Annotated in this window: 406 protein-coding genes, 7 tRNA genes, 2 pseudogenes, 1 CRISPR repeat array and 1 riboswitch (1 of these 417 running past the window's edge); of the genes and pseudogenes, 209 read left to right on the top strand and 206 right to left on the bottom strand. The window is 71.9% G+C overall.

Going from position 1 to position 456,060, the window contains the following annotated elements; translation table 11 throughout:
• The 3 genes in view from K4G22_RS23210 to K4G22_RS23200 are tightly spaced (at most 7 nt apart) and all read right to left on the bottom strand, a layout consistent with a single transcriptional unit that may run on beyond the window.
• Positions 1-441, bottom strand: partial view of a bifunctional RNase H/acid phosphatase gene (locus tag K4G22_RS23210; protein ID WP_228082278.1) — the 5' portion only. Its footprint begins 738 nt before the window's first position; 441 of the gene's 1,179 nt are visible here — the first part of the coding sequence; the start codon lies at positions 439-441; its stop codon lies off the left edge, out of view.
• 7 nt (positions 442-448) lie between these two features.
• Positions 449-1,192 carry a zinc ribbon domain-containing protein gene (locus K4G22_RS23205; RefSeq protein WP_228084204.1) on the bottom strand — a complete coding sequence of 248 codons (744 nt, stop codon included), beginning with the start codon at positions 1,190-1,192 and terminating at the stop codon, positions 449-451.
• Positions 1,189-2,034, bottom strand: a complete 846-nt coding sequence (locus K4G22_RS23200) for a Nif3-like dinuclear metal center hexameric protein (protein ID WP_228082277.1) — start codon at positions 2,032-2,034, stop codon at positions 1,189-1,191. The genes K4G22_RS23205 and K4G22_RS23200 overlap by 4 nt, the downstream gene beginning before the upstream one ends.
• A 306-nt stretch (positions 2,035-2,340) precedes the next feature.
• On the opposite strand from K4G22_RS23200, the gene K4G22_RS23195 reads away from it, so the two are divergent.
• From K4G22_RS23195 to K4G22_RS23185, 3 genes are all read left to right on the top strand, one after another.
• Entirely contained in the window at positions 2,341-3,657 is a 1,317-nt protein-coding gene (locus K4G22_RS23195) for a hypothetical protein (RefSeq protein ID WP_228082276.1), read from the top strand.
• A gap of 211 nt (positions 3,658-3,868) precedes the next feature.
• Entirely contained in the window at positions 3,869-4,471 is a 603-nt protein-coding gene (locus K4G22_RS23190; protein ID WP_228084203.1) for a class I SAM-dependent methyltransferase, read from the top strand.
• A gap of 177 nt (positions 4,472-4,648) precedes the next feature.
• Positions 4,649-5,428, top strand: coding sequence for a DUF5336 domain-containing protein (locus tag K4G22_RS23185; RefSeq protein ID WP_228082275.1), 780 nt, complete (start codon positions 4,649-4,651; stop codon positions 5,426-5,428).
• An 87-nt stretch (positions 5,429-5,515) separates the two neighbouring features.
• On the opposite strand, the gene K4G22_RS23180 is transcribed toward K4G22_RS23185, so the two are convergent.
• The 3 genes from K4G22_RS23180 to K4G22_RS23170 form a co-directional block, all read right to left on the bottom strand.
• Positions 5,516-6,583, bottom strand: coding sequence for a prenyltransferase/squalene oxidase repeat-containing protein (locus K4G22_RS23180; protein WP_228082274.1), 1,068 nt, complete (start codon positions 6,581-6,583; stop codon positions 5,516-5,518).
• Positions 6,570-7,346 (bottom strand): class I SAM-dependent methyltransferase, encoded by a 777-nt coding sequence (locus tag K4G22_RS23175; RefSeq protein WP_228082273.1) that lies wholly within the window; start codon positions 7,344-7,346, stop codon positions 6,570-6,572. The genes K4G22_RS23180 and K4G22_RS23175 overlap by 14 nt, the downstream gene beginning before the upstream one ends.
• A gap of 85 nt (positions 7,347-7,431) precedes the next feature.
• Complete coding sequence (locus K4G22_RS23170) at positions 7,432-8,724, bottom strand: glycosyltransferase family 4 protein (RefSeq protein WP_228082272.1); 1,293 nt, start codon at positions 8,722-8,724, stop codon at positions 7,432-7,434.
• Positions 8,725-8,928: 204 nt separating this feature from the next.
• Positions 8,929-9,048: riboswitch (cobalamin riboswitch) on the top strand.
• A gap of 122 nt (positions 9,049-9,170) precedes the next feature.
• On the opposite strand from K4G22_RS23170, the gene K4G22_RS23165 reads away from it, so the two are divergent.
• The 5 genes from K4G22_RS23165 to K4G22_RS23145 are packed head-to-tail and all read left to right on the top strand — an operon-like array spanning position 9,171 to position 15,541.
• Entirely contained in the window at positions 9,171-11,213 is a 2,043-nt protein-coding gene (locus tag K4G22_RS23165) for an SCO2321 family membrane protein (RefSeq protein WP_228082271.1), read from the top strand.
• Positions 11,210-11,836: an SCO2322 family protein gene (locus tag K4G22_RS23160; protein WP_228082270.1), complete on the top strand. Its 627-nt coding sequence runs from the start codon at positions 11,210-11,212 to the stop codon at positions 11,834-11,836. The genes K4G22_RS23165 and K4G22_RS23160 overlap by 4 nt, the downstream gene beginning before the upstream one ends.
• A 2-nt stretch (positions 11,837-11,838) precedes the next feature.
• Positions 11,839-13,005 carry an energy-coupling factor transporter transmembrane component T gene (locus K4G22_RS23155; RefSeq protein ID WP_228082269.1) on the top strand — a complete coding sequence of 389 codons (1,167 nt, stop codon included), beginning with the start codon at positions 11,839-11,841 and terminating at the stop codon, positions 13,003-13,005.
• Entirely contained in the window at positions 13,002-14,651 is a 1,650-nt protein-coding gene (locus K4G22_RS23150) for an ABC transporter ATP-binding protein (RefSeq protein WP_228082268.1), read from the top strand. The genes K4G22_RS23155 and K4G22_RS23150 overlap by 4 nt, the downstream gene beginning before the upstream one ends.
• Positions 14,648-15,541: an ECF transporter S component gene (locus K4G22_RS23145; protein ID WP_228082267.1), complete on the top strand. Its 894-nt coding sequence runs from the start codon at positions 14,648-14,650 to the stop codon at positions 15,539-15,541. Before K4G22_RS23150 ends, K4G22_RS23145 begins: the two co-directional genes overlap by 4 nt.
• Before the next feature lie 27 nt (positions 15,542-15,568).
• Here K4G22_RS23145 and K4G22_RS23140 read toward each other — a convergent pair whose 3' ends face one another.
• On the bottom strand, positions 15,569-16,507 hold the full coding sequence (locus K4G22_RS23140) for a peptidoglycan-binding domain-containing protein (protein ID WP_228082266.1): 939 nt from the start codon (positions 16,505-16,507) through the stop codon (positions 15,569-15,571).
• 164 nt (positions 16,508-16,671) lie between these two features.
• Here K4G22_RS23140 and K4G22_RS23135 point away from each other — a divergent pair, with 164 nt between their 5' ends.
• Both K4G22_RS23135 and K4G22_RS23130 read left to right on the top strand, forming a co-directional pair.
• Positions 16,672-18,702: an MDR family MFS transporter gene (locus K4G22_RS23135; protein ID WP_425336742.1), complete on the top strand. Its 2,031-nt coding sequence runs from the start codon at positions 16,672-16,674 to the stop codon at positions 18,700-18,702.
• 309 nt (positions 18,703-19,011) lie between these two features.
• Complete coding sequence (locus K4G22_RS23130; protein ID WP_228084201.1) at positions 19,012-19,629, top strand: HAD-IA family hydrolase; 618 nt, start codon at positions 19,012-19,014, stop codon at positions 19,627-19,629.
• A 109-nt stretch (positions 19,630-19,738) separates the two neighbouring features.
• On the opposite strand, the gene K4G22_RS23125 is transcribed toward K4G22_RS23130, so the two are convergent.
• Positions 19,739-20,332: a TMEM165/GDT1 family protein gene (locus tag K4G22_RS23125; RefSeq protein ID WP_228082265.1), complete on the bottom strand. Its 594-nt coding sequence runs from the start codon at positions 20,330-20,332 to the stop codon at positions 19,739-19,741.
• Positions 20,333-20,599: 267 nt separating this feature from the next.
• Positions 20,600-21,367: a superoxide dismutase family protein gene (locus tag K4G22_RS23120; protein ID WP_228082264.1), complete on the bottom strand. Its 768-nt coding sequence runs from the start codon at positions 21,365-21,367 to the stop codon at positions 20,600-20,602.
• A 207-nt stretch (positions 21,368-21,574) separates the two neighbouring features.
• Here K4G22_RS23120 and K4G22_RS23115 point away from each other — a divergent pair, with 207 nt between their 5' ends.
• On the top strand, positions 21,575-22,234 hold the full coding sequence (locus K4G22_RS23115; RefSeq protein WP_228082263.1) for a DedA family protein: 660 nt from the start codon (positions 21,575-21,577) through the stop codon (positions 22,232-22,234).
• A 93-nt stretch (positions 22,235-22,327) separates the two neighbouring features.
• Here the strand turns inward: K4G22_RS23115 and K4G22_RS23110 are convergent, their stop codons facing one another.
• The 3 genes from K4G22_RS23110 to K4G22_RS23100 all read right to left on the bottom strand — a co-directional run bounded on the left by K4G22_RS23110 (position 22,328) and on the right by K4G22_RS23100 (position 24,721).
• Positions 22,328-23,155 (bottom strand): SAM-dependent methyltransferase, encoded by an 828-nt coding sequence (locus K4G22_RS23110; protein WP_228082262.1) that lies wholly within the window; start codon positions 23,153-23,155, stop codon positions 22,328-22,330.
• Between the two features lie 129 nt (positions 23,156-23,284).
• Positions 23,285-24,175 (bottom strand): pyridoxamine 5'-phosphate oxidase family protein, encoded by an 891-nt coding sequence (locus tag K4G22_RS23105; protein WP_228082261.1) that lies wholly within the window; start codon positions 24,173-24,175, stop codon positions 23,285-23,287.
• A gap of 102 nt (positions 24,176-24,277) precedes the next feature.
• Positions 24,278-24,721, bottom strand: a complete 444-nt coding sequence (locus K4G22_RS23100; protein WP_228082260.1) for a VOC family protein — start codon at positions 24,719-24,721, stop codon at positions 24,278-24,280.
• A gap of 181 nt (positions 24,722-24,902) precedes the next feature.
• Here K4G22_RS23100 and K4G22_RS23095 point away from each other — a divergent pair, with 181 nt between their 5' ends.
• Positions 24,903-25,448, top strand: a complete 546-nt coding sequence (locus tag K4G22_RS23095; protein WP_228082259.1) for a CGNR zinc finger domain-containing protein — start codon at positions 24,903-24,905, stop codon at positions 25,446-25,448.
• A gap of 10 nt (positions 25,449-25,458) precedes the next feature.
• Here the strand turns inward: K4G22_RS23095 and K4G22_RS23090 are convergent, their stop codons facing one another.
• Entirely contained in the window at positions 25,459-26,157 is a 699-nt protein-coding gene (locus tag K4G22_RS23090; RefSeq protein WP_228082258.1) for a histidine phosphatase family protein, read from the bottom strand.
• 78 nt (positions 26,158-26,235) lie between these two features.
• Positions 26,236-26,307: transfer RNA gene (locus K4G22_RS23085), tRNA-Val, on the bottom strand.
• Between the two features lie 89 nt (positions 26,308-26,396).
• Between K4G22_RS23085 and K4G22_RS23080 the strand changes: the two genes are divergently transcribed.
• The gene (locus tag K4G22_RS23080; protein ID WP_425336741.1) at positions 26,397-27,788 is read left to right on the top strand and encodes a hypothetical protein; all 1,392 of its coding nucleotides are present in this window, start codon (positions 26,397-26,399) and stop codon (positions 27,786-27,788) included.
• 101 nt (positions 27,789-27,889) lie between these two features.
• A complete protein-coding gene (locus K4G22_RS23075; RefSeq protein WP_228082256.1) occupies positions 27,890-28,681 on the top strand; it encodes a DUF4383 domain-containing protein in 792 nt (263 codons plus the stop codon).
• Here K4G22_RS23075 and K4G22_RS23070 read toward each other — a convergent pair.
• From K4G22_RS23070 to K4G22_RS23060, 3 genes are read right to left on the bottom strand one after another with little or no spacing between them, the layout of a single operon-like run.
• A complete protein-coding gene (locus tag K4G22_RS23070; RefSeq protein WP_228082255.1) occupies positions 28,663-29,481 on the bottom strand; it encodes an HAD family hydrolase in 819 nt (272 codons plus the stop codon). The genes K4G22_RS23075 and K4G22_RS23070 overlap by 19 nt on opposite strands.
• A complete protein-coding gene (locus K4G22_RS23065; RefSeq protein WP_228082254.1) occupies positions 29,481-31,874 on the bottom strand; it encodes a phosphoribosyltransferase in 2,394 nt (797 codons plus the stop codon). The genes K4G22_RS23070 and K4G22_RS23065 overlap by 1 nt, the downstream gene beginning before the upstream one ends.
• Entirely contained in the window at positions 31,871-33,034 is a 1,164-nt protein-coding gene (locus K4G22_RS23060) for an HpcH/HpaI aldolase/citrate lyase family protein (protein ID WP_228084200.1), read from the bottom strand. Before K4G22_RS23060 ends, K4G22_RS23065 begins: the two co-directional genes overlap by 4 nt.
• 110 nt (positions 33,035-33,144) lie before the next feature.
• Here K4G22_RS23060 and K4G22_RS23055 point away from each other — a divergent pair, with 110 nt between their 5' ends.
• Positions 33,145-33,783, top strand: coding sequence for a TerD family protein (locus tag K4G22_RS23055; protein WP_228082253.1), 639 nt, complete (start codon positions 33,145-33,147; stop codon positions 33,781-33,783).
• 30 nt (positions 33,784-33,813) lie between these two features.
• On the opposite strand, the gene K4G22_RS23050 is transcribed toward K4G22_RS23055, so the two are convergent.
• From K4G22_RS23050 to K4G22_RS23035, 4 genes are all read right to left on the bottom strand, one after another.
• Positions 33,814-34,560: a Tellurium resistance gene (locus tag K4G22_RS23050; RefSeq protein ID WP_228082252.1), complete on the bottom strand. Its 747-nt coding sequence runs from the start codon at positions 34,558-34,560 to the stop codon at positions 33,814-33,816.
• Positions 34,561-34,701: 141 nt separating this feature from the next.
• The gene (locus tag K4G22_RS23045) at positions 34,702-35,832 is read right to left on the bottom strand and encodes a DUF475 domain-containing protein (RefSeq protein WP_228082251.1); all 1,131 of its coding nucleotides are present in this window, start codon (positions 35,830-35,832) and stop codon (positions 34,702-34,704) included.
• 111 nt (positions 35,833-35,943) lie between these two features.
• Positions 35,944-36,414, bottom strand: coding sequence for a peroxiredoxin (locus tag K4G22_RS23040; protein ID WP_228082250.1), 471 nt, complete (start codon positions 36,412-36,414; stop codon positions 35,944-35,946).
• A 179-nt stretch (positions 36,415-36,593) separates the two neighbouring features.
• On the bottom strand, positions 36,594-37,028 hold the full coding sequence (locus K4G22_RS23035; protein ID WP_062205405.1) for a DUF3052 domain-containing protein: 435 nt from the start codon (positions 37,026-37,028) through the stop codon (positions 36,594-36,596).
• Positions 37,029-37,419: 391 nt separating this feature from the next.
• Here K4G22_RS23035 and aceE point away from each other — a divergent pair, with 391 nt between their 5' ends.
• The 3 genes from aceE (at position 37,420) to K4G22_RS23020 (ending at position 42,528) form a co-directional block, all read left to right on the top strand.
• Positions 37,420-40,152 carry a pyruvate dehydrogenase (acetyl-transferring), homodimeric type gene (gene aceE, locus K4G22_RS23030; RefSeq protein ID WP_228082249.1) on the top strand — a complete coding sequence of 911 codons (2,733 nt, stop codon included), beginning with the start codon at positions 37,420-37,422 and terminating at the stop codon, positions 40,150-40,152.
• 246 nt (positions 40,153-40,398) lie between these two features.
• Complete coding sequence (locus K4G22_RS23025; protein ID WP_228082248.1) at positions 40,399-41,586, top strand: alpha/beta hydrolase; 1,188 nt, start codon at positions 40,399-40,401, stop codon at positions 41,584-41,586.
• A 60-nt stretch (positions 41,587-41,646) separates the two neighbouring features.
• A complete protein-coding gene (locus K4G22_RS23020; protein ID WP_228082247.1) occupies positions 41,647-42,528 on the top strand; it encodes a DUF4429 domain-containing protein in 882 nt (293 codons plus the stop codon).
• A 21-nt stretch (positions 42,529-42,549) separates the two neighbouring features.
• Here K4G22_RS23020 and K4G22_RS23015 read toward each other — a convergent pair whose 3' ends face one another.
• The gene (locus K4G22_RS23015; RefSeq protein ID WP_228082246.1) at positions 42,550-43,020 is read right to left on the bottom strand and encodes a MerR family transcriptional regulator; all 471 of its coding nucleotides are present in this window, start codon (positions 43,018-43,020) and stop codon (positions 42,550-42,552) included.
• A gap of 118 nt (positions 43,021-43,138) precedes the next feature.
• Here K4G22_RS23015 and K4G22_RS23010 point away from each other — a divergent pair, with 118 nt between their 5' ends.
• On the top strand, positions 43,139-43,978 hold the full coding sequence (locus K4G22_RS23010) for a serine hydrolase domain-containing protein (protein ID WP_228082245.1): 840 nt from the start codon (positions 43,139-43,141) through the stop codon (positions 43,976-43,978).
• Between the two features lie 485 nt (positions 43,979-44,463).
• Here the strand turns inward: K4G22_RS23010 and K4G22_RS23005 are convergent, their stop codons facing one another.
• Positions 44,464-45,150, bottom strand: coding sequence for a pirin family protein (locus tag K4G22_RS23005; RefSeq protein WP_228082244.1), 687 nt, complete (start codon positions 45,148-45,150; stop codon positions 44,464-44,466).
• A 94-nt stretch (positions 45,151-45,244) separates the two neighbouring features.
• Between K4G22_RS23005 and K4G22_RS23000 the strand changes: the two genes are divergently transcribed.
• The 5 genes from K4G22_RS23000 (at position 45,245) to K4G22_RS22980 (ending at position 50,189) form a co-directional block, all read left to right on the top strand.
• Complete coding sequence (locus tag K4G22_RS23000; RefSeq protein ID WP_228082243.1) at positions 45,245-46,423, top strand: PucR family transcriptional regulator; 1,179 nt, start codon at positions 45,245-45,247, stop codon at positions 46,421-46,423.
• An 88-nt stretch (positions 46,424-46,511) separates the two neighbouring features.
• Positions 46,512-47,468 (top strand): ACP S-malonyltransferase, encoded by a 957-nt coding sequence (locus K4G22_RS22995; RefSeq protein WP_228082242.1) that lies wholly within the window; start codon positions 46,512-46,514, stop codon positions 47,466-47,468.
• 9 nt (positions 47,469-47,477) lie between these two features.
• Positions 47,478-48,479, top strand: a complete 1,002-nt coding sequence (locus K4G22_RS22990; protein WP_228082241.1) for a ketoacyl-ACP synthase III — start codon at positions 47,478-47,480, stop codon at positions 48,477-48,479.
• Between the two features lie 109 nt (positions 48,480-48,588).
• Positions 48,589-48,837, top strand: a complete 249-nt coding sequence (locus tag K4G22_RS22985) for an acyl carrier protein (protein ID WP_228082240.1) — start codon at positions 48,589-48,591, stop codon at positions 48,835-48,837.
• An 89-nt stretch (positions 48,838-48,926) separates the two neighbouring features.
• Complete coding sequence (locus K4G22_RS22980) at positions 48,927-50,189, top strand: beta-ketoacyl-[acyl-carrier-protein] synthase family protein (protein WP_228082239.1); 1,263 nt, start codon at positions 48,927-48,929, stop codon at positions 50,187-50,189.
• A gap of 136 nt (positions 50,190-50,325) precedes the next feature.
• Here K4G22_RS22980 and K4G22_RS22975 read toward each other — a convergent pair whose 3' ends face one another.
• Together K4G22_RS22975 and K4G22_RS22970 are read right to left on the bottom strand one after the other, a co-directional pair.
• Entirely contained in the window at positions 50,326-50,979 is a 654-nt protein-coding gene (locus tag K4G22_RS22975; RefSeq protein ID WP_228082238.1) for a class I SAM-dependent methyltransferase, read from the bottom strand.
• A gap of 51 nt (positions 50,980-51,030) precedes the next feature.
• On the bottom strand, positions 51,031-51,984 hold the full coding sequence (locus K4G22_RS22970; RefSeq protein ID WP_425336740.1) for a beta-ketoacyl-ACP synthase III: 954 nt from the start codon (positions 51,982-51,984) through the stop codon (positions 51,031-51,033).
• Positions 51,985-52,037: 53 nt separating this feature from the next.
• Between K4G22_RS22970 and K4G22_RS22965 the strand changes: the two genes are divergently transcribed.
• Positions 52,038-52,667, top strand: coding sequence for a TetR/AcrR family transcriptional regulator (locus K4G22_RS22965; RefSeq protein ID WP_228082236.1), 630 nt, complete (start codon positions 52,038-52,040; stop codon positions 52,665-52,667).
• Here K4G22_RS22965 and K4G22_RS22960 read toward each other — a convergent pair.
• Together K4G22_RS22960 and K4G22_RS22955 are read right to left on the bottom strand one after the other, a co-directional pair.
• Positions 52,631-53,539, bottom strand: a complete 909-nt coding sequence (locus tag K4G22_RS22960) for an NAD(P)-dependent oxidoreductase (protein ID WP_228082235.1) — start codon at positions 53,537-53,539, stop codon at positions 52,631-52,633. The two genes, K4G22_RS22965 and K4G22_RS22960, sit on opposite strands and share 37 nt — an antisense overlap.
• 70 nt (positions 53,540-53,609) lie before the next feature.
• A complete protein-coding gene (locus tag K4G22_RS22955; RefSeq protein ID WP_228082234.1) occupies positions 53,610-54,104 on the bottom strand; it encodes a DUF3145 domain-containing protein in 495 nt (164 codons plus the stop codon).
• A 310-nt stretch (positions 54,105-54,414) separates the two neighbouring features.
• Here K4G22_RS22955 and K4G22_RS22950 point away from each other — a divergent pair, with 310 nt between their 5' ends.
• From K4G22_RS22950 to K4G22_RS22915, 8 genes are all read left to right on the top strand, one after another.
• Positions 54,415-55,341, top strand: a complete 927-nt coding sequence (locus K4G22_RS22950) for a GDSL-type esterase/lipase family protein (RefSeq protein WP_228082233.1) — start codon at positions 54,415-54,417, stop codon at positions 55,339-55,341.
• Positions 55,342-55,469: 128 nt separating this feature from the next.
• A complete protein-coding gene (locus K4G22_RS22945) occupies positions 55,470-56,642 on the top strand; it encodes a mandelate racemase/muconate lactonizing enzyme family protein (protein ID WP_228082232.1) in 1,173 nt (390 codons plus the stop codon).
• Positions 56,642-57,658, top strand: coding sequence for a zinc-dependent alcohol dehydrogenase (locus tag K4G22_RS22940; protein WP_228082231.1), 1,017 nt, complete (start codon positions 56,642-56,644; stop codon positions 57,656-57,658). Before K4G22_RS22945 ends, K4G22_RS22940 begins: the two co-directional genes overlap by 1 nt.
• Positions 57,659-57,711: 53 nt before the next feature.
• Positions 57,712-58,812, top strand: a complete 1,101-nt coding sequence (locus K4G22_RS22935) for a hypothetical protein (protein ID WP_425336739.1) — start codon at positions 57,712-57,714, stop codon at positions 58,810-58,812.
• Between the two features lie 6 nt (positions 58,813-58,818).
• A complete protein-coding gene (gene chvE / locus K4G22_RS22930) occupies positions 58,819-59,925 on the top strand; it encodes a multiple monosaccharide ABC transporter substrate-binding protein (RefSeq protein WP_228082230.1) in 1,107 nt (368 codons plus the stop codon).
• A 31-nt stretch (positions 59,926-59,956) separates the two neighbouring features.
• Complete coding sequence (locus tag K4G22_RS22925) at positions 59,957-61,555, top strand: ATP-binding cassette domain-containing protein (RefSeq protein ID WP_228082229.1); 1,599 nt, start codon at positions 59,957-59,959, stop codon at positions 61,553-61,555.
• A 1-nt stretch (position 61,556) separates the two neighbouring features.
• Positions 61,557-62,786 (top strand): multiple monosaccharide ABC transporter permease, encoded by a 1,230-nt coding sequence (gene mmsB / locus K4G22_RS22920; protein ID WP_228082228.1) that lies wholly within the window; start codon positions 61,557-61,559, stop codon positions 62,784-62,786.
• Between the two features lie 112 nt (positions 62,787-62,898).
• On the top strand, positions 62,899-64,056 hold the full coding sequence (locus K4G22_RS22915) for an aldose epimerase family protein (protein ID WP_228082227.1): 1,158 nt from the start codon (positions 62,899-62,901) through the stop codon (positions 64,054-64,056).
• A 345-nt stretch (positions 64,057-64,401) separates the two neighbouring features.
• On the opposite strand, the gene K4G22_RS22910 is transcribed toward K4G22_RS22915, so the two are convergent.
• The 6 genes from K4G22_RS22910 to K4G22_RS22885 form a co-directional block, all read right to left on the bottom strand.
• Positions 64,402-65,787 carry a condensation domain-containing protein gene (locus K4G22_RS22910; RefSeq protein ID WP_228082226.1) on the bottom strand — a complete coding sequence of 462 codons (1,386 nt, stop codon included), beginning with the start codon at positions 65,785-65,787 and terminating at the stop codon, positions 64,402-64,404.
• A gap of 337 nt (positions 65,788-66,124) precedes the next feature.
• Positions 66,125-66,562, bottom strand: coding sequence for a PIN domain-containing protein (locus K4G22_RS22905; protein WP_228082225.1), 438 nt, complete (start codon positions 66,560-66,562; stop codon positions 66,125-66,127).
• Positions 66,559-66,786, bottom strand: coding sequence for a hypothetical protein (locus K4G22_RS22900; protein ID WP_228082224.1), 228 nt, complete (start codon positions 66,784-66,786; stop codon positions 66,559-66,561). The genes K4G22_RS22905 and K4G22_RS22900 overlap by 4 nt, the downstream gene beginning before the upstream one ends.
• A gap of 45 nt (positions 66,787-66,831) precedes the next feature.
• Complete coding sequence (locus tag K4G22_RS22895; protein ID WP_228082223.1) at positions 66,832-67,122, bottom strand: hypothetical protein; 291 nt, start codon at positions 67,120-67,122, stop codon at positions 66,832-66,834.
• Between the two features lie 627 nt (positions 67,123-67,749).
• Positions 67,750-67,935 carry a DUF397 domain-containing protein gene (locus tag K4G22_RS22890; protein WP_228082222.1) on the bottom strand — a complete coding sequence of 62 codons (186 nt, stop codon included), beginning with the start codon at positions 67,933-67,935 and terminating at the stop codon, positions 67,750-67,752.
• Entirely contained in the window at positions 67,922-68,725 is an 804-nt protein-coding gene (locus K4G22_RS22885; protein WP_228082221.1) for a helix-turn-helix domain-containing protein, read from the bottom strand. The genes K4G22_RS22890 and K4G22_RS22885 overlap by 14 nt, the downstream gene beginning before the upstream one ends.
• A 165-nt stretch (positions 68,726-68,890) precedes the next feature.
• Here K4G22_RS22885 and K4G22_RS22880 point away from each other — a divergent pair, with 165 nt between their 5' ends.
• Positions 68,891-69,274 carry a hypothetical protein gene (locus K4G22_RS22880; RefSeq protein WP_228082220.1) on the top strand — a complete coding sequence of 128 codons (384 nt, stop codon included), beginning with the start codon at positions 68,891-68,893 and terminating at the stop codon, positions 69,272-69,274.
• A complete protein-coding gene (locus K4G22_RS22875) occupies positions 69,271-69,555 on the top strand; it encodes a hypothetical protein (RefSeq protein WP_228082219.1) in 285 nt (94 codons plus the stop codon). The genes K4G22_RS22880 and K4G22_RS22875 overlap by 4 nt, the downstream gene beginning before the upstream one ends.
• A gap of 75 nt (positions 69,556-69,630) precedes the next feature.
• On the opposite strand, the gene K4G22_RS22870 is transcribed toward K4G22_RS22875, so the two are convergent.
• The 10 genes from K4G22_RS22870 to K4G22_RS22825 all read right to left on the bottom strand — a co-directional run bounded on the left by K4G22_RS22870 (position 69,631) and on the right by K4G22_RS22825 (position 80,516).
• A complete protein-coding gene (locus tag K4G22_RS22870; protein ID WP_228082218.1) occupies positions 69,631-70,149 on the bottom strand; it encodes a hypothetical protein in 519 nt (172 codons plus the stop codon).
• A gap of 10 nt (positions 70,150-70,159) precedes the next feature.
• On the bottom strand, positions 70,160-71,860 hold the full coding sequence (locus K4G22_RS22865) for a PHP domain-containing protein (RefSeq protein WP_228082217.1): 1,701 nt from the start codon (positions 71,858-71,860) through the stop codon (positions 70,160-70,162).
• 240 nt (positions 71,861-72,100) lie between these two features.
• A complete protein-coding gene (gene arfA, locus K4G22_RS22860) occupies positions 72,101-73,624 on the bottom strand; it encodes an arabinosylfuranosidase ArfA (protein ID WP_228082216.1) in 1,524 nt (507 codons plus the stop codon).
• A gap of 195 nt (positions 73,625-73,819) precedes the next feature.
• A complete protein-coding gene (locus K4G22_RS22855; RefSeq protein WP_425336738.1) occupies positions 73,820-74,671 on the bottom strand; it encodes a carbohydrate ABC transporter permease in 852 nt (283 codons plus the stop codon).
• A complete protein-coding gene (locus K4G22_RS22850) occupies positions 74,668-75,615 on the bottom strand; it encodes a carbohydrate ABC transporter permease (protein ID WP_228082215.1) in 948 nt (315 codons plus the stop codon). Before K4G22_RS22850 ends, K4G22_RS22855 begins: the two co-directional genes overlap by 4 nt.
• The gene (locus K4G22_RS22845; protein WP_228082214.1) at positions 75,612-76,949 is read right to left on the bottom strand and encodes an extracellular solute-binding protein; all 1,338 of its coding nucleotides are present in this window, start codon (positions 76,947-76,949) and stop codon (positions 75,612-75,614) included. The genes K4G22_RS22850 and K4G22_RS22845 overlap by 4 nt, the downstream gene beginning before the upstream one ends.
• A 193-nt stretch (positions 76,950-77,142) precedes the next feature.
• Positions 77,143-78,174 carry an NADP-dependent oxidoreductase gene (locus K4G22_RS22840; protein ID WP_228082213.1) on the bottom strand — a complete coding sequence of 344 codons (1,032 nt, stop codon included), beginning with the start codon at positions 78,172-78,174 and terminating at the stop codon, positions 77,143-77,145.
• 164 nt (positions 78,175-78,338) lie between these two features.
• Positions 78,339-79,220 carry an SMP-30/gluconolactonase/LRE family protein gene (locus tag K4G22_RS22835; RefSeq protein WP_228082212.1) on the bottom strand — a complete coding sequence of 294 codons (882 nt, stop codon included), beginning with the start codon at positions 79,218-79,220 and terminating at the stop codon, positions 78,339-78,341.
• Positions 79,221-79,268: 48 nt separating this feature from the next.
• Positions 79,269-80,039, bottom strand: coding sequence for an IclR family transcriptional regulator (locus K4G22_RS22830; protein WP_228082211.1), 771 nt, complete (start codon positions 80,037-80,039; stop codon positions 79,269-79,271).
• A gap of 174 nt (positions 80,040-80,213) precedes the next feature.
• Positions 80,214-80,516, bottom strand: coding sequence for a YtxH domain-containing protein (locus tag K4G22_RS22825; RefSeq protein WP_228082210.1), 303 nt, complete (start codon positions 80,514-80,516; stop codon positions 80,214-80,216).
• Positions 80,517-80,680: 164 nt separating this feature from the next.
• Between K4G22_RS22825 and K4G22_RS22820 the strand changes: the two genes are divergently transcribed.
• The 8 genes from K4G22_RS22820 to K4G22_RS22785 all read left to right on the top strand — a co-directional run bounded on the left by K4G22_RS22820 (position 80,681) and on the right by K4G22_RS22785 (position 85,312).
• Positions 80,681-80,753, top strand: a tRNA-Asn gene (locus tag K4G22_RS22820).
• A 188-nt stretch (positions 80,754-80,941) separates the two neighbouring features.
• A tRNA-Ile gene (locus K4G22_RS22815) sits at positions 80,942-81,015 on the top strand.
• A 70-nt stretch (positions 81,016-81,085) separates the two neighbouring features.
• Positions 81,086-81,604: a SigE family RNA polymerase sigma factor gene (locus tag K4G22_RS22810; protein ID WP_228082209.1), complete on the top strand. Its 519-nt coding sequence runs from the start codon at positions 81,086-81,088 to the stop codon at positions 81,602-81,604.
• Complete coding sequence (locus tag K4G22_RS22805) at positions 81,597-82,187, top strand: hypothetical protein (RefSeq protein ID WP_228082208.1); 591 nt, start codon at positions 81,597-81,599, stop codon at positions 82,185-82,187. Before K4G22_RS22810 ends, K4G22_RS22805 begins: the two co-directional genes overlap by 8 nt.
• Positions 82,188-82,342: 155 nt before the next feature.
• Positions 82,343-82,933: a hypothetical protein gene (locus tag K4G22_RS22800; protein ID WP_228082207.1), complete on the top strand. Its 591-nt coding sequence runs from the start codon at positions 82,343-82,345 to the stop codon at positions 82,931-82,933.
• A gap of 158 nt (positions 82,934-83,091) precedes the next feature.
• Positions 83,092-83,868, top strand: a complete 777-nt coding sequence (locus K4G22_RS22795; RefSeq protein ID WP_228082206.1) for a hypothetical protein — start codon at positions 83,092-83,094, stop codon at positions 83,866-83,868.
• A gap of 1 nt (position 83,869) precedes the next feature.
• Positions 83,870-84,664, top strand: coding sequence for a hypothetical protein (locus tag K4G22_RS22790; protein ID WP_228082205.1), 795 nt, complete (start codon positions 83,870-83,872; stop codon positions 84,662-84,664).
• Positions 84,665-84,697: 33 nt separating this feature from the next.
• Entirely contained in the window at positions 84,698-85,312 is a 615-nt protein-coding gene (locus K4G22_RS22785) for a hypothetical protein (protein WP_228082204.1), read from the top strand.
• A gap of 15 nt (positions 85,313-85,327) precedes the next feature.
• On the opposite strand, the gene K4G22_RS22780 is transcribed toward K4G22_RS22785, so the two are convergent.
• Positions 85,328-86,647, bottom strand: coding sequence for an aspartate aminotransferase family protein (locus K4G22_RS22780; RefSeq protein WP_228082203.1), 1,320 nt, complete (start codon positions 86,645-86,647; stop codon positions 85,328-85,330).
• A 194-nt stretch (positions 86,648-86,841) separates the two neighbouring features.
• On the opposite strand from K4G22_RS22780, the gene K4G22_RS22775 reads away from it, so the two are divergent.
• Positions 86,842-87,819, top strand: coding sequence for a GntR family transcriptional regulator (locus K4G22_RS22775; protein ID WP_228082202.1), 978 nt, complete (start codon positions 86,842-86,844; stop codon positions 87,817-87,819).
• A gap of 80 nt (positions 87,820-87,899) precedes the next feature.
• Positions 87,900-88,895, top strand: a complete 996-nt coding sequence (locus K4G22_RS22770; protein WP_228082201.1) for an ABC transporter substrate-binding protein — start codon at positions 87,900-87,902, stop codon at positions 88,893-88,895.
• Positions 88,896-88,925: 30 nt separating this feature from the next.
• On the opposite strand, the gene K4G22_RS22765 is transcribed toward K4G22_RS22770, so the two are convergent.
• Together K4G22_RS22765 and K4G22_RS22760 are read right to left on the bottom strand one after the other, a co-directional pair.
• On the bottom strand, positions 88,926-90,074 hold the full coding sequence (locus K4G22_RS22765) for a FecCD family ABC transporter permease (RefSeq protein ID WP_228082200.1): 1,149 nt from the start codon (positions 90,072-90,074) through the stop codon (positions 88,926-88,928).
• On the bottom strand, positions 90,071-91,117 hold the full coding sequence (locus K4G22_RS22760; RefSeq protein WP_228082199.1) for a FecCD family ABC transporter permease: 1,047 nt from the start codon (positions 91,115-91,117) through the stop codon (positions 90,071-90,073). The genes K4G22_RS22765 and K4G22_RS22760 overlap by 4 nt, the downstream gene beginning before the upstream one ends.
• Before the next feature lie 557 nt (positions 91,118-91,674).
• On the opposite strand from K4G22_RS22760, the gene K4G22_RS22755 reads away from it, so the two are divergent.
• On the top strand, positions 91,675-91,908 hold the full coding sequence (locus K4G22_RS22755) for a hypothetical protein (RefSeq protein WP_228082198.1): 234 nt from the start codon (positions 91,675-91,677) through the stop codon (positions 91,906-91,908).
• A gap of 112 nt (positions 91,909-92,020) precedes the next feature.
• On the opposite strand, the gene K4G22_RS22750 is transcribed toward K4G22_RS22755, so the two are convergent.
• Together K4G22_RS22750 and K4G22_RS22745 are read right to left on the bottom strand one after the other, a co-directional pair.
• Positions 92,021-92,521 (bottom strand): hypothetical protein, encoded by a 501-nt coding sequence (locus K4G22_RS22750; RefSeq protein WP_228082197.1) that lies wholly within the window; start codon positions 92,519-92,521, stop codon positions 92,021-92,023.
• A 189-nt stretch (positions 92,522-92,710) separates the two neighbouring features.
• Positions 92,711-94,051: an extracellular catalytic domain type 1 short-chain-length polyhydroxyalkanoate depolymerase gene (locus K4G22_RS22745; protein WP_228082196.1), complete on the bottom strand. Its 1,341-nt coding sequence runs from the start codon at positions 94,049-94,051 to the stop codon at positions 92,711-92,713.
• Between the two features lie 41 nt (positions 94,052-94,092).
• On the opposite strand from K4G22_RS22745, the gene K4G22_RS22740 reads away from it, so the two are divergent.
• The gene (locus K4G22_RS22740) at positions 94,093-95,220 is read left to right on the top strand and encodes a PucR family transcriptional regulator (protein WP_228082195.1); all 1,128 of its coding nucleotides are present in this window, start codon (positions 94,093-94,095) and stop codon (positions 95,218-95,220) included.
• Positions 95,221-95,233: 13 nt separating this feature from the next.
• On the opposite strand, the gene K4G22_RS22735 is transcribed toward K4G22_RS22740, so the two are convergent.
• Entirely contained in the window at positions 95,234-96,190 is a 957-nt protein-coding gene (locus K4G22_RS22735; protein ID WP_228082194.1) for an alpha/beta hydrolase, read from the bottom strand.
• Between the two features lie 279 nt (positions 96,191-96,469).
• Between K4G22_RS22735 and K4G22_RS22730 the strand changes: the two genes are divergently transcribed.
• The gene (locus K4G22_RS22730) at positions 96,470-97,765 is read left to right on the top strand and encodes an SGNH/GDSL hydrolase family protein (protein WP_228082193.1); all 1,296 of its coding nucleotides are present in this window, start codon (positions 96,470-96,472) and stop codon (positions 97,763-97,765) included.
• A 613-nt stretch (positions 97,766-98,378) separates the two neighbouring features.
• On the opposite strand, the gene K4G22_RS22725 is transcribed toward K4G22_RS22730, so the two are convergent.
• Positions 98,379-99,155: an IclR family transcriptional regulator gene (locus tag K4G22_RS22725; RefSeq protein ID WP_228082192.1), complete on the bottom strand. Its 777-nt coding sequence runs from the start codon at positions 99,153-99,155 to the stop codon at positions 98,379-98,381.
• A gap of 102 nt (positions 99,156-99,257) precedes the next feature.
• Here K4G22_RS22725 and K4G22_RS22720 point away from each other — a divergent pair, with 102 nt between their 5' ends.
• From K4G22_RS22720 to K4G22_RS22690, 7 genes are all read left to right on the top strand, one after another.
• Entirely contained in the window at positions 99,258-100,181 is a 924-nt protein-coding gene (locus K4G22_RS22720; RefSeq protein ID WP_228082191.1) for a 5-dehydro-4-deoxyglucarate dehydratase, read from the top strand.
• Positions 100,182-100,289: 108 nt separating this feature from the next.
• Entirely contained in the window at positions 100,290-101,858 is a 1,569-nt protein-coding gene (locus K4G22_RS22715; RefSeq protein ID WP_228082190.1) for an ABC transporter substrate-binding protein, read from the top strand.
• 8 nt (positions 101,859-101,866) lie between these two features.
• Positions 101,867-102,793: an ABC transporter permease gene (locus tag K4G22_RS22710; RefSeq protein ID WP_228082189.1), complete on the top strand. Its 927-nt coding sequence runs from the start codon at positions 101,867-101,869 to the stop codon at positions 102,791-102,793.
• 107 nt (positions 102,794-102,900) lie between these two features.
• On the top strand, positions 102,901-103,791 hold the full coding sequence (locus K4G22_RS22705) for an ABC transporter permease (protein WP_228082188.1): 891 nt from the start codon (positions 102,901-102,903) through the stop codon (positions 103,789-103,791).
• A complete protein-coding gene (locus K4G22_RS22700; protein ID WP_228082187.1) occupies positions 103,788-104,828 on the top strand; it encodes an ABC transporter ATP-binding protein in 1,041 nt (346 codons plus the stop codon). Before K4G22_RS22705 ends, K4G22_RS22700 begins: the two co-directional genes overlap by 4 nt.
• Positions 104,821-105,816, top strand: coding sequence for an ABC transporter ATP-binding protein (locus K4G22_RS22695; protein ID WP_228082186.1), 996 nt, complete (start codon positions 104,821-104,823; stop codon positions 105,814-105,816). The genes K4G22_RS22700 and K4G22_RS22695 overlap by 8 nt, the downstream gene beginning before the upstream one ends.
• A 273-nt stretch (positions 105,817-106,089) precedes the next feature.
• Positions 106,090-106,227, top strand: coding sequence for a hypothetical protein (locus K4G22_RS22690; protein WP_228082185.1), 138 nt, complete (start codon positions 106,090-106,092; stop codon positions 106,225-106,227).
• A gap of 52 nt (positions 106,228-106,279) precedes the next feature.
• Here the strand turns inward: K4G22_RS22690 and K4G22_RS22685 are convergent, their stop codons facing one another.
• Positions 106,280-106,468 (bottom strand): hypothetical protein, encoded by a 189-nt coding sequence (locus tag K4G22_RS22685; protein WP_228082184.1) that lies wholly within the window; start codon positions 106,466-106,468, stop codon positions 106,280-106,282.
• Between the two features lie 171 nt (positions 106,469-106,639).
• Between K4G22_RS22685 and K4G22_RS22680 the strand changes: the two genes are divergently transcribed.
• Positions 106,640-107,350 (top strand): SDR family oxidoreductase, encoded by a 711-nt coding sequence (locus tag K4G22_RS22680; RefSeq protein WP_228082183.1) that lies wholly within the window; start codon positions 106,640-106,642, stop codon positions 107,348-107,350.
• 148 nt (positions 107,351-107,498) lie between these two features.
• Entirely contained in the window at positions 107,499-108,467 is a 969-nt protein-coding gene (locus K4G22_RS31700; protein ID WP_265590247.1) for an RDD family protein, read from the top strand.
• Between the two features lie 22 nt (positions 108,468-108,489).
• Here the strand turns inward: K4G22_RS31700 and K4G22_RS22670 are convergent, their stop codons facing one another.
• Positions 108,490-109,113, bottom strand: a complete 624-nt coding sequence (locus K4G22_RS22670) for a hypothetical protein (RefSeq protein WP_228082182.1) — start codon at positions 109,111-109,113, stop codon at positions 108,490-108,492.
• 209 nt (positions 109,114-109,322) lie between these two features.
• Between K4G22_RS22670 and K4G22_RS22665 the strand changes: the two genes are divergently transcribed.
• Together K4G22_RS22665 and K4G22_RS22660 are read left to right on the top strand one after the other, a co-directional pair.
• Positions 109,323-112,511 carry a DUF6531 domain-containing protein gene (locus K4G22_RS22665; protein ID WP_228082181.1) on the top strand — a complete coding sequence of 1,063 codons (3,189 nt, stop codon included), beginning with the start codon at positions 109,323-109,325 and terminating at the stop codon, positions 112,509-112,511.
• A 107-nt stretch (positions 112,512-112,618) separates the two neighbouring features.
• Positions 112,619-112,966: a DUF1330 domain-containing protein gene (locus K4G22_RS22660; protein ID WP_228082180.1), complete on the top strand. Its 348-nt coding sequence runs from the start codon at positions 112,619-112,621 to the stop codon at positions 112,964-112,966.
• Between the two features lie 79 nt (positions 112,967-113,045).
• Here K4G22_RS22660 and K4G22_RS22655 read toward each other — a convergent pair whose 3' ends face one another.
• A complete protein-coding gene (locus K4G22_RS22655; RefSeq protein ID WP_228082179.1) occupies positions 113,046-113,516 on the bottom strand; it encodes a nitroreductase family deazaflavin-dependent oxidoreductase in 471 nt (156 codons plus the stop codon).
• Positions 113,517-113,651: 135 nt separating this feature from the next.
• On the opposite strand from K4G22_RS22655, the gene K4G22_RS22650 reads away from it, so the two are divergent.
• The 6 genes from K4G22_RS22650 to K4G22_RS22625 all read left to right on the top strand — a co-directional run bounded on the left by K4G22_RS22650 (position 113,652) and on the right by K4G22_RS22625 (position 120,899).
• Positions 113,652-114,350 carry a TetR/AcrR family transcriptional regulator gene (locus K4G22_RS22650; protein WP_228082178.1) on the top strand — a complete coding sequence of 233 codons (699 nt, stop codon included), beginning with the start codon at positions 113,652-113,654 and terminating at the stop codon, positions 114,348-114,350.
• A gap of 489 nt (positions 114,351-114,839) precedes the next feature.
• Positions 114,840-116,507 (top strand): ABC transporter substrate-binding protein, encoded by a 1,668-nt coding sequence (locus K4G22_RS22645; RefSeq protein WP_228082177.1) that lies wholly within the window; start codon positions 114,840-114,842, stop codon positions 116,505-116,507.
• Positions 116,504-117,454 (top strand): ABC transporter permease, encoded by a 951-nt coding sequence (locus K4G22_RS22640; protein ID WP_228082176.1) that lies wholly within the window; start codon positions 116,504-116,506, stop codon positions 117,452-117,454. Before K4G22_RS22645 ends, K4G22_RS22640 begins: the two co-directional genes overlap by 4 nt.
• 33 nt (positions 117,455-117,487) lie before the next feature.
• Positions 117,488-118,396 (top strand): ABC transporter permease, encoded by a 909-nt coding sequence (locus K4G22_RS22635; RefSeq protein WP_228082175.1) that lies wholly within the window; start codon positions 117,488-117,490, stop codon positions 118,394-118,396.
• Positions 118,393-120,060, top strand: a complete 1,668-nt coding sequence (locus K4G22_RS22630; RefSeq protein ID WP_228082174.1) for a dipeptide ABC transporter ATP-binding protein — start codon at positions 118,393-118,395, stop codon at positions 120,058-120,060. Before K4G22_RS22635 ends, K4G22_RS22630 begins: the two co-directional genes overlap by 4 nt.
• Complete coding sequence (locus tag K4G22_RS22625; RefSeq protein ID WP_228082173.1) at positions 120,057-120,899, top strand: DUF1684 domain-containing protein; 843 nt, start codon at positions 120,057-120,059, stop codon at positions 120,897-120,899. Before K4G22_RS22630 ends, K4G22_RS22625 begins: the two co-directional genes overlap by 4 nt.
• A gap of 15 nt (positions 120,900-120,914) precedes the next feature.
• Here K4G22_RS22625 and K4G22_RS22620 read toward each other — a convergent pair whose 3' ends face one another.
• From K4G22_RS22620 to K4G22_RS22610, 3 genes are all read right to left on the bottom strand, one after another.
• Positions 120,915-121,541, bottom strand: a complete 627-nt coding sequence (locus tag K4G22_RS22620; RefSeq protein WP_228082172.1) for an OsmC family protein — start codon at positions 121,539-121,541, stop codon at positions 120,915-120,917.
• Between the two features lie 365 nt (positions 121,542-121,906).
• Positions 121,907-122,773: an esterase/lipase family protein gene (locus tag K4G22_RS22615; protein ID WP_228082171.1), complete on the bottom strand. Its 867-nt coding sequence runs from the start codon at positions 122,771-122,773 to the stop codon at positions 121,907-121,909.
• A gap of 165 nt (positions 122,774-122,938) precedes the next feature.
• Positions 122,939-124,153, bottom strand: a complete 1,215-nt coding sequence (locus tag K4G22_RS22610; protein WP_228082170.1) for an MFS transporter — start codon at positions 124,151-124,153, stop codon at positions 122,939-122,941.
• Positions 124,154-124,273: 120 nt separating this feature from the next.
• On the opposite strand from K4G22_RS22610, the gene K4G22_RS22605 reads away from it, so the two are divergent.
• The 6 genes from K4G22_RS22605 to K4G22_RS22580 all read left to right on the top strand — a co-directional run bounded on the left by K4G22_RS22605 (position 124,274) and on the right by K4G22_RS22580 (position 130,617).
• Entirely contained in the window at positions 124,274-124,831 is a 558-nt protein-coding gene (locus tag K4G22_RS22605; protein ID WP_228082169.1) for a helix-turn-helix domain-containing protein, read from the top strand.
• Positions 124,832-125,138: 307 nt separating this feature from the next.
• The gene (locus K4G22_RS22600; RefSeq protein ID WP_228082168.1) at positions 125,139-127,109 is read left to right on the top strand and encodes a hypothetical protein; all 1,971 of its coding nucleotides are present in this window, start codon (positions 125,139-125,141) and stop codon (positions 127,107-127,109) included.
• A 6-nt stretch (positions 127,110-127,115) separates the two neighbouring features.
• Positions 127,116-128,957, top strand: coding sequence for a hypothetical protein (locus K4G22_RS22595; RefSeq protein ID WP_228082167.1), 1,842 nt, complete (start codon positions 127,116-127,118; stop codon positions 128,955-128,957).
• Positions 128,958-128,984: 27 nt separating this feature from the next.
• Entirely contained in the window at positions 128,985-129,467 is a 483-nt protein-coding gene (locus K4G22_RS22590; protein WP_228082166.1) for a ricin-type beta-trefoil lectin domain protein, read from the top strand.
• 23 nt (positions 129,468-129,490) lie between these two features.
• Positions 129,491-130,222: a hypothetical protein gene (locus tag K4G22_RS22585; protein ID WP_228082165.1), complete on the top strand. Its 732-nt coding sequence runs from the start codon at positions 129,491-129,493 to the stop codon at positions 130,220-130,222.
• A gap of 53 nt (positions 130,223-130,275) precedes the next feature.
• Positions 130,276-130,617, top strand: coding sequence for a hypothetical protein (locus K4G22_RS22580; protein WP_228082164.1), 342 nt, complete (start codon positions 130,276-130,278; stop codon positions 130,615-130,617).
• Between the two features lie 64 nt (positions 130,618-130,681).
• Here K4G22_RS22580 and K4G22_RS22575 read toward each other — a convergent pair whose 3' ends face one another.
• Complete coding sequence (locus tag K4G22_RS22575) at positions 130,682-131,896, bottom strand: hypothetical protein (RefSeq protein ID WP_228082163.1); 1,215 nt, start codon at positions 131,894-131,896, stop codon at positions 130,682-130,684.
• A gap of 346 nt (positions 131,897-132,242) precedes the next feature.
• Between K4G22_RS22575 and K4G22_RS22570 the strand changes: the two genes are divergently transcribed.
• Complete coding sequence (locus tag K4G22_RS22570) at positions 132,243-134,027, top strand: ABC transporter ATP-binding protein (RefSeq protein WP_228082162.1); 1,785 nt, start codon at positions 132,243-132,245, stop codon at positions 134,025-134,027.
• A gap of 40 nt (positions 134,028-134,067) precedes the next feature.
• On the opposite strand, the gene K4G22_RS22565 is transcribed toward K4G22_RS22570, so the two are convergent.
• The 3 genes from K4G22_RS22565 to K4G22_RS22555 are packed head-to-tail and all read right to left on the bottom strand — an operon-like array spanning position 134,068 to position 135,708.
• Positions 134,068-134,928 carry a methionyl-tRNA formyltransferase gene (locus K4G22_RS22565; RefSeq protein ID WP_228082161.1) on the bottom strand — a complete coding sequence of 287 codons (861 nt, stop codon included), beginning with the start codon at positions 134,926-134,928 and terminating at the stop codon, positions 134,068-134,070.
• Positions 134,929-134,978: 50 nt separating this feature from the next.
• Complete coding sequence (locus tag K4G22_RS22560; RefSeq protein WP_228082160.1) at positions 134,979-135,506, bottom strand: DUF6879 family protein; 528 nt, start codon at positions 135,504-135,506, stop codon at positions 134,979-134,981.
• Entirely contained in the window at positions 135,493-135,708 is a 216-nt protein-coding gene (locus K4G22_RS22555) for a hypothetical protein (protein WP_228082159.1), read from the bottom strand. The genes K4G22_RS22560 and K4G22_RS22555 overlap by 14 nt, the downstream gene beginning before the upstream one ends.
• Positions 135,709-135,957: 249 nt before the next feature.
• Between K4G22_RS22555 and K4G22_RS22550 the strand changes: the two genes are divergently transcribed.
• Entirely contained in the window at positions 135,958-138,240 is a 2,283-nt protein-coding gene (locus K4G22_RS22550) for an ATP-binding protein (RefSeq protein ID WP_322785127.1), read from the top strand.
• Positions 138,241-138,297: 57 nt separating this feature from the next.
• Here K4G22_RS22550 and K4G22_RS22545 read toward each other — a convergent pair whose 3' ends face one another.
• Genes K4G22_RS22545 through K4G22_RS22530 form a run of 4 tightly spaced genes read right to left on the bottom strand, consistent with a single transcriptional unit; the run spans position 138,298 to position 141,134 of the window.
• The gene (locus K4G22_RS22545) at positions 138,298-138,591 is read right to left on the bottom strand and encodes a hypothetical protein (protein WP_228082158.1); all 294 of its coding nucleotides are present in this window, start codon (positions 138,589-138,591) and stop codon (positions 138,298-138,300) included.
• Between the two features lie 25 nt (positions 138,592-138,616).
• Positions 138,617-139,249, bottom strand: coding sequence for a hypothetical protein (locus tag K4G22_RS22540; protein ID WP_228082157.1), 633 nt, complete (start codon positions 139,247-139,249; stop codon positions 138,617-138,619).
• Positions 139,249-139,824 (bottom strand): hypothetical protein, encoded by a 576-nt coding sequence (locus K4G22_RS22535; protein ID WP_228082156.1) that lies wholly within the window; start codon positions 139,822-139,824, stop codon positions 139,249-139,251. The genes K4G22_RS22540 and K4G22_RS22535 overlap by 1 nt, the downstream gene beginning before the upstream one ends.
• A complete protein-coding gene (locus K4G22_RS22530) occupies positions 139,821-141,134 on the bottom strand; it encodes a WXG100 family type VII secretion target (RefSeq protein ID WP_342399148.1) in 1,314 nt (437 codons plus the stop codon). Before K4G22_RS22530 ends, K4G22_RS22535 begins: the two co-directional genes overlap by 4 nt.
• Positions 141,135-141,739: 605 nt before the next feature.
• Here K4G22_RS22530 and K4G22_RS22525 point away from each other — a divergent pair.
• Positions 141,740-142,162, top strand: a complete 423-nt coding sequence (locus K4G22_RS22525; protein WP_228082154.1) for a DUF5980 family protein — start codon at positions 141,740-141,742, stop codon at positions 142,160-142,162.
• Positions 142,163-142,360: 198 nt separating this feature from the next.
• On the opposite strand, the gene K4G22_RS22520 is transcribed toward K4G22_RS22525, so the two are convergent.
• Positions 142,361-143,446: an endo-1,4-beta-xylanase gene (locus K4G22_RS22520; RefSeq protein ID WP_228082153.1), complete on the bottom strand. Its 1,086-nt coding sequence runs from the start codon at positions 143,444-143,446 to the stop codon at positions 142,361-142,363.
• Between the two features lie 133 nt (positions 143,447-143,579).
• Here K4G22_RS22520 and K4G22_RS22515 point away from each other — a divergent pair, with 133 nt between their 5' ends.
• The 7 genes from K4G22_RS22515 to K4G22_RS22485 all read left to right on the top strand — a co-directional run bounded on the left by K4G22_RS22515 (position 143,580) and on the right by K4G22_RS22485 (position 152,063).
• The gene (locus K4G22_RS22515) at positions 143,580-144,596 is read left to right on the top strand and encodes a LacI family DNA-binding transcriptional regulator (RefSeq protein ID WP_228082152.1); all 1,017 of its coding nucleotides are present in this window, start codon (positions 143,580-143,582) and stop codon (positions 144,594-144,596) included.
• Positions 144,597-144,767: 171 nt separating this feature from the next.
• Positions 144,768-146,072: an extracellular solute-binding protein gene (locus K4G22_RS22510; protein WP_228082151.1), complete on the top strand. Its 1,305-nt coding sequence runs from the start codon at positions 144,768-144,770 to the stop codon at positions 146,070-146,072.
• 12 nt (positions 146,073-146,084) lie between these two features.
• The gene (locus K4G22_RS22505) at positions 146,085-146,987 is read left to right on the top strand and encodes a carbohydrate ABC transporter permease (protein WP_228082150.1); all 903 of its coding nucleotides are present in this window, start codon (positions 146,085-146,087) and stop codon (positions 146,985-146,987) included.
• Positions 146,984-147,886, top strand: a complete 903-nt coding sequence (locus K4G22_RS22500; RefSeq protein WP_425336737.1) for a carbohydrate ABC transporter permease — start codon at positions 146,984-146,986, stop codon at positions 147,884-147,886. Before K4G22_RS22505 ends, K4G22_RS22500 begins: the two co-directional genes overlap by 4 nt.
• Positions 147,887-147,936: 50 nt before the next feature.
• Positions 147,937-150,252, top strand: a complete 2,316-nt coding sequence (locus K4G22_RS22495) for a beta-xylosidase/alpha-l-arabinosidase (protein WP_228082149.1) — start codon at positions 147,937-147,939, stop codon at positions 150,250-150,252.
• Positions 150,253-150,304: 52 nt separating this feature from the next.
• Positions 150,305-151,216 carry an oxidoreductase gene (locus K4G22_RS22490; protein ID WP_228082148.1) on the top strand — a complete coding sequence of 304 codons (912 nt, stop codon included), beginning with the start codon at positions 150,305-150,307 and terminating at the stop codon, positions 151,214-151,216.
• A gap of 190 nt (positions 151,217-151,406) precedes the next feature.
• Entirely contained in the window at positions 151,407-152,063 is a 657-nt protein-coding gene (locus K4G22_RS22485) for a hypothetical protein (RefSeq protein ID WP_228082147.1), read from the top strand.
• A gap of 55 nt (positions 152,064-152,118) precedes the next feature.
• On the opposite strand, the gene K4G22_RS22480 is transcribed toward K4G22_RS22485, so the two are convergent.
• Both K4G22_RS22480 and K4G22_RS31695 read right to left on the bottom strand, forming a co-directional pair.
• Positions 152,119-152,409 (bottom strand): hypothetical protein, encoded by a 291-nt coding sequence (locus tag K4G22_RS22480; protein ID WP_228082146.1) that lies wholly within the window; start codon positions 152,407-152,409, stop codon positions 152,119-152,121.
• A 147-nt stretch (positions 152,410-152,556) separates the two neighbouring features.
• Positions 152,557-153,525: an ArsR/SmtB family transcription factor gene (locus tag K4G22_RS31695; protein WP_265590246.1), complete on the bottom strand. Its 969-nt coding sequence runs from the start codon at positions 153,523-153,525 to the stop codon at positions 152,557-152,559.
• A gap of 405 nt (positions 153,526-153,930) precedes the next feature.
• Between K4G22_RS31695 and K4G22_RS22470 the strand changes: the two genes are divergently transcribed.
• The 5 genes from K4G22_RS22470 (at position 153,931) to K4G22_RS22450 (ending at position 157,547) form a co-directional block, all read left to right on the top strand.
• Positions 153,931-154,560 (top strand): DUF4178 domain-containing protein, encoded by a 630-nt coding sequence (locus tag K4G22_RS22470; RefSeq protein WP_228082145.1) that lies wholly within the window; start codon positions 153,931-153,933, stop codon positions 154,558-154,560.
• Complete coding sequence (locus K4G22_RS22465; RefSeq protein ID WP_228082144.1) at positions 154,557-155,057, top strand: DUF2617 family protein; 501 nt, start codon at positions 154,557-154,559, stop codon at positions 155,055-155,057. The genes K4G22_RS22470 and K4G22_RS22465 overlap by 4 nt, the downstream gene beginning before the upstream one ends.
• Positions 155,054-155,488: a DUF4247 domain-containing protein gene (locus K4G22_RS22460; RefSeq protein WP_228082143.1), complete on the top strand. Its 435-nt coding sequence runs from the start codon at positions 155,054-155,056 to the stop codon at positions 155,486-155,488. Before K4G22_RS22465 ends, K4G22_RS22460 begins: the two co-directional genes overlap by 4 nt.
• Positions 155,489-155,565: 77 nt before the next feature.
• Positions 155,566-156,003 (top strand): DUF350 domain-containing protein, encoded by a 438-nt coding sequence (locus K4G22_RS22455; protein ID WP_228082142.1) that lies wholly within the window; start codon positions 155,566-155,568, stop codon positions 156,001-156,003.
• On the top strand, positions 156,000-157,547 hold the full coding sequence (locus tag K4G22_RS22450) for a polyamine aminopropyltransferase (RefSeq protein WP_322785126.1): 1,548 nt from the start codon (positions 156,000-156,002) through the stop codon (positions 157,545-157,547). The genes K4G22_RS22455 and K4G22_RS22450 overlap by 4 nt, the downstream gene beginning before the upstream one ends.
• A gap of 402 nt (positions 157,548-157,949) precedes the next feature.
• Here K4G22_RS22450 and K4G22_RS22445 read toward each other — a convergent pair whose 3' ends face one another.
• The 5 genes from K4G22_RS22445 to K4G22_RS22425 are packed head-to-tail and all read right to left on the bottom strand — an operon-like array spanning position 157,950 to position 159,622.
• Positions 157,950-158,408, bottom strand: a complete 459-nt coding sequence (locus K4G22_RS22445; RefSeq protein WP_228082141.1) for an NUDIX hydrolase — start codon at positions 158,406-158,408, stop codon at positions 157,950-157,952.
• Between the two features lie 32 nt (positions 158,409-158,440).
• Positions 158,441-158,788: a DUF7848 domain-containing protein gene (locus K4G22_RS22440; protein ID WP_228082140.1), complete on the bottom strand. Its 348-nt coding sequence runs from the start codon at positions 158,786-158,788 to the stop codon at positions 158,441-158,443.
• Positions 158,785-159,009, bottom strand: coding sequence for a DUF7848 domain-containing protein (locus tag K4G22_RS22435; protein WP_228082139.1), 225 nt, complete (start codon positions 159,007-159,009; stop codon positions 158,785-158,787). Before K4G22_RS22435 ends, K4G22_RS22440 begins: the two co-directional genes overlap by 4 nt.
• Positions 159,003-159,164: a hypothetical protein gene (locus K4G22_RS22430; protein ID WP_228082138.1), complete on the bottom strand. Its 162-nt coding sequence runs from the start codon at positions 159,162-159,164 to the stop codon at positions 159,003-159,005. Before K4G22_RS22430 ends, K4G22_RS22435 begins: the two co-directional genes overlap by 7 nt.
• On the bottom strand, positions 159,164-159,622 hold the full coding sequence (locus K4G22_RS22425; RefSeq protein WP_228082137.1) for an NUDIX hydrolase: 459 nt from the start codon (positions 159,620-159,622) through the stop codon (positions 159,164-159,166). The genes K4G22_RS22430 and K4G22_RS22425 overlap by 1 nt, the downstream gene beginning before the upstream one ends.
• A 457-nt stretch (positions 159,623-160,079) precedes the next feature.
• On the opposite strand from K4G22_RS22425, the gene K4G22_RS22420 reads away from it, so the two are divergent.
• The 3 genes from K4G22_RS22420 to K4G22_RS22410 all read left to right on the top strand — a co-directional run bounded on the left by K4G22_RS22420 (position 160,080) and on the right by K4G22_RS22410 (position 162,417).
• The gene (locus K4G22_RS22420) at positions 160,080-160,970 is read left to right on the top strand and encodes a helix-turn-helix domain-containing protein (protein WP_228084194.1); all 891 of its coding nucleotides are present in this window, start codon (positions 160,080-160,082) and stop codon (positions 160,968-160,970) included.
• The gene (locus tag K4G22_RS22415; protein WP_228082136.1) at positions 160,954-161,154 is read left to right on the top strand and encodes a DUF397 domain-containing protein; all 201 of its coding nucleotides are present in this window, start codon (positions 160,954-160,956) and stop codon (positions 161,152-161,154) included. Before K4G22_RS22420 ends, K4G22_RS22415 begins: the two co-directional genes overlap by 17 nt.
• A gap of 465 nt (positions 161,155-161,619) precedes the next feature.
• Positions 161,620-162,417: a sulfite exporter TauE/SafE family protein gene (locus tag K4G22_RS22410; RefSeq protein WP_322785125.1), complete on the top strand. Its 798-nt coding sequence runs from the start codon at positions 161,620-161,622 to the stop codon at positions 162,415-162,417.
• 62 nt (positions 162,418-162,479) lie between these two features.
• On the opposite strand, the gene K4G22_RS22405 is transcribed toward K4G22_RS22410, so the two are convergent.
• Together K4G22_RS22405 and K4G22_RS22400 are read right to left on the bottom strand one after the other, a co-directional pair.
• The gene (locus K4G22_RS22405; protein WP_228082135.1) at positions 162,480-163,625 is read right to left on the bottom strand and encodes a GNAT family N-acetyltransferase; all 1,146 of its coding nucleotides are present in this window, start codon (positions 163,623-163,625) and stop codon (positions 162,480-162,482) included.
• Positions 163,615-164,802 (bottom strand): ATP-grasp domain-containing protein, encoded by a 1,188-nt coding sequence (locus tag K4G22_RS22400; RefSeq protein WP_228082134.1) that lies wholly within the window; start codon positions 164,800-164,802, stop codon positions 163,615-163,617. The genes K4G22_RS22405 and K4G22_RS22400 overlap by 11 nt, the downstream gene beginning before the upstream one ends.
• Before the next feature lie 384 nt (positions 164,803-165,186).
• On the opposite strand from K4G22_RS22400, the gene K4G22_RS22395 reads away from it, so the two are divergent.
• From K4G22_RS22395 to K4G22_RS22355, 9 genes are all read left to right on the top strand, one after another.
• A complete protein-coding gene (locus tag K4G22_RS22395; RefSeq protein WP_228082133.1) occupies positions 165,187-166,380 on the top strand; it encodes an MFS transporter in 1,194 nt (397 codons plus the stop codon).
• Between the two features lies 1 nt (position 166,381).
• Positions 166,382-167,215 (top strand): alpha/beta fold hydrolase, encoded by an 834-nt coding sequence (locus tag K4G22_RS22390; protein WP_228082132.1) that lies wholly within the window; start codon positions 166,382-166,384, stop codon positions 167,213-167,215.
• A gap of 164 nt (positions 167,216-167,379) precedes the next feature.
• Positions 167,380-168,114, top strand: coding sequence for a class I SAM-dependent methyltransferase (locus K4G22_RS22385; RefSeq protein ID WP_228082131.1), 735 nt, complete (start codon positions 167,380-167,382; stop codon positions 168,112-168,114).
• 4 nt (positions 168,115-168,118) lie between these two features.
• Complete coding sequence (locus tag K4G22_RS22380; protein WP_228082130.1) at positions 168,119-169,405, top strand: preATP grasp domain-containing protein; 1,287 nt, start codon at positions 168,119-168,121, stop codon at positions 169,403-169,405.
• Positions 169,406-169,409: 4 nt separating this feature from the next.
• The gene (locus K4G22_RS22375; RefSeq protein ID WP_228082129.1) at positions 169,410-170,018 is read left to right on the top strand and encodes an SET domain-containing protein; all 609 of its coding nucleotides are present in this window, start codon (positions 169,410-169,412) and stop codon (positions 170,016-170,018) included.
• A gap of 51 nt (positions 170,019-170,069) precedes the next feature.
• A complete protein-coding gene (locus K4G22_RS22370) occupies positions 170,070-171,467 on the top strand; it encodes a KamA family radical SAM protein (protein WP_228082128.1) in 1,398 nt (465 codons plus the stop codon).
• 55 nt (positions 171,468-171,522) lie between these two features.
• Positions 171,523-172,833, top strand: a complete 1,311-nt coding sequence (locus K4G22_RS22365) for a lysine N(6)-hydroxylase/L-ornithine N(5)-oxygenase family protein (protein ID WP_228082127.1) — start codon at positions 171,523-171,525, stop codon at positions 172,831-172,833.
• Between the two features lie 16 nt (positions 172,834-172,849).
• Entirely contained in the window at positions 172,850-173,920 is a 1,071-nt protein-coding gene (locus K4G22_RS22360; protein ID WP_228082126.1) for an NAD(P)/FAD-dependent oxidoreductase, read from the top strand.
• On the top strand, positions 173,917-175,896 hold the full coding sequence (locus tag K4G22_RS22355; protein WP_228082125.1) for a class I tRNA ligase family protein: 1,980 nt from the start codon (positions 173,917-173,919) through the stop codon (positions 175,894-175,896). Before K4G22_RS22360 ends, K4G22_RS22355 begins: the two co-directional genes overlap by 4 nt.
• 46 nt (positions 175,897-175,942) lie before the next feature.
• Here K4G22_RS22355 and K4G22_RS22350 read toward each other — a convergent pair whose 3' ends face one another.
• A complete protein-coding gene (locus K4G22_RS22350; protein ID WP_228082124.1) occupies positions 175,943-176,782 on the bottom strand; it encodes a helix-turn-helix domain-containing protein in 840 nt (279 codons plus the stop codon).
• 195 nt (positions 176,783-176,977) lie between these two features.
• Here K4G22_RS22350 and K4G22_RS22345 point away from each other — a divergent pair, with 195 nt between their 5' ends.
• Positions 176,978-178,432: an MFS transporter gene (locus K4G22_RS22345; RefSeq protein ID WP_228082123.1), complete on the top strand. Its 1,455-nt coding sequence runs from the start codon at positions 176,978-176,980 to the stop codon at positions 178,430-178,432.
• Here K4G22_RS22345 and K4G22_RS22340 read toward each other — a convergent pair.
• Both K4G22_RS22340 and K4G22_RS22335 read right to left on the bottom strand, forming a co-directional pair.
• On the bottom strand, positions 178,386-179,762 hold the full coding sequence (locus tag K4G22_RS22340; protein ID WP_228082122.1) for an MFS transporter: 1,377 nt from the start codon (positions 179,760-179,762) through the stop codon (positions 178,386-178,388). The two genes, K4G22_RS22345 and K4G22_RS22340, sit on opposite strands and share 47 nt — an antisense overlap.
• The gene (locus tag K4G22_RS22335; RefSeq protein ID WP_228082121.1) at positions 179,759-180,613 is read right to left on the bottom strand and encodes an alpha/beta hydrolase; all 855 of its coding nucleotides are present in this window, start codon (positions 180,611-180,613) and stop codon (positions 179,759-179,761) included. The genes K4G22_RS22340 and K4G22_RS22335 overlap by 4 nt, the downstream gene beginning before the upstream one ends.
• A 119-nt stretch (positions 180,614-180,732) precedes the next feature.
• Between K4G22_RS22335 and K4G22_RS22330 the strand changes: the two genes are divergently transcribed.
• Positions 180,733-181,662, top strand: coding sequence for a LysR family transcriptional regulator (locus tag K4G22_RS22330; protein ID WP_228082120.1), 930 nt, complete (start codon positions 180,733-180,735; stop codon positions 181,660-181,662).
• Between the two features lie 27 nt (positions 181,663-181,689).
• Here K4G22_RS22330 and K4G22_RS22325 read toward each other — a convergent pair whose 3' ends face one another.
• Positions 181,690-182,886, bottom strand: coding sequence for a serine hydrolase domain-containing protein (locus K4G22_RS22325; RefSeq protein ID WP_228082119.1), 1,197 nt, complete (start codon positions 182,884-182,886; stop codon positions 181,690-181,692).
• A gap of 380 nt (positions 182,887-183,266) precedes the next feature.
• Here K4G22_RS22325 and K4G22_RS22320 point away from each other — a divergent pair, with 380 nt between their 5' ends.
• Entirely contained in the window at positions 183,267-184,076 is an 810-nt protein-coding gene (locus tag K4G22_RS22320) for a transglycosylase SLT domain-containing protein (protein WP_228082118.1), read from the top strand.
• Positions 184,077-184,279: 203 nt separating this feature from the next.
• On the opposite strand, the gene K4G22_RS22315 is transcribed toward K4G22_RS22320, so the two are convergent.
• Positions 184,280-185,473 (bottom strand): ROK family transcriptional regulator, encoded by a 1,194-nt coding sequence (locus tag K4G22_RS22315; protein WP_228082117.1) that lies wholly within the window; start codon positions 185,471-185,473, stop codon positions 184,280-184,282.
• 167 nt (positions 185,474-185,640) lie between these two features.
• Between K4G22_RS22315 and K4G22_RS22310 the strand changes: the two genes are divergently transcribed.
• Both K4G22_RS22310 and K4G22_RS22305 read left to right on the top strand, forming a co-directional pair.
• Positions 185,641-187,038: an MGH1-like glycoside hydrolase domain-containing protein gene (locus tag K4G22_RS22310; protein ID WP_228082116.1), complete on the top strand. Its 1,398-nt coding sequence runs from the start codon at positions 185,641-185,643 to the stop codon at positions 187,036-187,038.
• A gap of 40 nt (positions 187,039-187,078) precedes the next feature.
• Positions 187,079-189,001, top strand: coding sequence for an amylo-alpha-1,6-glucosidase (locus K4G22_RS22305; RefSeq protein WP_228084192.1), 1,923 nt, complete (start codon positions 187,079-187,081; stop codon positions 188,999-189,001).
• Here the strand turns inward: K4G22_RS22305 and K4G22_RS22300 are convergent.
• The 3 genes from K4G22_RS22300 to K4G22_RS22290 all read right to left on the bottom strand — a co-directional run bounded on the left by K4G22_RS22300 (position 188,998) and on the right by K4G22_RS22290 (position 192,257).
• Positions 188,998-189,615 carry a DUF4291 domain-containing protein gene (locus K4G22_RS22300; protein ID WP_228082115.1) on the bottom strand — a complete coding sequence of 206 codons (618 nt, stop codon included), beginning with the start codon at positions 189,613-189,615 and terminating at the stop codon, positions 188,998-189,000. The two genes, K4G22_RS22305 and K4G22_RS22300, sit on opposite strands and share 4 nt — an antisense overlap.
• A 6-nt stretch (positions 189,616-189,621) precedes the next feature.
• Positions 189,622-190,758 carry a tRNA dihydrouridine synthase DusB gene (gene dusB / locus K4G22_RS22295; protein WP_228082114.1) on the bottom strand — a complete coding sequence of 379 codons (1,137 nt, stop codon included), beginning with the start codon at positions 190,756-190,758 and terminating at the stop codon, positions 189,622-189,624.
• Positions 190,759-190,874: 116 nt separating this feature from the next.
• Positions 190,875-192,257: a glycine--tRNA ligase gene (locus K4G22_RS22290; RefSeq protein ID WP_228082113.1), complete on the bottom strand. Its 1,383-nt coding sequence runs from the start codon at positions 192,255-192,257 to the stop codon at positions 190,875-190,877.
• Between the two features lie 264 nt (positions 192,258-192,521).
• Here K4G22_RS22290 and K4G22_RS22285 point away from each other — a divergent pair, with 264 nt between their 5' ends.
• The 4 genes from K4G22_RS22285 (at position 192,522) to K4G22_RS22270 (ending at position 195,825) form a co-directional block, all read left to right on the top strand.
• Positions 192,522-193,598 (top strand): metal ABC transporter substrate-binding protein, encoded by a 1,077-nt coding sequence (locus K4G22_RS22285; RefSeq protein ID WP_228082112.1) that lies wholly within the window; start codon positions 192,522-192,524, stop codon positions 193,596-193,598.
• A 72-nt stretch (positions 193,599-193,670) separates the two neighbouring features.
• Entirely contained in the window at positions 193,671-194,438 is a 768-nt protein-coding gene (locus K4G22_RS22280; protein ID WP_228082111.1) for a metal ABC transporter ATP-binding protein, read from the top strand.
• A gap of 29 nt (positions 194,439-194,467) precedes the next feature.
• Positions 194,468-195,343, top strand: coding sequence for a metal ABC transporter permease (locus K4G22_RS22275; RefSeq protein ID WP_228084191.1), 876 nt, complete (start codon positions 194,468-194,470; stop codon positions 195,341-195,343).
• Between the two features lie 59 nt (positions 195,344-195,402).
• The gene (locus K4G22_RS22270; RefSeq protein ID WP_228082110.1) at positions 195,403-195,825 is read left to right on the top strand and encodes a Fur family transcriptional regulator; all 423 of its coding nucleotides are present in this window, start codon (positions 195,403-195,405) and stop codon (positions 195,823-195,825) included.
• 40 nt (positions 195,826-195,865) lie between these two features.
• Here the strand turns inward: K4G22_RS22270 and K4G22_RS22265 are convergent, their stop codons facing one another.
• A complete protein-coding gene (locus K4G22_RS22265) occupies positions 195,866-196,690 on the bottom strand; it encodes an isoprenyl transferase (protein ID WP_228082109.1) in 825 nt (274 codons plus the stop codon).
• A 121-nt stretch (positions 196,691-196,811) separates the two neighbouring features.
• A complete protein-coding gene (gene recO, locus K4G22_RS22260; RefSeq protein ID WP_228082108.1) occupies positions 196,812-197,561 on the bottom strand; it encodes a DNA repair protein RecO in 750 nt (249 codons plus the stop codon).
• Positions 197,562-197,712: 151 nt separating this feature from the next.
• On the opposite strand from recO, the gene K4G22_RS22255 reads away from it, so the two are divergent.
• Positions 197,713-198,888 (top strand): PP2C family protein-serine/threonine phosphatase, encoded by a 1,176-nt coding sequence (locus tag K4G22_RS22255; protein WP_228082107.1) that lies wholly within the window; start codon positions 197,713-197,715, stop codon positions 198,886-198,888.
• A 66-nt stretch (positions 198,889-198,954) separates the two neighbouring features.
• Positions 198,955-199,890, top strand: coding sequence for a hypothetical protein (locus tag K4G22_RS22250; protein ID WP_228082106.1), 936 nt, complete (start codon positions 198,955-198,957; stop codon positions 199,888-199,890).
• Positions 199,891-199,894: 4 nt separating this feature from the next.
• On the opposite strand, the gene K4G22_RS22245 is transcribed toward K4G22_RS22250, so the two are convergent.
• From K4G22_RS22245 to K4G22_RS22235, 3 genes are read right to left on the bottom strand one after another with little or no spacing between them, the layout of a single operon-like run.
• Complete coding sequence (locus tag K4G22_RS22245) at positions 199,895-200,587, bottom strand: response regulator (protein WP_228082105.1); 693 nt, start codon at positions 200,585-200,587, stop codon at positions 199,895-199,897.
• The gene (locus tag K4G22_RS31690; protein WP_265590244.1) at positions 200,584-201,780 is read right to left on the bottom strand and encodes a sensor histidine kinase; all 1,197 of its coding nucleotides are present in this window, start codon (positions 201,778-201,780) and stop codon (positions 200,584-200,586) included. Before K4G22_RS31690 ends, K4G22_RS22245 begins: the two co-directional genes overlap by 4 nt.
• A gap of 4 nt (positions 201,781-201,784) precedes the next feature.
• Positions 201,785-203,959 (bottom strand): MMPL family transporter, encoded by a 2,175-nt coding sequence (locus K4G22_RS22235; protein WP_228082104.1) that lies wholly within the window; start codon positions 203,957-203,959, stop codon positions 201,785-201,787.
• Positions 203,960-204,339: 380 nt separating this feature from the next.
• Here K4G22_RS22235 and leuA point away from each other — a divergent pair, with 380 nt between their 5' ends.
• Both leuA and K4G22_RS22225 read left to right on the top strand, forming a co-directional pair.
• Positions 204,340-206,094 (top strand): 2-isopropylmalate synthase, encoded by a 1,755-nt coding sequence (leuA, locus tag K4G22_RS22230; RefSeq protein ID WP_228082103.1) that lies wholly within the window; start codon positions 204,340-204,342, stop codon positions 206,092-206,094.
• Between the two features lie 138 nt (positions 206,095-206,232).
• Positions 206,233-206,883 (top strand): tellurite resistance TerB family protein, encoded by a 651-nt coding sequence (locus K4G22_RS22225; RefSeq protein WP_228082102.1) that lies wholly within the window; start codon positions 206,233-206,235, stop codon positions 206,881-206,883.
• Between the two features lie 1,255 nt (positions 206,884-208,138).
• On the opposite strand, the gene era is transcribed toward K4G22_RS22225, so the two are convergent.
• From era to K4G22_RS22190, 7 genes are all read right to left on the bottom strand, one after another.
• Positions 208,139-209,095, bottom strand: coding sequence for a GTPase Era (era, locus tag K4G22_RS22220; protein WP_228082101.1), 957 nt, complete (start codon positions 209,093-209,095; stop codon positions 208,139-208,141).
• Positions 209,095-209,469, bottom strand: a complete 375-nt coding sequence (locus tag K4G22_RS22215; protein WP_228082100.1) for a cytidine/deoxycytidylate deaminase family protein — start codon at positions 209,467-209,469, stop codon at positions 209,095-209,097. The genes era and K4G22_RS22215 overlap by 1 nt, the downstream gene beginning before the upstream one ends.
• 48 nt (positions 209,470-209,517) lie before the next feature.
• The gene (locus K4G22_RS22210; RefSeq protein ID WP_228082099.1) at positions 209,518-210,231 is read right to left on the bottom strand and encodes a hypothetical protein; all 714 of its coding nucleotides are present in this window, start codon (positions 210,229-210,231) and stop codon (positions 209,518-209,520) included.
• A gap of 78 nt (positions 210,232-210,309) precedes the next feature.
• Positions 210,310-211,644 carry a hemolysin family protein gene (locus tag K4G22_RS22205; protein WP_228082098.1) on the bottom strand — a complete coding sequence of 445 codons (1,335 nt, stop codon included), beginning with the start codon at positions 211,642-211,644 and terminating at the stop codon, positions 210,310-210,312.
• Positions 211,641-212,138: an rRNA maturation RNase YbeY gene (gene ybeY, locus K4G22_RS22200; protein ID WP_228082097.1), complete on the bottom strand. Its 498-nt coding sequence runs from the start codon at positions 212,136-212,138 to the stop codon at positions 211,641-211,643. Before ybeY ends, K4G22_RS22205 begins: the two co-directional genes overlap by 4 nt.
• A 12-nt stretch (positions 212,139-212,150) precedes the next feature.
• Positions 212,151-213,158 carry a PhoH family protein gene (locus K4G22_RS22195; protein WP_228082096.1) on the bottom strand — a complete coding sequence of 336 codons (1,008 nt, stop codon included), beginning with the start codon at positions 213,156-213,158 and terminating at the stop codon, positions 212,151-212,153.
• Between the two features lie 150 nt (positions 213,159-213,308).
• Entirely contained in the window at positions 213,309-214,421 is a 1,113-nt protein-coding gene (locus tag K4G22_RS22190) for a PfkB family carbohydrate kinase (RefSeq protein WP_228082095.1), read from the bottom strand.
• Between the two features lie 49 nt (positions 214,422-214,470).
• Here K4G22_RS22190 and K4G22_RS22185 point away from each other — a divergent pair, with 49 nt between their 5' ends.
• A complete protein-coding gene (locus tag K4G22_RS22185; protein WP_228082094.1) occupies positions 214,471-215,808 on the top strand; it encodes a family 4 glycosyl hydrolase in 1,338 nt (445 codons plus the stop codon).
• Between the two features lie 13 nt (positions 215,809-215,821).
• On the opposite strand, the gene K4G22_RS22180 is transcribed toward K4G22_RS22185, so the two are convergent.
• Positions 215,822-216,733: a ribonuclease Z gene (locus tag K4G22_RS22180; RefSeq protein WP_228082093.1), complete on the bottom strand. Its 912-nt coding sequence runs from the start codon at positions 216,731-216,733 to the stop codon at positions 215,822-215,824.
• Between the two features lie 13 nt (positions 216,734-216,746).
• Positions 216,747-217,106, bottom strand: a complete 360-nt coding sequence (locus K4G22_RS22175; protein ID WP_228082092.1) for a histidine triad nucleotide-binding protein — start codon at positions 217,104-217,106, stop codon at positions 216,747-216,749.
• A 275-nt stretch (positions 217,107-217,381) separates the two neighbouring features.
• Here K4G22_RS22175 and K4G22_RS22170 point away from each other — a divergent pair, with 275 nt between their 5' ends.
• The 4 genes from K4G22_RS22170 to K4G22_RS22155 are packed head-to-tail and all read left to right on the top strand — an operon-like array spanning position 217,382 to position 220,355.
• Complete coding sequence (locus tag K4G22_RS22170) at positions 217,382-218,911, top strand: sodium-dependent transporter (RefSeq protein WP_228082091.1); 1,530 nt, start codon at positions 217,382-217,384, stop codon at positions 218,909-218,911.
• Entirely contained in the window at positions 218,911-219,048 is a 138-nt protein-coding gene (locus K4G22_RS22165) for a methionine/alanine import family NSS transporter small subunit (protein ID WP_228082090.1), read from the top strand. The genes K4G22_RS22170 and K4G22_RS22165 overlap by 1 nt, the downstream gene beginning before the upstream one ends.
• Before the next feature lie 50 nt (positions 219,049-219,098).
• The gene (locus K4G22_RS22160; RefSeq protein WP_228082089.1) at positions 219,099-220,181 is read left to right on the top strand and encodes an ABC transporter substrate-binding protein; all 1,083 of its coding nucleotides are present in this window, start codon (positions 219,099-219,101) and stop codon (positions 220,179-220,181) included.
• A 30-nt stretch (positions 220,182-220,211) separates the two neighbouring features.
• Positions 220,212-220,355: a hypothetical protein gene (locus K4G22_RS22155; RefSeq protein WP_228082088.1), complete on the top strand. Its 144-nt coding sequence runs from the start codon at positions 220,212-220,214 to the stop codon at positions 220,353-220,355.
• A gap of 185 nt (positions 220,356-220,540) precedes the next feature.
• Here K4G22_RS22155 and K4G22_RS22150 read toward each other — a convergent pair whose 3' ends face one another.
• The 3 genes from K4G22_RS22150 to hrcA are packed head-to-tail and all read right to left on the bottom strand — an operon-like array spanning position 220,541 to position 223,431.
• Positions 220,541-221,287 carry a 16S rRNA (uracil(1498)-N(3))-methyltransferase gene (locus K4G22_RS22150; protein ID WP_228082087.1) on the bottom strand — a complete coding sequence of 249 codons (747 nt, stop codon included), beginning with the start codon at positions 221,285-221,287 and terminating at the stop codon, positions 220,541-220,543.
• Positions 221,284-222,414, bottom strand: a complete 1,131-nt coding sequence (gene dnaJ, locus K4G22_RS22145) for a molecular chaperone DnaJ (protein ID WP_228082086.1) — start codon at positions 222,412-222,414, stop codon at positions 221,284-221,286. Before dnaJ ends, K4G22_RS22150 begins: the two co-directional genes overlap by 4 nt.
• A complete protein-coding gene (gene hrcA / locus K4G22_RS22140) occupies positions 222,415-223,431 on the bottom strand; it encodes a heat-inducible transcriptional repressor HrcA (RefSeq protein ID WP_228082085.1) in 1,017 nt (338 codons plus the stop codon).
• 232 nt (positions 223,432-223,663) lie between these two features.
• Between hrcA and K4G22_RS22135 the strand changes: the two genes are divergently transcribed.
• The 3 genes from K4G22_RS22135 to hemW all read left to right on the top strand — a co-directional run bounded on the left by K4G22_RS22135 (position 223,664) and on the right by hemW (position 227,064).
• Complete coding sequence (locus K4G22_RS22135) at positions 223,664-224,446, top strand: MBL fold metallo-hydrolase (protein WP_228082084.1); 783 nt, start codon at positions 223,664-223,666, stop codon at positions 224,444-224,446.
• Between the two features lie 12 nt (positions 224,447-224,458).
• A complete protein-coding gene (locus tag K4G22_RS22130) occupies positions 224,459-225,313 on the top strand; it encodes a DUF3097 domain-containing protein (protein WP_228082083.1) in 855 nt (284 codons plus the stop codon).
• A gap of 518 nt (positions 225,314-225,831) precedes the next feature.
• Entirely contained in the window at positions 225,832-227,064 is a 1,233-nt protein-coding gene (gene hemW / locus K4G22_RS22125; RefSeq protein ID WP_228082082.1) for a radical SAM family heme chaperone HemW, read from the top strand.
• A 12-nt stretch (positions 227,065-227,076) separates the two neighbouring features.
• Here hemW and K4G22_RS22120 read toward each other — a convergent pair whose 3' ends face one another.
• The gene (locus K4G22_RS22120; RefSeq protein WP_228082081.1) at positions 227,077-228,930 is read right to left on the bottom strand and encodes an AMP-dependent synthetase/ligase; all 1,854 of its coding nucleotides are present in this window, start codon (positions 228,928-228,930) and stop codon (positions 227,077-227,079) included.
• A 152-nt stretch (positions 228,931-229,082) separates the two neighbouring features.
• Positions 229,083-230,948, bottom strand: coding sequence for a translation elongation factor 4 (lepA, locus tag K4G22_RS22115; protein WP_228082080.1), 1,866 nt, complete (start codon positions 230,946-230,948; stop codon positions 229,083-229,085).
• Between the two features lie 268 nt (positions 230,949-231,216).
• Here lepA and rpsT point away from each other — a divergent pair, with 268 nt between their 5' ends.
• The 3 genes and pseudogenes from rpsT to K4G22_RS22100 form a co-directional block, all read left to right on the top strand.
• The gene (gene rpsT / locus K4G22_RS22110; RefSeq protein ID WP_228082079.1) at positions 231,217-231,483 is read left to right on the top strand and encodes a 30S ribosomal protein S20; all 267 of its coding nucleotides are present in this window, start codon (positions 231,217-231,219) and stop codon (positions 231,481-231,483) included.
• A 460-nt stretch (positions 231,484-231,943) separates the two neighbouring features.
• Positions 231,944-232,996, top strand: coding sequence for a ComEA family DNA-binding protein (locus K4G22_RS22105; RefSeq protein ID WP_228082078.1), 1,053 nt, complete (start codon positions 231,944-231,946; stop codon positions 232,994-232,996).
• Positions 232,997-233,237: 241 nt separating this feature from the next.
• Positions 233,238-235,184 (top strand): annotated as a pseudogene (locus K4G22_RS22100) (ComEC/Rec2 family competence protein); the annotation flags it as partial.
• A 278-nt stretch (positions 235,185-235,462) separates the two neighbouring features.
• On the opposite strand, the gene K4G22_RS22095 reads toward K4G22_RS22100, so the two are convergent.
• Positions 235,463-235,921, bottom strand: coding sequence for a pyridoxamine 5'-phosphate oxidase family protein (locus K4G22_RS22095; RefSeq protein ID WP_228084189.1), 459 nt, complete (start codon positions 235,919-235,921; stop codon positions 235,463-235,465).
• Positions 235,922-236,030: 109 nt separating this feature from the next.
• The gene (locus tag K4G22_RS22090) at positions 236,031-236,270 is read right to left on the bottom strand and encodes a hypothetical protein (RefSeq protein ID WP_228084188.1); all 240 of its coding nucleotides are present in this window, start codon (positions 236,268-236,270) and stop codon (positions 236,031-236,033) included.
• Between the two features lie 48 nt (positions 236,271-236,318).
• Here K4G22_RS22090 and holA point away from each other — a divergent pair, with 48 nt between their 5' ends.
• Positions 236,319-237,314, top strand: a complete 996-nt coding sequence (holA, locus tag K4G22_RS22085; RefSeq protein WP_322785161.1) for a DNA polymerase III subunit delta — start codon at positions 236,319-236,321, stop codon at positions 237,312-237,314.
• A gap of 40 nt (positions 237,315-237,354) precedes the next feature.
• On the opposite strand, the gene K4G22_RS22080 is transcribed toward holA, so the two are convergent.
• From K4G22_RS22080 to K4G22_RS22045, 8 genes are all read right to left on the bottom strand, one after another.
• On the bottom strand, positions 237,355-238,200 hold the full coding sequence (locus tag K4G22_RS22080; protein ID WP_228082077.1) for a DegV family protein: 846 nt from the start codon (positions 238,198-238,200) through the stop codon (positions 237,355-237,357).
• Between the two features lie 113 nt (positions 238,201-238,313).
• Positions 238,314-238,958 (bottom strand): hypothetical protein, encoded by a 645-nt coding sequence (locus K4G22_RS22075; protein ID WP_228082076.1) that lies wholly within the window; start codon positions 238,956-238,958, stop codon positions 238,314-238,316.
• A gap of 119 nt (positions 238,959-239,077) precedes the next feature.
• Entirely contained in the window at positions 239,078-241,930 is a 2,853-nt protein-coding gene (leuS, locus tag K4G22_RS22070; RefSeq protein WP_228082075.1) for a leucine--tRNA ligase, read from the bottom strand.
• A gap of 222 nt (positions 241,931-242,152) precedes the next feature.
• Positions 242,153-243,055, bottom strand: coding sequence for an SDR family NAD(P)-dependent oxidoreductase (locus K4G22_RS22065; protein WP_228082074.1), 903 nt, complete (start codon positions 243,053-243,055; stop codon positions 242,153-242,155).
• Positions 243,056-243,062: 7 nt separating this feature from the next.
• A complete protein-coding gene (locus tag K4G22_RS22060; RefSeq protein WP_228082073.1) occupies positions 243,063-245,378 on the bottom strand; it encodes an MMPL family transporter in 2,316 nt (771 codons plus the stop codon).
• A gap of 89 nt (positions 245,379-245,467) precedes the next feature.
• Positions 245,468-245,929 (bottom strand): nuclear transport factor 2 family protein, encoded by a 462-nt coding sequence (locus tag K4G22_RS22055; RefSeq protein ID WP_228082072.1) that lies wholly within the window; start codon positions 245,927-245,929, stop codon positions 245,468-245,470.
• Positions 245,930-246,019: 90 nt separating this feature from the next.
• On the bottom strand, positions 246,020-246,514 hold the full coding sequence (locus K4G22_RS22050; protein WP_228082071.1) for a nuclear transport factor 2 family protein: 495 nt from the start codon (positions 246,512-246,514) through the stop codon (positions 246,020-246,022).
• Positions 246,515-246,565: 51 nt separating this feature from the next.
• The gene (locus tag K4G22_RS22045; RefSeq protein WP_228082070.1) at positions 246,566-247,933 is read right to left on the bottom strand and encodes an NAD(P)/FAD-dependent oxidoreductase; all 1,368 of its coding nucleotides are present in this window, start codon (positions 247,931-247,933) and stop codon (positions 246,566-246,568) included.
• Positions 247,934-248,428: 495 nt separating this feature from the next.
• Between K4G22_RS22045 and K4G22_RS22040 the strand changes: the two genes are divergently transcribed.
• From K4G22_RS22040 to K4G22_RS22010, 7 genes are all read left to right on the top strand, one after another.
• Positions 248,429-249,925 (top strand): acyltransferase domain-containing protein, encoded by a 1,497-nt coding sequence (locus K4G22_RS22040; protein WP_228082069.1) that lies wholly within the window; start codon positions 248,429-248,431, stop codon positions 249,923-249,925.
• Positions 249,926-249,969: 44 nt separating this feature from the next.
• Positions 249,970-255,975, top strand: coding sequence for an SDR family oxidoreductase (locus K4G22_RS22035; protein WP_228082068.1), 6,006 nt, complete (start codon positions 249,970-249,972; stop codon positions 255,973-255,975).
• Positions 255,972-257,363 (top strand): cytochrome P450, encoded by a 1,392-nt coding sequence (locus K4G22_RS22030; RefSeq protein ID WP_228082067.1) that lies wholly within the window; start codon positions 255,972-255,974, stop codon positions 257,361-257,363. Before K4G22_RS22035 ends, K4G22_RS22030 begins: the two co-directional genes overlap by 4 nt.
• Complete coding sequence (locus tag K4G22_RS22025; protein ID WP_228082066.1) at positions 257,356-259,752, top strand: SDR family NAD(P)-dependent oxidoreductase; 2,397 nt, start codon at positions 257,356-257,358, stop codon at positions 259,750-259,752. Before K4G22_RS22030 ends, K4G22_RS22025 begins: the two co-directional genes overlap by 8 nt.
• On the top strand, positions 259,749-260,546 hold the full coding sequence (locus K4G22_RS22020; RefSeq protein ID WP_228082065.1) for a 4'-phosphopantetheinyl transferase family protein: 798 nt from the start codon (positions 259,749-259,751) through the stop codon (positions 260,544-260,546). Before K4G22_RS22025 ends, K4G22_RS22020 begins: the two co-directional genes overlap by 4 nt.
• A gap of 249 nt (positions 260,547-260,795) precedes the next feature.
• Positions 260,796-261,608, top strand: a complete 813-nt coding sequence (locus K4G22_RS22015; protein WP_228082064.1) for a DNA-binding response regulator — start codon at positions 260,796-260,798, stop codon at positions 261,606-261,608.
• A gap of 53 nt (positions 261,609-261,661) precedes the next feature.
• Positions 261,662-262,480: a helix-turn-helix transcriptional regulator gene (locus tag K4G22_RS22010; RefSeq protein WP_228082063.1), complete on the top strand. Its 819-nt coding sequence runs from the start codon at positions 261,662-261,664 to the stop codon at positions 262,478-262,480.
• 49 nt (positions 262,481-262,529) lie between these two features.
• On the opposite strand, the gene K4G22_RS22005 is transcribed toward K4G22_RS22010, so the two are convergent.
• The 4 genes from K4G22_RS22005 to K4G22_RS21990 all read right to left on the bottom strand — a co-directional run bounded on the left by K4G22_RS22005 (position 262,530) and on the right by K4G22_RS21990 (position 266,890).
• On the bottom strand, positions 262,530-263,207 hold the full coding sequence (locus tag K4G22_RS22005) for a peptidoglycan recognition protein family protein (protein ID WP_228082062.1): 678 nt from the start codon (positions 263,205-263,207) through the stop codon (positions 262,530-262,532).
• Positions 263,208-263,343: 136 nt separating this feature from the next.
• On the bottom strand, positions 263,344-264,252 hold the full coding sequence (locus tag K4G22_RS22000) for a lysozyme (protein ID WP_228082061.1): 909 nt from the start codon (positions 264,250-264,252) through the stop codon (positions 263,344-263,346).
• A 259-nt stretch (positions 264,253-264,511) separates the two neighbouring features.
• Complete coding sequence (locus K4G22_RS21995; RefSeq protein ID WP_228082060.1) at positions 264,512-265,816, bottom strand: GNAT family N-acetyltransferase; 1,305 nt, start codon at positions 265,814-265,816, stop codon at positions 264,512-264,514.
• A gap of 111 nt (positions 265,817-265,927) precedes the next feature.
• Positions 265,928-266,890 carry an LLM class flavin-dependent oxidoreductase gene (locus K4G22_RS21990; protein WP_228082059.1) on the bottom strand — a complete coding sequence of 321 codons (963 nt, stop codon included), beginning with the start codon at positions 266,888-266,890 and terminating at the stop codon, positions 265,928-265,930.
• Between the two features lie 193 nt (positions 266,891-267,083).
• Between K4G22_RS21990 and K4G22_RS21985 the strand changes: the two genes are divergently transcribed.
• A complete protein-coding gene (locus K4G22_RS21985; RefSeq protein WP_228082058.1) occupies positions 267,084-267,665 on the top strand; it encodes a TetR/AcrR family transcriptional regulator in 582 nt (193 codons plus the stop codon).
• Between the two features lie 76 nt (positions 267,666-267,741).
• Here the strand turns inward: K4G22_RS21985 and K4G22_RS21980 are convergent.
• The 7 genes from K4G22_RS21980 to K4G22_RS21950 all read right to left on the bottom strand — a co-directional run bounded on the left by K4G22_RS21980 (position 267,742) and on the right by K4G22_RS21950 (position 272,577).
• Positions 267,742-267,814: transfer RNA gene (locus K4G22_RS21980), tRNA-Ala, on the bottom strand.
• Between the two features lie 98 nt (positions 267,815-267,912).
• Positions 267,913-268,146 (bottom strand): hypothetical protein, encoded by a 234-nt coding sequence (locus K4G22_RS21975; RefSeq protein ID WP_049575784.1) that lies wholly within the window; start codon positions 268,144-268,146, stop codon positions 267,913-267,915.
• Between the two features lie 496 nt (positions 268,147-268,642).
• Positions 268,643-269,263, bottom strand: a complete 621-nt coding sequence (locus K4G22_RS21970; RefSeq protein ID WP_265590272.1) for a histidine phosphatase family protein — start codon at positions 269,261-269,263, stop codon at positions 268,643-268,645.
• Positions 269,264-269,283: 20 nt separating this feature from the next.
• A complete protein-coding gene (gene rsfS, locus K4G22_RS21965; RefSeq protein WP_228082057.1) occupies positions 269,284-269,787 on the bottom strand; it encodes a ribosome silencing factor in 504 nt (167 codons plus the stop codon).
• 128 nt (positions 269,788-269,915) lie between these two features.
• A complete protein-coding gene (locus K4G22_RS21960; RefSeq protein ID WP_228082056.1) occupies positions 269,916-271,736 on the bottom strand; it encodes an LCP family protein in 1,821 nt (606 codons plus the stop codon).
• Positions 271,737-271,771: 35 nt separating this feature from the next.
• Positions 271,772-272,383, bottom strand: coding sequence for a nicotinate-nucleotide adenylyltransferase (gene nadD / locus K4G22_RS21955; RefSeq protein WP_228082055.1), 612 nt, complete (start codon positions 272,381-272,383; stop codon positions 271,772-271,774).
• Positions 272,384-272,394: 11 nt separating this feature from the next.
• A complete protein-coding gene (locus K4G22_RS21950) occupies positions 272,395-272,577 on the bottom strand; it encodes a hypothetical protein (RefSeq protein ID WP_228082054.1) in 183 nt (60 codons plus the stop codon).
• A 138-nt stretch (positions 272,578-272,715) separates the two neighbouring features.
• On the opposite strand from K4G22_RS21950, the gene K4G22_RS21945 reads away from it, so the two are divergent.
• Positions 272,716-273,855 carry a M48 family metallopeptidase gene (locus K4G22_RS21945; RefSeq protein ID WP_228082053.1) on the top strand — a complete coding sequence of 380 codons (1,140 nt, stop codon included), beginning with the start codon at positions 272,716-272,718 and terminating at the stop codon, positions 273,853-273,855.
• A 40-nt stretch (positions 273,856-273,895) separates the two neighbouring features.
• Here the strand turns inward: K4G22_RS21945 and K4G22_RS21940 are convergent, their stop codons facing one another.
• The 5 genes from K4G22_RS21940 to proB form a co-directional block, all read right to left on the bottom strand.
• Positions 273,896-274,984, bottom strand: a complete 1,089-nt coding sequence (locus tag K4G22_RS21940) for an SCO2583 family membrane protein (RefSeq protein ID WP_228082052.1) — start codon at positions 274,982-274,984, stop codon at positions 273,896-273,898.
• 81 nt (positions 274,985-275,065) lie between these two features.
• A complete protein-coding gene (locus tag K4G22_RS21935; RefSeq protein WP_322785124.1) occupies positions 275,066-275,974 on the bottom strand; it encodes an SCO2584 family spore wall biosynthesis protein in 909 nt (302 codons plus the stop codon).
• Between the two features lie 50 nt (positions 275,975-276,024).
• Positions 276,025-277,311: a glutamate-5-semialdehyde dehydrogenase gene (locus K4G22_RS21930; protein ID WP_228082051.1), complete on the bottom strand. Its 1,287-nt coding sequence runs from the start codon at positions 277,309-277,311 to the stop codon at positions 276,025-276,027.
• 85 nt (positions 277,312-277,396) lie between these two features.
• Complete coding sequence (locus K4G22_RS21925; protein WP_228082050.1) at positions 277,397-277,837, bottom strand: hypothetical protein; 441 nt, start codon at positions 277,835-277,837, stop codon at positions 277,397-277,399.
• A gap of 191 nt (positions 277,838-278,028) precedes the next feature.
• Positions 278,029-279,147, bottom strand: coding sequence for a glutamate 5-kinase (gene proB, locus K4G22_RS21920; RefSeq protein ID WP_228082049.1), 1,119 nt, complete (start codon positions 279,145-279,147; stop codon positions 278,029-278,031).
• A gap of 411 nt (positions 279,148-279,558) precedes the next feature.
• Here proB and K4G22_RS21915 point away from each other — a divergent pair, with 411 nt between their 5' ends.
• The gene (locus tag K4G22_RS21915; RefSeq protein ID WP_228082048.1) at positions 279,559-281,628 is read left to right on the top strand and encodes a hypothetical protein; all 2,070 of its coding nucleotides are present in this window, start codon (positions 279,559-279,561) and stop codon (positions 281,626-281,628) included.
• 459 nt (positions 281,629-282,087) lie between these two features.
• Here K4G22_RS21915 and K4G22_RS21910 read toward each other — a convergent pair whose 3' ends face one another.
• From K4G22_RS21910 to K4G22_RS21895, 4 genes are read right to left on the bottom strand one after another with little or no spacing between them, the layout of a single operon-like run.
• Positions 282,088-282,546, bottom strand: coding sequence for an NUDIX hydrolase (locus K4G22_RS21910; RefSeq protein ID WP_228082047.1), 459 nt, complete (start codon positions 282,544-282,546; stop codon positions 282,088-282,090).
• Positions 282,547-282,579: 33 nt separating this feature from the next.
• Entirely contained in the window at positions 282,580-282,933 is a 354-nt protein-coding gene (locus tag K4G22_RS21905; RefSeq protein WP_228082046.1) for a DUF7848 domain-containing protein, read from the bottom strand.
• The gene (locus K4G22_RS21900; protein WP_228082045.1) at positions 282,930-283,337 is read right to left on the bottom strand and encodes a hypothetical protein; all 408 of its coding nucleotides are present in this window, start codon (positions 283,335-283,337) and stop codon (positions 282,930-282,932) included. Before K4G22_RS21900 ends, K4G22_RS21905 begins: the two co-directional genes overlap by 4 nt.
• Entirely contained in the window at positions 283,334-283,759 is a 426-nt protein-coding gene (locus tag K4G22_RS21895) for an ATP-binding protein (RefSeq protein ID WP_228082044.1), read from the bottom strand. The genes K4G22_RS21900 and K4G22_RS21895 overlap by 4 nt, the downstream gene beginning before the upstream one ends.
• Before the next feature lie 188 nt (positions 283,760-283,947).
• Between K4G22_RS21895 and K4G22_RS21890 the strand changes: the two genes are divergently transcribed.
• From K4G22_RS21890 to K4G22_RS21860, 7 genes are all read left to right on the top strand, one after another.
• Complete coding sequence (locus K4G22_RS21890; protein WP_228082043.1) at positions 283,948-284,778, top strand: helix-turn-helix domain-containing protein; 831 nt, start codon at positions 283,948-283,950, stop codon at positions 284,776-284,778.
• Positions 284,775-284,978 carry a DUF397 domain-containing protein gene (locus tag K4G22_RS21885; protein WP_228082042.1) on the top strand — a complete coding sequence of 68 codons (204 nt, stop codon included), beginning with the start codon at positions 284,775-284,777 and terminating at the stop codon, positions 284,976-284,978. The genes K4G22_RS21890 and K4G22_RS21885 overlap by 4 nt, the downstream gene beginning before the upstream one ends.
• Positions 284,979-285,043: 65 nt before the next feature.
• Positions 285,044-285,247 (top strand): DUF397 domain-containing protein, encoded by a 204-nt coding sequence (locus K4G22_RS21880; RefSeq protein ID WP_228082041.1) that lies wholly within the window; start codon positions 285,044-285,046, stop codon positions 285,245-285,247.
• Between the two features lie 546 nt (positions 285,248-285,793).
• Complete coding sequence (locus tag K4G22_RS21875) at positions 285,794-286,003, top strand: hypothetical protein (protein WP_228082040.1); 210 nt, start codon at positions 285,794-285,796, stop codon at positions 286,001-286,003.
• Entirely contained in the window at positions 285,987-286,499 is a 513-nt protein-coding gene (locus tag K4G22_RS21870) for a DUF6879 family protein (protein WP_228082039.1), read from the top strand. The genes K4G22_RS21875 and K4G22_RS21870 overlap by 17 nt, the downstream gene beginning before the upstream one ends.
• Positions 286,496-287,329, top strand: coding sequence for a helix-turn-helix domain-containing protein (locus tag K4G22_RS21865; protein WP_228082038.1), 834 nt, complete (start codon positions 286,496-286,498; stop codon positions 287,327-287,329). Before K4G22_RS21870 ends, K4G22_RS21865 begins: the two co-directional genes overlap by 4 nt.
• Before the next feature lie 458 nt (positions 287,330-287,787).
• Positions 287,788-288,726: a TauD/TfdA family dioxygenase gene (locus tag K4G22_RS21860; RefSeq protein ID WP_228082037.1), complete on the top strand. Its 939-nt coding sequence runs from the start codon at positions 287,788-287,790 to the stop codon at positions 288,724-288,726.
• A 39-nt stretch (positions 288,727-288,765) separates the two neighbouring features.
• On the opposite strand, the gene K4G22_RS21855 is transcribed toward K4G22_RS21860, so the two are convergent.
• On the bottom strand, positions 288,766-289,539 hold the full coding sequence (locus K4G22_RS21855) for a glycosyltransferase family 2 protein (protein ID WP_228082036.1): 774 nt from the start codon (positions 289,537-289,539) through the stop codon (positions 288,766-288,768).
• Positions 289,540-289,606: 67 nt separating this feature from the next.
• On the opposite strand from K4G22_RS21855, the gene K4G22_RS21850 reads away from it, so the two are divergent.
• Together K4G22_RS21850 and K4G22_RS21845 are read left to right on the top strand one after the other, a co-directional pair.
• Positions 289,607-290,863, top strand: a complete 1,257-nt coding sequence (locus K4G22_RS21850) for a nucleotide sugar dehydrogenase (RefSeq protein WP_228082035.1) — start codon at positions 289,607-289,609, stop codon at positions 290,861-290,863.
• A gap of 213 nt (positions 290,864-291,076) precedes the next feature.
• On the top strand, positions 291,077-291,730 hold the full coding sequence (locus K4G22_RS21845) for a GNAT family N-acetyltransferase (protein WP_228082034.1): 654 nt from the start codon (positions 291,077-291,079) through the stop codon (positions 291,728-291,730).
• A gap of 1,126 nt (positions 291,731-292,856) precedes the next feature.
• On the opposite strand, the gene K4G22_RS21840 is transcribed toward K4G22_RS21845, so the two are convergent.
• Complete coding sequence (locus K4G22_RS21840) at positions 292,857-293,513, bottom strand: alpha/beta hydrolase family protein (RefSeq protein WP_228082033.1); 657 nt, start codon at positions 293,511-293,513, stop codon at positions 292,857-292,859.
• A gap of 110 nt (positions 293,514-293,623) precedes the next feature.
• On the opposite strand from K4G22_RS21840, the gene K4G22_RS21835 reads away from it, so the two are divergent.
• Positions 293,624-294,775 carry an acyltransferase family protein gene (locus tag K4G22_RS21835; RefSeq protein WP_228082032.1) on the top strand — a complete coding sequence of 384 codons (1,152 nt, stop codon included), beginning with the start codon at positions 293,624-293,626 and terminating at the stop codon, positions 294,773-294,775.
• Positions 294,776-294,811: 36 nt separating this feature from the next.
• On the opposite strand, the gene K4G22_RS21830 is transcribed toward K4G22_RS21835, so the two are convergent.
• The 13 genes and pseudogenes from K4G22_RS21830 to K4G22_RS21770 all read right to left on the bottom strand — a co-directional run bounded on the left by K4G22_RS21830 (position 294,812) and on the right by K4G22_RS21770 (position 314,604).
• A complete protein-coding gene (locus K4G22_RS21830) occupies positions 294,812-297,544 on the bottom strand; it encodes a CDP-glycerol glycerophosphotransferase family protein (protein WP_228082031.1) in 2,733 nt (910 codons plus the stop codon).
• Between the two features lie 178 nt (positions 297,545-297,722).
• Positions 297,723-299,777, bottom strand: a complete 2,055-nt coding sequence (locus K4G22_RS21825; protein WP_228082030.1) for a hypothetical protein — start codon at positions 299,775-299,777, stop codon at positions 297,723-297,725.
• Entirely contained in the window at positions 299,774-301,279 is a 1,506-nt protein-coding gene (locus K4G22_RS21820) for a bifunctional cytidylyltransferase/SDR family oxidoreductase (protein ID WP_228084184.1), read from the bottom strand. The genes K4G22_RS21825 and K4G22_RS21820 overlap by 4 nt, the downstream gene beginning before the upstream one ends.
• 255 nt (positions 301,280-301,534) lie before the next feature.
• On the bottom strand, positions 301,535-302,977 hold the full coding sequence (obgE, locus tag K4G22_RS21815) for a GTPase ObgE (protein WP_228082029.1): 1,443 nt from the start codon (positions 302,975-302,977) through the stop codon (positions 301,535-301,537).
• Positions 302,978-303,166: 189 nt separating this feature from the next.
• Entirely contained in the window at positions 303,167-303,427 is a 261-nt protein-coding gene (gene rpmA, locus K4G22_RS21810) for a 50S ribosomal protein L27 (protein WP_062204838.1), read from the bottom strand.
• A 14-nt stretch (positions 303,428-303,441) separates the two neighbouring features.
• A complete protein-coding gene (gene rplU / locus K4G22_RS21805) occupies positions 303,442-303,765 on the bottom strand; it encodes a 50S ribosomal protein L21 (RefSeq protein WP_062204837.1) in 324 nt (107 codons plus the stop codon).
• A gap of 231 nt (positions 303,766-303,996) precedes the next feature.
• A complete protein-coding gene (locus tag K4G22_RS21800; RefSeq protein ID WP_228082028.1) occupies positions 303,997-307,704 on the bottom strand; it encodes a ribonuclease E/G in 3,708 nt (1,235 codons plus the stop codon).
• A gap of 201 nt (positions 307,705-307,905) precedes the next feature.
• The gene (locus K4G22_RS21795) at positions 307,906-308,685 is read right to left on the bottom strand and encodes a TIGR03936 family radical SAM-associated protein (RefSeq protein ID WP_228084183.1); all 780 of its coding nucleotides are present in this window, start codon (positions 308,683-308,685) and stop codon (positions 307,906-307,908) included.
• Positions 308,686-308,831: 146 nt separating this feature from the next.
• Positions 308,832-309,371: a GNAT family N-acetyltransferase gene (locus tag K4G22_RS21790; protein WP_228082027.1), complete on the bottom strand. Its 540-nt coding sequence runs from the start codon at positions 309,369-309,371 to the stop codon at positions 308,832-308,834.
• A 126-nt stretch (positions 309,372-309,497) separates the two neighbouring features.
• Complete coding sequence (locus K4G22_RS21785; RefSeq protein WP_228082026.1) at positions 309,498-310,019, bottom strand: pyridoxamine 5'-phosphate oxidase family protein; 522 nt, start codon at positions 310,017-310,019, stop codon at positions 309,498-309,500.
• Between the two features lie 159 nt (positions 310,020-310,178).
• The gene (locus K4G22_RS21780) at positions 310,179-312,440 is read right to left on the bottom strand and encodes a glycosyl hydrolase (protein WP_425336736.1); all 2,262 of its coding nucleotides are present in this window, start codon (positions 312,438-312,440) and stop codon (positions 310,179-310,181) included.
• 634 nt (positions 312,441-313,074) lie between these two features.
• Positions 313,075-313,948, bottom strand: a pseudogene (locus K4G22_RS21775) (IS5 family transposase); the annotation flags it as partial.
• A gap of 212 nt (positions 313,949-314,160) precedes the next feature.
• Positions 314,161-314,604, bottom strand: coding sequence for a hypothetical protein (locus K4G22_RS21770; RefSeq protein WP_228082025.1), 444 nt, complete (start codon positions 314,602-314,604; stop codon positions 314,161-314,163).
• A 190-nt stretch (positions 314,605-314,794) separates the two neighbouring features.
• Here K4G22_RS21770 and K4G22_RS21765 point away from each other — a divergent pair, with 190 nt between their 5' ends.
• Entirely contained in the window at positions 314,795-315,877 is a 1,083-nt protein-coding gene (locus K4G22_RS21765) for a protein kinase family protein (protein WP_228082024.1), read from the top strand.
• Positions 315,878-315,961: 84 nt separating this feature from the next.
• Here K4G22_RS21765 and K4G22_RS21760 read toward each other — a convergent pair whose 3' ends face one another.
• Positions 315,962-316,615, bottom strand: a complete 654-nt coding sequence (locus tag K4G22_RS21760; RefSeq protein WP_228082023.1) for a hypothetical protein — start codon at positions 316,613-316,615, stop codon at positions 315,962-315,964.
• 428 nt (positions 316,616-317,043) lie between these two features.
• Between K4G22_RS21760 and K4G22_RS21755 the strand changes: the two genes are divergently transcribed.
• Both K4G22_RS21755 and K4G22_RS21750 read left to right on the top strand, forming a co-directional pair.
• Entirely contained in the window at positions 317,044-317,577 is a 534-nt protein-coding gene (locus K4G22_RS21755; RefSeq protein ID WP_322785123.1) for an XRE family transcriptional regulator, read from the top strand.
• 120 nt (positions 317,578-317,697) lie between these two features.
• Entirely contained in the window at positions 317,698-319,692 is a 1,995-nt protein-coding gene (locus tag K4G22_RS21750; RefSeq protein WP_228082021.1) for a LamG domain-containing protein, read from the top strand.
• A gap of 74 nt (positions 319,693-319,766) precedes the next feature.
• Here K4G22_RS21750 and K4G22_RS21745 read toward each other — a convergent pair whose 3' ends face one another.
• Both K4G22_RS21745 and K4G22_RS21740 read right to left on the bottom strand, forming a co-directional pair.
• On the bottom strand, positions 319,767-320,540 hold the full coding sequence (locus K4G22_RS21745) for a transglycosylase SLT domain-containing protein (protein WP_228081988.1): 774 nt from the start codon (positions 320,538-320,540) through the stop codon (positions 319,767-319,769).
• A gap of 279 nt (positions 320,541-320,819) precedes the next feature.
• On the bottom strand, positions 320,820-321,251 hold the full coding sequence (locus K4G22_RS21740; RefSeq protein ID WP_228082020.1) for a DUF2000 domain-containing protein: 432 nt from the start codon (positions 321,249-321,251) through the stop codon (positions 320,820-320,822).
• 50 nt (positions 321,252-321,301) lie between these two features.
• On the opposite strand from K4G22_RS21740, the gene K4G22_RS21735 reads away from it, so the two are divergent.
• Complete coding sequence (locus K4G22_RS21735) at positions 321,302-322,114, top strand: AraC family transcriptional regulator (RefSeq protein WP_228082019.1); 813 nt, start codon at positions 321,302-321,304, stop codon at positions 322,112-322,114.
• A gap of 13 nt (positions 322,115-322,127) precedes the next feature.
• Here the strand turns inward: K4G22_RS21735 and K4G22_RS21730 are convergent, their stop codons facing one another.
• Entirely contained in the window at positions 322,128-323,309 is a 1,182-nt protein-coding gene (locus K4G22_RS21730; protein ID WP_228082013.1) for an ROK family transcriptional regulator, read from the bottom strand.
• Between the two features lie 270 nt (positions 323,310-323,579).
• Between K4G22_RS21730 and K4G22_RS21725 the strand changes: the two genes are divergently transcribed.
• The 5 genes from K4G22_RS21725 to K4G22_RS21705 are packed head-to-tail and all read left to right on the top strand — an operon-like array spanning position 323,580 to position 330,034.
• On the top strand, positions 323,580-324,860 hold the full coding sequence (locus K4G22_RS21725) for an extracellular solute-binding protein (protein ID WP_228082009.1): 1,281 nt from the start codon (positions 323,580-323,582) through the stop codon (positions 324,858-324,860).
• Between the two features lie 56 nt (positions 324,861-324,916).
• Positions 324,917-325,870: a carbohydrate ABC transporter permease gene (locus K4G22_RS21720; RefSeq protein ID WP_228082005.1), complete on the top strand. Its 954-nt coding sequence runs from the start codon at positions 324,917-324,919 to the stop codon at positions 325,868-325,870.
• Positions 325,867-326,757: a carbohydrate ABC transporter permease gene (locus K4G22_RS21715; protein ID WP_228082003.1), complete on the top strand. Its 891-nt coding sequence runs from the start codon at positions 325,867-325,869 to the stop codon at positions 326,755-326,757. Before K4G22_RS21720 ends, K4G22_RS21715 begins: the two co-directional genes overlap by 4 nt.
• A 51-nt stretch (positions 326,758-326,808) precedes the next feature.
• Positions 326,809-328,818 (top strand): beta-galactosidase, encoded by a 2,010-nt coding sequence (locus tag K4G22_RS21710; protein ID WP_228082001.1) that lies wholly within the window; start codon positions 326,809-326,811, stop codon positions 328,816-328,818.
• A gap of 28 nt (positions 328,819-328,846) precedes the next feature.
• Positions 328,847-330,034, top strand: a complete 1,188-nt coding sequence (locus K4G22_RS21705) for an ROK family transcriptional regulator (protein WP_228081999.1) — start codon at positions 328,847-328,849, stop codon at positions 330,032-330,034.
• A 9-nt stretch (positions 330,035-330,043) separates the two neighbouring features.
• Here K4G22_RS21705 and K4G22_RS21700 read toward each other — a convergent pair whose 3' ends face one another.
• Positions 330,044-332,203, bottom strand: coding sequence for a glycoside hydrolase family 36 protein (locus K4G22_RS21700; protein ID WP_228081997.1), 2,160 nt, complete (start codon positions 332,201-332,203; stop codon positions 330,044-330,046).
• A gap of 401 nt (positions 332,204-332,604) precedes the next feature.
• Here K4G22_RS21700 and K4G22_RS21695 point away from each other — a divergent pair, with 401 nt between their 5' ends.
• From K4G22_RS21695 to K4G22_RS21660, 8 genes are all read left to right on the top strand, one after another.
• Positions 332,605-333,564: a LysR family transcriptional regulator gene (locus tag K4G22_RS21695; RefSeq protein WP_228081995.1), complete on the top strand. Its 960-nt coding sequence runs from the start codon at positions 332,605-332,607 to the stop codon at positions 333,562-333,564.
• Positions 333,565-333,690: 126 nt separating this feature from the next.
• Positions 333,691-335,049 (top strand): carbohydrate-binding protein, encoded by a 1,359-nt coding sequence (locus K4G22_RS21690; protein ID WP_228081994.1) that lies wholly within the window; start codon positions 333,691-333,693, stop codon positions 335,047-335,049.
• Between the two features lie 124 nt (positions 335,050-335,173).
• Positions 335,174-335,995 carry a carbohydrate-binding protein gene (locus K4G22_RS21685; protein ID WP_228081993.1) on the top strand — a complete coding sequence of 274 codons (822 nt, stop codon included), beginning with the start codon at positions 335,174-335,176 and terminating at the stop codon, positions 335,993-335,995.
• A 92-nt stretch (positions 335,996-336,087) separates the two neighbouring features.
• The gene (locus tag K4G22_RS21680; protein WP_228081992.1) at positions 336,088-336,549 is read left to right on the top strand and encodes a GNAT family N-acetyltransferase; all 462 of its coding nucleotides are present in this window, start codon (positions 336,088-336,090) and stop codon (positions 336,547-336,549) included.
• 449 nt (positions 336,550-336,998) lie between these two features.
• On the top strand, positions 336,999-337,496 hold the full coding sequence (locus tag K4G22_RS21675) for a GNAT family N-acetyltransferase (RefSeq protein WP_228081991.1): 498 nt from the start codon (positions 336,999-337,001) through the stop codon (positions 337,494-337,496).
• Positions 337,497-337,536: 40 nt separating this feature from the next.
• Entirely contained in the window at positions 337,537-338,568 is a 1,032-nt protein-coding gene (locus K4G22_RS21670; protein ID WP_228081990.1) for an amino acid ABC transporter permease, read from the top strand.
• Positions 338,565-339,335 carry an amino acid ABC transporter ATP-binding protein gene (locus K4G22_RS21665; RefSeq protein WP_322785122.1) on the top strand — a complete coding sequence of 257 codons (771 nt, stop codon included), beginning with the start codon at positions 338,565-338,567 and terminating at the stop codon, positions 339,333-339,335. Before K4G22_RS21670 ends, K4G22_RS21665 begins: the two co-directional genes overlap by 4 nt.
• Positions 339,336-339,427: 92 nt before the next feature.
• Entirely contained in the window at positions 339,428-340,414 is a 987-nt protein-coding gene (locus K4G22_RS21660; protein ID WP_228081989.1) for an ABC transporter substrate-binding protein, read from the top strand.
• 64 nt (positions 340,415-340,478) lie between these two features.
• Here K4G22_RS21660 and K4G22_RS21655 read toward each other — a convergent pair whose 3' ends face one another.
• Positions 340,479-341,252 (bottom strand): transglycosylase SLT domain-containing protein, encoded by a 774-nt coding sequence (locus K4G22_RS21655; RefSeq protein WP_228081988.1) that lies wholly within the window; start codon positions 341,250-341,252, stop codon positions 340,479-340,481.
• A gap of 326 nt (positions 341,253-341,578) precedes the next feature.
• On the opposite strand from K4G22_RS21655, the gene K4G22_RS21650 reads away from it, so the two are divergent.
• A complete protein-coding gene (locus K4G22_RS21650; protein WP_228081987.1) occupies positions 341,579-342,892 on the top strand; it encodes a M14 family metallopeptidase in 1,314 nt (437 codons plus the stop codon).
• An 81-nt stretch (positions 342,893-342,973) separates the two neighbouring features.
• Here the strand turns inward: K4G22_RS21650 and K4G22_RS21645 are convergent, their stop codons facing one another.
• The 8 genes from K4G22_RS21645 to K4G22_RS21610 all read right to left on the bottom strand — a co-directional run bounded on the left by K4G22_RS21645 (position 342,974) and on the right by K4G22_RS21610 (position 347,701).
• The gene (locus tag K4G22_RS21645) at positions 342,974-343,669 is read right to left on the bottom strand and encodes an ABC transporter ATP-binding protein (RefSeq protein ID WP_322785121.1); all 696 of its coding nucleotides are present in this window, start codon (positions 343,667-343,669) and stop codon (positions 342,974-342,976) included.
• Between the two features lie 128 nt (positions 343,670-343,797).
• Positions 343,798-345,033, bottom strand: coding sequence for an MFS transporter (locus tag K4G22_RS21640; protein WP_228081986.1), 1,236 nt, complete (start codon positions 345,031-345,033; stop codon positions 343,798-343,800).
• Positions 345,030-345,929 (bottom strand): DMT family transporter, encoded by a 900-nt coding sequence (locus tag K4G22_RS21635; RefSeq protein WP_228081985.1) that lies wholly within the window; start codon positions 345,927-345,929, stop codon positions 345,030-345,032. The genes K4G22_RS21640 and K4G22_RS21635 overlap by 4 nt, the downstream gene beginning before the upstream one ends.
• Before the next feature lie 134 nt (positions 345,930-346,063).
• Positions 346,064-346,435, bottom strand: a complete 372-nt coding sequence (locus K4G22_RS31685) for a hypothetical protein (RefSeq protein ID WP_265590243.1) — start codon at positions 346,433-346,435, stop codon at positions 346,064-346,066.
• Between the two features lie 22 nt (positions 346,436-346,457).
• Positions 346,458-346,874, bottom strand: coding sequence for an NUDIX hydrolase (locus K4G22_RS21625; RefSeq protein ID WP_228081984.1), 417 nt, complete (start codon positions 346,872-346,874; stop codon positions 346,458-346,460).
• A gap of 22 nt (positions 346,875-346,896) precedes the next feature.
• Positions 346,897-347,268, bottom strand: coding sequence for a DUF7848 domain-containing protein (locus tag K4G22_RS21620; RefSeq protein ID WP_228081983.1), 372 nt, complete (start codon positions 347,266-347,268; stop codon positions 346,897-346,899).
• Positions 347,265-347,450, bottom strand: coding sequence for a DUF7848 domain-containing protein (locus tag K4G22_RS21615; RefSeq protein ID WP_228081982.1), 186 nt, complete (start codon positions 347,448-347,450; stop codon positions 347,265-347,267). Before K4G22_RS21615 ends, K4G22_RS21620 begins: the two co-directional genes overlap by 4 nt.
• A 35-nt stretch (positions 347,451-347,485) precedes the next feature.
• A complete protein-coding gene (locus tag K4G22_RS21610; RefSeq protein ID WP_228081981.1) occupies positions 347,486-347,701 on the bottom strand; it encodes a hypothetical protein in 216 nt (71 codons plus the stop codon).
• A 130-nt stretch (positions 347,702-347,831) separates the two neighbouring features.
• Between K4G22_RS21610 and K4G22_RS21605 the strand changes: the two genes are divergently transcribed.
• The 5 genes from K4G22_RS21605 to K4G22_RS21585 all read left to right on the top strand — a co-directional run bounded on the left by K4G22_RS21605 (position 347,832) and on the right by K4G22_RS21585 (position 351,758).
• A complete protein-coding gene (locus tag K4G22_RS21605) occupies positions 347,832-349,127 on the top strand; it encodes a helix-turn-helix domain-containing protein (protein ID WP_322785159.1) in 1,296 nt (431 codons plus the stop codon).
• 9 nt (positions 349,128-349,136) lie between these two features.
• Positions 349,137-349,613, top strand: a complete 477-nt coding sequence (locus K4G22_RS21600) for a hypothetical protein (protein ID WP_228081979.1) — start codon at positions 349,137-349,139, stop codon at positions 349,611-349,613.
• A 335-nt stretch (positions 349,614-349,948) separates the two neighbouring features.
• Positions 349,949-350,473, top strand: coding sequence for a flavoprotein (locus tag K4G22_RS21595; protein WP_228081978.1), 525 nt, complete (start codon positions 349,949-349,951; stop codon positions 350,471-350,473).
• 81 nt (positions 350,474-350,554) lie between these two features.
• Positions 350,555-350,869: a 4a-hydroxytetrahydrobiopterin dehydratase gene (locus K4G22_RS21590; RefSeq protein ID WP_228081977.1), complete on the top strand. Its 315-nt coding sequence runs from the start codon at positions 350,555-350,557 to the stop codon at positions 350,867-350,869.
• A gap of 97 nt (positions 350,870-350,966) precedes the next feature.
• Positions 350,967-351,758 (top strand): hypothetical protein, encoded by a 792-nt coding sequence (locus K4G22_RS21585; protein WP_228081976.1) that lies wholly within the window; start codon positions 350,967-350,969, stop codon positions 351,756-351,758.
• 22 nt (positions 351,759-351,780) lie between these two features.
• Here the strand turns inward: K4G22_RS21585 and K4G22_RS21580 are convergent, their stop codons facing one another.
• Positions 351,781-354,078 carry a protein kinase domain-containing protein gene (locus tag K4G22_RS21580; protein WP_228081975.1) on the bottom strand — a complete coding sequence of 766 codons (2,298 nt, stop codon included), beginning with the start codon at positions 354,076-354,078 and terminating at the stop codon, positions 351,781-351,783.
• Between the two features lie 43 nt (positions 354,079-354,121).
• Positions 354,122-356,416 carry a protein kinase domain-containing protein gene (locus K4G22_RS21575; protein WP_228081974.1) on the bottom strand — a complete coding sequence of 765 codons (2,295 nt, stop codon included), beginning with the start codon at positions 356,414-356,416 and terminating at the stop codon, positions 354,122-354,124.
• A gap of 261 nt (positions 356,417-356,677) precedes the next feature.
• Here K4G22_RS21575 and K4G22_RS21570 point away from each other — a divergent pair, with 261 nt between their 5' ends.
• The 3 genes from K4G22_RS21570 to K4G22_RS21560 all read left to right on the top strand — a co-directional run bounded on the left by K4G22_RS21570 (position 356,678) and on the right by K4G22_RS21560 (position 360,128).
• A complete protein-coding gene (locus tag K4G22_RS21570; protein ID WP_228081973.1) occupies positions 356,678-357,637 on the top strand; it encodes a DUF368 domain-containing protein in 960 nt (319 codons plus the stop codon).
• Positions 357,638-357,688: 51 nt separating this feature from the next.
• A complete protein-coding gene (locus tag K4G22_RS21565; protein WP_228081972.1) occupies positions 357,689-358,075 on the top strand; it encodes an ArsR/SmtB family transcription factor in 387 nt (128 codons plus the stop codon).
• 88 nt (positions 358,076-358,163) lie between these two features.
• On the top strand, positions 358,164-360,128 hold the full coding sequence (locus K4G22_RS21560; protein ID WP_425336734.1) for a heavy metal translocating P-type ATPase: 1,965 nt from the start codon (positions 358,164-358,166) through the stop codon (positions 360,126-360,128).
• On the opposite strand, the gene K4G22_RS21555 is transcribed toward K4G22_RS21560, so the two are convergent.
• Positions 360,112-360,762: a choice-of-anchor M domain-containing protein gene (locus tag K4G22_RS21555; RefSeq protein ID WP_228081971.1), complete on the bottom strand. Its 651-nt coding sequence runs from the start codon at positions 360,760-360,762 to the stop codon at positions 360,112-360,114. The two genes, K4G22_RS21560 and K4G22_RS21555, sit on opposite strands and share 17 nt — an antisense overlap.
• Before the next feature lie 197 nt (positions 360,763-360,959).
• Here K4G22_RS21555 and K4G22_RS21550 point away from each other — a divergent pair, with 197 nt between their 5' ends.
• The 16 genes from K4G22_RS21550 (at position 360,960) to K4G22_RS21475 (ending at position 376,916) form a co-directional block, all read left to right on the top strand.
• The gene (locus tag K4G22_RS21550) at positions 360,960-362,186 is read left to right on the top strand and encodes a choice-of-anchor M domain-containing protein (protein WP_228081970.1); all 1,227 of its coding nucleotides are present in this window, start codon (positions 360,960-360,962) and stop codon (positions 362,184-362,186) included.
• Between the two features lie 350 nt (positions 362,187-362,536).
• A complete protein-coding gene (locus K4G22_RS21545; protein ID WP_228081969.1) occupies positions 362,537-364,540 on the top strand; it encodes a choice-of-anchor M domain-containing protein in 2,004 nt (667 codons plus the stop codon).
• Between the two features lie 117 nt (positions 364,541-364,657).
• Positions 364,658-366,211 (top strand): anchored repeat ABC transporter, substrate-binding protein, encoded by a 1,554-nt coding sequence (locus tag K4G22_RS21540; protein ID WP_228081968.1) that lies wholly within the window; start codon positions 364,658-364,660, stop codon positions 366,209-366,211.
• 38 nt (positions 366,212-366,249) lie between these two features.
• The gene (locus K4G22_RS21535) at positions 366,250-367,215 is read left to right on the top strand and encodes a choice-of-anchor M domain-containing protein (protein WP_228081967.1); all 966 of its coding nucleotides are present in this window, start codon (positions 366,250-366,252) and stop codon (positions 367,213-367,215) included.
• Positions 367,212-367,955 carry an anchored repeat-type ABC transporter ATP-binding subunit gene (locus tag K4G22_RS21530; protein ID WP_228081966.1) on the top strand — a complete coding sequence of 248 codons (744 nt, stop codon included), beginning with the start codon at positions 367,212-367,214 and terminating at the stop codon, positions 367,953-367,955. The genes K4G22_RS21535 and K4G22_RS21530 overlap by 4 nt, the downstream gene beginning before the upstream one ends.
• Positions 367,955-368,842 carry an anchored repeat-type ABC transporter permease subunit gene (locus K4G22_RS21525; protein ID WP_228081965.1) on the top strand — a complete coding sequence of 296 codons (888 nt, stop codon included), beginning with the start codon at positions 367,955-367,957 and terminating at the stop codon, positions 368,840-368,842. Before K4G22_RS21530 ends, K4G22_RS21525 begins: the two co-directional genes overlap by 1 nt.
• A gap of 76 nt (positions 368,843-368,918) precedes the next feature.
• Positions 368,919-369,581: a hypothetical protein gene (locus K4G22_RS21520; protein WP_228081964.1), complete on the top strand. Its 663-nt coding sequence runs from the start codon at positions 368,919-368,921 to the stop codon at positions 369,579-369,581.
• 83 nt (positions 369,582-369,664) lie between these two features.
• Entirely contained in the window at positions 369,665-370,069 is a 405-nt protein-coding gene (locus tag K4G22_RS21515) for a hypothetical protein (RefSeq protein ID WP_228081963.1), read from the top strand.
• A 300-nt stretch (positions 370,070-370,369) separates the two neighbouring features.
• Positions 370,370-370,540, top strand: coding sequence for a hypothetical protein (locus tag K4G22_RS21510; protein ID WP_228081962.1), 171 nt, complete (start codon positions 370,370-370,372; stop codon positions 370,538-370,540).
• Between the two features lie 272 nt (positions 370,541-370,812).
• Positions 370,813-371,919 (top strand): LLM class flavin-dependent oxidoreductase, encoded by a 1,107-nt coding sequence (locus K4G22_RS21505; RefSeq protein ID WP_228081961.1) that lies wholly within the window; start codon positions 370,813-370,815, stop codon positions 371,917-371,919.
• Positions 371,916-372,587 (top strand): NADPH-dependent F420 reductase, encoded by a 672-nt coding sequence (locus tag K4G22_RS21500; RefSeq protein ID WP_228081960.1) that lies wholly within the window; start codon positions 371,916-371,918, stop codon positions 372,585-372,587. Before K4G22_RS21505 ends, K4G22_RS21500 begins: the two co-directional genes overlap by 4 nt.
• A gap of 58 nt (positions 372,588-372,645) precedes the next feature.
• Positions 372,646-373,032 carry a GNAT family N-acetyltransferase gene (locus K4G22_RS21495; RefSeq protein WP_228081959.1) on the top strand — a complete coding sequence of 129 codons (387 nt, stop codon included), beginning with the start codon at positions 372,646-372,648 and terminating at the stop codon, positions 373,030-373,032.
• 100 nt (positions 373,033-373,132) lie between these two features.
• The gene (locus K4G22_RS21490) at positions 373,133-374,461 is read left to right on the top strand and encodes a glutaminase (protein WP_228081958.1); all 1,329 of its coding nucleotides are present in this window, start codon (positions 373,133-373,135) and stop codon (positions 374,459-374,461) included.
• 65 nt (positions 374,462-374,526) lie between these two features.
• A complete protein-coding gene (locus tag K4G22_RS21485; protein ID WP_228081957.1) occupies positions 374,527-375,369 on the top strand; it encodes an alpha/beta fold hydrolase in 843 nt (280 codons plus the stop codon).
• A gap of 81 nt (positions 375,370-375,450) precedes the next feature.
• On the top strand, positions 375,451-375,924 hold the full coding sequence (locus K4G22_RS21480; protein ID WP_228081956.1) for a carboxymuconolactone decarboxylase family protein: 474 nt from the start codon (positions 375,451-375,453) through the stop codon (positions 375,922-375,924).
• Positions 375,921-376,916, top strand: a complete 996-nt coding sequence (locus K4G22_RS21475) for a pirin family protein (protein ID WP_228081955.1) — start codon at positions 375,921-375,923, stop codon at positions 376,914-376,916. Before K4G22_RS21480 ends, K4G22_RS21475 begins: the two co-directional genes overlap by 4 nt.
• Before the next feature lie 262 nt (positions 376,917-377,178).
• On the opposite strand, the gene K4G22_RS21470 is transcribed toward K4G22_RS21475, so the two are convergent.
• Positions 377,179-377,319 carry a hypothetical protein gene (locus tag K4G22_RS21470; protein ID WP_228081954.1) on the bottom strand — a complete coding sequence of 47 codons (141 nt, stop codon included), beginning with the start codon at positions 377,317-377,319 and terminating at the stop codon, positions 377,179-377,181.
• 517 nt (positions 377,320-377,836) lie between these two features.
• Between K4G22_RS21470 and K4G22_RS21465 the strand changes: the two genes are divergently transcribed.
• Positions 377,837-378,682: a DUF899 family protein gene (locus tag K4G22_RS21465; protein WP_228081953.1), complete on the top strand. Its 846-nt coding sequence runs from the start codon at positions 377,837-377,839 to the stop codon at positions 378,680-378,682.
• Between the two features lie 294 nt (positions 378,683-378,976).
• Here K4G22_RS21465 and K4G22_RS21460 read toward each other — a convergent pair whose 3' ends face one another.
• The 4 genes from K4G22_RS21460 to K4G22_RS21445 all read right to left on the bottom strand — a co-directional run bounded on the left by K4G22_RS21460 (position 378,977) and on the right by K4G22_RS21445 (position 382,180).
• Entirely contained in the window at positions 378,977-379,270 is a 294-nt protein-coding gene (locus K4G22_RS21460) for a hypothetical protein (protein WP_228081952.1), read from the bottom strand.
• A 58-nt stretch (positions 379,271-379,328) separates the two neighbouring features.
• Positions 379,329-379,964 carry a hypothetical protein gene (locus K4G22_RS21455; protein WP_228081951.1) on the bottom strand — a complete coding sequence of 212 codons (636 nt, stop codon included), beginning with the start codon at positions 379,962-379,964 and terminating at the stop codon, positions 379,329-379,331.
• Positions 379,964-380,545, bottom strand: coding sequence for a hypothetical protein (locus tag K4G22_RS21450; protein WP_228081950.1), 582 nt, complete (start codon positions 380,543-380,545; stop codon positions 379,964-379,966). The genes K4G22_RS21455 and K4G22_RS21450 overlap by 1 nt, the downstream gene beginning before the upstream one ends.
• 435 nt (positions 380,546-380,980) lie before the next feature.
• Positions 380,981-382,180 (bottom strand): putative T7SS-secreted protein, encoded by a 1,200-nt coding sequence (locus K4G22_RS21445; protein ID WP_228081949.1) that lies wholly within the window; start codon positions 382,178-382,180, stop codon positions 380,981-380,983.
• A 339-nt stretch (positions 382,181-382,519) separates the two neighbouring features.
• Here K4G22_RS21445 and K4G22_RS21440 point away from each other — a divergent pair, with 339 nt between their 5' ends.
• The 3 genes from K4G22_RS21440 (at position 382,520) to K4G22_RS21430 (ending at position 384,410) form a co-directional block, all read left to right on the top strand.
• Positions 382,520-382,822, top strand: a complete 303-nt coding sequence (locus K4G22_RS21440) for a helix-turn-helix domain-containing protein (RefSeq protein ID WP_228081948.1) — start codon at positions 382,520-382,522, stop codon at positions 382,820-382,822.
• A 455-nt stretch (positions 382,823-383,277) separates the two neighbouring features.
• Positions 383,278-383,724 (top strand): hypothetical protein, encoded by a 447-nt coding sequence (locus tag K4G22_RS21435; RefSeq protein WP_228081947.1) that lies wholly within the window; start codon positions 383,278-383,280, stop codon positions 383,722-383,724.
• On the top strand, positions 383,721-384,410 hold the full coding sequence (locus K4G22_RS21430; protein ID WP_228081946.1) for a hypothetical protein: 690 nt from the start codon (positions 383,721-383,723) through the stop codon (positions 384,408-384,410). Before K4G22_RS21435 ends, K4G22_RS21430 begins: the two co-directional genes overlap by 4 nt.
• Before the next feature lie 546 nt (positions 384,411-384,956).
• Here K4G22_RS21430 and K4G22_RS21425 read toward each other — a convergent pair.
• From K4G22_RS21425 to K4G22_RS21380, 10 genes are all read right to left on the bottom strand, one after another.
• Positions 384,957-386,879, bottom strand: a complete 1,923-nt coding sequence (locus K4G22_RS21425) for a TIGR03960 family B12-binding radical SAM protein (protein WP_228081945.1) — start codon at positions 386,877-386,879, stop codon at positions 384,957-384,959.
• Positions 386,880-386,997: 118 nt separating this feature from the next.
• Complete coding sequence (locus K4G22_RS21420; protein WP_425336805.1) at positions 386,998-388,182, bottom strand: FtsW/RodA/SpoVE family cell cycle protein; 1,185 nt, start codon at positions 388,180-388,182, stop codon at positions 386,998-387,000.
• Between the two features lie 16 nt (positions 388,183-388,198).
• Positions 388,199-390,577, bottom strand: coding sequence for a penicillin-binding protein 2 (gene mrdA, locus K4G22_RS21415; RefSeq protein ID WP_228081943.1), 2,379 nt, complete (start codon positions 390,575-390,577; stop codon positions 388,199-388,201).
• Complete coding sequence (gene mreD / locus K4G22_RS21410; protein WP_228081942.1) at positions 390,574-391,275, bottom strand: rod shape-determining protein MreD; 702 nt, start codon at positions 391,273-391,275, stop codon at positions 390,574-390,576. Before mreD ends, mrdA begins: the two co-directional genes overlap by 4 nt.
• A 3-nt stretch (positions 391,276-391,278) precedes the next feature.
• On the bottom strand, positions 391,279-392,346 hold the full coding sequence (gene mreC, locus K4G22_RS21405; protein ID WP_228081941.1) for a rod shape-determining protein MreC: 1,068 nt from the start codon (positions 392,344-392,346) through the stop codon (positions 391,279-391,281).
• 106 nt (positions 392,347-392,452) lie between these two features.
• The gene (locus K4G22_RS21400) at positions 392,453-393,472 is read right to left on the bottom strand and encodes a rod shape-determining protein (RefSeq protein WP_228081940.1); all 1,020 of its coding nucleotides are present in this window, start codon (positions 393,470-393,472) and stop codon (positions 392,453-392,455) included.
• A gap of 351 nt (positions 393,473-393,823) precedes the next feature.
• Positions 393,824-394,243 carry a nucleoside-diphosphate kinase gene (ndk, locus tag K4G22_RS21395; RefSeq protein WP_228081939.1) on the bottom strand — a complete coding sequence of 140 codons (420 nt, stop codon included), beginning with the start codon at positions 394,241-394,243 and terminating at the stop codon, positions 393,824-393,826.
• Positions 394,244-394,365: 122 nt separating this feature from the next.
• Positions 394,366-394,707, bottom strand: a complete 342-nt coding sequence (locus K4G22_RS21390; protein ID WP_228081937.1) for a DUF4233 domain-containing protein — start codon at positions 394,705-394,707, stop codon at positions 394,366-394,368.
• The gene (gene folC / locus K4G22_RS21385) at positions 394,707-396,239 is read right to left on the bottom strand and encodes a bifunctional tetrahydrofolate synthase/dihydrofolate synthase (protein ID WP_425336804.1); all 1,533 of its coding nucleotides are present in this window, start codon (positions 396,237-396,239) and stop codon (positions 394,707-394,709) included. The genes K4G22_RS21390 and folC overlap by 1 nt, the downstream gene beginning before the upstream one ends.
• Before the next feature lie 129 nt (positions 396,240-396,368).
• On the bottom strand, positions 396,369-398,993 hold the full coding sequence (locus K4G22_RS21380; RefSeq protein WP_228084180.1) for a valine--tRNA ligase: 2,625 nt from the start codon (positions 398,991-398,993) through the stop codon (positions 396,369-396,371).
• A 211-nt stretch (positions 398,994-399,204) separates the two neighbouring features.
• Between K4G22_RS21380 and K4G22_RS21375 the strand changes: the two genes are divergently transcribed.
• Complete coding sequence (locus tag K4G22_RS21375) at positions 399,205-400,386, top strand: hypothetical protein (protein WP_228081936.1); 1,182 nt, start codon at positions 399,205-399,207, stop codon at positions 400,384-400,386.
• Positions 400,387-400,495: 109 nt separating this feature from the next.
• Here K4G22_RS21375 and clpX read toward each other — a convergent pair whose 3' ends face one another.
• The 5 genes from clpX to K4G22_RS21350 all read right to left on the bottom strand — a co-directional run bounded on the left by clpX (position 400,496) and on the right by K4G22_RS21350 (position 405,201).
• Complete coding sequence (clpX, locus tag K4G22_RS21370) at positions 400,496-401,791, bottom strand: ATP-dependent Clp protease ATP-binding subunit ClpX (RefSeq protein ID WP_228081934.1); 1,296 nt, start codon at positions 401,789-401,791, stop codon at positions 400,496-400,498.
• A gap of 193 nt (positions 401,792-401,984) precedes the next feature.
• A complete protein-coding gene (locus K4G22_RS21365) occupies positions 401,985-402,635 on the bottom strand; it encodes an ATP-dependent Clp protease proteolytic subunit (RefSeq protein WP_228081933.1) in 651 nt (216 codons plus the stop codon).
• A 103-nt stretch (positions 402,636-402,738) separates the two neighbouring features.
• Complete coding sequence (locus K4G22_RS21360) at positions 402,739-403,353, bottom strand: ATP-dependent Clp protease proteolytic subunit (RefSeq protein ID WP_322785120.1); 615 nt, start codon at positions 403,351-403,353, stop codon at positions 402,739-402,741.
• A 216-nt stretch (positions 403,354-403,569) separates the two neighbouring features.
• Positions 403,570-405,024, bottom strand: coding sequence for a trigger factor (gene tig / locus K4G22_RS21355; RefSeq protein WP_228081932.1), 1,455 nt, complete (start codon positions 405,022-405,024; stop codon positions 403,570-403,572).
• A 100-nt stretch (positions 405,025-405,124) separates the two neighbouring features.
• Positions 405,125-405,201, bottom strand: a tRNA-Pro gene (locus K4G22_RS21350).
• A 170-nt stretch (positions 405,202-405,371) separates the two neighbouring features.
• On the opposite strand from K4G22_RS21350, the gene K4G22_RS21345 reads away from it, so the two are divergent.
• A tRNA-Gly gene (locus K4G22_RS21345) sits at positions 405,372-405,442 on the top strand.
• Between the two features lie 121 nt (positions 405,443-405,563).
• Here K4G22_RS21345 and K4G22_RS21340 read toward each other — a convergent pair.
• Entirely contained in the window at positions 405,564-405,776 is a 213-nt protein-coding gene (locus tag K4G22_RS21340) for a hypothetical protein (protein ID WP_097233682.1), read from the bottom strand.
• 483 nt (positions 405,777-406,259) lie between these two features.
• On the opposite strand from K4G22_RS21340, the gene K4G22_RS21335 reads away from it, so the two are divergent.
• Positions 406,260-407,456 (top strand): acyltransferase family protein, encoded by a 1,197-nt coding sequence (locus K4G22_RS21335; RefSeq protein ID WP_228081931.1) that lies wholly within the window; start codon positions 406,260-406,262, stop codon positions 407,454-407,456.
• Between the two features lie 45 nt (positions 407,457-407,501).
• On the opposite strand, the gene K4G22_RS21330 is transcribed toward K4G22_RS21335, so the two are convergent.
• Positions 407,502-408,317: a M23 family metallopeptidase gene (locus K4G22_RS21330; RefSeq protein ID WP_228081929.1), complete on the bottom strand. Its 816-nt coding sequence runs from the start codon at positions 408,315-408,317 to the stop codon at positions 407,502-407,504.
• Between the two features lie 233 nt (positions 408,318-408,550).
• Entirely contained in the window at positions 408,551-409,708 is a 1,158-nt protein-coding gene (locus tag K4G22_RS21325; RefSeq protein WP_228081928.1) for a PP2C family protein-serine/threonine phosphatase, read from the bottom strand.
• Positions 409,709-409,866: 158 nt separating this feature from the next.
• Here K4G22_RS21325 and K4G22_RS21320 point away from each other — a divergent pair, with 158 nt between their 5' ends.
• Positions 409,867-411,099, top strand: coding sequence for a GNAT family N-acetyltransferase (locus tag K4G22_RS21320; protein WP_228081927.1), 1,233 nt, complete (start codon positions 409,867-409,869; stop codon positions 411,097-411,099).
• A gap of 69 nt (positions 411,100-411,168) precedes the next feature.
• Here the strand turns inward: K4G22_RS21320 and K4G22_RS21315 are convergent, their stop codons facing one another.
• The 3 genes from K4G22_RS21315 to K4G22_RS21305 are packed head-to-tail and all read right to left on the bottom strand — an operon-like array spanning position 411,169 to position 413,138.
• Positions 411,169-411,999, bottom strand: coding sequence for an Fpg/Nei family DNA glycosylase (locus K4G22_RS21315; RefSeq protein ID WP_228081926.1), 831 nt, complete (start codon positions 411,997-411,999; stop codon positions 411,169-411,171).
• A complete protein-coding gene (locus K4G22_RS21310) occupies positions 411,999-412,475 on the bottom strand; it encodes a ribose-5-phosphate isomerase (protein WP_228081924.1) in 477 nt (158 codons plus the stop codon). The genes K4G22_RS21315 and K4G22_RS21310 overlap by 1 nt, the downstream gene beginning before the upstream one ends.
• A 57-nt stretch (positions 412,476-412,532) precedes the next feature.
• Positions 412,533-413,138: a biotin transporter BioY gene (locus K4G22_RS21305; protein ID WP_228081922.1), complete on the bottom strand. Its 606-nt coding sequence runs from the start codon at positions 413,136-413,138 to the stop codon at positions 412,533-412,535.
• A 91-nt stretch (positions 413,139-413,229) separates the two neighbouring features.
• Here K4G22_RS21305 and K4G22_RS21300 point away from each other — a divergent pair, with 91 nt between their 5' ends.
• Together K4G22_RS21300 and K4G22_RS21295 are read left to right on the top strand one after the other, a co-directional pair.
• Positions 413,230-413,691 carry a GNAT family N-acetyltransferase gene (locus tag K4G22_RS21300; protein WP_228081919.1) on the top strand — a complete coding sequence of 154 codons (462 nt, stop codon included), beginning with the start codon at positions 413,230-413,232 and terminating at the stop codon, positions 413,689-413,691.
• A 51-nt stretch (positions 413,692-413,742) separates the two neighbouring features.
• A complete protein-coding gene (locus K4G22_RS21295; RefSeq protein ID WP_228081914.1) occupies positions 413,743-414,384 on the top strand; it encodes a superoxide dismutase in 642 nt (213 codons plus the stop codon).
• Positions 414,385-414,540: 156 nt separating this feature from the next.
• Here the strand turns inward: K4G22_RS21295 and K4G22_RS21290 are convergent, their stop codons facing one another.
• Positions 414,541-415,188: a DsbA family protein gene (locus K4G22_RS21290; protein WP_228081913.1), complete on the bottom strand. Its 648-nt coding sequence runs from the start codon at positions 415,186-415,188 to the stop codon at positions 414,541-414,543.
• A 221-nt stretch (positions 415,189-415,409) separates the two neighbouring features.
• Between K4G22_RS21290 and pepN (K4G22_RS21285) the strand changes: the two genes are divergently transcribed.
• The 3 genes from pepN (K4G22_RS21285) (at position 415,410) to pepN (K4G22_RS21275) (ending at position 423,657) form a co-directional block, all read left to right on the top strand.
• Positions 415,410-418,001 carry an aminopeptidase N gene (pepN, locus tag K4G22_RS21285; RefSeq protein WP_228081912.1) on the top strand — a complete coding sequence of 864 codons (2,592 nt, stop codon included), beginning with the start codon at positions 415,410-415,412 and terminating at the stop codon, positions 417,999-418,001.
• Positions 418,002-418,154: 153 nt separating this feature from the next.
• Complete coding sequence (locus K4G22_RS21280) at positions 418,155-419,165, top strand: hypothetical protein (protein WP_228081911.1); 1,011 nt, start codon at positions 418,155-418,157, stop codon at positions 419,163-419,165.
• A 1,930-nt stretch (positions 419,166-421,095) separates the two neighbouring features.
• Positions 421,096-423,657 carry an aminopeptidase N gene (gene pepN, locus K4G22_RS21275; protein ID WP_228081910.1) on the top strand — a complete coding sequence of 854 codons (2,562 nt, stop codon included), beginning with the start codon at positions 421,096-421,098 and terminating at the stop codon, positions 423,655-423,657.
• Positions 423,658-423,933: 276 nt separating this feature from the next.
• On the opposite strand, the gene K4G22_RS21270 is transcribed toward pepN (K4G22_RS21275), so the two are convergent.
• The 4 genes from K4G22_RS21270 to K4G22_RS21255 form a co-directional block, all read right to left on the bottom strand.
• Positions 423,934-424,149 carry a hypothetical protein gene (locus K4G22_RS21270; protein WP_228084178.1) on the bottom strand — a complete coding sequence of 72 codons (216 nt, stop codon included), beginning with the start codon at positions 424,147-424,149 and terminating at the stop codon, positions 423,934-423,936.
• A 47-nt stretch (positions 424,150-424,196) separates the two neighbouring features.
• Positions 424,197-426,302, bottom strand: coding sequence for a 4-alpha-glucanotransferase (malQ, locus tag K4G22_RS21265; RefSeq protein ID WP_228081909.1), 2,106 nt, complete (start codon positions 426,300-426,302; stop codon positions 424,197-424,199).
• On the bottom strand, positions 426,302-426,490 hold the full coding sequence (locus K4G22_RS21260; RefSeq protein WP_228084299.1) for a hypothetical protein: 189 nt from the start codon (positions 426,488-426,490) through the stop codon (positions 426,302-426,304). Before K4G22_RS21260 ends, malQ begins: the two co-directional genes overlap by 1 nt.
• A gap of 293 nt (positions 426,491-426,783) precedes the next feature.
• Complete coding sequence (locus tag K4G22_RS21255; protein WP_228081907.1) at positions 426,784-427,383, bottom strand: HNH endonuclease; 600 nt, start codon at positions 427,381-427,383, stop codon at positions 426,784-426,786.
• A gap of 278 nt (positions 427,384-427,661) precedes the next feature.
• Between K4G22_RS21255 and K4G22_RS21250 the strand changes: the two genes are divergently transcribed.
• Positions 427,662-428,531, top strand: a complete 870-nt coding sequence (locus tag K4G22_RS21250; RefSeq protein ID WP_228081900.1) for a mechanosensitive ion channel family protein — start codon at positions 427,662-427,664, stop codon at positions 428,529-428,531.
• Positions 428,532-428,611: 80 nt separating this feature from the next.
• Here the strand turns inward: K4G22_RS21250 and K4G22_RS21245 are convergent, their stop codons facing one another.
• Complete coding sequence (locus K4G22_RS21245) at positions 428,612-429,811, bottom strand: RNA-guided endonuclease InsQ/TnpB family protein (protein ID WP_228081899.1); 1,200 nt, start codon at positions 429,809-429,811, stop codon at positions 428,612-428,614.
• Between the two features lie 156 nt (positions 429,812-429,967).
• On the opposite strand from K4G22_RS21245, the gene K4G22_RS21240 reads away from it, so the two are divergent.
• The 9 genes from K4G22_RS21240 (at position 429,968) to K4G22_RS21200 (ending at position 442,226) form a co-directional block, all read left to right on the top strand.
• The gene (locus tag K4G22_RS21240) at positions 429,968-430,600 is read left to right on the top strand and encodes a GNAT family N-acetyltransferase (RefSeq protein ID WP_228081897.1); all 633 of its coding nucleotides are present in this window, start codon (positions 429,968-429,970) and stop codon (positions 430,598-430,600) included.
• A 139-nt stretch (positions 430,601-430,739) separates the two neighbouring features.
• Positions 430,740-432,218 (top strand): hypothetical protein, encoded by a 1,479-nt coding sequence (locus K4G22_RS21235; RefSeq protein WP_228081894.1) that lies wholly within the window; start codon positions 430,740-430,742, stop codon positions 432,216-432,218.
• A 121-nt stretch (positions 432,219-432,339) separates the two neighbouring features.
• Positions 432,340-433,386, top strand: coding sequence for a glutamate ABC transporter substrate-binding protein (locus K4G22_RS21230; RefSeq protein ID WP_228081893.1), 1,047 nt, complete (start codon positions 432,340-432,342; stop codon positions 433,384-433,386).
• A 152-nt stretch (positions 433,387-433,538) separates the two neighbouring features.
• A complete protein-coding gene (locus K4G22_RS21225) occupies positions 433,539-434,822 on the top strand; it encodes a hypothetical protein (protein ID WP_228081891.1) in 1,284 nt (427 codons plus the stop codon).
• Complete coding sequence (locus K4G22_RS21220; RefSeq protein WP_228081889.1) at positions 434,819-437,299, top strand: serine/threonine-protein kinase; 2,481 nt, start codon at positions 434,819-434,821, stop codon at positions 437,297-437,299. Before K4G22_RS21225 ends, K4G22_RS21220 begins: the two co-directional genes overlap by 4 nt.
• A 1,043-nt stretch (positions 437,300-438,342) precedes the next feature.
• Positions 438,343-439,155, top strand: coding sequence for a PP2C family protein-serine/threonine phosphatase (locus tag K4G22_RS21215; RefSeq protein WP_425336733.1), 813 nt, complete (start codon positions 438,343-438,345; stop codon positions 439,153-439,155).
• A gap of 183 nt (positions 439,156-439,338) precedes the next feature.
• Entirely contained in the window at positions 439,339-440,343 is a 1,005-nt protein-coding gene (locus tag K4G22_RS21210) for an FHA domain-containing protein (RefSeq protein WP_228081887.1), read from the top strand.
• A gap of 84 nt (positions 440,344-440,427) precedes the next feature.
• Positions 440,428-441,162, top strand: a complete 735-nt coding sequence (locus K4G22_RS21205) for an ABC transporter ATP-binding protein (protein ID WP_228081886.1) — start codon at positions 440,428-440,430, stop codon at positions 441,160-441,162.
• Positions 441,159-442,226: an ABC transporter permease gene (locus K4G22_RS21200; RefSeq protein WP_228081885.1), complete on the top strand. Its 1,068-nt coding sequence runs from the start codon at positions 441,159-441,161 to the stop codon at positions 442,224-442,226. Before K4G22_RS21205 ends, K4G22_RS21200 begins: the two co-directional genes overlap by 4 nt.
• A gap of 18 nt (positions 442,227-442,244) precedes the next feature.
• Here the strand turns inward: K4G22_RS21200 and K4G22_RS21195 are convergent, their stop codons facing one another.
• The 7 genes from K4G22_RS21195 to K4G22_RS21165 all read right to left on the bottom strand — a co-directional run bounded on the left by K4G22_RS21195 (position 442,245) and on the right by K4G22_RS21165 (position 450,857).
• Entirely contained in the window at positions 442,245-442,628 is a 384-nt protein-coding gene (locus K4G22_RS21195) for a globin (RefSeq protein ID WP_228081883.1), read from the bottom strand.
• Between the two features lie 176 nt (positions 442,629-442,804).
• Positions 442,805-443,461: a DUF8185 domain-containing protein gene (locus K4G22_RS21190; RefSeq protein WP_228081882.1), complete on the bottom strand. Its 657-nt coding sequence runs from the start codon at positions 443,459-443,461 to the stop codon at positions 442,805-442,807.
• Complete coding sequence (locus tag K4G22_RS21185; protein WP_228081880.1) at positions 443,458-443,886, bottom strand: acyl-CoA thioesterase; 429 nt, start codon at positions 443,884-443,886, stop codon at positions 443,458-443,460. The genes K4G22_RS21190 and K4G22_RS21185 overlap by 4 nt, the downstream gene beginning before the upstream one ends.
• A gap of 4 nt (positions 443,887-443,890) precedes the next feature.
• On the bottom strand, positions 443,891-445,555 hold the full coding sequence (ettA, locus tag K4G22_RS21180; RefSeq protein WP_228081879.1) for an energy-dependent translational throttle protein EttA: 1,665 nt from the start codon (positions 445,553-445,555) through the stop codon (positions 443,891-443,893).
• 221 nt (positions 445,556-445,776) lie between these two features.
• Positions 445,777-447,189: a thioester domain-containing protein gene (locus tag K4G22_RS21175; RefSeq protein ID WP_228081878.1), complete on the bottom strand. Its 1,413-nt coding sequence runs from the start codon at positions 447,187-447,189 to the stop codon at positions 445,777-445,779.
• A gap of 226 nt (positions 447,190-447,415) precedes the next feature.
• Positions 447,416-449,155, bottom strand: coding sequence for a GTPase (locus K4G22_RS21170; protein WP_228081877.1), 1,740 nt, complete (start codon positions 449,153-449,155; stop codon positions 447,416-447,418).
• 28 nt (positions 449,156-449,183) lie between these two features.
• On the bottom strand, positions 449,184-450,857 hold the full coding sequence (locus K4G22_RS21165) for a dynamin family protein (protein WP_425336732.1): 1,674 nt from the start codon (positions 450,855-450,857) through the stop codon (positions 449,184-449,186).
• Between the two features lie 248 nt (positions 450,858-451,105).
• Between K4G22_RS21165 and K4G22_RS21160 the strand changes: the two genes are divergently transcribed.
• Positions 451,106-451,178 (top strand) — tRNA-Arg (locus tag K4G22_RS21160).
• A 732-nt stretch (positions 451,179-451,910) separates the two neighbouring features.
• A CRISPR array of direct repeats spans positions 451,911-452,477; the repeat unit is 30 nt; unit sequence GGTCCTCATCAACCCCGGAGGGTTCGCAAC.
• A 332-nt stretch (positions 452,478-452,809) separates the two neighbouring features.
• On the opposite strand, the gene K4G22_RS21155 is transcribed toward K4G22_RS21160, so the two are convergent.
• The 4 genes from K4G22_RS21155 to K4G22_RS21140 form a co-directional block, all read right to left on the bottom strand.
• Positions 452,810-454,372: a tyrosine-type recombinase/integrase gene (locus K4G22_RS21155; protein WP_228081870.1), complete on the bottom strand. Its 1,563-nt coding sequence runs from the start codon at positions 454,370-454,372 to the stop codon at positions 452,810-452,812.
• A complete protein-coding gene (locus K4G22_RS21150; RefSeq protein WP_322785119.1) occupies positions 454,369-454,596 on the bottom strand; it encodes a helix-turn-helix transcriptional regulator in 228 nt (75 codons plus the stop codon). Before K4G22_RS21150 ends, K4G22_RS21155 begins: the two co-directional genes overlap by 4 nt.
• A gap of 105 nt (positions 454,597-454,701) precedes the next feature.
• The gene (locus tag K4G22_RS21145) at positions 454,702-455,604 is read right to left on the bottom strand and encodes a TRM11 family SAM-dependent methyltransferase (RefSeq protein WP_228081868.1); all 903 of its coding nucleotides are present in this window, start codon (positions 455,602-455,604) and stop codon (positions 454,702-454,704) included.
• A gap of 23 nt (positions 455,605-455,627) precedes the next feature.
• A complete protein-coding gene (locus K4G22_RS21140) occupies positions 455,628-456,038 on the bottom strand; it encodes a hypothetical protein (protein ID WP_228081867.1) in 411 nt (136 codons plus the stop codon).
• Positions 456,039-456,060 lie beyond the last annotated feature (22 nt).

Here is a 456,060-nt window from a genome sequence, read left to right as displayed (position 1 = left end):
GGGCGGCCCGCTCGGCTGCCACTCCTCGCCGCGCCGGCCGGCGTCCATCGCCTCGTTGGCCAGCCGGTCGGCGTGCTTGTTGCGCTCCCTGGGCATCCACTCGAACCGCACGGCGCCGGCGGGGTAGATCTGCTGGGCCTCCATGGCCAGCGGGCGCATGTCCGGGTGTTTGATCTTCCAGCGGCCCGACATCTGCTCGACGACCAGCTTGGAGTCCATCCGCACCCGCACCCTGGCCTCGGGCGAGAGGGCGTAGGCGGCGCGCAGGCCGGCGATCAGCCCCCGGTACTCGGCGACGTTGTTGGTGGCCGTGCCGATGTAGGCGGCGGTCTCGGCCAGCACCTGGCCGGTGTCGGCGTCCTTGACCACCGCGCCGTAGCCGGCGGGGCCCGGGTTGCCCCGGGAGCCGCCGTCGGCTTCGACGAGCAACGCGCGGGTCATCGGCGGCTCACAGCCCCGACTCGGGGGTGCGCACCAGGATGCGACGGCAGTTCTCGCAGCGCACCACGGCGTTGGCCGGCGCGGCGCGGACGTCGTTCACCTCGGTGATGTTCAGCTCCAACCGGCAGCCCTCGCAGCGGCGTTGGTAGAGCCGGGCGGCGCCGATGCCGCCCTGCTGCTCGCGCAGCTTCTCGTAGAGCTTGAGGAGGTCGGCCGGGACCCCGGCGACGGCGGTGGAACGGTCGGCGCGGACGGTGGCGACCTCGGCGTCGATCTCCTGGGTGAGGCCGTCCCTGCGGGCCACGATCTCGCTGGCCTGGCTCTGCAACTCGTCGAGGCGGACGGCGAGTTCCTTAGCGCGGCCCTGGGCGGTCTCGTGCCGCTCCATGATCTCCAGGACGATGGTCTCCAGATCGTCCTGGCGCTTGGCCAGCGAGGTGATCTCGCTCTGTAGGCTCGCCAGGTCCTTGGGGTTGGTGACCAGGCCCGAGTCCAGCCGCTGTTGGTCCCTGACGGCGCGCTGGCGGACCTGGTCGACGTCCTGTTCGGCCTTGGTCTGCTCCCTGGCGGTGTCGCTCTCCTCGGTCTGGGCGGCCACCAGCAGATCGCGCTGCTGGACGAGCTGGCTCTCGACGGCGCGGATCTCCGCGTGTTCGGGGAGGTTGTCGCGCCGGTGGGAGAGCTGGGTCAGCCGGACGTCCAGGGCCTGGACGTCGAGGAGGCGGAGCTGGTCGGCGGGCTCGGCGTTCAGTTCGGGGCTCCTGAGGGGGACGAAGGGAGTTGGACGGTCCAGGGGTCCGTCACCAGGCGCGAGACCTCGGTGCGCAGGCCCCAGCCTTGCCGCTCCGAGGCGGCGTCGAGTTGGGCCGCGGCCTGCTGGCACCAGGGCCACTCGGTGGCCCAGTGCGCGGCGTCGAGCAGCGCGAGCGGGGAGTGTTCGCGTGCCTCGGACGCGGGGTGGTGCCGCAGGTCGGCGGTGAGGTAGGCGTCGACACCGGCGGCGCGCACCTCGGCGAACAGGCTGTCGCCCGAGCCGCCGCAGACGGCGACCGTGCGCACCTGGCGGCCCTGGTCACCGGCGACGCGGACGCCCTGCGCGGTGCTCGGCAGCCTGGCGGCGGCCAGCTCGGCGAGCGCGCCCAGCGTCAACGGGGCGTCCAGCTCGGTGAGTCGGCCCAGGCCGCGCCGGCCCGTGGGATCGTCGGGCGCGGGCACCAGCGGCCCGGTGACGCGCAGCCCGACGGCGTCGGCGAGCGCGTCGGAGACGCCGGGGTCGGCGCGGTCGGCGTTGGTGTGGGCGACATGGAGGGCGATGCCGTGCTTGATCAGGGTGTGCACCACGCGGCCCTTGAAGCTGTCGGCCGCGACCGTGGTGGTGCCGCGCAGATAGAGGGGGTGGTGGGTGACCAGCAGTTGGGCGCCCATGGCGACGGCCTCGTCGACGACCTCCTGGACCGGGTCGACCGCGAACAGCACCCGGGTGACCTCGGCGTCCGGATCGCCGCAGACCAGGCCCACGGCATCCCACTGCTCGGCCCAGGCGCGGGGCCATAGGCTGTCGAGCGTGGTGATCACATCGGAGAGTACGGGCACGGGCCCAGGCTACCTGCCCCCGGCCCTGGGGAAACCGTCCCCGGGACGTCGGGCCGCCGGGCGCTCCCGCGCCCCCGGGGTCAGCGGGCGTGGACGGCGTCCCCTCTTAAGCGTGAAGTCGAGCGTGCGGTGCGGATGGCTCGATCGCGCGGTCGGTGGGGCGAATCCGGCGGTGGTACGGCGGGAAGTCCGCGCGCTGGCCGGCCTTCTCCCCCTACCGTCGATGGTTCGCACGGTTTCGCCGTCGCCGTTCCCCGGTGCGGCGGGGCCGTGGATCGGACCACCCCTGACGGAGGTGAAAGGCACGTGACGGCTGGAGTCTTGGAGCCGGCGCCGTTGACGATCGCGGCCGACGGCTCCTACGCGGCCAGGCTGGTGTCGCGCGGCGGCGCGGGCTGGTGCCCGGAGCGGTGGACCCTGGACAGCCCGGAGCCGTACGCGGTGCTGCTGCCCGCCGACCAGCCCGAGGAGCCGGACAGCCCGCTGGTGCCGCTGGCCGACGGCCGGGTGCTGATCGGCCGCCGCACGGACGGGCGTTACCACTTCTCCCTGCTCTACCCGTCGGGGCCCGACACGGGGGAGCTGGCGCTCGGCGCGCTGGAGTGCGAGCGGTTGACGCTGCTGCCGCCGGCGCCCGACGGGGCGCGCGTGTACGCGTTGGCGCCGCAGTCGGGCGAGGCGGGTGGCACCGCGCTGTGGCTGGTGTGCGGGGGCGCGTTCGGGCCCGAGCTGGTCACGGTGCTGGCCGGGCGCTGCTCGGGCGGCGCGTGGCTGGACGGCGAGGGGCGGCTGCTGGCGCTGAACCGCGTGGACGCCTCGGGGCGCATCCGCGCGGTCACCGTGGACGTGGAACACGGCGGCGAGCCGACGGAGTTGCTCCGCATCGGTGAGGACAGCGACGACCGGCTGCTGTTGGCGGACTACGACAGCGGTCTGCTGCTGGTGCGTTCGGACGCGCCGGGTGGGGACCGGGTCGGCTGGGGGGTGTTGGGCAGCCACCGCCCGGTGCGGTTCCCCGAGCTGCTGCATCCGCGCGGGGTGCGGGTGACGCCGTTCGCGGTGCAGCCGGGGCAGGTGCTGATGCCGGAGCACTGCGCGGTGGCGCTGCGGCTGACGACGGCGGACGCCGACTGGGTGGCGGTGTGGCGGCCCCAGCAGCGCGAGTTGATCCATCTGCCGGCGCCGGAGGGTTGGTTGGCCGGCGTCGGCCGGTGGACGGTGGACGGGGATCTGCTGTTGCCCTACGCCACGGCGGCCACGCCGTGCGGGGTGGCGCGGACGCCGGTGCCGGCGCCCGGGACGCGCCCCGCGGTGCCGGAGCCGGCGCCCCGGCCGGTCGAGGCGGCGGCCGAGCTGCACGAACCGGCGAGGGGGAACGAGTCGCTGGCCCCCGCCTCGCCGGCCGACGGGGTGGAGCCCGCGCCCTGGGCCGGCGACACGGCGGACGTTCCCCGGGCGGACGGCCCCCCGGCGGACGTTCCCCGGGCGGAGCCCGAGGAGGCGGTGGGGCCGGCCAGGCTCTCCGCCTCCGGGCCGGCCGAGCCGCCGTCCCCGGGCGCGGCTCCGGCCGGGGTGACCAAGCCGGTTCCGCTGCAACAGGCCCCCCTGGCCCGCTCGTTGTGAGCCGGGGGCCGGGCCGTCGGTGAGCCGTCGGTGAGCCGTTGGTGAGCCGGGCCTGCCCGCCCGGCGACCCGGTTGGGGTCCGGGCGGGTGGATAGGGCAGCATGTGGGAGGCAGGCACAGGCATCCAGGGGGACAAGTGCGTGAGGACGAGGGCGGCTCGACCGCCCCCGAGCCGGAGGTACGCGCCGCCTTCGAGGCGGCGAAGGGCTTCATGCCCGTCGACGAGGGTCTCGCCCTGTACGCGAGCGCGGTCGAGGCGGCGGGGCTCGGGCTGCCGCTGCTGGAGATCGGCAGCTACTGCGGCCGTTCCACCCTGCTGCTGGCCGCCGCCGCGCGGACGGCCGGCACGGTCGCCGTCACGGTGGACCACCACCGGGGCAGCGAGGAGCAGCAGCCAGGTGAGGAGTACGCGGACCCGGAGTTGGCGGATCCCGACCGTCCAGGTCGGATGGACACGCTGCCGCTCTTCCGCCGTACGGTGGCCGCCGCGGGTCTTGAGGAGCATGTGGTGGCCCTGGTGGGCGCCTCCCCCACGGTCGCCGCCGCGCTCGGCGGGAACGGCGGCGGGAGGTTCGGTCTGGTCTTCGTCGATGGCGGCCACACCGACGCACACGCCCTGGCGGACTACGAGAGTTGGGTTCCCAGGCTCGCCGAGGGCGGGTTGCTCGTCATCCATGACGTGTTTCCCGACCCGGCGGACGGCGGGCAGGCCCCCTACCGCGTCTGGTTGCGGGCGTTGGAGAGCGGGGCCTTCGTCGAGGTGACCGCCAGGAACACCCTGCGCGTGCTCAGACGGGTGGGCCCCGGGCACTGAGCTGAGGAGGCCGTCGTCCACACAGTTGTGGACGATGTCACGACGACATCACAAGCGTGTCGCCTGGGAAACAGTGAACCCCTCCGCGACACCCGGGTCGGTGTTCATCCGTACGATGGGGCTCGCTCCGCCCGACCCGACCCGACCCAAGACGACGAGAACGACAAAGGATCTGATGTGAACAACCGCTCGCTCTCCCGAGGCGACGCAGGAGTTATCGGAGCAGCGGTCCTGCTCTTCATCTTCTCGTTCCTCGACGCTCGCAAGGCGGGCCCCTACAGTGACAACGGCTGGTCCAGCGATTTGTTCCCGCTGCTGCCCTCGCTGACGCTCGCCGGGCTGTTCGGCGCCGGCGCGATCGTGGGTTCCCGTTTCCTGCCCCCGGGCAAGGAGTTCCTGGGGCTGCGCCTGGACCAGTGGGGCATCGCGCTCGCGGTGACCTCGCCGTGGGCCGGGTTCTGGACGCTGGTCGGTGGCCCCGACGGCTATGACGCGGCGGTGGGCCTCATCATGGGCTTCATCTCCTCGCTGGTGCTGGCTGGCTTCGCCGCCGCCACCCCGGTGGTGCCGGCGCTCCAGGCGCCGTTGACCAGCTCCACCCCGTCCCAGCCCGGCCAGGTCGGCCAGCCGGGGCAGCCCTATGGCGCGGGCGTGCAGCAGCCCCAGCAGCCGCAGCAGGGCTACGGCTACCCCGGCGCCCAGCCGCAGGGTGGCTACCAGCAGCCGGGCGCCCCGGCCCAGGCGGCGGCCCCGGACCCGAACTTCCAGCCGTTCTGGTTCGCCGTGCCGGCGGCCAGGCCGCTGTACGGGGAGGACGGTTCGCCCGGCACGGTCGCCGAGTTGACCCCGGGCAACTGGTATCTGGCGGTCGAGCAGCGGGGCCAGACCCTGGTGGCGCAGACCCAGGACGGGCGGCGCGGCGTGCTCCAGGACACCTCGGGCATCCAGCGCGGCTGACGGCCGACGCCGACACCTGACGAACAGCGGCGGGCCCCGCCGGAGTCGAACCTCCGGCGGGGCCCGCCGTCCTGTGCCGAGGGTGCCCTAGCAGCAGTGCGGGTCGAGTCCTTCGGGGAGGGTGTCGCCGCCGAAGACGGTTCTGGTGGGCTGGTCGCCGGTGAGCGCGGCGACGGCCAACAGCACCGAGCCCGCCGTCCAGGTGGTGTGCTCGATCGGCCAGAACGCGTCGTCGGCATAGACGAAACCCGTCCAGTAACGACCGTCCTCGGTCCGTAGCCGACCGATCGAGCGCAGCACCTCGATCGCGCGCGGCTCGTCGCCGCAGGCCCACAGCGCCAGGGCGAGTTCGGCGCTCTCGCCACCCGTCACCCAGGGGTTCTCGCGCACACAGCGCACGCCGAACCCGGGCACCACGAACGTGTCCCACCGCTCGGCCAGCCGGGCGGCGGCGGCCTCGCCGCGCAGCGCCCCGGCCAGCACCGGGTAGTACCAGTCCATGGAGTAGCGGGACTTGTCGAGGAACAGCTCGGGATGGCGGCGCACCGCGTGCCCGAGCCGTCCGGTGGCCATCTCCCAGTCGGGCTGGGCCGCTCCCGCGAGGTCGGCCAGCGCCAGCGCGCAGCGCAGCGCCTGGTAGCCGGAGGCGGAGCCGGTGAGCAGCGCGTCCGGCACGGCCCGCCCGTCCGCCTCGCGCCGCCAGCCGAGTTGCCCGCCGTCCCGTTGGAGCCCCAGCACGAAGGCGACGGCCGCCCGCACCATCGGCCACATGCGGCGGCGGAACGTGTCGTCCCCCGTGCTCAGGTAGTGGTGCAGCACGCCGACCGCCGGGTAGGCGCAGAAGTTGCTCTCCTTGCCCAGGTCGGTGGGGCGCAGCGGATCGCCGTCGGCGTAGGCGGCGTACCAGGAGCCGTCCGGGTTCTGGTGCCGGGCGAGCCAGGCGTAGGCGGCGGCGGCCCGGTCGTGCTCGCCAGCGGTGTCCAGGGCCATGGCGGCCTCGACATGGTCCCAGGGGTCGAGATGGTGGCCCCTGAACCAGGGTATGGCGCCGTCCGGGCGCTGCACCCTGCCGATCCAGCGCGCGGTCTCCTCGGCCTGCGCCTCGGTCAGCACCCCGGGCAGCCCCAACCTGCCGGTGGACTCAGGACGTTCCACGGGCCCGCCCCTCGACGGCCGGCGCCGCCTGCGGCTTGGCGTGCGGCTTGGTGGGCGGCTTGGTGGCGTAGGCGACGAAACTCTTGCCCAGGACGGGGTTGAGCGCGGCCTCGGCGGCGCGGGTGGCCAGGGGCCGCTTCATCAGATCCCAGACCAACAGCTTGTGGTAGGCGCGCACCGGGAGCGCCCGGTCGTTGTCCACGCCCAGCGCGCACTTGAGCCACCAGTACGGCGCGTGCAGCGCGTGCGCGTGGTGGGTGCCGTAGGGACGCAGGCCCGCCTCGCGGAGCCGGCCGAGGAGTTCATCCGCCCGGTAGATCCGGATATGCCCGCCCTCCACCTGGTGGTAGGCGTCGCTCAGCGCCCAGCAGACGCGTTCCGGGCCGTATCTGGGTACCGTCACCGCGATCCGCCCGCCGGGCCGCAGCACCCGGACCGCCTCGGCCAGCAGGCCCTTGTCGTCGGGGATGTGCTCCATCACCTCGGAGACGATCAGCGCGTCGAAGCTGTCGTCGGGGAACGGCAGCGCCAGCGCGTCGCCCTCGACGGCGACGGCGCTGGCGCCGGCCGGTGCCTCGCCCGCGTCCCGCATCGCGGCCAACCAGCCGGCGACCTGCCGCACTTCGGCGCCGTCCTGGTCGAGGGCGACGACCCGCGCGCCGCGTCGGTAGCACTCGAAGGCGTGCCGACCTGCGCCACAGCCCAGGTCGAGGACGCGGTCGCCTGGGGCGAGTGGGAAGCGTGAGAAGTCCACGGTCAGCACGCGGTCAACCCTTTCTCTCGTCGGCCGGCCTGGGCCGGCGTCGGCCGGTGTTCGTCGAACGGGATGGTTGGCTGGACAGGTGCCCCTACGGTCGCCCGGAACGGCCGGGGCGGCCCCCGGCCGCGATCGCGGCCCGGTAGTGGGTGACGGTGGCGCGCGCCGTGTGTTCCCAGGTGAAGCGGGCGAGCACCCGTTCCGACGCCGCGGCGGCCAACCGTTCGCGCAGCGGTGCGTCCCCCAACAGCCGGCCGAGGGCCTCGGCCAGCGCGCCGGCGTCGCCCGGCGGCACGGCCAGACACGTCTCCCCGTCGGGCCCGGTGACCTCGGGGATCGCCCCGCCCGTGGTGGCGACCAACGGGGTGCCGGACGCCATCGCCTCGGCGGCCGGCAGGCAGAAGCCCTCGTAGAGGGAGGGGACGCAGGCGACTTGGGCGCTCCGCACCAGCGAGGCCAGCTCGGTGTCGCTGACACCCTTGACGAACTCGACGGCGCCGCCGAGCCCGAACCGCTCCAACGCGTCCCGCACCGGGCCCGACTCCGGACGGTTGCCCACCACCAGCAGATGCGTCTCGGGGCGTTCGGTGCGCAGCTTGGCCAGCGCCTCGACCAGGAACACCAGGCCCTTGAGCGGGGCGTCGGCGCTCGATGTGGTGATGATCCGGCCCGGCACCCGGGGCGTGGCGGGATCAGGGCGGAAGACCCGGGTGTCGGCGCCTATCGGCACCACCGAGACGCGGTCGGCCGGCACCGCGAAGTCCTCCACGATCTCCCGGCGCGAGGAGCCGGAGACGGTGAGCACGGCGGGCAGCCGCCGGGCGACCCGCCCCTGCATGCGGGTGAAGCCGTACCAGCGACGCAGCGCGTACCGGCGCCGGCGCCCCTCGGCCGCCGCCAGCTCAAGCCGGCGATCGACGGTGATGGGGTGGTGGATGGTGGTGACCAGCGGCAGGCCGAGGCGCCGGCTGCCCAACAGGCCGTAGCCCAGCGTCTGGTTGTCGTGCACCACATCGAACTCGCCGCGCCGCGCGGCGAGTTCGCGGCGGGCGCGGAGCGAGAAGGTGAGCGGCTCGGGGAAGCCGCCGGTCCACATGGTGGCGACCTCAAGGGCGTCGATCCAGTCCCGGTACTCCTTGCGCCCAGGGGTGCGGAACGGGTCCGGCTGCCGGTAGAGGTCCAGGCTGGGCAGCTTGCGCAGCTCGACGCCCGGATCCAGCTCGGGGTAGGGCTGGGCGCCGATCACCTCGACCCGGTGGCCGAGCGCGGCCAGCTCCCGGGAGAGATGCCGGACATAGACGCCCTGGCCGCCGCAGAAGGGGTTCCCCTTGTAACTGAGCAGCGCGATCCTGATCGGGCGATCCGCCCCGGCCTCCGCCGCCACACACGCTCCCTCGGTCTGCCGCCACCTACTCGCGGGTACGGACGAACACTACTCGCCGGGGGTCGGGTGGAATTGCGGCGGGTGGGGCGATTATCGCCCTCCGTCGACGCCCCGCACCAGGCGGCCTCGGGCCGCTCCGGGCTCCGCGCGGCCCCCGGGCCCCGAGCGGCCGGCGGAGGCGGGGAGCGGGGCCGTTAGAGTGAGCCCATCAGTTCACTCACGTGTGGGGAAATTCGGTGCGAATCCGACGCTGACCCGCAGCCGTGAGCGCGACGCCTCCGGCGCCGCGCGAGCCGGAACGCCCACCCGTGAAAGGCACTGGCTTCGGTCGTCGACTCGGCGACCGACACCGTCGAGGAGTACGGCGTCGCGCCCGGTGCCGCGTGACGCGTCGCGGCGTCATGGCGGTTGGCGTGCCGGCGACCGGCACAGCGAAAGGCTTCCGCGTGTTCATCCCCCGCACCTCGTTCAGGGGCGCGCCGCGCGGCGCCGCCGCCCCCGCGCGCGCCACCGGCCCGCGCGGTCGTGCGCGCCGGGCGCGCCTTTGCGCGCTCGCGCTCCCCGGCGCGGGCGCCCTGTTGCTCACCGCGCTGGCGCCGACCGCGCTCGCCGAGGACCCGGTGGCGCCGGCCCCGGCGGAAGCGCCCGAGGCCCTCTTCGGCGACGCCGACCCCAGCTACGACGGGGTGTGGCGGCAGTCCTACGCGCTGCTCGCCCAGCACACCTCGGGCTACACCCCGGCCGAGGAAGCGGTCGACTGGCTGGTCGGCCAGCAGTGCGCGGACGGCTCGTTCCTCGCCTTCCGGGCCGACCCGGGCGAGCCCTGCGCGGACGTCACCGCGTCCGAGTCCAACGCCACGGCGCTGGCCGTGCAGGCCCTGGCGGCCGTGGGCGGCCACGAGGACGCGGTGGACGCCGGCGTCGACTGGCTGACCGGCGTGCAGAACGAGGACGGCGGCTGGGGCTTCTCCCCCGGCGGCGCCAGCGACGCGAACTCAACCGCCGTGGTGGTCGGCGCGCTCGCCGCCGCCGGCGTCGACCCCAACGGGGTGGTGCGCGAGGGCAGTTCGGGCTACTCCGCGCTGGAAGGTCTCCAACTGGGCTGCGAGGCGCCCGAGGAGCAGCGCGGCGCGTTCGCCTGGCAGCCGGACGAGGAGTCCGGCCAGCTGTTCGCCAGCGACATGGCGACGGTGGACGCGGTGTTGGCGTCCTACGGCAGCGGGCTGCTCGTCGCCCCCGGGACCGCGAACACGCCCGTCACCCCGCTGGACTGCGCCGACGACGAGGCGGAGGCGGCGGCCGGGCCGGCCGGCGCCGCCCAACTGGTCGGCGCGCTGGAGCGGGGCGAGGGCCGGCTTGAGTCCACGCCCCCTGGCGGCGAGACCCAGCCGGACTTCGGCACCACGGCTCGCGCGGTGCTGGCCCTGTCGGCCGGCGGCCACCACGAGGAGGCCCAGGCCCCGCTGGAGTGGCTGCGCACCCACCACGCCGAGTGGGCCGACCACGCCACCAACCCGACGGCGCTCGGCCTGCTGGTGCTCGTCGCGCGGGCGACCGACACCTCGCCCACGGACTTCGGCGGCACCAACCTGCTGACCCTGCTGGCGGAACTCGGCCCCGACCCGGCCGAGACCCCCGCCGGCCACAAGGACGCGGCGGACAACGCCTCGGACGACGACGGCATGGGCCCCCTCCCCTGGATCATCGGCGCCGGCCTCCTCGCCGGCATCCTCATCGGCACCCTCCTCAGCTTCCGCCGCAAAGCGGCAGCCGCCGACGACGCGACAGCCTGCGAGGGCGACGGCCCCCGTCCGGCGAACGCCGAGGACGACGACGCGGCCGACGTGACCGACGGCGACAAGCCGACCGAGGCCGCCACGACGGGCAACGGCCCGGCTGACGACGCCAAGGCCACCGCGGCCAACACCGAAGACGGCGACGGCGACAACACCCGACCGGCGAACGCCGCCGTGGACGGCGACGAGCTCGCCACCGCGACCGACGGCGGCAACGGCAGCACCCGCCCGGCTGGCGCCGACGACCTGACGGACACCGAAGACGGCGAGGAGTCCGCCACTGCCGCCGGCAACGGCGGTCCGGCGAACGCCGAGGACGACGACGCCCGTTCGGTAACCACCGAGAACGGCGACGAACCGACAGCCACTGCCGCAACCGCCAGCGGCGCGGCCGAAGCGACCGACGGCGACAAGCCGACCGAGGCCGCCACGGCTGCCGCCGAAGGCGCCCGTCTGGCGAACGCCGAGGACAACGACGAGCCCACCACCACTACCGGCGACGGCCCCGCCGACGCCGGCGAGGCGGACGCCGCCGAAGGCGCCGTGGACGGCGACGACGAGCCGCCCGCCACCGCCGGCAAGGCGAACGGCGAGGCGGACGCCGGCGACAGCCCGGGCGGCAGTGGCGGGCGGAGTCAGCCGGACCCCGGAAACGGCGGCGAGAGTCAGCCGGACCCCGGAAACGGGCGGTGAGCAGGGGCCTGGCGCGTCTGCTGGTGGGCCTGTCGTTCGCCCTCGGGGCGCTGGGGGCAGCGCCCAGCGCCACCGCCGAGGAGCAGGCGTACCGCTACTGGTCGTTCTGGACCTGGGAGCCGGACGCGTCGGAGTGGGTGTACGCCGACCAGGGGCCGGGGACGCTGCGGCCGGCGGACGGGGCCGTGGTCGGGTTCAGGTTCGGGGTCAGCGGCGAGGCCGGGGACAGGAAGGCGCCGCGTGGGGAGACCGATGCGGCGCTGGTCTGCGACCCGGCGGCCGAGGAGCCGGCCGTCGTGCTCGTGCTCGACTTCGGCAGCGAGACGGACGCGCCCGGGGAGGCGACGCCGCCGGCGGCCCGCGCCGAGTGCGTGGAGCTGCCGTCGGGGGCGACGGTCGCCGAGTTGCTGGCCGAGGCGGCGCCGCCGCTCCGGTACGACCAGGCGGGGCTGCTCTGCGGCATCGCCGGCTATCCGGAGCGTGGCTGCGGCGAGGCGGTGGCCGAAGCCGACGAGGGTTCGGGGGACGGGAGTTCGGCCACCGCCCCGCTGCTGGTCGGGGTGGGGCTGGTGGCGCTGCTGGGGACCGCTGCCCTGGTACGGGCCCGACGCCGCCGGGGTTGACCATGAGCACCTCAGGGGCGGCGCGCGATCAGCGCCGCACGCGGGGCGCGTTGGCCGCGCTGCGGGCGCCCGTCGCCCATCGAAGCAACGCGCTGCACGCCGGCGCGTGGTGGCTGTGGGCGCTGGGGTTGGCGACGGCCGCCTCGCGGACCACCAATCCGCTGCTGTTGGGTCTGTTGGTCGCGGTGGCCGGCTATGTGGTGGCGGCCCGGCGCACGGACGCGCCCTGGGCGCGGGCGTTCGGCTTCTTTCTGGCGCTCGGCGCCGTCGTGGTCGTGGTGCGGGTGTTCTTCGCGATGGTGCTGGGCTCGCCGATCGGCGGCGTCCAGGTGCTGTTCACGCTGCCCGAGGTCCCGTTGCCCGACTGGCTGGCCGGGGTGCGGCTGGGCGGGCGGGTGACGGCTGAGGCGCTGGTGTTCGCGTTCTACGACGGGTTGCGGCTCGCGACCCTGCTGATCTGTCTTGGCGCGGCCAACGCGCTGGCCGATCCGGCACGGCTGTTGAAGTCCCTGCCAGGTGCGCTCTACGAGATGGGAGTCGCCGTGGTGGTGGCCATGACCTTCGCTCCTCGACTGGTGTCCGATCTGCTGCGGATGCGCGCGGCCCAGCGCCTGCGTGGGCGCACGGACCGGGGCGCGCGCTCCGTTCTGCGGGTGGCGCGTCCGGTGTTGGAGGGCGCGTTGGAGCGTTCGGTGGCGCTCGCCGCCGCGATGGACGCCCGGGGGTATGGGCGGACGGCCGCCGTGCCGAAGGGCGTGCGGCGCGCGACCAACGCGCTGTCGCTCGGTGGTCTGCTGGGCGTGTGCGCCGGCTCGTACGGGCTGCTCGCGGCCGAGGGGGCGGCCCTCGGGCTGCCGCTGCTGCTGGCCGGGCTGGTGTGCGCGCTGGCGGGGCTGTGGTTGGGCGGGCGGCGCAGCCCGCGCACGCGGTACCGCCCGGACCGTTGGGGCGTGCGGGCCTGGCTGGTGTCGGGGTCGGGCGCCGGGGTGGCGCTGCTGGTGAGCCTGGCCGCCGATCCCGCCGCGCTCCACCCGCCGGCGGTGCCGCTGACGGCACCGGCGCTGCCGCTGGCGGCGGCGTGCGCGCTGCTGGTCGGGCTGCTGCCGGCGCTGGTCGCGCCGGTGCCCGACGATCAGGTGCCCGACGAGGGGCCGGAGGTGCGGCGGTGATCAGGTTCGCCTCGGTCTCGGTGCGCTACGCGCAGGACGCGCCGCCGGTGCTCGCCGGGCTCGATCTGACCATTCCCGAGGGGGAGTTGTGTCTGCTGGTCGGGCCGTCGGGGGCCGGGAAGTCGACGCTGTTGAACGCCGTCTCCGGGCTGGTTCCGCACTTCACCGGCGGGGTGCTCGGCGGGCGGGTCACCGTCGCGGGGCGGGACACGGCGACGCATCCGCCGCGTGAGTTGGCCGATGTGGTGGGCACGGTGGGGCAGGACCCGCTGGCGCATTTCGTCACCGACACGGTGGAGGACGAACTCGCCTACGGCATGGAGTCGTTGGGGGTGCCCGCCGATGTGATGCGGCGCCGGGTGGAGGAGACGCTCGACCTGCTGGGGCTGGCGGAGCTGCGGGATCGGGCGTTGGCGACGCTCTCCGGCGGGCAGCGGCAACGGGTGGCGATCGGCTCGGTGTTGACCACGCATCCGAGGGTGCTGGTGTTGGACGAGCCGACGTCGGCGCTCGATCCGGGCGCGGCCGAGGAGGTGTTGGCCGTGTTGCAGCGGTTGGTGCACGATCTGGGCACCACGGTGCTGATGGCGGAGCACCGGCTGGAGCGGGTGGTGCAGTACGCGGACCGGGTGCTGCTGCTGCCGGGCGCGGGCGCGGCGCCGGTGTGGGGAGAGCCGGCGGAGGTGTTGGCGCGGGCGCCCGTCCGTCCGCCGGTGGTGCGGTTGGCCGAGGTGGCGGGATGGTCGCCGGTCCCGCTGTCGGTGCGCGATGCGCGCCGGCGTGCGTCCGGGCTCCGCGAGCGGCTTGCGGGCCGGCGCGCGCTGCCCACACACGCCCCCCGGCCGGCCGGCACGCCCCTGGCCGAACTGCGCGCACTACGGGTCAGCCGGGGCCGGGCCGAGGTGCTGCGGGGGGTCGACCTGACGGTGGCCCCCGGGGAGGCGGTCGCGTTGATGGGCCGCAACGGCGCCGGCAAGTCGACACTGCTCGGCGCCCTGCTGGGCCTGCACAGCCCCACCGCGGGGAGCGTCCGGCTGGCGCCGGCGGCGGGCGGGAAGCCGGTGGTGCCGCACCGGACCGCGCCCGGGGCGCTGTTGCGCCATGTCGGCCTGGTGCCCCAGGACGCGCGGGACCTCCTCTTCGCCGAAACCGTCGCGCAGGAGTGCGCGGCGGCGGACGCCGACGCGGGCGCGCCCCCGGGGCGCTGCCGCGCGCTGGTCGACCGGCTGCTCCCCGAGGTGGCCGACGAGACGCATCCGCGCGATCTCTCCGAGGGCCAGCGGCTGGCGCTGGCGCTGGCCGTGATCCTGGCCGCCGCGCCCTCGCTGCTGCTGCTCGACGAGCCGACCCGTGGCCTCGACTACGCGGCCAAGGAGCGGCTGGTGGCGATCCTGCGCGAGCTGATGTCGGCGGGCCACGGGGTGCTGCTGGCCACCCACGACGTGGAGTTGGCCGCGGAACTCGTCGACCGGGTCGTGGTGTTGGCGGACGGCGAGGTGGTGGCCGAGGGGCCGACCTCCCGGGTGGTGACCGACTCCCCGGCGTTCGCCCCGCAGGTGGCCAAGGTGTTGGCGCCCGAGCCCTGGCTCACCGTGGCGCAGGTGCGGTCCGCGCTGGCCGACGGCGGCGGGCGGGTGCCGGCATGAGCGGGACCGGTCGGCGGGCGGCGGTCGTGCGTCTCGGGCCGCGCTCGGTGGCCGCGCTGCTGCTGGTGTCGGCGGTGGGCGTGGTCGGCTTCGGCTGGCCGCTGCTGGCCTCGCCGGACTCGGGTCTCGCGCACTCGGCCGACGCGCCCTGGCTCTTCGCGCTGCTGCTGCCGCTGCTGCTCGCCGTGCTGCTGGCCACCGTCGCCGACGGCGGTCTCGACGCCAAGGTGATCGCGATGCTCGGCGTGCTGGCCGCCGCGGCGGCGGCGCTGCGCCCGCTGGGCGCCGGCACGGCGGGACTCCAGCCGATGTTCTTCCTGCTGGTGCTGTCGGGGCGGGTGCTGGGTCCCGGGTTCGGCTTCGTCCTGGGCGGGGTCTCGCTGTTCGCCTCGGCGCTGATCACCGGGGGCGTCGGGCCCTGGCTGCCGTTCCAGATGCTGGCGATGGGCTGGGTCACCCTGGGCGCCGGGCTGCTGCCGGGGGCGCACGCCCTGCGCGGGCGCGCGGAGTTGGCGCTGCTGGCGGGGTACGGGGTGGTCGCCTCGCTGGGCTACGGGCTGGTGATCAACCTCCAGGGCTGGCCCTATCTGGCGGGCATGAGCACCGGCGTCTCCTTTGTGCCGGGCGATCCGCTGCCGGAGAACCTGGGCCGCTATCTGGCCTATGTGGCGACCACCTCGCTGGGCTGGGACGTGCCGCGCGCGCTGCTCACCGCGCTGCTGATCCTGCTCTGCGGCGGAACGGTGCTGCGCGCCCTGCGGCGGGCGACCCGGCGGGCGGCCTTCGATGCCGAGGCGACGTTCGACGCCGAGGCGACGTTCGATCCGGCGCGCGTACCGTCTCGCGCGCCGGCGCGCACGCCGGAGGCGGGTGACGCCGCCGCGCCCTGACCTGACCCGCTGTCCAGCGCCGGCGCCTCAGGGCTGCTCGGTGTGCCTCTCCAGCAGGGCACGGGTGGCCGGGCCATAGACCCCCTCGGGGTCGCCCACCACCCCGTAGGCCACCTGGAAACGCGCCACCGCCGCCCGCGTCTGGGCGTCGTAGAGGCCGTGCGGCTGCCCGTTGTACACCCAGTGCAGCTGGAGGAGCCGCAGCTGCAACTCCACGACCTCCGGGCCCTCGTCCCCCTCGGCCAGGCTCTCCTCCGGCTCCGGGTCGGTGGGCGTCGGGTCGGGCGTCGGCTCGTCGGTCGGGTCGGGGTCCGGGGTGGGCTCCTCCGTGGGCGGCGGCGTCGTGGGCGGCGACGTGGGCGCCGGCGGATCCGGTTCCTCGACGGGGGTGGTGGGCGCCGGCGTGGAATCCGGCGCCCGGCTCTCCTCGGAATCCGGCGTGGGCCGCTCGGGCTCCTCGGGTGGGGGCGTACGCCGGGCGCGCTCCTCGTCCTGCCTGTCCCTCTCGTTCCCGTCGTCCTCGACGTCGGGCTGTCCGTCGCCGTCGGGCAACACCAGGCTGGGGGACGGCAGTTGGGTCTCCAGCGCCTCGTCATGGCGTCCGGTGCCGTGGAAGAGCGAGGCGGCGAGCGCCGTGCACCCCATCACGGCGGCGACGGCGCCGCCGGCGGCCAGGGCGATCTTGTTGCGGTCGCGCGGCTTGCGGTGCGCGCCCTGCGAGCGGCCGACCGGCGGCAGTTCGACGCCCAGGCCCTCGATCCCCGGGCCCCGGTGTCGCCACGGGGTCGGCGGCCTGGGGCGGGGCACCTCGTCCTCGATGGGGAAGAGCGCCACGTCAGCCGGGTCCGGGTCGTGTTGCGGCGGGCCCACGGGCAGGGAGAGGGAGTGGGTCAGGCAGTCGCAGTTCGGCTCGCCCGTGGGCCGCAACAGGCGGCCACAGATCAGACAGTCGAACTGGTCGGTCACCGCGCCTGCCCTCCTGGTCGGTTGGCAGCGATTATGCACCACCCGTATGGGTGAACGTGGGCCAACTTGCTCAACGAGCCGGCCCCGACAAATGCCGCCAAACTGGGCCTGGACTCACCCGTGTCCCGAGCCCGCTCCGAACCCGGTATCCCCAGGAGGCGCCCATGGCCACGCGGCCCTCCCGAGCCGACTCCGCCATGCCGCCGCCACCCGACAGCGGGGCGCGTGGGCGGCTCTGGCTGTCCATGGGGGCGCTGTTGCTCGGGTTGCTGCTGGCCGCCCTCGACCAGACGATCGTGGCCACCGCGCTGCCCACCATCGTCGGCGACCTGGGCGGTCTCGACCATCTCTCCTGGGTGGTGACGGCCTATCTGCTGGCCGCGACGGCGGCCACGCCGCTGTGGGGGAAACTGGGCGACCTCTTCGGTCGTAAGCCGCTCTTCCAAGTCGCGATCGTGATCTTCCTGGTCGGCTCCGTGCTCTGCGGCATCGCTCGGAATATGCCAGAGCTTATTGCCTTCCGCTTTCTCCAAGGTCTGGGCGGCGGTGGCCTGATCGTGCTGTCGATGGCGATCGTCGGCGATTTGGTCTCACCTCGCGAACGTGGCCGGTACCAGGGCTTGTTCGGTGCCGTGTTCGGCACCACCAGCGTGTTGGGCCCTTTGTTGGGCGGCCTGTTTGTCGACCATCTCGGCTGGCGTTGGGTTTTCTATATCAATCTCCCGTTTGGTGCGGTGGCGTTGGTCGTGATCGCCACCGTCCTGCATATCAGAACCGGTGACCGGCACCATGTGATCGATTATCGGGGCACGGTGGCGATCGCCGCGTTCGCCGCCGGACTCGTGCTGATCGCCTCGCTCGGCGGCGTCACCTGGGGCTGGCTGTCCTGGCAGATCGCGGCGCTGGCCGTGGTGTCCGTGGTGAGCCTGCTGGCCTTCGTGCGGGCCGAACGCCGCGCGGTCGAACCGGTCTTCCCGCTGAGCCTGTTCCGGGTGCGCACCTTCGCGCTCTGCTCGGCGATCTCGTTCGTGGTCGGCTTCGCGATGTTCGGCGCGATGACCTATCTGCCGACCTTCATCCAGGTGGTGCACGGCGTCTCGCCCACCCTCTCCGGGGTGCGGATGCTGCCGATGGTGCTCGGGGTGCTGCTGTCCTCCACGCTCTCCGGGCAGCTGATCTCCCGCACCGGCCGCTGGAAGGTGTTCCCCGTGCTGGGCACGGCCGTCACCGCCGTGGGCCTGGCGCTGCTCCAGGCGCTGGACGAGCGCAGCGGGCTGTGGGCGATGAGCCTGTCCTTCGCGGTCTTCGGCCTCGGACTCGGCCTGGTGCTCCAGGTGATGGTGCTGGCGGTGCAGAACGCGGTCGGCTACGAGAGCCTGGGCGTGGCGACCTCGGGCGTCACGTTCGCCCGTTCCATCGGCGCCGCCTTCGGGGTCGCGGCCTTCGGCGCCGTCTTCAGCCACCGCCTCGCCGACGAACTGACCGACGCGCTGCGGGGGGTGGCGCTGCCGCCCGGGGTGAGCGAGGAGCGGCTGCTGCACGACCCGGAACGGGTGGCCGGGCTGCCGGCGGCCACCAGGGACGGCGTCCTCGGGTCCTACTCAGACGCCATCACCAGCGTGTTCCTCTACGCGCTGCCGCTGCTGCTGGTCGCCCACGCGTTGGCCTGGGCGCTGCGCGAGGACCCGTTGCGCGGCGGGGCGTTGGCGCCCGACCTCGGGGAGAGCGTGCCGCCCAACCCGGTGGAACGTTCCTCCGAGGACGAGTGCGCCCGGGCCCTCTCGCTGCTGGGCACCAGGGCGGGGCGGCGCGACCTGTACGCCAGGATCGCCGAGGACGCCGGCACGGATCTGCTGCCGGCCGCCGCCTGGCTGCTGTTGCGGATCAAACGGCACGGCATGGCCGAGCCCGGGCTGCTCGCCGAACGCACCGGGGTCCCCGTCGAGGTGCTGCTCCAGGCGGCCCAGCAGTTGGAGGAGCGTGGCCTGGCCGCGCGCGAGGGCCTGCCGCTGGTGGCCACCGAGGCGGGCCGGGAGGTGACCGCGCGGCTGGCGCGGGCCAGGGAGGCCGCCCTGGCCGAACTGCTCGGCGACTGGTGGGGGCCCGAACGCCCCCACGACCTCGTCGAGTTGGTCCATGTACTCGGCGCCGAACTGGGCGGCTCCCGCGCCGAGCTGCCCCGTGGCGGGACGTAGGGCCTCTCTTCCACCGGCCCGTCACCCGGACGCCTCGGATCGACTCCGGCGGTGAACGTTCCCGGAACGCCGCCGTAATTCGGGCGTGATGGGGTGGCGCGACACGGCCTCCGCTTTGTATCGTGTGAGAACAAAGTGGCCCCGCCCGCTTCCCCGACCGTTCGGGCGGGACCACTGGCTTTCTTCCGCGTCCCAGGCCACTCTCCGCACCTTTCGAAGTCGACCCACCGTCGGACCGCTACCGAAGGACGGCCCCCCTTGCGCAGCACAACAGAGACCGTCGGGGTTTTCAGCGCCCTGCTCCTGGACATGGACGGCACCCTCGTCAACTCCGACGCCGTGGTGGAGCGGGTCTGGCGGGGGTGGGCGGAGCAACACGGGCTGGACGCCGCCAAGGTGCTGGCGGTGGTCCACGGACGCCAGGGGTACGCCACCATGGCCGAGCTGCTTCCCGAGCGCCCGATGGAGGAGAACCACCGCGAGAACGCGCTGCTGTTGGCGGAGGAGACCCTCGATGTCACCGGCATCGTGCCGATCCCGGGCGCGCGGCGGCTCCTGGACGCCATCGAGGACGTGCCGCACGCGCTGGTGACCTCGGCGGACGGAGCCCTGGCCAAGGCCAGGATGCACGCGGCGGGCCTGCGGATGCCCGACATCCAGATCACCGCCGAGTCCGTCGGCTCCAGCAAGCCCGACCCGGAGGGCTTCCTCAAGGCCGCCGCCGAGCTCGGCGTACACCCCTGGGACTGCGTGGTGTTGGAGGACTCGGGCGCCGGCATCGAAGCCGCCCTCGCGGCCGGCATGCGGGTGGTCGGGGTCGGCCCCCGGGCCAGGGAACACGAGGCGAGCGCCCTGGTGGACACGCTGGAGCAGCTCACCGTCAGGCCCGCGCCCGAGGACGCCGTCCGGCTGACGATCACCCGCTGACCCGGCGGACCGCTGGACCTCTGGAGCGCTGAGGCACTGAGGCACTGAGGCACTGAGGCGAACGCCCCGCCGTGGGTGCACGGCGGGGCGTTCGGGCGTCGTTCTCGGGTCAGCCGGCGATCGCCTCGTAGAAGCTGAAGCAGGCGAGCGCCACCATCACGCAGGCGGCCACCCGGCTGATCAGCTTCAGCGGCACCCGCTTCATCAGCGCCCGGCCGCCCAGCACGCCGATGCCGGCCACCGCCCAGAGCGCGAGCACCGCGCCCACGGCGACGGAGAGCGGATCGTCGTAACGGGCGGCCAGGTTGGCGGTCATGATCTGGGTGAGGTCGCCGAACTCGGCGACCAGGATCAGCACGAAGCCGCTGCCGGCGACGCGCCAGAAGGTGGCGCCCTCGGGCGCCCGCACGTTCCCGTCGTCCTCGTCGGCCTCCTTGTTGGCCTCGCGCAGGAGCAGCAGCGCGCCGGCGAGGAAGAGCACGCCGACCACCGCCTGGAGCGGGCGCTGCGGCAGCAGCGTCAACACACTGCCGGCCGCCACCGCGAGCGCCACATGGATGGCGAACGCGGCGGCCATACCGGCGAAGACATGGGAGGCGCGGAAGCGGGTGCCCAACACCAGACCGGCCAACGCGGTCTTGTCGGGCAGCTCGGCCAGGAACACCACGCCGAAGACGACGGCCGCGGTGGAGAGACTGAACACGTTGTGACCTCGGGGATCGGGCCGCCGCACCGAGGGGCCCTGGGGAGCGGCGACCTCGGCACGGCAGCGTCCATGACACTGTCGGCCGAAGGTCTCGCTGGCGGCACGGCCGGTCGACCGTGATCCGCTCCGGGCGCCGGGCCCACCGCTGGGGGCGGTGAGCCAGTATGTCGAACGCTCCGGCGTAGAGCTACTCCCCTTCAGTGCCCCCAGAATACGCGCGAGACCGCCCGATGCCCAGCCCGTGCCCCGGGCTTCCCCGAGAGGTCAGCCGGCCGGCGCGAACAGGGCGCCGACGAGGGGCAGCCGGTCGAGGGGGACGGCCGGCCGGTGGGACTGGCCGGGCGCCGGGACGGCGTCCGACGGCCTGGTGGTGTCGACGGCGCCGGGCGGCGGCGGGGCCGGCAGGGGCGGGGCCGGCAGGGTGTCGGCCTCGGCGGTGCCCGTCTGGAGGACGCCGTGGAAGGGCACCGTGAAGCAGGCGACCCTGGCCCCCGCGTCCCCCGGGGTGCCGCCGTGGTGACCGCTGTCGGTGGCGTGCTCGTGGATCACGACGGAACGCGCCTCGTCCGCCCGGAAGACCCAGTTCTGGGCGGCGCGCGCCTCGCCGGCGCCGTTGGCGTCGGCGGTGAAGTCCAGCCACACCTCGTTGGAGGGGTTGGCCGCCTCGGGGGCCTCGCCGGGCCGGTTCTGGTAATGCGGTCCCGAGTCCTCGGGCGCCGCCCCGCAGGGGCTCGTGTGTACGTGGGCGCCGTAGGTGTGCGCCGCGTTGACGCCTTCGACCCTGAGTGCGATCCGCATCCGCCCCTCGCCCACCCGCTGCACGACCTCCACCGTCGAGCCCGCTGGCACCAGTTCCGGCCGGTAGGTGACCGCCCGGGGGACGGGCCCCTCGGTGACCGGCGCGAACTCCCCGGCGAAGACCAGGCCCCGCTCGGCCGCCGCCGTCCCCCCGTCGGCGGCCAGCGCCGTTCCCCCCGAGCCCGTCACCAGGGCGGTGAGCACCGCGAACGCGCTTGTGACCAGTGTTTTCATGACATGCTCCCGGTGAGTTGCCTATGTCCAGACCCTCACCCTGCCGGGGCCCGCCATGAGATGCTGGACACACGCACCCGCGTGCTCCTGCCGAAGGACGCGGGCGTACGCTGTACGGCGGAACCGTCACACCCTGCGAGACGTCTCACCCATCACACCTCGCGTGCCGGACCTGCGTACCAAGCCACGGGGGATCGGGGAGAGAAGTTGCAAGAGACCTTGGGGATACTGTTGTACGCCCCCTGGATCTACGTTGCCGTCGTGCTGTCGATCATGCTCGACGTCTTCTTCCCACTGCTGCCCAGCGGCGCCCTGGTCGTGACGGCCGCGGCCATCGCCGCCGACACGGCGGCGGGGATCACCTCGCTGCCAGGGCCCCCCATGCCGAACGGTCGGCTGCCGCAGCTGGCGCTGCTGGTGGTCTGCGCGACCACCGCTTCCGTGGTCGGCGACATGATGGCCTACCGGCTCGCGCGCCGGGGCGGGCGCCGGTACGGTCCCGCGATCGCGCGCTCCCGCCGGCTGAGCCGGGCCCAGGAGCGGTTGGAGTCGGTGGTGGTGCGCGGTGGCGGTGCCCTGGTGGTGCTCGCCAGGTTCGCGCCCGCCGGCCGCGCCGTGGTCAGCCTGGGCGCCGGGATCGCCCACCGCCGCACGCGGGACTTCCTGCCGTGGTCCGCGCTGGCCGCCGTGGTGTGGACGGCCTACAGCGTGGGTGTCGGCTATCTCGGCGGCCAACTGCTGGGCGCCAGCTGGCTGGGGGCCGGCCTCTCGGTGCTCGCCCTGATCGGGGCCGGCGTCGTCGCCGCCCGATTCCTGCGGCCCGCCAGCACCCCCGAGGCACCGGCCCCGACCGCGCCCGCCGTCTGAATCGTTTCCTTCCGAGTTCGCCGCCGCCCCTCCCGGCGGTGTGCGCCGGCGCGCACCCCTCCGGGAGGGGCACGCGCCGGCGCGGAGGCGGCTTCAGCCGGCGAGGCGGCCGATGCCGCCGTACCAGGAGACGTCAGCGGGATCGGGGCGCTCGGCCTCGGGCACCTCGTCGTTGCGCCAGTCGGAGACCACCAGGACGCCCGGGTCGATCAGCTCAAGACCTTCGAAGAAGCCGGTGAACCGCTCCTTGTCGCGCAGCGTCAGCGGCACGCCCTGGGCGCGGTAGGCCCGCTGGACGCCCATGGCGGCCTCCGGGGCGATGTCAGCGGTGGCGTGCGAGAGGATGAAGTGGCTCTCGGGCACCACGCTGTCCCGCAGGGTCCGCACGATGCCCTCGGGGTTCTCGTGGTCCGCCACGAAGTGCAGCACCGCGACGGCCAGGATGCCGAGCGGCTGGTCGAAGTCGAGCAGGGTCCGCACCACGGGGTCGGCGAGCACCGCCTCCGTCTCCCGGATGTCCCCCTGGATCACGGCGGTGTTCGCGTCCCTGGCCAGCAGCGCGCTGCCGTGCACCAGCACGATCGGGTCGTTGTCCACATAGACCACCCGCGCGGTGGGGTCGGCCCGCTGGGCGACCTGGTGGACGTTCTCGGCGCTCGGCAGTCCTGAGCCCAGGTCGAGGAACTGGCGGATCCCGGCCTCCCGCACCAGATAGCGGACGGCGCGGCCGAGGAAGGCGCGGTTCTCCCTGGCCGCGGTGCGGAGGAGGGGGAAGGAGGAGAGCGCCTGCTCGGCGGCCTGCCCGTCCACCGTGTAGTGGTCCTTACCGCCTAAGAGGTAGTCGTACATCCGCGCCGAGTGCGGTTGGTCCGTCCGCAGATCCAGCGCCTCCGACGGGGCTCCTTCGTCGACTCCACTCACCACACGGTCCTCCGACTCCAGGGAATATGTTCGAAGATCAATTCCCGCAGGGTAGCCGGTGCCCGACTGGCCGTCAGCCGGGACGGGCATATTCCAGGCCGGCAAAGGGAGTTGACGCTCAACTCGGCGCTATCCCGTGGTCGGGGCCCAGCGGAGGTCGCTGGCCGCCGGGCGCTCCAGCACCTCCTCGACGTGGAAGTCGACGACGCGTTCGGCACCGGCGAAGGCGGCGGCGCGCTCGGGGGACCAGTCGACCTCGGCGCGGCCCACCAGATGGAGCAGGGTGCCGCGGGACCAGTCGGGGACGAGCAGTCCTGCGGCCGGCCGGCGTTCGAGGTTGCCCAGCGTCATATACATCGAGTTGCCCCGGTAGTCGGGCCAGCAGAGCCGGTCGGGGGCGAGGGCCCGGAGGAATCCGGGCGCGCCGCCCCGGTGCGAGGCGTCGACGGCCCCCTCGGCGTCGGAGCTGGCCACGAAGAAGGTGTCGGCCGCCTCGATCAGCCGCTCCTGCGCGGGCGTGAGCGCCGGCGTGCGCGCCGGTGCGGGGCGCGGGCGCCCGCCGGGCAGCTCCCGGGTCACCTCGCGGCGCGCGATATGGCGCGGACAGTTGGCGTACACCTGCTCCACCCGGAGCAGCAGCCCCGCGTCGGTCCGCCGGGCCGAACCGTTGAGCCGCATCCGGCGGCGGGTGGCCGGTTCGATGGCCAGGGTGCCGAGCGGCACGGGGCCCGGGCCCGCGAGGGCCTCGGCCAGCGGATCGTCCGGCGCCGGCCTGGCCCGCACGGCCACGGTCGTCTCGTCGAGAGTGGCCACAAAGCCGGGAGGGCCGGTCAGTTGGGAGGCCCAGACCCGCCCTTCGGCGTCCCTGGCGCCGAGCACCAGCATCCGGCGCTCGGCGAGGAAGTCGGCCGCCACCCGGGGCACGCGGTCGCGGATGGCGCGCCAGGCGTGGTCGGCGCGGTCGAGGGCGTTCGCCCGCCGCTGCACGGCGCGCTCGCCCGGGTGGTAGCCGACGGTCATGGTGCGGGCCTCTCGTCAACGTCTCCTGGCACGATCCCGTGAACGGTCCCGGCGGGGGCGGGAGCCCCCGCCCCCGCCGCCGCTTCGGTGGACTCCCCGGGCCTAGAAGAACCCGCAGGTGGGCGCCGCCGCGACGGGGGCGGTCGCCGATTCGGCGCCGGCGGGGGCGAAGATCTCCAGCCTGATGCCGTCGGGGTCGTGGAAGAAGATCCCGCCCGAGGCGGCGCCCTCCCCGTGCGGCACCACGCCGTCGTAGGCGAACTCCACGCCCAGCTCCCGCAGCACGGCCTCCTGGGCCCTGACCTCCTCGATCGAGTCGGCCTGGAACGACAGGTGGTGCAGCCCCGATCGGTCGGCGGCGAAGCCCTCCACGCTCTGCTGCCAGAGCGTGACCAGCAACGCGCCATCCCGGGTCAGAAACGCCCAACGTCGGTCGCCGTCCTGGCCCTCCTGGGCCACTTCCAGACCGAAGACCCTGGAGTAGAAGGGCAGTGAACGATCGAGATCGGTGACATTCAGTCCGACATGCCCTGTGCGCAGCGACACCGCGGCCTCCCTCAACACCCCGGTCGACACCGGGGCTTCGCGGATTTCCCTAACCTTCACAGAGGACAGTAGAGGTTAGACAAGCCTCCGGTCAACCACTGTGAGAAGCCATAGAGGTTAGATATGCCCGTGAAGGCCGTTGCGGCCGGTGATGTCCGGTGGAGCGCTAAGGTGGGGCGCCATGGCAGCAGACGACCCTCGTCCCCTGATCGGCGAGCCGCTCTCGCTCGACCTGCTGAACACCCGCTGGCGGCTCACCGCCGTGACGGAGGACCTGCTCACCGACGTCGCCGGCCTCGCCGTCTGGCTCCGTTCCAACGGCCTCGACGAGCGCTGCCCCGCCGACGAGGCCACGCTGGGCGCGGTGCGCCAGGCCCGCGACGCGCTCGCCGACGCCGTCCGCGCCCCGGCCGACCCCACCCCGGCCACGCTCTCCCGCGTCAACGCGGTGCTGGCGCGGGGCCAGTTGCACCGCAGCCTCACGCCCGAGGGCCCGGCCGAGCGGGCCGGCACCGACTCCCCCGCGTGGCTGCCCGCCTGGCTGGCGACGGACGACTACCTGCGCCTGCTGCGCGTCGACCCCACCCGCATCAGGGCCTGCGCCAACGAGGGATGCCTGCTGCACTTCTTCGACACCTCGCAGAACCGCCGCAGGCGCTGGTGCTCCATGGCCGTCTGCGGCAACCGCGCCAAGGCGGCCCGGCACTACGCCCGCGGCCGGCGCTGACCCCGGGCGCCTACGCCAGATGCGCGGCGTCGCCGAACTCGGCCAGCCGCAGCCGCGTCCCGTCGCCCGTCCAGCGGGTGAGCGAGGCGTTGGGCACCGGCCTGGCCTCCGGCCGGGGCTCGACGCCCAGCCCGGCGACCGCCCTGGCCAGCGCCACCACCACCGCGTCATGGGCGACGACCAGCACCCGGCTCCCCGGCACCGCCTCGCTCACCTCCCGCAGCAGATCCCGCACCCGCAGGGTGACATCGGCGAAGGACTCACCGCCCGGCGGACGGTAGAACCACTCCCCGACCTTGGCCCGCCTGGCCGCCTCCTCGGGGGCGCGGCGCTCGATCGCCAGCGGCGTGAGCAGCTCGAACACCCCCATCTCACGGTCCCGCAGCCGCTCGTCCACCACCACGGGCGGGGGCGCGTCCAGGCCACGCGCGACGACGTCCCACGTCTGCCGGGCGCGCGTGTACGGCGAACACAGCACCCACTCGGGCCGCCGCTGGGCCGGCCAGCCGGCGAGCCGCGCCCCCAGCGCCTCCGCCTGCGCCACCCCGCGCGGCGTCAACTCGACGGCCGCGTCCCGATAGGCGAGGCGCTCGTCGGCCCTCCCCTCCCGGGCGGCCTCGGCGAAGACGACATTGGACACGCTCTCGCCATGCCGCACCGCGACCAACTCGGCCAACCGGAACCGTCCGGGGAGGACACCGTCACCCATCCCCCCAGTCTGCGCGACCAGCGCCCCCAACACGAAGACGACCCGCGGCTCTTGGCCGCGAGCCGCAGGTCACGTTCGTGGGTGCAGACGGGTTCGAACCGCCGACATCCGCCTTGTAAGGGCGGCGCTCTACCGCTGAGCTATGCACCCCGGGGCAGACCGGTGGCACAGCCTACACGGCCTGGGTACGAAGGTGATCGAGATGGGCGGCTACCAGCCGCTTTCGGATCGGGGCGCTGATGGGAGAATGGACGGCAGACTCACATGGCCCATCCACCCAAGGAGAAGGACACGTGGCAGCCGGCCGTTTCGCGAGGGATCTCGGTGTTTCCCTGCTGGTGCCGCTGTCGCTGGCCGTGGCCGCGGTGGCGGCGGCGCCCGGGGCGTTCACCGGTGGGGGGACGCGCCGCTGGGGGCGTGGCCGGTCGGAGGAGGCGCGGTCGCAGGCGCAGCAGGCCAAGGACGCGGCGGCCACCGCGTTCTACGAGTTGGACACCGCGCAGCGGGATCTGCGGATCACGCTGGAGACCATCACGGCCGCCGACGCATCGCCGGACGCCCGGCGGGCGACCGGCCGGTTCGCGAGTCTGGGCGAGCGGGTGGACCGGGTCAGCCACGACTACATCGCCGTGCTGGACGCGCACGATCTGGAGGCCGAGCAGCTGGACTCGGGGCAAGCGCACCGTGCCCGGCGGGAGTTGAGCCAGGTCACGGAAGAGCTGGTGCGGGTCAAGGCGGATCTGGCGCGGTTCGAGGACACGTTGGGCCCGCTGGTGGAGCGGGCCCAGGCGCAGTTGGCGCGGGTGGCGCCGGCCGTCGACCAGGCGAAGCAGGCGCTGCTGGCCGCGACGGGTTCGCTGGACACGGCGCGCGGCGCCGGCCTGGGGGCGGACGACCTGGCCGCGCGGCTGGCCGAGCTGGGCCCCGAGCTGCGCAAGCTGAACGAGGGCGCCGGGCAGCACGGCGTGCAGCCGACCGTGCGGCGCGCGGAGCGGGTGCGGCGGGCGGCGGAGGCGATCTCGGCCGAGGCGGCGCGGCTGCCGGAGCGCGCGGCGGAGATCGACCGTCGGCTGACGTCGCTGCGCACCAGGGCGGAGGCGATCAGCAACCGCGCGCGGACGGTGGCGCCGGTGCTCAGCGAGCTGCGGCGCCGGTTCGCCGTGAACTGCTGGCAGGACCTCCAGCGGGTGCCGGAGGAGACGGCGGAGGCGGTGGCCGGGGCGGGTCGGGCGCTGGACGAGGCGCGGCGGGAGCGCGCCGGGCAGCGCCTGGACGCGGCGGCGGCGGGGCTGGCCAGGGCGCAGGAGCTGTTGGGCGGGGCGGACGAGGCGGTGTCCCGGGCGGGTGAGCGGCTGCGGCGGCTGAACGAGGTGGTCGAGGATTCGGGGGCCGAGGTGGAGCGCACCCGTTTCGTGGTGCGGGACGCGCAGCGGCTGGCGATGCAGGGGCGGACGGTGCCCGACCCCCGGCACGCGAGGCCGTTGGACGCGGCGGTCGAGCGGTTGGAGCGGGCGGTCGCCGAGCTGGCGGCCGGCGGCCGGCATCCGGACTACTGGCACTTCCTCGGCGAGCTGGAGGCGGTGCGGGAGTCCGTCGGGGCGGTGGTGGACGCGATCCGCAGCGGTCGCTGAGCCGGGTCTGGGGCCGGGGCCCAGGGGTGGTTGGCGCGGCGCGCGCCGGGTACGCGGGGTGGACGTTCCCGCAGTACCCCAGGCGTGCTGAGGAGGTCGCCATGGCGTCATCGGTTTCATCGCTGATCGGAACGGATCCCCGGGGTGAGCCACGGCTGCCGAACGGTGGGCCGCTCGGCCTGCTGAGCGCCGCCCACTGGGATCGGCGGCGGCCGGCGGACCGGCGGCTGAACAACTTCTACCGCGTGGGCGCCGGCCTGATGGGTCTTGGCCTGGCGGTGTTCGGCGTGCTGGGCATCACCCGGCGCATCGGTGCGTTCTCCACCGGTGACAACGAGGTCTGGGAGATGAACACCAACGGCGCGCTGAGCTGGCTCTCCGTGGTGGTGGGCCTGGCGCTGTGCGTGGCGATGCTGCGGGGCGGAAACCTCGCCTCCACGTTCTGTCTGGGGCTGGGCGCGGTCTTTGTGCTGAGCGGCTTTGTGCATCTGGCGGTGCTGAACACGGATGCCAATGTGCTGAACTTCCGGCTGCCCAATGTGTTCTTCAGCTTTGCCGTGGGCCTGGTGCTGCTGACCATCGGGATGTACGGCCGGGTGAGCGGCAGGCTGCCGCATGACAACCCGTACTGGCGGGCCAGGAACCCGGCGATGGCCAGGAACCAGGAGCGCAGGGACGCCGTGGTCGCGCGGCGCCGTGGCGAGCTGAGCGAGGCGTGGCGGCGGGACGACCGGGAGCGCCGGCGGCTGCGCGAGGCCGACGAGCGGGCTCGGCGGCGCGGTGTCAGGCAGGACGTCGGGGAGCGCGTCTCGGCCGGGCGTCAGGACAGCGCCGGGCGTCAGGACGGCGCCGCGCGTCAGGACAGCGCCGCGCGTCAGGGCAGCGAGGACTGAAACGCGCGAAGGATCGTCTCGCCGCAGCCGACGCCCCGGTCGGGCAGTTCCACCACATGGTCGGCCGACCAGCCGCCGGTGGCCAGTTCGCCGTGGCCCGGCCGCCAGGCCAGGTCGGCGGCGAGCAGCAGGTCGGCGTCGAGGAGGGAGTCGCCGGCGGCGAGCGTCCGTGCCGTTCCGGCGCGGCGGGCCACCTCGGCGACCGCGGCGCTCTTGGTGAGTGGCGCGGGCACGACGTAGAGCTTGCGGCCCTGGAGGGAGACGGTCCAGCCGCGCGGTTCGGCCCAGGCGGCGAGCGTCTTGGGCCAGGCGTCGGGGAGGCGTTCCCGGTCCACCACCAGGTAGGCGAAGAGGTCCTCGGCGGTGCGCTCGCGGAGCAGCCAGGACGGGTCGGCGGTGCGGCGCACCCGCGCGGTGATCTCGTCCAGGGTGGCGCAGTCCGCGGCCAGCCGGTCGCGGACGGAGCGGTGCCAGCCCTCGTCGGTCTCGCCGTCCACCAGGAGGTGTCCGCCGTTGGCGCAGATCGCGTAGGGCGGCGGCGGGCCTGGCAGCCGCACCCTGAGGTACTGCCTGCGGGTGCGGGTGGTGGTGGGCACGAAGACGGCGCGCGGGTCGGCGGCGAGGGCGGCGAGCAGGGTGGCCGCCGTCTCGGTGACGAAGGACTGCGGCCGGCCCTGGTAGGTCTCCACGCTGAGCAGCCGGGGCGCGGTGTGGTCGGGCTCGGTGAGGGCGAGGGCGCCGGCCGAGTAGATCAGGGTGCGGTCGAGGTCGCTGGCGATCAGGGTGCGGGGCGCGGGCATCAGGCGGCCGTCCTTCCGTCGGCGCCGGTGGCGCCCCTGGTGTAGCGGGGGTGGATCAGTCCGACGCAGCTGTAGGGGAGGTCGTCGACCTCCTCGACGGGCACCCCGCGCTGCTCGGCGAGCAGCCTGATGTGGTCCAGGTCGGCGCCGGCGGCGCGCCGGGCGAGGACGCGCCAGGGGACGCGGCGCAGCAGGACCCTGGTGGTCTCGCCGACGCCGGGTTTGACGAGGTTGACGTCGTGGATCCCGTACGCCTCGCTGATGCGTTCCACCGCGCGCCAGCCCTCCCAGGTGGGGGCGCGGTCGGCGGCGAGGAGGGCGGCGGCCTCGGCCTTCGCCTCGCTGCCCACCTCGGCGAAGCGGGCGGTGACCGTGTCCAGGAACTGGCCCGAGACGTCCGCCTCGGTGAGCTCGCGGTAGTGCTTGGCGCCGTGGAAGTCGTCGGGGCCGACGAGGTCGGCGCGGAGCACGGTGCGGGAGACCAGCCCTGAGACGGTGGAGTTGAGGCAGGCGGAGGGGATCAGGAAGTCGTCCCTGGTGCCGTAGGTGGTGACGCAGCCGCCGGGGTCGGCGAGCACGGCGAGGGCGGGGTCGAAGCCGGGGAACGGGGCCAGGGCCGCGGCCAGTTCGTGGGTGATGGCGCCCTTGCCGGTCCAGCCGTCGACGAAGACCACGTCGGCGGGGTCGTGGTGGGCGGCCAGCCAGCGGAGCGCGGTGGTGTCGATGCCGCGTCCGCGCACGATGGAGAGGGTGTAGTGCGGTGTTTCGATACCGTGCGCGCGCTGGGCCCAGCGGCGCATCAGGATGCCCACCGGGGTGCCTGCCCTGGCCAGGGAGACCAGCACGGGCGGCCGTCCTGGCCGGCCGCGTTCGGCGAGCACCGTCTCGGTGACGGTGCCGACGGCGCGCGCGACCCGGCGTGCGGAGGCGTCCAGCGCGCTGTGGAAGAGGCGCTGGTAGGCGTCGGTCGGCTGGTACTCGACGGGCAGCGATTCGGCGTAGTGGGCGCCGCCCGACTGGATGGCCTCCTCGCGTTCCTCGGGCGGGGCCTCAAGGCGCACGTCGGAGAGGTCCTGGAGCAGCCAGCCCACCTCGTCGGCGCGGTAGGAGGAGAACGCGGGGCCGCGCAGCGGCTGTGGCAGCGGCCGGCGGCCGGGCAGCACGGTCAGCAACAACGCGTCGGTGTGCGGGGCGAGTTGGGCGAGCAGGCCGTCGGGGCCCGTGAGCGCCTCGGTGTCGCCAGCGGCGTCGGTGACCACCAGCACGGCGTCCCAGCCGCCGCCGGCCACGTTGTAGGCGTAGCGGGGTCCCGGGTCGGCGGGCGCGTCGTGGGCGGGGAAGGTGAGGCGGCTGCGGATGGCGTAGCCCGGTTCGTCGACCGGCAGCACGGGTGAGCGGGTGGTGGTCGAGAAGTACACCTCGGCGTCCGCGCCGAGCGCCCGTTCCGTCGCCTCGGCGAGCCGCAGCGGGGTGTACATCAGCTCCTCGGTGCCCAGCACCAGGACGCGGCGGGCGCCGGCGGGCAGCGCGGCGGCCAACTCGGCGCCCAGCGTGGGCAGCGCGGCCTCAAGACGGGACCGATGCGCCGGCGTGAAGCCGTGCCGTGCGCCGTCGGGCAGCCCCTCCGGCCAGCTCAGCGCGGTGCGACGGGGCGCGAGGCGCTGCCGGGGGACGGTGGCGGGGGGCGCCTGTTCGTGTTCGGCGACCAGCGCGGCGCCGCGCGCCAGCACATCGTCGGGGAGCGCGATCCGGCCCTCGGCCAGCGCGATCACCTGCACGGTCGCGCCCAGTTCTGCCGCGAACTTGGCCAGTTCGGCCCGGTCCTGATCGGCCCGGGTGTCCACCAGCGCGGCCACCACATAGCGGGCCCTCGGCCACCGCCGATGCAGCGCGGCGATGGTGTTGCGGACGGTGCGGCCCGTCGACAGCTCGTCGTCCACCAGCACCAGGGGACCGGGCCCGGCCAGCAGCCCCGGATCGCTGGGCGCCAGCAGATGCGAGGTGTGGTGGCTGTGCTCCTCCTCGAAGCCGCCGACCGAGGGGAAGCCCGGCACCGCGCGCCGGGTGGAGTGCAGGTAGCCGCCGCCACCCCCCACGCCGTCGGCCACGCTGTGCCCGAGGCCGGTCGCGGTCTCCGCGTACCCCAGCACCACGGCGGAGGCCGCGGCCTCGCCCAGCGCCTCGCGGACCAGCCGGCCCAGGGCGAGCCCGGTGCCGTGCACCACGCCCGGGCGCTGCGGCAGATGCTTGCCCAGCACCCGGGAGACCAGTAGATGGGCCCGCCTGGGGTTACGTCGCAGCGCGAGCCCCAGCAGCTCCTCCGTCCCGGAGCCCGTGAGGCGTATCCCGAGCCGCCGGGTCACCCACTCCCCCGGCCATATCGGGCCGGTCACGCGTTGCCCGCCGCAAGCAGATCCACGAAGTCCACTCCATCCCTGGCGACGCCGAACACCTCGGCGCGCAACATGGTCCTCTCGGCCCAGGCGCGGTGCGGCTTCACCTCGTTCATCTTGTTGGTGTACGAGGACCGCAACACCCCACCGCCGCCCGGGCCCGCGTCCAGGATGTCGGCGGCGTCGCTGAACTCCTCGTGGCTGACCACGGAGAGCGCGTGCACGGGGGGCACATGGGAGGGGTGGATGCAGGTCTTGCCCATCAGGCCGTTGGCCCGGTCGAGTTCGATCTCGCGCAGGAGGCCGTCGATATCGTGCTCGATCAGCCGGGCGCGCAGCTGTTCGGCCCGCCCGCTGAACGGGGTGTAGCGCAGCTGCGGCTTGAACATCCGCTCCTGCCGGCGGAAGTACTCCCAGACCGGGCCCGTCACGGTGAACCCCGAACCGTCGGCGCGGCCCAGCACGTTCACCACGTCGGCGATCACCGAGGCGACCAGGCCGACGTCGTACGCCGTGGCGTCGGGGGTGCGGCGCAGCCCGTAGGCCGCGCAGAAGTCCGTCACCCCCAGGCGCAGGGCCGGTATCCGTTCGCGGTGCTTCTCCACGAGCTCGGCCACCGCCCGCAGCCCCTCCTGGCGGCTCTCCAGATGCAGCAGCTCGGGCGACTCAAGCACCGGCATCACCAGCAGCCGCCGCCCGCACAGCACCTCGGCGGCCTGCGCGGCCTCCAGGAACGCGGTGCCGGTGGCGGCGGTGAACTTGGGCAGCACAAAGCCGGTGAGCAGCGCGATGTCCTCGCCCAACCGGCTGGTCAGATCGAGGATCTGGGACGGCTCGCGGACCCGCACGAAGAGCAGCGGCACCCCGTCGGGGCCGTCGTCGGCCGCCAGCCGCCGGAACTGCCGCAGCAGGTTCTCCTCGGCGGCCGGCACATCGGCGTCGCTGATGGAGTCCTCCAGGCACAGCACCATGGAGACCACGCCCGTCTGAACCTGCTTGCGGATGTCGTCCGCGAGCCGGGGCCTGGTCGCCGGCGCGTAGAGCGTGGCGCCCAGGGCGAACCCGACGGTTCTGACCGGGGAATCGGGGCCGAAGTCGACCGGCTCCCGATGGAAGAGCTCACGACGACGCGCAGCCGAAAGGTGCCCGTAGTGCCGCATGATGACCCCGATCTCGCCCACCCTCCGGCCGTCTGGCTGACGTCACCGGTTTCGGGCCATCGTAAGCTCGGCATTGTTTCGGCAGTATGGCGCCAGGCAGGATTCGAGGTATGGAGCGTGTGGTGGACCCGGACGAGCCGCTGCGGCTGACCACCGGCCGGGTGCGGGTGGAGCTGCGTTGGGGGTGGCACCACGGCGGCGAGGGCGCTCCGGACCTCGATCTGTCGGCGTTCCTCCTCGGCCAGGACGGCCGGGTTGGCCACGAGGGCGACTTCGTCTTCTACAACCAGCCGAGCCACCCCAGCGGCCTGGTGCGCCGGCTGCCCAAGTACCGCACGGCGGACGGGGTCACGGAGGCGATCGAGGCGGAGCTGGCGGGGCTGGACGGCTCCATCGCGCGACTGGCGCTGGCCGCCTCGGCGGACGGCGGGTTCCGGGCCGAGCTGGGGCAGCCCGGTCTCGCGCTCTACGAGATGGCCCAGGAGACGCCGCTCGCCGAGCTGCCGCTGCGCCCAGGACCGGCGGAGACGGCGCTGCTCTGCGGCGAGTTGCGCCGCACGGCCGACGGCGGCTGGGCGTTCCAGGGCATCGAGCGGGGCTTCACCGGCGGGCTGGTGGCGCTGGCGGCCGAGTTCGGCATCAGCGCGGCGCGGCGGCCCCCGCCCACGCCGTTCGGCAGCCAGCAGACGGACTCACTCTTCCAACTGCCCCCACAGGGGCCGCAGTTCCTGCCGGACGGCGCGGCCTGAGCAGCGCCGTCAGCACCTCCCGCACCGGGGCTACTTCTGCTTCTGGGCGCGCCCCCAGGACATGCCCCAGCCGTAGAGCCGGTCGATCTCGGACTGGAAGCCGTAGACGTACTTGACCTCGCGCCGCGCGACCAGCTGGCCCTTCTGCGGCTCGATCATCACCACGGCGCAGGAACGGGCCTGCGGCGGCGGATCGGTGCAGCCGATCTCGACGTTGTTCCCGTCGGGCATGGCCAGCGTGACCACCACGTCGGCGCGGTCGAACGTGGGCGCGCCGTCGTAGATGTAGACGAAGATCAACAGCCGCTTGAACTCGTCCTTGTTGTCGAGGTTGATGTAGAGGTGTTCGCCGGAGCCGGTGCCGAAGCGGTCGTCACCGCTCAGCTTGCAGTACGGCGGATCGTTGAAGTCCCCCAGCAGGCCGCCGAGGGACTGGACCACGCCCGTGGTACCGTCCGTCAGCTCGTACATGCAGGCCAGGTCGAAGTCCATGTTGGCGACGCCGTGCGAGTGGCCCACGAGCTCGGCCGGCTTGAAGACGGCCAGCGGATGGCGCCAGTTGTTCATCAGCCGGCGCTGGGACTTGCCGAAGTCGTTGTTGCTGCGTATCCGCCAGGTGAGGTCGACGCGGAGCGTGCCGCCCTCGGAGCCGTCGCTGGTGAGGGTGGCGGTGGGGTTGCGCCGCGTCAGCTCGGAGGCGTAGCTCATGGCGCCGCCCGTCGAGTCGAACTTCTGGCTGTCCGCACCGCCGCGCCAGTATGTCCACAGGGACACCATGCGGGCCCACCCCTTGCCTCTCTTCGAGCACCCCGGGCACGCCGACCGGCGCCCCGGGAACGACCTCACGCACCTCGCGCGCCGTCGGTAACGGGACGGTCTCGGACCGTCCCGTTACAGGCTTCCGCGTTTGACGGCCCCTCACACTCCCGCCGACACCTGTTTCTTTCCCTCACCCGACAGCTTGTCCCTGCGGTTGGCCCGTAGCGAGGAGTAGAAGGCGGCGAAGATCAGACCGACGCCGACGAGCCCGGTGACCACCTCGGGCAGGTGCCAACGGATGCTGATCAGCAGCATCACGGCCAGCGCGCCGATGGCGTAGTGCGCGCCGTGCTCCAGGTAGCGGTAGTCGTCCAGGGTGCCCTGACGGACCAGGTAGATGGTGAGCGAACGGACGTACATCGCGCCGATGCCCAGGCCGAGCGCCATCTCGAAGATCTGGTTGGTGATGGCGAAGGCGCCGATCACGCCGTCGAAGGAGAACGAGGCGTCCAGCACCTCAAGGTAGAGGAAGAGGAAGAACGCGGCCTTGCCGGCCACGCCCTCGGCCGAGGGCTTCTTGCCGGCGCGGCGGGCCGCCTCCTGCTCCTCGTCCAGCCGCTCCTGGTCGTCCTCAAGGCGGTTCTCGAAGTAGCCGGAGAGGCCGCCGACGAAGAGGTAGGTCAACAGGCCGAGGGAGCCGGAGAGCAGCACCGTCTCCGCCTTGTCGACGTGCATTCCGCCGTGCTGGTACGCCTGGCTGGCGATGGTGGTCGCGGTGATCAGCAGCGCCGCGAGCGCGACGCCGACGGAGAAGCCGTCGATCCTGCTCAGCTTGGAGAGGGGACGCTCAAGCGGGCCGATCCACTTGACGTCACGCTCCTGGAAGATGAAGTTGAGGAAGATCATCAGCAGGAACATCCCGCCGAACGCCGCGATGGACGGATGCGCGTCGGTGACCATCTCCGAGTAGCGGTCGGGGTCGTCGACCGCCAGCTCGACGGCCTCGATCGGCCCCACCCCGGCCGTGATGGCGACGATGGCCACCGGGAAGACGAGCCGCATGCCGAAGACCGCGATCAGGATGCCGATCGTCAGGAAGATCTTCTGCCAGAACTCGTTCATCCGTTTGAGGACACCCGCGTTGACCACGGCGTTGTCGAAGGAGAGCGAGATCTCCAGGACGGAGAGGATCGCCACCACGGCGAAGCCCTCCCACCCCCAGAGGTAGAGCGCCAGCAGCAGTCCCGCGATCGTCACGCCGAAGGACCAGCCAAAAGTTCTGAGAATCACGAGTAGTCCAGTCTTCCGCGCGGGATCGCGATGGTTGCACAAACGGACATGTCAGACGTCGCCCCCGCGCTCAGGGGAGAGCTCGGGCGGTCCATGGGAGGCGCGGGCCGCTCACAGCTGCCGCAGGGCGGCCACGTAGTCGTCGAGGTCCCTGGCGTCCGGCAGATCGTTGACCACCGTCCACCGGACCACGCCCGAGCGGTCGATGATGAACGTGCCACGCACGGCACAGCCCTTGTCCTCGGCGAAGACGCCATAGGCGCGGGACACCTCGCCATGCGGCCAGAAGTCGGAGAGCAGCGGGTAGTCGAGGCCCTCCTGCTCGGAGAAGACGCGCAACGACGGCGGCGCGTCGTTCGAGACCGCCAGCAGTTGGACATCGTCGTTGACGAAGCTCGGCAGCCGGTCCCGCAGCTCGCACAGCTCGCCGGTGCACACGCCGGTGAACGCGAAGGGATAGAACAGCAGCACCACGTTCTTCTCCCCACGGAAGTCGGCGAGGCTCACCGACTGACCGTGCTGATCTCTCAACGAGAAGTCGGGTGCCTTGGCACCAGGCCCTATCGCCCGCTCAATCGCCATGCGCGCTTCATCCGTTTCCCATGGACCGGCAAGGGGGCCGGCTAAGTGACCGGCAAAGTGACCGGCCCAGCCTACGCGTCCGCCATAAACTGACCGTAAACCGACTGAGCGCCCCCGGGTGAGTCAGGGCTTCCGACACTGTCGGGCCCTACTCACCGGGGGCGCTTGAACGCGCGGCGCTACTTCTTGCCGGCCGTCTTGGGGGTCACCAGGCGGCTGCCCGACCAGTCCTTGCCGGCACTGACGCTGCTCGTCTGGGCGAGCCCGGCGGTCTGCGCCGCCTCACCGATCTCGCTGGGCTCCACATAGCCCTCGCGCCCCGTCTTGGGCGTCAGCAGCCAGACCGGCGCCCCGGGGTCGATCAGCGTGGTGGCGTCCACCAGCGCATCGGTCAGGTCGCCGTCATCGTCGCGGAACCACAGCACCACCGCGTCGGCCACGTCGTCATAGCTCTCGTCCACGAGGTCCTGGCCGGTGATGGCCTCGATCCCCTCACGGAGTTCCTGCTCGGCGTCCTCGTCGTAGCCGAGTTCCTGGACCACCTGCCCGGGCTGAAAACCCAGCCTGGCGGCTGGGTTGGTCCGCTCCTCCGCGTGGTCCGCGGTCGCGCTCACGGATAGCTCCTGTCTTGTGTCGGGTACGTAGTCGAGTACGTAACGGTACGTGCCGCGCGCGTGCGCGGCTTGGGGCGTAGTCCACACGGGCGGGGCGGATCGCGCAAGTACCCCACCCCCGAGCCCGCCCAAACGTTGACGTCTTGGCCCATGGGCGGGGTGATCTGCGCCATAGCGCGGCGAACGGGTGTTCGCGGTTCGCGCTGGCCGGGAGCGTAGGCTGGCAAGTCGGCCCTTGGCCGAGGAGCACCGCGAAGACGCCCCCGGGAAGGACCACCGACGCCCGTGAGGTGAGGATTACCACCCAGTAGAGATGACGTTTCGCCGTCGGCGGTCCACGATGGAGGCGGCGCGACACAGCAGAGCAGACAACTCACAGTGAAGGAACAGCGTGGCTTCCGGATCAGATCGCAACCCGATCATCATTGGCGGCCTTCCCAGCCAGGTCCCGGACTTCGACCCTGAGGAGACTCAGGAGTGGCTTGACTCGCTCGACGCCGCGGTCGATGAGCGAGGCCGGGAACGAGCCCGCTATCTCATGCTCCGGCTGATCGAGCGCGCCCGTGAGAAGCGGGTGGCCGTGCCAGAGATGCGCAGCACGGACTACGTCAACACCATCGCGACCAAGGACGAGCCGTACTTCCCCGGCGACGAGGAGGTCGAGCGGAAGGTCCTCAACGCGACCCGCTGGAACGCGGCCGTGATGGTCTCCCGCGCCCAGCGGCCCGGTATCGGCGTGGGTGGGCACATCGCCACCTTCGGCTCCTCGGCGTCCCTGTACGACGTGGGCTTCAACCACTTCTTCCGCGGCAAGGACGGCGGTGACGGCGGTGACCAGGTGTACTTCCAGGGTCACGCCTCGCCCGGCATCTACGCCCGGGCCTTTCTCCTCGACCGGCTGACCGAACAGCACCTGGACGCCTTCCGGCAGGAACGCTCCAAGGCGCCCTACGGTCTCTCCAGCTATCCGCACCCGCGGATGATGCCCGACTTCTGGGAGTTCCCCACGGTCTCCATGGGCCTGGGGCCGATCAGCGCCATCTACCAGGCCAGGATGAACCGCTATATGGAGGCGCGCGGCATCGCCGACACCTCCAAGTCCCGGGTCTACGCCTTCCTCGGGGACGGCGAGATGGACGAGCCCGAGTCGCTGGGGCAGCTCGCCCTGGCCGCTCGGGAGGGCCTGGACAACCTGACGTTCGTGGTCAACTGCAACCTCCAGCGCCTCGACGGCCCGGTGCGCGGCAACGGCAAGATCATGCAGGAGCTGGAGTCCCAGTTCAGGGGTGCCGGCTGGAACGTGATCAAGCTGGTCTGGGACCGCAGCTGGGACCCGCTGCTGGCGCAGGACCGGGACGGCGTGCTGGTCAACAAGCTGAACACCACGCCCGACGGCCAGTTCCAGACGTACGCGACGGAGACCGGCGCCTATATCCGCGACCACTTCTTCGGCGGCGACCAGCGGCTGCGGGCCATGGTCGAGGGCATGACCGACGACCAGATCCTGCATCTGGGGCGCGGCGGCCACGACCACCGCAAGGTCTTCGCCGCCTACCAGGCGGCCAAGGAGCACAAGGGCCAGCCCACGGTGATCCTGGCGCAGACGATCAAGGGCTGGATGCTCGGCCCGAGCTTCGAGGGGCGCAACGCGACGCACCAGATGAAGAAGCTCACCGTCGACGACCTGAAGCGCTTCCGGGACCGGCTCCACCTGCCGATCCCCGACAAGGAGCTGGAGTCGGGCCTGCCGCCCTACTACCACCCGGGTCGGGACTCGGAGGAGATCCAGTACATGCACGACCGGCGGCGCGAGCTGGGCGGCTATGTGCCGACCCGGGTGGTGCGCGCCAAGCCGCTCCCGCAGCCGGGCGACAAGGCGTACGCCGCGGTCCGCAAGGGCTCGGGGCAGCAGCAGATCGCCACGACGATGGCCTTTGTGCGGCTGCTCAAGGACCTGATGCGGGACAAGGAGATCGGCAAGCGGTTCGTGCCGATCGCGCCGGACGAGTACCGCACCTTCGGCATGGACTCGCTGTTCCCCTCGGCCAAGATCTACAACCCGCTGGGGCAGACCTACGAGTCGGTCGACCGCGATCTGCTGCTCTCCTACAAGGAGTCGCCGACCGGGCAGATGCTGCACGACGGGATCACCGAGGCCGGCTGTACGGCGTCGCTGATCGCCGCGGGATCGGCCTACGCCACGCACGGTGAGCATCTGATCCCGGTCTATGTCTTCTACTCGATGTTCGGGTTCCAGCGCACGGGTGACCAGTTCTGGCAGATGGGCGACCAGCTGTCGCGCGGTTTCGTACTGGGCGCGACCGCCGGGCGCACCACGCTGACCGGTGAGGGCACCCAGCACGCGGACGGTCACAGCCATCTGCTGGCCTCGACCAACCCGGCCTGTGTCGCCTACGACCCGGCCTACGGCTACGAGATCGCGCATATCGTGCGGGACGGTCTGCGGCGGATGTACGGCGAGAACGCCGAGGACGTCTTCTACTACATGACGGTCTACAACGAGCCGATCAACCAGCCGGCCGAGCCGGACGGCGTGGACGTCGAGGGCATCCTCAAGGGCCTGCACCGGGTCAGCGTCGGCGAGTCCGGCGGTATCCCGGCGCAGATCCTGGCCTCCGGCGTCTCGGTGCCGTGGGCGATCGAGGCCCAGTCCATCCTGGCCGACGAGTGGGGTGTGAAGGCCGACGTCTGGTCGGCCACGTCCTGGAACGAGCTGCGCCGCGAGGCGGTCTCGGTCGAGGAGCACAACCTGCTGCACCCGGAGGAGGAGCAGCAGGTGCCGTTCGTCACCCGCAAGCTCCAGGGCGCCGAGGGCCCGTTCCTGGCGGTCTCCGACTGGATGCGTTCGGTTCCGGACCAGATCTCCCGCTGGGTGCCCGGCACCTACCAGTCGCTGGGCGGCGACGGCTTCGGCTTCGCCGACACCAGGGGCGCCGCGCGGCGGTTCTTCCACATCGACGCCCAGTCGATCGTGCTCGGCGTGCTCACCGAGCTCGCCAGGGAGGGCAAGATCGACCGCTCGGTGCTGAAGCAGGCCATCGACCGCTACCAGCTGCTCGACGTGGCCGCGGCCGACCCGGGCCCGGCCGGCGGCGACGCCTGACGCGACGGCCGCGCCCCCTCCGGGCGCGGCCACCCGGTGCCCGGTGGTGGGCCGACCACCGGGCACCGTGGTTTTCCCTCGGTGCTCCGCCGGTGGATCTTCGGGGCAGCGACGATGTTTCCCTGGCAACCCTCCCGAATGCCCCATCCGGGCACGTATCATCGGCCGGCAGTGCTGTCATCTTTGTCATTTCATCAGCCCGCCCGGGGGTCTTGGCTTCCCGGCACGGCCCACCCCGTCCGTCGAGTGCTGCTCGCGCTGGCCGTGGTGCTGGTCGTGCTGGCCACCGCCGGCTGGCTGGCCAGCACCCGCCAGGAGACGCCGAACCCGCTCGAACTCCAGCTGCGCGACTGGGCACACGCCACCGTCGCCGGCCATCAGCCGCCCTCGGCCGACGCCTCGTCCGGGGAGGTGGCGGCGTTCTTCGCCGGCCTGGGGGCCGAGCGGAGCGAGCAGCTGGCGGAACGTTTCCCGCTCGTGGTCGGCAACCTGTCCGGCGCGCCCGTCGCGCTGCGCTACCAGGCCAACCGGTCGGCGATCGAGGACGCCAGAGCGGTCGAACTGCGCCGCGCGGAAGACGAGCGGCTCTCCCCCGACGGCCAGCGGGAGGCCGCGCGCCGCGCCCACCGGCTGGCCTCCCTGCTCCGCGCCGACCGGCAGATCCTCGCGTTCGACCCCACCGGGTCAGGCCGGGTCGCCGAGGTGTTCGGCGACCTGACGACGGCGGACCGGATCTCCCTGGTGGTGCCGGGCGTCGACACCGACCTGGTCACCTTCGAGCGCACCGAGGGCCGGTACGCCGCCCCCGCCGGCATGGCCCAGGCCCTCTACGCCGAACAGCGCGCCCAGGCGCCCGAGGTCGCCGGCGCCACCATCGCCTGGGCCGACTACGACGCGCCACGCGGCCTCGCCATGTCGGCCGCGACGGCCGGGCGCGCGGAACGCGGCGCCGAGCGGCTGCTCGACACCCTGGCCGGGCTGCCGTCCGAAGCCGACGTGGCGCTCTTCTGCCACTCCTACGGCTCCGTGGTCTGCGGCGTCGCCGCCGACGAGCTCCCGTCCCGCGTCACCGATATCGCGGTCACCGGCAGCCCGGGCATGCGCGCCGACGACGTCACCGAGCTGGGCACCTCGGCCCGGGTCTGGGCGATGCGGGCGGCGGACGACTGGGTCGCCGACCTGCCGCATCTCTCGATCGGCCCGGTCGGGCACGGCACTGACCCCGTCTCCCCCTCGTTCGGCGCGCGCCGCCTCAGCGACGAGGGGGCGCACGGCCACGACGGCTACTACCAGCCGGGGGCGCGCAGCCTACGCACGCTCGCGCTGGTGGGAGCCGGCGCGAACACCGCGACGGAATGCGCCCCCGGCGCCGACGGTTGCGCGTCGTTCGCCGCGTGCCCCGAGCCAGTTCACGCCGGCAGTCCGACAAGCTGACGCGAACACACCCATCCGGGGGAAGTCTTTTCGTCGGTGCCGCCCCTTACGATGACCCGCATGGGTGATGTGCTGGCCGGAATCCACTCCACATGGGAGTTCGACACCGACTCCGTGCTCATCCGCTTCGAACGGGGGATCCGCACGCCGAAGCTCTTCCAGGCGCTGGGCGAACGACGCATCCCGTACGAGGCGTTGAGTTCGGTCGAGCTGGCCCCGGGGGCCCGCAAAGGAACGGTGGTGCTGCACGCGGTGCCGCGCCCGGGCGCCGATCCGCTGGTGGAGGCGGCGGCCGGGCAGCTGCGGCAGGCGGCGGACCCGTATCGGCTGGTGCTGCCAGCCGAGCGGGAGACCCTCGCCGACTACTACGCCAGCGAGGTGCGTTCGGCGCTCGGCCCCGAGGCCGGCGAGGAGGCGGACCGCCATCTGGTCTCGGCCCCGGCCACGCCGCTCCAGTTCAAGGCGTACGACGGGAAGGTCTCCTTCGACGGGAAGCTGGTCACCTTCCGCTGGTTCCGGACGGGCGCCTCCTCGGCCAAGTGGAAGGCGGGGGACCAGTTCTTCCCGGTCGGCGAGCTGGCCGACATCGAGTGGCGCTCGCCCGAGGTCTCCGGCGGCCATCTGCGGCTCCTGCGGCGCGGGCAGGACGGGCAGCCGGAGACGGACCAGCCCCCGGTGGACCAGGATCCGGCCACGGTGGTCTTCGACATCGGCTACGGCCTGGTACACGAGTCGCTGCCGCTCGCGGCGGCCGTGCTGGAGTCGATACGCGCGGCCCAGCCCAGCGGCAACGGCCGCAGGGACGGCGTGGGGCGCGAGTACCGGGCCGACCCTGCGGACATAGCCGACCGCATCCGCCACCTCGGCGACCTGCACCAGGCCGGTCTGCTGACGGACGAGGAGTTCACCACCAAGAAGCGGTCGCTGCTCGCGGAGCTGTGAGCGGGGCCCCGGGAGCCGTGCTCAGTCCTGGATGTCCGTGTAGATGCTGATCTTGAAGTCCAACACGTTCAGCGTGCTCTGGAGCTCGGCGATCCGCCGGCGCACGTCCTCCCGGGTGGCGCGCAGCAGTTCGCGGCGCTCGGCGAAGGTGTCGTCGCCCTGCCGCACCAGATCCGCGTACCGCACCATGTCGGCCACCGCCATACCGGTCAGCCGCAGCTTGCCGACCAGGGCGAGCCACTCCAGGTCCCGGTTGCGGTACCGGCGCTGACCGGTGTGCGAACGGTCGATATGCGGCATGAGCCCGATGCGTTCGTACCAGCGCAGCGTGTGCGCGCTCAGGCCGGTGTGGTCGGCCACCTCGCTGATGGTGTAGTGGTCCGCCCCCTCGGGACGCGGGTTCGGCCGGTCCAACGCGGCGCAGTGATCCACCTGCTCGGTCTGGTCATCCGCGTGCGGCGAGAGCGACGACTGGGTCTGCGTCAGGGTCATACCCCCCACGCTAGAAGGTTAGAGCGCACTCCAGGCAAGCCGTCTCGCTTCCCGGTCCCCCTGGTCCCTCCCGGTCCCACGGGCCCCGCTGTCAGGGGCCCGCGCTACGCTCGGCGACATGCGAAGCCTGGAGTTGATCGACAGCTGGCCGGTGGACACGGTGGCCACGGGGGTGGTCACGGCGGACGGCGCGGTGGCCGGCACCCGGGGGCCGATCGAGCAGGCCCTCCCGTTGGCGTCCGTCACCAAGCCGCTGACCGCCTACGCCGCGCTGATAGCCGTCGAGGAGGGCGCGATCGAGCTGGCCGAGCCGGCGGGGCCCGAGGGCTCCACGGTCCGCCATCTGCTGGCCCACGCCTCCGGGCTCGCCTTCGACGAGCACCGCGTCGCGGCCCCGCCCGGGGAGCGCCGCCTCTACTCCAACGCGGGCTTCGAGGTCCTGGGCGACGTCATCGCCAAGGCGACGGGGATGCCCTTCGCGGAGTACCTGCGGCAGGCGGTCTCCGAGCCGCTCGGCCTGACCGCGACCCAACTGCTCGGCTCCCCCGCCAAGGACGGCGTCTCCTCAGTCGCGGACCTCATGCGCTTCGGCGCCGAGCTGCTCTCCCCCCGGCTGCTGGCCCGCGAGACGCTGGACGAGGCGACGTCCGTGGTCTTCCCCGGGCTCAGCGGCGTCCTGCCCGGCTACGGCCACCAGAAGCCCAACGACTGGGGCCTCGGCTTCTCGCTCCGCGACCGCAAGTCCCCCCACTGGACCGGGGCGCACTCCTCCCCCCGCACCTTCGGCCACTTCGGCCAGGCCGGCACGTTCCTCTGGATCGACCCGGACGCGGGGGCCGCCTGCGCCACCCTCACCAACCGCCCCTTCGGCCCCTGGGCCGTCCAGGTCTGGCCGACCTTCACCGACGCCGTCCTCGCCGAGCTGAGCCCGAGCCCGGGCAGGCCCTGGCAGGGCTGACGGGCCGGGGCCGCCGGGCCATGGCCCGGCCGCGCCCAAGGCCGCGCAGACCCGGGCGGAGCCGAGCCGGAGGGCCCGGCGGGCCTGGGCGCAGCCAAGCCGGAGGCCGGGCGGGCTCTGGCGTAGCCAGACCCGAAGCGGGCCGGGCCCAAGGTCGGGCAAACCCTGGCGAAGCCAAGCCGGAGGCCCGGCGGGCCTGGACGGGGCCAGACCCGAAGCGGGGCAGACCCTGTCGGAGCCAGACCCGAGGCCGGGCAGGCCCCGGCGGGGCCAAACCCAAGACCAGGCAAGCCCGGCGGGGCCAGACCCGAAGCGGGCCGGGCCCAAGGCCGGGCAAACCCTGGCAGGGCTGACGGGCCGGCTCCGCCGGGCCATGGCCCGGTCGGGCCAGGACCGAGGCCGCGTTGGCCCTGGACGGGCCGGGCCCTGGGCCTGGAGGGCGGGCCCTCGGGGGCGGGGCGGGTGGGAGGGTCAGACCAGCCGGGTCACCGGCCCAGGTGCCAGAGGAGGGCCTCGGTCGGGGCGCGGGCGGCCAGCGCCACCGGGTGTGGGGTGGTGAGTCGCGCGCTGTCGGCCGCCGCCAGGCGGGGGTGGTCCACCGCACCGGAGGTGACCAGGTCGGCCTCACCCGACATGAGTTGCACATGACGCAGCGAACCGGGCGGGAGCTCGGTGCGTTCGCCCGCCGCCAGGCGCAGCAGCCGCAGGGTGGCCGAGGTGCGCGGGAGGCGGTACGGGGCGCCCGGCGCGAGGCCGCGCACCACGTCGTACTCGGGCGGGCCGCCCGCCGCCTCGGGGATGAGCCACATCTGCGCGAACCGCAGCGGCAGCGTCCCGTCGTTGCGTTCGCTGTGCCGCACCCCGGCCCCCGCGGTCAGCCGGGCGAGGTCGCCGGCCCGGAGGACCGTCCTGGCGCCGGTGTCGTCCTCGTGGGTCAGCTCGCCCTCGATGACCCAGCTGACGATCTCCACGTCCCGGTGCGGGTGCGGCGCGAAGCCGGCGCCGGGGGCGAGCCGTTCCTCGTTGCACGCGGTCAGCTGGCCGAAGCGCAGGTTGTCCGGGTCGTAGAAGCCGCCGAAGGAGAACGCGTGCCGGGTGTCGATGCCGGCGGCCGGGTCGCCGCCTCGGTAGCGGTCCTCAGCCCGCACGATCAGGACCCCGGTTCGCTCCATGCGGCCCAGGTTATCCCGCACTTCGGCCGGCGCCCCGGCGCCGGGTGAGACCCCCCGAGGCATGGGGCTGAGGGAAATGAGGCAGGCTGGACCCGTGTCCGATGCCGATGAGAAGCAGGCTCATGCCGCCACCGTTCGCCGCCTTGAGCAGTCCTCGGGCAAGCTGGCCGCCGCCGCGATCGCGCGGATGGATCAGCAGCTGTCCTGGTACCGCGCCATGCCGCCGGAGAACCGCTCGTGGATCGGGCTGGTCGCCCAGGCGGGGATCGCCGCGTTCACCGAGTGGTTCCGGCATCCGGACACGCCGCAGGCGATCAGCACCGATGTCTTCGGCACCGCGCCCCGCGAGCTGACCCGGGCGGTCACGCTGCGACAGACGGTCGAGATGGTGCGCACCACCATCGAGGTCATGGAGTCGGCGGTGGACGAACTCGCGCCGTCGGGGAGCGAGACGGCGCTGCGCAACGCGCTGCTGGTCTACGCCAGGGAGATCGCGTTCGCGACCGCGCAGGTCTACGCCCAGGCGGCGGAGGCGCGCGGCGCCTGGGACGCGCGGCTTGAGTCGCTCGTGGTCAACGCGGTGGTGTCGGGCGAGGCGGACGAGAGTGACGTGTCCAGGGCGGCGGCGCTGGGCTGGCGCACCCCCGAGCATGTGGTGGTGGTGCTGGGCAGCGCGCCCAGCGGCGACAGCGAGTTGACGGTGGAGGCGATCCGCCGGGCGGCGCGGTACGCGAAGCTCCAGGTGCTGACCGGCGTGCTCGGCAAGCGGCTGGTGGTGGTCGCGGGGGGCAGCGACGATCCCGTGCAGGCGGCGAAGGCGTTGATCGGTCCGTTCGCCGAGGGGCCCGTGGTGGCTGGTCCCGTGGTGCGGGATCTGCTGTCCGCGACCCGCTCGGCGCGGGCCGCCGCGGCCGGCCTGCGGGCCTGCGCGGCGTGGCCGGACGCCCCGCGTCCGGTGCTGGCCGACGATCTGCTGCCGGAGCGCGCGATGGCGGGCGACCCCGCCGCGCGCACGCTGCTGCTGGAGGAGATCTACAGACCGTTGCAGGAGGCGGGCTCGGCGCTGCTGGAGACGTTGAGCGTCTATCTGGAGCAGGCCAGCAGTCTGGAGGGTGCCGCCAGAATGTTGTTTGTCCATCCCAACACCGTTCGCTACCGCCTCAGGCGTGTGACTGATGTCACCGGGTGGCCCCCTTCCGATGTGCGGTCGGCCTTTACACTGCGCATCGCCCTGATGCTCGGTCGGCTCGCTGATGGGGATCCCGTCGCCTGACTTTTATGGGATGGCTACAAATCCAACGACTGTTCTTCGTTCTCGCCACCACCGGTGGCGGACCCCCGAACCGGGAGAGAGTGAGAAGGTGCTCGTACTCGTCGCCCCCGGCCAGGGCTCCCAGGCCCCTGGCTTTCTCGAACCGTGGCTCGAACTTCCTGGAGTGGCCGATCGCCTTGGCGACTGGTCCGAAGTGGTCGGCCTCGATCTGATCCGTTACGGAACGGAGGCGGACGCCGACGAGATTAGAAACACCGCGGTCGCCCAGCCCCTGCTGGTGGCCGGCGCGCTGCTGTCCGCGGGTGAGCTGTTCGGCGCGGAGTCCGCGCCGACGCCGGCCCGGGTGCTGGGCGCGGTCGCCGGGCACAGCGTCGGCGAGCTGCCGGCCGCGGTCATCGCCGGTGCCCTGACGGAGCGCGAGGCGATGGCGCTGGTGGCCCGCAGGGCCAGCGCGATGGCCGAGGCCGCCTCGGTCACCGAGACGGGGATGTCGGCCGTGCTGGGCGGCGACCCGGACGAGGTGGCGGCGGCGCTGGAGAAGTTGGGCCTCACGGTCGCCAACAACAACGGCGGTGGCCAACTGGTCGCGGCCGGCACGCTGGAGCAGCTCGCCGCGCTCTTCGCCGACAAGCCCGACAAGGCGCGGGTCCTGCCGCTCAAGGTGGCGGGCGCCTTCCACACCACCTACATGGAGCCCGCCGTCGCGGAGATGGAACGCGCGGTGGCCGGGCTCACGCCGAAGGACCCGGGGGTCCCGTTCGTCTCGAACGCGGACGGCGCGGCGCTGACGGACGGCGCCGAGGTGCTGCGCCGGCTGGTGGCGCAGGTGTCGAGCCCGGTCCGCTGGGACCTGTGCGTGGAGACGTTCCAGCGGTTGGGCGCCACCGCGATGATCGAGCTTCTGCCGGCGGGCACGCTGTCCAGCCTGGCCCGGCGGAACCTGCCCGGCGTGACCCGGGTCGCGATCAAGCGCCCGGACCAGTTGGAGGCGGCCCGCGCGCTCATAGCCGAGTACGCGGACCGAGCCCACGAGACAGCCGAATAGGAGCAGGACATGCCCCCCGCCACACTCAAGGCCAGCCGCGGCGCACCCTATGCGCGGCTGGTCGGCGTCGGTGGCTACCGGCCGACCCGGGTCGTGCCCAACGAGGAGATCCTCCGGCACATCGAGTCCTCGGACGAGTGGATTCGTTCGCGTTCGGGGATCGTCACCCGGCACTGGGCCGGCCCGGAGGAGACCGTCGCCCAGATGGCTCTTGAGGCGGCGGGCAAGGCGATCGCCGACGCCGGGATCACCGCGCGCCAGGTGGACGCCGTGGTCATCTCCACGGTGTCCCACTTCTCGCAGACCCCGGGCATCGCCACCGAGATCGCGCACCGGCTCGGCACGGAGAACGCGGCGGCGTTCGACATCTCCGCCGCGTGCGCCGGCTTCGGCTACGGCCTGGCCATCGGCAAGGGCCTGATCGTGGACGGCAGCGCCAGCCATGTGCTGGTGGTGGGGGTCGAGCGGCTGTCGGATCTGACCGACCTGACCGACCGTTCCACCGCGTTCCTGTTCGGCGACGGAGCCGGCGCCGTGGTGCTCGGCCCCTCGCTTGAGCCGGCTCTCGGCCCCACGGTGTGGGGCTCCGAGGGCGACAAGGCGGACGTCATCGGGCAGACGGTTCCCTGGAACGAGTACCAGCCAGGGGATCGCTTCCCGGCCCTGCGTCAGGAGGGCCAGGCGGTGTTCCGCTGGGCCGTCTACGAGATGGCCAAGGTCGCTCAGCAGGCCCTGGACGCCGCCGGTATCACCGTGGATGATCTGGACGTCTTCATCCCGCACCAGGCCAATATGCGGATCATCGACTCGATGGTGAAGACTCTCAAGCTGCCGGAGCATGTCTCGGTGGCCAGAGATGTCGAGACCACGGGCAACACCTCGGCCGCCTCGATCCCGCTCGCGATGGAGCGGATGTTGGCGACCGGACAGGCGAGAAGCGGCGACACCGCGCTCGTCATCGGCTTCGGGGCGGGTCTGGTGTACGCGGCCATGGTCGTTACCCTCCCCTAAGCAAGGACCTCACCGGCGGGAACCCGAGCGTCTCATCCGGGTTCCGGCCCAGGGTCCATGGATCACCATCCACGCGGTACCCCACCGCAGCATACGAAGGAGCGCCGTCATGGCTGCCAGCCGGGAAGAGATCATCGCCGGTCTCGCCGAGATCGTGAACGAGATCGCCGGTATCCCCAACGACGAGGTGACCGAGGAGAAGTCGTTCACCGACGACCTCGACGTTGACTCGCTGTCCATGGTCGAGGTGGTCGTCGCCGCCGAGGAGCGCTTCGGCGTCAAGATCCCGGACGACGACGTCAAGGGCCTCAAGACCGTGGGCGACGCCGTCGGTTACATCGCCGACCACCAGGACTGACGGGGGCGACCCCCGAGGCTCCACGCGCTGTTCGCCACCCCTCGGGGTGGCCAGCGGCACCATCCCCGATCTAGCGGAGTAAGAGAACTGTGAACGCGACCAATCGAGCGGTGGTTGTCACCGGTGTCGGCGCAACCACACCGCTGGGTGGCGACAGCGCGACCACCTGGGAGGCGATGCTCGCCGGTGAGTCCGGTGCGCGTCCCCTCACCCAGGAGTGGGCGGCCGATCTCCCGGTCACCTTCGCCGCGTCCGCCGCGGTCGATCCGAGCGAGATCCTGCCCCGACCGCAGGCCCGCAAGCTGGACAGGTCAGCGCAGTTCGCGCTGATCTCCGCGAGGGAGGCCTGGGCGGACGCCGGTTTCCAGGGCAGAGCCGGCGAGGACGCCTCCGTCGATCCCGATCGGCTGGGCGTCGTGGTGGCCTCCGGCATCGGCGGGGTGACCACCCTGCTGAGCCAGTACGACCAGCTCAGGGAGCACGGCCCCCGCAAGGTGTCGCCGCACACGGTCCCCATGCTGATGCCCAACAGCCCCTCGGCCAATGTGAGTCTGGACGTGGGCGCGCGCGCCGGCGTGCACACCCCGGTGAGCGCCTGCGCCTCGGGCGCCGAGGCCGTTGGCTACGCCTGGGACATGATCCGCTCCGGCCGCGCCGACGTGGTCGTGGCCGGCGGCACGGAGGCCAGCGTCCATCCGCTGCCGATCGCGGCGTTCGCCAACATGATGGCGATGTCCAAGGACAACGAGAACCCGAAGTCGGCCTCCCGGCCGTTCGACGTGGACCGCACCGGCTTCGTGCTGGGTGAGGGCTCCGGCATAGTGGTGCTGGAGTCCGCCGACCACGCGGCGCGACGAGGCGCCCGGGTGTACTGCGAACTCCTCGGTCAGGGGCTCTCCTCCGACGCGCACCACATCGCGCAGCCCGAGCCGACGGGCCGTGGTATCGCCATGGCCCTGCGGAACCTGCTGGCCAACACCGACCTGAAGCCGGAGCAGCTGGCCCACGCGAACGCGCACGCCACGTCGACCCCCCAGGGCGACCTGGCCGAGGTGCGGGCGCTGCGGGAGGTCTTCGGCGAACACCTGGACCAGGTGGCCATCTCGGCGACCAAGTCGATGACGGGCCACCTGCTGGGCGGCGCCGGCGGCGTCGCCACGGTGGCCACGGCGCTCGCCCTCCACCACCGGGTGGCGCCCCCGACGATCAACGTGGACAACCTCGACCCCGAGGTGAACGCGGACATCGTGATCGACAAGCCCCGCCCGCTGCCCAGCGGCACCATCGCCGCCCTCAGCGACTCCTTCGGCTTCGGCGGCCACAACGTGGTCCTGGCCCTCCGCACGGTCTAGCCGCGCCGCACAACCGCCCTTGTGGGACCCCGGGCTTCGCCCGGGGTCCCACAGATCTCTGAGGCTGCGGCGGTCTGCGCGGGGCCCGCCGCCCGCCGCCCCGTGTGGCCAGCGCGGCCGGTGGCCGACCGCCAGGTCAGACGCGGGCGATCAGCGCGTAGCGTTCGTCGGCCACCGGCCCACCCCACAGCGCGGGGTCGCCGCCGAGCGGCTCGACACGCGCCCGAGCCACCAGGGGCCGGACGGCGGCGGCCAGTTCCGCCGCGGCTACGCCGCCGTTCCAGGGCAGCTCCGCCGCCCCGGCGACATAGCCCTGGCCGGCCTGGCCCGGCTGCCGCCACCGCCCCTCGACCAGCAGGAGCGTGCCCCCAGGACGAAGCAGCGAGACCCAGGCGCGCAGCGCGGCACGGGGGTCGGGCAGGGTCCACACCAGGTGCCGGCACAGAACCGCGTCGAAGGTGTCTTCGCCGGTGGGCGGGGCCTCGGCGTCGCCCACCAGGAACCTGCCCCGAAGGCCGGCGGCGGCCAGCTTGGCGCGCGCCTGATCGACCATCCTCGGCGCGAGGTCCACCCCCGTGACCCGGTGCCCCGCCTCGGCCAGCAGCCGGGAGAGCGAGCCGGTGCCGCAGCCGACGTCGAGAACGTCCCGCGCGGGCCCCGGTATCCAGGAGGCCAGGCGTGCGGCCCACGCGGCACGGGTCGGCTCCTGGCGCAGCCCGTGGTCCGGCTCGTCGTCGAACCCGTGCGCGGCGGCGTCCCAGTACGCCCTGATGGCGGCGGAGTCAGTCATGGGCGAATCGTGCCAGCCGGCACTGACAGTCCCCGCCGCCCGGGCGGTTCGTCAGGGGCAGCGGATGACCTGTCCCGACCAGGAGAGGCCGCCGCCGAAGGCGAAGAGGAGGACGGGGGCGCCGATCGGGATCTCGCGGCGTTCGACCAGCTTGGCCAGCGCCAGCGGGACGGAGGCCGCGGAGGTGTTGCCGGAGCGCACGACGTCCGTGGCGACCACGGCGTCGGGCGCCTTCAGCTGCCGGGCCAGCGATTCGATGATGCGCAGGTTGGCCTGGTGGGTGACGATGCCGGCCAGCTCGGCGGGGGCGACGCCGGCCCGCTCAAGGGCGAGGCGGGCGATGGGCGCCAACTCGGTGGTGGCCCAGCGGAAGACCGTCTGGCCCTCCTGCCCGAACCTGGGCTGCCACGCTCCCTCAAGGCGGACCGCGTCGGCGCGCGTCGGGTCGGAGCCCCAGACGACCGGGCCGATGCCGTCGTGCTGGGCGTCCGGCTCCTCCGGGCCGATCACCACGGCGCCGGCGCCGTCGCCGAGCAGGACGCAGCTGGAGCGGTCCGTCCAGTCCGTGACCTCGGACATCCGCTCGGCGCCGATCACCAGCGCGTGGGACGCCGCGCCGGCGCGCACCGTGTGGTCGGCGATGGCGAGCGCCGTGGTGAAGCCGGCGCAGCCGTTGTTCAGGTCGAAGGTGACGGCGTCGGGGATGCCGAGCCGGCCGGCGACCCTGGCCGCGTTGCTGGGGACCCGGTCCCTGGCGCTACAGGTGGCGACGACCACCTGGCCGATCTGCTCGGGGGCCAGCCCCGAGGCGGCCAGCGCCTTGCCCGCCGCCGCGGTGGCGAGGTCGGCGACGGACTCGTCCCTGGCGATGTGCCGGGTGGCGATCCCGGTGCGCTGCCTGATCCAGGCGTCGTTGGTGTCCACCATCGTGGCGAGTTCGTCGTTGGTGAGGACCTGCTCGGGCTGGTAGTGCCCGAGGGCGTGGATGCGCGTCATGGGAGGCATGATAGCGACCGACCGGTCGGACGCTATAGGCCGAAGGTCTCTATAGTGGAGTCATGAGCCCCCGTCACTCCCTGGCCGAGGCCGGGCGAACCCGAGAGCGCATCATCCAGCGGAGCGTTGACGTCGCGTCCGTGGAGGGGTTGAGCGGGCTGACCCTGGGCCGGTTGGCGGCCGATCTCGGCATCAGCAAGTCGGGGTTGCTCGGGCACTTCGGCACCAAGGAGGCCCTCCAGCTGGCCGCGCTGGAGCGCGGCGCGGTGATCTTCGACCGGGAGGTGTGGCGCCCCGCGTCGGGCGCCACCCCCGGGTTGCCCCGGCTGCGCGCGGTCTGCGCCGCGTGGATCTCGTATCTGGAGCGGGGGGTGTTCCCCGGCGGCTGCCTCTTCGTCAGCTCGACGTTCGAGTTCGACGGCAGGGACGGCCGCGTGCTGGCGTTGCTGCGGCGCCAGTTCCGCGCGTGGGCGCGGCGGCTGACGGGCGAGCTGCGGACGGCCGTGGCGCGGGGGGAGCTGCCGCCCGAGACGGACTCCGAGCAGCTGGTCTTCGAGCTGTACGGCGTGATGATGAGCCTGAACCACTCGATCCAGCTCGGTGCCGACGCCGCCGCGGCCGTCCGGGCCGGGCACGCGGTTGCGGGGCTGCTGGGTCAGCCGGCCGCCGGCTCGGGGTCGAAGCTGGCGTAGTAGGAGGCGGCCATGTCCCGGTCGCCGTGGCCCTGGGCCGAGGCGCGGGCCAGCCGTTCGAGCCCAGCGGCGGCCACGTCGAGACGGACGCCGGCGTCGTCGGCCGCGTCGACGATCAGGCGGGCGTCCTTGAGCGCGGTGTCGACAGCGAAGCTGGGGGCCAGTTCGCCGGCCTCGATGGCCGCCGCCTTGGTGTGCAGATAGCCGAGGTCGAGCGGGCCGCCGGCGATGGCGTCCAGGAAGTCGGCGACGTCGACGCCAAGGCCCCGGGCCAGCGCCAGCGCCTCGGCGGTGCCGTGGGTGATCGCCAACACCCAGCTGTTGCAGACGAGTTTGAGCCGGGTGGCGGCGCCGGGTGTGTCGCCGACCCAGACGACGCGACTGCCGATCGCGGCCAGCACGGGGCCGAGGCGGCCCCTGGTGGACTCGGGTCCGGCGGCCAGGATGGTGAGCATGCCCTCCTCGGCCGGCTGTCGGGTGCCGAGCACGGGGGCGTCGATCAGGGTGAGCCCGTGCTGGTCGGCGAGGGCGATCAGCCGGTCGAGGCCGGCGACACCCGCGGTGGAGCTCTGCGCCCAGACGACGTCGGGGGCGAGCCCCGGGAGGGCGGCGGTGACGGCGTCGGCCGCGGCGTCGCCGTCGTGGAGGACGGTGAGGACGACGCCGGCGCCGGTCACGGCCTCGGCCGGGGTCTCGGCGACCAGGATGCCGTCCTCGGCGAGCGGTTCGGCCTTCGCCCTGGTGCGGTTCCAGACCCGCACATCGAGGCCGGCGCGGCAGAGGTTGCGGGCCATCGCCGCGCCCATGATGCCGGTGCCGAGCACGGCGATGGAGGTGGGATCCGTGGTGCGTTCCGCGCTGTTGTCGATCATGGCCGCACGCTAACTCGCTTTCGCGAACGGGAGGTTATGCCGCGCCCGCCGGCCGCCCCGGTGGCCGGCGTCAGACGACCTGGTGCAGCCAGCGCACCGGGGCGCCCTCGCCCGCGTGCCGGAAGGGTTCGAGCTCGTCGTCCCAGGGCTTGCCCAGCAGGCGGCTGATCTCGGACTGGAGATCGGTCTCGCCCGCGGCGGCGCGGGCGGCAGCGGCGCGCAGCCGGTCCTCGGGGATCATGATGTCGCCGTGTCGCCCGGTGATCGCGTGGTAGATGCCCAGCTCGGGTGTGCAGCTGTAACGTTCGCCCTCGGCGGCGGAGCCGGGGTCGGCGGTGACCTCGTAGCGCAGCAGCTGCCAGCCGCGCAGCGCGGAGGCGAGATGGGAGGCGGTGGTCGGCTCGCCCTGCCAGGAGAACTCGGCGCGCCAGGTGCCCGGGGAGACGGGCTGTCTGATCCACTCCAGGCTCACCCGGGAGTTGAGCACCGAGGCGAGCGCCCATTCGATATGGGGACACAGCGCGCGGGGGGCGGAGTGCACATACAGAACACCACGTGTCGTCATCGGGACCTCCACTTCCCAACCTGCGCCCGCCGCGAGCTTCGAGGCGCCCCACCGTGACCCGAACCGCGCACGAACAGTAAACACCACTGACGTCTTTTCTCGGCAAAGCGGACACCCCATGACGTCCGGTCATCTCTTAGCCTTGTCCCAGGGAGTTCCAGCGACTTCCCAGAGATCCGCCAAGCCAGGACGTGGACCAGGCGCCCACCCGTGCCAGGTCCAAGCTACCGCTCGACGCGAGGCCCGCCGGGACAACGTCGGTGCCCACACCGAGAGCACGCCCGAACAGCGGGAGAACCGAGGAGACCCCATGACCGTCAACATGGTCGCAGCCGCTCGCCCCCTGGTCGCGCCGCTGGCGCTCGCCGCCCTGCTGCTGGGGTGCACTTCGGCCGGTCAGGGGGCCGAAGGGGCCGCCGAGGAGGAGGGCGGCGCGGTCGGCGAGGTGGAGGCCGAGGACCGGGGCGCGCCGGCCGGGCCGGTCTGGAACACCGAGCCCACGTCGATAGCGGCCATGGGTGACTCCATCACGCGCGGCTTTGACGCCTGCGCCCTGTTGTCCGACTGTCCCGAGGTGTCGTGGGCCACCGGCACCGACAGCGAGGTGGACAGCCTGGCGCTGCGGCTGCTCGGGGACGAGGAGGCGTTGGCCGACCGCACGTGGAATCTGGCGGTCTCGGGGGCGGTGGTGGCGGACCTGCCGGCGCAGGCGGCCGAGGCGGTGGCGTTGGAGCCTGAGTTGGTGACGGTGTTGATCGGCGGCAACGACGCCTGTGCCACCGAGGTCTCGGCGATGACGGACGCGGCGGAGTTCCGGGCGGACTTCGCGGCGGCGCTCGACGTGCTGCGCGCCGGTTCGCCCGACACCCAGGTCTATGTGTCCAGCGTCCCGGATCTGGAGCGGCTCTGGGCCGAGGGCCAGGGTTCGACACTGGCCCGGCTGGTGTGGCGGCTGGCCGACGTCTGTCCCTCGATGCTGGCGGACGCGACGGAGCAGGGCGCGGAGGCCACCGAGCGCAGGGCGGAGGTGAGCCAGCGGGTGCGGGAGTACAACGAGGCGCTGGCCGAGGTCTGCGCGGCGGACGCGCTCTGCCGTTACGACGGGGGCGCCACGTTCGACTTCGCCTTCACGACGGACCACATCAGCGACTGGGACTGGTTCCATCCGAGCAGGGAGGGGCAGTCCTCACTCGCCGCCCTGGCCTATGAAGAGGTCACGCGGGCGACGGTCGACTGACCGCGCCACGGGCTCCGTTCCGGCCCCGCGCCCGTCCGCGCCATTGACAGCGGAACGGCTGGGTCATTACGTTCTGCTCAGCATTTCGAACGCATGACGAAATATCGAACAGCTGGAGGTCCGAGCCCGTGCGCATCACCGGAATCAGCACACATGTCGTGGGCACACCCTGGCGGAACCTGACCTATGTCCAGGTGCACACCGACGAGGGACTGACCGGGGTCGGCGAGACGCGGATGCTCGGGCACACCGACGCCCTGCTCGGCTACCTCCGGGAGGCGGAGGCCAACCACATCGCCGGCTCCGACCCGTTCGCCGTCGAGGATCTGGTGCGCCGGATGAAGACGGGCGACTACGGCCGGGCCGGCGAGATCGTGATGTCCGGCATCGCGGTCGTGGAGATGGCCTGTTGGGACATCAAGGGCCAGGCCCTCGGGGTGCCCGTCTGGCAGCTGCTCGGCGGCCGGGCCGATGTGTCGGACAACCGGGTCAAGGCGTACGCCAACGGCTGGTACACCGTGGAACGCACCCCCGAGGCGTTCCACAAGGCGGCCGAGGCGGTCGTCGAGCGCGGCTACCTGGCGCTCAAGCTCGACCCGTTCGGCACCGGCAGCTTCGAGCTCGACCACGCCGAGACGGTGCGCTCGCTGTCACTGGTGGAGGCCGTGCGGGACGCCATCGGCCCCGAGCGGGAGCTGCTGCTGGAGATGCACGGCCGGTTCAGCCCGGCCACGGCGATCCGGCTGGCCAGGGAGCTGGAGCCGTTCGCCCCCTCCTGGCTGGAGGAGCCGGTGCCGCCGGAGAACCTCAAGGCGCTGAAGAAGGTGGCGGAGAAGACCACGCTGCCGATCGCCACCGGGGAGCGCATCCACGACCGGATCGAGTTCCGGGAGCTGTTCGAGTCGCAGGCGGCCGACATCATCCAGCCCGATCTCGGCCATCTCGGCGGCATCGGCGAGATGCGCAAGCTCGCGGCCACCGCCGAGACGCACTATGTGCTGATCGCACCGCACAACGTGGGTGGCTCGGTGCTCACCGCCGCCAGCCTGCAACTGGCCGGCTGCACACCGAACTTCAAGATCCTTGAGCACTTCAACGACTTCGCCGACGCGGAGATCAAGAAGGTGGTGAAGGGCGCGCCGGAGGTGGTGGACGGCTACTTCACGCTCTCGGACGCGCCGGGCCTCGGCGTCACGCTGGACACGGATGCGGCAGCCGAGTTCCCCCAGCAGCAGGCCAGGTTCGACCTGTGGGCCGAGGGCTGGGAGAAGCGCGAGGGCGCCCAGGGCGGGGGCCGCTGATGGTCGGCGCGCGCAGCGTCGTCGTCGACGAGCCGGGCGTCTTCCGGCTGGTGGAGGGCGAACGCCCGGACCCAGGACCCGGCGAGGTCAGGGTGGCGGTGCACGCGGCCGGGGTCTGCGCCAGCGACCGGGAGCTGTTCGACGGCACCCGGCCGGCCGGCTATGTCCGCTATCCGGTGGTGCCGGGGCACGAGTGGTCGGGCACGGTGGACGCGGTGGGCCCCGGCGTCGATCCGGCGCTGCTCGGGCGCGGCACGGTGGCCGAGGGCTTCCGCGCCTGCCAGCGCTGCGCGCGCTGCCGGGCCGGTGAACAGACGCTCTGCACCAGCGGCTACGCGGAGACCGGCTTCACCGAGCCGGGCGCCTTCGCCGACTTCCTGAGGCTCCCGGCGCGGCTGCTGCACCCGCTGGCCCCGGACGCCGATCTGACGGCCGCCGCGCTGCTTGAGCCGGCGGCCGTGGTGGCCGCCGCCGTGCTGCGCGCCGCGCCGCGCGCCGGGGAACGGATCGCCGTGCTGGGCTGCGGCACGCTCGGCCTGTTGGCCACCCAGCTGCTCGCGGCCTCGTCGCCCGTGGCGCTGCTGGCCGTCGATCCCCGGCCGAGGCCCCTGGAGCTGGCCCGTGAGATGGGCGCGAGGGACACCCTGGCGCCCGACGGACTGGACGCCGCCGAAGGGGAGTTCGACCTGGTGGTGGAGACGGCGGGCGCCCCGGGCACCGCCGCCGACGCCTGCCGGCTCGCGCGCCGGGGCGGCCGGGTGGTGCTCACCGGGGTTCCCGAGCCGGGCGCCAAGGGCCTCGACCCCGTGCTGTTGTTGGTCAACCAACTGACCGTGACCAATGTGTTCGGCGCCCCGCCGGCGGCCTGGTCCTACGCTGTGCACGCCTTCGACCACGGGTTGCTCCGTCCCAGGAAACTGATCTCGCATCAGCTTCCCCTGGCGTCTTTCGGGGAAGCGATGAAACTGGTCGGCAGCGGTGACCCGGCCGTGGGCAAGGTGCTGCTGACGCCCTGACCGGCGGGCCAAGCGGTGGCCACCCACCTCCCGAAAACCGAACCATGATCGAAATGCCGAACGAAACGCACCTCTGGAGCATCGTGTCTGACCCCGCCGCATCCTCCGTCCGCCGCCCCGGCGACGCCGCACTCGCCGCGCTCGGCTACGCCCCGTCCGCCGACCTCCCGTCCGAGACCTCCCCGCACGCCTTCCCCGACGGCGGCACGTGGCGCACCGAGATCCCGTCCGTCGAGGGCCCCGAGGCGCTGCACACGGTGCTGGCCGAGGCCGAGCGGCTGTCCGTGCCGATCCACCGGATCAGTCAGGGCAGCGGCATCTGGATGCTGACCGACGCCGAGATCACCGAGATGGTGGACGCCTGCGCCACGGCCGGCGTCGAGCTGTGCCTGTTCACCGGGCCGCGCGGCACCTGGGACATCGGCGCCGGCACCCGCACCTCGTCCGGCGGCGCCGGGCTGCGCGCCCGGGGTCAGCGCGCGGTCGCCGGCTGCGTGGAGGACGCGATCCGCGCCTCCCGGCTCGGCGTGCGCTGCCTGCTGGTGGCCGACGAGGGGGTGCTCTGGGTGCTGCACCAGCTGCGCGCCGACGGGGTGTTGCCGGCCGACACCACGTTCAAGGTGTCGGCGTTGATCGGCCCGGTGAACCCGGTCTCCGTCTCCGTGCACGAGCGTCTCGGCGCCGACTCGGTGAACGTCCCCTCGGATCTCACCCTTGAGCATCTGGCCGAGATCCGCCGGGTCAGCCGGGTGCCGCTGGACTTCTATCTGGAGGCCCCCGACGACCTCGGCGGCTATGTGCGGATGCACGAGATCGCCGAGCTGATCGGGCGCGGGGCGCCGATCTACCTCAAGTTCGGGCTCAGCAAGGCCCCTTCGATCTACCCGTACGGGGCGCATCTGCGGGATGTCACGCTCGCCACCGCACGGGAGCGGGTCCGCCGCGGGCGGCTCGCCCTCGATCTGCTGGCCAGGCTCGGCGCCGACGGCGGCATGTCGCCGCTCGGCTCCCGGCTGCCCGGCCAGTTGCGTCGCTTTCCCCACGACGGCGACGCGGGAACCACCGGAACCACCTCCAGCACGGCCGTTCCCGGCCAGGCCGCGAACGGCAGCACCAGCACAGCAGAAGAGGCGCCATCCGTCGAAAGGACGTGACCTTCCATGTCTCGTGCCCGAGCCGCGACCCGCACTCTCGCGTCGGCCGCCGCCCTCGCCCTTGCCCTGACCGCCTGCGGTCAGGACTCGGACGACGGCGGTGGCCGCGATGCCGACGCCGAGGGCGGCACCGTCGGCATCGCGATGCCCACCAAGTCGTCGGAACGTTGGATAGCCGACGGCGACAACATGGTCTCGCTCTTCGAGGAGGCCGGCTACGAGACGGACCTCCAGTACGGCGAGAACCGGGTGGAGAACCAGATATCCCAGATCGAGAACATGATCGCCCGAGGTCATGACCTGCTGGTGGTGGCCGCCATCGACGGGTCGTCCCTCAGCAACGTGCTCCAGCAGGCCGCCGACGCCGACATCCCGGTGGTCGCCTACGACCGGCTGCTGATGAACACGGAGAACGTGGACGCCTACGCCACCTTCGACAACGCCAGGGTGGGCGAGCTCCAGGGCCAGTACATCGTGGACGCGCTCGCCCTGGACGAGAACCCCGACGACGCGTTCAACATCGAGCTGTTCGCCGGCTCCCCCGACGACAACAACACCCGCTACTTCTTCGAGGGCGCCACCGGCGTCCTCGGCCCGTATCTGGAGAGCGGTCAACTCACCGTCCGCAGCGGCCAGACGGGGCTGAGCGATGTCACCACCGACCGCTGGGACGGCGGCACCGCGCAGAACCGGATGGACGACCTGCTGACCGCGCACTACCGGGGCGAGCCGGTGGACGCGGTGCTGTCGCCCTACGACGGGATCTCCATCGGGGTGCTCTCCGCGCTCAAGAGCGTCGGCTACGGCTCGGGCGACACGCCGTTCCCCGTGGTCACCGGCCAGGACGCCGAGTTGGCCTCGGTGAAGTCGATCGTGGCCGGCGAGCAGACGCAGACGGTCTACAAGGACACCAGGGAGCTGGCCCGGCAGGCGGTGGCGATGGGCGAGGCGCTGCTGGCCGGCGAGGAGCCCGAGTTCAACGACACCGAGACCTACGACAACGGCGTGAAGGTGGTCCCCGCCTATCTGCTGGAGCCGGTGAGCGTCGACGCGGACAACTACCAGTTGCTGATCGACGAGGGCTACTACTCCGAGGCGCAGGTGACCGGCTGATCCGGGGAGTTGGGCAGAGGAGGTACACGCCATGCCACCACATGTGCTGGAAATGCGCGGCATCACCAAGAGCTTCCCCGGCGTCAAGGCCCTGGACGGCGTCGACATCTCCGTGCGCACCGGCGAGGTGCACGCGATCTGCGGCGAGAACGGCGCCGGCAAGTCGACCCTGATGAAGGTGCTCAGCGGGGTGCACCCGCACGGCTCCTACGGCGGCGAGATCCGCTTCGACGGGGAGCCGTGCGCCTTCCGTGACATCCGGGCCAGCGAGGCGCGCGGCATCGTGATCATCCATCAGGAGTTGGCGCTGATACCGCAGTTGTCCATCGCGGAGAACATCTTCCTGGGCAACGAGCGCGCGAGGCGCGGCGTGATCAGCTGGTCGAACACCCTGGTGGAGACGGAACGGCTGCTGCGCCGGGTCAACCTCGGCGACGAGCGGCCCGGCACCAGGATCTCCGAACTGGGCGTGGGCAAGCAGCAGTTGGTGGAGATCGCCAAGGCCCTGGCCAAACGCGTCAAACTGTTGATCCTGGACGAGCCGACGGCCGCGCTCAACGACGAGGACAGCCGCAAACTGCTGGAGCTGATCGGGGAGTTCAGGGCGCAGGGCATCTCCTGCATCCTGATCTCGCACAAGCTGAACGAGGTGCGGCAGGTCGCCGACTCGGTGACCGTGATCAGGGACGGCAGGTCCATCGACACGCTGACCGTGCGGGAGCAGCCGGGCGAGCCCTCGCGGGTCTCGGAGGACCAGCTGATCGAACGGATGGTCGGCCGCGAGCTGGACCAGTACTTCCCCGACCGCACGCCCTACACCGGCGAGCTGGCCGGGCGGGTCGCGTTGACCGTGCGGGACTGGACGGTGCGGCATCCGGTGGACACCGGCCGGAAGGTCGTCGACTCGGTCTCCCTCGAAGTGCGGCACGGGGAGATCCTGGGCATCGCCGGGCTGATGGGCGCGGGGCGCACGGAGTTGGCGATGAGCGTCTTCGGACGCTCCTGGGGCCGTTACGAACGGGGCTCCGTCGAGCTGCACGGCCGGGAGATCTCCACCCGCACGGTGGCGGAGGCGGTCGGGCACGGCATCGCGTATGTCACGGAGGACCGCAAGACCTTTGGCCTCAACCTGATCGACAACATCTCCCGCAACATCTCGCTGGCCGCGCTGCCCCGGATGGCGCGGCGCGGCCTGGTGGACGCGCACGGCGAGCGGCAGGTCGCCGAGCGGTTCCGAACGTCGATGAACATCAAGGCCCCGACCGTCTTCGAACAGGTCGGCCGGCTCAGTGGCGGCAACCAGCAGAAGGTGGTGCTCAGCCAGTGGATCAACGCCGAACCGCAGGTGCTGATCCTCGACGAGCCCACCCGGGGCATCGACGTCGGCGCCAAGTCCGAGATCTACGCAGTGATCGACCAACTCGCCGCGCGGGGCAAGGCGGTGGTGGTCATCTCGTCGGAGCTCTCCGAGCTGCTCGGCCTCTGCGACCGGATCGCCACCATGGCGTTCGGCCGGCTGACCGGGGTGCTGGACCGGGCGGAGGCCACCCAGGAGGGCCTGATGCGGCTGATGACACGGACCGAACTCCCGGAGGTATCCGGGATAGCGGACGAATCCGGGGAGGGCTGAGATGAGCCGGACCACGCTCGAAAAGGACACGCCCGACAGGGACACCGGCGGGCCCAGGGCGGTGGCCGCCCAGTTGCTCGCCGCGCTGCGCAGCAATATGCGGCAGTACGGCATGTTGATCGCACTGGTGCTGCTGCTCGGGCTCTTCCAGGTGTGGAGCGAGGGCGACATGCTGTTGCCCCGCAATGTCACTAATATCCTGCTTCAGAATAGTTACATTCTGATTCTGGCCATCGGCATGATGATCGTGATCATCAATGGCCATATCGATCTGTCCGTGGGGTCGTTGGCCGCGTTCACCGGGGCCGCAGCAGCGGTGATGATGGTCGACCACGACATTCCCTGGCAGCTGGCGCTCCTCGCCTCGCTGCTGATCGGGGCGGTGGTCGGCGCCTGGCAGGGGTTCTGGATCGCCTATGTCGGCATCCCGTCCTTCATCGTCACGCTCGCCGGGATGCTGCTCTTCCGGGGCGCCACCCAGATCCTGCTGGACGGCCAGTCGGTGGCCCCGTTCCCCGAGGGGTTCCAGGACCTCAGCCAGGGGTTCCTCCCCGAGGTCGGCCCGAACACCAACTACCACAATCTGACCATCCTGTTGGGCGTGTTGGTCTGCGCGGTCGCGCTCTTCCAGGAGTGGCGCGCCCGGCAGCAGGCGCGCGCCTACGAACTGCATGTGCTGCCGTTCCAGATGTTCGTCCTCAAGTGCGCCGCGATCGTGGCTGCGGTGCTGGCGTTCACCCTCACCCTGGCCAGCTACCGGGGTGTGCCGGTGGTGCTGCTGATCCTGGGCGGGCTGCTGGTGGCGCTGGGCTTCGTGATGCGGAACGCGGTGGTCGGCCGGCACATCTACGCGCTGGGCGGCAACCGGGCCGCCGCGCAGCTGTCCGGGGTCAAGGACAAGCGCGTCACCCTGCTGGTCTTCGTCAACATGGGCGTGCTCGCCGCGCTGGCCGGCTGCGTCTACGCGTCCCGGCTCAACGCGGGCACGCCGGGCGCCGGCAACCTCTTCGAACTGGAGGCCATCGCGGCGGCGTTCATCGGCGGTGCGTCGATGAGCGGTGGGGTAGGCACCGTGCTGGGCGCCGTGATCGGCGGACTGGTGTTGGGCGTGCTCAACAACGGGATGTCGCTGGTCGGTATCAGTCAGGACTGGCAACAGGTGATCAAGGGCCTGGTGCTGCTGGCCGCCGTCGGCTTCGACGTGTGGAACAAACGCAGAGCCAGCTCCTGAGCGGCGCCCCGGCCGGGGAGCCCGGGAAACCTTGGAAGAATCGTTCAACCGCACCAAACGGGACAGACAGTCAGTCATACCTTCGGCAGACGATCAGAAGGAGACACCTTCGATGACCACCTCTCGACGAGCCGTGATCGCCTCGGCCGCGGCGGCCGGGTTGACCGCCGCCACGGTGGGCCGCGCCTCCGCCAGTGAGCCCGGCGGTGCGCACGGCGGTGAGCCGCCCCGTGCGGAAACGTTCGGCCGGCTGGCCGACGGCACCGAGATCCAGCGGTGGACCCTCTCGGCCGGCGGTGTCCGACTCGGCGTGCTGAACTTCGGCGGGATCGTGCAGAGCCTCGAAGTCCCGGACCGGGACGGCGAGTTGGCCAATGTCTCGCTGGGCTTCGGCGAGCTGGGGCCCTATCTGGGCGACTCCCCCTACATGGGCGCGCTGATCGGCCGCTACGGCAACCGGATAGCCGCCGGCCGGTTCACCCTGGACGGCACCGAGCACCAGGTGCCGGTCAACGACGGGCCCAACAGCCTGCACGGCGGCACGACCGGCTACGACAAGCGGGTCTGGGACGTCACCCCGCACGGCAGGTCGGGGCTGACCCTCCACTACACCAGCCCCGACGGCGAGATGGGCTACCCGGGCGAGCTGGATGTCACCGTCGCGTACACGCTCACCGACGAGGGCGCGTTCCGCATCGAGTACACGGCGACCACCGACGCGCCGACCGTGCTCAACCTCACCAACCACACCTACTTCAACCTGGCGGGCGAGGGCAGCGGCGGCATCTACGACCACAAGCTGAGCCTCAACGCCGGCCGCTTCACCCCCGTGGACGAAACCCTCATCCCCACCGGGGAGTTGGCCTCCGTCGGCGGCACCCCGTTCGACTTCCGCCGGGGCAAGACCATCGGCGAGGACATCAGGGAGAGCCACCAGCAGATCCTCTACGGCCAGGGGTTCGACCACAACTTCGTGCTGGACAAGGGCGGCACCGCGCGGCCCGAGCGGATCGCCCAGGTCTACGAACGCGGCTCGGGCCGGCTGATGACCGTCTCCACCACCGAGCCCGGCGTCCAGTTCTACAGCGGCAACTTCCTGGACGGCACGCTGGTCGGCACCTCGGGCCGCGCCTACCGCCAGGGCGACGGCCTCTGCCTGGAGACCCAGCACTTCCCCGACTCCCCCAACCAGCCCGACTTCCCCAGCACCACGCTGCGCCCGGGCGAGACCTACCGTTCCACCACGGTCTACGCCTTCGGCACCCGCTGAGGCGGCACCGCCGCCGCTGAGCGGCGCCGCCGAGCCGCCCGCGCCCCCGGCCCGCGACGGGCCGGGGGCGCGGGCGGCTCAGGCGCGGGGCGTCCCCTCACCGGGGGGAGGCGCCCAAGTGTCGGGGGACGTCCGTCTCTCGCCGAGCGCGCAGGCGCGCAGGCGCGCAGGCGCCGGGAGCGTCCGAATCCCACCAGACGCCGCCGGAGGCCCACCCATCTCCCGACAGACGGGCGGGCCCGGGATGCCCATCCCGCACCAGGCACGCCACCACACAGACACCCGAGACATCCGAACCCCACCGAACGCGCAAGCGCCGGGGGCGTCGCGTCTGCCGCCGGAGGCTCACGTCTCCCGCCCGGCGACCGAGGCGATCAGCTCCCGTAGTGCCTCCGCGTAGCGGCGCAGGTTCTTGTGGGCCACATCGGTGTCGGGGAACCGCGAGGCGAACCGCAGGCCCTCGTGCAGCCTGGACACCCACACGCACACCTGGGAACCGTAGGAGACCCGGACCAGCCCATAGGCCCGCAGCTCCGCCCAGTGCGCGGAGAGCGGCATGTCCCGGGTGTCGGCGAACGAGACGAAGGAGCACGGATCGGGCGAAGCCCGCTGGAAGTCGGGCCCCAGCAGCGCGATCGCCCGGGCGATCGGCACCCGCGCCAACGGCCGGTTCGTCCGCAGCTGCGCGCGCACCGTCTCCAACGCCCCGCGCAGATCCGTGGCCGCCGCCACCGGCACCTCGATCGGCACCCCGCCCACGAACCAGCCGACCGAGTCCGCCCAGTGCGACCTCGTCCGGGTGTGGAACGGCACGATGGTGCGATACACCTCCGCCTCGCCGAGATCGCGCAGGATCAGCGCGGTGGCGGCCAGCACCCCGACCAGACTGCCGCCGTAGGGCCGGCAGTACGCCTCGAACGCCACCGCCTCCGCGTCGCCGACCAGCGGCTCGGAGAGAAACCGCTGCGGCGGCATCGGCCCGTCCTGGTCGATGCCCAGATCGACGGGGAACGGCGGCATCGCGCCCCCGCACCGCCGGATGAACTCCCGCCACCGCGCCACCGTCGGATGGCCGCCGTCGATCGCGTCGGCCCGACCGCGCTCGTCGGCGCAGAAGTCGACATAGCTGGCGGCGGACGGCAGTCGGGCGGCCCGCCCGGCGAGCTCCGCCGCGTACAGCTCGTGGATCTCCGCCGGGATGCGGTAGATCGAGCCCGCGTCCACGTTGCTGTGGTCGAACGCCAGGAGGACGCTGCTGCCCTCCTCCCGGACCACCGCACTGAAGAGGAAGTTCGGCCAGACGAGCGCGTCCGCCGTGCGGTCGAAGCGCCGTTCCAGATGGCGCGCGAGCGCCGCGCCGTCCGTGAACTCCCCGACGTCCGCCCTCTCCAGCGCCACCGCGCCGGCGTCCAGGGTGAAGCGACGCACCTCGTCGCCGACCCAGCGGAACCCGCTGCGCAGCGTCTCGTGGCGCAGCGTCCAGGCGTGGAGCGCCGCTTCCAGGACTCCGATGTCCACCCGGCCCGGCAGGTCGAACGCGGTGCCGAGCCAGTTCGGCACGGACAGCCCTTGGTCGCGGACCGAGCGGGCCGACCGCAGATGGAACTCCTGAACATAGGACGGTGGTCGCGGATCCTCCGGCAGACCGCACGCGGCCTCGACGGTCGTCGCCGCCAACGTCCACTCCACGAGGCGCCCGGGCCGGATCTCGCAACGCTGGATGTCGGTCATTCGCACGGGGCTCTCCGTTCGCCGGCCCGGGGACGCGGGCGACGCAGGGTGGGGGTCGGATGAACTGGGCGCGCGGCGGCGGTCGACGGCGATGCCGTGGGGAACGGCTCAGCCGTGGGGAGTCGACGCCACCGGGCCCGCCGCCGGCCGATGCTCGTCCGACATCGCCCGGCGGCCTGCCCTGACCAACGCGCCGACCCCCTCCCGGTCACGCGACGGCCCCCGATCCCCGGGCGGCCCACTCGTCACGGACCGCCGGGGAGGAGCGGGCCGCGGACGCGGGAGCACGCCTGTCACCCGCCCGCGGTGGCTCGCGGGCGGGACTGAACGCCCGGACTCAGGGCAGCAGTTCGACCTCGATGGCGGGATAGAGGGTGCGCAGCGGCTCCGGGCTGGCCGTGATCACCGGCCACTGCCTGGCGGCGGCCAGATAGGCCACATGCCCGGGCGTGGTCGCGGCCGGGCGGTGCGCGGAACGCAGAATGCCGGAGCCGACGGCGTGCGCCTCGTCCAGCGGCGCGAAGGCGACCAGCGGGAAGCGCATGATCGCGGTCAGCGCGTCACGGCCGTGCGGATGCAGATCGGCCGAGGCGTCGGCGACGCAGGTGGCCGGCGCCAGCAGCGGGATCACCTGGCGGTGGGCCGTGCTGAGCAGCGCCCGCATATAGCGGCTGCCCTGGGCCGCGGCGACCAGCGCCGTGGTGTCCAGGATCCGTCCCCCTATGGTGGCGCCGCCCGCTCCGTCTCCGCCGGTTCCTTCACTCTCCCCCGTCACGCGACGCCGAGGGCGCGGTCGGCCCACTTCTGATGCTCGTCGCCGGGGGGCAGATCACCGAAGAGACGCCGCAGCGTCTCGTCCACCTCGGCGGTCTCCTCCTCGCGGCGGAGCAGCTCCTGGATATGCCCGGAGACGCTGGGAATCCGGCCGGCGGCCTCGGCCGCCTTGAGCCGCATCAGCTGATCCTCGGGCAGCGAGATCGCCGTTTTCCGCATGGTCATACTTCAGTAGTACCACGGCGTGGCCTCGCCGGCCAGAGGCTGACGTCAGGTACCCGGCGGGGGCATGCCCTCCCCCTCCGCCGACGCCTCGGCCGAGGCGTCCGCCTCGCGGCGCAGCTGGCAGCTGAGCTCGCCCTCCCAGGTGTCGACGAGCACCGTGTCCCCCGGCCGCGGCCCATGCTCCTCAAGCAGCGCGTCCACCTCGGCCCCCAGCCTGGCCGGCTGCGCCGCGTCACTCCCCAACAGCGCCCGCGCCGCCTCCGTGCTCTCCAACCGCAACCCCCGCTCCCGCAACCGCTCGGCCTGCCGCCGCAACGCCGTCTCCACCACCGTCACCCGCTCTCCGCCTCGGATGTCCCTCAGATGCCCACCCTTTCCACTAGACCCCCGCCCGGCCCGCCCCGCAACGCGGCCTGCTTGTCCGAGTAGGTCGCGAGACGCTCCGCCGAGTATTCGGCGAGGGCGAGGCGTGAGCTACGAGGTCATTTGGGAGCCCGCGGCCCTCGTCCAAGCCGAGTGCCGCCGGGAAGGGCGTGCACGGCCAGGCCGGTGGCCGGGGTACGGCTACGACGTGCGGTCTACGTGGCGCGCCGTCGCCCGGCCGCGGGTGGTGGCGAATACCGCCAGGGCGGCTCCTACGGGAGGGAGGCTCCCGGGCGGCTCGGTTCGCTGTCGATCGGCGCCCGGGTCCGGCTGCCGTGCCCCACGGGCGCGGGGACCGCGCCTCCTCTTGGGACGACCACCCGGCGGGGGTGCCCGTGGCGCGCACCCGGCTGCGCCGGGCCTGCCAGCGGCGCCCACGCCCGTCCCGCCCGCTCGCCCTCGCTGGCCGCCCCGCCGTGTGCACCGCGGGCGGCGGGTGGCGGGTGGCGAGGGCCTTCCGCCATTTCCCCCGGTACACGCGAGCATTTCTGCAACCCCCCGTGGAATCATTCTCCACAGGGGGCTACTTGTTGTTCGGGGTCAGCTCTTGGCCATGTCCAGGAACCTGGCCCAGGCCGAGGCCGAGACGCTGAGGATGGGACCTTCAACGACCTTGGAATCACGAACAGGCACCACCCCCGGAACGTCATCTCGAACTTCCAGGCACTCTCCACCCTGGTTTCCGGAATACGAGGACTTCCGCCAAATCGACTCAGTCGTCTTCATTCGGCATTTCCTTTGCGAGTTTCTTGACGAGTTGGATGGACTTACTTGGGCTCAACGCTTCCGCCCGTAGTCGATCAAAGGCCACCCGCAAGAACTCTACCTGGTCTTCGCTGGTAGCCATCTGGCCACCAAGCGCCGTATCCGTGTAGGCCACGGTGCGTTGCTTGGGCAGCTCCAACAGGATGAACGGTTCCGTCGCCGGGGGAGCCCCGGCCGTGCGGCTGAGAACTTGCAGGGTGACTTTTGGCATCCGTGCCGCTTTTACCAGATGCTCCAGTTGCGCCTTCATTACTCGCACCCCGCCAATATGGGGCACTAGGGCAGATTCGTGGATGATTGCCCAGATTTTAGGGGGATTCCCCCGAGCGAGTAAGTCCCGTCGCGCCATGCGATTTTCGACCTTCTTTTCGGTCCACTCCTCTGGCGCGTCAGGATGCCCAGCTCGGAACAGTGCACGGGCGTACTCGGGGGTCTGGAACAGACCCGGGATCGACCACATCGCGTGGGCCAGGATGACCCGCGCTTCCGCCTCCATTTTTGCGAACGGCGCGAACCAGCTCGGGTGACCTCGCTTCACCAGGCGCTCACGCTGCCGCTCGAACCGGCCGTCAGTGCCCAACACCAGGTCGCACTTCTGCGCGAAGTCCTCAGAGGGGATGAGCGCCCCGTGCTCAATCTTTGAGATGTAGCTCTGACTGAACCCTGTACCAGTGGCGAACTGGCGTTGGGATAGGCCAGCGCGCTCCCGTGCCTCCTTGATCTCCGCCCCGAAGTATTCCAGCTCACTCATCACCCCGGGCCCCCCTTCATCATTCAACGCTGCTACCAGCCCTTTTGTCTCTGTGGGGATCGACTTCAGCCAGGTTGCTGAGTCATATGTGGGTATCATCCCCAACTTTCGGTCGCGGTATGTGCTGTTCTGGCTCCCCCGCACTCCGACCCCCAGGGAGCTGCCTTGACCGATCTGACGCCCCGTCTCAGCGCCGCCGGCGACCAGCGCGACGTTGAGCCCGACGACACCGACCCGGCGCGAATCGTGGCCGAGTTGGCCCGCGCCCTTGCCGCTCCGAGAGAGCGACGAACGCAGCGAAAGAGGTCGTGGATGAGTCACGGCTGTGACGGCTGCGGAACGATGCGTGGCGAGATGGTCCATGTGGGCTACACGCTGAACACAACGGGTGCTGGGCTCCCGAAGTACGCCTGTAAGCGCTGTTACGCGGCGTTCCAGGCTCGATGCGCCGAGGAGAACAAGGAGCTGGCCAACTTCCAGTTGCCCCCGCCGCGCGAGGGCGCCAAGCCGCTCAGGACCACCCCAGACCACAGGGAGGCAACCGCATGATGATCTACCTGCCGACGGATGAAATCGATCTGGAATTTGACCAGGAAGACCCCTTGGGCCTGGTCGCTGCGACCGAAAAGGCCGTGCGTCGCCACGGGGTCACGTTGACCGACGTCGGTGTTGATTCGCGGTACCTGGACATGTATCTGTCCTCAACCGACAAGGTGGTGATCGAGCTTGGCGGATGCCGGGGAGACGGGCTCCGGAAGCTCATCAGGGCCCTGAACGCCGCCCCGGTGGAAGACGAGCCGGCCAGCGAGGAGACGGCGCGGGCCAGTTGAGCCCGACCCCCTGACAGCCGCACCCACACCGGTCCGCCCGGTCCTGGTGTGGGGGTGGCTGCCGGACCGGGGAGCTCAAGGCGTGCAGCAAGGCTGGGGGTCGGGGAGGTAGCCGTGGCGGGCGGGGGCCAGTTGGAGGGTGAGGAGGTCGTCGTGCCAGGTGGGGCGGAGGTGGCCTCGGGTTTCGAGGCGGGCGGCGGGGTCGACGGGCGTGCCGCCCAGCGCGGTGACCCGTTCGATCGCCGTGGTCGCGAGGAGTTCGGCGACCGTCAGGGTCGGCGGCAGGTCGGACCAGCCGGGGAAGAGGACCACGCGGCCCCCTCCCCGCCGCGCCGCCGCCGCGTCCGAGCGGTGCGCCTCCGCGCCGAGCCGCTGGTCGCGCCAGGCGACCGAGAGGTCGCCGCCGCCGAGGCGGCGCAGCGCCGCGTCGACGGAAGGCTCGTCGGGGAGGCCGAGGCAGAGGCCGAGACGGCCGGGGGCCACCCGCACCGTCTGGCCGAACGCCCCTGCGGGAAGGGGGAGTTCGGCCGCGAGATGGTGCAGCCGGTGGTCGGCTTCGGCGTTCGCCCGTGCCCGGCGGCCAGGCCGATCCACTCGGACGGTCTCATTCGGGCAGGACCCAGATCGGGTTGGCGTAGAACCAGAGGTCCTCCCACGGGTCGGCGTCCCCGAGGACGTCCAACGCGGGCCCGGCCGGGTCGATGTTCGCGCCGCCCAGGCCGACCTGGCTCCGCTTGCCGTCGGTGCCCCGCACCCGCACATAGGCCGGCTCGGAGACGCGGCCCAGATCGTAGGTGAAGGTGACGGTGCCCTCGGTCTCGTCGACGTCGAAGGACTTGACGACCCGGGTGTCTGGGGCGTGGAAGGTGTCGCGGTCGGAGGGTTCGCCGGTGACCGCGCCCCTGATCACGTCGACGCGGGCCAGCCGGGGCAGGAACGTCGCCCAGTTGGGGGTGTGGGCCAGTTCGATCTCAAGGCGCAGTTCGACCTTGGTGCCGCGCCGCACCAGCAGCGTGTCGCCCAGGGTCACCGACCGTCCGCCGCCGCGCAGTTGGGCGTCGAAGCCGGCGATCAACCCGCCGTGGTCGACCCAGACCCGGCCACGTCGGATGCCCTCCATCACCGCCGCGTAGGAGAAGTCCGTCGAGCCGACATGGGTGCGGCTGTACTGGCCGGGCCAGAAGTCGCCGGCGGACAGGTTGAGTCCGGTGCCGGCGTAGACGGGGTCGTCGTGGTAGCCGTTGGTGTCGAAATCGGAGCCCTCGGGGCGGGCGGAGGCGTCCGCGTAGTTGGCGTGGGAGTCCGAGTTGGCGGAGATCCACCAGGGCTTGCCCTCGGAGAGGAGGCTGTCCCACAGCCCGCCCACGGTGGCCGTCATCCAGTCGAACCCTCCCCAGGTGCGGTAGCTCTCGGCCGGGTAGCCGGGGAACGAGTTGGGTCCTGGGCTGCCGGCGTAGTAGCCGCGTCCGCCGCCGGGGCCGTGGGGTTCGGCGATGCCGGCGGCCTGGTGGCCAGGCGCGCCCTCGAAGCCGACGGCGATGCGGGGTTGCGCGTCGCGCCAGCCACGGATCTCGTGCGGGGAGTCGACGCCCTGCCGCGCTGGGTGGTTGGCCAGCATCAGCGCGTCCTGGACCTTGCGCCGGCGGACCTGTTCGGCGAGGAAGTCGAGGCCGGCGATGGCGAGCGCCTCGTTGGCCGGGCTGTTGCCCGACGCGTTGTTGACGCTGCCGTCGTAGTCAGTCTCGAACTGCTTGAGCACCCGCACCTCGTCGCGGCCCGGGTGGACGAACACCGTGCCGTGCTCGGCGGACGGGATGTTCCACTCCAGGCCCTGGAAGACGAGGGTGTCGTCGTGGGTCTCGCGGGCCGCCCGGATCTCGGGGTTGACCTTCTCGACGCCGATCCGGCTGTGGTTGACGCTGCCGTGGTCGGTGATGACCATCCAGTCGAGACCGAAGCGGGCGCCGTTGCGGACCTGGTCGCCGACCCGGTACATCCCGTCGGAGCTGAACTGGGTGTGGATGTGGTGGTCCCCGGCCAGCCAGCGCAGCCGGCGGCCCCCGCCTCCGCCGCGCCCGGCGGGGCCGACGGCGGCGGCCGGCGTCGCGGCGCCCGCGACGAGTCCTGCCCCGGCGATGCCGGCGCCCAGCAGTCCGGCGCTGCGCAGCATGCCGCGTCTGGACAGCTGGGCGGGGCTCAACTCGGCGTCGGGGACGGCCAGATCGAGCGCCTCGGGCAGTGGCCCCGACTCCGGGTCCGCCGCGCCGTGGTCGTGTCCGTGGTGGTGATGGTGTCCGTGTGCCATGCCTGATCCGCTCCCGGCTGTCCGTTGACGTGGCCCGCCCGCCGTGCGGGCGGACACCCCGATCGAGGGCACTCTTGGCGGGTCATATGAACGCCGGATGAGAAGCAGGGGTCACCAACACGCCCATCGAACGGCTGTTTTCAGACATCTGTTACGAACGGTCACACAGAGGGGAGCCCGCCACCGGCCGTGCGTCGAGGTCACGGGCGGTGGCGGGCGGTCTTGGGGCCGGCGGGCGGGTCAGGCGAGCCGGAACACGTTCCAGGAGAGCGGTTCCAGGGTGGCCTTGAGGACGCCGTCCGCGAGGGTGGCGCCGGTGCCGGCGTGCGGGGCGACCCGGTCGGGGTCGTCGGCGGTGTTGCGGGCGTCGGGGTCGGCGTCGGCGAGCACGCTGTGCTCGACCAGCTCGGTGAGGCCCAGGTTGTTCAGCGCGACCTCAAGGGGCAGCTCGCTCTCCCGCCCCCGGTTGACGGCGAAGACGGTGACCGCCCCTGTCTCCTCGTCGCGCACCGCCGTGGCGTGCAGCAGATCGACCTCGCCGTACTTCGCGGTGGTGTGGGTGGGGCTCTGCGGGCGCACATCGAGCACGGTGCCCCGGCCGTGGCGGGACGCCTGGGCGAACGGGTGGAAGATCGTCTGCCGCCAGGCCGGGCCGCCCGGCACGGTGGCGATCGGGGCGATCACGTTGACCAGTTGGGCCTGGCAGGCGACCTTGACCCGGTCGGCGTGGCGCAGCAGCGCGATCAGCAGCGAGCCGACCACCACGGCGTCCGTCACCGTGTAGTTGTCCTCCAGCAGCCGGGGCGCCTCGGCCCAGTCCTCGCTCGGGGGCTCGTCGCTGAGCTTGGGGCCGCTGCCGTCCTGGTACCAGACGTTCCACTCGTCGAAGGAGAGGTTGATCCGCTTGTCCGACTTCAGCTTCGCGCCGACATGGTCGGCGGTGGCCACCACGTTCTCGATGAACGACTCGGTGTCCACGGCGGAGGCGATGAACGAGTCGACGTCGCCGTCCCGGGGGTAGTAGTAGGCGTGCAGCGAGATGTGGTCCACCAGGTCGTAGGTGTGCTCCAGAACGGTGGACTCCCAGGCCGCGAACGTGGGCATCGCCTGGTTCGAGCTGCCACAGGCGACGAGTTCGACGTCCGGGTCGATCTGCCGCATGGCGCGCGCCGTCTCGGCGGCGAGCCGGCCGTACTCGTCGGCGGTCTTGTGCCCGGTCTGCCAGGGGCCGTCCAGCTCGTTGCCCAGGCACCAGAGCCGGATGTCGAACGGGTCCTTGTCCCCGTGGGCGGCCCGCAGGTCGGAGAGCGCGGTGCCGCCCTGGTGGTTGGCGTACTCCTGAAGCTCGATCGCCTCGCCGACGCCCCGGGTGCCGAGGTTGACCGCCATCATCGGGGTGCCGCCGACCTTGCGCACGAAGTCGACGAACTCGCTGAGGCCGAACCGGTTGCTCTCGGTGGACTTCCAGGCCAGATCCAGGCGGCGCGGACGCTCGTCCCTGGGGCCGACCGAGTCCTCCCACTTGTAGCCGGAGACGAAGTTGCCGCCCGGGTAGCGAATGGCGGTGACGCCCAACTCCCTGACCAGCTCCAGGACATCGGTGCGCAGCCCGGCCTCGTCTGCGCTCTCGTGGCCGGGCTCGTAGACGCCCTCGTAGACGCAGCGCCCCAGATGCTCGACGAAGGAACCGAAGATCCGCTCGTCCACCGGGGAGACGGAGAACGCGGGGTCGAGGGTGAATCGGGCGGTGTGCTCAGAACTCATGCGGGTCCCTGCTCGCTCACGGGGTCGGACGGTCAGACGGGTGCGCGATCGATCGGGCACGTTCGACATTTCGTACCGCGATCGCAACTTCGAACAAAAATCTATGGTCGGAACGATCCCCCGTCAACGGGGTACCGGGGGATCGTTCCCACCTTTTCCGCGCGGCCGGGCGGAACGGTCGCCTCGGGAGGGGCCTCACTGACCGGCGATGCCGGTATGTGCCACACCTCGAACGATCTGCCGCTGGAAGAAGACGAACACGATCAACAACGGAAGCGCCGCCAGCAGGGCCCCGGCCATCAGCTGTGCCCAGCGGATGCCGAACGACGACTGGACGGTGGCCAGACCGACCGGCAACGTGGCCAGATCGGGATCGGTGGTGACCAGATAGGGCCACATGAAGTTGTTCCAGGAGGCGATAAAGGTGAAGATCGCCACCGCCGCCAACACCGGCCGGGAGAGCGGCAACACGATCTGGCCGAAGATCCGCCACCGGCCCGCGCCGTCGATCCTGGCGGCCTCCTCCAACTCCCTGGGCACGCCCTGGAAGAACTTGTACAGGATGAACACCATCGCCGGCGCCGACACCTGCGGCAGGATCACCCCCCAGTAGGTGTCCACCAGGCCCATCGTCCGCACATTGGCGAAGAGCGGCGCGGTGATCACCGTGCCCGGCACCATGATCCCGGCCAGGGTGATCCCGAAGAGCACCCGGCGGCAGCGGAAGTCGGTGCGCGCGAACCCGTAGGCCGCCAGCGCCGACACCACGACCGTCAGCAGGGTCACCCCGGTGGAGACGATCACCGAGTTCACCAGCCACTTGGGGATGTTCCCGTCGCCCAGCACGCTGCGGTAGGCGTCCAGGTTCATGTTCGACTGGATCCACCTCAGCGGCAGCTTCTGGGTGTCGCCCTCCGGCTTGAGCGAGGTGGACAGCGCCCAGCCGAAGGGCACCAGCCAGAGCGCGGCCAGCAGCGCGCCCAGCGAGGTCAACACGATCTGCCCGGCGTTGCGGCGAATCCGCTGGGCCAGGGGGAGTGCGCTCAACGGATGTTCTCCTCACGGTTCCTGACCAGCCACAGCCGCGCCAGCGTCACGACGACGATCAGCAGGAAGACGATGTACGAGATGGCCGAGGCGTAGCCGATCCGGTAGCCGGTGAAGCCCTGCTGGATGATGTACTGCACGACCGGCCGGGTCTCGTTGTTCGGCCCGCCCTCGTTGATCAGGAAGATCTGGTCGAAGACCTGGAGCGAGGCCAGGATCTGGAGCACCAGGATCAGCCCGGTGATGGTGCGGACCATCGGCACGGTGATGTGCCACATCCGCTTCAGCGGCCCGGCGCCGTCCAGCGCCGCCGCCTCGTAGAGGTGGTTGGGGATGGACTGGAGCGCCGCCAGATAGAGCAGGAAGCTGAAGCCGACCGTCCACCACAGGGTGGCCAGGACCATCGAGAACATCGCCCAGTCGCCTTCGAGCAGCCAGGGCACCCGGTGGTTCAGCGTGTTGTTGAGCAGGCCGAAGTCCGGCTCGTAGAGCCAGCGCCACAGCTCGGCGAGCACCGCCGACGGCAGCAGGAACGGCGCGAAGAAGGCCAGCCGCCAGAACCACTTGCCGCGCTTGATGTTGTGGGCGAGCAGCGCGAGACCGAACGCCGTCACCACGATCAGCGGGGTGATCATCGCGGTGAAGCGGAGCGTGTTGCCCAGCGCGTCCCACATCTCGCCGTCGCCAAACGCCTCGCGGTAGTTGCCCAGGCCGATGAACTCCGTGTTGATACCGGCCAGGTTGGTCTCGTTGAGGCTGTACCAGAGCCCGGAGACCAGCGGCCAGACCAGGAAGAGGGCGTAGACCAGCAGGAACGGCGCGACAAACCAGCCGCCGTGCTGGAAGACGCGCCCCAGCCTGGCCCTCGGGCCGCCGCCGTCCGCCGCCCCAGGGCGCCGGGAACGGGTGGGCGCGGGCGCCGCGGCCGTCACCGGGGGTGTCATGCGGGGCTCCCTTCCCCGAAGGGGTTACGGGTGTTGATCAGCTTGCGCAGCGCGGACCTGACGCCCCGCACCCCCTCGGCCGGGCTGACCGAGCCGAGGGCGGCGGCGGAGAGGTGGACGCCCACCTCGTTCTGGCCGCGCGACGAGGTGCCGAAGAACCAGGCGGGCGGGTCGAAGGCGGCCATGTCCATGGCCGAGCGGTACTCCGCCTGCGGCTCCATGGCGAGGTACTCCGGATCCTCCAACACCGGGAGGTAGGCGGGCACATGGCTGGCCTCGGCCCAGGAGACGCTGTTCCGCACCAGCCAGGCGATCAGCCGGTGCGCGGCCTCGTTGGCGCCGCCGCCCCGGCCCCGCTGGTGGGGCAGCACCAGGCAGTGGGACTCGGCCTGGGTCGCCGGGGTGCCGAAGAGCGTGGGGTAGGGCGTGGCCCCGTAGTCGACGCCGGCGTTGTCGAAGTCGACCACCAGCCAGTTGCCGAAGAGCACGAACCCGCCGCCGTTGACGAAGTACCCGACGAGGTCCTGTCCCGGGATGGCGTACTCGTCGGCGACCAGCCGCGCCATCAGGGCCAGGACCTCCTCGGCCCGGTCGTCGTCGAGGGTGATCCCGGTGCCGTCCTCGCTCAGCATGGTGCCGCCGGTCTGCTGGTACAGGCCGAGGAAGGTCCACCAACACTCGCCCGACATCAGGGCGTTCCACCCCAGCGGCGACTGGCCGATGACCCCGCGCACCTCGTCCAGGGCGGCCAGGAACGTGTCCACGCCGGTCAGTTCGACCAGCCGCCCCTGGCCGTCCAGCAGCCCGGCGGCCGCACAGGCCGGGCGGTTGTAGAAGCAGAGCGAGGCGTGCACGTCCAGCGGCAGCCCGTACAGCTCGCCGTCGACCATCGCGCGGTCCCAGAGGCGCGGGTTGAAGTCCTCCCGGTGCACCCCCTCGGCCGCCAGGAGCACCGGGTCGATCGGGTCCAGCAGCCGGCCGGGGGCGAAGCCGGCGAGCCGGCCCAGATGCAGCACCCCGACCTCGGGCGCCCGTCCGCCTGCCCCCGCCATCGCCAGCTTGGTGTAGTAGCGGTCGCCCCAGGCGAGGGTGGTGTCCTCGACGGTGAGCTCGGGGTACTCGGACCTGAAACGATCCAACATAGCGCGCATATTGGCCCCGTCCCCGCCGCTGAAGAGGTTCCAGAAGCGGATCCGGCCGTCGCCGCCGGCGAGCGAGGCGGGGGCGGCGCAGGCCCCCAGTGGACCGAGGGTCGCGAGGGCTCCCAACCCGGTCGCGCCCTGGAGCAGCCGGCGCCGTCCCAGGCGCGGCGGCGCGGAGAAGTCGTGGACCATGAACACCTCTCGTTCGACATACCGGATACCGATCGGCTATTCGAACGGGAAGGTAGAAGGCGAGAGGGAGGGCGGTCAACAGTTGGGACAGAACTGACGCGATCTCAGCAACGAGGGGAGCGCCGGGACACGCGTCCCGACGCTCCCCCAGGCCCTGGGAGGTACCCCCACCCCGAGCCGCGCGCGGCGTGGGTCAACCGTCGAGGCGCACCAGCGACTTGCCGGTGTTGGCGCCCCGCATCATGCCGAGGAAGGCGTCGACGGCCTGCTCGATGCCGTCGGTCACGGTCTCCCGGTGCACCAGCTTCCCCTCCGCGAGCCAGCGGCCCGCCTCGTCCAGGAACGTGGGCCGCAGATCGGCGTGGTCCGGCACCAGAAAGCCCTCGACGCGCAGCCGCTTGCCCAGGATCAGAGGCAGATTGCGCGGCGCCACCTGCGGAGCGGTGGCGTTGTAGGCGGAGATCAACCCGCAGATCGCCACCCGGCCATGGAGGTTGAGCACATCGAAGGCGGCCTCCAGATGGTCGCCGCCGACGTTGTCGAAGTAGACGTCGATGCCCTCGGGGGCGGCCTTGGCCAGCTGCTCGCCGATGGGCGCCGCCCGGTAGTCGAGGCCGGCGTCGAAGCCGAACTCCTCCGTCAGCACCCTGACCTTCTCCTCGCCGCCGGCGCTGCCGATCACCCGGCTCGCACCCATCAGCCGCGCCAGCTGCCCGGCCACCCCGCCCACGGCGCCGCCAGCGCCGGAGACGAAGACCACGTCGCCCTCGCGCACCTTGGCGATCTCCCGCAGGCCGACATAGGCGGTCAACCCGGTCATGCCCAGCACGCCCAGATAGGCGGTGACCGGCACCTCCCCCGCCGCCGGCAGCGGGGTCGCGTAGCGCGCCGGCAGCGTGGCGAACTCCCGCCAACCGAGCTGGTGGAGCACCAGATCACCGGGCTCGAAGCCCTCCGCCTCGGAGGCCAGCACCTCGCCCACCGCGTCCCCCGTCATCGGCTCGTCCAGCCGGAAGGGCGGCGTGTAGGACTTGGCGTCGTTCATCCGCCCCCGCATATAGGGGTCGAGCGACAGATAGCGGTTGCGCACCAGGACCTCCCCCGCGCGCGGCGCCCGGACGGGCTCCTCGCGGAGCGCGAAGTCGGCGTCCGTCGGCCAGCCGGCGGGCCGCGCGATCAGATGCCATGCACGCCCAGTCGTGGGAACCGTGGTTGCCTCGGCCATACGAACGCCTCCTGAAGGGGGGTCAACGCGGGGCGGGCCGCCGGTGCGGCGCCGCACGAACGCCCATGGCAACAACGGTCCCGGGCCCGGGCATTCCTCAGCCGGGGCCCCGTCCTGCCACGCGGCCCCCCGGCCGTGCGAACCGCCCCCGAGGCCGAGGCGCCTCAGCCGGCGAACGGCGGCTGGGGCAGCCCGTGGCCGAGCCCCGGCAGCACCAGCAGCGAGCCGGCGAGCGGCTCAGCCCTGGGGTCGACGCCGACCCGCGCCGTGCTCACATAGAGGTCGGTCAGCCCGCCCCCGCCGAACGCGCAGGCCGTGGCCCGGCTCACCGGCAGCTCGACCGTCCGGTCCAGCACCCCTTCGGGGGTGAACCTGCGGAGCGCCCCGCCGTCCCAGAACGCCGCCCAGAGACAGCCGTCGGCGTCCACCGTCATCCCGTCCGGGAAGCCCGACAGCCCGGCCGTGTCGACCAGCACCCGGCGGCCGGTGACGCCGCCGTCCTCGGCCACGGTGAACACGTCGATCCGTCGGGTCGGGGTGTCGATGAAGTAGAGCGCGCGCCCGTCCGGGCTCCAGCCCAGGCCGTTGCTGACGGTCACCTCGGGCAGCACCGTGAGAGCGGCGCCGTCCGGGGCCACCCGGCTCAGGGTGCCGCCGCCGGTGCGCTCGTCGTAGCGCATCGTGCCCGCCCAGAGCGCGCCGTCGGGCGCCACGGCGGCGTCGTTGCCGCGCCGCCCCCGCACCACCTCGCGGCGCAGCCAGCGGAAGGTGCCGTCCGGGTCGTAGAGGCCGACGCCGTCCCTGAGGTTGACCACCAGGCCGCCGTCCCTGCGGGGCTTGGCCGCGCCCACATGCTGCTCGGTCGGCAGCACGGTGCGCCGCCCGGTGGCCGGATCGAACAGGTGCACCCGGGAGGAGAGGATGTCGACCCAGACGAGCCGTTCCGCCACCGGATCCCAGGTGGGTCCCTCCCCCAGCTCGGCACGCTCCCGTACCGCTATCTCCAGACCGTCCGCCACCCCGTCCTCCTTGTCCCCGCCCGTCACGGACAGTCCCTCGTCGGTTTCGTCCGGACCGCTCCAGGGCCCGCCTGGTCAGGCCCGCGCGTGGTGGCCCAGGCGCTCGGAGAGCTGGCCGGCGCCGCGCAGGGCCAGTTCGGTGAGCTCGCGCTGGCGCTCCTCGCTCCATCTGATCATCGGCACCGAGACGCTCAGCGCGGCCACCACCTGGCCGGCCCGGTCCCGCACCGGGGCCGCCACACAGCAGACGTCCGCGTTGGACTCCTGCCGTTCGGTGGCCACCCCCGCCTCCCTGATGTCGTCCAACGCGCCACGCAACTCGGCGGGCGACGTGAGGGAGTTGGGCGTCATCGCCGGCAACTCGCCTTCGGGGAGGCGTTCGTCCAGCTCCTCGGGTGTCAGCGAGGCCAGCAGCATCTTGCCGACCGCCGTGCAGTGCGCCGGCAGCCGTCGACCCGCCGCCGAGACCATGCGGACCGCGTGGGTGCTGTCCACCTTGGCGATATAGATCACGTCGGCGTCCTCAAGCACCGCGACATGGACCGTCTCCCCGCAGGTCTCGGCGACGGCCCTGGCGACCTGCTGCCCCTCGGCCGCGAGATCCAGCTGCTCCGCGTAGCGGCTGCCCAGCTGGTAGGTGCGCACGCCCAGCCGGTACCGGCCTGGCTGCTCGGCGACCGGCACCAGATAGGAGCGCGCCGCCAGAGTGGTCACCAGCTCGTGCACCGTGGTGCGCGGCAGCTGGAGCCGCCGCGTGATCTCGGGCGCCGACAGCGTTCCGTCGCCTTCGAGAAACAGTTCCAGTATGTCCAGTGCACGGCTGACCGCCGGTACCCGTCGCCCCATGCTCGATGCCTCCCCGAGACCGGCCTTCCGGCCGGTTCACGTTGCTCAGTGCCCGGTGTTGTTCGGCATCTCGATCGAGAGACGACATGCCGAACGCCACGCTAACCATCGTCGCGACGGTCGGCAATGCCCCCGGGGCCGGCCTCCCGCCCGCCAGCGGGCGTCGAGGACCGCTCAGGGCGTCCCCCAGTCGTCGGCCAACGAGGCGTCCGTGGCCGCGCCCTTGCCACCGACGGCGCGCAGCCGCCCGGCGACCCCTTCGGGCAGCCGGTCACCGGCCCGGTCCGCCACCGCCTCGGCCGCCCGCGCGGCGGCCTGGCGGCCGGCGAGGGCGGCGGAGTCCACCCCGTTCCTGACGGCGGGGTTGGCCCGCAACCGGTCGGCGGCGGTGCGCAGTTGCTCGTAGCGCTCCCGCCCCGCACGGGCTCCCAGCACATAGCCGACGGCGACTCCCGCGACAAACACCAGCCTACGCATGGTTGCTCCTCTCCTCGGTTCCTCGATCTTCTCCTGACCCGCCACGCCGCCGATAACCGGGCAAGCCGGATACCGATTTCGAAGCACCCCCGCATATGCGCTAATGTATGGCCCGCAGCGAGGAGCCGCCCCCGCCCCAGCGGAGCGGACTCCGAGCGGAGCAGTCCCCTGTAGCTCAATTGGCAGAGCAGCCGGCTGTTAACCGGCAGGTTACTGGTTCGAGTCCAGTCGGGGGAGCACCACTCAAAGGGCCCCGTCCGGGGCCCTTTGTCGTCTTTCACGCATTACTGCCCGAACCTCGGGAACCGATCACCACGTGCCCAGTGTCCCTGTCTTCGTGCGACCGCCCCGACCCGGGCGACAGATCGTATGAGCGGCTATGCTGCGGCAGACGGCGCGCACAGATGTGCGCGGCACGCCGAGAAGGGGCAGTAGCTCAGCCGGTTAGAGCAACGGACTCATAATCCGTCGGCCGTGGGTTCGAGTCCCACCTGCCCCACCTTCTCCCCCCATGGCACTGTTCGGCGCGGCAGGACAGGCGTACGGCCATCAGGGATCACAGGTTGGGTATGGACGAGCAAAGCTTCGACGCCTTCTATGCCGCGAGCGTGGGCCGGCTCATCGGCCAGCTGTACGCCATGACGGGCGACTTCGCCGAGGCCCAGGACGTGGTCCAGGAAGCCTTCGTCCGGGCCTGGGAGCGCCGGGCCGCGCTGGATCCGGAGAGTGCCCCCGAGGCATGGGTGCGCACGGTGGCCTGGCGGCTGGCCGTCAGCCGGTGGCGACGGGTGCGGACCTCGCTCTCCTTCGCACGACGTCAGGGCCCATCCGCCCCGGTACCGCCGCCGGACACCCACCATGTTCTGCTGGTGCGGGCGTTGCGGCAGATCCCGCCGGCGCAGCGGCGGGCCGTGGTGCTCCACCACCTGTGCGACCTGACGGTGAAGGAGGTGGCCGCCGAGACCGACTGTCCCGTCGGCACGGTCAAGGCGCAGCTGAGCCGTGGGCGGGCGGCGCTGGCCCGGCTGTTGGCCGATACTGAGGTGGATCCGAGGGCGGGCCGACTTCCGGAGGTGGAGCATGGCTGACGACACCGGCTTGGCGGACCGACTCGCCGAACTCGCCGCCTCGGGTGAGCGGTTCGCGGTGCCGCCGGCGGCGGAGCGGATCCGGGCGCGCGGTGACCGGCGTCTGCGCCGCAGGCGGGCGGCCGTGGTGTCGGGCGGCACGCTGCTGGTCGCCGCGCTGGCCGTGGGTGGCCTGTCGCTGGCCGGGCTCGGCCAGGCGTCGGCGCCGCCCACCGAGACGCCGGCGCCGAGCGCCTCGCGGTTCGTGCCCCCGACGCCGGCCCCGGGGGCGGAGTACGCCAGCGAGCTAGGCTATGTGTACGACGCGGTGGCGTTGGAGGGGGACACGGTGCGGGTCACCGTGGAGCAGGTTTCCACCGAGCGGGGAGCGGCGGTGCCCACGGGTGTGGTGCACACGCTGACCCTGCCGGGTCAGACCCCGGTCGAGGTGCGGCACCTCGCCGACGGGGAGCCGGCGGACCTGCGGCTGGGCGAGCTGGTGAGCCGGCTGGACGCCGCGCCACGGTGGGTGTTCGCCATCGACTACGACGGCGAGGGCCGCGTCCAGTCGCTGCGCGAAGCCTTCTGGCTGGCCACCGAGTGAGCCGCTCCCCCGTCCCTGGGGGACGTCGCCTCCCGTGCGGCGAGGCGGGAGGCCAGGCGTCGAAAGAAACCCGGATCGGGATGCAACCCCCGGGGCGGTGTGCGGCGTAGAGAGCGTGTAACCCGCCCAAGCCTGATCCCGGGAGCACGTTGCCCATGTATGTCTCACGCCGCCGGTCCGCCCGGCGCTGGCTCACCGTCGTCACCTTCGGCGCCCTGGTACTGACGACCGGGTGCGGCCAGGAGGAGCCCGCCGATCCCGCCACGGCCTCGGACACGGCCACGTCCGCCGCGCCGTCGGACGAGACGGCCGCCTCGTCGGACGGCGAGGCCGACGCGACGGACGCGGCGGACACGTCGCCATCGACCGATGAGGACCCCTGGGCCGGCACCAAGCAGTTCGTGCAGATCGACGACGCCTGGACCAGTGAGGGGACGACCTATCTGTCGGTGCGGCCCGCCCAGAAGGAGGTCAACACCCAGTTCGACACCTGGGTCGTCGTCCCTGGCGAGGGGCCCTACACGACGGTGCCCATGGCCGAGGACGCCCAGGTGCTGCTGACGACGCAGCTGCGCGGCGACGACGGCTCCGGGGCCAGCCGTGGCGAGCCCCTGCCGTACTCCCAGGGCGAGTTCGTCGACCAGCTGACGGAGCTGGACGCCGAGCTTCGCTCGGGCATCGGGTACGACCTGAGCTTCGACGGAGCGGCCGAGGTGACCAGGCTCCAGTCGCTGTACACGCCCTGACCGAATCGCGCGGCGCAGCCGGCCGCGCCTGGTCGCGCGCCTCGTTCCTGTGATCGGTAGGGCCGGCGGCTCCGTGACCCTGAGGTCCGGTGGGCGGTGGTTCGCCGCTCCACGGGGATGAGGGGGTGCGATATGGGTCCGATCGCTCGGGGGCGGTCATGAACGTCGGCAGCGTCGTCGCGGCCGTCCTTCTCTCCCTGTCGGTCGTGCTGTGCGTGCTGCTGGTGTGGGGCGAGGCCGTGTCGGAGTGGCGTGCCCTCAGGGTCCCGCCGAGGCCGCATGACCCGGCTCGCTACTTCACCCGGCGTCGGCACTCCTGGGCGAAGGCCCCCGAGACGCTGCGAGATTGGCAGGTCGGCGGCCCCTCGCCCGACGGGAAGGCGCGCGGACCGGTGCGGGTCGCGCGGATCGTCGCGGTCCTCGGCGGTGAGTCCAGCGAGGAGGGCGGGGAGGTGCCGGCGCGGCTGCGGCTGGCGCTGGCCGACGGCGGGACGACGTTGATCCACACCGAGTTGTCGAACGCTCTCAACGTCACTCCCGGTGCCTTCCTGCCGATCCGCCGGCTGCCCCAGGGCGGCTCTTCGCTCTCGGGCGACACCTGGGAGCCGGCCTGGGAGCTGCCGGCGCACGAGGTCGGTCGCGTGCTGCTCGACCACCGTCACGCCCTCGGTCTCGTCGACGACGACGGCTATCGGGTGCTGTGTCAACGGCTGTCCGGCGAACCGGAGTCCGCGCCCGTCACGGCGGTCCGCCCGACGGGTGCGGTGCGTGCCGGCCAGGTGGAGGTCGATCTGGTCGTCACCGCCGGCGGCCGGCCCGCCCTGGTCCGCGGGTTCCTGCGGCCCGAGGAGATCGCGACCGCGCGCCACACGGGCCGGGTTCCGGTGACGCGCTCGACACGAGGGGGGTGGGTGCTGTGGCCCACGTGGCACTGAAATGAACGACGACCGCGAGTGCGAGACGGAGCGGGACGCCGGGCCGCCCGACGCGTTCATGCTCGCCCTCCACGAACGGCGGCGGCGCCGCCTGCGGACGCGGTTGCGGATCAGCGTCCCGTTGGCCGCGCTGACCGTGCTGGCCGGGATCGTCGCGCTGTCCGTCACCGACTGGCCGTGGCTGTGGATCGTGGCGAGCGTGCTCACGGTGGTGACCCTCGTCGGCTGCGTCAACTTCGTCGACGAGCTGGATCCGGAGCGGCCCCGACCCCACACGCCGCGCGAGGCGGCGGTGGTGGTCGGGGTCGAGATCACGACCTGGTCGAACGCCGGGAACACGACACACACGGCCCGGGTCATCGGCCGCCCCATGGGCTCGACGACGGACCAACTTGTCTACGGAACAAGGGAGTTCGACGCCGAGGACGGCTGCCACATCCGTCCCGGCATGCTGTTCGCCTTCCGTCGTCACCCGACGATGCGGCACCTGGTCTGGATCGAACCGCACCAGGACCCACGTGTGGTGCTCCGGCTCCGTGACCAACGCGCCCGGGGGCGGGCCGGCATCGTCGACGCCGTGGTCGAGTCCGTCACGGTCGACGGCGACCCCGACGGTGACTGGTGGCCGACCACGGTGCTGGTCAGCTGCGCCGACCGGCGGTTGAGCGACACCAGGAGCCGGCTGCCCGAAGAGCTCGCCCTTCTCGAACCCGGCACCCCCGTACGCGTCGCGCACGCGCCGATGCCAGGCCCCGGTCCCGGTCCCGGTCCCGCGATCCTGCCCCTGGCCATCTGAGCCGCCACGCCACCCGATCGGAGCGGAGTCCCCGTGGAACCACCCCACCCCGACGCGGCGCTCCGGCACCGGGCCCAGCGCTTCGAACAGCGCGTGCTGTGGGCGAGCGTGCTGGCGCTCGTCGCCTGGCTCACCGCCGGATTCTTCCGCAGGCCCGAGGCCGGTGGGATCGAACGTCTCTTCGTCGTCGTCCTCGCGCTCGGACTGTCCGCCGTCATCGCTGCCAACCGGATGTTTCTCCGCGTGCTTCCGGCCCTCGACCGGACTCCCCGCGAGGCGACCGTCACCGGCCGGCGCACCCTCAACGCCGAGCCCGACGCCGACGGCGATGTCGACCCCTATGACCTGCTCTCGGTCCGCCTCGACATCGACGGCACCCTCGTCGACTCCCATATCGCCGAGATCATCGCGCGCGAGTCCCTCGACCGCTTCACCGTCGGCTCGACCTGGACGGTCTACGCCTTCGACGGACCCCTGACCCACGCGGAGCGGCCCGCCGACAGCCGGGTCATCCTCGCCGAGGCCCACGACGACGTGGTCCGCCAGGGCTACAACCTCGTCCGCTGCACGCTCCGCGGAATGACCGGCCCCGGCTCCGACCTCCTCCAACGCCGCTTCGCCAACGACCCCGACCCCACCGATCGCTGACACCATCGCGGCATCTCAGGCCCGGCCGGTGAGGACCGACTTGATCGAGGTGGCGAGGATGTCGATGCCGGTGTGCAGCTCGTCGTCAGTCGTGGTGAGGGGTGGGGCGATGCGGAAGACGCCGCCCATGCCGGGGAGTTGGACGATGTTGAGGTGGAGGCCCCGGTCGAGGCAGGCCGCCGTGACCGCCTGGCCGAGGGCGTCGGCGGGGGCCTTGGTCGCGCGGTCGCTGACCAGTTCGATGCCCTGGAGGAGGCCGCGTCCCCGGATGTCGCCGACGACCTCGTGTTCGGCGCGCAGCGCCAGCAGCCGTTCGGTGAGCTGTCGGCCCAGCGCGGCGGCGCGGGCCACCAGGCCGTCCCGTTCGACCACGTCGAGGACGGTCAGCGCGACGGACGCGGCGAGCGGGTCGGAGACATGGGTGGTGAAGAAGAGGAAGCCGCGTTCGTGGCAGACCTGTTCGACGGCGTCGCTGGTCACCACGGCGGCGACCGGCAGCCCGGCGCCCAGGGTCTTGGAGAGGGTGAGGATGTCGGGTGTGACCCCGTCCCGTTCGAAGGCGTAGAGGTGGCCGGTGCGCCCGAGCCCGGTCTGCGCCTCGTCGAGGATCAGCAGCATGCCGCGCTCCTCGCACAGCTCCTTGAGCCGCGCGAGATAGCCGACGGGCAGTTCGACGATGCCGCCGGAGGACAGGATCGGCTCGACGACGCAGGCGGCCAGCGCGCCCGTCGACTGCCGGTCGACCAGGGCGAACCCGTACGCCAACTCGCCCTCCCAGTCGTGGGATCCGTCCGGGTGGCGGAACGGCGAGCGGTACGCGTCGGGGGTGGGCAGCGCGAGGCTGCCCGGCACGGCGGGGCCGTAGCCTCGGCGCCCGGCGGAGAAGGTGACCGCCGAGGCGCCCGTCGTCATCCCGTGCCAGGACCGGTCGAAGGCGACGATCTCATGGCCGCCGGTGGCGAGCTTGGCCATCTTGACGGCCGCCTCGTTGGACTCGGCGCCCGTGGTCAGCAGCAGCGTCCTGGTGAGGGGGTGGGGCAGCGTCGCGGCGAGCCTGGTGGCCAGCTCGACGACGGGCGGGCTCAGCATGCCGCTGAACAGGTGGTCGAGGGAGGCGACGGACCGGGAGACGGTCCGGACGATGTCCGGGTGCGCGTGGCCCAGGACCGCGCTCATCTGGCCCGAGGTGAAGTCGAGGATGGCCGCGCCGTCGCGGTCGTAGACATAGGCGCCGGCCGCGCGTTCGATGACGCGGGGGGTGAACCGCGCGCCATAGCGGACCAGATGGCGTTCCGCGTCGTCCCAGAAGGCGTCCCTGAAGGCGTCCGTGCTCATGGGGGTCTCCTGACTCCTCGGGCCCCGGCGGGTGTCGGGACGCCGCCGCTTCTGGCATAGCAGGCTAGGCCATTTTCACGGCGACGCAAGGCTTGTCCCCGCCCTGAGCGCGGGAGTCGCTGGTTCTGGACCGGTGCTCTAGGGTTTTGGCTGGGTCAAAGGTTGGCTGGGTCACAGGAGGGAGGCGGGGGGCCGTGTCCGCCATCGTCCGGGTCAGCCAGCACTCCGATGTGCCGATCTACCGCCAGATCGTCACGCAGTTGACGTTCATGATCGAGCTGGGGCAGCTGCGGGACGGGGAGCGGCTGCCGGGGTCCCGGCTGCTCGCCGACAATCTGGGGATCAACCGCAACACGGTGGCGCACGCCTACCGCGAGCTGCGGGAGCGCGGGCTCGTCGAGGCCAGGGGGCGGCGGGGCATGGTGGTGGTCGGCGGGGAGCGCGCCCGCGCGGACTCGGCCGCCAGGGAGCGCGCCCGCGCGATCCTGGCGTCCGCCACCCGCGCCTGCGCCCGACTCGGCCTGGACCCAGGGGACATCAGGGAGATCGTGGCGCGTCTCACCGCCCCGGGGGCGGACGACGAGACGCCCCTGGTGTCCTTTGTCGAGTGCAACGCCGAGCGCGCGCGGCACTTCGCCGGGGCGCTGGAGCGGGAGTTGGGCCTGCCGGTCCGCCCTCTGGTGCTCGGCGGCTTCGACCCGGCGGCCGAACGCGCCGATCTGGTGCTGACGACGTTCTTCCATCTGGCCGAGGTGCGGGGCCTGTTGCGGCGGCCGACGACGGATGTGATCGCGATCGTGGCCGCGCCGCATGTGCGGACGCTGGTCCAGATCGCCCAGGTGCCGAAGGACCGCACGGTGGGCCTGTGGTACTCGACGGAGGACCAGGCGGCGAGCATCCGCGATTCGCTGACGCAGGCCGGGATCACCAATATCGCGGTGCTGGCGGGGACTTCGGACGAGCAGCTGCGGGATGTCGATCTCGTGGTGGTGCCCAGCGAGATGCCCGGCCTCAGCCGCCAACTCGCCGGCCGGGTGCGGGTGATCGAGTACGGGAACGTCCTGGACGCCGCCTCGGTCCGTATGGTCGCCGAGGTGGTGCGGGACCTCCGGCTGGCGGCCAGGCGGAGGCGGGACGCGGAATCCGACCGGTCGGACCCCGACACCCCCTGATAACTTAGGCAAGGCTTACCTCACTTCGAGGGGGCCTTCGTTGTCCTGCCCGCTGCCCGACCTGATGCCTGGGGGCTCAAGTGACCAGCGCCAACTCCCTGTTGACCCTTGACCGCAGACGCCTGATCGGCGGCGCCGCCGGCCTCGGCGGCGTGCTGAGCCTCGCCGCCTGCGGTGTGCGCGGCGGTAACAACGCCGACAACACCGACAACGCCGACGCCACTCCCGACGCCGCCGCCGACACCGAGCGGACGGTGGACGCGGACAACGGCCGCGTCACCGTGCCCGCGCGGCCCGAGCGGGTGGTGGTCACCGACAACTACAGCGTCTGGATGCTCTCCGACGTGGGCATGGTCCCGGTCGGCATCCCGGAGGGCACCGCGGCGCCCGCCACCCTGCCGGCGGACATCCACGAGGCGATCAGCGACGTCACCACCATCGGCGTCCCCGGCGAGCCCAACGCCCAGGCGGTGGCGTCCGTCGCCCCCGACCTGATCCTGGACCAGTTCTACGCGGCCAAGGCCGAGGAGCTGACCCCCATCGCGCCCGTGGTCCACTTCAACTGGCATGACAGCGACAGCCTCTGGCACCAGCAGGCGGAGCGGGTCGCCGACGCGGTCAACCGCTCGGACCGGCTGACCGAGATCCGCGACGTCTACCAGAGCCGCCTCGCCGAGGTCCGCGACACCTACGCCGACCAGATAGCCGCCTCCGTCTGGGCGCCGCTCAGCGGCGGACCCAACGGGACGTTCTTCCTCGGCTCGCCGTTGCTCTCCGTGCTGCGGGACCTGGGCCTGACCATCGGCGCCGGCATCTCCGACGACGAGGCGGGCTTCGTCGAGATGTCCTACGAGGACCTGGAGGTCCTTGAGGACTGCACCGTGCTGATCTACTCGCAGCTGTTCGACGGTGAACTGGCCGCGCCCACGGCGGAGTTGGTGGCCAACCCGGTCTGGCGGGGCCTCGCCCCGGTCAGCGCGGGCCGCGCCTTCCCCGTCCGGCACTACGGCGTCTGCTCCTACCGCTACGCCAACGGCGCGGTGGACGAGATCGAAGCCATCCTCGCCCAGCTCTGAACGACGGGGGCCGGCCCCGGCCGGCCCCCGTCACCACCCCCGGCCCATCAAAGTCGCCATCGGCGTCACCTTCGACGCAGCAGCCAGGCCAGATAGAGGCCCGCCGAGCAGCGCCGTCAACACCCCGACGGGCAGTTGCACATGGCGCTGCCCCGGATCGACGAAGGACAGCCACGCCGCCCGTTCGCCGCACCAGGCCAGGACGGCGAAGAGCTGGTTGGCGACGAGATGGGCGCCGGTGAGCAGGGTCGCGCCCACCAGCCCGGCGGCGGCCAGGCTCACCCCGGTGCCCCTGGCCAGCCGGGCGGCGATCTGCGGCGCGGCCAGCGCGATGAACGGGATCGGCCCGGCGCTCGCCACCGCGACCGCGCAGAGCGCCACGCCGAGCGCCGTCAGCGCCAACCGGGTGCCGGCCACCGGGAGTCCGAGCCCGCCGGCGAGATCGTCGCCGAGTTCGAGCGAGCGCAGCCGCCGGCCCAGCGTGGCGACCACCGGGAGCAGGACGAGCAGCGCGAGCGCCAGCGTGCCGAACTCCGCCCAGGAGCGGCCGTGCAGGCTGCCGATCAGCCAGATATGCGCGTTCTGCGCGGTGTTGAGCTCCGAGCGGGTCAGCAGATAGGAGTTGACCGAGCCGAGGACGGCGGTGACGCCGATGCCGATCAGGACCAGCCGGGAGCCCTGGAAGCCTCCCCTGCGCGCCAGCGCCAACACCACGGCAGCCGCGCCGAGTCCGCCGCCGACCGCGCCGACGGCGACCTGTCCGGCGCCGCCCCCGACGACCACGATGACCACGATCGCGCCTGTGGCGGCGCCGCTGTTGAAGCCGATCACGTCGGGGCTGGCCAGCGGGTTGCGCGTCATGCTCTGGAAGATCGCGCCGCTGATCCCCAGCGCGGCCCCGGCCAGCGCGGCGACCAGCGCCTGCGGCAGCCGCTCCTGGGTGACGAAGTGCACCGCGAGCCGGTCCCCCGTGCCGTGGAAGAGCGCCTCGGCGACCTCGGGCACGGAGACCGGGTAGGCGCCGACGCACAGGCTGACGCCGATCAGGACACCGCAGCCGAGCAGCGCCAAGACGGCGACCAGCAGCAGACGGGGGCGCAGCAGGAACGTCACCCGCGCCGACCAGAGCCGGACGGGAACGGTGCCCGGCACCACGCGGGCGGTCGGGTGCCGGCTCACAGCGCCATCTCCTTCCGCCCGCGCACCATGGCGACGAAGATCGGCGCGCCGATGATCGCGGTCATCGCGCCCACCTCCAACTCGCCCTGCGGCAGCACCAGCCGGCCGGCGATGTCGGCGGCCAGCAGCAGGCAGGGGGCCAGCACCATGGCGTACGGCAGCGACCAGCGCAGGTCGGGCCCGGTCAACTGCCGGGCCACCAGCGGCACGACCAGGCCGACAAAGCCGATCGGGCCCGCAGCCGCGGTGGCCGCGCCGCAGAGCAGGGTCACCGTCAGCAGCCCGAGGACGCGGGTTCTGCCCAGGTGGACGCCGAGCGAGCGGGCGGTGTCGTCGCCGAGCGCGACGCCGTTCAGCGAACGGGTCAGCGCCAGCGCCAGCACCAGGCCGACGAGGACGAACGGCGCGAGCTCGGCGACCAGTTCGGGCCGCCGCCCGGCGAGCGAACCGACCATCCAGAACCGCAGATAGTCGAAGGTCGCGGCGTCGAGCACCGTGATGGCGGCGATCACCCCGGAGAGCGCCGCACCGATCGCCGCGCCGGCCAGCACCAGCCGAACGGGGGTGAGGCCGCCGCGCCCCGACGCCCCGAGGGCGTAGACGACGACCGCGGTGAGGGCGGCGCCGGCGAACGCGAACCACACATAGCCGCCGTAGCCGCTGACGCCGACCACCCCGATGGCGATGACAACGGCGGCCGAGGCGCCCGCGTTGACCCCGAGCAGCCCCGGGTCGGCCAGCGGGTTGCGGGTGAGCGCCTGGGTGAGGGTGCCGGCGGCGCCCAGCGCGGCGCCGACCAGCAGACCGGTGAGCGTGCGGGGCAGCCGCAGGTCACGGATGACGGAGGTGGCGTACGAGCCGTCGTCCGACCACAGGGCGCGCAGCACCTCGACGGGTGTGGTCTCCCGGGCGCCGATCCAGGTGCTGGCGACGACCAGGCACCCGAGGACGGCCAGCGCCACCCCGAGCCCGGCCGCCCGGCTCAGCGCGGAGCCACGCCGCGCCGGCCGGGCCCGGCCGGCGGCCGGTCGCGCAACACGCATCGGGCGTCCCCTCCCCGTCTTCATGGCTTCCCGGCTTCCCGGCTTCACGTCGTCGGCACCCGGGAGCACCGCCCGTGCGGCTCGACCACCACGCAAGATAATAGGTAAGGCTAACCTTAGTCATCGGTGGCTGTGGAACGCGGGCCCCCGGTCCGGGATGGGCCCACCGGGCGGGGTTCGCAGTCGGGACGAGCGGCACGGAAGCGGGGGCCGGTACGCGGCGCGGCGACGGGGTGTCGACCGGCCCACTCCCGCGAGGACGAAGGGCCGCCCGATGTGCGGGGGTTGTCCGCACCCCGCGCGTAAAACACCTGCCTGGGAAGCTTGTTGGGCATCGTGTGCGGGCTCCCGGCCGCCGGCACCCATCCGGTGAAGGGTTCGGGGCGCCGGTGTCAAGACGGCCCTTGACCCCCTCAGTTGGCGCCGCCTAGGCTCACCGCGTTGTCAACCTCACGCGGCCGGCAACCGTTCGCACACGGGATCCGCTCCCCGCGGAGGGTCGCCCCGCCGTGCCCGTGGCCCCCTCCCGTCATCCTGTCTCCGAAGGAGCCTTCCCCATGAAGAGCACCGAGAGCGGTACCGGAACTCACGCCTCGTTCAGGCGGCTGGCCCTGGTCGGCACCTTCTCCCTGGCCCTGTTCGCAGGGCCGGCGCTGGGGCAGGCCCTCACCGCCGGCTGGAACGCCGACTCCACGTCCGCCGCCGCCTCGTCGTCCACGGGCACCCTGGGCGAGGAGGGCGACGGCTGGAGCTGGATCCCCAACGGCGGTTGGAGCTGGATCCCCAACTGACGTTCCCCGCCGAGGCGAGAGCCATCGGCGCCGAACCACGCCTGGCGTCGTCCCGACCACGGTCGGGACGACGCCAGGCGCTTTACGGGCGAGCGGGCGGGGCGTGCCTCGGTCAGCAGGCGTCCCAGCGCCAGCCGCCGTCCTCACGGGTCCACGGCTGGGCCTCGGTCTCGAACTGCGGGATACCGATGCCGTAGGAGACGAGGGCCGAATCGCCGTCGATCTCGTCCACGCTGATGTTCTCGATCTCCTGGGCGCCGTACTCCTGGTGGCTCTGGTCGGCCAGCGCGGCGAACGTCGCCGCCGGCATCTCGGCGGCACAGCGGGCCGAGAGCAGCCCGTGGGCCGTGTCGGCGTCCGGGGCGAACAGGGCCACGGTGTAGTCCCGGACGGCCTGTTCGAGGGCGGCCTCGTCGCCGGCCTCGTCGTCGGCGGCCGGTTCGTCGTCGGCGGGCTCGTCGGCCGGCTCGTCGGCGTCGCTCGCCGCCGGGCTCTCGGCGCTTCCGTCTGTGGTCGACTCGGACTCGTCGTCGTCACCGCCGCACCCGGCGAGGGTGAGCGACGCGGCGGTGGCCAGGGCGGCAACGACAAGTTTCGTGCGGGTGAACGTCATGTGGACCATGATGACATGATTCGCAACTGCGACTTACCCAGGCCCCAGCATCCCATCCGCTCTTTCTGCAAAAGAGGCTTGGCCGATGCGGCAACATTTGCGAACTGCTAATATCTCCGAGCCGCGCAGGGCCCGCCATGGGTGCCCCCGAGGACCCACGGCGGGCGGCTTGAGGGGGCGTGGGCCGGGTCAGGAGCAGGCGACGCCGTCCAGGGAGAACGCGGTGGGTTGGCCGTCGTCGCCCGTGTGGCTGGCCTGGTAGCCGAAGCTGACGCCGGCGCCGGGTGCGATGACGCTGGTGTGACCGACGCCGGCAGCGGTGATCGCGCCCTGGCTGCCCGTGAACTCGGCGTTCCAGCCGGCGGTGAGGGTCTGCCCCGCGGGCAGGGTGAAGGCGAGTCGCCAGCCGTCCAACGTCTCCTCGCCGGTGTTGACGAGGGTGATGTCGCCGGTAAGTCCGTTGTTCCAGGCGTTGGTTGTGACCGTCACCGCGCAGGCCGTGCCACCCGGATCGCCGGGGCCGCCCGGGTCGCCTGGATCGCCGCCGCCCGGCGTCTCGTCGGCGAGGCCGAAGAACCGGATCGCCTCGGCCGCCATGCCGCCGCCGGGCAGCGAGTGGCCGACGCCCGGCAGGCTGATCGCCTCGACCGGGGCCGTCTCCCCCGCGTCACCGTAGCGGGTGCGGTCCCAGCCGGGCCTCGGGCTGTCCGAGAGCGCGGGCGTCTGGCTCACCCCGAGGACATCGGTCCACTGCTTGATGGCCTCGCCGAAGTTGGCGTAGGAGAGGATGTCGTCCTCGGTGCCGTGCCACAGCTGCATCCGGGGCCGCTCGCCGGCGTATCCCGGGTGGGCGGCCCGCACCAGCTCGCCCCACTCCTGCGGGGTGCGGCTGATCTGCCCGTTGGCGCAGGCGCTGTTCCACTCGGAGCCGTCGGTGGTCGCGAAGCAGCCGAACGGGACGCCCATGAACGCGGCGCCGGCCCGGAACACGTCCGGGTAGTTGCCGAGCAGCACGTTGGTCATCATCCCGCCGGACGAGGCGCCGGTGACGAAGATCCGGTCCGGATCGGCGCCGTGCCGCTCCTCGACATAGCGGACCATCGAACGGATGGAGACCGGATCGCTGCCGCCGTCCCGCCGCAGCGCCTGGGGGGAGGAGACGTCGAAGCACTGGCCGGCGCGGGTCGCCGACGGGTAGATCACGACAAAGCCGTGCTGGTCGGCGAGTTGGGCGAACTCCGTGCCGGCGTGGAACGCCGGTCCCGAGCCGGTGCAGTAGTGGACGGCGACCAGCACGGCCGGCTCGTCCTGGACGGTGTCGGGGACATAGAGGTGCATGTCGAGACCGCTGGGGTTCTCGCCGAAGTCGGTGATCTCGGTGAGCGTCGCCGCCGTGGCCGGCGGCGCGCCGACCAACAGCAGGGCCAGCACGGGGAGTACCCCGCCGACCAGGGCGAGGAGCGCCGAGCGGAGGCGGCCCCGGCGCGGTGGAGGTGGGGTGGCCGGGAGTGACGCGGCTCTGGTGGTCATGTACCTGCCCTTTCTAGACTGCGCTTCGTGAAGGGTCTTTCGTGAAGGGTCTGTTGCGGCGCCTGTCCTCGCTCGACGCCGATGCCGCCGCCGCCGTGCGGGTCATCGCCCACTACCAGGCGCTGCTCGGCGGCGGTGCCGTCGATCCGGTGACCCTGACGCGGTCGACGGCCGGTCTTGCCCAGTGCCCCGCCGGTCTTGAGCTGGCCGACGGCAGCACGGTCCGGTTCGCCCCCGACGGGGTCGCCCTCCCCGGGGTGCCGGGCCATGTGTCGGGAAGCGTGGAGCTGCGCCCCCGAGGGCGGGTCTGGCTCGAACGGGACGGCGCGGACGCCCCGTTCGACGCGCTGGTGCTGGAGTGGATGGCCATCGCCGCCCGGGTGGGCCCCCGCGTCCCCGGCCCCTCACCGAGGGCGGCCGACCCGGCGCTGGTCGAACGGGTGCTCTCCGAACGGGAGAGCATCGAGGACCGCACCCGCGCGGTGCGGCTGCTCGGCCTGCGTCCGGCGCTGCCGCTGCGGGTGGTGGCGGTCGCCGTCGACGCGGAGAGCGACGCCGGGGTGGTCGCCGTGACGCTGCTGGCCCGCAGCGGGCTGGCCGCCACCGTCCCGGTCGCCACCGTCGGCCCGTTGGCAGCCGCGATGGTGCAGCCCGGGCAGGGCGACGACTCACCCGCCGCCGAGCTGCGCGCGGTGCTCGCCGACCGGGCACGGGAGGGGCTGCCGGGCGGCGCGCGGTCCCGGGTCAGGTTCGGCGTCGGCGGCGGGGTGCCGCCCAGCCACGCGGCGACCTCCTGGGCCCAGGCACGCGCCGCGCTGCGCTTCGCCGGCGACGGGCCGGACGAACAGGTCATGGACCACGAGGAGTTGGGGCCGCTGACGCTGCTGGCCGAGGTGCCGGCCGCGCGGCTGCGGGCCGATCCCGGCGTGCGGGCACTCGCCGAACTGGCGCGACGGGACGCCGGCCCCTCGGGCATCGCGGCGCTGGCCGCGTTCTGCCGCACCGGCTCGCTGCGCCAGGCGGCCGGCGAACTGCACCTCCACCACAGCTCGGTCGCGGCCAGGCTGGCGGGCGTGGAGGCCGCCACCGGCTGGCGACTGAACCGTCCCGACGGCCGGTTCCGCGCGCAACTCGCCCTGTACGCCTGGCGGTTGAGCCGGACCGACTGAGCGTCCCCGGCGTTCACCCCCGGAGCCCCTGGCGCAGGGCCGCGAGCGCGTCGGCCGTGATCCGCTGGGCGACGCCGGAGTGTGTCACCGCCGCGCAGCCGTGGAACGTGCCGGGGTAGAACCGGAGCCGGGTGGCGACCCCGGCCGCGGTCAGCGCCTCGGCGAAGGCCAGGCCCTCGTCCCGCAGCGGATCGAACTCCATGACCGCGACACATGTCGGCGGCAGCCCCGTCAGGTCGTCGGCGCGGGCCGGCGCCGCGTACGGCGAGACGGCCTCCTGGCCCGAGCCCAGGTACCGTTCCCAACTCAGTCGCGCGTTGCGCCGGTTCCAGACCGGGGTGTCGGTGAAGCGGCGGGCGCTCCCGGTGGTCAGCCGGTCGTCGAGGGCCGGGCTGTGCAGATGCAGACAGCGCGGCGCGGGCCCGCCGGTGTCGCGGACGAGCAGCGCGAGCCCCGCCGCCAGGCCGGCGCCCGCGCTGTCGCCCCACACCCCGATCCGGCCGGGGTCGACGCCCAACTCCTCGGCCTGGTCGGCGATCCAGCACAGCGCGGCATGGCAGTCGTCCAACGCGGCGGGAAAGGGGTGCTCGGGCGCGAGCCGGTAGTCGACCGCGACCACCACGGCCGGCAGCTCGCGGCTGAACCGCAGGTTGCCCTCGTGGTCCACGTCCCAGGTGCCGAGCACGAAGCCGCCGCCGTGCAGGCTGAGCACGGCGGGCAGCGGACCCGGCACCCCCACCGGACGGTAGATCCGCAGCGGCACCTTCAACCCACCGGACCGCCCCGGCGCCCACACCTCCCGCACCCGCACGCCGCGACCGTCCGCCAGCGCCATCGCCTCCCGCAACTCGGCGGCCTGGGCCCGCCTGGCGGCGGCCAGATCGGAGATGTCGACCTCGGCCATCATGGCGAGGGCCGCGGCCAGCTCCGGATCGAAGGGGTAGCCATGGCGGTCACCCGAGTCGCCCATCCCGTTGTCTCCGTTCCACGCACGGCTCGCTGCTGTTGCGAAGGTGTCATGGGCCGCTCCCGATCGGCAGCAGACAGGCGTCGGGGAAACGGCGGCCTCCGTCCGACGTTCGCGCGGGGCCGCCTCCGCCCCGCCTGCCGAACGGACGTTCCGTCACCGTCCGTACGGCCGCGCCCCCTTGACGTGGCCGGGGCCCGTTCCTACTGTCACGGCGCCGTCGAGCCCCGGCCCGGTGTGTGTCCCGGTCCTGCCGCCTCTCCCCCGAAGGAGCCCTCCCCCATGAGCGCGACCCGCCACCTCAGACGGCTCCTTGCCGCCGTCGCCCTCCCCGTCGCCCTGCTCGCCGGGCCAGGCGTCGGCCAGGCCGCCGCCGGGCCGACGGCCGAACCGGACATGAGCTGGGTCGGCACCTGGACGGCGATGCCCCAGCTGACCGAGGAATCCAATATGCCCCCGCCGCCGTTCACCGGCGACGACGTGGTCCTCGACGACAGCACCCTGCGGCAGACCGTGCGGGTCACCGTCGGCGGTGACCGCGTCCGGCTGGCGTTCTCCAACGAGTTCGGCGGCGCGCCACTGCCACTCACCGACCTGTCCGTCGCGCTGCCGCTGGGCGGCGAGGCCGGCGTCAGCGCGGTCGAACCCGGCACCGTCAGGCCCGTCACCTTCAGCGGCGGCCGGGAGTCGGTGACCATCCCGATCGGCGCCCGCTATGTCTCCGACCCGATCGACCTCGCCTTGGCGCCGGGCGCCAACCTCACCATCACCGCGTATCTGGCCGACGGCCAGGCGTCCCGGTCCATCACCTCCCACCCGGGGTCGCGCACCACCTCCCACCTGCTGGCCGGCAACCACGTGGACGCGGCCGACCTGCCGGGCGCCACCCCCACCGACCACTGGTACTTCCTCAGCGCGGTCGAGGCGTGGTCCCCGCCGGGCACCCGCGCCACCGCCATCCTGGGCGACTCCCTCACCGACGGCCGGGGCTCCACCACCAACGCCAACAACCGTTGGCCCGACCAGCTCTTCGACCGGCTGACCGAGGAACAGGACACGCCACGGACGGCCCTCCTCAACCAGGCCGCCGGCGGCAACCGGGTGCTCAACGAGGGACTCGGCCCCAGCGCGCTGTCCCGGCTCGACCGCGACGTGATCGCGCAGAGCGGCGTGGACCAGCTGATCCTCTTCGAGGGCGTCAACGACATCGGCACCGCGGACGCCACGGAGGCGGCCCAACAGGCCGTCACCGACGAGCTGATCGTCGCCTACGACCAGATCATCAGCCGCGCCCACGCGCACGGCATCACCGTCTACGGCGCGACGTTGACGCCGTTCGGCGACAACGAGATGTACGACGACCCGGCGGGACTGCGGGAGACCTCACGGCAGGCCGTCAACGAGTGGATCCGCACCAGCGAACGCTTCGACGGCATCCTCGACTTCGACGCGGCCACCCGCGACCCGGCGCACCCCCACCGTCTCCTCCCCACCCTCCACGACGGCGACTGGCTCCACCTCACCCCCGAGGGCTACGCCCTCCTCGCCGACACCGTCCCCTCCCACATCTTCCCCTGACGGCCACACCGGCCCCCCAGCGGGAAGCCGCACCCGGCGGCCAGCCTCTCGCCAAGGCCCGGCGGCCGGCTGGTGGCCAGCACCGGAGAACCAGCAACGGGCAAAGTCGGGCTGGCGGCGGGTCCCCCGTCCCGTGAGGTCGGGGCGACAACGGCGGGGCGCCGGGCACGAGTTGCCGGAGGCGCCCCGCGGTTGTCCCTTCGGCCGCCTGGCCGACCACCGCGGCGCCATCCCATCAACGCCGGGAACCAGCCCGAGGCCCGGCCGCCAGGTCTCCGCGCCAGAAGCCCCACCAGCACAACCGACCAAACCGGGCCCCTGGGCCCGGAGGTCCGGCCAGACGGCGGCTTCACACCAGCCCCCAACCGACCCACCGCCCAAGCCCGGCGCTCAGGCGCGCCCCGGCGCCAGCCCGTGAACCATCGACGCCAGACCGGCACGCGCCCCAACCCCGACACCCGGGCCGGCCGAACCGGGCCCCTGGGCCCGGAGGTCCGGCCAGACGGCGGCTTCACACCAGCCCCCAACCGGCCCACCGCCCAAGCCCGGCGCTCAGCCGAAGCGCGTTCGACCGAACCGGGCCCCTGGGCCCGGAGGTGCGGCTTGGGGCCGGCTAGGCCTCCGCGTCGAGGCGGTCGCGGGCGGCGTGCAGGGCCGTGAGGATGGCCGCTTCGCGGGCCGGGTCGAGGCGGACGATGGGGACGGAGCAGCTCAGGGCCTCGTGGACCGCGCCGCCGAACCGCAGCGGCAGCGCGAAGCAGCGCAGCCCCAACGTGGACTCCTGCTCGTCGACGGCGTGGCCGCGCCGCGCGACCGTGGTCAACTCGTCGCGGAGCGCCTCCCGGCTGGTGAGGGAGTTCTCGGTGCGCGGGGTGAGCGTCGCCGGGAGCAGCGCGTCCACCTCGGGCCAGGGGCGGTGGGCGAGGATCGCCTTGCCCAACCCCGTGGCCCAGCAGGGGAGTCGGCGGCCCGGCTTGGAGACGACGGCCAGCGAGTGGCGCGAGGGGCACGTCGCCAGGTAGACGATCTCGTGGCCGTCGAGGCGGGCCAGGTGGATGGTCTCGCCCAGCTTGTCCGAGAGGTCGTTCATCACCGGCTGCACCCGGCGCACCACGTCGTCGTGTTCGACATACGCCGCGCCGGCGCGCAGCGCCCTGATGCCGAGGCGGTAGTTCGAGCCGTTCTCCGTCAACTCGACCCAGCCGGTGCGCACCAGCGTGACCAGCAGCGCGTAGGCGCTGGCCCGGGGAATGGCCAGGCTCTCCGTGACCTCGCGGAGCGACCGCGGCGCCTCGGCCGCGCTCAGATACTCCAGCAGCGCGATGGTGCGGTCGGCGGACTTGACGCTGCGCACCCGTCCCCCGTCCCGCGAGCCGTCCGGTTCGGCCATGGCTTTCTCCTTCACACCTCTTGACGCGCGCTGCTCGCCAGCACTTTACTCCCGTCTACCAAGTTAGACGATGTCTCCATACATAGACAAGGGGCCGGGTCGGTGCAGGCACAGCAGGCGCATTCGCAGTCGAGCAACTCCCTCAGTGGGCTACTCGCGTTTCCCGTCACGCCGTTCGGGGAGGACGGCGGGCTGGATCTGGCGCGGTTCGAGGAGCATCTGAGCGAGACGGTCAAGGCCGGGCCCACGGCTCTCTTCGTGGCCTGCGGCACCGGCGAGTTCGCCTCGCTGACGCTGGCCGAGCACCGCGAGGTGGTCCGCGTCGCCGTCGCACACGTCGGCGGCGCGCTGCCGGTCTACGCCGGCGCCGGCGGCGGCACCCGGGTCGCCGTCGAGTTCGTCCGCGCGGCCGAGGCCGCCGGGGCGAGCGGCGCCCTGGTGCTGCCGCCGTATCTCCAGGTCGGGCCGCCGGCCGGTCTTGTCGCCCACTACCGGGCCATCGCCGAGGCCACCGACCTGCCGTTGATCCCCTACCAGCGGGCCAACGCGATCTTCACCCCGGAGGCCGTCGCCGAACTGGCCGGGCTGGCGCAGATCGTGGCGTTCAAGGACGGTCACGGCGACATCGAGCTGTTGCAGCGCGTCCAGACCGCGACCGGGGGCGAACTGCCGCTGCTGAACGGGATGCCGACCGCCGAGACGTTCGCCCGCGCCTACGCCGCCGTCGGCGCCCGCGCCTACTCGTCGGCGACCCTGGCCTTCGCCCCGACGATCGCGCGCGGCTTCTACGACGCGTTCGTCCGGGGCGACGACGCGACGCAGCGGACGTTGCTGCGGGAGTTCTATGTGCCGCTGACCCAACTCAGGCTGACCACCGAGGGATACGCCGTCTCGCTGGTCAAGGCGGGTCTGGCCGTGCAGGGCCGGAGCGCGGGGCCCGTCCGGCCGCCGCTGGTGGAGGTCACCCCCGAGCACCGGGAGCGGCTGGCCCAGCTCATCGATCGAGGGCACGCGGCCCTCGCCTGACCCGACAGACCGCCGTGTGCGCCGCCGCAGCCGCCGAGAGGCCCTGGGACGCGGCCCCGCACACGACGTCGACGGGCCGCGCTGTCCCGGCGCGACCAAGGAGGAACAATGAAGTCCCCTCTCCGCCCACCCCTGACCGCCGGGCCACCGGGCCGGCGCCGCACCGCGCTGCTCGGCGTGGGAGTGCTGCTGCTGACAGGCTGTCAGGTCGCCAACTCCGGCTCGTCGGCCGCCGGCGCCGACACCGTCCGGATCGCGCTGCCCGAGGAGCCGCCCACGCTGGAGCCGTGCGACGCGTCGCTCACCGCGACCGGCCGGGTCACCCGTTCCAACATCACCGAGCCGCTGACCGAGCGGAATCCGGGGACCGGTGAGCTGGAGCCCAAGCTCGCCACCGAGTGGACCCAACTCGACGCCACCACCTGGCACTTCACCCTCCGCGAGGGGGTGGACTTCCATGACGGCACCCCGTTCACCGCCGAGGCCGCCGCGTTCTCGATCGACCGCACCGTCAACTCGGACATCGACTGCAATGTCGCCGGCTATGTCTTCGGGGACCCGGTCGGCGCGACGGTCGTCGACGACACCACCGTCGAGGTCACCACGGAGGAGGAGGACCCGATCCTCCCGCTGCGGCTCTCCTTCGTGGAGATCGTGCCCACCAGCACCGACTCGACCAGGAAGGTGCGCGAGCCGATCGGCACAGGGCCCTACCGGATCGACAAGTGGAACCAGGGAATCAATCTGCGGCTCGCCCGCAACGAGGAGTACTGGGGCGAGGCGCCCGCCTATGCCGCCGCCCTCTACTCCTGGCGCGCCGAGGGCAGCATCAGGGCCGCGATGGTCTCCAGCGGCGAGGCCGATATCGCGGTCGGTCTGGCCCCCGCCGACGGCGCCGGCGAGTTCGCCGTCGAGTTCCCCAACAACGAGACGTCGTATCTGCGGATCGACGCCACCCAGCCGCCGCTCGACGACATCAGGGTCAGACAGGCCATCAACTACGCGATCGACAAGGAGGGCTTGATCGCGTCTGTCTTCGCCGGGCTCGGCCAGCCCGCCGCCCAGCTGGTCCCCGAGGGCGTCACCGGGCACAACCCCGACATCCCCGCCTGGCCTTATGACCCGGAACGCGCACGGGAGTTGGTCGACGAGGCCCGCGCCGACGGCGTCCCGGTGGATCGCACCATCACCATCATCGGCCGCAACGGCATCTACCCCAAGGCCGCCGAGACCGTCGAGGTGGCGCAGAACGGGCTGCTGGAGGCCGGGCTCAGCGTGGAGATCCAGATGCTCGACGTCAACGCCTGGATGGAGTACCTGCTGCGGCCCTTCCCCGCCGATATCGGCCCCACCCTGCTCCAGGCGCAGCACGGCAACCAGGCGGGCGACGCCGCGTTCACCATGGACCAGATCTACGGCAGCGAGGGCGCGCAGAGCAGCTACGGCACGCCCGCGCTCGACGAGCTGATCCACCGGGCCGAGCTCTCCTCGGACGCCGAGCGCGAGACCACGTTCGCCGAGGCCCTCGCCCACCAGAACGACGAGGTGGTCAGGGACGCCGTGTTGGCGCATATGACCGGGATCATCGCGCTCTCGCCCGAGGTGCGCTACACGCCGGACGCCGCGACCAACGACGAGATGCGGCTGGCCGAGATGCGTCCCGCGAACGGGAGTTGAGGTCCACGATGCTGATCTTCCTCCGCCATCGCGTCATCTCCAGCGCCCTGCCGCTGCTCTTCGTGATCCTGGGCGTCTTCTTCCTGGCCCGGCTCACCGGTGATCCGGCCAACCTCTATCTGCCGTTGAGCGCCACCCCCGAGATGCGGGAGGCGTTCTCCGAACAGCACGGCTTCAACGATCCGTTGCTCGTCCAGTTCGGCGACTATCTGGCGCAGTTGGTCCAGTTGGACTTCGGTGAGTCCCTGCGCACCGCGCAGCCCGCCGCCGAAGCGGTGCTGCGGGCCTTCCCCGCCACGCTCCAACTCGCGGGCTTCACCATGCTGTTCGCGATCATCGGCGCCGTGGTGGTGGGCAGTCTGGCGGCCTACCGGCCCAACTCGCCGATGGACCGGATCGCCAGCTTCCTCTCGGCGACGGCCGCCAGCATCCCCGACTTCTGGTTCGCGATCATGGGCGTGCTGATCTTCGCCGTCCATCTGGAGTGGCTGCCCACCTCGGGCACGGTCGGCGCCGGCGTGTGGGTGCTGCCCATCGCGACGCTGCTGATCCGCCCGTTCGGCGTGCTCACCCAGGTGGTGCGCGGCGCCATGGTGTCGGCGCTGTCAGCGCCCTACATCAAGGTGGCGCGGAGCAAGGGCGCCAGCGAGCAGCGGGTGATCTTCAAGCACGCGCTGCGCAACGCGGGCGCCCCGGCGCTGACCGTCGCCGGCGATCTGACCGTCGGACTGATCAACGGGGCGGTGGTGGTGGAGACCATCTTTGGCTGGCCCGGCATCGGCAAGCTGATGATCGACTCCATCCTCCAGCGGGACTTCGCGGTGCTCCAGGCGGCCGTGCTGATCACCGCGCTGACGATCTTCGCGCTCAACATCCTCATCGACATCTGCTACGCGCTGCTGGACGCCCGAGTCAGGCAGGGGGAGTTGGCATGACGAGCACACCTGTACCTGAGCCCGCTTCGGAACCCAGTTCGGAACCCGCTTCGGAGGCCGTTCCGGGAGCGGTTCCGAAGGCGCGGCGGTCTCTCGCGCGGCGCGGGTTGGCGCTGCTGTTGCGCGACCGGCTGGCGACGGTGGCGGCGCTGGTGCTGCTGCTGGTCGGGCTCTGCGCGGCGCTCGGCCCCTGGCTGTTGGGCGACCTGGCCAGGGAGCAGCATCTGCACGCGGTCAACCTCCGTCCGCTCTCCACCTCCCAGGGCTGGGAGTTCCTGCTGGGCAGCGACGCGCTGGGCCGCAGCGTGCTGGCGCGTCTGGTCGTCGCGGCGGGCACCACCATGACGGTCGCGGTGCCGGCGGTGCTGCTCTCGCTGGTGGTCGGCTCGGTCTGGGGCATGTGGGCCGGCTTCCACCGGGGATGGCGGGAGAACGTCTCACTGCGCATCGCCGATGTGATTCTCAGCTTCCCCTCGCTGCTGCTGGCCGTGGTGGTGCTGTATGTCTTCACGCCAAGCGTCGCCAACATCATCGTGGTGCTGGCCGTGGCCCGCATCCCGATCTATCTGCGGACCGCCCGCGCCGAGTCCGCCGAGCTGCGCGGCCGGCTCTTCGTGGACGCGGCCCGCACCTTCGGCACCGGGAACTGGTCCACCATCCGCCGCCATGTGCTGCCGATCGTGCTGCCCACGCTGCTGACGGTGGCGGCGGTGGACTTCTGCTTCGTGATGCTCACCGAGTCCTCGCTGAGCTTCCTCGGCATCGGCATCCAACCGCCGGACGTGTCCTGGGGGTTGATGGTGGCGCAGGGGCGGCAGGAGTTGCAGACGGCCTGGTGGATCGCGGTCTTCCCCGGGCTGGCGATCATCCTGACCACCGTCTCGGCGACGGTCCTCGCCTCCTGGGCGCGGATCGCCGGCGACCCGGCCCAGCGCTGGCGGCTCACCGTGCCCCGACGCGAACGGCGCGCACGGCGCGTCCAGGAGGTAGTCCGATGAACGCCGAGAACGCTGAGAACGCCGAGAACGCTGGGAGAACACAGCAGGCCGCCGCCGCTGGGGCCGTGGCGCTGGCCGTGTCCGGGCTCTCCGTCCAGGTCCGCACGCCGGAGGGGCCGCTGCCCGTGGTGCGCGAGGTGGGCTTCACCGCCCACTCGGGCGAGACGCTGGCGCTGCTCGGCGAGTCGGGGTGCGGCAAGTCCATGACCGCGATGGCCGTCGCCGGGCTGCTCGACCCGGTGGCCGAGGTGACCGGCGGCCGGGTCGAACTCGCCGGCCGCGACGTGCTGTCGCTGGGCGCGCGGGAGCGCCGGGCCCTGGCCGGCCCGGGGCTGGCCGTGGTCTTCCAGGACGCGCTCACCGCGCTCAACCCCGTCTACACCGTGGGCGATCAGCTCGCCGAGCCGTTCCGCATCCACCAGCGGATGTCCAGGCGCGCCGCGCGGGAGAAGGCGATCGAGCTGATGGAGCGGGTGGGCGTCCCCGAGCCGCGCGCGCGGGCCCGTGCCTATCCGCACCAGTTCTCCGGCGGCCTGCGCCAGCGGCTGCTGATCGCCATGGCGGTGGCGCTGCGCCCCACCGTGCTGCTCGCCGACGAGCCGACCACCGCGCTGGATGTCACCGTGCAGGCGCAGATCATGGAACTGCTCGCCGAACTACGGCGGGAGACCGATATGGCGCTGGTTCTGATCACCCATGACCTGGCGGTGGTCAAGGAACAGGCGGAGCGGGTCGCGGTGATGTACGCGGGCGCCGTGGTCGAGTCCGGGCCGACGGCCGAGGTGTTCGCCGCGCCCCGACACCCCTACACCCGTGGCCTGCTGGACTCCGTGCCGGCCGGTCATCCGCGCGGCAGCCGACTGCGGTCGATCGAGGGCGCGCCGCCGAGGCCGACCTCGGTGCCGACCGGGTGCGCGTTCCGCGACCGCTGCCCGCTGGCCAGGGAGCGGTGCGCCACCGAGACACCGACGTTGACGATCACCGGGCCGGGACGGACGTCGGCCTGTCACTTCGCGGAGGAGCTGGCCGATGCCTGAGACCGCCGATACACCGCTGTTGGAGGCCAGGGGCCTGCGGAAGAGCTTCCGGGTGCCGCGCGCCGCCTCGGGCGGCAACCGGTTGCACGCGCTGGGCGGCGTCGACCTCGCCGTGCGGCGCGGCCAGACGCTGGGCCTGGTCGGCGAGTCGGGCTGCGGCAAGTCGACGCTGGCCCGGGTGCTGCTGATGCTGGAACGCCCCGACGCCGGCACCGTCCGGTTCGACGGCGTGGACCCGTTCGCGCTGCGTGGCCGGGAGCTGCTGGCCTGGCGGCGCCGGGTGCAGATGGTGTTCCAGGATCCCTTCGCCTCCCTCAATCCCCGGTTGAACGCCGGTGATCTGATCAGCGAGCCCTGGCTCAGCCACCGGGATCTGGTGCCCCGCGCCCGGCGGCCGGCACGGGTCGCCGAGCTGCTGGAGATGGTGGGGCTGCGCGCGAGCGACGCCGCGCGGTACCCGCAGGAGTTCTCCGGCGGCCAGCGTCAACGCGTCGGCATCGCCCGCGCGTTGGCGCTCAACCCGGATCTGGTGGTCTGCGACGAGCCGGTCTCGGCGCTGGACCTCTCGGTGCAGGCCCAGGTGTTGAACCTGCTGACCGACCTCCAGGCCGAGTTGGGCATCGCCTATGTCTTCATCTCGCACGATCTGTCGGTGGTGCGGCATGTCGCCGACGAGGTCGCGGTGATGTATCTGGGGCGGGTGGTGGAGTCCGGCTCGGCCGAGGAGGTCTTCGAGCGGCCCCGGCACCCGTACACCGCCTCGCTGCTGTCGGCGGCGCCGAGCCTCACCGAGACCGGCGGCGAACGGATCGTGCTGCGCGGCGAGGTGCCGTCGCCGGTCGACCCGCCGTCCGGCTGCCATTTCCGGACGCGCTGTTGGAAGGCCGAGGCCGACTGCGCCGCCGTGACGCCCGTCCCCGAACCGGCGGACTCGGCGCACCGGGCGGCCTGTCTGCACCCCGTGGAGCTGACCGCCGCGCCGGGGTGAGGTCGACGACCGGGCGGCCGGCGCGGGTTGCTTTGCGGCGGTGAGGTGCTGTCGAGCGGTGCGTCGATATCGAGCGTCACGCGGAAGCCGGAGGTGGAGGTGAACGTCACCCGGCCGTCGTCGACGCCGATCCCCAGGAACGGGTTCTGATACTGGAGGTAGAGCACCCAGGCCAGCTCGCCCTCGCGCCCGGTCGCGGCGGCGAAACCCTCGGAGCCGAAGGAGCCGAAGCCGCAGCAGAGCACCAGGCCAAGGTCCGGCACCGGGAGCCGGGTGGTGATATCGACCGTCGTCACCCACTCCGGGTCGGCGCGCAGCTCGGCGGCCAGGTCGAACGGCGTCCCCCACACCACGCCCGCCTCGGTCTCCGGATCCGCCGTGACCGCGACCGACTCCCCCGACGCCAGATAGAGACCGTCCTTGATCGGCAGCTGTTCGTTCGCCCAGAGCGAGGCGATCGGGCTCAACGCGGCCACGACCACACCTGATCGGGCGGCGCGCCGATGGCGTCGCCCCGTTCGCCGGCGGCCGGCCCGTGCCTCTCCCCGTCCACCGGCGTGGCGTCGGCGTCGCGCACCAGAAGGCCCAACGCCACCAGGAGGGCGGCGGCCCCAGCCCCGCACGCGACCCGCCATCCACCGTTACTGGTCATCCGCCCGTACCCCCGTACGCCGCGCTGATCCGTTGCCCACAGGACGCGCGGCACGGGCCGGCCGGTTCCCGCCGGACCCGGACGGTTGACATCGAGCGCGCTCCAACTGCTGGACTCCAGCGGTACGGGCGATCGCCCGACGAGCGACTGAGACGGTTCGGAGGCGAACGGATGAGCACGGAGAACGACACGTCGGTGACGCTGATCACCGGGGGCGGCAGCGGCATCGGCGCTGCGGTGGCCGGCCGGCTGCTGGCGGCCGGGCAGCGCGTCGCCGTGCTGGGGCGCGGGGCCGAGCGGCTGGCCGCCCTGGAGCGGGAACTCGAGGCGCCCGACGGGCTGTTGACCATCGTCGGCGACAGCTCCGACTGGCCGTCGGTGCGCGAGGCGGTCGCCTCGACGATCGACCGCTTCGGGCGGCTCGACGCGGTGGTCGCCAACGCGGGGGTCACCAGCCATGACACGGTCGTCGACGGCGACCCGGAAAAGTGGCGGGAAATGGTGCTGACCAATGTGCTGGGGCCTGCGCTGCTGATCCGGGCCGCCCTGTCGGCGCTCCGCACCTCGGCGGGGCGGATCGTGCTGGTCGGCAGCGTCGCCGGCCTGGTCAACACCCCGGGCAACCTCTACGGGGCCACCAAGTGGGCCATGACCGGGCTGGCCGAGAACGCCCGAAGGGCGGTGACGGCGGACGGTGTCGGCGTCACGCTGATCGCGCCCGGCCGCGTCGAGACCCCGTTCTGGGACGGGCTCGGCGAGCTGCCCGCGGGCCGGCTGCTCAGCGCGGACGAGGTCGCCGCCTCCGTGGTCTGGGCCCTTGACCAGCCGGCGGGAGTGGATGTGAACACCGTGACGATCCGGCCGGTGGGACAGCCCGTCTGAGCCCTGGAACGGGGGCCGTTGTCGGTGGGGGTCGCTACGATAAGGGCCTCCGGAGCGGTAAGGGTTCCGGGGGTTTCGGGGTGGAGCTGAGCGCGGTGGCCGGATCGGCGCGGCGTTCGGCGGAGTGAGCACTGGTCGGGGGATCGGGATGCGAACAGCGGGGGCGGCGGGGGCCGCCGATGCGATGGGGCACGGCGCCGATGCGCCGGGACACGGCGCCGTAGGGCCGGGGTTCGGCGCCGTAGGGCCGGGGTTCGGCGGCCAGCCGCCGGCGCTGGCGCGGGCGTCGGGCTGGCGGCGCGGATTGGCCTGGGTGGTGGACTTCTCCCTGGTGATCACGCTCGCGGTGCTGCTCGGCTTCCTCACGTTCAACCGCGTCAGCGCGATGCTGACGGACGCGCCGGGGCTGGCCGAGACGGGGGTGTGGAAGGTCGTCACCTCGGGCGGCGATCTGGCCGGCGCCGGCCAGGCGTTGGGCGAGTCGCTCTGGAACCGCTCGCTGCGCGCGGTCCAACAGGGCTTCGCGCTGCTGGTGCTCGGCACGTTCCTCTACCAGTTCCTGGCGCTGGCGTTCACCGGCACCACGCTGGGCAAGGCGCTCCTCGGGCTGCGGGTGGTGCCGGCCACGGCTGACGGGGCGGCGGCTGACGGGGCCGCGGCGCCCAGCCGGCCGGCGCGGCGCTCGGCCGCCGTGCGGGCGGGGGTGACGTCGATCGCCGATGTGGGCCTGCTGGCCCTGGCCTGCTGCCTGTTGGTGGGGGGCGCGTTCCTCCTGGCGGGGTTCGTGGTGGTGCTGGCGGTGGTGGCCTTCCTGGCCAACGGGATACCGGCGGCGCTGGGCGCGCGGCGCTCCCTGGCGGACCGGCTGGCCGGCACGGCGGTGAGCGGCGGGCTGATGCGGGCCACCGCGCAGCGCACGGCACATCTCACCGCGCACTACACGGCGCAGGGCGGGCGGGCCGCCCGGCAGGCGGCCCAGCGGGTCGCGGAGTCCGAGCGCGCCCAGGCCGCCATGGCGCACGGCCGGCGCCTGATACCGAGGGGCCGTCGCGAGCGGGCCCCGCTGGACGGCGCGAACGCCGGCGCGGCCCCCGACGGCCCCGGCCCACCCGAGTAGCCGCCCGGAGAGCCCGGGGGCGTCAACCAGGCGGGGAGGAACGCGAGTCGACCAGATCCAGGGCATGGATGAGCACCTCGCACGCCTGGACGTGGCTGCCCGACCCCTGGAGCGGTTCGGCCAGCCGACGGCAGACCTGGACGGCCTCGGGCCCGGTGGTCTCCCTGGTCTGGTGGAACGCCCGCTCCAGAACCTCGACGGCCTCCCTGGCCCGCCCCGAGTCGGCCAGCGGCTCGGAGAGTTCGAGTCGCGGCGCGAAGGTGGATGATCCGGGCGAGCCCGAAGCCCCCCGGCACCACGCGGCCGACCATCGCGATCCGCACGTTGGACTGTTTGACGTCCCGGTGCGGCACGCCGGCGCGGCGCACGGCGCCGAGCCCCTCGGCCATGCCGATGACCACCGCGCGCGCGGCCTGCCACGGGAGGGTCTCGAACTCCCTGCGGAGCGACGAGAGATCGACGCGCGCGTCTCGTACCGGAACCGCCCCTCGTCGACGCTGCCCTCGGCGACCGATCGGTGCAGCCTGTTGGCGGCGGCTCGGCGGTCCAGCAGCTCGTCCCACGCCTCGTGGCCGACGCCCATGCCCCCGGAGCCGACCGCGCGAATCAGGCGGTGGCGCTCGCCCAGCGACTCCCCCTGCGCCATGGATCCATCCAGTCCCGCCCCGGTGACCATGAGCAACGGGGCGGTCGAGCGATCGGGACGCTGGGGCGGGTGACAACCGGCACACCCTAACAGTCAAGTCCGTTGTGCCGAACGCCTGTTGAACGCTCGCACGCCCAGGCTTACCGTCGGTGCGCACGACAAGCGGTGTGTACGACAAACCGACAGCGAGCCGGGCGGAAGGACTGCGCATGACCGGGCCCACCGACGAGGGGGCGCCGTGCGTGCCACCGCCGCCGTCCATCGAGCCGAACGTGCTGCCGCCCCATCTCAGGTTCGCCCCCGTCGACCCGTTCGGCCCCTTCGACCCCGCCACCGCCACCACCGCCACCACCGCCGGCGCTCTCCTGCCCGCGCAGGACCCGCCGCCGTGGCCCCGCTACGCCCTGCGCACCGCGCCCAGCGGCCTCGATCCCGTGCGGGGGCGGCCGAGGCTGGAGGCGGAGGACGTCCGGCTGCCGGGGGTGCTGCCGCTGGTGCTGGCGCGTCGGCACCACGGCCGGACGCGGGCCGGCCGGGCGTTCGGCGCGGTCTGGGCGTCCACGCTCGACCAACGGCTGTTGCTGCGCGAGTCGTCGGTGCTGCTCGTCGCCGAGGACGGCCGGCTGCTGACCTATCCCTCGCCCCGGCCGGGCTCCGGCCGGCCCGTGCTGCCGTTCCATGGCCCGCACTGGCCCCTGACCTGGGACGGGGCTCCCGGCGGCCCGATCACGGTCCGGCGTGCCGACACCGGCCACACGTTGCGCTTCCGGCCGCTGCCCTGCGGCCCCGGCGCCGAGCTGCCGCTGACCTCGCTCGCCGACGGCCGGGGGAACCATCTGGCGCTGCGGCACGACGCCTTCGGCCGTCCCGTGGAGATCGTGCACAGCGCGGGGTACCGCCTGGGGATCGACAACGGCGAAGGGGGGCGGGTGGCAGCGGTGCGGCTGCTCAACGCCCCGGACGCCCCCGCGCTGTTGCGGTGTCGCTATGACGAGGAGGGCAACCTGACGGAGGCCGAGAACGCGGCGGGAGCCGTCGAAAGCTACGCCTACGACCAGTCGCGACGCATGGTGCGGTACACCGACCGCGCGGGGGACACGTTCCGGTACGGCTATGACGGCAACGGGCGGGTGCGCGCGGTTGAAGGGCCCGGGGGTCTGCTGTCCCGCACGGTCTCCTACGCGGGGCGGCGCACCACGGTCACCGACGCGCTGGGGCACGTCTGGACGTTCGAGCGGAACACCCGTGGCCATCTCGTGGCGGAAACCGACCCGTTGGGGAACACCACCCGGTATGTCCGGGACCGCGAGGGCCGGCCGCGCACCGTGACCGACCCGTTGGAGCGGGCCACCGCCTACCGGCACGACCGGTTGGGGAACAGGGTGGAGAGCCACTTCCCCGACGACACCCGCGCCACCACCCGGTACGACCCGCGCGGCCGGCCGCTCGCCCATATCGCCGAGGACGGGGGTACCACCCTGTTGACCTGGGACGGTCAGGGCCGGCTCGAAAGCGTCACCTCGCCGGTCGGGCGGGTCACCCGTCTCGGCCACCACGCCGGCGGCGGCCTGGCCACGCTGACCGATCCGCTGGGCGCGGTGTGGCGCTACGCCTGCGACCGGGCCGGACTGCCCACGGCGGTGACCGATCCGGCCGGCGAGACGACCCGGCTGGAGCGTGACCATCTCGGGGCCGTGGTTCGGATCATCAGCCCCCAGGGCGAGCGACTGTGCCTGGAACGCGATGCGTTGGGGCAGATCACCGCCCTGCGGCACCCCTCGGGCGCCGTCGAGCGCTGGACCCGCGACGCCGGGGGCCGCCCCCTGACCCACACCGACGCGGCGGGGCGCACCACCCGTTGGGAACGTGGCCCGCTCGGGCTCTGCCTGGCCGTGTGCCACCCGGACGGGCGCGTCGTGCGCTACCGCCACGACCGGGAGGGGCGCCCGACGCGGATCACCGACCCGACCGGCCGCGACTGGGAGTACGTCCACGACGCGGCCGGCCGGCTGGTCGAGGCGGCCGACCTGGGCGACCGGCCGATCCGGTTGCGGCACGACGCGGCCGGCCAGTGCGTCGGCTGGACCAATGGCGCGGCGCAGCGGCTCTCCCTGCGCTTCGACGCGCGCGGTCGACTCGTGGAGCGCCGCACCGAGTTGGACCGGGAGCTGTTCCACTACGATCCCGTCGGCCGGCTGATCGGGGCGGAGAGCACCGAGACCACCCTCGCCCGCACCCTCGACGGCTCGGGTTCGGTGCTCGCCGAGACGGTCAACGGCCGTACCGTCAGCATGCGTTATGACGCGGCCGGGCGCCGCACCGCGCGGCGCACCCCCTCCGGCACCGAGACGACCTGGGCCTATGACGCGGTGGGCCGCGTGGTGGCGCTGCGGGTGGACCAACACGCCGTCGCGCTGGAACTCGACGCCTCCGGGCGCGAGTCGGGCCGCGCCATCGGCGGCTCCGGCGCGCTGCGGCAGAGTTGGGGCCCGGCCGGCCGGCTGGCCGGCCAGACCCTGCTCTCCGGCTCCTCGCGCCGCCACCGCACCTGGGAGTACGGGGTGGACGGCCGGCTGTGGCGGACGACGGACGAGGTGGCGGGGACGGTGGAGTTCGCACGCGATCCGGCCGGCCGCCCGGTGCTGGTGCGCGACCGGACGGGCCCGCACCCCTACTCCTATGACGCGCTGGGGCAACTGACGGGTGACGGGCGGAAGTTCGAGGGGCCGCTGCTGGTCGTCGACACCGAGGGGGTGTCCTATCGGCATGACGCGAGGGGCCGGGTGGTCGCCGCGCCCCGCAAGCTGCCGTCGGGATCGGTGGGCAGCTGCCTCTACACCTGGGACGCCCTGGACCGGCTGACCGATGTGGTGATGCCGGACGGCCGGCACTGGCACTATGTGCACGACCCGCTGGGCCGGCGGGTGGCCAAGCAGCTCCTCGACGGATTCGGCGAGGTCGAGGAGCGCGTCCTGCTGGACTGGGAGGACGCGCTGCCGGCCGAACAGACCTATCCGGACGGGACGGTGACCAGCTGGCACTGGGTGCCGGGCGACCATCGGCGTCCGCTGGCCCAGACCGGGCGCTTCGGCTCGTCCTCCCCCGTCTTCCACGGCATCGTGACCGATCCGGACGGCTCCCCCACCGAACTCGTCGACGCCAGGGGCGACATCGCCTGGCGCCGCCGCGCGACCCCGTTCGGCGCCCCCACCGGGCTCGGCTCGGACACCGCGCACTGTCCGCTGGGCTTCGCCGGCCAGCTCTATGACGAGGAGACCGGCCTCTTCTACGACTTCCACCGGGGCCACCGCCCCTACGACCCCACCAACGCCCGCTATCTCGCCCCGCTCCCGCACCCCACCCATCCGTTCACCGGGGAGGCCGCGCCGAGTCCATGACGCGCGGGGCGCGTACCCGAGCCCGTCGACGTCCCCTTTGTCGCCCGTTGTCTAGTGTGGGATCACCGGCGGGAACAACCCGCCGGTCGAACAGCGGAGGAGACACCGTGCCCGCGTATGTCATCGCCCACCTGCGGGAGGCCGCCCCCCACGCGGAGATCGCCGCCTACATGGAGCGCATCACCGCGACCTTCGAGCCGCACGGCGGCCGGTTCCTCGTGCACGCCACCCAGCACGAGGTGCTGGAGGGCGGTTGGCCCGGCCATGTCGTCATGATCGGCTTCCCCGGCCTCGCCGAGGCGCGCGCCTGGTGGGACTCGCCGGCGTACCGGGAGATCGCCCCGCTGCGCTCGCGGCATATCGAGGGCGACATCATCCTCGTCGACGGTGTCCCCGAGGGATACGACCCGGCCGGCACCGCGCGGGCGATACGCGCCGAACTCCCGGAGGACTGACGCGCATCGCCCGGGCGGCCGGGCGGACCGGCGGCACACGGGCCGGCTCGTTCGAGGAACGACGGCGCCGGCCCGTCGGTCACCTGCCGTCCCGTCGGGTGAGGGTGAGCTCGAAGACCGGGTGGTCGCCGGCGACGGCGCGCAGTTCGGCGTCGGTCGAGTCGGCGGTGACGCCCTTGAAGAAGCGGCCCACCTGCTTGCTCCAGCGGCGCAGATAGGCGCGGAGCAGATCGGGCCTGGCCTCCTCGGGGACCTCGACGGCGGTGAAGGGGGTGACCTTCCGGCCCAGGCTGAGCTCCCCCTCGCCGGCGGCGCGCAGGTTGTGGGTCCACTGCACATGGCCGCGCGGGGCGACCAGGTAGTGGCGGCCATCGACCGTGAGCAGGTTGACCGGGGCGTGCCGCGGCTCGCCCGACTTCCGTCCCCGGACGGCGAGTCGACGGGAGCCGGCGACGCCGAAGCCGAGCCGGTGCAGGGCGGAGACCAGGGGGTTGGCCACCCGGCGGGTGAACCAGTCGGGCTTGAGGACGTGGGTCTGTCGCGCGGTCATGGGAACCTCCCCGGTAGCGCGGTGAACTGTGAGCACCGCTCTGCGTTGAGATCAACAGTGACACCGGCGACCGGGAAAAGCAAGAGCAGTGCTCTCGATATTGGCCAGCGCTCCGAAAGCTGGCACACTGCTCCCATGACAGCCATCCGCACCGCGAGAGCACGCGCGCGACAGGAAGTGACCCTGGCGATCAAGGACGAGGCGCGCCGGCAGCTGGCCGCCGAGGGCGCCGCCAAGCTCTCCCTGCGGGCCGTCGCCCGGGAGCTGGGCATGGTCTCCTCGGCGCTCTACCGCTACTTCCCCGGCCGCGACGAGCTGTTGACGGCCCTGATCGTCGACGCCTACACCGCGCTCGGCGACGCGGTGGAGGCCGCCGTCCAGCGCACCGTCGACGAGGCGCCGCTGGTCCGCTGGCTCGCCGCCTGCCACGCGGCCCGCGACTGGGCCATCGCCCACCCCCACGAGTACGGCCTGATCCACGGCACCCCCGTGCCCGGCTATGCCGCGCCCAACGACACCTCGGCCCCCGCCTCGCGGCTCCCCCTCGCGCTGGTCACCATCGCCACCGACGCGCTCCACGCCGGCCGGCTGGCGCAGGCGCCGGGCGACGCACCCCCGCCCGAGGTGCTGGCGGATGTCCAGACCCTCGTGGGCGAGCACGCCCCGGAGTTGGACGCGGCCACCCTCGCGCGGCTCCTCGCGGCCTGGGGTCAGCTCCTCGGCCTGCTCAGCATGGAGGTCTTCGGCCAGTTCAACGGCGTGGTCACCGAACGCCGGCCGTTCTTCACGCACGCCACCACCCGGCTCGCCGCCAACGTCGGCGTCGTCCGTTAGTTCCGTCAGTCAGGCCCCGACTCCCGTGTGTGCGGGGCGCGTTGGGCGTCCGGCCCCGATCGGAGGCCCCCGTTCCCCGCACGTCGTGTGATGCGCGCCATTGACGTCCGGCCAAGTGTGGCGCAATCTCTCCCCATGCAACCGCTTCTGACGTTGCGCCGCCACGTCGACCTCGGACGTGTCACCTCGGCCTCCTGTCGCCCCTGACGTCGGCCCCCGCCCGGGCCGGGCAGCGCATCACGTCCGCCGTTCGGCGGGCGGCGCCCCTGCCCCCGGCAACCGCCCGCCGCCCCGCGCGGCGCGGCCCACGAGCCCAGCTCGTCACCTCACCACAGGCTCCCGCCAGCTCCCGCCCGCGCGCCCCGGCCACCCAGCCGTGACACGCGGCGCGACGGCGCGCGGGGGCATGTCGTGCCCCGTCGCCCCGCCTGCCCGCGCGCCGCCGTCGCGCCGCGTCCGGGTGCGTTCCCTCGGAAGGAAGCCCCTCGCATGCCCTCCTCACGTCTGCCAGCACCGAGACGCCTGTCCGGCCCCAAGGGCTGGACCACCGCCACGGCGACCGCCGTGGCCCTCTCCCTCGTCCTCACCGGCTGCGGCTCCGACGGGGACCAGGACGCGTCGGGCAACGCCGCCGCCGGCGATCCGGTGGACGGCGGCACCGTCACCTACGGCTTCACCGAGGCCCCCGACTGCGTGGACTCCCGGCAGCGCCCGCAGCTCAACTCCCGCACGATCGGCCGGCAGTTGGCCGACACCCTCACCGAGCAGGACCCGGCGACCGGCGAGGTGCTGCCCTGGCTGGCGACGTCCTGGTCGGTGAGCGACGACGTCACCGCGTTCACCTTCGAACTGCGTGACGATGTGACGTTCAGCGACGGCGAGACGTTCGACGCCGAGGCCGTCAAGGCCAACTTCGACGCCGTCGTCGAGCTCGGCGCGCTCGCCCCGCAGGGCAGCAGCTTCCTGGCCGGCTACCAGGAGAGCGTCGTCGAGGACGAGTTCGTCGTCACCGTCCGGTTCGAGGAGCCCAACGCGCAGTTCCTCCAGGCGACCGCGACCCAGTCCCTGATCCAGCTCTCCCCCGCCTCCCTCGGCAACGAGCCGGCGGACCTCTGCCAGGGCGACTTCGCCGGCTCCGGGCCCTTCACGCTGGAGAGCTTCACGCCGGACTCCACGGTGGAGCTGGTCCGCCGCGACGACTACGCCTGGGCGTCGCCGATCGCCGAGAACCAGGGCGCGGCGCATGTCGAGCGCGTGGTGCTGGAGGGCATCCCCGAGGGCAGCGTCCGGCAGGGCAGCCTCACCAGCGGCCAGGTCGACGTCATCGAGTCCGTACCGGCCTCGGGCCTGGCCCAGTTGGAGAGCGACGACCGGTTCACCGTGGACAGCGTCGTGCTCCCCGCCATCGCCATCCCCTATGTGCCGCTGGTGCACAGCCCCAAGCTGGGCGACGCCGACACCCGCCGCGCGCTCAGCCTGGCGCTGGATCGGGAGGCCATCGTCTCGGCCGTCTACAACGGCGTGAGCCAGCCCGCCACCGGCGTGCTGACCAGCACCAACCCCGGGCACCTCGACCAGTCGGACGAGGTCAGGTACGACCCGGAGGCCGCCGAGGAGCTGCTGGACCGCGCCGGTTGGGACACCGTGGGCGACGACGGGATACGCGAGAACGCGGACGGCGAGCGGCTGAGCCTCACCATCACCTACGCCAGCGGCAGCCCCGAGTCCGAGCAGCAGCACCAACTCGCCCAGCAGCAGTGGGCGGAGGTCGGCATCGAGCTGACGCTCGACCCGGTCGCCGAACTCCCGCTGGTCCAGATGGACGAGTACCCGGGCGACATCGCCACCTGGAGCCAGACCCGCGCCGACGTGGATGTGATCCGGCTGGTCTACTCCTCGTTCCACCCCGAGATGAGCATGCTCTACAACCACCCCGACGAGGAGTTGGACGCGCTGCTCAGCTCGCTCCAGACCACGGTGGACTCCGAGGAGCGGCTGGAGATCGCCGAGCAGGCGCAGCGCCGCATCATCGAGCAGGGCTACTCGGTGCCCGTCTACGACCGGGTGTGGGCCTACGGCTATCCGAACGAACTGGGCGGCTTCGCCACCGACATCGAGGGCAAGGCGCTGCTCAACGAGGTCTGGCTGACCTCGTGACCCGTTATGTCCTCGTCCGGCTCGTCAACGGCCTGTTCGTGCTGTGGGCGGCGCTGACGGTCTCCTTCCTGGTGCTGCACCTGGTGCCGGGCGACCCCGTGTCGGTGATGCTGCGCGGGGCCGGCGGCGAGGGCTCGGCGGTCGACCCGGCCGCCGCGGACGAGCTCCGCGCCGAGCTGGGCCTGGACCAGCCCGTCCACCAGCAGTATCTGGAGTTCGTCTGGAACGCGCTCAGGCTCGACTTCGGCACGTCCTTCCAGTCGGGCGAAGAGGTGACCGGGGTGCTCTCCAGGGCGCTCCCCGCCACCCTCGAACTGGCCGTCACCTCACTGCTGCTGGTGCTGCTGGTCGGCGTCACCACGGCGGTGGGCGCGTCGCTGCTGCCGACCGCGCGGCTGCGGTCGGCGGTGCTGTCGGCGACCGTGGTGGGCAACGCCCTGCCCAGCTTCTGGACGGGGATCATCCTGCTCCAGGTGTTCTCCTTCGGGCTCGGCTGGTTCCCCGCCTACGGCAACGGCGAGTTCGCCCAACTGGTGTTGCCCGCCATCGCGTTGGCCCTGCCGAGCATCGGGTTGCTGACCCAGGTGCTCGGCCGGAGCCTGCGCACCGCGCTCGCCGAGCCCTATGTGCGCACCGCGCGCGCCAAGGGCGCGTCCCGGCTGCGCGCGGTGACGGCGCACGCGCTGCGCAACGCGGCGATCCCGGCGATGACGCTCTTCGGCCTGATGATCGGCGGCATCGTCGCCGGCGCCATCATCACGGAGAGCGTCTTCTCCCGGCAGGGCCTCGGCCGGCTGACGGCCGAGGCCATCAGCGCCCACGACTTCCCCGTGATCCGCGCGCTGGTCTTCCTCGCCGGGGCGCTCTATGTGGCGGTCAACCTGGCCGTCGACCTGATCTATCCCAAGGTCGATCCCAGGATCGTCCTGCGGTCGACCGGCGCTTGACCGGAGCCGGCCCGAGAAGAGACGAGAAGGACCGTGGTACAGGACTCCCCCAGCGTCACCCTCGCCAAGTCCCCCGATCCGACCGGGACCCCGGCCCTCAGGCGTCGGCCGCCCACCCGCCTCGGGCTGCGGCCCGGGGAGCTGGTGCGCCGCCCCATGCTGCTGCTGGCCGTGCTCTATGTCGTGCTGGTGGCCGGCTGGACGATGGCGCCCGGTCTTTTCGCCGGCCAGGACCCGCTGCTCACCGACGCGTCCAAGAGCCTGACCGAACCGGGCTCGGCGCACTGGTTCGGCACCGACAACCTGGGCCGGGACGTCTACGCCCGGGTGGTGCACGGCACCCGGGTCTCGATCGTCGCCGGGCTGCTGGCCGTCGCGCTGTCGCTGGTCGTCGGCTCGCTGCTGGGCGTGCTCGCCGGCTACGCGGGCGGCTGGCTCGACCAGGCGCTGATGCGGCTGGTCGAAGTCCTCGTCGTCATCCCCGGGTTGCTGCTCTCCCTGGCGGTGGTCTCCATCCTCGGCTTCGGCACCACCAACGTGGCGATCGCCGTCGGCATCGCCGGCATCCCCAGCTTCGCCCGGGTGGTGCGGGCCGAGGTGCTGCGCATCAGGGGCAGCACCTATGTGGCCGCCGCCGTCACCAGCGGCCACCGCACCCCGACGATCCTGCTGCGCCATGTGGTGCCCAACGCCTCACCCCCCGTCCTGGTGTTGGCCGCGCTGGACATCGGCGGCGCCGTCCTGTCCATCGCCGCGCTGAGCTTCCTCGGCTTCGGGGCCGCGCCGCCGGCGCCCGAGCTGGGCGCGATGGTCTCGCAGGGCCGGGACTACATCGCGACCGCCTGGTGGCTGACCACCTTCCCCGGCGTGGCCATCGCCCTGCTCGTCCTGTCCACCAGCCGCATCGCCCGCGCCCTGGAGCGCACCGGAGTGTCCTCGTGAGCGACGAACCCCACCCCCTGCTGTCCGTCGAGGACCTGCACGTCACCTACCGCACCCGGCGTGCCACCGTGGACGCGGTGCGCGGCGCCTCGTTGACCGTGCCGCCGGGCGAGACCGTCGCCCTGGTCGGCGAGTCGGGCTCGGGCAAGTCCACCGTCGGACTCGCCGTGCTCGGACTGCTGCCCGAGGGCACCGAGTCCGTCCGGGGCACGGTGCGGCTGGCCGGCCGGGAGGTGCTCGGCCTGCCGGACCGGCGGCTGCGCCGCCTGCGCGGGCGGGAGATCGCCTTCATCCCGCAGGACCCCAAGGCGTCCCTCAACCCGGTCCAGCGGGTCGGCGCCCAGATCGCCGAGGCGCTGCGCATCCACGGCCTGGTGACGGGCGCCGCCGAGACCAGGGAGCATGTCGCACGGCTGCTGGACGAAGCGGGGCTGCCCGAACCCGCCCGCGTCGCGGGGCAGTTCCCGCACGAGCTGTCCGGCGGCATGTGCCAGCGGGTGCTGATCGCCATCGCGTTGGCCGGCCGGCCCAGACTGCTGATCGCCGACGAGCCGACCAGCGCCCTCGACGTCACCGTGCAGCGCCGCATCCTGGACCATCTGGCGAAGGTCACCGGCGAGACGGGCGCCGGGATGCTGCTGATCACCCACGATCTGGCGCTGGCCGCCGAACGCGCGGGGCAGGTCGCGGTGATGTCCCAGGGCCGCATCGTCGAGAGCGGGCCGAGCGGGCGGGTGATCGGCGCGCCCGCCCACCCCTACACCAGGGAACTGGTCGCCGCCGCGCCCTCCATGACGGCGCCGCCCGCCGTCGAGACGTCCCAGGACGCCGAACCGCTGCTGACCGTCGAGGGGTTGCGACGCGTCTACCGGGTGCGCCAACCCGCCGGCGGACATCGGGAGATCGCAGCCGTGGACGGCATCAGCTTCTCGCTGGCGCGCGGCGGATCGCTGGGCATCGTCGGCGAGTCGGGCTCCGGCAAGTCGACCACGGCGCAGCTGCTGCTCCGCCTCGACCGGCCCGACGCCGGGCGCATCGTGCTGGACGGCGCCGATCTGGGCGGTGTCTCAGCGGCCGAACTGCGGGCGTTGCGCCGGCATGTGCAACCCGTCTTCCAGGACTCCTACGGCTCGCTCGACCCCACGTTCACCGTGGCCAGGTCCATCGCGGAGCCGCTGCGCGCCTTCCGGGTGCGGGGTCGCGCGGCGCGGGTGACCGAACTCCTCGACCTGGTGCGGCTGCCCGCCTCGGTGCGCGACCGGCGGCCGGCCGAGCTCTCCGGCGGCCAGCGCCAACGGGTCAGCATCGCCCGCGCGTTGGCCCTCACCCCCCGGCTGCTGGTGCTGGACGAGCCGGTCTCGGCCCTCGATGTGTCCGTCCAGGCCCGGGTGCTCGACCTGCTGGCCGAGCTGCGCCAGGAGTTGGGCCTTTCCTATGTCTTCATCTCGCACGACCTCGCCGTGATCCGGCAGGTCTGCGACCGGGTGCTGGTGATGCGGCACGGCCGGATCGTGGAACACGGCCGGGTCGCCGACGTGTTCACCAACCCCCGACACCCGTACACCGAGGAGCTGTTGGCCGCCATCCCCGGCGGCCGACACGGCGCGCCGGTGGAGGCCACCGGCCAGCCGTCCGCCACCCCCACCATCGGAGGAACACGATGACGATCCCCGAAACCGCCCCGGACGCGGCCGACCGCGCGGCGTTCGAGGCCGCCTGGCGGCAGTGGCGCGCACAGCGCGACCGCACCCTGACCGCGCCCCACGGATTCCTCGCCGTCACCAGCCTCCGCTGGCTCGGCCCGGCACCGGAGCGCTTCGAGGACGCGCCCGGCGCCTGGTCCAGCACCGAACACGAGGGTGTCGTGGTCGAGTTGGCCGCCGACGAGCAGCTGACCCTCGACGGCGAGTCCCTCGTCGGCCGGCATGTCTTCGGCCACCTCCCGGAGCGCGGCGGGGTGACCGCCGAGGCCGGCGACACCCTGCTGGAGATCGCCAGGCGCGGCGGCCAGGACATCCTGCGCCCCCGCCACCCCGAACATCCGCTGCGCACCGGCTACACCGGCACCCCGAGCTACGCCCCCGACCCCGCCTGGGTGCTTCCCGGGCGGTTCGTGCCGTTCGACGAGCCCCGCTCGGTGACGGTGGGCGCGGCCGTCCCCGGGCTTGAGCACGTCTACCAGGCGCCGGGCGCCGTCGAGTTCGACGTGGACGGAGAGCGGCACCGGTTGACCGCGTTCAACGGGGGCGCGCCCGGCGCGCTGCTGCTGCTCTTCACGGACGCCACCTCGGGCGTCACCACCTATCCGGCCAGCCGCTCGCTGGCCCTGGACCCGCCGGACGCCGCAGGGCGGGTGACCGTCGATCTCAACCGCGCGGCCAACCTGCCCTGCGCCTACACCGACCACGCCACCTGCCCGCTGCCACCCGCCGGGAACCGGCTGCCGGTCGCCGTCGAGGCGGGGGAACGCCTCCCGCTGGAACGCGGCGGAGCCCCGGACTGAGACGGGCCCGGTGCGTCAGACCTCGCGGGGGCTGCCGGTCAACACCACGCGGCCCGTGACGTGTTGGGGGTTGATCAGCAGGTTGTAGATCGGGCACTCCCGCTCCACCGTCTCGTGCAGCTCCCTGACCCGCTCCGCCGAGGCGGGGGAGGTCAGATGCACGGTGTAGCTGATGTTGTGCGGGTAGATCGGCGTCTCCTCGAAGCCCGGCTTTCCACCGCGCGGGTCCTGATCGGCCTCGACCTGCACCTCCAACGCGTCCAGCGGCACCCGCAGCCGCGCCGCCTGGATCAGGAACACATGGGTGAGGCAGCTGGAGAGCACCCCGAGCTGGATCTCGGGGGAGGCCGGGCCCAGGTCGTAGCCGGCGAAGTCCAACGGCGAGTCGCTGACGATCTGGTGGTGCCGGATGCGGATGCGGCGCACCCCGCTGCGGGCCTCGGCCGAGGCCCTGGCCCGCAGCCGGTGCGGCTGGGTCGGCGGGTTGGCGCGCGCCGCCTCCTCCCGCGCCAACAGCGCGGCGCGCTTCACCGTCAGATACTCGCGCAACCCCGGCTGGGGATCGGGCGCGGTCTCCAACAGGATTTCCTCCGGGGCGTCTTCTTTTTTAGCCGGCTTCTGGGTGCGCTGAGCGGTGCTCATCAGGGTTTCCTTCCAGGGCCATGAACAGGCGGCGGATAATGGGGTTCAACCGGCCCGGGGCGCAGGTGGGGAGGGGGTTTCCGACCTGCTGACGATGCCGGGAAAGGAGACTTTCCGCATTCTGTGCGGCCCGATCCCCCTATTTCGACCCACCGCCGACGATAACCATCCGAATTCGCCGACGTCAAGGCTGAATTGACCACAGGAAACTCGCAACAATATGGCCGAACTGTTTACCGGTATTGCGTGGCATGACGCACGCCCTGACACCGCGATGGGATGCCGGCAGCGGCGGGGCAGGACTCAGGGGAGGCCGGGACCATGACGCGGCAGAGCGCGACCGACCGCGCGGGGCGCCCGGGCGGTCAGAGGATGTGCCGGCAGTCGGTGGGTTCGGCGGCGGCCGGGTTCAGGGCGTTGACGACCTCGTGGAAGGCCATCCGGTCGGTGAGGCCGATGGTGACATGTTCGGAGATGTTCAGCGGGCACAGGTCCTGGAGCAGCACGTTCCGCACGCCGGGTTCGTCGATGAACTGCGTCCGGTAGGGGGTGACGACCTCGTCGTAGCGGGTGGCTATCACGGTGTACTCCACGCCGGGCACGGTGTAGCCGTCCGCGTTCAGCTCGGTGAGGAAGTCCGAGCCGACCACCTGCTGGAGCATCCCGGGGGAGAAGCCGTCGATGGCGTCGGCGAGCCCGGGGAAGACGTCGAGCAGCGCGGTCAGCCCCAGCAGCGTGGTGCCGTTGGTGCTGGGCGCGATGGCGACCAGCGCGTTGACCTTGTCCGCCGCGCCCGGGTGGTTCTTCAGGTAGTGACGGGGCATCATCCCGCCCTGGGAGTGGCCGACGAGGTCCACCTCGTCGGCCCCCGTTTCGGCGAGCACCTCGTCGACGAAGGCGGCCAGTTGCCCCGAGGACTCCTCGATGGGTCCGAGGCCGTGGAAGACCGGCAGCCACGGCAGCTGCCCGTAGTCCAACGAGTAGGCGCAGTAGCCGCGTTCGACCAGATAGGGGGCCAGGCCCAGCCAGTTCAGGGTGGCGTTGGCGCCGGTGCCGTGGACCAGGACGACGGGGCGCGGATGCTCGGAGACGCAGTCGGTCTTGTTCCAACCGCCGGTCGCGGCGGCGGCGTTCGCCGTGCCGCCGGGGAGGGCGAGCAACGGCAGGGCCAACAGGGCGGCGAGCAGGGCGAATCGGGCTCTTCTTGACGGTCCGGACTTCCCGAAGGGCATGGCGGCTCTCCTCACCCGAGGATCTCGGTGTGGCTCATGTCACAGCGACGGACCCTGTCAAGTTACGGGCGGGTAACCCGACTCGCCCACACCGCCGACGGTGAAGAAACGTCCACACCCCGCGCACAGGACCAGCACCGCCCCCACCGCGCACGCCGGTTTCCGCTACTCGTGACGGCCCGTCCGCCGGGGGGCGCGGGCAGCACCGCGTGGGAACACCGAGTGCAGCACCACGAGGCAGAGCGCCCCGAGCAGGGCGGCGAAGCTGCCGACGAGTGCGGCGCGCAACCCCAGGAGCGCGAGGAGTCCGCTGACCGCGATGACGCCGAGCGCGCTCGCCGTGCGCAGCAGCGCGAACATCTCCGCCCGGCGCGAGGGCGGAGCGAGCCGATCCAGGATCAGCGAGTAGAAGGTGCCGAGGCTCGGCAGGAAGAACCCGATGACGGCGGCGCCGGCGAGGGTCAGCACGCTGTTCCCGCCCGTGAGGACCAACGCCGACCCCGCCGTGGTGGCCGCGAGATAGCCGACGACCTCCCCGTTCCGGGCGATGCGATTGCGCACACTGACCCAGACGCCGCCGGCGATCGAACCAAGGCAGAGCACCGAGGCGAACAGGAACGCCCAACTCGGGGCGAGGTCGAAGGAGAGCGCGAACGAAACGGCCCCCACCTCCACGGCGGCGACCGTGCCGCTGCCGGCGGCGGCACAGACCAGCCAGAGCGACGCCTCGCGGGGAAACCGCTGCCGCGCGGGGACGGGATCGCCGCTCCGCCGTCCGCGCGCCCGCGGAACGGCGGGCATCAGGACCATGGGCCCCACGCCGAGCACCGTCATCGCCACCATCGCCCAGACCGGGGAGATCGCGCCGAGCAGCGACGCGAGCACGGGCGCCAGCGCGAACGTGATCTCGTTCAGCGTCGCCGCCACACCCAACGCGCGGGGCAACCCGCGTGCGTCCACCAGGTAGTTGAGCAGCAGGCGCTGATAGCCGTGGGCCGCGCCGTTGACGGCTCCGGCCGCGACGACCATGACGATGAGCGAGAGAAAGGGAGCGCCGAGGGACGCGAGCACGGTGACGGCGGCGAGGGCGATGGTGCGGACGGCTATCAGCGCCCGCAGGTAGCGCACGCTGTTGAACCGCGCGCCCAGGCGCGCTATCGGAACGGAGCCGAGCACCTGCGCCGTCGTCATGGCGAAGACCATCGCGGCGCCGGAGGCGGCCGTCCCCGTGATCGGGAGCGCCACCAGACCGAAGGCGATCGGGGCAGCCGCCTGCGGAACTCCGAAGGTCCCGGCCCCTGCCTGCCACCGTACGATGTCCAGCCGGGAGCCGGAACCGGCCGCCACCCGTGGCGACGAGGTCATTCGCGTCCAGGTCACCCAGGCCCCCATCTCCCCACAGACGCACGGCGCTGTGGTTCGGCTCGCCGCCCGCCCGACGGACGGTGAGCAGTATAGTGCGCAGTCGAGGGCCATGGCCGGTAGGTGGGTGAGGAGCGCATGGGCGAGCGGATCCGCCCCGAGGTGGTCGTACTGCTGGGCGACCGCATCCGTTCGGTGCGGCAGGGCGCGGGGTTGAGCCTCGTGCGGCTCGCGGAGCTCAGCGGGGTCAGCCGGCGGATGCTCACGCAAATCGAGCTGGGCCAGGCGAATCCGAGCCTGGGGACGGTCGACCGGATCGCCTTCGCGCTCGGGACCACGTTCCCCGCACTGGTCGGCGTGCTCGGGGAGCCCTCGCCCGACGGCGTCAAGGTGTGGTCGACGCCGAACGGGAGTTGGGCCTACCTCCTCAAGGCGATCGAGACGAGCCAGGTGTCCGTGGAGCTGTGGAAGTGGCATCTGGTCGGTGCCGACCGCTACCGGGTCACGCCGTCGACGGGTGTGGCGGACTCCATGACCCATGTCCAACAGGGCCACCTTCGCGTCCGGTCGGACGCGTCCGAACTGCGGATCGACGAGGGCGAGTCGGCCCGGCTGGCGAGCACGCACCCCTACACCTTCGAGGCCGGCTCCGATGTGACGCGCTTCCTCTGGGTGGTAACGCTGGCCCGGGGCTGAGCACCCCCGGGCCGGAAAACGGCGGCGCTCATCAAAAGAATCGTGCGGATGAGGGATATAAATACCCCCCGCTGATCTCTTCCCTGCCCATGACTCGAAAACTCCCCCGATTCCTGAGGCGTTGATGTCCTCCGGCATCCCGTTATCCGAAACGGATGGCGGCATTACGTCCAGTCGGTGTGATTCCGTGTCCCTCGTTCGGAGGGAGGAAACGCTTCTTCGGATGCACCTCTCCTGGCCGACAGGCAAGCTGTCGCCGGCAGTCGACACCGTCGGCGCCATCTCGCCAACCAATTGGAGTTTCGGCATGGTCGATCCCATTGGCCCGACGATGGCCGGTGGCACCACCACGGTCAGCAAGCAGGGCTACGTCATCACCTTCTTCCCGGACGCCAACAACTACGATCTGATCCAGGCCGGCAAGAACCCCGTCTACTACTATCTTCCAGAGTCCCTGAGGGTGGCCCGAAAGAACGGCGACGAGGGGGACTTCAAGTTCTCCCTTCTCCGTTTCGCCGGGCAGGGCGAAGGCAAGGACGATGTCGCGGGCGGGCTGCTTTCCCTCACCGTCACGGGAAAGCCCGACGGCACCGTCCTCAAGCAGGCGATGATGGAGGTCGAGGCGCACTGCGCCAACAACTCCAACGGCCTGTGGAACAGCGGCGGCGGCAAGCCCCAGTTCCAGACGGTGACCTGTATGGCGAACACGGTGTCCCTCTCCGGAATCAAGGTGACCAGGGACGGCTTCAAGCTCGCCCAGCTGGACGAGTCCGGCAAGGTGTCCGTCGTGGAGAGGTCGAATTTCGACGACCAGGCCCATGAGTCACTGATCAGAGGCGGCCATCCCAAGGGTCTCGACCCCAACGAATGGCTCTGGGTCTTTCAGGGGGAGGCAGGCGGCTCCATCGACCCCAACACCGAGCAGGCGTTCGCCGCGATCGTCAGCAGATATCCGGCTGAGGTCCTCTACAAGGGCTTCAAGGACGCCGCGACAAGTCCCGTCTACGCCAACTCCGTCATGGAGGTGGAGATGTGGACGCCCAAGGTCTCCCTGAGGATCGAGGGAGACTGGGAGTCCGTCTACGAACACTTCTCGATGGATGCCCAAGCCCACAGCATCTGGTGGTCGGCCGATGTCAAGCGCGTGTTCGACGAGGTCATCAAGAACGAGAAGATCAAGGTCACCATCACCCCCGCGGGCAACTTCCCCGGCGCCGACGAGCTGGCCAAGTACCTCAGGGAGAAGTCCGACCTGCTGGTGGACAAGATGACCGAACTCGGCAGGAACTTCATCTTCCAGCCGGTGGAGGAGGAGACCCCGGCGGAGTCCTCCTCATCGGATTCGCCGTTCAGCTGGTGGGGCGGCGGCGGGCTCTCCCTGAGGTCCCGGGAGGAAGTCATCAAGGTCAAGATCTCCTACGAGGAGGAGATGCAGTTCAGCCACCGCCAGACCACCTCCGTCTCCAGCTCCCTCGAAGGCATGTTCAACGAGATGAAGCCGGGCGACGAACAGAAGTACTTCCCGGTGGTGCACCTGGACGACTGGCCCGCCAAGATCAACCGGGTCAGTGCCGCCTACGCCGAATGGCCGCTCGGCATCTACGACTCGCTCTCCATCCAGATCGGCTACCCGAACGACAAGGGGACGTTGATCTGGAAGTCCAAGGTCTTCACCCGCCCGGCATCCGGCGAGGAACTGGAGCGCTGGGAGTACTCCACCATCATGTGGGACGAGGGGGACGTCAAGAACCCGCCGGCCGGCTGGGAGCCAGACCGCACCTTCATCAAGCGCGCCATTCACTTCAACGAGCCGGACTCCACCAACGAGAAGATCGTCATGCATGTGGCCGAGCCCCATGTGCAGATCGATCCGGAGCCCAATGGCACACCGGTCAAGGACGACATCATCGAGGTGCGTGCCTCCTCGGAGAACCTCATGCATGTGAGGGCGATGTTCTCCGGGAGAGTGAAGGAGGATCAGTACGCGGAGTTGATGATGGAACTCGTCGACAAGGACGGGAAGGTCATCGAGGGAGCTGAGCCCGCGTACTTCTATCTGGACTACGGGGACAAGGATCTCTACCGGCACTGGATCATCAGCCCGGCCCCCGAGCTGAAGCGCTTCCAGTACACCGTGACCGTGGTGGACTACGAGGAGGGCGTCGAGTGGTCCAAGGCCTACGACGCCAACAACAACCTCGGCCCCCGGGTGCCGATCCCCAAGCAGGGGGACAAGGGCGTGACCATCAAGGCCACGAAGAAGACACGGCGCAAGTAGATGCCCGTGATGCTCGGCCCCACCGAGGTGGCGGGATCTCGTTCCTGGCACCTCGGTGGGTACCACCTCGTCTTCTATCCGGATCTCGCCAACGCCTTCCGCAGCGCCTCCCAGCCCTCGCTCTTTCACTGGCTGCCGGACCGCCTGCATCTCGCCCGGGAAACCGACCGGTATTCCTTTGAGTTCACCCGCTACCACCGGGAACCCACGCCCGAGGACAGCGTCTGCGGAGCGGTTCGCTTCACCCTGGGCACGGTGATCCCGGAGGACATCCTCAACGAGACGACGCGGAACTTCCTCGCCTCCTGCCCCAAGAACGACCCGTACTGGGGATGGATCTCCCACACCCCGGCCAACTTCCTTCCGCTGACCTATCAGTACACCCACACCACGCTCTCCAATATCGCGGCGAGGAGCGAGCGGGTGGCTCGCCTGGTCGGCGTCGACCCCTGGTACTGCGAGAAACAGGGCGACGAGGCCGGGCCGATGAGCGCGACGGATTCCCGCGCCTACACCACGCTGCTGGGCACCTACTACACCCAGCTCTTCCAGCGCGCCGTGGTGGAGGGCGACGACTCCCTGATGGTGAACCGCACCGTGGGCCTGGAGTTCGGCGCCCCCATCACCCGGCTCGTCTTCGGGGGCGCCCGCGGCGCCGTCGGCGAGGCGTTGCTCGCCGAGGCGGCGTCGCTCGGCCGGGGCGACGGACGCGACATCACCTGGGACGGTGTGCGGAACGCGGGCCGCAAGCTGCTCGCCGAGGGCGCGCTGAGCGTGGAGTGCGAGCTGGACGAGCGGGTCCCCGACGGCGAGACATACCGGCAACGGCTGCTGGAGGAGACCGGCTTCCTCGACGGCGTCTTCCTCGATCTGGCCCGCGAGTCCGTCCTGATGGCGCCGGCCTCCCGCCCGACCGCCCTGTCCGAGGACGAGGACGGGCCGCCCAACCCCTGGGGCGCGAGCTGGCGGGTGGCCGAGGAGACGGGGGACGGCGCGCGAGCGAGCCTGAAGGTGGTCCTGGTCGGGGTGAACCGCTATCTCCGACCGGTCAGTGTGCCGACCAGCTTCGCCAACGAGTTCACGGAGATCCGCCGGGAGCCCGCCCGCTATTTCCTCGACCGGTATCCGGAGAGCGAGAACCAGGACCTGTCGCGGGTGTTCCGCCCCGTCCTGGCGCACGACAACCCCGTGGTCTCCGCGCTCACGGTCAGCTGCGGCTATCCCGACGCCTCGGGTGAACTCGTCTACCAGGCGCATGTCTTCCCCAAGGCCGAACAGCCGGGGGAAGAGCCCCAGCTCTGGAACTACCGCACCACGATGCGTTCCGCCCAGGAGGTTCCGCATCCCCCTCCAGGGTGGACACCGGACAGGACCTTTGTCCGTCGCGCCGTGCTGCTCAGCACCGACAACGTGAACACGGAGCTGGTCATCGCCCAGGTCGACAGCGCTCAGCTGGATATCGACCCGGACCCGGGCGGATCCCTCCTCAACGACATCGCGATCGATGTCTCCCCCAGAATGCTGCCCTATCTCGACGTCTATCCCCTGGTCCTCCAACCCGGACTGCGCACCGGCGAGAAACTGACGGCGGATTTCGAGGCGTTGAGCGCTGACGGAATCCCGCTGGAGAACTACCGGGCCTCGTTCTCCTGGAGCGACAAGGAGGACAACAGACCACGCCGGTGGCTGATCTACTCCAGCGCCAGGGATTTCGCGGCCCGCTACCGATACCGGGTCACGCTCCAAGGGTTGGAGAACGACGGGACGCCCGGCCCCTGGATCAACGCCTGTGGGAGTTGGTCCCTGCACATTCGAATTCCGCGCGGCACGGCTGAGGCCGTCGCCTGAACACGAGAAACACGAGGTCTTTCAGATATGCGGTTCACGCACTATGGCGCGGCCCTGGGCGCCGCGCTGGCTCTTCTTCTGGGCACCACCACCACCGCCGCCGCGCTGGGGGCGGCCGACACCGCGCCAGCCCCACGCGCGAGCTACTTCGGCCAGTTGGAGAACCCGTACTCCGGCGAATGCCTCGCCGCGGACGAGGACACCGGCGAGGTGTTCACCGAGGCGTGCGACCCGGACGACGAGGAGCAGGTCTGGCACTACGACACCCACGACCGCCAGCTCGTCAACTTCGCCTCGGTGGAGTGCCTGACCGCCGGCGAGCCGGGCTGGTGGGTCACCACCCAGTGGTGCGGCTTCACCGCCGACCAGCGGTGGAACTACGAGGCGACCTCCGGACGCTTTGTGAGCCAGTCCAACAACCACTGCCTGTCCCGGCAGTGGTTCGGCCCCCGCGTGCTGACCTACGAGTGTGGCGACAGCGCCCAGAGCTGGCACTTCATCCCCCGCTGACCGAAGGAGAGAAACAGAGCGACATGGCCAAGGAATACAACCTCAAGCTGGCACGGGTCAGCGCGCCCTATGCCTCGCTGCCCAACGGAACCATCGAGGGGGTGAGCGTGCCGCTGGTGCGGCACCACGTCATTCCCTGCCAACGACTGGTGAACTTCTGGAACCAACTGATCCTCAACGGCACCCACTTCGCGCTGGTCAAGGACTTCGCCGCGAAGATCAAGGCCAACTTCAAGAACTACGGCACAAACATCGACAGTCGCGACCACGAGAACCTGGAGAACCTGCTCACCGATCTGCACAACTGCCGCCACAAGGAAAGCGCGACGACCCGGCCGGGGGAAGACGGCGCCTGGGACACCTTTGTCCAGCTCTACTGCTGGCTCCCAGGCAATCTCTTCGGCGGGCCGAAGGAGGAGCACCGCTCCGACGACCCGAAGGAGAACTTCGAACTCACCAGCGCGCCCATCATCGGACAGCCGGCGTTCGACAACCTGAGGAACCTCGACGCCGCCATGAGCGGGTACATCAACACGCCGGCCAACTCACCGAAGGACGTGCTCACTTCCTTCAAGGACAACATCGCCGCCAAGACGGCGATCGTCGCGTTCCAGGCGGACCGGTGGGAGAAGAAGGTCATCGACGGCAAGAACAAGTTCGCCATCAGACCGCCCACCCGGCTGATCGAGCCCCAGCCGCCATGCGAGCGAAAGATTCGTATCCGAGGGTACGTCGATCTGGAGATCGACTTCTGACTTCCCAGGCGAAATATCGCCCGGGTCCATCAAGAGAGGACACCGAAGAGAGCATGACCAAACGAAAGAGAGTGCTCGCCGGCCTGGCGACCGCCGCACTGGCCACCGCCGCCATCGTCTCGGCGGCCCCCGCGGCCATGGCCGCCGGCTATTCGTCGGTGTGCACCACCGGGCTGTGGAACGCGGACGGCGAGCCCGGCTACTTCTATGTCGCCTGCGACTCGGCGACCGGCACGGACCGCGCCCGGACCACCGTGTGGTGTCAGACGGCCGACGGCTATGTATATGACGTCAGTTCGCCCTGGACGCGGCTCCAGGCCGATCAGACGACCTATCTCGACGTCGGCTGCTACGACCAGGACGTCGCCATCGGCGGAAGCCTGGAAATCGGCTGACGCCCTCGCACCACCTGGGCAGCGGACGCCCGCCGACACGCGTGCCGTGTCGGCGGGCGGTCCGTTATCCGCGAGCCTTTCGGAAGCGGTTGCGGAGGATACGCGACAGCAGGTCGACCAACGCCCGCAGCAACGCGGCCCACTTCGACTCGGTCTTCTTCAGCTCCTTCTTCCCCCCGGTCTCGAAGTACGCCTTGAGGAGTTCCTGGGGGAAGGTGTCGTCATAGGTCGCCACCCCCTGCGCGATACCCCGGTACTTCCCCTGGGCCAACACCAACGAGCAGACCTGCGGCGCGTAGCGCAGCCCGCCCTTCTGGTACAGGGTGTTCTCCACGGTGGCGGACCAGAGGTTGTAGTGCGCCCCGGTGACCACCTTGTCCTGAGAGGACTCGACGGTGACGTTCAGTTTGTTGTCGACCGCGTGAATGATGTCGGTGACGGCTCGACCGCACAGCTCCGTCACGGCCTCGTCCGCCCCGTCCCCGTAACTCGCGCTGCCCTGAAGCCCTTTTCCGGCGAAGGAGTGGCAGTGCGTGAGTTCGTGCGCGAGGAGGTGGCGGTAGGCGGCCGCCTTGTTCTTCGCGTCGATGACCAGCTCGCCATCCGTACCGTCGGCGATGCCCTTGCGGACGATGACTCGACCCGCGCGGCTGAACGCGGGATTGGAACTGTAGACGTCCTGGACGTCCTGGTCCGTCGCCTCCAGATAGGTGGTGACATCTGATTTCAGTTCGGCCAGGGTGGCCGTGTCACCGTCCTGGCACTTCTTCAGAAAGCTGGCAGCCGTCACCTTCTCGTAGATCGCGGGGGCCTTGCTCTTGTCCTTGAAGTTCTCCGAGTCCGTGAGGGCCTGGATCCGCGCGATCTCCGGCTTCTCAAGCCGGAACGCCCGATCCTCCCACTGGGGCAGCACCGAGACGGAGACTCCGCGTTTGCGCAGCGCGGCGAAGAGGGCGGTGAACGAGCTCCGCAGGCGATCCAGATCGGTGCTGCCGCCGCTCTGGTAGGCGCTGACCGCCTCCGCGACGATCTCCCAGTACCAGCTCGGTCGCGCCCTGCGGCGCCAGAGTTCGGCCCCACTCGGCTTGAGGATGAGATTCTGATCGTCGAACTTGCGGCGAGCCGGCGCGCCATCCGTCACATAGACGGGAACCTTGTTCGAAGCGGAGTCGTCCTCCTGACTCTTGATCTTCGCCGTTTTTCTGGACTTGAGATCCAGCAGAGTCTCGCCCACCTCCCGGCCGCGTCCGGGGATGGGCATGTCGCCAATACTGATCACCAAAGGGCACCTCCGAATCCAGTCGCACCGCATTCATTCAGCAGGGAAAGAGGGCGCATATCAGAGGCCCTCGAATTCCCCTGAAGCAGAGAACGCGACCATGATGCATAGGCTTTATCCCGGGCGCAATTGAAGAAGCGTTTCCTCCATCCGTACGAGGCGGAACCGACTTTCCCCGAGGCGCCCTGGACACACACCGCGAACGCACGTCGGAACACCCCACGGCCGCCGGCGCGTTCGGGTCGCCGAACGGTGACCGACGGATGGTGGTGGGCGCGGGTGGGAGGGGAGGCGCGGGGGTAGGGTCGGGGGTGGCCGAAAGCGCTTTCTATCTGGAGAATCCACCGTGGCCTCGCCGGTAGCCCCGCTCGAACACCGTTACCGGGGCGAACACCCGGTCCGTACCCTGCTCTGGCTCCTTCGCCCCGACCGCTGGAGGATCGCCCTCGCCTCGGCGGTCTTCACCATCAAGCACAGCCCGCTCTGGCTGCTGCCGCTCACCACCGCCGCCATCGTCGACACCGTCGTCGACCACCGCCCGATCAGCAACCTCTGGTCCAGCGCGGGTCTGGTGCTGGCGATCCTGCTCGTCAACTTCCCCCTGCATCTGCTGTGGGTGCGCCTGATGTTCGGCAGCGTGCGGCGGATGGGCACCACCCTGCGCTCCGCGCTCTGCACCCGGATGCAGCAACTGTCCATCGGCTACCACAACCGGGTCAGCGCCGGCGTCCTCCAGGCGAAGGTCGTGCGCGATGTCGAGACCATCGAGCAGATGGTGCAGCAGACCTCCGAATCCGGCCTGGGCGCGACCACCGTGCTGATCGGCGGCCTGGTCATCATCGGCCTACGGGCCCCCGAGTTCCTGCCGATCTTCCTGATCGTGGTGCCGTGCGCCGCCCTGCTGGTGATGCGGATGCGGCTGCGCCTGCGCACCCGAAACGAACACTTCCGGCGCGATGTCGAGCAACTCTCCTCCCGCGTCTCCGAGATGACCCGGCTGATCCCCGTCACCCGGGCGCACGGCCTGGAGGACAACGCGCTGCGGCGGATGAACGGCACCCTCCGCCGGGTGCTGGATTCCGCGATGCGCCTCGACCTGCTCAACGGCCGGGTCGCATCCGCCTCCTGGGTGCTCCTCAACACCCTCGGCCTGACCTTCCTCACCGGCGCCGCGCTGGTCGCCTACTACGAGGTGTGGGATGTCAGCGCCGGTGACGTCGTGATGCTCAGCGCGTTCCTCACCACGCTCACCAACTCGACCACCACGCTGCTCGCCCTGATCCCGGTGATCACCAAGGGACTTGAGTCGGTGCGCTCCGTGGGCGAGGTGCTCCAGGAGCCCGAGCTGGAGGCGAACGAGGGCAAGGCCGAGGTCTCCGACGTGCGGGGCGCGTTCACCTTCGACGCGGTCTCCTTCGGCTACGAGGGGGTCGGCCACGACGAGGAGGACGAGCGGCCGGCCGTGCGCCGGATGAGCCTGACCGTCTCCCCCGGCGAGACGATCGCCCTGGTCGGCGCGTCGGGCGCGGGCAAGTCGACCGTCCTCAACCTGCTGATCGGCTTCGTCCGGCCGACCCGGGGACGACTGCTGCTCGACGGCGTCGACATGGGCGGCCTCGACCTGCGGACCTACCGTCGGTTCGTCTCCGTCGTCCCCCAGGAGTCGATCCTCTTCGAGGGCACCGTCCGGGAGAACGTCGCCTACGGCATGGACGACCCGGACGAGACGACCGTGCGGGACGCGCTCGCGGCGGCCAACGCCCTGGAGTTCGTCGACCGGTTGCCCGGTGGCCTCGACGCGGTGGTCGGCGAACACGGCGCGCGGCTCTCCGGCGGCCAGCGCCAACGCCTTGCCATCGCACGGGCGTTGATCCGCGACCCCAGGGTGCTGATCCTCGACGAGGCGACCTCGGCCCTGGACACCCGCTCCGAGGCACTCGTCCAGCAGGCCCTCGCCCGCCTGGTACGCGGCCGGACCACGTTCGTGGTGGCCCACCGGCTGTCGACGATCAGAGGAGCCGACCGGATCGTGGTGATGGACCACGGCCAGATCGTGGAGACCGGCACCCACGACGAACTCCTCGCCCACGACGGCGCCTACGCGGCCCTCCAATCCAGCCAACTCAACTGACCAGGCCCGCCCGTCCCCACACGGGGGACGGGCGGGGCCGTCATTCGGGCGCGGGGGCCGGTTCGGACTCCACGATCCACAGGGGACTCCCATCGCCGCAGCGAACCAGCACCCCTTCCGACGGGGACAGACTGGTGCGCACGACCCGTCGCCAGCCGCCGTCAAGCATGGCGACAGGATGGTGGGACGACCGCATGTAACGGTGTGTCCTCACCTGGTGGTGAATGGCGCGCGCGCTGTGTGACCAGTCGACGACTGCGAACTCCGGCTCCATGAACCCCGCGTAGCTGCCCTCGGCGTCATCCTGGGGCCGGCCTGGGTCACCGGCGACGGCCAGATCGAGGGACTCGCCCAGCAATCGGCGAACCACCGGCAGGGCGGACACACAGTAGTTCTGCCAGGTGATGTCGTCCGCGAGCAGGATACCGCCCTGCTGCGCCAGGATATTCCCCGTGTCGAATTCCTCGTCCATCCAGTGCACCGTCACCCCGCCGGTGGCGTCGCCATTGCGAATGGCCCACAGCAGAGGGGCCGGGCCCCGATATCGAGGAAGCATCGCGACATGAATGTTCAGCACGCCGAGGCGGGGAATCTCCAGAACGGAAGGCGGCAACTTCCAGGCGAAGCCAAAGACGACGAGAAGATCGACCCGATGGCTGCGCAGCGACCGCGCCAGACCGTCCATGGTGCCCGGAAGCAGAAGATCCATCCCCTGCGGCAAGGCATCGAGAATCGCCGTGGTCGTCGCTCCGGCGTCGTCGAGATTCGGGCCGCCGGAGCGCAGGGAACGCCCATAGAGATAGACGACCGGAAGGTGCCCCTTGTCCACACATGCGGCGTGAATGGTGGCGAACTCATCCGGCCCCGAAGAGATCACGCCGATCCGCAACTGCTCAGACATATTCTCCTTCTCCACCAACACAGAGGAGACCATCCGCCTCGGGCGTCATGTCAGACGAGCCGGAATTCCTGGTGCGGAACTCCCAACCGCCAGACGGATTCGAACGCTTCGGCACAGTGCTTGGCCACCACGGGGTCCGTGGTCAGCTCGTTGCCGACCCATCCTCCATCTCCGGTGAAGTGGTTGAACAGCACTGTCGTGCCGTCGAAGATCCAACAGTCGTTGCCAGGCAGCACCAGACCCGACGCACGGGTCCGTGGCAGCCACCGAACATCCTCGCCCGCGTCGATGTTCTGCGGCGTCCCCTCATGCTCGAACCTGATGTATTCGGAAACCGGTTCGGACACCACGCGCGCCCTCCGCAGCCGCACACCACGCGCCGCGGTGGACCGCATCAAGGCAAGCCAGCCCGCCTTGCTTTCCGCGTCCTCCTCCGGACCCCACTGGCCGGCCCGCCACTTCGCGATATCGGCCAGCTCCTCTTGAACGGCGTAGTTGTCCCGCATCTCCAAATGGCTGGCCGACTCACGGCAGGACTCGAACAGCCGGGCCCAACCCACCGCGTCAAGGTTGAACATTCGCTCCATCCTTCGGTAAATAGTCGAATAACGACCGGGGCACACGTACTACGGTCTCGCCGGCCGGAATGTTCATCTGCTCAAGATCCGACGAATCCTCCACCACATACCCCTGCACAATGAAGTCCCCGCTCACCTCGTCCCGGTACAACCTTGGCGAGCCCCCCTGCCCAGTGGCACCACCAACGAATTCGATCTTCATGACTACCCCCTCGGCTTCGACAGCGGCTACCGTACCCCTCATGCAAATGGCACGTCCACCAGCGCCAGACAGCCTTGCACCACGTGCTCCATTCGCCACCCTGAACAAGGCAGAAAGGGACATTGCCTAAGACTATGAAACGATGCTAGCTCCCGTCCGCACCGGCCTTTCGGACCGGCCAATTCCGCTTCCGATCGCGACGGGGCACCGCACTTGGTTGTCAACTCCTGCCACCACTCGGGGGAACACATGTCCGAGAACACATCGCCCGCGGGCGACCGTCCCGCGCTCCCACGCTCTCAGGGGAGCCACTCCGAGATTTCGAACGCCTCGGGCAATATGGTCCAGGCCGGGCAGGTCAGCGGCGGTGTGCACTTTCATGCCACCTCGCCCGCCGAGGTTCCTCGTCCCGCCCAACTCCCGAGGGACGCCCGTGGCTTCGTCAATCGCGAGCGAGAGTTGGCCGTCCTGGACGCCGCGTTGACCGGTGATCCGGCCGCCGACAGCATCGAAGCGGCGACTCCGTTGCGGGTGCTGGCGATCGTGGGCACGGCGGGGGTGGGGAAGACATCCCTGGCCGTGCGCTGGGCCCACCATGCCCAAGAGAGGTTTCCGGACGGACAGTTATACGTCAATCTTCGGGGCTATGACCCGGGCCCGCCGATCACGGCCAACGATGTCCTCGGGCGCTTTCTGCGAGCCCTCGGCATTCCCCTGGAACGGGTCCCCACTACGGAGGAGTCGCGTTCGGACCTTTTTCGAACCCTGATCGCCGGCCGGCGGATGCTGCTCCTGCTGGACAACGCGGCTACCGTAGGCCAAATTCGCCCGCTGCTCCCCGGCGCACCTCAGTGCCTGGTAATGATTACTAGCCGCACCCGAATGTCGAGTCTGGTGGCACGTGAAGGAGCACATCGCGTGAGTGTCGAGACGCTGTCGTCAGCCGAGGCCGTCCAGCTACTGCGTGCGGTCCTCGCCGGATACCGCAGTGGCGACGATGAGGCGGAGTTGGCCGAGTTGGCGCGGTTGTGTGCGCGGTTGCCGCTCGCCCTGCGCATCGTGGCCGAGCGAGCGGCTGCCCGTCCCCGGATGCCGTTGCGGGATCTGATCAGGGATCTTCGTGACGAGAGCGGCCTCTGGGACGCACTGACGGTGGACGATGGGCAGAGCGCGGAGGAGGCCGACGCGGTCCGCACCGTGTTCGGCTGGTCGTATCGGGCACTCAACCCCGCGTCCGCACACCTCTTCCGGCTGTTGGGGCTGCATCCCGGCCCCGACTTCGGCGTCGGTGCGGCAGCGGCCCTCGCCGGGCTCCCCCCGTCCCGGGCCCGGCTGCAACTCGACACCCTGGCGGGCGCACATCTGCTGGACGAGTGCGGCCACGACCGCTACCAGTTCCACGATCTGTTGCGCGCCTACGCCCTGGACCAGGCGCGAACGGAGCTCGTCCCGGCGGAGTTGGCCGCGGCTCGGCGCCGTGTTCTCGGCTGGTACGCCCACACCGCCGAGGCGGCGGCCCGCGCGGGGGCCGGCGCCTACACCCTCCCCGTGGCCCTGGAGCCCCTGCCCGAAGGAGTCGTCATCCAGGAGTTCGACGGCCCGAGGGCCGCCATCGCCTGGTACGAGACCGAACGGGAGAACCTGATCGCGGCGATCCGGATCGCGCACGGCAGCGGGCAGTTCGCCATCGCCTGGCAGCTCCCCGCCGTCCTCACCATGGTCATCGCCGACCGAGAACCCGCCGGCACCTGGCTCGCCGCCCAGGAGACGGCCCTCGACGCCGCCCGCCAGGCCGGCGACCGCTATGGGGAGGCGATCACCCTCGACAACCTCGGGATCGCCCACCGGCATCTCTTCCAGCTCGCGGACGCGGCGGACCGTTTCCAGGCCGCCCTGGACGCGTTCCGTGCGTTGAACCACCCCGTGGGAGAGACCCGCGCGGCCAACGGCCTCGGCGTGACCCACATGTTGGGACACCGCGTCGATCAGGCCAGGGCCTGCTTCGAACGAGCGTTGACACTGGCCCGCGACACCGGCCACCAGACCTATATCGGCGCCTTCACCCGCAATGTCGGCTGGGCCCTGCTGGAAGGCGGCGATCTCGAACGCGCCGAGACGACGCTGGCCGAGGCCGCCGATCTTCTGAGTCAGGCCGGGGAGCCACTGGAGTTGGCGGAGGCGCTGACCCTGCTGGCCGCCGTCCACCGCGGATCGGCTCGGCTCGCCAGGGCGAACGAGGCGGCCGAGCGGGCGCTGGCTCTCGCCAGTGAGTCCGACGGCACGCTGTTCGAGGCGTTGGCGCTCCTGGAGTTGGGCCGGATCGCGTTGGCCGGCGGCGAAGCGACCGACGCGCTCAGTCACCTCCACCAAGCGGCGACGCTCTTCCAACGTGTCGGCCGAGCCGATCTCCAGGCCGCCGCCTGGGACGCGACCGGGGAGGCGCTGCTCCGCATCGACCGCGCGGCGGAGGCGGCGGGCTTCCACCAAGCGGCCACCGCCGCGCGGCGCCGGCTGCCAGCCGCGGAGAACTAGCTGTTGCGGGGGTCCGTGGTCGCCGGCGATCGGCCGATGCTCGTCGGCGACCACGGCTCAGTTCTCCTGAAAGGCTCGGGACAGCTCCTCGTCGATGTCACGGAAGCCGTTCAGCACCTCGTCGAGGCAGGTCGCCGCCGCGTCGGAGAACTCGGCCAGTTTCCCGATGCCGTACTCCCACTCGTCGCCGAAGTCGTCCATCCGCTGTTCCAGCCGCTCCACGCCCATATCGGAGCCGTTGACATGGGCCATCGACCGGCAGGGGCCCTCCAAGAGGTTGGCGATATTGCGAATGTTGTCGCGATTGGCGCCGAGCAGTTCGTAGTCGAGATAGAGATCGCTGTCACTCATGCGGACTCCTGGAAGTCGGCCGTGCTCACGGGGACGCCGACACGGGCGCGGCGGAAGGACTGGGCTGGGTGGTGAAGGTGAGGCCGCGCAACAACCGCACCAGGACGGGCATGTACCGCTCCCAGTGCTTGACGGCCGGCGTGGCGAAGCTGACCGTCAGCATGTGCCGCTCCCGCGGGGATGGCCCGTCGGGCACCGGCACATACGCCTGCAACTCGGCGAACCGCACATCGGAAGGCTCCAGTTGGGCCACCCGATACACCCGAAGCCCGGTCACCACCGTGGCCGGCTGACCACACGGCAACGGATAGACGTTGCCGCTCCACAGCGGCCCCCGGGAAGCCACCAACGACTGAAGGGTGCCCTCGGCGGCGATCCGCGCGCTGTCCCCATACGGGAACTCCGTGGCCGTGACCGTCAGCGTCGCCAACGACGGCTCGCCCCCCAACGTCCCCACCACCGCGCCCGAGTACAGGGCTCCGACGCGCGCCAGCGCCTGCGAACCTCCGTACACCTCCCGCAGCACGCGCCGCTCCGCCTCCGGGTCCCCGGCCGCCACCTCCCGGGCATGGGCGGACGCATGCGCGTAGCTCTCCTCCGGACTCATCCCGATCGGCAACTGCCGAAAACGCTCCGGCACATCGAACGCGACATACATCAGCCGCCTCCCCCTCCGTCGTCATAACTCCAGAACACCCGCTGCCGATCGAATGCCTCCAGTGTTTGCCGGTACTCCACTTCCTTCCGCGCCCGATGGCCCGGTCCCCAGATCATCGTCGCGCCGGCCCCCAGAGCCGCCAGTAGGCAGAGCACGGCGTACTCCACAGCGTCTGTGGAGAGAAACCAGATGCCGGCCAGCGCGGCCACGGCGGTGAATGCGGCGAGCCTCCGCAAATACCTCTGCACGGGCCATTTCTTATACGTGAAAAGCCCGAGCCGCGCTTCTCCCGCCGCAATCGGCGAGACCTGATCCGTCGGGCGCGGAGCGGCTGTCGCCCACCAAGCACCGTTGATGTCGTAGTGATAACGCGCCCAAGCAGCCCGCCGCCGCGCCAACTCCCCATCGTCACGGACAAAGGTGAAACTGGCGACCCCGGTCGTTCTGAACCGGCAGGAGGTCATCACGTACCCGAACTCATGGGCAATCGCCAGCACCGGACGTACCCGGGTCTGCGTCACCACCTTCACCTCGGAAGACCCATCGAAGTGCGCGATGATCTGTTGGTCCTTCACATCGGGCTCCCATTCGGTTCGGCCGTTTCGGCAGAGCCAGTCACGTCCTCCCTACCCGCGATTCCCGCCCGCTCCCCCGCGCCGACCGCCCCGCCGGGACGCCAGGCGTTCTCGAAGCCGATCAGCAGCGCCCCGCCCGTCACCTCCGAGTTCGGCCACAGACTGGGATCCTGGAGCAGGAGATCGCTGATGCTCGTAGAACTTCCGAACATTCCGTTGAGACTGTCCACGAGGGCGATGTTCCCCAGGCCCTTGGTGATGGGGCTCTCCTTGATGGCGCTGGCCGTGCGGCCGATCGTGCCACCCACCCGCGAGAAGACACCGACCACCGGAATGGCACCCAGCGCGTCCTGCCCAATGGTCCGCCATGACACATCAGCGCCGGCGAGCCTGGCCACCCCGTGACAGATCAACGCGCCCGCCGCGAACCCGACGGACAGTTCGCCCAGACCGGATCCGATCAACCCTGTCGACCCTCCCGTAAACGGCGCGATGCCGTAGGCGACCAGCGCCGCCGCTCCCGCGACCGTGCTCACCACCGCCAGGACATCACCAATGACCGCGATGTGTCGCGCGTTCTCGACGATCCAGTCGCGTAGCCCGCTGGCGATCTCGCCGATCGACTCGACGATGTCATTGGCGGCGTCCACCAGCATGCCGCCCAGCCGGGAGAAGAAGCCAGGCTCGTTCGGAGCCATCGCCATCGCACGAGCGATGCGGTCGGCGATGTCGTCCCCGTACTCGATAAAGCTCTCACGCAGCCGCTCGGCACGCTCGCGTAACGCGGCCAGCTGGTCCTGTAACCGCTGGCGCTCCTGGAGCAGTCGCATCCGCTCCTGCGCTGCGCGCTCCGCCTCCGCCTCGTCGGCCTCGTCGCCCTGGTCGTCCTCGCGGCCGAGAAGTTCGTTCCAACTGGGCGCGGGCGGCAGCGTGTCCAAGGACGTCTGGATCGCCTGCGCCTGCTCCTCCAGGGCGAGCGCCGCACGCTGCTCCCCCGGCACAAACCCGGCCCACTCCTCCAGGGCCTGGGCAGCCGTCAGGAACGACTCGTGCACCTGCTCGACCTTGGGTTTGAAGTCGTCGTCGAACCGCTCCCGAAACGCCTCGGCCGACCGACCACGCCACTGTCCCTGCCCGGTCCCGCGCAGCAGCGCGACGATATCGCCCAGCGCGGTGGTGGTGCTTCTGACCTCGTCGGCCACCTGGTCGATGGCCCCCGGTCTCCCCGGGCAAGGCACAAACCCCAACCCCGGGTACTGCCCGGCCTGTTCCGCGTCCGGCTCCACCGGCACCGACGGAAAGAGGTTCATCCGGCACCCCCCTGGCCCCGGTTCTCGAACAGCACGACATCCGTCATCCGGCCCCCCTCGTGACTTCATCGGCGGCAGCCCGAAACCCGACTCCCGCGCCCCAACGGTGCGCGCGGGCGGCCCGGAAGAGCCATCACGCATGGTGACGCGTACGCACCAGAGAGACAGCGACCAGTATTACCAACACATCGATCGACTCTGCCACTGGGTATGCACTCGATGACAGTCCGCTGACCTCTTCGAAGGAAGCTCCGTGTTCTCGCCGGCGGGGACGAGGAGCTCAGCGGCACTGTCCACGCTCGTCATGAGACATACGTCCCGCTGGCCCGGCGGGTCTGGCCATCGGTACCGCCGCTCGGACCCGTGCCCAGGGGGCGCACCCCCCGAGGCGGCCATGCCCTCCCCCCAGCCTTCGAGCCCGTTCGTGGCGTTTCCCGACCCTGTCGAAACGGCACACCGGGCATCGGACAATGGGGCGATTAATTGTTCAACCACCTCTTGTCTGGTGGGTCTTGTCGGGGCCACACTCGCTTATAGGTCTTCTGGTCGGCGGAGTTGACCGGGGGATTCGTGATGGAATCTCGTGCACCCCTCAGGAGGTATGTATGAAGCTCATCCGTCGCGTGACCGGATTATCTCTCGGGCTGGTTGCCGCATTGTCGCTGACGCTGGTCGGCGCGACGCCGGCGGCTGCGGCGACGTGGACGCTGGAGCACACTCCCGGCCATCCGCAGCGCGTCTGCGTCGCTCCGGAACGGGGCTGGCCCAACACCTATTTCCTCGCCCCGGTGAGCGGGACCTGGGACACCGTCATCACGACCGGGCTCTCGGACCTGCCGCCCGGCTCGTACAGCAACGGCGGCGCGATCAACCCCGGGGAGGGGAGGGACGGGAGCTATATCGGTCTGGTCCATGTGTCGATAGCGCCGGCCCCGGCCGGCGACTATACCGCCACGCTCTGGGCCGACGACGGCACGGAAACCCAGACGGTCCCGGTGATGATCTCCTTCCAGGAGGAATGCTACTGATCCCGGAATAGCCCGCAGCACGGGGGGAATTCTGGAAATCTCGCACGGGAGAAACGGTGCGGAAGAAAAAGTGCGCACCAAGCCGTGAATGCCGAGCGCGATCTTCCGAATCGGCGCCCGGGACCCCGGTGGCACCTGGGGAGTGCCACCGGGGCCCCGTTGGGGGTGCTGCCGTCGGCTGTGGCAGGACGTGGGGGATCAGAGGGCGCCGAAGCCTCTGAGGATGCCGTCGTAGGCGGGCTTGGGCTGGTAGTTGTCGTCCCAGGGCAGGGCCGCGCCCTCGCCGGGGAACGTGCCGGGGACCCAGGAGTCGGCGTCGCTGAAGCCCCAGATGGTCACGCCGGTGCAGCCGGAGACCGCGACGCAGGCGCCGACGACGGCCTCGTACTGGTCGGCCTGCCGCGCCAGCTTGTCCGAGTCGGACGGGGTGTTCATCCGGATGTCCAGCTCGGTGATGACCAGTTCGAGGCCGAGGTCCGAGAACCGCTGGAGGTTCGACTGGATGTTGTCGGGATAGTTGTTGTCGAGGATCAGATGGGACTGGAAGCCCACGCAGTCGATGGGCACGCCCTGCTGGAGCAGGTCGGAGACGAGTGCGTACATGGCGTCGCTCTTGGCGTTGCCGTGCTCGGTGTTGTAGTCGTTGATGCAGAGCTTGGCCGAGGGGTCGGCCGCGTCCGCGTAGCGGAACGCGTCGGCGATGAAGTCCACGCCGAGGGTGTTGTAGAAGACGGACGGCCGGAACGAACCGTCCTCGTTGAACACCTCGTTGACGACGTCCCAGTAGGCGATGTCGCCGGCGTAGCGGCCGGCCACGCCGTTGATGTGTTCCTGGACCACCTGGTCCAGTTCCGCCGCGCTGAAGTTGCCGTTCTGTACCCAGCTGGGCAGTTGGCTGTGCCACACCAGGGTGTGGCCCCACACCTGCTGGTCGTTGGCGGCGGCGAAGTCGACCAGTCGGTCCGGGCCGTCGAAGTTGAACTGGCCCCGGTTGGGCTGGATCGACTCCCACTTCATGACGTTCTCAGCGGTGACGCTGGAGAACTCGGTCGAGGCGATGGCGTTGTAGGTGCCGTCGTTCAACCGGTGGTCGGCGATGGCGGTGCCGACGAACATGTCCTGGGCCGACGCCGCCTCGCGCAGCGTCTCCGCCGCTGGTGAGGGTTGCTGTGCGTGGGATTCCTGGGCCGGTGTCTCCTGGGCCTGGGCGCTGACGAGCGCCACGCCGGAGAGCAAGGCTCCCGCCGTGACGGCGACCGCGGCTCCGCGTACCAGGGGGAACATAGCGGTACCCCTTTCGTTGTCATGCCCCCGCAGGCTGACGGATCCGTTCTATGGGGCACTTGGGAGACCGTCAACCCTTCCGGAATAATGTTGAAAAACTTCCGGAGACTGAGAACCAACGAAGAGGTACCCCATGGCAGCCGAGCGCAAGGTCACGATCACAGCCATCGCAAGGGAGGCCGGGGTGTCCGTACCCACGGTATCCCGAGTGGTCAACGGGCGCTCCGACGTGGCGCCGGAAACCCGCGCCAAGGTCGAGGAGTTGCTGCGGCAGTACGGCTACCGGCGGCGCACCCACGCGCCGGGCGACCGGGCGGCGCTGGTCGACCTCGTCTTCAACGACCTGGACAGCCCGTGGGCCGTGGAGATCATCCGCGGCGTGGAGGAGGTCGCCCACGCGGCCGGGGTCGGCACGGTGGTTTCGGCCATTCATGACCGGGCCGGCGCGGCGCGGCAGTGGATGACCAACCTGCGGGCCCGGGCCTCGGACGGCGTGATCATGGTGACCTCGGTGCTGGAGCCGCTGCTGCACAAGGAGCTGCACCGGCTCGGGGTGCCCATCGTGGTGGTCGACCCGGCGGGCGCGCCGCCGTTGGACGCGCCGACGGTGGGCGCGACCAACTGGGCCGGCGGCCTGGCGGCGACCGAGCATCTGCTGTCGCTCGGGCACCGGCGGATCGGTTTCATCGCCGGGCCGCCGAGGCTGCTGTGCAGCCGGGCGCGGCTGGACGGCTACCGGGCGGCGCTTGAGGGCGCCGGGGTGCCGGTGGACGAGGCGTTGACGGTGCCGGGCGACTTCTACCACGAGGCCGGGTTCACGGGGTGCGAGCGGCTGATGGAGCTGGCGGACCCGCCGACGGCGCTGTTCGCCGCGAGCGACCAGATGGCGATGGGCGCGATGGAGGCGCTGCGTCGCCGTGGGCTGCGGGTGCCGCAGGAGGTGAGCGTGGTGGGTTTCGACGATCTTCCGGAAATGCGGTGGTCCGCTCCGCCGTTGACGACGGTCCGCCAGCCGCTGGCCGAGATGGGCAAGGTGGCGGCGCGGACGGTGCTGCGGCAGGCCAGGGGCGAGGAGATCGACACGCCAAGGCTGGAACTGGCGACGGAGTTGGTGGTCAGGGCCTCGACGGCGCCGCCGCCCGCCCGTTGACCGGCCCCTGCTCGCCGCTGACCGCCGCCGGTCGGCGAGCGGCTGAAACCTGATCACCGTTTGGCCACGGGGGCCGGACTTTTGTCCACACCGTTGACGGAGGGCTGACATCGCCGTAACTTGCATCGGCACTCACCCGATAATTATCGGCGATTTTCCGGAAGGTGTGCGATGCGAAGCCCCAACCTGAGACCACGACTTCGTGTCCTGTCGGTGGCCGCCGCCACCGCGGTGACCGCGACGACGCTCGCGGCCTGCGGCAGCGACGGCCCCAGCGGGGGTTCGGAGAGCCTGCAGGTCTGGACCTACCAGGACGGTTCGAGCACGATCCAGGAGGACTTCGTCGAACAGTTCAACGAGACCTCGGACGTCCAGATCTCGTTGACGCAGATACCCGGCGAGAACTACCAGGACCGCATGCGGACCGCGATGGGCAGCTCCAACGCGCCCGACATCTTCTTCAACTGGGGCGGGGGCAGCATCGCCGACTTCGTCGACCAGGACATGCTGATCGACCTCACCGACCACCTCGCGGACGACCCCGAGTTCGGCGACGCGTTCATCCCGTCGATCCTCGACGCGGGGGCGCTGGACGGCCGGTACTACGGCGTGCCGATGCGCGGCGTGCAGCCGGTGATCCTGTTCTACAACCAGACGCTCTTCGACGAGGCCGGCGTCCAGCCGCCCGGCACGCTCGACGACCTGTTCGACCTGGTCGAGACCTTCCAGGAGCGGGACGTCACCCCCGCGGTGCTCGCCGGCGCCGACCCATGGACCGAACTGATGTGGCTGGAGTACCTGCTGGACCGCCGGGGCGGCGCCGACATCTTCGACCGCATCCGCAACGGCGAGTCCGAGGCGTGGGGCGAGCCGGCCGTGCTCCAGGCCGCCCAGGACGCCATCGACCTGGTGGACGCAGGGGCGTTCGGCAACAACTTCCGCTCGGTCAGCTACACCACCGACGGCGCCTCGACGTTCTTCGCCCAGGGCGAGGCCGCGATGCACCTGATGGGCAGTTGGGAGTTCGCCAACCAGCTCTCCAACCAGGAGGAGTTCGCCGAGAACGACCTGGCCTGGGCGACCTTCCCCGAGATCGACGGCGGCACGGGCGACCCGGCCGCGCTGGTCGGCAACCCCACCAACTACTGGTCCGTCAACGCGCAGGTCGAGGACGAGAAGCTGGACGCCGCCCTGGAGTTCCTCAAGCTGCACGCCACCCAGGAGTACGCCAGCGCGCTGACGGCCAACGGGGACATCCCCACCACGGCCGACGCCGCCGACCTGCTGGACCAGGCGCCGACGCCCGACTACGCGCGGTTCCAGTACGAGATGGTGCAGAACGCCCCCAGCTTCACGCTCTCCTGGGACCAGGCGCTGCCCGCCAGCCAGGCCACGCCCATGATCAACCACATCGAGGAGCTGTTCAGCGGCCAGCTGAGTGCCCAGCAGTTCGTCGACGCGATGTTGGACCTGTAGGGGTAACGCCACGTGAAGCGCGAGACGATCCACACTCCGCGCGCCGGGCGCCCAGGCATCGCCTGGGCGCTCCCGGCCGTGCTCTTCTTCGTGTTCTTCGCCGCGGCCCCGATGGGGATCGTCGGCTACCTATCCTTCACCGACTGGGACGGGCTCAGCGACCCCAGCTGGACCGGCATGGACAACTGGTCCAAGCTGTGGAACGACGACCGGATGCGCAACGCCATCTGGCTGAGCCTGCTGCTCACGGCGCTCACCTGGCTGACGCAGACCCCCATCGTGCTGCTGCTCGGCGTCTGGGCGGCCGGCCGGCAACGGAACCGCGCCGTGCTGTCGGCGATCTTCTTCCTGCCGCTGCTGGCCTCCTCGGTGGCGCTCGCGCTGCTCTGGCGCACCATCTTCGACCCCAACCTGGGCCTGGCCCCCGACGTCGCCAACTGGTTCAACCTGGACAGCTCCGACCTGTTGGGCTCGCCCACCGGCGCGTTCGTGGCCATCCTCTTCGTCACCGGCTGGCAGTTCGTACCGTTCCACACCCTGATCTACCAGGGCGGGGCGCGGAACATCCCGCAGTCCCTGTATGACGCGGCGGCCATCGACGGCGCCGGCACCGTCCGCCAGTTCTTCCATGTGACGCTGCCGCAGCTGCGGAACACCATCGTCACCTCCACCGTGCTGATGGTGGTGGGCGCGCTCACCTACTTCGACACGGTGCTCATCCTGACCAGGGGCGGTCCCGGCGACTCCACGTCGATCGTGCCCTATCTGATGTACGAGACCGGCTTCCGCGCCTTCGACCTGGGCTATGCCAGCGCGGTCGCCGCCGCCCTGGTGATCACGGCCACCGGAATCTCGCTCCTGCTGGTGCGGCTGACCGGGTTCAACAGGATGCGCAGCACCCGGGAGGGAATGTGACCCACCTCGACCTCCGCGAGACCCCCCGCGCGCAGCGCCAGGAAGGGCCAAGGACACCCCCGCCCCGCCGCCGCAACCCCAGGTGGCGCAAGGCCAACTACCCGGCGGGCCTGGGCGCGTTCGTCTGGCTGCTCATCGTGGTGGTGCCGCTGTACATCCTGGTGGCGTCCACCCTCCAGACCCGTCAGGAGTATCTCGACAACGGGCCGCTCTCGCTGCCCACCAGCATCTCCTTCGACAGCTACCGGCAGGTGTTGGAGGGCGACTTCCCGCGCTATCTGCTCAACACCGTGATCGTCACCGCCTCCTGCGCGCTGATCGTCATCGCGCTCGCGGTGACCGTCAGCTACAGCATCGTGCGGACCAGGTCCCGGATGTCGCAGCGGGTGTTCCAGCTGTTCCTGCTCGGGCTCGCCATCCCGTCCCAGGCGGTGATCATCCCGATCTATCTGATCATCACCGAACTCCAGCTCTATGACACGCTGTTGGCGGTCATCCTGCCCACCGCCGCGTTCTCCCTGCCGGTGAGCGTGCTGATCCTGGTGGGCACGATGCGCGACATCTCCGAGGAACTCTACGAGTCGATGGCGCTCGACGGGGCGACCCCGGTGCGGATGCTGTTCCAGCTGGTCATCCCCATGTCACGGGCGGGCATCTCGACGGCCGGGGTGTTCTCCGCGCTCGGTGCCTGGAACGGCTTCCTCTTCCCGCTGATCCTCACCCAGTCGCGGGAGAACCGCGTGCTCACCCTGGGCCTTTACGACTTCGTCGGCGAGTTCCGGGTGGACATCCCGGCGCTGCTCGCCGCCGTGGTCCTGTCCATCGTGCCGATCTTCACCGCCTACCTCTTCGCCCGGCGCCAGCTGATCAACGGGCTGATGGGGGTGGGCGGCAAATGAGGCCCGATTCCGGGGCGCGCCCTCCCGTGGCCGCCGAGACAAGGAGTGCCATGCACCACCCCTGGCAGGACACCGCCCTCCCCGCCCGCGCGCGGGCCGAGGCGCTGCTGTCCCAGTTGACCCTGGAAGAGAAACTCGCCCAACTGGGCAGCATCTGGCCAGGGTCGGACGTGGGCGCCGACGACGACGCGGATGTGGCCCCGTTGCAGAGCCAGATCAACACCGGGACGCCCGACCTCGCCACCCTGCTGCCGGCCGGCCTCGGGCAGCTGACCCGCCCGTTCGGCACGCTGCCCGTCGACCCCACGGAGAAGGCGAAGCTGCTCGCCGAGGACCAGCGCCGGATCGTGGCCGCCGGACGGTTCGGCGTGCCGGCGCTGGCGCACGAGGAGTGCCTGACCGGCTTCACCGCCTGGCAGGCCACCATCTTCCCCACCCCGCTCGCCTGGGGCGCCACCTTCCACCCCGAACTCGTCGAGCGGGCCGCCAGGTTGATCGGCGAGTCGATGCGGTCGGTCGGCATCCACCAGGGCCTCTCCCCCGTGCTCGACGTCACCAGGGACCCGCGCTGGGGACGCACCGAGGAGACCATCGGCGAGGACCCCTACCTCGTCGCCACCATCGCCACCGGCTATGTGCGCGGTCTTGAGACCTCGGGCCTGGTCGCCACGCTCAAGCACTTCGTCGGCTACTCCGCCTCCCAGGCGGCGCGCAACCACGCGCCCGTCTCGCTCGGCCCGCGCGAGCTGGCCGATGTGCTGCTGCCGCCGTTCGAGATGGCGCTGCGGGACGGCGGCGCCCGCTCCGTGATGGCCGCCTACAACGACGTGGACGGCGTCCCCGCCACCTCGGACGGCGCGCTGCTGACGGAACTGCTGCGCGACGACTGGGGATTCGACGGCACGGTCGTCTCCGACTACTTCGGCGTGTCCTTCCTTGAGGTGAACCACGGCGTGGCCGGCTCCCCCGCCGAGGCCGCGGGGGCCGCGCTGGCCGCCGGCGTCGACGTGGAGTTGCCGGCACAGCGCTGCTACGGCCCGCCGCTGCTCGCCGCCGTCCGGAGCGGCGAGGTCGCCGAGGAGCTGGTGGACCGCTCGGTGCTGCGCGTCCTCACCCAGAAGGCCGAACTCGGCCTGCTCGACGCCGACTACAGCCCCGAGCCGACGGCGCTCGCGGCCGGCGAACGGGTCGACCTCGACCCGCCGGCGATGCGGGCCGTGGCCCGGCAGCTCGCCGAGGAGTCCGTGGTGCTGCTGGCCAACCGGGACGGCGCGCTGCCGCTCGCGGCGACCGCCAGGATCGCGGTGGCCGGGCCGCTCGCCGACGATGTGGCGCCACTGCTGGGCTGCTACACGTTCCCCCGCCATGTCGGGGTGCACCACCCGGAGTTGCCGCTCGGCGTGACCGTGCCCACCCTCTTCGAGGCGCTGGGCGCCGAGCTGCCGGGCGCCACCGTGACCCGCGCCTGGAACGCCGCCGAGGCGGCGGGCGCCGACATCTGCGTCGCCGTGGTCGGCGACCGCTCCGGGCTCTTCGGCCGGGGCACGTCGGGCGAGGGCTGCGACGCCGCCGACCTCGAACTCCCCGACGGGCAGGGCGCCTTGCTGGACGAGCTGCTGGACACCGGCGTGCCCGTCGTGCTGGTGGCGCTGACCGGCCGGCCCTACGCGCTGGGCCGCTGGGCCGACCGGCTCGCCGGCTCGCTCCAGGCGTTCTTCCCCGGCCAGGAGGGCGCCCACGCCGTCGCCGGCGTGCTCTCCGGGCGGACCAACCCGGCCGGTCGGCTGCCCGTCGGCATCCCCCGGGGCACCGGCGGCCAGCCCTGGACGTATCTGGCGCCGCCGCTCGGCCACGCCGGCGAGGCCAGCAACATCGACCCGACCCCGCTCCACCCGTTCGGCCACGGCCTCGGCTACACCGAGTTCGCCTGGACCGAACCGGCCATCGCCACCGACCGCCTCGACACCGCCGGCACCACCACCGTCTCGCTGACCGTCACCAACACGGGCGAACGTGCCGGCACCGAGGTGGTCCAGCTCTATCTGCACGATCCGGTGGCCCGGGTCACCCGGCCCGTCAACCAACTGGTCGGCTACGCCAGGGTGCCGCTGGCCGCCGGGGCGTCCGCCCGGGTCGGCTTCGCCTTCCACGCCGACCTCGCCGGCTACACCGTGGCACCCGGGCGGCGCATCGTGGAACCGGGCGCGCTGGAGCTGCGCCTCGGCGCGTCCAGCGGCGATCTGCGGCACGCCCTGCCGCTGACCCTCACCGGCCCCGAACGCCGACTCGGCCACGACCGGCGGATGACCTGCCAGGCGACCCTCACCCCCGACCCGGCGGCAACCGACGCCACGCCGGTCACCTGACCGAGGGTTGACGCGGCTCGCACGCCACCGAGGCGCGGCCTACGCTGGGGCCATGGGCTGGACCGCACGCGACATCCCCGACCTCAAGGGCCGCACCTCGGTGGTCACCGGCGCCAACAGCGGCATCGGCTATGTCACCGCGCGCGAACTGGCCCGGCGCGGCTCCCGGGTGGTGCTCGCCTGCCGCAGCCGGCAGCGCGGCGAGGCCGCGCTCAACCGGCTCTTCGACGAGGTGCCGGAGGCCCGCGCCGAGCTGCGTCTCCTCGACCTGGCCGATCTCGCCTCGGTGCGCGCCTTCGCCGGCGAGTGGGGCGAGGCGCCCCTCCACCTGCTGGTGAACAACGCCGGGCTGATGGCCGTCCCCCTGGCCACCACGGTGGACGGCTTCGAAGCCCAGTTCGGCGTCAACCACCTGGGCCACTTCGCCCTCACGGGCCTGCTCCTGGACGGCCTCCTCAACGCGCCGGGCGCCCGGGTGGTGACCGTCTCCAGCATGCTGCACCTGCTCGGCAACATCGATATCCACAACCTCAACGCCGAACAGGGGTACCGACGTTGGCTCGCCTACGGGCGCTCCAAGACCGCCAACCTGCTGTTCACCCACGAGCTGGCCCGCCGCAGCCGCGACCACGACCTGCTGGCCAGCGCCGTCCACCCCGGCTACGCCGACACCGAACTCCACGCGCGGGCCGGCCGGTTGGAGCGCAACCCGGTCAAGGAGCGCGTCGCCAGGCTCGGCAACAAGCTGCTCGCCTCCCGCCCCGAGGCCGGCGCCATGCCCACGCTCTACGCCGCCACCGCGCCCGAGGTCGCCGCCGACTCCTTCACCGGGCCCGCCCAGCTGCGCGGCCGGGCCGGCCGGGCCCTCCGCGCGCCCTGGACCCTCGACGACGCCGTCGCCATCCGACTGTGGCGCGCCTCCGAGGACCTCACCGGCATCCGCTACGACGCCATCTCCGGCTAGGACCTGCCCCGACGGCCGTGGGAGACACGGGCGTTGGCCGTGCCGGCGCGTTGCGAACGAAAACTCCACCGATCGTTCCAGGACCAGCGAGCGGTCTCCCCGATTGCCTCACCTTCCACACCTCGTACGGCCCGTCACAGCCCGTATCCTTCCTCGGACGACGTAAGGGGGACGGTCGATGGAGACCGTGATGTCCGCACGGCGGGCGCCGACGAGACGCCGGCCGCACGCGGGGCTGGCGCTGTTTCTCGCGCTGGTGGTGGGCGGCGCCTTCGCCGCGCTGTGGGCAGCCGCCGGCGAGTGGGGTTGGTTAGCTGGCGCGCCCCTGCTCGTCGCGGCGCTCGCCGTCCTGGTGTGGCCGCTGGCCAAGGCGCTGCGCGCCGCGCTGCCGCTGGTGGCGGCCGTGCTGGTGCTCGGCTGCTGGCCGATCGGCGCCACCGGCGCCGCCTCCTGGGCGGATCTGACGACGGAACGCAACGGCGAGCTGGTCGAGGCCGTGGTGATGGAGCGACACGAGGCGGACGGCTCGGACAGCTCCGACCGCTACACGCTCGAACGGGCCAACGGGATGGGGCCGGTCAGGGGCGGCGAACTGCGGCCCGAGGCCGCGTCGTTCCAGGTGCTGGACCGCATCACCATCGTGGAGGACCCGGCGGGCGCCGCCGCCCCGACCCTGCCCGAGGATCTGCACACCGCGCGCTGGGCCGGCTTCTGGGGCGCGGGGGTCGCGGTGCTGTGGGCCGTGTTCGTCTCGTCCCCATGGCTCTCCTCGCTCTCCTTGTTCTCGTCCGGGCCGCTCGGGCCGCGCCGGACGGGTCGGGGGCGTCGGGCCGTACGAAGGCACTGATCCGGACGGGACCGACCGGATGGGGCGCGCTGACCTCGATCGACGTGTCCGGGGGTCAGATCCGGCCCCCGGTGAGCCGGGTCAGCGGGCCGCCCCGCCCCCGGGCGCTCTGCCGGCCCAGGGCGAACGCCCCACCCGCGAGACCGGCGACGCCGACGGCGGTGCCCACGGAGATCGCCTTGCGGTGCCTGACGGCGCTCCAGGCGACCGAGGCCGTGGACGCCGCCCGGCTCGCCGTCGAGACGACGGCCTGCTGGCCGCTCTCCCATCCGGCGGCGGCGGCGCGGCCCGCGCGCTTCGTGGCGATGTCGTCCGGGTGCTTGCTGGCTTTGCTCTTCGCAGTCATATCGCTCGGGTTACCGCTCAACGCCGCCTGAAACCAGCCCGGAAGCCGCCGCCCCGGGCCGGCCGACGCCCGTCGGCTGACCGTTGGGGCCGCTTCGCCGGCGCCGACTCAGGGGGTTCAGGGGGTCCGGGTTCAGGGGGTCCGGGTTCAGGAGGCGTCCTCGCCCGGCAGTAGAGTCCGGCCGGCCGGTGTGAGGCTGTGCACCACCTCACTGCCCCGGCGCACCGAGTGCACCAGGCCCGACTCCCGCAGCACCCGGGCGTGTTGGCTCGCCGAGGCCAGCGATATGTCCAGTGTCCTGGCCAGGTCCCCCGTGGTCGCCCCACTCGCCGCGCGACGCAGCACCCGCGCCCTGGTCGCCCCCAGCAGCCGCCCGAGCGCCCCCGAGTCCACCTGTTCCTGCGGCACATGACGCACCGGATACACCAACACGGGCGACAGCCTCTGGTCCACCAGCATCACGGGGCTCCGCCAACAGAAGTAGGAGGGGATCAACAGCAGCCCGCGCCCGTCCAGGCGCACCTCCCGGTGCACCGGGTAGTCCGCCTCCAACACCGGCGGATCCCACCGCAGCACCGGGCGCAGCCCGTCGAGCAGCGCGTGCACCCCGCCGCGCAGCAACTGCCGGGTGCGCGACGCCAGATCGGCGTCCACCGCGGTCTCTATCCGCGCCCAGATCTCCGCCGCCCCCACCGCCTGCCGGTGGTAGCGGTCCAGATCGCCCGTCAGCCGCACGAGGGCCGCCGGATCCCCGTCGGCCAGGGCGCTCGGCCAACCCGACGCCCAGCTCTCCCGCCCCACCAGCGACAGCTCCGCCCTCAGCCGGGCCCGAGGCGTGGCCCGCACCGCGTCCAGGCCGGCCTGCCAACCTGCCGATGACTCAAGGGGATTGAGAAAGTCCGGAAAGTAGCCACGCCGTGGGATCAGCGCCCGCAGGCTGCCCGGCACCGCCTGTCCCGTGAGCAACTGCTGCCGCCGCCAGGGCCCGTACACGTGCTCGGCCTGCCGATCCCGCAGCCGGTGCACGCTGAGCACCGTCTCCCACAGCGGATCGGCGCGGCTCGCCAGCCGCAGCCTGGCCAGGTCCTCGCCGGTGAACAGCACCCTCAGTGCCATGGTCAACCCTCCCGTCGCGACCGGGCCGGGCGACGGCGACCTCCCCAACGCGGCGCGAGAGTACGGCGATCGGCGACTACCCGGCAGTTTCAGCCTACGTCGAAACGAGTGGTTACCCGGGCGGCCGTGAGCCACTCTTGCCGTCCGGCGCCGCTCGGGTCGGGGGGAACACAGTGACCAAGCGCCAGTGACCAGCGCATCGCCACGACGGAGACGAGGGCCCAGGCCCAGACCGTCACGGTACGGTCCCCCGAGCGGCAGCCGGCCCCTTCCTCCCCGCTGACGGCCTACCACCGAACGCCGCGTACCAATCCTTCCCCCAGGGACAGAAGCCGGCCAATCCCGTGCCATACTCAGCCGAAAACGCCGCACACGACGGGCGGTTGTTGTCACGGGGGGCTTGTCATGGGCTTGGTTCTGGCCTTCGTCGGACTGGTGGCGCTGGGGGCGGCCATCGCGGTGGTGCTCCGCAACCGCCGCGCACCAGGGACCGCCACACACAAGGTGCCACGCGACCCGTTCGCGCCCGACGGCGAGACGGGCGGCGACCCACGGACGTTGAAGGCCGGCGACATGGTCGAGTACCTGGGCGAGCGGCTCTTCGTCCGGGGCTCGCTCCGGCTGACCGAGGGCGGCTTCACCTGGTCGGAACACTTCGTCGACCCGATGGACGACGGCCCCGACGCCGCGCCGGGCCACCGGTGGATCTCCGTCGAGGAGGATCCGGACCTTGAGGTGACGCTCTGGACGGAGTACCGGGGCGAGCAGGAACTCCTGCCCAGCCAGAAGACGTTGACCGTCGACGGAGTCACCTACCACCGGTCCGAACACGGCACCGCCACCTACCGCGCCGAGGGCACCACCGGGCTCGGTGACACCGGCCGCGTCGAGTACGCCGACTTCGAGGCCCCCGGCGGACGCGGCCTCGCGTTCGAACGCTTCCTCGGCGCGGCGGGACGGGGGAACTGGGAGGTCTCCCTCGGCGAGCGCGTGCCGCGCGGCACCCTCGTCATCTATCCCGGGGGCGACGCATGACCAGCGGCATACAGCTGGCCGCCCCCTACCGAGACACCAGCGCCGACCAGCTCCGCTTCGCACTCGACCAGCCCAGGCAGCCGGCCCTCGCCGTCAACGACGCCCAACTCGGCGACGTCCACGTTCAGTTGCGCCTGCTGGGCGCCTCCCACCAGGTGCTGGCAGGGCCGGTGCGCGAGACCCTGGCCTGCCTCCCCGCCCAGCCGGGCGACGGCCCGCCGACGGAGGTGCGCCAGCGCCTCGACGGCTGGGACTACGCGTTCCGCTCCACCGTCCGGCACTGCTCGCCCACCGAGCTGACGCGGCGCACCACCGCTCTGCGCGACCGGCTCGACGACCAACCCACCGCGCTCTACGGGCTCTTCCCCGGCTCGCCCGACGCGCTCACCGCGCTGACCGCCCGCAGGGACGGCCGGGTCATCAGCTGGCGCACCTGGCACGTGTACCCGCAGGCCGGCCAGATCGTGGAGACGCGGACCCGACTGGAGGTGCCGTGACCACCCGCACCCAGCGCCTCGGGCGCGCCCGTGCCCTGGCGGCCACGCTGGCCGCCGGCGCCCTGTTGCTGACCGGCTGCTCCGGCGGGGGCGGCTCACCCGACGCGCCCAAGGGCTGGATCGCCGACACCTACGAGCGAAACGGCTCCTCGTCCAACATCTACCGCGACCCGGCCGACGCGCCGAGGCACGTCGCCGACGAGATCGAGGGCCAGACCAAGGCCGAGGATCGCGTCACCTCCGGCATGAGCGTGTATCTGCGCTACGACGACGACATCGTGGCCATCACCGAGCACTCTTCCGGCGGCAGCACCATCGAGGTGGAGGACTACCAGCGCGGCGTCCAACGCTGGCACAGCCATGTGGGTCACCGCTGGTCGTCCTCACAGAGCGACAACTTCCGGGGCGGCGGCCCCGGCTCGGGCAAGTAACCGCCCGCCGGGCGGCTCCGACCAACAGCTTCAGGTCCGACCAACAGCTTCAAGAAAGACAAGGAAGAAGGAAGACCATGGGGGACATTTTCCAGTCCGCCGGTGAGGCGCTCCTCTATGGCCTCGTCGGATTCGCCGTGATGGGCATCGCGTTCCTCGCCCTCGACCTCGTCACGCCCGGCCGGCTGGACAGAGTCGTCTGGAAGGAACGCAACCGGGGCGGCGCGATCGTGCTCGGCAGCCAGATGCTCGGCGTCGGCTGGGTCGTGATGCGCGCCGTCGGCGCCAGCGAGTCCGAGGACGGCCTCGGCTACGGCCTGCTCAGCACCGGCGTCTACGGCCTGGCCGGGGTGGTGCTGATGATCCTGGTCTTCGTCCTGATCGGCGTGCTGGCCCCTGGCCCCATGGGCGCGGTCGCCTTCGAGGACCGCGACGGCCAGCCGCACCCGGCCGCCTGGGTGCACGGCGCCACCTACCTCGGCACGGCGTTGATGGTCGGCGCGGCCCTGTCGTGATCCCGCGCCCCCGGCTGGCGCGGTTCCTCCTGCTGACGACGGTCTTCCTCTGCGCGGCCTGCGGGCTGGTCTACGAGTTGGCCCTGGTCGCCCTGGGCGGCTACCTGATCGGCAACACGGTCTTCCAGACCTCGCTGGTGCTCTCCGTCATGGTGTTCGCCATGGGCGTCGGCTCGCTGCTGGCCAAACCCCTGCGGACCCGAGCCGTCGGCGCGTTCGCCCTGGTCGAGGGCCTGTTGGCACTCGTCGGCGGCTTCTCGGTGCTGCTGCTCTACGTCCTGTTCGCCTGGGTCGGCATCTACACCGAGGCGATGGTCGTGATCGCCTTCGTCGTCGGCCTGCTGATCGGCGCCGAGATCCCGTTGCTGATGACGATGTTGCAGCGGATCAGACGCCAGGAGGCGGGAGGCGCCGTAGCGGACATGTTCGCCGTCGACTACCTCGGCGCCCTCGTCGGCGGGCTCTGCTTCCCGCTCCTGCTGCTCCCCACCTTCGGCCAGCTGCGCGGCGCGCTGGTGGTCGGCGCGATCAACGCCATCGCCGGCATGGCCGTGGTGCTGTGGATCTTCCGCCACCAGACCCGCCGCGTGGTGCGCGGCGCGCTGCTCGGCACCATGGCCCTGATCCTCGCCCTGCTCGGCGGCGCCTACGCGTACGCCGAGGACATCGAGATCACCGCGCGCCAACGCCTCTACCGCGACCCGATCCTGCACGCCGAACGCACGCCCTACCAGGAGATCGTGATCACCCGCTCGCTCGCCTTCACCGGCGGCCGGGACCTGCGACTCTTCCTCAACGGGGACCTCCAGTTCTCCTCCGTCGACGAGTACCGCTACCACGAGGCCCTCACCCACCCTGCCCTGGCCGGACCACGCTCCCGCGTGCTGATCCTCGGCGGCGGCGACGGCCTGGCGCTCCGCGAGGTGCTGCGCTACCCGGACGTGGACGAGGTCACCCTGGTCGAACTCGACCCGGCCATGACCGAACTCGGCGCCGGCTACGACCCGTTGCGCGAGCTCAACGACGACGCCTTCACCGACGAACGCCTCACCCTCGTCCACGACGACGCGTTCAACTGGCTCCGCACGGCCGCCGGCCCCTATGACGCGGTCCTCATCGACTTCCCCGACCCCGAGGACATCGCCATCGCCAAGCTGTACTCGGTGGAGTTCTACACGATGCTCGGCCAGATCCTGTCCGACGACGCCCGCGTCGTCGTCCAGTCGGGGTCCCCGTTCTTCGCCCCGCGCAGCTACTGGTCCATCGCCACCTCCATCCACGAGGCCGGCCTCGCCACCACCCCCTACCAGGTCGACGTCCCCAGCTTCGGCAACTGGGGCTTCGTCCTCGCCACCCGGGACCCCAACCCACCCACCCTCACCCTCTCCCCCACGCCCCCACCCCTCCGCTTCCTCAACGAGGAGGTCCTCCAAGCCGCCCAGGTCTTCCCCCCCGACCGCCAACCACCGTCCGACATCCAGCCCAACACCCTGATGAACCCGGTGGTCGTGGAGTACGGCCGCCACGAGTGGCAGTACAACTAGGCCCTACCCGGGCGGGGTCGCGCGGCGGCCTCTCCCCCGCTACTCCCCGCACGCGCGGGGTGGTCCCGGCGGAGGCCATGTCGCCGTCGGATGAGCGGCGCGCGCACGGCCAGGCCGGTGGTCGGGGTGCGGCTACGACGTGCGGTCCACGTGGCGCGTGGTTGGCCGGCCGCGGGTGGTGGCGAATGCCGCTATCGCGGCTCCTGCGGGAGGGAGGCAGGCTCCCGGGCGGCTCGGTTCGCTGTCGTGGGGGCGATCGGGTCTGGCTGCCGTGCCCCATGGGCGCGGGGACCGGGGCCCTCTGGGGACGACCACCCGGCTCCGCCGGGCCTGCCGGCCGGCGGCGCCGCCCCTCCCGCCTCCTCACCTTCGTCGGACGTCTCGCGGGGCGGGCGGACGCCGTCAGGTGTAGGCCGCTTCGGGGCGGTCCGCGTTGATGAGGAGGGGCAGCTTGCGCTGCTGAGCGGCGGCGATCAGCGCGCGGTGGACGAGGGCGGGTGGGTGGGTCAGTTCGCGTGTGGGGAGCCAGGCCGCGTCCGGCGGGAGATGGTGCGGGTGGCGGGGAACGTCGGCGGTTTCGCCGCCGTCGAGGACGTACGACACGGCGTTGAGCGTGCCGCCGGCATCCGTGTCCAGGCTGACGGCGAGCGCCTCCGAGACCGCCCGGTCATAGCCGGTCGCCTCCCACAACGTCTGCCGGGCGGTGAGGATCAGGCAGCGCCCCGGCGCGGCCACGCCCGCCGGCAGCATCCACCCCCCGTGCTCCTCGTCCCGCACCATCAGAACGTGGCGGCTGCGCGTGGTCGCCAGGACGTGGAAGACGATCGGGACGGGGGAACGCAGGATCGTGGTGATGGTCATGCCAGGAACGCTGTCCTCTCTGTCCGTGACGGTCAGGTGTAACCGATGAGGTAGCCGGCGAACGCGGTCAACAGGCACATCAGCCCGACGAACGCCGGCCCGAAGGCCCGGTCGAAGAACTCCGCCACCGGATGACGCCCGCCCGCCGCGTCAGCGGCGGCGTTGGCGGCGGCGCACCGCTCCACGCGCCAGTGCTTCTCCGCACGGAACAGGAACAACCCGTGCGACGGCTCCCGTTGCGTATGCCGTATCGCCCATATCGCCACCGGTTGCGGATCGTCGTCCACCAGGGGCGACTGTTCACCGCAGGTGACGCACTCGCCCCCGAAGATCCCCTTCGGCGCACCCTCAGCACGCACCGGGGCAAGCAGCCAGTTCACGACGACACCTCCCCCGGAAGGAACCGGTAGGGACGGGTGACATGCTCGCGGTAGGCGAGGTGGTCCGGGTGCCGCTCCAGATGAGAGGCCGCCCACTCCGCACCATCAAGCGCGTCCTCCCCCATCACCCCGCACACCCCACACGACCGGCACTCCATATAGCACCGCACCGCCGCGGCCCCGGGCGACTCGTCGGGCAGCAGGCTGTAGTCCGTCACCATGAACGCTCCCCGTTCAGCCGCTGGTTGAGCCGACTGAGCGCGTTCACCTCACGCAACCGCCGACGCAGCCCGGCGTGCGGATCGCCGTCGTCCTCCGGCGGCTCCTCCTCCTCGGGCGGCGCGGGCTCCTCCGGCACCTCGTCACCGGTCGCCATCAACGACCCCCCGCCAGCGGCCAACCGGCGTGCGTCGTCTCACCGTTGGTCAACACCGGCACCCGCTCCCCCTGCGCCAACGCCAGCAGCGCGTGCTGCACCAACGGCCCGGACTCCAACAGCCCACGCAACGGCCGCCACTCCGCGCCCTCGCGCAGACCGCCGGGCTCGGTCGGGACGGTCTCCGTGCGCCCGCCGTCCAGCACATACGCCACCCCCGTCACCCGCCCGTCGACGCCCGTCTCCAGACTGACGGCCAACGCGTACTCGAACGACCCGAAGTACCCCAACCGCCGCACGCCCAACTCCCGCGCCGCCGCCACCAGGCACGCCCCCGGCGCGACCACCCCGCCCGGCAGCTCCCAGACGTCCTCGGCGTTCCGCACCAGCAACACCTGGTTGTCAGCCGTCGTCGTCAACAGCTCGAATCGGATGGTCAGTTCAACGTTCTCGGACATAGTTCAACTCCACGAGGTGAGGGGTGAAGGAGATGAGGCCCCAAGGGCCGCGTCCCCGCCCGCAACGCGGACGGAGATCAAGAACGGGCCAGACGGCCCATTTCAGCCACGTGACGAGCGGCACGATGCTCGATTTCGCGCCAAATCGCCGCTTCAGCTACGTAGGGAAAGGAGGTTCACGAGGAGGGAGCACCCGCCGTTCGTCACTCTGTGGCATTGCGTCGCTTGCCCGTCGACGCCCAGCAACGGCGACCCAACTCACACCACGCGTGGTCGAGTTCGTACGCTTAGCTACCGACGCGACAAGCCTGCCCACCACCCAGCACCGGCCGCAAGACTACGAAGGGCGAGTTCGCTAAAAAAGTATTCGAACGCTTGCTCTGCGTTGCGAATCGCTTCAATGAACGTCTACGTTCAGCGCGTTGAGGTCATTACGAACCATCAGGGAGGGCGTTCGATGGCGGAGGGTACGACGGGCTCGACCGTGCCGAGACGGCAGTTGGGGAGACATCTGCGGGAGCTGCGCGAGAAGGCGCGCCTGTCGGTGCGAGCCACGGCTGAGCTGTTGGAATGGTCGACGCCCCGGATCTGGCGCATCGAAACCGGCCAGGTTTCCATGCGCAGCCTGGACGTGCGCAACATGTGCGAGATCTACGGAGCGACACCCGAACTGACCCAGGCGCTGATGGGCCTGGCGAAGGAGACCAAGGCGCGCGGCTGGTGGCACGCGTTCGGCGACGTGATCCCGGACGGGTTCGATCTCTACGTCGGCCTGGAGGAAGCCGCGAGCAGCGCTGAGTCGTACGAGGGCGACGTGGTGCCGGGGCTGCTTCAGACGGAGGGATACGCCGACGACATCATCCGCGTCCACACGCCGGGCATCAGCCAGGAGGAGCGCGAGGGACGCGTACGGCTGCGTATCGAACGCCAGGCCCTGCTGACGCGGAAGACGACGCCGCTCACGCTGCGCGTGGCCCTGAGCGAGTCCGTCCTCCGGCACCCCGTCGGTGGCGCCGAGATCATGCGACACCAACTCGCCCATCTCGTCTTCATGGCGGAGAGGCCCAACATCGAGCTGCGCGTGGTGCCCTTCTCGGCAGGCAGTCATGTGGGCATGGTGACGGGCCCGTTCAGTATCCTGCGCTTCCCGATCGGTCCGGACGGAGAGGAAACCGAGCCACCGACTATCTTTGCGGACGGCTACACAGGCAACCTGTACCTGGACAAGCCGACGGAAGTGGACCGGTACGACGCGGCCCTCCAAGAAATCTGGCAGGCATCGCTGGACGGGCGGGCGTCGCGACAGCTGATGGCGGAGATTGCAGGAAGCTATGAACAACAGAACTGACCACCTCACCAACCTGACGTGGCGCACGTCCAGTTACAGCAACGGGACCGGGAACTGCGTCGAAATAGCCCCCACGGCCGGCGCGGTCGCGGTGCGCGACACCAAACACCACGACGCGGGCACCGCACTCTTCAGCGAGACCGCCTGGCACGCCTTCCTCCAGAACACCGCCAACCGCCCCTGACCCGCGCGGGCCCCCTACCGACATCCTCCAAACTCCCCGGCTACTCCCCGCACGCGCGGGGATGGCCCCCGGGTCGTCGCGTGGCGGAGCGCGGTGTCGCTCCCCGTGGGACGTCCGACGAAGGTGAGGGGGTGCGATCGGCGGGGGCGCCGCCGGCAGGCCCGGCGGAGCCGGGTGCGCGCCGCGCGCACCCCCGCCGGGTGGTCGTCCGCAACGGTCGCGCGGGCCCCGCGCCCGTGGGGGACGGCAGCCAGACCCGATCGCCCCCGCGACAGCGAACCGAGCCGCCCGGGAGCCCACCCTCCCCCTCGCAGGAGCCGCCTTGGCGGCATTCGCCACCACCCGCACCCGGGCGACAACGCGCCACGTAGACCGCACGTCGTAGCCGCACCACAACCCGCACCACGACCAGGGACCCCCGCACGCCATGGGGATCGGGACCCCGGTGAGGGGTGGGGGTGGGGGGTGGCTGACGATGGGGGCATGTGGCTGGAGTGGTTGGCGATCGCAGGCGCCGGGTTCTGGGCTGGGATGATCAACGTCGTGGTGGGGTCGGGCACCCTGGTGACCTTCCCGACGCTGCTGCTGTTCGGGTACCCGCCGCTGGTGGCGAATGTGTCCAACAACATCGGTCTGGTCGGCGGCGGCCTGTCCGGGACGTTCGGCTATCGGGCGGAGTTGACGCAGCAACGCGCGCTGGTGCGTGCGCTGTTGCCGGCGTCGCTGCTCGGCGGGTTGGCCGGGGCCCTGCTGTTGCTGCTGCTTCCGCCGGAGGCGTTCCGGGCGATCGTCCCGGTGCTGGTGGTGGCCGGGTTGATCATGGTGATGGCCGGTCCCGCCGTGCAGCGGCGGGCGGCTCGGCGCCGGGGCACGGGCGTGGCCGCCGCCCCGCTCGCCGGGGGCCGGCTGATCGCCGTGGTGGGCGGGGTGTTCGTGCTGGGCATGTACGGCGGGTACTTCGGCGCGGCACAGGGCATCCTCATCGTCGGGCTGATGAGCGTGCTCACGGCCGAGACGCTCCAGTCGATCACCGGGCTTAAGAACCTGCTCACGACCAGCGTGAACGCGGTCGCGGCGATCACCTTCGTGCTGGTCGCCCGGGATTCGATCAACTGGGTGGTGGTCGCGTTGATCGCCGTCGGCGCGACGTTGGGCGGCCTGGCCGGGGCGCGGTTCGGGCGACGGCTGTCGCCGCAGGTGTTGCGGGCGCTGATCCTGGTCGTCGGCAGTGTGGCCGTCATCAACCTGGTCTTCTTCGACTGAGACGCCCGGGACTGCCCCGACCGGCACCCGCCGGCCGGGGCACACGTCGCGGGCGCAGCTCCCTAGGGCACGAGGACCGCCGGCCGGGCGGCGTCGGCCAGCCGTTCCACGCACTCCCGGGCAGCCGGCGTCAGCGGCTTGAGACAGAGGAGCTGCGGGAGCGCGGCGGTTCCCCGAAGCCGTTTCGCCTCGTCCGCGCTGATGCCGTACTCCAGCACGCGGATCCCGGGAGTGGCGAGGCCGTAGGCGACCGGCAGGTGGTAGCCGACCAGGGAGTAGAGCGGCAGCCCGCGGCCGACCCGGTAGTCGAAGCCGGCGTGGAAGCCGTACAGCCGGTCCGCGTGGTGCAGCCACAGGGTCATGGCGACGACCTCACCGTTCAGCGAGGCGGTGAACACGGAGGCCGTGAGGTGGGTGGCGATGGCCGCGAACCACTCGGTGAGCTGCCTCGCCGAGGACGACTGCCCGTACTTGCGCTCCAGGTTGTGGGCGAGGACGCCGACCCGCTCCACGGTGGAGTCGTCCAGCGGGAGACGCTCCGTGGTGACGCCGGCCTCCCGGCAGATCCTCAGCTCCTTGCGCCGCCGCACCCGGCGCCGGGACGGCAGGCTGGCGAGGTAGGACTCCAGGTTCGGGTGGTCGCAGGAGAGCACATGCCGGTCGGGAGCCGGTAGTTCGAGGTAGCCGTCCTCGCGCAGCAGTTGCCGCAGCGCGCTGTCGGACGCGTCCACATAGGGCAGACAGATCGACGCGCACGCCCAGGCGCGGCCGACGTCGACGGCCCGGGTGAGGAGCGCCCGGCGCGCCGCCGCCGCCTCTCCGTCGGAGGCTCCCGGCGCGATCATGACGGTGGAGTTGAACCAGCCGCCGCAGGTGAGCGAGGGCAGCAGGCCGTCGGCCAGCGCCGCGTCGGACAGGCCACGGGACTGGGGCAGCGCCCGCACCATCAGGTCGACCCGGCAGGTGTCGTCGTCCACCCCCTGGTCGAAGCTCTGGAGGGTGGCGCCGGCGATCGGACGGCCGTTCCGCCCGGTGACCAGGCAGCCGTTGGCGGCCGGCACCCAGGGCCCCGTGCCGGTCTGCTCCACCGCCAGCCAGCGGGGGGTGCAGAAGAGGTCGGACGGGCCGCACAGCTCCGTCCAGGAAGCGAGCCCGCGCACCTCCGCCAGGGACAGCAGATCGCTGTCATACGCACCGTCAGGCATCATCGCCCCCCACCGGGCTGACCGTCACACGCCCGGCGAACCACTCCCCCACCTCGCGGAGCCCCGCCCGGACCTCGGCCTCGCTCGGCGCGCGAACCAGCGCCTTGGCCACCAGCAGATGCGAGGCTCGCCGCGGATCGCTCAGGATGTCGCCCGCCGCCGCCCAGGTCTGGCCGAGCACCACCCGGGGCCGCGCCTCGATCTCGTCCCGGGTGGGGAGGTTGAGTAACCGGCCGGTCGGGGCGGGCAGGTTGACCCAGCCGAAGGAGTCCGCCCGTCGCCCGTCGACCGGCACCGGTGCGGGTGAGGGGCAGCCGAGGACCGCCGCGGCCCACGCGTGGTAGAGGTCGACGCCGTGTTTGGCGCGGACCGCGTCGAGGATCAGCCCGCCGCCGATCCGGCCGGCGCACTCGCCGAACACCAGGCGTTCGCCGTCGACGAACGCCTCCAGGTGGAACACACCGTCCGTGTGCCCGAGGGCGGCGAGCGAGCGTTCGGTCAGCCGGTGCGCCCGGGCGACGAGGGGGTCGGTGTCATCCAGGGTGGCGGACGCGACGAGGTGTCCGTCGTGCACCGTGATCACCTGGTGCAGATAGCGGCTGACGGACAGCACCTGGATCTCGCCGCCGCGTATCGCCCCGTCGACGTGCAACTCCTCGCCGGGCACATACTCCTCGACCAGCCAGGGCCCGACCTGCGCGCCGCCGCTCGCGATCTCCTTCAGCGCGGTGTCCGCGTCGGACGACTCCACGACGTGGGTGTGCTGGGCGGCGGCGCCCGCCAGGGGTTTGATCACGAACGGGGGAACGAGCTCGGCTGAGCGAACCCCCTCCCGCACCGCGGCGAGGTCGGTGAACCGCCGGCACCTGGCGGTCGGGACGCCCGCCGCCCGGATCAGGTGCTTCTGGACGGCCTTGTCCCGCAGTGCGAGCGCGACGGGGACGGCGAGGGGCAGGGCGTCGGCCGAGGGGGAGCCGGCGAGGGCGTTGAGGACGGCCGCGGTCACGAGGGCGAACTCGTCCTCGGTGCAGACTGTCCTGAACCGGTCCGGCGTCAGCCCCTTTTCGGTCAGTGCCCCGAGGACGTCCTCGACGTTCGTGTGGTCGCGGGCCACCGCGAGCGGGCCGTCGAATCCGGCCTCGACGGCCTTGCCGTGCTCAGCGGCCGAGACCACGCACATGACCCGGGTGCCACTGGCCTCAAGTGCGTCGACCGCCTCGCGCTGCCATCCGAGATAAAGGGTGGAAGGGGAGCCGCCGTGTTGCCCGCCCCGTATAGTCGCTCGTTCAACCATTGCGCTCCTTTACAATACGGCTGGTTCTTCGTCAATGCCGCGTAAACATTGACCAACGAACCGGGATCGCCCTGTTGACGCGGATACCGCCATGGGAGATCCTTGCACGGGAATCTGACGAGGGCAATGTAGTGTCCGGTCAGCGAAGCGGTATGGGAGTGCCGCTTTCGATTCAGCAGGGGGATGCTTTCATATGAACGTCGGTGAATGATGGAATCTGAGCAGAAATTATCCAAGGAACCTCGCTCTCCTGTCACTTATCGAAGCGTATTGAGCAGTCGCAACGTTCCGCAGTTGTTGCTCTCCGCATCACTGTCCCGGCTCGCCCACGGGATGCTTATCTTTGTCGTCGTCCTGTACGCGATCGATGAATTCGACTCCGCGGTTGTCGCGGGGCTGAGTGGCTTCTTCCTCACGTTCCCGGGGTTCCTCGTGAGCCCCGTGGCAGGGGCGGTCCTCGACCGGTTCGGAGCCCTCCGCGCGGTCGCCTTCGACATGGTGGCCAGCGCGTTCTTCATGAGCGCCATCGTCACGCTCGCCGTGAGCGGGGCCATGACCCCGACGCTGCTCTACATCATGCTCGGCCTGTTGTCGGTGACCCGCCCGATGACGGACGGCGGCATTCGAACGCTTTTCCCGAAGTTCGTTCCCGATGAAGCGCTCGACCGCGCCAACGCGCTCGATCTGAGTAGCTACTCCGTCATCGACGTGGGTGCGCCGCTGGTGGCCGGGGTGCTTTTCGTCTGGGGTGGCGCGAATCCGACCTTCGCCGTGGTGGCGGGCATGTACGTCCTGGCCGCGGTGAGCTTGTTCCTGTTGCGTGGAGCCACCGGACCGCAGGTCCGCGAGGGTAAGCCGGGTAATCTTCTGAGATCCGCCTGGGAAGGCGTTGCCTATCTGGTGCGGCACGCCACTCTTCGAGGACTCGCCGTTTCCTATTCGCTCTTCCAGGTGACCGGCGGAATGCTGATCATCATCGTTCCGGTGGCCGTCACGGAATGGGTCACCGACGGCGGTGAGCCCGGGGCGTATGTCGGGGTCATCTGGGCCGTGGTCGGCCTCTGCGGCGGGCTGGGGGCGCTGGCCGCCGGCCGGATCGTCACCGCCGGTTCCGAGCGTCGGGTGATGGGGCTGACGCTGGTGTTGGGCGCCTTCGCGGTGTTCCCCTTCAGCGCGCTGGGCTCGTTGGTGGCGCTCCTCTCCGGCCTGGCCGTTTTCGGACTGCTGGAGGGGATGGTGAACGTCAGCCTGCTCTCCCTGCGTCAGCGGCGCACCCCTCCGGAGTGGCTGGGCCGCATCATGACCGTCTCCATCAGCGTGAACCTCGTCGGTTACCCCATCGGCACGGCGCTCGGCGGCGCGCTGGTCGCCACGGCCGGCCCCGGCGCGGCCCTGGCGGTCGCGGCGGCGATCACCCTGGCGTCCGCGCTCTTCGTCCGTCTGCTGATCCCTCAGGAGGTGTGAAGTGCCGATACCTCTCGCCGCCTCCCGACGAGGGCGTGGCCCCCTTCTCGTGTGCCATCCCGGAGGTCCGGGGCTGCACCCGGACTACCTGGCGTCGTTAGGGGCCCTCGCGGAACAGCGCACCGTGGCCGTCCTGCATCCGCGGGGCGTGGGCCGCACGCCGGCCGCCGCCGCGCCTGACGACTACGGCCTGGACGCGTACACCGCCGACCTCGGGGCCTGGATCGATCGGGAGGCGGGCGGAGGGCCGGTCGACCTGCTGGGACACTCGCACGGCGGGATCGTGGCCGGCCTGCTGGCGGCCCGACGGCCGGCGGCCGTACGCCGGTTGGTGTTGCTGGCCACGCCCGCCTACGGCGGCGCCGAGGCGGACGCGCGGGCCCACGAGGGATACCGGGCACGGCGGGACGAGCCGCGGGTGGCCGCCGCCCTGGACGCTTTGGAACGGCACGCCGAGCTGCCGGCCGACGGGGGCGCCCTGGGCCGGCTCGTCGCCGACCTGCTGCCCCTGTGGATGGGGCCGTACCCGCACGCCGTCACGCGCTGGCAGCGGCACCTGGCCGAGCTTCCCGCGAACGCCGAGGCGCTGCGCCACTTCAACACCCTGGTCCACCCCGAGCTGACCACCGCGCTCCTTGGCCTGCGGGAGATCCGCGGCCCGACCCTGGCCCTGGCCGGGGAGCTGGACGCGCTGGCCGGCCCCGACCACCTCCGCCGCCTCGCCACGCTCGTGCCCGGCGCGCGGACCGTCACGGTGCCCGGCTCCGGGCACATGTGTCAGCTGGACGCCGCCGACGCCGTGGCGAAGGCCGTCGCGGAGTTCCTGCTCGACTGATCGCCGCCCCGGCGGGCCGCGAGCCGGACGATGCCCGCACCGGTGGCACGAAGGACCACCACGGGCCTTCCCGGGCGGACCCGTGCGGCTGGGGTCGACCAAGGACGGCCGAGAACGGCCGAGGACAGCCGAGAACAAACCGAGGAGAACCGAGGAGAACCCGCGTGAGCACATCGCAGGACTGGATCGAAGAGGACTCCACCGACTTCGTGGAGTTCGGCGACTATTTCGTACCGAACCGTCAGACACAGATCGATACCGTTCTGTCCCTCATCCCGCCGCCGGACGCACCGGTCGAGATGTTGGACCTGTGCTGCGGACCCGGTCTGCTGAGCAAGGGCCTGCTGGAAGCCTTTCCCCAGGCCACCGTCGTCGGTCTTGACCTCAGCCCCGTCATGCTGGAGACCGCGCGCCGGGAGCTGTCCGGGTTCGGGGAGCGCTTCGCGGCCGAGCGGTTCGACCTCGGCGGTCGGTCCTGGCGGAGCCGTCCCGTGGCGCCGGCGGCCGTCGTCTCCTCGCTGGCCGTTCACCACCTCGACGGCGAGCAGAAGCAAGCGCTCTTCCGTGACGTACACCGCCTTCTGCGGCCCGGCGGTGTGCTCGTCCTCGCCGACCTCGTGCAGCCGGTCGGCGCGCGAGGTCTTGCGCTCGCACGCGAGGGCTGGAACACGGCGGTCAGGGAGCGGAGCCTCGCGCGCCACCAGAGCCTCACCCCGTACGAGAAGTTCCACGAGCTGGAGTGGAGTTGCTACGAGTACCCGGACGAGCTCGACAAGCCCTCGCCCCTCCCCGACCAGCTGCGCTGGCTGACCGAGGCGGGTTTCGACGAGGTGGACGTGTACTGGATGCGGGCCGGACACGCCGTCTACGGCGGCGTGAAGGCCGAAGGGCGACGGTGATCCCATGCGACGCGACCACCCGCTGCTGATCCTGGGAAACTTCGTCAACGAACTGATGGTGGCCCGCCCGACGCACCGGCACGCGGACGCCCTCATCGCCGTGTCCCCCCGCAAGATCTGGTTGACCCGGCCCGGCGACGTGCTGGTGACCCCCAGGCCCGTGCCGGGCGCCCTCCTCGACTACGCCTGCGGCCTTCTCGGGTTCTCCCCCGAGGACGTGACGCGGCTCGACGCGCCGACCCCGAACCTGGAGACGCTGACCGCCGCCGTGCGCCGGGACGGCCTCGTCGATCGGCTGCGCGCCGAGCTCGCCGAGCGCCCCGGCGCCCGCCTCCAGGCGTTCGCGCAGGATCGTCCCGCGCTGTCCCTGGCGGCCGAACTGGGCGTGCCCGTCGAGGGGTACGGCCCGGACGGTGTGCCGGACGGCGCCACCGACGCGGTCTACCGGATGAACACCAAGCCGGGCTTCCGGGACGTCGCCCAGGAGTGCGGTATCCGGGTGGCCCACGGGTTCACCTGCGCCACCGAGGAGGATCTGGCGGCCGGCCTCCGCAAGGTGCTCGCCGAGCGCGGCGGCGCGGTGGTGAAGCCGGCACGCGGCTCCAACGGCTACGGTGTCGCCTTCTGGGACGCCGACGACCTTCCCGAGCTCGACAGCCGGCTCGCGGCGTACGTCGCCGACCTGGCCGAACAACCCGTGGGCTGGGTCGTCGAGGAGCGGCTCGACCTCACGCGCGTCGTCACCGTCGAGATGGAGGTCGACGACGACGGGCCACGTGTCCTGCACGTCGGTGAGATGCGGACGCCCAACGGCAGTTTCAGCGGTCAGGTCACCCCGCTGGTGGCCGGCACCGCCGCCGTCGGCGAGCTGACCGAGGGCGGGCTCGCGCTCGGCCGCTACCTCCACCGGGTCGGCTACCGGGGGCCGTTCGACATCGACGGCGGCATCACCGCCGACGACACGCTGTACGCGACCGAGAGCAACGTGCGGAAGACCGGCTGCACCTACCTCGACCTGCTGGTGCGACGACTGCTCGGCGAGGAGGGTGCCGGCGGCGCCGTCTGGCTGGCCGACTCCCGACCGGGCACGGCCGATCTCGACTTCGCCTCCGGCCTGGAGCGGATCCGGCGGGCCGGGTTGGCCTTCGCCCCCGGCGCGCGGCGCGGTGTGGTGCTGACCGCCGACACGCTGGCCGTGGACGGCAAGTGGCGCTACCTGATCCTGGCCACGAGCCACGACGAGGTGGACGCCACGGAGGCCGCCCTCGCCGGACTGCTCGGACTGGGGTGACGGCGTGCTCACCAAGGGAGTCGACATCCGCCCGAGTCCCACGCACAACGTGGGGCTGTTCGCCACCGAGGCCATCCCGGCGGGCACCGCGGTGTGGCTGCCGTGTCCGAAGTGCTCGCGCTGGTCCGCCGATGAGGTGGGGCGCCTGCCCGCGGACCGGTTCGCCGCCCTGGACGCGTACGGGCATCTGCTGGACGACGGAAGCCTGTTGCTGCCGTGCCTCGGCGCCTATCTGATGAACCACTCGTGCCGGGCGAACGTGCTGGACTTCGGCCTCGACTTCGGGGTGACCGTCCGGGACGTCGAGGTCGGCGAGGAAGTCACCTGCGACTACGCCACGTTCACCGAGGACAAGGGCTGGCGTATGGCCTGCCGGTGCGACGCCGTCGGGTGCCGGGGGGTCGTCACCACTGCCGAGGGGGGCGACCCGGCGCTCCGTGCCGGGTGGCGGGCCCGGGTCGAGGCCGTTCTGCCGCGGATCGCGGAGGTGGCGCAGCCGCTGCACGACGTGCTGGTCGACGTGAGCGAGCCCTACCGGCGTGCCAGGGCGGGGGCGAGGGCGTTGGCGCACGTCTCCACCAGCGCGAGCGTGTGCGCCCCCACGCTGCCGTAGCCTCCCTGCCCCTTCCCGCGAGAGTCGGACGACGTCCATTCGAGAGGACTCATGTCTAGCATCCCGCACCAGCCGTACACCTACCGCCGGCACGAGGCCAAGGAGCCCGATCCGCGCCGCTTACCGGGCTGGCGCACGGTCACGGACCAGGAGTGGCACTCCGCGCAGTGGCAGCGCGCCCACTGCGTCAAGAACGCGCGCGAGCTCCGGGAGGTTACGGGGAACCTCCTCGGGGACGCCTTCTTCGCCGACCTTGAGCGCGACCAGCGGGAGCGCGCCACGATGTCCATGCTTCTCACCCCGCAGGTGATCAACACGATCGCCCCCGAGGTCACCGCCCACCGCGCAAACCAACTCACCGACGCCTACTACGCGGATCCGGTCCGCCGCTACATGCTGCCGGTGTTCTCCGATCGCCGTCGCGACTTCCCGTCCCATCCCCACGCCCAACGCGATTCGCTGCACGAGCGCGAGATGTGGTCGGCGGAGGGGCTCACCCACCGCTATCCGACGAAGGCGCTGGTCGAGCTGGTGGCCACCTGCCCGCAGTACTGCGGACACTGCACCCGCATGGACCTGGTGGGGAACTCCACCGCCCAGGTGGAGAAGGTGCGCTTCTCGTCGCGTCCGCAGGCGCGCGTCGCCGCTGTCCTCGACTACCTGCGCGCCACGCCGACCGTACGCGATGTCGTGGTCTCGGGCGGAGACATCGCCAACCTGCCGTGGCCCCGGCTGGAGGGGTTCGTCACGGAGCTGCTGGAGATCGAGTCCGTGCGCGACATCCGGCTGGCCAGCAAGGCGCTGATCGGACTGCCCCAGCACTGGACCGATCCCACGGTGCTCGCCGGACTGCGCCGGCTGACGGCTCTCGCTCGACCGCGGGGCGTGCAGATCGCGTTCCACACCCACGCGAACGCCGCCCAACAGATCACCCCAGGCGTCGCGGCGGCCTCCCGGGCGCTGCTTGAGACGGGGCTGCGGGACGTGCGGAACCAGGCCGTGCTGCTGAGGACCGTGAACGACTCCACGGAGGCGCTTCTCGACCTGTCCTTCGCGCTCCTCGACTCCGCGACGATCATGCCCTACTACGTCTACATGTGCGACATGATCCCCGGCAGCGAGCACTGGCGGACCTCGGTCGCGAAGGCCCAGGAGCTCCAGCACTCGATCATGGGCTATCTGCCCGGGTTCGCCACCCCCCGCGTGGTCTGCGACGTGCCCTACGTGGGGAAGCGGTGGGTGCATCAAGTCTCCGACTACGACCGCACCCTGGGCATCTCCTACTGGACGAAGAACTACCGCACCCGGCTCGACTCACACGACGAGGGGGAGCTCGACCGGCTCTACGAGTACCACGACCCCATCGACACGCTTCCGCCGGAGGGACAGCGGTGGTGGCTCGCGCGCCTCATGGACCGCGTCGACGGTCACGGGGTGGTGCGCGCCTGATCCAAGCGCCCTGTCTCCCGTGTTCGAGGTCACCACGGACAAGAGAGGTCGGCACATGCGTCATGAGAAATCCGAGGCTCAGCAGGACCATTACCACTGCGTGGGCATCGGCGCCGGACCAGCCAACTTGAGCCTCGCCTCACTGCTCCACCCGGTTCCCTCGCTGTCGAACCTCTTCCTCGATCGCAAGGAGAGCTTCAGCTGGCACGACGGGCAGCAGATTCCCGGCAGTTCGCTCCAGGTCTCGCTCTTCAAGGACCTGGTCACGTTGGCCGATCCGACCAACCCGTTCTCGTTCCTCGCCTACCTGCACGACCAGGGGCGGATCCACCACTTCATCAACGCCAGCTTCGCCTCCGTCGCGCGGGAGGAGTTCCGCGACTACCTCGACTGGGCCTGCCGGCACAACGAGAACGTCGTCTTCGGCGAGAACGTCCGTGAGATCGACTTCGACGGGGTGTTCCGGATACGGACCGACCGCAGAACGGTGACGGGCGACAACCTCGTCGTGGGGGTGGGCAACCGCCCCTGGGTGCCCGAGTACGCCGTGCCCCATCTGGGCGCCACGAACTTCCACGTCAGCGAGTTCCTCCAGCACACCCCCGGCACCGGGGGCAAGCGGGTGGTCGTGGTCGGCGGCGGCCAGTCCGGCGCCGAGGCGTTCGAGTACCTCGTGGCACGTCAGGGCGCGGACCAGCCCCGGCGGGTGTCGTGGATCTCGCGGCGGCGCAACTTCTTCCCCATCGACGACTCGCCGTTCACCAACGACTTCTTCATGCCGTGCCACTCGGAGTACTTCTACGCTCTGCCACCCAGGGCGCGGGAGGCGTTCAACAGGAGATACGTCCTCAGCAGCGACGGGATCTCGGAGAGCACCCTGCGCTCGGTCTACCAGAGCCTCTACACCCGCAGGTTCGTCGACGGCCTGGACGACCTCGTCGGGCTGTATCCCAACCGGGAGACGACGGGGCTGTCCCCGGGGGTGGACGGCAGCTGGGTCGTCACCACCCGGCACTGCGACCGCCCCGCGGCCCAGGAGCGCTTCGAGGCCGACGTGGTGGTGTGGGCGACCGGGTTCGCGCCCGCCCCCCTGGACTTCCTCGGCCCGCTGGCGGACCGGCTGGAGTGGGAGGGGAACGAGCCGCGGGTGGATGCCGACTTCGCGGCGCGCTGGGACGGCCCCCCTGGGCACGACATCTTCTTCCAGAACGCGGTCCGCGGGCAGCGCGGGCTGGCCGATGTCAACCTCAGCCTCAACGCCTGGCGGAGCCGGCGCATCGTCGACCGCCTCCGCGGGCGGCGCGGCGACGAGCAGTTGCCCTCCTTCATCGAATGGTCGGCGAAGGCGTCGGCCCCCAACCCGTGAGCGGAGGAGCACGACGATGCGGACGACAGTGGATGTGGCGGTGGTCGGCGGCGGCGTCATCGGCTGCACGACCGCCCACGCGGTCCTGCGCGACGCCCCCGACGCCTCGGTGGTGGTGCTGGAGCGGGACGGCCTGGCCTCCGGCGCGACCCGGCGGTCCGCCGCGCTGCACCTGCCGCGCGGCGCCACGGAGCGGGTGCGCCGGATGGCGTCCCACAGCCAGGACCACTACGCGCGCCTGCTGGCGCGGGAACCCGCCGTGCCGATCCGTGGGTTGCCCATGACCGTGCTGGCGAGTGAGTCCTCGGCGGCGGAGGTCGACCGGACCTATCTCGACAGTGCCCGGCTGCGGCGGGTGGACGGCGTTCCGGACCCGAGGATCACGGTCCCGGCGGGGCAGGTGGTCTGGCAGGGCGATGCCTGCCAGTACGCCGACGCCCACCAACTCACCCTGCACCTGGCGCGAACGTTCCATCCGGGTGTCTCGGTCCGGGAGGGAGTGCGGGTGACGGGCCTGGCCCTGGAGGACGACGCGGTGGTCCTGTCGCTGGGCAACGGCGAGCGCGTGCGGGCCCGACGTGCCGTACTCGCCCCCGGCCCCTGGGCGGCGTCAGGGCCGTGGCGGGAACACGTCGAGCCGCTGGGCATCCGGGTGAAGAAGGTCGTGGCCCTGCATCTCGACATCCGGCCCGGCGACGGCGACCACGTGACGGTCTTCCACGACGAGGACGCCTTCCTGCTGCCCCTGCACCACCGGGGCCACTGGCTGTTCAGCTACACCTGCCGGGAGTGGGATGTCGAGCCCGACGCCCTCGCCTCGGACGTGTCCGCCGACAACCTCCGTGAGGCCCGCGAGGTGTTGGGCCGGTACGCCCCCGAGCTGGTCGGCACGGCCGTCTCGGGGCGCGCCTTCTGTGACGCCTACAGCCCCTCGCGGGAGCCCGTGGTGACCCCGCTCGACCCCGGTGGCGGCCTGGTGTTCGCCGGGGCGTGCAACGGCGCCGGCTACCGACTCGCGCCCGCCATCGCCGCCGAGGCGGCGGAGTTGGTGCGGCTTCCCCACAGCGCGGAAAGGTCACCAGCATGATGATCGACCGGTACGACCCCGCCGAACTCCAGGAGGCGTTCGGCATCGAGATGCGAGCGGTGGACGGGCTGGGTGGCGGGGCGAGCTGGGGGCGGGTGCCCCCGGGCAGCCGCACCGAGAGCCACCACCACGACGAGACGGAGACGTTCGTCATCGTCGCGGGCCACGGCGCCATCGTGGCCGGCGCCGGCGTCCGCCACCCCGTCGGCCCCGGCACCGTCGCCCGCTTCGAACCGTTCGAGTCACATGTCCTGGAGAACACGGGAACGGACGATCTGGTCTTTCTGACCCAGTACGGCAGGGATCCGGAGCGGGCCCTGGCCGCGGCCTCCGCCCGGGTCGGCGTCGGGGAACGTCCGGTCTTCGTCTTCTCCACCCCACCGACGCCCAACGGCGACCTCCATCTGGGACACCTGTCCGGCCCCTACCTCGGCGCCGACGCCTATGTGCGCTTCCAGCGGATGAACGGGGTCCGCGCCTGGCATCTGAGCGGCAGCGACGACTTCCAGAGCTACGTCCCCTCCGCCGCCCGGCGCGAGGGGACCACACCGGACCGGATCGCCGCCCGGTTCAGCGCCGAGATCGCGGAGACGCTGCGGCTGATGGACATCGCGCCCGACCGGTACACCGCGACCAGTACCAGCCCCGGGTACGCGGACGACCTGCGGCGGTACTTCTCCCGACTCGTCGACTCCGGGGCGGTGACCTGGCAGGACACAGCGGCCCTGCTCGACGGCGCGGGCGGGGGCTACCTGTACGAGGCCGACGTCAGCGGCGGCTGCCCGCACTGCGGGGCCGCGACCGGAGGCAACATCTGCGAGGAGTGCGGCGAGCCCAACGAGGTCGTCGACCTCGTCAACCCGCGCTCCGCACTCTCGGATGAGCCTCCGCGCCGCGCCACCGTGCCGCGTTTCACGCTCTCCCTCGGGAAGCTGCTCGACGACGTGCGAGAGCACCATCGCGAGGGCCGAGTGCCGGCGCGGCTACGCGAGTTGGCGCACCGTCTGGGCATGCGGAAGGACCTCGACATCGCGGTGAGCCACCCCTCGGAATGGGGGATTCCGCCCACGGACCACGAGGCGGCGGACCAGGTGATCTGGGTCTGGCCGGAGATGTCGTTCGGCTTCCTCCACGGCGTGGAGCGCCTCGGGCGGGAGCTCGGCGAGGACTGGTCCGCCCTCGAACCACGCGAGGAGTGGAAGATCGTCCACTTCTTCGGCTACGACAACAGCTTCTACCACGCGGTGCTCTACCCGGCGCTGTACCGACTGGCGTTCCCCGAGTGGCGTCCCGACATCGACTACCACGTCAACGAGTTCTACCTGCTGGAGGGCGCCAAGTTCTCGACCAGCAGGAGGCACGCCATCTGGGGCAAGGAGATCCTGCGTCCCGGCAGCGTGGACGCCGTGCGCTTCTTCCTCTCCAGCACCCGCGCGGAGGGCGAGCGCACGGACTTCCGGCGCGAGGCGTTCGACGCGGTCGTGAGCGAGCAGCTCGTCGGTACCTGGCAGGCGTGGTTGAACGACCTCGGCTCCCGCGTCGACCGGCGGCACGGCGGGCACGCACCGGACGCCGGCAACTGGACGCCGGAACACACCGCCTTCCTCGCCCTGTTGGGATCTCGCCTGGCCGACCTGACCGTCGCCCTGGGGCCGGACGGCTTCTCGCTGCGGCGGGCCGCCGAGGGACTCCAGCGGCTCGTCACCGACACCGTCCACTTCGGCGGGGCGCAGCGGCCGATCTCGGACGACGCGGAGTGGAGGGACGACGACCGGACCACGATCGCGCTCGAACTCGCCGCCGCCCGCCTCCTGGCCACCGTGGCGTTCCCCGTGATGCCACGGTTCGCGGCGTCGCTCCGCGCCGCGCTCGAACTGCCGCCCCCCGAGCGGTGGCCCGACACCGTCGAGCTGCTGCGGCCGGGCTCCGCCGTCCGGTTGGCGGCCGCGGAGTTCTTCCGCCTCGACGCCGACTGACGCCGACGCCGCGCCGTCCGCCTGCCGACGCCGCGCTGTCCGCCCGTCACAGCCCCCGCAGGAGGCGTAGTGCCTGCTGCGACGGGGAGCCGGGCCTGGCGTGGAAGATGGCGAGCCGTTGGCCGTCGTCGTCGGGGAGGACGGTCATCTCCGTGGCGAGCGTCAGCACGCCCACCACCGGATGGTGGTAGGTGCGGGTGTGGTGGGAGCAGACCCGCACCGCGTGGGCGTTCCACAGCACGCTGAACTCCCGGCTTCTCAGGGTCAGTTCACCGATCAGCTCCATGACGCGTGGGTCGTCGGGGTGCCGGCCGGCGGTGAGCCTGAGGTCGGCGACGGCGTCCCGCGCCTTGGCGTGCCAGTCGGCGTAGAGGTCGCGGGTGTGGGGGTCGAGGAAGAGCAGCCGGTTGAGGTTGGGGCGCCGTTCCGGGTGGTGGGGCGCGTCGAGGTCGAGGTGGCCGGCCAGCAGCGCGTGCGCGACGCGGTTCCAGGCCAGCACGTCCGTGCCTCGGCCGAAGACGAGCATCGGCAGGTCGCCCACCGACTCCACCATCGTCCGCACCCCGGGGCGCACCCGTTCCGGGCGGGGCCGGCGTCGGGCCCTGGGCGGGTGGCGGGCGAGGCGGTGGAGGTGGGCCGACTCGTCGTCGTCCAGCCGCAGCACCCGGGCCAGCGCGTCGAGCACCGTGTCGGACGCGTTATGGCTCTGGCCCTGCTCAAGCCGGGTGTAGTAGGCGACGCTCACCCCCGCAAGCTGGGCCAACTCCTCGCGTCGCAGCCCGGGGACGCGCCGCCGTCCGCCGTAGTCGCGCAGGCCGATGTCCGCCGGGGTGAGCCGCGCCCGGCGGGAGCGGAGGAAGTCCCCCAACCGCTGACCTTGCTCCATGGCGCCCATTGTGGCGCGCCCGGCCAGGCCCAGCCTGCCCCCGCCAGGGGTAGGCACGGCCGGCGTAGGAACCCGGCGCGTACGAGGGACGGGGGGCTCGTTCCGGCGCGCGCCGTTCGGCAGCGTGGCGGCGCACCGATCCCCGTGGTGCGCCGTCACGCGGTGCGCCGTTCCCCCGTCCCGGAAGGCGGAGTCGTGACAGCGGTCCCATCCCTGGCGCCGAGCGACGCCGAGGCACGCCTCGGCGCACGCGGTTGGCTGGTCCTCGTCACGCTGTGCGGCGCGACGTTCGTCGTCGGTCTCGACTTCTCCATCGTGGCGGTCGCGCTGCCGGAGATCGGCGCCGCGCTCGGCTTCGCGAACACCGGTGATCTTCAGTGGGTCGCCACCGCGTGCCTGTTGCCCACGGCCAGCCTGCTGCTGCTCTTCGGGCGGCTGTCCGACCTGGTCGGCCGGCGGAACCTGTTCCTGCTGGGGCTGTCGCTGCTCGCGGTGTTCTCGCTGACGGCCGGGCTCGCCCCGGTGCCGGGCGCGTTGGTCGCGTCCCGGGTGGGCCAGGGGGTGGCCGGGGCGATGATCAGCCCGGCGGCGCTTTCGCTGTTGACGGCGTCGTTCCCGGAGGGCCCGCGCCGGACCCGGGCGCTGGGGGTCAACGGCGCGCTGCTGTCGCTCGGCTTCGTGGTCGGCACCATCGGCGGGGGCGTCATCACCAGCGCCCTCGACTGGCGTTGGACGATGGTGATCATGCTGCTGATCGCGCTGGCCGTGCTGGTCGGCGGGGTGCTGGTGCTGCCCAGGGACGTCGGGCGGGGGCCGGCGACCCGCCTTGACGTGCCGGGCGCCGCGCTGGTGAGCGGCGGGCTCTTCGCCCTGGTCTACGGGGTCACCGCCGGCGCCGACGCCGGCTGGGGGCGGCCGGTGACGCTGGCGGCGCTGGGCGGCGCCGGCGTCCTGTTGGCGGGCTTTGTCGCGGTCGAGGCCCGCCAGGTGGCGCCCCTGGTGCCCCTGGCACTGCTGCGGCGCCGCACCCTCGCCTGGGGCGGCCTGTTGGGGCTGGTCACGTTCGGGATGTGCGGCGGCGTCACGGTGTTGCTGAGCCTCTATATGCAGGATGTGCTCGGTTACTCGCCGTTGGAGACCGGTTTTGGCTTTCTCGCGGAGGGCGGCGCCGCGCTGGTCGCCGGGCTGATCGCGGCCCGCGTCGCCCTCCGGATGGGAACCCGACGCACCCTGACGGCCGGCCTGTCGGTGCAGGGGGCGGGCACCGGCGCCATGGTGCTGCTGCCGGCCGACGGCGGTCTCCCGCTGCTGCTCGTGACGTCGGGTGCCATGGGTTTCGGCCATGTGCTGGCCGTTGTCGCCTTTGTCAGCGTGATGACCGAGGGGGTGGCCGACGACGAGCGGGGCGTGGTCGGCGGGTTGGCGCAACTGCCGCAGTTTCTCGGGGCGATCGGCACGGCGGGGCTCGCGGCCGTGGTGACGGCGCGCACCGCCGCGCTCGCGCCGGGGGCGGACGAGGTCTCGGCCACGCTGGGCGGCCTGCACGCCGCGCTGGCCGTCGCCGGCCTGGTCTGCCTGGCCGGCGCGGCGCTCTCCCTCGCGCTCAGCCGGGGCGCCGGCGCGCGCGGGCAGGGGCCAGCCGCAGGCTGATCGCGGCGGCGAGCAGGAACACGGCCGCCTGGTAGAGCATCGCGTGCCGCCACGCGCCCGCCGGTGTCGAGGCGGGCGCGGCGTAGGCGAGGGTGGCCAGCGTGATGCCGAGGGTTCCGCCGAGTTGCTGGGCGGTGGGCAGGACCCCGGAGACCGAGCCGACGGCCTCCGGGGCCGCGCGGGCCAGCACCAGGGCGAAGACGGACGCGGTGAACGCGCCGAACGCGGCCCCGCCCACCGCCAGCGCCGGCACGGTGGCCCACCTCTCGGGCGTGGTCCCGACGGCCACGGCGAGCACCCCCATCGTCAGGGCGAGCAGCGAAGCGCCGAGCGTCAACAGCCGTCCGCCGAGGAAGGGCGTCAGGTGCACGGCCGACGCGCTGCCGACGATCGCCGCGCCGGCGAACGGCAGGGACAGGACGGCGGCCTCGGTCGCCGAGTACCCGGAGACCGACTGCACATGGAGAAACAGCAGATAGGTGAACGACGGCACGCCGGCGTTGAAGACGAGGACCAGCACGACCCCCGTCCGCGCGCCCCGGTCGCGCAGCACGTCGGGGTGGATCAACGGTGCCGGGCCGCGCCGCTGCGCCCGGACGCAGCAGGCGAGCACGGGCGCGGCGCCGAGCAGGCAGGCGAGGGTCCAGGGCGGCCAGCCGGTGCCGGGCCCCACGGACAGCGGCAGCACCAGCAGGCCGAGCCCCGCCATGACGAGGGCGGCGCCGAGCCAGTCGACGCGCGGCCAGCCGGCGGCCCCGCCGGGCGGGAGCACCACCGCGCCGGCCAGCGCGGCGAGGGCGACCGGCACCGGCAGCAGGAACACCGGGCGCCAGCCGAGCCCGAACAGGTCGGCGCCGATGAGGAGTCCGCCGAGGAGGGGCCCGGTCAGCGAGGCGACCGCCATGGTCGCGCCGAGCAGGCCGAGCGCGCGCGGCCGGCGCACTGGAGGGAGCGCGGTCTGGACGAGCGAGAACACCTGCGGGGTGACCAGCCCGGCCGCCAGCCCCTGCGCCAGCCGGGCGGCGATCAGCGTCTCGATCGTCGGGGCGAACGCGCAGGCCGTGGCGGCGAGGGCGAAGCCGGCGGTGCCGACGACGAACAGCCGCCGGTAGCCCCAGCGGTCGCCCAGCCGCGCGGCCGTGATCAACACGCAGGCGTAGGCGAGGGTGTAGCCGGCTAGGACGAGGTGCCCGGCGCCCACTCCCGCCGCCAGGTCGGCGCGGATCTCCGGCGTGGCCACCTGCGCGACGGTGACGCTGAGCAGTTGGACGAAGGTCGCGCTCAGCACCACGGGGAGCAACAGCCGACGCCTCGTGGCGGTGCGCGTCACACGGGACCCCGCGTCAACAGCGTCGCGAGCTCCGTGGGATGGGTGGCGAACGGGCTGTGCCCACTGGGTAGTTGACGTATCTCGAACGGGTGGTCGGGGGTCAGGGCATCGGCCTCGGCGACCATCAGGTCCTGGGTGGCCGGCACCAGGGCGCGATCTTCCGAGCAGCGCAGATAGGTGCGCGGCACGCGCCCCCAGCGCTCGGCGGTGAGCGTGATCGGCGTCGCGGGGACGGCGAGCGGCAGATCGGGGCTGAGCGCCAGGCGCCAGCGCGCGAACCGCTCGGCCGGCAGGTCGTGGTAGTAGGAGCCGCGCAGCTCCTCCACATAGGCAGGGTCGGGCGAGTGCGGGTTGATGCGGACCGCGCCGATCCGTTCCGGGTCGCCGACGGTCAGCCCCTGCCCGAGGGAGGTGGCGTTCTCCGGTGCGGTGATGTAGTCGAGGAACCTCGGCCGTCCGGCCGGGACGAACCCGGAGACATAGACCAGCCGGTCGACGAGCTCGGGCGCGCGTTCCACGGCCAGCGAGGCGGCGCCGCCACCGGCGCTGTGCGCGACGAGGACGGTGGTGGGGTAGCGGCCGTGGACGGCGCTGAGCGTGTCGAGCACGGCGTCGACGAACGCGTCGAGCGTGACATCAGCCAACGGGGAGCGTTCGGTCGTGAGCCCGGTCTGGGGGGTGGCGAGGTAGCCGGCGGGCAGCGGAGCCGCGAAGCCGTGTCCCGGCAGGTCGACGGCGACGCTGGCGGCGCCCCGCGCGGCGAGCGCGCGTTGGGTCTCGGCCCACTGCCAGGAGCTGTGCCAGGCGCCGTGGACGAGGACGAACACCGTATCGGTGCGGTGGGAGGCCATGCCCCCATCCCATGGCCGGGGGCCAGCGTGATCCACTGGTATGTCTGACAAGGCGCCGTCCGATACCCATGGGCTATCGGACGCGCCGACCGATGAACGTCCGGAACGGAGCCCGTCCCATGGAGGCACGACACCTGCGGTACGCGGTCGCGCTGGCCGACCACCAGCACTTCGGCCGGGCCGCCGCCTCGGTCGGGATCGCCCAGCCGCCCCTGTCCAAACAGATCGCCGCCCTGGAACAGGAGGTGGGCGCGCGGCTCTTCGACCGGACCCCGCACGGCGTCTTCCCCACGGCGGCCGGCCGGGCGTTCCTCGCCCGGGCGCGGCGGGCGCTGGCGGAGATCTCGGCCGCGACTCTCGACGCGGGGCGCGCGGCACGCGGCGAGACGGGGCGGCTGCGCCTCGGCTTTGTCGCGTCGGCGCTGCTGGAACCGCTCCCGACGGTGCTCGGCCGCTTCGGCAGGGACCGGCCCCAGGTGCGGCTGGGCCTCCAGGAGATGGGCACCAGCCACAGCACGGCCGCGCTGCTCGCCGGCGAGCTTGATGTCGCGGTGGGGCTGGGCGCGCCCAGGGGCGCCGGGGTCGAGTCGCTGGTCTCCGTGCCGATCGGCCGCGACCATCTGGTGGCGGTCGTCGGCCGCGCGCACCCCTTCGCCGGACAGCGGACCATCACGCTGGAGCAGTTGCGCGACCAACAGCTGATCGTCGCCCCCGACGACGAGGAACCGGGCATCGCCGCCTGGCTGCGCGCTCTCCCGAGCGGCCTCGCCCACGAGCTGGACGCCGCGACCGTGGCTCGCGACGTCCACACCATCATCGGCCTCGCGGCCTGCGGGGTGGGGATCGGCCTGGGCCCGTCCCGGATGAGACTGACGGCCCGGGCCGACGTCTGGCTCTGCGAGGTGACCCCCCGCACCCCCCTGCCGGAGCTGGCCCTCTCCTTCCGAGCGGACGACCGCTCCCCCGTCCTGGCCGCCTTCCTCGACACCATCCGCGCCCAGTGCGCCACGGTGGGCACCAGGCTCGACGCCCGCCTCGGCACGCGCTGAGCGGGACGGTGCCGGCGCGCGCGGTGCTCAGCCCCCCGTTCCGCAGAGGGCGTTGTCGATCAGCGCGGTGGCCGCCGCCTCCTGGCCGAGGGCGCTGTCGGCGGAGTCCTGGAGCTGGGTGGACATCGAGACCACGACGCTGCGCCGCCCGTCTTCCGTGACGCCGATCCGCGTCCGGTAGCCGATCTGGTCCCCGCTGGGGATCCACACGGTGCCGCCGCAGGGCAGTGGCCGCGCGAAGATCCCCAGGCCGTAGCCGGCGCCCGGCCAGGGGGTGTCGTCCTCGCCGACCGGCACGGTGTCCGTCAGCTCGGCCAGCTCGGCCGGGCCGAGCAGCGTCCCGTCGAAGAGCGCCCGCGCGAAGCGGTCCAGGTCCGCGGTGGTCGAGAGGTAGCCGCCCGAGGCGTCGGCGTCGATCAGCTCGGTGGTGTCCACGAGGTCCTCGCCTGGCGCGAAGCGGGTGTAGCCCTTGGCATGGGGTTCCGGCAGGCTCGGGGAGACGCCGGGCCAGACGGTGTCGCGCAGGTCGAGGGGGGTCAGCACCCGGGCGTCGACCTCCTCGTGCCAGGCGCGTCCGGTGACCCGCTCGATGACCATGCCGAGCACGGCGTAGCCGGTGTTGGAGTAGCTCCAGCGGTCGTCCTCCGGCTGGAACTCGGGCGGATGGCTCATGGCGGCGGCCACGATCTCCTCCGGCGTGTGGATCCGGTACCGGTTCTCGTAGTAGCCCTCGGCCGATCCGCCCCGGCTGGGGTAGTCGCCGTCGTAGACGCCCGAGGTGTGCTGGAGCAGATGCCGGACGGTGATCCGGCGGCCGTCGTGGCCGTTGCCCTGGACGACGCCGGGCAGCCACTCCTCCACCGGGTCCTCCAGGGACAGCGCTCCCTCGGCGGCGAGTTGGAGGACCACGGTCGCCACGAGGGTCTTGTTGGTGCTGCCGATCCGGAAGTATCCGTCCGCGGCGACGGGGCTGCCCGTCGCCAGGTCGGCGACGCCGGCGGTGGCGACCCGCGAGCCGCCGTCGGCCCCCGTCACGCGGGCCTGCACCCCGGTGACGCCGGCCTCCGCGATCGCCTCCACATCCCGTCGCAGCCCGTCTCCGCCGCCCTCGCCCCGCTCCGTCGCCGCGCTCCCCGTCGCCGCCGCCCCCGCGAGGACGGCTGCCGCGACACCGTAGACCGCCGCGCGCCTCGGCCACCCCGTCGTCGTTCTCCTGGTTCCCATGCCCCTCACCCTGTCGGCCCGGGCTGCCGGGTCACCAGGGGGCGACCCACCGTGTCCGGGGTGGGGCTCACCCCCGGGTGCGGAAGCGGGGGGCGCGGGGGGCGACGCCCCGCCGTGGCCCGCTCACCCGGGGTGAGATCGGGGCGCTCGCGCTGTGAGGGCGGGCACAGGACTTCGGTCATCTGCGAGGCCGCCTAGGAGGCGGCCAGGGGCCCTCGGGCCAGGAAACGTCTGGGCGGTGGGGGCGGGACCATCGGCCCGGTCTACGACGCGTCTTCGCAGGTCACACCTTTGCCTCCGGGATGAAGCCTGGGTCATGTTTGCGATCGCCACCCCCACGGTGGCTCGGCAGACATCCCCGCCCCGAAAGAGGTACGCGCATGACCGTCAGCACCAACGGCACCCGTCGCGCCATGACGCGCAGCGCCGTGATGGCCGGCATCGTGACCGTCGGCGCCACGGCCCTGACGCTCCCCTTCGCCACCACGGCGATGGCCGCCGAGGCCACCGGCCAGAGCATCCCCCAGGCCGCCACCCAGACCACGGCCCCGACCGCGTTCGCCCCGCACGGCCCCGGCGGCCCGCTGGGGAAGGCGACCACCGGCACCGAGGACGAGGAACCGGACGAGACCGGCGTCACGGACGAAACAGACGCCGCCGACACCGGCGAAGCCGCCGAAGAGGTCGAAGAGGTCGACGAGACCGCCGACGAGAACGAGGAGACCGAGGAGCCCGCCGCCGAGGAGGCCGCCGAAGCGGCCACCGAGGAAGAGGTCGTCGAGGAGCAGGGCCGGGGCGCGGAGTACAACGCGGACGGTTCCGTGGTCGTGATTCCGCAGCACGAGCAGCCGAAGCCCGTTCCGGCGTCAGCCGAACAGCTCGACGGGTGGATCAAGGAAGCCCTTGAGGTGATGGACGAGAAGGGCATCCCCGGCAGCTACGACGGCATCTACCGGAACCTGATCCGCGAGTCCAGCGGCGACCCGCTGACCATCAACCTGTGGGACACCAACGCGGAGAAGAATATTCCGTCGAAGGGCCTGCTCCAGGTGATCGACCCGACGTTCGAGCAGTACCACGTCGAGGGGACCAGCGAGAACATCTACGACCCGGTCTCCAACATCGTCGCCGCGTGCAACTACGCCGCCGCGCGCTACGGGTCGATGGACAACGTCAACGGCGCCTACTGAGCCCGGCGCCCCGGCCCGCCGCCGCTGAGGGTTGAGGTGTGGCGGCGGGCCACGACGTTGTCACACACTCCCGAGGAGGCGGGGGTGTCTGCCCTGACGACGGGAGACTACCCCGCCAATCGCTCATCTGAGCATGGACGGGATCAGACGTGGCGGGCATCACGCGCGTGAAAGCCGCTCGGCATCCCATAACGGGAGTTTTCCTATGTCCCGTTGAGCCGTTCGTCCGCCCGGTCAGGCGCGTAGAGGGATTCGACGACCATGGCCGCCGCACCCGTCAGGCCGGCCCGTTCGCCGAGGCGGGAGGTGACCACCTGGAGGTAGGTGGTGATCCGGGGCATCGCCTGCTGGTAGAGCAGCTCGCGGACGCCGGTGAGGAACGGGGGGCCGGCGAGGTCCCCCGCGATCATCAGCACGCCCGGGTTGAGCAGGGTGACCACGGTGGCCAGGACGCCGCCGACCAGGCGGCCCGCCTCGCGGGCCAGCCGCACCGCGTCCGGCTGACCGATGGTGAGCTGGTCACGGACCCCGGATCCGGAGGCCGTCGGCACGCCGGCGGCCGTCAGCTGTTCGGCGAGCGCCCGGCCGCTGGCCACCGCGGCCAGACAGCCGTAGGAGCCGCAGCGGCAGAGCGCGCGCGGATGGTCACTGAGTCGGATATGGCCGATATCGCCGGCCGCGCCGTCGAAGCCGCGGTACATCTCGCCGTCCACAACCACCCCGGCGCCGATGCCCGTTGACACCTTGACCAGCAGAAACGCCGAGCAGTCGGGGAATCCCTCGCGCTGCTCGGCGTAGGCCATCAGGTTGGCGTCGTTCTCCACCAACACCGGTATCGCCGCGCCGGCTTCGCCGACCTGCGCGGCGAAGGACGCGCGCATCCGGTCGACGAGGGGGTAGCGGTCCCAGCCGGGCATGATCGGCGGCTGGACGACCTGGCCGAGGGAGGTGTCGACCGGCCCTGGGACGGCGAGACCAATGCCACACACGGAGGCCGGCGCGAGCCCGGCCTTCTCCAGCAGCATCACGAACCACTGGGCCAGCCGGTCCAGCACCTCGTCGGGCCCCTGGTTGATCAACAGCGCGCCCGAGTGCTCCGCGAGAACGGTGCCGCCGAGGTCGAGCACGGCGGCGCGCGCGTGCCGGGTCTCCAGGTCGGCGCAGAGGACCACGCCGTGCGAGACGTCGAACCTGAGCCGGACGGCGGGCCGTCCGCCCGTCGGGGCCTCGACGGGGTCGCCCGCGCTCTCCTTGACCCAGCCGGCGCGGAAGAGCTGGTCGAGGCGCTGGCCGACCGTCGACCTGGAGAGTCCGGTGATCCGCTGAAGCTCTCCCCGGGTGCTCGCCCGCCCGCTGCGGATCAGCCATAGCAAGTGGCCCGCGCTCGACTGATTCATGCCCGCTGCCTTCCCCTGGGCGGGATTTCTCACCCCCCGGAGCTTGTGAAGTAGATATTACAGCGGTACTTTTGCGTGTTAAGTAGACGTAACTCTACGGTACCTTCGACAAAACATCGCGCGCCGTCGCGCCCCGACGACAGCGCCAGAAGTCCATCGGAGTTCACGTGGATCGCGCTGATCAGTCCACCAGCCCGCACTCAACCGCATACAACGAAGCGCGCCGCGTGCTCACGGGGAACTGGGCCGGGGCCTCCACCGTCCCCTCCCGCTCCCTCTACCCGCACCAGTGGAGCTGGGACTCGGCGTTCATCGCCATCGGCCTGCGCCACCTCTGGCCGCTGCGCGCGCAGCGCGAGCTGGAGACGCTGCTGGACGCGCAGTGGGACGACGGCCGGGTGCCGCACATCGTGTTCAACCCGTCCGTTCCCCTGACGGCGTACTTCCCCAGCCCGGACTTCTGGCGCTCGTCGACGGCCGGCGGCGCGGCCGGGGCGCCGCGCGAGGTGGAGACCTCAGGACTGGTGCAGCCGCCGGTGCACGCGCTGGCGGCCTGGCTGACGCACCGCGCCGATCCGGCCACCTCCGCCAGGCGGGGGTTCCTACGGCGGGTCTACCCGCGGCTGGTGGCCTGGCAGCGGTATCTCACCGAGGCGAGGGATCTGGGCGGGCAGGGGCTGGCGTCGATCGTCCACCCCTGGGAGTCGGGGATGGACAACAGCCCGTGCTGGGACGCGCCGCTGTCGCGGATCGAGCCGGTCGGCAGCGAAACGTTCCACCGCGCCGATCTGGACCACAGCTGTCCGGCCGACCGCCCCACCGATCTCGACTACGGGCGGTATGTCCGGCTGGCGGAGAACTACCGCGACCACGGCTACCACGACGGGAGCCGCTGCCACCGGTTCGCCGTGGAGGATCCGGGCGTCAACGCGCTGCTGGCGATGTCGGAGCACGCGCTGGCCGCGATCGCCGGCGCGCTCGGCCGGGACCCGAGCGATCATCTGGTCCGGGCCGAGGAGCTGACCACCGCGCTGGTGAAGCGGCTCTGGGACGACGAGGCCGGCCTCTTCCTCAGCCAGGACGTGATCGCCGGCGAGGCCATCCACGAGTACAGCGCGGCCGGTCTGCTGCCGCTGATCCTGCCGGGGCTGCCTGACGAGACGGTGCGGGCGCTGGTGGCCACCGCGCGCGGGCCGCGCTTCGGGCTCGGCCACACCACCAGGATGGTGCCCAGCTACGACCTGACGGGCGCCTCGTTCGACCCGGCCCGCTACTGGCGCGGGCCGGCCTGGTTCAACGTGAACTGGCTGATCGAGCGCGGTCTTCGACGCCATGGCGAGCTGCTGCTGGCCAACGCGCTGCGCGCCAACCTCGTCTCATCGGCGGCGAGTTCGGGCTATGCGGAGTATGTGGACCCGGCCTCGGGCGAGGCCCGCGGCACCCGGGACTTCAGCTGGACCGCCGCCGTCACCATCGATCTGCTGGCCGACCCGCCCGCGCCGGCGAGCGGGTCGGGCATCGAGCGTCGGCACCGGGAGCGGCTCGTCCCCGTCCCGTCCGACTGACGCCACCACCCATCCCAAGTTCATAGAAGGAGTCGCGGTGATCCCGACGCACCACTGTCTACTCGTCCAGGACGGCACGTTCGCGGCCGTGGGCGAGGGCGGTGACATCACCGGCGAGCGGGGCAGCAGCCCCGACGGACTGTTCGCCCGCGACGCCAGGCACCTCAGCCGCTGGCAGCTCACCGTGGACGGCGGCACGCCGACCGTGCTGGTCCCCACGGCCGGTGGGCCGCGCGGCCCGAACCCGGCCAGCGCCAGCGCGGTGCTCACCCCGCCGGGCGGCAGGACGGACTCCCCCGCGCTCACCCTCTTCCGCGAACAGACTCTGAGCGAGGGCCAGTTGACGGAGCGGATCCGGATCAACGGGAACGCGGCCCAGCCGGTCACCGCGCTGGTGGCGATCACCGTGGACGCCGACTTCGCCGACCAGTTCGAACTGCGTGACGACCACCGCTGGTATCAGAAGCCGCACGCCGTGCGGACCCGCCAGGCGCTGCCCGACGGCGTGGAGTTCGGCTACCGCCGGCGGGAGTGGCACTCCCGGACGGTGATCACCGCCGAGCCGGCGCCCGACGCCGTCGAGGAGACCGGCAGCGGCGCCCGACGGCTGTGCTGGCGCGTGGAGTTGCCGCCGCACGGCGAACGGACGCTGGAGCTGCGGGTGGTGGCCCATCCCCATGGCGCGCGCGACCAGGCGGCCGAGCGGCAGCCGGGCGAGCGGCGGCCGGCGCCCCGGTTCGCCACGGACCTGCCGGAGTTGACGCGGGCCTGCGCACAGGGGCACGCCGACCTCGCCTCGCTGCTGCTGCCGGTCGCGGGCGCCGAGGGCGAGACGCTGCGGGTGCCGGCCGCCGGAGTCCCGTGGTTCCTCACGCTGTTGGGCCGGCACGCGCTGATCACCTCGCTCTTCGCGCTCTCCACCCACCCGGAACTGGCCCGTGACACGCTGCTGGCGCTGGCCGCCACCCAGGCGACCGAGGAGGAGCCGGAACGTATCGCCCAGCCGGGGAAGATCGTCCACGAGGTGCGCCACGGGGAGCTGGCGCACTTCGGACAGGTCCCCTACGGGCGGTACTTCGGCGCGGTGGACAGCACCCCGCTCTTCCTGGTGCTGCTGGGCGAACACGCCGAACGCACCAGGGACGACAAGCTGGCCCACCGCCTGGAGCGCGAGGCGCGGGCCGCGGTCTCCTGGATGTTCGACCACGGCGGCCTGGGCGAACACGGCTATCTCCGCTACCGCGCCGACGAGGGCGGCCTGGCCAACCAGAGCTGGAAGGACTCCCCGGGCGCCATCTGCTTCCCCGACGGCTCGCCGGCCAGGGGCACCATCGTGGCCGGCGTCGCCCAGGGCTACGCCTACGCGGCGCTCACCCGCGCGGCCGAGCTGGCCCGTGGCGTCTGGGCGGACCCGGAGTACGCGGACCGGCTCACCGCCTCGGCCGACGCGCTGCGCGCCCGCTTCCTCGCCGACTTCTGGCTGCCAGAACAGCGGTTCCCCGCCCTGGCGTTGGACGGCGAGGGCCGTCGCGTCGAGACGCTCGGCTCGGACGCCGGGCAGCTGCTGTGGACGGGCATCCTGGACGCCGAACGCGCGGACGCCGTCGCGGCCCGGCTGCTGGAGCCGGCGTTCTTCTCCGGCTGGGGCATCCGCACGGTGGCCGCCGGGCAGGACGCCTACCATCCGCTCTCCTACCACCGGGGCGGCGTCTGGCCGCATGACAGCGCCATCGCCGCGCTCGGCCTGGCCCGCTGCGGCCAGCACGAGCGGGCCGGGAAGCTGGCCGGCGGGCTGCTGGCGCTGGCGGCGGCCAACGACTACCGGATGCCGGAGGTCATCACCGGCTACGGCCGCGACGAACACCCGGCGCCCGTCCCCTACCCGCACGCCTGCTCGCCCCAGGCCTGGGCGGCGGCTGCCCCGTTCGCCCTGCTGGAGGCCCTCGAAGGCGGCGTGTCCTAGGACTCGCCCCGGCTCGGCAGCAGGTGCGCCAGGTCCGACTCGTCGACGGGACAGGGGGGTTCGGCGGGCAGCAGGCCCCGCGCGGCGTCGAGGTCGCCGTCCCGCACGAGGCCGTGGACGCGGTGGGCCAGCGGGGTGATGTCCTCGATGGCGACGATCCACTCGTCGGCATAGCGGGCCACCGCCTCGCCGGAGAGCCCGAGTTGCAGGGAACGGTAGGGCAACGGGCGGAGCAGCAGGTCGCGTTCGGGGTCCCACTGGACGCGGGTCGGGGCCGCGCGCAGCGCGCGCCGCCAGGCGTCGTGGTCGGCGTGGACGGCCCGGTCGTGGTGGGAGAGGCAGGCGTGGCGCAACGCCCAGGCGAAGCCGGCGCGGCTGATCTCGACGGCGAGGACGGTCTCCTGGCCCTGCTTCGCGCCCCAGCCGCAGCGGTACATCATCCACAGGAAGGACGGCTTGATCCAGGTCATCCGCTCGCGCTTCCAGCTCGCGGGGAAGCGTCCGTCGCGCGCCGCCGGCCGGCCGATCGACGGCGGGTACGCCTGGTAGACGGTGAGGGTGTCGGGGGTGTGCGCCGCGCGGATCTGCCGCGCGGGGGGCGTCTGCGGCGTCATCGTGAACTAACCACCGGAGGTGGCGAGTTCGGCGTCGGCGCCGATGTGGGCCGCCGTGTCGGGGTCGTCGAGCCAGCCGTCGGGGAGGACGACGCGGTTGCGGCCCGAGGTGCGGCCACGGGGCCCGTCCGCGCCGGTGGGCCAGGGCTGGTCGAGGTCCAACCCGTCCAGCAGCGCGGCCAGTTCGTCCAGCGAGCCGGCCGTGGCCAGGGCCCGGCGGGCGTCCGAGCCGACCGTGAAGCCCTTGGTGTACCAGGCGACGTGCTTACGGAAGTCGATCACGCCCCTGGCCTCGTCCTCCTGCCACTCGCCCAGCAGCCGGGCGTGCCGCAGCATCACCTCGGCGACCTCGCGGAACGAGGGCCGGGTGTAGGCGTCCCGGCCCTTGCCGTCGAAGGCTGCGACCAGGTCGGCGAAGAGCCAGGGCCGGCCCAGGCAGCCGCGTCCGACGACCACCCCGTCGCAGCCGGTCTCGCGGACCATCCGCAGCGCGTCATCGGCCGACCAGATGTCGCCGTTGCCGAGCACCGGGATCTCGGGGACGGCCTCCTTGAGGCGGGCGATCGCCGACCAGTCGGCCTCGCCGCCGTAGTGCTGGGCGGCGGTGCGGCCGTGCAGTGCGATGGCGGTGACGCCCTCGTCCACGGCGATCCGGCCGGCGTCCAGATAGGTCAGATGGTCGTCGTCGATGCCCTTGCGCATCTTCATGGTGACCGGCAGGCCGCCCGCGTTGCGCACGGCGTCGCGCAGGATGGCGCGCAGCAGGGGCCGCTTGTAGGGCAGCGCCGAACCGCCGCCCCTGCGCGTCACCTTGGGGACGGGGCAGCCGAAGTTGAGGTCGATATGGTCGGCGAGGTCCTCGTCGGCGATCATGCGGACGGCGCGGCCGACCGTCTCCGGGTCCACCCCGTAGAGCTGGATGGAGCGCGGCTTCTCCCGCTCGTCGAAGTGCACCAGGCGCATGGTCTTGGCGTTGCGCTCCACCAGCGCCCTGGTGGTGATCATCTCGCTGACGAAGAGGCCGCGCCCGCCGGAGAACTCGCGGCAGAGCGTGCGGAACGGGGCGTTGGTGATCCCGGCCATGGGCGCCAACACCACCGGCGGGTCCACCGGGTGGGGGCCGATCTGCAAGGTCTTGCCCATCGCGCGTTCCTTCGTCATGGGGTGGCGGCCGGTCTCCCATTGTGCGCCCCGGCGCGACGCGGCCCGGCCCCCCGTGGGGTCACGGGGGGCCGGGCCCGGTGTCCGACGGAGATCGGTCAGCAGCCGATCAGGCGGGAGGCGAGGTAGCCCTCCACCTGGTCGAGCGAGACCCGCTCCTGCTTCATGCTGTCGCGCTCACGCACGGTGACCGCGTTGTCCTCAAGGGTGTCGAAGTCGACCGTGACACAGAACGGCGTGCCGATCTCGTCCTGACGACGGTAGCGGCGGCCGATGGCGCCGGCGTCGTCGAACTCGATGTTCCAGTGCCGACGGAGGGCCGTCGCGAGGTCCTTCGCCTTGGGCGACAGCTGCGGGTTGCGGGAGAGCGGCAGCACGGCGACCTTGACGGGGGCGAGACGGGGGTCAAAGCGCATGACGACCCGCTTCTCCAGCTTGCCCTTGGCGTTGGGCGCCTCGTCCTCCCAGTAGGAGTCGAGCATGAAGGCCAGCATGGTGCGGCCCACGCCGGCGGCCGGCTCGATCACGAAGGGGGTCCAGCGCTCGCCGGCCTCCTGGTCGAAGTAGCTGAGGTCCTGCCCCGACGCCTTGGCGTGGGCGCCCAGGTCGTAGTCGGTGCGGTTGGCGACGCCCTCCAGCTCACCCCACTCGGAGCCGCCGAAGCGGAAGCGGTACTCGATGTCGGCGGTCCGCTTGGAGTAGTGGGACAGCTTCTCCTTGGGGTGCTCGAACCAGCGCATGTTCTCCTCGGAGAGACCGAGGTCGCGGTACCAGTTCCAGCGCTGTTCCATCCAGTAGATCTGCCACTCCTCGTCCTCACCCGGCTTGACGAAGAACTCCATCTCCATCTGCTCGAACTCGCGGGTACGGAAGATGAAGTTGCCCGGCGTGATCTCGTTGCGGAAGGACTTGCCCATCTGCGCGATGCCGAAGGGCGGCTTGCGGCGCGAGGTCTGCTGCACGGCGGCGAAGTTGGTGAAGATGCCCTGGGCGGTCTCGGGCCGGAGATAGGCGATCGAGGCCGAGTCCTGCGCGGGGCCGAGGTGTGTGCTCAGCAGCCCCGAGAACTGCTTGGGCTCGGTGAAGGCGCCCTTGTTGCCGCAGTTCGGGCAGTTCAGGTCGGCGAGGCCCTGCGCCGGCGGGTGCCCGTGCTTCGCCTCGTACGCCTCCTCCAGGTGATCGGCCCGGAACCGCTTGTGACACGAGGTGCACTCGGTGAGCGGATCGGTGAAGGTGGCCACATGGCCCGATGCCTCCCAGACCTCGGTGGCCAGGATGACCGAGGAGTCGATCCCCACCACGTCGTCCCGCGAGGTCACCATGGCCCGCCACCACTGGCGCTTGATGTTCTCCTTCAACTCCACGCCCAGGGGGCCGTAGTCCCAGGCGGCGCGCTGTCCGCCGTAGATCTCACTGCTGGGATAGACGAAGCCACGGCGCTTGCTGAGGCTGACGATAGTGTCGATCTTGTCGGCGGCCACGGTGCTCTCTTCAGGACGAGGGGAGACAGGGAATTGCCTCAGGTTACCGGCGCCTGCGGGGGCCGCAGCAAATCGGTTGTCCAAGATCGGCCGCGGGCGCGCGCCCCGGCCGGAACCACGGCCGGAACCGTGGTCGAAAAGGCGGACAGATCGCCGTACGGAAACCGTCGCCCCACCGGGAGATCCCGGTCACGGGCGGTTTCTCGTCATTCACCCTATTGATCCGTTTGACAATCGTTTCCATCTAACTTGAAAATGGCTGTCATGACCGGACGACGACGCTCTCGCGCTCGAATAGCCCCCGCCGCCCTCACCGTCGCGGCGCTGCTGACCCTGACCAGTTGCGGCCTGTTCGACGACGGGGGCGGCGGTGACGACGACGGTGGCGGCGGCGCGTCCGAGGGCCCGCTGAACGTGGTCTCGTCCTTCTACCCGATGACCTTCCTGGTCGAGCGGATCGGCGGGGAACACGTCTCGGTCACCACCCTCACGGGCCCCGGCGTCGAGCCGCACGACCTCGACATCAGCCCGCAGCAGACGGCCGAGGTCGCCGATGCCGCGCTGGTCGTCTACCTCAAGGGCCTCCAGCCCGCCGTGGACGAGGCCATCGAGCAGTCCGCCACCGGCCAGATCGCCGAGGCCAGCGCCTTCACCCCACTGGAGATCCACGAGCCCCAGGACGAGGGCGCCCACGAAGAGGACGGGCACGCCCACGAGGACGAAGGCGCCCACGAGGACGAGGACGCCCACGGGGACGAGGAAGCCCACGAGCACGAGGACGACCACGACCACAGCCACGAGCACGACCACGACATCGACGGCCGTGACCCCCATGTTTGGCTTGATCCGGTGAAGTACGCGCAGGTCGCCCAGGGCGTCGGCGCGGCGCTGGCCAACTCGGATCCGGACAACATGGCCGACTACGACCGCGCCACCCAGGAGCTGGTCACCGAACTGCACGCGCTGGACGAGGAGTTCAGCGAGGGCCTGGCCGATGTCGAGACCGACACCTTCATCACCACCCATGAGGCCTTCGGCTACCTCGCCGCCCGCTACGGCCTGCACGAGGAGTCGATCACCGGGCTCGACCCGGAGTCCGAGCCCAGCGCGGCGCGGATGCGCGAGCTGCGGGAGATCGCCGAGCACGACGGGGTGACCACCGTCTTCTTCGAGACCCTGGTCAGCGACACGACGGCGCAGACCCTCGCCGACGACCTCGGCCTGCGCACCGACGTCCTCGACCCCGTCGAGGGAATCACCGACGACTCCCCCGGCGCTGACTACCTGGAGGTCATGCGGCACAACCTGGCGGCCCTGCGGGAGGCGCTCGGCGCCGCCTGACGGGGGCGGACCACTCCCCACAGCCGGCGTCGAAGACCGGCGCACCACCGAACCAAGGAAGCGGAGACGGCCATGAAGCGTGAGGCAGAGCCCGTCATAGCTCTCGACGAGGTCACCGCCGAGCTGGGTGGGCGGCCCGTGCTGCGCGGCGTGGACCTGACCCTGCGGCGTGGCGAGGTGGTGGCGCTGCTCGGGGCCAACGGCTCGGGGAAGTCCACGGCCGTGCGCGCCGCCGTCGGCCAGGTGCCGGTGACCGGCGGCCGGCTCACCGTGTTCGGCACGCCCGTGCGGCGGTTCGGCGACTGGGCCAGGATCGGCTATGTGCCGCAGCGGTCCACGGCCGCCGGCGGGGTGCCGGCCACCGTGCGGGAGGTGGTCACGGCCGGGCGTCTCGCCCGGCGGCGGCTGCGCCCGCTGCGCCGGGCCGACCGCGCGGCCGTGGACCGCGCGATCGGCCTGGTGGGCCTGGCGGACCGGGCCACCGACCCGGTGGACGCGCTCTCCGGCGGGCAGCACCAGCGGGTGCTGATCGCGCGGGCGCTGACGGCGGACCCTGAGCTGCTGATCATGGACGAGCCACTGGCCGGCGTCGACCTGGCCAGTCAGCGGGTGCTCGCCGACACCCTGCGCGCACAGGTCGAGGGAGGCGCCTCCGTGCTGCTGGTGCTGCACGAGCTCGGCCCGCTGGCGCCGCTGATCGACCGCGCGGTGATCCTGGCCCAGGGCCTGGTGGAGCGCACCGTCGAGCATCCGGCGCAGCTGCCGGAGAGCCACGCCTGCCACCCGTCGGACGAGCTGGAGCCGTCCGCCGAGCCGACGCTTCAGACGGGCATCCTGTGATGACCGCCACCACGCTCGCGGGCGCCGGAGTGTTCGAGCTGCTGGACTACCCGTTCATGCAACGCGCGCTGCTCTCCGCGCTGCTGATCGGCCTGGCCGCGCCCGCGGTCGGGATCTATCTGGTGCAGCGCCGGCAGGCGCTGATGGGCGACGGCATCGGGCATGTGGCGCTGACCGGCGTCGCGCTGGGCTTTCTGCTCAGCACCAACCCGGTGTGGATGGCGGTGGTCGTCTCGGCGATCGGCGCGGTGGCGATGGAGCTGCTGCGCTCCTCGGGCCGGGCGCGCGGCGATGTGGCGTTGGCCATGCTCTTCTACGGCGGCATGGCCGGCGGTGTGATGATCATCAATCTGGCGCCCAATGGTTCGACGGCCAATCTGACCTCGTACCTCTGGGGCTCGGTGACCACGGTCTCGCCCGACGACATCGTGGCGATCATGATCCTCTCGGCGCTGGTGCTGCTGGTCTGCCTGGGGCTGCGCCGGCAGCTCTTCGCGGTCTGCCAGGACGAGGAGTTCGCACGGGTCACCGGGCTGCCGGTGCGCACCCTCAACCTGCTGCTCGCGGTCACGGCCGCCGCCACGGTGACGGTCGCGATGCGGGTGGTGGGGCTGCTGCTGGTGAGCGCGCTGATGGTGATCCCGGTGGTGGCGGCCCAGCAGGTCAGCCGGGGTTTCGCGGCGACGCTGGCGCTGGCCGTCGGCTTCGGCGTGCTGGTCTCGGTGGCGGGCACCACCACGTCGTACTACGCGGACGTGCCGCCGGGGGCGACCATCGTGCTGCTGGCGATCGGGCTGTTCGCCCTGGTCTCGCTGCTGTCGCTGCCGCTGGCCAGACGCCGCTCCCGACACGCGGCCGAGACCGCGCGCCAGGAGGCGGCCCCCGTCACGGCGGGGCGGTCCTGACCGTCGGCACGGGCTACCCTGGGCCGGCAGGGGATGCGAACGACGTGCAGGAGGTACCCGTGGGGACGGCAGAACCGCCGGTGCGCGGTCGATCGACACGCCAGCGGGCCGCGGTGGCGGCGGCGCTGGCGGATGTGGACGAGTTCCGCAGCGCTCAGGAGCTGCACGACATGCTCAAGCACCGGGGGGACTCGGTCGGTCTGACCACCGTCTACCGCACCCTTCAGTCGCTCGCCGACGCCGGCGAGGTGGATGTGCTGCGCACCAACGAGGGCGAGGCGGTCTACCGCCGGTGCAGCACCGGCGAGCACCACCACCACCTGGTCTGCCGGTCCTGTGGGCGGGCGGTCGAGGTGGCGGGTCCCGCGGTGGAGAGCTGGGCGGACGCCATCGCCAAGGAGCACGGCTTCGTCGACGTGGACCACACCATCGAGGTCTTCGGCACCTGCGGCGAGTGCGCCGCGGCCGAGCGCTCGTCCTGATCGGGTCGGGCGCCGCCGTCCGGCGGCGCCCGACCCGGGATCAGCGGGCGGCGCCGCGCTCCTCCTCGTTGGGGATGGCGCCGCCGAAGCGGCGGTCCCTGGAGGCGTACTCCAGGCAGGCGTCCCAGAGGTTGCGGCGGTCGAAATCCGGCCAGAGGGTGTTCTGGAAGACCATCTCCGCGTACGCGCTCTGCCAGATCAGGTAGTTGGAGGTCCGCTGCTCGCCGGACGGCCGCAGAAAGAGATCCACGTCCGGCATGTCCGGGTAGTACATATAGCGCGCCAGGGTCTTCTCGTTGACCTTGTCCGGCGAGAGCCGGCCATCCGCCACGTCCTGGGCCAGGCGGGAGGTGGCGTCCACCAACTCCGCCCGACCGCCGTAGTTGACGCACATGTAGAGCGTCATGGCGTCGTTGTCCTGGGTCACTTCCTCGGCGTACTTGAGCTGGTTGACCACGGACTTCCACAGCTTCGGCTGCCGACCGGCCCACCGGACCCGCACGCCCAACTCGTTGAGCTGGCCCGTTCGTCGAGCGATCACATCCCGGTTGTAAGCCATCAGAAAGCGCACCTCGTCGGGCGAACGCTTCCAGTTCTCGGTGGAGAACGCATAGAGCGAGAGGTTCTTGACGCCCAGCTCCAGACAGCCGGCCACCACGTCGAGCACCACGCTCTCGCCGATCTTGTGACCCTCGGTGCGCGGCAGCCCGCGCTCCTTGGCCCAACGGCCGTTGCCGTCCATGACGATCGCCACATGCCCGGGCACCAGGTCACGGGGCAACCTCGGCGGCCTGGCTCCACTCGGATGCGGGGCGGGTGCGCGATAGTCGCGACGCTGCCGGGACAGTATTCCGCGGCGGCTCATGGGGCACTCCAGGGGTGAGACGGTCCTGCGGGGAGCGTATCCCCTCCCGGGCCCGAGCCACGAACGCCGAGGGGGCCAGCCCGCCCGGGAGCGATGGACACCGGCGACCCCGGCCGCCGGCTCACGCCTCGCGGACGAACCGCAGCGAACGCAGGCCCCGTTCGAGGTGCCAGTGCAGATAGGCGGAGACCAGCCCGTTGCCCTCCCGCACATGCCTGGCCTCGGCCGCGTCCGCCGTCTCCCAGTCGCCGGTGAGCAGCGCGCCCAACAGCAGCAGCGCCTCCGAGGACGGCACCACGCTGCCCGGCACCCGGCAGTCGACACATATCGCGCCGCCGGCCGCGACCGAGAAGAACCGGTTGGGGCCCGGCAGCCCGCATCTGGCGCAGTCGGCGAAGCTGGGCGCGTACCCGCCCACCGCCAACGACCGCAGCAGGAACGCGTCCAGCACAAGACCGGGCGTGTGGGTCCCGGCGGCCAGCGTGCGCAGCCCGCCGACCAGCAGCAGATACTGCTGGACGTTGGGCTCACCCTCGTGGTCGGTGAACCGCTCCGCCGTCTCCAACATCGCGGTGCCCGCCGTGTAGCGGCCGTAGTCGGTCACGATGTTCTGCCCGTAGGGGGCGATGCCCTCGGTCTGGGTGCACAACGGGAGGCCGCGCCCCACCAGCGTGCTGCCCCGGGAGAAGAACTGCACGTCGACATGGCTGAAGGGCTCCAGCCTGGCGCCGAACTTCGACTTGGTCCTGCGCACCCCGCGCGCCACCGCCCGCACCCGGCCATGCCCCCGGGTGAGCAGGGTGATGATGCGGTCCGCCTCCCCGAGCTTCTGGGTGCGCAGCACGATGCCGTCGTCGCGGAACAGGGTCATGCCCACCATTGTCGCCCCCGCCCACCCAACCCGGCATCGCCCCCGCCCACCCAACCCGGCATCGCCCCCACCCGCCCGTCCCCGGTCGGCGGATCGTGGCCGAGCGCCTCGTCCGGTCATCGGCGAAGGTGAAGGGGTGAGAGGTGAAGGGGTGTACCGCCGCGCAGTGCCGCCCCCTCCCGGCAGGTGGCCGGACGGTCGATCCGGCATCCCCGAACTGGAGCCGCCCATCCGGATCGGGCGCTGGAACGTGTCCTGGATCTTTCCCGCGCTGCTGCTGGTCGGCGTCGTGGTGGCCGACTGGAACGCCGCCGAGCATCTGCGGATCGTCACCTGGATCGCGGTGGTCCCCGTGTTCGCGGCGGTGATGTGCGGGGTGGCGACCACCGTCGGCTTCGCCGTGGCGACCATCGCGACGGCTGCCGTGCTGGAGCAGGCGCTACAGCACCGCTACCCCATCACGCTCAGCGACTTCCTGCTGGTGGCCACCGCGTCCGCCCTGTCGGTCGGCGCCTCGGCGCTGCGCGTGCGGGCCTACCGGCAGGTGCGGCGCCTGGAGAACGCGGCGCAGGCCACCCGCCTCGCCGTGCTGCGTCCGATCCCGCCCAGGATCGGCGGGGTGGAGACCGCCGACGCCTATCTGGCGGCCGACCGGGCGGCCAAGGTCGGCGGCGACTTCTTCGACGTCCAGCCGACACCGCACGGCGCCCGCGTGCTGCTGGGGGACGTGCAGGGGAAGGGGACCAACGCGGTGGACGCGGCGGCGGCGCTGCTCAGCGCGTTCCGCGAGTCCGCCTACTACGAGGCGGACCTGAACGTGGTGGCCCAGCGCCTGGAGAGCCGGATGCGCCGCCACAACCACTATGTGTCGCTGCTGGGCGAACGGGGCGAACGGTTCGCCACCGCCGTGCTCGTCGGCCTGCCGCCGACGGACACCGGGTGGTTGGAACTGGTCAACTTCGGCCATGCCGGGCCGCTGGGCGTGACGGACGAACGGGTGTGGTCGCTGCCCGAGGCCGAAGGCGCGCCGCTGGGGATGACCGAGCTGACGGGCGAGCTGCCGCCGGTGCGGCGGGTCGACTTCCCCGCCTCGGCGACGCTGCTGCTCTTCACCGACGGGGTCACCGAGGCACGCGACCGCCGCGGCGCGTTCCTGCCGCTCGTCGACGAGCTGCGCACGGCCGTCGACACCTCGCCGTCGGCGCTGGTCACCCTCGTGAAGGACGCGGTGCTGCGGCACACCGGGCGCCGCCTCACCGACGACACCGCGATCCTCGCCGTGCGCCGTGACCCCGATCCGCCGCCGGACGACGGTTCCTACGGCTGACCCCCGAGTGGCGAAAGAACTACCCGGGGTGAGGAGTCGCGGCGCGGGCGGATTATGCTCCCGGTCATGTCGGGACTGAGACTCAGCCGAGCCAACGGACCACGACCAGCCCACCGGACCATCGCGTCGGCGATCGCGCTCGCCGTGGGCGCGGGCGCGCTGAGCGGCTGCGCCAGGACGGAGGCCACCGGCCCTGGCGCCGAGGTGCTGGCCGCCCTGGCGGAGGCCAGATACGAGGAGACGCCCCCGACCGGCGTCACCTATGTGGACGCGGAGCGGGCCCGTGAGCTGCTCGCCGAGGACGCCGAACGCTTCGACTTCGTCGCGAGGTTGGGCACCCCGCTGCTCGGCCTGGCGACCCTCCCCGAGCACCGTTACGGCCTTGACCCGGAGCGGGCCAGCCGCACGGTGACCGTGGGCTTCGGCGCGCCCTACGGCGTCTGGGACGGCGAGTTCGACGCGGCGGCGATCGTCGAGGACCTGGCCGCCGACGGGTTCACCGAGCGGGAGACGGAGGCGGGGACGGTCTGGGTGAACCACGACCGGGGCCTCGGCCTGCTGGTCACCGACGAGCGGATCCACTGGGGCGACGAGCAGTTGGACCCGGCCAGGACCGCCGAGTCGGGGGAGCCGGTCGCCGAACGGGACGCCTACCGGGATCTGGGCGCCTGCCTGGGCGACGTCTACCGCGCCGACTTCGTCGAGACCCGCGAGGGCTCCGAGGTCGCCGCCTACGCCTTCGGGCACCGGGCCGAGTCCGCCACCGAGACATCGACCGTGCTCTGCGCGGTGACGGGGAGCGACGCCACCGCCGACGAGGCCGCCGAGCGGCTGCGGGAGACGGTCGCCGACCGTCCTGACCGCTACGCGGACGCCGAGGTCGAGCGGCTGGACCAGGACTCCCCCGGCGTCGTGGTGACCATCCCCGACCAGCCGGAGCAGCGCCCCGGCTGGCTGCTCGTCGACGACTTCCAGCTGGTCCTCGCCCTGACCGGCTCCTGACCCGTCAGCCCTCACCCGCCCCCGGGGTGACAAGGCCCGACTCGTAGGCGACGATGACCAGTTGGGCGCGGTCCCTGGCGGCCAGCTTGCCCATCACCCGGCTGACATGGGTCTTGGCGGTGAGCGGCGACAGGCCCAGGGCCTCGGCGATCTCCGCGTTGTTGAGGCCCCGGCCCACCAGGGTCAGCACCTGCCGCTCCCGTTCGGTGAGCCCGCCCGGGCCCACCGCGGTCCCCGGCCTCGGCGCGCCTGGGGCCCGCAGCGCGCGGGCGATCAGCCGCGCGGTGGGCCCCGGCGACAGCAGCGCCTCGCCGCCCGCCACGGTGTGGACGGCGGCCAGCAGCTCCGCCGGCCTGGTGTCCTTGACCAGGAACCCCGACGCCCCGGCGCGCAGCGCGGCCACCACATACTCGTCCGTGTCATAGGTGGTCAGCACCAACACCCGGGAACGGGCGGACCGTTCGTCGGCGACGATCAGCCGCGTCGCCTCGATGCCGTCCAGATCGGGCATCCTGATGTCCATCAACACCACATCGGGCGCCCGCTCCCTGGCCAGCGCCACGGCCTGCCGGCCGGTGCCCGCCTCGCCGACCACCCGCATCCCCGGCGTGGCCGCGATCAGCACGGCGAACGCCGAACGCACCAGATGCTGGTCGTCGGCGAGCAGCACATCGACCGTCCGCGTGCCGTCCGTCATGTCCTGGCCTCCGATGGCAGCGGCAGTTCGGCGGTCACGGCGAAGCCGCCCGGCCCAGGGCCTGCGGTCAGGGTGCCGCCGACGCCCCGCACCCGTTCGCGCATCCCGGCCAGGCCGAGGCCGGCGCCGCCGGGCGACGCCGGCCGCGCCGCGCCGGGCGGCGGCCCCTCGTCGGCGACGGTCAGCCGCAGCGCCCCCGCCTCGCGCGCCAGCCGCACCCGGATCCGGACGCCAGGACCCGCGTGCCGGACGGCGTTGGTCAGCGCCTCCTGGGTGACGCGGTAGGCGGCGCTGCTCACCAGCCCGGGCAGCGGGCCGGCGTCAGGCGGCAGCGTCAGCTCCACCAGCGCCCCCGACTCCTCGGCGGCGCGCACCAGGTCGGGGATGCCGTCCACGCCGGGCAGCGGCCCCGGCGGCTCGTCCTCGTCGCCGCGCAACACCCGCAGCGTGTCACGCAGTTCGGCCCTGGCGTCCTGGCAGACCTCGTGGATGCCGTCCAGGGTCGCGACCAGCGTCGGCCGATCCTGCCGCTCGGGGGCCGTGGTCAGCAGATGGGAGGCGACGGAGGCCCGGACGCCGATCACGGTGATGCTGTGCGCCAGCAGATCGTGCAGATCGCGGGCCACCCGCAGCCGCTCCTCGGCGACCCGGCGGGCCGCCTCCTCCTCGCGGTCCCGTTCGGCGCGTTCGGCGCGTTCCCTGGCGGCGGCCAGCAGCCGACGGTGCAGCCGCGTCACCTCGCCCACCGCGATCACGCAGAGCATCCAGCCGGAGATCCGCAGCAGCTTCAACGCGGGCCCGCCGCCGTTGCCCCGCCACACCACCAGCACCACCAGCAGCACCACGGCGCCCAGCAGCAGGGTGCGCCAGCGCGGGCCGACGGCGGCCACCGTGTAGGCGGCGACCGCCGTCGCCACGAAGGGCGCCGCGTGCTGGTAGTCGAGCCGGTGGTAGACGGCGACCGGCGCCAGCACCACCAGCAGCACCGTCAACGGGGCGCGGCGGCGCAGCACGAGCGGCAGCACCGAGCCGGCCAGCAGCGCCCAGCCGAGCCCGTCCATCGACCGGCCGTCGTGCTCCACCAGCAGCGCGACCGAGGCGCTCACCGCGGCGATCACCGCCGTCAGCAGGGCGTCCTCCCCGAGGGCACGTCCAGGGCCCTCGGGGAGGAGCCGTCTCCACACCGAAACCATCCGCCTATCCTGTGGCATCGCGCGCGCCGGCACGAGCGGCACGGGCGTCACGGGGATCACGGGGATCACAGGCGGCACGGGGATCACGGGAAAGCGGCCCCGGCCACCAGACGCGCCGGTCCAGCAGCCAGCTCGCGGAGGTGACCAGGTAGGTGCGGACGAGGAAGGTGTCCAGCAGCACGCCGACGGCGACCACGAAGCCCATCTCGGCCATCACCACCAGCGGCATCGCGGCCAGCACGCAGAACGTCGCCGCCAACACCACGCCCGCCGAGGCGATCACCCCGCCCGTGGAGCGCAGCGCGGCGAGCGCCGCCTGCCGGGTGGTGGCCCCGCCGAGCGCCTCCTCCCGCATCCGGTGCATCAGGAAGATGCCGTAGTCCACGCCGAGCGCCACACAGAACACGAACGACAGCAGCGGCACCCCGGCGTCCAGACCGCCGAAGCCGAACACCGGACCGAAGACAAGACCGCCGAGGCCCATCGCCGCGCCCCAGGAGGCGACCACGGCGGCCAGCAGCAGCACCGGCGCCACCAACGACCGCAGCACGGCGGCCAGCACCAGCAGCACCGCGCCCAACACCAGCGGGATCACCAGCAGTTGGTCCCGCGCGCTGGCCTTGTCCCCGTCCATCGCCTGGGCCGTCGGGCCGCCCACCAGCGCCTCCCCCTCGGGCAGCGCCGCCAGCCGCTCCCGCAGCGCGTCGACGGTGTCCCGCTCGCCGGCCGACTCCGGCGGGTCGGTGGCGAACACCAGGAACTCCCGCCAGCCGCCGCCGGCCCGCCCCGGCGCCACCTCGGCGACGCCTTCGGCGCCCTCGACCGCCGCCCGCACCGCGTCCGCCCGCTCGGCGCGGCCGAGCACCACGATCGGCTGGCCCGCGCGGTCCGGATACGCCTCGGCGACCAGTTCCATCGCCCGCACCGAGTCCGGGGTCTCGGTGAAGTTGTCCTGCGCGGCCAGCGGCCCAGGCAGCCGGAAGGCGCCCAGCGCCAGCGCGGCCAGCAGCAGCGTGCCGGCGGCCAGGATGGTCGCCGGGCGGCGGCTGATCGACGAACCGAGCCGGGCGAACACCGAGCCCCGCCCGCGCTCCTCCGGCGAGAGGTCGCCATGCCGGGGGATCAGCGGCCAGAACACCCGCCGGCCGACCAGCACCAGCAGCGCGGGCAGCAGCGTCAACATCACCGCCAGCGCGCACAGCACGCCGACCGCGCCCACCGGGCCGAGGCCGCTGCTGCTGTTGAGATCGGCGACGACCAGGCAGAGCAGCCCCAGCGAGACCGTCCCCGAGGACGCCAGCACGGCCGGTCCGCAGCCGCGCAGCGCCGCCAACATCGCGTCGGAGGCGTCCGGCAGCCGCCGCAGCTCCTCCCGGTAGCGGGCCACCAGCAGCAGCGCGTAGTCGGTGCCGGCGCCGAAGATCAGCACCGTCATGATCGACGCCGACATCGTGGTGACGGTCAGGTCGAACGCCCGCACAAGGCCGTAGACCAGGGCCATCGCCGTCAACGCGGCCACCCCCACGGCCAGCAGCGGCAGCAGGCAGAGCAACGGGCTGCGGTAGGTGACGATCAGCAGCAGCGCCACCACGCCCGCGGTGGCCAGCATCAGGGTGAGGTCGATCGACTCGAAGACGGCCTCGGCGTCCACCCCGAGCGCGCCCGAGCCGCCGAGCGCCACCGTCAGCCCCGCGGGCGCCTCGTCGATCAGCGCGCGGACGAACTCCACGGCCGCCGTCTCCGCCTCCTCGTCCATGGCGCCGAGGGCGAACGGGTAGAGCGCGGTGCGGCCGTCGCCCGAGACGACCCCGTCCCGGTCGACGGGACCGGCGAGGGGATGGGCCTCGTCTATCGCGGCCAGCTGCCGCTCGGCGAGCGCCGCGTCCTCGGCGGTGAGGCCGGCGTCCCGCTGGTGGACGAGCAGCAGATCCGTGGTGTCCCCGCCGGGCAGCCGCTCGACCAGCCGCGCGACCTCGGTGGACTCGGCGCTGTCCGGCAGGTAGTCGACGCCGTCGTCCCGCTGCACCTCGCCCAGCCGGCCGCCGAACGGCAGCGCCAGCGCCAGCACCGCGAGCCACAGCCCCAGCACCGCCCACGGCAGGAGACGACGGCGGCGCGGCGGTGTGCTGGCCGCCGTCGGCGGGGTGGTCCGTGGCGGGCTCGTGCCCAGTGCGCTCATCGTGAGGCTCCTCGCTCGGCTGGTCGAAGCGCCGCCCCCGTCCGGGCGGCCGTTCCCAGACTTCCGCCCCCGACCAGGGGTTTCGTCGGCCCGGCGGGCGAGTTCGCGGCTACCCCCAGGGGAGGCTCCTGGCCCGGCGTACTCCCCCGGGAGTAGGCCGTCACCAGCTGTGAGAGACGTCTCGGATGCTGGGACGGGGGAGGCAACGTGCCGGAAGACGACTACTGTGGTCGGCGCGATGCGAATCCGGACACTTCTCCTCCTTAGCCGCCGCGGCGAGGGTCTGTAGCCCACAGACCGACCCCCTCCCCGCGGAGTTTGGCGTTGCCCGTCGGTCCCCTCGTCCGATCGCCCCTCCGGCACAAGGAGTTCCGTCGCTCATGAGCAGGCCGACGCCGCAGACCAACGCCACCGTCTCCCAACAGCCCTCCGGTATGCCGGTGCACCGCTACCGCCCCTACGAGGCGGTGGACATCCCCGACCGCACCTGGCCGAACAACCGGATCACCAGCGCGCCGCGCTGGCTCTCCACGGACCTGCGGGACGGCAACCAGGCCCTGATCGACCCGATGTCCCCCGCGCGTAAACGCGCCATGTTCGACCTGCTGGTACGCATGGGCTACAAGGAGATCGAGGTCGGCTTCCCCGCCTCGGGGCAGACGGACTTCGACTTCGTGCGCTCCATCATCGAGGAGGGGGCGATCCCGGACGACGTCACCATCTCGGTGCTCACCCAGGCCAGGGAGGAGCTGATCCAGCGGACCGTGGAGTCCCTGGTCGGCGCCCACCGGGCCACCGTCCACCTCTACAACGCGACCGCCCCGACGTTCCGCCGGGTCGTCTTCCGCGGCGACCGGGAGGCGGTCCGCGCGATCGCCGTCGACGGCACCAGGCTGGTCATGGAGTACGCCGAGAAGCTGCTGGACGACCGCACCACCTTCGGCTACCAGTACAGCCCGGAGATCTTCACCGACACCGAGCTGGACTTCGCGCTGGAGATCTGCGAGAGCGTGATGGACGTCTGGCAGCCCGCCGAGGGCCGCGAGATCATCCTCAACCTGCCGGCCACCGTGGAGCGTTCGGCCCCGTCCACGCACGCCGACCGCTTCGAGTGGATGGGCCGCCAGCTGTCCCGCCGCGAGTTCGTCTGCCTCTCGATCCACCCCCACAACGACCGGGGCACCGCCGTGGCCGCCGCCGAGCTGGCGCTGATGGCCGGCGCCGACCGCGTCGAGGGCTGCCTCTTCGGCCAGGGCGAGCGCACCGGCAACGTGGACCTGGTGACGCTGGGGATGAACCTCTTCTCCCAGGGCGTCGACCCGAAGATCGACTTCTCCCGGATCGACGAGATCCGCCGCACCTGGGAGTACTGCAACCAGATGGAGGTCCACCCGCGCCACCCGTACGTGGGAGACCTGGTCTACACGTCCTTCTCCGGCTCCCACCAGGACGCCATCAAGAAGGGCTTCGACGCCATGGCCGCCCAGGCCGAGGCCGGGAACACCCCGCTGGACGAGCTGGTGTGGGACGTCCCCTACCTGCCGATCGACCCCAAGGACGTGGGCCGCTCCTACGAGGCCGTGATCCGGGTCAACTCCCAGTCGGGCAAGGGCGGCGTGTCCTATGTGCTGAAGACGGAGCACGCGCTCGACCTGCCGCGCCGCATGCAGGTGGAGTTCTCCCGGATCATCCAGGAGAAGACCGACGCCGAGGGCGGCGAGGTCACGCCGGCGGCCATCTGGGAGATCTTCTCCGACGAGTACCTGCCCGCCGGCAGCGGCGGCTGGGGCCGGATCGCGCTGCGCGACGCGCAGACCTCCAGCACCAACGACGGCGAGGACGCGCTCACCGTCGGCGCGGTCGTGGACGGCCGCGACACCACGCTCACCGGCACGGGCAACGGGCCGATCGCCGCGTTCTTCGACGCCCTGGCCGGCACCGGCGTGATCGGCGACGACATCCGGCTGCTGGACTATGTCGAGCACACCATGAGCGAGGGCGCCGGCTCCCAGGCCGCCGCCTATATCGAGTGCGCCGTGGGCGACCGGGTGCTGTGGGGCGTCGGCATCGACGCCAACATCGTGCGCGCCTCGCTCAAGGCCGTGGTCTCCGCGGTCAACCGCGCGGCCCGCTGACGGCAGCCGCCGGGCAGCCACCGCGCTGCCCGGCCCCCGTCGCACCGGCCACTTCGTCACGCGGTGCTGACGTACCCCGTCCCCTGTGGTTAACATCACGGACGCGGCAGTGTTGCCGGCGGGTTACGGAGGTACGACGTGGTGCACTCCCGGTTGGCCGGGGTCAGGACCGTCTGGCGGGTGACCGACGACGGGGACTTCTTCTGCGGCGCCTGCGGCGGCGACCGCTGCTATCAACGTCTGGACGGACGGCGCCGGTTGACGGTGCTCGGCATTCCCGTGCTGGCCCGCGGCCCGGCCGGCCCCGTGGTCGAGTGCGTCTCCTGCCGCACCCGTTTCCCCGAACGGGCGCTCGCCCGCCCCACCACCACCCGCCTCGGCACCCTGCTGCGCGAGGCCGTGCACTCGGTGGCCCTGGCCATGCTCGCCGCCGGCGGAACGGAGTCGGAGGCCGCCCGCCGGATCGCGCTCGAAACGGTCAGGGACGCCGGCTTCCCCGACTGCTCGGAGGAGCGGCTGCTCACCCTCCACACGGCGCTGGCCGCGCGGGGCCTGCCCCTGGTGGCCCGGGAGATCTCCGACAGCGTCGCCGCGCTCACCCCGCATCTGGCCACTCCCGGCCGGGAGAGCCTGCTGCTGCGCGGCGCGCGGATCGCCCTGGCCGACGGGCCGTATCTGGAGGCCGAGAGCGGGATGCTCCGCAGGATCGGCGAGGCGCTGTGGCTGCCGCCGGCCGACACCACCCGCCTCCTCACCGCCGCCGCCACCCGCCCCCTCCCCGGCCCCTGACCGACCGGCCGACCCCGCCTCGGGGCGGGGCAGCAGCCCGGCACACCGCGACAGGCCCCGGCACAACGGGCGGATATGCCCCACGCGGTGCCCTTGCCGGGCGGGGCAGCCCCACACCAGCCGGACACGGACGCCCCCGCCCCGGCCAGACGGACGGACGAGCCCTCGCGGGCCCTCGCCGGCCAGGGCACAGCCCCACCCGGCCGCAGAACGGCCGGCCCCGACCCGACCAGACGCACGCCACCCGGCGCGGCGGGCTCCGCGCGGAGCGGATACGCCCTGGCGGGGCTGACAGACGCGACCCTCGCGGACCCCGACCGAATCGGGCCTCGCCGGGCGGGCTCCCCGCTGGCGAACCAGCCGGCACCAACCACAAACCCTCACACCGTCCAGCGCCCAGCCCCACCGGACAACCAGCCCCCGTCGGGGCATCCCACGCCGGCCAGGGCACGCACGCCGCCCGGCGCGGCGGGCTCCACGCGGAGCGGATACGCTCCGGCCGGGCCCGCCGGGTCGCAGGCCCTGCCAGGCAGACACAGCCGGCCGAACGCCCAGCCGCCCTCGCCGGGCGGATCAACTCAGGCGGTGAGCGACGTCTGCCCCGGCCAACCGGCCGGCGCCAGCCACGAGCCTTCAGGCCCCCAAGCGGCCAGCCCCACCGGGAACCGGCCGTTGCCCGCACGGTGGCTGGCGTCTGCCCTGGCCCAACGGACCCCGTCAGCCGTGCTCCGCCCGGAGCGGATACGCCCTGCCCGGGCGCCCAGGCCCATCGGGCGAATCCGAACACGAAACGTCACGCCCCCGGCCGGGCCCGCCAGGTCGGAGGCCCTGCCAGGCAGACACAGCCGGCCGAACGCGGCCCAGCCGCCCTCGCCGGGCGGATCAACTCAGGCGGTGAGCGACGTCTGCCCCGGCCAACCGGCCGGCGCCAGCCACGAGCCTTCAGGCCCCCAAGCGGCCAGCCCCACCGGGAACCGGCCATTGCCCGCACGGTGGCTGGCATCTGCCCTGGCCCAACGGACCCCGTCAGCCGTGCTCCGCCCGGAGCGGATACGCCCCGGCCGGGCGCCCAGGCCCATCGGGCGAATCCGAACACGAAACGTCACGCCCCCGGCCGGGCCCGCCAGTTCGCAACCCCTGCCAGACAGGCACAACCGGCCGAACGGCCAGCCGCCCCCACGGCGCGCATCAATACAGGCGGTGGCGGCTTCTGCCCCGGCCGGGCAGGCCACCGTGGCCTGCCTGACCGGCTAGGTCAGAAGCCGAGGCGGCGGAGTTGCTTGGGGTCGCGTTGCCAGTCCTTGGCGACCTTGACATGGAGGTCGAGGAAGATCGGGGTGCCGAGCAGGGCCTCGATCTGGCGGCGGGCCTTGGTGCCGACGTCCTTGAGGCGTTGGCCCTTGGGGCCGATCACGATGCCCTTCTGGCTGGACCGTTCGATGAAGAGGTTGGCGTGCACGTCCAGCAGCGGACGGTCCGCTGGGCGGTCCTCGCGGGGGAGCATCTCCTCGACCACCACCGCGATGGAGTGCGGGAGTTCGTCCCTGACGCCCTCCAGCGCGGCCTCCCGGATCAGCTCGGCGATCATCACCAGCTCGGGCTCGTCGGTGAGGTCGCCCTCCGGGTAGAGCGGGGGGCCCTCGGGCAGCAGCGGCGCCAACAGGTCGGCCAGCAGGCCGACCTGCTCGCCGGCGACGGCGGAGACCGGGATGATCTCCGCCCACTCGATGCCCGCCTCCTTGCCCATCTGGTCGACGGCGATCAGCTGCTGGGTGAGCGTCTCGCGGTCGGCCAGGTCGGTCTTGGTGACGATCGCGACCTTGGGCGTCCGCTTGACCTGCGCCAACTCCTTGGCGATAAAGCGGTCCCCGGGCCCGACCTTCTGGTCGGCCGGGAGGCAGAAACCGATCACGTCCACCTCGGCCCAGGTGGTGCGGACCACGTCGTTGAGCCGCTGTCCCAGCAGGGTGCGCGGCTTGTGCAGCCCCGGGGTGTCCACCAGGACGAGTTGGGCGTCCTCACGGTGCACGATGCCGCGCACGGTGTGCCGGGTGGTCTGGGGCCTGCTGGAGGTGATGGCGACCTTCGTGCCGACCAGGGCGTTGGTCAGGGTCGACTTGCCGGCGTTGGGGCGGCCGACGAAGCAGGCGAAGCCCGACCGGTGCTCGGCGGCCGAGGGAGCGGCGGAACTGGGGGAGGTTGGGGAGTTCATCAGGCGGCGATCGTCGCACGAACGGCGCCGTCGGGGCCAGCCAGCAGCACGGGGGTGCCGGCGCCGCCGAGGTCGCGGACGGCCGCGAGGTCGTCGTCGGCCGGCGCCTCGGCCGAGGTGACCACGGCCGCGGCCTCCAGGGAGCCGGCGCCGCTGGCGACCGCCATCGCCACGGCGGTGCGCAGCGCGCTCAGCCGCAGCGACTCCAGGGCGACCGTGCTCGCGACATAGGTGCGGCCGGTCTCGTCCCGCACCGCCGCGCCCTCGGCCGCGCCGTTGCGGGCCCTGGCGCTCCGGGCCAGCGTGATGATCTTGCGGTCTTCCGGGCCGGGCGCACCGGCGCCCGGCTCCTGGGGGGCAACGCCGTCAGTCATGCCCCGAGCTTAAGCGGTGTGCGACCGGCGGCGTCCCGGCCGTCCGGCTCAGAGCCGGGTGACGCCCGGCTGGTCGGTCCTGGGCTTGGGGGTGTTGCCCTCGATCACCTCGGTCAGCTTGTCCACCGCCCGCTCCGCGATCCCGTTGACATCGCCGGTGTCGCGGCCCTCACGCCCGGCCTGAGCGACGCGGATGGTGTGGGCACCGACCCTGGCGGTCACCACCTCGGCGACCACGGGGGTGCCGGCCGTCTCGCCGTCCAGCCTGCGGTTGTAGCGCAGGGCGCCGCACTCGTCGCCCAGTCGCTCGGGGTCGCCGCGCGGCTCCTCGTCGTAGGCGACGGTGATGGCGCCGTCGGCGGGCCCCTCCTCGGCGTGGAAGGTGCCGCACTCGTCGGCCATGGCGCGGAACCCGGCGAGCGCGGCGCGCGCCGCTTCCTCGCCGTCGTGGGCGGTGACGACGGTGGTGACGAACGGGCCGGTCGCCGACTTGGCGAAGCCGGCGCGCTGGCTGCCGTCAGCGCCGCTGTCGAACAGCTCGCGGCAGCCGTTCTCGCTCGGCCTCGGCACGCCGAAGCCGCGTTCGGCGGCGGCCTCCTCGCTGTCGCTCGCCCAGCCCTCGGGGAAGTCCACCGGATCCAGCAGGGCCTCCCGAAGCTGGCTCTCGCCCAGGCCGTCGGAGGCGGCCGGCTGCCCGGGGGCGAGCCCGAGGCTGAGCGCGGCGAGCCCGGCGACCGTGACCGTCCTCAGATGCGGGTTCATGGCTCCCATGGCGCCACCCGAACGGGCTCACGGCCAGCCGCGCTCGCCCGTTCGAGTGAAGAGCTGCTGGGAGCGCGGCTACTCGCCCCCCGCCGGCCCCTCGTCCGCCGGCTCCGCCAACACCGGCTCGACCAGCACCCGCTCGATGCGGTTGCGCCGGCCGGCCGGCGACTCCGCCGTCAGCCGCAGGGCGGCCAGCGACGGCCCCGCGTGGTCCAGCGGCTGCTCGCCCGAGACGTCGACCACGGCTCTGGCGCCGGCGATCGGCACCCGGCCCAGCGCCTTGGCCAGCAGGCCGCCGACCGTCTCCACGTCCTCGTCGTCGAGGCGCAGCCGGTACAGCTCGCCCAACGCGCCGAGGTCGAGCCGGGCCGTCACCCGGTAGGAGCCGGAGCCGAGCTCCTCGACGGGCGGGAGCTCGATGTCGTACTCGTCGGTGATCTCGCCGACGATCTCCTCCAGGATGTCCTCGATGGTGACCAGGCCCGCCGTGCCGCCGTACTCGTCGATCACCACCGCCACATGGATGTGGTCCCGCTGCATCTCGCGCAGCAGATCGCCGGCGTTCTTGGTGTCGGGCACGAAGGTGGCCGGGCGCATCACGCCCTGGACCGGCTCCGACTCGGCCTCCCGGCTGACGTGCACCCGCCGGGTGAGGTCCTTGAGATAGACGATGCCGACGATGTCGTCGTCGCTCTCCCCCGTCACCGGCATCCGCGAGAACCCGGACCGCAGCGCCAGGCTGAGGGCCTGCCGCAGGGACTTGTGGCGGTCTATGGAGACCAGGTCCGTGCGCGGCACCATCACCTCGCGGACCAGGGTGTCGCCCAGCTCGAAGACGGAGTGCACCATCCGGCGCTCCTCGTCCTCGATCAGCGACTCGCGCTCCGCCAGGTCCACCATGGCGCGCAGCTCGGCCTCCGAGGCGAACGGGCCCTTGCGGAAGCCCTTGCCCGGGGTGACCGCGTTGCCGAGGATGATCAGCGCCTGGGTCAGCGGGTTGAGCACCCGCACCAGCGGGACGAGGACATAGGCGGCGGCGATGGTGGTCCCCAGCGGGTGCTGCCGGCCGATCGTGCGGGGCGAGACGCCGACCGCGACGAAGGACAGCAGCACCATGATCCCGAAGGCCAGCGCCAGCGCGGGCAGCACCTCGTCGAAGATCTCCAGGCAGGCGTAGGCCACCAGCACGGCCGCCGCCATCTCGCTGGCGACCCGCAGCAGCAGCGCGAGGTTGAGGTAGCGGGTGGGGTCGGCGGCCAGCACCGCCAGCCGGGCGGCGCCGCGCCGTCCGGCGCGGACGGCCTCCTCGGCGCGGTAGCTGGTGATCACCGCCAGACCCGCCTCGGCGCAGGAGGAGAGCCAGCCGACGGCGAGCAGCGCCAGCACCGCGACCAGCAGCGTGCCGGTCATGTCAGCGTGGGGGCCGGCGAGGGACCCGACAGACCGCGCTCGGCCCGCCAGCCGTCGACGATGGCCTGCTGGAGTCCGAACATCTCGGCGCGTTCGGTGGGCTCCTCGTGGTCGTAGCCCAGCAGGTGGAGCACCCCGTGCACGGTGAGCAGTTGCAGCTCGGCGTCCATCGAGTGCCGCGTCGGCGCGGCCTCGCCCTGCTCGCGCGCCACCTCGGGGCAGAGCACCACATCGCCGAGCAGACCCTGCACGGGCTCCTCGTCTTCCTTCATGGGTGGCCGCAGCTCGTCCATCGGGAACGACATCACGTCCGTGGGGCCGGGGAGGTCCATCCACTGGAGGTGGAGTCGCTCCATGGCCGCCGCGTCCACCGCGATCACGGACAGCTCGGACAGCGGGTGGATCCGCATCCGTGCCAGCGTGTAGCGGGCGATGTCGAGAATGGCCCGTTCGTCGAGTGGGTCACCGGATTCGTTGTTGACCTCGATCGCCATGATGCGGGGCGGCTACTTTCCGGTCCGGTCGTCGTAACGTTCGTACGCGTCCACGATGCGGCCGACGAGCCTGTGCCGCACCACGTCCTGGCTGGTGAGCCGGGAGAAGTGCACATCGTCGACGCCGTCCAGGATCGCCTGCACCTCGCGCAGCCCGCTCGGCGTGCTGCCCGGGAGGTCGACCTGGGTGACATCCCCGGTGATCACGATCTTGGACTCGAAGCCCAGCCGGGTGAGGAACATCTTCATCTGCTCCGGGCTGGTGTTCTGCGCCTCGTCCAGGATGATGAACGCGTCGTTGAGCGTCCGGCCGCGCATGTAGGCCAGCGGGGCCACCTCGATCGTGCCCGCGCTCAGCAGCCGGGGGATGGAGTCCGGATCGAGCATGTCGTGCAGCGCGTCGTAGAGCGGACGCAGATACGGGTCGATCTTCTCGTAGAGCGTGCCCGGCAGGAACCCGAGCCGCTCGCCGGCCTCCACGGCCGGGCGGGTGAGGATGATGCGGTTGACCATCTTGGACTGGAGCGCCTGGACGGCCTTGGCCATCGCCAGATACGTCTTGCCCGTGCCGGCCGGGCCGATGCCGAAGACGATGGTGTGCTGGTCGATGGCGTCGACATAGCGCTTCTGGTTGAGCGTCTTGGGGCGGATGGTCTTGCCCCGGTTGGACAGGATGTTCTGGGTGAGCACCTGCGCCGGGCTGGTGCCCTCGTCGTTCCCGCCGCGCAGCATCGCGATGGAGCGCTCCACAGCGTCCTCGGAGAGCGGCTGACCGGTGCGGAGCACCAACATCATCTCGTCGAAGAGGCGCTGCACGAGCCGCACCTCGGCCGGATCGCCGGTGGCGCGGATCTCGTTGCCCCGGACGTGGATGTCGGTGGCGGGGAAGGCCCGCTCGATGACGCGCAACAGCGCGTCGCCCGAGCCCAGCACAGTGACCATCGGGTGCTTGGCCGGGACGGTGAACCGCGCGGTGGCCGCGTCGGTGGGGCTCGGCTGGTGTGTGGGTGTCTGCGTCATGGGCGGCCCGGACGGACCTGCTCATCCCTCTCTGCGCTGGAGGACCGGACTCCCCAGGGTACGCCGGGAAGCGGGCATTGCCCCAGAACATTACGGAGCGCGATCCCCTTGCCGCGCTGCGACGTTGGGCCGGGTGCGGGGGCCGTCACATCAGCCCCGGAAGCCGAGCGTGGGGACGGCGCGGCGGCGCGGCAGGGGCCTGTCCTCGCCGGGCAGCAGCTCGGAGAGGAAGGCGTAGCGCTCAAGCGAGGCGTGTTCGACGCCGTCGTCCGGGGTGAGCGCCTGCGTCCTGCGCCACCAGGCGGCGATCTCGGCCCAGCCGGGCGCCGAGAGCGAGCCGCCGAACTCCTGCACGGAGAGGGAGGCCGTCAGCCCGGCGAGCGCCAGCCGGTCGGCCAGCGGCCAGCCGGCCAGCGTCGCGGTGACGAAGCCGGCCATGAACACGTCCCCCGCGCCCGTGGTGTCCAGCGCCTCCACCACGATGGCCGGCACCTGGGCCGCCTCCCCGGTGCGCGCGTCCACCCCGTAGGCGCCGTCGGCGCCCATGGTGACCACGGCGATGGGCACCCGCTCGGCCAGCGCGTGGGCTGCGGCCCTCGGGTCGTCCGCACGGGTGTAGCGCAGGGCCTCGGCGGCGTTGGGCAGGAACGCCTCGCAGTGCGCCAGATCGGGCAGCGCCGACAGATCCCAGACGCCCGTCTCGTCCCAGCCGGTGTCGGCGAAGATCAGCGTGCCGGAGGCGGCGGCCCGGCCGATCCACTCCTGCGGACGCCCCGGCGTCAGCGAGGCCACGGCCGAGCGGGCGCCCGGCGGGCTGGCCCCGGCCGGCTCAGGGCGGGAGGGGGGTGCCTCGTGGCCGTGCGAGACCATGGTGCGCTCGCCCTCGTAGGCCATGGAGACCGTGACGGGCGAGTGCCATCCGGCGACCGTGCGGGAGAGGGAGAGATCGATCCCCTCGCCGCGCTCCAGCGTCTCCCAGCAGTACTCGCCGTACTTGTCGTCGCCGAACGCGGCGGCCAGGCTGGTGCGCAGGCCGAGACGGGCCAGCGCGGTCGCCATGTTGGCGACGCCGCCCGGGCTTGAGCCCATCCCCCTGGCCCAGGACTCCGTGCCGCGCACGGGCGCCGAGTCGAGCCCCGTGAAGATGATGTCCAGGAAGACGGTGCCGGTGAGATAGACGTCGGGGGCGGCGTCGCCGGGCGCGCGCAGTCCGGCGAGCGGGTCGATCAGACAGCTCCGCGGGGGGTCGTTGAGAGGGGTCACCTGCTGCTCCGGGCGTGGTCGTGGTCGTTTCTACGGTACGTTCCGGCCCATGAGGCTCACGATCATCGGCGGCGGTGGGTTCCGTGTCCCCCTGGTATACCGGGCGCTACTGACAGCGGCGGGTGACGGCTCACCCGATCGCGGGAGCGAGGTGACGCTCTTCGACAGCGACTCGACCCGAGTGGCGGTCATCGCACGGGTGTTGACGGCGCTGGCGGACGGGGTGCCGGGAGCGCCGCGGGTGCGGGTCGCCGAATCCCTGGACGCGGCGGTGCGCGACGCGGACTTCGTCTTCCAGGCGATCAGGGTCGGCGGCACCGCCGGCCGGGTGCGCGACGAGCGGGCGGCGCTCGCCGAGGGGGTGCTGGGGCAGGAGACGGTGGGCGCCGGCGGGGTGCTCTACGGGCTGCGCACGATCCCGGTGGCGCTGCGGATCGCCGAGCGGGTGCGGGCGTTGGCGCCGCACGCCTGGCTGATCAACTTCACCAACCCGGCCGGCATGGTGACCGAGGCCATGGCCTCGGTGCTGGGGCACCGGGTGATCGGCATCTGCGACTCGCCGGTGGGTCTGGTGCGGCGCGCGGCGTGGGCGGCCGGCGTCGACCCGGCCGAGGTGCGGTTCGGCTATGTGGGGCTCAACCACCTGGGGTGGCTCAACTCCCTCACCCACGAGGGACGCGATCTGCTCTCCGGGCTGCTGGCCGATGACGAGGCGCTCGCCGGCTTCGAGGAGGGGCGGCTCTTCGGCGGTGAACTGCTGCGCTCGCTCGGCACATTGCCCAACGAGTACCTGCACTACTACTACCTGGGGCGGGAGACCCGGCGCGCGGCGGACGCGGCGGGCGGCACCCGGGGGGAGTTCCTGGAGCGCCAACAGGGCGCGTTCTTCACCGAGGCCGCGCGCGATCTCGAACACGCGCCGGCGCTCTGGGAGAAGACCCGGCTGGAGCGCGAGCGGACCTATGGCGCCGAGCAGCGCGCGGCCAGCGGCGGCGGGGAACGGGACAGCCGCGATCTGGTCGGCGGCGGCTACGAACATGTCGCGCTCGATCTGATGCGGGCCATCTCGGGCGATCGTCGCACTCGGCTGATCCTCAACGTCCGCAACGCGGGCACGGTGCCGGCGCTGCCGGACGACGCGATCGTGGAGACGGTCTGCGAGGTGGACGCCCAGGGCGCCCACCCGGTGCCCTGCCTCTCCCCCGGGCTCGCCGAGCTCGGCCTGATGCTCCAGCTCAAGGCCGTCGAACGAGCCACCATCGCGGCGGCTTCGACCCGTTCGTCGGCCCTCGCCCGGCACGCCCTGACACTGCACCCCCTGGTCGACTCGGCGACCACGGCCGAACGCCTCCTCCGCAACCGCCTCGCCATGGAACCGTCGGCCTAGCCGGGCCGCGCGGTCAGTGGGTGGCGCGGGACGGGACGGGGACGCGGGTGAGGTCGTCGGCGACGGTGAGGGTGCCGGTGAAGCCGGCGGCGCGGGCCTCTTCGGCGAAGGCGCCCGGGTCCTGGTAGCGCTGCGAGAAGTGGGTCAGGACCAGATGCCGCACCCGCGCCCGGGCAGCCACCCGGGCGGCCTGCGCCGCCGTCAGATGCCCGTACTCGTCGGCCAGCGCGGCGTCCCGTTCCAGGAAGGTGGACTCGATCACCAACAGATCGCAGTCTGCGGCCAGTTGGTGGACCGCGTCGCAGAGCCTGGTGTCCATCACGAACGCGAAGCGCTGGCCCGGGCGCTCCACGCTCACCTGCTCCAGGGTCACCTCCCCCAGACGCCCCGTGCGGCGCAGCCGACCGATGTCGGGCCCGGTGACACCGTGCGCCGCCAGCAGCTCGGGCACCATCCGCCGACCGGCCGGCTCGACCAGCCGGTAGCCGAACGCCTCCACCGGATGGGAGAGCCGCAGCGCGCTCAGCGTGAAGGCCGGCGTCTCGTCGAGCACGCCGTCGTCCTCGACCGGCAGCGGCTGGAGCTCCGCGGCCTCGCGGTAGGCCGTGGCGTAGCGCAGCCGCTCGAAGTACCGCTGGCCGCTCGCCGGATAGTGCACCCGCACCGGATGCGGAACCCGGTCCAGATGCACCCGTTGGATCACCCCGGCCAGGCCGAGCGCGTGGTCGCCATGGAAGTGGGTGACGCAGATCCGGGTCAGCGCGTGCGCGCTGACCCCGGCCAGCAACAGCTGCCGCTGGGTGCCCTCGCCCGGGTCGAAGAGCACGCCCTCGCCGTCCCACCGCAGCACATAGCCGTTGTGGTTGCGCCGCCGAGTGGGCACCTGGCTGGCCGTGCCGAGCACCACCAGCTCACGGACCGACACCGCGCCGACCGCGTCAGCCGGGCGGCCAGTTGAGGCCGCGTCCGCCCAGTACGTGGGCGTGGGCGTGGAAGACCGTCTGCCCGGCGCCCGCACCGGTGTTGAAGACCATGCGGTAGCCGTTGCCCGCCACCTTCTCCTGGGCGGCCACGGCACCGGCCTCGCGCAGCACGTCGGCGGCCGTCTCCGGCTCGGCCTCGGCCAGCGAGGCGGCGTCCGGGTAGTGCGCGCGGGGGATCACCAGCACATGGCTGGGCGCCTGGGGGTTTATGTCCTGGAACGCGACGGTGGTCGCCGTCTCCCTGACCACGGTCGCCGGCACATCGCCGGACACGATCTTGCAGAACAGGCAGTCGGCCTGCGGTTCTCCGGCCATCCCCCGGCGTCCTCCTCGGACTTCTCGGAAACGTCCCCAGGATGTTACCGCCTCCCCCGTCGGCCGACGGCTGGCCGGGCGTGCACCGTCCGGCACGTTTTGCCCCCGTCCGCCCCCGGGTAGCCGGGAACCCATGGCCTTCGCGAACCGAACCAAGTGACTGGCTGGTAACGTGCTCAGTCGCCGCGTTTCGTCGCAGACCCGCATGAACCCCCACACCCACCACGCCCACCCCCACTTCGTTCCCCCCACTTCGTTACCGAGGATTCCGGACCATGGCCGAACAGCCGCAACGCGAACAGTGGGGCAGCCGTCTCGGCTTCCTCATGGCCGCCATTGGATCAGCCATCGGGCTGGGCAACATCTGGCGGTTCCCCGCGGTCACCTACGAGCACGGCGGCGGGGCGTTCCTCGTCCCCTACCTGCTGGCGCTGCTCACCGCGGGCATCCCGCTGCTGATCCTGGAGTACACGATCGGGCGGAAGTACCGTTCGTCGCCGCCCGGCGCCCTGCGTCAACTCGCCCGACCCGCCGAGGCGATCGGCTGGTGGCAGGTCGCGATCTGCTTCGTGGTGGCCACCTACTACGCGGCGATCCTCGCCTGGGCGATCCGCTACACCGGCTTCTCCTTCACCCAGGCGTGGGGCGACGATCCCGAGGGATTCCTCAACAACGAGTTCCTGAACCTGAACGAGACGCCCGGCGAGGTCTCCACCTTCGTGCCCGGCGTCGCCTGGCCGCTGATCGCCGTGTGGGTCCTGACGTTGGTCATCCTCGGCCTCGGCATCCGGCGCGGCATCGAGCGGGCCAACATCGTCTTCATCCCCCTGCTGGTCGCCTTCTTCCTGGTGCTGGTGGTGCGGGCGCTGACCCTGGACGGCGCGAGCCTCGGCCTGGACGCGCTGTTCTCCCCTGACTGGGGCAAGCTGACCGATGGCGGCGTGTGGGTGGCGGCCTACGGCCAGATCTTCTTCTCGCTCTCGGTCGGCTTCGGCATCATGATCACCTACGCCTCCTACCTGCACCGGAAGTCGGATCTCACCGGTTCGGCGATGGTCGCCGCGTTCGCCAACAGCTCGTTCGAGATCCTGGCCGGCGTGGCCGTCTTCGCCACGCTGGGCTTCATGGCGATGGACGCGGGCGTCGGGGTCTCCCAGGTCTCGTCCAGCGGCGTGGGGCTGGCGTTTGTGGCGTTCCCGGCGATCATCTCCGAGATGCCGATGGGCGCCTTCTTCGGTGTGCTGTTCTTCGTGTCGCTGGTGATCGCCGGGTTGACGTCGTTGATCAGCATCGTGCAGGTGATCGTCGCGGCCGTGCAGGACCGGACGGGCCTGCGGCGGGTGCCGGCGGTGCTGAGCGTGGGCGGCGCGGTGTCCGTGGTCTCCGTGTTGCTCTTCGCCAACGACAGCGGCCTCTACTTCCTGGACGTCTCCGACCGATTCATCAACCAGTACGGCATCGCGCTGGCCGGTCTGGTGCTGCTGATCACCGTCAGCTGGGGCCTGCGTCTACTCCCGGCGCTGCAACGGAACGCCGACGCGACCTCGTCCATCGGCCTGGGTGTGTGGTGGCGGATCTGCCTCGGGGTGATCACGCCCGTGGTGCTCACCTGGATGATGGTGGACAGCCTGATCGGCGAACTCGACGAGAACTACGAGGGCTACTCGACGTCCTTCCTGCTCTGGGGCGGCTGGTCGGTCGCGGTCGGCGCGCTGCTGGTGGGCGTGTTGTTGACCCTGCTCTCGCGGCGCGGCTCCCGCCCCCGCTCGTCCGAGCGGGGTTCCGAGACGGAGAGGACCCACTGATGTCGGCATCAGCGATCGTGATGATGAGCATCTCCATGCTGATCGTCTGGGGCGGCCTGCTCCTGGCCGTCCTCAACCTGCGCGGCCACCCCGACGCCCCGGAGCCAACCGCCGACGACGTCCCGCACCCGCTCTGACCAACCGCCGGGCGGTAATCGGTTGCCCGTCGGCGGCGGTGGTGGATGCAATGTCCGGCATGGTCAACCAAACGCAACCCGGTTCACCCGTCCTCATCGGCGCTCTCGCTCCGTTGACCAGACCCGGCTGGGTGGAGGCCGGCCACCAGCTGCTCGCCGGGATGGAGTTGGCCGCTCAGGAAGTCAACGCCGCCGGCGGGATCGGCGGCGCGCCGGTCGAGTTGCTGGTCCGGGACACCGCGGCCGATCCGCGGCGGGCGTCGGCGGCCGTGGACGAGCTGGCCGGCCTGGGCGTGGCCGCCCTGGCGGGTGAGTACCACAGCGTCGTCGCCCGCGCCGTCGCCGCCCGGGCGGACGCGCTGGGCCTACCGTTCCTCTGCTCCTCAGCGGTGCTCGACGCGCTCACCGATGGGCCGACGGACCATGTCGCGCGGATCGCGCCCGCGCAGTCCCACGGCTGGCGGATCTACGCCGACTTCCTCATCGGCGCCGGCCACCTTCGCATCGCCGTGGCGACCCAGCCGAGCGTCTACTGGGCATCGGGGACCCGCCTGCTGCGGGACCGACTCGCCGCGTCCGGCGGCGATGTCGTCGAACTGGACCTGTCCGCGCTCGCCCCCGACGCCCTGGGCGACCGGCTCGTCGACAGCGGCGCGACGGCCCTTCTGCTGCTGGTCGGCCATCCGGAGCCGGCGGTGTCGATCGTCAGATCCGTCCGCCGCGACCCGCGCCTCGCCGGGATCATGATCGGCGCCCCGGCCGGGCAGCCGGAGTTCGCGGAATGGGCGAGGGAGCTGGGCGACGAGGGCGCCGCGATCCCCTTTCTGCGCTATCTGCCCGAGCGCCTCGGCCCGCTCGGCGCGCGGGTCGGGACGGCGCTCCGCGAGCGACTGGGCGAAGCGCCGTCCTTTGTCGCCTTCGAGGGCCATGACACGATCACCGTCCTCGCCGAGGTGCTGCGGGCGCGTGCCGACCAGCCCTGGCCGCTCGTCGATGTCGAAGGCACCAGGGGTCGGATCACGTTCTCCCCCCCGCCGGGCGGCGGCGTCTGGCAGTGGGCCCGGCCGCCGGTCCAGGTCGTCGACCGGGATCCGGGTGACCCGACCCGCCTCCGGATCCGCCACCCCGGCTGAGCGGTTCGGCGGCCCGGGGCGGGAACGGACGTGACGCGGCACGCGGACCAGGTACGCGTCGCGGTCGAGCGGGTCGTCGTCCGTGCCCGCCCGGCGTGGCGGTGGTCCTTCGACCGACCGGTAGTGCGCGAACTCGGCCTCCAACGCGCCCTCGCCGCCCGTCAGTTCCGGTAGTCGCCGGGCCAGGGCGTGCACCCGGCCGGCCGGGACGGTGCCCGTCAGCGGCAGCGCCCGACCGTCCGGGACCGGCGCCCTGGCCGGGCGCCGAGGCCGCCCAGCACGGGCAGCACCGTGCCATGGGCATCGGCCGGGATCCAGGGCCTGGGCCGGCCCGTGGCTCGACCCCCGCCGGGCGGGCGTCAGCTCCAGCGGCCTGTGCGGGTGAGCAGCACCGCGGCGGCGGCCGGGCCGGCCGTCGAGGTGCGGAGGACGGTGGGGCCGAGCCGGTACGCGGTGGCGCCCGCCGCCGTGAAGGCGGCCAACTCGGCCTCGGTGACGCCCCCTTCGGGGCCCACCACGAGCACGAGATCGCCCTCGGGCGGCAGCGCGGCCGTGGCCAGCGGCAGGTCCGTGGACTCGTGCAGCACGCCGGCGAACGCGGCGTCGGCCAACAGGCGGGCCACGCCCGCCGTGTTGAGGGGCTCAGGCACCGCCGGCACCCGCAGCCGGCGGGCCTGCTTGGCCGCCTCCCTGGCGGCGGCGCGCCAGCGCTCCAGCGCCTTGGCGCCGCGCTCGCCCTTCCACTGGGTGACACAACGGGACGCGGACCAGGGCACGATGGCGTCCACGCCGGTCTCCGTCATGGTGCTCACGGCCAACTCGCCCCTGTCGCCCTTGGGCAGGGCCTGCACCACCGTGATCCGGGCGGCGGGCGCGGGCTCCACTCGGCGCTCGACGACCTCGACCGTCAGCCGGTCACGCCCGGCGACCTCGGCCACCCGGCCCAGCGCGCCGGCGCCAGCGCCGTCGCTGAGCACGATCTCCTCGCCGACCCGCAGCCGGCGCACCGCCACCGCGTGACGCCCCTCGGGGCCGTCCAGCGTCAGCGGCGCACCCGCGTCGGCGTGCGCCAGGGACTCGACCAGAAAGACGGGCGCGCTGCTCATCGCCCGTTGAACGCATCCTTCAGGCGGGAGAAAAGGCCCTGCTGTCCCGGCTGGAACTGGCCCAACGGCCGTTCCTCGCCACGGAGTTTGGCGAGCCGCCGGAGCAGCTCCTCCTGCTCGGGGTCGAGCTTGCCCGGGGTCTGTACCTCGACATGCACCACCAGATCGCCCCGGCCGTTGCCGCGCAGATGCGTGACGCCCCGGCCGTGCAGCGGGATGGACTGGCCGGACTGCGTGCCCGGGCGGATGTCCAACTCCTCCTGGCCGTCCAACGTCTCCAGCGGTACCTGGGTGCCGAGGGAGGCGGCCGTCATCGGGATGGTGACCGTGCAGTGCAGATCGTCGCCCCTGCGCTGGAAGACCGCGTGCGGCTTCTCCTGGATCTCCACATAGAGATCGCCGGGCGGGCCGCCGCCGGGGCCGACCTCGCCCTCGCCGGCCAGCTGGATCCGGGTGCCGTTGTCCACGCCGGCGGGGATCTTGACGTTGAGCGTGTGCCGGGTGCGGACCCGGCCGTCGCCGGCGCAGTCCGGGCAGGGCGTGGGCACGACCGTGCCGAAGCCCTGGCACTGCGGGCAGGGCCGGGAGGTCATCACCTGGCCGAGGAACGAGCGGGTGACCTGGGAGACCTCGCCGCGACCGCGACACATGTCGCAGGTCTGCGCCGAGGTGCCGGGCGCCGCGCCCTCGCCGTTGCACGAGTTGCACACCGTGGCGGTGTCCACCTGGATTTCCTTGGTGGTGCCGAAGGCGGCCTCGTTGAGGTCGATGGCCAGCCGGATCATGGCGTCCTGGCCGCGCCGGGTACGCGACTTGGGGCCGCGCTGGGACGCCGTGCCGAAGAAGGCGTCCATGATGTCGGAGAAGTTGCCGAAGCCGGCGCCGAATCCGGCGCCCGCGCCCGAAGCGCCCCCGAGCGGATCGCCGCCGAGGTCGTACATCTGCTTCTTCTGCGGATCGGAGAGCACCTCGTACGCGGTGTTGATCTCCTTGAACCGCTCCTGCGTCTTCGGGTCCGGGTTCACATCCGGGTGCAGCTCCCGGGCCAGCCGGCGAAATGCCTTCTTGATCTCGTCCTGGGAGGCGTCTCGCTGCACGCCCAAGACCGCGTAGTAGTCCGTCGCCACCTAGTTCTCCGCGAGGATTTGTCCGACGTACCGTGCCACTGCGCGCACCGCTCCCATCGTTCCTGGGTAGTCCATCCGGGTCGGTCCGACCACGCCGAGCTTCGCGACCGCTTCGTCTCCTGAACCGTAGCCGACCGAGACAACCGATGTGGAGGTGAGGCCCTCGTGAGCGTTCTCATGCCCGATACGCACGGTCATCTCCGAGCCGTTCGCCTCACCCAGCAGCCTCAGCAACACCACCTGCTCCTCCAGCGCCTCCAGCACCGGCCGGATCGTGAGCGGGAAGTCCTGCCCGAAACGCGTGAGGTTGGCGGTGCCGCCGATCATCAGCCGTTCCTCGGTCTCCTCCACCAGAGTCTCCAACAGGGAGGCCAGCACCGTCGAGACCGCACCCCGCTCGTCCAGGCCGAACGCCTCGGGGAGATCGGCCACCAGACGCGGCACATCGGGGAAGCGCTGGCCGACGATCCGGCTGTTCAGCCGGGCGCGCAGATCGGCGAGCGAGGTCTCGCCGAGCGGCACCGGGCAGTCGATCATGCGTTGTTCGACGCGGCCCGTGTCCGTGATCAGCACCAGCATCACCCGCGCGGGGGCCAGCGCCAGCAACTCCACATGGCGGACCGTCGAGCGGCTGAGGGACGGGTACTGGACGACGGCGACCTGCCGCGTGAGCTGCGCCAACAGCCGCACCGTGCGGGCGATCACATCGTCCAGGTCGACCGCGCTGTCGAGGAAGTTCTGGATCGCCCTGCGCTCGGGCGACGACAGCGGCTTGACGCCGGCGAGGCGGTCGACGAAGAGCCGGTAGCCCTTGTCCGTGGGCACCCGGCCGGCGCTGGTGTGGGGTTGGGCGATATAGCCCTCCTCCTCCAGCGCGGCCATGTCGTTACGCACGGTGGCCGGCGAGACCTGGAGGTTGTGCCGCTCGGTCAACGCCTTGGAGCCCACCGGCTCCTCGGTGCCCACGTAGTCCTGGACGATGGCCCGCAGCACCTCAAGCCTGCGCTCGCTGAGCACGCCGCACACCTCCCGTCCGGCCCATCCGTTCCCCGATGTCCCACTGAGCTGCCCCACTGGGTTCTCCCACTGGAGTCCCACTGGCACTCAGCCGCTCGGAGTGCCAGGACCTGACCCAGTGTACGGCGGGGTAGCCCGCCCAGGGAACGAGCGGCGACGACCGAACCGAGAACGGGTCGGGCCCGCGCCGAGCCGGCACGGAGCCGGCGCCAAGCCCGATAGCGTCGCCGCCATGGCGAGCGAGGACGGCGTGCGGGACGGGACGAGCGGCGCGTGGCAGCGGATCGCGCCGGGAATCTGGCGCCGGCGGCTGCCGGGTTGGGACGAGACGGTGGGCGCGGTGGTCGGCGAGGACGGGGTGCTGCTGGTGGACGCCGGCCCCTCGTTGACCGTGGGTGACCAGCTGCGTCGGGAGCTGGCGGAGCTGGTCGGGCGGCCGGCCGTGCCGGTGCGCTGGCTCGCGGTCACCCACCCGCACTTCGATCATCTGCTGGGCGCCGGCGCCTTCCCCGGCGCCCAGCGCCTGGCCGCCGACGGGCGCACCCCGCCCTGGCTGGCCAGCGATCGGACGGTGACCGCCGACGCGGTCAGGCACGGCCTCGATCCGGCCGACGCGGAACGCGCCCGGCGTGCGCTCCCGGCGCCTGACCGGCTGGTGGACGAACGCCTGGTGCTGCCGCTGGGCAACGGTCGGCGGGCCACCCTGCTGAACCTGGGCGCCGCGCACTCAGGCCACGATCTGGCCGTGCTGGTCACGGACGGCGAGGATGCCCCCGGGGTCGTCTTCTGCGGCGATCTGGTGGAGGAGTCGGGCGAGCCCCAGGCGGGTTCCGACGCCGAACCCGCGCGCTGGCCGGCCGCGCTCGACCGGCTGTTGGCCGCCGGCGGCCCTGCCGCCCGCTATGTGCCCGGCCATGGCGCGGTGGTGGACGCGGCGTTCGTCCGCGCCCAACGGGCCGCGCTGGCGGCGCGCTTCGGCGGCGCCGGGGTCGCCCCGGGCGGGACGCCGGCGTGATCGAATGAGGGCATGCGCGCGCGTTCCTATAACCCGGATCTGACCCCGCCGTGGAAGCGCCCCCGGGCCGTGCCCGAGGTGCCGGCCGACCCAGGGTTGGTGGTCGAGGAGGTGACCACCGGCTTCTGCGGGGCAGTGATCCGCTGGGAGAAGACGGCCGAGGGGCCGACCGTCACCCTGGAGGACCGGTTCGGCGGCCACCGGGTCTTCCCGATGGCGCCGCGCGGCTTTCTCCTTGAGGGGCGCGAGGTGACGCTGGTGCGCCCCGCGCAGGCGGCGCCCAAGCGCCCCGCGCGCACCGCCTCCGGGTCGGTGGCGCCGCCCAGGGCGCGGGCCAGGGTGGCGCGCGCCGGTCGGATCTTTGTGGAGGGCCGGCACGACGCGGAGCTGGTGGAAAGGGTCTGGGGCGACGATCTGCGGGCCGAGGGCGTGGTGGTGGAGTTCCTGGCGGGGGTGGACGATCTGCCGTCGGTGGTCCGGGAGTTCGGGCCGTCGCCCGAGGCCAGGCTGGGCGTGCTCGTCGACCATCTGGTCCCGGGCTCCAAGGAGTCGCGGATCGCCGACGCGGTGCGCGCGGAGTACGGCGAGGACCTGGTGCTGGTGGTCGGGCATCCGTTCGTCGACATCTGGGCGGCGGTCAAGCCGTCGGCGGTCGGCATTCCCGCCTGGCCGGAGGTGCCGCGCGGCCAGGACTGGAAGACGGGCGTCTGCCAGGCGCTGGGCTGGCCCCCCAACACCGGCGCCGCCTGGCAGCGGGTGCTGCGCGGCGTACGGAACTTCCGAGACCTCGACCCGGCCCTGCTCGGCCCGGTCGAGCACCTGATCGACCACGTCACGGTCGGCGGCCCGGCTGGGCCCGTCAACTAGGCCCTGCCCGACGAACACGACCAGGGACAAAGCGGACGGCACGCGCCGGGCGACAGCGGAACGGACGGCAGGCGGCAGGCGGCAGGCGGCAGGCGGCGGCGGAACGGACGACACGCGCCGGGCGGAAGCGAAGCGAGCGGACCACGGACGTCGGACGGCAGCGGAACGGACGACACGCGCCGGACGGAAGCGAAGCGAGCGGACCACGGACGTCGGACGGAAGCCCGACGACGACAGCCCCGCGACGCCTGTCCGCGCGCAAGGGCGAACAGCACACGCCGGGCGGCAGCGGAGCGGACGGTGGACGAAGGCCCGTCAGCAGAAGCCCGACGAGCACAGCCCCGAGCCACCGCTCCTTAAGACGGCGTCGGACAGCACGCGCCAGGCGGAACCCCACAGGCCCACGCCTCCGAGCGCCCACCCCCGCCGCCCGACGCCGCCGCCGGGCGGCGGGGCGGTGGGGTGGGGCGGCCCAACCCCCGGAGGGCACCGCTCGGCGGATCACGGACAATGGCGGTATGCCCTCCGCCCTGCCCGATGGTGAGCCCATGCCCGACGACGGCGCGCTGCCGCCGTCCGCGCTGGCCGGCGCCGCCGATCGGCCGCTCGCCTTCTATCTGCATGTGCCCTACTGCGCGACCCGCTGCGGCTACTGCGACTTCAACACCTACACCGCCCAGGAGCTGCGCGGCTCCGGTGGGGCGCTGGCCTCCCGGGAGAACTACGCGGCGGTGCTGACGGAGGAGGTCCGGCTGGCCAGGAAGGTGCTCGGGGACGACGCGCGCCGGGTCGCCACCGTCTTCGTCGGCGGCGGCACCCCCACCCTGCTGCCCCCGGCCGATCTGGGGCGGATGCTGGACGCGGTGCGCCAGGAGTTCGGCCTCGCCCCTGACGCGGAGGTCACCACCGAGGCCAACCCGGATTCGGTGGACGCCGCCGGGCTGGTCGCGCTGCGCGCCGCCGGGTTCAACCGGATCTCGTTCGGGATGCAGAGCGCCCGCCCGCATGTGCTGCGGCTGTTGGAGCGCACCCACACGCCAGGCCGCCCCGAGCTGGCCGTCGCCGAGGCGCGGGCCGCCGGCTTCGACCATGTCAACCTGGATCTGATCTACGGCGCCCCAGGCGAGAGCGAGGCGGACTGGGGAGCGTCCCTCGACGCCGCCATCGGCGCCGGCCCTGACCATGTCTCCGCCTACTCGCTGATCGTGGAGGAGGGCACCAGGCTCGGGCAGCGGGTGCGTCGCGGCGAGGTGCCGATGACGGACGACGACGTGCACGCCGACCGTTACCTCCAGGCGGACGCGGTGCTGTCGGCGGCCGGCTTCTCCTGGTACGAGGTGTCCAACTGGGCCACCACCCCGGCCGGCCGCTGTCGGCACAACGAGCTGTACTGGACGGGCGCCGACTGGTGGGGCGCGGGCCCCGGCGCGCACAGTCACGTCGGCGGGCTGCGCTGGTGGAACGTCAAGCATCCGGGAGCGTACGCGCAGGCCCTGGCCGAGGGGCGCTCGCCCGGCGCCGGGCGGGAGGTGCTCACGCCGGAGGACCAGCGGGTGGAGCGGGTGCTGCTGGAGCTGCGGCTGGTCGAGGGCTGCCCGCTGACGCTGCTGCGCGCCGAGGGGCGCGCGGCAGCGGAACGCGCGCTGGCCGACGGGCTGTTGCGCCCCGACGCGTACGCCGACGGCCGCGCGGCGCTCACGCTGCGCGGCCGTCTGCTGGCCGATGCCCTGGTGCGGGATCTGGTGGACTGACCGGTCGGTGCCCTACGGCGTCGGGTACATGTCGTCGATCAGGTGCTGGTACTCGCCCTCGACGACGGGCCGCTTGAGCTTGAGGCTCGGGGTCAACTCGCCGTGCTCGACGTCCAGCTCGCGGGGCAGCAGCCGGAAGGACTTGATCGTCTGCCAGCGCTGGAGGGTGCCGTTGAGCTGCTCGACGTAGCCGTCGATCAGGGCCACCGTGCGCTGGTCGACGATGACCTGGTGGTAGTCGCCGGTGACGCCGTTCTCCTTGGCCCAGGCCATCAGGGCGACCTCGTCCAGCGCGATCAGCGCGGAACAGAACTTCCGGCCGGCGCCGATCACCAGCATCGAGGAGGCGTAGGGGCAGGTCACCTTGAACCGACCCTCGATCTCGGTCGGCGCCACGTACTTGCCGAGCGAGGTCTTGAAGAGGTCCTTCTTGCGGTCGGTGATCTTGAGGAAGCCGTCGTCGGACACCTCTCCGATGTCCCCGGTGTGGAACCAGCCGTCCTCGGTGAGCACCTCGGCGGTGAGTTCGGGCAGGCCGTGGTAGCCGTCCATGATGCCGGGGCCCCGCAGCAGCACCTCGCCGTCGTCCGCCACCCGCACCTCAAGGCTGGGCAGCGCCTTGCCGACGGTGCCGACCCGGTTGCCCTCCCGGCGGTTGACGAAGCTGGCCGCCGCCGACTCGGTGAGCCCGTAGCCCTCCAGGATCGGGATGCCGGCGCCGGTGAAGAAGAGGCCCAGCTCGGGGGTGAGCGCCGCCGACCCGGAGACGCAGGACTTCATCCGACCGCCGAAGGCGGCGCGGATCTTGGCGTAGACGAGCTTGTCCGCGATCCGGTGCTTGATCGCCAGGCCGGTCGGGACGGAGGCCCGCCCGGTGCGCCGGAAGGTGTCCTGGGAGATCCGCGTGTGGTCCTTGGCCACCTGGGCGGCCCAGGTGAAGATCTTGTACTTCGCTCCGCCGCCCGCCTTCGCCTTGGCGGCCACGCCGTTGTAGACCCGCTCGAAGATGCGGGGCACCGCGCACATCACGGTGGGCTGGACCACCGGCAGGTTCTCGATGATCTTGTCGACCCGGCCGTCGACGGCCATCACATGCCCGACCTTCACTTGGCCGGCCAGCAGCACCTTGCCGAAGACATGGGCCAGCGGCAGCCACAGGTACTGCACGTCGTCGGGCCGCATCATCTCGATCTGCTCGATGCCGTACCCCATGTAGGACCAGGTGTCCTGGCGCAGCCGCACGCCCTTGGGCCGGCCCGTGGTGCCCGAGGTGTAGATCAGGGTGGCGAGCTGGTCGCCCTTCAACGCGGAGACGGTGTCCTTGACCGCGTCCGGTTTGCCCTCCAGATAGCGGGCGCCGCGCTCGGCGAGGTCGGCGAGCGAGAGCACCCAGCCGTCCGGGTCGCCGTCGGCGGCGACCGCGTCGGCGCTCTCCAGCACCACGACATGGACCAGCTCGGGCAGCTCGGCGCGGCGCTCCCTGACCTTGGCGAGCTGCTCGGCGTTCTCCGCGAAGACGACCCGGCTGCCCGAGTCGGCCAGGATGTAAGCCGTCTCCCCGGCGTCCGTCTGCGGGTAGACCGTGGTGGTGGCCGCGCCGGCGCACATGATCCCCAGGTCGGCCAGCACCCAGTCCACCCGGGTGCTGGAGGCTATGGCCACCCGCTCCTCGGGAAGGACGCCGAGGTCCATCAGCCCGGCGGCGATGGCGAGGACGCGGGTGCCGGCCTCGCCCCAGGTGTAGCCGCGCCACTCGTCGGGGCCGCCGTCGGCGGTGGGCACCGGGTAGCGGAACGCCTCGCGTTCCGGGGTGGCGGCCACCCGATCGAGGAAGACGTGCGCCACGGACGGGGGCCGACTCTTCATGGCCTGCTCATTCACGCTCACGACTTCCTCCGGGTGGCGCATGACAACGGGGGTGACCTGCGGGTAACTTCCCGCTGGGGCGAACAGACTAAGCCGCAAAACCCTCATATGTAAGAGTTGAGGACAACAGTCAGGGGCCCCTGGCCTTTGTACTACTTCTTCCCCTTCGCCTCGCCGCCCCCGTCGGAGTCGGAGGAGAGCGCGGCGATGAACGCCTCCTGCGGGACCTCCACCCGGCCGACCATCTTCATCCGCTTCTTGCCCTCCTTCTGCTTCTCCAGGAGCTTTCGCTTACGCGAGATGTCGCCGCCGTAGCACTTCGAGAGCACGTCCTTACGGATGGCGCGCACCGTCTCCCGCGCGATCACCCGCGCCCCGATGGCCGCCTGGATCGGCACCTCGAACTGCTGCCTGGGGATGAGCTCCCGCAGCTTGCCGGCCATCCTGACGCCGTAGGCGTACGCCTTGTCCTTGTGCACGATCGAGGAGAACGCGTCGACCTTGTCGCCGTGCAGCAGGATGTCCACCTTGACCAGCGCGGCGGTCTGCTCGCCCGTGGGCTCGTAGTCCAGCGAGGCATAGCCCCTGGTCTTGGACTTGAGCGCGTCGAAGAAGTCGAAGACGATCTCCGCGAGCGGCAGCGTGTAGCGCAGTTCGACGCGCTCCTCGGAGAGGTAGTCCATCCCCTGGAGGGACCCCCTGCGGTTCTGGCACAGCTCCATGATCGCGCCGATGAACTCGCTGGGCGCGATCAGCGTCGCCCGCACCACCGGCTCGCGCACCTCGGCGATCTTGCCGCCCGGGTACTCGCTCGGGTTGGTGACGGTGAACTCGGTGCCGTCCTCCATCGTCACCTGGTACACCACGTTCGGCGCGGTGGCGATCAGGTCGAGGCCGAACTCGCGCTCCAGCCGCTCCCTGATGACCTCCAGGTGCAGCAGCCCCAGGAAGCCCACCCGGAAGCCGAAGCCGAGCGCCGCCGAGGTCTCCGGCTCGAAGACCAGCGCGGCATCGTTGAGCTGGAGCTTCTCCAACGCGTCGCGCAGCGCCGGATAGTCGGACCCGTCGAGCGGATACAGCCCGGAGAACACCATGGGCTTGGGGTCCTTGTAGCCGCCCAGCGCCACGGTCGCGCCATGGCGCTGGAGGGTGACGGTGTCGCCGACCTTGGACTGCCTGACGTCCTTCACGCCGGTGATCAGATAGCCCACCTCGCCGACGGCCAGGCCGTCGGCGGCGGTCATCTCCGGGGAGTTCACCCCGATCTCCAGCAGCTCGTGGGTGGCGCCGGTGGACATCATCTGGATGCGCTCGCGCTTGCCGAGCCGTCCGTCCACCATCTTCACGTAGGTGACCACGCCCCGGTAGGAGTCGTAGACCGAGTCGAAGATCATCGCGCGGGCCGGGGCGTCAGCCTCACCGACGGGCTCGGGCACCTGCCGGACCACCTCGTCGAGGAGCGCCTCGACGCCCTCGCCCGTCTTGGCCGAGACGCGCAGCACATCCCCCGGGTCGCAGCCGATCAGATGCGCCAACTCGGCGGCGAACTTCTCCGGTTGGGCCGCCGGCAGGTCGATCTTGTTGAGCACGGGGATGATCGTGAGGTCGTTCTCCATGGCCAGATAGAGGTTGGCCAGGGTCTGCGCCTCGATGCCCTGGGCGGCGTCGACCAACAGGATGCAGCCCTCACAGGCGGCCAGCGAACGGGACACCTCGTAGGTGAAGTCCACGTGACCCGGGGTGTCGATCATGTTCAGCACATGGGCGGTGCCGTCCTCGGCGCCCCAGGGCATCCGGACCGCCTGGGACTTGATCGTGATGCCACGCTCGCGCTCGATGTCCATCCGGTCGAGGTACTGGGCACGCATCTGCCGCTGGTCGACCACCCCGGTCAGCTGGAGCATCCGGTCGGCGAGGGTGGACTTGCCGTGGTCGATGTGCGCGATGATGCAGAAGTTGCGAATCAGGGCCGGGGCGGTGCGGCTGGGCTCCGGCGCGTTCGAGGGGATCGCGGGCACGCGGGGTCCTGTCGGTGATGGCGTTGGGATCGCTAGGTCGCCCCCATGGTCCCATGCGCGGCGGGCGGAGCCCGATGGGGAAGCCCTCCCGGGCCGCTGGTAGGCTGGTCCACTGCCCCTGGTGCGGGATGGCCGCCGGGGGTGCTTCACCTGGTAACCCACCTGGTAGCAACGAGTTCATCCGCTGCTGAACCGATACATCCGAAACATTCGAGCGCCGAACGCTCTCGGCTCCCTCGAATCTTCTCGAACCTGCAAAGGCTCATTCGTGGCGAACATCAAGTCCCAGATCAAGCGGATCAAGACCAACGAGAAGGCCCGGCTGCGCAACCAGGCGGTCAAGTCCGAGGTCAAGACCGCGATCCGGCGGGCCCGCGAGGCCGCCGCCAACGGCGACTACGAGCAGGCCGAGGCCGCTCGCCGGGTCGCCTCCCAGAAGCTGGACAAGGCCGTCAGCAAGGGTGTGCTGCACCCCAACAACGCGGCCAACAAGAAGTCCGCCCTGGCCGCTCGGGTCAACGCGCTCCAGGGCTGATCGGGCGCGACAGCGGCATCGGCCCGGCTTTCGCGGCCCCTCTCTCCGCGCCGGCCGACGCCCATCGGGCACCACGCTGATCCCAAGTTCGCCACGCGGGTGCGGTGCCCACCGCCCACCGAGATCACTCAACGAAGGGCCCCGACCGCCGAACAGACGGCCGGGGCCCTTCGTCATGCCCGGGCGCACCTCAGCGGCGCGGTGCGGCGGCGACCAACGCCCGTGTCTCGGTCGGGGTCGAGCCGTCGTCTGCCCGGGCCCGACGCCTGCTCATCCGCCCCGGGGCCCGGGGCCGCTCTGCGCCGGGCCAGGCCAGGACCCCGGCTGAGCGGGGGGGTCCGATGCGTTCGGGAGGCCCGATCCACTCGGGAGGGTGACGGGGTTTTCCACAGCGGCCGGGTTGTCCACAGATCTGGAGCCAGTCCGTCACGGAGGGTGAGAACGGGCTAACTTCCCGGCCATGAGTACACAGCTGTGGAAAAGCCAGGATGGCCGAAGCGGCCGGGACGATCGGGTCGGCGCCGGCGGCGCCGGCGGGTTCGGGAGAGGGCGGGGGGCCGGGCCCGCCGGGGCGGCGGGGCGTGCCCCGGGCCGGGGGCCCGGGCGGCACGCCGCCCGGCGGCGGTCCCGGTTCGCCCGCGCTGGCGCGGCGGCCCCGCCGGCGCTGGCGGGCCGGGCCGCCGCGCTGTTCCCCGACACCTCGACAGACGCGGCGCCCGCCGGGGGATCGCCGGCGGACGGCGGCGCCCTGTCGCAGAAGCCCGTAGCGGACTCCCAGGCCGATCGCTCGCCGCCACCGGCTCGGCCTCGCCTGTCCTGGTGGCTTCGGCTGCGGTTGGGGTTCGCCGAGCGGATGCCCTCGTGGCTGCGGCTTCGCTGTGGTCTGGAGCCGAGGGCGCTGCTGGCGCTGCTCGTGGTGCTGGTCGTCGCCGGTGGGCTGGCCGCTCATCACTTCTGGGCGGGGCGGGCCCGCGCGGTCTCCGTCGCCGAGCCGGTCGACGGGGCCCGCGTCGACCCCGCCGTGTCCGCCCACGCGGGCGAGCCGGCCCCGTCGGACCCCGCCGGGGGCGAGCGGCTGCCGGATGTGGTGGTGGATGTGGCGGGAGAGGTGCGGGCGCCGGGGCTCTACCCACTGCCCGCCGGCTCCCGGGTGGCCGACGCGTTGGCCGCCGCCGGCGGGCCGCTGACGGCCGAGGACGCCGAAGGGCTCAACCAGGCCCGGCTGTTGGTGGACGGGGAGCAGTTGCTGGTGGGCGGCGAAGCGCCGATGGCCGGCCCCGGGGTCGCGGCGCCACCGCCGGGCCAGGGCGGGCCGCCGGCGGGGCCGGTCAGCCTCAACTCGGCCACGCCCGAGCAGTTGGAGGCGCTCCCCGGCATCGGCCCTGTGCTGGCTCAGGAGATCGTCGGCCATCGGCAGGAACGCGGCGGCTTCACCGCCATCGATCAGCTGAGCGAGGTCACGGGGATCGGCGAACGTCGCCTTGCCGAGCTGAGGGATCGTGTCACCCTCTGAGCGTCGGCCGTCGCCGACGCCCCGCCCGCCCGGCCCGCCAGCCTCCGGGCGGCCGTCCAGGGCCGGCCGCCCGGAGGGGAGTGCGCTGGATCTGCGGCTGGTCCCGCCCGCCGCGTCCGCCTGGGCTTCAGCCGCCCTCGCCTGGGAGCTGCCGGGGCGCGCCACGGCCTGTTGGTCGATCGGCTGTTGCCTGGCCGGCCTGGTGCTGCTGGGCGTGGCGCTGCGCCGCCGCCCACGCCCCATGGTGACGGCCGTCAGCCTGGCGCTGCTCTGCGCCGCGGCCGGCGGCGCGGTGGCCGGGTCCCATCGCGCCGCGGTCGGCTCGGGGCCACTGCCCGAGCTGGTGGGCCAGGAGATCACGGTCGAGGTCACCCTCAGCGAGGACCCACGACGGGCCAGGGAGCGCGCGGGGCGGCCACGTCCGGTGCTGCTGACCGCCGAGGCGCGCCGGATCGACACCGCCGACGGCGCCGCCTGGTCGACGGCGAGCCCCGTGTTGGTGGTGGTCCAGGCCGCGGAGTCCGCCGAGCCCTGGCTCGCGCTGCTGCCGTCCACAGGACTCCGGTTGACCGCCCGGGTCGAAGAGCCCGTCCCCGGTCGGGCCGACGAGTTCGCCGCCGTGCTGCGCGTCTCCGACGCGTCGGATCCCGAGATCGTCGCCGACCCCTCCACCACGCAGCGGCTCGCCGGCGCCCTCCGCGCCCAACTGCGCGACACCGTCTCGGCGCTGCCGGCGGACGCCCGTGCGCTGCTGCCCGCGCTGATCGTCGGAGACGCCTCCGGCATCCCGGACGAGCTGGCCGAAGCGGTGCGGGCCACCGGGCTCAGCCATCTCATCGTGGTCAGCGGAGGGCATCTCGCGATCCTCTTCGCCGTGCTGGTCGGCTCGCCCGCCAGCGCCTCCCGGGCCGAACGCGGCGGCCTGGCCGTGCGGTTGGGCCTGCCGCTGCGCGGCACGGCGCTGCTCGGCGGGGCGCTGTTGGTGGCGTTCCTGCTGGTCTGCCGGCCGGGCCCCAGCGTGCTGCGGGCCGCGGTCTGCGGCGGCATCGCGCTGCTGGCGATCGCCACCGGCCGGCATCGAGCGCTGCTCCCGGCCCTGGCCGCCGCCACCCTGTTGCTCGTGCTGCACGACCCACGGCTGGCGCGGTCCTTCGGCTTCCTGCTCTCCGTCCTGGCCACGGCCGCCCTGCTGCTGCTCGCGCCGCGCTGGAGTCTCGCCCTGCGCCGCCGAGGGGTGCCGGGCCGGCTCGCCGAGGCGCTGGCGGTGGCCGGCGCGGCCCAGCTGGTCTGCGCGCCGGTGATCACCGTCTTCGCCGGTCAGGTGAGCCTGGTGGCCATCCCCTGCGATCTGCTGGTGGCGCCGGTGGTGGCGCCACTCCTGGTGCTGGGGTGGGCGGTGCTGCTCAGCGCTCCGCTGCTGCCGCCGTTGGCCGCCGCCCTGGCCTGGCTGGCCTCCTGGCCGGCGCGCTGGATCGCGACGGTGGCCAGGGGCGGAGCCGCCCTCCCCGGCGCCGAGTTGGCCTGGCCAGGCGGCTGGTGGGGCGCCGCGCTGCTGACCGCCGTCAGCGCGGGGTCGCTGGTGCTGGGCGCCAGCGCCTCAAGGCGCCGCGCCGGGGCGGTGGTCGGCGTGGTGCTGCTGCTGGTCGCCGTGTTCCGGCCGGCGCCGCTGCCTCGGCTGCTGACCGGCTGGCCGCCACCGGGCTGGCGGCTGGTGGCCTGCGATGTGGGCCAGGGCGACGCGCTGGTGCTGGCCGCCGGCGACCACACGGCGCTGGTGGTCGACGCCGGTCCCGATCCGGCGGCCGTGGATCGCTGCCTGCGGCGCCTGGAGGTCCACCACGTTCCGCTGCTCGTGCTCAGCCATTTCCACGCCGACCATGTGGCCGGTCTGTCCGGGGTGCTGCGCGGCAGGGAGGTCGCCGCCATCCGGACGAGCCCACTGCCGGAGCCCGCCGACCAGGCGGAGCGGGTGGCGCGGCTGGCGGCGGAGGCGGGCGTCCCGGTGCTGCCCGCCGCGTTGGGGGAGCAGCGCCTGGGCAGCGAGCTGAGCTGGCGGGTGCTCTGGCCGCCTGACGACGCCCGAGCCCGAGGTCTTGGCGCCAACGACGCCAGCGTCACGCTGTTGCTGCGCAGCGGCGGGTTGACCATCCTGTTGCCGGGCGACCTCGAACCGCTGGGCCAGGAGGCGCTGTTGGCGGCCAACCCGGAGCTGCCGCAGATCGATGTGCTCAAGGTCCCGCACCACGGCTCGGGCCACCAGCACCCGCCGCTGCTCCAGCGGCTACGCCCCCGGCTGGCCCTGATCTCGGCGGGCGCGGACAACGGCTATGGCCATCCGGCGCCGCGCACCGTCGAGGCGCTGACCGCCTCGGGCGCCGTGGTGCTGCGCACCGACACCGACGGGTCCCTCGCGGTCGCCGAGAGCCCGTCCGGCGCCCCGCGCGGTGTGGTGCGCGGCGGGCGTGCTCAGACCAGCCACTGTCCGTCGCGCATCAGCTGGCGTCCGCGCAGCTCGTTCGCCTCGCGCCAGGCCCGCACGGTCAGGGGGCGGAAACGCAGCACGGCCCAGTCGGGCCGGTTCGTCGCCTCCCAGCCCATCTTGCTCTTGAAGGCGGCGGCCTCGGCCGCGTCCACGGCTTCGGGCGCCACCGACTCGGCGGTGGCCTCGATCAGCACCACGTCCCTGGTGTGCCCCAGGCTGAGGGTGGCCCGCCCGTTGACGTCGATGTTCCGCGCCGTGGGGTTGCCCGCCCTGGTGGACATCAGCAACGTCTCTCCCCACCAGAGGAAGCACAGCGGCACCAGGCAGGGCTCGCCCGCCGGATCGGCGGTCGCCACCCAGACATCCTGGTCCTCGGTGAGCCTGGTCAACACATCCTGCTTGCGCCGCTCCGGAGTTCGCGGCTGCGCCGCACGATCAGCCATGATCCCGAGGCTACTTCGGGAACCCCCGCCACCGGATCGGTCCATGGTCCTAGTCCGTGTCCGGGCCGTCACGGCGTGTGCCGGGCGGTGCTCTCCCGAGCCGGGGGCCTCAGTCCCTCTCCAGCCAGCCCTCGTGGGCCTCGGCGATGGCGGCCAGCTCGGCCGGTTCGGCCACCTCGCCCTCCACCACCACCAGCCACTGGGCGTCCTCCGCGTCGTCCTCGCCCGCGAGGGCGTCCCGCACCGGCTCGGGCTCCTCCGCCAGCCGCAGCAGCTCGGCCACCTTCTCCGCCACCTCCTCCGCCGTCTCGCGGTCGGGCAGCACCAGGATGTGTCGCGCGTCAGTCACCCGGCCATTCTCCCGCTGTCCGTCCCGCCCCTGTCAGTGGCACATGGGATGCTGAGGGGCATGGTTGGCAGGGGCAGTAGGAACGACGGCGGCGGTCCGGCCGCGGTCACGCTCGCGGTGGGCCAGGAGGAGCTGCTGCTCGATCGGGCCGTGCGGGATGTGATCAGCGCGGCCAGGGCCGGCGATCCCGACACCGATGTGCGGGAGTTGACGGCGCCCGATCTCCGTCCCGGCACGCTGGCCGAGCTGACCAGCCCCTCGCTCTTCGCCGAGCGGAAGGTGGTGGTGGTCCGTCAGGCGCAGGATCTCGCCGCCGACGCCGTCAAGGACGTCAAGGGCTATCTGACGGCGCCCGCCGAGGAGATCAGCCTGGTGCTGGTGCACGCCGGCGGCGTCAAGGGCAAGGGCCTGCTGGATGCCGCGCGCAAGGCCGGAGCCGTCGAGGTGGCCTGCCCCAAGATGACCAAGCCGGCCGATCGGCTGGGGTTCGTCCGTGGGGAGTTCCGGGCGCTGGGGCGCAGCGCCACGCCGGCCGCCTGCCAGGCCCTGGTGGACGCCATCGGCGGGGATCTGCGCGAGCTGGCCTCGGCCTGCGCACAGCTGTCCTCCGATATCGAGGGCACCATCGACGACGAGGTGGTCGCCCGCTACTACACCGGCCGGGCCGAGGCGTCGAGCTTCGCCGTGGCGGACCGCGCCGTCGAGGGGCGTGCGGCGGACGCGCTGGAGGCGCTGCGGTGGGCGTTGTCCACGGGGGTGGCCCCCGTCCTGGTCACCAGCGCGTTGGCGCAGGGCGTTCGGGCCGTCGGCAAGCTGGCCGGTGCCCCCGGCGGGATGCGGCCGGCCGATCTGGCCAGGGAGTTGGGGATGCCGCCCTGGAAGATCGACCGGGCCAGGCAGCAGGCCCGCGGATGGTCGGCGGACGGGGTGGCGACGGCGCTGCGGGCCGTCGCCGATGCGGACGCGGCGGTCAAGGGCGGCGGCTACGACCCGGGCTATGCCCTGGAGCGCGCCGTCATCACCATCGCGCACGCCCGCCGCTGACGCGCGGTTCCGCCCCGGCGGAGCCGCTGGCGCGCCCGCTCTACCTGGGCGAGAGCACCGCGCCCAGGAGCCCGGGGCCCGTGTGGGCGCCCAGCACCGCTCCCACCTCGCTGACATGCAGCTCCACCAGGCCCGGCAGCCGTCCGCGCAGCCGTTCGGCGAGCTGGGTGGCCCGTTCCTCGGCCGCGAGGTGGTGCACCGCGACATCGACGGGGCCCGCGCCGGCGTGCTCCACCGCCAGCTCCTCAAGGCGGGCGATGGCGCGGGACGCCGTTCGGACCTTCTCCAGAGGCTCGATCCGGCCCCCCGACAGTTCGAGCAGCGGCTTCACGGACAGCGCCGAGCCGAAGAGGGCCCGCGCCGTGCCGATGCGCCCGCCGCGCCGCAGGTGTTCCAGGGTGTCCACGTAGAAGATGGCCCGCGTCGCCTCGGTGCGCTTGACGGCGGCGGCGACCGCGTCGTCCAGGGAGCCGCCGGCCGCCACGGCGTCGCTGGCCGCCAGCACGCCGAAGCCGAGCGCCATCGCGATCATCCCGCTGTCCACCACCCGCACCGGCACCGGCGCCTCGCGGGCCGCCAGCAGCGCCGCGTCATAGGTGCCGGAGATCTCGGAGGACAGATGGAGCGAGAGGATGCCGCGGGCGCCCGCCTCCGCCGCCTCGCGATACGCCTCGGCGAACTCGGCCGGGCTCGGCCGGGAGGTGGTCACCGGCTGCTTCTGGCCGAGGGCCAGGGCCAGCCGCCGGGCCGCCGTCTCGGTGCCGTCCTCCAGCGCCTCGCCGCCCAGGACCACAGTCAGTGGCACGACCACCACCCCGTGTCGCTCGACCATCGGTTTCGGCAGGTAGGCCGTGGAATCGGTAATGATGGCGACAGAGCGGGACATGGACCGGAGACTAGCGGAGCCCGGCGCCCCGCCTCGGATCGGTCCAGAACCGACGGCGCGATCGGCCCGGAGCCGACGGTGCGATCGGTCCGGAACCGCCGTTGGGGAACGCCTCAGCCGCGCGCCTCGTCCGGCCCGGAACCGCCGGAACCGGGCGCCGGCCCGTCGACCGCCCGGCCGGCGGGCGGGCTCGGCCGCGCCGCCCCCGGGATGGTGGGCGACCAGTGCCGCAGCGCCTTGGCCTCCAACGCGATCCGCTCCTGGAGGGTGTCGAGATCCTCGCCCTCGTCGTGTCGGGCGCGCTCGTTGGCCGCCTCGCGCAGCGCGAAGGCGGAGGCACGGATGCGCTCGGCGCGCTCCCGCAGCGCGGGCAGCCGCGCCGCGATCACCGCGCGGTCCCGCTCGCCGGCGGCGACCAGCGACGCCAGCTCCGCGTCCAGCCGTGCGGCATGGCCGGCGAGCTGCTCGCTGAGCGCGAGCGCCTCGCCGAGCGAGGGATCGTGCGCGACGCCGGCCAGCAGGATCGCGCGGGTGCCCTCGACACCGGCCCGCAACTCCTTGCGGAGGCGGGCGACCTCGCCCACCGCGCCCGGCTGGGCCGCCCGGGCGGAGAGCGCCGCATCCCCCGCACGCCGACGGAGCTCCTGCCGCGCGACCGTCGCCCGGCGCTGGAGCGCCCGCACGCCGCGCCGCACAGCGATGGCCGACGCGACAAAGGTCAGCGCCAGAAAGAAGAACAGGACGAGAGCCACCTCCATGCCTCCAGAGTAGGCCCTCGTCCTGACATCCACCCAGGCCGAGCCACACATCGACGCATCGCCCTGCCAAGGCCAAGGCCAAGGCCGAGGCGTCAAAGAAACGTCCGAACGGAAGTGGCTCAGGCCGGAACGATGTTGACCAGCTTCGGCGCGCGCACGATCACCTTGCGGATCCCGGCGCCGCCCAGCGCCTGGACGACGGCCGGCTCGGCCAGCGCCAGCCGCTCCAGCTCGCTCTCGGCGATGCCGGGCACCACCTCAAGACGGGCCCGCACCTTGCCGCGCACCTGGACGACACAGGTGACCGTCTCGTCCGCGACATGGACCGGGTTGGCCAGCGGGAAGTCCTCGTGGGCGACGCTGCTCTCGTGGCCCAACCGCCGCCACAGCTCCTCGGCGAGGTGCGGCGCCAGCGGGGAGACCAGCAGCACCAGCGTCTCGGCCGTGCTCCTGGGCACCTCGGCCAGCTTGGTGACATGGTTGTTCAGCTCGGTGATCTTGGCGATCGCCGTGTTGAACCGCAGCTGGTCCAGGTCCTGGCTGACGCCGTGGATCGCCTTGTGGGTGATCCGCAGGGTGGCCTCGTCGGGCTCGGTGTCCACCACGGTCACCTCGCCGGTCGCCTCGTCCAGCACATTGCGCCAGATCCGCTGGAGCAGGCGGTACTGGCCGACCACGGCGCGCGTCTCCCAGGGGCGGGAGACGTCCAGCGGGCCCATCGCCATCTCGTACAGCCGCAGGGTGTCGGCGCCGTAGGCCACGAAGATCTCGTCCGGGGAGACGACGTTCTTCAGGGACTTGCCCATCTTGCCCAGTTCCCTGGTGACCGCCTCGCCGGCGTAGTGGTAGCCGCCGTCGCGCTCCTCCACCTCGGCGGCGGGGACCGGGAAGCCGCGGGCGTCCCGGTAGACATACGCCTGGATCATGCCCTGGTTGAACAGCTTGTGGTACGGCTCGGCCGCCGAGACATGGCCCAGGTCGAAGAGCACCTTCTGCCAGAAACGGGCGTACAGCAGGTGTAGCACCGCGTGCTCAGCGCCGCCGACATAGAGGTCGACGCCGCCGGACGCCATGCCCTCGCGGGGGGACATCCAGTACCGCTCGATCTCGGGGTCGACCAGCTCCCCGTCGTTGTGCGGGTCCAGATAGCGCAGGTGGTACCAGCAGGAACCGGCCCAGTTGGGCATGGTGTTGGTCTCCCTGCGGTACCGCTTGGGCCCGTCGCCCAGGTCCAGGGTGACGTGGGTCCACTCCTCGTTCCGGGACAGCGGGGTCTCCGGCTCGGTGTCCGCGTCCTCGGGCTCGAAGGTGCGCGGGGCGTAGTTCTCCACCTCGGGCAGTTCCAGCGGCAGCATCGACTCGGGCAGCGCGTGGGCCACGCCGTCCTCGTCGTAGACGATGGGGAAGGGCTCCCCCCAGTACCGCTGGCGGCTGAACAGCCAGTCGCGCAGCCGGAAGTTGACGGTGCCCTCGCCCAGACCGGTCGACTGGAGCCAGGCGGTGGTGCGGGCCTTGGCCTCGGGCACGCTCAGCCCGTCCAGGGAGACCTGGTCGTTCCCCGAGTTGACCAGGGTGGCCTCGTGGGAGGTGAAGGAGTCGTCCCAGGTGTCGGTGTCGGTGCCCCGGCCGTCGGTGGGCTGGACCACGCAGCGCACGGGCAGCTCGAAGGCGCGGGCGAACGCGAAGTCGCGGCTGTCGTGCGCCGGCACCGCCATGATGGCGCCGGTGCCGTAGCCGACCAGCACGTAGTCGGCGACGAAGACCGGGATGCGCGCTCCGTCGGCCGGGTTGGTGGCGAAGGCGCCGGTGAAGACGCCCGTCTTCTCCCGGGCGTCGGCCTGCCGCTCCACGTCGGACTTGGCGCCGGCCTGGCGGCGGTAGGCAGCGACGGCCTCGGCGGGGGTGGCGTGGCCGCCCGTCCAGGCGTCCCTGGTGCCCTCCGGCCAGGCGGCCGGCAACACGTCGTCGACCAGCGGGTGTTCGGGGGCCAGCACCAGATAGGTGGCGCCGAACAGGGTGTCCTGCCGGGTGGTGAACACGGTGACGGTGCCGGTGCCGCCCGAGCCCTCCTCGCCGACCCGGAACGCGATCCTGGCGCCCTCGGAGCGGCCGATCCAGTTGCGCTGCTGGATCTTGATGGCCTCCGGCCAGTCGACGGTGTCCAGGTCGGCCAGCAGCCGGTCGGCGTAGGCCGTGATCCGCATGTTCCACTGCCGCAGCTTGGACTTGAAGACCGGGAAGTTGCCGCGCTCGGAGCGCCCGTCCGCGGTGACCTCCTCGTTGGCCAGCACGGTGCCAAGCCCTGGGCACCAGTTCACCGGGGACTCGGAGGCGTAGGCCAGCCGATACTGGCCCAGCAGCTCGGCGCGCTCGACGGACGTCAGCTCGGACCAGGGACGGCCGTCCGGGGTCTTCCGCTCGCCCTCGGCGAACTCGGCGACCAGCTCGTCGATCGGCCGGGCCCTGCCCTGCTCGGTGTCGTACCAGGCGTTGAAGATCCGCAGGAAGATCCACTGGGTCCAGCGGTAGTACTCCGGGTCGATGGTGGCGAACGAGCGCCGCTCGTCGTAGCCCAGGCCCAGCCGGCGGACCTGCCGGCGGTAGGTCTCGATGTTGGCCTCGGTGGAGACCCTGGGGTGGGTGCCGGTCTGCACCGCGTACTGCTCGGCCGGCAGGCCGAACGCGTCGTAGCCCAGGGTGTGCAGCACGTTGTGGCCGGTCATCCGCTGGAAGCGGGCGTACACATCGGTGGCGATATAGCCGAGCGGATGGCCCACGTGCAGGCCGGCCCCCGAGGGGTAGGGGAACATGTCCATCACGAACTTCTTCGGCTTGGCGGCCTGCGCCGCGTCGCCGTCCAGTTCGCCGACGGGGTTGGGCGCCTGGAAGGTGCCGTGCCGCTCCCAGTACTCCTGCCAGTGGGCCTCGATCCTGGCGGCCAGCGCGGCGTCGTACTTGTATGTCTCGCTCATCGTCCTCGAAGTCCCCTAAGCCTCGTTGGTCCTCACTGGCCCCGGCTGTACATGCCCATGAAAAAGCCCCTCGCACAGGAGGGGCTGGCCGCGCCGGCGTCGAAGGTCTCGCTCAGCGCGGCCGTGGAAGAAGGAGGCCAACGGCACGCATGGGAAACAGGGTAGCGCACTCGCCCGGCCCGCCGGCCCGGTGTCAAGCCCCCGGGGGCCCCTCCGGTCGGCTCACGGCACCGGGAACTGACGGCGCACGAACACGTCGAACGCGCGGTCGGGCAGGACCCGGCGCATTCCCACGGTGGTGCGCGCCAGCAGCCCGACCCGGTAACGGGCGCGCGGGCGCCGGGCGCGCGCCGCCCGGAGGACCACCCGTGCCACGTCCTCGGGGCTCACGACCAGGGAGCCGGCCAGCGAACGTCGGCCGCCGTGGAAGACCGCCTCGTAGTACGCGGCGCTCCGGCGCCGGAAGTCCCCGTAGGGGCCGTTCTCCCCCGGCGGATGCGAGCCAGGGTCAGGCGAGCCCCCGGCCGCCGGGTGGAGACCGGCCACATAGCGCGCGCCGAACCGGGTGCGCACCGGGCCCGGCTCCACCAGGACCACCCGGATCCCGAAGGGCGCGACCTCCAACCGCAGGGCGTCGCTCAGCGCCTCAAGGGCGTGCTTGGAGGCGTGGTAGAAGCCGCCGCCCGGCACGGCGTAGCGGCCGAAGATGGACGACATGTTGATCACGGTGCCGTGGCCCTGGGCGCGCATGCCGGGGAGTACCAGCTGGGTGAGGCGGGCGAGGCCGAACACATTGGTCTCGAACTGGTCCCGCACCGCGTCCAGTCGCTCCTCCTCCACGGTGCCGGAGAGCCCGTAGCCGGCGCAGTTGACCAGCGTGGTGACGGCTCCGTGCCGCCGCACCACCTCGTCCACCGCGGCGACCATGGTGGGCTCGTCGGTGACGTCGAGGGCCAGTGGGCGGGGCCCGAGCGCGGTGAGCTCGGCCAGGTCCTCGGGGCGGCGGGCCGTGGCGTAGACCCGATGTCCGGCGCGGTGCAGGGCCAGCGCCGTGGCCCTGCCGATGCCGGAGGAGCAGCCGGTGACAAGCGCGGCGCGCGCGGGCGCGCCCTGGTCGGTGGGCATCGGCCGCTCAGGAGGACGCGGAAGAGGAAGCGGACGAAGCCGAGGACGCCGTCGTGGTGTCGGCGCGCTCGCGCTCGGGCGCGTCATCGGAGCCGCTGGGCTCCCGGGGCTCCCCGGCCAGGGGCGGCGCGGACTCGCTCAGCCCGATCCTGGCGTGCGCCCTGCGCAGCGGCCCGGGGGCCCACCAGTTGGCGCGGCCAGCCACCCGCATGAAGGCCGGCACCAGCACGCCCCTGATCAGCGTCGCGTCCATCAGCACGGCCAGGGCGAGGCCCAGGCCCAGCAGCTTGACGTAGGTGATCCCGGAGGAGATGAAGGCGATGAAGACCACGGCGACCAGCAGCGCGGCGGCCGAGACCAGCCGCCCGGTGCGCTCCAGGCCCACCGCGACCGCCGTGGTGTTGTCGCCGTGCCGGTCGTACTCCTCCTTGATCCGGGACAGCAGGAACACCTCGTAGTCCATGGACAGGCCGAAGGCGATGCAGAGCACCAGCACCGGGACCGGTGCGATGATCCCGCCGGTGAGGATGAAGTCGCCGACCAGCCAGCGCAGATGGCCCTCCTGGAAGACCCAGACCATGGCGCCGAACGTGGCGCTCAGGCTGAGCGCGTTGATCACCAGCGCCTTGAGCGGCAGCAGCAGGCCGCCGGTGAACAGGAAGAGCAGCACGAAGGTCGCCAGGGCGACGATGCCGAGGGCCAGCGGCAGCGAGTCGCCCAGCGCGTCCATGGTGTCCCGGAACTCCGCGGCCGGCCCGGTGATGTCCACGTCGAACGCCGCTCCGGTGGCGCGCAGCGCGGTCACCAGTTCCTCGGCCTCCGGGCTGAACGGGTCGACCTCGGGGACGACGGTCAGCACGCTGGCCGAGCCGTCGGTCGCGGCGTGCCGCTGGGCGAACGGGCCTGGCCCCGCGAGCTGTTCACCGTCCGCGTAGCTGCCGGTGAGCGCGTCGACCCGGCTGACGTGCGGGACCTCGGAGAGCCGCGTCGCATAGTCGGCGAGCGCCTCGGAGCCGTCGGACGCGGCCTCGTCCACCGGCTGGTAGGCGACCACGTCGAGGCTCTCGGCCTCCCGGGTGGGGAAGTCCTGGCGGATGGTCTCCGAGATCTGGTGCGCCTCGGCGGATTCGGGCAGCACCCGGTCGTCCGCCTGGGAGAACTCGATCCGCAGGAACGGCGAACCCAGCACCAGCAAAAGCGCGATCACGCCGGTGGCCATGGGGATCGGGCGGCGCATGATGAAGGTGGCGAGCCGGTGCCAGAAGCCGGGCCGGGTGGACACGACGGGGCGTCGGCGGCGCAGCACCGGGAGCGCGTCGATGCGGGGGCCGACGAGCGCCAGCAGCGCGGGCAGCACCACGAGCGCGGCGGCGGCGGCGAACAGGGTGACGGCCATGCCGGCGTACGCGAAGGAGCGCAGGAAGTACAGCGGAAAGACCAACAGGCCGGCCAGGGAGAGCATCACGGTGAGCGCGGAGAAGGCGACCGTGCGGCCGGCGGTGGCCAGCGCGGCGGCGATGGCGTCCGGCACGGCGAGGCCGCGCTCCAACTCCTCGCGGTAGCGGCTGACCACGAAGAGGCTGTAGTCGATGGAGAGTCCGAGTCCCAGACCGATGGTGACGTTCATGGCCAGGAAGGAGACGTCGGTGAAGAGCGTCAGGGTATAGAGGATGAGCATGGTGCCCGGCACGGCCACGGCGGCGATGGCCAGCGGCAACGCGGCGGCGACCAGGCTGCGGAAGACCAGCAGCAGGATGACCATCACCACCGGGGCGATGATCAACTCGGCGCGCAGCAGGTCGCGTTGCGTCTGCTCGTTGATCTCGACGGCCACCTGTGCCTCGCCGCCGACGCGGATGTCGAGGCCGTCGCGTTCGCCCTCGTACCGCTCGGCGAGCGCGCCGACGCTGTTCTGCGCCTCGGTCTCGTCGCCCACGATGCGGGCCAGCACCAGCGCGGACTCGCCGTCGGCTGAGCGCAGCGCGGGGGCCTGGCCCAGGGTCCAGTAGGACTCGGCGTAGGCGATCTCCTCCTCGGCGGCGAGCGCTTTCGTCAGCTCGCGGCCCGCCGTGGCCGCGGCCGGGGCGTCCACCCCTTCGGGGGTGTCCACCAGCAGCACCAGGTTGGCCTCGCCGGTGGCGAAGCGCTCGCCGAGGGTGGCCGAGGCGCGGGCGGACGAGGAGTCCTCGTCCGTGTAGCCGCCGGCGGCCAGCGCGTCGGCGACGCCGCCGCCGAGCGCGCCGGCGAGGGCCGTGAACAGGAGCGCGGCCAGCAGGACCAGCTTCTTGCGGCGGGCCACCAACTGGCCCCAGCTGCTCAACATCTCTTCCCCCGGGTGTGCTGCGAGTAGGTAGGTCACGGGTGGTCAGGCGTGGGAACTCGGGGCGCGGCGGGCCCGCCCCGGCCGAGGGGTCAGGAGGTCAGGGGCGGTTCGGTGGCCTCCTGGTAGCCGAGCGCCGCGGCGTGTTCGCACGCCTTGCGGACCACGCTCTCGTCCCACGCCTGGTGCACGGTGGCGATCCGCCCCCAGCGCAGCGTGAGGGTGTGCACGCCCTCGTTGGGAAACACCACGCCGTCGTGCGCGGTGACCGGGTCCGTCCAGCGCACCACCACGGTGGACCGGATCGGCGACCCCTCGACCCGCACCTCGGTGGCGCGCGGCCGGATGGAGCGGGTGAGGCGGAACATCCGCCCGAACCAGGCGCCGTAGGAGCGACGTCCGGTACGCGCGCCGCCCAGGCAGCTGTCCCCATCGGCGCTGTTGCGCACGTCCCCTGTGCACAGCGCGAGCACCATCCAGCTGCGCCCCCGGGACACGTGCCAGTACAGCAGGGGCACGGTCACCCTCCGCACGAAGGCGTGAAAAAGAAACATCCGGTTTCTCCTTGGTCCAGTGCCCGGCGCTCCGGCGTTCGTTCACGGCACCACCCGGGCGGGCCGCCCGGGTGGTGCCGTGAACGCCGGTCAGCGCGCGGCCGGTCGGTCGGTGGTGGGCCGCTCGTCTTCCCGGTCCGTGATCGGGTCGGCGTGGGCCTCGTCGTTCCCGTGCGCGGCGACCACGTCCAGCGCGTGTCGCAGCCGCCCGAGGTCCTCCATGGTGCGGACCTCGGTGATCCGCCCCCAGCGCATCCGGAGGAACTGGTGCATGTCGTTCTGGTAGGTGTCGCCGTCCGGCAGCGGGGCGGTGATCACCGCGTGCAGCGCGACCGTGGTGCGCCAGGGCCAGCCCTTGACCAGCACCTCACGGACCTCGAACCGGCCGTCGGGAATCAGCCGGAAGACCCGCTCCCACCACCGGCGCATCGCGGGGAGCGTGGTCCGCGTGCCACCGAGCGCGTGCTCCCCGTAGAAGTGGTAGCGGAAGGTGGGGGCGAACGAGTCGAGCACCGGCTGGTAGTCGCCCTCGTTGATCCGGCGGAAGGTGGCACGGACCTTGGCGGCGACGATGGTGTGGTACACGGGGTTTCCTTCGAGTTCGGATCGCACGCGGCGCCGGTGGCCGGAGCCGGGCTACGACGGGTGGGGGGACGGCTCGCCGGAGAGGTAGCCGCCGAGCGGCCCGAGCCGGCCATGCACCAGACGCTGGCCCAGACCGCGCGCCCAGCGGGTCCTCCCGGTGCGGCCGGCGACCAGGGTGCGCAGCGCGCGCAGCCGCCAGTGTGACAGTTCGCGGCCCTGCGGGCCCGTCAGCAGCCGGGTCATGCTGTCGATGGAGAAGAACTCCTGGGGCGTCATGGTCTGGGCGAAGAGACCGGAGAGCCCGGCCGCGTGCCAGTCGCTGCGGGTGGCGGCGTCCAACAGCTGGAGCACGTCCGGCGCGTAGTCGTCCAGGGTGGCGAAGTCGCAGGTGTACTCGTAGAACGGGCGGCTGTGGGCGTCCCGGCGGCGCTGGTAGTCGGCCAGCGCCTCGGCCATCGGCCGGGCGCCGCTGAGGCCCGCGTGCAGCGCCTCGGCCAGGAAGTCGGCGGCGCGGGTGGCCTCGGTGATCCCGGAGGCGGTGCACGGGTCGCGGCTGTAGCCGGCGTCGCCCACCAGTGCCCAGCCGGGGCCGTGCGAGGTGCGGAAGAAGTTGGGCACCGAGCCGCTCATCCAGCGCTCGGCGCGCTCGGCGTCGCGCAGCCGCTCGGCGAAGTCGGGCGCGATCTCGTCGAAGGCGGGGAGGAAGACGTCGTCGGCACCGCCGGACAGCCGCTTGAAGTCCTGGCTGCGCCAGGCCATCCCGACCAGCACCAGGTTGTCGTTGGTGGGCCAGGCGAAGCCGTACTTCTGGTTGGCGCGGAAGGTGGGCACGTCCTTGACGGCGAGCCCGGCGAAGTAGCTCCAGTAGCTGGTCAGCAGCGGCGGCCTGGTGTGGTACTCCTGGGCGCCGACGAGTTGCGCCACCCGGGAGCGGGTGCCGTCCGCGCCCACCACGACCCTGGCGCGCTCCTCGACGGTTGTGCCGTCCTTGGTCTTCCCCCTGACCCCCACCACCGCGCCCGAGACGTCGGTGAGCAGCTCCTGCACGGAGACGCCCTCGCGCAGTTCGGCGCCGGCGGCGACGGCGGCGCGGACGAGGATGTCGTCCAGCAGCCGGCGACGCGGCGCGTAGGCCACGTCGATGTCACCGGCCGGCGGCAGCGGCGCCATCAGGTCCACCGGGCCACAGGCCAGGCCGTACTCGTGGATCGGCGGGCAGCCGGTGGCCCGCAGCTCGTCCAGCAGCCCCCAGCGCGCCAGCCGCATGATGGTCGGCGGGTGCACCAGGTGGGTGGAGAGCGGATGGTCGCTGGGAAAGGTCGCCCGGTCCAACAGCAGCACCCGATGCCCCTGGCGGGCCAACAGCATTGCCGTGGGTGAGCCGGCGCAGCGAGCGCCCACCACAATCACGTCGTACATCCACGCCCTCTTCCCCGAAGGATTTCACCGGAGGCTAGTCACCGGAGATAGCCGGGTCCAACTGACTGGCCACTTGCTGTCAGCGTCCTTTTTGTCGCCGACGATCGGGGTTTTCGTCGTCGATAAACCGGAGACGGTTTATTACACAACCGAGATAAACGAAACCCGCCGATAACATTCACCCCGCGCCTTCCAGCTCGTATCACGGCCAGCAAGCCGCCCATAGCGCTCGGTACAACGGCTCCGCCGCCGGGCATCCACGCCCTGACAGGGTGCTGCCAGTTCGATTGACAGCGTTCGGTGGCACCGAACAGGATTCAGTCGATTCTCCGGTTTGAGTGGCCTGTGGGCACGTCGATTCCGGCACGCCCATTCGCGCGGGCGCCGGTGCGTTGCTACCGGGGGAATTCCCGCTGAATCAGCGCCGTACAGGCGTGGGATTCCACTCGTCGTCCCCGGTCGCCAACAGCGGCGCCGGAACACATTGGGGGTTTTATGTCTCTCGCACCGACCACTCTGTTGTTTCCAGGCCAAGGTGGCTACGCACCGGGCATTCTGGCCCGGCTGGCCGATCGTTCCCCGGTTGTCGAAGAGGTCGTCGACGCCGTGCACCAGGTGGCGAAGGAGGAGTTGGGCGTCGACCTGAAGTCCCTGGTGGACGACCGCGCCACGGACCTCTCGGCGCTGCTGAGGAACGCGCCCGACCTGCTTCAGGTGGCGATCTTCGCCGCCTCGGTCGCCTCCGCCCAGGCGCTGCGCAAGGACGGCGTGGTGGCGTCGCTGCACGTGGGGCACAGCTTCGGTGAGATCGCCGCGCTGACCGCCGCCGGCGCGTGTTCCGTCGAGGACGGCACGCGCATCGTGGCCCGGCGCGTCCGCGCGCTCGCCGCGCTGGAGCGGTCCGACGGGCTGATGCTGGCGGTGCGGACCAGCGCGCAGCGCGCCGAGGGCCTGCTGACCTTCCTCAACGACGACGCGGTCGCGGTGGCCGGGGTGAACACGGACGAGCAGGTGGTGCTCTCCGGTTCGACCGAGCCGATGCGGATGGCCCAGGAGCTGCTGCGCCAGGCCGGGGTGACGGCCGTCCGGCTCGACTCGCCCTACCCGTTCCACAGCCCGGTGCTGGCCGACGCGGCGGCCGGTTTCGCCGAGGCGCTGGCCGACATCCGCTGGACCACGCCCGACGTCGCGGTCTACTCCCCCATCCTGCGGCGCCGTTACGAGGAGGGCGACGACTTCGCCGAGCTGCTGGCGCGGCACCTGGTGACCCCGTTCGACTTCCCCGAGGCGGTGCGGCACGCGCGGGCGGACGGGGCGGAGCTGTTCGTCGAGTGCGGCGGCCGGCAGACGCTGACCGACCTGGTGCGGAAGGTCCTGGCCGACGAGTCGGGCTGGACCGCGGTGACCGTGGACGAGAGCGGACGGCGGGGCACCTCGCTGGACGACATCGTCCGGCTGGCCAACGGCGGCAACGACCAGTTGCGTTCCGCCGTGCGGCGCCTGCTGGGCGAGGACGCGACCGAGTTCGACAGGTTCTGGCAGTCCGAGGGCATAGCCACCCTGCGCGCCATCCGTCAGTCCTACGACCGCTTCACCGGCCGGGAGGTGGTCGCCGAGCTGGTGGAACCGGTCGCCGAACCGGAGCCGGTGAGCGTCCCGTTGGCCGTCGTTCCCGAGCCGGCCGGCTCGGCCGGGCCGGCGGCGCCCGAGCGGGCGCGGCAGGCCCTGGACCGGCCCACCGTGCTCGCGGAGCTGGCCGAGCTGTACGGCACCGCGCTGGAGTACCCGGCCGAGGTGTTCACCGAGGACGTGATGCTGGAGGCGGATCTGGGGGTGGACTCGGTGAAGCAGACCGACCTCCTGGGCCGGGTCGCCAAGCAGTACGAACTCCCGCCGCAGCCCGAGGAGTTCAACATCTCCGAGTACGCCACGTTCGGCCGGATCGCCGACATGGTCCTGGAGGCTCCGACCGCGGTGCGCGTCGCCTCCTGACCCTCCCCCGCGCCCATCGAGACCCAACGATCGAGACAGGCATCATGCAGCGATTCAGTGGCAGGACCGCCCTGGTCACCGGGGGTGCCCGAGGCATCGGCCGGATCATCACGACCCGGCTCGCGGAACTCGGCGCCCATGTCATCGTCAACTGCTTCCACTCCTTCGCGGAGGCCAAGCGGTTCCGCTCCGAGCTGGCCGAGCGCGGACTCACGATCGAGATCGTCCGGGCCTCGGTGGGCAAGCGGGAGCAGGTCGACCGGATGTTCGACGACATCCTGCAACGCCACGACCGGCTCGACTTCCTCGTCAACAACGCCGCCAGCGGCTCCTTCGCCCGGGTGGCGGAGACCGACGACGGGGCGTTCGACCGTTCTCTCGACGTCAACCTCAAGGGCGCGCTGTGGTGTGCCCAGCGGGCCGAGCCGCTGCTGCGGGCGGCCGGTGGCGGGGCCATCGTCAACCTGTCATCGGTGGGCGCCGGCCTGACCGTGGGCAACTACGTGACGGTCGGCACCGCCAAGGCGGCCGTGGAGTCCCTCAGCCGCTATCTGGCCGTCGAGTTCGCCGCCTCCAACATCCGGGTGAACACCGCGTCCGGTGGCCTGATCGAGGGGGATGTCGCCAACCTCTTCCCCAGCCCGGAGGAGATGCACCGGCAGGTGGCGCGCAACACCCCGCTGGGCCGGCTGGGGCGTCCCGAGGAGCTGGCCGAGGTGGTGCTGTTCCTCCTCTCGGACGCGTCGAGTTGGATCACCGGACAGACCATCGTCGCCGACGGGGGCCTCTCCCTGGGCGGCGCCATGCTCACCCCGCCGAGCCACTGGCACACCCGCGCCGAGGGCGACGAACGCCCGGCCGTCGAGTCTGCCGCGCCCGCGCCCGCCCCGAAGGCCGCGCCGGCGCCCGCGCCCCCGTCGCGCGCCGCCCTGCGCGTCAACGAGCCGGCTCCGGTGCTGGAGCCCTCCGCCGATGTGCTGGACGCCGAGCGGGCCACCATCGCCGTGGTGGGCATGGGCCTGGTGGTGCCGGGCGCCAACAACCCCGAGGAGTTCTGGCGGTTGCTGGCCGAGGGCCCCGACCTGTTGGACGGCGACCGCCCCGACCGCTTCCGCAGCGAGGCGTTCTACTCGGCCGATGTCGCCGCCGAGGACAAGACGTACCAGGTGCGCTCCGGCTATGTGGACGACTACGTCCCGCACCCCGGGCTCGCCGCCGAACTCGGCGAGGACCGCCGCCGCACCGACTACACCACCCAGTGGTTCCGGCACGCCGTCTACGAGGCGCTGGAAGGGGTGCGGCTGCCCGCGGCCGACCGGCTCTCCTGCGTCATCGGCTACACCGCAGACGGCAACCAACACCTTGAGGAAGCCCTGGTGTTGGACAGCCTCCTGGAGGACCTGGACCGCGCGGGCGTGGCCGCCGGCTGGGACCAGGCTCGGCGCGCCCGCCTCGCCAGCTCGGCCAGGACCGCGCTGGAGGACCACTACCCGCTGCACCGCGCCGAGTTGACCACCCTGCTGCCCTACCAGGTGGGCAACCGCTCGGTCGCGGGGCTGCTGCCGGACGGCACCGAGACGCTGATGGTGGACACCGCCTGCTCCTCCGCGCTCTACGCCGTGGACATCGCCATCAAGGGCATCCTGGAGGGCCGGCACGACGCCGCCGTCTGCGGCGGCAGCTTCGCCGTGGGGCCGCGCAACGCCGTGCTCTTCGCCAAGCTGCACGGCCTGTCGGTCAGCGGCCGGCTACGTCCGCTGGACCAGGACGCCGACGGCGTGCTCTTCTCCGACGGCGCCGCCGCCGTCACCCTCAAGCGGCTCGACCTGGCCCGCCGCGACGGGGACGAGATCCTCGGCTATGTCTCCGCCATCGGCACCTCGTCCGACGGCAAGGGCAAGGCCATCTACGCACCGAACACCGTCGGCCAGAAACTGGCCATCGAGCGGGCCCTGGCCAAGGCACCCGACCCCGAGCGGCGTCCCGACTGGGTGGTCGCCCACGCCACCGGAACGCCCGCGGGCGACCTCTGCGAGATCACCAGCATCAGGCAGACCATGGCCGGCACCGAGCCGACCTATGTGACCTCCAACAAGTCCCTGATCGGGCACACCGGTTGGGCCGCGGGCGTGGTCTCGCTGATCCAGGTGCTCCAGAGCTTCCGGAAGAACACCATCCTGCCGCAGCACCACTTCGCCCGGAGCCCCGGCGCCTACGGCCTCGACGACGCGGGGCTGCGGGTGCCGACCGAGGCCGTGGCCTGGCCGGCCGACCCCGCGCGGGCCCGGGTGGCCTCCGTCTCCGGGTTCGGCTTCGGCGGCACCAACGCCCATCTGATGGTGCAGGACCGGCCCGCCGCCCAGCCCCGGCCGCCGGCCGCCGACGACGCGTCAGCGGACGAGGAGATCGTGGTCACCGCCTGGTCGGCGCACCTGCCCGGGCTCGCCGACGCGAACGCGGTGCGCGGCTGGCTCGCCGGCACCGGACCGGCACCAGGGACCAGCTTCGGCGCCGCCTACGACTACGCGGGAATGGGGCTGCGAATGCCCCCCAAGGTGCTGCGCACCCTGGACCGCTGCCAGCTGATGGTGCTGCGCTGCGCCCAGGAGCTGCGGGACTCATTCGGCGAGGGGCTGTGGAACGAACACCGCGCCAGGACCGGGGTGTTCCTCGGACACATGGGCCCGACCCGGCACGCCGTGCTCTACGGCAAGCGCTGCCACCTCGACAACGCCCTCACCGCGCTCGGCGGGCTGCCCGGCGACGTGGCGCTGGACGAGCGGATCACCGCGGCCCTCCGCGAGGCGGTGCGCGAGGGCGTGCAGCCGTCCAACGAGGACTCGTTCCCCGGGATCATGCCCAACGTCATCTCGGCCAGGGTCTCCAACTACTTCGACCTCAAGGGGCCCAACCTCACCGTCGACCTGGGCTTCGGTTCGGCGCTCGGCTCCTTCGAGGTGGGCGCCCGCTATCTGCGCGCCCACGATGTGGACGTGGCGCTGGTGGGCGGCGTCAACGGCAACTCGACCCGGGTGATGACCCGGCTGGCGAGCGAGCTGCTGGGCGTCCCCGATGTCGAACTGGCCGAAGGCGCCTTCATGTTCGCGCTGACCCGCCGGGGCACCGCCAGGGCCGCCGGCCTCCCGGTGCTCGCCCGCCTCGGGCGGCTGAGCGGCGAGGAGCACACCGGCGACGCCGTGGCCTTCCCCGCCGGCGCCGCGCACCCCGCCCACGAGGCGCCGCGCTATCTGGGCGCGGACTCGGCGGTGGCGCTGCTGCGCGCGCTGCACCACGGCGAGTCCGAAGGCGCGCGGCGCGCCGTGGTGGTGGCCGGCGACGGCCCGGGCGACCGGCCGCTCTCGCTCGACCTCGCCTTCGACAACGCCCTCGACGAGGGTTTCGACAACGCTCCCGACTACCCTCTCGACAACGACGCCGCCGAGACGCCGGGGGACCTGGTGCGCCGGCATGTCGCGCACTGGCGGCCCACCGCCAACGACGGGGTGCGCCCGGCGGCCGATCCGCTGCCGGCCGACGCCGTGGTGATCACCGGGACCCCGGAGCTGCTCGGCGAGTTGGGCACCCGCCCCGACGACCCGCTGGTGCTCTCCACGGTGCCGACCGAGGGAGTGCGCCGGCGCACCCTGGAGGAGATCTCCCGGGACTCGGTGCGCGCGGCGCTCGGCGCCGAGCTGGCGTCGGTCCGGCACGTCAGGCTCGTCACCGACCTCTCAGGGCCCGCCGTCGCCGAAAGCGCCCTGGACGAGGACCCCGAGCCCTATTTCCGGCTCCAGGACGCCCTCTTCCTGACCCTCCAGGCGTGCGAGCCCGCGCTGCGTGCCCACCGGGGCACCGTGCTCGCGGCGTTCGCCGGCGCGTTCGACGCGCGGCGCCGGGTGGCGCACCCGTTCGCCGGCCTGTTCACCGGCCTGTTGAAGAGCGCGTCGCTCGAACTCTCCGGCCTGGTGGTCGCCGGCGTGCTCAGCACCAGCGGCCACCTCCCCACCGTGCTCGACGAGTTGGTGGCGGAGTCGCGGGCCACCCAGCTGCTGCCGGTGGCCGTCTACACGGACGGGCTGCGGCACACCCTGGTGACCGAGGAGGCGCCGGCGCCCGGGCCGGGGCCCGTCCCGCCGCTGGACGCCCGCAGCGTGGTGGTGGCCACCGGCGGCGGCCGGGGCATCACCTCCGAGTTGCTCAAGGCGGTGGCCCGGCGCTACCGGCCGGTGATCTACGCCCTGGGCACCAAGCCGGTCGCCGAGCTGACCGACCGGATCACCGGCTACGGCGGGCCCGACGCGCTGCCCAGCCGGGTGGAGTTCCTGCGGGAGGCGATGGCTCGGGAACCGGGCCGCCCGGTGCGGGAGATCACCCACGAGTACGAGCAGCTGGCCGGCGCGGCCGAGATCCTGCGGAACCTGGCCGAGATGGAACGGCACTGCGGCCCAGGCCGGGTCCACTACCTGCGGGCCGACGTGCTGGACGCCGAGCAGCTGACCGCCGCCTTCGACCGGGTCGGCGCGGCACACGGCACGATCGACCTGCTGATCCACGCCGCCGGCGTCAACCGCGCGGGGGCGCTGGCCACCAAGCCGCTCGCGCACTTCCGCGAGGTGCGCTCCGTCAAGGCCGGCGGCTACCTCAACCTGCGGCGCGCGCTCCGCGGCCGGCTGCCGCGCACCTGGTGCTCCTTCGCCTCGCTGATCGGACTCACCGGCCAGCTCGGCGAGACCGACTACGCGGCCAGCAACGACTTCCTGGGCACCGCCGCGCTGCACAACACCACGGCCGGGCAGGGCGAGTTCGCCATCGGCTGGACGCTGTGGAAGGAGGTGGGCATGGCGTCGAGCGAGGTGCACCAGTCCTTCTTCAGCGCCGGCGAGATGGCCAACGTGCTCACCCTGATGCCCACCGCCGAGGGGGTGCGCCACTTCCTCGCCGAGCTGGAGGCCGCCGAGCGGGCCCCCGTCACCCACCACCTGGGCGACGTGGAACGGGCCGCCATGGAACAGATGATCCCCGGCTACTTCGCCCCACGCCGCGCCCCGGAGCCGGTCGCCACCGGCAAGGGCCGCTTCTATATCGACCGGGTGGTGCGCGAGAACGAGCGTTCCCTGGTCGTGGAGCGACAGTTCGACGAACGGGACGCATACCTGCGTGAACACACCGTGCGCGGGATACCCACCCTGCCCGGCTGTTTCGTCACGGAGCTCGCCGCCGAGGCCGCGCTGGAGCTGGTGCCGGAGCTGAAGGTGGTCGGCTTCCGCAACGTGACGTTCGACCACTTCCTCCGGCTGGGCGGCACCACCGACCGCAGCCCGCGCCGGATCGCCGCCACCCTGCTGCGCCGGGACGCCACCCAGGCGGTCGTCACCGTCAAGGTCACCGGCGACGTGGTCTCGCCCCAGGGCGTCGTGCTGACCCGCGACAAGCAGCACTTCAGCGCCACCGTGGTGCTGGCCGACCGGCACCCGGCGGCCCCCCGCTGGGAGCCCTGGCCGGCGGCCGACGAGACGCCCATCATGGACCCGTACCACGCCGACGGCGCCTCCGTGTACCTGTCCGGGGCGTTCGTCACCACGGCTGACACCCGGCTGCACCCGCTGGGCAAGCGGGCGCGCTACACCGCGCCGGTGGCCCCTGGCAGCGTCTACGAGCGGTTCCTCGTCCCCAGCCTGATGCTCGACGGCATGGCCAGGCTGGCGGTCCTCGAACTGGTCGCCGAGCACTACGTTCCGGTCGCCGCGCCCAGCGGCATCCGCCGGATCGACCTCTATGTCCCGGACAACGACGTGGAGTTGGGCCAGCGGGGCGTCGAGATCGAGCTGTCGGCCACTCCCCGCGGGCTGCTGCTCGAAGGGAGCGGCCTGGCCAGCAGGTTCACCGCCACCCTGCCCGACGGCACGATGCTGCTCCAGATGCAGGACGTGTCCGGCTTCGCGCTCGGCTATATCGACTCCCTCACCGGTCTGCCCGTGGACCGGGCCACCGTGGAGAACCTGGCGGACCCGTCACGGGAAGCCCATCGGATCGGAGCCCTGCCGCTATGACCAGCACCGCCGCCAACACCGACACCGCCACCCGCACCGCCCCGGGCCCGCGCGGCACGCCGGGCTTCGGCAGCCTCGTCCCCTACCGCCGGGACCCGGCGCAGTTCCTGCTGCGGCTCCAGCGCGACCACGGCGAGTTGAGCCGCATGCGGATGGGCCCCTACACCGTGCACCTGGCCACCTCGCCGGACGCGGTGCGCCGGGTGCTGATGGAGAACCAGGGCAACTACGTGCGCGGCAAGCTCTACGACCAGTTCAAGCTGGTGATGGGCACCGGGCTGCTCACCTCCGACGGCCGCTACTGGCGCGGCCACCGCAGGGCGGTGCAGCCGGCGTTCGCCAAGAAGGCGATCGAGGCGATCATCCCCAACGTGATCGAGGCGACCAGCGAGATGCTGGAGCGCTGGGAGGCCGCCGAGCGCGCGGGCGAACCGGTCGACCTGGTCGCCGAGATGATGCGGCTGACGCTGGTGACGCTCAGCCAGTCGCTCTTCGGCTACGACATCAGGTCCCGCACCCCGCTGCTCAAGCAGGTCGTCGACGAGAGCATCGAGGTGATGTTCCCGCACGGCTATCTGAGCGAGATGCTCCCGCAGTGGATGCCGACCGCGCGCAACCGCCTGATCAAGAAGAACCGCCGGATCTACGACCAGGTCGTCTCCGACATCAGGGAGCGCCACTCGGCCACCGGCGAGGGGGTGTTGGTGCGCCTCGCCGAGGAGGCCCGCGACCCGGAGACCGGCGAGCCGTGGACGGACCAGGAGATCCGCGACGAGTTGCTCACCATCTATCTGGCCGGCCACGAGACCACCGCCACCGCCGCCTGCTGGATGCTGCACTCCGTCGCCGCCCACCGCTGGGTGCGGGAGGAGTTGGAGGGCGAGCTGAGCGGGGTGCTGGACGGCAGGGCGCCCGCCGAGGAGGACCTGCCCACGCTGGACTACACCCGGATGGTGATCGAGGAGAGCCTGCGGCTCTACCCGCCGATCTGGCTCTACCCGAGGGACGCCGTCGAGGACGACACCCTCGACGGCTACCACATCCCGGGCGGCAGCTCGCTCCTGCTCTCCCCGCTGGTCTCCCACCGCAACCCGGCGGTCTGGGAGAACCCGGAGGCGTTCGACCCCCTGCGGTTCACCCCGAGCGCGGTCAAGGAGCGCCCCAAGACGGCCTACTTCCCCTTCGGCGGCGGGCCACGGATGTGCGTGGGCAACATGATGGCGCTGCTGGAACTGAAGATCATCCTGGCCATGGTGACCCAGCGGTTCCGCCTGGAGCCGGTGCCGGGCGATCTGACGCGCTTCGGCGACTCGTTGATCTCGCTGCGTCCGATGAGCGAGATGTGGGTGCGGCTACGACCGCGCGAGGGCGGATCCGCGCATGGCTGAGCCGACCGCCGCACCGCGCGCCGGGGGAGTCGACAAGGCGCCCATCCTGCGGCACCTGATGAGCCTGGCGCCGCTCCCCGCCCAACCGGCGCCGGCCGAGGACGCGTTGGCCGGCCGCACCGTGCTGGTGCTGGGCGGCGACGACCGGTTCCTGACGTCGGTGCGGGCCGCCGTGCGGGCCCACGGCGGCCGGCCGGCGGGCTGGGACGAGGCGGCCGGCGGGCCGGATGTGGACGGCCCCGTCGACGCCATCGTGGACGGCGGCCTGCCCGCCGGCACGCCGGTGGCCGCGGGCGCCTGGCACGCCGCGATGGACCGCACCGTGACCGCGCTCCACCACGTCTACGAGGACTGGGCGCGGGAGTCGGACGCCCGCCGGCTGCACTATCTGGCGGTGACCTCGCTGGGCGGCGCGATGGGCCTGACCGACGTCCCCGACGCCCAGCCGCTCGGCGGGCTCTGGGCGGGCCTGGCCAAGACCCTGCCCCGCGAGTTCCCCGCCTGCGATGTGCGGGTGTTGGACCTGGCCCCTTCCGTCGACCCGGGCCCGGCCGCCGTCGCCGAGCTGCTGGGCGGCCGGCTGCTTGAGGTCGGGCACACCGCCGAGGGGCGGCACGCGCTGCTGGCGCACGCCACCGAGATCGACGGCAAGCCGATCGATCTGACCCCGGACGACGTGCTGTTGATGACCGGCGGCGCCCGGGGCATCGGCTTCGAGTTCGCGCTGGCGGTGGCGCTGCGCACCGGCTGCCGGGTGCTGGTCAGCGGCCGGACCCCGCTGCCCGCGGACCGGCCCGACTGGCTCGTCGCCTCCGCCGAGGCGTTCGCCGCCCTGGAGCGGCGGGCCTACGCCGAGCGCGACCCGGACGAGCCGCTGCACGCGGTGCGCCGCCGCCTGGGCCGGATGGCGCAGCTGCGCGAGGTGCACCACAACCTGGAGCGGGCCCGGCTGGCGGGCGCCGAACTCGCCTACCACGCCTGCGAGGTGACCGATCCGGAGCAGGTCGCGGCGCTGGTGCGGGCGGCCGGACCTGGCCTTTCCGTGGTGGTGCACAACGCCGGCATCGACCTGCCGAAACGGTTGCGGGGCAAGTCCGTCGACCAGTTCCGGCAGGTCATCGGCGTCAAGGTCGACGGCTTCCTGCATCTGCTGGCGGCCCTGGCCGACGCCCCGTTGAAGATGCTCTGCGCCGTGGGCTCGCTCACCGGCCGCTACGGCGGCATGGTGGGCCAGACCGACTACGCCGCGGCCAACGAGGGCCTGGCCCGGCTGGCGCTCCGCGCCGGTCAGCGGCGGTCCCATCCGGTCAAGGTCCTGGCCTGGCCGACCTGGGACGGGGTGGGGCTGATCACCAACCTCGACGCGGCGTCCCGCTATATGACGCCGATCGGCGTGGCGGACGGCGTGGACGCCTGGCTCGCCGAGATCACCAGGGAGGGCAGCGGCGAGGTCTGCTTCATGGGCGAGATCGGGCTGGTCGCCCCACAGCATCTGCGGGGCATCGCGGTCCCCTCCGACTGGCGCGGGCGCACCGGGATGTTGAGCCGACGCTTCTTCCTGGGCGAGGTCATCACCTACGCGCCCACCGCCACCGTGGTCACCGAGCATCGGCTGGACCCGACCTGGGCCAGCTGCCTGGACGAGGTGCGGGTGGCGGGGGCGCCGGGGCTGCCGCTGTCCCTGGCCCTGGAGTACCTGCTGGACGGCGCCGGCTGGCTGGTTCCCGGCGGCGAGCCCGCCACCGCCGTGGCGCTGTGCGACATCGCCGTCCGGCCGGGCGCGCTCCGCCTCGACGGCGGGACGCTCGACCTCACGCGCGAGGTACGTCTTGAGCCCGGCACCGTGCACCGCCCGGAGTTGGCGACCACACCGCTGCGCGGCGCCCGGGTGACGCTCCGCCGGCGGGGCGCGGTGGCCGCCGAGGCCACCGTGCTGTTGACGGTGCCGGCCAGCTCCCCCACGTCAGCCGGCTCCCCCACGTCGGGGGGCGAGGGGGCGCCGGCGCCTGCCGAGCGGACCGACCAGCCAGCGGCCGATGGACAGGGCTACGACTGGCTGCCGTACCTCGTGTCCGTCAGCCCCTGGCGGGACCTTGACGGCTGGCGGGCCGAGGTGGAGCCGATCCGCCCCTCGGAGTGGTTCGCCCTGGTCGACCCGCCGCACCCCCGGCTGCCGAGCGCCGCCCTTGAGGCCGCCGTCGCCGTCTCGCCGGTGGCGCCCGGCGCCAGGCGCGGCGAGCTGTGGCGGGCCGAGCGGCTGCGGCTGACCGGCCTGGACCGCCGGGCCACGGCGCTGTCCCTGGCCGGTTCCACCCACCGGGTGTTGGCGGCGGACGGCGGCGAGGTGGCCGAACTCCTGGGCGCCCGCTGGGTGTCGGAGACGCCGTGAGCACGGGGCCGGGGTTCGAGCTGTGGTGGGCCGCGCCCGGGGACGCGGACCCGGCGCTGCGCGAGCTGCTGGCCCCCGACGAGTTGGCCCGGCTCGACCGCTACCGGGTGCCGGCGGCGGCCGACCGCTATCTGACCGGGCGGGCGCTGCTGCGGCTGGTGCTGGGACGGTGGCTGGACCTGCCGGCCCGGCTGGTGCCGCTGACCTCCGGGTGCCCGGACTGCGGTGGCCCACACGGCCGGCCACGGCTGCCGGAACGGTACGCCTGGCTCGGGCTGTCCGTCTCGCACTCCGGCGGGCGCGTCGGGGTGGCGGTGGGGCCGGCGCCGCTCGGCCTGGACATCGCGGAGATCGACCAGGACATCGATCTGTCGCCGGACGGGGGCGTGTTGACGTCCGCGCTGGCGCCGGCCGAGGCGGCGGCGCTGCTCGCGCTGGCGCCGGAGGCGCGGGCGGCGGCGTTCGCCGTGGTGTGGGCACGCAAAGAGGCCGCGCTCAAGGCGTTGGGCGTGGGCCTCGCGCAGCCGCCGGCCCGGCTGGTGGTCTCGCTCGCCCACGAGCCGCCCGCGATCCGGGAGATGGATCCGGCGCTCCGCCCCCCTGACGGTCGGTTGACCCTGCACGACCTCGCCGAGCGGCACACCGGGGAACGCTACCGAGGCTGTCTTGCAACCATATCGCAGCATAGCGAAAGCAAACAAAACGAGAAAGGCAGGGAATCCCAATCACGACTTATGGCGCGGGACGGCACGACACTGCTCCTTAAGCACTTCGCGACTGTTTCGCCCCACTGAACCTCAGAACCACCAACTGTCTCCCTCCCTTCATCCAACTCCGATTGACTGCCCACACACCACACCCATACTCTTCAGAACTGAGTCGCCAGGTGCATTTACCGGGGGAAGGCGACCACCAGAGCGGGCGTCGCTTCGCCGACCAGCCGACGCCCGTAAACCGCCTCCCCCCGCACAGCGGGGCGTCCCCGTGCGTGCGCGTCAAGAGGCCGGGCGACCCCTTGAACTGACCGGGGGAACGTATTTGCTATGGGGAATATCACCGAACAATCACCATCACGCCCCCTCGTCGCCGGGGATCCGCCGGGGGACGAGGTGGCCGAGGCGCGACGCGTGGAACGCACCCTGCTGGAGGCGACCGCGCTGATCGACTCCGTGGTGTCGGTCCGCGTCCGCCCGCCCGCCCAACGCTCCGCCGTGCGTCACCTCGACGCCCGCCACATCCCTTGGATGGTGGGCCGGTTGATCGACCGCGCCGAACACTTCGTGGTGGTCACCACGGCCGGCCGGCCAGGCGCGACCCGGGGGCTGGCCGTGGGCCTGCGCGCCCTGGAGGCGGCGCGCGCCCGCGGGGTGCCGGCCCGGGTGCTGCTGGCGCCCAGCGTGCTGCGCTTCCCGCGCGCCCGGCTCATCCGCCTGGCGAACGAGGGCTGCGAGATCCGCGTCGACAGCGGGGAGCCACGCGAAACCCTGCTGATCGACGGCGTGTTGGCGCTGGTGGTCCCGCCCGCAGGGGCGGTCGGCCAACGCCCCCTGCTGGTCAACGACCCGGCGGTGGTCGCCGTCACCTGTCAGCTGCTGAAGGGGACTTGGAACAGCGCCATGCCGTTGCGCGAGTTCCACGGGGCGGTCTCCCATCTGCGCGCCGAACCCATGCAGACGGTGCTGCGCTACCTCAGGGACGGACTCACGGACGAGGTGGCGGCCGGGGAGATGCGGGTGTCGCTGCGCACCTACCGCAGGAAGGTCGCCCACATCATGGAGGAGTTGGGCATCGTCTCGCGCTTCCAGGCGGGCGCACGGGCCGCCGAGTTGGGCGTACTGCCGATCGGTGACGCCTGAGCGGCAACGCCGAGCGTGAGCGTCGCCGCGGGGCGGCGAAGAGGGGGAATGCCATGCGTACGAACCACCCGAGAACCACGGACCCCACCGGCCCGACGCCCCTGGACGGGCCGGAAACCGGCGTCGAGGGGGAGGACCTGGGCGAGGCGCTGCTTGAGGTCAGGGCGCTGCTCGACAACATCCTGGCCCGACACCGGGACCAGCTCTCCGGCCATGGGGCCATCACCACGATCGCCGCCTCGCCCGCCGTGTTCGAGGAGCGGGTGCGCGGCTGGTGCGCCGACGCGCGCCAGTGTCTGGAGGCGGTGATCGCGCCCGACCAGGAGACCGGCCGGATCATCGACGCCGCCCTGCGCGCCACCTGCTCGCGCGACGAGTGCCCCCTGCCGACCAGGGTGCTCACCACCCAGACCCAGCACCACAGGGGCCGCCCGACCGAGCTGCACGGGCCGGCCCAGCCGATCTCCTGGCGCGTCGCCCCGGTGCCCCCCATGCAACTGCTGCTGGTGGACCGGACGGCCGCGCTCATCCATGTCGAGTCCGCCCTCGGGCAACGGAGCGCCGTCGTGCGCGACCCCACCCTGGTGGGGATGCTGCTGGCGCTCTTCGAGGGCCTCTGGCACCGCGCCTCGCCACCCGACGCCGTGGAGTTCGACGGCAGGGGCGGGCCCCGGCTGGCCCGCCAGGTGCTGCGGGCGCTGAGCGAGGGCGTCACCGACGAGGTCGCGGCGGCCGGCCTGGGCATGTCGCTGCGCACCTTCCGGCGTCACGTCGCCGACCTGATGACCGTGCTGGGCGCGAAGACACGTTTCCAGGCCGGGGTGTTGGCCGCCGAGGTGGGCCTGCTCCGGCCGCCGGCCGATCCCGGCTGAGCCGGGCGGTCGGCCAGCTCGACACGGGAGCGTCCGGACGGCCGCGACGCTAACCGATCGCGTCGCCCACCTCGTCACGCAACCGCGGCAGCATCTCGTGGAAGATCCCGGGGCAGAGCGTCGAGCCGAAGTCCATATGGCCGTAGATCTCGGTGGCCGGGATGGCGTACTGCGAGGCCACATACGCGCACAGCTGCACCAGCACCTCCCACTGCGCGGCGGGCGGCGTCGCGCCGTCGTGGTAGGCGCCCTCGTTGGCGATGCCGATGCCGACGTCGTTCTGCCCCGAGGTGTGCGCGCCGAACACGAAGCTGGTGCCGCCGGACAGCGTCTCCAGGCTGCGGTGCCGTCCCTCGGTTATCCAACCGCCCCGGCTGACCAGGAAGTTGTAGCCGGTGTCGACCCAGCCGTTGCCGTCCATGTGGAGGTCCTGGACCCACTGGCTGTGGGCGTGCGCCTGCGCGCGGGAGAAGTCGCCGGTGTTCTCGCTCACCGTGTGGTGCACGATGATCATGCTGGGTCGGTAGTTCAGCACCGAGATGGTGCCGCCCGGCGCCCTGGCGCCCCAGGCGCCGGTGCCGTCGATGTCCGGTTCGACCGCCGAGGCGGACGAGGCGGACGAGGCGGAGTGGGCGGCGCGTGCCGTGCCCGAGAGGGCCGCGGCGGCGCCGACGCCGGCCGCGGCGGTGAACAGCATCCTGCGCCGAAGAGAGAACTCGCGTTCCATCAGGACTCCTTGCGCTCCTTGGTGCTCCCTGAGCACCGCGTGGGGGGAAAACGCGACGAGAAGACGAGAGGGGGTGGAGCCGGCGGAAGCCGGCTCCACCGTGCGCATGTGCTTCCGAGCGGGGTGCGAGCCCGCGTCAGGGAGTGTTGTTGGCCAGGGCCAGCAGACGGTCCCTGGTGCCGTTGAACTTGTTGCGGTCCACGTTGCCCGAGATGCCGCTGATCGAGCCGGAGTCCGTGTACTGCCAGACCGTCCAGGTCGGGAACCCGGCGGGGATGGTCGGGCTGCCCGTGGTCCAGTGCGCCACCCACAGCGGTGCCTTGGCGGACATGCCCGTCCAGTTGCCGGTGCAGGTGTTCCACCAGCTGGCGGTCGTGTAGATCACGATGTCCCGGGTGGTGCGCGACTTGTACGTGTTGTAGAAGTCGTTGATCCAGGTGCGCATCTGCGTGGTGGACAGGCCGTAGCACTGCGCCCCGTAGGGGTTGTGCTCGATGTCCAGGACGCCGGGCAGCGTCAGGTTGTCCCGCGACCAGGCCCCGCCGTTGGAGGCGAAGTAGTTGGCCTGGGTAGCGCCGTTGGAGACGTCGGGGCGGGCGAAGTGGTAGGCGCCCCTGATCACGCCGGCGCCGTGCGCGGCCGGGTAGTTGGTGTTGAACCGGGAGTCCTTGAAGCTGGTGCCCTCGGTCGCCTTCATCCAGGCGAACTGGATGCCGGCGCCGCGCACCGAGGTCCAGTTGATGGCGCCCTGCCAGTGCGAGATGTCGATGCCCTGGACACCGGTGGTGTCCAGGGGGTCAAGCGACAGCTCGCCGGTGTCCAGCGCGCGGCCCTCGTGGATGGCGGTGCCGGCGCCCATGAACGCCTCGCCGGGCTCCAGGGTGCCGACATCCTCCGGCACCTCGGCCGGACCGGCGGCCTCACTCGACGCACCGGCCGCCGCCGATGGGGTGGTGAGCAGAATCCCGAACACGGCCACGAACACGCCGCCGAGGGTGGCCATTCGCCACCTGAGCCGCCGGGAGAGTGATCTGGTGAAGAGCATGACCGACTCCTGAGTTTCGAGGGGGATGGAACGGATCAGTGCACTTGACGCGGTCACGTCATGCCCCAGTTTACGCACGTAGACCCACCTCTGAGGAAGAGCACCGGCGCACCCCACCGGTCTAACCCTGTGAAGAACACCCCCGCCTGCACCAACGCGCCCCCCGAGCCAGGAACTTTCACCACCCCACCGGCCGGCGCCCCCGAATCGCCACCGTTTCCCCGCTTTCGGTCGAGGGTGTGCGCAGTGGGCGGTTGCCTCAGAAGGCGAAGGAGTTGTGCGGTTCGGGGTCGACGCGGAACAGGCGGGACAGCCGCGCGACCACGCCGTCGGCGTGCGGGACGACGCGACCCGCGTACGCCAGGTCATGCGCGGACAGGCCACCGAGGTAGAGCGAACCGAGCGCCTGGACGGTGATGGTCAGCTCCGCCCGCCGATCGGTGGCAACACAGGTCACCGAGGTGCCGTCCGCGCGGAGCAGCCATGTCCCGTTGTTCGCCGGGCACATCTGATCGTCATCGATCGTGAACGTCACCTCGCCCGCCGTGTCGTACGAGCGTCGCGTCAGGGCGCGGGGGACGTCGAGCAGGCGTGCCCACAGGTTGTCGGACTGGCGGGTGACGCGCATCGCTCGCGGGTTCGTGAGCATCCATCGCAGGGGTTCGTCACGCGGACGGCCCGGCGCCACGATGGTCTTGGTGAGGTCGAAGTCGACCAACAAGCTCCAGAGGGCGCGATACGCCGTCGGGTTGGTCGCCTCCAGCGCCTCGACGACGAGGGTTCCCGCGTTGACGGCGGTCGAGGACCACGGCAGCCGGAAGTTGGCCATGCCGTCCACGTCGCCGTGCTGGTCGCGGTGGGCGAGATACAGCAGCGGTCCGTTCGTGCCGTCCGCGTCGTCGGACAGCCCGTCCCAGCGCCCGGGCAGGGGGGTGAGCTCGCCGACGCGGTTTGCCCGCACCCGCGCGTGCACCACAGGCCAGAACCGCTTGGCCCGCGCGGCATCGACCAACTCCAGCGAACCCGGATCGGGCGCCGCCGGAAGGAGGACCGCTTCGTGACGGCTCAGCTCCCACCGCGTGCGGTAGGTCGCCGGCGAGAACCCGAACCGGCCGTAGATGCCGCCCTCGCTCGCGCTGAGCATCGCCAACGGCTCGCCTCGGGCCAAGGCGGCCTCGAACATGGCCCGCACCATCCGCCGCAGGTAACCGCGTCGGCGGTGGGTGGCGATCACCCCGGTAGCGGTGACACCGGCCATTCTGACGGTGTCCCCGCCGGGGACCGTCACGTCGAGGGAGATGGTGGCCGACGCGCCGACGCACGTGCCGTCGGCGAACGCGGCCATCGGATGGAAGGACGGGTCCTTCGCATGGGCTTCCGCCCGCCTCTCCAGCTGCTCCGCGGTCGCCGGGGCACGCTGCGGGGACCACGGCTCAGGACCACCGTGCCACGCGGCATCGGCCGGCTCCCACTGCGGCAACCCGGTCGCGTAGGGCAGGGCCCGGTAGTACGCGTTCATCTCGTCTCGCCGCGGCGGGCGCACCTGAACAGTCACGAGGACCATTGCATCCGCGACCGGCGCCCGCGGACAACCGGTTACTCGCACCGGAGGCCGCCGCGGCGGCGGTCCCCGTACCGCGACCGCCCCACCCGCCTTCGGGCGGGAACGCCCAGCTCACTCGGCGAGGAAGGGGGCCAGCCGCGCCAAGTCGTCCACGGCCGAGGGGAGATCATCCGTCAGCGGGTGCAGCAGCACATGGTCGGCGCCGGCTTCGAGCTGGGCGCGCAGCCGGCCGGCCACGGCGGCGGCCCCGCCGTGTGCGAGCACCGCGTCCACCAGGGCATCCGCGCCGCCACCGGCCAGGTCCCGGTCCCCGTAGCCCAGTCGACGGTAGTTGCGGGTATAGGCGTTCTCCACCAGCGGCCGGCCCCCGGCCGCGCCGAGCACGGCCCGCAGCCGCCCCCTGGCCAGCTCGGGATCCTCCTCCAGCGTCAACGCCTGATGCGGGATCAGCAACGGCCCCTCGCCGATGGCCCGTCGGGCGCGCGCGGTGTGGGCCACCGGCTGGAGGAACGGGTGCACCCCGTCCGCTCGCTCCACCGCCAACGCCTGCGCCCGGGGCCCGATGGCCGCCAGCACCAGGGGAAACGGCGCCGGCAGCGCTCCGCCCTCCTCATCCGTCGGGCGCTGCGCGTCCATCGCGTCCAGATAGCCGCGCAACCGCCGCAGCGGGCGTGGGCCGTCGGCACCCCCGAGGCCCAGCACCAGCCGCCCGGGATAGCCCTCGTCCAGCCCCGAGGCGGCCGACCACACGGCTTGCGGGCGCCGCATGGTCACATTGGCGACACCGGCGCCCAGCACCAACCGGTCGGTGGCGGCCAGCAGAACGGCGAGCAGGCTGAAGATCTCCCGACCGGCGACCGGAGCGCCGACCGGCGGCTCCCCCGTCCACAGCGAGCCGTACCCCAACTCCTCGATCCGCCGCGCCTGCGCCCGCAGCACGGCCACCGGGGTGGCCCGCACCGCGTGCGGCGCGAGCCAGACCCCGAACGGGCCGAGCCGCCCCCTGGCCCGCGCCCGCACGTCCGCCTCGTCGACCGGACCAATCCCCTCCGACAGCACGGTGATCCGCACCACTCCCCCATCCCGGCGCGCGGCGCATCGGCCCCACGCGATCGTTCGACGCCGTGATCCCACCAAGCCGAGGCAGCCTCCGCCTGGCTCGGACCACGATACGGAGGTAGGCTCCGTTTGGCCATCGACGCCCCCGACAACGGGAGTTGAGCGTGCGTGGCGGGATCGGCGAACCGGGGGAGAGTTGGACGAGGCGATGACAACGGGGCGTCTTCCGCGCGCGGACGCCAGGCGGAATCGCGAGCGGCTGCTCGCCGAGGCGCGAGCGGCCTTCGCCGAACACGGCACGGGCGCCTCCCTCGAAGAGATCGCCGCCAGGGCCGGCGTCGGCATCGGCACGCTCTACCGGCACTTCCCCAGCCGGCAGCATCTGCTGGAGGCACTGCTGCGCGAGCACTTCGACGCGCTGGGCGCGTCGGGGCGGGAGTTGCTCGCCAGCCACGCCCCCTGGCCCGCACTCACCGAGTGGACCCGCGCCTTCGTCGCGGCGACCACCACCTTCCGGGGGCTGACCGGCGAGGTGACCCACACCCTCGACCACGCCGGCTCCAGCCTGCACGCCGCATGCCGCGCGATGCGCGAGGCGGGCGAGGCACTGCTCGACCGAGCCCGAAAGGCCGGCGAGGTGCGCCCGGACGTCACCACCGCGGACTTCTTCGTGCTGGTCTCCGGGGTCGCCTGGGCCCACGAGCAGGGACCGGCCGACTCCCACGAGCGGATCGACCGCCTGCTCACGGTGATCTTCGCCGGCATCCGCCCGACCACCCCCGCGAACTGACCCCGGCCGCGCCCCAGTCGGCCCCCACCAACGCCGAAGGGCCACCTCCCTGCCGGGAAGCGGCCCTTCGATGCTGTGGAGCTAAGGAGAATTGAACTCCTGACCTCTTGCATGCCATGCAAGCGCTCTACCAACTGAGCTATAGCCCCTTGCTCGCCCGCCGGGGTTTCCCCCTCGCGGTGATCCCTACTTTACACAGGAACCGGGGTCGAATGCCAAATCGGGGCGGTGGCCCAGGGGTCGCAGGTCAGACGCTCGCGAAGGAGTAGAACCGCTTGAGCGCGCAGTGCTCGTCGAGGAGGCGGCCATAGATCGGCTCGCCCTCCAGCTCGCGGTAGACCTCGATGGGGTCGCCCTTGATGATCAACGCCCTGGCACACTCCACACACCAGTACTGATACGCGACATTGACCGGCTGGAGATCGCGCACGATGGGGGTGCCGGCACCGCACCAATCGCACTTCCTGCTGTGTGCACCCATGTGATCAGCTCCACCCTCGGTTGTGGGCCGTGCACACGAGGCATACCCCTCCGTCGCCACCGGGTGACACGCCGGAGCGTCCGCTGCCCGGCGTGTCCACGATTCTGCCATGTCATGGGCTTTCCGATAAGCCGCTTGATCCCGCCTCGGCCAAGAGGAGACGGGATCGAGACCCACGGCCGCACGATGTCGCCGTCCGTCCGACTACCCTTCCGCGCGGATTCCACGCCCGGTCGCCGGCACTTCACCCGTGCCGGCCGGCTCGTCCCGAGGCCGGGCGCGCGCGCCGGGCGGCGGGGACGGGGAGCCGGCGGTGGTCAACCGCGGCCGGCTGTCGGTGGTGGGGAGGTCGGCGCGGGACGTCGCGCGGTGAACTGGCCGCTCCCGCCGCGGGAGAGGCAGCCGCGGCTGCTGGCGGCGAAGGGGCCGAGGAGGGCCTCGGCCGAGAACCGTCCCGAGCCGGCGCCGAGTTGGCCGCGATGCGGGTGAGTGGGCCCTAGACGTCGTCGCCGATGACGGGCTCGGGCAGGGAGCCCGCGTTGTGCTCCAGCAGCCGCCAGCCGCGCACGCCCTGGCCGACGACGGACCAGGAGCAGTTGGAGACGCTGCCAAGCGCCTCCCAACTGCTCGGCACCAGGCCGAGCAGCCGCCCGATGGTGGTCCTGATCGTGCCGCCGTGGCTGACCACGACCAGCAGGCCGCCGGGCGGAACCTTCTCCACCGCGCGCTCCACCACGGGCGCCGCCCGGTCGGCGACCTCCGTCTCCAGCTCGCCACCGCCGCGCCGCACCGGCTCGCCGCGCTTCCACGCCGCGTACTGCTCGCCGAAGCGGGCCTCGATCTCCGGATGCGTCAGGCCCTGCCAGTCCCCGGCGAAGGACTCCCGAAGACCCGCGTCATAGGAGACCGAAAGACCGGTGACCGCGGCCAGCTCGGCGGCCGTGGCCGCCGTGCGGCGCAGGTCGGAGGAGATGATGGCGTCCGGGTTGAGGCGCGCCAACAGCTGGGCCGCGCGGCGCGCCTGGGCGACGCCCGCCTCCGTCAGCTCGATGTCCAGGGTGCCCTGGAAGCGGTTCTCGACGTTCCACGGCGTCTGACCGTGCCGCCAGAGCACGATCCGCCGGCGGTCAGCGCGGTTCAGTGGGACTCACCGCCCAGCGAGCCGTTCGCCGCGCCGTTCGCCAAGCCGTTCACCGAGCCGTCCAGGGGGCCGTCCAGGGGGCCGTCCACCGGGCCGTCCGCCTCGGCGGCGTCGGCCGCGCCCCGGCCGCGCGTGGCCAGCGCGTCCTCCGGGAGCGGCAGCTCGGGGCAGTCCTTCCAGAGCCGCTCCAGGGCGTAGAAGACGCGCTCCTCGGAGTGCTGGACGTGCACCACGATGTCCACGTAGTCGAGCAGGACCCAGCGGCCGTCCCGCTCGCCCTCGCGGCGGACCGGCTTGGCGTCCAGCTCGCGCAGCCGCTCCTCGATCCCGTCCACGATGGCCTTGACCTGGCGGTCGTTGGGGGCGGACGCCAACAGGAAGGCGTCGGTGATGGCCAGGACGTCGCTGACGTCGTAGGCGATGATGTCGTGCGCCAGCTTGTCGGCGGCGGCCTGGGCGGCGGCGCTGATCAGCTCCGTGGCGCGGTCCGTGGCGGTCACAGGTACGGCAGTCTCCTCGGTCTCAAGGGGTCGCCTCCGCCGGCGGCTCCCACCGCCCGCGCTGCCGCGGGCGATGTCCTGCTCCCGGCCCGACCCTGGGATCCCAGGGTCTCATGCCCCACTGACAGTCACCTCCCATAGTCCTCGCCCAGGACGATGGTCACATCGGCGGTTCCCGGCCCGTCACCCTCGGTGACCACTTCCTCGGGCAGGCCCAGGGTTCTGGCCGCGTCGATCGCGGTCTCCCGGTGTTCGGGCACCGAGTAGAGCACCTGGGACTCGGCGGCCGACTCGTCCGTCGCGCGGCTGTCCACCACCGTCAGGCCACCGTTGATCAACGTGATCCTGGCCGCCTCGCCCGCGCCCTCGACGCCGCTCCCGTCCCTGATGCCGATCCGCGCCGTGGCGCCGGGGTCGGCGTTGCTGACGGATCCGCCCAGCACCTCGTGCACCACGCCGTCGGCGGTCGCGTCGCTGATGGTGCCGTCGTCCTCCACGGGCAGCTCGCTGGTCAGGTAGTCGCCGGCCGAGGCGAAGGCCGCCAGCCGGGCCAGGCTGAGGCCGAGCTCCTGCTCCGACAGCGACGGGTCCTGGATCTGCCGCAGCGTCTCCATCGTGGTGACGGCGGCCGACTCGCTGTCCGGCAGCCGTTCGAGCACCGCCTGCATCACCTGCCCGAAGCGGTTGAGCTGCGCCGACTCGGCTTCGTCAGGCGCCCGGTAGGTGGCGTAGGCGACGGCCGCCGGGCCGTTGAGCGAGACGTCCTCGCCGGCCTCGACCAGCGGGCCCTCGTCCTCGTCGGGACTCGGCACCTCGACGTCGGTGCTGACGGTGATCCCGCTGACCAGATCCACCAGGTTGGAGAGATAGGGCGTGCCCAGCCGCCAGGTGCCCTTGATGTCGGCGCCCAGCAGACCGCTGAGCGCGTCCCGCACCGATCCCGCGCTCTCGTCGACGACGGCCTGTCCCAGGGTGGTGCTGCCGCTGTCGGCGGTGACGGAGAGGTTGTTGGGCAGCAGCAGCGTGGCGCCGGTGCCGGCCGACTCGTCGGCGACCAGCAGCGCGGTCGCGGTCTCGGGCGAGTCCACCTGCCGCAGGTGGACCACGATCACATCGCGGCTCCGCGCCTCGGGGGCGGCGACCTCCTCCTCCCCCGCGAGCCCAGGGATCCGGTCGGTGGCCCACAGGAAGCCGAGCCCGCCGACCAGCGCCAGCACCAGCGTGACGACCAGCAGCCGGCGCCGCCCGCGCCCCCGCCGCTTCGCCTCCTCGCGGCGCTCGGTGCGGCTCTCGCTGAACTTCATCCAGTCGATGACGTCCTCGGAATCCTCGTCGGGCTCTTCGACGAAGGAGAACTGTTCCGTCTGGTAGTCGTCGCGATCGTCGCCCTTGGTGGCTGGCCGCCGCTGCTCGGGTACAACGGCCTCCTCGACGAGGGGCGGCACCGGCTCGGGGATCGCGGGCTCGAACGTGGCCGGCTCGGGCGGGGCGACGACCGGCGGCACGGGCGCCTGCTGCCCCGTGTCGTACTCCGCGACGGGCTGGTAGCCGCCGTAGTCCGCCTGATATCCCCGCTGGTCGTAGCCGTGGGGCTGCGGCGGCACCGGCGCCTGCTGGCCGGTGTCGTGGTCGGCGACGGGCTGGTAGCCGGCCTGGGAGTCATAGCCCTGGTACCCCTGGTGGCCCTGATAGCCCTCGTATCCGTCGTACCCCTCGTATCCGGGGTGCCCCGGGTAGCCGGCCGCCCCGCCCTCCTGGTACCCCGTCGCCCCCTGCCCCGGATAGCCGGCGTAGCCGTCGGCTGGCTGGGCCCGATAGCCCTCGTGGCCTCCCGGGACCCCCTGAACTCCCTCGTGACCGTGCGGCTGTTCGGGCAGGGGCTGGTAGAGCGGGCGCCCGTACTCGTCATAGCCGTAGATCTGCCCGTACGGCTGCTGTCGGTCGTTCACCAGTGCCGCCCTTCGGTCCGTTGTCAGCGGGTGGGTTACGGCGGGTCCCGGTACAGGGCGCGCTTGTTGATGTAGCGCACCACGCCGTCGGGCACCAGATACCAGACGGGGTCGCCACGGGCCACCCGTGCCCGGCAGTCGGTGGACGAGATGGCCAGGGCCGGCACCTCGATCAGCGAGACGCCGCCCTGCGGCAGCCCGGGGTCGGCCAGCACATGCCCCGGCCTGGTCACGCCGATGAAGTGCGCCAGCGAGAACAGCTCGGGGGCGTCACGCCAGCCCAGGATCTGCCCCAGCGCGTCGGCCCCGGTGATGAAGAACAGGTCGGCGTCGGCGTACTGGGCACGCAGCTCGCGCAGCGTGTCGATGGTGTACGTCTTGCCGCCCCGGTCGATGTCGATCCGGCTGACCGAGAACTGCGGGTTGGACGCCGTGGCGATGACCGTCATCAGATAGCGGTCCTCGGCCGGCGAGACCAACCGGTGGCCCTTCTGCCAGGGCTGCCCTGTCGGTACGAAGACGACCTCGTCGAGGTCGAAGCGGGCGGCCACCTCGCTGGCGGCGACCAGGTGGCCGTGGTGGATCGGGTCGAACGTCCCGCCCATGACCCCGAGGCGCCGCCTGCCTTCGGCTATCCGGTCTCGCATGACGGATGACCCTAACGGTCGCGGTTGAGCCGGGTGGTGATCCAGAGGAGCAACAGCAGGGCGGCCAGGGCGCCCCCGCCGATGGCGTAGGCGTTCAGGCTGTCGTGCGCGCCTGACTCGGAGGCCAACGGCAGCACGGCATCGACGGCCGGCGACGAGGGGGCGAGGGAGGTGAAGGCGGTGAACTGGGTCATACGACGGCCTATCCGGGAACGGGACGCTGGGACGTAGGGTCATGGTAAGCGGACGAGGTGGCCGGAGCCTCTTGCCCCCACCCGTCCGTGCGGCCAGGGTGGGACAGTAGCCGCATCACGGACGGAGGGGGTCCCGAAATGACGGACAACACGGATGGCGCCGAGAGCCCGGGGGAGGCCGTACCCGGCGAGCCGGCGGGGGTCGAGCTGGCGAAGACCAGGCCGGCGGACGGACGCCGACGTTTTCCCGGCATATCCTCGCGCGCCTATGAACACCCCGCCGATCGTTCGGCGTTGGTCGCGCTTCGCAAACTGACCGGTTTTGACACGGTGTTCAAGGCGCTCAGCGGAATGCTGCCGGAGCGGAGCCTACGGCTGCTCTTCCTCTCCGACTCGGTGCGGGTGGACGAGCGGCAGTTCGCGTATCTGCACGAGATGCTGCTGGACACCTGCGCGATCCTGGACATGGAGCGGGTGCCGCCGCTGTACGTCACCCAGGATCCCAAGCCCAACGCGATGTGCATCGGCCTCGACCAGCCGATCATCGTGCTCACCACCGGCCTGGTCGAACTCCTCGACGACGAGCGGGAGATGCGGGCCGTCATCGGCCACGAGGTGGGGCACGCCCTCTCCGGCCACGCGGTCTACCGCACGCTGCTGCTCTTCCTCACCAACCTGGCCGTCCGGGTGGCCTGGATACCGCTGGGGAACGTGGCGATCGCGGCCATCGTGACGGCGCTGCGCGAGTGGTTCCGCAAGTCCGAACTCTCCGCCGACCGGGCCGGGTTGCTGGTCGGCCAGGACCCCGAGGCGTCCATGCGCGGCCTGATGAAGCTGGCCGGCGGGGACCATCTCCACGAGATGAACGTGGAGGCGTTCCTCGACCAGGCCAGGGAGTACGAGGCCGGCGGCGATCTGCGTGACTCCGTGCTGAAGATCCTCAACGTGCTGCCCCGCACGCACCCGTTCGCCGCCGTGCGCGCCGCCGAGCTGCACGACTGGTCGAAGACCCGCGACTACCAGCGGGTCATGGACGGCCACTACCCGCGCCGCGACGAGGACGGGGACGCCTCCGTCAGCTCGTCGATGCGGGAGTCGGCGAGCCACTACGCGCGCACCGTGCGCACCAGCAAGGACCCACTCTTCAAGCTGGTCAACGATGTCGCCGGCGGCGCGAGCGACCTCGGCGGCCGGCTCCGCGACTTCGCGACGGGCCGCGGCAACGGCGGCAACGGCGGCAACGGCGGGGCGAACGGCGCGGGCCAGGAGTCGGGATAGGAGTCGGGACAGGGCGGGGCCCGGGCCCGACGGGCTGACGTCAGCGGTCGACGGTCAGCTCGCCCGGGGTGAGGGCCCCGCACAGCACCGGGCGGTCGGCGTCCAGCGCCAGCAGGTCGATCCCGGCGCTGACCTGCTGGGGCGCCGACTCGCCCGCCAACAGGGGGTGGAACTCCAGCGAGAGATCCACCTCGCAGGCCATGGGCCCGGCCAGCGTGTCCGCCTGTCTGAGGACCACGGTGCGATCCCGCAGCTCCTCCTTGCCGAACAGGAAGCGCACCTCGCGCTGCACCCCGAACAGCGAGGCGGGACCCAGCTCGCCCGGCGCGCGCAGGGCGTAGACGAAGACATGCCGGCCGGCTATCTCCAGCACGTCCTCGGTGGCCTCACCGAAGGTGAAGACGCCGCTGACCCGCACATGCGGATCGGCCATCTCCACCCGCTCGTCGTCGAAGCGCACCAGCCAGTCGGTGGCCCAGGACGGGCCGGCATCGCCCCCCAGCGCCTGGTCGAACTGCCGCTGCTGCTCCTCCCCCAGCAGCTGGCGCACATCGCCGTAGACGCCGCCGACCAGAACGTCCGGGTTGAGGGCGCTGGCGGTCAGGTACTCCTTGGCCAGGGTGAGGGCGGTCAGCACCTGTTCGCGCGAGAAGTGCTCCGTCGAGTGCGGGTCAGGCAGGTCGAGACCGCCGGCGCCGACGCCGAACTCGCGGACCGGGCCGGTGCCGAAGAGCTCCTCCACATCGATCTCGCCCGGCACCTCGCCGTCCGGCACCAGGGCCACCGCATGGCCGGCCGGACGTCCCGAGGCCAGCGAACGGGGCGACTGGTAGGGGTTGTTGGCGCCGAGGTAGATCGCCGCCGCGAAGGCGAGCAGGATGATCATCGCCAGCGCGAGCCCCTGCTTGGGCACCGCGCGGACCAGGGCGAGGCCGGGCTCGGGCTCGCGGTCCCGGACGGCGACCGTGTGATCCGTGAGCCGCTCGTCGGCGGAGAACTCCTGGAGGCGGGCAGCGTTGACGAACGACTCGTCGAAGACGATCGATCGGTACTCCTCGTCCCCCGCTCCCGAAGCACCTCCGGGAACTCCTTCGGGAACTCCTTCGGGAGGATCTGCTTGCCCGGCCACCCATCCAGCCTAGGTTGCCGGGGAAGGCGCCAAAAGCCCCCGCCGGTGGCGATTTGGCCACGTCCCCGCAACGACCGGCACTCAGGGGCCCTCGCCGAGCACGTCCGTGTCGGCGAACTCCGCGTCGGCGACCGTCTGACCGGGCACATCCCCGCTGTCCCCGGGATCGCCCGCCAGACCGTCGGGGGTGCTGGCCGGGACCGTCGGCGCCGGCGAGGGATCGCGGGAGCCTCCGGCACGTTGGATCGCTATCAGGGTCAGGGCGATGACGCTCAGGCTCATCATCATGGCCAGCAGGCAGGCCACCGACCGCTGCCAGGTCAGGGGCCGCCGCCCGGGCCCGCGTGGCGGGCGCGGACGGCGGGCGTCCTGGCCGCGGGCCGCGCCGCGCTCGGAGGGCGGCTCGCCCGGCGGCGGGGGCAGCGCGAGGAGCCCCGGCGAGGACTCGGCCTCCCCCGGCAGGTAACGGGTGTAGTCGGAGCGGTCGAAGCGGCCCTCGTCATCCGGATCGTCCGGATCGTCCAGCTCGTCCAGCGGATCCGAGGGGGTGAGCCGCTCCAGGCCGTTCGCCTCGTCCAGCGCGTCCAGCACATCCAGCGCGTGGAGTTCGTGGAGGTCGTCCAGCGCGTCGAGGTCGTCGAGCCCGTCGAGGTCGTCGAGTTCGTCCAACAGATCCGGGTCGTCCAGCGGGCCGAAGCCCTCGACATCCGTCGACCCGCGCACGGGCAGGCCGTCCAGGCCGCCCGGATCCAGATCCGGGTCGCGGTAGAACGAGATGCCCTCGTCCATGGCCTCGGATGGCTCGGCGTCGGATGGCTCGACGCCGGCGAGGCGCATCCGCTCGGCGGCACTGGGCTCGTGGATCGCCGCCGAGGCGACGAAGTCCTCGTCGAGCACCACGGCGGCGAACGCCTCTTCGGCGGCCCCCGAGTTCTGGCTGTCGGGCCCGTCACCGTCCGGGAACGGCGGGCCTCCCACGTCGTCCGGCACGTCTCCCAGCGTAGGCGGAAGACGGCGACTCGGGGAGGCCCGCGAGGAATTCACCCTCTGGTGTGACCGTCCCCCGTCACCACATAGGTGGTTGAGGTGAGTTCCGGGAGCCCCATCGGGCCCCGCGCGTGCAGCTTCTGGGTGGAGATGCCGATCTCCGCGCCGAAGCCGAACTGGGCGCCGTCCGTGAACCGGGTGGAGGCGTTCACCATCACGGCGGCCGAGTCCATCCGGGAGACGAAGCGGCGGGCCGCCGCGGTGTCCCGGGTGACGATGGCCTCCGTGTGGCCCGAGGTCCAACGGCGGACATGCGCCACGGCCGCGTCCAGATCGGGCACCACGGCGGCGGCGATGTCATAGCTCAGATACTCCAAGGACCAGTCCTCGTCGGTGGCCGCCGCCACCTCGATGCCCGCCTCGGCGCCGGCCTTGCGCCACGCCTCGTCCCCGTGCACCGTCACCCCCGCGCTGGTCAGCGCGGCCAGCGCCCTGGGCAGGAACGCGCCGGCGACGTCCGCGTGCACCAGCACCGTCTCGGCCGCGTTGCAGACGCTGGGGCGCTGCGCCTTGGAGTTGACCAGGATCTCCACGGCCATGTCGAGATCGGCCGACGCGTCCACATAGACGTGGCAGTTGCCGGTGCCCGTCTCGATCACCGGCACCGTCGACTCGCTGACCACGGTCTGGATCAACGAGGCGCCGCCGCGCGGGATCAGCACATCCACCAGGCCGCGCGCCGTCATCAGCTCGCGCACCGAATCCCGGCTCTCCCCCGGCACCAGCTGCACCGCGTCGGCCGGCAGGCCGGCGCCCACCAGCGCGTCCCGCACCACCGCGACGAGCGCCGTGTTGGAGGCGTAGGCGGAGGACGAACCGCGCAGCAGCACCGCGTTGCCCGACTTCAGGCAGAGCGCCGCCGCGTCCACCGTGACATTGGGGCGGGCCTCGTAGATGATCCCCACCACGCCGAGCGGCACCCGGACCTGGCGCAGCTCCAGGCCGTTCGGGAGGGTCGAACCGCGCACCACCTCGCCCACCGGATCGGGCAGCCTCACCACATCCCGCACATCGGCGGCGATGGCGGCGATCCGCTGCTCGGTCAGGGTCAGCCGGTCCACGATGCCGTCCGGGGTGCCGGCGGAGCGGGCGCGCGCCACATCCCGCTCGTTGGCCTCGATCACCTCGGCCGACCTGGCCGTCAGCGCGTCGGCCACCGCGTCGAGCGCGGCGTCCCGCGCGGTGCGCGGCAGTGGCGCCAGCAGCGCCGCGGCCTCCCTGGCGCGGCGCGCGGTGGCGATGACCTGAGACTCCTGGGCGGTGGGTCCTGAGCTGCTCATGTCGGCATCGTAGCCACCGCCCCGCGGCCCTGACACCGGCCGGCCACGATGCGAACACCGGGCGGCCGGCGCCCGGGGCCGGCGCTCAGAAAGGATGCACGCCCATGGGGTGCGCGGGCGGCGGCCCATAGCCCTCCGAGATCCGCTGGTGGTACGTCTCCCGGCCGATCACCTCAAGCCCGACGATCTCCCAGGGCGGCAGCTTGGCGGTGCGCCGGTGCTCTCCCCACAGCCGCAGCGCGACGGCGGCGGCGTCATGCAGATCCCTGGCCTCCTCCCAGTATCTGATCTCCGCGTGGTCCTCCGCGTAGCGGCTGGTCAACAGGAACGGATGGTCGTCCGCCAGCCGTTCCAGCGCGCGCCGCACATCGGACAGCGGAACCGCGCGGCCGGCCACGCTCAGGGTGATGTGCCACAGCCGGGCCGGCTGGTCCTCGACATCTCCCCGTGGGTGCTCCGTGCGCGCGGGGGCGCTGCCCCGTTCGCGGGCCGGCCGGCCTCCTTCGACGCTGGCCAGTCGTCTCACCGACAGCCTCCTGACATGGTGCGAAGTCGTGCTGGTTGTGCGGTCGGGTGCCGGCTGGGCACCAGGCACGAGTGGACCAGCTACCCCCGGGTGAGCGGGCGCTTTTCCCCGAACCTTCGGTGGAAAGGCTGGTCTTTCACAGATCCGGCACCGGCCGGACAAGCCTCACGTATACGGCCCCCTCAACGTGCTTATGCCCGCAACAGCACCAGGTCATCGCGATGGACGACCTCTCTTTCATAGGCCGGCCCCAAGTCGCGCGCCAGTTCCTTGGTGGAACGTCCGAGCAGCCTGGGCAGCTCCCTGGAGTCGAAGTTGACCAGCCCACGGGCCACCGCGCGGCCCGACTCGTCCCGCAGCTCGATCGGCTCGCCGGCCACGAACTCGCCGCGCACGGCGACGATTCCGGCCGGCAGCAGCGAGCTGCCGCGCTCGGTGATCGCGGTGACCGCGCCCGCGTCCAGCACCACGGCCCCCGACGGCTCCGAGGCGTGCGCCAACCACAGCAGCCGGTTGGTGGAACGCCGCCCCGTCGGCCGGAAGTAGGTGCCGGTGGAGGCGCCGGCCAGCGCGGCCCCGACCTCGCCGGCCGAGGTCAGCACCACGGGGATGCCGGCCTGGGTGGCGATGGCGGCGGCCTCCACCTTGGTCACCATGCCGCCGGTGCCGACCCCGGCCTTCCCCGCCTTGCCCACCCGCACGCCCGCCAGATCGGCGGGCCCACCCACCACATCGAGCCGGCGGCTCCCCGCCAGCGCGGGATCGCCGTCGTAGAGGCCGTCGACATCGGAGAGCAGCACCAGCAGATCCGCCCGCACCAGATGCGCGACCAGCGCGGCCAACCGGTCGTTGTCGCCGAACCGGATCTCGTCCGTCGCCACCGTGTCGTTCTCGTTGACCACCGGCACGGCGCCCATCGCGAACAGTTGCTCAAGGGTGCGGTAGGCGTTCCGGTAGTGCGCGCGCCTGCTGGTGTCCGCCGTGGTGAGCAACACCTGCCCGACGCGGCGGCCGTAACGGGCGAACGAGGAGGTGTAGCGCGCCAGCAGCAGCCCCTGGCCCACGCTGGCCGCGGCCTGCTGACGCGCCAGGTCCCGTGGCCTGCCGACCAGCCCGAGCGGCGCGAGACCGGCGGCGATGGCGCCCGAGGAAACCAGTACGATCTGCCTCCCGTCCTGTTTCACCAGCACATCGACCAGTGCGTCCACCCGGTCGGCATCAAGCCCACCAGCCGCTGTGGTCAGCGAGGATGAGCCGATCTTGACGACGATCCTGCGGGCGTCGGAGACGTCCTGCCGTGCCGCTGTCATGGCACCTTCCCGTTTGCGTTGGTCCGCGCGTTTCCCGGTGCGTCCGCCGTCCCGGCCGACACCCCGCCGGCGGATATCCCCGGCCCGGCGCGAGGGCGCCTGAGCGCGCTCCCGGACACCTCGGTCGCCGTCGACCCCCTGCCCGCCCCCGCCCGGACCCTTCCGAGCTGGGGTTTCCATCGTGGGGCAGAACCACGGAGTGGGCCGGCCCGCCGACCGTAATCTATGCCACCGCGCCGAGGCGGTGCCCGGCTGTTTCGCGCCAGGCGCCCTCGCCCCACCACCCGGAAGGGTGAAATCCGCCTGCTTTCGGGCAACCCCCTGTGCTCCGTGCGGTAGACGCATCGTTCCGTAGGCCAGGGCATCCGCCCTCCCCTCCTCACCCACGCCCCGAACCGGAGCTGACTTCCTGTGGCTGCTGGACCGACGCTGCGCCGTGGCGTCCAAGGACTCGCCCTTGGCGCGCTGCTGCTGCTTTTCTGCGCTCAGCTGGTGGGCGCCCAACTCCCCAACGGGCCCCTGCTGTGCCTGGCCGGCGGCGCCGGCCTCGCCCTCGACCTGGCGCTCCGCCAGTGGTGGCCCAGCACCCTGGTGCCGCTGGCCCGGGTGCGCTGCGACGAGACCGTGCGGCAACTCCTCCGCGACCTGCTGATCGTGCTGGGCCTCGCGCACCTCGCCGAGGTGTCGACGGCCGTCCGGCTGCTGCTGGTCGCCGGGCTGTTGGCGTCCTACGCCGCGCACTTCCTCACCCGGGCCGTGGCGGTGCTGGTGCGCCGCTCCCGCACCCTGCCCGTCCTCACCCGCAACATCGACACCTCGGGGCTGCGGCTCACCCCCGCGCCACCCCGGCTGCTGACCGGCGCCCACCGCCGGATGCCGCTCTTCGCGGTGCCGGGCACGGCGGGCATGCTGGCCACGGTCGCCACCGAGCAGGCCGCCTGGGGGCTGCTCGGCGTCGGCACCTCGCTGCTGCTCTTCCTCGGCGGCGCGCTGCGCCTGGCCAGCTGGCTGCTGCCCGCCAGGCGCCCACCGGGCGAGGAGGAGGTACTCACCTGGTTCCAGGGCTGGTTGGACAGCTACCGGCCCGAGGTCGGGCTCTACTTCTCCGGCGGCTCCGGCACCGCCTACCAGGCCAACATGTGGCTCTCCACCATGGCCGCGCTCTCGAACAACGCCGTGGTGGTGCTGCGGGAGCGGCCCATGGTCCAGCAGCTGGCACCCACCGAACTGCCCATCGTCTGCCTGCCCAAGGTGGTCCACCTGATGCGCCTGGAACACTCCACGCTCAGGGTGCTGATCCACCCGGCCAACGCCCCCAAGACGTCCCAGGTGCTGCGCATCCCCACCATCAAGCACGCCTTCGTCAACCACGGCGAGAGCGACAAGCTCTCCAGCTGCAACCCCTACGCCAAGGTCTACGACCAGGTGTGGGTCGCCGGGCCAGCCGCCCGGGAGCGCTACGCGCTGGCCGACGTCGGCGTCGACGACCGGGACGTCGTCGAGGTCGGCCGCCCCCAGCTCGCCCCGATCCACGCCTACACCGGGCCGCCGCCCGCCGAGGGCCCCATCTCCGTGCTCTACGCCCCCACCTGGGAGGGCTGGACGGACGACCCCGGCAACACCTCAGTCCTGCTCGCCGGGGAAGCGCTGGTCCGCGCCCTGCTGGCCGACCGGCGCGTCCGGCTCCTCTACAAACCGCACCCGATGACGGGCTCCGTCGACCCGAGAGCGGGCGTCGCCGACGCCAGGATCAGGGCGCTGGTCCGGGCCGCGGAGACGCACCGCGCCGCGAGCGCCGCCGCGCCCGACCCCGACCGGCGCGGGGTGGCGCTGCTGCGCCGCGCCGGCGGGCCCGTCGCGGAACGCGGCGCGCTGGCCGCGACGCGCGCGCCGCACCAGGACCAGACCACCCGCGAACTGGCCAAGCGCACCGCGCGGTTGGACGAGCTGACGGCCGCCGGCGGCGGCCGTCTGGCCTGCGACGACCTGGAACGGATGATGTGGCAGTCAGCTCCGGAACCCGGGCGCACGGAGGCCGTGGCGGCGGCGGCCCGCGCCTGGCGAGCCGCGTTCTGGGCGGCCCAGCCGCCGGAGGGCCACCTCGTGCTGACCGGGCCACGCCCGGACCTCTACAGTTGCTTCAACCAGGTCGACCTGTTGATCTCCGACGTCTCCAGCGTGGTCGCCGACTACCTGGCGGGGGTCAAGCCCTACGCGGTGGTCAACACCAGCGGCCTCGACGAGGCGGAGTTCCGCGCCGCCAACCCCACGGTCCGCGCGGCGACCGTGCTCAGCCCCGACGCGCGGGAACTGCCCGAACTGCTCGCCTCCGTCGTCGCCCCACGCCGCGACCGCCTCGCCAAGGCCCGGCACGACCTGCGCGCCTTCCTCCTCGGCCCCACCGACCCCCCGCCCCAGACCCGCTTCCAACAAGCGGTCGACGCCCTGCACGCCAAGGCCACCGCGCGACGCGTGCGCTGAGCGGGACGCATGCGCTGCGCCGGCAACCCCCTCGCGGTGCCACGCCGTCGCTGGCCCTGACCACCGCCGGGGTGGGGCGTCGTCGCGGCGGCGTCCGGTCGGGGCGGGTGTGGTTGTCGTGTGACGTGTCGGGGGTGTGGGGTGCGGCAGCGGTGAGCGGCCTACGTGGCGGGTGATCGGCCGGGTTTCCGTTGGGGGCGGATGACTGTGAAGGGCTGGCTGGGAAGGGGAGGTCGCGGGGTGGGCGGGGTTCGCCGTCGACGGGTGGTCGAGTGGCTGGGATGGCGCCGGGTGGGCGCGGGGACTTTTTCTGGTCTTGGGACGGCCCGCCGGTGGGGGTTCGCGAGGCGCGCACCCTGCTCCGCAGGGCCTCTCGCGGCGCCACGCCGTCGCTTGCCCCGACCGCCGCCAGGGTGGGGCGACTTGGGAACGGCGGGGCGCCGGCCCCTGTGCGGCGGCTCAACAGAAGGTGGCCTCCGGGCGGTCGCCGTTGACGAGGAGGGGAAGCATGCGTCGCTGCCCGGCGGCGACGATGGCGTACTGGTAGAGGGCCGGCGGCTCGTGCAGCTCCCGCATGGGCACCCAACTCGCCCCGTCCTTGGGCGCGTGGGACGGCACATCGGGGAGGACCCCACCGTTCAGGACATAGGCGAGCCCGTTGAGGTGACCGTTGTCGTCGGTGGTGGGCGCGAAGGCGAGGACCTCGGACAGGGCGCGATCACAGCCGGTGGCGTCCATGAGGAGTTCGCGGGCGGTGAGGATCATGCAGCGTCCGTCGGGGAGCTGTCCGTGAGGCAGCACCCAGCCGTCGTCGACTCCCTCGTGCGTGCCGCGCACCATCAGCACATGGTTGGTCTGGGTGGTGGCCAGGATATGGAAGGAGATGGGCAGGCTGGAGCGGACAATCGTCGTACGCATGACTTCCCTTGATCGATTGGCTGGTTTGACAGGTCAGTTGGCCAGCTGGAGTCCGGGCAGCAGCCCGGCCAGGGCGGTGAGCAGGCACATCAACCCGACGAACACCGGCCCTGCGACTCCGCCCCCACCGTTCGCGGGCGGCGGGGCCGGCGGATCGGGGCGGGCCACGACCCGCCAGTGCCGCTCCGTGCGGGCGAGAAAGAGCGTGTGTCCCGGTTCATCCTGTGTGTGGTGAATGCTCCAGACCGCTATCGGAAGTGGATCGTCGTCGAAGAGCGGGGACCTGGCCTCGCACGTCATGCACTCCGCGCCGTAGATACCCTCCGGCACCCCGGGCCCACGCTCCTCCGTCAGCACCCAGTCCGCGCCCTTGACGATCTCGGTCACCCCGGATCCTCCCTCTCCGTCTCACAGGTTGGTGTCGCTTGCGCCAGCCGGGCCCCGAACGCGGTGCGCGCCACCCGACGACGTCGCCCGGTGGCGGGCGGGTTGTCCGTCGCCGTCACCGGCCGGTAGAGCGGCGACGCCCGCCCGTTCCCGTCCGTCGGCGCCGCCAGGGCGGCCTCCGCGAAGTCCCAGGCCATGGCGTGGAGTTGCTCCAGGCATGGACCGCACGCGTAGAGCGGGGCGTTGGCCCCCACGCTGGTGACGCACCCGATCCAGAGCACGCCCGTGATCTGGTGCCCGCAGAAGAACCAACAGGGCCCGAACACCCATGTGTTGTCCTCCCTCCGCCCCGGCGCCGGGAGCAGGAACTCCCAGTCGACGGGCGCCCCGGCCGGCCCGCTCACCGTGCGCCCCGGCTCGCGATCGGGAAGCGGAGCCAGACGGACTTCCCCTCTCCCCGACGGGAGAAGCCCCACTCCTGGACCAGCTCGCCCAGCAGCCAGAGGCCCCGCCCGGACTCCGAACTCCAGTCGACAGCAACGGCGATGGGCTCCTGGGGCGAGTGGTCGTCCACGGAGACGCAGACAATTTCACTCGCACGAGTGATTTCCAGCCTGCAACGGGGGTCGTGTGCCACATGCTTGGCGACATTGCAGAGCAACTCGCTCACGCCAAGCCGCGCCAGCTCCACTGCCTCAGCGTCACCGCCGAGCCGCTGCACAACGACCGCCGCGACCGCCCGCCAGCGCTCGACATCCCGCACCCGAGCCGTTAACTCCCAGGTGTAGACGCCCTGTTCGGCGGTGAGATGAGGGATGATGATCACTGGACACCTCCCGGGGCCCGCGCGAGACGCGCATATGGGTGGGCAGACGAGGCGAACGCCCCGTAACCGTGCGAGCGCTCCGCGTCGTGAGACAGAATGGCCCGGGGGCACCTGAAACGCAATACCACCTCAGAGTGAAATTGCAGTGGGAGTCGACAGGGTGTCAGCTCATGGCGCACACTGCCGACATGACGACTGCGAGCCCGGTGGTCCGACGCCGCCGACTGGGACAAGAGCTGAGGCGACTCCGCGAGAACGCCAACCTCAAGTCAGCCGAGGTGGCCCGGAAGTTGAAGTGGACCGCCTCGAAGATGTCCCGCACGGAGACGGGGCGCTGGGCGCCCACCCTGGCGGATGTGACCGCGTTCCTCGACCTCTTCGAGGTGCACGGGGAAGAACGGGAGAAGCTGATCAAGCTGGCCAAGGAGGCACGGAAGAAGGGCTGGTGGCAGCTCTACACCGATATCCCGTACTCGACCTATATCGGCCTCGAAGCGGAGGCCAAGACCATCCTGACCTACCAGCCCGTCATCCCCGGCCTCTTCCAGACCAGCCGCTATGCCGAGGCGGTCAACCGCTCCACCGTGCCCGGGATGAGCGATGACACGGCCGAACAGCGCCACGATGTGCGGTTGCAGCGCCAGGAGTTGCTCAAACTGGCCAGTCCTGTGCAGATTCGGGCCGTGATCGACGAGTCGGCGATCGCCCGGGTGGTGGGCGGGCCCCAGGTGATGAAGGAGCAGCTCGGCCGGCTGCTGGAGCTGTGCGAGCGACCCAACATCCTGCTCCAGGTGATCCCCTTCTCCAACGGTGCCCATCCGGGGACACTGGTAGGGCCGTTCGTCATCCTCCAGTTCGAACATCAGGAGGATCCGGACGTGGTGTATGTCGAGTCCAACAGCGATCCGTATGTCCGCGACAGCGAGCGCTACGAGTTGCTGTTCGACAACCTGCGAGCCAACGCGGCCAGCATCCCCCAGACGCTGGCACTGATCAAGAACAGGATGTCCGAGCTATGAACAGCGGAACGGGCCAGGCCATCGACCTGGCCCACGCCACCTGGCGCAAGCCTCTCCGGAGTCAGGGCAACGGGGAGTGCGTCGAGGTCGCCGACGGCTTCCCCGGCGCGGTCCCCGTCCGCGACAGCAAGAACCCGGGCCCCGCACTCGTCCTCCCGACGCACGCCTGGACGACCTTCGTCGACCACCTCAAGCACTGACCCACTGAGCGAGGATGCCGGCGTCTCCGAGACGCCGGCATCGTCAAGAACAGGATGTCGGAGCTATGAACAGCGAACCGAGCCAGGCCAGGGACCTCGCCCACGCCACCTGGCGCAAACCCCTCAGGAGCGCGGGCAACGGGGAGTGCGTCGAGGTCGCCGACGGCTACCCCGGCGCGATCCCCATCCGCGACAGCAAGAACCCCGGCCCCGCACTCGTCCTCCCCACCCCCACCTGGACGACCTTCATCAACCACCTCAAGCACTGACCCCACCCCCGACGACCCCCAACCCGGCCCACGCCCCTGCGGCGTGGGCCGTTCCCATCCCCGCCGACGGCAGCCCGACGAAACGGTGCGGATTCAAACAGGCGCGGCACCGCGAGAGGCCCTGCGCAGCAGGGTGCGCGCAACCCGAACCCCCACCGGCATACCGTCCCGAGAAGACAACACCTCCCCGCGCCCGTCCGGCGCCCACCCCAACCACCCGACCACCCCGTCGACGGCAATACCCCACCCCGCCCCACGACCTCCCCCTCCCAGCCAGCCCTCACACAGCCATCCGCACGCCACGGAAACCCGGGCGACAACCCGCCACGTAAACCGCCCACCGCTGCCGCGCCACCACCCCACACCCGCCAACCCCCGACCCGTCACACGACAACCGCACCCGCCCAGTCGCGGCTCGCACTACATGGCCGGGAACGTGTTTATGCAAGGACACGCATAGTTGCTTTCATGCATAGACGTGAAGCACGTCCCCCTCTACTTTCGTTGGGTAGGCGGCCCGACCGGGCCAGAGCGAGGGGGTTTGGCATGTCCGAACGTTCGGCACTCACGCGGCTCACGGGTAACGGAAACGGCGAGTGCGGAGAGAAGGACTGCCCGAACGTGTATCGCACTGCAACCGGATCATTCGTGGTGCAGGGAGACGTGTCCGGCGCCTTCACCCCGCCCGCCGGCGAGGGGCTCGTGGAGATCCCGGAGGCGGTTCTCAGGGAGGCATTCCATGCACTTGGATGGTGACGCATGGAACGACTGCTTCGATTCCATGGAGCGTGAGGCGTGGCGGCTGGAAACGCTGCCCATCTACGCCATGCCCCAGGAAGCCGAGAAACTGAATAAGTTTCTCGCCGGGGAAAAGTCTCCCGACGATTACACCTCGGCCTGGATGGCCGAGGTTAGGCAATGGACTTCGGAAGGAAAGAGCGTCGGCAGGGTGCATGTAGTGACCCGTCCGCTCTCGGACTATCTCCGGTTCGAATTCGAGTACTACTATCGCCATCACGTGAAGGCGGGCGAAAATATCCGCATCCTCGATCTCACTGACCGGGAGAATCCGGGACTTCCGCATCAGGATTTCTGGATGTTCGATGACTCCAAGGTGGTCCTCATGAACTACCGAGCGGATGGCACACAGATAAGCCGTGAACTGTATGACGGCGACCCAGAGCAGTATCGACAGTGGAAGCGGATCGCCGTAACCGAGTCGGTTTCATTCCTGGAGTACGCAAACTGGTGACGTTCGACCCTGAGCAGTTGGGCCAGCAGAAACAGGAACTGGCGGCCCTGCTGAAAGAACTACGCAAGCGAGCCGGTCTCACTGGGGACCGGCTCGCTCGACGTTGCAATATGTCCCAATCGAAGATCAGCCGAATCGAGAACGGGAAAGCCCAACCGAGCCTGCTGGATCTGGAGAGAATCCTCCGAGCCGTCGTGGCTCCGCCCGAAGTCATCGAGGAGGCCGTAGCCCTCGCGAGACTGGCCAACACCGAATGGCAAGACCTGCGTTCGCTGCGGCGTAGGGGCCTGGAGAAGAAGCAAACCGAACTTGCCGCCCTTGAATCCTCGTGTACGGAGTTCCGCTTCTTCCTGCTTTCGATGATTACCGGACTGCTTTCCACACACGAGTACATCCGGGCCAGCCTCGCCCATTCCCCGGCCGATGTCACCAAGACGGTCGCGAGGAAACTGGAGCGGCAAGAGGTTCTTTACGACACGAAGAAGCGGTTTACCTTCATCTTGACTGAGCAGGCCGTGAGATGGCCGCTCCTACCCCCGGCTGCGATGGCTATGCAGATTGACCGGTTGGCCTCATTGACTCACCTTGAGAATGTGAGGCTCGGCGTGATCCCAATCTCCGGACACAAGCTCATAGCTCCGATGGACACCTTCACCGTCTACGACAACACGCTGGCCACTGTCGAGAACACGACCGGTATCGTGATCCTGAAAGACCCGAGAGACATCGAAATGCACCTGGAGCTGTTCTCCACACTGGAGAGTTATGCGTTGTTCGGGGACGACGCGCGGGCCCTGTTGGCGGAGTGGTCCGCAGCTTGCCGTTCATGATCTTTAGTCCATGACGGGAAAGAAACACACAGACGCCACTTCCTGGGGCAATGATTTCCTCATGGCGGCGACCAAGCGGGACGAAACGAGAAACCGGGACAGCGAGTGCATGACTCCGTGTGCGACTACACCGATACGCAGCATGAACTGTCGGCGGATGAGTAAACCGAAACGTTCGGATCTGCCGATCGCCTGAGACCGGTTCCGCTTTGGCGCAATTTCGAGGCGGCCGGCATCGATGGCCCCCGCGCGCCTGGTCGGCGAACGCTTCCTGAACACGATGAGGGCACCGGAAGATGCCCTCGCCTCGGCCCCGTTCTCTACCTGGGAACTCTGCGGTTCAGCTCCCCCACGAGCCGAAGTCCGCTAGCCAGCCAGAGCGCATCCTGACTGACTGCGTCGTTGGGCGATCAGCACTTCGCCCAAGCGGGCGCGGTGAACTTGCAGAAAGGAACAGCATGATGCCCGAGATCGCGAGTGACTGGGCCTGCTTCATCGACCCGCCAAGGGAGTTGGAGGAAGATCTGATCAAAATCAGCAGGGCGCTTCCTGCTTGGAGCGTGGAGGGCACCTTCCTGGCAGATTCCACGATGGAGTGGTACCGGTCCCTACTGGAAGCGACTCCGTTATTCGACGAGTTCAGGAGTAGCCTGCTGCGCAAGCTGGGCGGGACGGCTGGCGGATACTCCGTGGTGCGTCTCCGCAACATTGCTCAGGCGCTGGGGGTCGGAGAACAGTTCCTACGCTTGGCAACGGCGATTCTGGCCGAAGTGGCGATTCCCTTTCAGCCTTTCCAGCGATGGCCGCTATGGAAGGAGATCGGGACCAGTCTCACCGCCAACCCCGGCATGTCCACCGGAACGGGGTACAACGCATTTCACATGGACTTGGTCAATGCGACCCAGCCTCCGGATTACACGACATTACTGTGTGTCCGGCCCGACCCGCTCGGTGCCGGCGCGAGCATTCTTTCCGATGCTCGCGCGGCCGTATCACGCCTGACGCCATCAAGTCGCACCCTCCTGGCCGACCTGGCATACAGCTACGGGTCGTTCTTTGATCTTTCTGACGTCGGCGAGGAGTACAGGCCGTTCCCTGTCCTGGACGGCGAGCCCGCGGGCCTCGGATTCGTTCGGTTCACCGCCAAGATGCTCGCTGAGTCCGGGCTGGATGAGGCACACGCCCAGGCAGCCATGGACCTCGCGGACCAGATGGTCGCTGGGCAGGTGTCCTTCACCCTCCAGCGCGGTGACTTCTTGATCGTGAACCAGCACCGCTGGGTTCACGGCCGCGAACCACTGGGCGACTGCCAGCACGACATTCCACCGGAGGAGCGCCGCTTGCTGCTCCAACTGTTCCTGCGTAGTTCGGGCACCACAAGACCGATCACCCCGTAAACGGCGAACATGAACGGCTGCCGAGTCTCGCTGACAGTCCTAGATCCGTGTCTTACGCAGCGAGTGCCAGACTGCTCCGGCCAGCGCACGTGTTGACCGGGGCACCGACAGTCGTTCGTGTTCGCGGTACAACGACCAGTTGTATGGGATGAGCGACAGCTTGTTGGACGACAGCGATCCCGCGCGGTGGGCTCTGTAGACCGCCAGCGGCTCGGGAAGACCCCGGGCGTCAATGCCGTCACGCATGATGGACAGCCATAGAGCGTAATCCTGTCGCTTATGCATCTCCGGCATCAGCCTCGTGCCGAGGACTGTGCGGTCGTACATAGCGGTAAGAGCACCGATGTGATCTTGAATCAGCATCGCACGGTAGTCGACGTGTTCCCGCGCCCGGACCACGCGGCCGTTCGGGACGAAATCGGTGCTCTCTCCAACGTAGTCGGCGTCCATCTTGTAGTAGGAGGTGAACGTCAGCGGCGTACTGGCGGTCGCAGCAAAGTCGATTTGCCGCTCAAGCTTGTTCGGGAGCCACATGTCGTCACTGTCAAGAAAGGCGATGTAGTCCCCCCGGGCCCGTGCGATAGCGAGGTTCCGTGCTCGTCCCGCACCGCCCCGTTCGGGTGCCGAGTCCGGTAGGACACGTTCATCCTGCCGAGCCAAATCCGTGAGTAGGCCCATGGAGTCATCGGAGGACTTGTCGTCGGTGACCAGAAGCTCCAGATCGCTGTGGGTCTGCGTGAGCACCGACCGGATCGAAGCGCCGAGAGTGACTGCCGAGTTGTACACGGGCATGACGACAGACACCAGGGGCACAGCGCTTCTCCTCGCTAGACCAGAGACAACGGTCCATTCAACCACTGGAATTGCAGGAGGGGCTGTCATGCAGGTTGTTATCGCTGGTCAGGGCTACGTAGGGCTGCCACTGGCCATGCGCGCCGCAGAGGTGGGCCACCATGTCATCGGCTACGACGTGGACCGGCGGCGCGTTCAGCAGATCACCACCGGCCAGTCGCACGTGGAGGACGTGGCGTCCGCACGGCTCCGCGCGGCGCTGGACTCCGGGGCCTACTCCGTGACCGCCGACGCCACGGCGCTGGCCGGGTTCGACATCGCGGTGATCACCGTACCGACCCCGCTGCGAGACGGCGTGCCCGACCTGACCCATATCGAGTCCTGTGCCCATACGGTGGGCCCGCACCTACGCCCCGGCGTGACCGTGGTCCTGGAGTCCACGACCTATCCCGGTACAACCGAGGAGCTGCTGTTACCGATCTTGGAGAAGGCGTCCGGCCTTATCGCTGGTACGGACTTCCACCTTGGCTACAGCCCTGAGCGGATCGACCCGGGCAACGCGCGCTGGCGCCTTGAGAACACCCCGAAAGTCGTCTCCGGCCTCGACGCTGCTTCTCTGGAGGCCGTCAACACGTTCTACGACCGGATCGTCGAGCGCACCATCCCCGTCTCGTCCCCACGCACCGCCGAGTTGACCAAGCTTCTGGAGAACACCTTCCGGCACGTCAACATCGCGCTGATCAACGAGATGGCGATGCTCGCCAAGTCGCTCGGAGTGAACGTCTGGGAGGCGATCGACGCCGCCGCGTCCAAGCCCTTCGGGTTCATGAGATTCAATCCCGGTCCTGGAGTCGGCGGGCATTGCCTGCCGATCGACCCATCATTTCTGTCGTGGAAGGTGGAACGCACGGTCGGGGTCCCGTTCCGGTTTGTGGACCTGGCCAACGATGTGAACAGCCACATGCCCGACTACGTCGTCCGACGGCTCATGGAAGCGTTCAACACGCGTCGCATGGTCGTCAGTGGATCTCGTGTCCTGCTCCTCGGTCTGGCCTACAAGGCCGACACCGCCGACGCCCGTGAGTCGCCGTCGGTGCGTGTCGCTGAGCTTCTGCTCAACCTCGGTGCCGACGTGCGTGGCGCGGACCCGCACGTCGCAGACGACATCCACCCCGATGCACGCCTGGTCCGCGTAGAAGCGACCGCTGAGGAAATCGCGGCATCCGACGCCGTACTCCTGCTGACGGATCATACGGAATTCGACTATGAGTCGATCCTTGAGCACGCGTCGTATGTGCTCGACTGCCGGAACCGGCTTTCCGGCGGGAACGTCGAAGTTCTGTGAGCGCCCTGTTGAACCCCGGGCGCCTGTTCCGGTTCACCCCTCAGTTTTCTGAGGGCCCTCGTCCCAAGGTCATTGCACGCTTGGCATCGACCCGGTTTGCCGGCCTCATGAGTGACGTGGCCTCATGTCCGTTATACGAACCTGGGAGAGCTGAGCAGTCCAGCGACGGACCGTGGCGCTCAAGCGCATGGATGGTGTCGGTGCGTCCCTCTCATGCCTGGATCGAGACCGCAGACGGCACGCCTGTCGCCGAACCACTCTCGACACTCGACTACACGCCCGCACTCACCATCGGAGGCGACCATCACCACCCCTGAGCCGATCCTGTGGATCAAGGACGACATCTGTGCCCTGGGCCCCTACCAGGCCGAGTTGGTCGAGACATACTGGACCTGGGAGCAAGACCCGGCCGTCCTCGTCGGCTACGGCCGCCAGGAGCCGGAATCACTCGAAGCCCGCACCGAGGGTATGGGCCATCAACTGCGCGGAGACAACATCCGCTTCACCATCTGGGACCTGACCGGGGAGGCCCCGGAGCCTGCTGGTGTGGCGACGCTGCTGCCCGATCACTCGGTGCGGACCGCCGAATACGTCATCCTGATCGCCCCCCAAGCCCGCAACAAGGGGCTGGGCACCGCTGCAACCCGACTCACCCTCGACTACGCCTTCCACATCACCAACCTACGTATGGTCTGGCTCAAGGTCCTCGCGCCCAACGCGGCCGGCATCCGCGCCTACGAGAAGGCCGGCTTCCGTACGGTGGGATCCCTCCGCGAGGCCGGATACTGGCTCGGCAAGGTCTGCGACGAGGTCATCATGGACGCGCTCGCCAGCGACCACGCTGGCCCGTCCGTCGTACGAGCGTGACCGGACCGCGCCACCGCCAGACCACCGAATACTGCGGGTAGGTATGGCGTGCCGCAATCCGTAGCCATCTTGATCACAATCGGTGCCCACGGCTGAGCGGATCGGGACCGACGCGGGACCTTGTCACCCCGTCCAAGGCCGAGTGCCCCATTCGCACGGGGGCGCCCCGCACTCGCCCTACGTCGACCACCTCAAGCACTGAACCCCGCCACCGAACCCGGCCCACGCCTCCTCCAGCGTGGGCCGTTCCGCCGTCACCAACGCCACCTCGGCCGAGGGCGGTTGTCGTCTGACACGTCTGGTCATGGGGAACGTACGCCGTCGTCGCGGCAACGACGCCCGGCCTACGTGACAGCCGCCCGCCCGGGTTTCCGTATCGTCCGAATGACCGCAGAAGGGCTGGCTGCGAAGGGGAGGCCCCGGGGCGGGCGGGGTTTCGCTGTCGACAGAGGCGTCGGATGGCCGGGACGGGCGCCAACCGGGCGCGGGAACCTCCCCTGCTCCTCGGGACGATCGGCCGCCGGGGGCTCGCGTGGCGCGCACCCTGCTCCGCAGGGCCCCCTACGGCGCCACGCCCGTTCAAAGCCGCGCCGTTTCGTCGAACTGCCGTCGACCACCACCCCGGGCCTCGCGCAACATGCAGAGGCGCACCGGCGCGGCACCGCGAGAGGCCCTGCGCAGCAGGGTGCGCGCTACCCGAACCCCCACCGGCAAGGCGTCCCAAGAACACAAAGAGCCCCCGCGCCCAGCCGGCGCCCACCCCAACCACCCAACCACCCCGCCGACGGCGATACCCACCCAGCCCCGCGACCTCCCCTTCCCAGCCAGCCCCCGGACAGCCATCCGCACACCACGGAAACCCGGCCACGCACCCGCCACGTAAGCCGCCCACCGCTGCCGCGCCACCGACGCCGCAGGGCCATGGCGTGTGTATGACACTGCCGATCCGGCCACGCGCCGGGACGTGACCGCCGACGCGCTGGCATCCGTGGCCGCCAAGTTCACCGAGGGGAACACAGACTCGGGGCCGACGCGAGGCTTCGTCATCCCGGCGAAGGACGGCTGACCGCAGACGGCATCCCACCGGCGGACGCCCCCGCCATCGCCGGCAGGGGCGTTCGTGGCCTCAGCCGTGGGCGGGCGAGACCGCCCCCGGGATCCACTCCGCGACGGCGTCCGTCAGGAGGCGCAGCGCCGTCTCCTGGGGCAGTTCGGCGCGTTTGGGGACCGTGAAGGAGTGGTCCGCTTCGGGGATCTCGACCACCGTGGCGTCGGTGGGGAACTCCGCGGGCCGGCCGAAGGGGTCGTTCCCGCCTTGGACGACGAGCAACGGCAGTTTGCCCAGGGGGAGTTCGTCTGCCCGGGACTTCTCGGGGCGGCCCGGCGGGTGGAGGGGGAAGGCCAGGGCGAGCACCGCGACCGCGTCCGTCTCGGCCGCCGTGCGGCAGGCGACGCGGGCGCCGGCGCTGCGTCCACCGACGACCAGGGGGAGGCCGGGCGCGGCCAGCGCCGGGCTCACCGCGCGCCAGCCCGCGTCCAGGGTGCGCGGCGCCGGCGCCACCTTCTTGCCGGCGACCCGCCAGGGGGACTCCACCAGCGCCACCGTCCAGCCGTGCGCCGGCAACGTCGCGGCCAGCGCCGCCAGGTCCCGCGCCTCGACGCCGCCGCCCGCGCCATGGCCCAGGGCCAGCACGGCGCGCGGCGCGTCCGCCTCGTACCAGTGGACGCGGGCGTCGCCGCCCGGCGTGGCGACCGTCTGCCGTCGTGGGGTCTTCTCACTCATGGGGTCAGTGTGGCGCGTCACCGCTCGGACGCCCGCGGGTCACCTGGCGGCTGCCTGCCATTAGGGTGCAGGGTGATGAGCTGTTCCTCTTCCCCCACGCAGGAGCCGTCATGACGGGCTCGCCGCCGTCCACGGAACGCCCCAGGTCACCGCAGCTGCCCCAGCAGGGCGCCCGGCCCAAGCAGCGTGACGCGTTCTTCGACAACGCCAAGTACCTGGCCATCGTCCTGGTCGCGGTCGGCCACGCCTGGGAGCCGCTGCGCGCGGACTCCCGGGTGGTCACCTCGCTCTACATGTTTGTCTACGCCTTCCACATGCCGGCCTTCATTCTGATAGCCGGCTACTTCTCACGGAACTTCGACGGCCGGCCCGACCGGGTCAGGCGGCTGGTCACCGGGGTCCTGGTGCCGTATGTGGTCTTCCAGGTCGCCTACACCTACTTCCTGCGCCGCCTGGACGAGAACGACAACAACTACCTGCCGCTCTTCGAGCCGCGCTGGCTGCTGTGGTTCCTGGTGGCGCTGTTCATCTGGCGGCTGACCGTGCCGCTGTGGAAGGCCGTCCGCTGGCCGGTACCGCTGGCGCTGCTGCTGGCCGCCGTGGCCACCGCGTCCCCCACCATGGGCAGCGACCTACAGCTTCAGCGGGTGGTGCAGTTCCTCCCGTACTTCGTGCTGGGCATGACGCTGCGCCCCGAGCACTTCCAGCTGGTGCGGCGCCGCTCGGCGCGCCTGCTGGCGTTGCCGATCCTCGCCGTCGCGGCGGTGATCGCCTACTGGGCGGAGCCGCGCATGGAGTACGCGTGGTTCTACCACCGGGGCAGCGCCCAGGAGTTGGGCGAGCCGTGGTGGGCGGGCGTGCTGATGACCCTGGCGCTCTTCGGCTGCGCCGTCCTGCTGACGGCCTGCTTCCTGGCGCTGGTGCCCGGCCGCCACGCGTGGTTCACCGCGTTGGGCGCCGGCACCCTCTACGGCTATCTGCTGCACGGGTTCCTGATCCGTGGCTCCGTCGAATGGGGCTGGTACGACCCCGAGCCGATGCAGAACATCTGGACCGGGCTGCTGATCACCACGGTGGTCGCGGCCGTGGGCATCTCGCTGCTCTGCGCCCCGCCGGTGCAGCGGCTGCTCAGGCCGCTGGTCGAGCCGCAGATGAAGTGGTTCTTCAAGCGGGAGGCGCTCACCGGGCCGAAGAAGCCCACGGCGCCGAGCCCGCAGGAGACGGCGGCGCGGGACGCCGACACGGCGGCGCCCCGCTCCTAGCCTCCGGAAAGTCGCCGGTGGTCCGGCGGCGGTCGCCTAACGGCCGTCGCCGGCCGCGTGTTGTTCGGCGATCTCCAGCATCCGGTCGACCACCCGGCTGGTGGCGAGGCCGTCGGACGGTTCGCAGAACTCCTTGACGAACCGCTCGTACTTCGCCGCGTACTCGCGCCGCACCGACGCGCTGTCGCGGATGGCCGCGACCAGTTCGGGCGAGGTCTTGATCAGCGGCCCGGGCGCCTTCTCGGTGAAGTCGAAGTAGAAGCCGCGCAGGGTGTCCCGGTAGTGCTCCAGGTCGTAGGTGAAGAACAGCATCGGCCGGCCCGAGTGCGCGAAGTCGAAGAGCACCGAGGAGTAGTCGGTGATCAGGACGTCCGTGATCAGATACAGCTCGGCGATGTCCGGGTACGCGGAGACGTCGTAGACGAAGCCCTGCCCGGCGCCCGGGATGGCGTCCAGGATCTTGGGGTGCTTGCGGAACAGGAAGACGTGGTCGTCGCTGAGCGCCTCCCTGGCCGCCGTCAGGTCGACCTGGAGGTCCAGTTTGAACTTGGAGGCGGTGTGCCGCTGGTCGTCCCGCCAGGTCGGGGCGTAGAGGACGACCTTCTTGCCCTCCGGGATGCCCAGCGTGGCGCGCACCCGCTGGGCGATCTTCTCCCGGTCGGGCCGGTGGAAGATGTCGTTGCGCGGATAGCCGGCCTCCAGGACCTCGCCCTCGCAGCGGAACGCGTTCCGCATGATCGGGGTGGTGAAGGAGTTGGGCGAGACCACGATGTCGAACTGCCGGAAGCGGTGCGGCAGGCTGGCGATATAGGCGAGGTTGGCCTTGGGGGTGCCCAGCAGGTCGGCGCCGATCTTCTTCAGCGGCGTGCCGTGCCAGGTCTGCACGACGCACTGCCCCTCGCGCCGCTCGTACCAGTCGCCGAGGCCGACGTTGGTCACCACGTAGCGGCTGCGGGCCAGCGCCTCGTACCACTCGGTGCTGTGCCATTCGATGGGGCGCACGCCGGGGGGCAGCGCGACCTGTTCGTCGGCGACCGACCAGAGGTGTTCGACCTCGACGCCCCGGCGGACCAGCTCCTCGTGGATCGCCCGGGGCGAGTCGGAGAACTGCTTGCCGCCGAAGCTGTTGTAGAAGACCGCCTCGCGCAGCGGCTCCCGCTTGAACCGCGGGGTGAGCACCTGCCGCAGCTGCCGCTGCCGGTAGGCGCCGCGCTCCTCGGCGGCGAGCACCGGCCCTGAGCCGAGGAACAGCCGGTCGAAGTAACGGCGGTTGACGGTGTAGGTGCGGCCCGCGACCCGCTTGCGCAGCGGCAGGGTGCCGTCGATCAGGTCGGCGCGCAGCTTGACCGGGATGTCGGCGTCGTTGCCCCAGGCCGACCTGTCGCGCAGCCAGAGGTACCAGCGGCCGGCGCGCAGCGGCAGCACCGCGTCGTAGGTGGTCACCTTGTCGGGCGTGATCCGCGCCTCGAAGCGGCCGTCCGACCACTCCAGCGGGAGGATGTGCTCCTCGAAGCGCTCGCCGTGCCGCAGCACCAGGCGCTTGCTGTGTCCCGGGCCCTCGTACTCGCCCTCGACTATCAGCGCGCCGCCGCTCCAGCGCATCGAGTCGACCACCGCCTGCCGGGCGCGGTCGTGCAGCTTGAGCAGCCCGGGGCCGTCCGTGGTCACGGCGACCTCGCGGCCCCCGGGGCGGGTGTAGCGGCCGGGCGCGAACCCCTCGCACACGGTGGCGCGGCGGTCGGTGCCGTCGGCGAAGTCGATGTGGGTGACGAAGTCGATGGTCTTCTCGCCCGGTTCGTCGGCCACCGAGAGGTCGGCCAGCGGGATGTCCGCCGTGAACCTGCTCCAGCGGTCGTCGCCCTCGGCCCGCACCAGCGGGTAGCTCGCGGGCGTCTTGCCGTCCTTGCGCACCACGCGCAGCTTGGTCGGCAGCTTGCCGGTGGCCGGCGAGCGCAGGCCGAAGCGCAGGGCGTAGCCGTCCACGATCCGCTGGTCGGTGATCTCCGCCTCGGGCAGCTCGATCCGCACCTGGAAGCGGCCCTCGACGAAGCTGGCCACGAGGCGCGCGCCGTCGCCCAGGTCGCGGGACTGGGAGTGGCCGGCCGAGCCGACGTCGACGCGGTCCACATGGCCGGGCACATAGCCGCCCGGGCGGGGCAGCGCCAGCGTGAGGCCCCAGGTGCCGGCGCGCCAACGGCCCCTGGACTTCAGCTTGTTGGGGTCGATGACCAGCTCGAAGCCGGCGTCGTCGTAGTTGTGCAGGGCCTGTTTGGAGTCCCGCGTGGCCCGAGTCGCCTCCTCGGCGCGGAACTTCACCGTGATCCGACGCCCACCCTTAGCCCGCAGCCAGGCCAGCCGGGGCAGCGGGGTGTGCGATCCGTCCGGCAGGTTGACCACATAGCCGAAGCCGCGCAGCACCAGCCGGCCGTCCCGCCACAGCACGTCGGTGGCCTTGGCGCGCACCGGCATCTCGCGCAGCCGCAGCCGGGGCACCGAGGAGGGCAGCGCCGCCGTGTCCACGCCGGGGATCGCCACGGCGGGCCGCAGCCGGCCGCGCACCGGGAACGCGGCCGGGTTCTCCCGCTCGAAGCTCAGCACCGCCAGCAGCTCGTCGGCGCGGCGCGCCTTGGCCAGATGCCACTTGATCCGGGCCACCGGCGGGAACTTGTCGAGCTTGTCGGCTCTTCCCGCCTCCGCCGCCAGGAACTCGCCGACCGCGTCGAAGAACTCCACGCGCTCGGCCTCGGTGGCCTCCGGCAGGAACCGCATCCGCCGCCGGAGTTCCTCCGGAATCATCTCTTCGGGCTTCGCGACCACGGACTCTCGTGCCTCTTCCTCGTCTTGCTACGAACCTTGGTGCTACGAACCTTGGTGCTAGGAACCTTGGTGCTAGGAACCTTGGTGCTCAAAGGGCGGGCCAGCCGGCGGCGGCCCAGGGATCAGGCGGTCAGGGGGCTGTCACCACGGCTGTGGCCCCCGTCTCGCCCAGGCTCTGGTTCCGCGCCTCGGCCCGTGCGGCGAGCGCGTTGACGGCCTCGTTGAACCGCTGGAGCGAGCTGGGCTCGTCGGGCCCCAGCAGGTAGCGCTTCAGCTCGCGCCGGTCCTGGGCCAGCGGGTCGGCGCCCTGGCTGGTCACGGCGGCGAGCAGCTGGTCGAGCCGCGCGGCGTCGTTGGACAGGATGACGGCGGCCCGCACGGCGGTGTTCTGCCGGCGGAACTCCTCGGCGCCGAGCCCGGCCGAGTCGGTGACGGCGTAGGGCTTGCCGCTGGCGATGTAGTCGGAGACCACGCTGGAGATGTCCGAGACCAGCGCGTCCGACTCGTTGAAGCAGTCGAAGAGACGCGGCTCGGAGCCGGTGATCACGCGGTGCTCCCACCAGCCGAGGGAGCGCCAGAACGCGTCGTTCCACTCGGCGAAGCCGCGCTCCTCGATCGTCGCCTGGTCGGCCGGCGTCTGCGCGTCCCTGGAGACCGAGGCGTCGTCCCAGACGGCGGTGAGCAGCGGCTGGCCCAGCCGGCCCGTCTCCTCGATGGCGCGCAGCGCGGCGCGGGCCGCGGCCCGGTCGGCAGCGGTGCGCTCGGCCTCCGCGGCCCAGCGCGGGTCCCTCGCGCGCACCGCGGCGGCCTCCTCGATCATGGCGGCGATCCGCTGGTGCACGGCGCCGGCGGCCGGGTCCCTGGTGCCGGTGAACGGGTGCGGCTTGTAGATCACCCGCACCGGGCTCTCGGACTCCAGCAGCCGGCGGACGATGTTCTCGCCGGCCAGCAGCAGCGAGGTGTTCCCCGGATCGTCCGTCCAGCCCTCCCAGGTGGGGGCGTAGAGGACGGTCGGGATGCGGTCGGCCGGGCGGGTGCTCGCCGGCAGGATGGACGCCAGCTGGGGGCGGCCCACCTCCACGATGTCCTCGTCCCGCACGCCGACGTCCGCCAGCGCGTAACGGTCCCGGCCGGCCCGGCCCGCGCTCCACACCTCGTCGTACGCCTTGGCGTAGGGGTTGATGCTGGCGATCTTGTCGCTGTCGCCGTGCCCGATGAAGACGTGCTTCATGGTCGGCACCCGCAGCAGGTGGAGGTTCTTCCCGACGTTCGCCGGGTAGAGCCCGACGCGCAGCGTCGAGAGGTCCATGTTCATCAGGTGCACCGCGCTCGGCACGCACACCACGGGAACGGTGGTGGTGGCCAGCCGGCTGAGGATGGACCGCTCGCGGAGGATCACCAGGGGCTTGGTGTCCAGCTGCTCCATGGTCTCCAGCCACATGTCCGCCTGGTAGACGGACTCCTTGGAGCCGGAGAAGTAGAGCGCGGTGCGCGGCTGGTGCTCGCGCAGCCAGCCGTCGAACCACGCCAGGGCCGCGTCCGGGTCCGGCGGCAGCTTGGCCGCGCGGAGATAGGGCAGCAGCGCCAGCAGATAGAGCAGGACCAGCACGGGGGTGGCCACGGCGCCGGCGTAGCCGAAGGCGGTGTCGTCGGTGAGCGCCGTCACCAACAGGCCGGCGAACAGCGGCACCTCGACGTGCAGCACCTTCTCCACGGCGCGGTGGGTGAGCCAGCGGGGCGCCCCGTCGGGCACCGGCATCGAGCCGAGGTCGATGTTGCGGGTGGCGAACGGCAGCCTGCGCTTGCGGCGCAGCACCGTGACCAGCGCGGTGTGCGGGATCTGGAGGGCGTAGAACGCCAGCAGCCCGACGACGGCGACATGCGTCACCGTCTCGCCGGTCCAGTCGGTGCGGGCCAGCAGCAGGACCAGCAGCAGCTGGCGGAGCAGGAAGCGGACCGTCAGGCCGACCCTGGCCTTGCCCATCCGCACCAGCAGATAGCTGCCCCTGCGGTGCAGGTAGTGGTCGCCCAGATAGCTCAGGGCCGCGACGACGGCGAACCCGCCGGTGGTCGGCAGCAGGGCGGTGAGCAGCATCGCCGGATAGCTGACCACCACGACCACCGCGACGAACAGCTCGGCGGTGGTCGTCACGCCGGCGAGCCGGCGCAACAGTCCGAGGGTCATGCCACCCCCCCGGCGGCCTCGGCGCTGAGGGCGGCGGCCAGGGCGCGCTCGAAGGATCCCGCCTGGCTGGCGTCCGCCGTCGGGTCCTGCTGGCGGACGTCTATGACATGGCCCGTCATGGTGGACAGCAGCACGTCGAGCGAGGTGCGGGCGACCGCCTCCGAGGAGAGCAGGGAGCCGGCCGGCTCCTGGCCGAACGCCTTGGTCCGCATCGGGGTCGCCGTCCGCTCCGGGTTGACGCAGTTGACGCGGACGCCGTCGCCCGCCCACTCGTCGGCCAGCGCCTGGGTGAGGTTGACCATGGCCGCCTTGGTCGAGGAGTACAGGCTGTACTCGGCGCGGCCCCGGGTGTAGCTGCTGGAGGTGTAGAGCAGCAACTGGCCCTGGGACTCGGCGAGATAGCGGTGCGCGGCGCGGGCGATCCGCACCGGGGCCAGGTAGTTGACCTTGAGGGCTTCCTCGATGACGGCGTCGTCCGTCTCGGCGAGCTTCCCGATGCGCAGCACGCCGGCGGTGTTCACCACGTAGTCGATGCGCCCGGTGTCCGCGTGGGCCTTGGCCAGGGCCTCGGCGACGTCCTCCGGGTTCTCCACGTGGGTGCCGGTGGTGGAGCGGCCCAGCGGGTAGACCGTGGCGCCGTAGCCGGCGGCGAGGTCGGCGATGTCCTTGCCGATCCCGTACGAACCGCCGAAGACCACCACGGTCTTCCCCGACAGCCGCTCCCGGTAGGCGGCCTCGTCGGACTGCGCGGGCGCGGCCGTGGAGGCGAGCTGGAAGAGCTTGTCGGTGAGGAAGACGTCGACCGGCTGGGTGACCTTCATGTTGAACTCGTCGCCCGGCACCACATGGATCGGCACGTCGGGCAGGTACTTCAGGACCACCGAACAGTCGTCCGTGGCCTGGAAGTTCGGGTCGTCGGCGGCGACCTCGTAGGCGCGGCGGATGGTGGACAGCCGGAACGCCTGCGGCGTCTGGCCGCGCCGCAGCCGCGAGCGGTCCGGCACGTCGGTGATGAACTCGCCGTCCTCGCCGTGGGTGCGGGTGACGATGATGGTGTCAGCGGACGGTATGGCCACGTCCACGGCCTGGTAGCGCTCAAGGGCGCGCACGCAGTCGCTGATCACCCGCTGCGAGAGCAGCGGACGCACCGCGTCGTGGAACAGCACATGCCGCTCCTCGCCCTCCGCGAGGCCCTCGCTCAGCGCGGCGATGGCGCGCTGGGTGGTCTCGTTCCGGGTGGCGCCCCCCTCGATGACCCGACTGACCTTGGCCAACCCGCTCTTGGCGACAATGCGCTCGACGTCCTGCGCGTACCCGGGGGCCATCAGCACGATGACATCGTCGATGTCGTCGGCCTCCTCGAAGATGGCCAGGGTGTGCTCGATAACGGCCTTACCCGCGACCTTGATCAGCTGCTTCGGTATGGAGAGCCCGACGCGCTGGCCCGTACCACCGGCCAGAACGACCGCTGTGGTGTGCGGGGACGGCCCTTTGGGTTGCATGGTCAAGGATGCTCCTGCCGGTATCAAGAAGTGTCGCCTACGCGAGGAGAAGGTTAACCCCCGTAGAAGCTTGACCCCTAAGTCGGACTGACCGTTGCCGACCGTTATCGGTTCGAGACAGCGTACCTTTGCCGAGCCAAGCCCCCAAGCGCTCGCGTGACCAGGCATTTTCGCCGCTGAACCGACAGCGGAACGGTCGGCCCGGCGATCAGAAACCGACCGAGATAACCGGAAGGGCGACCAATACCACCCAAGTCACTCAAAGGGGTCGAATTCCTCGAATTCCCGCTGCGCGGAGTCCTTTCGCTCGGCGTCGCGATCACGCCGCCGCCTGGCTGCGGGGCGCAGCGGGTTCATGCGGTGATCCTCGCCACGCCGGCCCAGCATCTCGGCGCCAGCCGACACCGTGGGCTCCCAGTCGAAGACCACCGCGTTGTCCTCGGGGCCGATGGCCACGCCGTCGCCCTCCCTGGCACCCGCGCGCACCAGCTCCTCCTCGACGCCCAGGCGGTTCAGCCGGTCGGCGAGATATCCCACCGCCTCCTCGTTGGCGAAGTCGGTCTGCACCACCCAACGTTCCGGCTTCTCCCCCCGAACCCTGAAGAGATCCTCACCTTCGGCGGTTACCGTGAAGCCCGCGTCATTCACGGCCTTGGGCCGGATCACCACGCGTGTGGCCTCCTCCTGCGGCTTCGCCGCGCGCGCCTCGGCGACCAGCGCGCCCAGCGCGAAGGAGAGTTCCCGCAGGCCCTTCCGCGACACGGCCGACACCTCGAAGACGCGCAGCCCCCGGGCCTCCAGATCGGGCCGGACGATATCCGCGAGATCCTGCCCCTCGGGGATGTCCGTCTTGTTGAGCACCACAAGACGCGGCCGGTCGCCCAAGCCGCCGTACTGGGCCAGCTCCTCCTCGATCACCGCGAAGTCGGAGAGCGGATCGCGCTCCGACTCCAACGTCGCGCAGTCCAGCACGTGCACCAGCACCTCACAGCGCTCCACGTGCCGCAGGAACTCCAGGCCCAGGCCCCGGCCCTCGCTGGCGCCGGGGATCAGCCCCGGCACGTCGGCCACCGTGTAGACGGCGTCCCCCGCCGTCACCACGCCGAGGTTGGGCACCAGCGTGGTGAACGGGTAGTCCGCGATCTTCGGCTTGGCCGCCGAGAGCACGGAGATCAACGAGGACTTGCCGGCGCTCGGATAGCCGACCAGCGCCACATCGGCGATGGTCTTCAGCTCCAGCACCAGGTCCCGGCTCTCCCCCGGCTCCCCCAGCAGCGCGAAGCCCGGCGCCTTGCGGCGCGGCGAGGCCAGCGCCGCGTTCCCCAGGCCGCCCCTGCCGCCCTGACCCGCGACGAACGCGGTGCCCGGGCCCACCAGGTCGGCCAGCACCTCGCCGTCGGCGTCCAGCACCACCGTGCCGTCCGGCACCGGCAGCACCAGATCCTTGCCCAGCGCGCCGGTGCGGTTGCCGCCCGCGCCCGGCTTGCCGTTGGTGGCCTTGCGGTGCGGCCGGTGGTGGTACTCCAGCAGCGTGGTGACCTCCGGGTCCACCACCAGGATCACATCACCGCCCCGGCCGCCGTCGCCCCCGTCGGGACCACCGAGCGGCTTGAACTTCTCCCGATGCACGGAGGCACAGCCGTGGCCCCCGTTACCCGCGCCGACGTGCAACTCGACGCGGTCCACGAAGGTTGTCATGACAGGTGCCTCCCGGCAGTTCGTGCGTGTTCCGTGTGGTCAGTGGTGCGTGTGGTCAGCGGTGCGTGCGGTCAGTGGTGCGCGCGCCTACCGACGTTCGTACCAACAAAGCCAAGGGCGGACCGCTTCCCGCCATGGGGAAGAACGGTCCGCCCTGGAGACTTCTGGAGAATTCCGTCAGTCGCGCGCTCAGCCGGCGGCGACCGGCACCACGTTCACGACCCTGCGGTCGCGGTGGGTACCGAACTGCACCGCGCCGGCCTCCAGCGCGAACAGCGTGTCGTCCTTGCCACGGCCCACGCCCTTGCCGGGGTGGAAGTGGGTGCCGCGCTGGCGGACCAGGATCTCGCCCGCGTTCACCACCTGGCCGCCGAACCGCTTCACGCCGAGGTACTGGGCGTTGGAGTCACGGCCGTTCCTCGTGGAGGACGCGCCCTTCTTGTGTGCCATCTCGCTTCAGTCCCTTACTTCGCGGCCGGGGCGGGGATGCTGGTGACCTTCAGCTGGGTGTGCAGCTGACGGTGACCCATCCGCCGGCGGTAACCGGTCTTGTTCTTGAACTTCTGGATCCGGATCTTCTGGCCCTTGTGATGGTCGACGACCTCGGCCTGGACCTTCACACCGGCGAGCACCCACGGGTCGCTGGTGACGGTCTCGCCGTCCACAACGAGGAGGGTGGAGAGCTCGACGGTGTCGCCGACCTCGCTCTTCGCCAGTCGGTCAACCTCGATGACGTCACCCACAGCGACCTTCTGCTGACGGCCGCCGGTGCGCACGATCGCGTACACGCGGAACTCTCTCTCACTCGGTGCGGAGCCTCTGATGCCAGCGACGGGCGAGCCCGGCCTCTCCCGACCACACGGCCCTGCCGGGCCGGGCGTGGCGTTCTGGGAGGAAGGTTGCTCAGAAGCATGGCGTGTCCAGTGACACGCCGATCGCCAAGAATACGGACGGGCCAACAAGCGGGTCAAATCCTGGCGCGCTGCCAGGATTCGACCCACCCGTCGGCCGTGCCCGTGTCACTCCTCGGTGGAGGCCGAACCGGCCGCCCCGGTCGTGGACTTCTTGGCCGTGGTGGCCTTCTTGGCCTCCGTCTTCTTGGTGGTGGCGCGCTTGGCGGTCGCCTTCTTCGCCGTGGCCTTCTTCGCCGCCGTCTTCTTGGCGGGGGCGCTCTTGGCGGCCTTCTTGGCTGGGGCGCTCGTGGTGGTCTTCTTGGCCGTGCCGGCCGCCTTCTTGGCCACCGTCTTCTTGGTGGTGGCGCGCTTGGCGGTCTTCCTGGCCGGGGCCTCGGGCTCCGCTGCCTCGGCCGGCTCCTCGGCCGGCTCGGCGGCGACCACCGTGATCACGGCCTCCTCGGCACCCTCGGGCGATCCCGCGGGCGCCGAGGCCCGACGCGCCGCCCGGCGCGGAGCGGCCGGCTCCGGGGCCGCGGCGGGCGCCGGCTCCGGCTCGGCCGCCGGCTCCGGCTGCTCGTGGGAGACCACCAGCACGGTCGGCTCGGACGTGGTCCTGGGGGCGCCCGCCGGCACGCTGACCTTGCGGCTGCCGCGCCGCCTGGCCGGCTTGGCCGCCGGCTCCTCGGCGACGACCGGCTCCGGCTCCACGACCGGCTCCGCGACGGGCTCGGGCTCGGTGACCGTGGTCACCACGCCCTCGTCCGCCACCTTCGGCGGCCCGGCCGGCGCGCTCGCCTTGCGGGTGGCGCGGCGGCGCTGCCGCCGGCCGGCGGTCGGCTCCGCCGGCTCGGCCGGCTCGACGGGGTCGAGCGGCTCGTCCCGCTCCACCGCCTGGGCGGTCTCGGCGGGCACGATCGGCTCCACCGGGTCGACCGAGGCCACGGGCTCGGGCTCCTCCGAGGCGCCCACCGGCTCGGGGACCTGCTCCGTCGCGTGCTCGACCGCCGCCGCCTCCACGGCGGCGGCGCCCTTGCCGCGCTTGCGCCCCTTCTTGCCGCCGCCACCGCCGCCGCCGGCCGGCGCGTGGGCGTGCTCCATATGCACGATCACGCCTCGCCCGTTGCAGTGGACACACGGCTCGGAGAACGATTCCAGCAGGCCCTGGCCGACCCGCTTGCGGGTCATCTGCACCAGGCCGAGCGAGGTGACCTCGGCCACCTGGTGCTTGGTCCGGTCCCGGCCCAGGCACTCCAGCAGGCGCCGCAGCACCAGATCCCGGTTGGATTCGAGCACCATGTCGATGAAGTCCATGACGATGATGCCGCCCAGGTCGCGCAGCCGCAGCTGACGCACGATTTCCTCGGCCGCCTCCAGGTTGTTCCTGGTGACCGTCTCCTCCAGGTTGCCGCCCTGGCCGGTGAAGCGACCGGTGTTGACGTCGATGACCACCATGGCCTCGGTGCGGTCGATCACCAGCGAGCCACCGCTGGGCAGCCAGACCTTGCGGTCCAGCGCCTTCATCAGCTGCTCGTCGATCCGGTAGGTGGCGAAGACGTCCACCTCCGACGTCCAGCGCTGCAAGCGCTCCGCCAGATCGGGCGCGACATGCGAGACATAGCCGTGGATCGTCTCCCAGGCGGTGTCGCCGCTGACGATCACCTTGGAGAAGTCCTCGTTGAAGATGTCCCTGACCACCCGGACCGTCATGTCCGGCTCGCCGTAGAGCAGCGTCGGGGCGTTGCCCTTCTTGCTCTTCTTCTGGATCTCGGCCCATTGCGCCTGGAGCCGCTCGACGTCCCTGGTCAGCTCCTCCTCGGTGGCGCCCTCGGCGGCCGTGCGCACGATCACGCCGGCGTCGTCGGGCACGATCTTCTTGAGGATCTGCTTCAGCCGGGAGCGCTCGGTGTCGGGCAGCTTGCGGCTGATCCCCGTCATCGAGCCCTCGGGGACATAGACCAGATAGCGGCCGGGCAGCGAGATCTGGCTGGTCAGCCGCGCGCCCTTGTGCCCGATCGGGTCCTTGGTGACCTGCACGAGCACCGGCTGCCCCGACTTGAGCGCCGTCTCGATCCGTCGGGGGCCGTGGCCGAGGCCGAGCGCCTCGAAGTTGACCTCACCGGCGTAGAGCACCGCGTTGCGGCCCTTGCCGATGTCGACGAACGCGGCCTCCATCGAGGGGAGCACGTTCTGCACCTTGCCCAGGTACACGTTGCCCACGTAGCTGGAGGACTGCTCCTTGTTGACGAAGTGCTCGACGAGGACGTTGTCCTCCAGCACCCCGATCTGGGTGCGCTCGCCGTGCTGGCGGACGACCATCACCCGCTCGACCGACTCGCGGCGGGCCAGGAACTCGGCCTCGGTGATGATCGGCACCCGCCGCCGGCCCTGCTCGCGGCCCTCGCGGCGGCGCTGCTTCTTGGCCTCCAGACGGGTCGAGCCCTTGATGGACCGCACCCCGTCGGAGGACTCGACGCCCTCCTCGCGCTTGCGGCGCGGCTCGCGCACCTTGACGACGGTGCGCTCCGGGTCGTCCTCGCCGTTCGGCTGCTCGCCCGCGTCGCCGGTGCGGCGCCGACGACGGCGGCGACGGCGGGACGAGCCGCCGCCGTTCTCCTCGGCCTGCTCCTGGTCGTCGCCGTCGCTCGAAGGCTCGGCCTCGGGCTCCTCGTCCTGCCGCTCGTCGGCTGCTCCGGCCGCCTCGTCGGGGCCGGCCTCGCCGGCCGCCGCCTCGGCGGCGCGCTCGGCCAGCTCGCCCCTGCGGCGGCGCCGGCCGCCCCTGCGGCGGCGCCTGGCGGGGCGGTCGCGGCCGTTGTCGTCGTCCGCGGCCTCGTCCTCGTCGGGGACGGCGACCGGCGCGGTGTCCTCGGGCGCCTCGGCCGTCAGCGCGTCGTTCTCGTCCGCCTCGTCGAGCTCGTCGTCCACCTCGGACTCGGGGGCCTCGGCGTAACGGGTCGCCGCCTCCTCGGCGGCGCGCTGCGGGGTCTGGAACATGGGGGCCTGGAACACCGGCGCCTGGAACACCACGGCCGGCGCGGCCGGGGCGGCCGGCGGCTGCGGCAGCTCCTCCTCCGGCTGCGGGGCGCCCGCCTTCGGCCGCTGCTCGGCCTCGGCGCGGCCTGGCCGCTTGCGCCTGCGGCCGGTCTCGCGCTCCTCGGCCGGCTCGGGCGCCGCGGCGGGCTCGGGCGGGGCGGCGAGCTCGGCCGCCGCCCTGGACGCCCGGCGCCGGCGGCGCGGCGTGGTCTCGACGGGCTCGTCCGTGGTCTCGACGGCCGGCTCCTCCGGGGTCTCGGCGACCGGCTCGGGCTCGGCCTCAACGGCCTTGAGCTCGCTCTTGGCGGCCCGCCTGCGGCGGACGGGGGCCTCGGGGTCGGGCTCGGCGGCGGCGCGGACGGCCCGGCGGCGCCGGCGCGGCGCCACCTCGGTGACCTCCGGCACATCCGCCAGCTCGGCGACCTCGGGCGTGGCTTCCTCAGCCGCGGGTGCCTGGGCCGCCTCGGGGGATTCGGTCGGTTCGGTGGGTTCGTCGGCCGTTTCGGCGCTCTCGGCCGGCCTGGGTTCGCTGGTCGCCCTCGTGGCGCGGCGGCGCCGGCGCGGCGGCGCCGGCTCCTCGGCCGGCTCGGGGGCCGGCGGCGCCTCCCTGGCCGCTTCGGGCGCCGGCGGCGTGGCCTCGGTGACCTCGGCGGTCACCGGCTCGGCCACGCTGGTCGGCGGCCCCGCGGGGCGGCTCGCGACGCGGCGGCGCCGCCGGGGCGGGAGGGTGTCACTCGGTGTGTTGCTGTCGTCGGTGCGTTCCGCACCTTCCGCGTTCGCGGGCTCGTGTCGATCGTGCATTGCGGGCGGTTCTCCCGTCATGCTCCCGGGCACCCCAACCCTGTCACGGCGGGCGCCGCTCGGGAGCTGTCGTGTCGCTCGCCGGTTCCGGACCGCCATGGCCCGGCTACGGCGAAAGTCTGCTGGTCGATGCGCCGGCTGAAACGGTCGGGCCCGAGTGGCTCCCTGGCCCCAAGCGGTTCGACGGCGCGGGCGACGGCATCACTGTCCGGCGGCTCCCGGCGCCGCCGCGGGTGACTGTCCTGGGGCCGTGGCAAATGCGGCCTGGGCAGCGTCGCGGTCGGGCGCGAACGGGTCGAGCACCGTGCCGGTCTCCTCATCGAGCGGCCCCTGCGCCAGCCTGGTCACCGCTGCGGGGACCGGCGGCGCCAGGTCGGCCGTAGCGCGGAGACCGGACAGGACGTCGTCGGGTCGTACGGCGGGGGTGAGATGCCGTACTACCAGGCGCAGTATCGCACAGGGAGCGGAGCCGGGCCTATCGGACCCGCCTTCCTCGGCCGTGAGGGAGACCACGGCGCCCCGGGCGTCGAAGTCCCTGATGCCCTTCTTCGTCTGCCGGCGCACCATGACCTCGCCGGCGGCGAGAAAGGCGTCGACGGCGCGCCCGGCGGTCTCGGCCGGCACGCCGTCGAGACGCAGCTCCCACACGGAGGCCGCGAGCCGGTCGGCGAAGTCCCCCGTGCGTGCGGGAACGGCTTCGACGATGTCGAGCCCGGTGGGCAGCGACTCGTCGAGGCGCGCCCGCAGCTCGGCCGGCTCCCTCGTCTCGGCCAGCGCGATCTCCAGGTACTCGGCCTCGCTGGCCGTGCCGGTGGGCGCGGCGTTGGCGTAGGACACCCGGGGATGCGGTGTGAAGCCGGCCGAGTAGGCCATCGGCACCTCGGAGCGCCGCAGGGCGCGTTCGAAGGCCCGCTGGAAGTCGCGGTGGCTGGTGAACCGCAGACGGCCGCGCTTGGTGTACCGCAGCCGCACGCGCTGCACCACGGGTGCAGGGGGCGGTCCTACGGGCTGTCGCTTGCCCAGTTGTCCTCAGTCCCTCGGTCGCTCCCGCCGCGCGCCGACCCCGCCGGGGGTGGGGCGTGACTGTGTTGCCGTGTCGCGGGGTCCGTCAGAACCCCGCGACCAGGTTACGACGGCGCGGTGGCGATCCAGTACCTGAGCTTGTCGCCCCGCTTGTCCTCGAAGACGCCGCCGGCGGCCTCGATCACCTTGCGGGAGGCGATGTTGTCCGTGTCACAGGTGACGAGCACCGGATCGAGGCCGAGGCCCCAGGCGTGCGGCAGGGTGGCGCGCAGCATGGTCCGGCCGTTTCCCCGGCCCCTGGCCGAGGGGCGCACGTCGTAGCCGATGCTGCCGCCCCACTCCATGAGGCGGGGCGTCAGCTGGTGTCGGATGGAGATCCGGCCGAGAAAGACGTCCCCCTCGGCGAACCAGAGCGTGGTGGAGGGCACCATGCCGGCGGGCCGCGCGGTGTCGGCCTTCGCGTCGGCGATCAGGCGGCGCACGTACTCGTCGAAGATGGCTGGCTCCTGCCATCGGTCGCCGTGCAGCGCGATGTCCCGGCCGAGCATGGTGTCGTCCGAGGCGGTACCGCGTCCCTCCGAGCGGAACTCCCGAACGGCGTCAAGAAACGTGTTCCGCAGAGCGCTGCGGGGCGTGATCAGCATGGGCACCGAACCATCCTGCGTGCGCCCCGGGCCCACGGCAACCAGGCATCCGTGCGCCCCCCGGACCATGGGGGAATAACGCCTGGTCAGAGGGGGATCACCGACTGCGACTTTTCTTGGGGCCACTCAGGGGCGATCGCCGGGGAAGTCCCAACGGGTCTGTGAGTAGGGGTTCTTGGCGAATCCGAAGACGCGCGACGGGGTGAGCTCGAAGAGCAGCGCGCTGCCGCCCTCCGCGTGGTGGAGCGCCCCTTCGCGGGCCTCGAAGGCCCAGTCCTGTCCGTACTTGGCGGCATAGGCGTCGGCCAGTCGGCGCAACGCCTCCGCGTCCGTGCTCCGCCGGGCCCGGCCCTCGATGCTGAGGTCGAGGCCCTGGTGCAGCGTGTCGCGCCCCGTCGTCAGAACGACCTCCGGGTTGGCCGCGAGGTTCTTCGCCTTGCGCTCCCCAGGGCCGGTGGTGAACCAGGCGCGGCCGTCCTGCCAGATCGCCAGCAGCGGCGTGACATGGGGACGGCCGTCGGGGCGGACCGTGGACAGCCAGAAGATCTCCGCTTCGGCCAGCGCGCGCAGCGCCGTGGCCCAGGGGGTCGGCGGCACGTCGGGCTCGCTGAACTCGGGGTTGAGGGTGGTGGTGGGTTCGGCCGCCATCGGGCGTCCTCCTCGTTCCTTCGGCCGGCGGGCTCTTCGGTCCCGTGGTCCGTGAGGGGGGACTCGCGCGCGGCCCGGAACTCATCGCTGGGCACGGCGCCGCGCCCCCCGGCGGTGGGCCGGGGGGCGCGACTGGGTAGCCGATGGTGCGGGAAGGGCTCAGCCGGTGGTGCTCGCCGAGGAGCCGGGGGGAACCGTCAGGGACGTGCCGTCCGAGAAGGTCACCGTCTGCTCGGTGTCGCCGTAGTTGTGCGCGGCGTAGGTGGTGGTCGTGCCGTCGGAGAAGGCCGCCGCCGTCGGGCTGTCGGCGGTCACCGAGGTGTCGGGGGCGCCGATCGCGTCCAGGGTGTAGATCCAGTGGTAGACGTGGGCCCAGGACTCGCCGGCCTCCGGCTCGTAGGTTCCGCCGCCGTCGCCGTCATAGGCCGCGCGGGCCGCCGCGGGATCGGCCAGCGCCTGGAACTCCCAGAGGATCTCCTTCCACTCCACGGGCGGGCCGCCGTTCTCCTCGACCAGCTCCTCCAGGTTGCGGATGATCGCGTCCTTGTCCCTGGCGAGGTGGAGCGAGGCGCCGGTCACCGGGAGGACGTTGATGCCGTGGATCTCCTCCGGGTTGCCGGTCCACCAGGTGGAGTGCGAGGCGCCGTTGCTCCAGACCATGCCGACGGTGTTGTGCTGGTAGTCGGCCGGGAAGTTCTCCTCGTCCCCGTCGAACCAGTACTGCCGGATCGACTCGGACTCGGTGGTCAGCAGGTAGACGCCCAGATCGCGCAGCTCGGTGTCGCCCGTTGCCTCGCCCCACATGATGAGGCCGGCGCTGAGGTTGACCGACTCGGACGAGGACTCCTGGTTGTTGCCCGCCTCGAAGCCCTGGTGCCCGGCCGCCCAGCTGTGTCCGGCGTAGACGTCGAATCCGCGCAGGAACGGGTAACGGTCGTCGTCCCTGGCCGGGTTGGCCGCGTCGGCGATCAGTTCCTCGACCATTCCGCCCCAGGCCGACTCCTCGGCCCACGCCGGGTCGTAGGAGGCGATCGTGGCGGCGGCGAACACGAAGTAGGAGTAGTGGAAGTGGTGGTCGTTCAGCTCCTGGTCGCTGCCGTAGGAGGCCGGGTAGCCGGTGAGGGTCTTCCAGTCGGAGTCGTAGGAGAACTCCGCGGGACCGCCGACCGTGAACCACTCCTCGAAGCCGGCCTTCATGGCGGCCAGCAGCGTGTCCCTGGCCTCCGTCTCACCGATCTGGTCGGCGATCGGCACCACCTGCGCGAGGCGGCCGAACTGCTTGCCGCTCCAGTAGGTGTCGCCGAACCCGATCTCGGCGTCGGCCGCCACCTCGTTGACGAACGTGGCGAGTTGGGCCTGGTCGACCCCGTCCGACTGCGGCAGCGCCGGCAGCACGCCGGTGACGTCCTGCCTGGTGGTGAACGAGTTGCCGTCCCGCACCCGCATCACGCCGCGCGGCGAGACGTACTCGTAGTCGGTCAGCTCGTCGGTCGCGTACTCCCACTGGTGGGGGTACAGCGCCTGGATGGTGCCGGTCTCGTCGCCCTCCCTGGCCTCGGTCTCCAAGGTGTAGGTCGCGCTGACCTGGCCGGCGGACTCGTCGTAGTCCCAGTCCACGACCGATCCGGTGACGAAGCTGTAGGCGTACTGGGCGTACAGGTCGAGGGCGCCCTGGTCGGGCAGGACCGCCACCGAGTAGTACTCCTCGCCGCCGAGGTCCGAGCTGATGGTGGTGCCCGAGACGTTCCAACCGCTGCCGCTGGGCGCGAAGAGCGCGTAGTCGCGGCCGTTGACGGTGATGCCCAGGGTGCTGCCCTCGTCGGCGAAGACCTCCACCGAACCGGCCGTGGTGATCTCGGCGTTGCCGCCGGTGCCCTCGGCGTAGACGTACGGGCTGCCGTGGCCGATGGTCGCCCGGAAGGTGTGCCCCGCGTCCTCCCAGTACGGCGTGACGGTCCAGTCGGACCACCCGTCCGCCTTGGTGTCCGGCGAGTCGAGGCCGGCGACGCCGAGCGTCAGGTCGGCCTGGTGGGGGAAGTTGTAGTACGCGCCGTCGACGTTCGGCTGTGTCTGGTAGCCGACCTCAAGGCCGCTGGCCACGGCGCGATAGCTGAGCGGATGCCCGTACATCGGCTGGGAGTGCGGGATGTCCGCGTAGCGCTTGAACACCAACGACGTCCACCAGTCGTTGGTGGGGACGGGCTGGTCGGCGACGGCGTCGGTCAGCTGGGGGGTGACGGGGTTGCCCGCGGAGTCGAGCGGGCCGACGGTGCCCGCCGGACGCTCGTCCGAGTAACCGCCGTTCCCGACGGGTACCTCGGCGGCGGTGGCCGAGCCGGGAATGAGAGTCAACCCGGCCAACGCGGTGGCGCCGGCCGTCAGCATCAGTGCGATGCGTCTGGTGTGGGTGAGTGGCCGCATGTGCGTCGTACCTCGCAACCGGTGGGGGGAAGGAACGGGACGGGAACGGGACGTGAAATGACGGCTGAGAGCGCTCTCTTGATGCGTTCTGAACCTAGAGACGGGCCTTTTTCGTGTCAATGGATCGAACGGGAACCGGTCCCTGCGCGGGGGGCGTTGAGCGAACGCCGGGCCTTGGCGGCCCGGCGCGCCTGCCCTGCGGGCGGCGTTGCCCTGCGCGGGCGGCGTTGGGCAAACGCCGGGCCCTGGCGGCCCGGCGGGCCGGGCCCTGCCCTGCGGGCGGCGGTGCGCTGCGGGGGGCGGGAGGGCCGAGACTCCGGGGCCCTGCGCCGGCATACGTGCCCGTGCCCGTGGAGCAGCCGTGACGGGAGAACGTCCGGGCCTGGTCGACGACTTCGGCCGACGTGACGGCGCCGGACGGCGGGCCGCGCCCTGCGCCGGCGGACGGCGGGGCCCTGGCACGGGCAGTCGTGGCGGGGGAACGTCCGGGCCTGGCAGGCGGCTTCAGCTCACCTCGCGGTGCTGGGCGGCGGGCCGCGCCCCGCGTGGGCGGACGGCGGGGCCCTGCGGGCGGCGGTGACGGGGGAACGTCCGGGCCTGGTCGGCGACTTAAGTCCTGTCCGGCGGATCGTGAGCGGAGCCAGAGTCGGATCGAGGCAGCGGTGACGGTGCCATGGAAGACGTAGGCGCGTTTGTCGAACCTCGTGGCCACCGCGCGGAAGTTCTTGAGGGCATTGATCGTTCGTTCCACTTCGTTCCTCCGCTTGTAGATCGACTTGTCGAAGCCGGTGGGCCGGCCGCCACGGCTGCCGCGTCTTTTGCGGTGGGCGCGCTGGTCTCTTGGTTCGGGGATGGTGTGCTTGATGTGGCGTCGCCGCAGGTAGCGGCGGTTTCGGCGGGAGGAATACGCCTTGTCCCCGCCGAGGTGGTCAGGGCGTGTCCGAGGCCGACCCCCGTCCGGGCGGCCGACCCGGATGCCGTCCATGACCGGGATGAGTTGTGGAGCGTCGCCCCACTGGCCCGGTGTGATCAGCAGGGACAGCGGGCGGCGCCCACCCTCACCGGCGAGATGGATCTTGCACGTCAGGCCGCCCCGGGAGCGTCCGAGTCCCTCGTCGGGGCGGTGTTGCCGGGGCGTGCGTCTTTTCCCGGTACCCGCGGTGGTCTCCTGCGTGCTCCGGCGGCGTGCTGGTGGGCACGGCAGGACGTGAGTCCACGCTCACCATCGACCAGTCGATCCGGTTCTCGGCGTCGGCGTCCGCCAGGACGGCCGCGAAGATCTTGTCCCAGGTGCCATCCGCCGACCAGCGCCGGTGTCGTTCATACACGGTCTTCCACGGGCCGAAACGCGCGGGCAGGTCTCGCCATGGCACCCCCGTGCGCAGCCGGAACAGGATCCCGTTGACGATCCTGCGATGGCTGGCCCAACGTCCGCCTCGCTGCCCAGACTTAGGCAGGTGCGGCTTCAACCGGGCCCACTCTTCATTAGTGAGATCTCCCCGTCCCATGACCATGCCAACGACACAGGCCCGAGACAGTCACAAGATCCGCCGGACAGGCCTTAGGCGGCGCCGGACGGCGGGCCGCGCCCCGCGTGGGCGGGCGGGTGCTCTGGCACGGGCAGCCTTGGGGCGGTGGCCCTTCCGGTGTGTCCCGGGTGGGGCACACCGGGGGCGACGCGCGGCGCGTTTGCTTTCGTGGTGATCCGCAGCTTTGCGGGTCAGCGGGGGTAGGAGCGGGGCTCGCCGCAGTAGCCGAGGCCGGGGTCGGGGGCGCGTGCCGGGAAACGGCAGATCCGCACGACCACCTCGTCCAGGGGGCCAGGGCCGATCACCGGCTCGTCGCCGAGCAGGAAGCGGAACTCCTCGGTGCCGTTGTCGACGGTGTGCTCGGACCGGTCGATCTCCTGGCCACGCGAGAGTCCGGTGAAGGTGACCCGCGTCAACAGTCCGTCGTCGGCGCAGATGCTGTCGGGGCCGCCGTCCCGCACCGAACCGGTCACCCACACCCCGGCGGGAAGGACTCCGTCCCAGGTCAACACGCCTTCGGACGATCCGTGGTCGCAGCGGTCACCCGAGGTGACATGGAAGGGCGTGTCGGTCGCCCGCACCTCGGCGGCAGCGGCCGTAAAGGCGGCAGACGTGGCGGTGGCGGCGAGTAGCATTGCTCCAGCAAAGGTCAGCGGAATGGTTCGGCGCGATAACGACGGTCTCATGGGGTCGCCTCTCTGGTCGTGACGCAAGGGCTTGCGGTCACCAAGGAAACGGAGGGCCGAAGAACCGTCAAGAGTTGGCGTCGGCCGTCCGTCAACGACCTTCACGTAGGGTGCGGCCAGTGCTGCGAGGGAGGCGACGGTGGGAGTCCCGGGTAGGTCACACGGTGGGCGGCTCGCCGCGCACGGCGCGGTGGGCAAGGCCCTCGCCCGGTGCGGTGACGAGGAGTTGCGCGCGCTCGTGGACTCGGCGGTGCCCATGGGGTCCGGCATCGGCGGGAAGGCGGCGCTGTTGGAGGTCGCCGGAGTTCCGGTCTTCGTGAAGCGGATGCCCCTCAGCGATCTGGAGCGGCGGCCCGAGCACGTCCGGTCCACGGCGAACCTGTTCGCGCTGCCCGACTTCTGCCACTACGGCGTGGGCCTCATCGGCACACCCGGCTTCGGAGCCTGGCGAGAGCTCGACGTGCACACCATGACGACGGACTGGGTGCTCAACGGGGAGTACGAGGGCTTCCCCCTGATGTACCACTGGCGGGTGCTGCCGGACTCGACGCCGCTGCCCGACGAACTGGGCGACGTGGAAAGGGCGGTGGCGTACTGGGGCGGTGGCGCGGAGATCCGCCGCCGGATCGAGGTGCTCGAACGGTCATCGGCGAGCGTCGCGCTGTTCCTGGAGTACATCCCGCAGAACCTGCACCAGTGGTTGGGCGGGGAGATCGAGAAGGGAGACGAAGCCGCCGACCGGGCGTGCGCCATGGTGGAACGGGAACTCGCGGCCGGCGTCTCGTTCATGAACGGCCGTGGGCTGCTGCACTTCGACACGCACTTCGAGAACATCCTGACGGACGGCCGGCGCCTCTACTTCGCGGACTACGGCCTCGCGATCTCCTCCCACTTCGAACTGTCCCGGGACGAGCGGGACTTCTTCGACCGGCACCAGGTGTACGACCGCGCCTACCGCGCCAACTACCTGGTCAACTGGCTGGTGGTGGCGCTGCACGGGCATCTGCGAGGGGACCCGGAGGGCCGCTACGCGCGGGTGCGCGCCTACGCGGCGGGGGAACACCCCACGGAAGTCCCGGCCGTCGCCGCGACACTGCTCGCCCGACACGCGCCCATCGCCGCCGTGGTCTCGGACTTCGAGCGCACCTTCCAACGGGAGAGTCGGCGGACCCCGTATCCGGTGGACGAACTCCGCCGCCTGGAAAGCCTCCGCATCAGCTGAACCCGACGGCCTTCGTCCGGAACGCCCGCCCGCGGCTGGGGCCGGTGACCTCCGAGGCTTCAGGCAGCCACCAGGGGCGAGCCTCTACGGCCACCCGCGTGCCAAGTCCCCTTCGTTCCGGCGGACTTCCGCTTCCAGGTCCACCACGGTGTACGTGTCGAGTCGCATGATCAGTTGGCTTGCGCGGAGCCAGCGCACCCGGGGGTCGTCGAAGGTGATGCCGGCGGCTTCGGACTTGACGGGAAGCGGGAAGCCGGGGCGGTAGAGGGCGCCCCAGACTCCGGCCAGGTGGAAGTCCCGGACGCGCAGCGCGACATAGTTCTTTCCGAGGTGGGGGCAGAGTCGTACGGAGGTGGCGGCGCAGGGCAGGCAGAGCGGGGGATGGGAGGTTTCCAGCTTCTCGGGCCAGGAGTCGGGGTCGTCCGGGTCCTCGCCGAGGAGCCACAGCACCCCTTCGTCGTTCTCGTCGGCCGGGTCGCCGCAGACCTGGCACAGGAGCCGTCGCATGGTGCGGCGTTGCCGCAGGCCGTGCACCTTGCCGAACTCCGGCCGCCCCCGGCCAGGACGCATACCGACGCGGGACCACAACACCCCACCGGCGTCCCGGTCCTGAACCACCTCATCCGCATACGCGATGCCACCGGCCCGGCCGATGACAACCGGCTGTTCCACATGTTCCTCGCTCCACTGAGCGATATACGGCACCACATCGGGCCGGGGCAACGCGCCCAGAGCCAAGCGACGTTGCTGTTCCGTCAACACGCTGCCGCCCCCTAGCCCAACAGTCCGACCAGAGGGGGAGGGCGGTACTTGGGAAGCGCTTGGAGTGTGGGGAGTCCTCATGCATATGAGATTCGCCGACAGGTAGGGATGAATCTCCCCATAACCAAGGCCGATTGGGGCGCCTCGACGGTAGTCTTCAGAACGCCCAAACGTCCCATGGAGATACCTTGAACAGTTCCTTGCGTACTGCTATGGCTGACGCCGGGCTCTCTCCGCGTCAGTTGGCCATGCGGGTAGGAGTCTCGGGGAAGACCGTCGAGCGGTGGATGGCCGACGACGGGCTGATTCCACACGCGCGGAACCGAGTGGACGCCGCAAAGGCGTTGGGAGTTGAGGCAGAGATGTTGTGGCCCAGGACTGGGAAGAACAGCGTCAGGACCGGGATGGACGGGGAGATCGTCCGCAGCTATCCGTATCGTTCGGCGTGCCCCTCGTCGGTGTGGGGTGAGCTGACCGAGGGGGCCGGTCAGGACATCGCCCTCGCCGGGTACACCAACTACTTCCTGTGGCTGGACCAGCCCGCCTATGTGGACACCCTGCGCCGTAAGGCCGAGGCCGGCTGTCGGATTCGGTTCCTGATCGGGGACCCCGAGGGGGAGGTGACGCGTCAGCGGGAGGCGGTCGAGGACGTGACGCTGTCGGTGTCCACCCGCATCAGGGTCACGCTGGAGCACCTCGCGAAGCTGAGCGAGGTGCCGGGCGTCGAGGCCCGTTTCTCTGGTGCGGCGGATGCCGTGAATCACGTCTCGCTGTCGGTGTTCCGCTTTGACCACGACGCGTTGGTCACTCCCCACCTGGCCCGTGGCGTCGGGCATGACTCGCCGATGTTGCACCTGCGGCGTCAGGAGGAGGGCGGCCTCTTCGACCGGTTTGCCGACCATATCGAGGAGCTTTGGGAACGGGGTCGCACGATCTGACAGCGACCGCGCCCGTTTATTTCCGTGGTTGTTCGCCTACCGTCCGTCTAGGGTGAGCGGCGGTCGGTTCGTGAGTAACTCATGGAGGGGGTAGGGGACTTGAGGAGACGTGCGGGGACGGTGGCACTGGTCGGTGCGCTCTTTGTGGGGGTGAGCGTTTCGGGGGCGGCGGCGAGCGGGGGCGGGCCGGATCAGATTCGGCCCGGGCAGTTGCGGCTTGAGTACGGTGGGGCGTGCGCGCCGGCCGACCAGCCGGGGTGGGCCCGATCTCGGGGCCAGGTCTACGCGGACGCGGTGACCGATCCGGACGGGGATCAGGTGGCCGTGGAGTTCGCCGCCTCGTGGGACGCGGGCGACGGCGCCGGGGACATCGTGCGGTGGACGTCCGGGCTGTCGACGTCGAAGCGGTCCGGCTCAACGTTCTCCGTACGGCTGCCCAACGACCTGCCGGCGGACACGCCGGTGCGGCTGGCCGCGCGGTCGCACGACGGGGGGTCGTACAGCCCCTGGTCGGACAGCGGGGACGGGGCCCACGCCTGCCACTTCACGCTGGATACCGGGGTGCCGGCGGCACCGACCGTCTTCTCGGCCGACTATCCGGAGCTGATTCCCGGCGACCCGTTCGGCCGGTGGCACGAGGGGGCCGGGCACTACGGCGAGTTCACGCTGTCCTCCCCGGACGATGACGTCACCCGGTACACCTGGCGGTTGACCGGCGGTCCGGGTGGCGAGGTCGTCAGCGACGGCGGGGCGCCGCAGACGGTGCGGGTGTTGCCCTCCACCGTGGGGCCGCACTCGTTGACCGCGCAGGCGATCGACCGCGCGGGGAACGTGTCGCCTCCTACCACCTACCACTTCCTGGTGGCCGCCGGCGCCCCGCCGAGGGCCGGCTGGGCGCTGGAGGACGAGGCCGGGGAGGCGTCCGAGCGGTGGGCGGCGCTGGACGGCGGCGCGACCGCCGGGGCCGAGGGCGTCTCGGGCGCGGCGCTGGCACTGGACGGGGTGGATGGCCACGCGGTCACCGAGCGTCCACTGGTCAACACCGACCGGTCGTTCTCCGTGTCCGCATGGGTCAAGCTCGACCAAGTGCCGACAGAGCCCGCCGTGGTGGCCAGCCAGTCGGGTACCCACCGCTCAGGGTTCGAGCTGTACTACTCGGCAGCGGACGACAGCTGGGCCTTCGGGCAGCACCTGGCGGACCGGCCGGACGACGACCGTGCCGCCGTCGCGCTGGCCTCGGATACCCCCGTGGTCAGCGGGGAGTGGACGCGGCTTGTCGGCGCCTACGACGCGGAGCGCTCGGAGCTGCGCCTCTTCGTCGACGGCGAGCTGGCCGCCAGCACGCCGCACCAGGCGGCGTGGAACGCGCGCGGCCCGGTGTGGATCGGCGCGGTGGAGGAGGACGGGGAGCCGGGCTCCGCGTTCCCGGGACTGGTCGACGAGGTGCGGTTCTTCGACCACGTGGCGTATCCGTCCGATGGCGGAAGGCCGGCGGTCGCGTTCCTCGGCATGGACGAGCCGGCGGGCGCCGAACGGGTCTCGGCGGCGGCCGAGGTGCCGACGGCCCAGGTGCACGGCGGCGCCGAGTTCGGCGCCCCGGCGGTATACGGGGACGGCCTGCGCCTGGACGGGACGAGCGGCTACGCCGGCACCGGGACTCCGGTGCTGGACACCACTCACCACTTCGCCGTCGCCGCCTGGGTCCTTCTGGACGAGTTGCCGGCCGAGGACGCGGTGGTCGCCGCCCAGGCCGGCCAGGACGGCTCGGGCCTCCAGCTGTTCTACGCGGCGGAGCGGGGCGCCTGGGCGTTCGGCCAGCCGGGGGACGAGGAAGCCACGGCGATCGGGGGGACGGCCGAGCCGGACGAGTGGACGTCGCTGGTCGGCGTCCAGGACGCCTACGCCGGAACGCTCACCCTCTATGTGAACGGCGACCCGGCCGGCACGGCCCCGATCGCCGAGGCGGGGAACGCCGGCGGTCCGCTGCTGCTGGGGACGGACGGTGTGGGGGCGTTCTTCCCCGGCGTGCTGGACGACGTGCGGCTCTATGACCGGGTCGTCACCGAGTTCCAGGCACGGCAGCTGTACCACCAGGCCCCCGTGCCGGGGTCATAGCGGCTGGGTGCACACCTGCGCCGGCCGCCGCCGTGGATCACGGCGGCGGCCGGCGAGTGCGGTGCCTGGGGCGGTCAGTACGCGCTGTCGACGTTGTCCATCGAGCCGTACCGGTCGGCCGCGTAGTTGCAGGCGGCGGCGATGTTGGCGACCGGGTCGTAGATGTTCTCGCTGGTCCCCTCGACGTGGTACTGCTCAAACGTCGGATCGATCACCTGAAGCAGACCCTTCGACGGAATGTCCTGCTCCGCGTTCGTGTCCCACAGGTTGATCGTCAGCGGATCACCACTCGACTCCCGCATCAGATTCTTGTGAATACCCTCGTAGCTGGCCGGAATACCCTCCTCCTCCAGCACCTCAAGCGCCTCACGAATCCAACCATCGATCTCCTCATCCGAAGCCGGCTCAGGCGTCGGCTGCTCATGCTTCGGAATCACCACCAGCGAACCATCATCGTGGTAGTCCTCACCACGACCCTCATCCTCATCAAACCCATCAGCCCGACCATCCACACCATCGGACTCCGGCTTCGGCTCAGGCTTCGGCTCATCCTTCTCAGCAGCCTTCTCAGCCCTGTCCTCAGCGGGCTCCTCGACCGGCTTCTCGACGTCCCGCTCCTCGTCCCCACCGGCAGTGGTGGCCTGACCGAGCGGACCATCCGCACCCTCGGGAGCGAACGCCGCCGGAGCCGACGTACCCTCGGCCGCCCGCGTCACACCATCCGCCTCAGCGGCCATGGCAGACGTCGCGAACGGCAACGAAAGCGCCGTAGCACCCACCGTCACGATCCCGGCCATCACCACCGGACGAACAACGCGAGCACCCGCACCCTGCGAAGAAACAGTCATGGTCACAACCTCCCGGAACCCCGTAGCAGATATCGGCGAGCAGCCAACATGCACCGGCGACCACCCCCAACGCAAGGCCCTGACCTGCGAAGACACCTCGTAGACCAGGACAGAGGTCCCACCCCACAACCCCACCCCCACACCCCCACCAAGCCACCAGCACACCCCCACCCCACCTCGCACAGGACCAAAGCCCCGTAACCGCCATCACACCCAACGACAGACAAGAACACCCCGGAGTGACCGTTCACCTACGCGCTGTGGAGCGTCTTCGGGGGTTCACGGGTGCATGCGGGCCCCCTTGAGCACCTTGTCGACCGCGTTGCGCGGTCCGTGGACGGCGAGGCCGACCAGGTCCAGCTGGTCCCCCGGTACCGCCCGCACCGCCGCGCGGTTGTCCTGGTCGTTTCCGGTGGTGAAGAGGTCGGCGGTGAAGACCGCCCGAGGGAGGTCGCGGGCCAGGGCGCGGCCGTGTGCGAGGGACAGGGTGTCCTCCGTGCCCTCGAAGACCAGCACCGGCTGTCGGAACATCGGCAGATAGGGCGTGCCGTCGGCGTCCGCGTAGGGCTCGCCGATCACCTCGGGGAGCTGGTGGCCGAGGCCGCTGACCAGGAAGGCGGTCACGTTCAGCCGTTGCCAGGTGGCCAGGTCCCGGCGCAGCAGGACGGCGATCTTGGTCTCGAACCGGGTGCGGGGGTGCTCGTTCTCCATGGCCATGAGCCTGCCGGCCGGACCGCCGCGCCTTCTTGTACGTTCTTGGCATGGTGAGCGCGGCGGAGGAGGTCTTGGCGTGGCGCCCGAGCGTCCCCGGGGTCGTGGAGGTGTTCCACGCCCGTTTCACCGAGCACGCGTATCCGATGCATGTCCACGACGTGTGGACGCTGCTGATCGTCGACGACGGCGCCGTCCGCTACGACCTCAACCGGCGCGAGCGTGGGACTCCCCATGACACGGTGTCGCTGCTTCCGCCGCAGGTGCCGCACAACGGCTCGGCCGCCACCGCGCGGGGCTTCCGCAAGCGGGTGGTCTATCTGGATCTCGACCAGCTCGACGAGGGCTTCATCGGCCCGGCGGCCGACGCCCCCGATCTGGTGGACCCGCCGCTGCGCCGCCGCGTCGACCAGCTGCACGCGGCCCTGGGCCGTCGGGGCGACGAGCTGGAGGCGGAGAGCCGGCTCGCGCTCATCGGCGAGCGGCTGCGCGGCCATCTGCGGCCCAGGGTCGAGCCGGAGCGCGACCAGCGGAGCCGTGGGGTGGCCCACGAGCTGCGGGAGCTGTTGGACGCGCGGACGCTGACGGGGGTGCGGCTGGCGGAGGCCGCCACGTTGACGCACGCCCATCCGACGCATCTGGTGCGGGCGTTCACCGCCGCCTTCGGCATCGCGCCGCACCAGTATCTGGTGGCGCGCCGCATCGATCACGCGCGTCGGCTGCTCCTGGCCGGTCAGCCGCCGGCGGAGGTGGCCGTCGCGTCGGGGTTCTACGATCAGTCGCATCTGACCAGGCACTTCACCCGGCATCTTGGCGTTCCCCCCGGGCGCTACGCCCGTGGTGGGGGTCCCGACCGGGGCTGACCCGCCCCGGCCGTCAGTCGGTGCCCTCGATATAGGAGCGGATGGCCGCGACGGCGGCGCCTCGGGCCCAGTCGGCGAAGTGGTGCGGCTGGCTGAGGATGGTGACGGACGCGTGGTCGCGGCGCCGGGTGGCGACGCCGCGTTCCAGGTCCGCGCGGGCGACCCGGGCCGCGTCGCCGCCCTCGCCCGCGACGATCACGGTCTTGACCATGGTGCTGTTGGCGACGTTGCCGATCATCATGCCCAGCGCCCAGGCGGCCTCCCTGACGACCGCTGCGCAGACCGGGTCGCCGGCCTCCGCGAGCCGCAGCACCTCGGGGTAGCTGGGCGAGCGGCGCAGCCCCTGCCCGGCCGCGCGCAGCACGGCGCGGGTGGTGGCGTAGGAGGAGGCGCATCCTCGGTGGCCGGCCGGGCAGACCGGGCCGCCGGGGTCGAGGATCTGGTGGCCGAACTCGCCGAGGTCGGCCTCGGTGGCGCGCACCTCGCGGTCGTGGAGGAAGAGGGCGTAGCCGATGCCGGCGCCGATGCCGACGATGGCGAAGTCGCTGACGCCCCGGGCGGCGCCGAACCACTGGTGGGAGTAGGCGAGCGCGGTGACGTCGTTCTTGACCACGCAGGGGATGCCGAGCCGTTCGCCGATGAGTCGGCGCACCGGGACGCGTTCCCAGCCGAGCTGTCCCGAGTCGACGAGTTCGGTCTCGTCGAGCCGGGCGGGCGAGTGCGCGTCGCCGCCGAGGGTGATGCCGGCGGCGACGGCGGGCCCGGTCCTGGCGAGGAGGGCGTCGGCGATCTCGCCGAGCTGGGCGACCACGGTGGCGGGGGCGAGGCCGGTGAGGGCGGCCTCGTCCTCGGCGATCACGTCGGCGCGGAGGTTGGTGACCACGGCGTAGGCGCGGTCGGCGGTCAGCTTGACGCCCAGGAAGCGCAGGCTGTCGGCGACGACCTCAAGGGGGCGGGTTGGGCGGCCGTTGACCGGGTCGTAGGCGATGTCGCGCTCGGCGATCAGCCCTGACTCCACCAGCGGTTTCGTCAGCCGGGTGAGGCTGGCGCCGGAGAGGCCGACCTTTCTGGCCAGCGCGGTGCGCGACTGCGGGCCGTGGATCACCAGCTCCCGCAGGATCGGCCAGGCGGGGCGCGGCACCGACCGCCATGCCTGGACCTCGGGTCGGCCGCCCAGATCATCCGTGATGCTCACGGGCACACCCTACGTGCGCCCGGATCGCGGAGACCCAGTCGATCCCTCAGTCGAATCCGTAGTCGAACGCGTAGTCGAATGCTTTTGACGCAAAGCTCCCCCCTCCACGCGAGGCCCCTTTTGCCCCAACTTTTCGAAGAAATTCGCACAGTCTTAAACGTAGACACTAGGGAATGGCCCGGAGTAGGTTGTGCGCCACAAGCCACTGGGGCGGGAGCAGCCGAGGTCATCAGCCCGTCCCCCGGCATGAACACGGGACGGAGAACACCCTTGAGGAGACGTTTCCTCGCACGCCTGGGCGCGCTCACCGGCGTGACGGCGCTCCTGGCCTCCTGCGGTGTGGGGGGTGGCGACGACGGCGTTGTCACGCTCGACTACTGGTGCTGGGGCGAGACCACCAAGGTGGAGGAGTTCAACGCCACCCACACCGATATCCAGATCAACCACACGGATGCGGGCGGCGGGAACGACTCGTCCATCAAGCTGCTCACCGCCAGCCGCGCGGGGAACGCGCCGGACGTCTCCTGTGTGGAGTACCAGACGATCCCCGCGCTGGTCGTCTCGGAGGCCCTGGTCGAGATCACCGACCACGCCGGGGACCTGCCGGAGCGGTTCGACCCCGGCACCTGGCAGTTGACCAGCTTCGACGGGCATGTCTACGGCGTCCCCATCGATATCGGCCCCATGGTCTTCCTCTACAACCGGGCCCGCTTCGACGAGTTGGGGCTGCGCGTCCCCACCACCTGGGACGAGTTCGCCGACGTGGCCGCCGAGGCGCGGGAGCGTGACCCCGACACCTATGTGATGACGCTGCCCCCCGACGGCTTCGGCGGGTTCGCCGGCCTGGCCCAGCAGGCCGGGGGCCAGTGGTGGGAGGTCGAGGACGGCCGGTGGACGGTCGGCATCGCGGACGAGACCTCGCTTGAGGTGGCCGCCTTCTGGCAGGACCTGTTGGAACGGGACCTGGTTCAGGGCGGGCCGATCCTCACCCCCGAGTGGAACAACAAGCTCAACAAGGGCGAGATCCTGGCGTGGCCGACGGGCGTCTGGGGGCCGGGCGTGATCTATGGCATCGCCGAGTCCCAGGCCGGCGACTGGGCGATAGCGCCGCTGCCCGGCTGGGGCGAGGGGGAGAGCGGCGCGGCGGTGCCGTTCCAGGGCGGTTCGGCGCTGACCGTGACCGACGACGACAAGATCGAGGCCGCGGTGGAGTTCATCAGCTGGATGAACACCTCGGAGGAGGCGTGCGCCCTTCAGATCGCCGCGGGCGAGTACCCGGCGTCACTCAGCGGGCAGGCGATGACCGCCGAGCAGCCCCCGCCGCCGCTCGCCGGTGAGCAGGAGGACTACTGGGAGATCGCGAACTACGCGGCGACCAACACCCTGCCGAACCTCCAGTGGGGCCCGAACGTCAACACGGCCCAGTCCGTGTTCTCCGACGCCGTCTCGCCGGCGCTGCGCGGCCAGAAGTCCCTGGTGGACGCCCTGCGCGAGACCCAGCGGGCCGTGGTCGACGACATGGCGCGCGACGGATTCGACATCACCGACTGACCGGCCGAGCGCCGAGCCCCTCCCCCAGCAGAACCCAACCCAGCACGAAGGTAGCCATGGCAGGAGATGTCACCCAGCGGGTCAGTGGGCCCCTGGGGAGCCGCACGGCCCGACGACGGCCGCGGACAGCGGCCCCCTATGTCCTTCTCGGTCCCGCGCTCGCCCTCTTTCTCGCGTTTCTCGCGATCCCGGTCGTCTATGCGCTGTATCTGAGCCTCCAGGGCATGCGGATCGTGGAGGGAGGTGTCTTCGGCACCCGCGAGGAGGTGTTCGTCGGCCTGGCGAACTACCGCGAGACGCTGACCGACGGGGCGTTCTGGTCCGGCTTCGGCCGGCTGGCCGTCTACGGGCTGATCGCGGTGCCGCTGACGCTCGGTCTCGCGCTCTGCTTCGCGCTGCTGCTCGACCACGCCGGCGCCCGGGCGCGGCGGCTCTCGCGGGCGGCGATCTTCCTGCCCTACGCGGTGCCAGGCGTGATCGCCTCGCTGCTGTGGGGCTTCATGTACCTGCCGTCGACCAGCCCGTTCAGCTATCTCACCGAGAAGATGGGGCTGGACGCCATCCCCTTCCTTGAGGGGACCAACATCTTCCCCTCGCTGGCCAACATCGCCCTGTGGGGCGGGGTCGGCTTCAACATGCTGATCATCTACACCTCGTTGCGCTCCATCCCGCCGGAGATCTATGACGCGGCGCGGATGGACGGCTGTAGCGAGTGGCAGCTGGCCTGGCGGATCAAGGTGCCGCTCGTGGTCCCCGCGCTGCTGCTCACCGGGCTGTTCTCGCTGGTCGGCACGCTCCAGGTCTATGGCGAGCCGACCACGCTGGCGCCGATGACCACCGAGATCTCCCAGACCTGGGTCCCGCTGATGCACATCTACCGCAGCGGCTTCATCCAGGACGACCTGCCCATGGCCGCCGCCGGCTCCGTCATTCTGGCGATCGGAACGTTCGCCGTCTCGCTCCTGCTGCTGCGGGTGGCCCAGCGCCGGGCCTTTGGAGGACACCAGTGAGCGCGCCGACGACGACCCGCGCCCCATCGGCCGCGCCCAAGGGCACGCGGGGAACCCACCAGCGGGCCAAGATCCTGCCGACCGCCGTGCTGCTGATCGGCGCCTTCTACTGCCTGGTGCCGATCATCTGGATCTTCGTCGCCGCCAGCAAGTCGCGCGCCGACCTGTTCTCCACGTTCACGTTCCAGCCCGGCACCAGCCTGCTGGACAACGTGCGGGACCTGTTCTCCTACAACGACGGCGTCTACGGGCAGTGGGCGCTCAACAGCCTGCTGTACGCGGGCGTCGGCGCCCTGCTCTGCACCCTGATATCGGCCGCCGCCGGCTACGCGTTCTCGCGGTACTCGTTCCCCGGGCGGAACGCGATCTTCTATCTGATCCTGGCGGGCGTGCTGCTGCCGGCGATGACGCTGGCGATCCCGCAGTACATCATCATGGCCAAGATCGGCATGGTCGGCAGCTACTGGTCGGTGCTGTTGCCGGGGCTGATCTCGCCGTTCGCGATCTATCTGGCGCGGATCTACGCGGACGCCTCCGTGCCCGCCTCGATCATCGAGTCGGCCCGGATCGACGGGGCCAGCGAGTACCGGATCTTCGTCACCATCGGGCTGCCCATGATGCTGCCGGGGATGGTCACCATCTTCATGCTCCAGTTCGTCGGCGCCTGGAACAACTTCCTGCTGCCGTACATCATGCTCGCCGACGAGGAGAAGTACCCGATCAACCTCGGCCTCTACACCGTGTTGACCCGGGGTTCGGGCGAGCCGGCGCTCTATGGCATCGCCATCGTGGGCACGGCCATCTCGATCATCCCGCTGATCGCGCTGCTGCTCTTCCTCCAGCGCTTCTGGCGCCTCGACATGATCAGCGGCGGGCTCCGAGGATAGAGGCCGCCACTCGACCTTCCGGACCAGCGAGCACAGGGAGAAGACCGAACGATGCCCACGTTGACCGACGCCACCCGAGGCGCGCTGCTCTTCGGCGGCGACTACAACCCCGAGCAGTGGCCCCAGGAGGTGTGGGCCCAGGACATCCGGCTGATGCGGGAGGCGGGGGTCAACCTCGCGACCGTCGGCGTCTTCTCCTGGGCCACCATCGAACCCCGGCCGGGGGCGCGGGAGTTCGGCTGGCTGGACCGGGTGCTCGACCTGCTGCACGAGGGCGGCGTCGGGGTCTGCCTGGCCACGCCCACCGCCTCCCCGCCGCCGTGGATGGGCGCCAGGCACCCCGAGACGCTGCCGCGTGACCAGCACGGGGGCGTCGTCTGGTACGGCGCGCGCAACCAGTTCTGCGCCTCGTCCCCGGTGTACCGGGAGCACGCCGCGCGGATCACCCAGGACCTGGCCGACCGCTACGGGTCCCATCCGGCGCTCCGGATGTGGCATGTCAACAACGAGTACGGCACGGCCTGTTGGTGCGACACCACGGCGGAACACTTCCGGCGCTGGCTGCGCGAGCGGCACGGCACCCTGGCGGCGCTCAACTCGGCCTGGGGCACGGCGTTCTGGAGCCAGCGCTATGACGCGTGGGAGGAGATCATCCCGCCGCGCCGCGCCCAGTACCTGAACAACCCGGCCCAGCTGCTGGACTTCCGTCGGTTCACCAGCGACGCCTTGCTGGAGTGTTTCCGGGCCGAACGTGACATTGTCGCGGCCCGCACCCCCGGCATCCCCGTGACCACCAACTTCATGCCGCTCTTCGCCGGCCTCGACGGCTGGCGCTGGGCGGGCGAGGAGGACGTGGTCTCCGTCGACATCTACCCGGATCCGGCCGTGGGCCCCGACGACCCGGCGGGCCCGGCGCACGGGGCGCTGGTCCAGGACCTCACCCGTTCCCAGGCGGGCGGCTCCTGGCTGCTGATGGAACAGGCCGCGTCCGCCGTCAACTTCCGTGCCGTGAACCGGCCCAAGCCGGCGGGGGTCACCCGGCAGTGGTCGCTCCAGGCGGTGGCGCGCGGCGCCGACGGCGTCTGCTTCTTCCAGTGGCGGGCGTCCCGGCAGGGCAGCGAGAAGTTCCACTCCGCGATGCTGCCGCACGCGGGGGAGCGCACCCGCGCGTTCGCCGGCATCCGCGACCTTGGCGCCGAACTCGCGGGGCTCGACGCCGTGTTGGGCGGCGAGGTCAACGCCGAGATCGCGGTGCTGCACGACTGGAACGCCTGGTGGGCGTCCGAACAGCCCGGCCGGCCCTCCGGCGAGCCCAGCTATCCGGGGCTGCTCGCCGCCTGGCACCACGCACTGTGGCAGCGCAACCTGACCTGCGACTTCGCCCCTCCGGAGGCGGATCTCAGCGGATACAAGATGGTCGTCATCCCGCAGCTGTACCTGCTGAGCGATGCGGCGCTGGACAATCTGCTGGCCTATGTCGCCGGCGGCGGGACGCTGGTCTGCGGCTTCTTCACCGGCGTCGCGGACGAGGACGACCGGGTCCGCGAGGGCCTGGTGGACGAGCGACTGCGCCGGGTGCTGGGCCTGGCCGTGCACGAGTGGGCCCCCCTGTCCGCCGGGGAGAGCGTCCGTCTTGACGACGGCACCCGCGGCACGCTGTGGAGCGAGGAGCTGGAGCTGGCCGGCGCGGAGACCGTCGCCGCCTACGCGGACGGCGAGTTGGCGGCCCGGCCCGCCGTCACCCGGCACCGCCACGGGCGGGGCACCGCCTGGTATCTCTCCACGCTGCCCGAGCCGCCGGCACTGGTCGAGCTGCTGGCCACGGCCGCGGGAGAGGCCGGGGTCACCCCGCCGCTGCCCGCGCTGCCGGCCGATGTCGAGGCCGTCCGCAGGGGCGGGCATCTGTTCCTGATCAACCACGGAGCGGACGCCGTCACCGTCCCGCTGCCCACGCCGCACCTGGAGGTGCTCACCGGGCGCGAGCACGGCGCGCGGCTGCTTCTGGAGCGGCGTGGCGTGGCGGTGCTGACGCCCCAGGTCGCGACGGGCTCGGCGGGGTGAACGGGCGCCGGCCACGTATTCTTCCGCCATGAGCGCGGTGAACGGGCCGGCCGGTGGGCGGTCGGGGGGTGACGCCTGGGCGTCGGTGCCCCGGGCCGCCCGGCCGATCCTGCGGGAGCTGGTGATCCACGGCCCGCAGTCCCGGACGGCGCTCGCCAAGCGGCTGGTGCTCTCCACCGGGAGCCTCACCCGGCTGACGAAGCCCCTCGTCGAGTCGGGGCTGGTCGTGGAGCGGGAGGTCGAGCACGACCCCACGCACGGCCGGCCGACCCGCCCGCTGGAGATCGTCGCCGACACCCACCACTTCCTGGGCGTGAAGCTGACCTCCGGCGCGCTGTACGGGGTCCGCACCGATCTGCGGGGCGAGGTCGTCGGACGGGAGAGCGTGCCGCTGCCCGACCTCTCCCCCGACACGGTCGTGGAGGGCGCCGGTTGGCTCGCCGACAGGCTGACGGGCGACGGGCGGCGGCCCGTCGCCGCCGGCGTCACCCTGGGCGGCGAGGTACACGGCGCGATGGGGGACGAGATCATCGACTCGGGCGCGCTGGGCTGGCGGAGCGTGCCGCTGCGGCGGCTGCTGGCGGAGCGGCTCGGGATGCCCTGTGTGGTCAAGCACGACGTGACCGCGCTGGCCGCCGCGCACCAGTGGTTCGGCGACGCCCGCGAGGAGCCGAACTTCGCCGTGATCGCCCTCGGCAACGGCATCGGGGACGGCATCGGCTACGCCCTCTTCGTGCACGGCTCCGCGGTGCGGAGCACCGAGGCCGATCTGGCGGAGTTCGCGCACCAGACCCTGGACGCCGGCGGCCCCATGTGCCCCGAGGGGCACCGGGGTTGCGTCGCCGCCTATGTCGCGGCCGACTCGGTGCGGATCGCTGCGGCGCAGGGCCTTGGCCGCCTCCCCGGCTTCGCCGAGGTGCTGCGGCTGGCGCGGGCCGGCGACCCGGTCTGCGCCGAGGCCGTCAGCGAGGCGGCCAGAGCGCTGGGGGTGGTGATCGCCAACGTCGCCAACAGCGGCCTGGTGAAGACCGTCATCGTGGCCGGTGCCTCCGTCGACATCGCCAGGGCCGCGCGCGACGATCTCGAACGCGGCATCCTGGCGCGGCGTCGCAGCCTGGGCGGCCTCCGGCTCAGCGTGCGGCCCCATGACTTCGGCGACTGGGCGCGCGGCGCCGCGGTCGAGGCCATCAAGGCCCAGCTCGCGGGCGCCGCCTGACCCTCGGGCTCAGCGGCGGCGCAGCCGGATGACGCGGGCGGTCGCCGCGGTGTCCCCGCCGTCGGGGCTGGTCAGCCGCAGCACGCCGGCGTCGGCCCGCCAGTCCAGATCCCAGGCGGCGGCGCCGGCGCCGGGCCCTGGGAAGAGCACCTCGGGCACCAGCTCCGTGCCGCGCGAAGCCGGGACGGGGACGGCCAGCTCGCGGGTGGCGCCCGGGCGGCGCCAGACGGTGAGCAGCAGCTCGGACTCCGGCGTCCGCAGCCCCGTCACCACCCAGGGCTCGTCGGACGCGGTCAGGCCGAGCGGCCAGCACGGCACCGAGCGGGCGATCGTCGCGCGCAGCTCCTTGTGCACGGCCACCGCCTCGCGCACCAGGGCGAGTTGGTCGGCCGTCATGCGGTTGAGGTAGCCGGAGAGGTAGAGCCGGCCCAGGATGCCGGTGGCCAGTGTGAACGCCGATTCCTCGACCGTCATCTCGGGCTGCGTGTAGGCCCAGTTGCCGGCCTGTTCCGGCAGCACGGACGCGGGGGCCGCCGCCGCGATGGGCGGATAGCGCAGCGGGTCCTGCTGGTCGGAGGTGGACTGGAGATGGAGCCGGGAGAGGAGCGCGTAGTCCATCCGCATCGCGCCCGAGGCGCAGTTCTCGATGAGCAGCTCGGGGTGGCGCGTCAACAGGGCGTCCAGCCAGTCGAGATGGGCCCGGTTGTGGTCGAGGAGCCCCTCGCCCGGGTCGGCGCCGCCGAGGTCGGTGCCGGGGCCCGGCATGATGTTGTAGTCGAACTTGAAGAAGCCGACGCCGAACTCGGCGACCAGCCCGTCGACGATCGCGTCGACATGCGCCCTGGCGGCCGGATGCCGCAGGTCGAGGTGGTAGCGGCCGTGCTCGACGACGCGTTCGCCGCGCCGCTGGAAGAACGCCTCGGCCGGGAGCCGTTGGGCCATCGGGGAGCGGACGCCCACCACTTCGGGCTCAAGCCACAGCCCCGGCACCATGCCGCGCGCCCTGATCCGGTCGGTGACCTCGCCCAGGCCGCCGGGGAAGCGGGTCGTCGAGGGGCGCCACTCGCCGACGCTGTCCCACCAGTTGCCGCCCTCGTCGTACCAGCCGGCGTCCACGCAGAAGTACTCGGCGCCGGCGTCGGCCGCCGCGTCGATCAGCGGCAGCAGCTTCTCCGTGGTCGGGCTGCCCATCAGGGTGTTCATGTAGTCGTTGAAGATGACGGGCAGCCGCCGCGAGCGGCCCGCGCGCAGCGCCCGGCGCTGCGCGGTGAGCGCGGCGAACGCCGCGTCCACGCCGCCGGCGGCGACGGCGAGGGACACCGGCACCGTGCGGAAGGGGCGGTCGGCGGAGACGGCGGTGCTCCACTGGTGCTCGGCGTCGGTCGGGCCGAGCAGCGCCAGATAGGCGCCGACCCGCCGCTCGCCCAACTCCCAGTGCCAGGCGCCGTTGTGCTCGATCTGCCAGGCGAGCGCCCAGGAGTCGTCGGAGGCGACGACGGCGCCCGTGGGCAGCCGCTCGCCGGTGGACCAGGAGCTGCGCGAGGTGACGGGGAAGCGGCTGCGGGAGGCGTGGTGATGCACCTCGGCGTCGATGTCGACCAGGCCGGTGGCGCGCAGCGGCACCCGCCGCCAGCGGGACTCGGCGACCCAGTCGGAGTCGGCGTGCAGCACGTCGAGTTGGTCGACGCCGCGCCCCGAGTCGGCCAGGAAGGCGCCCGTGACCGCCGAGGAGACCGCCGTCAGCCGCAGCTCGCCGGCACCGGCGAGGGCGACCTCCGTCCAGACCCGGACGGCCGGCGTGCCGGGGCTGGCCCGGAAGACGGAGGTGACGCGCAGGCCGGTCGCCGAGTCGCCCTGCTCCACGCGGAGTTCGACGTCGGAGCCGACGATGGACTCGGCGTGTCCCAGATAGCGCAGCCGGGTGCCGAGCGTGGTGTCGGCGTAGCGGTGGCTGCCGGGGAACCTGCCGTGGCCGAGGGCCTGTAGCTCCACCAGCGGCGGGGCCGCGGCCTCGTCGATCTCCGGCGCCGGGGCCGCGTCGAGGGGGCGCAGCGACAGCCAGCTGACCGGCAGATCGCCGCCCACGCCGAGGACGAGCCGCACCGCGCCACCGCCCCAGGTCAGCCGCGTGCGCGGGGCGACGGATGGGGCGGTGGTCTGCTCAGGCATGGGGACGTGCTCCGTGGTGGCTGGGGGCCCGGTGCGGCCGGACAGCGCGGCCAGTGGGCTTTGGGTCAAAACCTATGCCGCCTGGGCAAGCCCTGTCCATGCCCCTTCCTTGTGCGAAATCCCGGACAAATCCCGGCAGTAGTGGGAGCCGCCCAAGAGCAGGCTTACGGCGCAAAACCACCTAAGGGGACGGGGCCGACCCCGCGCACCTCACCGAAAGTCGCGCCGCCGGCCGGGAACACCGCACCCCTCACCTCATGTTGAACGCCGTGAAAGTTCCCGTCGCCGGGGTGGCCGGCGGCGGGGCGCCGAGGGCGCGGCGTCGGGGGGCGCCGCGCCCAGGTCTCCCGGGCGCGACGCGGGGTGTTGCGCCCCCCAGCGGTGGCCCGTACGTTCCGCCCATGGAACTGGAGTTGCGCCATCTGAGGGTGATCAGGACCATCGCGGAGGCGGGCAGCCTCAACAAGGCCGCCGGTCGGCTCGGCGTCGCCCAGCCCGCCCTGAGCACCCAGCTCAAGCGGATCGAACGGGCCCTCGGCGGGCCGCTGTTCCACCGGGACCGCACCGGCGCCCGGCCCACCCCGCTCGGCGAGCTGGTGCTCGCGCGCGCCTCCATGCTGCTGCCCGCCGTCAGCGACCTCCAGGACAGCGCCCGCCGCTTCGCGTTCGCGAGGGACCAGATACGCACCATCCGGGTCGGCGGCACCCATGGGCCGCTCCTCGGCGGACTGGTGGGGCGGCTCGCCACGGCCTACCCCGATGTGCCGGTCGGCCTCCACACCGCCTGGTCCGAGGCGGAGATCAGCGCCCTCGCCACCGCCGGCAGGATCGACATCGCGCTGATCGGCGTCTGCGGCGAAAGCCCGCCACCCGGCGGCGACGCGTTGCTGTGGCGAACGGTCGGAGTGGACCCGGTCTTCGTCATGCTCGCCGACGAGCATCCGCTCGCCTCCCAACCCGAGCTGGAGCTCGGCCAGTTGGCGGGCGAGCGCTGGGTGAGCGCGCCGGGGGACGGCTGCTTCGGCGACTGTTTCGCGACCGCCTGTTCCCGCGCCGGCTTCTCCCCCGCGACGTTCTACGAGACGGATGTCGCCGCCTGCGTCCACCTGGTGCAGCTCGGTTCGGCCATCGGGCTGTGCCGCGCCACCCTGCCGCCGACGCCTGGCGTCGCCGTCCGGCCGCTGGCCGGGGTGCCGCTGCGCTGGCGCCATCTGCTCGGCCGCCTCCCCGACGCCCCGCCCGAGCCGGTCGCCGACGACATCCTGGGCCATGCCCGCGCCGTCTACCAGGAGGCCGTCCTGCGCAGCGCGGCGCTCCGCGGCTGGCTGCCAGGGCACCCCGGGTTCGGCATGGCCTCCTGACGCCGACTCCCGGGCCCGGCGGGGGCCATAACACCGCGACAGAACCCTTTTGACAGGTGCACGCACTCCGGACGGCGCGGCTACGGTTCCCGCAGTCGAGACCGTCCCCACCGCGAGGAGTGCCCCATGCAGCGCAGACGTGGCACGGCGATCGCGGCCGTGTTCGCCGCGGCAGCCCTGATCGCCACCGCCGCACCGGCCACCGCCGGCCCCACCCCGCCCACCACACCCCCGCAGGTCAGCGCCCAGGAGTTCCCCGAGACCGCCGAAGCTCCCGACCTCCCGGCCGCCCTGCTGGCAGCGCTTGAGCGCGACCTCGGCCTCAGCCCCGACGAGGCCAGGGCCCGGATCGCGGGCGAGCACCGCGCCGGACTCGTCGAGCCCCTGCTCCGCGCCGAACTCGGCACCGCCTTCGCCGGCGCCCGGGTCGAGGGCCCCGACGCCCGACTGATCGTCGCCACCACCGACGCCGGCGAGGTCGCCACCATCGAGGCGGCCGGCGCCAGCGCCGAGGTCGTCGACCACGCACTGGTCGAACTGGAGGCGGTCAAGGCCGCGTTGGACGAGACCGCAGCCAGCCACCCCACCGCCGAGACGCCCGTCTGGTACGTCGACGTCACCAGCAACAGCGTGGTGCTGCACGCCGGGCGGGACGCCGCGGCCCAGGACTTCCTGGCCGCCGCCGACGTCCCGGCCGAGCTGGTCGACGTGGTGCCGTCCGCCGAACAGCCGCGCCCGCTCTACGACCTGCGGGGCGGCGAGGCGTACTACATCAACAACTCGGGCCGCTGTTCCGTCGGCTTCTCGGTGACCAGGGGCACCACCCCCGGGTTCGCCACCGCGGGGCACTGCGGCCGGGTCGGCGCCAGCACCCAGGGCCACAACCGGGTCGCCCAGGGCACGTTCCAGGGCTCCGTCTTCCCGGGCCGCGACATGGCCTGGGTCGCCGTCAACAGCAACTGGACGCCGACGCCGCAGGTCACCAGCTCCCCGGTGGCCGTCGCCGGCTCGACACAGGGCGTCGTCGGCGCCTCCATCTGCCGCTCCGGCTCCACCACGGGCTGGCACTGCGGCCAGATCCAGCAGCACAACACCAGCGTCACCTACCCCGAGGGCACCATCAGCGGAGTCACCCGCACCTCGGTCTGCGCCGAGCCGGGCGACTCCGGCGGCTCCTACATATCGGGCAGCCAGGCGCAGGGCGTCACCTCAGGCGGCTCGGGCAACTGCCGCACCGGCGGCACCACCTACCACCAGCCGATCAACCCGCTGCTCAGCCAGTTCGGCCTCACCCTGGTGACCACCGGCAGCGGTCCGGGGGAGCCGGGCGAGCCGGGTGAACCAGGCACCTGGACCGTCGGCACCACCTATCAGGCCGGCGACACGGTGACCCACGGCGGCGCCGAGTACCGCTGCGTGATCACCCATGTCGCCCAGGCCGGCTGGGACCCGGTCTCGGCGCCCGCGCTCTGGCAGCGGATCTGAGCCGGCCCGCCCAGCCGGGGGGACGGGGCGCGCCTCCAGCCGCCCCGTCCGCCCCTGTCGCCGGCCCGGCTCAGGCCGCCGGGCCGGCGACACCCACCCCGACCCCTCCGACGAGGAGAGGACCATGGCAGAACCCGAGCGCCCCGACCCCACCCGCCCCGGCGTCAGCCGCAAGAACCTGTTACGGGCCGCCGTGGCCGCCGCCCCGGCGACCGTCCTCCTCGGCGCCGGCGCGCCCACACCGGCGCTGGCCCGTGAACAGGCCCACCAGAACCGGCCGTTGACACCCACGCCCACCTGCGACGACGGGGACGATCCCACGCCACCGCAGATGGAGGGCCCCTACTTCAAGCCGAACTCGCCGCGCCGCACCAGCCTCCTGGAGCCGGGGGACGCCGCCCTCCTCACCGTCAGCGGCTATGTCTTCGGCCTCGACTGCGCCCCCCTCGCCGGCGTCCTCCTCGACTTCTGGCAGGCGGACACCAGCGGCGGCTACGACATGGCGGGCTACCGCTACCGCGGGCACCAGTACACCGACGAACGCGGCGCCTTCACCCTGGAGACCGTCTTCCCCGGCCTCTACCCCGGCCGCACCCGGCATCTGCACGTCAAGGCGCAGGCGCCCGGCCGGCCGGTCCTCACCACCCAGCTCTACTTCCCCGACGAGCCACGCAACGCGACCGACGCCCTGTTCGACCCGGCCCTGCTGATGACGGTGCGCTCCTCGGGGCCCGCGCGCGAGGGCTCCTTCGACTTCGTCCTCGACGTCCCGGGCGGCGGCCCGGGGCCCGATCCCGACGACACCTGGCGGATCGGGGTGAGCTACCGCGTCGGCGACACCGTCGTCCACGGCGGCACGGCCTACCGCTGCCTGATCGCCCACCAGGCCATCGCCGGCTGGGAGCCGCCGAACGCCCCCGCCCTCTGGCAGCCGGCGCGGGGCTGAGGCCCCCGCCGGCGTGGACGGCCCCGGGGCGGCGCTGGTCGCCGCGCCCGGGGCCACCGGCGTTGTCAGTGCCGGGTGGCAGACTCCGACCCATGAAAGAAACGGTGTCGCTACGCGACGTCACAGCGGCCGACCTTGAGGTGTTCCACCGCCAGGAGGCCGACCCCGAGGCCGCGCGCCGGGCGAACTTCCCGCCCCGGGAGCGCGAGGTCTTCATGAACCACTGGCGGACCAAGGTCCTCGGCGATCCCACGGTCCTGGTCCTGGCCATCACGGTCGACGGCGTGCTCGCGGGCAACGCGGTCGCCTGGTGGGACGAGGGCCGGCGCTTCCTCGGCTACTGGCTCGGCCGGGAGTTCTGGGGCCGGGGCATCGGCACCCGCGCGCTGGCGCTCTTCCTCGCCGAGGAGAAGACCCGCCCGCTGCACGCCGATCCCTTCGTCGAGAACGTCGGCTCCGTGCGGCTGCTGGAGAAGCACGGCTTCCAGCGCGCCGGGACGGTCCGATACGGCGAGCACGAGCACCTCATGCTGATACTTCACGAGAGCCACTGACGGCTCTTCTCCTCCCCTCCTGCCGGGGGTCGGCGCCTTCCCCTGTTGACTCGACGCCACGGCTGCGGTCAACTAGTCGACGTGAGCGTCGGGTTGGCCTTGATCACGCGTGACCACATCGACCTGGGTCGAGTGTGGTCGGCGTCCTGTCCGCGCTGACCCCTGCGGCGCCCCGCCGGCTGTGCCGGCCGCGCGCCTGAGAGCTTCCCCCAGCTCTCCCGCGGTTCTCCCCAGGTTCTCCCGTTCCCGCTCCGCCCTCGCCGGGCCGCTCGCCCAAGCGTGCGTCCGGCCGCCTCCCGGAGCCTCCCCGCGCCACCCTCCGACGACCGTCGCACCGCGCTGACGGCGCGCCCGGCCCCGGCCGGCCGCCCGTCTCCGCGCCGGGCCACGGCGTGCGCCCCCGCGCCTGGAGGGCCGGCCATCGCCCACCCCTGAGCGAAGGACATGCGATGTCGTCCCTTTCCGCCCATGAGCTGACCGTCGCTTCGGTGCGCCTGTCCGACCCGCTGACCCGTCCGCTGCTGCGCGAGCTGGAGCACGAGTACACCGTCAGGTACGGCCCGGCGGCCGGCGGCGAGATGAGCCGCTATCCGGAGGACGAGTTCGCCCCGCCGCACGGCCTGCTGCTGCTCCTGCTGCACCGGGGCGACACGGTCGCCGGCGGCGCCTACCGGCGCTACGACGCGCACACCGCCGAGCTCAAACGCATCTGGACCCACTCGGCGCACCGCCGCCAGGGGCTGGCCCGCCGCGTGGTCGCCGAGCTGGAGCGCGCGGCGGCCCGGAGCTACCGGCGGATCTGGCTGACCACGGGGCCCCGGCAGCCGGAGGCCAGGGATCTCTATCTGGACGCCGGCTACACCCCGCTGTTCGACATGGCGGCGGACCCGGAGACGCTCCCCTACCTCCCCTTCGAGAAGCACCTCACCCCCCACCCACCGCACTGACCACAGGCGAAGCGACCACCCCCAACCGACCGGAGGCCCCGTGAACAGCGCGCCACCCGCCGCTCCCGTTCCCACGCAACGCGCCGCGCCGGACGAACCCGACGAGCTGTCCGGACTGACGGTGGTCCCCGCCCGCTACTACGGCCGCTGGCTGGCCGGCACCGTCACGCTGGTGCTGGTGGCGCAGTTCGGCTACGGCCTGGCCACCAACCCCGGCTGGGAGTGGTCGACGTTCTTCGACTACCTCTTCGCCGAGAGCGTGCTCAAGGCGGTCTGGCTCACCGTCCAACTCACCTTCTACGGCACGGCGTTGGGGTTCACCCTCGGCGTGGTGCTGGCCGTGATGCGGCTCTCCAGCAGCCCGGTGCTGCGCGGCGTGGCCTGGACCTACATCTGGGCCTTCCGCTCGATACCGCTGATCGTGCAGCTGCTGTTCTGGTTCAACCTCGCCTATCTCTACCAGGAGTTGGGCTTCGGCATCCCGTTCGGCCCGGTCTTCTGGACCTTCGAGACCATGCATCTGATCGGGCCGATCACGGCGGCCGTGATCGGCCTGGCCCTGCACCAGGCCGCCTACGCGGCCGAGATCGTGCGCGGCGGCATCATCGCGGTCGACCCGGGCCAGCGGGAGGCGGCAGCCGCCCTCGGGCTGCCCAGGCTCCGGCAGTTCCGCCGCATCGTGCTGCCGCAGGCCATGCGCGGCATCCTGCCCAACGCCGCCAACGAGATCATCAGCCTCTTCAAGGGCACCTCGATCGTCTCGGTGATGGCCGTGGGCGAGCTGTTCTACCAGGTGCAGGTGATCTACGGCCGCAACGGCCGGGTGGTGCCGCTGCTGATGGTGGCCACCGTCTGGTACATCCTCCTGACCACCGTGCTGTCGATCGCCCAGCACTATGTGGAGCGGCGCTTCGCCAGAGGCGCCGAACGGCAGCCGGTGCCCGGCGCGCTGGAGCGGCTGCGCCGCAGACCGCCCGGGGCGCCCCGGGCCCCCCGCGCCCTGCGGCGCCCCCGACCACCGGGGCCGACGGCGAGCGCCGAGGCGGCGCCCGAGACGGGAGCCGGACGATGAGCGGCCCGACCCCCATGGTGGAGGTCCGTGGGGTGACGAAGAGCTTCGGCGCCGTCGAGGTGCTGCACGGCATCGACCTCCGGGTGCAGCCCGGCGAGGTCACCGCGATCCTCGGCCCGTCGGGCTCGGGCAAGTCCACCCTGCTGCGCGCCATCAACCATCTGGAGCGCCCGGACACCGGCCTGGTCCATGTCGACGGCGAGCTGATCGGCTACCGGCGCAGCGGCAACCGCCTCCACGAGCTGAAGGAACGCGCGGTGCTGCGGCAGCGGGCGCATATCGGCTTCGTCTTCCAGAACTTCCACCTCTTCCCGCACCTCACCGCCCAGGAGAACGTTGCCGAGGCCCCGATCGCCGCGCTGCGCCGGCCACGCGCCGAGGCCCGGCGGCAGGCCGCCGAGCTGCTGGACCGCGTCGGCCTCGGCGACCGCCTGGACGCCTATCCGCGCCAGCTGTCCGGCGGCCAGCAGCAGCGCGTCGCGATCGCCCGCGCCCTGGGCCAGACCCCCAAGGTGCTGCTCTTCGACGAGCCCACGTCCGCGCTCGACCCCGAGCTGGTGGGCGAGGTCCTCACCGTGATCCGGGATCTGGCCCGGGGCGGCACCACCATGATCGTGGTCACCCACGAGGTGGGCTTCGCCCGCGAGATAGCCGACACCGTCGTCTTCATGGACCAGGGCCGGATCGTCGAACAGGGCCCGCCCGGCGTCGTGTTGGACGACCCGGCCCATGAACGCACCCGCGCCTTCCTCGCCCAGGTCCGCTGACCCACCCCTCCCCGTCCCCTTCCCCGTCCCCCCTGTCCGTCCCTGTCCCTGTCCCTGCCCCTGTCCCTGCCCCTGTGATGAAACGAGGCCCCATGGATCCCCGCCTGACGTACGCCCCCCGAACGCTCGGCGTCATCGCCTGCGCCGCCGCCCTGCTGCTGGCCGGCTGCTCCGACCCCGAGGACGCCGGCATCGAGCCGGCGGCGGACGACGGCGCCGCGCAGGGCCAGGAGGTCAACCTCAGCCCCGAGCAGGACCGGGTCACCGCCGAGGCGGTGCCCGAGATCGCCGCACTGGTCCCCGAGGCGATACGGGAGCGGGGCACCCTTGAGGTGGCCAGCTCCGCCGGCACGGTGCCGCCGCTCTCCTTCTACGCCACCGACGACCAGACGGTGATCGGCGTGGAGCCCGATATCGCCTCGCTGGTCGCCGACGTGCTGGATCTGGAGATCAACTACAACGTCGTGGACTGGGCGAACATCTTCGTCGGCCTCGACAGCGGCCGTTACGACGTGGGCTTCAGCAACATCACCGTCACCGAGGAGCGCAAGGAGAAGTACGACTTCGCCACCTACCGGCTCGACAACATCGCCTTCGAGACGCTGGTCGGCGGCGACTGGCGCGTCGAGGGCCCGGAGGACGTGGCGGGCCGCAGCATCGGCGTCTCCTCCGGCACCAACCAGGAGGCGATCCTGGTCAGCTGGAGCGAGCAGAACGAGGCGGCCGGCCTGGAGCCGACCGACATCCGCTACTACCAGAACGCCACGGACTACTACTTGGCGCTCTCGTCGGGCCGCCTCGACGCCTATCTCGGCCCCAACCCCAGCGCCGCCTACCACGCCAGGGTCACCGGCGAGACGGAGATCATCGGCACCTTCTCCGGCGCCGGCGACGGCCTCCAGGGCGAGATAGCGGCCACCACCCAACGTGACAACGGCTTCATCGAGGCTCTGCACGCGGCGCTCGGCGAGGTGATCGAGAACGGCAGCTACGCCGAGGTGCTGGACCGCTGGGGGCTGGCCGACGAGGGGCTCGACGCCTCCGTGATCAACCCGCCGGGGCTGCCGCCCACCGAGTGAGCAGACGAAGGTGAGCCCCGCGGGGGCGGGGCTCACCTTCTGTTCCGGCCGTGCGCCGGGTGGGTCAGTACGCGCTGTCGACGTTGTCCATCGAGCCGTACCGGTCGGCCGCGTAGTTGCAGGCGGCGGCGATGTTGGCGACCGGGTCGTAGATGTTCTCGCTGGTCCCCTCGACGTGGTACTGCTCAAACGTCGGGTCGATCACCTGAAGCAGACCCTTCGACGGAATGTCCTGCTCCGCGTTCGTGTCCCACAGGTTGATCGTCAACGGATCACCACTCGACTCCCGCATCAGATTCTTGTGAATACCCTCGTAGCTGGCCGGAATACCCTCCTCCTCCAGCACCTCAAGCGCCTCACGAATCCAACCATCGATCTCCTCATCCGAAGCCGGCTCAGGCGTCGGCTGCTCATGCTTCGGAATCACCACCAGCGAACCATCATCGTGGTAGTCCTCACCACGACCCTCATCCTCATCAAACCCATCAGCCCGACCATCCACACCATCGGACTCCGGCTTCGGCTCAGGCTTCGGCTCATCCTTCTCAGCAGCCTTCTCAGCCCTGTCCTCAGCGGGCTCCTCGACCGGCTTCTCGACGTCCCGCTCCTCGTCCCCACCGGCAGTGGTGGCCTGACCGAGCGGACCATCCGCACCCTCGGGAGCGAACGCCGCCGGAGCCGACGTACCCTCGGCCGCCCGCGTCACACCATCCGCCTCAGCGGCCATGGCAGACGTCGCGAACGGCAACGAAAGCGCCGTAGCACCCACCGTCACGATCCCGGCCATCACCACCGGACGAACAACGCGAGCACCCGCACCCTGCGAAGAAACAGTCATGGTCACAACCTCCCGGAACCCCGTAGCAGATATCGGCGAGCAGCCAACATGCACCGGCGACCACCCCCAACGCAAGGCCCTGACCTGCGAAGACACCTCGTAGACCAGGACAGAGGTCCCACCCCACAACCCCACCCCCCCACCCCCACCAAGCCACCAGCACACCCCCACCCCACCTCGCACAGGACCAAAGCCCCGTAACCGCCATCACACCCAACGACAGACAAGAACACCCCGGAGTGACCGCACGATCACTCCGCGTCGACCATATTGACCTGCGCATGCCATTCTCGCGATCATGGCGCCACCCCACTCTGGAGACGCGCATGCGCAGATTCCCGCGCGGCAGGCGGACCGCCATCGCCGCGACCGTTCTCACCCTCACCCTGGCCCTCGCCTCCGGCGGCGCCCTGGCCAGCGCGGCCACGGACGAAACGGAGCCGACGGCGGCCACCGTCCGACAGTACGAGGTCGACGGCGTGGCCACCGCCGTGGAGCGGACGGACCTGGCCCGCACCGGCACCGCGATCGACGAGGTCCGCGCCTCGTCCGTCGTCATCACCACCGACCAGGCCCACGCCGACCGGCTGGCCGACCTCGGCTACCGGCTGACGGCCCTCACCGCGCCCACCGAGCGCGGCGACGGCGAGATCCGCGTCGCGGCCCCGGAGGACTACCACACCTACGCCGAGGCACTGGCCGACGTCGCCCAGCTGGAGGCCGCCCACCCGGACCTGGTCAGCAGCCAGGTGATCGGCGAGTCCTACGAGGGCCGCGACATCGTCGCCGTCAAGGTCAGCGCGAACGTGGCCGTCGACGAGGACGAGCCCGAGGTGCTGCTCACCGCCAACCAGCACGCCCGCGAACACCTCACCGTCGAGATGGCCCTCTACACCCTCGGTGAGCTGACCTCGCAGTACGGCACCGACCCCGAGATCACCGCCCTCCTCGACAGCCGCGAGCTGTGGGTGATCCCCTCGGTGAACCCGGACGGCAAGATCTACGACCAGGAGTCCGGCTCCTTCCGCAGCTGGCGCAAGAACCGGCAGCCCAACGCCGGCTCGTCCGCCATCGGCACCGACCTGAACCGGAACTGGGCGTACGAGTGGGGCTGCTGCGGCGGCTCGTCCGGCTCGCCGAGCAGCGACACCTACCGTGGCTCGGGCCCGGAGTCGGGCCCCGAGACGGCCGTCGTCGCCGACTTCGCGCGCGGCCGGGTGGTCGGCGGCGAGCAGCAGATCACCGCGCATATCGACTTCCACACCTACGGTGAGCTGGTGCTGTGGCCGTACGGCTACACCTACGCCGACACCGCGCCAGGGCTCACCGCCGACGACGCGGCGACGTTCGAGGCGCTCGGCACGGCGATGGCCGACACCAACGGCTACACCCCGCAGCAGTCGAGCGACCTCTACATCACCGACGGCTCGATCAACGACTGGCTCTGGGCGGACCAGGGGATCTTCTCGTTCACCTTCGAGATGTACCCGACGTCCCAGGCGGGCGGCGGCTTCTACCCGCCGGGCAGCGTGATCGACCGGGAGACCAGCCGCAACCGGGAGGCCGTGCTGACGCTGCTCGACTACGCGGACTGCGCCTACCGGGCCGCGGGCCTGGAGGCGGAGTACTGCGCGAGCTGACCACCCGACCGGTACCGTGACCACCGGACCGGTGCCGTGACCGCCCCGTCCCGGCCGGTCACGGCGCCGGCGCTCACGCCGCTATCGTCCGACCGGCCGGCGGGAGGGCCGGCGGGGGATGTCGTGCCGCAGCACCCGTCCCTCGCTCAGCACCGCCACCCGGTCGGCGACCGAGACCGCCTCCTCCGGGTCGTGCGTCACCAGGATCGCGGTGCTGCCCATCGCCGCCAGGGCCCGGCGGACATCGTTCCGCAGCCCCACCCGCAGGGTGCTGTCCACCGCGTCGAACGGCTCGTCCAGCAGCACCAGCGCCGGGTGCGGCACCAACACGCGGGCCAGGGCGACGCGTTGGCGCTGACCGCCGGACAGCTCATAGGGCATGCGCCCACCGAACCCGTCCAGGCCGACCAGGGCCAGCGACTCCTCGATCCGCGCCCGACGGTCGACGCGCTTGACCCGGCTCAGGCCGAAGGCGATATTGCGCTCGACGCTCAGATGGGGAAAGAGCGCGCCCTCCTGGGCGACGATGCCGATGCCACGTTTCTCCGGCGGCACCCGCACCCCAGGGCCGGACAGAGTGCGGCCGTTCGCGGTGACCGTCCCGCCGGTGGGCGTCAGAAAGCCGGCGATGATCCGCAGCAGGGTCGTCTTGCCGCAGCCGGGCGCGCCCAGCACGGCGGTCAGTTCGCCGCCGGCGACCTCCAGATCGAGCCCGCTGAGCACGGGCTCGCCCCGGCCGTAGGCCATGGTCAGCCCCCTGACGGACAGAGCGGTCACCGGCGGCGCCTTCCGACGTTCACCCGGCAAAGCGCCACAAGGAGACTCCTGTTCGCTCGGATCAGCCAACGAGAGGTCCCATTATTGAGGTTAGCCTTACCTAACTCAAGAGGGTCCGGCGCGCTGGTTCACCCCGCCTGCGGCGGCAGCTCCCTTCGGCGGCGGACCGGGGAGAGGAAGACCGGCAGAAACGCCAGGGTGACGATCGCGGCGCCCGTCCACACCGTGAGGCGCACGCCCGCGACCCCGCCGAGCAGCCCCGCCACGGCGGCGCCCACGGCAAGGGCCCCCGTCAGCAGAAACCGGAAGGTGGCGTTCATCCGCCCCAGCAGCGGGGGCGGCGTCATGCGCTGGCGGAGGCTGACACCGAGCACGTTGTCCATGCCGATCTTGAACATGGCGACAAGCCAACCGGCGCCCGCGATCCACAGCCGGACGCCGTCGCCGACGAGCGGCACGAGCAGCGCCGCAGGACCCAGGCAGACCCCGGCCAGCGCGAGGGTGCGGCCATGCCCGAGCCGGACGGCGGCCGAGCCCGCACAGCGGGCGCCCAGCAGCAGACCGATGCCGCCCGCCGCCCAGAAGAGGCCCAACGCGCCAGCCGACAGGCCGAGTTCCTGAACGAAGACGATCGGCAGCATGGTGTTCACCATCTGTGCGCCGAGATTGCTCAACGCGGCGGTCAGCGCGAGGGCGCGCAGCTCCGCGTTGCCCAGGACATGACGGGTGCCCTCGGCGATCTGGGCGCGCAGCCGGATGCCGGGCGCGGGCGCTGGCGGCGCCGGGGCGCGGCGGAGACCGGTCAGCCGCAGGGCCGAGGCCAGATAGCCGAGCGCGGTGCAGGCCAGCGCCACGGGCGCGGTGAGCAGTTGGACCAGCGCGCCGCCGACGCCCCGGCCGGCCACGTTGCCGGCGGCGATCAGGCTGACCACGGCGGCGTTGGCCGGAACCAGCGCCTCCGGGCTCACCATCCTGGGCAGCACGCTCTGGGCCCCGACGTCGGCGAAGACGGTGGCGCAGCCGGCCAGCAGCACCACGGCGTACAGCTGCGCCAGGGTCAGCGCGTCCGCCCACCAGGCCAGCGGCACCGAGGCGAACGCCGCCGCGCGGACGAGTTCCGCGCCGATCAGCACCGCGCGATGCCGCATCCGGTCGACCCAGGCGCCCGCCGGCAGTCCGATGACGAGGAACGCCGTCGTGCTCAGCGCCGCGAGCGCGCCGACCTGCCCAGGGCCCGCGTCCAGCGCCAGCACGGCGAGCAGCGGGACGCCGACATAGGCGGCGTTGGTGGCGAGTTGGCTCAACGTGATGGCGGTGATCAGCCGACGGAAGTCGGCCACCCGCCACGGCGAGGCGGACCTCACCGGGCCGACTCCACCGGGGCCACGGGCGCAGGCACCGACGCCCGGCGCCTGGTCAGCGCGACGCCGACCAGGACGGCGACCATCCCCGCGAGCACCAGCGGCCCCGGGCGCTCGCCGAGCACCAGCGCGCCGAGCGCCACCGAGACCGGCGGCAGCAGATAGCCGACGGTCGCCGCGTTGACGGCACCCTCGTCGGCGATGATCCGGTACGTCAGATGGAACGTCACCCCGGTGGTGAGGACCCCGAGGACCACGAGCGCGAGCAGCGCGGTGGAGCCGGGGCGCGGCAGCACCAGCCCGCCGGCGGGCAGCGCGAGCGCGGTCCAGCCGGTGGCGGCGATCAGTTGGCTGGACGAGAGAACGATGGTGGGGATACCCCGGCCGACCAGATGGCGCCCCAGGTAGGCGAACGCGACGGCGTAGCTCGCCGCCGCGACCAGGATCGCCAGCGCGCCCCAGCCGGCGGAACCGGCCTGCCGCCAGGGCGCGAAGATCAGCGTCGTGCCGGCGAAGCCGAGCAGCAGCCCGCCGAGCCTGGCCGGCAGACCGCCGCGTTCCGCGCCGAGCGCGAGGGCGATGACAAACGCCCAGAGCGGCGTGGTCGCGTTGAGGACGCCGGCCAGTCCCGAGTCGACATGCTGCTGCCCCAGGCTGAAGAGCAGGAACGGCAGGGCGTTGCAGAGGAACGCGGCGACCACGACATGCCGCCAGATCGACCGGTCCCGTGGCAGCCGATGCCCGCCGGCGAGGCAGGCCGCCGTCAACACCAGCGCGCCCAGGGCGCTGCGGACGAAGGTGACCTGGGCCGGCGGGAAGTCCCGCAGCGCGAGTTCGGTCCACAGAAACGTCGACCCCCAGAGCAGGGCCAGCGCCCCCACCCGTATCCACGGCTTCACGGTCTCTCCCCCTCGTCCCGGCGATGCCCCCACCCTCACCCGACGTGGCCTACAGGACAAGCGAATGATTCGAGGGCTGGCGTTAAGCTCTGCTTCACGCTCGCCACGCGGCGGCATCCCGGCCCCCGATGTCCTCAGTCGGTGGCGAGTTGGATGCTGATGCCGGCGTCGACGGCTTCCAGGGCTTCCTGGATGGCCTGGTTCTCGCCGAGGGTGGTGATGGGGGCCCAGCGGGCGTGCGGGTGGGTGTCCTCGGTGGCGTCGGGGACGGTGTCGTGGACGCCGCCGTCGAGCACCCAGAGTTCGCCGTCGTTGTCCGGGCCGATGGAGCGGACGGTCCAGGCGCGGGTGATGTCGGCGAGGTGCCCGGTCTGGCGGGCGAGGGTGAGCCTGCCGGTGAGGGCCAGGTCGCCGTGGTTGGGGACGGTTGCCTGCGGCAGTTGGTCGCGGTGGAGGAGGACGTATCCGTTGCGCGTGATGACGAGGACGATGACCTGCTGGGACATGTTCGGTTCCTTCTGTTGTCGTTCAGGTGTAGGCGGCGTCGGGGCGTTCGCCGTTGACGAGGACGGGGATACGTCGCCGCTGTGCGGCGGCGGTGAGGGCGTATCGGACGATCGGGGGTGGTTCGTGGAGTTCGCGTAGCGGGAGCCAGCCGGCGTTCGCGGGGAGGTGCTTGTGCGCGCCGGCGGGGATGGTGGGGGTGTGCCCGCCGTCGAGTACGTAGGTGAGGGAGACGGTGGGTTCGGTGCTGACGCTGATGGCGTAGGCGTCGGTCACCCCCCGGTCGTAGCCGGTGGTGTCCATGAGCGCCTGTCGTGCGGTGAGGACGGGACAACTGCCGTGCGGGACCGCGCCGTTGGGCAGCGTCCAGCCGTCGCGCCCCTGCACCATGAGGAGGTGGCCGTCGCGGGTAGTGGCCAGCACCAGGAAAGTCATGTTCACGAAAGGGGGTTGTCCTTGCTGCTCAGTTGAGGGCGATGAGGTAGCCGGTCAGGGCGGTGCACAGGCACATCAACCCGACGAACGCGGGCCCGAAGGCCCGGTCCAGAAACGCGACCACCGGCTTCTGCGGCGCCGGCCCCGGGCTCTCGTCCTCATGCCGACGGCGGACCACCCGCCAGTGCTTCTCCGCTCGCGCGAGAAACAACTCGTGGTGCGGGTTCTCCTGGGTGTGGTTGATGGCCCACACCGCAACCGGGTGCGCGTCATCGTCGAACAGCGGCGAACGCGCCGGGCAGGACATGCACTCCACGGCATAGATCCCGTCCGGCGCCCCGGGTCCCAGCTCATCGGTGAGCACCCAGTCCGCACCCCTGATGATCGGCTCGCCGCTCACGTCGCCGCCTCGAACCGGTAGGCCCGCGTGATGTGTTCGCGATACGCGAGGTGCGCCGGATGCAGAGCCAGGTGCTGCCCGGCCCACTCCGCCCCGTCCGCCACGTCCTGCCCCTTCGGCCCGAAGAAGCCACACGTCACGCACTCCATGACGAACAACGTCGCTTCGCTGTCGTCCGGCACGAGCCTGAGTCCCGGCGAGTGGCAACCGCGCAACGTCACGGCAACCCCCCACTCTTGATCCGGTAGTTGGCCTCGCTCGCCGCGTTCCTCGCCCGAAGCCGGGCTCGCAACCGGTCGAGCGGGGTCGTCTCCTGGCCCTCCTCTGACGACGGACGCTCGTCGCTCCCGTCGGCCTCGGAGGAGGAGGTGTTCTCTTCCTGTGATTCGGCCATATCGGCGATCACCAATCCGTCCTGTCGTCTGCTGGCCATACGTCTCGCCTTCCACCCCGTGTCACGATGTGTGCCTCCTAAATCGACAACGGGTAGTGGACTGAGGGAACAACGTGGCACTCTGGCCGGGCCAGCACTGACCCGAGCCGTGCATTCGCCTATGCGTCAGATGCATAGACAGGGCCTGTTTTTGGACAGCGCGCGATACCAATGCAACGGGAAATCACCTATGAACTGGTCCACGAAAGCCATCCAGGCCGCGGCTCGCGGCGGTGACTACGGGCGGGTGGTGCGACTCGCCCGCATCAACGCCCGGCTGACGCAACGTCAATTCGGAGTCGCATGCGGACTCAGTCAGTCCGCTGTCTCGCGGATGGAGGGGCGAGGAGCCGGGGCGTACGACATGACCGTGCTGGCCAAGGCTGCCCGGCACCTACAGATTCCTCTGCACCTCGTCGGCCTCGCCGACCACGTACAACCGTCTGGACCTATGGAACGACGTGCCTTCCTCGCTGCGACAGCCGCAGCGGCAACGACCCCCGTAGTCGCGAGCGCGAATCCCGGCGGACATTCGGATGACGCAACCACGCCTCTTCGCCTGGCCACCACCGCTTACCGACGCCTGGACGCTTCCACCCCCGCACGTCAGTTGATCGAGCCCGTGCGGGCCCATCTCCAGCTGGTGCAGAACCTCGCCCAGAGCTGCGAGGACGACGTGTACCGGCGGCAACTGGCCGCAGCGGGTAGCGAAGCCGCGAGCCTCGCCGGCTGGCTCTCCTGGGACATGGGTGATCTCGGTTCGGCCCGGACCTGGTACGGCACCTCGGTCACCGCAGCCCGCCGCTCCGCCGATCCCCTCCTGTCGGCGTACCAGATCGGTAGCTTGGCCCAGTTGGAAGCGCACATGGGCAACGGACCCAGCGCGTTGAACCTGATCGCGTCCGCGCGACGGCAAGTCGATGACGAACTACCCGTCGCACAGGCGTGGTTGGCGACTATTGAGGCGTTGGCTCACGCCGCTGTCGGGAGCGCCCCGGCGGCCGACCGGGCGTTGCGCATGGCGCACCAGGCCGCCGATCGCATGGGCGACGAGGGGCCGCCACCATGGCCTTGGGTCTTTCCGTTCAGCCATGCCAAGGTCGCCGCCGCGCGCCTGTCCTGTGGCGCACGACTCGGCTTGCCGGAGTGGGTCGCGTCGGCTCAGGAGGGGGCGGGTGACGTACTGACTTCCGGGCATGAGAAACAACGCGCGCTTATTCTACTGGACATCGCGCAGGGGCATATGGCTGCCGGCCGTATCGATGGCGCGTTCACGATCGCCCGCAGTGCTCTGGATACAGGGCTCCACTACCGTTCCGGCCGAATCATCGACCGCGCCCGAGCGTTGCGCCGGGCCTACACACCTACCACGCCGCCACGCGTCGTCCGGGAGTTCGACGATCGGCTGCACGGCATCTATCTGTGAGGACATCTCATGCGCGTAGGCATTACCGGCCATCGAGGGCTGCCCCGGGATGTCGCGTCCCGGGTGCGGGAGGCGTTGGCCGTGGAACTGGCGCGGTTCGCCCCCGATGAGCTGACCGGCGTCTCGTGTATCGCGGACGGGCCGGACGCCTGGTTCGCTCGGGCGGTCCTTGACCGGGGCGGGCGGATCGAGGTGGTCATCCCGGCCGCTGCCTATCGGGAGGGGCTGCCGATGTGGCATCACGCCGAGTATGACGGGCTGTTGACCGCCGCGACCGAGGTACATCGGACGGGTCTCGCGGACTCCGACTCGCAGGCGCACATGGTCGGCAGCGAGATCCTGGTCGGGCTGGTGGACGCCCTCATCGCGGTCTGGGACGGCGAGCCGGCCCGGGGGTACGGCGGGACCGCCGACGTCGTGGCCCACGCGGAGCGCAACGCCGTCCCCGTCACCGTGCTCTGGCCCGAAGGGGCGACCCGGGACTGAACCTCGCGCTCAAGGGCCTCATGTCGCCGCAACCGGAGTTCGCCCCGGAGCTCGATCGGCACGGGCGCCCCTCATCAGTCCGGAGCGGGCCCCGGGTGCTCCGGACGCGTTGAGAATCGCGGCTTCCTTCTCGGGCGGCAGGCCGTGTTGGGCGCGGCGGGGGTGATGCCCCGGCCCAGTGGCGCGGCCACGTTGAAGGCGCGAGCGGGGGTGTCGGAGCTGGTCGAGTGCGAAGATGGCCACGTCCCGAACGTCGATCGGCCGCGCCGCACCCGTTGGTGTGGGTCGCCCGGCGCCGGCTTGCGTGGGCTGGCCGAGCGGTGTGGAATCCGCGCATGACCAAGGTGCTGTATCTCATCGCATGTGCCGCTGGGCCAGCCAGGCACATTGATGATGGAGTCCGTGCGGCACAGTCTGCGGGCTGGGACGTGTGCCTGATCCTGACGCCGTCCGCCGCGCGTTGGTGGGAGCCTCGGCTCGGGGAGCTGGCCGAGCTGACGGGGCACGCGGTGCGGCACCGGTACAAACTGCCGCATGAGCGGGACGCGTTGCCGAAGGCGGACGCGATGCTGGTGGCGCCGCTGACCACCACCAGCGTCTGTAAGTGGGGCGCGGGGATCACGGACACGGTGGCGCTCGGGCTGCCCGCCGAAGGAGTGCACCTCGGGGTGCCGGTGGCGGTGATGCCCTTCTGGTCCACGGCACTCGGCGCACAGCCGGCCGTCGCCCGAGCCGTGGAGACCCTGCGGGACCAGGGTGTTGACGTCGTCTTCGCCCCCGGGGAGCCGCACCCACCCAAGCGCGGAGACGGCACGGCATTCCCCTGGCACATCGGCCTGAACGCCCTCCCCAGCCCATGACGCCCCGCCACAGCACGATGACCGCGTGGGAAGGCCGCGCCCTCGACGAAGTGTTGGCGCCTGTGGTGGAAGGGAGCTGAGATGACGCAGACACCTGTGGTGCTCTCCGAGGCGGAGGTTCGGTCTCGGTTGGAGTCGCTGGTGGGGTGGCGACGGGAGGGGGAGATGATCACCCGCTCGTTCGGTATCCGGTACCACGGGGGCGTCGCGTTGATCGTGCATGTCGCCGACATCGAGCGGTTGATCGGGCACCACGCGGATATCGATCTGCGGTGGGACCGGGTCAGGTTCGCCATCACCACGCACGATGCCGGGCATCGGCTCACCGCCGCCGACTTCGACCTCGCCGAGCGGATCGACGCCATCGCCGCCGCCCACGGGGCGGAACCGGTCTGACCACGCGGCGTGCCCTCCGGGCGTGTTCGTCGCGGGAGTCGTGCCGCGTCGGCGGATTCCGTGACCGGTAGGGGGAACGTTGCGGCAACATACCGGCATGAACCGTTTCCTTCGTGCGCTGTGGACAGCCGTCGTCGTCCTCGGTGTCGGGCTGGTCATCGGTGGCATGGTCGCGCAGCTCGGCGGTGGTACGGGAGTTGACCACCGGCCGGCCCTGGTGGGGATGGCGCTGGTGGCGGTCTGGATCGTCGTTCGGGTGGTGGCGCGCCCGGCGCGGGATGTCCCGGAGGCGGGTGGGCCCGGCCGTGCCGGGGTCGTCGGCTATGTGCTCGTGCTGGTGTTGGGCGTGACGGTCGCCGTCTATCCCGCCCGGGAGGCGATCGGGGATCGCGTCCAGGCGATCGGGGACAACGAGCCCAGCTTCGACATGCGCGAACCGGAGGCGTTGGAGGCCGCGTTGGCGGCGTTCAGTGAACGCGCCGGGCACCGGCAGGTCGTCGAGGTGACGCTCAACCGGTCGATGGTGTGGGCGCGGATGCCGATCGAACCCGGCGAGCTCCTGGTGCGGGTCTGGGGCTACCAGGACGGCGACCTGACCGAAGCGGGCCGGGGCAACGACGCCATCCATCCGACGTCGGCGGACGAGCAGTTCTCCCTGGACGAGGTGGCGTGGGACCAGATCCTCCCCGCGTGGAACCGGGCGAGGGCGGAGTTCGTCGCCGAGACCGGGGAGGAGCCGACCGGGGCCATCGAGATCTATGTCCGGCGCACCCGGGGCGACGAGCCCAGGACCGGGCCCGTCCAGGTCCATTTCAGCTTCCCAGGCGCGGCGCGGTGGCGCTACTCGATGAACGCCGACGGCAGCGGCCTCACGCGCGAGCAGCGGTGAGCCCAGGACGGGCGAACGGGCGTCACTCCGTGGGGAGTTCGGTGCTGACGACGGAGCCGTTCTGGTAGAAGAGGTGCAGCACGCCCCCGTGCGCGACGGGGAGGGGGTCGTGGGCGGTGCCGCCCCGGACCGAGCCCGGCCAGCCTTCCGGCAGGGTCGGCGGGTCGAGGAGCGCGCCGTCGGAGAGCCGGTAGACGTCCACCTGGCCGAGGCCCGAGGCGAGCAACACGTCCCCGGCCGCGACCAGTTCGCTGCGGTAGTAGAAGTCCTCCCCCGGTGCCGTCCACTGTTCGACGCCGGTCCGCAGCCCCACGGCCACCGCGTCGGAGTCCGTGAGGGTCAGGCCGATCCCGTGCTCGGTGGAGAGGGGGCGGGTGGCGGGCGGCAGGTCGAGGCGCTGCCAGGTGGATGCGTCCCAGGCGTGGGCGCCGGCCGGTTGGGTTCCGCCCGCAGCGCAGGAGACCCACTCGTCGGCCAGCTGCCACAGCGAGCAGACCCCGGTGGCCTCGTCCAGCGGTTCGCCGGTGGCCGCGTCCAGCACGGGGCTGGCCTGGGCGTCGGCGTCGATGAACAGTTTGCCGCCGGCCAGCCGCATGGTCTGCGGGAAGGCGCCGGTGATCTCCCGTTCCCAGAGCAGCTCGCCGTCCGCCTCGCCGAAGGCGCGGAACATCATGCTGTGGGAGGTGCCCAGGCCGGCGTCGCCGAAGTAGCTGACGTAGACGGTGCCGTCGTCGACGACGGTGCGGACCGGGTCGTAGCCGGAGGGGCCGGCCAGCACCGCCTGGGCCGTGTCGTCGGCCGCGACCACCTGCACCAGGTCGCTGCCGTCCGGGAGGTAGATCAGGCCGCCGCTCACCGCCGGGGCGAGGGAGGTGGAGCGCCATTCGCGGCGGGTGATGTCCAGGCCGTTCGCGGCGTTCAGCACCCGCAGTTCGGTGCCGGTGCCGGTGCCGACGGGCACCACGCAGGAGATCAACTCGGTGCTGACGGAACAGCTTTCCGGCATGTCGCCCAGCTCGCTCCACCAGGGCGCCCAGCCGTCGGGCGCCAGCTCGGGGTCGGTGGGCGAAGGCAGGCCGATCCAGGGCTGTGCCTCCCCCGTGCTGGGGTGCGGCACCATGGTGGAACGGAGGAACTCCGCCGACCTCGGGAGCGCCGCCTCCACCGGCTCCTCGGTCTCCGCGCCGGCGGTGTCGGTGGATTCGCTCGGCGGCGCCGGGTCGTCGTCGTCCCCCGAGTCGCCGAAGAGCAGGGCGCCGGCGAGGAGCCCACCGACGGCGGCCACCACGGCGCCGGCGACGGCCAGCAGGGGCGCCCGGGAGCGACGTCGCCCGGCCGGCGGCGCGGTCGCGGCGCCGGACGCGGGCGGGGTGGGCGGTGCGGCCACGGTGTTCTGTGCGGACGGTGGCTCCGGCGCCTCGGCCAACACCCGGGCCAGCTCGGCGGCGTGCCGCTGGATCACGTCGAGGACCGGGGCCGGCCAGGGGAAGGCGGCGCTCGCGGGGGCGTCCGTCAGCCGGTCGATGAGCTCGGCGGTGTCGGGGCGGTCGGCGGGGTCGGCGCGCAGCGTGGCGGCCAGGAGCTCGCGCAACTCCTCGGGGACGCCGGAGAGTTCGGCCTGGGCGCGGCTGATCCGCAGCAGGACGGCGGCGGTCTCCTCGTCGTGGAAGGGGCTGCGGCCCGTCGCGGCGAAGCAGAGTACCGCGCCGAGGCAGAAGACGTCGGAGGGGGCGGCCGGCGCGGTGTCCGCCCTGACCTGCTCGGGGGACATGAAGCCGGGTGAGCCGACCAGCATGCCGGTGGCGGTGAGGGCGGTGGCATCGGCGGCCCTGGCGATGCCGAAGTCGATCAGCCTCGGCCCCTCGGCGGCCAGCAGCACATTGCCCGGCTTCACATCCCGGTGCACCAACCCGGCGCCGTGCACCGCCGCCAACGCCCGCGCCAGATCCACGCCGAGCCGCCGCACCACCGGCACCGGCAGCGGGCCGCCCCGCGCCACCGCCGCGTGGAGCGTGGGCCCCGGCACATACTCCGTCGCCAACCACGGCGGATCGGCGTCCGGGTCCGCGTCCAACAGCGCTGTGGTGTAGGGGCTGTTGACCGCGCGGGCCGCCGCGGTCTCCCGGCGGAAGCGCGTCCGGAAGCCGTGGTCGGCGCCCAGTTCGGGCAGCATGGTCTTGACGGCGGCCAACTCCCCGCCGGGGCCCGCGGCGTCGCGGCGCGCCAGGTAGACCTCGCCCATGCCGCCGGCGCCGAGTCGGGACAGCAGCTGGTAGGGACCGACCCACGCCGGGTCCTCGGGGGTCAGTGCTTCCATCATGCGCTCGCTCCTACGGGTTCGCTCGCTCCGTACCACCGGGACGTCATGGGATCTCCACCGAGACCGCCGTGCCGTCCGCCCACACCAGGCAGACGAGGCCGCCCATGGCCAGCAGCCGCGGCGGATCGTCGCCGTCCCCGGTGGCGGGCAGGGGCAGCGCCCGCTCCCGTGGGTCGTCGGCGTCATAGGCGTAGAGGGTGTCGCCGGCCGCGAAGACCGCCCAACTCCCCACCTGGACGGGCGGGGTGACCGTCTCACCGTCCGCCGTGTCCGGCATCGGCCAGTACCGGGTCGGCTCCTCGTCCTGGGAGCCGACCCGGCGCAGCAGCAGCTCCTCCTCGCCCGCGGCGCCGCGCAGGCTGAGCAGGGTGGTGTCGGTGAAGGCGTGCACGGTCTCCGGCGTCCCGGCCGCGCGGTCCGCCCATCCGGCGCCGGCCGGCGCGAACGCCGTGTCGACGGTGAAGTCCTCCGTGTCGAACAGCGGGGCCAGCCCCTGGTTGGCGGCGAACCGGTGGAAGCCGCCGGCCAGTTCGTGGTCCGCCGGGTAGCGGCAGGCCAGATAGCCGCTCATCAGCCGGCCGTCCGCGCAGTAGGGCGCCCCGGTGGAGTTCCGCGCCCGTTCCTCGCCGGTCGCGCCGTCCAGGGAGAACACCCCGTCGGCGTCGTTGGCGAAGAGCGCTCCCCCGCCGTACGCCTGGACGGCGGGAACGGGCTGGCCCTCGCCGTCCTGGTGCGGCCCGCCGGCGGGCCGCCGCCACAGCTCGGCCCCGTCCGCGAGCGCGTGGGCCACGATGGTCACCCCCTCGTCCCCGGTCACGCCGAGGAAGACGGTGCCGTCGGCGGTGAGCGGGTGGCCGCCGGCCTCGGGGCGGTCGCCGGGCAGCTCGCTCGCCCAGTACGGCTCGCCCGTCGCGGTGTTCCGCGCCACCAGGCGGTCGCCCTCGACCGACAGCACCAGCGAGCCGCCGAGCGCGGGCGGGCCCAGCGCGTCCGGCGCGGTGCCGTCGGCGGGTGCGACCTGCCACAGCGGGCTGCCGTCCGCGACCGCCAGTGCCTGGAGGGTGCCGTCGGCGAGCCGGCAGACCAGCAGCGAGCTGCCGAGCGCGCAGTGCTCGGGGGCGCCGGCGAAGGCGCCCGCCCACTCCCGCCACTCCTCGGGGCGGTCCAGGGCATGCGCGGGGAAGGTCCGGCCACGGTCGGGACCGCCCAGGGCGTCCACGGTGACCCGTTCGGCCGGCGGCAGTTCCGCCGCGGTGCCGGGGTCCGGCGGCGGGGGGTCGTTCGGCTCGTCCCCGCCGCGTGGCCACCACAGCGCGGTGAGGCCGACGGCCAGGCCGACGCCGGCCAGCAACAGGCCGGCGCGCCACCCGCGTCGGCGGCGGCCGGCGCGGGCGGCGTCGCCGAGCCGGGTGGTCACGGCGGTGCCGGGCGCGGCCGGCGGCAGCGAGGGCATCGGCGGACGGGCGGTCAGCCGGCGCACCTCGGCCTCCTGGCCGGCGATCAACTCCCCCACGGGGGGCGGCCATTCGGCGCCCTGGGCCCCGTCGAACGCGGCGACCAGCTCGGCGAGTCCCGGACGTCGGGCCGGATCGGGGTGGAGAGCGGCGGTCAGCGTCGCGCGGAGTTCGTCCGGCACCGCCGAGAGGTCCGCCTCGCCCTCCGCGATCCGGTAGAGCAGCACGGCGAGCGGCGCCTCACCGAACGGTCCGGTGCCGGTGGCGGCGAAGCAGAGCACCGCGCCCAGACAGAACACGTCGGAGGCCGCCCTGACCTGCCGCCCGCCGGCGACATGCTCGGGGGACATGAAGCCGGGTGAGCCGATCATCTTCCCGGTGGCAGTGAGCGTGCTGGCGTCCGTCGCCCTGGCGATGCCGAAGTCGATCAGCCTCGGCCCCTCGGCGGCCAGCAGCACATTGCCCGGCTTCACATCCCGGTGCACCAACCCGGCGCCGTGCACCGCCGCCAACGCCCGCGCCAGATCCACGCCGAGCCGCCGCACCACCGGCACCGGCAGCGGGCCACCCCGCGCCACCGCCTCCTGGAGCGTGGGCCCCGGCACATACTCCGTCGCCAACCACGGCTGGGCCGCCTCCGCGTCCCCGCCCAGGACCTGGGCCACCCGGGGATGCCGCACCGCTCGGGCCGCGGCGACCTCCCGACGGAACCGGACGCGGAACTCGCCGTCGACGGCGAGCTCCCGCCGGACGGTCTTGACGGCGGCCAACTCCCCGTCCCGCGTGCCGAGATACACCTCGCCCATGCCGCCGGCGCCGAGCAGCGCGAGCAGCCGATAGGGGCCGACGCCGGCCGGCGTGCCCACCCTCAACTCCCGAAGCACGACCCGCCCCGCTCCCGTTGCGCCCCACCCGGTACGACTACCACCCGCACGAACGTCCACCTCCGACGCCCCTGTTGAGGAAATCATCCTATGTGTTCGAGAAATGGGCACCCCAGGGCGGCGGGGATATCGGCCGGACTCGGCCGGACGAGGAAACCGCTCCCGGAGACGCACCCCGCGCGATGCATAGGATGAAAGCGCCCAGCCGCCCGGGACTCCCCGCGTGTGGCTCTTTCCCTGCCCCCCGTCTGAGCGGAGACCATGCCCGTGCTCTCGCACGCCCTGTCGGAACCCAGACCCGCCGAAGGCCGCGCCTTCAACGCCTTCCGCGGCTCACTGATCGGCGTCGCCGAGGCGTTGCCCGGCATCAGCGGCGGGACGGTCGCGCTGATCATCGGCGTCTTCGAGCGGCTCATCGGCGCGGCGAGCCAACTGGCCGCCGCCGTACGGGCGCTGCTCACCGGCCAGGGCAGGGACCGCACCATCCAGGAGACGCGGCGCGTCGACTGGCGCATGATCGCCCCGCTGGCGATCGGCATGGTGCTCGGGCTGCTGCTCAGCGCCCGACTGCTGGCCCCGCTGGTCACCGATCACACGGGACACGCCTACGCCCTCTTCTTCGGTCTTGTCCTGGCGTCCCTGTGGATCCCCTACAGCGGTTCGGGACAGCGCTGGACCGCCGCCCACTACGGCCTGGCGCTGGTCTTCGCCGCGCTCGCGTTCTGGCTGACGTCGCTCTCGGTCGCGGCTTCCGCCGACAACTCCCTGATCGTGGCGGGCGCCGGGGCGATCGCCGTCACCGCGCTGATCATGCCCGGGCTCTCCGGCTCGTTCCTGCTGCTGGCGCTCGGCATGTACGAGCCCACGGTCGACGCCCTCAACAACCGGGACGTGGGCTATGTCGCCATCTTCGGGCTCGGCATGCTCGTGGGTCTCGCCATCGCCGTGAAGTCGCTGCGCTGGCTGCTCCAGCACCACCACCACATGACCCTGGTCGTCCTCACCGGCGTCATGGCCGGTGCGCTCCGCGCGCTCTGGCCCTGGCAGGGCGACGAACACGACCGCACGCTCTACGCGCCGACCGAGGCGGTCCCGGAGCGGCTCGGGCTGATCCTCCTCGGCTTCCTCGTCGTCGCCGGGGTGCTCCTGATCGCCCACCGCAGGCAGCACCCGAGAAGAAGCCGTGGACGCCACGCGAGGGTGCCCGCCAGGGGCAGATGAGACCCGGGTTCAGTCTTTACTGAATTCAGCACCCACTGTATCGTCGTGGCCATGGTGAGCATCTCCGAGGGCGGCCCTGGCGTGGTCGTGGACGCGGCGGCTCTGGCCCGGGTCGGGACCGCGTTGGCGGACGAGAGCCGGCGGCGGCTGTTGCTGGCGTTGTTGGCGGAGCCCGCCTATCCGTCGGATCTGGCGGACCGGCTGGGGATGACGCGGGGGAACGTCTCCAACCACCTGTCGTGCCTGCGCGGTTGCGGCCTGGTCCGAGGCGTTCCGGTGGGGCGGCGGGTGCGGTACGAGCTGGCCGACCCCAAGTTGGCGCACGCGCTGGCCGAGCTGGCCGCCCTGGTGCTGCTGGTCGACCACCAGGACGCGTCCGGCGAACCGTGCGGCCCCGACGACTACGCCCACGCCGACGAGCGGCCCGGCCATGGCTGACGCCTGCTGCGCGACGGACGGAACGGACGCGGCCGACGGCACGGGTGGAACAGCTGGAACAGCTGGAACGGTTGGAACGCGGGCGCCGGTGGCCCGGCTGGCCGGCGGGGCCACGCTGCGCGCGGCGGCCGTCTCCGGTCTGCTGCTGGGAGCCTCCTGGCCGGCGTCCGGCGCCTGGTCCACCGGCCTGCTGCTGGCCGCGCTGCTGGTCGGCGCCGGCACCTTCGTGCCCGGCGCCCTACGGGCCCTGCTGCGCGGGCGGTTGGGCGTGGGCCTGCTGATGTCCATCGCCGCCGCCGGGGCCGTGGCGTTGGGCGAGTTGGGCGAGGCCGCGATGCTCGCGTTCCTGTTCTCCATAGCCGAGGCCCTGGAGGGCTACGCCCTGGCCCGCACCCGGCGGGGGCTGCGCGCCCTGCTCGACCTGGTCCCGCCCACCGCGCGCGTCCTGCGCGACGGCGCCGAAGCCGAGGTCGCCCCCGATGAACTCCGCATCGGCGACGTCCTGTTGGTGCGCCCCGGCGAGCGGATCGCCACCGACGGACTGGTTCTGGCCGGCCATGGCGCGCTGGATCTCTCCGTGGTCACCGGCGAGTCGGCGCCCGTCGAAGTGGGTCCGGGCGCCGAGGTGTTCGCCGGCGCGGTCAATGGCGCCGGGGCGCTGGAGATCTCCGTCACCGCCACCGCCGAGGACAACTCCCTGGCGCGCCTGGTCCACACCGTGCACCAGGCGCAGGCGCGCAAGGGCACCAGCCAGCGCCTGGCGGAGCGCTTCGCCCGCCCGCTGGTGCCGGGGGTGCTGGTGCTGGCCGCGCTGGTGGCCGGCCTGGGCAGCCTGCTGGGCGACCCCGACGTGTGGATCGAACGGGCCCTGGTCGTGCTGGTGGCCGCCGCGCCCTGCGCGTTCGCGCTCTCCGTGCCCATCGCGGTGGTCGCCGCGATCGGCGCCGCCTCCAGGGCCGGCGTCCTGATCAAGGGCGGCGCAGCGGTGGAGCGGCTCGGCCAGGTCCGGGTCGTCGCCCTCGACAAGACGGGCACCCTCACCCGCAACGAGCCGACCGTCGTCGACACCGTGGCCGCCCCCGGGCGAGAGCCAGCGCATGTGCTCAGGGTGGCCGCCGCGTTGGAGGCCCGCAGCGAGCACCCCCTGGCCGCGGCCGTCCTGGCCGCCGCCCCACCGGGGACGCCGGCCGTCGAGGTCGAGGCCGTCCCCGGCCTGGGGCTGCGCGGCACGGCTCTGGGGCGCCCCGCCCGGCTGGGCAAGCCGGGCTTTGTCTCCCCAGGACCGCTGGCCGCCGAGGTCGACCGGCTCCAGGACGCCGGCTCGACCGTCGTCCTCGTCGAGCTGGACGCGGAACTCATCGGCGCCATAGCCGTCCGCGACGAGATCCGCCCCGAGGCCGCCGAAGCGGTCACCACCCTGAAGAAGCAGGGCATGCGCCTGGCGATGCTCACCGGCGACAACGCCCGCACCGCCCACGCGATCGCCGCGGGCGCCGGCATCGGCGACGTCCACGCCGAGCTGCTCCCCGCGGACAAGGCGCGCGTCGTCAGCGAACTGTCCACCGCCCAGGGGCCGGTGGCCATGGCCGGCGACGGCATCAACGACGCCCCGGCGCTGGCCACCGCCCACGCGGGCGTGGCGATGGGCGCCATGGGCAGCGATGTCGCCATCGAGGCCGCCGACGTCGCGCTGATGGGCGAGGACCTGCGACGGCTGCCCGACGCCATCGCCCACACCCGCGCCGCCCGCCGGATCCTCACCCAGAACCTGCTGCTCTCCGGCGCCATCCTCGTCGCGCTCGTCCCCCTGGCCGCGACCGGCACCCTGGGCCTGACCGCCGTCGTGGCCGCCCACGAGCTGGCCGAGGTCCTGGTCATCGCCAACGGCATCCGCGCCGGCCGCCGCACCCACCTCCCGCTCCGCGCCCCACTCCCCGCGCCGCGAGGTGTGGCGGCCGAGGAGGGGAGCGCGCGTCGCGCGCGCTCCCCTCGCCGGCCTCGTTCCACGGCGGCGGGTGCGGCGCCGGAGGGCGCGCCTACTCGGCGACGCTGAAGGTGTACTCCTCGGTCACCGGCGGAACGGCCGTCCCGTCGACGAGGGTGCCGCTGACGGTGAACGCGACGGTGTAGTCACCGGGCTCGGTGAAGGCCCAGTTGGCGTGGACGTGGCTGTGCGCGTTCAGTTCGGTGGAGTCCGCCGCGTCGATGCCGTCGCCGCTGTCGAAGAAGCGGGAGTCGGCGGCGCACAGGCCGTCCTGGTAGACGCTGAGGTCGCCGGGCCCCGTCACGCTCTCCAGGGAGAGGGTGAAGGTGTCGCCCGCCAGCACGCCGGCGTCGATATGGGCGGAGAGGCCGGCCCAGAGCAGATCCGGGTTCTGGGTCTGCGGCAGCCGGTGAACGGTGTCGCCGGCCGCGCCGAGGAAGCCGTAGCAGGGATCGCTCGGGACGGTGTAGGCGGCGCCGGGCAGCGCCTGAAGGACGACGTCGGCGGGCTCGTACGCCACGCCGCTGTCCTCGTCGTGAACATGCACATGGAAGGCGCCGTCCGCCAACTCCACGCCCACGACGTCCACATGGCCGGTGGAGATGACCACGGGGGCGGCGGCCGACGCGGTGGCCAGGGAAGCGCAGGAGAGGGCGGCGGCGATACCGCCGGCGACGGTGAGAGACCTACGGGCGTTACGCACGGTTGAACCTCGCTTGGTGAGGAGTCACAGGGAGACCGACGCCAAGACGATAATCATTTTCATCTGGACGTGGCAAGCAGTGTTCCGGTGCGCCATGTCACAGACGGAGACCGTCACTTGAGGTTTCCCGTCGATATGGACATGGAAATCATCACCAACTACGGTGATGGCGTTCATCGACCCTGAGGAGTGTGGGCATGTCACGACACGGGCGGCGGCAGCGGGCGCCGTGGATCGGCGCCATGGCGGCCGTCGGGCTGCTGTTGGCGCCCGCGTCCGCCGCCGCCGAGGAGGGGCCCGACCGGGAACGGGCGGTGCTCGACGGCGGCCATCTGGATCTCGCGGCCCGGCTCGACGGCGCGGAGCTGACGTTCCAGGTCAAGGACGGCACGGTCCCCGGACAGTCGGTCTGGCGCGAACCCGACGACGTCATCCTGCACTTCGACGCCCGGCACGCGTGGGAGATACCCGCCTCGGCGGCCGGGCGGGTGCCGGAGGAGCTGGGAGAGCCGGGGGACACCCTCTGGGTCGACCACAGCGTCACCTACGCGCCGGGGCTGCTGTGGCCGGGCTGGAGCACGGAGGAGATCCCGACCGACGCCGTCAACTCGCCGATCACCGCGACCTTCACCGAGGTGACGGGGCCCGACGGGTTCTTCCTCGGCCAGTGGCGCGACCATCCGGAGCTGGGCAGCGTGGTCGGCATCGACATCGACGGCACCCGCGCCGAACCGGGCGCCGTGGAGCTGCGCCCCGGCGTGCACGCCCACCCGCTGTGGTTCTTCACCGAGGAGGGCGTCTACCGCCTCCGCCTGGAGCTGAGCACCACCCTGCCGACGGGCGAACGGGTCCATGACACGGGCACACTGACCGCCGTCGTCGGCGACACGGACCCGGACCACGTCGAACTCCCCACACCGGAGGCTCCGCCGGTGGCTCCGCCGGTGGAGCCGGGCGACACGGGCGGCGGCAGCGGCGACGGCGACGATGACGACGGCGACGGCGACGCGACAGCGGGCGGCGGCGGGACAGCCGGCGGCGCGACGGGCGGCGGCGGGACAGCCGGCGGCAGTGACGGCGGCGGGACGGGCGGCAGCGCGACGGCCGGCGGCGCGACAGCGGGCGGCGCGACGGCCGGCAGCGCCGGGACGGGCGGCGGCAGTGACGGCGGGACGGTCGGCAGCGCGACGAGTGGCGACACGACAGCGGGCAGTGGCGCGACAGGCAGTGGCGCGACAGCCGGCAGCGCAACGGCCGGCAGCGCGGCAGCGGGCAGCAGCGGTGGGCGCGGCGCGACGGGCGAACTCGCCGCAACCGGCGGGGACTTCGTCCCCCTCGGCGTCGGCGCCCTGCTGGCCGCAGCGGCCGGACTCGCCCTCCTGCGGGCCACTCGACCGAACCGCCACCGGACGACGACCGAATGAGCGGCGACAGCGCCGCGGGCAGCAGCCGAACCCACACACACCGCAACCACCACCGGGCAGCGGCGGCAGCGCCGCAGGCGTGCCGTGCGTCACACCGATGGGCGCGGCCCCACACCGGCCCTCCACCCGGCCCGGCGTCTGACGGTCCCCACAACTCCCCCACCGTCAAACCCACTTGAGGCGCACGGCCCGCCACCGAGAAGCCGGTCCGCCCGCCGACGTCCGTCCGGGAGCACACCCGACACCCCTTGATGAAAACGATTTTCATTTCGTACGCTTCGCACCGTCGGAGGGATGCGGCCGGTCCGACATCGGCGGCGCCGACAACAGCAGAGGGAGCAACTCACCACATGGACACCCGAATACGCCCCGGATGGCGGCACGCCATGGCGGGCCTCGTGGCCTCGGCCGTGGTGGCCGGCGCCATGGGCACCGCGCACGCGGCCGATCCGCTGGTGCTGGACCACGGGCATATCGACGCCTTCAACGTCTCCGTCGAGGGAGGCGAGCTGGTGTTGGACCTCAAGGAGGACGTGACCGGCTCACATGTCCGCCACGCCCCCGAGGACGTGCTGCTGCACGTCAAGGAGGACGCCTGGATCGACGGCATCCCCGAGGCGTACCCGGGCTCGCCGGCCGGATACGTGCTGCCACTGACCCAGGACCAGAACCTGATCTGGCCCGGCTGGGACACCAACGGCACCGCCGGCAGCGGCTACACCGACGTGGAGATCGACATCAGCTCGGTGGCGGGCCCCGGCGACGTCTTCCTCTACACGCTGACCGGTTTCGGCACCGTCACCTCCCTGTTGGCGGACGGCGGCTACCAGCTGCCCGGCACCCTGCGGGAGGCGACCCCGGCGCACACCCACGCCCAGTGGACGTTCAGCGAGCCGGGCAGCTACACCCTCACCGCGCGGGCGACCGCGACCAACCCCGCCACCGGTTCCGTGCTCACCAGCGCGCCGGCCGACTACAGCTTCTCGGTCGGCGAGGCGGAGGAACCCGACCCGGCACCGACCGGCCTGTCGATCGAGGGGCTGTCGGACCACTACCACACCGGTGACGCGGTCGAGTTGACGGCCGTCCCCGACGCCACGACCGATCTCGACCACTACCACTGGTACAGCAGGGACTCCGCCGCCGCCGACTGGGAGGCCGCCGAGGGCGGCGCCGGCGACCGGTACGCGGGCACCGCCGAGGTGGACGGCCAGCAGCTGCGGGCCGAACTGCTGGACGAGGACCACGAGGTGGTCGCCACCTCCGAGCCGGTGACCATCCGCGTCGACGACCACGACGACGGCCACGCGGGCGGCTCGGACGGCGACTCCGGCGGCACCGACGGGAGTTCGGGCGGCACCAACGGTGGCGGCGGCAGCGACGGCGGCACCAGCGGCGGCGGCTCCGACGACGGCACCGACGGCGGTTCGGACAGCACCGGCGGCACCGGGGACACCGGCGGTTCGGACAGCGGCGGCACCGGCGGAGGCCCCGCAGGAGGCACCGTCCACGACGAGCCGCGGTGCTTCCCGGTCGAGGAGGACCGCGACGTCCCGGCCGAGCCGCGCGACCTGCTGGTGCTCGACCACGGGCATATCGACGCGTTCAACGTGGTGGCCGAGGGCGACGACCTGGTCCTCAACCTCAAGGAGGACGTGACCGGCAGCCATGTGACGCACGCCCCAGAGGACGTGGCGCTGCACGTCAAGCCCGACGCGCTCACCGAGGACATCCCCGAGGCGTACCCGGGCTCGCCGGCCGGCTATCTGCTGCCGCTGACCCAGGACCCGAACCTGGTCTGGCCCGGCTGGGACACCAACGGCACCGCCGGCAGCGGCTACACCGACGTGGAGATCGACATCAGCTCGGTGGCGGGCCCCGGCGACGTCTTCCTCTACACCACCAACACCTTCGGCGGCGTCGTCTCGCTGTTGGAGGAGGGCGGCTACGAGCTGCCCGGCACCCTGCGGGAGGCAACGCCGGCGCACACCCACGCCCAGTGGACGTTCACCGAGGCCGGCACCTACACGCTCACCGCCCGGGCGACGGCCACCAACCCGGCCAACGGTGCGGCCATCACCAGCGACTCGGCGACCTACACCTTCGCCGTCGGGGACGCGCCCAGCGGCCAGCGGCCCCAGGGCGGCACCACCCGGACGGTGACGGTCGGCAAGACCGCCGACGGCGAGGACTGCGCCCTCCCCGCCGACCAGTCGGGCGGCGGGGGCGGCAACCTGGCCAGCACCGGCAGCGGCTTCCCGCCCCTGCTCGTGGTGGGCCTCAGCGCCACCCTGCTGGCCGCCGGCGCCGGCGTGTTCCTGATCGCCCGAAGGCAGCGGACGTCCCACGCCTGAGACCGGCCCACGCCCGAGACCGGGCCGACGGCGCCCCTTCGCACGGGCGCCGTCGGCCCGACACCGCTGGAAAGACAGGGATGTTCAGGGATGCTCATGGAGAGAGTCAGCCGGCCCATGGCCCTCGGAAGCGCCGCACTGGCCGTCGCACTGGCCCTGACGGTCGGCGGCTGCGGGGGGTTGACCACCCCGCCGGACGACGGTCGGCTCAGCGTCGTCACCACCACGGGCATCCTGGCCGACCTGGCCCGGCACGTCGGCGGTGAGCTGGTCGACGTCGAGTCGCTGGTCCCCGAGGGCGGCGACCCGCACGCGCACGAACCCACCCTGCGGGACGTGCGCGACATCGTCTACGCCGACGCCGCGTTCAGCAACTACCTGATGCTGGAGGAGCAGAACCTGATCCGCGCGCTGGACGCCAACCTTCCGGACGACGTTCCCAACATCTCGCTCGCCGAACGGGCGGTGCGGTACGCGGCCGAGATCATCCCGCTGGTGGAGAACGTCAACCTGGACACGATCTGGCTGGGTCTGCGCGTGCGGGGAACGGGCGAGGAGCTGGGGGCCACCCGCTCGTCCGAGGTGCGGCTGAAGGCCACCGGGCTCGAAGGCCCCGGCGAGCTGGTCGGCTATCTGACGGAGACCTTCGGCGAGCCGGCGGTCTACTTCGACTCGTCGGACGGCTTCGACCCCGGCGACGGCTACGAACACGACACCGTCCTCCTCCCGCCGGACGCCCACACCCATATGAGCTGGGCGTTCACCGAACCGGGCGTCTACCGGCTGGATCTGGCGGCCGAGGTGGTGCCCACCCAGGGCAGCCGGCCGCTGCCGGTGGGCGAGTCCACGATCACCTTCGCGGTCGGCGTCGACCCACACGCGGTCCCCGGCATGGCCGGGGCGACCGTGCTCGACGAGGGGCACGCCGATGTCACCGTCGATCTGGACGGACCCGAGGGGCTGTCCCTCCTCGCCGACGCCGAGGGCGGCGGCGCCCGTCACGAGGCCCACTCCCCCGCCCGGACGGTGGTCGAGGTGCCCAACAAGGCGCTCACCGAGGTGCCGGGAGACCCCAGGTTCCGCGTGCTGGGCCGGGCCGGCGACGAGATCCACCAGTTGCCCCAGGCCGTCCTGGGCCGCCATGTGCACGGCGAGATCGACCCCCATCTGTGGCAGAACGTCCGCAACGCGATGGCCTATGTCAAGATCATCAGGGACACCCTGATCGAGATCGACCCCGGGCACGCCGCCGAGTACCGCGCCAACGCCGCCGACTACCTGCGGGAGTTGGAGGAGCTCGACGCCCAGGTGACCGACACCGTCGCGGAGATCCCACCCTCGCGGCGCCAACTGGTCACCACCCACGACGCGTTCGGCTATCTGGGCGCGGCCTACGGCCTGGACATCGCCGGCTTCGTCACACCCAACCCGGCGACCGAGCCCAGCCTGGTGGAACGCCGACGGCTGGGCGAGACCATCGACAACCTCGCCGTGCCGGCCGTCTTCCTGGAGCCCAACCTCCGCAGCCGCTCCAGCACCCTCGTCCAGATCGCCGAGGAGCGCGGCGTGGAGGTGTGCGTGATCTACGGCGACGCCTTCGACGAGAACGTCACCAGCTATGTCGCGATGATGCGCGCCAACGCCGACTCCCTGCGCGACTGCCTCGGCTGAACCTCTCCTCCACACCTCCCCCCAGCAAGGAACCGAAGATGCCTCAACTCCTCGCGCCGCCGGGCGCGTTCCGCCACCGACGCACGCTGCCGGCGGCCCTGCTCGCCGCCGGCCTCCTCGTCGCCCTGACGGCGCCGGCCGTGCACGCCGACGAGGAGGGCGACCTGGGCCAGACCGTCGCCCCCGAGGAGGAGAACGTCACCGGCGAGGCGGTGCTCGACATCGGCCATGTGGACATCGGCCCACGGTTCGTCGACGGCGAGTGGCGCATCCAGGGCCGGGACGACTCCCAGTCGCCCCCGGTGTGGCGGGCGTTGACCGACGTGGTGACGAGAGTCGTCGACGCGGCGGTCCAACAGGCGCCCGACGACCCGCGGTTCGCCTTCCTGGACGCCGAGCCTGGCAGCGACCTCCATGTCATCCCCCAGACCCAGGCCCCCGAGGTGGTCTGGCTGGGCTGGAACACCCAGGACCCGGAGGTCATGGCCCGGGTCAACCGGGGGGTGACGCTGACGATGCACGGCGTCGAGGGCCCGGGACACCTCGCGGTCTTCCTCCAGAACGGCGACCTCGGCGCCCCCGAGGTGCTCTGGGACGGCGACGAGCCGGGGCCCCAGGAGCTGTGGGTGGACCTCAACACCCACACCCACGCCAACTGGGTCTTCACCCAACCCGGCGTCTACGTCCTGGACTTCGAGGTGTCGGCCGATCTGATCACCGGGGAGACCGTCGCCGACCGCGCACCGCTGCGCTTCGCCGTCGGCGAGACGACGGACGTGGCCGAGGCGTTCGCCACCACCGTCGACGAGCCGGAGCCGACGCCGGCCCCGGCGGAACCCGAGCCGGACGAGGAACAGGACGAGACCGCGACCTCCTCGCTGCCGGTGGTCCTGCTCGCCGTCGGGGCGGTGGCCGTGGCCCTGCTGGGCGCCCTGCTCACCGTCACCGCGCGCGGCCGGCGGGCCAGGCGGCTCGCCGCCGCATCGGACGGGGACGCGTCATGACGGCCGTGTCGGTGCGCGGCCTGAACGTGGTCCTCGGCGGGCGGCTGGTGCTGCGCGATATCGAACTCACCGTGGAGAGGGGCGACTTCATGGGGCTGATCGGCCCCAACGGCGCCGGCAAGACCACCCTGCTGCGCTCGGTGCTCGGCCTGGTCCGCCCCGCCTCCGGCACCGTGCTGGTCGACGGCGCGCCGATCGCCCGGGTCCGCCAGCGCGTCGGCTATGTGCCCCAACGCCACGAGTTCGCCTGGGACTTCCCCATCGATGTCGCCGACACGGTGCTCTCCGGCCGGGTACGCCGCGTCGGCTGGGTGCGCCGCCCGGGGGTGGACGACTACCGCGCGGCGGGCGAGGCGCTGGCCCGGGTCGGCATGACGGCGCTGGCCGACCGCCCGGTGGGCCAGCTCTCCGGCGGTCAGCGCCAACGCGTCCTGGTCGCCCGCGCGTTGGCGCTGCGGCCGAGCGTGCTGCTGCTGGACGAGCCGTTCACCGGGCTCGACATGCCGACGCAGGAGCTGCTGACCGATCTCTTCGCCGAGCTGAGCCGGGAGGGGAAGGCGGTGCTGATGACCACCCACGACCTGGCCGCCGCCATGCACACCTGCGGCCGGCTCTGCCTGGTCAACCGGACGGTGGTGGCCACCGGCGCGCCCGAGGCGCTCACCGACGCGGAGCTGTGGCGGACGGCCTTCGGCATCCGCGCCGGCAGCCCGCTTCTTGCCGCGCTGGGGGTCAACTGATGCTGACTCCACAGGAGTTCGTCGCCGACCTGGTCAATCCCGCGCTCTCCTTCCTCCCCAAGGCGCTCTTTGTCGCGCTGCTCTCGTCGGCGGTCTGCGGGATCATCGGCTGCTATGTGGTGCTGCGCGGAATGGCGTTCATCGGCGACGCCGTCGCGCACGCCGTCTTCCCCGGGCTCGCGGTGGCGTTCGTGATCCAGGGCAACCTGGTGCTGGGCGGCGCGGTGGCCGGGGTGCTCACCGCCGTCGCCGTCGCGGTGTTCTCGCAGAACCGGCGGCTGCGCGAGGACAGCGTGATCGGCGTCTTCTTCGTCGCGGCCTTCGCCCTCGGCATCGTGATCATCAGCCGCTCCCCCGGCTACTCGGGCTCGCTCCAGCAGTTCCTCTTCGGCTCGATCACCGGCATCCCCGACGAGGACCTGGTGGTGGTGGCCGTCTCCACGGCGGCGCTGCTGGTCCTGACCTTCCTGTTCCACAAGGAGTTCGTGGCCGTCACCCTCGACCGCGAGTCGGCCCGCGCGTTGGGCCTGCCGGTCTTCGCCCTGGACCTGGCGCTCTATGTGATGGTCTCGATCGCGGTGGTCATCTCCGTGCAGACCATCGGCAACATCCTGGTCCTGGCCCTGCTGGTCACCCCGGCCGCCACCGCGCGGCTGCTGACGGACCGGCTCGGCGTGATGATGCTGCTGTCCCCGCTGATCGGCGCCGTCTCGGCCCTGGTCGGCCTCTACCTCTCCTGGAGCGCCGACCTCCCGACCGGCGGCACCATCGTGCTGGTGGCCACCGGCTTCTTCCTCCTGGCCTGGACCCTGGCCCCCCGCCACGGCATGCTGATCCGCGCCGCGCGACACCTCCGCCGCACCGGCCACCGAACGGCGTGGAAGTAGCCGACGACCCCGGAGCCGTCCCCGGAGCCGTCGCCGCCGACCGGCGAGCGCGGGGACGGACGAAGGGGTGGACACGATGTGGCGTGCGGCAGTGTGGCAGGGTGCTCGGTTCGTCGGCCTGATCACGCTGCCGCTGGGGGCGATCGGCGCGATCGGGCCCCAGTTGTGGAAGTTCAGCCTGCTGTGGTTCGCCGCGGTCCTGCCGTTCGGGATGTGGGTCGGGGTCAGGCACTACGTCAGATCACGCCGTGACCAGCGCCTACGGGCCAAGGAGCCGGAGCTGCGGCCGGTGGAGATCGGTCGGTGGCGGAAGCTGGGCCTCATCTGGAGACGCGGCGCGGACCTGGCCGGTGCGGAGTTCACCCTGAGCCTGCGGCCCCGGATGGAGCGGCTGACCGCGACGCTCACCGGACCGGACGGGACGGAGCGCGTCCAGCTGCCGCGGTGGCTCAAGGAACCCGGCGTGCTGCGACACCAGTTGGAGAAGCAGAGCAAGGCCGGCGAGTACCTGGACGGCGACACCCGGCAGCCGCTCGCCGTCTGGCTGCACGGCCGCGAGATCACCGTCCGTCGCGGGCGCGGCCCCCTCTACCAGGTCACGCGCCACGCCATCCGCCTCGGCGACCGCTCCCTGACCGTCCGCGACACCCTGGGCTGGCGCGTCCCCCTCGGCCTGACCGACGAGGAGGCCACCATCTGCGCCCTGGCCCTGCTGACCGGACTCCCCGACGCCCTCTGACCCCCGCCCCAACTCGCCGCCTCGGGACGGCCGTCGGGAGCGGCGGGGTGGGCATGGGGGGTGTGTCCTGCTTGAATTCCTCCGTGATCGAACTCGTGGTTGCCTGCGTCGCCGCCGGGCTGACGGCGTGGTTGTTCCGCCGCAAGGCGAAGCGGCGTGCCGCCGGGGCCGCTCACGGCGACGCGATCACGTTCGCCTGCCTGCTCAGGCATCCCTCACGAGGAAAGCGGTGGCTCCGTGGGCGGATGCTGATCGGTCCCACCACGATGGCCTGGGAACCGCGCACCAAGGCAGGCGCGGGGACAGCACTTCCGGCGGGGCTGCGGCAGGTCGGGGTGCGCTCGCCCACGATGCGCGAGGCCATAAGGATCAACGGCGGCTCCAGAGTCGTCGTGTGCGCGTCCCCCCAGGGCGAGGTGCTCCTCGCCGTGATGCCGACCGAACTGCCCCGCCTGCTCACGGCCCTGACACCGGGACAGAACACCTAGGGCGCGTCGTTCGTCCGCACGGTTCCCGTCCCCCGTGACGGACGGCCGTCACACCCCACCCCGCACCGTCGATCGGCTCCAGGCCGCGATCGTCGGCAGCGGCGCGCTGCCCGATCGGTCCTTCGGGCCGCGTCCGCCGGCGCACTCCGGGGGCAGTTGGTTGACGATTCAAGGACCGGCGCCTAATCTAGGTGACGCATCAACCACATGGCGCGGGGCCGCCAGGCGGTCAGCCCGCTGAGCACGGCTGGCCGACCCGTCCCACCCGTAAGCGCGCCAGAGGAACCAGGAGTTGAGCGGATGTCCCTCGCAGTGCGGTTCTCCGAGTACGGCGGTACCGACGTGCTGCGTGTCGTCGACGTTCCGCCGCCCACCTGGACCCCTGGCGGCCCCGTCGGCGCCGACCACGAGGCGCACGGGCGGCACGGGCGGCACGATCCGAGAGGCACGCTCGCGCCCCGCCCCGCCTGAGCGCGCGCCCCGGCCGACGGCGAGGGCACGCGCCCGTGGGGTCACCCCGCGGACGAGCTCGCGGCGGCGACGCCTCCGAGGTCACAGCCGGGGACGGTGACCACGACGGTCGCGCCGACGTGACGTTCCGACCCGGGCCGTGGCACGCACGCGGACACGCCACCCCTCGGCGCACGGCGTGCGCCCGGCGCACGCCCCGTTTCCGAGCCGGTCGGCACACAGGAATACCCGACACGATTGATGTGTCAACTAGATGGGAGAAGGTGATGTCGATGAACGCCCCGCAGGAGAGCACGTCGCGGGACTCGCACGGGACGGACGCCTCGCAGGTCGAGTTCGGTATCGACAGCTTCGGCGACCTGCCTCGCGACGACCGGGGCGAGATCCTCTCGCACGCGCGGGCGATCCGCGCCGCGGTGGCCGAGGCGGTCCTGGCCGATGAGATCGGCATCGACGTGGTCGCGCTGGGCGAGCACCACCGGCCCGAGTACGCGATCTCCAGCCCGGAGACGGTGCTGGCGGGCATCGCGACCGCCACGAAGCGCATCCGGCTCGCCTCCGGCGTGACCGTGCTGTCCTCGGACGACCCCGTGCGGGTGTTCCAGCGGTTCGCCACGGTCGACGCGCTCTCCAGCGGTCGTGCCGAGGTGATCCTCGGACGTGGTTCGTTCACCGAGTCGTTCCCGCTGTTCGGCTACGACCTCAAGGACTACGAGGTGCTGTTCGACGAGAAGATCGACCTGTTCCATCAGCTCCTGGACGAGAAGCCGGTGACCTGGGAAGGCACCACCCGCGCCGCCCTGCATGGCGCGGACGTGTACCCGAAGACCGAGTCGGGACGCCTCAACACCTGGGTCGGAGTGGGCGGTTCGCCACAGTCCGTGATCCGCACCGCGCACTACGGGTTCCGGCTCATGCTCGCCGTCATCGGCGGCGCCCCCGACCGGTTCGCCCCCTATGTGGATCTGTACCGGCGCGCGAGCCAGGCGAGTGGCACCACGGCGCGACCGGTCGGGCTGCACTCGCCCGGCTTCGTCGCCCCGACCGATGAGGAGGCCAAGGAGCTGTTCTACCCCGGATACCGGGAGATCCGCGACCGGATCGGCGCGCTGCGCGGCTGGCCGCCGATCACCCGCTCGGAGTTCGACACCGAGGTGGAGCGCGGCTCGCTGTACGTCGGTTCGGTCGAGACGGTCGCGGCCAAGATCGCCCGCGCGATCCGGGTGCTGGACGCGGGCCGGTTCGACATGATCTACTCCGCCGCCGGCACCGTTTCGGCCTCCGCGCGGCTGCGTTCGGTCGAGTTGTACGGCACCCAGGTCATCCCCCGGGTCCGCGAGCTGCTCGCGGAACAGCCGGCCACGGCGGGAGCGTCATGACGACCAGCCCCGTCACCACGATCGGGGTCCTGGGCGCCGGCAAGGTGGGCACCGTCCTGGCCCGCCTGGCCGTCGCCGCCGGCCATCGCGTCCTGATCTCCGGATCGGGCGACCCCGCGAAGATCGCGCTGACCACCGAGGTGCTCACCCCCGGGGCGACCGCCGTGTGGCCGGCCAGGGCCGCGGAGGCCGCCGACGTGGCGATCCTCGCCCTCCCGCTCGGCAGACACCGCGACCTGCCGTTGCCGAAGCTGGTGGGCAAGCTGGTCGTCGACGCGATGAACCACTGGTGGGAGGTCGACGGCCCCCGTGACCTGATCCTCCCGCCCGACAGCACGTCGAGCGAAGCCGTGCAGCGGTTCCTGACGGGCGCCCGCGTCGTGAAAGCCCTCAACCACATGGGCTACCACGACCTGGAGGACGGGGCTCGTCCCGCCGGCCGCCCCGGGCGCAGGGCGATCGCGATCGCCGGTGACTCGCCCGGGGATCTCGCCGTCGTCTCGGAGCTGGTCGACGCGCTCGGATTCGACCCGCTCGTGATCGGCGACCTCGCGGCGGGCGCCCGGTTGGAGCCCGGAACCCCCGCGTTCGGAGCCAACGTCGACATCGACCGGCTTCGCGCGCTCACCGAACTCCCCGCCCCGGCCGATCCCGTCGAACGCCCGTGAACACCTTCTTTCGCCCGTGACACCCTCTCGTGACAGCTCCTACGAAAGGAAAAGCCCGATGAGTCAGGGACTGATCGACAACAGCGGCGCACCCGTGACGGTCAGGCTGGACCTCACCGGCCCGACGCATTCCTACACCGTGCATCTCAGCGAAGGATCACCCGTCGGCAGAGCCCAGTTCGTCGATTCCCCCGACGTAGGCGAGGAGCGGATATTCTTCCACACCGAGGTGGACGAGGAATTCGGTGGACGTGGTCTCGCCGGGCTCCTGGTGCGTGAGGCGCTCAAGGACAGCGCGGCGAGAAACCTCACCGTCGTGCCCGTCTGCCCGCTGTTCGCCCGCCATCTGAAGAGGCATGGCGACGATTTCGTCGCGAACGGCGGCGTGTTCCGCCGGGCGACCCCGTCCGACATCGCCCTGGTCAAGCGCGCCACCCAGGGCTGAGACCCGGTCTCCCGCGCGTCGCGTGATGGTTCGCCACGGCTCCGGCAGGCGTCGGAAAGCACGCTCCGCCAAGGAGCACAACCGGTAACAGGAGAAACGCATGCGGTCGGTCATTCCCGACTATCTGGCCGAGGCGCTCGGAGACGTGGCGTCGGATACGTCCGGCGAGCGGGCCGGGTATATCCCGGAGCTCGCGGCGGCTGATCCCGAGCGCCTCGGCGCGGTCTTCGCCACGGTGCAGGGCGAGGTCTACGGCGCTGGTGACATCGACACCGAGTTCACCATCCAATCGATCTCCAAACCGTTCGCCTATGCCCTGGCGCTGTCCGATCGTGGATTCGCCCCCGTACTCGCCAAAGTCGGCGTCGAGCCCTCGGGAGAGGCGTTCAACCAGATCTCCCTCGAAAGCGATACCGGGCGCCCGCTCAATCCGATGATCAACGCCGGCGCGATCACGACCCACTCCCTGGCCGGCTCGGCGGACCTCAACCCGGCGGAGCGCGTGGAGCGCGTGGTCCACGGCCTCTCGGCGTTCGCCGGTCGTCAGCTGAGGACGGACGAGGCGGTGTGCGCCTCGGAGCTGGAGCACGCGCACCGCAACCTCGCCATCGCCCACATGCTCCGCGGCCACGACATCCTCACCGAGGACCCGAGGAGCGTCGTCGACGGCTACACCCGCCAGTGTTCCGTGCTGGTCACCGCGCGGGATCTGGCCATGATGGCCGCGACGCTGGCCAACCGCGGGGTGAACCCCCTAACGGGGGAGCGGGTGATCCCCGAGCCGGTGGTACGTCAGGTGCTGAGCGTCATGTTCACCTGCGGAATGTACGACGCGGCCGGTGACTGGGCGACCCAGGTCGGCATTCCCGCGAAGAGCGGCGTGGCCGGCGGGCTGATCGGCGCGCTACCCGGCCAGATCGGCATCGCCACGTTCTCGCCCCGTCTGGACCCCCACGGGAACAGCGTTCGCGGGGTCTCCCTGTTCGAACGGTTCTCCTCCGACATGGGTCTGCATGTGATGGGGGTGCCGGCCGCCGCGCGTGCGGTGGTGCGCTCCAACCACGTCGTCGGCGGCGGCCCGAACGCGCTGCGGGTCCTCCAACTCCAGGGCGGGATCGGCTTCGCCGGAGCCGAGCGCGTTGTGCGGGAGGCCGTGAACTCCGCGCCCCCCGAAGTCGGCGTGGCGCTGGACGTCACGATGGTCCACTCGATCGACGACGTGGCACGGCGCATGCTCCTGGAGGTCGCGCGCCGGCTCACGCTGGACGGCCACGAGGTCTACCTCGTCGACCCGGAGTCGATCCTGCCCGATCCCGACCCCGGCGACGGAGGCCGAGTCACCGTCGTGGACACCGTGGAACAAGCGGTGCGCTCCCCGCGTGGCACCGGCCCGGAACCAGCCCCGAACGAACGGGGCCTGACGCGCTGAACAGCGCGTCGCCCACACGCGTCGGCGCCGTCGGCGCCGACACATCCGCAGAGAGGGAAGGGATCATGGGTTACGTCACGGTCGGCACGGAGAACGGCACGCCGGTCGAGTTGTACTACGAGGACCAGGGTTCGGGCCGGCCGGTCGTCCTGATCCACGGCTATCCGCTGAACGGCCGGAGTTGGGAACGTCAGACGAGCGAGCTGTTGGCCCAGGGCTTCCGGGTCATCACCTACGACCGTCGCGGGTTCGGCCAGTCGTCGAAGGTGGGCACCGGATACGACTACGACACCTTCGCCGCTGACCTGAACACGCTCCTGGAGACCCTCGACCTGAGGGACGTCGCGCTGGTCGGCTTCTCGATGGGCACCGGGGAACTCGCCCGCTACGTGCGTCGTCACGGCCACGAACGCGTCGCGAAGCTCGCCTTCCTCGCCTCACTCGAACCGTTCCTCGTCGCCCGCGACGACAACCAGGACGGAGTGCCACAGGCCGTCTTCGACGGCATCGCCGCAGCCGCGAAGAGGGACCGCTACGCCTGGTTCACGCAGTTCTTCAAGGACTTCTACAACCTCGACGAGAACCTCGGCACACGGATCAGCGCGGAGGCCGTGGCCGGCAGTTGGAACGTGGCGATCGGCAGCGCCCCGGTGGCCGCGCACGCCGTGGTCCCGGCCTGGATCGAGGACTTCCGCGATGATGTCGAAGCGGTCCGCGCCAGCGCCAAGCCGGCACTGATCCTGCACGGAACGAAGGACAACATCCTTCCGATCGACGCCACCGCGCGCCGCTTCCACCGGGCCCTCCCCGAGGCCGACTACGTCGAGATCGAGGGAGCGCCGCACGGCCTGCTCTGGACCCACGCGGACGAGGTGAACGCGGCGCTGCGCGACTTCCTCACGAAGTGAGGGCCCGCCGTCCCTGGCGAACCAGGTACACCTGAGAGCGGAAGACAGAACAGGCACCGCCGCAGCGGAAGAGGAAAAACGATGCGTCCGTTTTTGGACAAGGTCATGCCCGAGGCGTGGCAGGCCGCGGGAGCGTTCTCGTCGGCGATCCGCGAGGCGGCGCTGGGGCGCGGACTCTCCTCGCAGGAGGTCGAGTTCATCAAGCTGCGCGCGTCGCAGCTCAACGCGTGCGCCTTCTGCATGGATCTGCACGCGCGCGAGGCGAGGAAGGCCGGGATAGCGCAGCAGAAGCTGGACCTGCTGCCGGCCTGGCGGGAGAGCCCGCTGTTCGACGATCGGCAGCGGGCGGTGCTCGCGGTGGCCGAAGCCGCCACGTCGCTCCCCACCACCGAGGAGTCGGACGCCGATCTCTTCGGCGCGCGCTCGGTTCTCGGCGAGGAGGCGTTCGTCGCGGCCGAGTGGGTGGCGGTCACCATCAACGCCTTCAACCGCATCTCGATACTCAGCGGACATCCGGTGCGTCCCCGCGACGCGGAAGGGAAGATCGTTCGATGACCAACCTGGAGACGCGCCCTCATCCGGAGGTCCTGGAGCAGGGGCAGCCGTGCACGGCGGTGGAGGTCCTCACGCCGCGCCTGGTGCCGCTCGGCGGCGTGCGGGCGATGACGGTGCGGCGGACCCTCCCGCAGCGGCGGAGATCGCTGGTGGGCTCGTGGTGCTTCCTGGACCACTTCGGCCCGGACGACGTCGCGGAGAGCGACGGGATGGAGGTGCCGCGCCATCCGCACACCGGTCTCGCGACGGTGTCCTGGCTGTTCGCCGGGCACGTCGAGCACCTCGACTCCGGCGGCAACGCGGCCTCGGTGGTGCCCGGCGAGCTCAACCTGATGATCGCGGGCCGTGGCATCACCCACCAGGAGATCAGCGCCCCCGGGTCGAGCGCCCCGCACGGCGTGCAGCTCTGGTACGCGCTGCCGGACGAGACACGTTTCAGCGAGAACGCGTTCACGCACTACGTCCCGGAGCCGGTGACGCTTCCCGGCGTCACGGCGCGCGTGTTCATCGGCGAGCTCCTCGGCTCGGTCTCCCCGGTCGACACGCGGACACCTGACCTGCTCGGCGCCGAACTCGTACTGCGCCCCGGCTCGTCGGCTCGGCTGACCACGCGCACCGACTTCGAGCACGCCGTGCTCGCCGAACGAGGCGAGGTGACGGTGAACTCGGCCGTCGTCGACCATCGGTCCCTCGCCTACGTCCCGCCCGGTTCCGAGACGCTGGTCATCACCGCGGGCGACGCGGAGGCCCGCGTCATCCTGCTGGGCGGCGTCCCGCTGGGGGAACAGATCGTGATGTGGTGGAACTTCGTCGGACGCGGTCACGACGAGATCGTCGAGTACCGGCGCCGCTACCAGGCCGAGCTCGGCTTCGAACCCGCCGATCCGATCGACGCCGACAAACCCGCCCTGTTCGGCGAGTTCCCACCCGGTCAACTACCGCCCCTGCCGGCCCCGCCGTTGCCGCACTCCAGGATGCGCCCGCGCGCGTAGGCGCATCGACCTCGCACCACGGGTGACCACCGCCTCGCCGCCTCCCCAGGAACGGCTCGGTGGCCGAGGTCGCCCCGTGCCCTGTGGCGGTCACGCTTCTCGATCAGGTCGACGAGCCCGAGGGCGTAGTCCCCGGCGGAGATCGCGCCGCCGTCCTCGGGCTGAACCGCGACATCGCCACCGAGCCGGTACCGGCCGAGCCGAGGAGACGGCGCCTGCCGGCCCCCTGGCTTGGCCGGCCGGAACGATCGCGGCCCTTGGATCACGGCTTGGTGTTGCCGAACGTGACGACGTCGGCGCCGGGGACGGGCCTCTGCTTGTCGGCCAGGGCAGGAGCGGCGACGGCGCCCACGAGGCCGAGGGCGAGGCAGAGCGCCGCGATGAACTTCTTCGTGCGTGTCATGGAGTACTCCCGAGAAGCCGTAGGAACATCCACCGAGCCCCCCGCTCGCTGGATGGTGTGTTCGTCTCAGCAGTAAGACACCGCGGCACCCCGACATGTGACAGGACAGGAGCGCGGCACACGGGCAGACACCACCATGGGGCGCGCGGGAGGCGTCAACCCCGCCCCGTCGCCGCCGGGCGGAGGCCGGGCTGGCGCCACGCGTCGCCAGGACGCGGAAGCGACCGAGGCCCACACTCGACGACGATCGGACCGCCCCGGACCGACGGACCAGGGAAAATGCGGACCTGCCAACCACACCCACGACGAGTTTCGGCTTCTCGAACCTCGCGCCACCCCAACAGCGGGGCCAGAAAGCGCTGGTCAGCCAGCCCATCCGGAATTCGCTGGCATATTCGGAGACGATAGCGACAGGTCGGATCGCGCGTGACGGCGATCGCGACCGGCGACTACGTTGCCGATGAGTGGCCGGCAGTCGCAACCCCCCGTCGCAACGAAGCGATCCCAGGAGCCGCCGATGTCCGAGAACTCGAGCAAGACGCAACCGCCGATCGTCGACCGCGCGGCCTTCGAGCAGCGGTTGGAGGGACTGCGGGCGAGGGAGAAGGCCCACACCCACGAAGGCGACGCGATCGCCGCGGCGCGCCGCAGGCTCCCGATGGTCGAGGTGGCCGCGGACAGCCCGTTGCTGGGGCCGGACGGCCCCGTGACGCTCCTGGACGCGTTCGAGGGGCGACGTCAGATGATCGCCTACTACTTCATGTGGTGGCCAGGCCGGCCAGCCGCCGAGCAGTGCGAGGGCTGCACCTGGGTGATGAGCCACGTGGGCGAGCTGGCCTATCTACACTCCCGCGACATCACCTTCGCCGTGTTCTGTCAGGGGCGGAACACGGCCTACGGCTTCGGGGACGCGCAGACGTCGTACGAGGAGAGCCTGCGCTACCGCGCCTTCATGGGCTGGGCGATGCCGTGGTACTCCGCCCAGCCCTCACTCCCGTCGCTTCTCGTCGGCCGGGAGCTCGGTCTGTTCCACCTGGTGTGCTACCTGCGCGACGGGGACCGTGTCTTCGAGACGTACTGGACCAAGCGTCGCGGGGCCGAGGCGGTGGACTACAGCTACGCGCTCATGGATCTCACGGTGTTCGGGCGTCAGGAGGACTGGGAGGACTCACCGGCAGGCTGGCCACGCCTCGGGCAGGCCACGCGGACCCTGGGCGGGGCTCCCGACTGGCCGCCACTGCGGGAGTGGCCGGGCGGCCGTCCCACCGCACAGTGGCCGCGCGTCGACGCCGACCACTCCGATGACCTGGGCACCAGCGACACCGGCCCGTCGACCGAGCCCGGTCACTGCCACTGCCACTGATCACGTGACGCGCGATCAGACGGCGACGACCTCCCCCGTCCGACCAGAACCCCCGGCTCCCACGGGGGCGAGCACCAGTACCGCGGCGGCGCGGGAACCGGCTCCCCGGTGCACGCGATGTCGCCGAACGACACCGAGCCCCGGACCGGGCCGAACGTAGCAAGACCAAACCATCCAGCCACCTGAATAACCTCCACCAGCTTGGGTCTGGGGCACGTCGTTTGGATCTTCGCGGGCGGGGCGCCGCACCGGTTCCCTTGGGGCGGCATCACGTGGGTGCCGAGGCGGGCGGGCTCAGCTCTCATCGAAGGTGCTGGCCAGCGCCTCGTCGATGTCGCGGAACGCGATCAGCACCTCATCGAGGCATGTGGCCGCCGCGTCGGAGAACTCGGCCAACTTTCCGATGCCGTACTCCCATTCGTCGCCGAAATCATCCATCCGCTGCTCCAGCCGATCCACGCCCATGTCAGAACCGTTGACGTCAGCCATCGCCCGGCAGGGCTGTTCCAACAGCTGAGCGATACTGCGGATGTTGTCGCGGTTGGTGCTCAACATCTCGTAGTCCAGATATAGATCGCTGCCGCTCATGGGTACTGCCTCTCGGGATTCGGTAGGTGGTCCAGTGCCCGGGTGGGGAGGGACCGAGTCAGCCGAAGGCTGTCAACGATGCCTGGGCTGCCGCGGAGTTCTCCGTCTCGGAGAAAGTGAGGCTGCGCAACAGCTGTACCAGCAATGGCATATACCGTTCCCAGTGCTTGGCCACGGGCGTGCTGAAGGTGACTGTGAGCATCCGCCGCTCGGCGCTCGTGCCCTCCGGAACCGGGACGTGCGCCTGAAGTTCCGCAAAGGGCACATCGGACGGCTCCATGTCGCGCAGCCGGAACACCCGGGGCCCGGTCACCACGGCGGCTGGCCGATCGCAGGGCAGCGGGTACACATTGCCGGACCACAGCGGGCCACGCGACGCCACCAGAGACTGCAAGGTGCCCTCAGCCGCGACCCGGGCATCAGGACCGTAGTCAAACTCCTGAACGGCAACGGTGAGTACCGCCAGCGACAGCTCATCCTCCAGATACCCCATCACCGCCCCCGCGTAGACAACCCCAGCCCGCTCCAACGCCAGCGAACAGCCCCGCACTTCGGTGAGAAACGCCCGCTCGCGCTCGACGTCGCCGCCGGCGAAGGCCCGCACCCGCTCGGCGGCGAAGGCGTAAGTCTCCTCCGGGCTCATTCCGACGGGCAGTTGGACGAACCACTCGGGCGTATCGAAAGTCGCGAACATCAGCTGCCCTCCCCTCTCTCCTCGTAGCTCCAGAACACACGCTGTGCCTCGAACCGTTCCATCTCGGTCCGGTGCCGCACCTCGGCCGCACCGCGCCGCCGCTGGGTCAGGGGCGTCGCAACCAGCAACGCGACGCCGAAGCCACCGGTCAGCAGGGCCAACGGCCAGGCGGCGACGAGGAAGTACCCGGTGACCGCCATCACCAGCACCTCGGCGATCGCCAGCCGCAACCGGGTGGCGCGAAGCGAACGGCGCGTGAGCAGGAAGAGCTTCAGCCTGGCCTTGCCCGCCTCCTGTGGCGAGAGTGCCCCGGGATGCGCGTTCGGCGGCAGCGCCGCCGCCCACCAGGCACCGTTCACGCCATAGTGGTACCGCGCTGAGGCCGCGCGCCGCCGGGCAACCTCACTGTCGTCTCTGGTGAACGTCAGCTCGGTGGGCCCTCGGCCCCAACTCGACCCGTAACCAGTGAGGTTGTAGCCCATCTCGTGGGCGATCGCGATTGCCAGATGAGCGTGCGAGTAAAGCGCTACTTCGACACGCTCCGCCCCGTCGAAGCACGGAACATAGTCCTTATCGGCCACCGACCCATTCTCCATTCCCTTTGCGGTCATCGCTGACGCACGGACCGAACCGTCCACGCATCGGCCACCTCAGTTGCCTTCACAGCCTCGAATCGGCAACGCACTCTCCACCTGGCCAACTCACCCTGCCAGCGGTCCCCAGCGCCACCAGACGCCCCCATTCCCCCAGGCCGTCCACCACATGGAGCAAGCCCAACCCGAGATAGGGTTCGGCCCACCCCCCACCGTCGGTGGACAACCCGCCTCGAATGTGAGCAGCGGCATCGTCAACAACGCCCGCGCCGGTTCGGGGAACCTCACCGCTTCCTGGCCCACCGTGCGACTGCTACGTACCCCCCGCGCTGTTTCAGGCATCGGCAACCACACCTTCACCTCCATGTCCCAGGCGCCGCCGAACCAGGGCCGGGGGCGTCGACAGGCATGAATCGGACCCAGTCAACGCACGGCTGCTTCTTCCGGGATCCGACGACGCCAGGCGGTATCGAAGCCACCGAGCAGCGCTCCACCACGGAAATGTTCTCCCCATTCGATGGGTTGGGGCGGCACGAAATTCTCGACGACCGAGGGGTCCTCGATCAGCCCGAGCGTGCTGTCCAGGGTGCCGAGATGGCCCAGCAGTTTCGCGGTAGGGGTCCTGGCCAGGGCATAGGCAGTGCGTCCGAAGGCGCCGATCACCGGAATCGAGCCCAGGATGTCCTGCCCGAACGACCGCAGCGGGACATCCGCCCCGCCCAGTGCGGCTACCCCGTGGAAGGTCAGCGCCCCTACCGCCAATCCCGTGGCAACGGCGGACAGTCCGGCGGCACCCAGCCAGCCGATCGGCCCGGTGAAGGTCAGCACCAGCGCACCCCAGGCGGCCACAGTGCTGAGGAATGACAGCACATCGCCGATGGTGGCAATCATCTCCGCGTGCTCGATGATCCACTCTCCGACGGCGCTGGCAATCTCGCCGACCGCCTCAATTATCTCAGTGGCCGCATCGATCAGGGCGCTGCCCAGCCGGGAGAAGAAGCCCGGCTCGTTCGGGGCCATCGCCATGGCCCGGGCGATGCGATCGGCGATATCGTCCCCATGCTCGATGAAACCCTCGCGCAACCGCTCTGCCTGCTCGCGTACCTCGGCCAGTTGGTCCTGCAACTGTTGACGCTCCTGGAGCAGTTGCATCCGCTCCTGCGCGGCCCGTTCGGCCTCTTCCTCGTCCGCTTCGTCATCCTCGCGGCCGAGAAGCTCGTTCCAACTTGGCGCGGGCGGCAGCGCGTCCAGGGAGGTCTGGATGCGCTGGGCCTGCCCCTCCAGGGAGCGAGCCACCCGCTGCTGCCCCGGAACGAACTCAGCCCACTCCTCCAACGCCTGGGCAGCCGTCAGGAACGACTCATGGACCTGCTCGACCTTGGGCTTGAAATCGTCATCGAACCGCTCCCGGAACGCCTCAGCCGACCGGCCACGCCACTGCCCCTGCCCGGTCCCACGCAGCAACGCGACGATATCGCCCAGCGCGGTGGTAGTACCTCTAACCTGCTCGGCCACATGGTCAATGGCCCCCTGTCGCCCCGGACAGGGCACGAAGCCCAACGCCGGGTACTGGCCAGCCTGCTCGGCATCTGGTTCCACCGGCACCGACGGGAAAAGGTTCATCCGATACCCCCCTGCCCGCAGCACTCGAACAACACGACACCCACCACTTGGCCCCCCTCGTGACTCGTCGATGACAGTCAGTAGCCCAACTCCCGCACCCCAACCGTGTGTGCGGGCACCCCAAAGAGGCCACCACACAAAGTGACGTGCATGCACCGGAGAGGTATCACCCAGTATTACCAGCGAGTCGATCAACTGTGCCACTGGGTATCCACCCCATAACACTCCGCTGGTCAACGCTGGTCTGCCGCAACGAAAGAACGACACGGAACGACTGCTCGCAGACGCTGCTGAGCCGTGGGCGGCCTTGCACCCCTCACTCAAGGTGCCCAGCGGAAGTTGTGCGACAGGCGTTGGGCAGGAGCGGTTGCAACCGCTCCCAGGGATGATGCGGTCAATACGGCGCTGCGCAAGGCCACCCTGACGGCGTTCCCCCGCGACGCGGACCTCGATCCGGGCACGGTGACGCTGCGGATCCGCAAGCTGGAACAGGACCTGGACGACCAACTCCTGGTCCGCGGCGCAGTCAAACACGCGATGCAGCTCACCTGCCTGGACAAGAAGGCCGTGGCTGCCACGCAGCTGTACGCCGACCAGTTGGGAGACCTTCACGGTCCCCCGCCTAACCACAGGACCGATTAGTGACCGACCTCGCGTGCCTCCCCATCACTCCGCTTTGATCAAGGCAGGGTTCCTCTTGCCCCGCTCTGTCCCGAGCACTGCTCGGTCAAAGGTCGCGTTCCAGCACCGGGCGTGGGCGACGGCCTGGTGGGGGTGGCCGGTAGCAGGTGGCGAGGCGAGGTGTTCGCAGACGCCGCCGTGCTCGGGGAACGCGACGTTCAGCTCCTCCTTCAGCGCGGGGAAGAACTTCTTGGCCTCCGGAGAAAATCACCCGCTCCCTCGGCGGCACCCCCGCCCCCCGCTACATCCAACAGAAGCAACGCGTCCAGTACGTCTGTGCCCGAGACCCCGGCTGCGTCGGCACCGCCCAACAACAGACCGCCCGAGCGCAAGACGCCCGCATCACCCAGCAAAAGGCGGAGAAACGCGCCCAGGCCACCGCCCAGCGAGCCCAACAGGAAAAGCGCGCCGATTTCATGACCAGCCTGCTGGCTGGCAACTGGCACGGCGTCGCCGACGCCACCGTGGGACGCGGCATGGACTGGCTCAACGAGAGCGTGAAGGAGCCGGTCGCGGGGTGGCTTGGGCGCAACGAGGGACTTCTGCGTACAGTTGGGCACCAGGCTCTTGGGGTCGGCGTCTCTTTTGTTGCCGCTAGCGCAGCCGTGGCGGCATGTGGAGCATCAGCTGGACTCGGTTGCGTGGTCATGGCAGGAATTGCCGCTGGGGCAGTTGTCGGCGCTGGAGCGCACTCGAGCATGGCCCTGGCAACCAATGAACAGGTGACCCCGCTCAAGACTCTGGAGTGGGCACTGACTTCGATACCGGGTGCTGGCTTCCAGTCATGGTTTGTGCACAAGTTCGGTGAGCGGCCCGCGAAGTACGTATGGAATTGGCTTCAGGCCAGGAGGCATCAAGAATGAGTCTGCGGACACGGACTGCCCTACGTTCAGGAGGCGGGTGGGCTGCGTTCTTCTACGCGTTCGTGCTCGCCTACGGCATCTACGCGGACGACGTTCTGGCCGTATATGCGTGGGGTGCGTTGATCTGCATCGTTCTGGGGCTGTGGATCGGAGCGATCGGCTTCTGGCGCGCCAGTCAGGCACTACGGGCGCGGGCCACCGCTACCGGCATGGCAGATGTCCGCATCGCCCGGACACGGGGCAGCGGGACTGAGAACGATCACCGGCGACTCCAGTTGGGCGACCGTCAGTACGAGTTGGAGATCGCGAGCCGAGTAGAGAGCCTTCGCGGCACGCTGCGCGACACGGAAGGGAGGGAGGTGGTGATTGTCCCCCAGCTTCCGAGGGCCCCCGGACCCATGGGACACCGACTAAGGAAAGAGCCCCTCGCGGGCGTGTGGATTCCGCCCGGCGGAGTGAGTCGGGACCTCAGGATTCTCCGCAAAGGGGAGAAGGTGGAGGTCCAAGTACACGACGCCTCCGGCCTGACCGTATACCACGTTGGGCGCCACTCCCTGAGGATCGGCTCAGAAAAGATTCTGGTGCGCGACATGATCGGCTGGCGTGTCAGTGAGGACACCCTCGACGAGCACGGGCCCATGTGCGCCCTTGTCCTTCTGACCCTGTTGTTCCGACTGGCGAAATGACTGACAAGTCGCCTCAGGACGTGGGCCGAAGGAAAAACCCGCCCGCGCATCACGTCCCCCAGGCCGGTTAACCCCTCATAAGGACGATGAGGACGCCACCAACTCATGGGGGCCCAGGTACCGGGTCACCCGTTGCGACCCCTCGTAGGGGCGATGAGGACCGCAGATCTCGGAGAGGCGAGGAACCGGAGCTTTGCAGCGTTCCGTGGGTTGTGTCGCCGAGCCCGGAGTGTTGCTGAAATCCGCGAGCAACCGTCCCAAGAGGGCGCTCCTGGCAGCGTTGTCGTACCAGCGGAAAATCCACGGAAACCCCTGACCGGATATGAACCGGCGCATGCACAGGCAGACCCCTAAACCCACTCCACCACGCTCTCAACCTCCGGCTGCCGCCGGGGCGACGGCAACGGCCGGGAAGGGGACGAGGAAGGTGCCGGCCGACGCTCAGCACGACGGCCGGCACCGAGCCAAGCGAGCAGCCCCGTTCGGCCTCAGGCAGCCCCGCCAGAAGCCGGAGGATCCTCGTCAGGGTTCCCGCAGGTCAGAGACTCACAGCACCTGAAGTGGCAGCAGCTTCTTCCCAGTTGGGCCGATTTGGATGGATGTGTCCATTTGCGGGCAGACGCCGCAGTCGAAGCAGGGGGTCCAGCGGCAGTCCTCGACCTCGGTTTCGTCGAGGGCGTCCTGCCAGTCCTCCCAGAGCCAGTCCTTGTCGAGGCCCGAGTCGAGGTGGTCCCAGGGGAGGACCTCCTCGTAGGTGCGCTCCCTGGTGGTGTACCAGTCGACGTCGACGCCGAAGGTGGCGAGGGCGGGGACGGCGGCGGTCATCCACTGGTCGTAGGAGAAGAACTCGCGCCAGCCGTCGAAGCGGCCACCGGCCTCCCAGACGGCGCGGATGACGGAGCCGACGCGGCGGTCGCCTCGGGAGAGGAGACCTTCGACGACGCCTGGCTTGCCGTCGTGGTAGCGGAAGCCGATGGAGCGGCCGTAGCGCTTGTCCTCGCGGATGGCGTCGCGCAGCTTGCCGAGGCGGGCGTCCGTCTCCTCCGCGGAGAGCTGGGGCGCCCACTGGAACGGGGTGTGCGGTTTGGGTACGAAGCCGCCGATGGAGACGGTGCAGCGGATGTCGTTGGAGCCGGACACCTCGCGGCCCTTGGCGATCACCCGGGTCGCCATGCTGGCGATCTCCAGCACGTCCTCGTCGGTCTCGGTCGGCAGCCCGCACATGAAGTAGAGCTTCACCTGGCGCCAGCCGTTGCCGTAGGCGGTGGCGACGGTGCGGATCAGGTCGTCCTCGGAGACCATCTTGTTGATGACCTTGCGGATGCGCTCGCTGCCGCCCTCGGGCGCGAAGGTCAGCCCGGAACGGCGACCGTTGCGGGTCAGCTCGTTGGCCAGATCGATGTTGAACGCGTCCACCCGGGTCGAGGGCAGGGAGAGACCGATCTTGTCCTTCTCGTATCGGTCGGCGAGCCCGCCCGCCACATCGGCGATCTCGCTGTGGTCGGCCGAGGAGAGCGACAGCAGCCCGACTTCTTCGAAACCAGTCGCCTTGAGCCCCTTGTCGACCATTTCGCCGATGCCGGTGATCGAACGTTCCCGCACCGGCCGCGTGATCATGCCCGCCTGGCAGAAGCGGCAGCCCCGGGTGCAGCCCCGGAAGATCTCCACGGACATCCGCTCGTGCACCGTCTCGGCCAGCGGCACCAGCGGCTGCTTCGGGTAGGGCCACTCGTCGAGGTCCATCACGGTGTGCTTGGACACCCGCCACGGCACGCCCGAACGGTTGGGCACCACGCGGGAGATGCGGCCGTCCGGGAGGTACTCCACGTCGTAGAAGGCCGGAACGTAGACGCCGCCGGTGCGGGCGAGCCGCATCAGCAGCTCCTCCCGGCCGCCGGGGCGGCCCTCCCGCTTCCAGTCGCGGACGATATCGCTCATCGTCAGCACGGCCTGCTCGCCGTCGCCGATCACCGCGCAGTCGATGAACTCGGCGATCGGCTCCGGGTTGAACGCCGCGTGCCCGCCCGCGACCACCACCGGGTGGTCCTCGGTGCGGTCCGCGGCGGACAGCGGGATGCCCGCCAGATCCAGCGCGGTCAGCAGGTTGGTGTACCCCAACTCCGTGGAGAAGGAGACGCCCAGCAGGTCGAACGCCCCCACCGGCCGGTGCGCGTCCACGGTGAACTGCGGGACGTCGTGCTCCCGCATCAGCTTCTCCAGGTCGGGCCAGACGCTGTAGGTGCGCTCGGCCAGCACCTCGGGGCGCTCGTTGAGCACCTCGTAGAGGATCATCACGCCCTGGTTGGGCAGCCCGACCTCGTAGGCGTCCGGGTACATCAACGCCCAGCGGACATCACACGCGTCCCAGTCCTTGACGGTGGAGTTCAGCTCACCGCCGACGTACTGGATCGGCTTCTGGACGTGCGGGAGGAGGGCCTCCAGGCGAGGGAAGACCGACTCGATGGGCATGGCTGACGTCTTTCGCGACGATGACGGATGACCGATGACGAAGGCTGGACCCCTCAGCGTACCGGCCGCCGGAGCACAGCCCCGCCGCCGCCGGCCCCAGCGCACCGCGAACGCGCGCTCAGGCGGACAGCGGACGCTTCATCCGCACCGACTGCAACAGCCCTATGGCGATCCACACCGCGAACATGGCGGTGCCGCCATAGGAGAGGAACGGCAACGGCACCCCGGCGACCGGCATGATGCCCAGCGCCATCCCGATGTTCTCGAAGCACTGGAACGCGAACCACGCGACGATGCCGGCCGCGATGATCGTGCCATAGAGCTCCGTGCTGCCCCTGGCGATGCGCAGCGCCCGCCAGAGCACGACGCCGATCAGGACGATGATCCCGCCGGCGCCGATGAAGCCCAGCTCCTCGCCGGCCACGGTGAAGATGAAGTCCGTGTGCTGCTCGGGGACGAACTGCCCGGTGGTCTGGGTGCCCTGGAAGAGGCCCTTGCCCTCCAGGCCGCCCGAACCGATCGTGATCCTGGCCTGGTTGGTGTTGTAGCCGACGCCCGACGGATCCCTGGACGGGTCGGCGAACGCGGCGAACCGGTCGATCTGGTAGTCGTCCAGCACCCCGAGCGTCCAGATCGTCAGCGCCGCGGCGACCCCGGCGAGGATCAGCCCGATCGACCACTTCAGGGAGGCCCCCGAGGCCAGCAGTATCCCGAGCACGATCACGCTGATCACCATGGCCATGCCCATGTCGTCGATCACGACGACACAGAGCGGGGCCGCGGCCAGGGCCAGCGCCTGGAGCACCGCCCGGCGGCTGGGGAACTCGCGGTCCCCGGCGTCGACCTGGTCGGCCAGTATCACCGCCATCCCGAGGATGATCGCGACCTTGGCGAACTCGCCGGGTTGCAGGGTGTAGCCGGCGATGGAGAGCCAGGCCCGCTGCCCGTTGATCTCCGTGCCCAGCGGCGTGAACACCAGCAGCATGAAGCCCATGGACAGCGCGAAGAACAGCGGGACGGCCGACCTGAGTCGGTGATGGCCCAGCCACATCACGCCGGCGGCCAGCGTCAGCCCGAGCGCCAGGTTGATGCCCTGCCTGACCAGGAAGAAGTGCGGATCGCCCCCGTTGATCTCGGTGCGGTTCCTGGTCGCCGACCAGATCAACAGGATGCCGAGCACGGACAGCGCGAGCGCCGCCAGCAGCAGGACCCAGTCCACGCGGCGCAGGACGGAGTCCCGCGCGGTCAGCCGTCGCCAGGTGCCGCGATCCGGGGCCAGCCGGTCGACGGTGAGACGGTGGATGCTCAACGGCTGGACCTCACTCGCCTTCTCGCCACGGCTGGTTCTCCCGGCCCGGCGGTTCGCCGGGCGGCTGGGCCGGCTCGGGGAACGGTGGACGGTGGAGCACCTGGGAGCCGTCCGGCAGCGCGGCGGCGGCGTTGGGCACGAACTGCTCGGCGCCGTCCGGCTGCTCCTGCCCGGTGCCAGGATCGAGTTCGAGGCCGTCACCGACGTCGCCCTCGGAGCCCTCGGAGCCGTCAGAACCGTCGGAGCCGTCGGAGCCGTCCTCGGCGCCGTCCGCGCCGTCTTCGGCTTCGTCGTCCAGCGGGGCGGGCACGATGGCGCCGGTCTCGTCGATCTCCGGCAGTTCGGCGATCGGCTCGGGCAGCAGCGCCGCGTCCTCGTTGACGCCGCCGCCCTGGACGCCGTAGATCGACTCCCAGATGCTCCGCACGGCGTCACCCGAGGCGCCGGAACCCGTGCCGGCCTGGGAGATGGTCATCACGACGGTGAAGTCGTCGGTGTAGGTGGCCAGCCAGGAGGAGGTCTGCTGGTCGCCCGCGCCCTCGGCGGTGCCGGTCTTGGCGCGCAGGGTGATCTCGTTCTGCGGCCAGCCGCCGAACTTCCACGCCGCGCTGCCGCTCGTGATCACGCGCTCGGTGGCGTCCCGCAGATCGCCGATGGTCTCGTCGTCCACCGGGAGTTCGCCGGTCACCTGCGGCTCGAACTCCTCGATCACCTGCCCGTCGGGGGCGACCACCGCCCGGCCCACGGACGGCTGGTAGAGGGTGCCGCCGTTGCCGAGCGCCGCGTAGACGGTGGCCAACTGGAGCGGGGTGACCAGCACATCGCCCTGGCCGATGGAGAAGTTGAGCATGTCACCGGCGCGCATCTTCATGCCCTCGGTGCAGTTCTCGCGGGCGATCCTGGCCGGGTAGTCGTCGCGGTCGGACTCGGCGATCTCGCACCAGTTCTCCTGGTTGGCCTCCCAGTAGTCGTACTTCCACTGCCGGTCGGGGATGCGCCCGGGGACCTCGTTGGGCAGGTCGATGCCGGTCTGGGTGCCGAGGCCGAAGCCGTGCGCGGCCTCGAAGAGGTGGTCGCTCGGGTCGTCCACCGGGTTGTTGCCGCCCTCCCGCTGCCACTCGCGGTGGGCGATCCCGTAGAAGACGGTGTTGCAGGAGACCTCGATGGCCTGACCGAGGTTGATCATGCCGTAGGAGGTGGTCTCGAAGTTCCGGAACGTCTGCCCGCCGATGTCGTAGGACGAGGAGCAGTTGTACTGGTCGTGGAAGTCGTAGCCCGCGTTGACGGCGCCGGCCGAGGTGACGACCTTGAACGTGGACCCGGGCGGGCCCTGGCCCTGGATGGCGCGGTTGATCAGCGGGTCGTTGGCGTCCTCGCCGGTCAGCCGGGCGTACTCGTCGCTGGAGATGCCGCCGACCCACACGTTGGGGTCGTAGTCGGGCGCCGAGGCCATCGCGACGACGCGCCCCGTGGCGTTCTCCAGGACGACGGCCGCGCCCGAGTCCGCCTCGTAGTCGCGGCCGGTGATGTCGTCGTGGGTGTTCTGCGCGCGCTCCATTGCGCCCAGCAACTCCCGCTCGACCACGGCCTGTAGCCGGGTGTCCAGGCTGGTGACCACGTTGGCCCCCGCCAGCGCGGGATCGTTCTCCGCCTCGCCCAACACACGACCGAACTTGTCCACCTCGTAGCGGGTGACGCCCGATTCGCCGCGCAGATAGCTGTCGTAGGTGCGCTCAAGACCTGACCGGCCGATCTGGTCGGATCGCAGCAGCGGCGAGTCGGTGTCCTCGGAGTCGGCGACCTCCTCGTCGGTGACCGGCGAGAGATAGCCGAGGACCTGCGCGCTCCTGGAGTCGGCCGGCGCCGGGTAGCGGCGCACGGCCGTCGGCTCGGCGCTGATCCCGGGGAACTCCTCGGAGCGCTCCCGGATCTGGAGCGTCTGCTCCGTGGTGGCCTCGTCGGTGATGGGGATCGGCTGATAGGGAGAACCGTTCCAGCAGGGCTGCGGGGTCTCCGCGTCGCAGAGCCGGACCCGGTTGGCGACCTCCTCCTCGCTCAGCTCCAACAGCTCCGCGAGATGCCCGAGCACATCCGCCCCGTCGTCGGGCAGCTTGGACAGCTCGGTGCGGTCGACGGAGACCACCAGACGGGTCTCGTTGTCGGCGATCGGCACGCCGCGCGCGTCCACGATGGAGCCGCGCACCGCCGGCTGCACCACCTGCTGGACGTGGTTCCCCGCCGCCTCGGCCGCGAACTCGTCACCCTGTCGGATCTGTAGATACCACAGCCGCCCGCCGAGGGTGAGCAGCAGCGAGAAGACCAGTATCTGGATGACGACAAGCCGGATGGTGATCCGCGAGGTCCGGCCGGTCTCGGGAATGTTGGTCACAGCCGCTTGACTCCCTTGATGCGGCCCGCGCGGTTGCGGGCGGAACGGCTGAGCAGGGGGGAACGCTGGCCGACGCCGGCCGCCTTGCCGTAGCGGCTGCGTCTCGGCGCCCTGGGCCGCAGCCCCGTGCCGGCGCCGCCCAGCCAGCTGATCGGGTTGTCCGAGCCACCACCCGAGCCGTCCCCGGAGAGTGGATCGCCCTCGGTCCGCCGCGCCGCGGCCATGATCAGCGGCACGACGAACGGGGCCAGCAGCAGGTCGTAGAGGGTCGCGGTGAGCAGCAGGCTGGAGAGGCCCACATCGCGCGCGGCCGTGTCGCCGACCAGGGCGCCGACCCCGGCGTAGAGCAGCGTGGAGGTGAGCGCGCCGCCGGCGACCACCAGCATCGGCACGGTGGCCGACCGGTGTTGGCCGTTCTCCGGCTTGGTCAGCCCGGCCGCGTAGCCGATGACGCACAGCACCAGGGCGTAACGGCCGACCGCGTGGTCGGCCGGCGGCGCCAGATCGGCGAGCAGGCCGGCGGCGAAGCCGACCAGCGCGCCGCCGGTGTGGCCGTAGACGAGGGCCAGGCCCAGCACGGTCAGCAGCAGCAGATCGGGCACGGCGCCCGGCAGCCCGAGCCGCGCCAGCATGGTCACCTGCGTCATCAGGGCGACGAAGACCAGCACCACGGACAGCAGCGTGCGGTAGAGGCGCATGGGTCAGCTCCTGGTCGCTGGTTCGTCCCGGGTGCGGCCGGGAGCCTGGGCGCCGAACTCGTAGTCTGGGTCCTCGCCTTCGTCCGGCGGGGCGAGACCGTCCGGCTCGGGGAAGTCGTCCACCGCGCCCTGGTCCCCCTCGCGCTCCTCGGGGGCGGCGCCCTCGTCGGCGTCGGCCTCGTCGGGCGCCGAGCGCTGCTCAAGGTCCTCGGGGAGCGGCGGCAGCACCGAGTCCCTCGGGTTGTCCCTGGGCGGCTCGACCACCACGCCCACCAGGTCGAGTTGGGTGAAGGAGACATACGGCCGGACCTGCACCGTCCGCGTGAGATCGCCGTTCGACCGCTCCACGCCGACCACCTCGCCCACCGGAACACCGGGCACGAAGGGCTTGTTGTCGGCCGAGCCGAAGGTGACCATCCGGTCGCCCTCGCTGACCTCGGCGCGCTGGTTGAGCAGTTGGACGTCGAGGGTGTTGTCGCCGCGACCGGTGGCGAAGCCCAGCTCCTCGCTGTCCTCAAGGCGGGTGCCCACGGTGAACCCCGGGTCGTTGGCGAGCACCACGGTGGAGGTGCCCCTGGCCACGGTGGTGACGCGGCCGACAAGACCGTCGCCGTTGAGCACCGTCATGTCCTTGGCGATGCCGTCCTCGCTGCCCGCGTCGATGGTCACCGTCCACGAGAAGCCCTGGCCGGCGCCGACGGCGATCACCTGGGCGCCGACGATGCCGTAGCGTCCGGCGCCCGCGGTGCGCAGCAGCTCGTCGAGTTGTTCTATCCGCGAATCGCGGTGCGTCTCGCTGCCCAACTCCTGGCGCAGTTCGGCGTTTTCCCGTTCGAGTTCGCTGATGCGGTCGTGTCGATCACCGGATTCACGGACCGCGGCGATCGCATTCGCGACCGGATCGACGGCCCCGGCGACGCCTTCCTCCACCGGGCCGAAAAAGGACGCCGCCGCCTCCCTTGGGGCGTTGAGCGGGGAATTGTCGCCACCCCTGATATCCATGGTGATCAGCGCGAAAGCGATGGATACCAGCAGTACGAGAAGCAGCCGGCTCTCTCGGGTGTCCCTCACGTGCGGCGGCCGTGCCTTTCTGGATCAGTCCACATAATCCCGGGTCTGCCCGGCTAACCGGACGTTCCCGGCCGACGTTCCGCTTGTCCGGCGGATGCCGCCCCGGCTAGCGCCGGGGTTGGGCGTCGAGCACCTGCTGGAGCGCCTCGAACTCCTCCACGCACTTGCCCGAGCCGAGCGCCACGGAGTCCAGCGGGTCCTCGGCGATATGGATGGGCATGCCCGTCTCCTGGCGGAGCCGCTCGTCCAGGCCGCGCAGCAGGGCGCCGCCGCCCGTCAGCACGATGCCCCGGTCCATCACATCGCCCGAGAGCTCGGGCGGGCACTTGTCGAGCGTCGTCTTGACCGCGTCGACGATCGCGTTGACCGGCTCCTCCATGGCCTTGCGCACCTCGGCCGAGGAGATCACCACGGTCTTGGGGAGGCCGCTGACCAGGTCACGGCCCCGGATCTCGGTGTGCTCGTCCTGGTCCAGCTCGTAGGCGGAGCCGATGGTGAGCTTGATGGTCTCGGCGGTGCGCTCGCCCAGCAGGAGGCTGTACTCCTTCTTGATGTGCTGGATGATCGCGTTGTCCAACTCGTCGCCCGCCACCCGGATCGACTGGGCGGTGACGATGCCGCCCAGGGAGATCACGGCCACCTCCGTGGTGCCGCCACCGATGTCGACGACCATGTTTCCGGTGGCCTCGTGGACCGGCAGACCCGAGCCGATCGCCGCCGCCATCGGCTCCTCGATGATGTGCACCTGCCGCGCGCCGGCCTGCGTCGACGCCTCGATGACGGCCCTGCGCTCCACTCCGGTGATTCCGGAAGGCACACAGACGACCACCCGCGGTCGGGCCAGATAGCGCCGTCGGTGGATTTTCAGAATGAAGTACCGCAGCATCCGCTCGGTGATCTCGAAGTCGGCGATCACGCCGTCCTTGAGAGGACGAACGGCCACGATGTTGCCTGGGGTCCGGCCGATCATCTTCTTCGCCTCGGCACCGACGGCGAGAATGCCCCCCGTGTTGGTGTTGATCGCGACGACGGACGGCTCGTTGAGGACAATCCCTCGACCCCTGACGTACACCAGCGTGTTGGCCGTCCCGAGGTCCACTGCCATGTCACGACCGATGAACGACATATTGTTCGCCATAGGGATGCATCTGGCCTTCCAGCTGTGCGTAATGTGCGGGGAGGTCGGCGGAGGGTGCGGTGGGCTGCGCGTCGAGGCCTCTCCCGCCGAAGGGAGAAGAGGCGCGGCATCGCCATCGTATCCACGGCCGGTCTAACACGGAGCGCCGGAGCGCCGCTTTCGCCATTGTCGGCGGAACCAGCCCCACCCTCCATCATGGTGACGTCGCGTTCGGGTGAAGGGTTCCCCGCACCGACCATACCCACCGAGGCGGAGCATCGCATTCCGCCGGGCCGGGCGTGGCCGGAGCGGTCCAACCCGCTCGGCACGCTGACGGCCGGTCACCGAGGAGGGCGCGCCTCAGCCCCTGGGGTAGTCGGGGAAGAAGATCTTCACCTCGCGGTCCGCCGACTCCTCCGAGTCGGAGGCGTGGATCAGGTTCTCCCGCACCACCGTGCCGAGATCGCCCCTGATGGAGCCGGGGGGCGCCGCGATCGGGTCGGTCGGGCCCGCCAGGGTGCGCAGGCCCTCGATGACCCGCTCGCCCTCGACGATCATCGCGACGCTCGGTCCTGAGGCCATGAACTCAAGCAGCGGGGCGTAGAACGGACGGCCCTCGTGCTCCGCGTAGTGCGTCTCCAGCGTCGTCCGGTCCAGGGTCCGCAGCTCAAGTGCGGTGATCCGCCAGCCGGCCTTGCGTTCCACTCGGCCGACGATCTCGCCGATCAGCCCCCGGCTGACCGCGTCCGGCTTGAGAAGGACAAGAGTGCGCTGGCTCATGGGGGCGGCTCCTGGGAGGAGAGTGGGAATGCGCGACGGGCATGCGCCGGCCGGGCCGCGCCGTCGGCGCGGGGGCGCCTAAGAGTACCGGGCTGTCCGGGCCGGGGCGGCGGCGGGCCCTGTCAGCCGGCGGGCGTCGCCGTCGCCTGGCTCGCGCGGAACGCGTCGATCTTCGCGCCGAAGTGGACGGAGGCCCACCACAGGCCGCCGAAGGCGAGCCCCAGCACGTACATCGCCGGCAGCACGAGACCGGCGGCGATCAGGCCCACCTGGAGCGCCCAGCCGAGCCACACCCCCAGCGGCCGGCCGGCGAGCCCGCACAACAGCAGGGAGAGCGCCATGGCGACGCCGCAGACCCACCAGACGGTGCCCGTCGAGGCGGCCGACGTCCGGTCCGCCACCAGGCCGGCCAGGCCGATCACCAGGAACTCGCCCACCAGCGTGCTGGCACACAGCGTGCGCATCAACGTCCGCCCTTCAACAGCAGCCTGGCCTCGCCGACCGTGATCACCGAACCGGTGATCAGGACGCCGGCGGCGGCGTACTCGTGTTCCTCCTCGGCCAGCCCGATGGCCGCCTCGATCGCCTCGTCGAGGCGGGGCTCGACCTGCACCCGCTCCTCGCCGAACACCTCCACGGCCAGCGCCGCCAACGCGTCGACGTCCAGGGCACGCTGGGTGGCGTTCCTGGTCACCACCACCTCGGTGAAGATCGGCTCGAAGGCTTCAAGCAGCCCCCGCACGTCCTTGCCCTCGGTGGCCCCCACCACGCCGATCAGCCGGCTGAAACCGAACGCCTCGGTGACCGCGTCCGCCGTGGCCAGCGCGCCGCCCGGGTTGTGCGCGGCGTCCAGCAGCACGGTGGGGCTGGTGCGCACCGCCTCCAGCCGTCCCGGGGAGCTGACGGCGGCGAACGCGGCCCGCACCACCTCCTGGTCCAGCGGCGCCGCCGGCCGCCCGTCGCCCACGCCGAAGAACGCCTCCACGGCGGCCAGCGCGACCGCGGCGTTGTGCGCCATGTGCGCACCGTGCAGCGGCAGGAAGACCTCGGGGTACTCGCCGCCGAGGCCGCGGAGCGTCAATAGCTGGCCGCCGACGGCGACCTCGCGGGAGAGCACCCCGAACTCCATGCCCTCCCTGGCCACGGTGGCGTCCGCCGCGACGGCGCGGCGCAGGATCACGGAGGCCGCGTCGATCTGCTGCTGGGCGAGGATCACCCGGGCGCCCGGCTTGATGATCCCGGCCTTCTCCACCGCGATCTGCTCGGGGGTGTCCCCCAGGCGCGCGGTGTGGTCCAGGCTGATCGGGGTGATCACGGCTACCGATCCGTCGATCACATTGGTGGCGTCCCAGCTGCCGCCCATGCCCACCTCGACCACGGCGACGTCCGCCGGGGCGTCGGCGAAGGCCGCGTAGGCCATGCCGGTCAGCACCTCGAAGAAGGACAGCCGGTGCTCCTGGGCGGCGTCCACCAGATCGAGATAGGGCTTGATGTCCTGGTATGCCTCGACGAAGCGCTCGGCGGAGAGGGGGGCGCCGTCCACGCTGATCCGCTCGGTGATGGACTGCACATGCGGGCTGCTGTAGCGGCCGGTGCGCAGGTCGAAGCCGCCGAGCAGCGCCTCGATCATACGGGCGGTGGTGGTCTTGCCGTTGGTCCCGGTGATGTGGATCGCCGGGTAGCCGCGCTGGGGCTCCCCCAGCACGTCCATCAGGGCGGTCATCCGGGCGGTTGACGGGTCGAGCTTGGTCTCCGGCCAGCGCGCGAGCAGCTCGGCCTCGACCTCGGCGAGCGCGCGGTCGAGCTCCGGGTCGTCGGGGCGGGTGGGCAGATCGCCGCCGGGCGGCCCGGCCAGCGCCCGCAGGGTGCGACTGCCCGCCTCGATCACCGCGAGATCGGGATCGCGGTCCCGCTCGGCGGCGGCGATCTCGTCGAACTCCCCGCTCTCGGCGTTCGCTTCCGCGTCGGCCTTCGCCTCCGCCTCAGCGCCGCTCAGCGGGAAGGCCGGGAAGTCGTCCGGCTCCTGGCCACGGTCGGGCTCTGCGTCACTCACGGTGGCGAGTCTACTGAACGGGGCGGTGGCCCCCCGGCCCTGGGGGACGGGGGGCCGGCCACGCGCGCCCGGCTATTCGGGGAGCTTGGCCAACTGGGCCGCGATGCGGGCGATGTCCTCCTCGGCGGCCTGCCGGCGGCCCCGGATCTTGCCGACCACCTGCTCGGGCGCCTTGGCCAGGAACGCCTCGTTGCCCAGCTTGGCGGTCGTCTGGGCCAGCTCCTTCTCCGCGGCGGCCAGGTCCTTGGAGAGGCGCTTGCGCTCGGCGGCGAAGTCGATCGCGCCGGAGAGGTCGAGCGCCACCTCGACGCCGGCCACCGGCAGGGTGGCCGTGGCGGCGAAGGAGTCGCCGGCCGGCTCCAGGCGCAGCAGGGACCTGATCGCCGGCTCGTGGGCCGCGAGGGGGGTGTCGGCGAGGGCCAGCGTGGCCGGCACCCGCTGCCCCGGCTGGAGCCCCTGGTCGGCGCGGAACCTGCGGACCTCGGTGACCAGTTGACGGACGGTGTCGATCTCCCGCTCGGCGTCGGCGGCGCGGAAACCGGAGTCGACCGGCCAGTCGGCGACCACCACGGACTCGCCGCCGGTGAGCGTGGTCCACAGCTCCTCGGTGACGAACGGGATCAGCGGGTGCAGCAGCCGGAGCGTGACGTCCAGGACCTCGCCCAGCACCCGCCGGGAGACCTCGGCCGGCCGGCCGCCGGCGGCGAACGTGGTCTTGGACAGCTCGACGTACCAGTCGAAGACCTCGTCCCAGGCGAAGTGGAAGAGGGCGTCGCTGAGCTTGGCGAACTGGTAGTCGTCGTAGTGGGCGTCGACCTGGGCGACCACCGCGTTCAGCCGGGAGAGCACCCAGCGGTCGGTGGCGGACAGCTCGTCGGCCGCCGGCAGCGGGCCGGCCACCGTGGCGCCGTTGAGCAGCGCGAAGCGGGTGGCGTTCCAGATCTTGTTGGCGAAGTTCCTCGACGCCTGGACCCAGTCCTCGCCGATCGGCACGTCGACGCCCGGGTTGGCGCCTCTGGCGAGGGTGAAACGGACGGCGTCCGAACCATAGGCGTCCATCCAGTCCAGCGGATCGACCGCGTTCCCAAAGGACTTGGACATCTTCTTGCCGAACTGGTCACGCACCATGCCGTGCAGGGCGATGGTGCGGAACGGGGGGACGCCGTCCATCGCGTAGAGGCCGAACATCATCATCCGGGCGACCCAGAAGAAGAGGATGTCGTAGCCGGTGACGAGCACGGAGTTCGGATAGAACTTCGCGACGCTCTCCGTCCGCTCGGGCCAGCCCAGCGTGGAGAACGGCCAGAGCCCGGAGGAGAACCAGGTGTCCAGCACGTCCGTCTCCTGGCGCCAGCCGGGGCCGCTGGGCGGCTCCTCGTCCGGGCCGAGGCAGCGGATCTCGTCGTCGGGGCCGTACCAGACGGGGATGCGGTGCCCCCACCACAGCTGGCGGGAGATGCACCAGTCGTGGAGGTTGTCCACCCACTCGAAGTAGCGGGTGGACATCTCCTTGGGGTGGATGGCGACCCGGCCGTCGCGGACCGCGTCCCCCGCGGCCTGGGCGAGCGGGGCCACCTTGACCCACCACTGCATGGACAGCCGGGGCTCGACCGTCGTCTGACAGCGCGAGCAGTGGCCGACGGAGTGCACATAGGGGCGCTTCTCGGCGACGATCCGCCCCTCGGCGCGCAGCGCGCCGACCACGGCGGCCCGCGCCTCAAGGCGGTCGAGCCCGAGGAAGGGGCCGTGCGCGGTGATCCTGGCCTGCTCGTCCATCACCGTGATCTGCGGCAGGCCGTGCCGCAGGCCGATCTCGAAGTCGTTGGGGTCGTGCGCGGGGGTGACCTTGACGGCGCCCGTGCCGAACTCGGGATCGACATGGGCGTCGGCGACGACCGGGATGGCGCGGTCGGTCAGCGGCAGCTTGATCTCGCGGCCGACCAGATGGCGGTAGCGCTCGTCGTCCGGATGGACGGCGACGGCGGTGTCGCCCAGCATCGTCTCGGCCCTGGTGGTGGCGACGACCAGCGAGTCCTCGCCGTCGCCGTAGCGGATGGACACCAACTCGCCGGCGTCGTCCTGGTATTCGACCTCGATGTCGGAGATGGCGCTGACACAGCGGGGGCACCAGTTGATGATGCGCTCGGCGCGGTAGATCAGGCCGTCGTCGTAGAGGCGCTTGAAGATGGTGTTCACGGACCGGGAGAGGCCCTCGTCCATCGTGAAGCGCTCGCGGGACCAGGCGACGCCGTCACCGAGCCGGCGCATCTGGCCGGAGATCGTGCCGCCGGACTCGGCCTTCCACTGCCAGACGCGCTCGATGAACGCCTCCCGGCCGAGATCGTGCCGGGAGACGCCCTCCTTGGCCAGCTCGCGCTCGACGCGGTTCTGCGTGGCGATGCCCGCGTGGTCCATGCCGGGCTGCCAGAGGGTCTCGAAGCCCTGCATCCGCTTGCGGCGGGTGAGCGCGTCGATCAGCGTGTGTTCGAAGGCGTGCCCGAGGTGCAGGCTGCCGGTGACGTTGGGCGGCGGGATGACGATCGTGTACGGCTCCCGGGCGCTCTTGGCGTCCGCCTCGAAGTAACCGCGTTCTACCCACCGCTCATAGAGCCTGCCCTCTACGTCGGCCGGCGTGTACTGAGTCGGCAGATCTGAGGGGGCGGCGCTGCGGGGCCCGTTGGCGGGCCGCTGGGTCATGTCGGTCACGGCGCTCAGTCTAGGACCCCGCACCGACAGTCCGCGCCGAGGTTTCCCGGCGGCCCCAACGGCCTTGGCCGGGGCCGGAGATCATCCCGAAGCGGGCCGTGGAAGGTGCGGTAAGGGCAATGGGGGCGGATGTACAGGAAGCCATCTCATCCGACAGGATGTGCGTTACGCAGACGACGCAGGGCTCTTGAGGGGAAGCAGTATGAGTCAGAACCAGCCGGGTCCGTACGGGCAGCAGCCCCCGCAGGGCCCGCAGCCCGGGCAGCCCGGCCCGTACGGGGCGCCACCGCCGCAGGGCACACCGCCCGGCGGCCCCAACCCGTACGCGCAGGGCGGCGCCCCCGGTGGGCCCGGGTACGGATATCCGCAGCAGCCCGGTGCGCCGGGGCAGCCGGGCCCCTACGGCCAGCCGCAGCAGCAGCCGGGGCCCTACGGGCAGCAGCCCCCGCCGGCGCCCCAGCCCGGGCAGTACCCGGGCCAGCCCGGACAGCCGGGCCAGTTCCCCGGCCAGCAGCCCCCGGGAGCGCCCGGTCAGTTCCCCGGCCAGCAGCCCCCCGGGCAGTTCCCCGGTCAGCAGCCCCCCTACGGCCAGCCGCAGCCGTCCGGTGGCGGTGGCGGCAACAAGACCCTGGTGATCGTGATCGCCACGGTGGTGTCGCTCGCGATCGTCGGCGGGCTCGGCTTCTTCCTGCTGTCGGGCGACGACGATGACAACGGAGGCGGCGGAGGCGGCAGCAGCGCGGGCACCGACCCCGACTCGCGCTATGTGCTGGAGCTGCCCGACAGCTTCGGCGACTACAACCTGGCCGACCCGGTCCAGAGCAGCGAGGACAACTTCACCCAGGAGGAGCTGGCCGAGGTCGGCCTCGCCGACGCCGAGGGCGCCAGCGCCATGTACCTGGCGGGCATCAGCCTCATCGACGCCAGCCAGCTGGAGGACCCGGCGGAGCTGGGCAGCTCCGAGGTCCACACCATGTTGACGATGGGCCTGTGGGGCGAGATCGAGAACCCGGAGGCCAGCGTCGACGCCTTCCTGGCCTTCGGCGCCGAGGAGGCGACCACCAGCTCGGACATGACGCTCCACGGCGAGCCGGAGAGCATGAACCCGGACGGCCTCGACGGTGCCGTCATGAAGTGCCAGCAGGGCGAGAGCCTGGACATGTTCACCAACGAGATGGTGCCGGTCCCGGTGTGCGTCTGGGCTGACTACAGCACCGCCGGCCTCACCATCATCCAGAAGCAGACCGGCTCCGGCACGCTGGAGATGTCGCTGGAGGACGCCGCCGCGCACACCGCGCAGCTGCGCAACGCCTCCCTGGTCGAGGCCGGGGGCGGCGGCGGGAACGCCGACGAGGCCCCGGCCGACGAGGACGTCATCCCGTAGGCGGCGACATCCCGTAAGGGGCGTCACTCCCCCGAACGAGCGGAGAACGACCTGAGGCGGGCCCGGGACCAGCTGGTCCCGGGCCCGCCTCAGTGCTGTGGGGCGGCGCTCAGGCCGTCTTCTCCTGCGGCGGCACCGAGGCGTCCCGCTGCTTGGCCAGCCGCGAGCGGGGCACCAGCGTCGGGTTGACGTTGGACTTGACGACGTCCTCCGTGATCAGGACCTGGCCGACGTCCTGCCGCGACGGCACCTCGTACATCACCGACATCAGCACCTCCTCCATGATCGCCCGCAGGCCGCGCGCGCCCGTGCCGCGCAGGATGGCCTGGTCGGCGATGGCCTCCAGGGCCGGAAGATCGAACTCAAGCTCGACGCCGTCCAGCTCGAAGAGCCGCTGGTACTGCTTGATCAGCGCGTTGCGGGGCTCGACCAGGATGCGCAGCAGGGCCTCGCGGTCCAGGTTGTGGACCGAGGTGATCACGGGGAGCCGGCCGATGAACTCGGGGATCATGCCGTACTTGACCAGATCCTCGGGGAGCGCGTCGGTGAGCAGCTCGGCGCTGCCCCGATCCCGCTTCGAGCGGATGTCGGCGCCGAAGCCGATGCCCCTGGCACCCGAGCGGGCCCGGATGATGTCGTCGAGCCCGGCGAAGGCGCCGCCGACGATGAAGAGCACGTTGGAGGTGTCGATCTGGAGGAACTCCTGGTGCGGGTGCTTGCGCCCGCCCTGCGGCGGCACCGCGGCCGTGGTGCCCTCCAGGATCTTCAGGAGCGCCTGCTGGACACCCTCACCGGAGACATCGCGGGTGATCGACGGGTTCTCGCTCTTGCGGGCGACCTTGTCGATCTCGTCGATGTAGATGATCCCCTGCTCGGCCTTCTTGATGTCGTAGTCGGCCGCCTGGATCAGCTTGAGCAGGATGTTCTCGACGTCCTCGCCCACATAGCCGGCCTCCGTGAGCGCGGTGGCGTCGGTGATGGCGAAGGGGACGTTGAGCATCCTGGCCAGCGTCTGGGCGAGCAGGGTCTTGCCTGAGCCGGTGGGGCCGAGCAGCAGGATGTTGGACTTGGAGAGCTCGATCTCCTCGTCCCGCGAGTGGTGGGAGTCGCTCGCCCGAACCCGCTTGTAGTGGTTGTAGACGGCGACCGAAAGCGCCTTCTTGGCGTCTTCCTGGCCGACCACATAGCTTTCCAGGAAGTCGTAGATCTCCCGCGGCTTGGGCAGCTCTCCCAGGTCGGAGTCCGGCGAGTCCGCCAGCTCCTCCTCAATGATCTCGTTGCAGAGATCAATGCACTCATCGCAGATATAGACCCCCGGGCCCGCGATGAGCTTCTTCACCTGTTTCTGACTCTTGCCGCAGAACGAGCACTTGAGCAGATCGCCGCCATCACCGATGCGTGCCACGAGGTGCTTCCCCTTCGACTGCGCACCGCCGGGGCGACGGTGCCGAGTGCTTACTGAAGACGACGGTACCTCGTCGGCCCGGTTGAATGGTCCCCCTTGACGGGAATCCCCCTCGGCGGGGCCTTCCCGTCAAAGGGGATGGAGCCGTTTATCGCGCCGAATGTGTGATCCGGCACAGGTACCGATGAGCGGCCTAGTCGGCCGTGGAGGTGCGGGTGGTGATGATCTGGTCGATCAGGCCGTAGTCCACGGCCTCGGCCGCGGTGAGGATCTTGTCGCGCTCGATGTCGTCGCGGACCTCCTCGATCGGCCTGGTGGAGTGCTTGGCCAGCATCTCCTCCAGCTGGGTGCGCATCCGCTGCACCTCGCGGGCCGCGATCTCCAGGTCGGACACCTGGCCACGCCCGGTCTCCGAGTACGGCTGGTGGATCAGCACCCGCGAGTTCGGCAGCGCCATGCGCTTGCCCGGGGTGCCGGCCGCCAGCAGCACGGCGGCGGCCGAGGCGGCCTGGCCCATGCAGACGGTCTGGATGTCGGGTTTGACGAAGACCATCGTGTCGTAGATGGCGGTCAGCGCGGTGAACGATCCACCGGGGCTGTTGATGTAGATCTGGATGTCCCGATCGGGGTCCATGGACTCCAGGCAGAGCAGCTGGGCCATCACGTCGTTGGCCGAGGCGTCGTCGATCTGCACGCCGAGGAAGATCACGCCCTCCTCGAAGAGCTTCGCGTACGGGTCGTACTCGCGCACGCCCTGCGAGGTGCGCTCGACGAAGCGCGGAATCACATAGCGGGACTCGGCCGGCAGACGATCGTAGAGGCCGGAGCCAGGAAACTTGTTCATCGGGGTGTGTACCGCCTTGGGTCTATGGCTTGCGAGCGGGCTGGCGAGCTTCGGGGCTGGGCGATCCTGGGGACGCCGGGGGCCGGCGAGGGCCCCCGGGGGCTCAGGCGCCCGTGCCACCGCCGCCCGAGATGTCCGCCGCGCTGGTGATGACCCGGTCCAGCAGGCCGTAGTCGCGCGCCTCCTCGGCGGTGAACCAACGGTCCCGGTCCGCGTCCCGCTCCCACTGGTCGAAGGAGACACCGGAGTGCTCCGCCGACAGCTTGGCCATCTTGCGCTTGGTGCGGAGCAGCTGCTCGGCATGGATCTTGATGTCCGACGCCGAACCGGCCAGGCCGGCCGACGGCTGGTGGATCAGCACCTCGGCGTTGGGCAGCGCGTAGCGCTTGCCGGCCGCGCCTGCCGTCAGCAGGAACTGCCCCATCGAGGCCGCCAGGCCCATCGCGATGGTGACCACGTCGTTCTTGACGTACTGCATGGTGTCGTAGATCGCCATGCCGGCCGAGATCGAGCCGCCGGGGCTGTTGATGTAGAGATAGATGTCCTTGTCCGGATCGGCGGCGAGCAGCAGCAGCTGCGCCGTGATCCGGTTCGCGATGTCATCGTCCACCGGCTGACCCAGGAAGATGATGCGCTCGTCGAGCAGCCGGTTGTAGACCTGATCGCCGAGGCCACCGCTTGTCGGCTCCGCTGCGGCGGAGGGCATCAAGAGCGTCACGTATCCACCTGCTCATTCCTGGACGGCCTAAGCCTGTGCGCCTGGCCGTCACTCGACATCTGGCTTGTTTCTACGGACCCTAACGCGCGGCTCGGACAGACCCATCCCGACCAGGGAACTGTTCGCTGTGAGCGCAGGGTCACCCTCACCCCGGGTAGCGGACGGGGCCGGACGCGGTGGGCGTCCGGCCCCGTCGAAGTCGCTACTCGCGCCGGCTCACGCGTCGTTGGGCTTCTCGTCCTTCGTCTCGCCGGCCGTGGCAGCCTCGTTGGCCTCGACGGCCTCGGCCACCTCGTCCGTCGACTCCGCCACCGCGCCCCCGACCTGGGCCGCGTCGTTCTCCACGGCGGGCTCCTCGGCGTCGTCGTCCAGCTCGACCAGCTCGCCGTTGCTGTCCTTGACCGTGGACCGCTCGACGACGGCGGCCAGCGCCTTGCCCCTGGTGACCTCGCCGACCAGCATCGGGACCTGGTTGCCCTCGACGACCGCCTTGGCGAACTGGTCCGGGCTCATCCCCGAGGACTGGGCCCGGCGCACCAGGTGCTCGGTCAGCTCCTCCTGGCTCACGTTGAGGTTGTCGCGCCTGGCGATCTCGTCCAGCACGAACTGGGTGCGGATGCCCTTCTCGGCCTGCTCCCGCAGCTCGTCGTCGAACTCCTCGGCGGTCTTCTCCTGGAGCTTGAGGTACGCCTCCAGGTCCATGCCGAGCTGGGGCAGCTGGTGGTGCTCCAGGTTGTGCTTGCGGGTCTTGATCTCCTCGGCCAGCAGCTTCTCCGGCAGCGGGACCTCGACCAGCTCAAGGAGCGCGTCCAGCACCTTCTCCTGGGCCTCGGTCGCCTGCTGGTAGGTGCGCTCCTCGGTGAGCCGCCTGCGGCTGTCGTCGCGCAGCTCCTCCAGCGTGTCGAACTCGCTGGCCAGCTGGGCGAAGTCGTCGTCCAGCTCGGGCAGTTCACGGGCGGAGACGGACTCGACGGAGACCGTGACCTCGGCCTCCTGGCCGGCGCCCGAGCCGCCGCGCAGCTCGCTGGTGAAGGTGGCGGTGCCGCCGGCCGCGAGGCCGGTGACGGCCTCGTCCAGACCTTCGAGCATCTGGCCCGAGCCGATCGTGTAGTTGACGCCGGAGGCCACCCCGTCGTCCAGGACCTCGCCGTCCACCCGGGCCTCAAGGTCGATCTTGACGACATCGCCGTCGGCGGCCTCGCGCTCGACCACGGTGGTGGTGGCGAAGCGGTCGCGCAGCTGGTCGACCGCCTTCTCCAGATCCTCGTCGGAGACCTCGACGGCGTCGACGGTGACCTCGATGCCGGAGTAGTCGGGGATCTCCAGCTCGGGGCGGATGTCCACCTCGGCGGTGAAGGTCAACGTCTCGTTGTCCTTCAGCTCGGTGATGTCGACATCCGGCTGACCCAGCGGGTTCAGCTCGCCCTCGTTGACCGCGTCCGTGTAGAACTTGGGCAGCGCCTCGTTGACCGCTTCCTCAAGGACCGCACCACGTCCGAAGCGCTGGTCGATGATCCGGGCCGGGATCTTTCCCTTACGGAAGCCCGGCACCTGGACCTGCTGGTTGATCTTCCGGTACGCCGCGTCGAGGCTGGGCTTGAGCTCCTCGAAGGGCACCTCGACAGTGAGCCGAACCCGGGTGGGGTTCAGGGTCTCCACGGCGCTCTTCACGGTCGGTCTCCTTGGGGCTGACAATCGAGAGATCTGGCGAAACGACTGAAGCGCCCCGTCTTGCGGACACACCACAGGCGCACAGGCAAGTCATCGTACGTGGTCGGGGTGGCCGGATTCGAACCGACGACCTTCCGCTCCCAAAGCGGACGCGCTACCAAGCTGCGCCACACCCCGTCGTGGTTCACGACGCGGTACGTAGCGTACAGGGCGCGGGAGCGGGCCGATCCTCGGGCCCACGGCGCGCCCGCCGACCGCGTGGCGGTCGATGTCGCCTGGCGGGGCGGGCGGTTGGGCGCTGGTACGATGCTCAGCGTCTCCGAGGCGCGATGCCGCTCTCGGCGCGTGCGGGCGTAGCTCAATGGTAGAGCCCTGGTCTTCCAAACCAGCTACGCGGGTTCGATTCCCGTCGCCCGCTCTCTTTTTCCCGCGTTCTCCCGCGTTCCTCCGCCCCCAGCACCGCACGCCGCCAAGCGGCCCGGCCCGGCCCCCTCGGGGGACCGGGCCCGCAGTCGTGGGCGCGACTCCGGGGCGGGCGGTCAGGGCGCGCTGTTGATGGAGTCGTCCACCTCGTTGACCCCGTCGGTGACGGACTGAAGGAAGTCGTTTATGGGGTCGGCGGCGCCGGTGGAGGCCAGGGAGAAGCCGAAGAGGATCGCCACGATGGCGGGCCCCCACTTGACCGCCCCGCTTCGGATCATGAAGAACATGATCACGCCGAACAGCAGGGCCAGAGAGAACGAGATAACCACAACTGATCACACCTTCGGAAGGTCGCCACTGCTCCGTCAGGGGCTTGACCACGGCCGCCGCACCCCCGCAGGCACCATCGTGCCATCAACTGCCGGGCCAAGGGAGGCGGATGACCCTCCGTAGGACCCGTCGGACGGCGCTCCGGGGAGATCGGACGCCACTTCGTCCGTTATCTGTCCGTTAGCCACCGCGCCTCTGGGTCGCCGACAATTCCAGCGCGCCGCGCGGACGTTCGGAAGCCCTTGATCAACGGGCCGACGAAGGCCATTCCTCCCACACCGCGCGGATCACCGAGGGCTGGCGACCCGATCCGATACACACCCTTTAGTCTGGATTTACCCTTCTCAAATCACCTGATTTCCGACGCGTGTCCGATGTCACTCACCAGAGATTCTCGTTTCATCACAAGAATCTCCTTGAAGATTCCCGCACTCCGCCGGGCGAATGTACGGATCACCTGAAGAAGCGCTATCGTGCGAACAATGTTGCACGTCCGTAACCAACGAGCCCCCTTGCCCGAGGTCCGGGCGACGAAGGCCGTCCCCCCACCGACAGTCACGGACGGTCAGGCCCGGGCCACCTCGCGCGACCCCTTCTTCGACAACGCCAAGTACCTGGCCATCGTCCTGGTCGCGATCGGCCACGCGTGGACCCCGCTGCGGGAGGACTCCCGCACGGCGGCGGCGCTGTACATGTTCGTCTACGCGTTCCACATGCCGGCCTTCATCATGATCGCCGGCTACTTCTCGCGGAACTTCACGGCCCGGCCGCACCAGTTGAAGCGACTGGTCAGCGGGGTGCTGGTGCCCTATCTGATCTTCGGAGTCGCCTATGTGCTCTTCGTGCGCTGGGGCACCGACAGCCCGGACTACCCCTTCGCCCTCCTGGACCCCTACTACCTCACCTGGTTCCTGATCGCGCTCTTCGTCTGGCGGTTGACGGCCCCCCTGTGGAACGTCGTGCGCTGGCCGATGCCGATCGCCCTGGCGATCGCCGCGCTGGCCAGCTTCGCGCCCTCGCTCGGCGACGACCTCAACATCCAACGCGTCCTACAGTTCCTGCCGTTCTTCGTGCTGGGCATGCGGCTGCGCCCCGAGCACTTCGAGCTGGCGCGCCGCCGCGAGGTGCGGCTGGCCGCGCTGCCCGTCTTCCTCTGCGCGCTGGCCACCGCCTACTGGGCGGTCCCCCGGATGGACGCGTCGTGGTTCTACCGCAGTTCGAGCGCCCAGGAGATGGGCTTCGAGTGGTGGATCGGCGTGGTGATGAGCCTGGCGCTCTTCGGCTGCGGCCTGGTGCTCAGCGTCGCGTTCCTGTCCTGGGTGCCCCGGCACAGACGCTGGTACACCGCGCTGGGCGCGGGCACGATCTACGGCTACCTGCTGCACGGCTTCGTGGTGAAGGCGTCGCGCTGGTGGGAGTGGTACGACGCCGCCTGGGTGCACACCCCGGGCGGACGTGTGGTGGTCACCGCGCTCGGCGCCCTGGTGGTCACCCTGCTCTGCACCGCGCCGGTCCGCCGGGTCTTCCGCTGCCTGGTGGAACCCTCCCTGAACTGGGCGTTCCGTGGCGACGGCGGGTCCAGCCGGCGGGAGGGCGACGAGCGCGGGGAGGCCGGCGCGACGCCGCGCGGCAACCCCGAGGGCCCCTCGGGCAACCGCAGGCCGGTCAAGGCGGGTTGACGGACGCCCGGTGGCCCGCCCGCGCGGCGGGCCACCGGGCGCCGCTCAGCGCACCGCCACGCCGTGCCCGGCGAGATAGCTGAGCGGATCGACATCGCTGCCGTAGTTCCGGTCGGCCCTGATCTCGAAGTGCAGGTGCGGTCCCGTGCTGCGGCCCGTGTTGCCGGAGTCCCCGAGCCAGCTCTCCGCCGTGACCCGCGCGCCCGGCTCGACGGCGATGTGGGAGAGGTGGGCGAAGAGGGCGAAGTGGCCGTCGTCCAGGGCGACCAGCACCATGGCGCCGTAGTCCTGGTGGTAGGTGGTCTCGGCCACCGTGCCGGGCCCCACGGAGTGGATCGCGGTGCCGACGGGCAGGGCGAAGTCCACGCCCGTGTGATAGCCGGCGGCCCAGCTGCCCGGCTGCCCGTAGGCGGCGGAGATCGGATAGCCGCTGACCGGCATCGCCCACTCGTCGGCGGCGAGGGGCTGCCAGTACCACGGGGCGCGGCTCTCGTCCCCCTCCGTGAGGCCGCCGAAGTAGGGGCCGAGCGCGCCCCCGGCCGCGTTGTCCCCCACGCCGCCGAGGAACTGCTCGATCTCGCCCACCCGTTGGTCCGGCCGGTCCTCGTGGCCGATGGCCGAGACCGCCCAGGGCCCCGCTATCGCCAGCGCGCCGAGGGCGGTGCAGCCGGCGGCCCGCCGCGCCAGGAGGCGGCGGCCTCGGAAGGCCGTCAGGGGCGCCGACACCCGCCGGGCCAGCCGGGCGCCCGCGCGTCGGCCGCGACCGGGAAGGCCCCCGGTGCCAGCGGTTGTCTCGGACGCATAAGGCGCGTCGGGTTTCTCGGGTTCTTCGGATTCCTCGGGGGCTCTGACATCGCTCATGATCATGAGCCAAGGCCACCGACGGGCGCGTCGCATCCGGCCGGGGCCGGCGCCCAGGGCCGTTCGGCCCAGGACGGGAGCCCGGACCCCGGCCATCCGCGCAGCTCACCGCCGGCGACACGGAACGTGCGCATTACGCTCCGCCGAGTGATCAGCCCTGTGGGTGGGTGACCGCCGAGGAGTGGAGCTGACGGCAGCTGGCCGGAACGCGCGCCGACCCGACGGGCGGGCGGCTACTCCCGACAGATCAGGACCAGCGCGCGATCGTCGTTGACGTCCTTGGCGACGGCCTCGATCAGATGCCAGGCGGTGTTGCGGAAGCCGGTGGCCACATAGCGGTCCGCGGCGCCGGTCAGCCGGTCGAGGCCCTCGGAGAGGTCCTGGTCGGGCCGCTCGACCAGGCCGTCGGTGAAGAGCATCAGCACATCGCCGCGGCGCAGCGTGCCCTTGGCGGGATGGAACTCGGCGCCGTCGTAGACGCCGAGCAGCGGGCCCTCGGCTGTGGTCTCCCGCCACCGCCCGGTGCCCGCGTTCAGCTGGAGGGCGGGCGGGTGCCCCGCTGAGAGCAGCTCGTAGTCGCCGGTGTCCAGGTCGAGCACCAGATGGACGGAGGTGGCGAACCCCTCCTGCCAGTTCTGCCGCAGCAGATAGCCGTTGGCGGCGGGCAGGAAGCCGTGCGGCGGCAGCGAGCCGAGCAGGCCGCCGAAGGCGCCGGAGAGCAGCAGCGAACGGGAGGCGGCGTCCATGCCCTTGCCGGAGACATCCGTCAGCACCACCTCCAGCGTGCGGCGTTCGGGCCCGGTGCGGGCGGCGACCACGAAGTCCCCGGAGAAGGACTGTCCGCCGGCCGGACGCAGCGACATCTCGTGGTGCCAGCCCGCGGGCAGGCCGGGCAGGGCGCTCTGTGCGCTGATGCGCTCCCGCAGGTCGAAGAGCATGGTGTGGCCGCGCCGCCAGGGCACGCCGACCCGGCTGCGGAACTGCGCGATCAGCAGGCCGATCAGCGCCACGGCGGCGACCAGCAGAATCGTTCCGGGCGTGACCGGGTCGGGAGCCGAGCGCTCCGCGTCGATCAGCGCCGTCTCCAGCACCAGCGCGGTGGCCGCGGCGGCGTAGAGCCCCAGCAGGCTGGCGGGGCGCAGCAGCAGCCCGGCGGCGACCAGCGGCAGCAGCAGCGCCTCGGGCGGGCACCACTCCGGCCAGGTCGCGGTGCCGAAGGCGAGCATGGGGATGGAGAGCATCAGGGCCGTGAAGGCGATCCAGTCCGAACCGCCGCCCCTGAAGTAGTCGACGGCGGATCGGCGCAGCCCGACGCGCGCGCGGTGGAGGACCTTGCGGCTCCGCGCCCGCAGGCTCTCCTTGGGAGGGGCGGGCACGCTGGGGCGTGTCATGGTTTGGGACCTTATCCACCGGGTCAGCCGCACGTCGAACCCCTGGGATGCTCGGACATGCGTGCGCCCTCGCGGCGCCGGTGGGCGCGGCCCCCCGACCGCGTGGAAGTGGGGAAATCGAATCGCCCGGGAGGGTGATCCTTGGTAGGTATGTCCGCATGACGATCGAGGTGCGGACCATCAAGGAAGACGAGTGGGAGCGCTGGTACGGCGCCCTTGAATGGGCGTTCGGCGGTGTTCCCGAGGCTCCGGAGGAGGCGAAGCTCTGGCGGGATCTGGCGGATCTCGACCGGAGTGTGGGCGCCTTCGACCGGGGCCGGGTGGTCGGCACCTTCGGCGCGTTCAACCTGGGCGTCTCGCTGCCCGGCGGCGCGGTGGTCGACGCCGGCGGGGTGACCATGGTCTCCGTGGCCGGGACGCACCGCAGGCGCGGGCTGCTGCGCCGGCTGATGGCCGACGGGCTGCGGGACGCGTACGAGCGCGGCGAGACCCTCTCGCTGCTGACGGCGGCCGAGGCCGCGATCTACGGCAGGTTCGGCTACGGCGTGGCGGCGCGTTCGCTCACCGCGCGGATCGACACCCATCGGGTGGAGCTGGCCATCGCCCCGCCGGGCATCGACGACATCGAGCTGACCGTGGTCTCGCCCGGGGAGGCGCTGGAGCGCTGCGAGGCGCTCTACGCCGAACTGCTGGGCCGGCGGCCGGGGATGCTGGAGCGGCGCCCCGGCTGGGAGCGGCTGCCGCTGCTGGATCCGGAGCGGGAGCGCGGCGGCGCCTCCGAGCGGCGCTGTGTGCTGGCCGAGCGGGACGGGGAGCTGCTCGGCTACGCCCGCTACGCGAGCAAGCCGCTCTGGGACCAGACCGTGCCGGTGGGGCAGGTGCTCGTCCGGGATCTGGACGCGGTCGATCCGGCCGCCTACGCCGCGCTGCTGCGCTACCTGCTGGGCCTGGACCTGATGTCCTGGGTGCACCTGACGGGCCGTCCGGTGGACGACCCCTTCCAGCATCTGGTGAACGATGTCCGCAGCTGTTCGCTCCAGGTGCGGGACCGGCTCCATCTGCGGACGGTCGAGGTGGGCGGCGCGCTGGCGGCGCGCCGCTACGCGACCGAGGTGGACGTGGTGCTCGATGTGAAGGACGACTTCTGTCCCTGGAACGCGGGCCGGTGGCGGCTGAGCGGCGGCGCGAGCGGGGCGGTCTGCGAGCGCACCGGGGACGCCGCCGAACTGACCCTGGATGTGCGGGCGTTGAGCACCGCCTACCTGGGCGACAGCTCGTTGGCCGGGCTGGCGACGGCCGGGCTGGTCAGCGAGGAGCGCGCGGGAGCGCTGGCGTCGGCCTCGACGGCCTTCGGCCATCATCTGGCGCCCTGGTTGCCGCACGGCTTCTAACCCCAACATTCCACCCCCAGTCACCTGATGAAGCCCGAGGATACGGGCCCGCACCGACATCCGGCAGTCTCAGCGGCGCTGACAGCGTGGACACCAGAAGAGATTTCTGGCGGCGAGGGGTGCGGTCGCCACCGGTCCCTCGCAGACCAGACAGCTCTGACCGGCCCTGCGGTAGACATAGACCTCGCCGCCGTGGTCGTCCACCCTGGGCGGGCGCCCCATCGCCTCGGGGGTGTGTTCGGGGCGGACGGTGTCGATCCGGCCCAGCCGGACGCCCTCCCGCATCAGGCTGACCAGATCGGCCCAACAGGCTTCCCATTCGGACCGGCCCAGGTCACGGCCGGCCCGGTGGGGGGCGATGCCGTGCCGGAAGAGGACCTCGGCGCGGTAGGCGTTGCCCACGCCGGCGATCACGCTCTGGTCCATCAGCAGGGTGGCGACGGCCGTGCGGCTGGTGGAGACGCGGCGCCAGGCGGCCTCGGGGTCGGCGTCGGCGCGCAGCGGGTCGGGGCCGAGGCGCGCGGCGACGGCGGCCCGCTCCTGCTCGGTGCGCAGCGCGCAGGTGTTGGGGCCGCGGAGCTCGGCCCAGTGCTCGCCGTTGGCCAGGCGGAGCCGTATCTGGCCGACGGGGGCGGGCGCGGGACCGGTGCCGAAGGCGACCTTGCCGTAGAGGCCGAGGTGGACGTGGACCCAGCCCAGCGGCTCGGGGAACCCGAGGGCCCCGGGAAATCCGAGGAACAAATGCTTGCCGTGGGCCTCGGTGCCGGTCATCGGCTGGCCGTCGAGCAGCGCCGCGGTGTCGGCGAACTTGCCCTGGGGGCTGTCCACCCGCACCGGCCGGCCGGCGAACCGTTCCGCGTAGTCGGCCGCCAGCCGGTGGATGACGTGGCCCTCGGGCATCAGTCCTGCTCGGGCAGCGGGGGCAGCGTGCCGTCCGTCTCGTAGGCGGCGAGCATGTCGATCCGCCGGCTGTGGCGCTCGGCGCCCGAGTAGGCGGTGTCGAGGAAGACGGCGACGAACGAGGTGGCCTCGTCCGTGGTGTGCATCCGGGCCCCGACGCTGAGCACGTTGGCGTTGTTGTGCTCGCGGCCCAGGCGCGCGGTCTCCTCGCTCCAGGCCAGGGCGCAGCGGACGCCGGTGACCTTGTTGGCCGCGATGGCCTCGCCGTTGCCCGAGCCGCCGATGACGACGCCGAGGGCCTCGGGCTCCGCGGCGACCCGCTCGGCCGCGCGCAGGCAGAACGGGGGGTAGTCGTCTTCGGCGTCGTAGTGGGTGGGGCCGCAGTCGACGGGCTCGTGGCCGTGCTGGGCGAGCCAGTCGACCAGGTGGTTCTTCAGTTCGTATCCGGCGTGGTCGGAGGCGAGGTAGACGCGCATGGCCCCCAATATGGCATGGCGCCGGCGGTCGTCCGCCGCCGGCTCCCGCCCCGGACGTCAGTCCCCCGAGCGCCGTCCCAGCAGGTGCCAGGCGGCCGGCAGCGCACCCATGGCCAGCGCCACCTTGAGGGCGTCGCCGAGCAGGAAGGGCGTCAGGCCCGCGGAGATCGCCTCGCTCGGCGACATCCCCGTGGCCAGCGCGAGGTAGGGGACGCCGATGCCGTAGATGATGACGCTGCCCAGCGCCATGGTGCCGATGGTGCGCGGCACCGTGCGGTCGCCGCCCCTGCGGGCGAGGGCGCCGACCACGGCGGCGGCCAGCAGCATGCCGAGCAGATAGCCGAAGGACGGCATGCCGTAGCCGGAGGTGCCCTCGGAGAACCACGGCATCCCGGCCATGCCGGCGAGCACGTAGAAGGTCATGGACAGCATGGCGCGGCCGGTGCCGAAGGAGGCGCCGATCAGCAGCGCGGCGAACGTCTGTCCGGTGACGGGGACGGGAGAGCCGGGGACGGGGACGGCGATCTGGGCCGCGGCGCCGGTGAGCGCGGCGCCGCCGAGGATCAGCGCCACGTCTCTCACGCGCGCCGCGGAGTGGCTGGCCGCGGGGAGCAGATCGGCCAGCACGGCACGCGGGCTGCCGTTGACGACGGCTGAACTCATGGGTGTACTCCAGAGCTTCGAACGAGCGGGACCATCCGACGCTAGCCGAATGCGGTGGCGTCTTCGGAGTGAGCTTGCCGACACTGTTCGAATGTTGATCGAACTGCTTGCCGAGCGACCGGAGTTGACCGTTCCCCTCGCGCGGATCCGTTTCGCCGAGTGGGGCGGGGAGCCGGGTCGGGAACGGCTGGCCGACTGGATCGCGCTGGCCGAGGCCGAGTCGGGCCGCGAGACGCTGCCGGCGACCTGGGTGGCCCATGACGACGGGAGGGTGCTGGGCGGGATGGGCCTGGCCGTGCGGGATCCGCCGGACCGCCGGACGGCCGGGCCCTGGCTGATCGGGGTGGTGGTGCGCCCGGAGGACCGGCGGCGCGGGGTGGGCCGCGCGCTGTTCGCCGCCGTCGAGTCCTGGGCGCTGGCCGGCGGCCATCGGGAGCTGTGGGTGCTGACGGACGGTCGGGCGGCCGTCGACTTCTACCGGGGGTGCGGGATGACGGTGGAGGCGGCCGGCACGGAGGTCGTGCTCCGCAAGGCGCCGATCGGGCACTACTGATAGCGTTCCGCTATTGCACATCACTCGCAATTAGTGGAGACAGGCAACGGCATGGCCATCTACACGCTCCCCGACCTCCCCTACGACTACGCCTCCCTGGAGCCGGTCATCAGCGGGGAGATCATCGAACTGCACCACGACAAGCACCACGCGGCCTACGTCAAAGGGGCCAACGACACCCTGGACCGGCTCGCCGAGGCGCGGGACAAGGACGCCTGGGACTCGATCAACGGGCTGGAGAAGAACCTCGCGTTCCATCTCTCCGGCCACATCCTGCACTCCATCTACTGGCGCAACATGACCGGTGACGGTGGGGGCGAGCCGCTGGAGAGGGACGGCACGGGGGAGCTGGCGGACGCCATCGCCGAGTCGTTCGGCTCCTTCGCGAAGTTCAAGGCCCAGCTCTCCAAGGCCTCGGCGACCACCCAGGGCTCCGGCTGGGGCGTGCTGGCGTTCGAGCCGGTCAGCGGGCGTCTCGTGGTGGAGCAGATCTACGACCACCAGGGGAACGTCGGCCAGGGCTCCGTTCCGCTGCTGGTCTTCGACGCCTGGGAGCACGCCTTCTACCTCCAGTACCGCAACCAGAAGGTGGACTTCGTCGAGGCGATGTGGCGCGTGGTCAACTGGCAGGACGTCGCGGCCCGTTACACCGCGGCCAGGACCAACGCCGCCGCGCTGACGCTGGCGCCCTGACGCGGCGCGGCGACCTTGGGCCCCGGTTCCGCCCGATCGTCTTCTCACGCCCCGCCGGGGTGGGGCGGGCCGGTCACGGGAGCGGCCCCCGCGCGGAGGCATCGCGCGGGGGCCGTCTCACATGCCCGAGGTGATCCCAGGTCGGGCGCCGGGCGCTCAGACGTCGAACTGGGGGCCCACGTCCCTGGTCCGCTTGATCTCGTAGAAGCCGGGCGTGCTCGCCACCAGCAGCGTCCCGTCCCAGAGCCGCGCCGCCGCCTCGCCCTTGGGCGCCGGGGTGACCACCGGGCCGAAGAAGGCGATCGGCTCGCCGTCGGCGCCGGGCACCGAGATCACCGGGGTGCCGACGTCCTGGCCGACCAGGTCGATGCCCACCTTGTGCGAGGCCCGCAGCTCGGTGTCGAGGGCGTCGGACTCGGCCGCGTCGGCCAACTCGGCCGGCAGGCCGGCCTCCTCCAGCGCCTCGACGAGCGTGGCGCGGTTCTTCTCCAGGCCCCGGTGGTGGAAGCGTTCGCCGAGCGCCGTGTAGAGCGGGCCGAGCACCTCGTTGCCGTGCGCCTGCTCCGCCGCGATACAGACCCGCACCGGGCCCCAGGCCTCGCGGAGCAGCTCGGCGTACTCGGGGGGCAGCTCGTCCAGCTTCGGCTCGTTGAGCACGGCCAGGCTCATCACATGCCAGCTGACCCGCACCGGGCGGACCTTCTCGACCTCCAGCATCCAGCGGGAGGTCATCCAGGCCCAGGGGCAGAGCGGGTCGAACCAGAAGTCCGCCCGCACCACGTCCCCGGTCGCGTTCTCCGCCATCTGTGTCTCCTCTTCGCAGGGTTGTCGGGCGCGGCGGGACCCGGACGCGCCGCGCCCCGCGTCGTGGCCAACACGACGTGCGCCGATCGCATTCCACCGTGCGGCGTCCGGCCTCCCGTGACATGCTGACACGCGCCCGCGCGAGGAACGCCGGGCCGAGGCCTTTCACGCCGGCCCAGCGCGAGGCGGAAAGAAGCACGTCACAACAGGGAGTCATAAGCGTGCCCGGAGAGAACCTCACCCGCGACGAAGCCCGCGAGCGGGCCAGGCTGCTGACGGTGCACGGCTACGACGTCGCACTCGACCTGCGCGCCGCCACCGACCCGCCACCGGCCGAGGGGCCGCGCACCTTCCGCTCCACCACCACCATCCGCTTCGCCAGCGCCGAGGAGGGCGCCGACAGCTTCGTCGACCTCCTCGCCCCCCATGTGCACTCGGTGACCCTCAACGGAGCCTCGCTGGCGACGGACCAGGTCTTCGACGGCACCCGCATCACGCTGCGCGCGCTACGCGCGGAGAACGAGCTGGTGGTGGACGCCAGTTGCGCCTACAGCCACACCGGCGAGGGGCTGCACCACTTCACCGACCCCGAGGACGGGGAGATCTACCTCTACACCCAGTACGAGCCGGCCGACGCCCGGCGGGTGTTCGCCAACTTCGAACAGCCGGACCTCAAGGCGCCGTTCTCCTTCCGGATCACCGCGCCCGCGCACTGGGTGGTGCTCAGCAACGGGGCCGAGGAGCGGCGCGAGGAGCTGACCGGCGGCACGGCGGCGACCTGGCGGTTCGCGACCACGAGGCCGATCTCCACCTACATCACCGCGGTCGTCGCCGGCCCCTACCACTATGTCGCCGGCTCCTACCGGCGCCGCCTCGACGACGGCGAGACGCTGGACATCCCGCTGGGCGCCCTCTGCCGCAAGGCGCTGGCCCCGCACTTCGACGCCGAGACGATCCTCGACACCACCCGAAGCGGCCTGGACTTCTTCCACGACCACTTCGGCTACCCGTACCCGTTCGGCAAGTACGACCAGGCGTTCGTCCCCGAGTACAACCTCGGCGCGATGGAGAACCCGGGCTGCGTCACCTTCCGCGAGGAGTACGTCTTCCGGGGCCGCACCACCAGGGCCGCCTACCAGGGCCGGGCCAACACCCTGCTGCACGAGATGGCGCACATGTGGTTCGGCGACCTGGTGACCATGGAGTGGTGGGACGACCTCTGGCTCAAGGAGTCCTTCGCCGACTACATGGGCGCCTACGCGCTGGTCGAGGCGACCGAGTTCAGCGGCGGCTGGATCAGCTTCGCCAACCGCCGCAAGGCGTGGGCCTACCAGGCCGACCAGCAGCCCACCACGCACCCCGTCACCGCCGACATCCGCGACCTCCAGGACGCCAAGCTCAACTTCGACGGGATCACCTACGCCAAGGGCGCCTCGGTGCTCAAGCAGCTGGTCGCCTATGTCGGGAAGGACGCGTTCTTCGAGGGCGCCCGCCGCTACTTCCAGCGCCACGCCTACGGCAACACCACGCTGCGGGATCTGCTGGCCGTGCTCGGCGAGACCTCGGGCCGGGACATGGCCGAGTGGGCCGCCGCCTGGCTCCAGACCGCCGGCGTCAACTCCCTCACCCCGCAGGTCACCTACGCCGCCGACGGTCGGATCACCGAGCTGTCCGTGCGGCAGGAGGCCGACCCCGCCCACCCCACGCTGCGCCCGCACCGGATCGCCGTCGGCCTCTACCGGCGGGAGAACGGCGTCGGCGCGCTGACCCGTTACGCCCAGGCCGAGATCGACGTGGCCGGCGAGCTCACCGCCGTGCCGGCCCTCACGGGCGCGGAGCGGCCCGAGCTGATCCTGGTCAACGACGAGGACCTGAGCTACTGCAAGACCAGGTTCGACGAGGACTCGCTGAACACCCTGCGCTCCCGTCTGGGCGATATCGAGGACCCGTTGGCCCGCGCCCTGTGCTGGTCGGCGCTGTGGAACCTCACCAGGGACGCGCTGCTGCCGGCCCGCGACTTCCTCGCGCTGGTACGGGACTTCGCCGGCGCCGAGTCCGAGATCGGCGTGCTCCAGATGGTGCACGCCTGGGCGGGCACGGCGCTGCACTCCTACACGCCGGCGCCGCGCCGCGCCGAGGCCGGCGCGCGGCTGGCCCAGGCCGCGCTCGGCGAGCTGCGGCGCGCCGAGCCGGCCAGCGACCAACAGCTGGCCTGGGTCCGCTTCTTCGCCAGCAGTGCCACGTCCGACAGCGACTTCCAGCTGCTGTCCGGGCTGCTCGCCGGCAACGCCAGGATCGACGGGCTCGACGTCGACCAGGAGCTGCGCTGGCTGCTGGTCAAGGCGCTGGCCGGCGGTGGCCGCGTCGGCCTGGACGAGATCCAGGCCGAACGCGCCAGGGACGACACCGCCTCGGGCAACCGTCACCAGGTCCGCGCCCTGGCCGCGCGCCCCGACGCCAAGGTCAAGGAGGAGGTCTGGGCCGCGGTGGTGGAGAGCGACCGGCTCTCCAACGCGCTCGTCGAGGCGAGCATCGACGGCTTCGCCGAGCCGGACCAGCGGGAGCTGCTGGCGCCCTATGCCGAGCGGTACTTCGCCGTCATCGGGGACGTCTGGCGGGAGCGGACCATCGAGATCGCCATGGACATCGTGCGCGGTCTCTTCCCCGCCTTCCAGGACTCGCCCGAGACCCTGGCCGCCACCGACGCCTGGCTGGCGGCCCACGAGTCGGCGCCGCCGGCCCTGCGACGGCTGGTCATCGAGGCCCGAGCCGATCTGGCCCGCGCCCTCGACGCCCAGGCCGCCGACGTCTGACCCCGACGCCGTGCGGCCGGTGCGCGCCGGCCGCACGGCGTCAACCCCCTCGCCAGGGGGAACGTTTGCCCGAAGCGCGGCGGGATGTCGCTGTTTCTCCACGGCTGTGTAACAGAGGTAGCCGAACGGGTGCCCAGCGGGAATCGCCGGTGCATGAACCACGACGTGCCGCTCACGCCTGGACAACGGCCCGAACTCGCCGACGCAGCACGGCGGGTGACCACCATCGAAGCGCTGCGCGCCCAAGGGGTCTCCCCCGCGGCCACCCGCCGCCGCTGCCGCCCCGGCGGGCCCTGGCAGATGCCGCTCCCCGGCGTGGTGCTGCTGCACGCCGACCCGCCGGACCGACCCGAACTGCTGCACGCCGTCCTCCGCTACACCGCAGGCGGCTCCGGCGAGGCCGTCCTCACCGGCCTCGCCGCGCTGGCGCTGCACGGGCTGGCGCTGCACGGACTGGCGAGGGCGCCCGAACCCGGCGCGCCCGACGACCGGGTCGACGTACTGGTCCCGCACACCAGGCGGCTGCGTTCCGTCGGGCCAGCGCGGATCACGCGCACCGCGCGGCTCCCCCGACCGGTACGGGTCGCCGGCCTCCCCGTCGCCCCCGTCGCCCGCGCGCTGGCCGACGCGCTCCCGCATCTGCCGGACACCGCCAGGGACCGGCTGCCGCTACACGAGGCGGTGCGCCGTGGCCACTGCGAACCCCGGTCCCTGATCGCCGAGTTGGACCACGCCGGCTGGCTGGACGACCCCGGCGTCGCGGTGGCCGTCGACGACCTCCTCGCGGCCGGCCGACCGGCCGCCGAGGACCTGCTCTTCCACATGGTCCGCCAGGGCGGGCTCCCCGACCCCTGCTGGAACGTCGCCCTCTGGCTGCCGGGCGGGCCCTTCCTCGGCCGGGTCGACGCCTACTGGCCCGAGGCGGCCGTCGCGATCCACCTCGACACCCGCGTCCCCCGCCAGCGCGGCCAGCGGCCCACCCCCCGGGACGCCGAACGCCACCGCCGCGAGCAGACCCTCAAGGGGCTCGGCGTGACGCTGGTACGGATCCCGCCACGCGCCCTCCAGACATCCTGGCGCCGCCAGGCCACAGCGGTCCGCGCCGCCCTCCAGGCCGCGGCCACCCGCCCCACCACGGACTGGGTCGTCGTCCTCCCCCACTGAAGCCCTTGCCAGGGCGGCCTCGACCACGGACCGCTACCCACCCCGACCCGCCCGAAGCCCCGGCCCCCGGGCCGGCCGAAGGCTGGGGCCCGACGGCCCCGGGCCGGGAGGCCCAGGGGCCGGGGCCGGGGGGCCGGGGGCTCGGGGGCCGGGAGGCCCGGAGGCCCGGAGGCCCGGAGGCCCGGAGGCCGGGAGACCGGGCGATGCGGGGCCAGGAAGCCCCGGGCCGGAGGCCAGGGGGCCAAGCACCGGGAGGCCCAGGGGCCGGGGGCCACGGGACCGGAGCCGGGAGGCTCGGAGGCCGGAGGCCGCAGTACCGGGGGCCGCAGGGCCGGGGGCCGCAGGGCCGGGGCCGGGAGCCGGGAGGCCCCGGGCCGGGAGACCGGGCAATGTGGGGCCGGTAGGCCCGGAGGCCCGGAGACTCGGGGGCCGGGAGGCCCAGGGGCCGGGAGACCCAGGGGCCGGGAGACCCAGGGGCCGGGAAGCCCAGGGGCCGCGGGCCGGGAGGCCCGGAAGCCCAGGGGCCAGGAGCCGGGGGCCGGTAAGCCGAGGGCCGGGGGCGCCCCAGCCGGGAGACTCGGGCGCCGGGCGCCGGGAGGCCCAGGGGCCGGGAAGCCCAGGGGCCAGGAGCCGGGGGCCCGGAGGCCCAAGGGCCGGGGACCGGGGGCCGGGAGACCGGGAGGCCGGGAGGCCCGGAGGCCCGGAGGCCCGGAGGCCCAGGGGCCCAGGGGCCGGGAGGCCGGGAGGCCCGGAGGCCCAAGGGCCGGGGGCCCGGAGGCCCAGGGGCCGGGGACCGGGGGCCGGGAGACCGGGCGATGCGGGGCCAGGAAGCCCCGGGCCGGAGGCCAGGGGGCCAAGCACCGGGAGGCCCAGGGGCCAGGAGCCGGGGGCCCGGAGCCCTGAGACCGGAGCCGGGAGGCCCAGGGACCGGGGGCCACGGGACCGGAGCCCTGAGACCGGAGCCGGGAGGCTCGGGGGCCGGGGGCCGCAGTACCGGGGGCCGCAGTACCGGGGGCCGCAGGGCCGGGGCCGGGCGCCGGGCGCCGGGCAGCCGGAAGGCTGAGGGCCGCGGGCCCAGGGGCCGGGGGCCGCGGGGCCGTCCGCGCTCTGCGGGAATGGGAGCCGGGTCGGTACGAGCGCAAGCGCGCGGCGCGGGCCGGGGGTCCGGCGAGAACGCGCAGCACGCGGCGCTCAACCGACGGCGAGGCCGAAGGCCCACGCCCGGAGCCGAAAGATCGAGCCGGGGCCGGCCGCGCTCCGTGCGGCGGGAGCCGGGCCGATGGGGCCGCGCAAGCGCTCGAACCGAACTCAGAAGATGGGAAGAGACCGGAGCCCCGGAGCCGGGAAACCGGGAAGGCGGAACGCCGGCAGGCCGAGAAGCCCGGCCGTTTCCCGGCCCTCAGGGCCAGCGGCCCGCGCGGGCCGGCAACGCTGAGGAGCCACCCCGAGCCGCTCAGCGCCGGAGCCGACCGGCCGGACGACTCCGGACGTCGTAGGCGCGCGGCGACATGGCGGACCGACGGCCCGCCGTGAACGCACGGTGTCGTCCCGGGCAGGGCCGAAGGCCCGCTTCGGTGCCGGGCCCGACGCTCAGCCACCCGGACGCGCAGCGTCCTCCCAACAGGGCCGAAGGCCCGGGTCGGTACCGGCCCCGTCGGCCGCGCCCCACGCGCGAGTGGGACCGCCGCGGCGCAACCGCTCCACGCCCCAGCCGGATGGCCCCCACCCCGGGCCCGATGCCCAGTCGCCCGGGCGCCGGGTGCGTGGACAGAGGGCTGCTCCGGGCCGCGTGGGGGAGTCCCGTACCGGGGCGCGGTGGGGGCGCTGCTCAAGGCAGCCGGGTTCCGGCAACGTGCGAGGATGACGCCGGACGACGGCCTCCCCCAACGCGCCGCATTCATCGCAGACAGGCAGACAGAAGGAGAACCAGGTGCCCGGTACGAACCTGACCCGGCAAGAGGCCCAAGAGCGCGCCGAACTGATCAACGTTGACAGTTACGAGATCACGCTCGATCTGTCCGCTGCGCCGCAGGGCGGCACCTTTCCCTCCCGCACCACCATCCGGTTCACCGCACACGAGGCCGGGTCCACGTTCGTCGACCTGGTCGCGCCCCGCGTGGCCGAGGTGGTGCTCAACGGGGCCGCGCTCGATCCGGCCGAGGTCTTCGCCGACTCCAGGATCGCGCTGCCCGACGTCGTCGAGGGCGCCAACGAGCTGCTGGTCGTCGCCGACTGCGCCTACACCAACACCGGCGAGGGGCTGCACCGTTTCGTCGACCCGGTCGACCAACAGACGTACCTCTACACCCAGTTCGAGGTGCCGGACTCCCGCAGGGTGTTCGCCTGCTTCGAGCAGCCGGATCTCAAGGGGACGTTCACGTTCACCGTCACCGCCCCCGAGGGCTGGACGGTGATCTCCAACTCGCCGACGCCCGAGCCGGCGGAGAAGGTGTGGCGGTTCGAGCCGACGCCGCGCATCTCCACCTACATCACCGCGCTGATCGCCGGCCCGTACCACGCGGTGCACAGCACCTGGGAGGGCAACGGCCGTTCCGTGCCGCTCGGCCTCTACTGCCGGCCCTCGCTCGCCGAACACCTGGACGTCGAGGCGATCCTCTCCGTCACCCGGATGGGCTTCGACTGGTTCGAGGAGCAGTTCGACTTCCCGTACCCGTTCGCCAAGTACGACCAGCTGTTCGTCCCCGAGTTCAACGCGGGCGCGATGGAGAACGCGGGGGCCGTCACCATCCGGGACCAGTACGTGTTCCGGTCCAAGATGACGGACGCGGCCTACGAGGCCAGGGCCGAGACCATCCTGCACGAGCTGGCGCACATGTGGTTCGGCGACCTGGTCACCATGGAGTGGTGGAACGACCTGTGGCTGAACGAGTCGTTCGCCACCTACACCTCCGTCGCCTGCCTGGCGCACGCGCCGGGCAGCCAGTGGCCGCACGCCTGGACGGGGTTCGCCAACCAGCTGAAGACCTGGGCGTACCGGCAGGACCAACTCCCGTCCACGCACCCGATCATGGCGGACATCAGCGATCTGGACGATGTGCTGGTCAACTTCGACGGCATCACCTACGCCAAGGGCGCCTCGGTGCTCAAGCAGCTGGTGGCCTACGTCGGCAGGGAGGAGTTCTTCCAGGGCGTGCGGACGTACTTCAAGCGGCACGCCTGGGGCAACACCCGGCTGACGGACCTGCTGGCCGCGCTGGAGGAGACCAGCGGCCGGGATCTCAAGGCGTGGTCCCGGGCCTGGCTGGAGACGGCCGGCATCAACGTGCTGCGCCCGGTGGTCGAGGTCGACGCCGACGGTGTGATCACCCGGTTCGTCGTCCAGCAGGAGGCGCCGCCGCTGCCCGCCGGCGCCAAGGGCGAGTCCACGCTGCGCCCGCACCGCATCGCGATCGGCCTCTACGACCCGGTGGACGGGGCGCTGGTGCGCACCGACCGGATCGAGCTGGACGTGACGGGCGCGGAGACGGAGGTGCCCGCGCTGGTCGGCAGGGCACGGCCCGCCGTGGTGCTGCTCAACGACGACGACCTGTCGTACGCCAAGGTCAGGCTCGACCCGGAGTCGACCGCCCAGGTCGCCCGCCGCGTCGGGGACTTCACCGAGTCGCTGCCCCGGGCGCTGTGCTGGGCCTCCACCTGGGACATGACCAGGGACGGCGAGCTGGCGACCCGCGACTACCTGTCGGTGGTGCTGGCCGGCATCGGCAAGGAGACGGACATCGGCGTCGTCCAGTCGCTGCACCGTCAGGTCAAGTTGGCGCTGGACCTCTACGCCGCCCCCGAGTGGCGGGCCGAGGGCCTGGCCATCTGGTCGGCGGCGACCCTGGAGCGGCTGCGCACGGCCGAGCCCGGCAGCGACCACCAGCTCGCCTGGGCCAGGGCGTTGGCGGCCACCGCGCGTGCCGACGACGAACTGGCGTTGCTGGCCGGCCTGTTGAACGGCAGCGCCGAGGTGCCGGGGCTCGCGGTCGACACCGATCTGCGCTGGTCGCTGCTGCTGCGGCTGGTGGCCACCGGCCGCGCCGACGAGGAGGCCATCGCCGCCGAGCTGCGGCGCGACCCGACCTCGGCCGGTGAGCAGCACGCGGCGGCGGCCAGGGCCGCCAGGCCCACGGCCGAGGCCAAGGCGGCGGCCTGGCAGGCGGCGGTGTTCGACGAGAGCCTGCCGAACTCCATCCGGGAGGCGACGATCGGCGGCTTCACGCAGACCGACCAGCGGGAGCTGTTGGCGCCCTACGCGAAGTCGTTCTTCGAGGTGATCGAGGACGTGTGGAAGAACCGTAGCCACGAGTCGGCGCAGGCGATCGCGATCGGCCTCTACCCGGCGACCCAGACGTCACCGGAGACGCTGGACGCGACGGACGCGTGGCTCACGGCGACGGAGCCCACGGCGGCGCTGCGCCGGCTGGTGACGGAGTCGAGGGCCGGCATCGAGCGCGCGCTGCGCGCCCAGCGGGCGGACGCGACGGCCTGACGGCCGCGTTCGGCCGGGCCCCGACAGGGCCCGGCCGGGGCCCGGCGAGGCGCCGGCGCCCGCGAGTGGCCCCCTCCGGCCCGGTGCTATCGAAGAGCCCGCAAGCACGGACCCACCACGGACCGCCCCCAACGTGAACAGCAAACGGATCCCGCGCCCAAGCACCGCCGAAAAGCCCGCACATGCGGGATCGCGGCGCATCACCCCGGGCATGAGCCACGAACGAACCCTCCGCCCGGACGCCACCGAAGGGCCCGCGGATCCGCCGGAAAGGCGTCAGCGCTTGCGTTCGCCGAGGACGACGGCGCCGGCGATCAGCGCGAAGAGGACGATGGGCGCCACCACGAACAGGCCCAGCGTCTCGGCGACGCTCAGGCCGGTGCCCGGGTCGTCGCCGTCGTCGCGGTGCAGCGCCGCGTGGGCGGCCGGGGAGGACAGCGTCATCAGCAGCACCGTGCCGAGTGATACCGCGGCGGCACGCTTCTTGTTCATGTTGACCACGCCCCCCACACTAACGAACGCCCCGCGCCGGCCGTGGCTCAGGGCCCCGGGTCGCGCACCGAGGCGACCAGCCGGGCCAGCCGGTCCGACGCGGTCAGCTCCTCCAGGGTGACCGGGCGCCCGGTCGCGTCGGCCAGCGGCAGGCGCCAGTTGGGGTACTCGCGCCAGGTGCCGGGAACGTTCTGCGGGCGGCGGTCGCCCAGGCCGTCGGGCAGCCAGACGCCGACCAGCCGGGCGGGGGTCAGCGCCAGGAAGCGGTAGGCGGCGACGATCCACTCCTCCTCGCCGACACCGCCGACACCGCCGACACCGCCGACACCGCCGACACCGCCGGCCGCGCCCCCGTCGCCCCCGTCCAGCAGCCCCATCCGGCGGAAGGTCGCCAGCCAGTCCCGCACCTCGGCCTCGGCCTCGGCCACGGCGCGGTCGGGCTCGGCCAGCAGCCCGAGCCGCCGCCGCAGCCGGACGTCGGAGCCGTCGAACCGGCCGGCGGTGGCCGGCAGATCGTGGGTGGTGACCGTGGCCAGGCAGTTGGCGCGCCAGTCCGCCGGGTCGAGCGGCGGGCGTCCCTCGCGGTCCCAGTGGCGTTCGAACCACAGCACCGAGGTGCCGGCGACGCCGCGTTCGGCGAGCCGCTCCCGCACGCCGGGCTCGACCGTGCCCAGGTCCTCGCCGACCAGCACCGCGCCGGCGCGGTGCGCGGCCAGCGCCAGCACGGCGAGCATCGCGTCCGCGTCATAGCCGACATAGGTGCCGTCGCACGGCTCGGCGCCCCGGGGGATCCACCAGAGCCGGAACTGTCCCATCACATGGTCGACGCGCAGCCCGCCGGCGTGCCGGGCCAGCGCGCCGGCCAGCTCAAGGCAGGGCGCGTAGCCGGTCTCGGCCAGCGCGTCGGGGCGCCAGGGCGGCAGGCCCCAGTCCTGGCCGCGTTCGTTGAACGTGTCGGGGGGCGCGCCGACCGACATGCCGTCGGCCAGCACGTCCTGGCCGGCCCAGGCGTCGGAGCCGTCGGGGTGGACGCCCACGGCCAGGTCGTGCAGCAGCCCGATGCCCATGCCCGCCTCCCTGGCGGCGCGCTGGGCGTCGGCCAGCTGGGTGTCGGTCAGCCAGGCCAGCCAGCGGTGGAAGTCGACCAGCGGCCGGTGCGCGCGCCTGGCCCGCGCCGTCTGGGCCGTGTCGGGGCGGCGCAGCCCGGCGGGCCAGCGGTGCCAGTCGGGTCCTTCCACCTCGGCCAGGGCGCACCAGGTGGCGTGGTCGGTGAGGGCCTGACCGCAGGCGTCCCGGTAGGCGCGGAAGGCGGCGGCCCGTTCGGCGTCGAGCGGCACCGCGTGCAGGATCTCAAGCGCGGCGCGCTTGGCCGCCCAGACGGCGTCCCGGTCGATGGGGGCGCGCTCGTCCAGCACCGCGTGGCGCAGCCGGGCGGCCCGTGCCAGCAGCGGCGCGACGCGCCCGCGCGCCGCCGCGTCCAGCGCGGCGTACTCGGGGATGGCCTCGATCCGCAGATGCACCGGATCGGCGAAGCGGCGGGTGGCCGGGCGGTAGGGGGACGGGTCGACCGCCTCGCCGGCCGCGGCGGGAACGGCCGCGTGCAGCGGGTTGAGCTGGAGGAAGCCGACGCCGAGGGTGGGGCCGGCCCAGCGCGCCAGATCGGCGAGGTCCACGAGATCGCCCATGCCCCAGGAGCCGCGCGAGAGCAGCGAGTAGAGCTGGACCATCAGCCCGATGTCCCGCGCCCGAGCGGTGGGCGCGGTGTCCGGGGGAACGAGGACGGTGGCCTCGGCGGCGCGCCCGTCGGGGGCCAGCGCGCGCAGCGTGTGCCGCCCGATGGGGGGCGGCGCCGCGTCCAGCGGGCGGCGGGAGCCGTCCTCCAGGGTGAGGGTGAACGTGGTGCCGGCGGGCACGGGCGGCGGGGCGACGGGGGCGCTGGGGCTGGCCACCAGGGTGGGGGGCAGCAGCCGCTCGGCCTGTTCGGCCCGCCGGGCGAGCGCAGCGCTGATGGCCTCGGGGCTGCCGGCGTCCACGCCGAGCGCCGCGAGCACGGCCACCACCGTTTCCCTGGGGACCTCGATGGACTCCCCCGGCGATGGGGCGTAGGAGGTGGCCACCGAGTGGGCGGCGGCGAGCCGCGCCAGGGCGTCCATCAGACGCCGATGGCCTCCGCGCCCCCGCGACCGCTGGGCTCGGAGACCAGGGGCGACTGGGCGGCCAGGGGCTGTTCCGAGGTGAGGGGGGCGAGGTCGCCGAGCGGGGGCTCGCTGGTCAGCGGCACCTCACGGGCGGCGGCCTGGGCCGGGACGCCGATCATCGGGGGCGGGCCCTGCGGGCTCACACGTTTGCTTTTGCACTGGTTCCTAGTGGCAACGGCCACGGGGGTCTCCGTTCAGGGACGGCAGTCGTCTTGGGTGGTGCTCTACCCAGTGAACGTCATCGCATCCGTGGCCGCGACGGGAAAGCGGCGTACCTCACGTCGGTCCGCGCGAGAAATCTTGTTGCCCGAGGCCCGGCACACCCCCGTTTTTCGCGACCGGACGGGTCCCCGTCCGGGAGCCGGCGCGGCCGTCCGAACGAGTGAGGGGCCCGCGCCGGGGACCCCGCCGGGAGGGGGGCGACGGCGGGCGGGCGTCAGACGGACTCGGCCGGCTCGCTGGGCTTGACGGGCTTGGCGGGCTTGGCGCCCTTGCCCGCGCGGACCGGATGGGCCTCGATCCTGGCCAGCGCGTCATCGGCGCCATAGGGCCGCAGATAGGGGAGCCAGCGCGGGTCGCGGTGCCCGGTGCCGATGATGCGCCAGGCGAGACCCGAGGGCGGCCCCGGCGGGTGGCGCAGCCGCCAGCCCAGCTCGGCGACCTGCCGGTCGGCCTTGATGTGGTTGCAACTGCGACAGGCCGCGACGACGTTGTCCCAGGCGTGCTGGCCGCCCCGGCTGCGCGGGATCACATGGTCGACGCTGGTGGCGACACCGCCGCAGTAAGCACAACGGCCGCCGTCCCGGGCGAAGAGCGCTCGTCGGGTCAGCGGCACGGCGGTGCGGTAGGGGACACGCACGAAGCGTTTCAGTCTCACCACGCTGGGGGCCGGAATGGCGCTGCTGGCGCTGCGCATCAGCAGCCCCGAGCTCTCCAGGCTGACCGCCTTGTCGTTGAGCAACAGGATGAGTGCGCGGCGGACCGGTACGACGCCCAACGGCTCGTACGAAGCGTTGAGGACCAAGACGTGTGGCACGAACGCCCTCCGTTTCCGTCGGCGGCACGTGGCTCGCGCCGTGACGATCTCCCTCAGTGTGTCGTGGGCAGGGGCACCGGCGCCACCACGATCCGGGAATGTGTCCCATGTGTCATCCGCCACGTCCGTCCCGGGTTTCCCCTCACCCCCGCCTGCCCCTTCGCCCGCTGGGCGGGTTCGGGCCGCCGCCCGGCCCCCTTCCCGAGCGGGCCGCGGCCCCGGGCCGATTACGGTTGACCGCGGCACGGGGCGACGGACGGGTGAGCTGAGAGGGCCGCATGGGCAACTGGGAGACGTGGCTGGCGGTGGCGCTGCGCATTCTGCTGATCACGGTGATCGCGTTCTCCGTCCGCTTCGTGGTGCGCCGCTCGCTGAGCCGGCTGATCGCGCGGCTCAACCGCGAGGGCGAGAAGGACAGCAAGCGGCGGGCGGCGCGCGGCGGCCGGCTGGTGAACGCGGAACGCCGCCGGCAGCGTTCCGAGGCCATCGGCTCGGTGCTGCGCAGCGCCGCCTCGGTGCTGATCCTGGGCACGGCCGGTCTGATGGTCCTCTCCCAACTGGGCATCCAACTCGGCCCGCTGGTGGCCAGCGCCGGCATCATCGGCGTGGCCATCGGCTTCGGCTCCCGCAATCTGGTCACCGACGTGCTGAGCGGGATGTTCATGCTGTTGGAGGACCAGTACGGCGTGGGCGACACGATCGACGCCGGCGAGGTCACCGGCACCGTGCTGGAGATCGGCCTGCGGGTGACCACGCTGCGCGGCGAGAACGGCGCCATCTGGTACGTGCGCAACGGGGAGATCAAGCGGGTGGGGAACCTCAGCCAGGGGTGGGCGACCGCCTCGGTCGAGGTGGCGGTGGCGTCGGACGCGGATGTCGCGCAGGTCCGCAAGCTGATCGAGGAGGCCGGCGCCGAGATGTCGGCGGCCGAGCCGTGGAACGAACTGCTCTGGGAGCCGGTGGAGGTGCTGGGCCTGACCTCGGTGGCGCTGGAGTCCATGGTGCTCAAGGTCAGCGTGAAGACCCCGCCCGGCAAGGCGGAGTCGGTGGAGCGGGAGCTGCGTTGGCGCATCAAGCGCGTGCTGGACGCGGCCGGCATCTCACAGGTGGACGGGCCCGCCGTCTCGCTGGCCAAGCCGACGGAGTGACGGGCACCGGCGACCCCCCTCCCGGCCGGGGGAGCTCTGGACCAGATTGGCTTCCTCCCCCTCGTGAACGAGGGGGATTCCTACGGCTCGCGCCGTGGGGTTTTCTGCTTCGTCGCCGACTGCCCGCCCGGAGTTCTCCGTTGAGGTCTTACACCAGCTCCACAGACAGACACCGTCAGCCCGACGGCCAGCAGGTTGCGCGCCGCGTTCACGTCACGATCATGGGTCGCCCCGCAACCGCCGCACGTCCAGACCCGGACGTGCAGCGGCATCCCACTCCGCACGGCGCCACAGGTCGAACACAGCTTGGAGGAGGGAAAGAAACGGTCGACCGCGATCACTTCCCGCCCATACCAAGCCGCCTTGTACTCCAGCATGCTCCGGAACTCCGACCACCCCGCGTCCGAGATGGCGCGGGCCAGAGAATGGTTTCGCACCATGTTCCGAACCGCGAGATCCTCGATCACGAGCGTTTGGTTCTCACGCACGAGTCGAGTGGTCAGCTTGTGCAGGTGATCACGCCTGCGATCAGCGATCCGGGCATACACCTTGGCGACCTTCCGGCGGGCCTTGGTGCGGTTGGCTCCCTCGCCCTTGGCCTTGCGGGCCAGCCGCCGCTGGGCCTTCGCGAGACGGGCACGATCGCGGCGCTCGTGCCTGGGGTTGGTGATCTTCTCCCCCATGGAGAGCGTCAGCAGATGATCGAGCCCGACATCGATACCCACGGCCGTGTCGGTGGCGGGGAGCCGCTGAATGGTCGGGTCCTGGACCAGCAGGGACACATACCAGCGTCCGGCGGCGTCCTGGGAGACGGTCACCGTGGACGGCGACGCCCCCTCGGGCAGCGGACGCGACCACACGATGTCCAACGGCTCCGCCATCTTCGCCAAGGTCAGGCGCCCCTCCCTGAAGCGGAACGCGGAGGTGGTGTACTCCGCCGACCTCCGCGACCCCTTCCGCGACTTGAAACGCGGGTACTTGGCTCGCTTGTCGAAGAAGTTCGTGAACGCCCCCTGGAGGTGCCGAAGCGCCTGCTGGAGCGGGACGCAGGAGACGTCGTTGAGGTAGGCGAACTCCTCGGTCTTCTTCCAGGCCGTCAGCATCGCCGAGGTCTGGTGGTAGTTCACCCGCTCCTGCCGCGTCCACGCTTCCGTACGCGCGGCGAGGGCCAGGTTGTAGACCTTCCGCACGCATCCGAAGGTGCGCGACAGCTCCGCCGCCTGCGCATCCGTCGGATAGCAGCGGTACTTGAACGCCCGCTTCACGTGCGTGGTCTTCACAGTTCACATGATAAGGGCTCAATTAGTGGTGTACCGCCGGTCGTTGCTGGTAGACGCCGGTCCGCCCTGACGGCGAACCGGCTTCCCCTGCCCTGCTCCGCAGGAGCTTCGTTTCCACCCCCGGCTGAAGCCGGGGATATCCACGAAGGAGTCCCGATGACCGCCATGCACAACACCGGACCCGTCGCCGTTCGCGGCTACCGCCCCAGTGACCGCGCCGCGCTGGAGGACATCTGCATACGCACCGCCCACGCGGGTGAGGACGCCACCGGCCACTTCGCCGAGCCGGAGATCTTCCCGGCGATCTTCGCGACGCCGTACGCCGAGTTGGAGCCCGAGTCGGCCTTCGTCGCCGACGACGGCGAGCGCCCCATCGGCTACATCGTGGGCACCGCCGACAGCACCCGGTTCTTCCGCGAGTTCCGGGAGCGCTGGCTGCCGGGCGTCGCCGCGCGCTTCCCCGCGCCGGCCGGGCCGCCGGCCGGCCGGGACGAGGGGCTCCGTCATCTGCTGCACCACGCCGAGGCGATGCTGGTGCCGTCGATCGCCGCCGAGTACCCGGCGCATCTGCATATCGATCTGCTGCCCGAGGGCCAACACCGGGGCCTCGGCAGCCGGTTGATGACGACGTTCGTCGACGCGCTGCGCGAGCGCGGAGTGCCGGGGCTGCACCTGGGTATGAACCCGGCGAACACCAGAGCGGGCGCCTTCTACCGGCGGATGGGCTTCCACGAGATCCCACCCCCGGACGGAAGTTCGGAGACCGTTTTCTTCGGCCTGCGGCTCTGAGGGCTCCGGCCCGCGGCGCCCGGGGTCCGAAGATCGCGAATGCGACAAGATCCGGGCAAGTGCGGTGTGGTCCGGCACGCCAAACGGCATACTGCTGGCCGTGGCCCATGCCGACATCGCGAGGGGGAGGGCCCACCACGTGACCCAGCCACCGACCGCCCCGCCCGCGTCCGGGCCCCTTCCGCCGGCGCCGCGCGCCGGGGACGTGGCTCAGCGGCCGGCGCCCCCGGTCGGCCCGCCCCCGCCCCCGCCGCCACCCGCGCCGCCGCGCCGCCGCAGCGCGTTCGTGGAGAACGCCGGCCGGCTGCGCGCGGCCGTGGGCACCGAGCCGGGCCGACTGCGCCTGATCGGGGCGGTGTTGGCCGGGTTGACGCTGCTGTTCGGGCTGAGCACCTACGCGCAGCTGTCGGAGCGGGCCGAGGCGGCCAAGACCGCGCGGGAGAGCAGTCAGCCGCTGAGCCGCGCCGCCGCCGAGATCTACCGTTCGCTGGCCGACGCCAACACCACGGCGGCCAGCGGCTTTCTGGCCGGCGCCGCCGAGCCGACCGAGGTGCGCGACGGCTATACGAGGCATATCAACAACGCGTCCGAGCTGCTCTCCTCGGCGGCCGGGCGCGGCGGTGGCTCCCCCCGGGCGGAGGAGTTGATCTCCCACCTCAACATCGAACTGCCGCGCTACACGGGCCTGGTGGAGGCCGCCAGGGCCAACGACCGGCAGGGGCTGCCGCTCGGCAGCGCCTATCTGCGCTACGCCGACCTCCAGATGCAGGAGGTGCTGCTCACCTCGGCCGCCGACCTCTACCGGCTGGAGACCGCCCGCTACCAGCGGGATCTGGCCGACGCCCGCTCCTGGCCATGGCTCTCGACGGCGCTGGGCGGGGCCGCGCTGCTGGCGCTCGGCTGGGCGCAGTGGCGGCAGTACCGACGCACCAACCGCGTCCTCAACCCCGGCCTGGTCGCCGCCAGCACCGCCACCGTGCTGCTGTTGGGCTGGCTGGTCGGCGCGCAGAGCCTCGCCAGATCGGCGCTGAACGACGCGGAGAACGGCCCGGGTCGGGCGCTCACCACGCTCAGCGACGCCTGGACGGAGGCGCTGGTGGCGCGGGGCTCGGAGAACCTGACGCTGGTGTCGCGCGGCGGCGACGTCCCGATCCGGCGTGAGGCCTCCAGCACGGACTTGACCACGTTGGAGCAGGAGTACCAGGAGTCCATGGACCGGCTGCTGGCCGAGCCGGACGGTCCGGAGAGCGGGCTGCTCAGGCAGGCGCTGACCCGCGCGGGAGGCGAGGCGGGCCGGGCCCCCGTGGCAGCCGCGATCGAGGCCGCCGAGGAGTGGCGGCAACGGCACCAGGACGTCGTCGAGGCCGACGTCCTGGGCGACTACGACCTGGCGATCGAGCTGGTGCTCGGCGAGGAGAACTCGACCGGGCAGTCCTTCGACCGGGTGGACGCCGAGCTGGAGACGGCGGTCGAGCATCAGCAGCGGGAGTTCCGGGCGGCGGCCGGCAGCGGCGTCAACTGGCTGGGGCCACTGCCCCCGGTGGCCGCCGGTCTCGCCCTGCTCGCCGGCGCCGCCGTCGTGCTGGGGATCGGGCGCCGGCTGGCGGAGTACCGGTGAACGGGGCGAGCGGTCGCCGCCGGCCGACGCCGCACGGCGGGCACGGCGGGCACGGCGGGCACGGCGGATGTGACGACCCGAGGTGAGCGGGCCACCGGAAGGCGAACGGAGGGTGGGGACCATGCGGCGGACGAGACGTAGGGACGGCGGTCGCGGACTGGCGCCCGACTGGCGGGCGTTGCTGCTGGGCGTCGCCGGGCTGGCGCTGGCCGGCACGATGGTGGTCGGCTCGCTGCCCGAGGGGTCGACGGCGTCGCCCGGGCCGCCGGAGAGCCGGGCGGGCGAGACCGGCGCGGCCACCCAGGCCAGGACGCACGATCCGGTGCCGCTCGCCGAACCCGAGGAGTGCGGGGACGACGAGCCGTTCGATCCGGCGGAGTCCCCGCTGGGCGCCGACCGCACCCTCGGCGACGCGGTGAGCGCGATCAAGGACGCGGGGGAACTGGTCGTCGGCGTCGACCAGAACAGCTACCGCTGGGGCTACCGCCACCCGGAGTCGGGCGATCTCATCGGCTTCGACATCGACCTGGCCCAGGCCATCGCCGAGGACCTGCTAGGCCCCGACCCCAGGGTGATCTTCCGCGCCATCCCCACCGCCGAGCGGGAGGCGGCGCTGGAGCGCGGCGATGTCGACATGGTGGTGCGCAGCATGTCGATCACCTGCGACCGGCTGCGACATGTGGCCTTCTCCATCCCCTACTTCGACACCGGTCAACAGCTGCTGGTGCCGGGACACTCGGGGATCACCGGCCTCGACGAGACGATCGACGGCCTGACGGTGTGCAGCGCCAGCAGGTCCACGGCCAACGTTGAGCTGGTCCGGCGCGACCACGGCGCGGAGTTGATGGAGATGCCCAACCACCTCGACTGCCTGGTGCAGGTCCAACTCGGCCTGGCGGACGCCCTGATGACGGACAGCGCGCTGGCCGCCGGGCATATCGCGCAGGACCCGTCGATGAAGCTGGTGGGAGACGAGCTGACCACCGAGTCCTATGGTGTGGCGATGCGGCCCGACGACGAGGACCTGGTGCGCTGGGTGAACGCCGTGCTGGAGGAGTACCTCGGCGACGAGGACGACAGCCGCTGGCAGGATTCCTTCGACGAGTGGCTCCGCGACTACCTCCCACCCAACGCCGTCACCCCTCCCGAGCCCCGCTACCGGGACTGACATACCCCGCACGCCAACCGGGGAAGAGATCGCGACAGGACCGACGTGCGCACCCCGGACAGACCGAAGAACCCGAAGCGACCGAAGAACCCGAACAGCCAGACACCACAGCCGACGTGTGAGAGCCGGCGGGAGAGACAGAGGGGAGTGCGATGGCCCCGGATTCCGGCGGGACCGTGCTGAGCCGCGAGGAGGTGGACCGCTCGCTGGCGCGCTTCGGCGCCGAACACGAGGCGATCGAGATCTCGTTGCTCGCCCTCCAGGACCACGCCGGCCGCCGGCTGTTGGAGGGCGCCGACCTCACCGGGGCCACCCGGGACCGCTGGTCGCGCGCCGAGCATGTCATCACCCGGCTGTGGAACGACTTCGACCAGCTCACCGACGCCCTGGAGACCGCCCGCGAGCTGCGGGCGCGCCGCCGCGACCCGGGCCGCGACGAGCTGCTCCAGCTGAGCATGGTGCTGGACGGCGCCACGCTCGGCGTCGCCGGCGAGGACGGCGGCGTCGAGCACCTGGGCTGGGCCGAGTTGATCGGCCGGATGAACACCGGCTACGCGGAGGTGCTCGACCTGCTGGTCGCCGCCGACGTGGTCTGGTCGGCGCTGCCCGCCCGGATAGACCTGCTGGCCACCGAGCTGCATCGGCTGCGGGATCTGGCCCACTCCGTCGGCGTCCGCCCGGGCGCCCATCCGGCGGGCGACGAACTCACGGGGATCACCGAGGAGTTGACCACACTGCGCGCGGAGGTGATCGCGGACCCGCTGGCCTTCTGGACGCCGGCGGGCGGCAGCAGCGCGCCCGGCGGGGGCCGCCCCGACACCACCCGCTACGACCGGGCGGCGCGCGCGTTGGACGACATCAGGCGCGAGGTGGACGCGGTCATCGGGGTGCGCAAGGACGCCGAGGAGCGGCTGATCCGGCTGCGCGACGTGCTGTCCCGCGCCGACCGCACCCTCGCGGAGGCGCGGCTCGCCCGGGGCGAGGTGCTGGCCAAGATCGCCGCGTCCGAGGTTCCCGCGGTCAACGGGCCTTCCCAGGCGCTGGGCGAACAGCTGATCGCCGCCGCCGACTTCCGCAGGCGCTCCCAGTGGCACCGCCTCTCGCCGCTGCTCGAATCCCTGGAGCAGCGCGCCGACGAGGAGCTGCGGCGCGCCAGGGACTCGCTCTCCGCCGTCACCGCGCCGCTGGCGGTCCGCGCCGAGCTGCGCGGCCGGCTCGACGCCTGGCGGGCCAGGGTCGTCCGGGCCGGCCGGGGCGACGAGCGGCTGCTGGCCGAGCGCTATGACGCGGCCCGCCGGATGCTGTGGACGGCGCCCTGCGATCTGCGCGCCGCCGAGTCGGCGGTGCTGCGCCACCAGGAGGCGGCGGCGGACGCGCTGCTGCCCTCGGCCGCCGACTCGACGGACCGCGCCGCCGGGTCGCGGGGGGAGTCATGAGCGAGGAGCAGGGACCGGCCTGCCAGCGCACCGGCTGCGACGGCCGCTACCAGAGCGGCACGGACGGTCAACTGCACTGCGGACAGTGCGGGTTGGCCCCGGTGGTGTCCCCCGAGGGCATGATCGGGGACTCCCCGACCGACACCCATGTGCGGAGCGAGCGGCAGCGGGGCGACAGCGCGGGTGCCGTCGAGTCCACGCGCTCCCGCGCCTCCGCCCGCTCGGTCTCGGGGCGGCTCTCGCGCGGCGGCGCCACCCCGCTCGAACCGACGCTGACGGTGCGCAGCTCGCGCACCAAGACCGGGCTCTCCGCGCGCTCCCGGCTCGGCGTCGGCCTGGTGGCGGTGCCCGAGGTGCCGCGCCACGACCCGCGCACCGCCGTGCTTGACCAGCCAGAGGTGCCGGAACGCAAGAGGTTCTGCGGCAACCACGCCTGCGGGGCCCAGGTGGGCCGCTCCCGCAACGGCCGCGGCGGGCGCACCGAGGGCTTCTGCACCAAGTGCGGCCACCCCTACTCCTTCGTGCCCAAGCTGCGGGCCGGCGATGTCGTCAAGGACCAGTACCAGGTCACCGGCTGCCTGGCGCACGGCGGCCTTGGCTGGATCTATCTGGCCGTCGACACCGCCGTCTCCAACCGGTGGGTGGTGCTCAAGGGCCTGCTGGACACCGGCGACGAGGACGCGATGGCGGCGGCGATCTCGGAGCGTCGGTTTCTGGCCGAGATCGAGCACTCCAGCATCGTCCGGATCTACAACTTCGTTGAGCATCTGGACCGACGCACCGGGAGCATGGACGGTTACATCGTCATGGAGTACATCGGCGGCAAGTCGCTCAAGGAGATCGCCAACGCCCGCCGAACCTCCCAGGGACGCCGCGACCCGCTGCCGGTGGAACAGGCCTGCGCCTACGGCATCGAGGCGCTCGACGCGCTGGGCTACCTGCACAGCCGCAACCTGCTCTACTGCGACTTCAAGGTGGACAACGCCATCCAGCAGCACGACCAGCTCCAGCTGATCGACCTCGGCGCGGTCCGCCGGATGGACGACCACGAGTCGGCCATCTACGGCACGCTGGGCTACCAGGCCCCCGAGGTGCCCGAGGTCGGCCCTTCGGTGGCCTCCGACCTCTACACGGTGGCCCGCACCCTGGCCGTGCTCACCTTCGACTTCCAGGGCTACACCAGCGTCTTCTCCGACAGCCTGCCGGACCCGGCCCATATCGACGTGTTCCGGGAGCACGAGTCGTTCTACCGCTTCCTGGTGCGGGGCACCGACCCGGAGCCCCGGCGGCGGTTCGCGTCGGCCGAGGAGATGGCGGAACAACTCACCGGCGTACTGCGCGAGTTGGTCGCCACCCGCACCGGCCGCCCACAGCCGGCCGTCTCCCCCCTGTTCGGCCAGGAGGAACGGGTGGTGGACACGGAGCCGCTGCGCGCCCCGATGGGCCCGGTCTCGCGGCTCGGCGCGCGGCCCGCCGGCCGGCGCGCCCGTTCCACCGCCGCGCCCACGGCTCCCCCCGCGCCCCTGGCGGTGGCCGAGGTCGGGCCGCCGCCGGCCAGGGCGGCGGCGCTGGCCCTGCCGGTCCCCGTGATCGACCCGGACGATCCCAACGCCGGCTTCCTCGCCGGCGTGATGGCCAGTGCCCCGGCCGATGTGGTGGTGGCGCTGAGCGCGGCCCCCACGGATTCGGTGGAGCGGCGCATCAGGGAGGTCCGTGCCCACCTTGAGTTGGACGGGCCCTCGTCGGCAGGGGCCACGCGCGCGCTGCTGGCGACGCTGCGCCAACGCCACCACGACGACTGGCGGGTGGTCTGGTACCAGGGCCTGACCGCCCTGGCCGAACGCGAGTTGGCCACCGCGGCGCACGCCTTCGACGCGGTGTACGACGCCTTCCCCGGCGAGGTGGCGCCCAAGCTGGCGTTGGCCGTCTGCGCCGAGGAGCTGGCGCAGTGGGACAACGCGGCCGACTACTACGCCTTGGTCTGGACCTGTGACCCCAGCCATGTGAGCGCGGCCTTCGGCCTGGCCAGGGTCCGGCTCGCCGTCGGCGACCGGCCGGGCGCGGTCGCCGCGCTGGAGTCGGTCCCGGAGACGTCGGCCCACTACCTGGCCGCGAGGGTGGCCACGGTGCGAGCCCGGCTGTGGCAGCCGTCCGGCGCCACCCACGCCCTCCCCGACCTGCTCGCCGCCGGCGAACAGGTCGCACGTTTGCGTGCCGCCGGGTTGGAACCATCGTTGAGCGAACAACTGTCCTGTGAAGTGCTGGGATGCGCCCTGGACTGGCTGCTGTCGGGGGGCTCACACCAGCGGGAGACGCGCTTCGGTCTACAGCTGCTGGGCACGTCGCTCGACGAGACGGGTGTCAGGTTCGGTCTGGAACGCTCCTTCCGGAGACTGGCCAGATTGGCACCCACCAGTAGGGAACGGACGGAACTGGTGGAAGCGGCGAACCGCTTCCGCCCCAGGACATGGGTGTGAAGATGCCGCAGCTCGACCAACTCTCCGCCTGCCCCGGTTGCGGGGAGCCGCTGGAGGCCGACGACCGCTTCTGCGGAGTCTGCGGCACGGACCTTCGCCACGCGGCGGCACCGCGGGCTTCGGCGGCGCCGCCGCCCCCACCCCCCGCCCCACCGGCCGGCGCAGGGCCGGCAGGGCCGGCAGCGGGGCCACCCCGGGCACCATCGGCTACGCCGCACGCTTCGACTGAACAACCGCCCCAACAACAGCCACCGACCGGCACCCCAGCGCCACAGCCAACGCCGGCACCTCGGCTACCGCTGGCCGCCGGCGGAGCGGCGGCACCGCCGCAGGCGCCCGCTCCGCCCGCACCGCCCGCTGCGGCTCAACGACCGCCCGAGCGACAGCGCCCCGCTGGCGCGACGCCGCCGCAGGCACCGGCCGGGCCGGGGGGAGGGGCACCGCCGCAGGCGCCCGCTCCGGCTCAACGACCGGCAGCACCGCAGGCACCGACGGGAGCAGTGTCGGCCGGCCCGGCACCCCAGACCCCGGGAGTGCCGGCCGGCCCAACGGGAACACCCGCACCGGCCCAACAACAGCCACCGGCCGGCGGCCAGCCGCACGAACGGCGGGCGGGGGCAGCCAACCGACCACCGTCCGCGCCGCGGGCAACCGGGCCGCAGGCACCCCCACCGGCCCAAGAACCCGCCGCGCCGCAGGCCCCGACGGGAGCGGCCACGCCCGCACCAGCCCAACGGCCGTCCGCGCCGCGGGCAACCGCGCCGCAGGCACCCGCCGCCGGCTACACGCCGACGGAGCCGGACTTCCACCTGCCGTCGCCGTTGCCGTCGGAGGCCGAGTTTCCGGCGCCCCCGTCCACGCCCCCCGCGCAGGGGCCCGCGCCGCAGGGGCCCGATCCACGGACGCATCCACCGGCCGACCCCCGCATCACGCCGAAGGCAACCGCGCCGGCGGCCCGTTGTGTCGGGTGCGGTCGCGCCGGCGCGGAGGCGGACGGGTGCTGCGTGGACTGCGCGAGGCCCGACCCAGCGGAGCGGAACCACGTGGAACGCGGCCTCGGGACGGTCGCGGCGGTCAGCGATCTCGGGCGGCGTCACCACCGCAACGAGGACTCGTTCAGCGTGGGCAACACCGCGCTCCCCGACGGCACGCCCGCCGTGGTCGCCGTGGTGTGCGACGGGGTGTCGTCCTCAAGTCGCCCGCACGAGGCGTCCGAGGCCGCGGCGCTCGCGGCGGCGTCGTTCCTGCTGGCCGCGCTGCCCCGTGGGATGGGCGGTGAGCAGGCGATGCACGAGGCGGTGCTGGTGGCGGCCGAGGCGGTGAACCAACTCGCCGACGCCGAGCGCGAGCCAGGGCGCAACGCGCCGGCGTGCACGCTGGTGAGCGCCATCGCCGCCGGCGGCCAGCTGACGGTGGGCTGGATCGGCGACAGCAGGGCGTACTGGGTGCCGTTGGACAGGGCGGGGGCGGCCAGGCTCACCGAGGACGACTCCTGGGCGGCGCAGATGGTGGCGGCCGGGCTGCTCACCGAGGCCGAGGCCATGGCCGACCACCGCGCACACGCGATCACCGCCTGGCTGGGCGCCGACGCCCAGGACGTCGAGCCGCACACCGCGACCTTCCAGCCGGACCGGCCGGGTGTGGTGGTGGTCTGCACCGACGGCCTGTGGAACTACGCGGAAGGCGCCGACCAGATGGCGAGGTTGGTGCCGGACGGGTCCAGGTCGACGCCGTTGCCCAGCGCCCAGCGCCTGGTCAAACACGCTCTGGACGCCGGCGGGCACGACAACGTGACCGTCGCCCTGATCCCGTTCCCCCCGCCGCCGTCGGCTCAGGGGCGGAAGGGGGATGCCTGAAAAGGTGCCGAAGGTCATGGCCTGTCGACGAAGGTCGACCGGTAATGTTCACTGAGGGCACCTGTCGTACTGCCGGCGAGAGGTGCGGCGAGCGACGCGGCGAGAGCGCGGCAGACCCGACGGACAGCAGAAGACAGCCGATTCGAACCGAGTGAAGAAGCAGACGTGAGGGGGAGGCAGTCCATGCCCACTTGCCCCAACGGCCATCAGTCGATGGCCGAGGACTGGTGCGAGGTCTGTGGACACCGCATCATGGCACCCGCCGTCCCCATGCCACCGCCGCCCATGCCGGGTCAGGACTATCCCGGTCACCCGGGGCCGCCGCCTCCGCCGCCCGGGCAGGGCTTCCCCTCACAGCCGGGGCCGCAGGGATACCCGGGCCAGCCGCCCGGCGCGCCCGGCTACCCGCCGCCGGGTGGGCCGGTCACCGCGCCGATGCAGGGCGTCGAGTCGTGTCCGCAGTGCCGCACCCCGCGCGAGGCGCAGTCCCCGTTCTGCGAGGAGTGCCGGTACAACTTCCTGACCAACTCCCCCACCACCTACACCCCGCCCGCCCCCGCCTATCCGGGCGCGCCGCACGCGGCGCCGATGGGGCAGCAGCCGATGGGACAGCAACAGCTGTCGGGGCCGCCCGGGTTCGGCCAGCCGCCCGCGCCGCCGCCGCAGTATCAGCAGCCCCCGCCGCCGCAACCGTCCGGTGACTGGATGCTGCCGCCGCCCAGCGGCGCGCCGGCCGCGCCGCCGCAGCCGGGCCCGCCCGGCTATCCGGGCCAGCAGCCCGGCGGCGGCTGGCTGGTGACGGTCGGTCCCGACCCCGAGTACTTCGCCGCGATGATGCACCGCTCGGGCCCCGAGGCCGCCCAGCTGTCGCTGCCCGCCTACGCGCCGGAGCAGCAACTCCACCTCAGCGGGCCGCAGATGACCATCGGCCGACGCCGGAACTCCACGGGCGAGTCGCCGGATATCGACCTCTCCGTCCAGCCGGAGGATCCGGGCGTCTCCCACCAGCACGCGGTGCTGGTGGAGCAGCCGGACGGCGGCTGGGCCGTGGTGGATCAGGACTCCACCAACGGCACCACGGTGAACGGCGCGGAGGACCCGATCCAGCCGTTCGTCCCGGTACCGCTCCAGGAGGGGGACCGGGTGCATGTGGGCGCCTGGACCACGCTGCGCCTCTACCGTCAGTGACGGAACCACCGTTGACAGTGACCCGGAGTCGTCCTGGGGTGGCCCACCGACGGTGAGTTTTCGGCCAGCACCTACGATCGCAGAGTGACGAACAACATAGCCGCCATATCGGTCGAAGGACTGCGTAAGCGTTACGGCGAGGTCCAGGCCGTCGACGGGGTGACCTTCGAGGTCACGGAAGGTGAGTTCTACGGCATCCTGGGCCCCAACGGTGCCGGCAAGACCACCACGATGGAGCTGATCGAGGGGCTGCGCGAACCCGACGAGGGCACGGCGCGGCTGCTCGGCGTTCCCTCCTGGCCTCGGGACCAGCGGCTGCTGCGGCGGATCGGCGTCCAGCTCCAGGCGTCGGCGTTCTTCGAGAAGCTCACCGCGCGGGAGCAGATCCACACCTTCGCGGCCCTCTACGGCGTCTCGACGCGGCGGGCCGACGAGATGCTGGAGACGGTCGGCCTGACGGAGAAGGCGGACACCCGCGAGGACAAGCTCTCCGGCGGGCAGGCCCAGCGGCTCTCCATCGCCTGCGCTCTGGTGCACGATCCGGAGCTGGTCTTTCTCGACGAGCCGACCACCGGGCTCGATCCGCAGGCCCGTCGCAACCTGTGGGATCTGCTCCGCGGGATCAACAGGGCGGGTCGCACCGTCGTCCTCACCACGCACTACCTGGACGAGGCCGAGATCCTCTGCGACCGGGTGGCCATCATGGACGCCGGCCGCATCCTGCGGGTCGGGTCCCCGGCCGATCTGGTCGCCGAGCTGGGCGTGAAGAACCTGGAGGACGTCTTCCTCCAGCTCACGGGACGGGAGTACCGGGAATGAGCGCCCTCAAGAGCCTGTCGAGGGCGATGCTGTTCGCCCTGCTGAGGGACCGCACCGCGTCCTTCTTCACGCTGATCTTCCCGTTGATGTTCCTGCTGCTCTTCGGCGCGCTGTTCCAGAACGACTCGGTCTCCCGCTCCCATGTCCTCCAGGTCGGCGATGTCGCCGTGCTCGACGACCTGTCGGCCGACGAGCGCCGCGGGCTCTCCGAGGCGCTGAACCTGGAGCATGTGGCGGACCGCGACGAGGCGTTGTCGCGGGTCAGCGACGGGGGCGCCGACGCCGTGGTCTGGGAGGAGGGGAACGGCACCGTCGAACTGCGCTACTCGGCGGCCGACCCGGCGCGGTCCGGCGCCGTGCAGGGGCTGGTGCAGTCGCTGGTGCAGAGCGCCAACGTGGCGGCGACAGGTGAGCCGCCGGCCTTCGAGCTGGCGACCGACCAGGTCGAGGACCGTTCGATCAAGGCCATCCAGTTCCTCGCACCGGGGCTGCTCGGCTGGGCGATCGCCATGGGCGCGGCCTTCATGTCGGCGTTCACCCTGGTGAGTTGGCGGAAGAAGCGGATCCTGCGCCGGCTGTGGCTGGCGCCGATCTCGCCGGCGACCGTGATCAGCGCCCGGGTCGGCGTCAGCCTCGGGATGGCGCTGCTCCAGATGGCGCTCTTCATCGGCATCGCGACCATCCCCTTCTACGGGCTCCAGCTCACCGGCTTCTGGTGGCTGGCGATCCCGCTGGTCGCGTCCGGCACGTTGGCGTTCATGTCGCTCGGCCTGCTGATCGGCGCCTGGGCCAAGACGGATGAGGCGGCCAACGCGGCGCTCCAGCTGGTGATCATGCCGATGGCGTTCCTGTCCGGCTCGTTCTTCCCGCTGGACGGCGTCCCCGGCTGGGTGGCGGCGATCTCCAACGCGATGCCGCTGAAGCACCTCAACCAGGCGATGCAGGACGTGCTCACCCGGGGCGAGGGCTGGGGCGCGGCGCTGCCGGTGATCGGCGGCCTGCTGCTGTTCACCGCCGTGGTGACGGCGATCTCGGCGCGGCTGTTCCGCTGGGACGACGCCTGAACGGGCCCCGCCCCGGGGCTACTCCGGGGTGTTGACCATGGAGCGGGCGGCGAACACCAGATAGTCCCAGAGCTGCTTCTCCAACTTGGGCTCAAGGGCCAGGCTGTCCACCGCGTCGCGCATATGCCGCAACCAGGCATCGTGCGCGGCGCGGTCGACCGTGAACGGCGCGTGCCGCATCCGGAGCCTGGGGTGCCCCCTGGTCTCGCCGTAGGTGTGGGGCCCGCCCCAGTACTGCATCAGGAAGAGCGCCAACCGGTCCTCGGCGGGACCGAGATCCTCCTCCGGGTACATCGGCCGCAGGATCGGGTCCTCGGCGACACCCTCGTAGAACCTGCGGACCAGCGCCCGAAAGGTCGGCTCGCCCCCGACCTGCTCGTAGAACGTCAGCTGCTGGATCATGCCTCCATGGTGGCAGACCCGCCGCGGCGAGACGCCGCCGGTGGGGATACCCGGTGGTAGCCGGGCCCGGGTCTGCTCAGTCGACGCCTACGGCAGCCGGTCGCCACCTGCCCAAGGCCGTTGGCCGGCTCGGGTGCGGCGGCGATACCCCACGGCGAGGCCCGCGCCGGCCGGCGCTACAGCGGGGTGACGCTCAGGCCGCCGACGCCGGCCCGGCGAACGGCCGTCGAGCCCAACGCGGTCCGCAGCCGCAGCCAGGGGCCGCGCTCCAGCACCGTGACGGGCTCCGTCGCGCGCAGCAGGCCGAGGGCGTGCGCCGCGTGCACGGCGCGCAGCGGCAGCGTGGTGTCGGGGAGCGGGCGGGACCATATCTCCTCGGCCAGCGCGTCCAGCGCGCCCCGGGTGCGCTCCTCTGGGGGCAGGCCCTCGGTGCGCTCCCGGAACTCGGCGACCACCGTGTCCGCGGCCTGCCGCACCCGCTGGTGCGGCACCTCGACCAGCGCGCGCCAGCCGCCGCGCGGCGGCAGCAGCCCGGCCCAGGACGGGCCCGTCACCGCGGCCGGCAGCGACAGCGTCTCGCGCTCCTCGTCCACCGCCTCGATCAACTCCCCGGCGGAGACCGTGCGATCCAACCGGACGGGCGCGCGCAGCGGCACGGGGCGGACGGCCAGCACGCCGAACCTGGCCGGCTGGGTGAAGACGGCGAGCACCTCGCCCTCGCCCTGCACCCGGGCGGCGGCCGTGCGATCCCACCGCAGCTGGCGGGCGAGGAAGGCGACGAGATCCGCCGCCTCACCCGGCCGCGCGAACGCCAACTCCGGCTGCTCGGTCATACCGTTTCGGCGCCCGTCGCCTCGTCGTCGAGATACCGGGAGAGGAACGTCCGCTCCTCGTCCGTCAGCCGCCTGGCCCGGCCCTGCTCCAGGTCGTAGGGCACCACCACGGTCCGCGCCGTGACATAGACGCCGCGCTCGTCCTTGATCTCGTAGCCGACCGTGGCCGAGGCGAAGCCCAGCTTGGTCACCCAGAGCTCGACGACGACCGGTTCGGGGCGGTGGGTGAGCGGCATGCGGTAGTCGATCTCGTGCCGGGCGACCACCGAACCGCCGGTGAACGCGCCCGAGTCGGCCTTCCGCGCCAGCCGGAACATGAAATCTATCCGCGCCTCTTCGAGATAGCGCAGGAAGACCACGTTGTTGACATGGCCGAAGGCGTCCATGTCCGACCAGCGCAGCGGGCATTCAAAGCGATGCCGCATCGTCCTAGCCCCTGGTCAGCTTCTTGTGGGTGGCGCGGTGCGGACGGGCCGCCTCGGCCCCCAGCCGCTCGATCTTGTTCTTCTCGTAGGACTCGTAGTTGCCCTCGAACCAGAACCAGCGGGAGTCGCCCTCGTAGGCCAGGATGTGCGTGGCCACCCGGTCCAGGAACCATCGGTCGTGGGAGACCACCACGGCGCAGCCGGGGAACTCCAGCAGCGCGTTCTCCAACGAGGAGAGCGTCTCCACGTCCAGGTCGTTGGTGGGCTCGTCCAGCAGCAGCAGGTTGCCGCCCTGCTTGAGGGTGAGCGCCAGGTTGAGCCGGTTCCGCTCGCCGCCGGAGAGCACACCCGCCGGCTTCTGCTGGTCCGGGCCCTTGAAGCCGAAGGCGCTGACATAGGCGCGGGACGGCATCTCGACCTGACCGACCTTGATGTAGTCCAGGCCGTCGGAGACGACCTCCCAGAGCGTCTTCTTGGCGTCGATGTGCCCGCGGCTCTGGTCCACATAGGAGATGTCGACCGTCTCGCCGACCCGGACCGAGCCCGAGTCCACCGACTCCATGCCCAGGATCATCTTGAACAGCGTGGTCTTGCCGGCGCCGTTGGGGCCGATCACACCCACGATGCCGTTCCTCGGCAGGGTGAACGAGAGGCCCTCGACCAGCACCTTGTCGCCGAACGCCTTGCCGAGCTTGTCCACCTCGACCACGACGTTGCCGAGGCGGGGCCCCGGCGGGATCTGGATCTCCTCGAAGTCCAGCTTCCTGGTCTTCTCGGCCTCGGCGGCCATCTCCTCGTAACGGGCCAGCCGCGCACGGGACTTGGCCTGCCGCCCCTTGGCGTTGGAGCGCACCCACTCCAGCTCGTCCTTGAGCCGCTTGGCGCGCTTGACGTCCTTCTGGCCCTCGACCTTGAGCCGGGTCTGCTTGGTCTCCAGGTACTTGGAGTAGTTGCCCTCGTAGACGTAGGCGCGACCGCGGTCCAGCTCCAGGATCCACTCGGCCACGTTGTCCAGGAAGTACCGGTCGTGGGTGATGGCCACCACGGTGCCCGGGTACTTGGCGAGGTGCTGCTCCAGCCACTGCACGGACTCGGCGTCGAGGTGGTTGGTCGGCTCGTCGAGCAGCAGCAGGTCGGGCTGCTCCAGCAGCAGCTTGCAGAGCGCCACCCGGCGCTTCTCGCCGCCGGAGAGGTTGGTCACCTGCCAGTCCCCCGGCGGGCAGCCCAGGGCGTCCATGGCCTGCTCCAGCTGGGCGTCCAGATCCCAGGCGCCGGCGTGGTCCAGCTCCTCCTGGAGCTGGCCCATCTCCTCCATCAGCGCGTCGGTGTAGTCCGTCGCCATCTGCTCGGCGATCGCGTTGAAGCGGTCGAGCTTGGCCTTGGTCCCGGCCACGCCCTCCTGGACGTTCTCCAGCACCGTCTTCGACTCGTCCAGCGGCGGCTCCTGGAGGAGGATGCCCACCGTGTAGCCGGGGGTGAGGAACGCGTCGCCGTTGGATGGCTGCTCAAGATCGGCCATGATCTTGAGCACCGTTGACTTGCCGGCGCCGTTGGGGCCCACGACACCGATCTTGGCCCCGGGCAGGAAGCTCAGGGTGACGTTGTCCAGGATCACCTTGTCGCCGTGGGCCTTGCGCGTCTTGCGCATGGTGTAGATGTACTCAGCCAAGAGAAACCGTCCGGCTAGCTGTCGTCATGAGGGATGTCAGGCCGCGGGAAGCCTGCCACCATCCTGCCGCATCCCCGGGCCCCGGACGAAACCGGTGCCGGGGTCCCAGGGGGTGTGGAGGGGCGGCGCGGGCGCACGGCCACGCCGAGGGGGCGGGCCCGTGTCGGACCCGCCCCCAGGCGCGTTCGGTACCGCTGTTACCTCAGGGGTGACCCGTCAGGTCACTCACCCGCGGTGGTGGCGCGGCGGCGGATGAAGAAGACCACGCCGGCACCGACCACGAGCAGGACCACGGCGGCCCCACCGATCAGGGCGGGGTTGCCGCCGCTGCTGCCGGTCTCGGCCAGGTCGGGGCCGTCGTCGCTCTCGCCACCGGTGCTGGCCGGCGCCGGGTCGTTGTCGTCGACCTGCTCCTGACCGCCGTCGTCACCGGTCTCGCAGTCCAGCACGCCGCTGAAGACCCACGGGTCGGCGCCGTCGATGGAGTTCTCGATGGTGATCTCGTAGGCCTGGCCGTTCTCGACCGTCACGACCTGCGCGTGGGACTCGCCCGGGCCGATCTCGTGCTCCTGGCCGTCCAGCTCGAAGGTGAAGGGAACGTCGCCCTCGTTGGTGGCGGTGATCTCCACGCCGCCCTCGGTGCACTTCTCCACCGCGTTGACCGCGACGGAGGGCTGACCGGCGGAGGCCCAGGTGGCGCTGGCGCCGGCGGTCACGGACGAGTCCGAGGAGCCGGCCAGGATCATGGTCTGGGTGCGGGTGTCGATGCCGGTGAAGGCACGGCCGACGGGCACCTGCGAGGTGGCCGTTGCGGTCAGCGAGGCCTGGCCGTCCGCCGCGTCCTCGGGCACCGAGAAGTACAGCTCGGCGCCGTTGGAGACGGGCTGGTCCTCGGTGATGTACTCGCCGTTGGCGTCGACGATCGTCACGCCCTGCTCGGCGGCGCCGGCGTCGGGGGAGACGAAGACCGCGTCCGCACTGGTGTTGACCGTGACCGGGCCGATCACCTGGCCCGGCTGGCCCGAGACCTGCGGCGGGGTCAGCTCAAGCGAGGCGCCCGGCTCGGCGACATCACCGGCGTTCTCCAGCAGCCAGTCCGCGAGCTTCGCGGCGTTCTCGTTGGTGGGAACGGCGTCCACGCCGTCGGAGAGCTCCCAGATCGCGGCCTGGGTGCCGGCGGCGGCCTGCTCCTCGTTCAGCGACTCGGCGCCCGCCTGCTCGGCGAGGCCGGCCAGGTCGTTCACCACGGGGAAGGAGTTTTGCAGGATCCAGTGGATCTTGCCGGCGTCCGGGTTCCCGTGGAGCGTCGAGGACTGCCAGTCCGTCTCCTTGTACTGGGCGCCCTCCCGCGCACCGGTGGCGAAGTCGATGCAGTAGGTCTTCAGCGTGCCGCCGTCGTCGGCGGTCAGATAGAAGAGGCCGGCCCCGTAGGTGTTGGTCTCCCCGTTGTGGGTGACCTTGACGTGGTCGCTGACGGTCAATCCGTCGAGGACCGCCGTGGCGCCCCCGCTGCGCGGGTTCTGCTCGTCGGCGATGGCCGAGCCGGCGGTGGCTATGGCGCCTCCCGCGAACAGCCCGGTGGCGACGGCCGTGGCCGCAAGGCGGGTGAGTGCCCGCTTGCGCGCGTGCATCATGTGTGTGTCCCCTCCACGAGATCACAGGGCGCAGCCGTATCTTCCGACGGCACGCTCATCAACATCCCCGTGCGTACGGTGGATCGTAGAGAGGCAGTTCGGCAATGTCCCCGTCGATCCGGGGCCTCACACATTCCGAAGTCGAATCGTTACCTGGTGACTTCACCGAACGCCTCACCGGGCACCATGATGGGGCAGTCGCGGAAAACCCGCCGAGACCTGTGGATCAGTGGCCGGTTGTGGACAACTCCGTCACCCCTGCGGGTGAAGCCGCCACCACATAGCGCTCCCGCACCTCGCGGTACCGCAACAGCTCGGCGGCTACCGGCTCCAGCACCTGGCGGTGCCCCAACTCGGCGGCCAGCCGCCGCAGTCGCCACTCCTCCTGTTGCCCGTGCGCGTGCGCGGGGCCACGCGCCGCGATCCGGCAGCCCCAGGCCAGCAGCGGCCCGCCCACCGAGCCCAGCACCAGCAGCGTCACCGGCAGCCAACGCCCCATCAGGGGCTGGCCGACCAGCACCGCCAACAGCCAGCAGAACCCCAGCAGCTGGGTGGTCAGCAGCACCGCCTGCCCGGCCGCCGCCGCCGACCACCAGCCGGGGCGAGGCGGACGCACCGCGGGGCCACGCCCCACCAGGGCGCTCTCCAACGCCCTGGGCAGCGTCCCGGCGCCACGCCAGGCGGCGTCCCGCACCGCCTTGGCCCAGGGCTCGGGCAGCCCGTCCGCCGCCTCGTCGGCCAACCGCCGCACCGCCTGCTCCACCTCGGGCCCCGACACCGTGAGGGCCTCGTCCCCCCGCAGCCGCTTGGCCGCCAACGCCGGCGGCTCGCCACGCCGTTCGGCCTGCCGGGCCGCCAACCGACGCAGCCCCTGCGCCAACGGGGTGCCGCAGGCCCGGTCCGAGCGCCGCAGCCAGCCGCGCTCCGCGGCCTGCCCGGCCGCCGGCGCCCCCACGGCCGTGGCCAGCCGATCCTCGAACTCCTCCCGCGCCTCGTCGGTCAGCCCGTTCGGCGCCGCCGCGCCGTCCGCCACATAGACGGCCTCAAGCCGCCGCGCGACGCCGTCCACATCCGCCGCCAACCGCCGCGCCGCGGCCGTCCTGGCGGCCACCAACTCCCCGATCAACTTGCGCAGCTCCCCCACCCCGTCCCCCGTCAGCGCCGACCCGGCGAGCACCCAGGCGCCCGGCTCCCCGTGCTCCCCCAGGGCCACGCCCCGTTCGTCCAGCAGCCGCCGCAGATCGTCGAGCACCGCGTCCACCGCCTCGGGCGGCAGCCGGTCGGCCTGGTTCAACACGATCAACGAGACGTCGGCATGCCCGGCGAACGCCCGCAGATAGCGCTCGTGGAGCAGCGCGTCCGCGTACTTCTCCGGATCGACCACCCACACCACCGCGTCCACCAGGCCCAGCAGCCGATCCACCTGCTCGCGGTGCGCCGGATCGACCGAGTCGTAGTCCGGCAGGTCGAGCAGGATCAACCCGCGCAGCCCCGGATCCAGCACATGCGCCCGGCGCCTGGCCCGCGCCGGCACCCCGAGACGCTCCAGCAGACCGTCGGGGCTCTGCCCGCGCCCCGCCTCCCAGGTGCAGGAGACCGGCGTGGCCGTCGTCGGACGGCGCACCCCCGCCTCGGAGAGCTGCGCCCCGGCCAACGCGTTGAACAGCGTCGACTTCCCACTGCCCGTCGCCCCGGCGATCGCCACCGTGGTGTACGCGCGGGGCAGCCGGTCCCTGGCCGCCGCCTCGTCCAACACCCGGCCCGCCTCAGCGAGCACCCGCTCGTCGAGCCGCGTCCTGGACAGCCCGACCAGCTCCCGCAGCGCGCCGAGACGCACCCGCAGCGCACCGTCCTCCTCCAACCCGGTCGCGCCGCCCTGGCCACGAGGCTGCCCGGGCTCGCCACCGCCCCCGGGCTCACGCGACTCCCCGCCGAACCCGTGGATCGACGCCTGCTCATCGCTCACCTGATGCTCCTCACGCTTCCGGCCGGTCTCAGACAGTGGTGGGACGGTGCTCGGCACGCACCGAGGACAGCGCGGAGACCAGCTCCACCTGCGTGTCCGCGGTGATCCCCAACCGGTGCAGCGGCGCGCCCCGCCGCCGCTTCTCGGCCCCCAACGCCCGGGACACGCAGGCGTTCAGCTGCTGGCCGCCCTTGTCCCGCAGCCGTGCCGCGCCCCGGGGACCCAGCGCGCCGGCCAACGTCTGCTGGGCGACGCCGGCCGCCCGGCCGCCCAGCAGCGAGGCCGCCAACAGCGCGGCCGTCTCCCCGTCCTCCCCCGGCAGCTGCCGGCGCTCCGTCGGCTGCCCCAGCATCAGCGGGCTGGTCCGCGCCTCCTCGGCCAACTCCTCAAGACAGCGCCGCAGTCGGCGCACCGCGACGCCCACCCGGTCGGCCACCGCACCCGGCTCCTCCTGCTCCGCCGGGGGCGCGGCGGCCTCCTGCCGCCAGGCCGCGTCCGTCCGCTCATCGGCGGCGGCCACCGCCTCGACCAGCAGACCGGCCAACGCCGCGGTCAGCGCGTCGAGCAGTTCGTCGGCGCTGGCGTCGTCGGGAAACGCCATCCAGTGCGCGCGCGCCTCGCCGGCCAGCAGACCACCGTCCGCCAGGCAGCCGCGCACCCGCAGGGCCGCCTCGTCGAACGCCTCGTCCAGCCGCTGGTCAAGACGCACGGCGGTGGCGTGCTGCTGCGTCGCCGCGCCGGCCAGCGCCATCACCCGCCCCCGCAGCCCGGCCAGCGCGCCGCGCGCGGTACGCGCCGCGGCCAGCGCCCTGGCGTCGTGATCCCGCGCCCGGTGCGCCAGCCACTCCCGCAGCGCGGCCACGGCGGTGGCGGGCAACACCCCCGAGCCGCCCCGTGCCGACTCGGGCAACTCGGGCACGGTGAACCGTGGAATGGAGCCGAGCCCGGCCCGTTCCAACAGCGTGCCGTAGTGCCGGGACACCTCGGCGGCCACCTGATGCGGCACCCGGTCCAGCACGGTGGCCACCGTCACATCGGCGTCCCGGGCGCTGCGCAGCAGATGCCAGGGCACCGCGTCCGCGTAACGGGAGGCCGTGGTCACCAGCACCCAGATGTCCGCGGCGCCCAGCAGATCGGCGGCCAGATCGCGGTTGGCCGCCACCAGCGAGTCGATATCGGGCGCGTCCAGCAGCGCGAGCCCGGCGGGCAGCGCCCGCGTCGTCTCCACCGCCAACGCCAACTGCCCGTCCCGCCGCACGGGCGGCGGCTGCTCGGCCTCCTGCCGGGGCATCCACACCCGCCCCAGCTGCGGCAGCACGCGCTTCCCCGAGAACCAGTGGTGATCGTCCGGGTGGCACACCAGCACCGGCGTGCGGGTGGTCGGCCGCAACACCCCGGCCTCGGTGACCCGCCGCCCCACCAAGGAGTTCACCAGCGTGGACTTCCCCGCCCCGGTGGACCCGCCCACCACGGCGAGCAACGGCGCGTCCGGCTGCCTCAGCCGGGGCAGCAGATACCCGTCGAGCTGAGCCAGCAGCTCGGCACACGACCGCCGGGCACGCTCCGCCCCCGCCAACTCCAACGGGAAGCGCGCGGCAGCGAGACGCTCCCGTAGGAGGGTCAATGCGTCCAGCAGTTCGGGCCGTGCGTCCAAGATCGCCACATGCGCAGAATGCCCAACTTCAAGCGGTTTCCAAAGCATATTCCGCCGAACGCGCCCCAAAGCGGACGCGAGACCCCGTGGCGCGGCATAACGAGTGCGCAACACCCCTCCCCTGAGCGTTCAAAACCGCTGCGCACTTCGCACTCGCCTGCGATTATCGGGGCTGCTTCACTGGATCTCCACACAAGGGTGCTGCCGTGAAGCAACCGGGGCGAACCCCTCGACGCTCTATCCTGTCCGCGGCGAGGTCACCGAGGGGGCACCGTCCCACGCCATGACCAACACCGGCCCCCGTAGCTCAGCGGATAGAGCAGGTGCCTTCTAAGCACTTGGCCGCAGGTTCGAGTCCTGCCGGGGGCGCACCATCTCTCGGGCCGCCGTCTATGCGCGTTCCCGCAGGTCAGCGGCACTACTGACCACTGGTCGCGGGCGGCTGGGGCTCGGGTAGTCGGGGGTGCTCCTCGCCCCCTCTCCACTCCCCCCGCGCCGGTTGTGTCCGTTTTGTGGTGACGAGGTTCGGCTGCCCACGGTGAATACACGGAAAAACCGGCCGCCGGCCTGGCGGAGTCGACGGCCCGGCCTACTGTGCCGGGAATCACAGACCCGCCGCGCAGGCCCAGGACGAGTTCACTCTTCCGTGCCCATCTCCCCACCCACCGGACGGACCGAACGACCTCAACCGGCCTCACCGGAACACCCGACTGGCCGGCACTCCCGCACCCACCGCCCCACCGCAGGAGGAAGAGAACCTGCGATGGCCGATGCCGGACGCGGCCGTGGGAAGTACCGCCGAGGGACATCGACGCGACGACGCGGAGGCTCCGCCCCCTACGTGGACGCCAAGACCGAACCACTCCCCCTCCACACCCACGACCGTGCACTCCCAGACAACCTGTCACCACTCCAGGCGCGGCCCCTGCTACCAGAGCTAGGCTGACTCCATCAACCCAACACCCCACGGACTACTCCCGCACCTCCCGCGCGGCGCCCCACTCACCCCCTGACCTGCGACGTTGCACTACCGTCAGACCGCTGCACTTGCACCCCCACACGGCACCCAAACCCGCCCCCCAACCAGCGGCTTTACACTCGGGTCCTCATCAACCCCGGAGGGTTCGCAACTTGTCCTGAGCAGCCTGGACGAGTTCCACGCACGCCGCGTCCTCATCAACCCCGGAGGGTTCGCAACAACAGGTTCCACCGGGTGGCGAACCCGACCACGTTCGTCCTCATCAACCCCGGAGGGTTCGCAACCCGATCCCGAGGGCGCCCAGCGCGGCGGCGAGCTGGTCCGGTCCTCATCAACCCCGGAGGGTTCGCAACGCGCATCGTCATCGGATCGCCCTCCTGGTCGGTAGGTCGGGTCCTCATCAACCCCGGAGGGTTCGCAACCGCTCCAGCGCGAGGTCTACGAGCAAGCCCCGCTGGACCGGTCCTCATCAACCCCGGAGGGTTCGCAACGGGGCGGTCTGTTCAAGGCGGGGGCTGGTTTCAAGCGTCCTCATCAACCCCGGAGGGTTCCCAACCTGTAGGTCATCTCCAGACGGGCCAGGATGTCCGGCCGTCCTCATCAACCCCGGAGGGTTCGCAACGCGCGCCGATGGCGGTCGCCTGGTCCAGCCAGGCCGACGTCCTCATCAACCCTGGAGGGTTCGCAACGAGATCGGCCGGCAGACGCTGCTGCGGCTCCGCTGGGGGTTCCTGATCACCTCTGGGGGGTTCGCAGCGCGCCCGTCAGGCAGCGGGCGGACGGCACGTCGCCGGTCCCCATCAGCCCCAGAGGGCTGGCAACGTAACGGGTTCGTTGCTGGGCGGTGGGCGTGGAGGTGACGCGCCGGGACAGGCATGAGATGTTGCCTTGGGGATGCTCATGGAACTCGAACGTGCAGGTCAGCACCCTGTTCGCCACCCGGCGACCTCAGACGCCTGCTGCGCACCGGGGCCGTAGGTTCGCGTTCTACCGGGGGCGCGTCTTCTTCCCTACCCGTTGCCTATCCTCGTTTCCGCAGGTCAGCTTGGGTATTCGCCACGAGACGCAGATGGCGGGGGCGGGGGTACTCGGCGACGCTCACGTTGGTTGCGTGCGCATTGTCGTGAAGGGGCTCGGATGCCCACGGTGCATGCACAGAAGAACCCACCAGCAGATCTCCCGTGAGGTCCTCTTCGGCCGGATGGCGCGGGGTGAGGTCCTGGGACTGTTCGATCCGTTTGAGGAGTTCGGTTTGCTGACCGGTCACGCAGTGGGCGTAGGTGGACAGTAGGACGGGGACGCTGTTGCCGGCCCAGGCAGCGACCTGGGCGGGTGGGATGTTGGCGTTGAGCCACCCGGTCAGGCAGGTGTGGCGCAGGTCGTAGACGCGGCGGGCCAGGGGCGAGTCGTACTCGGCCTCGGTGAGTTCACTCCTCCGTGCCCATCTCCACATCCGCCGCATGACCGAACCGGCAAGTTCCCCACCCTCCGCACCCTGGAAAAGGCGGTCGGTCGGGGCGAGCTTTTCGCGGGTGATGTGGTCGCGCAGGATGCGCACCAGGGCCGGGTGGCAGGGAACGGGGCGCGTCTCCCCCGCCGCGCGGCCCTTGAGGCCGCGCTCCTCGTAGCGGTGTCCGGTGTCCGTCCACTGCCCGCCGACTTCGGGGGTCGCGGTGTGCAGCACAAGCTCCCCCCACCCGTTCGGCGCGTCCTGTGTGGGGAGGCGGATGTCGGCGACGCGTAGCGCGACGGCTTCCTCGGGGCGTGCGGCGGCGTAGTAGAGGGTCGCGAAGAACGCGTGCAGACGCGGGCCTCCGCGTGGCCGGCTCCTGACGCGGGCCAGGAGCCGGGCGGCCTGTTGGGCGTTGGGGAGGCTGCGCTTGTCCACGGTGTTGGCGGGCTTACGCGCGGTGGCGGAACGGCCCTTGGGCAGTGGGTTGGTGTGCAGAACACGGCGGCTGATGGCCCAGGTCAGTACGACGTTGAGGACCCGTCGAGTGCGCCGGACACTGGACGCGGCCACGGGGGTGGCGTCGAGTTTCAGGTCGAGCGCGGCCAGCAGACGATGCACCGTTGCCGGGTCCTCCCATACGGCCATGGTCGGGGAGTTGCGCCGGACCCATTCCAGGATGCGCACGGCCTCTTCGGGGGCTTGGGAACGCCGGCTTCGATTGAAGGCATATTCCCGAAGGGCGGTCCGAACGGCGACGGGTTGAAAGGTCGCTGGTTGTTTCTTGAGGAGGGCCATGGTGGTGGCCATCAGAACCTTCGCCGTGGTCTTCCTGGTGTTCCCCGAGGTGTGTACCCATCGTTCGTCGACAAAGGTGACGGCGAAGTCGTACCAGGAGACACCCGCAGCCGACGACTCGTAATTGACGGGCAACCCGGAGAGTATGAGAAAGGGAGTGCCTTTCTTGGCAGCGGCGAGCAGTTCCGCTCGGAAGGCATCCGCCTGCGCGGCATTCGCGAACGACTTACGGAACTCTTTCCCGTTGACGCACCAGCGCACCGAGTATGTCGTCTTCCGTACTCCCTGGTAGACGAAGGTCTTCCAGATCCTGACGTCGTAACTGGTCGGCGTCACCTCGCCACCTCCTCGTGACCGGCAAGCCAGCTGTCGAGTTCCGCACGCCGCACACGCAGAGCCCCACTGGGCAAGCGCACACACTGCGGAGCACGCCGCTTCTGCCGCCAGTCATAGAAAGTCGAACGGGAAACCTGTAGCTCCGAACAAACCTGTTCGATCGTCAGCAAGTAAACTTTTCTGTTCACTTGCTTCCGATTCTCGCTCCCTTGGTTTTCCCTCATCACCCATCACCGACTTCCCTGTTAGCGACCAGTGGTCGAATTCCGTTTCCCCTTCCCATGGACGCTCGACGATGTGGATATCCGCAACCGCCCATTCGGGTCCGGTCAGGATTGTGTGCAGGTACGCGTGCGCACGCGGGGTGCAGGCACATCACGCTTCGACCGCTGGTGATGGGTGGCAAGGCCGGGTTTGCGGAAGATGAGGACGTCTTCGTGGGCGATGAGGTGCAGTGGCAGACCTCGGCGGCGGGCGTCGCTGACGTTCTTCAGCTGGAAGAAGGACGGCCGCAGTACGAGGTGATCGTCGCGGATGCCCGCCAGGAGGGCGACGCAGCGTTCGACGAGGGTGAGCCCGGCGGCTTGGCCGCAGGTCGCGACGGTGGTGGGGAAGTCGACGAGTTCGCCGCGTTCCCGCCATGGGCGGGCCGTGACGACAACGGTGCCGCCGGGGCGTAGCAGTCGGTGGGTGTGGCGCAGGATCTGGGTGAAGGCTGCCTGGAGGCGGTCGTTGGTGGTGTGGGCGAGGTTGCGCGGGTCGTTGCCGTAGCGGTGGTTCCACTTGACGACGCCTCCGCTGCCCGTGGTGAGCGCACGCCCGTGGACGGAGTTGCCGTAGGGGGGTGAGGTGACGGCCAGGGCGATCCGCCCGTGGTGGGTCTCGTCGACGTGGTCGGGGAGGTGGCGGGCGTCGCCGTGAATCACCGTGCCGTAGCGCTCGGCAGCGGTGGTGAGGGCGTGGCGGACATTGGCTTGGGCGAGGTGGGCCCAGCGGCGTTCGTATTCGACGCCCAGGGCGTCGCGCCCCTGGTGGATGGCTTCGACGAGGGTGGTGCCGATGCCGCACATGGGGTCCAGGACGAGGTCGCCGGGTTGGCTGTAGCGGCGGATGGCGTGGGCGGCGATGGCCGGGAGCATCTTCGCCGGATGGGCGGAGCTTCCCGCGAGGTAGCGGCCATGGCGTTGCATGGGTGCGGTGGTGGGTGCGGTGTTCCACACGGAGTAGGGCACGGGCGTCTCCCTTGGGGGTGGGGTCAGGCGGGGGTGAAGACCAGCAGGTCGGTGTGGATGGTCCGGTGGCGCCAGGCGACGCCCCGTGGAATGGGTGAAGGCGCGTCCGGGGTGGGGTGGAGGCAGCCGTCGTGGGCGAAGGCGTGGACAACGAGGACGTGTTGGCGGTAGACGAACCCAGCGCCGCGAGCTGCGGCGACCACCTCCCCACAGGGGTCGACCAACTCCCCGCCCGCCTCGTGGTACTGCCGGCAGGCCACCAGCAACATGCCGGTGGAATCAGACAGCAGGCGGTGCGCTCGGTAGAAGAATCCCGGCAGTCGATCCGACGGCCCGTCCAACGGGATGCGGTGCGGGAGTTGTGCCAGGAGGACGGGAGCGCCGCGCCTGATGTCGGCGTTCTTTGAGGCACGGACGTAGGTGTGGGCGTCCATGCCCAGGCGTGTGTCCTGAACG

The organism is Streptomyces profundus (assembly GCF_020740535.1).
GTDB lineage: Bacteria > Actinomycetota > Actinomycetes > Streptomycetales > Streptomycetaceae > Streptomyces > Streptomyces profundus.
The sequence above is the reverse complement of the archived record's forward strand: the minus strand, read 5'-3'. Positions and strand labels throughout refer to the sequence as shown.

What these genes read in the sequence shown, in the direction of transcription:
- K4G22_RS23190 (WP_228084203.1), top strand. Translation starts at nt 3,869, where the DNA reads ATGCCCGTCGACGAGGGTCTCGCCCTGTACGCGAGCGCGGTCGAGGCG.
- K4G22_RS23155 (WP_228082269.1), top strand. Translation starts at nt 11,839, where the DNA reads ATGAGCACCTCAGGGGCGGCGCGCGATCAGCGCCGCACGCGGGGCGCG.
- K4G22_RS23145 (WP_228082267.1), top strand. Translation starts at nt 14,648, where the DNA reads ATGAGCGGGACCGGTCGGCGGGCGGCGGTCGTGCGTCTCGGGCCGCGC.
- K4G22_RS23135 (WP_425336742.1), top strand. Translation starts at nt 16,672, where the DNA reads ATGGCCACGCGGCCCTCCCGAGCCGACTCCGCCATGCCGCCGCCACCC.
- K4G22_RS23130 (WP_228084201.1), top strand. Translation starts at nt 19,012, where the DNA reads ATGGACGGCACCCTCGTCAACTCCGACGCCGTGGTGGAGCGGGTCTGG.
- K4G22_RS23120 (WP_228082264.1), bottom strand. Translation starts at nt 21,367, where the DNA reads ATGAAAACACTGGTCACAAGCGCGTTCGCGGTGCTCACCGCCCTGGTG.
- K4G22_RS23105 (WP_228082261.1), bottom strand. Translation starts at nt 24,175, where the DNA reads ATGACCGTCGGCTACCACCCGGGCGAGCGCGCCGTGCAGCGGCGGGCG.
- K4G22_RS23095 (WP_228082259.1), top strand. Translation starts at nt 24,903, where the DNA reads ATGGCAGCAGACGACCCTCGTCCCCTGATCGGCGAGCCGCTCTCGCTC.
- K4G22_RS23090 (WP_228082258.1), bottom strand. Translation starts at nt 26,157, where the DNA reads ATGGGTGACGGTGTCCTCCCCGGACGGTTCCGGTTGGCCGAGTTGGTC.
- K4G22_RS23080 (WP_425336741.1), top strand. Translation starts at nt 26,397, where the DNA reads ATGGGAGAATGGACGGCAGACTCACATGGCCCATCCACCCAAGGAGAA.
- K4G22_RS23075 (WP_228082256.1), top strand. Translation starts at nt 27,890, where the DNA reads ATGGCGTCATCGGTTTCATCGCTGATCGGAACGGATCCCCGGGGTGAG.
- K4G22_RS23070 (WP_228082255.1), bottom strand. Translation starts at nt 29,481, where the DNA reads ATGCCCGCGCCCCGCACCCTGATCGCCAGCGACCTCGACCGCACCCTG.
- K4G22_RS23060 (WP_228084200.1), bottom strand. Translation starts at nt 33,034, where the DNA reads ATGCGGCACTACGGGCACCTTTCGGCTGCGCGTCGTCGTGAGCTCTTC.
- K4G22_RS23055 (WP_228082253.1), top strand. Translation starts at nt 33,145, where the DNA reads ATGGAGCGTGTGGTGGACCCGGACGAGCCGCTGCGGCTGACCACCGGC.
- K4G22_RS23050 (WP_228082252.1), bottom strand. Translation starts at nt 34,560, where the DNA reads ATGGTGTCCCTGTGGACATACTGGCGCGGCGGTGCGGACAGCCAGAAG.
- K4G22_RS23040 (WP_228082250.1), bottom strand. Translation starts at nt 36,414, where the DNA reads ATGGCGATTGAGCGGGCGATAGGGCCTGGTGCCAAGGCACCCGACTTC.
- K4G22_RS23020 (WP_228082247.1), top strand. Translation starts at nt 41,647, where the DNA reads ATGGGTGATGTGCTGGCCGGAATCCACTCCACATGGGAGTTCGACACC.
- K4G22_RS23015 (WP_228082246.1), bottom strand. Translation starts at nt 43,020, where the DNA reads ATGACCCTGACGCAGACCCAGTCGTCGCTCTCGCCGCACGCGGATGAC.
- K4G22_RS23010 (WP_228082245.1), top strand. Translation starts at nt 43,139, where the DNA reads ATGCGAAGCCTGGAGTTGATCGACAGCTGGCCGGTGGACACGGTGGCC.
- K4G22_RS23005 (WP_228082244.1), bottom strand. Translation starts at nt 45,150, where the DNA reads ATGGAGCGAACCGGGGTCCTGATCGTGCGGGCTGAGGACCGCTACCGA.
- K4G22_RS22990 (WP_228082241.1), top strand. Translation starts at nt 47,478, where the DNA reads ATGCCCCCCGCCACACTCAAGGCCAGCCGCGGCGCACCCTATGCGCGG.
- K4G22_RS22985 (WP_228082240.1), top strand. Translation starts at nt 48,589, where the DNA reads ATGGCTGCCAGCCGGGAAGAGATCATCGCCGGTCTCGCCGAGATCGTG.
- K4G22_RS22975 (WP_228082238.1), bottom strand. Translation starts at nt 50,979, where the DNA reads ATGACTGACTCCGCCGCCATCAGGGCGTACTGGGACGCCGCCGCGCAC.
- K4G22_RS22970 (WP_425336740.1), bottom strand. Translation starts at nt 51,984, where the DNA reads ATGCCTCCCATGACGCGCATCCACGCCCTCGGGCACTACCAGCCCGAG.
- K4G22_RS22965 (WP_228082236.1), top strand. Translation starts at nt 52,038, where the DNA reads ATGAGCCCCCGTCACTCCCTGGCCGAGGCCGGGCGAACCCGAGAGCGC.
- K4G22_RS22960 (WP_228082235.1), bottom strand. Translation starts at nt 53,539, where the DNA reads ATGATCGACAACAGCGCGGAACGCACCACGGATCCCACCTCCATCGCC.
- K4G22_RS22955 (WP_228082234.1), bottom strand. Translation starts at nt 54,104, where the DNA reads ATGACGACACGTGGTGTTCTGTATGTGCACTCCGCCCCCCGCGCGCTG.
- K4G22_RS22950 (WP_228082233.1), top strand. Translation starts at nt 54,415, where the DNA reads ATGACCGTCAACATGGTCGCAGCCGCTCGCCCCCTGGTCGCGCCGCTG.
- K4G22_RS22940 (WP_228082231.1), top strand. Translation starts at nt 56,642, where the DNA reads ATGGTCGGCGCGCGCAGCGTCGTCGTCGACGAGCCGGGCGTCTTCCGG.
- K4G22_RS22935 (WP_425336739.1), top strand. Translation starts at nt 57,712, where the DNA reads ATGCCGAACGAAACGCACCTCTGGAGCATCGTGTCTGACCCCGCCGCA.
- chvE (WP_228082230.1), top strand. Translation starts at nt 58,819, where the DNA reads ATGTCTCGTGCCCGAGCCGCGACCCGCACTCTCGCGTCGGCCGCCGCC.
- K4G22_RS22925 (WP_228082229.1), top strand. Translation starts at nt 59,957, where the DNA reads ATGCCACCACATGTGCTGGAAATGCGCGGCATCACCAAGAGCTTCCCC.
- mmsB (WP_228082228.1), top strand. Translation starts at nt 61,557, where the DNA reads ATGAGCCGGACCACGCTCGAAAAGGACACGCCCGACAGGGACACCGGC.
- K4G22_RS22915 (WP_228082227.1), top strand. Translation starts at nt 62,899, where the DNA reads ATGACCACCTCTCGACGAGCCGTGATCGCCTCGGCCGCGGCGGCCGGG.
- K4G22_RS22910 (WP_228082226.1), bottom strand. Translation starts at nt 65,787, where the DNA reads ATGACCGACATCCAGCGTTGCGAGATCCGGCCCGGGCGCCTCGTGGAG.
- K4G22_RS22900 (WP_228082224.1), bottom strand. Translation starts at nt 66,786, where the DNA reads ATGACCATGCGGAAAACGGCGATCTCGCTGCCCGAGGATCAGCTGATG.
- K4G22_RS22890 (WP_228082222.1), bottom strand. Translation starts at nt 67,935, where the DNA reads ATGAAGACGACTGAGTCGATTTGGCGGAAGTCCTCGTATTCCGGAAAC.
- K4G22_RS22885 (WP_228082221.1), bottom strand. Translation starts at nt 68,725, where the DNA reads ATGAGTGAGCTGGAATACTTCGGGGCGGAGATCAAGGAGGCACGGGAG.
- K4G22_RS22875 (WP_228082219.1), top strand. Translation starts at nt 69,271, where the DNA reads ATGATGATCTACCTGCCGACGGATGAAATCGATCTGGAATTTGACCAG.
- K4G22_RS22865 (WP_228082217.1), bottom strand. Translation starts at nt 71,860, where the DNA reads ATGGCACACGGACACCATCACCACCACGGACACGACCACGGCGCGGCG.
- arfA (WP_228082216.1), bottom strand. Translation starts at nt 73,624, where the DNA reads ATGAGTTCTGAGCACACCGCCCGATTCACCCTCGACCCCGCGTTCTCC.
- K4G22_RS22850 (WP_228082215.1), bottom strand. Translation starts at nt 75,615, where the DNA reads ATGACACCCCCGGTGACGGCCGCGGCGCCCGCGCCCACCCGTTCCCGG.
- K4G22_RS22845 (WP_228082214.1), bottom strand. Translation starts at nt 76,949, where the DNA reads ATGGTCCACGACTTCTCCGCGCCGCCGCGCCTGGGACGGCGCCGGCTG.
- K4G22_RS22840 (WP_228082213.1), bottom strand. Translation starts at nt 78,174, where the DNA reads ATGGCCGAGGCAACCACGGTTCCCACGACTGGGCGTGCATGGCATCTG.
- K4G22_RS22830 (WP_228082211.1), bottom strand. Translation starts at nt 80,039, where the DNA reads ATGGGGCGACGGGTACCGGCGGTCAGCCGTGCACTGGACATACTGGAA.
- K4G22_RS22825 (WP_228082210.1), bottom strand. Translation starts at nt 80,516, where the DNA reads ATGCGTAGGCTGGTGTTTGTCGCGGGAGTCGCCGTCGGCTATGTGCTG.
- K4G22_RS22810 (WP_228082209.1), top strand. Translation starts at nt 81,086, where the DNA reads ATGGACGAGCAAAGCTTCGACGCCTTCTATGCCGCGAGCGTGGGCCGG.
- K4G22_RS22805 (WP_228082208.1), top strand. Translation starts at nt 81,597, where the DNA reads ATGGCTGACGACACCGGCTTGGCGGACCGACTCGCCGAACTCGCCGCC.
- K4G22_RS22800 (WP_228082207.1), top strand. Translation starts at nt 82,343, where the DNA reads ATGTATGTCTCACGCCGCCGGTCCGCCCGGCGCTGGCTCACCGTCGTC.
- K4G22_RS22795 (WP_228082206.1), top strand. Translation starts at nt 83,092, where the DNA reads ATGAACGTCGGCAGCGTCGTCGCGGCCGTCCTTCTCTCCCTGTCGGTC.
- K4G22_RS22790 (WP_228082205.1), top strand. Translation starts at nt 83,870, where the DNA reads ATGAACGACGACCGCGAGTGCGAGACGGAGCGGGACGCCGGGCCGCCC.
- K4G22_RS22780 (WP_228082203.1), bottom strand. Translation starts at nt 86,647, where the DNA reads ATGAGCACGGACGCCTTCAGGGACGCCTTCTGGGACGACGCGGAACGC.
- K4G22_RS22760 (WP_228082199.1), bottom strand. Translation starts at nt 91,117, where the DNA reads ATGCGTGTTGCGCGACCGGCCGCCGGCCGGGCCCGGCCGGCGCGGCGT.
- K4G22_RS22755 (WP_228082198.1), top strand. Translation starts at nt 91,675, where the DNA reads ATGAAGAGCACCGAGAGCGGTACCGGAACTCACGCCTCGTTCAGGCGG.
- K4G22_RS22750 (WP_228082197.1), bottom strand. Translation starts at nt 92,521, where the DNA reads ATGACGTTCACCCGCACGAAACTTGTCGTTGCCGCCCTGGCCACCGCC.
- K4G22_RS22745 (WP_228082196.1), bottom strand. Translation starts at nt 94,051, where the DNA reads ATGACCACCAGAGCCGCGTCACTCCCGGCCACCCCACCTCCACCGCGC.
- K4G22_RS22735 (WP_228082194.1), bottom strand. Translation starts at nt 96,190, where the DNA reads ATGGGCGACTCGGGTGACCGCCATGGCTACCCCTTCGATCCGGAGCTG.
- K4G22_RS22730 (WP_228082193.1), top strand. Translation starts at nt 96,470, where the DNA reads ATGAGCGCGACCCGCCACCTCAGACGGCTCCTTGCCGCCGTCGCCCTC.
- K4G22_RS22725 (WP_228082192.1), bottom strand. Translation starts at nt 99,155, where the DNA reads ATGGCCGAACCGGACGGCTCGCGGGACGGGGGACGGGTGCGCAGCGTC.
- K4G22_RS22715 (WP_228082190.1), top strand. Translation starts at nt 100,290, where the DNA reads ATGAAGTCCCCTCTCCGCCCACCCCTGACCGCCGGGCCACCGGGCCGG.
- K4G22_RS22710 (WP_228082189.1), top strand. Translation starts at nt 101,867, where the DNA reads ATGCTGATCTTCCTCCGCCATCGCGTCATCTCCAGCGCCCTGCCGCTG.
- K4G22_RS22700 (WP_228082187.1), top strand. Translation starts at nt 103,788, where the DNA reads ATGAACGCCGAGAACGCTGAGAACGCCGAGAACGCTGGGAGAACACAG.
- K4G22_RS22695 (WP_228082186.1), top strand. Translation starts at nt 104,821, where the DNA reads ATGCCTGAGACCGCCGATACACCGCTGTTGGAGGCCAGGGGCCTGCGG.
- K4G22_RS22685 (WP_228082184.1), bottom strand. Translation starts at nt 106,468, where the DNA reads ATGACCAGTAACGGTGGATGGCGGGTCGCGTGCGGGGCTGGGGCCGCC.
- K4G22_RS22680 (WP_228082183.1), top strand. Translation starts at nt 106,640, where the DNA reads ATGAGCACGGAGAACGACACGTCGGTGACGCTGATCACCGGGGGCGGC.
- K4G22_RS31700 (WP_265590247.1), top strand. Translation starts at nt 107,499, where the DNA reads ATGCGAACAGCGGGGGCGGCGGGGGCCGCCGATGCGATGGGGCACGGC.
- K4G22_RS22670 (WP_228082182.1), bottom strand. Translation starts at nt 109,113, where the DNA reads ATGGCGCAGGGGGAGTCGCTGGGCGAGCGCCACCGCCTGATTCGCGCG.
- K4G22_RS22665 (WP_228082181.1), top strand. Translation starts at nt 109,323, where the DNA reads ATGACCGGGCCCACCGACGAGGGGGCGCCGTGCGTGCCACCGCCGCCG.
- K4G22_RS22655 (WP_228082179.1), bottom strand. Translation starts at nt 113,516, where the DNA reads ATGACCGCGCGACAGACCCACGTCCTCAAGCCCGACTGGTTCACCCGC.
- K4G22_RS22650 (WP_228082178.1), top strand. Translation starts at nt 113,652, where the DNA reads ATGACAGCCATCCGCACCGCGAGAGCACGCGCGCGACAGGAAGTGACC.
- K4G22_RS22645 (WP_228082177.1), top strand. Translation starts at nt 114,840, where the DNA reads ATGCCCTCCTCACGTCTGCCAGCACCGAGACGCCTGTCCGGCCCCAAG.
- K4G22_RS22625 (WP_228082173.1), top strand. Translation starts at nt 120,057, where the DNA reads ATGACGATCCCCGAAACCGCCCCGGACGCGGCCGACCGCGCGGCGTTC.
- K4G22_RS22620 (WP_228082172.1), bottom strand. Translation starts at nt 121,541, where the DNA reads ATGAGCACCGCTCAGCGCACCCAGAAGCCGGCTAAAAAAGAAGACGCC.
- K4G22_RS22615 (WP_228082171.1), bottom strand. Translation starts at nt 122,773, where the DNA reads ATGCCCTTCGGGAAGTCCGGACCGTCAAGAAGAGCCCGATTCGCCCTG.
- K4G22_RS22605 (WP_228082169.1), top strand. Translation starts at nt 124,274, where the DNA reads ATGGGCGAGCGGATCCGCCCCGAGGTGGTCGTACTGCTGGGCGACCGC.
- K4G22_RS22600 (WP_228082168.1), top strand. Translation starts at nt 125,139, where the DNA reads ATGGTCGATCCCATTGGCCCGACGATGGCCGGTGGCACCACCACGGTC.
- K4G22_RS22590 (WP_228082166.1), top strand. Translation starts at nt 128,985, where the DNA reads ATGCGGTTCACGCACTATGGCGCGGCCCTGGGCGCCGCGCTGGCTCTT.
- K4G22_RS22585 (WP_228082165.1), top strand. Translation starts at nt 129,491, where the DNA reads ATGGCCAAGGAATACAACCTCAAGCTGGCACGGGTCAGCGCGCCCTAT.
- K4G22_RS22580 (WP_228082164.1), top strand. Translation starts at nt 130,276, where the DNA reads ATGACCAAACGAAAGAGAGTGCTCGCCGGCCTGGCGACCGCCGCACTG.
- K4G22_RS22565 (WP_228082161.1), bottom strand. Translation starts at nt 134,928, where the DNA reads ATGTCTGAGCAGTTGCGGATCGGCGTGATCTCTTCGGGGCCGGATGAG.
- K4G22_RS22560 (WP_228082160.1), bottom strand. Translation starts at nt 135,506, where the DNA reads ATGTTCAACCTTGACGCGGTGGGTTGGGCCCGGCTGTTCGAGTCCTGC.
- K4G22_RS22555 (WP_228082159.1), bottom strand. Translation starts at nt 135,708, where the DNA reads ATGAAGATCGAATTCGTTGGTGGTGCCACTGGGCAGGGGGGCTCGCCA.
- K4G22_RS22550 (WP_322785127.1), top strand. Translation starts at nt 135,958, where the DNA reads ATGTCCGAGAACACATCGCCCGCGGGCGACCGTCCCGCGCTCCCACGC.
- K4G22_RS22545 (WP_228082158.1), bottom strand. Translation starts at nt 138,591, where the DNA reads ATGAGTGACAGCGATCTCTATCTCGACTACGAACTGCTCGGCGCCAAT.
- K4G22_RS22540 (WP_228082157.1), bottom strand. Translation starts at nt 139,249, where the DNA reads ATGTATGTCGCGTTCGATGTGCCGGAGCGTTTTCGGCAGTTGCCGATC.
- K4G22_RS22530 (WP_342399148.1), bottom strand. Translation starts at nt 141,134, where the DNA reads ATGAACCTCTTTCCGTCGGTGCCGGTGGAGCCGGACGCGGAACAGGCC.
- K4G22_RS22525 (WP_228082154.1), top strand. Translation starts at nt 141,740, where the DNA reads ATGAAGCTCATCCGTCGCGTGACCGGATTATCTCTCGGGCTGGTTGCC.
- K4G22_RS22520 (WP_228082153.1), bottom strand. Translation starts at nt 143,446, where the DNA reads ATGTTCCCCCTGGTACGCGGAGCCGCGGTCGCCGTCACGGCGGGAGCC.
- K4G22_RS22515 (WP_228082152.1), top strand. Translation starts at nt 143,580, where the DNA reads ATGGCAGCCGAGCGCAAGGTCACGATCACAGCCATCGCAAGGGAGGCC.
- K4G22_RS22510 (WP_228082151.1), top strand. Translation starts at nt 144,768, where the DNA reads ATGCGAAGCCCCAACCTGAGACCACGACTTCGTGTCCTGTCGGTGGCC.
- K4G22_RS22495 (WP_228082149.1), top strand. Translation starts at nt 147,937, where the DNA reads ATGCACCACCCCTGGCAGGACACCGCCCTCCCCGCCCGCGCGCGGGCC.
- K4G22_RS22490 (WP_228082148.1), top strand. Translation starts at nt 150,305, where the DNA reads ATGGGCTGGACCGCACGCGACATCCCCGACCTCAAGGGCCGCACCTCG.
- K4G22_RS22485 (WP_228082147.1), top strand. Translation starts at nt 151,407, where the DNA reads ATGTCCGCACGGCGGGCGCCGACGAGACGCCGGCCGCACGCGGGGCTG.
- K4G22_RS22480 (WP_228082146.1), bottom strand. Translation starts at nt 152,409, where the DNA reads ATGACTGCGAAGAGCAAAGCCAGCAAGCACCCGGACGACATCGCCACG.
- K4G22_RS31695 (WP_265590246.1), bottom strand. Translation starts at nt 153,525, where the DNA reads ATGGCACTGAGGGTGCTGTTCACCGGCGAGGACCTGGCCAGGCTGCGG.
- K4G22_RS22470 (WP_228082145.1), top strand. Translation starts at nt 153,931, where the DNA reads ATGGGCTTGGTTCTGGCCTTCGTCGGACTGGTGGCGCTGGGGGCGGCC.
- K4G22_RS22465 (WP_228082144.1), top strand. Translation starts at nt 154,557, where the DNA reads ATGACCAGCGGCATACAGCTGGCCGCCCCCTACCGAGACACCAGCGCC.
- K4G22_RS22455 (WP_228082142.1), top strand. Translation starts at nt 155,566, where the DNA reads ATGGGGGACATTTTCCAGTCCGCCGGTGAGGCGCTCCTCTATGGCCTC.
- K4G22_RS22445 (WP_228082141.1), bottom strand. Translation starts at nt 158,408, where the DNA reads ATGACCATCACCACGATCCTGCGTTCCCCCGTCCCGATCGTCTTCCAC.
- K4G22_RS22435 (WP_228082139.1), bottom strand. Translation starts at nt 159,009, where the DNA reads ATGGTGACGGACTACAGCCTGCTGCCCGACGAGTCGCCCGGGGCCGCG.
- K4G22_RS22430 (WP_228082138.1), bottom strand. Translation starts at nt 159,164, where the DNA reads ATGGCGACCGGTGACGAGGTGCCGGAGGAGCCCGCGCCGCCCGAGGAG.
- K4G22_RS22425 (WP_228082137.1), bottom strand. Translation starts at nt 159,622, where the DNA reads ATGTCCGAGAACGTTGAACTGACCATCCGATTCGAGCTGTTGACGACG.
- K4G22_RS22420 (WP_228084194.1), top strand. Translation starts at nt 160,080, where the DNA reads ATGGCGGAGGGTACGACGGGCTCGACCGTGCCGAGACGGCAGTTGGGG.
- K4G22_RS22415 (WP_228082136.1), top strand. Translation starts at nt 160,954, where the DNA reads ATGAACAACAGAACTGACCACCTCACCAACCTGACGTGGCGCACGTCC.
- K4G22_RS22405 (WP_228082135.1), bottom strand. Translation starts at nt 163,625, where the DNA reads ATGATGCCTGACGGTGCGTATGACAGCGATCTGCTGTCCCTGGCGGAG.
- K4G22_RS22400 (WP_228082134.1), bottom strand. Translation starts at nt 164,802, where the DNA reads ATGTGCGTGGTCTCGGCCGCTGAGCACGGCAAGGCCGTCGAGGCCGGA.
- K4G22_RS22380 (WP_228082130.1), top strand. Translation starts at nt 168,119, where the DNA reads ATGCGACGCGACCACCCGCTGCTGATCCTGGGAAACTTCGTCAACGAA.
- K4G22_RS22370 (WP_228082128.1), top strand. Translation starts at nt 170,070, where the DNA reads ATGTCTAGCATCCCGCACCAGCCGTACACCTACCGCCGGCACGAGGCC.
- K4G22_RS22365 (WP_228082127.1), top strand. Translation starts at nt 171,523, where the DNA reads ATGCGTCATGAGAAATCCGAGGCTCAGCAGGACCATTACCACTGCGTG.
- K4G22_RS22360 (WP_228082126.1), top strand. Translation starts at nt 172,850, where the DNA reads ATGCGGACGACAGTGGATGTGGCGGTGGTCGGCGGCGGCGTCATCGGC.
- K4G22_RS22355 (WP_228082125.1), top strand. Translation starts at nt 173,917, where the DNA reads ATGATGATCGACCGGTACGACCCCGCCGAACTCCAGGAGGCGTTCGGC.
- K4G22_RS22350 (WP_228082124.1), bottom strand. Translation starts at nt 176,782, where the DNA reads ATGGAGCAAGGTCAGCGGTTGGGGGACTTCCTCCGCTCCCGCCGGGCG.
- K4G22_RS22335 (WP_228082121.1), bottom strand. Translation starts at nt 180,613, where the DNA reads ATGGCCTCCCACCGCACCGATACGGTGTTCGTCCTCGTCCACGGCGCC.
- K4G22_RS22330 (WP_228082120.1), top strand. Translation starts at nt 180,733, where the DNA reads ATGGAGGCACGACACCTGCGGTACGCGGTCGCGCTGGCCGACCACCAG.
- K4G22_RS22325 (WP_228082119.1), bottom strand. Translation starts at nt 182,886, where the DNA reads ATGGGAACCAGGAGAACGACGACGGGGTGGCCGAGGCGCGCGGCGGTC.
- K4G22_RS22320 (WP_228082118.1), top strand. Translation starts at nt 183,267, where the DNA reads ATGACCGTCAGCACCAACGGCACCCGTCGCGCCATGACGCGCAGCGCC.
- K4G22_RS22315 (WP_228082117.1), bottom strand. Translation starts at nt 185,473, where the DNA reads ATGAATCAGTCGAGCGCGGGCCACTTGCTATGGCTGATCCGCAGCGGG.
- K4G22_RS22300 (WP_228082115.1), bottom strand. Translation starts at nt 189,615, where the DNA reads ATGACGCCGCAGACGCCCCCCGCGCGGCAGATCCGCGCGGCGCACACC.
- dusB (WP_228082114.1), bottom strand. Translation starts at nt 190,758, where the DNA reads ATGGGCAAGACCTTGCAGATCGGCCCCCACCCGGTGGACCCGCCGGTG.
- K4G22_RS22285 (WP_228082112.1), top strand. Translation starts at nt 192,522, where the DNA reads ATGACCGGACGACGACGCTCTCGCGCTCGAATAGCCCCCGCCGCCCTC.
- K4G22_RS22280 (WP_228082111.1), top strand. Translation starts at nt 193,671, where the DNA reads ATGAAGCGTGAGGCAGAGCCCGTCATAGCTCTCGACGAGGTCACCGCC.
- K4G22_RS22265 (WP_228082109.1), bottom strand. Translation starts at nt 196,690, where the DNA reads ATGAGCCGCCGCGGAATACTGTCCCGGCAGCGTCGCGACTATCGCGCA.
- recO (WP_228082108.1), bottom strand. Translation starts at nt 197,561, where the DNA reads ATGACCCTGTTCCGCGACGACGGCATCGTGCTGCGCACCCAGAAGCTC.
- K4G22_RS22250 (WP_228082106.1), top strand. Translation starts at nt 198,955, where the DNA reads ATGTCGGGACTGAGACTCAGCCGAGCCAACGGACCACGACCAGCCCAC.
- K4G22_RS22245 (WP_228082105.1), bottom strand. Translation starts at nt 200,587, where the DNA reads ATGACGGACGGCACGCGGACGGTCGATGTGCTGCTCGCCGACGACCAG.
- K4G22_RS31690 (WP_265590244.1), bottom strand. Translation starts at nt 201,780, where the DNA reads ATGGTTTCGGTGTGGAGACGGCTCCTCCCCGAGGGCCCTGGACGTGCC.
- K4G22_RS22235 (WP_228082104.1), bottom strand. Translation starts at nt 203,959, where the DNA reads ATGAGCGCACTGGGCACGAGCCCGCCACGGACCACCCCGCCGACGGCG.
- leuA (WP_228082103.1), top strand. Translation starts at nt 204,340, where the DNA reads ATGAGCAGGCCGACGCCGCAGACCAACGCCACCGTCTCCCAACAGCCC.
- era (WP_228082101.1), bottom strand. Translation starts at nt 209,095, where the DNA reads ATGAACTCCCCAACCTCCCCCAGTTCCGCCGCTCCCTCGGCCGCCGAG.
- K4G22_RS22215 (WP_228082100.1), bottom strand. Translation starts at nt 209,469, where the DNA reads ATGACTGACGGCGTTGCCCCCCAGGAGCCGGGCGCCGGTGCGCCCGGC.
- K4G22_RS22210 (WP_228082099.1), bottom strand. Translation starts at nt 210,231, where the DNA reads ATGAACCCGCATCTGAGGACGGTCACGGTCGCCGGGCTCGCCGCGCTC.
- K4G22_RS22205 (WP_228082098.1), bottom strand. Translation starts at nt 211,644, where the DNA reads ATGACCGGCACGCTGCTGGTCGCGGTGCTGGCGCTGCTCGCCGTCGGC.
- ybeY (WP_228082097.1), bottom strand. Translation starts at nt 212,138, where the DNA reads ATGGCGATCGAGGTCAACAACGAATCCGGTGACCCACTCGACGAACGG.
- K4G22_RS22195 (WP_228082096.1), bottom strand. Translation starts at nt 213,158, where the DNA reads ATGACGCAGACACCCACACACCAGCCGAGCCCCACCGACGCGGCCACC.
- K4G22_RS22185 (WP_228082094.1), top strand. Translation starts at nt 214,471, where the DNA reads ATGAGGCTCACGATCATCGGCGGCGGTGGGTTCCGTGTCCCCCTGGTA.
- K4G22_RS22175 (WP_228082092.1), bottom strand. Translation starts at nt 217,106, where the DNA reads ATGGCCGGAGAACCGCAGGCCGACTGCCTGTTCTGCAAGATCGTGTCC.
- K4G22_RS22170 (WP_228082091.1), top strand. Translation starts at nt 217,382, where the DNA reads ATGGCCGAACAGCCGCAACGCGAACAGTGGGGCAGCCGTCTCGGCTTC.
- K4G22_RS22165 (WP_228082090.1), top strand. Translation starts at nt 218,911, where the DNA reads ATGTCGGCATCAGCGATCGTGATGATGAGCATCTCCATGCTGATCGTC.
- K4G22_RS22160 (WP_228082089.1), top strand. Translation starts at nt 219,099, where the DNA reads ATGTCCGGCATGGTCAACCAAACGCAACCCGGTTCACCCGTCCTCATC.
- K4G22_RS22150 (WP_228082087.1), bottom strand. Translation starts at nt 221,287, where the DNA reads ATGAGCAGCGCGCCCGTCTTTCTGGTCGAGTCCCTGGCGCACGCCGAC.
- K4G22_RS22135 (WP_228082084.1), top strand. Translation starts at nt 223,664, where the DNA reads ATGGCGAGCGAGGACGGCGTGCGGGACGGGACGAGCGGCGCGTGGCAG.
- K4G22_RS22130 (WP_228082083.1), top strand. Translation starts at nt 224,459, where the DNA reads ATGCGCGCGCGTTCCTATAACCCGGATCTGACCCCGCCGTGGAAGCGC.
- hemW (WP_228082082.1), top strand. Translation starts at nt 225,832, where the DNA reads ATGCCCTCCGCCCTGCCCGATGGTGAGCCCATGCCCGACGACGGCGCG.
- K4G22_RS22120 (WP_228082081.1), bottom strand. Translation starts at nt 228,930, where the DNA reads ATGAAGAGTCGGCCCCCGTCCGTGGCGCACGTCTTCCTCGATCGGGTG.
- K4G22_RS22105 (WP_228082078.1), top strand. Translation starts at nt 231,944, where the DNA reads ATGAGTACACAGCTGTGGAAAAGCCAGGATGGCCGAAGCGGCCGGGAC.
- K4G22_RS22095 (WP_228084189.1), bottom strand. Translation starts at nt 235,921, where the DNA reads ATGGCTGATCGTGCGGCGCAGCCGCGAACTCCGGAGCGGCGCAAGCAG.
- holA (WP_322785161.1), top strand. Translation starts at nt 236,319, where the DNA reads ATGCTGAGGGGCATGGTTGGCAGGGGCAGTAGGAACGACGGCGGCGGT.
- K4G22_RS22080 (WP_228082077.1), bottom strand. Translation starts at nt 238,200, where the DNA reads ATGTCCCGCTCTGTCGCCATCATTACCGATTCCACGGCCTACCTGCCG.
- K4G22_RS22075 (WP_228082076.1), bottom strand. Translation starts at nt 238,958, where the DNA reads ATGGAGGTGGCTCTCGTCCTGTTCTTCTTTCTGGCGCTGACCTTTGTC.
- leuS (WP_228082075.1), bottom strand. Translation starts at nt 241,930, where the DNA reads ATGAGCGAGACATACAAGTACGACGCCGCGCTGGCCGCCAGGATCGAG.
- K4G22_RS22065 (WP_228082074.1), bottom strand. Translation starts at nt 243,055, where the DNA reads ATGCCCACCGACCAGGGCGCGCCCGCGCGCGCCGCGCTTGTCACCGGC.
- K4G22_RS22060 (WP_228082073.1), bottom strand. Translation starts at nt 245,378, where the DNA reads ATGTTGAGCAGCTGGGGCCAGTTGGTGGCCCGCCGCAAGAAGCTGGTC.
- K4G22_RS22055 (WP_228082072.1), bottom strand. Translation starts at nt 245,929, where the DNA reads ATGTTTCTTTTTCACGCCTTCGTGCGGAGGGTGACCGTGCCCCTGCTG.
- K4G22_RS22045 (WP_228082070.1), bottom strand. Translation starts at nt 247,933, where the DNA reads ATGTACGACGTGATTGTGGTGGGCGCTCGCTGCGCCGGCTCACCCACG.
- K4G22_RS22040 (WP_228082069.1), top strand. Translation starts at nt 248,429, where the DNA reads ATGTCTCTCGCACCGACCACTCTGTTGTTTCCAGGCCAAGGTGGCTAC.
- K4G22_RS22035 (WP_228082068.1), top strand. Translation starts at nt 249,970, where the DNA reads ATGCAGCGATTCAGTGGCAGGACCGCCCTGGTCACCGGGGGTGCCCGA.
- K4G22_RS22030 (WP_228082067.1), top strand. Translation starts at nt 255,972, where the DNA reads ATGACCAGCACCGCCGCCAACACCGACACCGCCACCCGCACCGCCCCG.
- K4G22_RS22025 (WP_228082066.1), top strand. Translation starts at nt 257,356, where the DNA reads ATGGCTGAGCCGACCGCCGCACCGCGCGCCGGGGGAGTCGACAAGGCG.
- K4G22_RS22015 (WP_228082064.1), top strand. Translation starts at nt 260,796, where the DNA reads ATGGGGAATATCACCGAACAATCACCATCACGCCCCCTCGTCGCCGGG.
- K4G22_RS22010 (WP_228082063.1), top strand. Translation starts at nt 261,662, where the DNA reads ATGCGTACGAACCACCCGAGAACCACGGACCCCACCGGCCCGACGCCC.
- K4G22_RS22005 (WP_228082062.1), bottom strand. Translation starts at nt 263,207, where the DNA reads ATGGAACGCGAGTTCTCTCTTCGGCGCAGGATGCTGTTCACCGCCGCG.
- K4G22_RS22000 (WP_228082061.1), bottom strand. Translation starts at nt 264,252, where the DNA reads ATGCTCTTCACCAGATCACTCTCCCGGCGGCTCAGGTGGCGAATGGCC.
- K4G22_RS21995 (WP_228082060.1), bottom strand. Translation starts at nt 265,816, where the DNA reads ATGGTCCTCGTGACTGTTCAGGTGCGCCCGCCGCGGCGAGACGAGATG.
- K4G22_RS21985 (WP_228082058.1), top strand. Translation starts at nt 267,084, where the DNA reads ATGACAACGGGGCGTCTTCCGCGCGCGGACGCCAGGCGGAATCGCGAG.
- K4G22_RS21975 (WP_049575784.1), bottom strand. Translation starts at nt 268,146, where the DNA reads ATGGGTGCACACAGCAGGAAGTGCGATTGGTGCGGTGCCGGCACCCCC.
- nadD (WP_228082055.1), bottom strand. Translation starts at nt 272,383, where the DNA reads ATGCGAGACCGGATAGCCGAAGGCAGGCGGCGCCTCGGGGTCATGGGC.
- K4G22_RS21950 (WP_228082054.1), bottom strand. Translation starts at nt 272,577, where the DNA reads ATGACCCAGTTCACCGCCTTCACCTCCCTCGCCCCCTCGTCGCCGGCC.
- K4G22_RS21945 (WP_228082053.1), top strand. Translation starts at nt 272,716, where the DNA reads ATGACGGACAACACGGATGGCGCCGAGAGCCCGGGGGAGGCCGTACCC.
- K4G22_RS21930 (WP_228082051.1), bottom strand. Translation starts at nt 277,311, where the DNA reads ATGAGCAGCTCAGGACCCACCGCCCAGGAGTCTCAGGTCATCGCCACC.
- proB (WP_228082049.1), bottom strand. Translation starts at nt 279,147, where the DNA reads ATGACAGCGGCACGGCAGGACGTCTCCGACGCCCGCAGGATCGTCGTC.
- K4G22_RS21910 (WP_228082047.1), bottom strand. Translation starts at nt 282,546, where the DNA reads ATGCGTACGACGATTGTCCGCTCCAGCCTGCCCATCTCCTTCCATATC.
- K4G22_RS21890 (WP_228082043.1), top strand. Translation starts at nt 283,948, where the DNA reads ATGACGACTGCGAGCCCGGTGGTCCGACGCCGCCGACTGGGACAAGAG.
- K4G22_RS21885 (WP_228082042.1), top strand. Translation starts at nt 284,775, where the DNA reads ATGAACAGCGGAACGGGCCAGGCCATCGACCTGGCCCACGCCACCTGG.
- K4G22_RS21880 (WP_228082041.1), top strand. Translation starts at nt 285,044, where the DNA reads ATGAACAGCGAACCGAGCCAGGCCAGGGACCTCGCCCACGCCACCTGG.
- K4G22_RS21875 (WP_228082040.1), top strand. Translation starts at nt 285,794, where the DNA reads ATGTCCGAACGTTCGGCACTCACGCGGCTCACGGGTAACGGAAACGGC.
- K4G22_RS21870 (WP_228082039.1), top strand. Translation starts at nt 285,987, where the DNA reads ATGCACTTGGATGGTGACGCATGGAACGACTGCTTCGATTCCATGGAG.
- K4G22_RS21860 (WP_228082037.1), top strand. Translation starts at nt 287,788, where the DNA reads ATGATGCCCGAGATCGCGAGTGACTGGGCCTGCTTCATCGACCCGCCA.
- K4G22_RS21850 (WP_228082035.1), top strand. Translation starts at nt 289,607, where the DNA reads ATGCAGGTTGTTATCGCTGGTCAGGGCTACGTAGGGCTGCCACTGGCC.
- K4G22_RS21845 (WP_228082034.1), top strand. Translation starts at nt 291,077, where the DNA reads ATGCCTGGATCGAGACCGCAGACGGCACGCCTGTCGCCGAACCACTCT.
- K4G22_RS21840 (WP_228082033.1), bottom strand. Translation starts at nt 293,513, where the DNA reads ATGAGTGAGAAGACCCCACGACGGCAGACGGTCGCCACGCCGGGCGGC.
- K4G22_RS21835 (WP_228082032.1), top strand. Translation starts at nt 293,624, where the DNA reads ATGACGGGCTCGCCGCCGTCCACGGAACGCCCCAGGTCACCGCAGCTG.
- K4G22_RS21830 (WP_228082031.1), bottom strand. Translation starts at nt 297,544, where the DNA reads ATGCGGTTCCTGCCGGAGGCCACCGAGGCCGAGCGCGTGGAGTTCTTC.
- K4G22_RS21825 (WP_228082030.1), bottom strand. Translation starts at nt 299,777, where the DNA reads ATGACCCTCGGACTGTTGCGCCGGCTCGCCGGCGTGACGACCACCGCC.
- K4G22_RS21820 (WP_228084184.1), bottom strand. Translation starts at nt 301,279, where the DNA reads ATGCAACCCAAAGGGCCGTCCCCGCACACCACAGCGGTCGTTCTGGCC.
- obgE (WP_228082029.1), bottom strand. Translation starts at nt 302,977, where the DNA reads ATGACAACCTTCGTGGACCGCGTCGAGTTGCACGTCGGCGCGGGTAAC.
- rpmA (WP_062204838.1), bottom strand. Translation starts at nt 303,427, where the DNA reads ATGGCACACAAGAAGGGCGCGTCCTCCACGAGGAACGGCCGTGACTCC.
- K4G22_RS21800 (WP_228082028.1), bottom strand. Translation starts at nt 307,704, where the DNA reads ATGCACGATCGACACGAGCCCGCGAACGCGGAAGGTGCGGAACGCACC.
- K4G22_RS21790 (WP_228082027.1), bottom strand. Translation starts at nt 309,371, where the DNA reads ATGCTGATCACGCCCCGCAGCGCTCTGCGGAACACGTTTCTTGACGCC.
- K4G22_RS21785 (WP_228082026.1), bottom strand. Translation starts at nt 310,019, where the DNA reads ATGGCGGCCGAACCCACCACCACCCTCAACCCCGAGTTCAGCGAGCCC.
- K4G22_RS21780 (WP_425336736.1), bottom strand. Translation starts at nt 312,440, where the DNA reads ATGCGGCCACTCACCCACACCAGACGCATCGCACTGATGCTGACGGCC.
- K4G22_RS21770 (WP_228082025.1), bottom strand. Translation starts at nt 314,604, where the DNA reads ATGCTACTCGCCGCCACCGCCACGTCTGCCGCCTTTACGGCCGCTGCC.
- K4G22_RS21755 (WP_322785123.1), top strand. Translation starts at nt 317,044, where the DNA reads ATGGACGGGGAGATCGTCCGCAGCTATCCGTATCGTTCGGCGTGCCCC.
- K4G22_RS21745 (WP_228081988.1), bottom strand. Translation starts at nt 320,540, where the DNA reads ATGACTGTTTCTTCGCAGGGTGCGGGTGCTCGCGTTGTTCGTCCGGTG.
- K4G22_RS21740 (WP_228082020.1), bottom strand. Translation starts at nt 321,251, where the DNA reads ATGGAGAACGAGCACCCCCGCACCCGGTTCGAGACCAAGATCGCCGTC.
- K4G22_RS21735 (WP_228082019.1), top strand. Translation starts at nt 321,302, where the DNA reads ATGGTGAGCGCGGCGGAGGAGGTCTTGGCGTGGCGCCCGAGCGTCCCC.
- K4G22_RS21720 (WP_228082005.1), top strand. Translation starts at nt 324,917, where the DNA reads ATGGCAGGAGATGTCACCCAGCGGGTCAGTGGGCCCCTGGGGAGCCGC.
- K4G22_RS21710 (WP_228082001.1), top strand. Translation starts at nt 326,809, where the DNA reads ATGCCCACGTTGACCGACGCCACCCGAGGCGCGCTGCTCTTCGGCGGC.
- K4G22_RS21705 (WP_228081999.1), top strand. Translation starts at nt 328,847, where the DNA reads ATGAGCGCGGTGAACGGGCCGGCCGGTGGGCGGTCGGGGGGTGACGCC.
- K4G22_RS21700 (WP_228081997.1), bottom strand. Translation starts at nt 332,203, where the DNA reads ATGCCTGAGCAGACCACCGCCCCATCCGTCGCCCCGCGCACGCGGCTG.
- K4G22_RS21695 (WP_228081995.1), top strand. Translation starts at nt 332,605, where the DNA reads ATGGAACTGGAGTTGCGCCATCTGAGGGTGATCAGGACCATCGCGGAG.
- K4G22_RS21690 (WP_228081994.1), top strand. Translation starts at nt 333,691, where the DNA reads ATGCAGCGCAGACGTGGCACGGCGATCGCGGCCGTGTTCGCCGCGGCA.
- K4G22_RS21685 (WP_228081993.1), top strand. Translation starts at nt 335,174, where the DNA reads ATGGCAGAACCCGAGCGCCCCGACCCCACCCGCCCCGGCGTCAGCCGC.
- K4G22_RS21680 (WP_228081992.1), top strand. Translation starts at nt 336,088, where the DNA reads ATGAAAGAAACGGTGTCGCTACGCGACGTCACAGCGGCCGACCTTGAG.
- K4G22_RS21675 (WP_228081991.1), top strand. Translation starts at nt 336,999, where the DNA reads ATGTCGTCCCTTTCCGCCCATGAGCTGACCGTCGCTTCGGTGCGCCTG.
- K4G22_RS21665 (WP_322785122.1), top strand. Translation starts at nt 338,565, where the DNA reads ATGAGCGGCCCGACCCCCATGGTGGAGGTCCGTGGGGTGACGAAGAGC.
- K4G22_RS21660 (WP_228081989.1), top strand. Translation starts at nt 339,428, where the DNA reads ATGGATCCCCGCCTGACGTACGCCCCCCGAACGCTCGGCGTCATCGCC.
- K4G22_RS21655 (WP_228081988.1), bottom strand. Translation starts at nt 341,252, where the DNA reads ATGACTGTTTCTTCGCAGGGTGCGGGTGCTCGCGTTGTTCGTCCGGTG.
- K4G22_RS21650 (WP_228081987.1), top strand. Translation starts at nt 341,579, where the DNA reads ATGCGCAGATTCCCGCGCGGCAGGCGGACCGCCATCGCCGCGACCGTT.
- K4G22_RS31685 (WP_265590243.1), bottom strand. Translation starts at nt 346,435, where the DNA reads ATGTCCCAGCAGGTCATCGTCCTCGTCATCACGCGCAACGGATACGTC.
- K4G22_RS21610 (WP_228081981.1), bottom strand. Translation starts at nt 347,701, where the DNA reads ATGGCCAGCAGACGACAGGACGGATTGGTGATCGCCGATATGGCCGAA.
- K4G22_RS21605 (WP_322785159.1), top strand. Translation starts at nt 347,832, where the DNA reads ATGCATAGACAGGGCCTGTTTTTGGACAGCGCGCGATACCAATGCAAC.
- K4G22_RS21600 (WP_228081979.1), top strand. Translation starts at nt 349,137, where the DNA reads ATGCGCGTAGGCATTACCGGCCATCGAGGGCTGCCCCGGGATGTCGCG.
- K4G22_RS21595 (WP_228081978.1), top strand. Translation starts at nt 349,949, where the DNA reads ATGACCAAGGTGCTGTATCTCATCGCATGTGCCGCTGGGCCAGCCAGG.
- K4G22_RS21590 (WP_228081977.1), top strand. Translation starts at nt 350,555, where the DNA reads ATGACGCAGACACCTGTGGTGCTCTCCGAGGCGGAGGTTCGGTCTCGG.
- K4G22_RS21585 (WP_228081976.1), top strand. Translation starts at nt 350,967, where the DNA reads ATGAACCGTTTCCTTCGTGCGCTGTGGACAGCCGTCGTCGTCCTCGGT.
- K4G22_RS21580 (WP_228081975.1), bottom strand. Translation starts at nt 354,078, where the DNA reads ATGATGGAAGCACTGACCCCCGAGGACCCGGCGTGGGTCGGTCCCTAC.
- K4G22_RS21570 (WP_228081973.1), top strand. Translation starts at nt 356,678, where the DNA reads ATGCCCGTGCTCTCGCACGCCCTGTCGGAACCCAGACCCGCCGAAGGC.
- K4G22_RS21565 (WP_228081972.1), top strand. Translation starts at nt 357,689, where the DNA reads ATGGTGAGCATCTCCGAGGGCGGCCCTGGCGTGGTCGTGGACGCGGCG.
- K4G22_RS21550 (WP_228081970.1), top strand. Translation starts at nt 360,960, where the DNA reads ATGTCACGACACGGGCGGCGGCAGCGGGCGCCGTGGATCGGCGCCATG.
- K4G22_RS21545 (WP_228081969.1), top strand. Translation starts at nt 362,537, where the DNA reads ATGGACACCCGAATACGCCCCGGATGGCGGCACGCCATGGCGGGCCTC.
- K4G22_RS21540 (WP_228081968.1), top strand. Translation starts at nt 364,658, where the DNA reads ATGGCCCTCGGAAGCGCCGCACTGGCCGTCGCACTGGCCCTGACGGTC.
- K4G22_RS21535 (WP_228081967.1), top strand. Translation starts at nt 366,250, where the DNA reads ATGCCTCAACTCCTCGCGCCGCCGGGCGCGTTCCGCCACCGACGCACG.
- K4G22_RS21530 (WP_228081966.1), top strand. Translation starts at nt 367,212, where the DNA reads ATGACGGCCGTGTCGGTGCGCGGCCTGAACGTGGTCCTCGGCGGGCGG.
- K4G22_RS21525 (WP_228081965.1), top strand. Translation starts at nt 367,955, where the DNA reads ATGCTGACTCCACAGGAGTTCGTCGCCGACCTGGTCAATCCCGCGCTC.
- K4G22_RS21520 (WP_228081964.1), top strand. Translation starts at nt 368,919, where the DNA reads ATGTGGCGTGCGGCAGTGTGGCAGGGTGCTCGGTTCGTCGGCCTGATC.
- K4G22_RS21510 (WP_228081962.1), top strand. Translation starts at nt 370,370, where the DNA reads ATGTCCCTCGCAGTGCGGTTCTCCGAGTACGGCGGTACCGACGTGCTG.
- K4G22_RS21505 (WP_228081961.1), top strand. Translation starts at nt 370,813, where the DNA reads ATGAACGCCCCGCAGGAGAGCACGTCGCGGGACTCGCACGGGACGGAC.
- K4G22_RS21500 (WP_228081960.1), top strand. Translation starts at nt 371,916, where the DNA reads ATGACGACCAGCCCCGTCACCACGATCGGGGTCCTGGGCGCCGGCAAG.
- K4G22_RS21495 (WP_228081959.1), top strand. Translation starts at nt 372,646, where the DNA reads ATGAGTCAGGGACTGATCGACAACAGCGGCGCACCCGTGACGGTCAGG.
- K4G22_RS21490 (WP_228081958.1), top strand. Translation starts at nt 373,133, where the DNA reads ATGCGGTCGGTCATTCCCGACTATCTGGCCGAGGCGCTCGGAGACGTG.
- K4G22_RS21485 (WP_228081957.1), top strand. Translation starts at nt 374,527, where the DNA reads ATGGGTTACGTCACGGTCGGCACGGAGAACGGCACGCCGGTCGAGTTG.
- K4G22_RS21480 (WP_228081956.1), top strand. Translation starts at nt 375,451, where the DNA reads ATGCGTCCGTTTTTGGACAAGGTCATGCCCGAGGCGTGGCAGGCCGCG.
- K4G22_RS21475 (WP_228081955.1), top strand. Translation starts at nt 375,921, where the DNA reads ATGACCAACCTGGAGACGCGCCCTCATCCGGAGGTCCTGGAGCAGGGG.
- K4G22_RS21470 (WP_228081954.1), bottom strand. Translation starts at nt 377,319, where the DNA reads ATGACACGCACGAAGAAGTTCATCGCGGCGCTCTGCCTCGCCCTCGGC.
- K4G22_RS21465 (WP_228081953.1), top strand. Translation starts at nt 377,837, where the DNA reads ATGTCCGAGAACTCGAGCAAGACGCAACCGCCGATCGTCGACCGCGCG.
- K4G22_RS21460 (WP_228081952.1), bottom strand. Translation starts at nt 379,270, where the DNA reads ATGAGCGGCAGCGATCTATATCTGGACTACGAGATGTTGAGCACCAAC.
- K4G22_RS21455 (WP_228081951.1), bottom strand. Translation starts at nt 379,964, where the DNA reads ATGTTCGCGACTTTCGATACGCCCGAGTGGTTCGTCCAACTGCCCGTC.
- K4G22_RS21445 (WP_228081949.1), bottom strand. Translation starts at nt 382,180, where the DNA reads ATGAACCTTTTCCCGTCGGTGCCGGTGGAACCAGATGCCGAGCAGGCT.
- K4G22_RS21435 (WP_228081947.1), top strand. Translation starts at nt 383,278, where the DNA reads ATGACCAGCCTGCTGGCTGGCAACTGGCACGGCGTCGCCGACGCCACC.
- K4G22_RS21430 (WP_228081946.1), top strand. Translation starts at nt 383,721, where the DNA reads ATGAGTCTGCGGACACGGACTGCCCTACGTTCAGGAGGCGGGTGGGCT.
- K4G22_RS21425 (WP_228081945.1), bottom strand. Translation starts at nt 386,879, where the DNA reads ATGCCCATCGAGTCGGTCTTCCCTCGCCTGGAGGCCCTCCTCCCGCAC.
- mreD (WP_228081942.1), bottom strand. Translation starts at nt 391,275, where the DNA reads ATGCGCCTCTACCGCACGCTGCTGTCCGTGGTGCTGGTCTTCGTCGCC.
- K4G22_RS21400 (WP_228081940.1), bottom strand. Translation starts at nt 393,472, where the DNA reads ATGTCGTTCATCGGTCGTGACATGGCAGTGGACCTCGGGACGGCCAAC.
- ndk (WP_228081939.1), bottom strand. Translation starts at nt 394,243, where the DNA reads ATGAGCCAGCGCACTCTTGTCCTTCTCAAGCCGGACGCGGTCAGCCGG.
- K4G22_RS21390 (WP_228081937.1), bottom strand. Translation starts at nt 394,707, where the DNA reads ATGCGCACGCTGTGTGCCAGCACGCTGGTGGGCGAGTTCCTGGTGATC.
- K4G22_RS21380 (WP_228084180.1), bottom strand. Translation starts at nt 398,993, where the DNA reads ATGACCCAGCGGCCCGCCAACGGGCCCCGCAGCGCCGCCCCCTCAGAT.
- K4G22_RS21375 (WP_228081936.1), top strand. Translation starts at nt 399,205, where the DNA reads ATGAGTCAGAACCAGCCGGGTCCGTACGGGCAGCAGCCCCCGCAGGGC.
- K4G22_RS21365 (WP_228081933.1), bottom strand. Translation starts at nt 402,635, where the DNA reads ATGAACAAGTTTCCTGGCTCCGGCCTCTACGATCGTCTGCCGGCCGAG.
- K4G22_RS21335 (WP_228081931.1), top strand. Translation starts at nt 406,260, where the DNA reads ATGTTGCACGTCCGTAACCAACGAGCCCCCTTGCCCGAGGTCCGGGCG.
- K4G22_RS21330 (WP_228081929.1), bottom strand. Translation starts at nt 408,317, where the DNA reads ATGAGCGATGTCAGAGCCCCCGAGGAATCCGAAGAACCCGAGAAACCC.
- K4G22_RS21325 (WP_228081928.1), bottom strand. Translation starts at nt 409,708, where the DNA reads ATGACACGCCCCAGCGTGCCCGCCCCTCCCAAGGAGAGCCTGCGGGCG.
- K4G22_RS21320 (WP_228081927.1), top strand. Translation starts at nt 409,867, where the DNA reads ATGACGATCGAGGTGCGGACCATCAAGGAAGACGAGTGGGAGCGCTGG.
- K4G22_RS21315 (WP_228081926.1), bottom strand. Translation starts at nt 411,999, where the DNA reads ATGCCCGAGGGCCACGTCATCCACCGGCTGGCGGCCGACTACGCGGAA.
- K4G22_RS21310 (WP_228081924.1), bottom strand. Translation starts at nt 412,475, where the DNA reads ATGCGCGTCTACCTCGCCTCCGACCACGCCGGATACGAACTGAAGAAC.
- K4G22_RS21305 (WP_228081922.1), bottom strand. Translation starts at nt 413,138, where the DNA reads ATGAGTTCAGCCGTCGTCAACGGCAGCCCGCGTGCCGTGCTGGCCGAT.
- K4G22_RS21300 (WP_228081919.1), top strand. Translation starts at nt 413,230, where the DNA reads ATGTTGATCGAACTGCTTGCCGAGCGACCGGAGTTGACCGTTCCCCTC.
- K4G22_RS21295 (WP_228081914.1), top strand. Translation starts at nt 413,743, where the DNA reads ATGGCCATCTACACGCTCCCCGACCTCCCCTACGACTACGCCTCCCTG.
- K4G22_RS21290 (WP_228081913.1), bottom strand. Translation starts at nt 415,188, where the DNA reads ATGGCGGAGAACGCGACCGGGGACGTGGTGCGGGCGGACTTCTGGTTC.
- K4G22_RS21280 (WP_228081911.1), top strand. Translation starts at nt 418,155, where the DNA reads ATGAACCACGACGTGCCGCTCACGCCTGGACAACGGCCCGAACTCGCC.
- K4G22_RS21270 (WP_228084178.1), bottom strand. Translation starts at nt 424,149, where the DNA reads ATGAACAAGAAGCGTGCCGCCGCGGTATCACTCGGCACGGTGCTGCTG.
- malQ (WP_228081909.1), bottom strand. Translation starts at nt 426,302, where the DNA reads ATGGACGCCCTGGCGCGGCTCGCCGCCGCCCACTCGGTGGCCACCTCC.
- K4G22_RS21250 (WP_228081900.1), top strand. Translation starts at nt 427,662, where the DNA reads ATGGGCAACTGGGAGACGTGGCTGGCGGTGGCGCTGCGCATTCTGCTG.
- K4G22_RS21240 (WP_228081897.1), top strand. Translation starts at nt 429,968, where the DNA reads ATGACCGCCATGCACAACACCGGACCCGTCGCCGTTCGCGGCTACCGC.
- K4G22_RS21230 (WP_228081893.1), top strand. Translation starts at nt 432,340, where the DNA reads ATGCGGCGGACGAGACGTAGGGACGGCGGTCGCGGACTGGCGCCCGAC.
- K4G22_RS21225 (WP_228081891.1), top strand. Translation starts at nt 433,539, where the DNA reads ATGGCCCCGGATTCCGGCGGGACCGTGCTGAGCCGCGAGGAGGTGGAC.
- K4G22_RS21220 (WP_228081889.1), top strand. Translation starts at nt 434,819, where the DNA reads ATGAGCGAGGAGCAGGGACCGGCCTGCCAGCGCACCGGCTGCGACGGC.
- K4G22_RS21210 (WP_228081887.1), top strand. Translation starts at nt 439,339, where the DNA reads ATGCCCACTTGCCCCAACGGCCATCAGTCGATGGCCGAGGACTGGTGC.
- K4G22_RS21200 (WP_228081885.1), top strand. Translation starts at nt 441,159, where the DNA reads ATGAGCGCCCTCAAGAGCCTGTCGAGGGCGATGCTGTTCGCCCTGCTG.
- K4G22_RS21195 (WP_228081883.1), bottom strand. Translation starts at nt 442,628, where the DNA reads ATGATCCAGCAGCTGACGTTCTACGAGCAGGTCGGGGGCGAGCCGACC.
- K4G22_RS21190 (WP_228081882.1), bottom strand. Translation starts at nt 443,461, where the DNA reads ATGACCGAGCAGCCGGAGTTGGCGTTCGCGCGGCCGGGTGAGGCGGCG.
- K4G22_RS21185 (WP_228081880.1), bottom strand. Translation starts at nt 443,886, where the DNA reads ATGCGGCATCGCTTTGAATGCCCGCTGCGCTGGTCGGACATGGACGCC.
- K4G22_RS21175 (WP_228081878.1), bottom strand. Translation starts at nt 447,189, where the DNA reads ATGATGCACGCGCGCAAGCGGGCACTCACCCGCCTTGCGGCCACGGCC.
- K4G22_RS21165 (WP_425336732.1), bottom strand. Translation starts at nt 450,857, where the DNA reads ATGCTTTGGAAACCGCTTGAAGTTGGGCATTCTGCGCATGTGGCGATC.
- K4G22_RS21150 (WP_322785119.1), bottom strand. Translation starts at nt 454,596, where the DNA reads ATGAGGGAAAACCAAGGGAGCGAGAATCGGAAGCAAGTGAACAGAAAA.
- K4G22_RS21140 (WP_228081867.1), bottom strand. Translation starts at nt 456,038, where the DNA reads ATGGACGCCCACACCTACGTCCGTGCCTCAAAGAACGCCGACATCAGG.